This is a genomic window from Frateuria sp. GZRe12 (assembly GCF_051900535.1).
Classification (GTDB): domain Bacteria; phylum Pseudomonadota; class Gammaproteobacteria; order Xanthomonadales; family Rhodanobacteraceae; genus Frateuria_A.
In genome coordinates this window covers 912,032-1,276,461 of sequence record NZ_JBHZGI010000001.1, presented here as the reverse complement: position 1 = coordinate 1,276,461, position 364,430 = coordinate 912,032, and the positions used below count along the sequence as shown (strand labels likewise).

Genomic DNA, 364,430 nt, shown 5'->3' with positions numbered 1-364,430 from the left:
ACCGGCGCATCAACTGGATCGCCTCACGCTTGAACTGAGCAGTAAATCGCTGCCGTTTCTCCATCGAACACCTCCGTGCGAGGATTGTCCTCGCTTTGTGGTGTCCGAGAGAGCGGGACCAGCCCACCCCGCGCCGGCGCGTGAACCCGGCGGTCGAGGCGTGTATCGTGGCGCCCGCTCCGTGTCGGCTGGGTGGCGTGTGATTCGCGGCCTCGACGTCCGGATGGATTTGGAAACAGGGGATTTCTGTATGGATACGAGGCCCGGCGTCCGGATGGCGCGGGTGGCCGCCCTGGCGATGCCGTTCGTGGCGGTCAGCGTCTGGCTGGGAATGACGGTTGCGGGCTTCGGCGCGGCTGCGGTGATGCAAGGCGCGGTGAGCGGCCTGGCGCTGACGGTCGCTGTCATGCTGGTGGGCGGTGCGCTCGGCAGGTGGGGTGCGGTGCTCGCGGCGGCGCTCTATGTGGGCGGCGTCCTGCTGTGCGCGGCCGACGCCGTGTCCTGGGTGATCCAGGGCAGTTCCTTCAACGATCGCTTCTTCGCGCACGTCAACGTCGGCAATGTCCCGGTGACGATGGAGGCCTATCCGTGGGCCTCCGTCGGAACCGTCCTGGCGCTCGCGGCGGTCTTCTCGCTCGCGCTGCGGATGCTGCGCGGGACGGCTGGTCGGATCGCCGGCAGGAAAGCCTGGCTGCCGGCGCTGCTGCTCATGGTGCTGGCCGTTACGGTCGATGCCGCCCCGCATCGGCTGTATGGCTACTTCGCCCAAGCCGGGCGGACCGAGACCCTCGCACGTTCGGCCTATGGCAAGCGCATTCGCGCGATGCTCGATGAGGAACCGAGCCCGCCCGGGCAGGTGACTGCAAGGCCGGGGCGCAACCTCGTGTTCGTGTACCTGGAGTCGGTCGAGCGTACCTACACCGATGCCCGCCGCTTCCCCGGGCTGACACCCAACATCGACAGGTTGCGCCGGCAAGGGCTCGATTTCTCCGGCTTCGCCACCTTCCCTGGCGTGACCTATACGATCGCCGGGCTGTTCTCTTCGCAGTGCGGCGCGCCGTTTCTGATCAACAGCCTGTTCGGCGACGATTTCGGCAAGCTTGGCTTCGTGCCGAACAACGACAACACCACGGCCGGCAGTTTCCATCCGGAGCTGGCGTGCCTGGGCGATGTCCTGCACGCGGCCGGGTATAACCAGACGTTCCTGAGCGGCGTGGCGTTGAGCTTCGCCAACAAGGACGACTTCTTCCGGCTGCACGGCTTCAACCGTGCGCTTGGCAAACCCCAGATCGAGGCCCGCCACGGCGGCAAGCTGGTGAGCGAGGGCTGGGGACTGCACGACAGCGACCTGTTCGACGAGGCGCTGGACCAGTACCGCCGCGGCCAGGCGTCAGGCAAGCCGTTCAGCGTGATGATGTCCACCGTCGACACGCATCCGCCCAGGGGCTACCTGTTGCCCGGGTGCGATCCATACGCGGCCATCCGCAACGACATGCTCGACGCGGTCCATTGCTCCGACCAGTTGCTTGGCCGGTTCATCGACAAGCTATCGCGCGAGCCGGGCTGGAAGGACACGTGGTCGTGGTGATGAGCGATCACGTGAGCATGCGCAACGTCGCCTCGGCGCTCTATCCGCCGGATGACCAGCGCCAGCCGCTGTTGTTCGTCCTCAACGCAGGCCAGGGCGATCGGCCGGTGCGCATGTATCACATGGACATCGCTCCCACGGTGCTCGCGTTGCTCGGTGTCCATTCGAACGTCCGCTTCATGGCAGGCGTCGATCGCAGTGCCCCCCGCGCGTCGGATGCGGCGCTCCCCGCCGACGACGTTGCACAGGCGGTGTTGCGAGATGCCCTGTGGAAGGGACGGGAGCCACCGGCCGTGTGCGAAGGCGGCACGCTTGTCGAGTGGAATGACAAGGGGAATCAACTCGATGTGGGTGGCTGGAAACTGCCGCTGATGCTTGGCGGTTTTCCGATCGCGAGAGTTCCACCGAACCGGACTTTGCTCGTTTTTGTCGACAAGGGCAGCGCGCAATTGCAGATCCTTTCCAAAGGCGCGCAGCTGCCATGGATACAGCGGGCGCATGGCAACGGGGCGAGCGTCTTCGAGGCCACGCCGTTCGTCGACGATGACGGCAAGGAGGCACTGGCTCTCGACTGGCTTGCGCCGGGCGGCGGCTGGGCCAGTCTGGGCAAGGTTGATCGCGTGCAGGACATCCGCCTGCGCTCGCCCCAGTGCGAACGCCTGCTGCGCAGCCTGGCCAAAGCCGATCCGGAACTGCGGCAGGATTTCAGCGACGCCTTCGGCACGGTTGCGATACCCGCCGGTCGCGAACGCCGGCCGGGTTTCGTGATCTCTTCGCGGATCGCGCCGGCGGCGCCTCCGGCGCGTGCCAGCACCTTCATGTTCGCCAGGTTGCTGCGCGAACGATCCGGGTCCGGCAGCGTGCATCTCAACGCCCGCAGGCGCATCACGCTGGCGCCCTCGCGCGACCACGTCGCCATGGCCGAATTCGATGTGACCGGGCTTGCCTCGATGAGCCTCGTACCGCGGATCGACAACTTGTTGGGGCGGTGCCTCGCGCGGAACGATACCGGGGTCGTCGGCGTGCATCTTTTGCTGGACGACGTGCCGGTGATGCCGCGCTTTGTCGTCGACAGGGACTACGGAAAGGTGCTGGATCTGCCCATCCACGGTGGGCGCCGATTGCGCATCGAAGTCGACAAGGGCAATGCCACGACCGATTGCGACTACTTCGCCCTCGGCTTCTCGGACATCGTGGCTGCCCATGACGACGAGCCGACGGCTGCCGGCGTGGGTGCCATGGACTGATCGGGCATCCGGGGACGTTCTCCTCGCTTGGCTTTGCCGAGGGCCGGCGGCGATAATGGATTTTCCCTCCGCCGCCGACCCCTGCCATGACCGAAAAGACCGTACTCAACGACACCCACCGCGCGTCGGGCGCTCGCATGGTGGACTTCGGCGGTTGGGACATGCCGATCAACTACGGCTCGCAGATCGAGGAGCACCACGCCGTGCGCCGCGACGCCGGCATGTTCGACGTCTCGCACATGACCGTGGTCGACCTGCACGGGGCGCGCACGCGCGAGTTCCTGCGCCATCTGCTGGCCAACAGCGTCGACAAGCTCAAGGTACAGGGCAAGGCGCTGTACTCGTGCATGCTCAATGAGCAGGGCGGGGTGATCGACGACCTGATCGTGTACTTCTTCGACGAGGCGCATTTCCGCCTGGTGGTGAACGCCGCCACGCGCGCCAAGGACCTGGCCTGGATCGAACAGCAAGCCAAGGCCTTCGGCGTGGAAGTGAAGGAGCGTCCCGACTTCGCGATGATCGCGGTGCAGGGCCCCAACGCCCGCGCCAAGGTGATCGGTCTGCTGCACGAGGTCGACCGTCCGCGCATCGAGAAGCTCGGGCGCTTCGCCGCCGCCGCCGCGCAGGGTCCCCACGGCATCCCGCTTTTCATCGCGCGCACCGGCTACACGGGCGAAGATGGCTTCGAAATCATTGTGCCGAACGGGCAGGCAGTCGCCCTGTGGCAGGCGCTGGCCGAAGCCGGCGTCAAGCCGGCTGGCCTGGGCGCACGCGATACGTTGCGCCTGGAAGCAGGCATGAACCTTTACGGCCAGGACATGGACGAGACGGTGTCGCCATGGGAGGCGAACCTGGGATGGACCATCGTGCTGGACGAGGGCCGCGACTTTATCGGCCGCAAGGCACTCGAGGCGCAGAAGGGCGCCGGTGTACCGCGCGTGATGGTTGGCCTGGTCCTCGACGAAAAAGGCGTGCTGCGCCATGGCCAGAAGGTGCTGACCGCCAACGGCGAGGGCGAGGTCTTGTCCGGCAGCTTCGCGCCCACGCTCGACAAGGCGGTGGCGTTCGCGCGCATCCCGGCCGGCGAGCCGGGCGAGGTGCGGGTGGACATCCGCGGCCGCGAGGTGCCGGTGCGCGTGGTGAAGTATCCGTTCGTGCGCGACGGCAAGCCTTGCGAAGGCATCTGATCCAGGCTCGCCACCCTTTATAGAGTTTCCTCCGGAGCGGCTAGAATCGCCGCTCCCATCCCACGACAACGACTGGACCCGACCATGAGCGAGATTCCCGGCGACCTGAAGTTCCTCAAATCCCACGAGTGGGCCCGCGTCGAAGACAACGGCGTGGTGCGCGTGGGCATCTCCGACCATGCGCAGCGCCAGCTGGGCGACCTGGTGTACGTGGAGTTGCCGGAGATCGGCGCCAGCGTGCAGGCCGGCACCGGCGTGGCCGTGGTCGAATCGGTGAAGGCCGCGTCGGACATCTATTCGCCGGTGTCCGGCGAGATCGTCGAGGTCAACGAGCTGCTCAACGACAAGCCCGAGACCATCAACGAAGACGCCTTCGGCGACGGCTGGATTTTCGCCGTGCGCATCAGCGATCGCGCCGAACTGGACGAACTGCTCGATGCCGACGCGTACGCCGAGCAGATCGAGAACGAGGACCACTGACGTCCACCATCGTGCGTCGCCGCCGGCGGCGCACGAACGGCTCGCCGGAATCTGCGGGGCCGCCCGGAAGGTTCGATCCGGGACCGTCCGAGGTGTTCGATCATCGCCGCCGATCGTGCCGCTGGTCGACTTCCATTCATTCGAAAGAGGGCTCCGGCCGCACCCCTTGCGGCTGTTCCGGTGCGCCATTACGGCGCGCGCTCTGCGCGACGTGTCAAAACCATCGCTATGGCGCGAAGCCTTATGGAATAAGGCTTTCCGGGGTGCGGGCGATTTGCGAGGTTATTTTGTATAGGCGTTTATACGTCCATTTGTAAATGCCTTGATTTATCCGGCAACCCTTGCCGCGCGGCCCTTTGCGGCCTCCCGTAGGGGCTTCCGGCTGGTTGAATTTTCTGGTCGAAATCAATTGACAGTTGAAATCTTCAGGAATAGCTTTCGCTTCAGATCAGGGGAACGGGTCCACATGGCAGCATCGAAATTCATAACGCCTTATGTCGATCACGGCGAGAAGGCCGGCGCGGTGCGCAAGATCACCGTGTCGATTCCGCTGCATGTCCTGCGTCTGCTTTCCGACGAGCGAACCCGCCGTCAGGTGAACAATCTTCGGCACGCCACCAACAGCGACTTGCTGGTGGAGGCGTTCCTGCACGCTTTTACTGGGCAACCACTGCCAACTGATGAGGAGCTGAGACGAATGGCCACTGCCAAGAAAACCACCGCGAAGAAACCGGCCGCCAAGAAGGCGCCCGCCAAGAAGACTGCCGTGAAGAAGGCCACCGCGAAGAAGCCGGTTGCCAAGAAGCCGGCGACCAAGAAGGTCGCTGCTAAGAAGGCTGCCCCGAAGAAGGCTGCCGCCAAGAAGCCGGCCGCCGCCAAGAAGGCCGCCGTCAAGAAGGTTGCCGTCAAGAAGGTTGCCGCCAAGAAGGCGGCCCCGAAGAAGGCCGCGCCGGCCAAGGTGGTCAAGGCCACCAAGACCGCCAAGGCCAAGAAGTAAGTTTTTCCACAAGACCAACAAGCGGTATCGACTTTCTCTCCCTGCGGTGCCCAGCGCAGGGAGGGTACTTCGAAGAGCGATTCGTCCCGGCCCCGGCCGGGACGCTTCGTTTCAGGGGCCTGAAAACACAGGTCTGCCGGGGATCCCCGCATTTGCCGCAACGGCGCATTGGCGGTAACTTGTGCGCACTCGCGCCGCGCACGTCCAGGGGGACGGCCGCTCCTACAGGGGGAAAAAGCGCGGGTATCTCATGCCAGCCAATGGTGAACGTCCCATGGATACCCGTACCAGTTCGATGCGCGCGCACGCGCGCGGGGCCGCCCGCCCCACCTTGATCGCCGTTATCGCCATTTTCGTCCTGCTGGCCGTGGCCAGCTGGTTCCTGATCCTGCAGCCGCACCAGGAGCTGGTCATGCAGGACGGCGGCGGCCATCCGTCCACCCCGGTGTCCACCGACAAGATTGCCGTGGCGCCGCCGGCCAACGTCGAGGCGATGGACTTGAACCAGCTGCTGGCCGAGGCGCGCAAGGCGATGAACGACCATCGCGTGCTTGCGCCAGCCGGCAACAACGCATTCGAGTTCTACCTGAAGGCGCTGGAGAAGCAGCCGGGCAACCCGGTCGCCACCGACGCCCTGCGCGAAACCTTCCCCTTCGCAGCCAGCGGCGCCGAGCAGGCGATCAACGGGCGCGACTTCAACGAGGCGCAGCGCGAGATCGACCTTCTCGCGAAGGCCGACCCGGCCAACTACACGCTGACGATCCTGCGCTCCAAGCTCGATGCCCAGCGCAAGCTGCTGGACAAGGAACAGCAGCAGGCGCTCGAGCAGCAACGCCAGCAGCAGCTGGCCGCCGACAAGGCCGCAGCGGACAAGGCGGCCGCCGACAAGCTCGCCACCCAGCAGAAGGCGCAGCCGTCCGAGCAAAAGGCGCCGACCGAGGTCGCAGCGACCAACACGCCGGCCACCGCCGAGCCGAACAAGCCGGCGGCGCAACAGGTCGTATCGACCGAGCCGGTGATGACCAAGTATGTGCCGCCGCGCTTCCCGACCCAGGCGCAGCGTACCCGCACGCAAGGCTGGGTCCTGGTGGGTTACACCGTCGATACCGAGGGCAATGTCGGCGGCGTGCAGGTGGTTGATGCGCAGCCGCGCCACATGTTCGATCGCGAGGCGGTCAACGCGGTTGAACGCTGGAAGTACAAGCCGGCCACGCGCAACGGCACGCCGGTGGAAGCGAAGCTGCAGAAGAAGATCGAGTTCAAGCTCTGAGCCGATGCTCAAGGGACGAAAGGGCAGCGCCTGGCGCTGCCTTTTTTTTGCGCGGGCATCGCCACGACTGGGCTCCGCGCCGGGCAGGCGAGCTGCCGATCAGGCGGTCGGTGCAAGCACCGTCGGGCCGTGCCGCCGGTTTCGTCTAATGGCGACGGTGGCGCCTCGGGCTTGCCCTTCGCGGGCGATCGGGGGCGCTCTTTTCAAGACCCGCCCAGTCCACGTGCGGCAGGCCGAGCAGGCTGTCGAACACCATCGGCATCAGGCCCGAGGGCGTCGGCACGCCGGCATTCCACATCGTTACCACGCCGGCGTGGTATTTGGGGAAGAAGCCGATCATGGTGCGGTAACCCTCCACCGCACCGGCGTGATAGACCAACGTTTCGCCGCCGTAGGTGAACACCCGCCAGCCCAGTGCATAGGCTGCGGAGGTGAGTCGGCCATTGCGCCAAGGTGATGAGTGCAGTTCCGTCGGCGTGCGCACGCCTGGGTCGTGCAGCACTTCCAGCGTCGCGGGGGAGAGCACGTCGGGGCGTCCGCCCATTTGCGCGACCAGCCACTTTTCCATGTCGCGCAGGCTGGCGTTGACACCGGCCGCCGGGGCGACGCGGTAGTAGTTTTCCTTGGGCTCGAAGGGGACCCAGCCGCGCCGGGTACGCCGGTGGGGACGCGCCCAACTCTTGCTCGATTCCAGTCCGGCGCGACCGTAGCTGGCGGTGGACATGCCCAGTGGCAGGAAGATGCGGCGGTCGACCAGCTTGTAGAAGAAGTTGCCGGTCATGGCGTACACGACATCGCCGATCAGGCTGAAGGCGACGTTCTGGTAGCCGTAGCATTTGCCCACGCCGCAGGTCATGTCGACCTGGTCGAGCTTGCGTACCAGTTGCTCGTAGGGGACGTCGTCCTCGAGCATGTTGTCGTAGGTGTTGCGCGGCAACCCGATCCGCTGACCGAGGATGTCGGCGACGGTGGCGCGCTGCGTGTCGGGCACGTTCTTGAGCTTGAAGAACGGCAGCACGTTGACCAGGCGCGTGTCCCACGCGAGCTTGCCGTCCTGCACGAGGACCGCGGTGAGGCCAGTGGCAAAGGCCTTAGACAGCGAGGCCAGCCGGAACACCGTGTCGGGCTTGACTGGTTCCTTGTCGGCCGCGTTGGCGTAACCGATGGTGCCCTCGAACACCACCTTGTCGTTCACCACGACCGCGGTGGCCAACCCGGCAACCGAATTGCGCTGGTCGAGCTTGCCGAGCCACTGCCTGTACGCCTCCAGCGTTTCCTTCACTCGTTCGGGCGGAAGCGACTGCGGGGCGGACTGGATGGTTGGGGCGGGGGCGGGTGGTGAAGCCGGCGTTGAGGCGCGGGCAAGTACAGGAGTGGTGGCTGCGCCCAGGAGGCCGGCGACCAGCAGGGAAAGCGTACGAAGCTGCATGCCTGGAAGAGTCCGGCGCAAAGCCATGGAAAGTGGAGAAGAAAACCGGCCTGGAGCAGGCGCGATTCTTGAATTGTGGGCCACTTGACCTGCCTCTACAACGTGAACAGGCAGGCGTCAGGCTGCCTGGGTTCAGCCGGTAGGTATGCGCGGGAAAGACGTTGCGTCCGGTTGGCGAGAGCGGGCGCGGCGGCCATGCTAGGCTTTTGCGCTCCTCCTGAGGCTGGACTCTCCGTGAGCCTGCGCCACAACGCCCGCGCCGACCAGCGCACCGGGCTGATCCTGTCCACGCTGGCCTTCTTCCTGGTGATGGCCGGCTACTACATCATCCGTCCAGTACGCGACCAGTTGGGCGGCGCCGTCGGGTCGCAGTCGCTGCCGCTGTTCTATGCGGTGACCTTCGCCGTGATGCTGCTGCTGACGCCGGTGTTCGGCTGGCTTGTCGCGCACGTATCGCGGCGTCGGCTGCTGACGTGGAGCTACAGCTTCTTCATCCTCTGCCTGGTCGCGTTCGTTCCCGCGTTCCTGGCGCAGGAAAGGATCGGCGCACGCCTGCTGGGAGTGGTGTTCTACGTCTGGGTCAGCGTGTTCAACCTGTTCGTGGTGTCGCTGTTCTGGAGCTTCATGGCCGACATCTTCGCCAGCCAGCAGGCGCGGCGCGTGTTTCCGCTGATCGCGCTCGGTGGCATGGGCGGGGCGATCTTCGGACCGCTGCTGACCCGGCTGCTGTTGCACGTGCTCGGCGTGGCGCAACTGCTCCTGGTGTCGTCCTTGGCGCTGGGCCTGGCGCTGGTGTTGCTGCTGCAACTGTCCGCGCGCGACGAGCAGGCGGGCGACGGGCGTGCCATGCAGGGCACCGGTGGTTCGCTATGGGCCGGCATCCGCGAGCTGTGGTCGCGGCCGTTCCTGCGCTACATGGCGATGCTGATGCTGCTCGGCGACGGTATCGGTACGCTGGCCTACGCGCTGATGGCCGATTACGCGAAGGCGCACTTCGTCGACCGCGTCGCACGCACATCCTTCTACAACGACCTGGACCTGGCGACGAACGCGCTGGGTGCCCTGCTGCAACTGACGCTGACGCGCTGGGTGATGGTGCGCTTCGGCGCCGGCTGGGGCCTGGTGGTGCCGGCGCTGGTCAACATCGGCCTGCTGTTGATGGTCGCGGTGTTCGGCACCGGTGACGTGCGGCTGCTGGGGATGGCGGTGCCGCTGCTGGCCGTGATGCTGGTGACCACGCGCGGCTTTGCCTACGGCATGACCAAGCCGGCGGTCGATGCGTTGTACACCCGCGTGCCGCGCGAGACGCGCTACAAGGGCAAGAACTTCGTCGAGACCGCCGTGTGGCGCTTCGGCGACGTGCTGGTGACCAGCGGTGTGAGCGTGCTGACGTGGCTGGGCGTCGGCGTCGGCGGCATGGGGCTGATCGGCGCGGGCGTGGCGGCGACGTCCGCCTGGGTGGCGCGTCGCGCAGGGCGAGCGCCGGATCTGGCCAGGGACTGAGCCCGGTCGTGGCCGTAGGGTGGGTTTCAGCCCAACACACCTGCCCCCCCACAGATCAATGGCTTAAGCCAACCCTGCGGAAACGCGTCAGCTGGTGATGTAGCGCTGCAGCTGCTCGATCTGCTCCGCCTGCGCGTCGATCACGGCCTTGACCAGGTCGCCGATCGAGATCACGCCGACCACGCGCTCGCCCTCGACCACCGGCAGGTGGCGCACGCGGCGCTCGGTGCACAGGCGCATGCAGTCGAACACGTCGGTTTCGGGCGAGATGGTGAGCGGCTCGCCGCTCATGATGTCGGCCACCGCGGTCTGCGCGGAGGAACGGCCCTGCAGGATCACCTTGCGAGCGTAGTCGCGCTCGGAAACAATGCCCGACAGCGTCTCGCCCTTCATCACCACCAGCGCGCCCACGCGGCGCTCGGCCATCTGCCGGATGGCGTCCAGGACGGGCGCCTCGGGTGCGATCGCATAGACGTCACTGCCCTTGCTTTGCAGAAGATGCCTTACCTGACGCATGCCCGGTGCTCCTCTTCGGCCTGCGGCGGAGTGTAACGCTGGCGCGTCGGCAGGGCGTGTAGGAACTCGTCGCGCGCAACGCCGCCTTGTGGAGCGCCGCCCCCGACTGGTTCTTACACAGGGCGGCGGTCGTCGTGCGGGCGCTCTTCCTCGATGAAATACAGCGGCCGCTGCTTGCTCTCGGCATAGCTGCGACCCAGGTATTCGCCGATCACGCCCAGCGCAAGCAGTTGCACGCCGCCAAGGAACAGGATGACCAGCATCAGCGTCGGGTAGCCGCGCACCGGGTCGCCCCAGATCAGCGACTTGGTCAGCACCCACACGCCGTAGCCGAACGCCAGCACCGACGAGCCCAGACCGACCCAGGTGGCCAGCCGCAGCGGCGCGCTGGAGAAGGAGGTGATGCCTTCGATCGCCAGTTGGGTCAGCCGCCAGTAGTTCCACTTGGTGCGGCCGCTGTGGCGCGGTTCGCGCTGGTAGTGCACGGCCGTCTGGCGGTAGCCGATCCAGGCAAACAGGCCTTTCATGAAGCGCTGACGTTCGCGCAGTCTCGACAGTGCGTCCAGCGCGCGGCGCGAGAGCAAGCGGAAGTCGCCGGTATCGCGTGGCAGCGGGGTGTCCGAGACCCGCTCCATCGCGCGATAGAAGGCCGCGGCGGTGAAGCGCTTGAGCCGCGTCTCGCCGGCGCGTGCGCTTCGCGTGGCGTAGACCACATCGAAACCGGCGCGCCACTGTGCCACGAGCTCGGGAATCAGCTCGGGCGGGTCCTGCAGGTCGGCGTCGATCACCACGGCGACGCCCTTGGTGACGTGGTCCAGCCCCGCGGTCAGCGCCGCCTCCTTACCGAAGTTGCGCGAGAGCTTGAGCGCGCGCACGCGCCGGTCGCCGGCCAGCAGTGACTCGATCGTCCGCCAGGTGCCGTCGGTGCTTCCGTCGTCGACGTAGAGCACGGCGCTGTCCAGGTCCAGCGTGTCGAGCACGGCGCCCAGGCGCTGGTGGAAGGCATCGAGCACGGCCGCCTCGTTGTAGGCGGGGACGACGACGGTCAGTTCGCTCATGGCTCAGTGTCCTCGGCGCACGCGCGGGGGGTGGCTGGCGTCCAGATAGCCGGGCCCACCCAGGTGCTGCATCTGCCGCTGGATCCATTGCGTGCGGCGCTGGACGTAGGCGCTGGGACGATCGGCATGCAGGCGGCGCGGACTGGGCAGTACGGCGGCCAGGCGCGCGGCCTGCGCTGGCCCCAGTCGCGCCGGCGGCACGTGGAAGTACGCGTCGCTCGCCGCGCCCACGCCATAGATGCCGTCGCCTAGCTCGGCGATATTCATGTACACCTCGAGGATGCGCCGCTTGGGCCAGGTCAATTCGATCAGCACGGTGTAGTAGGCCTCCAGTCCCTTGCGTACGAAACTGCGGCCGTTCCACAGGAACAGGTTCTTGGCGACCTGCTGGCTGATGGTGCTGGCGCCCCGCAGGCGCTTGCCGTCGTCGGCATCGTCCAGTGCGTCCTGGATCTGTTCCAGGTCGAAGCCGTGGTGGAAGGGAAATTTCTGGTCCTCGCTGGCTACCATCGCCAGCGGCACATACGGGGAGACGCGATCCCACGGCACCCAATGCTGCTGCAGCCGGAGATCGTGCTCGCCATGCAGCAGTGCACCCACGCGCCGCTCCATCATCACCGCCGAGGTCCACGGCGGCACGAAGCGCAGCGCCAACACCACCAGCCATGACAACGCGAACCACGACACCGCCAAAATGGCGAGCGGGCGCAGCAGGCGGCGGAGGGCGGTGCGCAGCGGTGGCATCGTCTTGGCGTCGACCTTCGGTAGCGATCCTGGGGAGTATAAGCGGCCCATTGTCCCGCGCCGGCGCCGACCCCACTTCTTCCGATTCCCCGTGTCGAGGTCATCTTCTGTGGAAACCGTGCTTGTCGAGGACGTGCTACATCGTTTCGTGCTGGAACGCGCCGGCGTGCGCGGCGTGCTCGTGCGGCTGGGCGCCGCCTGGCGCGAGGTCGCCGGGCGCGCGGACTACCCCGCGCCACTGCGCGAACTGCTCGGCCAAAGCCTGGCCGCCAGCGCGTTGCTGACCGGCAACATCAAGCTGGATGGTGCGTTGTCGATCGAGCTCAAGAGCGGCGGCGCGCTGCGCCTGCTTTTCACCGAGTGCAGCGATCAGGGACGGTTGCGCGGCCTGGCGCGGTGGAACGATCCGCTGCCCGAACCATTGGATCTGGCCGCGCTGCCGGGCGCCGTCATGGCGATCACCATCGGCCACGCCGAGCGCGGCCAGCGCTACCAGGGCCTGGTCGAGCTCAGCCAGCCGGACCTGGCCGGCGCGCTGGAAAACTACTTTCGCCTGTCAGAACAGCTGCCCGCACGCCTGCTGCTGGCGGCCGACGGCGCGCACGCGGTCGGGCTGATGCTGCAGAAGCTTCCGGACGAAGGCGGCCACGGCGCGGCCGAGGACGAGGACGCCTGGAACCGCGTACTGCACCTGACCGGCACGCTGGGCCGTGAGGAAATGCTGGCCACGGCGCCGGAGAAGTTGCTGTACCGGCTCTTCCACCAGGAAACGGTGCGGCTGTTCGAGCCGCGACCGCTGGCGTTCGGCTGCAGTTGTTCACGCGAGCGAGTGGAGTCGATGCTGCGCTCGCTGGGGCGCGATGAAGTGGAAGCGGCGCTGGCGGCGCGCGATGACGAGATCGAGGTGATCTGCGAGTTCTGCGCGCAGCGCTACACCTTCGACCGCATCGATGCCGAACACGTGCTCAGCGGCGGGGTCGGTGCCGATACGTCCACGACTTCGCAGTAAACCGGTAGGGTGCTTCAGCCCACCATCGTCACGGCCTGCGGTGGGCCGAACCCACCCCTACGCCGCCATCGTGTCCGTCACGCCACGGCTGGCGTGGGATCGGCAGGCAACCACACGCTGATCGGCTGCGGGCGGGCGAACAGGAAGCCTTGCCCGAAGCGGCAACCGACCCGCATCAGCGCCTGGCGCTGGTGCTCTTCTTCGATGCCCTCGGCGATCACGAGCATGTTCAGCGAATCGGCCAGCACCTGGATCGCGCGCACCACGGCCACGCCCTGGCTTTCGCCTTCGCGCGGCAGTTCGGTGATGAAGGAGCGGTCGATCTTCAGCGTCTCGAACGGATACTGGTGCAGGTAGCTCAGCGAGGAATAGCCGGTACCGAAGTCGTCCAGCGCCACCCGCACGCCGCGGCTGCGCATGTTCTCAAGGATGCGCTTGACCTGCGCCGGGTTATCCAGCAGCGCGCGTTCGGTCACCTCGATGCGCACCTGCCGCGGCGGCAGGCCGTGCTCGGCCAGCAGCGCGAGCAGGCGCGCGTCGAGGTCCGGGAGGCGGAAATGGCGGCCGGAGACGTTGATGCTGACGAAGCCGTCCTTGCCCAGCAGCGCCGGCGCCTGCGCGCAGACCTGCTCGAAGATCTGCCAGTCGATGCTTTCGGCACAACCGGCTTCCTCGGCGATGATCAGGAATTCGCCCGGTGCGAGCAGGCCACGGTCGGGGTGGTGCCAGCGCAGCAGCGCCTCGTAGCCCACCACGCGACCGTCTTCCAACGCCACGATGGGCTGGTAGAAGGGCACGAATTCGCTACGCGCCAGGCCGCGGCGCAGGTCGCTTTCGAGCTCGAGCAGCGACAGGGCCTCGCGACGCAGCCGGTCGTCGAACACGGCCGCTCGATGGCGGCCTTCGTCCTTGGCGCGGTACATCGCCGCGTCGGCATCGCGCAGCAGTTCCTCCGGCTTCTGGTAGTGCGGGCCGGGGAGGGCCACGCCGATCGAAGCGGAGGTGAAGATCTCCTTGGCGCCCAGCCGGAACGGCACCTGCAGCTCCCCGATGACGCGCTCGGCGACAGTCACGGCGGTGCCAGGATCGACGATGCCCTCCAGCAACACGGCGAACTCGTCGCCACCGAGTCGCGCGACCACGTCACGGGTCTTCAGGCAGGCGCGGATGCGCCCGCCGACCTGGAAAAGCAGGTCGTCGCCGACCAGGTGGCCGACAGAGTCGTTGATCACCTTGAAGCGGTCCAGGTCGATGAACAGCACCGCGAACCCGCCCTCGTCCGGTTCGCTGCGATAGCGCTCCAGTGCCTGCTCCATGCGTTGCAGCAGCAGCGTGCGATTGGGCAGGCCGGTCAGCGAGTCGTGCAGGGTTTCGTACTTGAGCCGGCGCTCCACGCGCTCGCGCTCGGCGATCTGTTCGCGCAGGTCGCGGTTGGCCAGCGCCAGCGCGCGGGTGCGTTCGGTGACGCGCCGCTCCAGCCCGGCGTAGGCCTGCTTGAGCGACTCGGCGGTATGCTTGCGCTGCAAGGCGTTGGCGATGTGGTAGCTGACGAAGGTGAGCAGTTCCTGGTCGCGCTCGTTGTAGGTGTGCTCGGGGGTGTAGCTCTGCACCGCCAGCACGCCCATCACCTTTTCGCCCCAGACCAGCGGCACGCCGAGCCAGCACAGCGAATGGGTGCCCTGGCGCTGGATCTCGCCCAATGCGGTCAGCCGTTCCAGCTGCTCCGAGTCGGCCAGAAGTGGCTTGCCGTGGCGCAGCACGTACTCGGTCGCGCCGCGACCGTGCAGGCGCGGGGCAGGGACGTTGTCGACCTCATCGACCGAGTAGGGGAAGGTCAGCTGCCCGTTGTCCTCGTCGACCAGCGCGATATAGAAGTTGCGTGCGTACAGCAGACCACCGATGACCCGATGCACCGCCGAGTAGAACGTGTCCAGGCCCTCGGAGGTACTGGCCAGCTCGGCGATGCGGAACAGCGCCGCCTGCAATCGCTCGCCGCGCTGGCGCTGCAGCACCTGCTGGCGAAGCACGCGATTGGCCTCGCGCAGCGCGGCCGTGCGGTCGGCCACGCGCCGTTCGAGCTCGGCCTGCGCCTGGCGCTTCTCCAGTGCGGTCTGCACGTGCTGGGCCACGTAGCAGAGCAGCTCACGGTCCTGCGTGGTGTATTGGGTATCGGCGCGGTAGCTCTGGATCACGATGCCGCCGACCACCTTGGCCTCGCGCAGCAGCGGCACGCCCAGCCAGTGTTCGCAGTCCGGCCCGATCAATACCAGGCGGTCCGGTACCGTGCGGTTGAGCTCCTCGATCGAGCCCATCATGGCCCGCCCTCCCTTGAGCAGGTTCCAGGTCAGGCTGTGCTCAAGGTCGGACAGCGGCACGCTGCGCTCGGGCGAGGGCGGGTCGCGATCGGCCGCGTCGGCGTAGTACGGGAAGCGCACGCTGTCGGTGGCTTCGTCGTAAAGCACGATGTAGAAGTTTTCCGCGTACATCAGGCTGCCCACGATGGCGTGCAGCGAGCGCATCATCTCGGCCATGTTGCGTTCGGTGCCGGCCTGTTCGGCGATCGCGAACAGCGCGCGCTGCAGCCGCTCGGCCAGCGCCAGGCGGGAAATCGCCTCGTACAGCCGCGCGGTCTCGGCCTGCTGGCGCATCCGCGTGCCGGCCAGGCGGCCGAACCAGGCCAGCCGCTCGCGCAGCGGTTCGGACAGCGGCACCTCGGGTTCCAGCACGAGTATGCGCAGTCCCTGGGGGTCTTCGGCCAGTTCCATCCGGCCCGCGGTGGCGGGAACCTCCTCGCCACCGAGCTGGCGCCATCCCAGCCGGGCGCGCACGTGCCAGTCCGACAACAATGTCTCGCAGACGGCCGCGACGCTGCCCGCATCCGGTGCCCCGAACAGCCGCTCGACCGCCCGATGCAACACTTCCCGGTCGGCCGGGAAGGTCGTGGGCTCGCGGGTGGGGGGAGCCGGGTTCATGGCGCTTCTCAGGTTCCGTGGCAGGGCCGTGGCGTGACTATATCGTGCGCAGCGGGCTTTGTAGGAGTCCGATTTGACTGATTTTTTAACCGCGGGGAACCCTGTTTTCACGTCGGGGTCCATGGGCATGGGATATGTGCCTGGGTTCACCGTTTGAGCGGCCGATCCCCTGCGATGGGGTGTTAGGTAAACGTAAAGGAGCTATACTGTCCCCAACGAATGGCATACGCCCGCCTGTCACCTTCCGACTGCATATCATCGACCCATGCGCCGCATCCTGCCCCTCCTGACTTTGCTGATGCCGCTCGCCGCGGCAGGCCAGTCGCTGGCTGGGAACACGCAGGCGCAGGAGCTGTTGCATCCGGTAACGGGGCGGGCGGTCGACCTCGGTTATGGCGTCGTGGTGCCGATGTGGCGTGACCGCGATGGCCACATGCTCATGCTGAAGGCTGCCGCGCAGCCGGCTGGTTCGAGCCAGCGTGCCGATGCCTCGTTGTCGTTCCCCGTGGTCGATGCCGGGAACGTGACTTCGACCGACCTGCAGTACGGACTGGATCCGCATCTGCAGATCCACGCCGGCGTGAGCGAACACAACGGAATGGCCCGCGGTCCGCGGGTGGTCGGCAGCGAAATTGGCGCCACCTACAATCTCGGTCGCTATAGCGTGGGCGTGAGCGTAGGCGCCGACAGCACGCCCGACCAGCGCCTGCCGCGCGTCCTGCCCGGCGCCACGCCGGGCGTCAATGGCCTGCCCGACTTCGACAGCAGCGCCCAGCTCAACGCACGTGGCCGCGTGGCGGTCGGCGGGCAGAGCGGCATCGACCTGGGCGCGAGCGTGGGCCGGATCCGCCTGCTGCCGGGCAACGAATTGGGTGTCAACTCGCTGGACCAGAAGGCGCTGAGCTTCGGCGTCGACCACGGTCCGCTGAGCGGCATGCTCGTCGGTCGCACCATGCAGCCGACGCTGCCGGGCGGTTACTACGGCGACAAGCGCTGGAGCAGCATCGACCTGGGCGTCACCCTGCGGCTGCCATGGCAGGGTGAGTTGAGCATCGGTGCGCAGAACCTGTGGTCGTCGGGGGCCTCGGTGCCTACTCCGGCCGGTCCCGAGCCCGACCAGTCGCGCACGCCGTACGTGCAGTATCACCAGGACCTGTAAGCCTTCACCGAACACGGAAAAAGGCCGTCGCATGCGACGGCCTTTTTGTTTCGACTCCCCCATACGCGCCGAGCATGGCAGACGACGCCACCGGATCGTCGAAGCTGCCAACATCTGGAAAGCCAGCCGCAGGTGGCGTTGGGTCGCTGCGGGAGAGGCGGGCGGAAAAGCCATAGGTCCTTCCGCCGCGGCGCCGCAAACCTCACTCCTTCTTGCGGATGCGCAGGTCACCGCTGAAGGTTTCCACATGGATGCGTCCCTTGCTGCCGGCGACCTCGGTGTTGAGTTCGCTGCCAGGGCCATGGTCGTGCTCGATGGCCTGGCCGAAGTCGCTGCGCAGGTCGCCACTGAAACTGCTGGCGTGGATCGATGCGGACAGGTTGGCGGGCACCTGGATCTGCACGTCGCCGCTCATGCTGTCGACTTCGATGCTGCCGTCGTCGGCGAGGCCGCCGTTGAGCTGCACGTCGCCGGAGACCGTACTCAGGTCGAATTTCTGCCACGGACCACCGCTCGCCTGGATGCGGCCGGAGACCGTCTGCAACTCGGCCTGGCTGCCCAGCGCAGGGGCGAGGATGTCGCCGCTGACCGTTTGCAGGTCGGCGCGCACGGCGTGGCCGGACTGCTGCACGGTGCCGCTCACGCTTTCGACCGAGAGGTCGGGTGTGCGGGCGTTGATCCGCACGCGGCCACTGACCGAGTTGACCGAAATGTCGCCGCCATCCATGCCGTCGATGCCCAGCGGTGCACTGACCACTTCCACGTCGAGCGAGGCACCCTTGGGAACGTGCAAGTCGAGCGTGGTATCGCCCATGGAATTGTCGCCGTTCCAGTTGAACCAGCCTTTGGAACCGTCGCCCTTGGGCTTGACCTTGATTTCCAGGTCACCGTTGTCGCCGTCGATGACCAGTGGAGCCGCGCCGTCTCCGAGCGTGCCCGTAACCTGCACCTCGTTGCGGTCCCAGGCAGTGATGGTCACCTGGCCCTTGACGTTGCTCACGTTGATGCGCGCGTCGGCGTTTGCCGGGTGGCGCAGGTTGATCGGCGTGTCGGCAAGCGCCTGGCCGATGCACAGGGTGAGCAACAGGGGAAGGTAACGAGCGGTTTTCATGGGTTGACTCCTTGAACGGTGTTCTCAGCCGGCCTGCTGATCAAGCTGGCGCAGCCGCGATTGCTGTTGGTGGGTGCGCGACAGGAGTCGCTGCAATGCCGGCGAATGGGGCGCCTGTTCCAGCGCCTGCCTGAGTTCCAGGCGCGCGGCGTCCAGTTCGATTGCCGCGCCGGCCAGACGCGGGTCGTCCGGCTTCCACGGCGCCTGGGCGGTGGCCGTGGCGGTTTGCGGGTGGTCGAGCAGCTGGCCCTGGCGCGTGCTTAGGGACACGGCGAGCAGGCTCAGGCCGGCGAAGCTGGCGGCAAGTAGCCAACCCGGGCGCGAGCTGCTGCGCGCCGGCGCGGTCGGTTCCAGCGCGGCGTCGATGCGCGCCCACAGATCGTGGGCCGGTGCGATCGGCGCGCGCAATTCGCGCAGCTGGCGACGCCATTCGAATTCGTTCATGACGGTTCTCCGGGTTCAAGCATCCGGCGCAGCAGGCCGCGGGCCCGATGCAACTGCGCCTTGGACGTACCGACGGCCATGTCCAGTTCGCTGGCGATCTCATCGTGGCGCCAGCCTTCCACGTCGTGCAGGACCAGCACCGCGCGGGCGCGGGGCGGCAGTTTGGCGATGGCGCGTTCCAGCTCCTCGCGCTCGGCGGCGCAGAAGGGCACCTCGCCCGGGTCGGGCAGGTCGTCCTCGCCGACGAAACCGACCGGCTGCGCGCCGCGCGAACGGATGTCCATCAGTGCCACGTTCACCGCCAGCCGGTACAGCCACGTGCCGAAGGCACTTTCGTAGCGGAAGTCGGCGAGCTTCTGCCAGGCGCGCACGAACGCGTCTTGGGTCAAGTCTTCGGCGCGCGCGTGGTCGTAGCCGGCCAGTCGGTAGACCGCGCCGTAGATGCGGTCGACGTGCTGGCGATACAGCCGCTGGAACGCCTGGCGATCGCCCCTGGCCGCGGCGCGCGCGTCGTCGGCGTCGGACCACGCGACAGGCGGTGGCGGCATCGGACTTCCAGTGGCGAGGCAGGCGGCATCCATCTTGCCAGCTTGGATGCACGCAAGTGGCGGAACGTTTAAGAAGGCGCACCCGCTCCGCTTCGGAGCGAGAGGCGGGCGAGGGCGATTGTCACGGTTTGGCGCCTGCCTGGCGGGCTGCGCTTTGGCTTGCATCGGTCCAGACGCTTTCGCGAGGGTGGTCCTTCACTCAAACCCTCACCCGGCGGGGAGAGGAGCTGATGCGCAGCTGGGCTGGATCGGGCGCGCCCTTCCAACCCCTCTCCCGACGGGAGAGGGGTTTGATGCCATCAGGCCGTGGCGGCGCGCGGCGCGGTTTCGGCGGTGGACAGGCCGCTGGCCACGCGCTGCTGCTCCTGGCGCAGGCGTTCGGGCATGCGCGGGCCGAAGCTGGCCAGGTACTCACCGATGGCGTCCAGCTCGGCCTGCCAGCCCGCGGTGTCGATGTCCAGCAGTTCGCTGGCGGCTCCGCGCGGCAGGTTCAGGCCCTCCAGCTTCAACTCGCCTTCGGCCGGTACGATGCCGATCGGCGTCTCCACGCCACGCGCCATGCCATCGACGCGCTGGATCATCCATTCCAGCACACGCAGGTTTTCGCCGAAGCCCGGCCAAAGGAACTTGCCGTCCTTGCCCTTGCGGAACCAGTTGACGTGGAAGACTTTCGGCAGCTTCATGCCCGGCTTGTCGAACGACAGCCAGTGCGCGAAGTAGTCGCCGTAGTGGTAACCGCAGAATGGTTTCATTGCCATCGAGTCGCGGCGCAATACGCCGACCGCGCCGGTGGCAGCGGCAGTGGTTTCCGAGCCCATCGCCGCGCCCATCAGCACGCCGTGCGCCCAGTCGCGCGCTTCCATCACCAGCGGGAGGAGCGAAGGACGGCGGCCGCCGAAGACGATCGCGTCGATCGGCACGCCCTGCGCGTCCTCGGCCTTCTCCGACCAGGTCGGGCACTGTTTCGCGCTCACGGTGAAGCGCGAGTTCGGGTGTGCGGCCGGACCATTGGCGGCGTCATAGGGACGGCCTTGCCAGTCGGTGACCGGCGTGCCGGGCAGGCCTTCCCACCACGGCTGGTTGTCGGCGGTGACCGCGACGTTCGTGAAGATGGTGTTGCGCGAGATGGATTTCAGCGCGTTGGAATTGGTCGCCGTGCTCGTGCCCGGCGCCACGCCGAAGAAACCGGCCTCCGGGTTGATCGCGTACATGCGGCCGTCCGCGCCCGGGCGCATCCAGCAGATGTCGTCGCCCACGGTCCACACCTTCCAGCCGTCCTTGCGGTAGCCCTCCGGCGGAATGAGCATGGCCAGGTTGGTCTTGCCGCAAGCCGACGGGAAGGCCGCGGCGACGTAGCGGGTTTCGCCCTTGGGATTTTCGAGGCCGACGATGAGCATGTGCTCGGCCAGCCAACCCTCGTCGCGGGCCTGGTTGGAGGCGATGCGCAAGGCATGGCACTTCTTGCCCAGCAGTGCGTTGCCGCCGTAGCCGGAGCCGTAGGACTTGATCGTGCGCTCCTCGGGGAAGTGCATGATGAAGCGGCGCTCGGGGTCGAGCTCGCCGGTCGAGTGCAGGCCCTTGACGAACGTACCCTCGCGCTCGATGCGCTCCTGCGCGGCCTTGCCCATGCGCGTCATGATGCGCATGTTGGCGACCACGTAGGGACTGTCGGTGATCTCCACGCCGCAGCGCGACAGCGGCGAGTCGATCGGGCCCATGCAGTACGGAATCACATACATGGTGCGGCCTTCCATGCAGCCGTCGAACAAGGCGTCGATCTTGGCGTGCGCCTCGGCCGGGTCCATCCAGTGGTTGTTCGGACCGGCGTCGTCCTGGTTCTTGTGGCAGACGAAGGTCAGGTGCTCCACGCGCGCCACGTCGGACGGGTTGGAGCGGTGGAGGTAGCAGCCCGGGTGGGTTTCCTGGTTGAGCTCGATCAGGGTGCCGTCGGCCAGCATTTCCTTGACCAACCGCTGGTACTCGGCCTCCGAGCCGTCGCACCAATGGATCTTCGACGGCCGCGTGCGCGCGCCCACCTCGTTCACCCAGCGCTCGAGCGCTTCCAGCTTGCTGGCCATGATGTCCTCTTCTAAGGTCTTAGGAAAAAAGGTTTCCGAAACGCTAGTTTGCGTGCACTGGTATTGCAAGGTTGAGTGCAGCAAAAGGCGCGCGCAGACGCGCGCAACCGCCCCCGAGAGGTTTATCAGGCCGGAATCAATGTCGCGATCATGTGTTCCACGTAGGCGTCGAAGTCCTCGTGGCTGATGCGGGGCAGGCCGAGCGTGAAATTGAGTTGCAGGAAGCCGACGTAGGCGGCGTAAGTCAGCCGCGCCCGGTTGAGCGCCTGGACCGGCGGCAAGCCGGCCTCGCGGAAGGCGGTGGCAAGGAATTCGGTGCGCCGCTGCGACACGCGCGCCATCACCGGCACCACCAGCGGGTGATCCAGCGCCTTGAGCAGCGCCGCGTAGACACGGTGTGGGCGCAGTTCGTGGGCGACGCGACGGAACAGCTCGGGCAGGCGCTCTCGCGGATCGGCGATGGACTCGATCTGCGCGATGACCTCGCGCTCGCCGTACTGCTCCCAGCGTTCCAGCGCGGCCTGCAGCAGCGCTTCGCGGGTGCGGAAATGCCAGTAGAAACTGCCCTTGGTCACGCCCAGCCGGCGGGCCAGGGCCTCCACCGCCAGCGCCCCGACGCCCTGCTCGGCGATCAGATCCAGGGCGGCGTCCTCCCAGTTTTCGGCGGACAGGCGGGTACGTTCGGGCTTGCTGCTGGCGTTCATCTGCGCATGGTAGCGCTTGTGGGCAGGGCCGCGACAGGCGGGCGCGACAGTCGCTCCGGCCTTGTCGAAGCCCGCTAGCGGGCGATGGTCCTGCCCTCGATGCCCGGGGAGCGGCACCACGTGGACTTCTGCAAGGAGCGCGGCAGTTGACCTCGCGTGCGGGCCAAACCATACTCACGCGTATGGTTTCGAATGATCGCTTTTACGCCCCTGATGGCCTGCATCTGGCGGTTGAAACACGCAACGGTGCCGGTGTGCGGTCGCTGCTGTTCGCCCACGGTTTCGGTCAGACCCGCGGCGCCTGGAATGGTGCGGCCGACGCGCTGGCGGCGCGGGGATGCCGCTGCGTGAGCTTCGACAGCCGCGGCCATGGCGAGAGCGGCCGCGTCGCTGGCGGCGACTACCATATGGACCAGTTCGCCAGCGACCTTCATGCGCTGGCGCTGGCGCAGCCCGAGGCGCCGGTACTGGTCGGCGCCTCGATGGGCGGCTTGCTGGGGCTGGTGCTGGCGGGCGAGGCCCGCCCGGCGCCGTTCCGCGCGTTGGTGCTGGTCGACATCACGCCGCGTTGGGAAACCGCCGGAGTCGAACGCATCCTGGCCTTCATGCAGGCCCACCCGGACGGCTTCGCCGGCTACGCCGAAGCGGCGGAACAGATCGCCGCCTACTTGCCGCAACGACGCGAGCGCAAGAGCGAAGAGCAGCTCAAACCGCTGTTGCGCGAAGGCAACGACGGTCGCCTGCGCTGGCATTGGGACCCGGCCATGCTGGCGGGTGTCGTGCGGGAAAGCGAGCGCTACCAGCCACGCCTGCTGGCCGCGGCGGCCCGTGTGGACGTGCCGGTCCTGCTGCTCTCCGGGCAACGCAGCGACGTCGTCTCGCGCGAGACCGTGGCCGAGTTCCTGAACCTGGTGCCGCACGCGCGCCATGTGGAAGTGCCCGGCGCCACGCACATGCTGGCCGGCGACGCCAATGACGCGTTTACGCGCGAAATCGCCGCTTTCATCGAAGATGTTTACACGGACGGCGCTGCCCGCCCGACCATTCCGCAAGAGGTGCATTGACATGTCCGTGTTCCTGACCCTGCTGGCCGCGATCGTGGCGACCGGTGCCTGTGCCTACCACCGCACCAGCCTGCGCACCTGGGCGATCGCCACGGTGGCCGCCACGCTGGTGGTGGGCGTGCTGACCGGCGCTTGGGCGACGATGATCGTCCTGCTCGTGATCGAGCTGTTGATCGCCGTGCCGCTGCTGATGCCGGCCTTCCGCCGGCGCCAGGTCAGCGCGCCACTGCTTAAGATGTTCGCCCGCGCCACGCCCACGCTCTCGGCCACCGAGCAGACCGCGCTCGAGGCCGGCACGGTCGGTTTCGAGGGCGAACTGTTCTCTGGCATGCCGGACTGGAAGCAACTGCTTGCGCAGCCCAAGCCCGAGCTCAGCACCGAGGAGCAGGCTTTCCTCGACGGCCCGGTCGAACAGCTGTGCGCGATGATCGACGACTGGCAGATCACCCACGAACTGGCGGACCTGCCGCCGGAGGTCTGGGCGTTCATCAAGAAGAACAAGTTCTTCGGCATGATCATCCCCAAGCAGTACGGCGGCCTGCAGTTCTCCGCGCTGGCGCATTCGGCGGTACTGCAGAAGCTGTCGACGGCGTCGGCCACGGTGTCGTCCACGGTGGCCGTGCCCAATTCGCTGGGGCCGGCCGAACTGCTGCTGCACTACGGCACCGATGAGCAGAAGAACCACTACCTGCCGCGCCTGGCCGTCGGCGAGGAGATCCCCTGTTTCGCGTTGACCGGCCCCTACGCGGGCTCCGACGCCACCTCGATTCCCGACTACGGCATCGTCTGCAAGCAGGTGGTCGACGGTGTCGAGACGCTGGGCGTGAAGCTCAACTTCGACAAGCGCTACATCACGCTGGCGCCGATCGCCACGGTGATCGGCCTGGCTTTTCGCATGTATGACCCCGAGCACCTGCTGGGGCCGACCGAGGACCTGGGCATCACGCTGGCGCTGCTGCCGCACACGACCCCGGGCCTGGAAGTCGGCCGTCGCCACTTCCCGCTCAACATCCCGTTCCAGAACGGCCCGGTGCGTGGCAAGGACGTGTTCGCGCCGCTGTCGACGATCATCGGCGGACCTCAGATGGCTGGCCACGGCTGGCGCATGCTGGTCGAGGTGCTGTCGGTCGGCCGCGCCATCTCGCTGCCATCGAACGCCACCGGCGCGATGCGCGCCTCCGCCGCGGCGACCGGCGCCTATGCGCGCATGCGCAAGCAGTTCGGTCTGGCGATCGCGCGTTTCGAGGGCGTGGAGGAAGCGCTGGCGCGCATCGGCGGCCTGACCTACGCCACCGCGGCGCTCTCGCGCGCCACCGCGGCGGCGGTCGACCGCGGCGAGAAGCCCGCGGTGACCTCGGCCATCGCCAAGTATCACGCCACCGAATGGGCACGCCAGGTCGCCAGCGACACGATGGACGTGCACGGCGGCAAGGCAGTGCAGCTGGGCCCGAAGAACTACGCCGCGCGCGGCTGGGAGAGCGTGCCGATCGCGATCACCGTGGAAGGCGCGAACATCATGACGCGCAGCCTGATGATCTTCGGCCAGGGCGCGATCCGCTGCCATCCGTATGTGCTCAAGGAAATGCAGGCGCTCTCCATCGCCGACTACGGCGAGAAGCTGCGCACCTTCGACCGGCTGTTGTTCGGCCACATCGGCTTCGGCATTTCCAACGCAGTGCGCAGCTTCGTGCTCGGCATCACCGGCGCGTCGATCGGCCACAGCGCGGGCGACGCCTATACGCGCCGCTACTACCGCAAGCTCGATCGCTACTCGGCCGCGCTGGCCCTGTGCGCCGACGTGTTCATGGGCGTGCTGGGCGGCAAGCTGAAGTTCAAGGAAAAGCTCTCGGCGCGCCTGGGCGATGTGCTCTCGTTCCTGTATATCGCCAGCAGCATGCTCAAGCGCTACGAGGACACTGGCCGTCCGGAAGCGGACCGTCCGCTGCTCGCCTGGGCCTTCCACGAGTGCATGTGGCGCACGCAGATGGCGCTGGACGGGGCGATCCGCAACTTCCCGGTCAAGCCGGTCGGCTTCCTGCTGCGCGTGCTGGTGTTCCCGTTCGGCCGTCGTGAAGTGCCGCCGTCGGATCGCCTGGGCCGGCGCGTGGCCGCCATCCTGACCGCGCCGGGCGAGGCGCGCGACCGCTTGATCGATTGGGTCTACCTCACTCCGACGCCGAACAACACCATCGGCCGCATGAATGCACTGCTGCCCGACGTGATCGCCGCCGAGCCGGTCGAGCGCAAGTTCGGCAAGGCGCTGAAGGCCGGCCAGTTGCAGGCGCACGACTACGAAGGCCAGCTGGCCGAGGCGGTGCGCGAAGGCGTGATCACCGAGGCCGAGGCCGCGCTTCTCAGGCGTGTGCACGAAGGCGTATTCGAGTTCATCTCGGTGGACGATTTCGATCCGTCCGAACTGGGTGCGAAGGTGACCCGTTCCGACCACAAGCCGCGTTCGGTAGCGGTGGCCTGACGCTCCAGGGTGGGCTCAGCACCCATCCCGGCCCTCCCTTGAATCGACAGGTCACAATAAGCAGCGGCGAAGCCCTCCCTATCGGGGAGGGCTAAGCGGCTCTGGGTTTTCCATCACGTCGCACAATCGTCCCCGCAGCACCCCAACCGCGTGGCGTCGGCCTCGCCCGGCGGGGACGCTATCTCTGGCTGTCTCTCATGCGCCGAACCGGACGCGGCACCGCCGTGCGTCCGCAGCTCATTGCCTTGCTGTCTCGCAGCATTACATCGCCGGAAAATTGGGCTATGTTTCGGCGGCACCATATTTAGATCGATCTAAACCGTCCAGGTCGGGAGCAGGTGGCAAGGCGGGTCCAGATCGAGCGCAGGGGATGCAGTTTGCTCTGAATTTGTAACGATCCAAATTCTCTCGGGAGGGGAACCATGAAAAGCCCATTCGTGCCGGTCACGCTGTTGGCCGCTGCGGTTCTGACGGCGCTTTATTGCGGCAACGTGCACGCGCAGACGCAAGACCAGCAAAGCCAGCCCCAGCAAAGCCAGGCCGACACCGGCAAAGGCGCCAAAGCGCCGCCGGACCAGGCCGTATCACTATCGAAGGTCCAGGTCACCGGCTACCGCTACTCGATCGAGAAAAGCCTGGACCAGAAGCGCGAAGCCAACGCGATCGTCGAGGTGGTCACCGCCGAGGACGTCAGCAAGTTCCCCGACAAGAACGTGGCCGATGCCCTGCAGCGCGTGCCCGGCGTGATCATTTCGCGCGATGGCGGCGAGGGCAAGAACGTCAGCGTACGCGGACTGTCCTCGGAGTTGACGCTTACCGAATTGAACGGTAACTACGTCGCCACCGCCGAATCCAACGGTGACCCGACGCGCTCGTTCAATTACACGCTGTTGCCGTCGAACATGCTTTCCAGCGCCGAGCTGTTCAAGACGCCCGAAGCGCGCATCGACGAGGGCGGCATCGGCGGTACCGTGATCCTGCATACGCGTCGCCCGCTGGAGATGGAGGCGAACAGCGGCTTCGTTTCCGCCGAAGGCACGTGGGCCGACACGACCAAGAAGACGGACGGGCAGTTCTCCGGTCAGTACTCCTGGCACGACAAGGACGAGCGTTTCGGCTTCCTGGTCGGCTACACCAGCCAGAAGCGCACCACGCGCACCATGGGCGCCAGCACCGAGAACTGGCAGTGGTACGGCGACGACTACGACGCGCACCCGGCCACCGACGTCAACGGCAAGCCGTCGGGCATGACGTCCTACTGGTGGGGCCAGTCGGGCTTCAACGACCAGAACCATCCCTACACCGGCACCTTCCAGGACGGCTGGCCCACGGAGTGCGGTTACTACTGCAACTTCATGATGCCGACCTCCGTGAACCTCAACGTCACCAACGAGAACCGCGAGCGCAAGGGCGGGCAGGTGACCCTGCAGTTCCGGCCGGTCGACAACCTCACGCTTACGGCCAACTACTTCCGCTTCGACCTGTCGCAGGATTCCCAGACCAATACGCTGAAGATTCCGGAATGGAACCTCGCCCGCTATGCCGGTGACGGCAACTGGCCGGGCGGCCGCATGCTCGACGGACTGACCTTCGACCCCAGCGGCACCATCGTCACCGGCGCCGACTACTCGGTGCACCCGGGCAAGACCTACTACTGCAGCGGCGACGAGGCAGCCGCGGGCGGATTGACCAACACCGGCGGCTTCGGTCCGGACGATTGCAGCATCCCGACTCCGCAGATCACCGGCAGCTACAACCACGAGAGCGCGCTGTCGCAGACCGCGGACTTCGGCGCCGAATGGGTCGGCGAGTCCTTCGACGCCAGCGTCAAGGCCGGCCGCACCTGGGCCACCGGAGGCCCGCAGCTGCAGATCTCGGTACCGATCAAGCCGCGCCGCCAGAACGCGACCGGCGACTATGACCTCGGCAACACCATGAGCTCCTGGAGCCTGGCCGGCACGCCGACGATGACGTTCTCGCCGCAGCTGATGGCGAACCTCCTGAACGGCATCGGCGAAGTCGATCTGGGCTCGACCGGATCCTCCTGGACCCGCAACGAAACCAAGCAGAAATACGCCCAGGCCGACTTCACCTGGCACGCCTACGGCGACTGGATGGACTCGCTGCAGTTCGGCGTTAAGTACCGCAACGGTGGCACCCACCGCAGCACGGGCAACAACTACTGGGTCTGCCAGGGCACAGACCCGGCTGACTACGACAACCGCTTCCAGAACGGCTGCGATCCCACCGCCTCCGTGTTCCAGCCGCAGTTCCTGTATGGCCAGTCGCTCGGCAACCTCGCTGGCGGCATCAACGCCAGTTCGTTCCCGGCGATCAACTACCCCGCCTACGTTGCCTACCTCAACCAGAACTACGGGGAGATGCAGACCCGCAACGAGGACAACTTCATCTACAACGTCGGCGAGAAGATCTACTCGGGGTACGTGCAGCTCAACTTCAAGACCGAACGCCTGCGCGGCAACGTCGGCGTGCGCCTGGCGCGCACCCGTCAGCATGCCGACTCGACCGACCAGGTCGATTACTACAACGACTATTTCTTCGACGGCCCCGATGGCAATCCGGCGCCCTGCCAGACCGGCAACCTGCCGGCAGCCGGCGCGCCCGACGGTTCCGGCTGCGTCAGCGGCTTCACCACGCTGCCGGACAGCCAGACCAACCCGGCCACCGGACATGTGTCCTCGTTCGTGGTCAGTGCCCTCGACCGCACCTACACCGACGTGCTGCCCAGCTTCAACGTCGCCTACGACCTGACCGACGACCTGGTGTTGCGTGGCGCCGCCTCGAAGGTGATCTCGCGCCCCAGCTACAACGACATCGCCTCCCCGGGCGGCCTGCAGTACTACAGCCAGGAATACGTCAACGACCGCCGCCTGATCGGCGGCGGCGACGAGGTCGGCTGGTACGGCGCGGGCAGCAACAAGCAGCTGGAGCCGTACAAGGCGACCCAGTACGACCTGGGCGCGGAGTGGTACTTCCATCCCGGCTCGGTGCTCGGCGTGGACGTGTTCCGCAAGGACGTCAGCAATTTCTCGGTGCCGGTGGTGCAGGACGTGTCCCTGGACGTCGGCGGCGAAAGCGTGACGGTGCAGAACTACTCGACCACCGCCGGCGGCCGCGATGGCGTGTCCGAGGGCGTCGAGTTGTACGCGCAGCACACGCTGGACTTCGGCCTAGGCTTCCAGGTGAATTACACCTACAACAAGACCAACGAGGCGGCGATCACATTGGAGGACGGCACCGAGATCGGCAAGTCGCCGCTGGTCGGCAGCGCCAAGAACCAGGCGAACTTCACCGTGTTCTACGAAACCGAGCGGTTCCTGGCGCGCGCCTCGTACAACCGCCGCGGCGAAGTAGTGGACGGCCTGGTCAACGGCCTGAACGTCTACGAAGAGCCCTACCAGCAGATCGACCTGAACGCCGCGTACAACATCACCAAGGCGTTCAGCGTCACCGCGTCGGTGCTCAACCTCACCAAGGAGGAGTCGCGCTCGCACTTGGGCAACGACACCAAGGCCCGCTTCTACTCCAATGGCTATGCCGGCCGCATCGTGTACATGGGCCTGACGTACAAGTTCTAGGGAGGCCTTTGGCCCGTGCCGCAAGGCACGGGCACCTTCCAACGGCAGTCGCCTGTACTCCCCCGGCACTGCCGTTTTTCTTATGTGCATCTCACTCCGGGCAGCAGCGATGGACGACAACCGCATCCGCACCATCGTCGTCGTGGGCGGCGGCAGCGCCGGCTGGACGGCCGCGGCGGCATTGGCCACCTACCTGGGCAAGGGCACCCGCATCCGCCTGGTCGAATCGGAGGAGATCGGCATCGTCGGCGTGGGCGAGTCCACCGTCCCGTTCATGAAAACCTTCAACGCCCAGGTGCTGGGCATCCGCGAGGCGGACTTCGTCGCGCGGACGCAAGGGACCTTCAAGCTCGGCATCCAGTTCAACGACTGGGGGCGCATCGGAGACAGCTATGTGCACGGCTTCGGCACGATCGGCCGTTCGCTGGGTCCGCTGCCGTTCCACCAGTACTGGTTGAAGCTGTTTCTCGCCGGCCGCGCCCCGGACATCGGCGCGTTCTCGCTGCCGACCGTCGCGGCGCCGCAGGACAGGTTCACGGCCGAGGTGGCCGACGCGCCGCCCGGTTCGCCGCTGGCGGATATCGCGTACGGCTACCAATTCGATGCGGGGCTGTATGCGCGCTACCTGCGCGAGCTGGCCGAACGCCGCGGCGTGCAGCGGATCGAAGGCCGCATCGTCGACGTCGTCCAGCGCGGCGAGGACGGTTTCATCGAAGCGGTGGTGCTTCAGGGCGGCGAGCGGATCGAGGGCGAACTGTTCGTCGATTGCTCGGGCTTCCGCGGCCTGCTGATCGAAAAGACCCTCAAGGCCGGCTACGAAGACTGGAGCCGATGGCTGCCGTGCGACCGCGCGATGGTCGTGGCCTGCGAGAGCGCCGGGCCGCTGACGCCGTACACGCGCGTGACGGCGCGCGCGGCGGGCTGGCAATGGCGGATTCCGCTGCAGCACCGCACCGGCAATGGCTACGTGTATGCCAGCCGGCACATCAGCGACGACGAAGCGGCCGCGACACTGCTCGGGACCCTCGACGGCAAGGTACTGGGCGAGCCGCGCCCGCTGCGTTTCACCCCCGGCAGGCGCCGACGGTTCTGGGACAAGAACGTCGTTGCGGTCGGCCTGGCCGGTGGCTTCATGGAGCCGCTCGAATCGACCGCCATCTACCTGGCGCAGTCGGGCATCCAGCGCCTGCTCGGCCTGTTCCCGACGCGCGGGTTCGACCCGATGCTGGCCGATCGCTTCAACCGCGAGTCCGCGTTCGAGCACGAGCGCGTACGCGATTTCCTGGTGCTGCACTACCACGCGACCGAACGCGACGACACGCCGTTCTGGGACCACTGCCGCACGATGGCCATCCCCGATCCGCTGCGCGAGACGATCGAGCTGTTCCGGGCCGACGGCCGCTATTTCCGCAACGGCGAGGACTTCTTCGCGTTGCCGAGCTGGGTGCAGGTGATGCTTGGACAGCGCATCCTGCCGCGCGGCTACCATCCCATCGTCGACGAGGTGCCCGAGGCGGACCTGGTCGCGTTCGTCGAGCGCGTGCGCCGGACCATCGCCGCGAGCGCCCAAGCCATGCCGTCGCACCAGGACTACATCGACGCGCACTGCCGGGCCGCCACGGCCTGACAGTCGACCTGGCGCCAACGGCGCGGACGATGCATCAGTCCGCCAGCACGCAGCGGTTCTTGCCGTCGCCCTTGGCGCGGTACAACGCCCGGTCGGCGGCCTGGATCAGCGCTTCGTCGCTGGCCACCTGCGCGCTCCACGGCGCCACTCCGATACTCGCGCTGACGCGGGCCTCGAAAGTCCCCTGCGGCGACACCAGCGGGTAGGGCTCGGCCAGGCTGGCGCCCAGTTCCTCGCAGCGGCGCAGCAGCACCGGAAGCTCCTCCATCTCGCCCACGATCAGCGCGAATTCGTCGCCGCCCAACCGCGCCACTGTGTCGCCCGCGCGCAGGTTGAGCTTCAGTCGCGCGGCGATCGCCTGCAGCAGCGCGTCGCCGGCGGGATGGCCGTGGCGGTCGTTCACGCCCTTGAAGCCATCGATATCCAGCAACACCAGCGCGAAGCCCGGGCCGCCCTCGACCGCATGGGCAAGCGCGGTGCCGAGGCGGTCATGGAACAGCACGCGGTTGGGCAGGCCGGTCAGCATGTCGTGGGTCGCCTGATGGCGCACCTGCGCCTCGACGCGCTCGCGCTCGGCGATCTCCTGCTGCAGCTGGTGGTTGCGCTCGGACAGTTCCTCCAGGGTCTGTTCCAGCTTCACGCGCGCGCCGTAGAGCTCCAGGAACACGCGCACCTTCGACTGCAGGATCACGTCGTTGATCGGCTTGGCGATGTAGTCCACCGCGCCGGAGCGGTAGCCCTTGAGCCGGTTGAGATCGTCCGCATAGGCGGCGGTGACGAAGATGATCGGCGTCTCGTGCATCTGGTCGGCCTCGGTGAGCAGCGAGGCCACCTCGAAGCCGTCCATGTCCGGCATGTTGACGTCCAGCAGGATCAGCGCGAACTCATGGTCCAGGCACAGCGCCAGCGCCTCGTTGCCGCTGCCGGCCTCGTATAGGTCCGCGCCGGCGTGGGCCAGCAGGCGGCGCATCGCCACCAGGTTGGCGAGGGTGTCGTCGACCACCAGGATTTTCGGTCGCGTCGTGTCGTTCATTCGCGGTGAGCCAGTTCGTTGAGCAGCGGCGCGATCCGCGCCAGGGGCAGGCAGTGATCGGCGCCGGCCTGGTCGAGCGCGGCTTGCGGCATCGCCGGCGCGAGCGCATCGGCCGGCTCCTGCACGATGGCCAGGCCGCCGGCCTGGCGGATGCGCACAAGGCCCTGCGCGCCGTCAGGACTGGCGCCGGTCAGCATCACGCCGGCCAGGCCGGCGCCGTAGGCGTCCGCGGCACTCTCGAACAGCACGTCGATCGAGGGGCGCGAGTAGTGCACCGGCTCGTCCACCGAATAGGCGAAACAACGGTCGCGCTCGATCAGCAGATGATAACCGGGCGGCGCCAGGTGGATGGTCCCCGCCTCGACCGGCCAGCGCTCGCGCGCCTCGCGCACCGGCAGCCGCGTGTACCGCGCCAGCAGCGGTACGAGCAGGCCGGTGCCCGGCTCGGCGCTGTGGCTGCAGACGATCACCGGCAGCGGGAGCGGCGGCGCGAGCGCGCGCAGCAACGGCTCGAGCGCGCCCAGGCCGCCGGCCGAACAGCCGATCACGATGGCCTCAAGCCGCGCCATCGGAAGCGGAAAACACGTTGCGGCGGTAGATGCGCAGGTCGGCATCGAGCGCCGTGAAATCGGCGGCGCTGGGGGCGAAGTCCAGGCTCTCGCGCAGCCCCAGGCAAAGGAAGCCGCCACGCACGAGGCTGTCGCGGAACAGCCCCAGCACCCGGTCCTGCAGCGGGGTGGCAAAGTAGATCAGCACGTTGCGGCATAGCACCAGTTGCGCCTCGCAGAACACCTTGTCGGTGACCAGGTTGTGGTTGGCGAAGCTGACGTTGCGGCGCAGGCGCTGGTCGAGCTTGATGAACTCGTAGCGCGCGCTGTAGTAGTCGGCCAGCGAATGGCGGCCGCCGGCCTCCTGGTAGTTGCGCGACCAGGCCTGCGCGACGCGGACCGGGTAGATGCCCTCCTGCGCGCGCCTGAGCGCGGCCGGGTTGAAGTCGGTGGCGTAGATCTGGCAGCGCTCGTAGAGCCCTTCCTCCTCCAGCAGGATGGCGAGCGAGTACACCTCCTGCCCGCTGGCGCAACCGGCCTGCCAGATGTTGATGCGCGGCCAGGAAGCGAGCAGCGGCAGCACCTGTTCGCGCAACGCGCGAAACACCGGCGGGTCGCGGAACATGTCCGAGACCGGCACGGACAGGCCCTCGATCACCTCGAACACGAATTCCGGCTCGTGCAGCAGCCGGCCGGTCAGCGCGCTGATCGTGCCGGTGCCGTGCGCGTGCACCAGCTGGCGCACGCGCCGCCGGAGCGAGGCCGGCGCGTAATGGCCGAAGTCGTAGCCGTGCCGCTGGCGCAGCGCGCGCACGAACAGCTCCAGTTCAATGTTTTCCAGCGCGGGATCGATCAGGTCCATCGACCGGCGCTCAGTGTGGCAGCCACACGCGCAGGAGCGAGGCGAGCTTGTCGATGTCCACCGGCTTGGAGAGGTAGTCGCTGGCACCGGCCTCCAGGCATTTCTCGCGGTCGCCGCGCATCGCCTTGGCAGTCAGCGCGATGATCGGCAGCTCGGCGAACTCGCCCTGTGCGCGGATCGCGCGCATCGTCTCGTAGCCGTCCATGCCGGGCATCATGATGTCCATCAGCACCAGCTCGGTGGACGGGTTGTCCTCCAGCGCCTTGAGCGCCTTGTGGCCGTCCTGCGCCATGGTCACCGCCAGTCCCCAGCCGCGCATCACCTTCGACAGTGCGAACAGGTTGCGCATGTCGTCGTCCACCAGCAGCACGCGGCGACCCTTCAGTTCCTCGCCCGGCGGCGGTTGTTCCGCGGCGTTGCGCGGTGCGTGCTGGATCGAATGCAGGAACAGGCTGACCTCGTCCAGCAGCCGTTCGGGCGAACGGGCGCCCTTGACCACGATGGCGTCGGTGTACTGGCGAAGCTTGAGGTTTTCCTCGCGGCTCAGGTCGCGGCCGGAATAGATCACCACCGGCGGCACGCCCGCGGGCGTGGCGGCCAGGTGCTCGAGCAGTTCCATGCCCGACATGCCGGGCAGGCCAAGGTCCAGCACGATGCAGTCGTATTTCGCCTCGCCCGTCATGTGCAGCGCGGCCTCGGCCGAATCGGCCTCGTCGATTTCCACCCCTTCGCCCCGAAGCATGGAACGCACGGCGGCGCGCGAGGCGGCATCGTCGTCCACCACCAGCAGCCGGCGCGTCTTGCCTTCGGCAAAGTGCAGCAGGCGTTCGAACGCCGCGTTGATCGCTTCGCGACTGACCGGCTTGGTGAGGAAGCCGACGGCGCCCAGCTCCCGGCCGCGGCCGGCCTCGTCGATGGCGGAGATGAAATGCACCGGGATGTGCCGCGTGGCGTCGTCGGTCTTGAGTCGCTCCATGACCGTCCAGCCGTCCATGCCGGGCAGCATCACGTCGAGCAACACGCCGGTGGGGCGATATTCGCGCGCCAGCGCCAGGCCGCTCTCGCCGTCGGCGGCGGCCAGCACGCGGTGGCCGTTGCGACGGATCATGTCGGCCAGGATGCGGGCGAAGGCGGGGTCGTCCTCGATCAGCAGGATGACCGTGTCGCCCGGCGCCAGCCGGTCGCGGTCGTCGTCGATCGCCTCGGGCAACAACGCGCTGGTATGGGTGCGTGGCGCCGGTGCTGGCGCATGCGCGGAGGTTGCCGTGACGGGCGGGGAGGCAGCGGACGGCGCGGTTTCGGGCAGCAGCACGGTGAACGTGCTGCCTTCGCCGGGAGTGCTGCGCAGCACGATGTCGCCGCCCAGCAGCGCGGCGATGCGCTTGCAGATCGCCAGGCCCAGGCCGGTGCCGCCGTACTGGCGGCTGGTTCCGGCATCGACCTGCTCGAACGCCTGGAAGATGCGCTCGAACTTTTCCGCCGGAATGCCTATGCCCGTGTCGCTCACCTCGATCGCCACCAGCGACTGGCCGAGCAGGGCGGGGGGTAGGCGAGTCTCCGTCCCCGGATGGCCGATGCGCACCCGCACGCCGCCACGAGCGGTGAACTTGAACGCGTTGCCGAGCAGGTTGTTGGCTACCTGTTCCAGTCGCGCGCTGTCGGTGTGCAGCGCCGGCGGCATGCTTTCCTCCACCTGCACTTCGAAGGCCAGGCCCTTTTCCTGCGCCACGTGCGCGAAGGTGCGCTTGAGCGCGCGGGCGAACACCGGCAGCGGCAATTCGTCGATGACCAGCTCCATCTTGCCGGCCTCGATCTTGGACAGGTCCAGGATGTCGTTGATCAACCGCAGCAGGTTCGCACCGGCGTCGTGGATGATCCGCGCCGACTCGATCTGCTCCTCGTCCAGGTTGCCGCTGTCGTTGTCGGCCAGGCTGCGCGAGAGGATCAGCAGGCTGTTGAGCGGCGTGCGCAACTCGTGCGACATGTTGGCCAGGAAGTCGGACTTGTACTGGCTGGCGCGCTCCAGTTCGAGCGCCTTCTGCGCGGTCTCGCGCTGCAGCGCCTCGAGCACCTGCTTCTGCTGCTTGAGAATGTCGCCCTTCTCGCGCAGCTCCTCGTTGGAGGCCTGCAGCTCCTCCGTCTGCACGCGCAGCTCTTCCTCGGAAACGGTCAGGCGCTGGGACTGTTCCTCCAGCTCGCGCGTCTTGGTCTGCAAGGCGGCGTTGGCGTCGCGCAGGCCCTGTTGCTGCCTGCGCAGCGCTTCCTCGGAGCGGCGCAGGTGATCGGCCTGCTCGCGGGTCTGCTCGAGCAGGTCCTGCGTGGCGATGGCGCGGGTCAGGTTTTCCTGGGTGAGCGCGACGATCGGCAGCAACTCGTCCAGGAACTCGCGGCACAACGGCGTCAGCGGCTTGAAGCTGGCCAGCTCCAGCACGCCGACCAGGCGTTCGCGGAACAGCACGGGCAGGATCAGCACGTGGCCGGGCAGGGCTTCGCCGGCGGCCGAATGGATGCGCAGATAGCGTTCGGGCACCTCGTCCAGGGCGATCGGCTTGCGCTCGATCACGCACTGCCCGACCAGACCCTCGCCTGGCACGTAGGTTTCGGCCGGATCCCATGACTGGCGCAGGCCATAGCTGCCGAGCAGGTCCAGCCGCTCGCTTGCGGCGTCGTAGCCGTAATACAGAGCAACCCCGGCCTGGGCCAGCGGTGCCAGTTCGCTGGCAAGGGCGGCGCCGAAGTCGCGGTGCGTGCCGAGCTGCTGCAGGCGCTGGACCAGTCGCGAGATCTCGCTCTTTACCCAGTTCTGCTCGCTCGAGCCGATCGCCATCCGCTTGAACACTTCCAGCGCCCGCGCGATCTGGCCGATCTCGTCGCGCCGACCCTGGCGGGTGATCGTGACCGAATGGTCGTGCGCCGCCAGGCGGGACATCAGCGTGGTCATCTGGTGCAGCGGCCGGGTGATGATGCGCCGGGTGAGTTCCAGCACGTAGGCACCGTAGAGCAGCGACAGCGCGGCGGCCAGCGCATTGAACACCCGCATGAGGTCCAGCGTCCGCTGCAGCCGCGCGTTGCGTTCGGCCAGCAGCGCCTCCTCGGTGCCGGCCATCTGGGCCAGCACGCCGGTCACGTCCGGCGCGGTGACGGTGCGGTGGGCGAAGAAGTCCTGCTGGATGCGTTCGCGCGCCCCGGCGTCGAGCTTGCCACCGCCGACCGGGGTGACGACGTAGGCGACGATCTCGCGCTGCCAGCGTGTCGCCAGCGCCTCGGCCCGGTCGAGCCTGGCTTGCTGCAGCGGGTTGTCGGTGGTCAGCGTACGCAGCAGCTTGAACCCGGAGGCCAGGCTGCGGCCACCCTGCTCGAATCCGGCCAGTTCCGTGGTGCTCTGCGTCAGCATGTAGCCGCGGGCCCCGATCTGCGCGGTCAGCATGGCGTCCTTGACCGTATCGATGGCGAGCAACACACGGTAGGTGTGCTCGGTCCACCGCCGATTGACCGTCTGCTGCTGCAGCGAATAGAGCGTGGCCAGGTTGGCGAGCAGGAACACGATCAGCAGCGGGCCGATCACCAGCAGCATCTTGCGCTGCACCGGCAGGTGGGCCAGCCAGGAGTGACGTGAGGGATCGGGCTGGAAATCGTCGGGTACTGCTGCCGGCATGCGTGTGTCGCCGTGGTTGCGGAGGGCCGTGGAGTGCTTGCCGCCACGACCTCGTGGTGCCTGCCGCCGGCGATGGAACCAGATTAGCTGCCCGGGGTAGGCATGGGTAGGGAAGTGGAACGCGGTTCGGGGCTATGGCGGCGCCAGCTGGGCGGCACGATCAGGCCACGTCGCAGCGCCACCGCCAGCAGCATGGCGGACACCAGCGTGCACAGCACGAGCGCGATCACCGACGCCTCGGCGCCGAACACGCCGCCGCTGAGCCAGTCCGGCCCGCTGCGGGTGGAGACCAGCCAGCCATCCGCCCGGGTGCCCGATACGGGGATGCCGTAGACCGTGCCCTGCATGAAGTTCCAGGCCGCGTGCAGGCCCATGCAGATCCACAGCGAGCGGGTCACTAGGTAGATCAGTCCGAACAGGATGCCGGCCTCGATGGCGATCGCCAGGCCGGCCCACAGGGTGGCGCCCGGGTTGTTCAGATGCGCCGCCCCGAAGAACAGCGCCGAGACCAGCAGCGCGGTCCAGCTGCCCAGGCCTTCCTCGACGATCCGGTAGAGCACGCCGCGGCAGATGATCTCCTCGCCGATGCCCGCGCCCAGGCCCACCGTCAGCGCCGCGAGCAGCCAGTGCGCGTCCGGGTTGGTGCCGATGATCCGGTAACTGCCGAGCAGCCACAGGCTGCCGACGACGGCGCTGAACAGCAGCGCGCCCGCGGCCAGCCCGAGCGCGCCCTCGGGCGCGAGGCGCCGCAACGCCAGTTCGCGCACCGGCCGGCGCTCGATCAGCCTGACCAGCACCAGGTAGGCGAGCAGCGGCGCCACGGCGCGGAAGCCAAGCTCACGCAGGCCCTTGGCGATCGGACTCTCGGCCGGCCCGTGCGGAACGAGCCCGAACAACATGCTGGCGGCCACCAGCAGCGCGGTGAAGAACACCAGCCGGGCGACCGGCGAGAACACCAGCCAGCGCTGCCAGCGCGGGGCCTGGGTGGGCGTGACAAAGGCGAGACGGTAGCCGTGCATGCGATTTCCCCTGTTGGAAGGGGCACGCTAGCAGCGGTCGCGGCGCAGGCCCAGTGCGGGAAGTCAACCGGGCGCCATGCAGGAGCGCACTTGCGCGCGACCGGGACAATCCCGCACAGGTGCGATCCTACGTGGGCTATACCTCGACCGAGGCCGCGTGCTCGCGCGTGGCCGAGAAACGCACCTTCGGCCAGCGCTCCTGCGCCAGCTGCAGGTTGACCCGCGAGGGCGCCAGGTAGACCAATTCACCCGCCGCATCGATGCCCAGGTTCATCGCATTCTTCTCGCGGAATTCCTCCAGCATCTTCGGATCGTCGCAGTGCACCCAGCGCGCCGTCGCCACGCCGACCGTATCGAACGAGGCGTCCACGCCGTACTCGTCCTTCAGCCGGTAGGCCACCACGTCGAACTGCAGCACGCCGACCGCGCCCAGCACCAGGTCGTTGCTCATCAGCGGGCGGAAGAACTGCGTGGCGCCTTCCTCCGACAACTGCGCCAGGCCCTTCTGCAGCGCCTTCATCTTGAGCGGATCGCGCAGGCGCGCGCGACGGAACAGTTCCGGCGCGAAGTTGGGGATGCCGGTGAAATGGACCGGCTCGCCTTCGGTGAAGGTGTCGCCGATGGAGATGGTGCCGTGGTTGTGCAGGCCGATCACGTCGCCGGGATAGGCGCTCTCCACGATCTCGCGGTCGCTCGCCATGAAGGTCAGTGCGTTGGCAATGCGCACTTCCTTGCCAGTGCGCGTCTGCAGCATCTTCATGCCGGCGGTGTAGGTGCCCGAACACACGCGCATGAACGCCACGCGGTCGCGGTGCGCCGGGTCCATGTTGGCCTGGATCTTGAAGACGAAGCCGGTGAGCTTTTCCTCCTCGGGCGTCACCGCGCGGCCGAGCGTGCCACGGGGTCGCGGGCTGGGCGCGTGCTCGACGAAGAAGTCCAGCAGCAGCTGCACGCCGAAGTTGTTCACCGCCGAGCCGAAGAACACCGGTGTGAGCTTGCCGGCGAGGTAATCCTCCAGCACGAACGGGTTGGAGGCACCCTGCACCAGCTCCAGCTCGTCGCGCAGTTCGGCCAGCATCTCGGCACCCACCGCCGCTTCCAGGCCGGGCGCGTCCAGGCCCTTGAAGATGGTCGAGTCCTGCCGCGTGAAGTTCTTGCCCGGCTCGTAGACGTGCACCTCGTCCAGCAGCAGGTGGTAGACGCCCTTCAGGCGCTTGCCCATGCCGATCGGCCAGGTCACCGGCGTGCAGGCGATGCCGAGCACCGACTCGACCTCGTCGAGCAGTTCGATCGGCGAGCGGCCTTCGCGGTCGAGCTTGTTGATGAAGGTCATGATCGGCGTGTCGCGCAGGCGGCACACCTCCATCAACTTGATCGTGCGCTCCTCCACGCCCTTGGCGCAGTCGATCACCATCAGCGCCGAGTCCACCGCGGTGAGCACGCGGTAGGTGTCTTCGGAGAAGTCCGCGTGGCCCGGCGTGTCGAGCAGGTTGACGATCTTGCCCTCGTAGGGGAACTGCATCACCGAGGAGGTGACCGAGATGCCGCGCTCCTTCTCCAGCGCCATCCAGTCGGAGGTCGCATGGCGTGCGGCCTTGCGGCCCTTGACGCTGCCTGCCATCTGGATCGCGCCGCCGAACAGCAGCAGCTTTTCGGTCAGCGTGGTCTTGCCCGCGTCAGGATGGCTGACGATGGCGAAGGTGCGGCGGCGGCGGGTTTCTTGGGCGTGCGTGGACATGCGGGCGGTCGGAGCGGGAGTCGAACCGCACATTGTAGCCGGATCGGCCAGGCCACCTGCCCGGCACCCCGTTGACCACACGCGCAGTTCACGCGTCACAACATCGCGCGGGCGTAGCGTCGCGCGCGCGCCGCATACGCGTGCGCGCCCCTTTGAAGGAGGTGGGCCATGAAACGTGTCGCCATGTTGTTCGCGTCGTTGATGCTGCTCGCAGTGATGGGTTCGACCTTCGCGCAAGAGACCAAGCCCTACAGGGAGGGGCCGGTCAGGCAGGTCAGTTTCATCAAGATCAAGCCGGGCCAGTTCAACAACTACATGAAATACCTGGACGGCCCCTACAAGACCGCGATGGAGGCCAGCAAGAAGGCTGGCCTGATCATGGGCTATTCGGTCTACGAGGCGCAGCCGCGGACGCCGCAGGACGCGGACCTGATCCTGGCCGTCACCTATCCGAACATGGCGGCGCTCGATCGCACCGACGAGGCGGATGCCATCCGCGCCAAGGTGATGGGTTCGCTGGAGGCGCAGGACAAGGCGATGATGGACCGCGAATCGATGCGCGAGCTGCTCGGCAGCCAACTGATCCGCGAGCTCATCCTGAAATAGCGGCGCACGCTGGCGCGAGGCGAGGCCCTTCGCCCCAGGGCGATGGGCCTTGTTTAGCACGGAGCGAAGCGCTAGGCGCCGAGCAAATCCTCGTAGAACGCGCCGAACGGCTCGGCCGGGTGGGCGATCTGGATCTCCAGCACCCACAACCCCGGCGAAGGCCTGCCTTCCAGCGCGCCGAGGTCGCCGCCCTTGTGCACCGAATGCGGGTAATCGCCCAGGCGGTGGCCCTTGATCGCGTGGTTGAAGCGCCAGCCCATCGCCTGCGCGCGTTCGGTGGCGAAGGCGTACAGGGCCCGGCCGCTCAGGCCATCATCGCGCCAGGCTCGGGCCACCTCGTCGAACAATGTGCGGGCGGCCTCGGCGCAGGCTTGGTGTTGCGGCGTGTTGCCGATGGCAAAGGTGTCGCCCACGTCACCCTCGTGGCCGTCGAACACCAGTCCGAGGTCGATGAAGTAGATGTCGTTCTCGGCAAGCCGCACGCTCGGATCGGAGCGCTGGCGATAGGTCTTGGTGGTGTTCGCGCCGATGCGGATGATCACCGGATGCCACAGGCGCTCGACACCATGCTCCACGAACAGCTGGGCCGCCATGGCCTTGGCCTCGTCCTCGCCGATGCCTGGCTGCATCGCCTGGCGGATGGCCTGCAGTACCGCCCAACTGCGGTCGCGGGCGCGCTGCATCAGCGCCGCGTCGTAGCGCCGGCCGACCGCTTCGCGGTTCATGTGCTACGCCGTGCGGCGGCGCGGAGGGTCACCACCAGTACGTCCCGGTGCGCCGGCTGCGAGGGATCGACCGGGGTGACGGCGGTGACGCCGTGGAACACCCGGGCGTCGTCGACCAGCGCCGTGTCGAACGGGTGGGTGAGGGTGAAGCTGCCGAGCAGGTGGCCGTCGGCATCATGGATGGTGGTGGTACCGCTTTCGATGTTGGCGCGATCGATGAGCAGCACCAGCACGTAGTCCACGCCGTCGCGGTGCACGCCCTCAGGCGTGGGCTCGCCCGCCTCCTCGGCGCGCGCCTCGATGCGGAACTGATGCACTTCCAGATGCCAGCGGACCACCTGCGGTGCGAGCGCGCCGAAGAAGCGGTGGCAGAAATCGAGGATGCGGCGAAGGGTCGGGCCATCGGCAACGATCGGCTCGAACCAGCGCTCGATGTCGCCCTGCAGCGTGTTGTAGGTCTTGCTCTGGTAGTGCGGCTGGTGCGCCTCGCGGTGGACGCCCTGCGCGTCGGCCGAGAACACCGCGTGGCGGCGGCGCCGATGGCGGCCGGTCGAGGCCAGGTAGGCATCCGGGGCGAGGTCGTTCCAACTGGCGGCGAAATCCTGCCAGTCGGGCAGGGAGGCTGCATCGAGCAGGTCGCGCATGGTGCCGGCGGCGGCGAAGGCGAAGCCATCCTGGCGAAGCTGCTCGTGCAGCGCGGGAAGTGCGGCGGTCATGTTCGGGTTGGGTGGGGAGGGGATGTCAGCATACGCCCGATCCCGAGCCCTCTCCTGCCGGGGAGAGGGCATCAGCATGCGCGATCTCGAGCCCTCTCCCCGCCGGGGGGGAGGGTTGGGTGAGGGGCTGGGGCTCGCGGGGAAGCCCATTCGTACGGTGAGGATGCTCCGTTATCTCGCTCTGTAGCTGGTCTACCGCCAGGGCGACCCCTCACCCCAGCCCTCTCCCCGCAGGGGAGAGGGCGCAACTTCGCCGCGCTTATCTAGCCTTAAGGACATCCAGACGTCTAAACGTCTATTGACAGTTCGCCCGGACAAGCCCCAGAATCGCCCCACTCATCGAGACCGGCGGAGGGATAGGCCCTTTGATGCCGGGGCAACCTGCGGGAAGCGTTCCCGCGACGGTGCCAATTCCTGCGGGGCGCTTGGCGCCGCCGAGAGATGGGCGTGGTTCGTCGCCGACGTGCAACCGTCGGCGGGGGACGGCGACCTTTCCGGTTCCCGCAGGCGATGCCACGGAGAACCGCATGACCGCCCAGCCGCTGCCCCTGCCCGTATCGCCCGCCGCCGCACCGCCACGGGTGGACGCCCGCGCAGGTGGGCTCACCGCCCAGCGCAGCACGCGGCGGCTGACGCTTTCGCCCAAGTACGGCAACGGCGCGCACACGGTCGACGTTCGCTACCTCTGGTGCGGCGCTGCCGACGCGCCGACGGTGATCGTGCAGGGCGGCATCTCGGCCAGCCGTGACGTCACCGCCTTCGACGGTTCGGGCGGCTGGTGGCAGGCGCTGGTCGACGCCGGCGCCGCGGTCGACCTGGACCGTTGCCGCGTGCTCTCGATCGACTGGCTGGCGCCTGGCGACCTGGGTGTCGAGGCGATCTCCAGCGAAGACCAGGCCGATGCTTTGGCCGCGCTGCTCGACGCGCTGGGCATCCACCGCGCGCATGCTTTCGTCGGCGCCTCCTACGGCGCGATGGTGGCGCTGGCCTTTGCCGCCCGTCATCCACGCGCGCTGGACCGGCTGGTCGTGCTGGCCGGCGCCCATCGCCCGCACCCGCTGGCGTCGGCCCAGCGCAGCGTGCAGCGCGGCATCGTGCGGCTGGGCCTCGCCAGCGGGCAGGCGGACGAGGCCCTCGGCCTGGCGCGCCAGCTTGCGGTCACCACCTACCGCGGGCGGGAGGAGTTCGGCCGCCGGTTCGCCGGTGCGCCCGAATTCCGCGACGGCCGTTTCCGCCTGCCGGTGGAGGACTACCTGGAGCACCAGGGCCGCCGCTTCATCGAGCGCTTCGATGCCGGCCGCTTCCTCGCCCTGTCCGAATCGATCGACCTGCACGACGTCACGCCCGAGCGCATTCCCACGCCTGCCACGCTGGTCGGCTTCGCCTCCGACCTTCTGGTGCCGCTGGCCGATCTGTGCGAACTGCAGCGGCGCCTGCATGGCCCCACCACGCTGGAAGTCCTCGAGTCGCCCTATGGGCACGACGGCTTCCTCAAGGAAACCCACCAGCTCGCGCCGCTGCTGCGCGCCGCGCTGGCCTGAAACCCCACGGAGCATTCCCCATGAGCGAATCGGCCCCCTGTACCCGCGCCGTGCGCGCCGGCATCGAAACCGACACGCAACACGGCGCCATCGTGCCGCCGCTGCACCTGTCGACCAACTACAGCTTCGACGGACTGGGCGGCAAGCGGCCGTACGACTACTCGCGCAGCGGCAACCCCACGCGCGACCTGCTGGGCAACGCATTGGCGGAACTGGAACTGGGCGCCGGCGCGGTAGTGACCGCCAGCGGCATGGCGGCGGTCGCGCTGGCGCTGGAGCTGGTGCCCGCCGGTGGCCTCGTCCTTGCGGCGCACGACTGCTACGGCGGCACGTGGCGGCTGCTCGATGCCTGGGCGAAGAAGGGCCGCTTCGAGCTGGCCTTCGCCGACCTCACCGACGCCGCCACGCTGGCCGCGGGTCTGGCACGCAAGCCGGCGCTTGTCTGGGTGGAGACGCCCTCCAACCCGCTGCTGCGGATCACCGACATCCGCCACGTCGCACAGGCTGCGCACGCCGTCGGCGCGCTGCTGGTGGTGGACAACACCTTCCTCTCGCCGGCGTTGCAGCAGCCGCTGGCGCTTGGCGCGGACGTGGTGGTGCACTCGACCACCAAGTACATCAACGGCCACAGCGACGTGGTCGGTGGCGCGGTGGTGGCGCGTGATGCCGCGGTGGCCGACCAGCTCAAGTGGTGGGGCAACTGCCTGGGCCTGACCGGCGCGCCGTTCGACAGCTTCCTTACCCTGCGCGGCCTGCGCACGCTGGCGGTGCGCCTGCGCCAGCACCAGGAGAATGCGCTGCGCATCGCCGAATTCCTCGCGCTGCACCCCGCGGTGAGCGCGGTGCACTACCCCGGGCTGCCGGGCCATCCCGGGCACGCGCTGGCGGCGCGCCAGCAGCAGGGTTTCGGCGCCATGCTGAGCTTCGAGCTGGCCGGCGACGAGGCGGGCGTCGCGGCACTGGTCGATGGGCTTGCGTTCTTCTCGCTGGCCGAATCGCTCGGTGGCGTGGAGAGCCTGATCGCGCATCCGGCTTCGATGACCCACGCCGCGATGGCGCCGGAGGCACGCCGCAACGCCGGCATCGCCGACACGCTGCTGCGCGTCTCGGTGGGCATCGAGGATGGCGACGACCTGCTGCTCGACCTTGCGCGCGCGCTCGACCGCGCGGCTTCCGTTCAGCCGTCCAAACGCCGGGTGAGCGCATGAGTGCGGTACTGGCCGACTGTCCGCGTCCATCCCCTGCCATCGCCGTGGTTCTGCTGGGCACCGGCGTGGTCGGCGGCGCGTTGCTCAAGCTGCTCGATACGCCGGCGGCGGCGGCGCTGCGGCTGGTCGGCGCGGCCAACTCGCGGCACCAGCAGACCGACCCGCGGCGGCTCGCGCAACGCAACCTGCGCGAGCAGCTGCGCGGCGAGGGCGGACCGCGCGATGACGCTGCGTTGTTCGCCGCGCTGGATGCCAGCGGCGCGCCGGTCAGGGTGATCGTCGACGCCACGGCCAGCGCGGCACTCGCCGCGCGGCACGCGGCGTGGCTGGCGCAGGGCTACCACGTCGTCACCGCGAACAAGGCGCTGGCCGGTGGGGAGCTGGCCGGCTGGCGCGCGCTGCAGGCGGCGCTCGCCCACGGCGCGAGTTATGGCGACGCGGCCACCGTCGGCGCGGGGCTGCCGGTGCTTTCCACCCTGCGTCGGCTGCGTGTCTGCGGCGACAGCCTGCTCACGCTGGAGGGCGTGTTCTCCGGTTCCCTGTCGTACCTGTTCAACCAGTACGACGGCAGCCGCCCATTCTCCGCACTGCTGGCCGAAGCGCGCGCTCTCGGCTACACCGAACCCGATCCGCGCTCGGACCTGTCCGGCGAAGACGTCGCGCGCAAGCTGCTGATCCTCGCCCGGCATGCCGGCTTTGCGCTGGGAAGCGAGGAGGTGGAGGTGGAAAGCCTGGTGCCGCCTGCGCTGCGCGAGGTGGACACCGCCACATTCCTCGATCGGCTGTCCGAGCTCGACGCGCCATTCGCCGAGCGCCACGCGCAGGCCGCCGCGCGCGGGAACGTGCTGCGCTTCCTGGCCCGTCTCGACCCGCGCGGCCGCGCACGCGTCGGGCTGGTCGAGGTACCGCCCGCGCATCCGTCCGCGCGGCTGTCTGGCACCGACAATCAGTTCGCCCTCACTACCACCCGGTACAACGTCCAGCCCTTGGTGATCCAGGGCCCGGGGGCGGGGCCGGAAGTCACCGCGCAGGCGTTGCTTGGCGATGCCCTGGCGGTTGGCGCCCGTGAGCTAGGTTGACCCCTCCTGGGCGAAACACGCCGGGATGGCCGTCGATCAGGACTTCTTGCCCAGCTCCCGCCAGCTTTTTTCGCTCACTTCCACGTCGAACTTCTTCGCCGCCGCCTTGATGCGCTTCCACGCCTCATCGCGGTCGTCGTCGCTGACGCCCTTGACCTGGTCGAAGCGCGCAATGGCGTTGCGAACGTGGCTGGCGTCCTCCAGCGGCTCCTTGCGCTGGTCGGGAAAGGCGAAACTGCCGCGGGACAGGTCATCCCGTTTGTCGCTATCGAGCTCTGCCATCGGAGTGCTCCGCAGGTGGTGCCCGCGAGGGGCGATGCGGAATGGTGTCGCGTACCCCGTAAGCCATGCGTATGGAGGGTGTGAGCGCCGCCTTGGGGCAATAAAAAACGCGCGGCTCGTCGCCGCGCGTTCGGTGGTTTCGCAGGTTCCGATCAGCGGCCGGTGATCTTCTCGGCCTCTTCCTCGTCCGGCGGGATCTGCAGCGCATCGGGATGCTGCGCCGCCTGCTCGCGCTCGGCTTCGATCGCCGGCGTGCGCCAGCCCGACGCCACGCCCCACAGGTAGAACACCAGGCCGATCACCGCGACCACGGCGAGGTCGTAGCCGTACGGGATGTAGTCCAGGCCGCCGAACTTGGCGCTGCCGATCTTCGACACCACCGCCAGCGTGATCAGGTACGCGATCAGCCACCACGCGCCCTTCAGGTGCCGCCCGAACTCGTGCCAGCCGTGCTTGGCGGTGTAGTAGAAGTACACCGGAAGGGCGACCACCATCAGCAGGATGATCTCGCCGGTCAGCGGCCACTTGGCCCAGTACAGCAACTCGGCCGACATGATGAAGGCGATGCCGGCGATGACCGGAAGGCCGGCCAGCTTGAACGGGCGGTGCAGTTCCGGCGCGGTGCGGCGCAGGGTCATCACGCTGACCGGGCCGGTCAGGTACGAAATGATCGTCGCCACCGAGATCACCGCGGCCAGCGAGTCCCAGCCGCGGAAGAAGAACAGGAACAGGAACGACACCACCAGGTTCAGCCACATCGCCGGACGCGGCACGCCGGACTTCGGATCGATGCGGCCGAAGATGCGCGGCAGCGTGCCGTTGCGCTCCATGCCGTAGATCATGCGGGCGGTGGTGGCGGTGTAGGTCATGCCGGTGCCGCTGGGGCTGACGAAGGCGTCGGCATAGAGCAGGATCGCCAGCCAGTTGAGGTTGACCAGCACCGCCAGCTCGGCGAACGGCGAACTGAAGTTGATGCCCCGCCAGCCGGCCTGGGCCAGCAGGTCCGGCGGCACCGCGCCGAGATAGGCGATCTGCAGGAGCACATAGACCACCGTGGCCAGCAGGATCGCGCCGATGATCGCGAACGGGATGCTGCGCCCCGGGTTGCGTGCCTCGCCGGCCAGGTTCACCGGGCTCTGGAAACCGTTGAAGCTGAACACGATGCCGGCGGTGGCCACCGCGGTGAGGATCGCCGCGAAATCGTTGGCGTGGCTGCCGCCGGTCGCGCCGACCTCGAGGTTCTCGCCATGGAAGCCGCTGGCGATCAGCGCCACGCCGGTGGCGGCCGGGATGATCAGCTTGACGAGCGTGATAAGGCTGTTGGAGCGGGCGAACAGCTTGACGCTCCAGTAGTTGAGCAGGAAGTAGACGATCACCAGCACGCCGGCGATCGCCACGCCCAGCTGGCTCAGCTCGCCGTGCTGGCCGGGCACGGCGTGGTAGAGATCCTGCGCCCATTGCCACTTCCAGCCGGCCATGTACTGCACCGAGGCTTCCGCCTCGACCGGGATCACCGAGACGATCGCGATCCAGTTCGCCCACGCCGCGATGAAGCCGACCAGCGAGCCGTGCGAATAGTGGCCGTAGCGCACCATGCCGCCGGACTCGGGGAACATCGCACCCAGCTCGGCGTAGGTCAGCGCGATGGACAGGATGATTGCCGCGCCGAGCACCCAGGCCCAGATCGCGCCGGGGCCGGCGAGCTTGGCGGCGTTCCACGCGCCGAACAGCCAGCCCGAGCCGATGATCGAGCCCAGGCCGGTGAACATGAGTGCGAAAGGACCGACGTCACGCCGGATGGAAGTCTGGTTCGCCATCGAGGGCCCCTGTGTCTGCCAGGCGCTGAGCGCCAAAGCGGTGATGGTCGCAAAGTGGGCCGGGCATGTCACCTGCGGCGGCGGCTACATGGTTTGTGGACGTCCGGATGTCCGGTTGTGGTCGCGAGATGTCTGCGTCCCTCTCCTCGGTACCGGCTCGAAGGCCGGGAGAGGGTTCGGGCCGAGCGTGCCGATTGGCGATACCGAACGCTCACCTGCAACCCCTCTCCCGGAAAGGGGCTTCCTATTTCCGTTCGCAGCGAGCGCAGGCGCAGCCGAGACGCCTACCCCAGCCCGCTCGCCGGAACTAGCTCTCCGAGGCGGGGGCCGCCTGCCCGAACGACGGCGGCCGATCCGCCGGGGCCGCGCCGAACTTCAGATTGGGTGTCGCCCCCATCTCGAACTCCAGCGTGCCACCGGCGGCCAGCTCCGCGTGGCTGATCCAGCTCTTCGTCCATGGCTTGCCGTTCCAGCGCACCGCCTGGATGTAGGGCTTGTCCGGCCCGTTGCCGTGCGTGCGCACCACCAGCTTCCTGTCGCCGGCCAGCATCACCTCGGCCTGATCGAGCATCGGGCTGCCGAACACGTAGTTCGTGCTCACCGGATCGACCGCATACAGCCCCAGCGCCCCCAGTACGTACCACGCACTGGTCTGTCCGCAGTCCTCGTTGCCGGCCAGTCCGTCCGGCTCGGGCCGGTACATCTTTTCCAGCAGCATGCGCACGCGCGCCTGCGTCTTGTGGTGCGCGCCGGTGTACGCGTACAGGTAGGCCACGTGGTGGCTGGGTTCGTTGCCGTGCGCGTACTGGCCGACCATGCCGGCGATGTCCGGTGGCGCGTCGCCCGGCAGCGCCGAACTGGTTTCGAACAACTCGTCGAGCTTGCGCTCGAACGCCTGCTCGCCGCCGAACAGCGGCATGTAGCCGTACAGGTCGTGCTGGTTGAGGAAGGTCGCTTCCCAGGCGTTGGACTCGGTGAAGTCGCGCCACTTGTCGCCGTGGCCCATGGCGCGCGGATCGAACGGTTCCAGCCACTTTCCGTCGCTGCCACGCGGGCGGACGAACGCCAGCTTCTTGTCGAACAGGTTGCGGTAATTGCGCGAGCGCTCGCGCAAGTGCTTTGCATCCTCGTGCGCACCCGTCGCTTCGGCCAGGCTGGCCATCGCCCAGTCGTCGTAGGCGTATTCGAGCGTCTTGCTGGCGCCCTCCCATTCCTTGTCGCTGGGGATGAAGCCCAGCTTGCGGTAGTACGCGAGGCCCCGGTAGTCATCCTCCATCGCGCGCTTGCGGTAGAGCGGCCAGGCCTTGGCGTAGTCGATGCCGGTGAAACCCTTGGCCTGGGCCTCGGCGATCACCACGGCGGAGTGGTAGCCGATCATGCAGCCGGTTTCCACGCCCTGCAGCGGCCACACGGGCGGGCCGTCCGGGCTCTCCGCCGCCATCCGCACCAGGCCATCGACCAGGTCGGGCACGCGCGCGGGCTGGAACAGCGTCAGCAGCGGATGCAACGCGCGGTAGGTATCCCACAACGAATAGGTGCTGTAGTTGTGCCGACCCTGCGGCAGCTCGTGGACCTTCAGGTCCATGCCGCGATAACGACCGTCGACGTCGCTGAACAGCGTGGGCGCCAGCATGGTGTGGTACAGCGCGCTGTAGAAGGTGCGCTTGACCGGCTCCGACGGGCTGTCGACGCGGATGCGCGAGAGTTCGCGTTCCCAGGTGTCGGAAGCTTGCTGCTGCACGCCCTCGAAGTCCCACCCGGGGACTTCGGATTCCAGGTTTCGCCGCGCGCCGTCGATGTCGACCGCAGAGATGCCGACCTTCACCAGCAGTGGCTCGCGCGCCACGTCGGTGAAATGCAGCGCCGCCTTCAGGTGCTTGCCGTGCACCTTGCGCGAGCCGGTGGGCAGCGGTGCGTCCTCGGCGTACAGCGTGGTGCGCGCGACCGGACGCGAGAGCTTAATGGCGAAATGCATGTAGCGCCCATTGGCCCACTGGTGCACGCGCCGGCTGCCGACCAGCAGGTCGTCGCCGATCAGCTCGAGCGTGGCATCGCTTACCTTGGACGGCACCTTGGCGTCGTCGTGGTAGCCGTGCGCGAGGTCGACCAGCAGATGCCCGTCGCCCTGGCCGCGGAACGTGTAGCGGTGCAGGCCGGCGCGCAGCGTGGCGGTCAGCTCGGCCAGGATGTCGTGGTCGGTCAGGTGCACGCGGTAGTAGCCGGGCCGCGCCTGCTCGCCGTCGTAGCGCGAGCGGTAGCCATGGCCGGGTTTGCCGACCGCATCGGGCGGCAACCGCGTGCTCGCGAACGCCGCTTCGTCGAAGTGCGACTGGTAGTTCTTGTCCGGCAGCCCGCGCTCGCCCGGTTGCAGCAACACCGGCCCCTGGGCCGGCATCACCAGCACGTCCAGCATGTCGCTGGCGCCGGTGCCGGACAGGTGCGTGTGCGAGAAGCCCATGATCGACCCGTCGCGCTGGTGATAGCCCGAGCAGGCGTCCCAACCGGCGTCGTTGGTGTCGGGGCTCAATTGCACCATGCCGTAGGGCAGCGCGGCGCCGGGGAAGGTATGGCCATGCCCGCCGGTGCCGACGAACACGTCGACGTAGCGTGACACGCCCTCGCCGGCGCCCATCGATGAGCGGGCGACGCCCGGCCGGCTCATCGCGAAGCCCGGCAATGCGCCGGCCCCGCCCAGTGCGGCCAGGGCGCCCATGCCTTGCAGGAAGTGTCTGCGGGTCACCATGTCGAGTTCTCCTGTGGGTCGGTGGGCGGCACCACGGATGCCGGCCTTGGGGTGGAAAGTGGATTCACGGGTTGCGCAGCAGCGCGGGCCGCGTCTTGGCGAGCTTGACGATTAGCTCGCCGAACAGGCTGTTGGCCCAGGCGAACCACGCTCGCGTGAAATGCGCCGGATCGTCCTGGTCGAACGCTTCGTGCATGAAGCCGGTGCCCGCGTCGGTATCGCGCAACCAGCGCAGGCACTGGCGGATCTCGGTCGGATCGCTGCTGGTCAGCGCGCGCATGGTGATCGCCATCGGCCAGATCATGCGCAGCCCCTCGTGTGGCCCGCCGATGCCCTCGGCCGCGCTGCCGCGGAAGAAATACGGGTTGTGTCCGCTCCAGGCGCGCTCGCGGGTGCGACGGTAGAGCGGATTGTCCGTCGCGCAGCATCCGAGGTAGGGCAGGCTGAGCAGGCCCGGCGCGTTGGCGTCGTCCATGAAGAGCCGGTTGCCGTAGCCGTCGATCTCGTAGGCCCAGTAGTCGCCTGCGGCATCCTGCAGGCGGCCGTCGCGATGGGTGGCCTGTTCGACTTCATCGGCCAGTGCAGTGCATTCGTCGGCGAAGCTGGCGTCGCGGTGGATCGCGCGGCTCATCGCGGCGAGCTGGCGCAGGGAGGTCACGGCAAACAGGTTGGCCGGGACGAACAGCGGATACAGGCAGGCGTCGTCCGAGGGCCGGAACGCCGAATGGATCATGCCGTTGGGCCGGGTCGGGTTGCCGTAGCCTTCCAGCGCCTGCGTTTCCGTGGGTCGGTCGCTGGTTCGCTGGAAGTGGTACGGGCCGTGGCCGTGCTTGCGCTGTTGCTCGCGGAACGTTTTCACGACCACGCGCATGGCCGCGCGCCAGTCATCGTCGAACGGGGCCGCGTCGCCGGTCGCCCGCCAATAGCCGTGCGCGAGTCGGATCGGCCAGCACAGCGAATCGATCTCCCATTTGCGCTCGCCCACGCCCGGCTTCATGTCGGTCTGGTCCTGGCGAGCCCACGACAGCGGTTGCGCACGCGGATCGGGCATGAACGCGTTGGCGTAGGGATCGATGCGGATGCACCGCGCCTGGCGCTGGATCAGCCCATGGAAGAGCCGCTGCAATGCGCGGTCCTGCTTCGCCAGCGGCAGGTACGGCGCGACCTGCGCGGAGGAATCGCGCAGCCACATCGCCTCGATGTCGCCGGTGATCACGAACGTGTCCGGCTTGCCTTCCAGCGTGCCCAGCTCGACCGTGGTGTCGAGCGTGTTCGGGTAGCAGTTGGCGAACATCCAGGCGAGCTTGGGATCACCGACCAGTGCCTGCACGCGCGCCAGCTCGCGTTCCACCGCGTCGCTGGTGAAGCGTCGCTTGCCCGAAGGCGGGCGCTTGCTGGCGTAGCTGCCGGGAGTGCGAGCCATAGCGACGTTGCCGATGGCGCCGGCGGCGGCCGTGGTGCCGAGCAGTTTGAGGAAGTCGCGGCGGGTGGTCATGGCGGGGTTCCCATGGCATGCGCAAGGTCCTGCACCTGCAGGGCTTGCCGGAGCGCTGCCGCCGAAGCCTTGCTGGTCACGTCCAGCGTGACGGGCTCGCCCGGCAGCAGGTCGAAGCTGTTGTCCGACAGATCGGCATTGAGATCGCCGAAGGAAACCCACACGTCGCGCGCCAGCGCATCGGCGGCAAGCGTCAGGGTGTAGCCCGTGGCTGACGGGGTGAGTTGCGCGTGGACATGCGGCTGCGGAAGCCGAAGGTCCTTCGGCAGGGCGAAGAACACCAGGTTGCGGGAGATGGGCTTGCCGTCCTCGATCAGTTCGAACACCGCGAAGGTGGCGCGCGGGTCCGCACCATCGAGCAACTGCGCGTCGCTGTATCGGGCGACTTGCGTGCTGGCCAGCGGCGCCAGCGTGACATCGTGGGACGCCTCACGCAGCACCTTGCCGGCGAAATCCATCAGTCGCAGCCGCCATCGGGCGTCGAGCGCGGTCGTGCGATCGGAAACCAGCGACACGGTGGTGGTCCCTTCGTGCCGCAGCGCCGCCACCAGCAGCGGCGCATAGAAGCGCCGGGCACGGAACTGCAGCGCCTTCCACCGCCCGTAGGTATCGATGCTGGACCAGGTCACGCCGGGCCACAGGTCGTTGAGCTGCCAGTACAGCGAGCCCATCGACCGCGGGCGCGCCGCGCGCAGGTGTTCGGCCGCGAGCGCGATCCCGTCGGCCTGCATCACCTGGCTCAGGTACACCAGCGCGGGAAAATTCTTCGGCTCGCCGTATTCGCGCCGCACGTAGTCGAGCAGGCGCCGGTTGCCGTTGCCACCGTCGAACTTCTGGTGCGCGCGCAGCACCGGCGAATCCGCCTGCAATGGTCCCGCGCCGGCGAACGCGCGGATCGTGCGCAGGTCGGGGAACGACTGCAGGCCATATTCGGACTGGAAGCGCGGCGTCACGTCCAGGTAGGCGGTGGCCGGTTTCGCCTCGCCCGACCACACGTCCCAGTAGTGGTAATCGCCATCGTCCAGGCTGTTGGCAAAGCCGTCGCCGCCCTGGCTGGGCGAGCTTGGCCAATACGGCACGTCCGGATCGTGTTGCGCGACCACCTCGCGCAGCACGTCGCCGAAGAGGTCGCGCATGCCCTGCTTGATGCGTTCGTTTTCCGCGGGCGCGAGCGAGGCTTGCAGCGCCTTGCGGTCGCCCCACGACAACCAGCTGCTCTGCACTTCGTTGTTGCCGCACCAGAGCACGATCGAGGGATGGTCCGACAGGCGCTCGACCTGCTCCGCCGCCTCCTGCCGCACATTCGCCACGAACGCCGCATCGCGCGGCGGGATGGCGCCGCCGAACATGAAGTCCTGCCAGACCATCAGGCCCATCCGGTCGGCCATCGCATAGAACGCGTCGGGCAGGTAATAGCCGCCACCCCACACGCGCAGCATGTTCATGTTGGCCGCGCGCGCCGATTCGAGCGTCTGGCGCATGCGCGCGTCAGTCACGCGGGTAGGGAAACTGTCGAACGGGATCAGGTTCGCGCCTTTGGCGAAGATCGGGACGCCGTTGACGACGAACGCGAAGCTGCGGCCCCAGCGGTCCCTGTCGCGCCGAAGCTCGACCGTGCGCAGGCCGACCTGGCGCGAGCCTTCATAGAGAGGCGTGCCGCCATCGTCCAGCCGCACCCGCACCGTGTACATGTCCTGCGCGCCATACCCGACCGGGTACCACCGCCTCGGATGGGCGATCGTTACCGGCACGACAACGCGGTGATGGCCCGCAACCACTTCGACATCCGCAACCTGCCGGGCGACCGGCTGGCCATCCGGCCCGAATACGCTTATTTCCACCGGCAGCGGGGCGTCGTGGTCCGCATCGACATCCAGCTGCACGTCCAGCTGCGCGGCTTGCGCACCCAGATGTTTCTGCGCGACATGGAAACCGGCCACGCGCAGCCCATCCCAGCTGTCCAAATGCACCGGTTGCCAGATGCCCTCGGTGACGATGCGCGGGCCCCAGTCCCAGCCGTACTGGTAGGCGGCCTTGCGGACGTAGTTCGCCGTTTGCAGGCCCTTGGGCTCGTCGCCGAAGGCCGAGTCGAACTCGCCCGGCAACGCGTACGGCTGCCGCTTCAGCCACGGCTGCAGGCGCTCGATGGGGGAGTGCAGGCGAACTTCCAGCGTGTTGGCGCCCACCCGCAACCAGGGTTTCGCGGATACCGTCCAGTGGCGGAACATGTTGTCCGCGTCGAGCAGCTTGTGCCCGTTGAGGTAGACCTCGGCGAAGGTATCGAGCCCCTCGAACACCAGCTCGGCATGCCGGCGTGCCAGCGTGGCCGGGTCGACGTCGAAGCGGGTGCGATAGACCCAGTCGGACAGGCCCACCCACTGGATCGCCGCCTCGTTGCGCCCCACGAAAGGATCGGCCGCCAGGCCGGCTGCCATCAGGTCGGTCTGCACCGCACCCGGCACCGTGGCAGCGAGCCAATGTGCCGCCTGCGGGTGCTCCGCCTCGCGGGCATCGCCCGGCGCCAGGCGGACCTGCCAACCCTGGTCGAGAAGTTGCGTCGCCGGTGCCGCACGACCCGGGCCCGCCAACAGCACCAGCGCACCCGCGATGCAGGCCAGGCGTGGCGTCATGCGCGTGCGGGTGGACGGAAGCGCGATCGTCATGACCGCTAGGTCGAGGCCGGAATTTCGCGCGCGGCCAGATCCTGCAGCGCCGCCACCATCGCGCGCACTTCCGCTCTGTCGCTGCGCCACTCGCCTGTGGCCATGTCTTCCAGGCCTGCCTGGTGATGGCGCATGCCCGACGGCAAGGCACGCTTCGCCGAAGCGTGGAACTCGCTCGCGTTTGTCGCCCGGACGAGCGCCGCGATGTTGCCTGCATGGACGCCTGCACCGGGCATCACAACCACCCGCCCGGCCGCCTGCGCCACCAATGCGCGCAAGGCCGCCGCGCCCTCGATCGCACTCGCCCGCGCGCCGGAACTGAGCACACGCTCGCAGCCCAGCCCGATCACCGCTTCCAGCGCCTGCGCCTGGTCGACGACCATGTCGAAGGCGCGGTGGAACGTGACGCCCAGTCGCCCGGCCGCATCGACCAGAGCCCGGCAGCGCGCCTGGTCGACCCGGCCCTCGGCATCCAGCACGCCGAGCACCACGCCATCGCACCCCAGCGCCACGCAGGCCTCGACGTCGCGCAGCATCACCTCGCACTCGAAGTCGTTGTAGAGGAAGTCGCCCGCGCGCGGGCGGATGAGCACGTACAGAGGAATCGTCAGCCGATCGCGCGCCGTGGCGATCTCCGCGTAGGAAGGCGTCACGCCCCCCAGCTCCAGCGCTGCGCACAGCTCGACCCGCCCGGCGCCACCATCCTGTGCGGCCAGCGCGGAGGCGACCGAATTGGCGGCGACTTCGAGCAGGGCGGCGGCAGGCGGGGGCATCAGGGCACCGCCCCGCGAACGACGGTGGTCGCAACGCGCGTGGCGCAAGCGGATGCGCTTGGAGACAGGTGCGGATGGCCCACGATGGTCTGCCATTTAGATCGATCTATATGGCAAGGTAGCATCGGCCGGCAAGGCATGCATGCCGCATTGCAGTAATCCGCCTGGCCTGCCGTGGGACCTTGCCTGGGGCGATGTTCCGGAGGCGTCCGAGGCGGGCACCGCAGCGGGGAACGCCATCGGCAGCGCAGTGAGAGCTGCGGGAGCCTGCGGGTCAGCCTCGACCCATCGCGGCCACCGGAACGACGCACGATCTCTTCGGATGAAAATGAATTGCTTGGTCCATCGGGCTTGTTCTCGCCGGGGAGCACCTTTTAGGCAGCCTGCGGGGTACGCCGCATCCCGTTCGTAGATCGCTTGTCCGCTTCCGACCCGAAGCAGACCTCACCGCACGTCACAAGTCCCTCGAGCGCAGCCTTTCTCCGTTGGAGTACCACCTCGCACAGGGAATTGGCGCACCTGCTCCTGACGAGAGCGCGGGTCAGCGTTGAGGTCGAGGCGGGCCGGTCAGTCCGCAGCCAAGCTAACAGCCTCCTCTTCGTTGTCCTGTTCGCTGTTGTGGGTCTCCCACGCCAGCTGGGTTCTCAACCAGTCGACAGCCTGCGGTGAATTCTTGGCCAAAGCTAATTCGATTGCCAAGGTCTCGCGGAACTGTGCCGCTTCGGCCTTGAGAGTCCAGATCGCCTTAAGGCCCATGTGCTCGACGCACGCGCGAACATCGCCCAGAGGGATCCGAAAGAACTCCTTGCGGGGGTTGACCTTGTTTACTTGAGCCTTGACGAATTACTTGTGCAACGCGTGCTCAAGCGCTGGGGCGTCTTCCGACCAAATCATCGCGTGGACGTCGAAACCGAATGGAACGCTCGCGTCCCCTAGCTCGCGGATGCGGTCGTGCGGTTCCAGCCGCCGCGTCATGCCGACCTTCAGGACGTTCTCGCCAAACGACCCGACGTTGGAGATGACGTACACGTGCCCAGCGTTGGTCTGCTGCGCCATCGATAGAGCTCGCTGATTGCGCGCCTCAGCCTCGGCCAACTTGCTCTGCAGGGCCTCAAGCTGGGCCTCGAGCGCCGCCCTCTCGTCAGCGTTTGCCGCCTCAACCTGTCGCCGCGCCTTCTCCGTGGCGCGCTGCAGGGTTTCCTCTTCCTTCGCGGCATCCCGTAGCGCACGCTCGATCTCGCGCCTGGCGCGCTCCTCCTCACGGATATGCTCGGGGGCCCGCCGCTGCTCTTCCTTGTCGCGATCCCTGAGCACGATGACCGCAGAGGCCCATTTGAGCTCGCTCAGGCGGGCATCCAAGTAGGCAGGCGTTATTGCCGCATTCCGGAACGCGGTTCCGTGCTCGTTGACGAAACCGAAAGCATCGCGAATTTGCTGCTCCAGTGTGCCTACGTTGTCGCTCTTGACCCGTGTCAGGATGCTGTCGACCTTGCCGTTGAAGGCGTCCAGGACGAACCGAAGAGCTATCGAACGGCGGCGCGCCTCTGCGTATTCGCACGCCGCCGCCCGTTCGGCGGTCACAAGGCTCTTACTGAGCTGGCGGGCGCGTGTGAGCTCCTGCCCCGCCTGCTCAAATTCGTAGTCGGCCGCCAGTTGATCAAGCACCATGCCGGCATCGACCAGTGGCACACCGGTGCGTCCCTGCTGCCAGCGGGCCACGCGGATCCGTCCTCGCACCAGCCGAAGCGATCGAAGCGCCGGTCGAACGGTGCCTCGGGCGTGTGCGGAAAGTGGTAAAGCAGGTGATGGGCGAACTCGCGCCAGCCGAGCTCACGCAGATAAGGCTCCGGGTCCGGGCGACAGTCGGAATGCATTCGGGCGATGCACTCCGTGATCACGTGGAGGATCTGCCGCGGAGTGATCTCGCCGAAATGCAGGTGCGGCGAAAGACGCGATGTACCGTGCCGTGCCGGCAGATCGCGGCCGCGGGCGTAGTCGCCCAAGGCGTCGTCGACGAACAGCTCGAGTTCTTCCTGTGCGCCGGCTTCGCCCGGTCGCCAGGTGTCGGCCAGGCCACCGGTCCACGGCTTGGCCGGCAGCAGACCGAACGCGTGCACCGGCACGCTGCCGGCCAGGCAAACCCAGGCCTTCGCGCGGGCCGCGGGCAGCGGTGGGTGTGGCTGCAACTGCGGGCGCAGCTTGCGTCAGTAGGGGGGTGGACACGCGGTAAGGGGCATCCGGCGCGGTGGCGATTTGCCATGGTTCACACCACAGGTTGCCTGGATGGCTTTCGACGGTGATCCCGTCCGCGCGCAGGGCGGCCTCCAGCTGCATATCCTCAGCGCGGGCCGCCGGCTCATAGCGGCGGGTCCAGTAGACCGTGCGGGCGCCGCACGTTCTGGCAAGCCGCAGCAAAGTAGGCAGGCACTCGCCCATCGCCAGGTGGAGCCGTCCATCCTGAGCACCCAACTGGCGGTCCAGTGCCTCCAGGCTGTGATGAAGCCACCAGCGGCTGGCTGCACCGGGCGTCCAAGGCAGCCCATCGCGTGGCTGGTGTACGTAAACCGGCAGGACTTGCTCATGCCCCTGGCAGGCAGCCAGAAGGGCAGCATGGTCGGCCAGTCGCAAGTCGCGCCGCAGAAGTACCAAGGCCGTGCTCATGGGTATTCGCGCCTAAAAGCATCGAAGGTAGGCTTCGACATACGCACGAGCGAGCGTTCTCGATGAGGCCTCGTGGTGGTGACGGTCGTGAAGCCCTCCTCACGCTGGTGAACTACGGCTTAACTCGGCCGTACCGGCGTGCATCCCGATCATTCCCGTGCGCGTACCTCTTTCACCTTGTGCAGGAAGCCGAGGGTTGCGAGGGGGCTATCGGGCGAAGTGTGGTGGCGGGGCCATCCACGTCGAAGCATCGCGTTCTGGTGGATGCAAGGAATTCATGGGGCTGCACGGCAGCCACGTGCCGTGATCGCGGGCGCAACGCCTGCATGAAACACGGCTTTTCCGCACCGATGCGATGAGGTGACACCTTATGAAACTCAAACCCCTGTGCCTGTGCCTGAGTCTCGGGCTGATCGTTCCTGCCGCCGCGCTGGCTTCCAGCCACCGCGAGGCACCGTTCATCAGCACGATGCCGCAGGTCGACGCCAGCGATTTCTACATGTTCATGAGCTACGAGCCGCAGCGCTCCGGCTACGTGACCCTGTTGGCCAACTACAACCCACTGCAGGACCCGACCGGCGGGCCGAACTTCTTCCCGCTCAGCGACCAGGCCGCCTACGACATCAACGTCGACAACAACGGCGATGGCAAACCCGATCTGACCTTTCGCTTCCAGTTCCAGCACCAGTACAAGGATCTGAAGGTGTACGGCGGGACCGGAACCTACACGTCCGTACCGCTGCTCAACCTCGGCCCGGTATCGGCCGCCGACCAGAGCAAACTCAACCGCATCGACAGCTACACCGTGTCGGTGCGCAAGGGCCATGGCAAGTTCGAACCGGTGGTCAACAACGCCGGCAGCGCGCCGATGTTCACCCAGCCGGTGGACAACATCGGCAACAAGTCGATCGCCGACTATCAGGGCTACGCGGACAGCTACGTCTACAACGTGGTGGTCCCGGGCTGCTCGATGCCCGGACGCGTGTTCGTGGGGCAGCGCAAGGAAGGTTTTGTGGTCAACGTGGGCGAGGTATTCGACCTCGTCAACACCAACCCGCTGGGGCCGCGCGATGGCGCGCGCAATCCGCTCACGGGCAAGAACGTGACCACGCTGGCGCTGGAAATGCCGTCGACCTGCCTGGAACGCTCAAGCAGCAACCACATCATCGGCGGCTGGACCACCGCCAGCATTCCGCAGACGCGGGTCATCAACCCGCACGGTGAAGGCGACAGTGGCTCGGCGCATTCGCACCTCACGCAGGTCTCGCGCCTGGGGATGCCACTGGTCAACGAGCTGGTGATCGGCCTGAAGGACAAGGACAAGTTCAACAACAGCGTGCCGTGCAACGATGCGCAGTTCTTGACTTACGTCACCAAGCCGTCGCTGCCGGTCATCCTCAACGCGTTGTTCAGCACGGCCATCCCGCACACGCCGCGCAACGACCTGGTCACGGTGTTCCTGACCGGCGTGCCGGGACTCAACAAACCGGCCCACGTCACCCCTTCGGAGATGCAGCGGCTCAACACCTCGATCCCGGCGACCCCGCCGCAGAGTCAGAACGACCTGGGCGTGCTGGGCGGCGACCTGGCCGGTTTCCCGAACGGCCGACGGCCGTATGACGACGTGGTCGATATCGAACTGCGCGTGGCCGAGGGCGCGCTGTGCGGCGTCGCTGGCAACTGCGGCGCGCAGACCGCCGATCCCAACAACGGAGCGCCCTTCACCGATGGCGCCCGCTCGCCGGGAGCGACCGCGGCGACTGAGGTCGTCACCGGTGACGAGAACGCCGCTGATACCTATCTCGATCACTTCCCGTACCTGATGCCGCCGCTGCCCGGTTCGCCCAATGGCAGCAATGGCGTGGACCCGAACTGATGGCCACGCACCCGCCCGCTGGTCGGTCGCTTGCGCGGCACCTGACTGCGGGCGGGTTTGCCATGGCATGTCGCCGCTTAGGGGGCGTGCCGTGGCTGTTCCTGATCCTGGCGTGGCTGCCGGCGCTATGTGCCGCGCAGACCCGCGCCCCCTACATTCCGGCCAGCCCTGACGTAGTGCTGCAGCAGGTGCCGCCGACCACCGATCCGCGCGTGCGCCGCTTCGAGCAACTGCGCCTAGACCTGCAACGGCATCCGCACGATGCCAAGCGTGCCGTGACGCTGGCGCAGGCCTACGTCGACTACGCGCGCAGCACCGGCGATGCGCGCTTCCTCGGCCGCGCGATGGCTGTGATCGATCCCTGGATGCGGCGACCGTTGCCGCCGATCCCCGTCGCCTTGGTGCATGCGACCGTGCAGCAGAGCCGGCATTTCTTCAAGGCGTCGCGGCAGGAACTGACCACGATCCTCGCGCGCGAACCCAACAACGCCCAGGCCTGGCTGACGCTGGCCACCGTGGCGATGGTGCAGGGCGACATGGATGAGGCCAACCGCGCCTGCGTAAAGCTGGCCAACACTGGCGGTGATTTCATGGGCATGATCTGCACCGCCTCGCTGCGCATGCTGACCGGTCGTGCCCCGCAGGCCTATGCGCTCCTCGGCCTGGTGGAAGATCCCGGTCCAAAGGCGCCACCGGAAATCCGCGCGTGGATCGAGGGACTGATGGCCGATACCGCGATGCGCCTGGACAGGGCCGCGCTGGCCGAGCAGCACTTCAAGCAAGCCTTGCAGTGGACCCCGGGCGACAACTTCCTGCTCGCCGACTATGCCGACTTCCTGTTGGACGAACAGCGCCCGCGCGACGTCCTCGCGCTGCTGCAGGGCGACTCGGCGTCGGACACCTCGTTCCTGCGCCAGGTTTACGCCGAGACCGCACTCGGCCTGCCGCAGGCCAAGGCTGACGCCGCCGCCATGGCGGCGCGCTTCGCCGCGATGGATGCGCGCGGCAGTCACGTGTTCCAGCGCGAACAGGCCGGCTTCGCGCTGCACGTGCAGCACGACGCCCCACGCGCCCTGGCACTGGCTCAACAGAACTGGACCGTGCAGCGTGCGCCGCAGGACGTGCGGATCTACCTGGAGGCAGCGCTGGCTGCCGACCAGCCGGCCGCGGCACAGCCGGCGCTCGACTTCGTCCAGCGCACCCACCTGAGCGATCCGTCGATCGACCGGCTGGTCGCGCGTCTACGCAGCGACGCGATGGCGCAGGCCGCGCCCAGAGCCAAGCCATGAATGCCCGCCTGGTACTGCTCGTGCTCGTGCTCGCCTTCGCCTTTGCCTGGCTGCCGTCGGTGGCGTTCGCGCACAAGGAAAGCGACGCCTACCTCAGCCTGCGCACCGACCGCGCCAACGACCACGTGCTCCACGGGCAATGGGATATTGCGCTGCGCGACCTGGACTTCGCCATCGGCCTGGATGGCGATCACAACGGTGCCATTACCTGGGGCGAGGTGCAGTCGCGGCGCACGGCGATCGAACGTTACGCCCTGCAGCGGCTGGCGATCACCGGCGACGGCTTGCAGTGCGATCTCACGCCCACCGCGCAACTGATCGACGAGCACACCGATGGGGCCTACGCGGTGCTGCGCTTCGACGCGCTGTGCGACAAGAACATTCCGAGCACGCTGGGCGTGATCTACCGCCTGATGGCCGACCTCGACCCCTATCATCGGGGCATCGTCACCTTTTATGCCGGCGAGCGGACCGCTGGTGCCGTTCTCGGCCCCGACCGGCCGACCGCCACGCTCAACCTGCGCACTCCCGATCGCTGGAGCGAATTCACCAGCTTCGTCACCGACGGCGTGTGGCACATCTGGACTGGTCTGGATCACATCCTGTTCCTGCTGTCGTTGCTGCTGCCGGCGGTGCTGGTTCGCCGCCGCATGGACGATGGCTGGGGCAAAGGGGCGGTGGTCGCCGAGGGTAGCGGCACGCTGATGGCACTGGCCGGCCAACCACCGCATTACCGCTGGGAAGCGGCATCGGGCCTCTGGCCGGTATTCCTGGACGTGCTCAAGATCGTCTCGGCATTCACGGTTTCCCACTCGGTGACGCTGTCGCTGGCAGTACTCAACATCGTCTCGCTGCCCAGCCGGCTGGTCGAATCGGGCATCGCGCTGTCGGTGTTGGTAGCCGCACTCAACAACCTTTATCCGATCGTGCGCCAGCGCACCTGGCTGATCGCCTTCGCTTTCGGCTTCGTCCACGGTTTGGGTTTCGCGAGCGCGCTCACCGGGCTGCAGCTGCCGCCCGCGGCAATGGCCGCCTCGTTGGGCGGCTTCAATGTTGGCGTGGAGATTGGCCAGGAGTCGATTGTGCTTGCCTTCCTGCCGCTGGCGTACTTGCTGAGGCGCACACGCTTCTACCGCATCGGCGTGCTGCGCGTTGGCTCGTTGCTCATCGGCTTGGTGGCCGCGCTATGGCTGGTGCAACGTGCCTTCGATCTGGTGATCCCCGGCTTCGGCACTTTGCTTCCAAGTTGAGCGGATAGCTCTGTAACGCTAGTCCAAGCCAGGCCGCGGCCACAGCCAGCGACCTACGTGCGAACTGCCCTATGTCAGAGAGCACTTGCGAGGCCATGGGTCAGAGCTTTAGCAGAGGCTGCAATACTCTTGGGAACCATCCCTCGTAGGTCAGGCCTCCATCCAGTCCGACGACGCAGATGCAGGGAACGTTTGACGCCATGAGCGGCCGGTGCCAGTCATGACTGTCCAGATCCGCCACGTCGCCAGGGGAAAAAAGGCCAAATTCGTCCTCATAAGCGCCTTGCAACACACAGGTGAGTTCGCCGCCTCGATGGCCATGCTTCGGCAGGCCCTTGCCCGGTGCAATACGCAGCATGAGCACCATGCCCTCACCCACCCGGGTGCGGACCCATCGCATCCCCGGGCCCATCCAACGCCAAGCCAATCGGTCCAACGAGCGACCGAAGTACGGGTGCAATGGCGCCGGCAACGTGTTGGCATGGATGGCCACGTCGTTGGATTGAATGGCAGGTTCGAGGTCAGGCGATGCATCGAGCCGCGCCAGCATGGCTTCGCGTGCACCTGGGGGCGTGGCCTCATGCTGGAGCGCCATGAGTCCACCGCCGATGCGTTCAGCCAAGCGCAACTGACGGCGGCATGCCCCACAAAAACTCAGGTGCGTTGCCGCGACAATCGCCAGTGCGGCAGGAAGCGCTCCGGCCGCATGACTCAGCAGCGTGGCTTCACTCAAGTGGTGTCGGGGGCTCATGGCTTCCTTGTCAGTTCGGCTTGCAACTTGAGGAACGCGCGGCGCAAGTGGGACTTGACCGTTCCCAATGGCATGCCCAGTTCCCGGGCAATCGCTTGCTGGCTCTTGGCCTCGAAGTAGGACATGTGAATCACGCGCGCCTGGATACGTGGCAACTGTTCGATAGCTTGATGAATGATGGCCTCGTCTGCGTATAGCTCGGTTTGGGTAGACCGCCGATCACCAGCTGCGTCGTCCAGGTCCTCAAGATATACCTGGGTCGCGCACCAGCCAGGCTCCTTCCGCACTCTATCCAGATGTAGGTTACGGGCTATGCGAAATAGCCACGTTCCCACATTGCTTCGGTTGGGGTCGTATTGGTGTGCGCGCTGCCACACGCGCAACAGCGCCTCCTGTGTCAGCTCTTCAGCCAAAGCGCTTCCCGCGTCGTGGTTCAGCAGATAACGACGTACGCGCGGCGCGAAATAGTCGTAAATGAGCATGAAGCTGTCATGGTCGCGCCGATACGCCACTGCCGCCATCTGGACAGACCAATCATGCATCGCGGGTCCTAATGGACCGCGCATGGCGTTTGCTGCTTCGCCGAACTTGCTCGTGGTCACTCTTGGGTCCCGCCCATCTTGAAGCGTGGCGCGCCGCGTTCCCATCGGCACGCAAGGGGTCGCGCAATGGATGCTAGCCGTGCGCACCCGCCCTTGGCTGAAACCTAGATGCCGAGTCCTGAGCTCTCCAGTCTCTGGGACGGCACTCGAACGGACGGGGCCCGCCGAGAGCGCGACCTTCTAGCGCCGCCGCGTGGGCACAGCGCTAGAGCCCTCTTGCGACCCGGTATCACCATTGGATCCGCCGGGCCCAGCTTAGGATCGCCTCATTCACTTGAGCCGGCTGTTCCATCACCGCGGCATGAGCGGCGCCAGGAATCATTACGAGCTGAGAACCAGGAATCGCCTCCTGCATCGCCTTGGCCATATCGGTGGGATAGATGGTGTCCTCGACACCGACAATAACCAACGTTGGAACCTTGATCGTCGCCAAGGTCGGCTGCGAGTCGGGGCGATTGGCCAGCGCCTTGGCGCCGGCCAGGGCGCCGTTCTTGGACGCCTTCAGCACGATCGCGTTCAGGGTTTGAACAAGCGCCGTATCGTGCAGTCGGGTTTGGCCGGTGAGCATGTCCTTGGTCAGCACCATCGGCAGCGCGCCCACGCCCTTGTCCTGCACGAGTGTGACCACGCCATTCCACAGGCCCGCTTCCGGCGGGCCAGCCGGTTTGGCCGTCGTGTCGATCAGGATAAGGCCGGCAAAACGTTGCGGCGCCTCACGGTACATTTCCAGAGCGATGGGACCGCCCATCGACATCCCGCCAATGATCGCCTTCGTGGCATGGAGTTTGTCCAGCAGCGCCAGTGCATCCTGTGCATAGGTCTTGATGGTCGCATTGGCGTCCGGTGCCGTGCTTTGCCCATACCCGCGCTGGTCTATCGTAATGACGCTGTAGTGCTGCTCCAACGCTTTTCGGTTCTTTGCAAACAACTCGCCCGATAGCGGATACCCGTGAATCAACAAAATCGGTTGCCCGTGGCCCGACACTTGGTAGTGAATTCGAGCACCGTCGGGTCGATCGAGCGTGCCTTCGCCCGTGGGAATCTGTGCCATGGCGGCGCTGGCCAGCAGCATTAGGCCCACAGCAAACAGCATGCGATGCATGGTGCGCATAGCCAGTTCTCCTTGTGTCTGATGAATGGTTGACGCGGATCGTCATCAACGCGGGCGGCATGTACGACCGCACGGCATTACCCGGGCGAGTCGTCAACCTTAGGATCGGTATACCTTCCCAGAAGGGCGGTGGTAGGGGGGTGAACACAGATCGAGGGACTCCCGCGATCCCGTTCGCCTGCACTGCAGGGTGTCAGCCGCTCGCTCAGGCTTCGTCGCAGCAGGCACATCGCTAGCCAGACACAGGGATCCACGCCTCCACGCATCCGCGCCGCCACCTGGCACGTACAGGGCAGGCAGCAATCGACTGCGACTTAGAGATGGGACATGGACAAGTACAGGCAGCTAGGCGTGGTGGCCGGCGCGCTCGCGATCGTGACGGCAGTCGCCGCCCAGACGCTGCCAGGCCGTAACGGGCAAGGATGGTTGATCGACGGCAGCGGGCGCGCGCTCTACGTCTATGACGCTGATGTAACCGACGGGCAGAGCGTCTGCACGGGGGCGTGTGCGGTTGTCTGGCCGCCCTTTGAGGCGCCGGCCGCCGTGTCACCGCCAAATGGATTCAGTGTGATCACGCGCGTCGACGGCCGTCGCCAGTGGGCTTGGCACGGCCATCCGCTGTACCGATACGCCAGCGATGTCGCCGGGACGGATAAGCGCGGTGACGGGGTCAACGGCACGTGGCACCTGGCGATTAATGCAGGCGCATCCAATTTCACCATGCAGCCGTAAACGCTACCGACAGCGCGTTCGTGCGCCAACACAGGGGACTTCATGCACAAGCAAAATCGGATCCGGGCCACCGTGCTCGGCTCAGGGCTGCTCGCCGCATTGGCGCTGCCAGGTCTGGCGATGGCCGACAGGGCTGGGACCGGTGGCAAACTGCTCCTTACTGGCGGCGTCAGCCAAGTGGAGGGTGCAGCGGGAGGCGGCCTGACGCCATGGGCGGTGATCGGAGGTTATGGCACGCGTGACCAGATCGGCGCGAACGCCTTCTACACGCGCGTGAGCCTGCCCGACTACCACCTGGACGACGCCGGCGTCATGGTTGGCCTATACAACCGAATGGAGCTCTCCTACGCGCAGCAGCGCTTCAACACCGAAGAAGTGGGCGCGGCGCTGGGGCTCGGTCGCGGCTTCACCTTCCGGCAGGACGTCTACGGTGTGAAGGTCCGGCTGTTCGGCGATGCGGTTCTCGAGCAAGACAGCTGGCTGCCGCAGGTGGCGATCGGTGCCCAGTACAAGAAGAACAATCAAGACGCCATCGTCAAGTTTGTCGGTGCCAAGCGGTCGCAAGGCACCGACTACTACATCAGCGCGACCAAGCTGTTTTTGGCACAGAGCCTGCTGGTCGACGCCACGGTGCGTTTCACCAAGGCAAACCAGATCGGCATTCTGGGTTTCGGGGGTGACAGGCAGGATAAGTACCGGGCCGAGCTGGAAACCTCGGTGGCTTACCTGCTCGGTCGCCAGTGGGCGATCGGCGCGGAGTACCGCGCGAAGCCGGACAACCTGGGCATTGCCAAGGAAGACGATTGGTACGACGCGTTCGTCGCCTGGGCTCCGACCAAGCACGTCTCGCTGACCTTGGCCTACGCCAACCTCGGCAACATCGTGATCAAGGATCGCCAGCGCGGCCTCTATGCCTCTGTCCAACTCGGCTTCTAAGGAACACGCCATGATCAAACAGACGCTTCTCCCCCTGTTCTTTACTCTAGTTGTCGGTGTCGCGCAGGCACAGGTCGCCCCATCAGTCACTCATCCGGTAGCCAACCCAGCGCCGCGCGACGCGGCGCTCAAACCGGTATTCGACGAGTTCGGCGGCAAGGCGGGCCTGACCGCACTGATCGACGATTTCATGGTCAACCTGATGGCCGACCCACGCACGCGCCCATTCTTTGCCAACGTCGATCGGGCGCATGTCAAAGGCGAGTTGGTCGACCAGTTCTGCGTCATTCTCGACGGCCCCTGCACCTACACGGGCAAGAACATGGAGCAAGTGCATCGCGGTTTGGACATCCGGCGCAGTCAGTTCAATGCGCTGGTGGAAGACCTTCAGAAGGCGATGGACAAACACGGCATTCCCTTCCGCGCTCAAAACAAGCTGCTCGCCAAGCTGGCGCCTATGCACCGCGAGGTGGTGACCAAGTAGGTGCCGGGACGGTACCGCCGTAACCCACTCCGTCTGCAAGGCTGCTCGCTAGTTCATATGCTCGCGTCGTGGCGGCGTGCCCTCACGGTGCTCGCCAAGAGCCACCGACCGAGGTGGAAGCGAGCACCGAACCGCCGCCATCATCTACAGCCAACCTGAGATCGAGTGCAATCCGCGCCGTGAGGTCGAGTCGAAGACAGCGCGAATGATCTGGTATGAATAGCTCGAGCCGTAGGAAAACTCTTTGAAACGGGCGTGTGCCGGGCACGAGAACGAACATGCAGTACACGAACGACTATGACCTGTACGTTGCTGTGCAGGATCTGACACCGGATCTGATGGACCGCTATCCTGTCGTTGCCGCGACCACCGGCGTTCGTTCCTACGTGGCCCTACGATCCTTCGACAAGCGCCCTGGCGGGGTATACCAACGGGATGTCCGTGCCGACTTAACCCGGGCGCTTCCCACGCTGTGGATTACGGTGACTGATTACGAGCAAGACACGATCACGCGGTTGCTCGCGCTCGTCGAAGAGTCCAATCGCCGACGTCGCGACCGCGACGCTTGGGCCCGCCCAGCTCGTCGCCCGGCTTGGCGGTCCCAAATGTGGTTCAAGCGCGCCAGTTGGTTTTCGCGCGCCTCGACTGCCATGCGCGCCACCGTCTCATCCAGTCCCGCGTCGCGCACAACGCCGATGGACGCGTCGGTGGCTTCATGGATACGGTCATGGAAACGACCGTTTGAGTGCGCGCCCGGATCGAGTCAGACGTCCTTCGGAACGAACTCGCACACCGGCTAAAAAATACACTGGCCTCGGTCCAGGCAATCGCTTCGCGCACCTTTACCCATGCCGAGGAGAAGGAAGCATTTCATGCGCGGCTCATGGCGCTGTCCGCGGCCCACAGTGTTTTGCAACGGCAATACTGGAGCGCCACATCGATTCGCACGACGGCCGAGGCGCTGCTGGCGGTTTACGGTCGCCAAATAGACCTCGACGGTCCTGAGGTGCAGCTGGGCCAGAAGGCGACCGTGGGACTATCGCTGGTGCTGCATGAGCTGGACACCAACGCCGTCAAGTACGGCGCGCTGTCAGTGCCGCAGGGCAGCGTCACGCTGCGCTGGCGTATTGAAGCAGACGAACTGCTGATGTTCTGGTGCGAGGCGGGCGGCCCCATCGTCGCACTACCTATCCGAAAGGGTTTCGGCTCGCGGTTGATCGATATGGGGCTGCTAAGTACTGGCAAGGTCGAGCGACGTTATCCGCCTTCAGGTGTCCAAGTGCAAATTCGCGTGCCACTGTGGGTTGCCCCGCCGCACCTATCGGGGCAAGCCCAGGCAGCGGTCTTCGGCTAACCACTATTTACGCGTCAAAGCCGATGCCGCTGGGTGCGGCTTGGCAGATGTCCGATGTCCGTTCATGGCCGGAAGCGGACCAACGGAAGGCTGGTGGGCCAGCACGGATGCTTTACGCGGTGCGGACGTGCACCGTTCTACTCGATGGGTTTCGGTGGGCTCCGCCCCTGGCCTTCCAGGGCAGGGCGATCAGGCGGTCAGCACTCGATGACGTTGACCGCGAGCCCACCGCGGCTTGTCTCTTTGTACTTGTCCTTCATGTCGCGGCCGGTGTCGCGCATGGTCTTGATGACCTTGTCCAGGCTGACGCGGTGCTTGCCGTCGCTCTTGAGCGCCATGCGGCTGGCGTTGATGGCCTTGACCGAGCCCATGGCGTTGCGCTCGATGCAGGGGATCTGCACCAGGCCGCCGATGGGGTCGCAGGTGAGGCCGAGGTTGTGTTCCATGCCGATCTCGGCGGCGTTCTCGACCTGCCAGATGCTGCCGCCCAGAGCGGCGGTGAGGCCGCCGGCGGCCATCGAGCAGGCGACGCCGACCTCGCCCTGGCAGCCGACTTCGGCACCGGAGATCGAGGCGTTTTCCTTGTAGAGGATGCCGATGGCGGCGGCGGTCAGCAGGTAGTCGACGATGCCGTTCTCGTCCGCCTTGGGGCAGAAGCGCAGGTAGTAGTGGCCAACGGCGGGCACGATGCCGGCGGCGCCGTTGGTCGGCGCGGTCACCACGCGGCCGCCGGCGGCGTTTTCCTCGTTGACGGCCAGTGCGTAGAGGTTGACCCAGTCCAGAATGGTAAGCGGGTCCTTGAGCGCCGCCTCGGGCTGGTTGCGCAGCTCCTCGGCCATCGCCGGCGCGCGGCGGGCGACGTGCAGGCCGCCGGGCAGGGTGCCGGGGGAGCGCAGGCCGCGCGAGACGCAGTCGGCCATGGCCTTCCAGATGGTGAGCAGGCCGGCGCGGGTTTCCGCTTCCGGGCGCCACACGCTCTCGTTGGCCATCATCAGCTGGGCGATGGTCAGGCCGTGGCGCTCGCAGCTCGCGAGCAGTTCGTCGCCGCTGGAGAACGGGTAGGGCTGCACGGTGGTGTCCGCGACGATGCGGTCTTCGGCCGCCTCGTCCTGGTTGACCACGAAGCCGCCGCCCACCGAATAGTAGTCGCGCGTGGCCAGCTCGTTGCCGGCAGCGTCGTAGGCGGTGAAGCGCATGCCGTTGGTGTGGAAGGGCAGCTTCTGGCGCTTGTTGAAGACGAGGTCCGCCTTCTCGTCGAAGGCGATCTCGTGCCTGCCCAGCAGGCGCAGCCGGCCGTCGGCGCGGATGCGGGCCAGGATGTCGGGAATCAGGTCCGCATCGATGGTGTCCGGATGGTGGCCTTCGAAGCCCAGCAGCACCGCCTTGTCGGTGCCGTGGCCCCGGCCTGTCATCGCCAGCGAACCGTAGAGCTCGGCGCGCACGCGGGCGACGCGCTCGAGCACGCCCTTCTCTTCCAGCCAGCGTTCGCCGAAACGGGCAGCCGCGCGCATCGGTCCGACCGTGTGCGAGGACGACGGTCCGATACCGATCTTGAAGATGTCGAAAACGCTGACGGCCATGGGTGCGCTGCGGTGAACGGGGAGAACCCGTTATTCTACGCGCCCCCTTCACGTTTGGCAGTCCATTCGCCGCCGCATGGCCGACCTCGTTCTCTACCAGCGCGACTACTGCCACCTGTGCGACCAGGCGCTCGCCGTACTCGCCGAGGCGCGGGCGCCGGAGTTCGACAGCGTGTGGGTGGATGACGACGAAACGCTGGAGGCGCGCTACGGCACGCGGGTGCCGGTGTTGCGCGATGCGCGGGACGGGCGGGAGCTGGATTGGCCGTTCGACGCGGCGGCCGTGCGGGCGCTTGTGGGCGGCTAGCCACGCCCTGCTCCCGTGGCTTCAGGCAGGGGCTCTATTTCGGGGCGAGCACCAGGTGCGCGTTGACGGTCACGTCGTTGCCGATCACCGACGTATCGGCATATTCGCCGCCGCCTACGCCGTAAGCCAGCCGCTGGAGGGTCCCGCTGACGTCCATCAGCGTGGTGCCGCCCGGCTGTGGGGTGATGGTCACGGTAAGGTTGAGGGGATGGACCTCGCCGCGCAGGGTCAGCTGGCCGCGGGCGATCACGTGCGAGCCGGCCTGGACGAACTCGGTGGCCACGTAATGCGCCTGCGGGTAACGGGTCGCGTTGAAGAAATCTGCACCAGGCAGCGCGCCGTCGCGATCCGCATCGCCGGTGCTGGCGCTGGTGGTGTCCACCGTGACGTCGAACTTCGAGCCGGCCAGGTGCGCCGGATCGAACCGGATCGCCGCATGCCACTGCGCGAAGCTGCCCTGGAACGGCGCGCCCTGGAAGGTCGCGGTGAAGCCGAGCGTGCTCTGGTCCTGCAGCACGCGGTAATCGGTCGCCGAGGCGGCCATGGGCAGGGCGAGACCGAGCAGCAGCGCAGCCAGGCGCGCCAAGGCGGGTCGGATCATGCTTCATCTCCTTTGGAGCCGAGGCGGAGGCGGGCGAACGGCCACATGCGGCGCAGCACGTCGTCGTTGTCGTACACGTGGTGCTTGAGCGCCGCGCCGACGTGGGCGAGGAGCACCAGCAGCAGGACCCAGAACAGGTACTCGTGCACTTCGTGCGACAGCCGGCGCAGGTCGGGGTTCTTCGCCGCGATCGCGGGCAGGTTGAACAGCTTGAAGAACTGCAGCGGATAACCTCGCACCGAGTTGAACCACCAGCCCGAAAGCGGCAGGGCGACCACCAGCAGGTACAGCACCGCATGCACCGCGCGCGCGGCCCACAGCTGCCAGCGCGGTGCCGGAAGTTCGCGTGGCGGCCGGTTGAACGCGCGCCAAAGCAGGCGCAGCACGAACAGCGCCAGCACGGTCAGGCCGATCGACTTGTGCAGGGCCATCCAGTTGACCTTCTGCATCGGCGATCGGGCCAGGTCCATCAGCAGGCCGAACACGCCGTTGCCCAGGATCAGCACCGCGATCGTCCAGTGGAAGAACTTGGCGACGGCGCCCCAGCGCCACTCGTCATTGCGCAGCATCGGTGCTCTCCGGCTTGCGGTCCTCGCGGATGGCTTCGATCTCCAGCCACACGGAAATGTGCTGGCCGATCGAGCCCTGGTTGGCAGTCATGCCGAAATCGGTGCGGTCGAGCATGGCGGTGGCGGAAAATCCGGCGACGGTGTGCAGGCCGAAGATGGTGCGCGCCTGGCGGTTGAACGTAAACGGAATGTCGATGGGGCGGGTGACGCCGCGCAGGGTCAATTCGCCATGCAGCACGCCGTGGCTGTCGTCCTTGCGCTCGACCGAGGTGCTGGCGAAATGGGCGTAGCGCGCCTTGGCCGCGTCCAGAAAACGCGGTTCGAGCACGGCCTGGTTCCAGTCGTCGTCACCCATGTCCAGGCCAGCCAGGTCGATGTCCAGGGCCGTGGCGGCATGGCTCCAGTCGTCCGGGTCGAAGCGCAGCCAGCCGCGGGCGATGTGCAGCCGTCCGAACGGGCGCGAATAACCGTCGTGGCTCACGCTGAAGAGAATCTGGCTGTGCACCGTGTCGTAGTGGTACCGGTGCTCCGACGCGCCGGCCGCCAGCGGGCACAGCAGGGCGGCGCAGGCAAGCAGGCGGGCGGTGGCGGGCGGGGCGCTCATCAGGCCAAGTCTGGAGGATCGTTGGCGTGGGTGCCAGCGGGAAACCTTGGCGTTTCATGCACGCGCCGCGTGTCAAACCTCCAGGCCCCGCCACTTATGGAGGTAGGCCATGGCTCGCCCCATCTGGACCGGCACGCTGTCGTTCGGGCTGCTGAACGTCCCGATCCGCCTGATGACCGCCGAGCGCAAGGTCGACCTGCATTTCCGCATGCTCGACCAGCGCAACAACCAGCCGGTGCGCTACGAGCGCGTCAACGCCGAATCGGGCGAAGAGGTGCCCTGGAAGGACATCGTCAAGGCTTACGAATATTCCAAGGGCAACTACGTGGTGCTGGAGGAATCGGACATCCGCAGTGCCGCCGCCGAGGCGCACGAAACGGTGGAGATCGACACCTTCATCGATGCCGGCCAGCTCACCCCCGCCTACTTCGAGAAGCCTTATTTCCTGGTGCCGGGCAAGAAGGCCGAGAAGGGTTACGTTCTGTTGCGCGAGACGCTCAAGCGCACCGGCAAGATCGGCATCGCGCGGGTGGTGATCCGCACCCGTGAATACCTCTGCGCGGTGATGCCGCAGGACGAGGCCCTGATGCTGGTCCTGCTGCGCTTCCCGCAGGAACTGGTCGACGCCGAGGAATACGCGCTGCCGGACAAGGCGGCCTCGGAGTACCGCATCAGCGACCGTGAGCTGGACATGGCAGGCGAGCTGATCGAGTCGATGTCGGGCAAGTTCGAGCCGGAGAAATACAAGGACGAGTTCCGCGAGCGTCTGACCGCGGTGATCGAGCAGCGACTCAAGAGCAAGGGCGTCACCACCACGCTGGAGGAAGAGGAGCCCGCGCACGCCAATGCCACCACCAACGTGGTCGATTTCATGGCGCTCTTGAAGAAGAGCATCGAGGGCAAGCAGCGCACGCCGGCCAAGGGCAAGGACGAGGAGAAGGCGGAGAAGAAGCCCGCGGCGAAGAAGGCATCGCCCAAGAAGGCCGAACCGGCGGCCAAGAAGGCCTCGCGCAAGAGCCCCGCCAAGAAAGCCACTGCCACGCGCAAGGGGCGCAAGGCCGGATGACTCCCGGCGGGAGCGCACCCGCGCGCGACTGGGAGACATCACGGTCGCGCACAGGTGCGCTCCTACACACGAGGCGGCGAAACACGTGAGCGCACGCGAACAATCCACCGGGATTTCCAGCAGCCGGTCGCGCGCCGACACACCCGTCGACGTCGATGGCGTCCGGATCACCCATCCCGCGCGCGTGGTCTATCCGGACGACGGCATCACCAAGGGTGAGGTCGCCGCCTATTACGCGGCGGTCGCCGACTGGATCCTCCCCGAGCTGATCAACCGGCCGCTGTCGATGGTGCGCTGCCCCGGCGGCACCGACAGCGCGTGTTTCTTCCAGAAGCACCACGCCGCCAAGCTTGGCTCCAGCGTGCGTCCCATCCCGCTGGAGGAAAAGGGCGGTGGCGAGGACGACTACGTCTATATCCGCGACCGCAAGGGCCTGCTGCAGCTGGTGCAGATGAACACCATCGAGTTCCATCCCTGGGGTTCGCGGGTGGACAAGCCCGACTCGCCAGACCGCATTGTGCTGGACCTGGACCCCGCCCCCGGTGTCGCGTGGGAAGCGGTGGTGGAAGGGGCGCGCGGCATCCGCGACCTGCTGGACGGGATGCAGTTGACGAGCTTCGTGCGCACCAGCGGCGGCAAGGGACTGCACGTGGTGGTGCCGTTCCGGCGCGGGCCTGGCTGGCAAACGGTGAAAGACTTCTGCGAGCGGGTGGCCGACGCGATGGTCGAGCGTGCGCCCGATCGCTACATCGCCACGGCGAGCAAGGCGCAGCGCGAAGGAAAGATCTTCATCGATTGGCTGCGCAACGCGCGCGGGGCGACCAGCGTGTGCAGCTGGTCGCTGCGGGCGCGGGACGGCGCGCCGGTGGCGATGCCGCTGCGGTGGGAAGAGTTGGGGAAGGTTGCGAGCGGCGCTGCGTTCGGCATGCAAGCGGCGCTGGAGCGGGCGAAAAGCCTGAAGGCCGATCCGTGGGACGGGATGGCGAAGTTGCAGCAGCGGTTGCCGAAGGGCTGAAGGGAGGCTTCCCCCGTTCGCCCTTCGGGCACCTTCCCATGTGAACGGGGGAAGGTGCCGACAGGCGGATGCGGGCGATTTGCCGGCTACTTCACCTTCAAAACGTCGTTGGAGCGGTCGGCTTCCGGCAACCCGTGTTCCGGATCCAGCGCCACCGACACCACCTTGCGCGACCCGGTCACCCGCACCACGTACTGCCGATGCTGCTGCCAGGTCTCCACCGGCACGCGCACGTCCTTCGTGCTGCCGTCGTCATAGGTCAGCCGCAGCGTGTTCGGCAGGACGAGCCGGTCCAGGTTCGCCACCGTTACCGCCGCGCCGTGCGACCAGCCGCCATCGACCGGCTCGACCTTGCGTACCGCCATGTCGAACGTCCAGTTGTGCTGGTACCAGCCGCGCCAGAACCAGCCCAGGTCCTCGCCCGATTCGCTTTCCATGAAGCGGAAGAAATCCGACGGCGAAGGATGGTGGAAGGCCCAGGTGGCGATGTACTTGCGGAAGGCGTCGTCGAACCGCTCCGGCCCCAGGATCTGTTCGCGCAGCAGCACCAGGCCGAAGGCGCTCTTGAAGTAGCTGATCGGGTGGCGGTACTTCTCGCTCGTCTCGTCCGCACCGTTGAGCAGGGCCGGCGCGTCCGGATCGGCGATCACCTGGGCGATCTCGTCGGCCGGGTTGCCCTTGTGCGGCGCGTATTCGCCGTCGCGCTTGGGTGCGAACTCGCCGTGGTTGAAAGCCTCGTCCTCGTAGATGTCGACGAAGGTGTTGAAACCCTCATCCATCCAGGCGTGGCGGCGCTCGTTGGAACCGACGATCATCGGGAACCAGGTGTGGCCGATCTCGTGCGCGATCAGGCCGTGCAGGCCGCCGCCCTTGGCGCGCTTGTGGTCGAAGGTGATGCCCGGGTATTCCATGCCGCCGGCAGTGCCGGCTTCATTGATTGCCACCGGCCACGGATAGGCGAACCATTCTTTCGAGAAGTATTCGACCGAGGCCTTGAGAAACTCGGTGGCGCGGCTCCATTCGCTCTCGACCGGATAGACCGACATCGCCAGCGCCGTCTTGCCGTGCGGCAGGTTGATGCGCGCGGCGTCCCACACGTACGCCCTGGATGCGCCGAACGCCACGTCGCGCGTGTCGTGCATGCGGAAGTGCCAGGTCAGCGTGCCGCCCTGCTTCGGGCGGCTGGACGGCTGGGTGACCTCGGCGGGCGTGCGGATCATCACCGTCCTGTCGCTGTGGCGGGCTTCGTCCAGGCGCTTGATCTGCGTCGCGGTGAGCACGTCCTGCGGGTTCAGCAGCTCACCTGAGCCGGCCACGATCATGTCCGAGGGCACGGTGACCTTGTAATCGAAGTCGCCATATTCCAGGTAGAACTCGCTGTTGAGGTAGGGCGCGGTGTCCCAGCCGCGCAGGTCGTCGTAGACGCACAGGCGCGGGTACCACTGGGCGATCTCGAAGATGTCGCCGTTCTTGCTGGCGTTGACGTCCATGCGGCCGCCGAATTCGCCCGGCACGGTGAAGCTCCAGGTGATGTGCACGCGCACGCTGCCGCCCTTGGGCCTGACCGCTTCGGGCAGGCGCAGCTGCATGCGGGTGTCGGAGACGACCCATTTCACCGGTTGCAGGCGGCCGCTGGCATCTTCCACCTGGACCGAGGCGATCTGGTAGCCGTTGGTGAACTCGGTCGGAAACTCGCTGGTGAAAGCGCCGCGCGCATCGGGCCTGTAACGGTTCTGGTCCAGTTGCAGCCAGAGCACGTCCAGCGCGCTTGGGCTGTGGTTGGTGTAGGTGATCGTCTCGCGGCCGGTCAGCAGGCGGCTGGCCGGGTCCAGTGTGGCCTCGATGGTGTAGTCGGCGCGGTTCTGCCAGAACAGCGGGCCGGGCTTGCCGTCGGCCGAGCGGTAGGCGTTGACCGGATCAGGGTAGACGAACGGCGCGAAGGTCTGGAGCGGATCGTAGCGCGGCGCATCGGCTGCCGCGGCGAGGGTGGTAGCCAGCGCCAGCGCGCCGGTCATGCAGACTGCAAGTGCCTTCATCGAAAATCCCCTGTTTACGGTTGGCTGCCCGCGCGGATCAGTGCCAGTACTTCGTGGCAGGCGCCCATGGTGTGGTAGTCGACCTTGCCGGCCGGACTCTTCTCGTCGTCGTACTTGCGGTTGTCGTGGGTGAGGATGCGGTACCACGCGCCGTGCTCGTGGTCGACGAAATGCTGCCACGCGTAAGTCCACAGCCGCTCGTACCACTGGTCATACACCGCCTCGCCGGTGCGGGCATGCAGCAACGCCGCGGCGGCCAGCGACTCGGCCTGCACCCAGAAGTACTTGTCCGGATCGCAGATGCTTCCGTCGGGCGCGAAGCCGTAGTGGATGCCGCCATGCTTCGGATCCCATGCGCGCATCAGCGCGGTGTCGAACAAGTGGCGGGCAGTCGGCAGCAGCCAGCGCTCCTCGCGGCCGCGCTCGGCCAGGTGCGATTCGAGGATCACCAACAGCTTGGCCCACTCGGTCTGGTGGCCGGGCTGGAAACCCCACGGGCGGAACAGGTGGCGCGGGTTGTCGCGGTTGTAGTCCCAGTCGACATTCCAGTCGGCGTCGTAGTGTTCCCACACCAGGCCACCGGCCTTGGCCGCCTGGCGGCGGGTCATGTGATCGGCCAGCAGCAGCGCGCGGTCGAGGTAGCGCACGTCGTTGCTGGCCTGGTAGGCAGCCAGCATCGCCTCGCACATGTGCATGTTGGCGTTCTGGCCGCGATAGGAGGAGAACTGCCAGTTCGCGTCGGCCTCGTCACGGTAAAGGCCGGCCGCCGCGTCCCAGTAGTGCTTCTCCAGCAGCGCCCATGTCTCGTCCATCCACAGTTCCGCCTCGACCAGTCCCGCGCGCAGTGCGCTGGCGCAGGCCAGCAGCACGAAGGCGACGCCGTAGGCGTGGTTGGTGCGATCGTCTGGGCGACCATCGGCAATCGTCCAGGCGTAGCCACCGGTGACGGGGTCGCGGTGCACGTCGCGCAGGTAGCGCAGGCCATGGCGCGCGGCTTCGAGGTAATCGGTGTCCTCGAATTCGATCGCCGCCAGCGCGTAGTTGAAGACGAAACGCGTGCTGCTGACCAGGTGGCGATGGCTGCGGTCGTAGATCGTGCCGTCGTCCTTGAAGTAGTGGAAAAAGCCGCCGGCCGGGTCGATCGCGCGCGGGTGGTAGAACGCCATGGTCCGGGCGATGTGCTCGCGCAGGAAGCTCTCGCTGCGGAAGTCGGGCAGGGTGGTCATCGGTGTGATTCCAGGAAGGCGTCGACTTCCGCCGCACCGGGCATCGCGGTGAACGAGCCCTGGCGGGTGACGGTGAGTGCGCCGCAGGCGGCGGCGAAGGCGAGCATCTCGTGCAGGGCCGGCTCGTCGCGCAACAACACGTCGAAGGCGTCCGCGTTCCCGAGCGTCGCGAGCTTGTACAGCAGGCCGCCAACGAAGGCATCGCCGGCGGCGGTGGTGTCGACCGCTTCGACCTGCGGGCAGGGCATTTCACCGCTCCCGTCGCGGCGGAACCAGCGCAGCGGCCGCGGGCCGTCGGTCACCACCAGCAGGCGCGTACGACCGCGCCACAGGCGATTGAGCAGCGCGCCGTCCTCGGCCAGCCAGGCGAACTCCTCGGCGCACAGCTTGACCACGTCCGCCAGGTGCAGCGCCGGCCACACAAGCGGGCGCGGGTTCGACTCGCGCGGCCACAGCGCCGGGCGCAGGTTGAGGTCGAAGCTCACCAGCGCGCCGGCGGCCTGCGCGCGACGCATGCCCTCGCGGGTGGTCTCGGCCAGGTCCGGGTCGGTCATGCTGTTGGAACAGACATGGAAGACGGCGAGGCCGTCGAACGCCTCCGCACGGAAGTGCCGGGGGCGGAACAGCAGGTCCGCCGAAGGTGGCCGGTAGAAGTTGAAGCTGCGCTCGCCGCGCGCATCGAGGCTGACGAAGGCCAGCGCGGTGTTGGCTTCGTCCGTGCGCGCCACGTCGCCCACGCCCACGCCGGCGCGTTGCAGGCTGTCGAGCAGGAAATCGCCGAACGGATCTTGCGCGAGCATGCCGGCAAAGCGCGCCATGCCGCCCAGCCGCGCCACCGCCACCGCCACGTTGGCCGGCGCACCCCCGGCGAAGGGCACGAACGCGCGCGGAAAGCCGTTCGCGCCGGCGCCCTCGGCGTGGAAATCGATCAGCGCCTCGCCGAAGCAGAGGATGGGACGGCTCATCGGTCCTCCAGCGGCGCGCCGACGATGCGCGAACCGCGCAGGCCATAGAACACGATGTAGGCGTAGCACACGGCGGGCAGGATGAAGGCGGCCTGCACGCCGATCGCGTCGGCCAGTGCGCCCTGGGCGAACGGGATCACCGCGCCGCCGACGATGGCCATGATCAGCAGGCTGGAGGCCTTCTCGGTCAGCGGCCCGAGCCGCTCGATGCCCAGCGTGAAGATGGTCGGAAACATGATCGAGTTGAACAGGCCGATCGCCACGATGCTCCAGGTGGCCGTCATGCCGGCGGTGCTCATGGTGACCGCCAGCAGCGCGATGTTGATCGCGGCGAACAAGGCCAGCAGCGCGCGCGGCGAGTAGCGTGTCATCAGCCACGAACCGGCGAAACGGCCGATCATCGCGCCCAGCCAGTAGTACGACACGTAGGTCGCGGCAGTGGTCTCGTGCATGTTGCCGATCTGCGGCAGCGACAGGTAATTGACCATGAAGCTGCCGATGGCCACCTCCGCGCCTACATAGCAGAAGATCGCGATCACGCCGAACAGGACGTGCGGGATGCGCAGTGCATCGAGGAGCGTGTGGTGTCCGCGGTCGGCCTGTTCGGTGGCTTCCTCAAGCGTGGGCAGGCGGAACAGGTACACCAGCACCGCCAGCACGAACAGCGCGATGGCCAGGCCCAGGTAGGGACCCTGCACCGCCTGCGCCTCCTGTGCCCGGTAGACCAGTTGTTCGGCGGGCGAGAGCTGGGTGACCTCCAGCGAGCTTTTCACCGCCACCGACAGGATCAACAGCCCGCCGAAATGCGGGGCCAGGAACGTGCCAAAAGAGTTGAGCGCCTGCGCCAGCGTCAGCCGGCTGGAGCTCGTGCGCTCGGGCCCGAGCAGCGCCACGTAAGGATTGGCCGCTACCTGCAGGACCGTGATGCCAGTGGCGAGCACGAACAGTGCACCCAGGAACGCCAGGTACGAATGCATGCCCGCCGCCGGCCAGAATCCCGCCGCACCCAGGCCCGCGATCGCCAGGCCCGCCACGATGCCGAGCTTGTAGCCCAGGTGCGCGACCAATCGTCCTGCCGGCAGCGACATCAGGAAGTAGGCGCCGAAAAACGTTAGCTGGACGGCCATCGCCTGTTTGTAGTTCAGCTCGAACAACGCCTTCAGGTGCGGGATCAGGATGTCGTTCAGGCAGGTAAGGAAGCCCCACATGAAGAAGATCGAGGTAACCACGGCGAGCGCCGCCGGGTACGTCGTGTAGTGCTCGCGCGGCGCGTCCGCCGGTGCGGCGGGTGGGCGGTTGGGGGCTTGCATGATGGCCATGGGGACTCCTTAAGTCCTGGTCAGGCGGTGGGCGGGCAACTGCTGGCGCGGATCACCAGGCGTACGGGGGCGACGATGCGCCGGGTTTCGGCTTCCGGGTCGCGCAGGCGCTCGAGCAGCATCTGCGCGGCCTGTCGACCGCGCGCACGTGGCGCGGCGGCGAGCGTGGTGAGCGAAGGGGTGGAAAGCCCTGCTTCGGCGATGTCGTCGAAGCCGGTGAGGGCGAAGTCGCGTCCCGGCGTGAGTCCGCGTTCGGCCAGTCCGTGCATCAGGCCCAGCGCCACGGCGTCGTTGTAGCAGACCGCCGCGGTGGGCGCGGGCCCGGCCGCGAACAGCGCCTCGGCGCAGCGGGCCGCATCCAGGCGCGTGGGCAGGCATTCGACTTCCCAGTGCGGGTCCACCGGCAATTTGGCGGCCTTCATCGCCTCGCGATAGCCGGCGCGGCGCTGGCGACAGGACGAGGAATCGCCGTGGCCGCCGAAAAACGCAATACGCCGGTGACCCTGCCCGATCAGGTGCGCGGTGGCCTCGCGCGCGCCCTGCTGGTTGTCCAGCGCCAGCGAATCCCAGTGGGCGTATTCGGGTTGTTCGCCGGTAAGCTCGCGGTTGAATACGAGCAGCGGCGTGCGCGCGCCGACCGCCGCCAGCACGTGGCTGGCGTCGCTGCCCTCGGCGGGCGAGAGGATGATGCCGCCGGGTCCGTGCTCGATGAGCGAGCCGAGCACCGCCTGCTCGCGCTTGGGCGATTCGCTGGACGAGCCGAGTAACGTGACCATTCCCGCCTCGCCCACCACGTCGTCCACGCCCGCGGCGAATTCGGCGAAGAACGGATTGGCCAGTTCGTTGATGACCAGCGCGATCGACGACGACGTGCGTCGGCGCAGGTTGGCGGCGGCGCGGTTGTAAACGTAGTTCTGTTTGCGCAGTTCCTCTTCGACGCGCGCGCGGGTGTCCTTGTTGACCAGCGGGCTGCCGCGCAGCACCAGTGAGACGGTCGCGCGCGAGACGCCGCAGCCGGCGGCGATGTCGCTCACGGTGACCTTGCGGCCGAGCGGGGTGTTGCTGTCCATTGGGCACCCGGTGGAATAAGCGGTTTGGAACGATCCAAATCTAGCCGATCATGACACCAGCGGCTTCACGCAGCGCAACATGCGCTACGCGGCGCGCGCTGCTAGCGTTGGGATTTGGAACGATCCAAACGGAGCCTTTCAGATGGCCCTTCGCCTTTCCCGCCTGGTTTTCGCCCTGGCCCTCTCGCCCGGCCTCGCGCTCGCCGCCACCGGCCACGCGGGCGACGTCGATCCGCGCATCGGCACCGGCGGCGACGGCCACACCTTTCCCGGCGCCACGGTGCCCTTCGGCATGATCCAGCTCTCGCCCGACACGGCGATGCCGGACTTCAAGCACGCCTACAAGTGGGCCGCCGGCTACCAGTACGGCGACGACAGCATCCTGGGCTTCTCGCATACGCACTTCTCCGGTTCCGGCCATTCGGACCTGGGCGATGTGCTGGTGATGCCGGTCGCCGGCGAGGTGAAGCTGGAACCGGGGGACCCGGCCAAGCCCGGTAGCGGCTACCGCTCGCGCTTCGACCACGCCACCGAGGTCGAGCAGGCCGGCTACTACGCCGTGACCCTGGCCGATTACGGCATCCGCGCCGAGCTCACCGCCGGGCGCCGCGTGGGTTGGCATCGCTATACCTTCCCCGCGGGCAAGAGCGCGCACCTGCTGCTGGACCTGCGCCCGAGCATCTACGACTACCCGGGCAAGGTGCTGTGGTCGAACTTGCAGGCTGCCGGTGACGGCACCGTGACCGGCTGCCGCACCACGCGCGGCTGGGCGCCGGGGCGCGAGCTGTGCTTTGCCATGCGTTTCAACCAGCCGGTCACCGCTCGCACGCTGTACGATCGCGAGAACGATGTCGCCTACAAGGGGTTCAAGGGACCGGGCAACCAGCCGGTCGACCACGACGCGCAGAACGGCCGCGCGCTGGTCGGCGTGTTCGACTTCGGCACGCTGGTCAAGCCGCTGGAAGTGAAGGTGGCGATCTCGCCGGTCAGCGCCGCCAACGCGGTCGCCAACCTGGACGCGGACGGCAGCGGCTGGGACTTCGATGCCCGGCGCGCGCAGGCGAAGGCTGCCTGGGACAAGGTGCTGGCGGTGGTCGACGTCGATGCGCCGGCGACCGTGCGCAGGCAGTTCTACACCGCGCTCTACCACGCGATGCTCTCGCCCACGCTCAGCATGGACGCCAACGGTGAGTACCGCGGCCCCGACCACGCGGTGCACCAGGCCAAGGGCTACGAGTTCTACTCGACCTGGTCCTTGTGGGACGTCTACCGCGCGCAGCAGCCGTTGATGGTGCTGCTCGATCCCGAACGCAGCAGCGACTTCGTCCGCTCGCTCATCGCAGCGCGCGAGGCCAGCCCGTTCGGCATCCTGCCGGTGTGGGCGTACCAGGGCCTGGAGACCTGGTGCATGATCGGCTACCACGCCGTGCCGGTGATCGCCGACGCCTGGATCAAGGGCGTGCGCGGCTTCGATGCGGGCAAGGCCCTCGACGCCATGGTCGCCAGCGCCACCTACGCGCCCTATGGCCACCTGGCCGACTACATGAAGCTCGGCTATGTCCCGATCGACCGCGAACCCGAGGGCGCTTCCAAGACGCTCGAATACGCCTACGACGACTGGTCGCTGGCGCAGATGGCCAGGGCGATGGGGCGGAACGATGTCGCCGCCACCTTCGACAAGCGCGCCGGCAACTGGAAGAACGCCTGGGATCCCGCGACCGGCTTCATGCGCGCGCGCCTGGCCGACGGCAAGTTCCGGGAACCGTTCGATCCGACGGCCGCCGGCTACGGCAGCGACTTCACCGAAGGCAACGCCTGGCAGTATTCGTGGTACGTGCCGCAGGACGTGCCGGGCCTGATCGAGGCGATGGGCGGCAACGCGAAGTTCGTGGCGAAACTGGACGCGCTGTTCGACGCCAAGGTCGACCCGGCGCACTTCAAGCACGTGGAGGACATCACCGGCCTGATCGGCTGGTACGCCCATGGCAACGAACCCAGCCACCACATTGCCTACCTGTACGACTACGCCGGCGCGCCGTGGAAGACGCAGCAGCGACTCAAGCAGATCATGGACAGCCAGTATGCGGCGCGTCCGGACGGGCTCTCGGGCAACGACGACCTGGGCCAGATGTCGGCCTGGTACGTGTTCACCGCGCTGGGTTTCTATCCGGTGACGCCCGCGAGCGACGTTTATGCCATCGGCCGGCCGTTCGTCGAACGGGCCACGCTGCACCTGACCAACGGCAAGGCTTTCACCGTCAGCGCCGCGCCGCTGGACGACGCGCATCCCTACGTCGGCGAGGTCACCCTGAATGGCAAGCCGCTGGGCAAGCCCTTCCTGCAACACGGGCAGATCCTTGCCGGCGGCGAACTGCATTTCCGCATGCAGGCGCAGCCGGTACATCCGTGACCTTCTCCTGTCTGGAGAAAGAAGAACCGGGCGCGGGCTGGCCAGACACTTTGCGGGAGCACGTGTGGCGCCAAGTATCCCGCAGGCCTGAGCGCTCTTGAACCCTCTCCCCTCCCGGGGAGGGGCAGCCGCAGCGCTGGCGAGCCAGACACGCGTAGAGGTGCGCGTTCTTGAGGCCGCTTCCTGTCGGCGAGCGAAAGCAGAGCCCACCGTCACCCGCCTATAACGCGCCGTAGGCTTTCATTACACGTTTACCGGCCGGGGGCGACAGGACGTAAGCTCCGTCTGGTCGACGCGCCGTGAGGAATCCTCCCCGCATGCCCAGCCGCCATCGCGCCCTGCTGCCCGAGCTTCGCCGCGGCCTGCACCATTGGCGCGTGCCGCGCTGGCGCATGGTCGGGCTGCTGTGCGCGGTGCTGGTGATCGTGCTGCTGCCTTACCTGGCCACGCGCACCAGCCACGAGGACGCGATGGAGGCGGGCCAGCTGGTCACGCACTCCTCCGAGGTCAAGTCGCTCACCTACCGGATCGCCTACGTTACCCGCAGCAGCGAGGCGGCGATTTTCCGCCTGCTGGAGGGCGCCAGGGAGCCCAGCCTGGTCGACAGGGCACACCAGGCCGGCAATGACGTGCCCGCGCTGCTCGGCCAGCTGAGCGACATGACGCGCGACAACCCGACCCAGCAGGCCGCGATCGGCGCCCTGGGCAACGTGGTCAACGGCCGCCTGGCGCTGCTCGAGCAGGCCCTCGCGCGTATCCAGCACGGCGACCGCGCCGGCGCGGTCGCGGCGCTGCACGATGCCGGCACGCTGTTCCCGATCGACGAGCAGATCGACACGGTCGTGCGCAACGAGGGCACCGTGCTGATGGAACGCCGCTCGCATGCGCGGCGCAGCGCGTTCGAAAGTACGCTGGTGCTGGGAATCACCTCGATCGCGCAGGTCGTGCTGCTGTCGATCATCGTGCTCGTGTCCGAACGCCAGATCGCCCGCCGCATGCGCGCCGAGACGCGCGAAAGCCAGGCGGTGCGTCGCGCGCAGATGATCCTGCAGGCGGTGCGCGAGCCGATCGCGCTGCTCAACGCGCAGCTGTGCACCTTGCTGGTCAACACCGCCTTCAGCGAGTTGTATGGCTCGCCGCAGGAGGAACAGCGCGAGTTGCGTCCGCTGCAGGAGGTGGGCGAGGGCGCATGGACCGACGGCGCCCTGCTGCAGCGCCTGCGCGACGTGCTGCTGCACGATCGCGAACTGTGGGACTACGAGCTGGTCCAGCGCACCGTGGGCGGGATCGACCGTCACGTCATGGTCAATGCGCGCCGCCTGCAGCAGCACGAGGGCGAACAGCCAGTGCTGCTGTTGACCGTCAGCGACGTCACCGCGCGCGCCCTGGTCGAGCAGCAGGTGAAGGAACTCAATCGCCAGCTCGAAGGCAAGGTGGCACAGATCTCCGACGTCAACCGCGAGCTGGAGGCCTTCAGCTATTCCGTGTCGCACGACCTGCGCGCGCCGCTGCGCCACATCGCCGGCTTCACCGGCAAGCTCAAGCGCCACCTGGTCGAGCACCTGGACGAGACTTCCGCCCATTATCTGGATGTCATCTCCACGTCCGCCACGCGCATGGCGCAGCTGATCGACGACCTGCTGGTGTTCTCGCGCCTGGGGCGCGGCGCGCTCAGGCTGCAGGCCGTGGACACGCAGTCGCTGGTCGACGAGGCGCGTGCCCTGGCCGAGTCGGAGGCAGGCGAGCGGCGCATCGAGTGGAGCATCGGCCCGCTGCCGATCGTGATCGGCGACGAGAACATGCTGCGCACCGTGTGGCAGAACCTGATCGGCAACGCGGTCAAGTACACCGGCCGGCGCGACGTGGCGCAGATCGCCATCAACGTGAACCGTGACCGCGACGGTGAATACATCTTCACGGTGGCCGACAACGGCGCGGGGTTCAATATGGAGTACGCCGGCAAGCTGTTCGGCGTGTTCCAGCGCCTGCACCGCGCCTCCGAGTTTCCCGGCAACGGCATCGGGCTGGCCAACGTGCGCCGCATCGTCGCGCGCCATGGCGGCCGGGTCTGGGCCGAGGCCGAACCCGAACGCGGTGCGAGTTTCCATTTTTCGCTGCCGGCCACCGAACTGGCCGAAGCGCGCACCACGAGGCTTGTGTCATGAACAATCGTCACCTGGGTCCGGTACTGCTGGTCGAGGACAGCATGGCCGATGCCGAGATGGCCATGGACGCGCTGCGCGAAGCCAATCTCGCCAACCCCGTGGTACACGTGGAGGACGGCGTCGACTGCCTGGACTACCTGCAATGCCGGGGTCCCTGGCAGGGTCGCGAGGACGTCGACCCATCGGTGATCCTGCTCGACATCAAGATGCCGCGCATGAACGGTCTGGAGGTCCTGACTCGTCTGCGGGAGGAGGAGCGGTGGCATCTGATCCCGGTGGTGATCCTGTCTTCCTCGCGCGAGGAGAGCGACCTGGCGCGCAGCTGGGACCTGGGTGTGAACGCCTACGTGATCAAGCCGGTGGACGTGGACCAGTTCTTCGAGGCCGTGAGGACGCTGGGCCGGTTCTGGGCCGTGCTCAACCAGTTGCCGGAGCACGAATGACTTCGGGTGCTGGACGACGGAACGAAACAGGAGCGCAATAGACTGCATGCCCAACGCCACCACACGCCCGCTGCCCACCATCCGCATCCTGCAGGTCGAGGACGACCCGATCGATGCCGAGTTGATCCAGGCTGAACTGGACGCCGATGGCATCGAGTACCAGGTGCGCCTGGTCGACGACGAGGCTGGCTACACCGCGTGCCTTGACGAGTTCCAGCCCGACATCGTGCTGTCGGACCTCAGCCTCCCCGGCTTCTCGGGCCAGCGCGCGCTGGAGTTGCTGCGCCAGCACGACGAGGACCTGCCTTTCATCTACGTCTCGGCGACGCTCGGGGAGGAGGCGGCGGTCGAAGCGCTGCGCAACGGCGCCACCGACTACATCCTCAAGCAGAATCCCACCCGCCTGGCCAGCGCCGTGCGCCGCGCGCTGGCGGAGGCCGAGGCGCTGCGCGCCAAGCGTCGCGCGGAGGCAGAACTGATCCGCGCGCAACGCTTCGAGAGCCTGGCCATGCTCGCCGGAGGCCTGAGCCACGACCTGCGCAACCTGCTGCAGCCGCTGCTGCTGGCCGGCGACAGTCTGCAGGACTACCAGGACGATCCGCGCCTGGCACGCCTCGGTGCGCTGGTGCGCGATTGTGGCCGGCGCGGACTGCAGATGGTGCAGTCGATGCTTTCCTTCGCGCGCGGCGCGCGGCGCGCCGAACAGGTCCGCGTGGGCGCGCTGATGGACGCGCTGGGGCTGCTGCTGCGTGGCAGCGTGCCGCGTGGGGTGAAGATGGACGTGGAGATCGGCGATCGAGAACTGGCCTTCGAGGGCAACCACACCGAACTGCAGCAGGCCCTGCTCAACCTCTGCCTCAACGCGATCCAGGCGATGGGCGAGGCTGGCGGCCAGCTGCGCATCGAAGCGTGCGAATGCGAACTGGCGGGGAACTTCTTCCTGCCCGGCGAAGAAGCCCATGCCACGCGTTACCTGCGCCTGACGGTCGCCGACACCGGTCCCGGCATGTCGCCGGAGGTGCGCGAACACCTGTTCGAGCCGTTCTTCACCACCAAGGAAAGTGGCACCGGCCTGGGGTTGCTTTCCTGCAAGCGCATCGTCGCCAGCCACAACGGCGTGATGCGCCTGGACAGCGAGCGGGGCAAGGGCACCGCCTTCCACCTCTATATTCCGATCGAGGACACGGATGTGGAGGCCGCGGCGCAGGAGGAACAGGCCGAAAGCCTGATGGGCGAGGCCGAGCGCGTGCTGGTGGTGGTGGAGGAAGCGGGCCCACTCTCGCTGCTGGTCGACGTCCTCGACGGCTACGGCTACCAGCCGCACGCCAGCCAGAGCGGCACCGCGGCGCTGCAGTGGATCGAGGCGCACGGCGTTCCCGATCTGGTGGTGATGGACGCGGACATGAACCTGTTCACCGGCGTGCGCACGCTGGCGGCCCTGATCGAGCACGGCTATCGCCGAGCGGTGCTGCTGCTGGCGAGGCCCGAGGCACCGCCAGACCTGGAGGAGTTGCCCCGGCTGGATCGGCTGTACCTGGTGGACAAGCCGATCAACACGCAGCAACTGCTGCGGACGATGCGGCAGGCGCTGGGCGGGCAGGAGGCGGGGGAATAACGCTCCATCCCCGGCGCAGCGGGAAGGTAGGGTTGGGGGAGGGCCCTCGGTTTGGGGAGGGCTGGTCTACTCGCTCGCCTGGAACACATTCCCCCGCGAAGCCCCGGCCGCCGACCCTGGCCCTCTCCGCGGAGGGGGCGCAAAAAAATGTCAGTCGATGCCGAGCTTCTTGAGCTTGTAACGCAGCGCCCGGAAGGTGATGCCGAGCTTCTTCGCCGCCGCGGTCTTGTTGTAGCGCGACTCTTCCAGCGCCTTGATGATCGCCGTCCGTTCGAGATTGCTGATGTAGTCGTCCAGCGGCACGCCGCTACCCGGGCCCGCGGCGTGGGGAACGGCCGGCTGCGCGGCGACCGGGGCGCCTGGCTGCGGCGCGTGCATGGCCGCGTGGGCGGCATTGACCGGCTCCGGCTGGCGCAGCGGTCGCTGCGGCAGCATCAGGTCGTCGGCGCCGATGGTGTCGCCCTCGCACATCGCCATGGCGCGTTCGAGGATGTTCTCCAGCTCGCGCACGTTGCCCGGGAAGTCGTATTCCTCCAGCGCCTGCTGCGCGTCCGGCTTCAGCCTGCCGGGCGCGCCGCCGCTCTTGGCGGCGAGCGAGCGCAGGATGAAGGCGGCCAGCTGCGGCACGTCGCCCCGGCGCTCGCGCAGCGGCGGCACGCGCAGCTCGATCACGTTGATGCGATAGAACAGGTCCTGGCGAAACTGCGCCTGCTCGACCAGCCGGGCCAGATCCTTGTGCGTCGCCGAGAGGATGCGCACGTCCACCGGCACTTCCTCGCGGGCGCCGATCGGGCGCACCGCCTTTTCCTGGATCGCGCGCAGCAACTTGACCTGCATGTGCAGCGGCAGCTCGGCCACCTCGTCGAGGAATAGCGTGCCGCCATGGGCGGCCTGGAAGAGGCCCTCCTTGTCGGCGCCGGCGCCGGTGAAGCTGCCCTTCTTGTGACCGAAGAACTCGCTCTCCATCAGTTCCGACGGGATCGCGCCGCAGTTGACCGGCACGAACGGCCCGCTGGCGCGCGGACCCTGTTCGTGGATCAGTCGCGCCACCAGTTCCTTGCCCACGCCCGATTCGCCGGCGATGTACACGGGCGCCTGGTTGCGCGCGAGCTTGGTGATGGTCGCGCGCACCTGCTGCATCGCCGGCGAATCGCCGACCAACCGGCCAGCCGCGCCGGTCGCCGTGGCGGCGCCGCCGCTCTTGCGTTCCTCCGCCAGCTGCAGCGCCGTGCGCACCAGCCGGCGGAGCATCTGGATGTCGACCGGCTTGGACACGAAGTCGAAGGCGCCGGCCTTGAGCGCGTTGACGGCCGCATCGACGTTGCCGTACGCGGTGATCATCGCCACCGGCATGTCCGGGTGGGTGGCGGCGATCAGCTCGATCACCTCATGGCCGGTGCCGTCGGGCAGGCGCATGTCGGTAAAGCACAGGTCGTAACTGCGATCGCCCAGCGCCCGGCGGGCCTCCGCCACGGTTCCCACCGCTTCCACCTGCAGGTCCATGCGGCCAAGCGTGATGGTGAGCAGCTCGCGAATGTCGCGTTCGTCGTCGATGACCAGGACGGTCTGTGCGGGCATGGTTCTCTTCGGCAGGCGGTAACAATGGAAGGGTATAGCAGTTTGGCGGCGCTGTGCTCTGCTCCGGGCCAAGAAATGGCGTGAGTGCGAGCTTCACGCTTTGCGCCCTCTCCCCGTGGGGAAAGGAAGTCGGGGGGTCAGGCGGGTTCGCCGCCGTCGGCCGGATGCCTTGCAGGTGGCGTGAGGGTCAGCCGGAAGCAACTGCCGCCGCCGGCCACGCGCACGTATTCGAGCGAAGCCTGGTTGGCCTCGCTCATCTGCCGGGCCAGGTACAGCCCCAGGCCGGTGCCGTACTCGTGCGTGGTGTAGAACGGTTCGAAGATCTGCGCGGCCACCTTGGGCGCGATGCCGGGGCCGCGGTCGATCACTTCCAGGATCGGCACGCTGTGTTCGCCCTGGCGCACCACGACCATCACCCGCGCCGGTTCACCCGGCATGCGGCCGTAGCGCAACGCGTTCTGCACGAGGTTCCACACCACCTGCTGCAGCTGCTGCGGATCGGCCACCGCGGCCACCGCCATCGAGCCGGTGATCACGCGCAGCGAGTCGCCGCCGATGTCGTTGCCCTGTTTGTATTCCTCCACGAAACCGTTCGCCCAGCGGCCCAGGTCCAGGGTTTCCGGGCGCGAGCGCTCGCGCCGCGAGAGCTGCAGGATGTTCTCGATGATCTCGTTCAACCGCACGCAGTGGTTGTTGATGATCTCCACCATGCGCGCATCGCCGGCGGCGAGCTCCTTGGACTCGGCCAGCAGCTGCGCCGAGTAGCGGATCGCTGCGAGCGGGTTCCTGATTTCGTGCGCGATCGAGGCCGACAGGCGCCCGAGGGAGCTCAGGGTCAATTCTTCCGCACGGCGCGAAAGCAGCGAGGTGTCGTCCAGGAAGATCAATACGTGGGAATCGTCGTTGGGCGCCAGGCGGGTGAAGCGCGGCACCACCTCGGGCACGCCGTCGGCCAGCTGCGTGGCGGTCTCGTCCAGCTTGCCCGACGTCATCCAGTGGTAGAGGCGGCGCGAAAGCTCCGGCGCCAGTTTGCCCAGGTCGCGCTGGTCGGCCGGCGGATTGCCCAGCAGCATCCACGCCGACTCGTTCAACTGGTGGATGCGGTTGGCGTCGTCCACCAGCAGTACGCCGGTCTTCATGCGCCGGATGATCAGTTCGTTGACCTGCGAGAGATTGGCCAGGTCCAGGCTGCGCTGTTCGGCCAACGCTTCGGTGGCGCGCAGCTGGCGTCCGAGTACGTGGCAGAGCGTGGTGGTGGCGAAGTAGGCCACGCCCAGCAGGCCCGATTCGAGCAGGTCGCCGTCACCGTGCGCCTCCGCGAGCAAGGTATGGCCCAGCATGCCCAGCGTCGCCAGCGCCGCGAAGAAGCACGACAGCCGCAGCGGCAGCACCAGCGCGCCGGTGGAGAGGTTCACCGCCAGCATCATCGCGACGCCGATGCGCGCGTCGTGGATCAGCCAGGCGGCCAGCACCGCCACCATGATGTCCACCACCAGCGCGCCGGAGACCACCATCCGTGCGTTGGCCATGGCGTTGCGGGTCTGCACCAGCATGCCGACCGCGAACAGCAGGTAGACCCCGATCACCACGTAGGCCAGCAGGGGCTGGTCGACGGTCGGCCAGGTCAGCCGCGGCGAGCTGAGCGCCAGCCCTGTGTAGACCAGTGCCTGCGCCAGCCGGAAGTAGTTGAGGAAGAACAGTTCATGGCGGATCGCCATCGCGGCCGGGCGGGCGGGCTGGAAAACGGGCGGTTCGGCGGGGGGTATGGCTGGCACGTTGACGGCTTCGGCGCGGCGTTCGTCCGAGTATAGACAGGCCGGCGGGCGCTGCCAGCGGCGTGGCGCACGGAAGGGGCGGCCCAGGCGGCACTTTCCATCACGACCGCCTTTGCGCGAAAATGCCCGGCCGTATTGCGCGATTCGCGCCCGGTTGACTCCAGGGCAGCGCGCACTGCACGCCGGCAGCGTGCTGAAAGCCGCCGTCCGACCCTCTCCCGCGCCCACGCTGCCTAGCGCGCGTGCGGCCCGATACGTTTCCCCGTTCGCTCGAGGTATAGGAATGAATTTCCACGAGTACCAGGCCAAAGAGCTGTTCGCGCAGTACGGCATCGCCGTCCCGCCGGGCAAGGTTGCCAACTCCCCCGATGCCGCCGTCGACGCCGCCAAGGCGCTGGGCGGCTCGCAGTGGATGGTCAAGGCGCAGATCCACGCAGGCGGCCGCGGCAAGGCCGGCGGCGTCAAGTTCTGCAAGAGCCTCGACGACGTGCGCGCTGCCGCCAAGGGCATGCTGGGCACCAACATGGCGACCTACCAGTCCGCCGGCCGCGCGCTGCCGGTCAACCTGGTGCTGGTGACCGACGCCACGAATATCGCGAAAGAGCTTTATCTCTCGGTGCTGGTCGACCGTGATTCGAAGTCGGTCTCCTTCATCGCCTCCAAGCACGGCGGCGTGGACATCGAGCAGGTCGCCCGCGACACGCCCGAGGACATCCACACCATCGTGGTGGACTTCGTCGAGGGCCTGCAGCCCTACCAGTGCCGCCAGCTCGGCTTCGCGATGGACCTCAATCCGAAGCAGGTCAACCAGCTGACCAAGATCATGCTGGGCCTGTACAAGCTGTTCAACGAGAAGGACCTGTCGCTGGTGGAGCTCAACCCGCTGGCGATCCTCGAGGACGGCAACCTCGCCGCGCTCGACGGCAAGGTCAACTCCGACGACAACGCCGACTTCCGCCATCCGGAACTCGTCGCCATGCGCGACCTGAGCCAGGAAGACGCGGCCGAAGCCGCGGCGGTCCAGCACAACCTCAACTACGTGACCATGGACGGCTCGATCGGCTGCATGGTCAACGGCGCGGGCCTGGCGATGGCCACCATGGACGTGATCAAGCTGGCGGGCGGCGAGCCGGCCAACTTCCTCGACGTCGGCGGCGGCGCCACCAAGGAGCGCGTGACCGAGGCGTTCAAGCTGATCCTCTCCTCCGACAAGGTGAAGGCCATCCTGGTCAACATCTTCGGCGGCATCGTGCGCTGCGACCTGATCGCCGAAGGCATCATCGCCGCGGTGAAGGAAGTGGGCCTGCAGATCCCGGTGGTGGTGCGCCTGCAAGGCACCAACGTGGAGAAGGGCCGCGAGCTGCTGGCCAATTCCGGCCTGGCGATCACGCCGGCCGACGATCTCAACGACGCGGCGCAGAAAGCCGTGGCCGCCGCGAAGTGAGGAGCGAACAAGCATGAGCGTTCTGGTCAACAAGAATACGAAGGTGCTGGTGCAGGGTTTCACCGGCCAGCAGGGCACCTTCCACGCCGAACAGGCCATCGACTACGGCACCAAGGTCGTCGGCGGTGTCACGCCGGGCAAGGGTGGCAGTCAGCACATCGGCCTGCCGGTCTTCAACTCGATGGAAGAAGCGGTGGCCGAGACCGGCGCCGACGCGTCGGTCATCTTCGTGCCGCCGCCGTTCGCGGCCGACTCGATCATGGAAGCGATCGACGCGGGCATCCGCGTGATCGTGGCGATCACCGAGGGCATTCCGGTGCTGGACATGCTGCGCGTCAAGAACGTGCTGGCGCAGCATCCGGAGACCGTGCTGATCGGCCCAAACTGCCCCGGCATCATCACCCCGGGCGAGTGCAAGATCGGCATCATGCCGGGCCACATCCACCAGCCGGGCAAGGTCGGCATCGTGTCGCGTTCGGGCACGCTGACCTACGAGGCTGTGTTCCAGACCACCAACGAGGGCCTGGGCCAGTCCACCTGCATCGGCATCGGCGGCGACCCGATCAACGGCCTGAACTTCATCGACTGCCTGAAGATGTTCCAGGACGATCCGCAGACCGAGGGCATCATCATGGTCGGCGAGATCGGCGGCAGCGCCGAGGAAGACGCGGCCGAGTTCATCGGCGAGTACGTGACCAAGCCGGTGGTGTCGTTCATTGCCGGTGCGTCGGCCCCTCCGGGCAAGCGCATGGGCCATGCCGGCGCGATCATCTCCGGCGGCAAGGGCACCGCGGCGGCCAAGTTCGCGGCGCTGGAGAAGGCGGGCGTGACGACGGTGAAGTCGCCGGCCGACCTGGGCAAGACGCTGGCGAAGCTGATGAAGTAAGGGCGCGCATTAGCGCACGGCAAAAGGCCACGCACACGCGTGGCCTTTTGCTTTTAAAGCTTCCTCTCCCCGGAGGGGAGAGGGAGCCAAAAGTGCGTTGGCGTCGCGATGACCTGCCCCCACTATCATGGCGGTCCCCCAACACCCCTTTGCCCCATGACCACCCAGCTCCGCCTCGCACTGGCCCAGTTCGATTTCTCCGTCGGCGCCGTCGCGGCCAACACCGCGAAGATCCGCGAACTGATGACCCAGGCGCATGCTGGCGATGCGCATCTGGTCGCCTTCCCGGAGCTGGCGATCAGCGGCTACCCGCCCGAGGACCTGCTGATCCGCCCCAGCTTTTTGCAGGCCTGCAACGAGGCGATCGCCGCGCTGGCCGAAGGCACGAACGGCGTCGCCGCCCTGGTCGGCTTCCCGCACAGCGAGGGCGAGGTCTACAACGCCGCCGCGTTGCTGCGCGAGGGGCGCATCGAATGCGTCGCGCACAAGCAGGCGTTGCCCAACTACGGCGTGTTCGATGACAAGCGCTACTTCCGCCCGGGCCACGCCAGCGCCACCGGCATGGTCAACGGTGTACGCGTGGGTTTCCTGGTCTGCGAAGACATCTGGGAGCCAGAGCCGGCGGCACAGGCCGCAAAGGCGGGCGCCGAACTGATCGTGGTGATCAACGCCTCGCCCTGGGACGACGCCAAGCAGGCCACCCGCGAGGCGCTGCTTGCCGCGCGCGCGAAGGAAACCGGCTGCGCCATCGTCTATCTCAACCTGGTCGGCGGCCAGGACGAGGTGGTCTACGACGGCGCCTCGATGCTGGTCAACGGCGATGGCACCATCGCCGCGCGCGCGCCCGCCTTCGTCGACGCACTGCTGTGGGCCACGTTCGACCCGGCGACCCGCACGTTGGTCGCCGACCACTGGCCGATCGCCGCCGACACGCGCCCGGAGGCCGTGCTCTATGCGGCGCTCACCCGCGGCATCCGCGACTACATCGACAAGAACGGCTTCCCCGGCGTGTTGCTGGGCCTCTCCGGAGGCATCGATTCCGCGCTGACGCTGGCGCTAGCGGTCGACGCATTGGGCGCCGACCGCGTCACCGCGGTGATGCTGCCCACCCGCTACACCTCGAAGCTCTCGCTGGAGGGCGCGCGCGAGCAGGCCGAGCGCCTGGGCGTGGCCTACCACGTGATCGACATCGAGCCGACCTACCGCACCTTCCTGGCCGCACTCGCGCCCGCTTTCGCCGGCAAGGCCGCCGATACGACCGAGGAGAACCTGCAGTCGCGCACGCGTGGCGTGATGCTGATGGGCCTCTCCAACAAGCACAGCCAGTTGTTGCTCGCCACCGGCAACAAGAGCGAGATGGCGGTCGGCTACGCCACCCTCTACGGCGACATGTGCGGTGCGTACGCGCCGCTCAAGGACGTGTACAAGACTGTCGTGTACCGGCTATCGCGCTGGCGCAACGAGACCGGCTGCGTGATCCCGCCGGCGGTCATCGACCGCCCGCCCTCGGCGGAACTCCGCGAGGACCAGACCGACCAGGATTCGCTGCCGCCCTACGACGTGCTCGACGCCATCCTCAAGCGCTTCATCGAGGACGAGCAGTCCCAGGCCGACATCGCTGCCGCGGGTTTCGACCCGGATACCGTGCGCCGGGTGTCCAGCCTGGTACTGCGCAACGAGTTCAAGCGCCGCCAGGCCGCCCCGGGCCCGCGCGTGACCACCCGTGCCTTCGGCCGCGAGCGCCGTTACCCCATCACCTCCGGCTGGAAGTAGCTCCTGCAGGAAGCCCGGACGCGATGCCACTTCGTCACGGGCTGCGCGGTTTCATGCCTTGGCGGGGACATATCTGCAGAAGCGCACTTCGTGCGCGACGGCCACCTCCGGCGATCGCGTACACGTGCATCCTGCAACGAACGCAATCCGCCTTGCGTTGCTGGCAACCCACACCTCAAAAAAAGGCCGGCGATGCGCCGGCCCTTTTTCTCAATGATGCCCGGAGAAGGGAATCAGCTTGCGCAACGTCGAGGGCGCATGCGGCCACTTCGGATCGGTCAGGTACGGATGGTCCGGGTAGTTGAGCGCCAGTACCTTGCGGACGTTCTCGGCCTGCTGCTTCTGGTCCAGGGCCATGTAGCTGCGGGCGAGGATGGCAAGCGCGTCGCCGGTCTGCGGGGCCTGCTGGTAGTGCTCGACCACGTACTGCGCGCGATCGGCGGAGGCCACGAAAGCCTCGTTGCGCAGGTAGAACTCGGCGACGTTGATCTCGTACTGGGCCAGGATATTGCGCAGGTAGATCATGCGCTGGCGGGCGTCGGTGGTGTAGGCGCTGTCGGGGAAGCGGCGGGCCAGCTCGGAAAAGTCGTCGAACGCCTGCAGGTTGTACGCCTGGTCGCGGCGCGCCTGCGAGCCCGTGCGAGAGATGTAGCGTTCGATCACGCCGCTGGTGCGACCGAAATTGATCAGGCCGCGCAGGTAATAGGCATAATCGACATGTTTCTGGGTCGGATACGTCTTGATGAAGCGGTTGATCGTCGAGTACGCGTCGTCCGGCTCGTTGTCCTTGTACTGCGAATAGGCCAGCTCCAGCTGCGCCTGCTCGTTGTAGTCGCCGGACGGGAAGCGCGCGATCAGGCGCTGGTAGGCCTTGGTCGCGGCGGCGTAGTCGCCGTTCATCACATCGTCGTGGGCCGTGGCGTAGAGCTTCTCCACCGACATGGTGTCGACGGTCTCGCGCTTGTGGCCGAACAGCGAGCAAGCGCCCAGGGAAAGTCCGAGGGCCAGCACGGCGAGCAATTTGAAGAATACGCGCATTGGGAAATTTTTATGGATGTGATCGTGGGGATGATAGCCCAAACCGCCGGCCACCCGCGGAGGGCGGCATGACCGTCATCCGGCACGCCGCCCAGGTCCCGCTGTCGGCGGCGGGCAGGCGTTTCGACCAGGCGCTGGCCGAGATGTTCCCCGACTACTCGCGCTCGCGCCTGGCCAGCTGGATCAAGGCCGGCGCGGTGACGCTGGACGGCGCCGTTGCCCCGCCGCGGCAACTGCTGCGCGGTGGCGAACAGGTGCGGGTCGAAGCCGAGCTGGCCAACGAGGTCGAAAGCGTCCCGGAGGCCATCGACCTCACCATCGTGCACCAGGACGAGCACGTGCTGGTGCTGGACAAGCCGGCCGGCCTGGTCGTGCACCCGGGCGCCGGCAACCCGGCCGGCACCCTGCTCAACGCGCTGCTGCACCACGATCCAAAGCTGGCCGAGCTGCCCCGTGCCGGCATCGTGCACCGGCTCGACAAGGACACCTCCGGCCTGATGGTAGTGGCCAGGTCGCTGGCCGCGCATACCGCGCTGGTGGACATGCTCTCGCGCCACGACGTGGAGCGGCAGTACGAGGCGGTGGTCCTCGGCACGCTGGTGGCCGGCGGCACCGTCGATGCGCCGATCGGCCGGCACATGGGCGACCGCCTGCGGCAGGCGGTGCGCGACGAGGAGGACGGCAAGCGCGCGATCACCCACTACCGGCTGCGCGAGCGCTTCCGCGCGCACAGTCTGATCCAGTGCAGCCTGGAGACCGGCCGCACGCACCAGATCCGCGTGCACATGGCGCACATCCACCACCCGCTGGTCGGCGATCCCTTGTATGGCACCGGCCTGCGCCTGCCCAAGGCCGCCACACCGGACCTGGTGGCGGCGTTGCGCGGCTTCCGGCGCCAGGCGCTGCACGCCGAGCGGCTGGCGTTCGAACATCCGGTGACGGGCGAGGCGCTCGCGTTCGAGGCGAAGCGACCGGCGGACATGGACGCGTTGATCGCCGCGCTGCGGGCCGATGCGTTGGAGCAGCGCGAGCCCTGAGTTCCAGGCTCGCGCCGCCAATCACGACTCCGCTTGGAACGGGCTATCACCCGTCCGCCGTGTGCTGGCTGTCCCCGCGCTATGCTTGAAGCTCCCCGTGACGGCCATCCCCATGACCGAACCCTGGATACTCCCCGACTGGCCTGCGCCACGCGGCGTGCACGCGGCGGTGACCACCCGCCATGGGCCCGGCATCTCCACCGGTCCCTACGCACGCTTCAACCTCGGCCTGCGCAGCGGCGACGGCGCCGAGTCGGTGGCGAGCAACCGCGACGCCCTGCGCCACGCCCTCGCGCTGCCGTCCGATCCGCGCTGGCTGCGACAGGTGCACGGCACCACCGTGGCGCAGTTGGGTCCGCTCGCCAGCGCCGCGGAACCGCAGGCGGATGCCGCGGTGGCGCACCTGTCCGGCACGGTGCTCGCGATCCTTACCGCCGACTGCCTGCCGGTGCTGTTCTGCAGCGATGACGGCGCGCGCATCGGCGCAGCCCACGCGGGGTGGCGCGGGTTGGCTGCGGGCGTGCTGGAAGCCACGATCGATGCGATGGGTACCCCGCCGGCGCGCCTGCTGGCATGGTTGGGTCCGTGCATTGGCGCCGGTTCGTACGAAGTGGGCGAGGAAGTGCGCGCCGCCTTCGTCGAGCGCAACCCGGCGGCGTCCGCCTGTTTCGCGTCGACGCGGCCGAACCATTGGCATTGCGACCTGGCGAGCATGGCGCGACTGAAACTCGCCGCCGCGGGCGTCACGCGCATCCACGGCGGTGGTTTCGACACGCTGGCCGACCAACGCTTCTATTCCTATCGACGGGATGGAGCCGACAGCGGTCGCTTCGCGAGTTTGATCTGGCGCGACTGAGGCGGGGTGGGCTCCAGCCCACCGCGACCTCGCGACAATGGGATAGTGGGCCGAAGCCCACTACGTCCTCTCAAGCCAGCGCGGGAATGCTCGCCACGCCCGCTTCTATCGCCGCGCGATGCATCGCGCATCGCGGCAGCATCCGCGCGAAGTAGAACCGCGCGGTGTCCCGCTTGGCCTGCTTGAACGCCGCTGATTGCCCGCTGCCTTCGGCCGCCGCCACGCTGCGTGCCCACATGTAGGCCAGCGCCACGTAGCCGGAGTAGTAGAGGTAATCCACCGCGGCCGCGCCCAGTTCCTCCGGGTTGGCCTGCGCGCGCTCGGCCAGCGCCATCGTCAGCGCTTGCCATTCCTTCGCCGCCTTCGACAGTGGCGCGATGAACTCGCCCAGCACCGGATCGGCCGCGTGCTGCCGGCAGAAGCCGCCGATTTCCTCCAGGAAGTGGCGCAACCCCGTGCCCTTGAGCTGCATGATCTTGCGGCCCAGCAGGTCCATTGCCTGGATGCCGGTGGTGCCCTCGTACAGCGTGATGATCCGTGCGTCGCGCACGAACTGCTCCACGCCGTTCTCGGCGATGTAGCCGTGCCCGCCGTAGACCTGAACCGCTTCCTTGACGCTCTCCTGCGCCAGTTCGGTGAGCACGCCCTTGACGATCGGGATCAGGAACGCCACCAGCTCGCCGGCCTTCGCGCGCGCGCCTTCGTCGGTGGCGCGTTCCTCGATGTCCAGTTGCAGCGCCGCGTACAGCATCAGCGCGCGGCCGCCCTCGACGATGGCGCGCTGGGTCAGCAGCATGCGCCGAACGTCCGGGTGTACTACCAGCGGGTCGGCCGGCTTGTCCGGGTAGGCCGGGCCGCTCAGCGCACGGCCCTGCAGGCGCTCGCGCGCGTAGTTGAGACTGTTCTGCAACCCGCGCTCGGCCAGGCCGATGCCCTGCACGCCGACCGCCAGGCGCGCCGCGTTCATCATGGTGAACATGCCGAACAGGCCCTTGTGCGGCTGGCCGATCAGCCAGCCCTCGGCGCCATCGAAGTTCATCACGCAGGTGGGCGAGCCGTGGATGCCCATCTTGTGCTCGATCGCACCGGCGGCCACTGCGTTGCGCTCGCCCATCGCGCCGTCGCGTGCGACCTTGAACTTCGGCACCACGAACAGCGAAATGCCGCGGCTGCCGGCCGGGGCGTCGGGCAGGCGCGCCAGCACCAGGTGCACGATGTTTTCGGTGAGATCGTGCTCGCCGGCGGTGATGAAGATCTTGGTGCCGGTAAGTCGGTAGCTGCCGTCGGCGGCCGGTTCCGCACGCGTCTTGAGCAGGCCGAGGTCGGACCCGGCCTGCGGCTCGGTCAGGCACATGCTGCCGCACCAGCGGCCCTCGACCATGGGCTTGAGGAAGACCTCCTTCTGCCAGTCGTCGCCGTGCAGCTGCAGCGCATGCGCCGCGCCCTGGCTGAGCAGCGGATAGTTACCCCAGGCGAGGTTGGCCGAGTCGAGCATTTCCTTCATCGCCACGCCGACCACTTCCGGCAGCGCCTGTCCGCCCATCGCCTCGGGCATCGTGAGTCCGGCCCAGCCGCCTTCGACGTAGGTGCGATAGGCCTCCCTGAAACCCTTGGGGGTGGTTACCGTGGCGGTGGCCTTGTCGAAGTGGCAGCCCTCGGCGTCGCCGGAAGCGTTGAGCGGAGCGAGCACCTGTTCGTTGAACCGCGCCGCTTCCTCCAGCACTGCATCGAGCAGGTCGCGCGTGTGGCCCTCGCCGCCGGTGAGCGGGGTCAGCGTGGCCTCCGCGCCGAACAGGTCGTGCAGCACGAAGCGCATGTCGTCGAGCGGGGCCTTGTAGATCGTCATCGGGTATTCCTCGAGAAAACGTTGGGGCGTGGCGTTGCGCAACGTGGGCTTCGGCCACCGTCGCGGTAGGTGTCCAAGGTCGGGTCAGCGCCAGGTATTGGCGATGCCCGGCGCGGGCGAGAGCCAGTCCTTGCCGGAGAAGTCGAAATCGCGCGGGTCCTTCTCCTGCTCGGGCTTGGCGCGCACGCTGCCGGCAAGGGTGTAGGGCAGGGCGCCGGCGCTGCCCTTGGCGGCGCTGGCGGCCAGGGCCTTGCTCATTGCGAGCGTCGGCAATACGTCGATCTGCACCGAGTCGCCGGCGAAGGCGGGAATGTCGCGTTCGAAGCTGCCATGCACGCGCACCGGCACGCCGTCACCCATCGCCAGTTGCGCGTCCATCCCGGTGAAGTCCATGCCGCCGTAGCTGTTGTTCTGGATGCGCACGGTCAGCCGCCAGGCGCCACTGGGCTGGAGCTGAAGCTGCTGGATGTTCACGGTGGGCGGAAACACGCTCTTGCGGGGCGGGCCACAGGCAACCAGGCCCAGGGCAAGCGACAGCGGGACGATCCAGCGCAGGAAACGCATCGCGGGTTCTCCAAACGATCGTTCGAATTCCTGATTCTAACCACAGCCGGCCGCTTCGCGTCAGCCGCCGCGGCAAGTGTGGCCATCACGGCCGCGCCCGGTTTCGCCGTACGCGGCGAACAGGCATCATCAGCGTCTTTCGCCCCAAGGTTGCCCACGCATGCCACGCCGTTACGTTGCCCGCCGCTCACCCATTCACGGCAATGGCGTGTTCGCCACCGCGCCGATCAAGAAGGGCGAGGAGATCGTCGAGTACAAGGGCACGCTGATGACCCACGCCGAGGCCGACGACATGTACGGCGACGGCGGCGAGACCGGCCACACGTTCCTGTTCACGCTCAACGACGACTACATCATCGACGCCAACCGCAAGGGCAACACCGCGCGCTGGATCAACCACAGCTGCGCGCCGAACTGCCGCGCGGTGGTCGAGGAAAGCGAAGGCGGCGACCCGCGCAAGGACCGCGTGCTGATCGAGGCGATCCGCGACATCAAGCCCGGCGAGGAACTGACCTACGACTACGGCATCGTGCTGGACGTGCCCTACACCGCGCGGCTGAAAAAGCTCTGGCAGTGCCTTTGCGGCACGCCCGGCTGCACCGGGACGCTGCTCAAGCCCAAGCGCTGATCAGCGCTCCTGCAGAAGCGGTACTAACACCCGGATGACATGCGCAAGACGTCCTGCGCATGCACGAGGCGCCATCCTCCCTGCTTCATTCGCAGGAGGATCGCCATGACGCCATCGAAGAAGCTCAACGGCCGCGCCATCGCCGTGCTCGCCACCGACGGTTTCGAGTATTCGGAGCTCACCGAGCCCAAGCGCCTGCTGGAGGAGGCCGGCGCCGACGTGCAGGTGATCGCGCCGGGCGACGCCAAGGAGATCAAGGGCTGGAAGGGTGGCGACTGGGCCGGCAGCGTGCCGGTGGACATGAAGCTGGAGGAGGTCGACGTCTCCGACTTCGATGCGCTGGTTTTGCCCGGCGGCGTGATCAATCCCGACAAGCTGCGCACGCAGCCGGCCGCGGTCAAGCTGGTGCAGGCGTTCGCGAAAGCCGGCAAGACGGTGGCGGCGATCTGCCACGGGCCGTGGACACTGATCAACGCCGGACAGGTCGACGGGCGCAAGGTGACCTCGTGGCCTTCGCTCAGGCAGGACCTGGAAAACGCCGGAGCGAAATGGGAAGACCGCGAGGTGGTGCGCGACGGCAACCTGATCACCAGTCGCAAGCCGGACGACATCCCGGCGTTTGCCAATGCGGTGATCGAGGCGTTGGCGGCTTGAGTCGGTGAGGCTTCCCGCAAGGCTTCCCCCCATCCGCCCTGCGGGCACCTTTCCCCGCGCGCGCGGGAAGGATCATGCGTGAGGCGATACGGCTAGCGAGCCTTCCCCCGTTCCACGGGGGAAGGTGCCGACAGGCGGATGGGGGAGCCCCTGCCCCGGACTTCAGTCCTCCTCCACATGCGGCTTCCACGCCTCGCTGAGCTGCCTCTGCACCGGCGGCGGCACCGCCTCGTAGTGCGACAGATCCAGGCTGTATCGCCCCTGCCCACCGGTCATCGCCTTGAGTTCGGTCGGGTAGTCGGTCAACTCCGCCAGCGGTGCCTGCGCCCGGATCAGCAACTCGCCGCCGCGCTGCGTATCGGTGCCCATGATGCGTGCGCGCTTCCCGGCCAGGCTGCCGGTGACATCGCCCACGCTGGCCTCGGGAATGGCCACCTCCACGTCCACGATCGGCTCGAGCACGATCGGCCGCGCCTTGCCGACCGCATCCATGAACGCCTTCCTGCCCGCGCTGACGAACGCCACCTCCTTCGAATCCACCGGGTGGTACTTGCCGTCGTACACGGTCACGCGCAGGTCCTGCATCGGATAGCCGGCGACGGCGCCGAGCTCCATCGCCTGGCGCACGCCCTTTTCGATCGCCGGCAGGAACTGGTTGGGGATCACGCCGCCCTTGACCTCGTCGACGAACTCGAAGCCGGCGCCGCGATCGAGCGGGTCCACGCGCAGGAACACCTCGCCGAACTGCCCCGCGCCACCGGTCTGCTTCTTGTGGCGGTGGTGGCCGTCCGCGTGCGCGGCGATGGTCTCGCGGTAGGCGATGCGCGGCGGGTGCGTGTCCACCTCCACGCCGTAGCGCTCGCGCATGCGCTCGAGCATCACCTTCAGATGCAGCTCCGACAGTCCGCGCACCACGGTTTCGTTCAACTCCTTGTGGTGTTCCATGCGCAGGCAGGGGTCTTCTTCAGCCAACCGTGCCAGCGCCTGCGAAAGCTTCTGCTCCTGGCCCTTGTGCCGCGGCGCGAGCGCCAGGGCGAACATCGGCTGCGGGTAGTCCATCGGCGCGAGGTGGATGCCGTCCTCGTCGTGCGAGTCGTGCAGCACCGCATCGAAGTGGATCTCCTCCACCTTGGCCACCGCTGCGATGTCACCGGGGATCGCCTGGTCGATCTCCACGTGCGCCTTGCCGTTGAGGCGGAACAGGTGGCCGACCTTGAAGGACTTGCGCGCATCGTCGACGAACAGCTGCGTGTCACGACGGATCGTGCCCTGCCACATGCGGAACACGCCCAGCTTGCCGACGAACGGGTCATTGACGATCTTGAAGACGTCGGCGATGACGTGCTTCGACGGATCGCCATCGACCGTGATCGCCTCGCCCTGGCCATCGACAAACGGCGGCGGGTTGCCCTCGGCCGGATTGGGCAGCAGGCGCCCCGCCACGTCCAGGAACTCATTCACGCCCACGCCGGTGCGAGCGCTGACGAAGCAGATCGGCACCAGGTGACCCTCGCGCAGGCATTGCTCGAACGCGTCGTGCAACTGCTCGCGGCTGAGCGCGCCTTCGCCACTGTCGAGGTAGGCGCCCATGGTGGCTTCGTTGATTTCCACCACCTGGTCGACGATCTGCTGGTGTGCCGCGGCGAGCGAGGAAAAGTCGGTGGCCCCCTCGTTGTGGAAGAAGCAGTCGAGCACCAGCTTGCCGCTCTGGGCGGGCAGGTTCACCGGCAGGCATTCGGGGCCGAACTCCTCGCGCAACGCATCGACGAGCTTTCCCAGCCGCGCGCCTTCGAAGTCGATCTTGTTGACCACCAGCACGCGCGCCAGGCGGCGTTCCCGCGCCCGCTCCATCATGCGGCGGGTGCCGTGCTCGATCCCGTTGATGGCGTTGACCACGATCGCCACCGTCTCCACCGCCGCGAAGGCGGACAGCGTGGCGCCGCGAAAATCCGCGTAGCCGGCCGTGTCGATCAGGTTGATGTGGCAGCCGTCGCGGTCGATGCTCGCGATCGCGCTGTCGATGGAATGCCCGCGCGCCTTCTCCTGCGCGTCGGTATCGGACTGGGTGCTGCCGCGCTCGACCGAACCTTGCGTCTGGATGACGCCGCCGGCATGCAGCAGGGCCTCGAACAACGTGGTCTTGCCGGTGCCGGCATGGCCGGCGAGCGCGATGTTGCGGATGTTTTCCGTGCTGTACGACACGAGACGTCCCTCCTTGAGCAGGGCGCGGACTCGCATCGGCATGAACGGCGCCGCACGAGGCCGCGCATGGCGGCTGACGATGGCGGGCCGTCATGGTCGTCCTCAGGCGCGCAAGTGCGGGCGGGGGCGGTCATGGCGGGGTGCGGCGGGTGCCGCCTGTGTAGCCTTGAGCGATCCGCCCGCGCGGTCAAGCGGCAATGCGGGCGGGAACCCCTTGGAAACGTGACGGTCTTGCGAAGGCGGGCGCGTTGACGGCCTGCTTCCCCAAGCAAGGAACTCCTTCCATCGTTTCCCCGCCGCAGCTCGAACCGCATCGCTGGCTCGCCCCGTCGCCACGCCCAGGACTGGCGCCGCTGGACGAGGACACTCGTGCGCTGCTGCGCGCCTGGCGCGAGCGGACGCCGCCGCGCGAGCCCTGGCGTTTCCGTCTCGCGCTTGCGCTGGTGCTGGGGCTGCACGTCCTGTTCGCCATCGTCGCATGGTGGGAGATGCAGCCTCGTCCCACGCGCGAGGTCGTCCAGGCGCGGCTGGGCAGTGCCTTGCAGGTGCGCCTGATCGCGCGGCCACGCACGGCGTCACCCGCACCACCACCCGCCGTGCCGGAACCGCCGTTGCCCACGCGACCGCCGTCCCCCTCGCGCGAGCGACCACGCAAGGATGCGATGACGGTCAGCCTGCCTGCGCCGGCCACCGCCCCGGCTCCCACGACGCCACGCCTGTACGACCGCACCGGCCAGCCCGTGCTCCCCGCAAGCGCGGCGACCACCGCATCACCGATACCCGGCTACGTGCAGCGCATGCCGCAGGGTGACAGCCAGGTGATGAGCCACGACAACCCGATCAAGTACAAGGCCACGCGCTTCGAGGAATATTTCCCGTCGTCCAACGAGACCCTCGCCGGCCAGGCCGTGCGCCGGGCGCTGAGGGCGACCCACACGAACGAGCACAAGTCGGTGAACCTCGGGCACGGCATCCACCTCAAGTGCAGGACGCTGTTCGGCATCGCCACGCCCGATTGCACCATGCCGCCCGCGCCGCCCTCGAAGAAGGATGGCGACGAACGGCTCGACATGGCGCCGGCCCCGCTGGCGAAGGAACTGGCTCCGCCCAGGCGCAAGCTGTCCGAATGCATCGCCCTCTACCGCGCCGGCAAGCCGCTGCCGCACGGCTGCCCGGTCGATACGCCCGCGCGCGCAGTCGATGCCGAATGCGATGAAGCACGGCAAGCCGGCAAGCCGCCGCCGACGCACTGCCGCAAGCCCTGAGGCGCCTTGCCCGGGATCCCATCCCGCGACCTGTGATGATTTCCGACCCCCGGGAAAGGCCACCGTCCCCAAGCCGCTTCCAAACGAACGCTGGATCCCGTTCACCGCGCACGGCCCTTCCACCCCGCAAGCTACACTTTGCCCATGCCCCTGCCACCCGCGGACAAGCCGAGCGACTCGCCCGCCAAAGCGCACCCGGTCCTCATGCTGCGCTCGCCACGCGAGGCGGCGGCACAAGCCATCGTCTACCGTCGTCGACGTGCCGAGCGGCCACGCGATCGCGCCCTGCGCATCGCCGGGCTGGCCGGCACGCTGCTGGTGCACCTCATGGTGCTGTTCGGCGCCATCCTCGGGCCCGCCTACGATCTGCAGGAGCCCGAACACAAGAGTGAGCCGCTGCAGGTGCGCCTGATCGACAAGCCCGAGCCGCCGCCCCCGCCGCCCGTACGCGGCACGCCGCCCAAGCGGATCGGGCCGCGCCACCGCGGGAACACCCGCACCACCGCGGCGGTGCAGGCCCGGCGCGCACCCAGCACGACACCGACGCCGACGCCTTCCAGACCCGACACGCCGGTCATCACGATCACCGCACCGAAGGCGACCATCCAGATTGCCAAGGCCGCCGCGCCGCCCCCGCCACTCACGCTGCCGCGTCCGCAGCCGACGCAGGACCTCGCGCCCGTGCCGCTGGCTGGCACGCCGCCACGGATCAACCTGGCCACGCCGCCGACGGTGCGCCCGGTGCCACCGAAGTTCCAGCCCGAGCCGGTGCGCAAGCCGCAGGCCGAAGGCAACCGGCCGATGCCCACGCCGCCTTCGCTGGCGATGCCCGCCGTGCCCGCCCAAGCGACCCCGCCGGTCGCGACGCCGAGCATCGCGCTCGACCAGGTCGCGCCGCCGAAAGCCTTGCCACCCAGTACCGTGGACCTGGTCCGCCCACAACCGCCCGCCGCGCCGGCCACGCCCCAGGTCGAGGCCATCCCGCTGCCGGCGCAGGCCGCGCCGACCATCAACCTGGCGCCGCAGGTCAGCGCACCCGCGCCACTCGTGCCGCGCGAACGCCCGCGCGTGCAGGCGCCCAGCATCCAGCTCGCCGAACCGCAACTCTCTGCCGTACCTCTGGAGACGACGGCCGCACCGGCGGTGCCCCAACCGTCCGCGCCCGCCATCGACGTACCCAAGGCGACCTCGTCCGCGGCCCCGGTCATCCTGGCCCGCCCGCAGATCGCGACCACGCCGTCGACCGAGCCGGCATCGGCCGAAGCCGCCGCACCGTCAACCCCCGCCGGGGAGAGCGCCGCCACAGAACCCGGTAGTGCCACCGCGCAGGAGAACGCACCGGCCAGCGCCCCCGAGGCCACGCCGCAAGGCAGCGACACCGGTACCCCCGGCGCCCGCGAGGGTGCATCCGAAACCGCGAGCGCGAACGGCGCACCTGCGCCGCAAACCGGCCAAGGCAAGGGGCAGGGCGAAGGCAAGCAAGGCAAGGCGCAACCGGGTGCCGCCGAAGGCGCCCAGCGGGGCCGGCTGGGCAGTTACATCCAGCTCAAGCCGCACGGCGACACCCAAATCATGGACCATCGCGCACCCGACATCGGCTACAAGCCAACCCGCTTCGAGGACGACTGGGCGCCCGAAGGCGAGAGCTCCATCGATACCGCCCTGCGCCACGCGGTCGAGAAGACCACCATCAAGCACACATTCCACCTGCCGCGCGGCGTGCGGCTCAATTGCAAGGTCAGCCCGCTGTTTCCCATCGCGCTGTTCGGCTGCGGCGGCGACCCGCCCGCGAAGGCCGCCAAGGATCCGGATCTCTACAAGCGCCTGAACCTGGCGCCGGTGAAATCGCTCGATCCCACCGCCTCCAGCAGCGCGGCGAAAGCCACGTCGACCGCCGTGCCCGCGGCGCCGATCAAGCTGGACAACGCGGCGCAATGCGCCGCAGCGCGCGTCAGCGGCGGTCCGCTGCCGCCCGGTTGCGAGGGTGTCGAGCCGGCGCCTCCGCCCGCGCGCGTGCCGCCGAGCAGTTCAAGTTCGTGGGTACCGGCGAGCGACCAGTTCTGACAGCGGACTGGCGTGGCGCTCGTTGTGCCACCCGGCAAACTGACCGCCCCTTCCCGCGATGTCGTGATTACTCCCGGCCTTTCCTGGGTTTCTTCGGCTTGGGCTCGGGCATGGCATTCGCGGTGGCCAGCAGCAACGCCTGCAACCGGTCCGAATCGTCCAGCAACTCGTCCGCGACCGGATAGGGCTTGGCACCGGGGTAGGGCGGGCGGCGCGGCAGGCTTGCCGTCAGCTCCGCGGTGGCATTTGCCGACTTGACGAACAGGCTGTTGTCGCATGCGAATGCGACCACTTTTCCGTCGATGTAGATCCCGTACTCGCCGAACATCCGCTTGAAGGTGATGCGGTCATCGAGCCCGGATTGCTCGACGATGTATTCGATGAAGGAAAGGTCTGTGGCCATGAGTCAGGTGCCTTTTTGTTGCCGCTCGCTGTGCATGCGTTCTGCGGGTGCCCGGCAGGCAGAAAGTGCATGCCGCATGCCTACAAGCCGCCGCCGCCCCCGTCCAGCTCCCGGACCAGGGTGTCCAGTGTGGCGTACATCGGCAGGTCCCGGCCGATATCGTATTGCCCCGCGGCGAGGTCGGCCCGGACCTGGCGACAGGTTTCGGCCCGCCGCGATAGGTCGTCACCGAGGAGCTTGCTGGCCTCATCGTCCCCCTGCTGTCGCACCAGTGCCATCTGGTTGGCAAGAATGCGTTGCGCCGCTTCCTCGCCATTGGACTTCTGTACCGCGGTCACCAGCGCGGTCTGGTACATCCGGCTGGCGTCGAGGAATGACCCGTTCCGGCCGCGCTCCTGCCACGTCTGGAGCAGGCCCTTGGGCTGTGCGGCCGCATCAGGCAGCGCGTCACAGGCGGCGGCCAGCGTGGACAGGTAGTGCTGGAGGGTGATCGTGAACCCGATGGCTTCCCAGCGGGCCTCGACCTCGGCCGTATCGGTCGATCGGTGGTTGCGGCGGGCCGATGTTGTCGCTGGACCGGTATGCGCCCTGATGCGTGCGACGCAGGAGGGATAGGGCGGCTTCTCCCCGGCAACCTCGTCGCACAGTGTGATGGGCAGCAGCTCCTTCAGGCGACCGGACCAGAGGTCGGCATCGATCCGCGGTGGCGTTGCCTGCGCACGGTCGCGCTCGGACCACTGCAAGGTGTAGTAGCTGTGCGCGCCCTTGACGACCACGATCAACGCAGTCTCGGCGTGCGCCGTCTTGCCTCCCGACAACTGGCCGCAGCCGGCCACGGCTGCATAGGCCTCGTAGCCGTCGACGGCGGGAGGGTCCAGCTCGATGCCGTAGTAGGAGTCCGGACAGCGCTGTTTGAATCCGGTTGCGATATCGCTTGCGACGTCCAGGGGCGTGCGGTTCATGTCTGAGGCAGCACTGGCCTCGGCCTCCAGGGTGATGCGTTGCGACCAGCCCTCGCCGGTTTCCTTGTTGCGCAGCGCCTCGAACCGGTAGTGGGTGCCCTGTGTTTCCTCGTTCGCACGATGGAAGCCTGTCGGCATGCGCCAGGCCACGAGCTGGCCGAAGACCGGCATGATCGCCATTACGGTGTCTTGGTCCCGGGCACGTGCCCGTGGTGGCATGGCGAACATGCCTGCGACCACGACGATCCCCGCTATCACCCAGTGCCTGCCTGCCATCTCCGCTCCTTGTCCATTTGGCGAGCCGGCAGATTAGGGGCTCCACATCAGCGTGCCATCAGCCATGCCCTTGGGCCGACGTAGGCCTTGCTCGCGGTGGAATGGCGGATCGGCGGTGAGAGCGCGGGCGAGTCCGGAGGGTGGCGCAGGACGAAGCCCAGGCACACTCAACGGCAGAGGTTGATCTGGTCGCGCAGGGTTTCGGTGGCCCTGCGGGCGGCGCTGGCGAAGTCCTCTCCGTTGCCGGCGTAGAGGATGGCGCGCGAGGAGCTGATCATCAGGCCGCTGCCGTCGGCCGTGCGGCCGTGGCGCAGGACGGCCTCGACGTCGCCGCCCTGCGCGCCGATGCCGGGGACGAGCAGGGGCATGTCGCCGACCAGGGCGCGGACTTGCGCCAGTTGTTCGGGCCAGGTGGCGCCGGTGACGAGCGCGCAATTGCCGTGGGTGTTCCAGTCGCGCGCGATGGTGCGGGCCACGTGCTGGTAGAGCGGCAGGCGTTCGCCGTTGGTGCTTTCGACGATCAGGTCCTGCAGGTCGGCGGCGCCGGGGTTGGAGGTATGGCAGAGCAGGATCACGCCCTTGTCGGCGCGGTCCAGGAAGGGTTGGATCGAATCGCGGCCGAGGTAGGGGTTCAGGGTGACGGCGTCGGCCTGGTAGCGCTCGAAGGCTTCGGTGGCGTAGTGCTGGGCGGTCGAGCCGATGTCGCCGCGCTTGGCGTCGAGGATGACCGGGATGCCAGGGTGCGCTTCGTGGATGTGGGCGATCAGGCGTTCGAGCGCGTCTTCGGCGCGCAGGGCGGCGAAGTGGGCGATCTGGGGTTTGTAGGCGCAGACGAGGTCGGCGGTGGCGTCGACGATGGCGCGGCAGAAGGTGTAGACCGCGTCGGGAGTGTCGCGCAGGTGCGCCGGGAACTTGGCCGGCTCGGGGTCGAGGCCGACGCAGACGAGGGAGTTGTTGCGCTGCCATGCCTGGTGCAGGGACTGCATGAAGTGCACGGGGGTTCCTCGTTGGGTGTGTAGTTGTTTTTTTGCTTGATGGTGCTGCCGCGCTAGAGCGGCCCCTCACCCCAACCCTCTCCCCGGAGGGGAGAGGGAACAGGGCGCCCCGCGTGCAGGGGCTATTCGCTCAGGCCAGCTTCTTGTACTTCACGCGCTTCGGGCCGGCGTCGTCGCCCAGGCGGCGCTTCTTGTCGGCTTCGTACTCGTTGTAGTTGCCGGGGAAGAACTCCACGTGCGAGTCGCCCTCGAAGGCGATGATGTGCGTGGCGATGCGGTCCAGGAACCAGCGGTCATGGCTGATCACCACCGCGCAGCCGGGGAATTCCAGCAGCGCGTCTTCCAGCGCGCGCAGGGTTTCCACGTCCAGGTCGTTGGACGGCTCGTCGAGCAACAGCACGTTGCCGCCCTGCAGCAGGGTTTTGGCCATGTGCAGTCGGCCGCGTTCGCCGCCGGAGAGGTTGCCGACGATCTTCTGCTGGTCGGTGCCCTTGAAGTTGAAGCGGCCAATGTAGGCGCGCGACTGGATCTCGAAGTTGCCGATGGTGAGGATGTCCGAGCCGCCGGACACTTCCTGCCACACGTTGTTCTTCGCATCGAGCGCGTCGCGCGACTGGTCGACGTAGGCGAGCTTGACCGTGTGGCCGAGCTTGACTTCGCCCGAATCGGGCTGCTCCTTGCCCATGATCATCTTCATCAGCGTGGACTTGCCCGCGCCGTTGGGGCCCATCACGCCGACGATGGCGCCGGCCGGGATCTTGAACGACAGGTCATCGATCAGCAGGCGGTCGCCGAAGGACTTGCTGACGTTCTTGAACTCGATCACTTCGTTGCCCAGACGCTCGCCCGGCGGGATGAAGATCTCGTTGGTCTCGTTGCGGCGCTGGTACTCGACCGAGTTCAGTTCCTCGAAGCGGTTCAGGCGCGCCTTGCCCTTGGACTGGCGGCCCTTGGCGGCGGAGCGGATCCATTCCAGCTCCTTCTCGATCGCCTTCTGGCGCGACTTCTCCTGCTGGGCTTCCTGCTTGAGGCGGGCGTCCTTCTGCTCCAGCCACTCGGTGTAGTTGCCCTTCCACGGAATGCCGCGGCCGCGGTCGAGCTCGAGGATCCACTCCGCGGCGTTGTCCAGGAAGTAGCGGTCATGGGTGACCGCCACCACGGTGCCGGGGTAGTCCTGCAGGAAATGCTCCAGCCATTCGACCGACTCGGCGTCCAGGTGGTTGGTCGGCTCGTCGAGCAGCAGCATGTCGGGCTTGGAAAGCAGCAGGCGGCACAGCGCCACGCGGCGCTTCTCGCCGCCGGACAGGGGGCCGACCTTGACGTCCCACGGCGGCAGGCGCAGCGCGTCGGCGGCCACTTCGAGCTGGCGTTCCAGCGCGTGGGCGTCGTTGGCGGCGAGCAGGTTCTCCAGCTTCTCCTGCTCCTTGGCGAGCGCGTCGAAGTCGGCGCCTTCCTCGGCGTAGGCGGCGTAGACCTCTTCCAGGCGCTTCTGCGCATCGAGGATCTCGTGCACGCCTTCCTCGACTACTTCACGCACGGTCTTGTCCGGATCGAGCTGCGGCTCCTGCGCCAGGTAGCCGACCTTGATGCCCGGCTGCGGGCGGGCCTCGCCCTGGAAGTCCTTGTCGACGCCGGCCATGATGCGCAGCACCGTGGACTTGCCCGCACCGTTGAGGCCCAGCAGGCCGATCTTGGCGCCGGGGAAGAAGCTGAGCGAGATGTCCTTGATGATCTGGCGCTTCGGGGGAACGATCTTGCTGACCCCGTTCATGGTGTAGATGTACTGCATGCTTCGGCTCCCTAAGGGCGTCCGCGGGCCGCGGGAGCGGTCCGACAGAGAAAGGCGGGGAAATGACCGCCAATTATCGCCGATCGGGCCGCGTCTTGCCACGCGGCGGGCCGCTTTCCCCTTGAGGCTCGGCGTTTTGGCTCGGGAGCGGGCGATGGAAGCGATCGGGGGCGTACGGGGCAGGCGGCGTGGTTGGCGCGGGCTGGAACGGTGGGTCGGCCAGCGGGTCTCCCGGCGCGGGCGGACGGCGACCTTTGCCTACGAATTCCTCTGCTTCGGGGCGAAACAGGCCTCCGCCTGCCTGTTCGGCGGGTTGATGGTGACGCTGCTGCTGGCGTCGTGGCGCTGGTATCCGCCCGATGCGCCGCTGGCGCGCTACGACTTCATCACGCTGACGGCGGTCGGGATCCAGCTGGCGTTGCTGGCGAGCGGGCTGGAGAGTCCGCGCGAGGCGCGCGTGATCGCGCTGTTCCACGTGGTCGGCACGCTGATGGAACTGTTCAAGACGGCGGTGGGCTCGTGGACGTACCCGGAGCCCTCGCTGCTGCGCCTGGGCGGGGTGCCGCTGTTCTCCGGCTTCATGTACGCCTCGGTCGGCAGCTACATCGCACGCGCCTGGCGGCTGTTCGATTTCCGCTTCACCGGCCACCCGGGCTTTGCCCCGGCCGCGGCGCTGACGCTGGCGATCTACCTCAACTTCTTCACCCACCATTACCTGCCGGACGCCCGGGTGTTGCTGTTCGCCGCGCTGGCGTGGCTGTTCCGGCACACCCGGGTGCACTACCGCATCCGCCGCGTGCACCGGCGCATGCCGTTGCTGCTGGGTTTCGTGCTGGTGGCGCTGTTCATCTGGCTGGCGGAGAACGTGGGCACATTCAGCCGCGCCTGGCTCTATCCGGCGCAGCGCCACGGTTGGTCGATGGTGCCGGTGTCGAAGCTGGGGTCGTGGCTGCTGCTGATGGTGATCAGCTACGTGATGGTCTGGGCGTTGCACCGGCGCAGGGAAGGCGCCGATCAGGACTGAGCGCGGCCGGGCCGCGCCGCTTCGAACAACGTGCCGGCGGTGCGGGTATGCAACGAGGCGGCGTCGAAGCCTTCGGGCAACAAACCGGCAATCTCCAGCATCACCGCGCCGTGCAGCGCCGCCCAGATCTGGTGACCCAGCAGCGGCGCGTCGGCCTCCACCGCGCCTTCGGCCACCAGCACCTCGACGTGGGCGGCGATCGTGCGCCACATGCGCGCGTGGGCTTCGCGATAGGCCGGGTCGTCGCGGCGGGGCTCGGGATATTCGAACATCAGCCGGTAGGTGGCCGTCTCGCGGCGGGCGAAGGCGACGTAGGCATCGCGCACCGCGCGGCTGCGCGTGCGGCCATCTCCCGGCGTGTCCAGCGCGCGCTCCAGCGCCTCGGAGAACCGGTGCATGCCCCGCGTGCGCACGGCCGTGACGATCTGCTCCTTGCTGGCGAAGTAGCGGTAAGGCGTCATCGTGCCGCAGCCGAGCTCGGCTGCGATGCGGCGCATGCTGACGGCGGCAGGGCCTTCCTCGACGAACAACCGCGCCGCCGCCTGGCAGATGCGTTCGCGGAAGGCTTCCGCGTCCTGCTCGCTGAGCGCCTTGGGCATGTCAGTGCGTGCCCAGCGTCTTGCGGAAGAAGGCCACGGCGTCGGCGTTGATGCGCTGGTGCACCTTTGCGCGGTCCACGCCCGGCGGGTCTTTGCAGATCTCGCCAGCACTCTTCGCCAGCGCCGCCGAGCAGGGGGCCAGGAAGACCCAGTGGTCCGCCTTCGGCACCTCGTTGACGTGAGCGAGGGTGGGAACAAGCGGCGCGAGGTGCAGCGCGTTTTCCGGGGGCAACAGCACCTGGTCGTGCTGGCCATACCAGAGGTCGACCGGCCGATCGATCGCGCCGGCGCCGGCCTTGTCGAAGATCAGCGACAGCGGCGCCATCACGAAGGCGGCCTTGACGCGCGGGTCGGCGGTGTCGCCCCAGCGGCCGATGTCGTGCTGGATATCCGCCAGGTAGGCTTCGGCCGCCTCGGGCGTGAGCTGCTTCGCCGGGCCACAGGTCTCCATGTCGTCCGGGTGGCGGTGGCAGTAGCCGATGAAAAGATCGAATCGCGGCTTGGCGCCCACGACGAGCAGGCTGGTGTAGCCGCCCGCGGAAAAACCGGCCACGCCGATGCGCGCCGGATCGACCAGCGTTTTCCAGCGCGCGTCCGAGAGCACCGTGTCGATGACCGTGCGCACTTCGATGGCGCGTCCCACCAGCACCCTGGACGTGGCCGACCCGCTCTGGTCGTGGAAGTTGTCGCCGGGTTGCTCGAAGGTGGCGACGACGAAGCCGTGCCGCGCGAGGTAGCTGGCAAGGTCGTGATGGCCCAGGTCCGAGCCGCCATGCCCGTGCGAGATGACCACCAGCGGCCACGCGCCGCGCGCGGCTGCGGCACCGGGCTTGGCGGCAACGTCGTACGGGCCGAAGGTGGTCGTGCCGTGCGTCGGCTCGGACGCGGGGTAGAACACGAATCCCGGTGTGTGGCTTTGGTTGACCGGGTCCGGGAAGGTGATCGGCCGGATGCCCACTCCTTCGACGGTGGCGGCGCACAGCGCCAGCGGGATCGACAGCAGGGCGGCCGCCACGAGGCGGCGAAGGCGGCGCGCGATGGCAGGCGTGCGACGGACAGGCGTCATCGGGGGATTCCCTAGGGTAGCGTGCAGCGTACGGTACATCGTACGCAAACTCGCCACAAGCACCCGCAGTGGCCGTGAATGCCCACGAGGGCTACACTTTTCGGCTATTCCCCCGCTCCCAGAACGCCGAGGCGACGCATGTTCCCGAAGGATTGCACGATCGAAGGTTTCGACCCTGAGCTGGCCAAGGCCATCGCCGACGAAGCGCGTCGCCAGGAAGACCACGTCGAGCTGATCGCCTCGGAGAACTACGCCAGCCCGCGCGTGATGGAAGCGCAGGGCTCGGTGTTGACCAACAAGTACGCCGAGGGCTACCCCGGCAAGCGCTACTACGGCGGCTGCGAGTACGTGGACGTGGCCGAGCGCCTGGCCATCGACCGCGTCAAGCAGCTGTTCGGCGCCACCTACGCCAACGTGCAACCGCACTCGGGCTCGCAGGCGAACCAGGCGGTCTACCTGGCGCTGCTCTCGCCGGGCGACACCATCCTGGGCATGTCGCTCGCCCATGGCGGCCATCTCACCCACGGCGCCAAGGTCAACATCTCCGGCAAGCTGTTCAATGCCGTGCAGTACGGCGTGAACGACGCCGGCCTGATCGACTACGACGAGGTCCAGCGCCTCGCCGACGAGCACAAGCCGAAGATGCTGGTGGGCGGCTTCTCCGCCTACTCGCAGGTAGTCGACTGGAAGCGCATGCGCCAGATTGCCGACTCGGTCGGCGCCTACTTCTTCGTCGACATGGCGCACGTGGCGGGCCTGATCGCCGCCGGCGTCTACCCGAGCCCGCTGCCGCACGCACACGTGGTCACCTCGACCACCCACAAGACCCTGCGCGGCCCGCGTGGCGGCATCATCGTGGCCAGCCGCGACGCCATGGGCGAAGCGGGCGAGGAGATCGAGAAGAAACTGCAGTCGATCGTGTTCCCCGGCATCCAGGGTGGCCCGCTGATGCACGTGATCGCGGCCAAGGCGGTGGCTTTCAAGGAAGCGCTGGAGCCGGACTTCAAGGCCTACCAAGCGCAGGTGGTGAAGAACGCGCAAGCGATGGCGAAGACGATCATCGAGCGCGGCTACAAGATCGTCTCCGGCGGCACCGAGAACCATCTGATGCTGGTCGACATGATCGGCAAGGGCGTCACCGGCAAGGACGCGGAAGCGGCGCTGGGCAAGGCGCACATCACGGTCAACAAGAACGCCGTGCCGAACGATCCGCAGAAGCCCTTCGTCACCTCGGGCCTGCGCGTGGGCACCCCGGCCGTCACCACCCGCGGTTACAAGGAAGCCGACTGCGTGGACCTGGCCAACTGGCTGTGCGATGTGCTCGACGCGCCGGGCGACGAGGCGGTGATCGCCAGGGTGCGCGCGCAGGTCGAGGCGCAGTGCAAGAACTTCCCGGTTTACGGCTGACCGGCACCGGATGCACTGTCCTTTCTGCCAGCACGAAGACACCCGCGTGATCGACTCGCGGCTGACCGAGGACGGCGCTACCGTGCGCCGTCGTCGCGAATGCCCGCAGTGCGGCGAGCGCTTCAACACCTTCGAGACGGCGGAGCTGAAACTGCCCGCGATCGTCAAGAGTGGCGAGCGGCGGGAGGTGTTCGACGAGCGCAAGTTGCGCACTAGCTTCGAGCGCGCGCTGCAGAAGCGGCCGGTCGCCAGCCACGACGTCGACCACGCGGTGCGCGAGATCATCAACGACCTGCGCCGCAGCGGCGAGCGCGAAGTCCCTTCGCGCCAGGTCGGCGAGCTGGTGATGCGCGAGTTGAAGAAGCTCGACCAGGTCGCCTACGTGCGCTTTGCCTCGGTCTACCGCAAGTTCGAGGATGTGCAGGCGTTCCGCGAGGAGATCGAGAAGCTCGAGCGCGACCTGCCTGGGCTCGATGCCCTGCAGTTGCCGCTGCTCGGCGGCAGCAAGCGGCCTGCCAGGTAAGCGTGGACCGAAGTAGGGTGGGCTTGGGCCAACGGCCTGATGCGGAAAAAGCGGTGGCTGAAACCCACCCTGCGACAGCGACGCCATGACCGAAGCGTTCACCAGCATCGACCACCTGCACATGGCGCACGCGCTGCGCCTGGCCGAGCGCGGGCTTTGCACCACCCAGCCCAACCCGCGCGTAGGTTGCGTGATCGCGCACGGCGAACGGGTGGTCGGCACCGGCTGGCACCAGCGCGCCGGTGAGCCGCATGCCGAGGTATTCGCGCTGCGCGAAGCGAAGGAGGCGGCGCGTGGCGCCACCGCGTACGTGACGCTGGAGCCCTGCGCGCATTTCGGCCGCACGCCGCCGTGTGCCGATGCGCTGGTGGCCGCCGGCGTGGCGCGGGTGGTGATCGCCGCGGAAGATTCCTTCCCGCAGGTGGCCGGCAACGGGATCGCGAAGCTGCGCGCGGCCGGCATCGCGGTCGAAAGCGGACTGCTACGCGAGCAGGCGCGCGAACTCAATATCGGCTTCTTCAGCCGCATCGAGCGTGGCCGCCCGTGGGTGCGCGTGAAGCTGGCGATGAGCCTGGACGGCCGCACGGCGCTGGCCAACGGCGAGTCGAAATGGATCACCGGCGAAGCCGCCCGCGCCGACGTGCAGCGCTGGCGCGCGAGAAGCTCCGCCATCCTTTCCGGCAGTGGCACGGTGCTGGCCGACAATCCACACCTCACCGTACGCCACGTGGAAGGGGAGGCCGGGGCGCCGGTGCCGCCCTGGCGCGTGGTTCTCGACACGCGCCTGCGCACGCCGGTGGGCAGCCACGTGCTCGATGCGGCGGCGCCCACCCTGCTGGTGCATGCGGCGGACGCGCCCGTCGCGCCCCATCTCGCGAAGGTCGAGCGACTGCCCGTCGCCAGCCACGCCGGCCGCCTCGACCTGGCGGCCGCGCTCGCCGCCCTGGCCCGGCGCGAGATCAACGAGGTCCACGTCGAAGCCGGCCCGGCGCTGTGCGGTGCGCTGTTCGCGCAAGGGCTCGCCGACGAACTGCTGCTCTACGTCGCGCCGGTGCTGCTGGGCGATCAGGCCCGGCCGCTGCTTGAACTGCCCCCGCTGGCCACCATGGCCGACCGCTGGCAGCTGGAGGTGCTCGACCAGCGCATGGTGGGGCAGGACTTGCGCTTGCGCCTGCGCGCGGCGGGCTGAACTCCCTGAGCGGTCGAGCGCAGCGCCTTCATTGGCGCCTTCTCATGCGTTGAAGTCGATCGCAAGCTTCCCGAAATGCCGGCCTGCGACCAGGTGCTCGAACGCCTCGCGCACCTGGTCGAGCCCGTAGACGCGGTCGATCACCGGCTCCAGACCGGTGGCCTCGATCGCCGCGACCATCCGCTCGTGTTCCTCCAGCGGCGCGACCGAGATGCCCTGGATGCGCACGCGCTTGAGCACAACGTTGGACAGCGGCAACGTAGCCTCCATCCCGCCGAGCCAGCCGAGCACGCCGATGAAGCCATGCATGCGCACGGCCTCCAGCGATTGCGCCAGGGTGGCCGCGCCGACGGTCTCGACCACCGCGTCCACGCCGGCGCCGCCGCTGGCTTCGCGCACCAGAGCGCCCCATTGCGGGTGCTTCGCGTAGTTGATGCCGATGTCCGCGCCCAGCGCCTTCGCGCGCTCCAGCTTGTCGTCGCTGGAGGACAGCACGATCGCCCGCGCGCCACGCAACTTCGCGAACTGCAGCGCGAACATAGACACGCCGCCGGTGCCGAGCAGCAGCACGGTCTGGCCGGTGGTGATGCGGGCGGTTTCCAGCACCTGCCAGGCGGTGAGGCCGGCGATCGGCAGCGTGGCGGCCTGCAGGCTGCTCAAATGACCAGGTGCGCGCGCCAGCGAGTACTGGTCGAAGCAGGCCAGTTCGCGCAGCACACCCGGTTCCGGTCCGCCGATCTCGGCGCCTTCCCACTCCGGCCGCATCGCACCGGCGATCCAGCGCGATTTGTAGAACGTGGTGACCCGGTCGCCGGGCTTGAAGCGGGTCACCGCCTCGCCGACCTCCACCACGGTGCCCGCGCCGTCGGACACCGGCACGATCGGCAGGGTGACGCCCCGATACAGCTGGCCATCCACCAGCATCCAGTCGCGGAAGTTCAGCGAGGCGGCCTCCATGCGCACGAGCACCTGGTTCGGGCCGGGGCGCGGGGCAGGCAGGTCGACCTGCTGCAGTTGGTCGAGGCCGAAGGCGGAAAGCTGGATGGCGCGCATGCGGTGACTCCGTGGTGGGGATGGGTGCCATGGTCCCGCCATCGACGACTTGCGATAATCCACACGAATGGGTGATCTTTTGTTCAGTACATGAATCAATCCTTCGACCTCACGCCGACCCGCCTGCGCGAACTGCGCGCCTTCGCCGCGGCCGCGCGGCGGCTCAATTTCTCGCGCGCGGCGCTGGAGGTCGGCTGCACGGCGTCGGTGTTGAGCCGGCGCATCGCGGCGCTGGAAGAGGCGGTCGGGGCGCGGCTGTTCCTGCGCACGACCCGGCGCATGGCGCTGACCGCCCGCGGCGAGCAGTTGCTGGTTCAATGGCAGCACATGGAAGCGGTGATGACCGACCTCGCCGCCGGCCTGCGCCCGTCGGATGGCGAGCTGGCCGGGCGGTTGTGCGTGCACCTGCCGGCCAACTACGGCCGCTATTGCGTCGCGCCGCTGCTGGCCGACTTCATGCGCGAGCATCCGCGCGTGCGTATCGAGGCGACCTACGACGACGCCTACGTGGACATGGTGGCCGGCCGGGTGGACCTGGCCGTGCGGCTGGGGCGGCTGGCCGACGTGCAACTGGTGGCGCGCCGGGTGGGCACGATGCGCCTGTTTGCCTGCGCCTCGCCCGAATACCTGGCCGCGGCGCCGCCGCTGCGCGATCCGGCCGACCTGAAGGCGCACCGCTGCATCGCCTTCAGCGGCTACCGCCGCGGAACCCTGTGGTCGTTCAGCCGGCAGCGCCAGCGGCGCTCGGTGCGCATCGACCCGGTGCTGACCTGCAATGACGCGCAGGCGATTCGCGACGCGGCGCTCGCCGGCGTGGGCATCGGTCTGCAGGGCGATTACATGGCCGATGGCCTGGTCGCCGACGGGCGTCTTGTGGACCTGTTCCCGGACTGGCAGCTGCCGTCCTTTCCGATCCACCTGCTGTGGCTGCCCGGCGCGGACCGCACGCCGGCGCTGCGTCGCCTGATCGATCACCTGGCCGGTGCGCTGGCGCAGGCCTGAGGGGTCCGGTGCTGCTAGACTTCGCCCGCCGGCGTTGCCGGCGAACGTCTTCAGGGCGGGGTGGAATTCCCCACCGGCGGTAGGTGTCCGGATGGATGTAAGGACACGAGCCCGCGAGCGCCTTCGCCATGCGAGGGGTCAGCAGATCCGGTCCGATGCCGGAGCCGACGGTCGAGCCGCTCCGGTCATCCGGGGCGGTCCACAGTCCGGATGAAAGAAGACGGCAGACCGCATCGCTGCGTGGCCGAAAGGCCGTGGCGGTGCGTCGGCCTCATGCCTTGAGGCGTTTTTCGCTGACCCCATGCGGAGAACGTTTCATGTCCCTCGTCGCTTGCTTTGCAGCCGCCTCCGGCCGGAGGGTGCGCTGATGTTTACCGGCATCATCCAGACCGTGGGTTCCATCGCGCGCCTCGAGCCGCGCGGTGGCGACGTGCGCCTGCACGTCGATACCGCCCAGCTCGATCTTTCCGATGTGCAATTGGGCGATTCGATCGCCGTGTCAGGCGTCTGCCTGACCGCCATATCACTCGCCGAACGCGGCTTCGCGGCCGATGTGTCCAACGAGACGCTGTCGCTCACCACGCTGGGCGGGCTCAAGGCCGGCGATCCGGTCAATCTCGAAAAGGCGCTGCGGCTGGCCGACCGGCTGGGCGGACACCTGGTCTCGGGCCACGTCGACGGCGTGGGCAAGGTGGTCTCTATCACCCCCGACGCGCGCTCGCAGCGCTGGACCTTCGAGGTGCCGCCGGACCTGGCGCGCTACATCGCCGCCAAGGGTTCGATCTGCATCGACGGCACCAGCCTCACCGTCAACGAGGTCGCCGGCACCCGCTTCGGCGTGAACCTGATCCCGCACACCGTGGCACACACGGCTTTCCACGCCAGGCGCGCGGGGGATGCGGTGAACATCGAGGTGGACGTGATCGCGCGCTACGTCGAACGGCTGATCGGCAGCGGCCAGGCGCCGCGGCTGGACGAGGCGTTCCTGAAGCAGCACGGCTTCGCCTGACCCCCAGGCCCTTTCCAATCGGGAGAGGGCAACACACACGGATTGCACGCATGTCCTTCAACACCATCCCCGAAATCCTGGAAGACCTCCGCGCCGGTCGCATGGTCGTGATGCTCGACGACGAGGACCGCGAGAACGAGGGTGACATCGTCATGGCCGCGCAGATGGTGCGGCCGGAGGACGTCAACTTCATGGTCCGCGAGGCGCGCGGCCTGCTGTGCCTGACGCTCACCGAGCAGCGCACGCGCCAGTTGGGCCTGCGGCCCATGGTCAGTGACAACACCTCGCCCTACCACACCAACTTCACCGTCTCGATCGAGGCGGCGGAGGGCGTGACCACCGGCATCTCGGCGCACGATCGCGCGCGCACCATCCAGGTGGCGGTCAAGTCCGATGCCAGGCCGCAGGATCTCTCGCAGCCGGGCCACATCTTCCCGCTCACCGCGCAGCCCGGCGGCGTGCTCACCCGTGCCGGTCACACCGAGGCCGGCTGCGACCTGGCCGCGCTGGCGGGGCTGGAACCCTCGGCCGTGCTGATCGAGATCCTGCACGAGGACGGCTCGATGGCGCGCCGCCCCGAACTGGAAGTCTTTGCGGCCAAGCACGGCCTGAAGATCGGCACCATCGCCGACCTGATCCGCTACCGGCTGGAGACGGAGAAGACGATCCAGCGCGTGCACGAGGAGGACGTCGACACCGAGTTCGGCCCGTTCCGGCTGGTCGCCTACCGCGACGCCATTCGCCACGGCCTGCATTACGCATTGCTGCGCGGCACGGTCGACGACGGCACGCCGGTGCTGACTCGCGTGCACGTGCGCAACACGCTGTCGGACGTGCTGCACCTGACGCGCGAGGACCTCGGGCTGACCGTCACCAGTGCGTTGCGACGGATTGCCGACGAGGGACGCGGCGTGCTCCTGGTGCTTTCTGGCGAAGACACGGCCGATGCACTGCTGGCCCGGCTGAAGCGCCAGCCCGCGACGCTCGCCCCGGAGGACGCGCAGCAGCAGGAATGGCGCCAGCTCGGGCTGGGCGCGCAGATCCTTACCGACCTGGGCGTGCACAAGCTGTGCGTGATGGGGACGCCGCGCAAGCTCGTCGGCCTGGCCGGGTTCGATCTGGAAGTGGTCCAGTACGTGTGAGGCCGCCAGGCTCCCCATGCCTTAGGATGATCCGTACTCCATCGCCATCAAGCCCATGCCCAACGCCCGCATCCGCCTGATCGCCCCCTCCGGCTACGCCCACGATCCGGCCGCCATGATGCGCGGCGTGGCTCGCCTGCGCGAGGCGGGCTGCACGGTGGAGAACCTGGACGTGCTGGAGCGTGCGCAGCTGCGTTTCGCCGGCAGCGAGGCCGAGCGTGCGGGCGACATCAACGCGCTGGCCACACTCGACGAGCTGCCGGACATCGCATTGGTCACCCGTGGCGGCTACGGCGCCGCGCGCCTGCTCGGCCAGCTCGACTACGGCGCGCTGCGCGAGCGCCTGGCCGATTCGAACCTCGCGCTGGTCGGCCACAGCGATTTCACTGCGCTGCAGCTGGCGCTGTATGCGAAGTGCGGCGTGCGCAGCTTCGCCGGTCCGCTGCTGGCGGACCTCGGCGCCGAGCCTTGCCCGACCTTCACCTGGGATCATTTCTGGAGCACGTTGAGCACGGACACCAGCATCGCCACCTGGGTCGGCGCCGGCGAGGCCGATCTGGATGTGCAAGGCCCGCTGTGGGGCGGCAATCTGGCCGTGCTGTGCAGCCTGCTCGGCACGCCGTATTTTCCGGCCATCGACGGCGGCATCCTGTTCGTCGAGGACCTGGCCGAGCCGCCGTTCCGCATCGAGCGGCTGTTCTATCAGCTGCACCTGTCCGGCGTGCTGGGCAGGCAGCGTGCGCTGGTGCTGGGCGATTTCCACGCCTGCCGCCCGGGCCCGCGCGACAACGGCTACGACCTCGATGCGGCGTTCGCACAGCTGGCCCGGATGGCCGGCGTTCCGGTGATCCACGGCCTGCCGCATGGCCATGCCGCGCGCCAGCTCACGCTGCCGTTCGGCAGCCTGGCGCGGCTCCAGGTGAAGGGGGGCGAGGCGCGCCTGGAGTGCACCGGCTACCCGCACCTGCCCCTGTAGGAGCGCACCCCGTGCGCGACCCGGATGCACCCCGGTCGCGCACAAGTGCGCTCCTGCAGGAGATATCGACGCCCCAAACCCGTAAAATACCCGGCCCCGCAAGGGCTTTTCGTCTGCCCAAGGATTCGCAATGAAGATCATCGAAGGCGACTTCGCCACGCCCACGGGTCGTTTCGCCATCGTCGCCGGCCGCTTCAACGGCTTCGTCGTCGAGCCACTGGTGGCTGGCGCGCGCGACGCACTGGTGCGCCACGGCGTGAAAGACGAGGCGATCGACCTGGTCCGCGTCCCGGGCGCCTGGGAGATCGCGCTGGCCGCGCACAAGCTGGCCAACTCGGGCCGCTATGCGGCGGTAATCGCGCTGGGCGCGGTGATCCGCGGCTCGACGCCGCACTTCGACTATGTCGCCGGTGAGTGCGCCAAGGGCCTGGCCCAGGCCGCCTACGCTTCCGGCGTGCCGGTGGCGTTCGGCGTGCTGACCACCGACAGCATCGAGCAGGCGATCGAGCGCGCTGGCACCAAGGCCGGCAACAAGGGCGCCGACGCGGCGCTGGCCGCGCTGGAGATGGCCAACCTGTACGGGAAACTGTGATGAGCGGTCCGCAGGGCATCGACCTGGCCGCCCGTTCGCGCGCCCGTCGCCGCGCGCTGCAGGCGCTGTACGCCTGGCAGCTGTCCGGCAGCCACATGAAGTCGGTCATCGACCAGTTCCGCCACGAGCAGGACATGGAAGTGGCCGACCAGGAGTACTTCGAGGACCTGCTGCAGGGCGTCGAGGCGAACGTCGGCACGCTCGACGCAGCGATCAAGCCTTACGTGGATCGCGAGGTCGAGCAGATCGATCCGATCGAGCGCGCCGCGCTGCGGTTGGCCGCCTACGAGTTGAAGTACCGCCTCGACGTGCCCTATCGCGTGGTCATCAACGAGGCGATCGAAGTGACCAAGCGCTTCGGCGCCGACCACGGCCACAGCTACGTCAACGGCGTGCTGGACAAGCTGGCGGGCGAGCTGCGCGCGGCCGAGAAGGGCGCCCGCTAGTTTCGTAGGTTGGCTTCAACCCACCCGCTCTGGGGCTGGGAGAGTGGCCGGCTGAAGCCTACGGGCACTCACCTCATGGTTCGCACTTGCGGCTGTTGTCGGCGATGGCCGCGATGCGCCACTGCCCATCCACCTGCACCAGGTTGAACACGTCCGTGCCGCAGTGATGCGGCTTGCCATCGAGCAGGAAGGTGTAGGGCGCCCACACCACCGCCAGGTCGTGGTCGACCATCACCTGCGGCTTGCCGATGCGCTCCTCGATGCGCTCCTTGCCCGGCTTCACGTGGTCGACGAAATCGCCGAGCGTGAGCTGTACCGGCTTGCCGTCGCGCATCAGCGTGGCGGTGCCGGCCGGCAGCACTTGGGCGCGCATGGCTGCCTTGTCATGGCGCGCCATGGCGTCGAAGAAGGCGTGCACCGGTTCCAGCACGCCGTGGGAGGCGGGCGTGTCCGCCAGCGCGGCGGCGCAGACCAGGGTGAGGCCGCCGAGCAATGGCAGCAGCCGCTGGTGGCCGATCGAGGCGGCGAGGGTGCGGCTGCGGCGAAGAAGGGTAGGTCGCATGGTGTCGTCTCCCGGGAGAAGCCCCGATTCTAGCCAGCCCGATGCGCGCCGCGGCCCTGCCATTCGGCATGGGTTGGCGGGCGCCAAGGCTTGCATTCGCGGGCGCGCGGATGCTCTGCTTGCGCGTTCCAAAGCCGACGGCCACGCCATGGAATTCCGCCTGATCGACCGCATCCGCGAACGCACCGTACTGGCGCGCGAGGACGTGCGGCTGGGGATCGGGGACGACGCGGCGGTGCTCGCGGTGCCGGCCGGCCAGCAACTGGCGGTGGCGATCGACACGCTGGTCGAAGGCGTGCATTTTCCCCATGGCACCGCGCCGCGGGACATCGGCTGGAAGGCGCTCGCGGTCAACCTGTCCGATCTTGCCGCGATGGGCGCGACGCCGGCCTGGGCGTTGCTCGCACTGACCCTGCCGCGAGGCGACGCGTCTTTCGTCGACGGCCTGGCCGAAGGCTTCGCGCAGCTGGCGCGCGAACATGGCGTGGCGCTGGTCGGCGGCGATACCACTCGCGGCCCGTTCTGCCTGAGCGTGGCGGTGCACGGTTTCGTGCCGCCGGGACAGGCGCTGACACGCAGCGGCGCCGGCGTGGGAGACGCGGTGTTCGTCACCGGCGCGCTCGGCAGCGCGGCCGGCGGCCTGCGGCTGGTGCAGGGAAGGGTGCCGTTCGATCCGGAAAACGAGTTGCACCGCAGCTTGCGCAAGCGGCTGGATCGCCCGACCCCGCGCGTGCGCACGGGCGTGGCGCTGCGCGCGCATGCCAGCGCCTGCATCGACGTTTCCGATGGCCTGCTCGCGGACCTGGGCCATATCTGCGCCGCCAGCGGCGTCGGTGCCGAACTCGACCTGGACGCGCTGCCGTTGTCGCCCGCGCTGCACAGCGTGTTCGGCCATGCCGCCGCCCGCGAGCTGGCCCTGTCCGGCGGCGACGATTACGAGTTGTGCTTCACCGTGCCGACCGCCTCGATCGGCGCCATGCAGGCGGCACTGGCGGCGGCGGGAGGCCATGCCACGCGCATCGGTGCGATCGTCGAAGGCCAGGGCGTGCGCGCAGTCGGCGGTGCTCCACTGGCCGTCACGCGCGTCGGCTGGGATCATTTCGGGCCCTAGACGCGAACGCCGCGCCTGCCGGAACGCCGCAACCCACGGAACCCCCATGACCGACCGCAAGAAACTCACTCCCGACCAGCGCCGCCGCCTGCTGGCCTCGCCCGCCGGCTGGCTCGCCTGCGGTCTGGGCTCGGGCCTGGCGCCAGTGGCGCAAGGCACGTTCGGGTCGCTGGCGGCCCTCCTGCCGTGGCTGGCGTTGCGCCATCTCGCCCTGCCGCTGTACGTGCTGGTCCTGGTGCTGGCCTTCGCGCTCGGCATATGGGCCTGCAACGTGGCTGGGCGCGCGCTCGGCGTGGACGATCACCGCAGCCTGGTGTGGGACGAGTTCGTCGGGCAATGGCTCGCGCTGCTGCCGCTGCTCCTGCTGCCGGCGCCATGGTGGATGGTCGTCGTGGGCTTCGGCCTGTTCCGGCTGTTCGACGTGTGGAAGCCCTGGCCGATCGGCTGGCTGGACGGGCACATGAAGGGCGGGCTGGGCGTGATGATCGATGACGCGGTGGCCGGCGCCTACGCGGCGATCGTGCTGGCACTGATCGCCATCACCCTGTAGGAGCGCACCCTGCGCGATCGCATGGACAGTCGCGCACGGCGATCGCGCACAGGGTGCGCTCCTACGGGATCTTGAGGTCGAGTCGGCGACAATGGGTACTTTCGCTCGTGGAGACTCCGCCATGCTCTACCGCCGCCTCGGCCGCACCGGCCTGCAATTGTCCGCGCTGTCCTTCGGCGCGTGGGTGACCTTCGGCCGGCAGGTGGGGCGTTCGCAAGCGCGCGAGTTGCTCGCGCTGGCGTGGGATCGGGGCGTCAACTTCTTCGACAACGCCGAGACCTACAACCGCGGCGAGGCCGAGCGATTGATGGGCGACGTGCTCGCCGACCTGCGCTTCCCGCGCGACAGCTACTGCGTGTCGAGCAAGGTGTTCTTCGGGGCCGTGGACAATCCCAGGCCCACCCAGCGCGGGCTCTCGCGCAAGCATGTGATCGAGGCCTGCCACCAGGCGCTCGAGCGCCTGCGGGTCGACCACCTCGATCTCTACTTCTGCCACCGCCCCGACCCGGACACGCCGATCGAGGAAACCGTGGCCGCGATGGACACGCTGGTGCGCCAGGGCAAGGTGCTCTACTGGGGCACCAGCGAATGGCCGGCCGACGCGATCGCCGAGGCGCACCGCATCGCGCGCGAGAACCACTGCTACGCGCCGGTGGCCGAACAGCCGCAATACAACCTGCTGCACCGCGAACGCGTCGAGCGCGAGTACGCGCCGCTGTACGAGCGCTTCGGCATGGGCACTACGATCTGGTCGCCGCTGGCTTCGGGCCTGCTGGCCGGACGCTACAACGACGGCATTCCCGATGATTCGCGGCTGGCGCAGCCTGGTTACGAGTGGTTGCGCGAGACGGTGCTGGGGTCCGGGCGCGAACGCGTGGAGCGCGTGCGCCACCTGGCGCCGATCGCGCAGGAGCTGGGCGTGAGCCAGGCCCAGCTTGCGCTTGCCTGGTGCCTTGCCAACCCGCACGTGTCCACGGTGCTGCTGGGGGCGAGCCGGCGCGAGCAACTGGAGCAAAACCTCGCGGCGCTGGAGCTGGTCCCGCGTATCGACGCGGCGATGAAGCAGCGGATCGAGCAGGCAGTAGGGTGAGAGGCTTCGAGGGGATGCCCGCAGGAGCGCTGTCTTGCTTGTGGTTCTCGTGAGGGTTTCCGCGACTTGGCTCGCCTGCGGCGGGCTTTCGATCGCCTGCCGGCGCTCGAGTCACTTTTCTTTGCTGGCCCAAAGAAAAGTAACCAAAAGAAACGGCCTGCTAAGCCCGGTGAGGGATAAGAGCTAGGCGCCGCCTCGCCTTGTTTGGTGGGTCGCACGCTCTTAGAGGAGCTGCCGCCGCTTTACCGCGGGCGCTCGGGAGTTGGGGCAAGGGTGGATTTGCGGCGGCGTGGAGCGGCTACCGATTTTTTCCCTTTTAAGAGCGATCCGCCGGTTCTGACGCCAGGGCGATGGACGGAATCGATCAAGCATGACGGCACATCGTGCGTTCGCTTTTTGATTGCGCATCCATGTTGGCGAAACCGCGGCGACTGGCTGTTTAATGAGTGAAGTAACCCTCAGCGCCGACATCGCCAACCCGCTGGTTGCTTCCCTTGCCTCAAGCTCCGAGCGCCCGCGGTAAAGCGGCGGCAGCTCCTCTAAGAGCAAGAGGTCGGCCAGGCAAAGACGAGAAGGCACCTAGCTTTTTAGCCACCCCGGGCTTAGCAGGCCATTTCTTTTGGTTACTTTTCTTTGGGCCCGCACAGAAAAGTGACCCGAGCGCCGGCAGGCGATCGGAAGCCCGCGGCAGGCGAGCCAAGTCGCGGAAAATTCCCGCAAGAGCCACAAGCAAGACGGCGCTACCACGGGCATCCCCGCGAGCCGCCCCGGCCCCTCACAACGCTCTCCGTGGGGAGAAAGGCCGCACAGGTGAAAAAGCATCCAGTCCCCCGTGCCGCGACCTGTCCGGCCACTTGTCCGTCTGTCCGTGCCGGTGTCCGCGGACAGCGGACACGTCCAGTGTGTCCTTGCGAAGAGCCAGCAACCACAAGGGTTGCGCGGCTCCGACCCGACTTGGCACGGCGATTGCTCAACCAGCCCCAGTCACTTCAGGTCAGGACCGCCCGATGATTCGCGACACCTCCGCTCAAGACCGCCTGGTCGAGGTCAAACCCAACCGCAAGCGCCAATTGCTCATCGGCGGCATCGGCCTGGCCGTGCTGGTGGCGCTGGCCCTTGCGCTGCCCACCGCGATGCGGCTGTTCTCGGCCGACGCTTCGGTGAGCGCCTCGCGGCTTTCCTTCGCCACCGTCGAACGTGGCCTGTTCGTGCGCGACATCGCGGCCGAGGGCAAGGTGGTGGCGGCCGTCAGTCCCACGCTTTATGCCACCTCCGGTGGCGCGGTCACGCTCAAGGTGCACGCGGGCGACACGGTGAAGAAAGACCAGGTGCTGGCCGTGGTCGACAGCCCCGAACTGACCAACAAGCTGCTGCAGGAAGAGTCCAACGCCGATGCGATGGAGGTCGAATACCAGCGCGCGCAGATCGACGCCCGCAAGCAGCGCTCCTCGCTGCAGAAGGCCTACGACAACGCGCTGATCGACCAGCAGGCGGCCGAGCGCGACCTGGCCCGCAACGAGAAGGCGTTCAAGCTCGGCGCGGTTTCCGGCATGGACGTGGACCGCGCCAAGGACACCCTGCAGAAGGCCAAGCTGACCACCCAGCACGCGAAGGCGGACCTGGGCATGGACAACGACAGCCTGAATTTCGACATCAAGTCCAAGAAGCTTGCGCACGAGCGCCAGGAGCTCCTGGTCAAGGACCTCGAGCGCCAGGTCGACGACCTCAACGTCAAGTCGCCGGTGGACGGCCAGGTCGGCCAGCTGTTCATCGCCGAACGCGCGACCGTGGCCAAGGACGCCAAGCTGCTCAGCGTGATCGACCTCTCCGCGCTGGAAGTGGAGATGCAGGTGCCCGAAAGCTTCGCGCGCGACCTCGGCATCGGCATGGCAGGCGAGATCACCGGCAACGGCCACACCTGGAAGGGCCTGGTCAGCGCGATCTCGCCCGAAGTGGTCAATGGCGAGGTGGCCGCCCGGCTTCGCTTCGAAGGCGACACGCCCAAGCAGCTGCGCCAGAACCAGCGCCTGTCGGTGCGCATCCTGCTCGACAAGCGCGACAACGTGCTGACCGTGCAGCGTGGCTCGTTCGTCGACGAGTCCGGCGGCAACTTCGCCTACGTCGTGCACGAGGGCATCGCGGAGAAGAAGCCGATCCGCGTGGGCGCCAGCAGCATCGACAAGGTCGAGATCCTGGATGGCCTGAAGGAAGGCGACCGGATCGTGATCTCCGGCACCGACAACTTCAAGGATGCGGCCAAGGTCGCGATCAGCGACTGACGCAAGGCGGGGAACGGAGCATGGGGAACAGGCAGCAGTGGCATCCGGAGGCGGCCTCCTTGCCGTGGAAACCTCCGGGCGGTGAAACCCCAGACGCCGCAGATGCATCTACCCGTTCCCCATCCTCCGTTCCCTGCACGAACTACCACCACCACCGAAGGACGTAACCATGCTCAAGATGACCCACCTGTCCAAGGTCTACCGCACTGAAGTGGTGGAGACCTACGCCCTGCGCGACTTCAACATCGACGTGAAGGAAGGCGAGTTCGTCGCCGTCACCGGTCCGTCCGGTTCGGGCAAGACCACCTTCCTGACCATCGCCGGCCTGCTGGAGACCTTCACCGGTGGCCACTACCACCTCGACGGCATCGAAGTGAGCCAGTTGAACGACAACGCCCGCTCGAAGATCCGCAACGAGAAGATCGGCTTCATCTTCCAGGCGTTCAATTTGATCCCCGACTTGAACGTCTACGACAACGTCGAAGTGCCGCTGCGCTACCGCGGCATGAAGGGCGCCGAGCGCAAGCAGCGGATCATGGACGCGCTCGAGCGCGTGGGCCTGGCCTCGCGCGCCAAGCACTACCCGGCCGAACTCTCCGGCGGCCAGCAGCAGCGCGTGGCGATCGCCCGCGCGCTGGCCGGTTCGCCCCGCCTGCTGCTGGCGGACGAACCGACCGGCAACCTGGACACGCAGATGGCCCGCGGCGTGATGGAGCTGCTGGAGGAGATCCATCGCGAAGGCGCCACCATCGTGATGGTGACCCACGATCCGGAGCTGGCCGCCCGCGCACAGCGCAACGTGCACATCATCGACGGCCAGGTGGTCGACCTGTCCGAGGAGCCGCGCTTCCACGCGCACAACGCGCGCGTCGCCGACGCCTGAATCCTGGCGATGGAGCCTCTCCCCGGCCTGGCCGGGGGAGAGGGAGCGGGCGCGGCAACTTCACCTATCCGGAAAACCCCGACATGTTCGCCTACTACTTCCAGCTTGGCCTGCGCAGTCTCCGCCGCAACCCGCTGCTGACCGCGTTGATGGTGATGGCCATCGGCTTCGGCGTGGCCGCCTCGATGATCACCTACTCGGTGTTCCGGGCCACCTCCAACAATCCGATCCCGCAGAAATCCGACCAGCTCTACGCCGTGCAGATCGCCAACTGGAAGGCGGAGGACCTGGAACAGGGCGAGCCGCCTTCGGCGATCACCTACACCGACGCCATGGCCTTCATGCAGGCGCACAAGGCCAAGCGCCAGACCGCGCTGTACCCGATCGCGCCCTCGGTGATCCCGGCCGACGCCAGCCGCCTGCCGATCGAGGAAAACAGCTACGCCTGGTACGGCGACGCCTTCGCCATGTTCGACATCCCGTTCCTCTACGGCGGCCCGTGGACGCAGGCGCAGGATGACGCGCGGGCGGCGGTGGTGGTGATCGGCAAGAAGCTCAACGACAAGCTCTTCAACGGCAAGAACAGTGTCGGCAAGATGATCAACCTGGACGGGCACGACTACCGCATCACTGGCGTGATCGGCGAGTGGGACCCGCAGCCGCTGTTCTTCGACCCGGTCAACACCGGCGGCTTCGGCGATCCGATCGGCCTGTTCATTCCGTTCACCCGCGCCATCGACCTGCAGATGACCACCGCGGGCAACAACAACTGCAACGACACCCCGGGGACCGGCTGGGACAACTGGCTGCATTCGGAATGCATCTGGATCGAGTACTGGGCCGAGCTTCCGGCCAAGGCCGACGCCGATGCCTACAAGCGCTTCCTCACCGGCTACGCCGCCGAACAGCAGCGCGCCGGCCGCTTCAAGTGGGCGCCGAACGTGCGCCTGCGCAACGTCACCGACTGGCTGGACTTCAACAAGGTCGTGCCGCCGGAATCGAAGATCTCGCTGCTGGTGTCGCTGGGCTTCCTGCTGATCTGCCTGGTCAACACCATCGGCCTGCTGCTGGCCAAGTTCATGCGCCGTTCGCCGGAGATCGGCGTGCGCCGGGCGCTGGGTGCCTCGCGCCGCGAGATCTACGCGCAGTTCCTGATCGAGGCCGGCACCGTCGGCCTGACCGGCGGTGCGCTGGGCCTGGTGCTGACCGGCCTGGGCGTGCTCGGCGTGGGCTGGGTGTTCGACGAACAGATCGCTCGGCTGGCCACGCTGGATGGCTCGCTGGTCGCGCTGACCATCGTCGCGGCGGTGCTGGCCACCCTGCTGGCCGCGTTCTATCCCACCTGGCGGGCCGCGCAGGTCCAGCCGGCCTGGCAATTGAAGTCCAACTAAAGGAGCGACGACGATGCTGCAGATCAAGCCCATTCTCGCCGCCCTCAAGCGCCACAAGGCCGGCACCGTCCTGATCGCGCTGCAGATCGCGCTGACCCTGGCGATCGTGTGCAACGCGCTGTTCATCATCCAGCAGCGGACCGAGCACCTCTCCCGTCCGACCGGCATGATCGAGACCAACCTGTTGACCGTCGCCAACCGCTGGGTGGGCGCCGACGACAAGGCGACGCCGTCGCTGGGCAAGACCGACCTGGAGGCGCTGCGCCGGATGCCGGGCGTGGTCGACGCCACCATGTCCAACTCCTACCCGCTGCGCGGCGGTGGCTGGTCGACCAGCATCAACATCACGCCGGAAGCGAAGAAGGAGATGGCGCACACCACGCTCTACTTCACCGACGACCATGCGCTGGCCGCAATGGGCCTGACCCTGGTGGCGGGCCGCAACTTCCGGCCGGACGAGATCGACTGGGTCGACGCCAAGGAATTCACCACCACGCCGGTAGTGATCGTGAGCCGGGAACTGGCCCACAAGCTCTATCCGAAGGGCGATGCCCTGGGCAAGGTGCTGTACCACTCCGGCCAGACCAAGCCGAGCACCATCATCGGCATCGTCGACCGGCTGCAGGTGCCCTGGACGGGTTCCTGGGCGAACAATTTCGCCGAGAACTCGATGCTGATTCCCCGCCTGCTCACCGGCAACTTCGGCAGCTACCTGGTACGCACGCAGCCCGGGCAGCTCGAACGCCTCACCAAGGCGGTGCCGGCGCTGCTGATCAAGACCAACCGTATGCGCGTGATCCCGGAAGAACGTGGCGTGCGCACCTTCGCCCAGGTCCGCGAGCAGGCCTACAAGAGCGACCGTGGCATGGCCATCCTGATGGGCGTGGTCTGCGCGGTGCTGCTGGCGATCACCGCCGCCGGCATCGTGGGCCTGACCAGCTTCTGGGTCGGCCAGCGGCGCAAGCAGATCGGCGTACGCCGCGCGCTGGGCGCAACCAAGCACGACATCCTCAGTTACTTCCTTACCGAGAACCTGCTGATCGGCGCCGGCGGCGTGATCCTGGGCGCCGCGCTGGCGATCGGCATGAACCTGTGGATGGTCAGCCATTTCGAGATGGAGCGGCTGTCGCTGCTGTACGTCGCGGCGGGCGTGATCGCACTGCTGCTGCTGGGGCAGGGCGCGGTGCTCGCGCCGGCCATGAAGGCCTCGCGCGTGCCGCCGGTGGAGGCGACGCGCTCGGTGTGATTCCGAGCCCCTCTCCCCTCAGGGGAGAGGGGTTGGGGTGAGGGGCGGGGCTCGCCCGGCACTCCATCGAAAGCGGGATTGGAACTCGGGATCGGCGTGGACGCCCTCGCTCCGCCCGACCCCTCACTCCAACCCTCTCCCCGGGGGGAGAGGGAGCAAACAGGACCCCTGGATGTTCGGTTACTACTTCCAACTCGGCATGCGCAGCCTGCGCCGCAACCCCGTGCTGACCGCCCTGATGGTCATCGCGATCGGCTTCGGCGTGGCCGCCTCGATGATCACCTGGTCGGTGTTCCGGGTGGTCTCCGGCAACCCGATTCCGGAAAAGTCCTCGCGGCTGTACACCGCACTGATCGACAACCGAGGCCCGCAGTACAACAACGATGGCGAACCGCCCGAGGCGCTGACCTACACCGACGCCAACGCGCTGATCCGTGCGCGCAAGGCGCCGCACCAGACGCTGCTCTACCCGATCGCCCTGGCGGTGCTGCCCGCGGGCAACCGCGACCTGCCGCTCAAGGCGATCGGCTACGCCACGAACGCCGATTTCTTCGGCATGTTCGACGTGCCCTTCGAATACGGATCGGCGTGGTCGGCGCAGGAGGACGACCGCCGCGCCGGCGTGATCGTGCTCAGCCACGAGCTCAACGAGCAATTGTTCGCCGGCGCCGACAGCGTCGGCAGGGAGATCGACCTCAGCGGGCATACCTACCGCATCGTCGGCGTTACGCGTCATTGGGATCCCAAACCGCGCTACTTCGACCTGTTCGATGGCTCGGCCTTCGACGACGCGCCGCAGATCTACATGCCGTTCAACCGCGCCGACGACCTGGCGATCGATACCGATGGCCGCAACAACTGCGGCGGTGCGCCCAACACCAGCGGCGACACCGGACGCGAAGGCTGGCTGCGCGGCGAGTGTTCGTGGATCCCGGTGTGGGTGCAGCTCGACACGCCCGCGCAGGTATCGGCCTACCGCAACTTCCTGGAAGGCTATGCGGCCGAGCAGCAACGCGCCGGGCGGTTCCGCTGGGCGCCGAACGTGCGCCTGCGCGACGTCCAGGACTGGCTGGCGTTCGAAAACGTGGTGCCTCCGGAAAGCCGCATCTCGCTGATCGTGGCGCTCGGTTTCTTCGTCATCTGCCTGGTCAACACGATCGGGTTGCTGCTGGCCAAGTTCATGCGCCGCAGCGCGGAGATCGGCGTGCGGCGTGCGCTGGGTGCCCCGCGGCGCGAGATCTACCGCCAGTTCCTGATCGAAGCGGGCACCGTCGGCGCCGCGGGCGGCTTGCTCGGCGTGCTGCTCACCGCGATCGGGGTAGGTGGCGTGGGCCTGCTGTTCGCGCCGGAAATTGCGCGGCTCGCCCGGCTGGACCTGTCGTTGATGGCGCTCACGCTGCTGGTTGCCGTGCTGGCCACGGTCGCCGCCGCGCTCTATCCCACCTGGCGCGCGGCCAAAGTGCAGCCGGCCTGGCAGCTGAAGTCGAACTGACGAGGCCCCCGCATGCACATCAAACCCATACTCGTCGCACTGCGCCGCCACAAGGGCGGCACCACGCTCATCGCACTGCAGATCGCGCTCACCCTGGCGATCGTCTGCAACGCGCTATTCATCATCCAGCAGCGGCTGGTGCGGATGGATCGGCCCAGCGGGGTCCAGGAGTCGGACCTGTTGGTGATCCGCAGCGACTGGCCCGAGAAGCTTTCGCCGCAGGACGCCGACGCGCGCATGCGTGCCGACCTGGAGGCGCTGCGCCGGCTACCCGCCGTGCAGGATGCGAGTGCGTCCAACAGTTTCCCGCTGCGTGGCTCGGGCTGGGACAACTTCGTGCGCCTCAGCCCCGACCAGGTGAAGATGACCACCGACACGGCCATCTTTTTCTCCGACGACCACAGCCTGGCCACGCTCGGTACGCGCCTGATCGCCGGCCGGAACTTCCGCCCGGACGAGATCGGCAGCCAGGGCATGCGTGACCCGCTGTTCGCGCGGCAGATCCTCATCAGCAAGGACCTGGCGCACCGGCTGTTCCCGCACGGCTCGGCGCTGGGCAAGACGATCTACGTCTCGTCCGACAATGCACCCTCCACCGTGATCGGCATCACCGACACGCTGCAGGCGCACATGACCGGCAGCTGGGCCAACGCCTACGCCTACAACGCCGTGCTGGTGCCGGCCCGGCTCACCGGCCCCGGCACCTTCTACCTGGTGCGCGCCCGGCCCGGCCAGCTCGCCGCCGCCATGCGTGAAGCGCCGGATGCGCTGTATGCGCAAAGCCGCCTGCGGATGATCCCGAAGGACGACGGCGTGATGACCTTCGCCCAGGTCCGGCAGCGCGCCTACGACGCCGATTACGGCATGGCGGTGCTGATGGGCGTGGTCAGCGCCGTGCTGCTGGTGATCACCGCCGCGGGCATCGTCGGCCTGACCAGCTTCTGGGTCGGCCAGCGGCGCAAGCAGATCGGCGTGCGCCGCGCGCTGGGGGCGCGCCAGCGCGACATCCTCGGCTACTTCCTTACCGAAAACCTGCTGATCACCCTCGGCGGCGTGCTGCTGGGCGTGGTGCTCGCGGTGTCGATGAACGTGTGGCTGGTGATCCGGATGGGTTCGCAGCCGATGTCGCCGCTGTACCTGGTCACCGGCGTGCTGATGCTCCTGTTGCTGGGGCAGGGCGCGGTGCTGGCGCCGGCGGTGAAGGCCTCGCGCGTGCCTCCGGTGGAGGCTACGCGCAGCGTTTGACTTGGAGTCCCTCTCCCCGCGGGGGGTGAGGGAGCATGGCCAGGAGCCTGGGATGTTTGGCTACTACCTCAACCTCGCACTGCGCAGCCTCGGCCGCAACCGCGTGCTCACCACGCTGATGGTGCTGGCGCTGGCGCTGGGCATCGGCGCCTGCATCACCACGCTGACGGTGCTGCGGCTGCTCTCGGGCGATCCGCTGCCCGGCCGCAGCGCGCAGCTGTACTACCCGCAGATCGACCCGTATCCGAAGGACGGCTACATCCCGGGCACGAGCAAGCCGCAGGAGAACCTCACCTGGGTCGACGCCAACAACCTGTTCGACGCGCATCGCGCGCCGCGGCAGGCGCTGGTGGCGCTGGGCTCGGCCAAGATCCAGTCGCGCGATGCGGGCGGGCGGCCGTTCTTCGGCGACGCGGTGATGACCACGGCCGACTTCCTGCCGATGCTCGGCGCGCCGTTCCGCTACGGCAGCGCCTGGAGCGCCGATGACGACGCCGCCGGCGCGCGGGTGGTGGTGATCGCCGACTTCCTCAACCAGAAGCTGTTCGGCGGAGCCAACAGCGTCGGGCGCACCCTGCGCCTCAACGGACACGACTTTCGCGTGGTGGGCGTACTCGACCACTTCTCGCCGCAGCCGCGCTTCTACGCGATCAACATCGGCCGAAGCTACGGCGAGGGCGACGGCGCCTTCCTGCCGCTACGCGCGGCACGGGCGGTACAGCTCGATCCCAACAACATCAGTTGCTGGGAAGCGGCCGACATCGAGCACCTGGAAACCGCCCCGTGCATGTGGCTGGGCCTGTGGGTGCAGCTGACCGACGCCACCGCGGTGGCCAACTACAAGCGCTTCCTCGACGGCTACGTGCGCGAGCAGATCGCACAGGGCCGCTTCCACCGCACCGACACCGCGCTGCCGGACGTGATGCAGTGGCTGCGCAACGAAAACGTGGTCCCGGACGACGCGCGGCTGCAGGCCGGGCTTGCCTTCGGCTTCCTGCTGATCTGCGTGACCAACACCATCGGCCTGCTGCTGGCCAAGTGCCTGCGCCGTTCGCGCGAGATCGGCGTGCGCCGCGCCCTCGGCGCCACGCGCGGCGCGATCTTCGGGCAGTTCATGGTGGAAGCGGCGATGGTCGGCCTGGCCGGCGGCCTGCTGGGGCTGGTGGTCGCCGAACTGGGCCTGTGGGGCATCCGCCACCAGCCGGCCGAATACGCCAGCCTGGCCCGCCTGGACCCTTCGATGTTCGGTTTCACCTTCATCGTCGCGCTGGCGTCGGCGCTGGTCGCGGGGCTGCTGCCGGCCTGGCGCGCCTGCGTGGTCTCGCCCGCACCGCAGCTGAAAAGCGCCTGAGGTTCCGCATGGAAATCGCACCGATCCTTGCCAGCCTGCGCAAGCACCGCATCCCGGCGCTGCTCATCGTGCTGGAAATCGCGCTGGCCTGCGCCGTGCTGTGCAATGCCGTGTTCATGATCAGCGAACGCGCCGGCGAGATCCGCCTGCCCAACGCGATCGACGAGCAGGGCCTGAGCGTGGTCACGCTCTCCGGTGCCGATCCCGGCCGCGCCGCCAGCGAGATCCCGCGCAACCTCGATGCGCTGCGCCGCATCGACGGCGTGGAGGCGGTGGCGGTGGTCAACACCATGCCGCTGTCCGGCAACGGCTGGAACAGCAACTTCACCACGCGGCCGGACATGAAGCCGACCGACAAGGCCAGCATCAATTCCAACGTGTACCTGCTGGGCGAGGGTGCCGACGGCGCGCTGGGGATGCGCCTCAAGCAGGGACGGATGTTCACCTCGGAGGACTACGCCACCGCCTCGATGGGCTCGTCCTTCATGCCGCAAACGCACGTGGCCATCGTCAACGAGCGCCTGGCCGAACGGCTGTGGCCCGGCCAGTCGGCGCTTGGTCGAAAGATGTACGTGGACCGGTACTGGTACCAGGTGGTGGGCGTGGTGGCGAACGTGCTGCGCCCGAAGCAGGCCGGTGCGGGCCTGCCTGGCATCTACGACGCGGCGTTTTTCCCGATGCAGCCGACCGACGCGCTCGGCTACTACGTGCTGCGCAGCGCGCCGGCCGATCGCGACCGCGTCGCGCGCCAGGCCGAAGACGTGCTGGCCGGGCTCGAGCCCGGCGCCGTGGCCGAGGGCGAGACCTTCCCCGACATGCGCGGCGAGTACTTTTCCGGCGCCGCAAGCATGGTCTGGATGCTGGTGCTGGTGTGCGCGGTGATGCTGGCGGTCACCGCCTTCGGCATCGTCGGCCTGACCAGCTTCTGGGTGGCGCAGCGCCGCCGCCAGATCGGCATCCGCCGCGCCGTCGGCGCGCGGCGCAGCCACATCCTGAGCTACTTCCGCACCGAGAACTTCCTGCTCAGCGGTGCCGGCGTGGTGCTGGGCATGGTGCTGGCGTTCGGCATCAACCTGTACCTGATGCAGCACTACGAAATGGACCGCATGCCCTGGTACTACCTGCCCGTCGGCGCCATCGCGCTGTGGCTGCTCGGGCAGGTGGCCGTGTTCGGCCCGGCCCACCGCGCCGCCGCGGTGCCACCCGTGGAAGCCACGCGCAGCGCATGAGTTTTTCCCTCTTCCGCTCGGAAGAGGGCCCCAGCCACGGAGAACCGGAATGTTCGGCTACTACCTCGACCTGGCCATGCGCAGTCTCAGGCGCAACAAGGCCCTCACCGCGCTGATGGTGCTGGCCATCGCGCTGGGCATCGGCGCGTGCATGACGACGCTGACCGTGCTGCACGTGCTTTCGGGCGATCCTTTGCCCGGCAAGAGCGCGCAGCTGTATTACCCGCAGCTGGACCCGCAGGACATGGACGGCTACCAGCCCGACCAGGATCCGCCGGTGCAGGTGACCTGGACCGACGGCATGAACCTGCTGCGTGCGGGGCGCGCCGACCGGCAGGCGCTGATGACCGGCGGCGCGGTGCCGCTGCAGCCGGCGCAATCCTCGATCGACCCGTTCTTCGAGGATGCGCGCTACACCACGGCCGATTTCTTCCCCATGTTCGAGGTGCCGATCCGCTACGGCCGCGCGTGGACGGCGGCCGACGACGAGGCCCATGCGCGCGTGGCGGTGATCTCGCGCAAGCTCAACGACAAGCTGTTCCAGGGCCGCGACAGCACCGGCCAGACCCTGCGCATGAACGACGTCGCCTTCCGCATCGTCGGCGTGCTGGACACCTGGCGCATGACGCCGCATTTCTACGACCTCAACAACGGCAGCTACGCCGAGGACGAGGGCGTGTACCTGCCGTTGACCACCGCCTACGAACTCAAGCTCGGGCGCAACGGTTCGACCGATTGCTGGGGCAAGGGCTCCGATCCCGACCACATGGACACCGCGCCCTGCGTGTGGCTGCAGTTCTGGGTGCAGCTGGATACGCCGGCCAAGGCCGCCGCCTACAAGCAGTTCCTGGTGCACTACTCGCAGGAACAGAAGGCGCTGGGCCGCTTCCAGCGCCCGCCGAACGTGCGCCTGCCCGACGTGATGGGCTGGCTGGACTACAACAAGGTCGTGCCGGGTGACGTGCGGCTGCAGGCGTGGCTGGCGCTGGGCTTCTTGCTGGTGTGCCTGGTCAACACGGTGGGCCTGATGCTGGCCAAGTTCCTGCGCCGCAGCCCCGAGCTCGGCGTGCGCCGTGCGCTGGGCGCCTCGCGCCGCGAGGTGTTCATGCAGCTGCTGGTCGAGTCGGGCGTGATCGGTCTTACCGGCGGCGTCGCCGGACTGCTGCTGTCGCTGGTGGGGCTGTGGCTGGTGCGCAAGCAACCGTCGGACTACGCCGTACTCGCCCATCTGGACCTGTCGATGCTGCTGGCGACCTTCCTGCTGGCCGTCGGCGCCTCGCTGCTGGCCGGGTTGCTGCCCGCCTGGCGCGCCTGCCAGGTCACTCCCGCGCTGCAGCTGAAGAGCAACTAGGAGCATCCCATGGACATCCTTCCGATCCTCTCCACGCTGCGCCGCCACAAGATCACCGCCCTGCTGCTGGTGCTGGAGATCGCGCTGACCTGCGCGATCGTCTGCAACGCGGTGTTCCTCATCAACCAGCGGCTCGATCGCATGAAGATGGTCAGCGGCGTGGCCGAGCACGAGCTGATCCAGGTCCAGGCCTTCGGCATCGGCGACACCGCCGACGCCAAGGCGCACGCGCAGGAAGACCTCACCGCGCTGCGCCAGATTCCGGGCGTGACATCGGTGGCGCTGGTCAACCAGGTGCCGTTCACCAACAGCTCCTGGAACACCAGCATCAAGCTCGATCCCAAGCAGAAGCAGGCCACCCTCAACGCCACCCAGTACTTCGGCGAGAACCTGCTCAAGACCTTCGGCGCACAGCTCGTGGCCGGGCGCGATTTCGAGCCGGGCGAGTACCTGGAAATGCGACTGGTCGCCCGCGACGAAAAGCTCGCCAAGAAGATCACCACCGTGATCATCACCCGCGCGCTCGGCGAGAAGCTCTGGCCGGGCCAGTCCGCCCTGGGCAAGACGATCTACCTGGGCGGCGATCCGGTGCGGGTGGTCGGCGTGGTGGCCGGGCTGATCCGTCCGGCGCTGTTCGGCGGCGACGACACGGCGCAATGGTCGATGGTGTTCCCGCTGCGAATGGATTCGGACAACGCCAGCCGCTACGTCATCCGCACCGCGCCGCAGGAGCGCGACCGCGTGCTGGCCGCGGCCGTGGCCACGCTGCGCAAGACCGACCCGCACCGCATCATCCTGGAGAAGAAGACGCTGGACGAGATCCGTGCCGAATTCTTCCAGGACGACCGCGCCATGGCCGGCCTGCTCGCGGGCGTGTGCGTGGCGCTGCTGGTGGTGACCGCGCTGGGCATCGTCGGCCTGGGCAGCTTCTGGGTCGCGCAGCGGCGGCGGACCATCGGCGTGCGCCGCGCGCTGGGCGCCACGCGCCGCAACATCCTCACCTACTTCCAGACCGAGAACTTCCTGCTGGCGACCATCGGCATCGCGCTGGGCATGGTGCTGGCGTACGGCATCAACCTGTTCCTGATGCTGCATTACGAGTTGCCACGGCTGCCCGCCTACTACTTTCCGGTGGGCGCGATCGCGCTGTGGCTGATCGGGCAGATGGCGGTGCTCGGCCCGGCGATCCGCGCGGCGGCGGTGCCTCCGGTGGTGGCCACGCGCAGCGTGTGATTTCGCGCCTCTCCCCCGGTGGGAGAGGGAGCAGAGGAAAAGCAGGAGGAACACGCGGATGTTTGGCTACTACTTCGATCTTGCATTGCGCAGCCTCAAGCGCAACAAGATGCTGACTGCGCTGATGGTGCTGGCGATCGCCGTCGGCATCGGCGCGAGCATGACCACGCTGACGGTAATGCATCTGCTGTCCGGCGACCCGATGCCGGGCCGTAGCGCCACGCTGTTCTATCCACAGGTCGATCCGACCGACAGCCCCACGCCGGACAGCCAGCCGCGCGACGTGATGGACTACCGCTCGGCGGTGGACCTGTGGAGCGCGCATCGCGCCGACCGCCAGGCGCTGATCGCGACCAGCTCGCTGAAGATGCGGGCGCCGGGAGTAAACCTGCCGCCGCAGATGGCGCGGGTGCTCGCGACCAGCAGCGACTTCTTCCCGATGTTCGCCGCGCCGCTGATCTACGGAAGCGCCTGGACGCCGGCCGATGATGCACAGCGCACGCGCGTGGCCGTGATCTCCACCGACCTCAACAACAGGCTGTTCGGCGGCGCCAACAGCGTGGGCCGGACCCTGCGGTTGAAGAATTCGGACGTGCGGATCGTGGGCGTGCTGGCGCCCTGGCGTCCTTCGCCACAGTTCTACGACGTTGCCGGAGGGCGCTTCTCGGAGGGCCGGACCGCTTCCTTCTATGCCAAGCCGGAGGACGTCTTCATGCCCTTCAGCGCGGCGCAGGATGTCGCCGGCAACGAATTCAACGTGTTCACCTGCTGGGGCGATCTCGAGGCGCTCAAGCACCTGCAGACCGCGCCGTGCGTCTGGGTAGCCCTGTGGGTGCAGCTGAACGATGCGGCGAAGGTCGCCAGCTACCGCCGCTTCGTGGCCGACTATGCCGCCCAGCAGAAGGCGCTCGGCCGTTTCGTGCATGCCGACAACACGCGGATGATGGACCTGATGCAATGGCTGGACTTCAACCACGTCGTACCCAGCGACGTGCGGCTCCAGGTCGTGCTGGCGTTCGCGTTCCTGCTGGTCTGCCTGTTCAACACGGTCGGCCTGCTGCTGGCCAAGTTCCTGCGGCGCAGCGGCGAGATCGGTGTCCGCCGTGCGCTGGGCGCGAGCCGCATCGCGGTATTCGCCCAGTGTCTCGTGGAGGCCGGCATGATCGGCCTGCTCGGTGGCCTCGGCGGCTGGCTGCTGACCCTGGCGGGCCTGTGGCTGGTGCGCCGCCAGCCGGTCGAGTATGCCGATCTGGTGCATCTGGACGCGGGCATGTTCCTCGCCACCTTCGTGCTGGCCGTGCTCGCCGCTTTGCTCGCCGGCCTCGTGCCAGCCCTTCGCGCGAGCCGGGTGACACCCGGCCTGCAATTGAAAACGCTTTGATGCGCTGCCCGCAGCCGCACTCCTGAAGGGAGCCCGAAGGAACCATGCAGATACAACCTGTCCTCGCCGCACTGCGCCGCCATCGCCTGGCCACGCTGCTGATCGTGCTGGAGATCGCGCTCGCCTGCGGCGTGCTGTGCAATGCCTGCTTCCTGATCGCCAACCGGTTGCAGCAGATGCGCATGCAGAGCGGCATCCAGGAAAGTTCGCTGGCGGAGCTGACCATTACCGGATTCGAGCCGTCGCAGTCGACCGACCTCAATGCCCGCGTGCTCGACGGCCTGCGCACGATCCAGGGCATGCAGTCGGTCAGCGTGATCAACGCCGTACCCTTCGGCGACCACGCCGGCACCGCTGGCATCAAGCTCAGCCGGGACGCACGGGACATCGCCGGCGTGGTCGACTTTTACGTGGGCGGCCCTGGCAGCTTCGAGGCGCTGGGCGCGCGCGTGGTATCGGGACGCGCGCCTCAGGAAGCCGACATGCGGCCAGTAGTCGACTTCCTGCCCAAGGGCGCCCCGGTGCTGGTGACGCGCGCGCTGGCCGAATACCTGTGGCCCGGCGCCGACCCGCTCGGCAAGGTTATCTGGTGCGCCGACCGGCCATTTCGCGTGATGGGTCTGCTCGATCACCTGGCCCGGCCCTCGGGCGGTGAGGGTGGTCCGGAAACCCGCGAGTGGTCGGTGTTCGTGCCCGCACTGCCCGGCGAGAATCTGGCCGGCGTCTATCTGTTGCGTGCGGCGCCGGACCAGTTGGACCGGGTGTTGCGGGACGCGCGTGCGCGTATTGCCAAGGTCGCACCGGAAGTCGTGGTCGACAGCCACGGCAGCCAGACCATCCCGCAACTTCGCGACCGCTATTTCCGCGACGATCGCGCGATGGCCGGCATGCTGGTCGGCGTGATCGTGGCGCTGCTGCTGGTGACCTCGCTGGGCATCGTCGGCCTGACCAGCTTCTGGGTGGCGCAGCGGCGCAAGCAGATCGGCGTGCGGCGTGCGCTGGGCGCGACCCGCGGCGACATCCTGAACTATTTCCAGACCGAGAACTTCCTGATTGTCAGCTTCGGCATCGCGCTCGGCATGGCGCTCGCGTTCGGCATCAACCTGCTGCTGATGACCCGATACGAACTCCCGCGCCTGCCGGTGCTTTACCTGCCGGTCGGCGCGCTGGTGCTGTGGGGCCTGGGCCAGCTGGCCGTGCTGGCGCCAGCGCTGCGCGCGGCGGCGGTACCGCCGGTGGTGGCCACGCGGTCGGTCTGAAGGGCAAGTGGCTTCCCCTTTGGCGGACCTGTGGCAACCTTTTGGCGTGGAGATGCATCCATGCCGGCATGTGCAGGAAAAAAATGCGAACCGTCCTGATCATTGATGACAACCCCGCGGTGGGCGAGGCGCTGTCGCTGCTGCTCTCGCTGCACGACATCCGCCCGCTGATCGCGATCACGCCGGAGGAGGGCCTGGCGACGCTGGACCGCGAACTCGTCGACGTGGTGATCCAGGACATGAACTTCACCGCCGACACCACCTCGGGCGAGGAGGGCGTGGCGCTGTTTCGCGCGATCCGCCAGCGCCACACCGACCTGCCGGTGATCCTGCTGACCGCATGGACCCACCTGGAAACCGCGGTGGAGCTGGTCAAGGCGGGCGCCGCCGACTACGTGGCCAAGCCGTGGGACGACACCAAGCTGCTGGCCACGGTGGAGAACCTGCTGGAGCTTTCCGAATCCACCCGCGAGGTCAACCGCACCCGTCGCGAGCGCCGCCGGCGCCGCGACGTGCTGCGCCAGACATACGAGCTGGACGGGCTGGTGTTCGCCTCCGACGCGATGGCGCAGACGCTCGAGCTCGCCTGCCAGGTGGCGCGCTCGCACGTGCCGGTGCTGATCACCGGCCCCAACGGCGCAGGCAAGGAGCGCATCGCCTGCATCGTCCATGCAAACTCGCCGGTGCGGAACGGGCCGTTCGTGGCGGTCAATTGCGGCGCGCTGCCGGGCGAGCTGATCGAGGCGGAACTGTTCGGTGCCGACGCCGGCGCCTACACCGGCGCCAACAAGGCGCGCGAGGGCCGCTTCGAGCTGGCCGACGGCGGCACGCTGTTCCTGGACGAGATCGGCAACCTGCCGCTGCCCGGCCAGGTGAAGCTGCTGCGCGTGCTGGAGACCGGGCAGTTCGAGCGGCTGGGTTCGGGTCGCACGCGGCAGGTCAAGGTGCGCGTGCTCTCGGCGACCAATGCCGACCTCAAGGCCATGGTGCGCGCCGGCACCTTCCGCGAGGACCTCTACTACCGCCTCAACGTGATCGAGGTGAACCTGCCGCCGCTGTCCGAGCGCACCGACGACATCGTGCCGCTGGCCGAGTATTTCCTCGACGGGCGCGCCGAGCTCGGCGACGCCGCCCGCGAGGCGCTGGCGACCTACCCCTGGCCCGGCAACGTGCGCGAACTGAAGAACGCAATCGAACGCGCCGCGCTGCTGGCGACCGACGGGGTGGTGACGCCGCAACTGCTCAACCTGCCGCAGCACACGCCGACGGTGGCGCGCAACCTGGACGAGCCCAGTCGCGAGGCAGTCGAGACCGCGCTGCACCGCGCCGACGGTGTGGTCAGCCGCGCCGCGCAGTCGCTGGGGCTGTCGCGCCAGGCGCTGTACCGGCGCATGGAGCGCTACGGGCTGGCGACCAGCTGACGTCGCCAGGCGGCAGAGTGGACTGGAGGCCCACCGTGGTCCGCCGTGGCGTGGAGGGGCGGCGGGCTGAATCCCGTCCAGCACTGCATGACGGCGGTTGCCGGTACGACGGGCGCGCGGGATGATCGCGCCAGTCCCCAAGGAGCAGGAACCATGCATATCCGGATCATCGTGCTTGCCTCGCTGCTGGCGGCTGCCGGGGCCCACGCCCAGGCGGTGCCACCCTCCAGCCAGGCCAGCGACAGCTGGAGCACCCCGGCGCCGGCCTCCACGGCGAGCTACCGGGCCGATGCCGCTCCCGCACTGAAGGAAAAGAAGTCCGCATCGCACTTCAAGTTCAAGGAGCGCGACAGCTATACCCAACCCATGGGCAACGCGGCGCAGCAGCACTCGGGCAATGCGGCTGTCGGCACCATGGGCACGATGGATCGCAATGGCCGTCCGGCAGTCAACTGCCCGCAGACGCCGATGGATCCTGCGTGCCACTGACGCACCTGCCCCGGGGCAGGAGCCTCGCATGCAACTGAGATCGCTGCAGGTCCGGCTGACCGGGCTGCTCATGCTGGCGAGCCTCAGCGGCGCGCTGGTCTACGCCGGGCTGACCCAGTGGCCGATGCCGCAGGTGCTGGCGTGGCTGCGCCACGACCCGCGCCTAGGCGTTCACCTGCCGACCTGGCCGGGCATCTCCGGCAGCTTGCTCGCCACCATGCTGGTGATGCTGCCGCTGGCGTTCTGGTTGGGCGGGCAGGTGATGTCGCCGATCCGCCGCCTGCTGCGTGCGCTCGAAGGCGCGGTGGCGAGCTTCCGCGACGGGGATTTCAGCTTCTCGATCGCGGCCGACCGGCGCGACGAACTCGGTGCCCTGATCCGCATGCACAACACGCTGGGCCAGACCTTGCGCGAACAACGCCAGCACCTGGTGCAGCGCGAGTTGTTGCTGGACACGGTGGTGCAGCACACGCCCGTGTCGCTGGTGCTGGCCAACGCCCAGGGGCGCATCGCCTACGCCAACATCGCCGCGAGGCATCTGTTCAACGAGGGGCGCAGCCTCAATGGGCTGGATTTCGGCGAGTTGCTGCTCAACGTCCCCGAGGCGCTGCGCCGGGCGGTGGAGAGCGGCGAGGATGCGCTGCTCAGCGTGCCCATGGACGGCGCCGAGGAAACGTTCCACCTGTCACAGCGGCTGTTCCGCCTGCAGGGGCGGCCGCACAAGCTGTATTCGCTGCGCCGCATGACGCGCGAACTGTCGCGCCAGGAAGTTGCGACGTGGAAGCGGGTGATCCGCGTGATCAGCCACGAGCTCAACAATTCGCTGGCACCCATCTCTTCGCTGGCGCATTCGGGTGCGGAACTGGCCCGGCGCGGTGACCTGGCGCGGCTGCCCGGCGTGTTCGCCACCATCGGCGAGCGAGCGCGCCACCTGCACGGCTTCATCGCCGGCTATGCAAGCTTCGCCAAGCTGCCGGCGCCGCAGCCGCAGGCGATCGACTGGCAAGCGTTCCTGGACAGCCTGGCGCTGCACTGCCGGTTCCAGTTGGCCGGACCGGTGCCGACCGAGCCTGGCTGGTTCGACAAGGCGCAGATCGAGCAGGTGCTGATCAACTTGATCAAGAATGCGCACGAGGCAGGCGGTGCCGAGGACGGCGTGACGCTCGCGCTGGCGCAGGTCGGCCACGACTGGCGCATCGAGGTGGCCGATCGCGGTCCCGGCATGAGCGAGACGGTGCTGGCGCAGGCGCTGCTGCCGTTCTATTCGACCAAGCGCGCAGGCACCGGCCTGGGACTGGCGCTGGCACGCGAGATCACCGAGGCGCACGGCGGGCGAATCACCCTGGCCAACCGCGAGGATGGCGGCTTGCGGGTCAGCCTGCTGCTGCCGGCAAGAAACCAGTAGGAGCGCGCCGGTTCTGGACCGGCCCGCGGGCGCGCACAGGCGCGCCCTGCAGGCATCGCGCGCCTATACTGGTCGCTCAACCACAGGAGGGGGCCATGGGCAGCTGGATAATCGGCGTGGTGCTGGTGTTGCTGGTGATCATCGTGATCGCCAAGCTGGTGCGGATCGTGCCGCAAGGCTACGAGTGGACCGTGGAGACCTTCGGTCGCTACACGCGCACGCTGAGCCCGGGCCTGCATTTCCTGGTGCCGTTCTACCAGGCCGTCGGCGCCAGGATGAACATGATGGAGCAGGTGCTGGACGTGCCCTCGCAGGACGTCATCACCAAGGACAACGCGGTCGTGCGCGTGGACGGCGTGGTCTTCTACCAGGTGCTGGACGCGGCCAAGGCCGCCTACGAGGTGGCCAACCTGGAGCAGGCGTCGCTGGCGCTGGTGATGACCAACATCCGCACGGTGCTGGGCTCGATGGACCTGGATGAATCCCTGAGCAAGCGCGACACCATCAACGCGCAGCTGCTGCGCGTGGTCGACGAAGCCACCCACCCGTGGGGCGTCAAGGTCAACCGCATCGAGATCAAGGACATTGCGCCGCCGCGCGACCTGGTCGATTCGATGGCCAAGCAGATGAAGGCCGAGCGCGAGAAGCGTTCCAACATCCTGGAGGCCGAGGGCTTCAAGCAGGCGGCGATCCTCAAGGCCGACGGCGAGAAGCAGAGTGCGATCTTGGCCGCCGAGGGCAAGAAGGAAGCCGCCTTCCGCGAAGCCGAGGCGCGCATCCGCCTGGCCGAGGCCGAGGCCGAGGCGACCCGGATGGTGTCCGACGCGATCGCCAGCGGCAACATCAACGCGCTCAACTACTTCGTCGCCAACAAATACGTCGAGGCGCTGAAGGAAATCGCGCACTCGCCGAACCAGAAGATGCTGCTGCTGCCGATGGAAGCGACCGGCGTGATCGGTTCGCTCGCGGGCATCGCCGAGATGGCCAAGGAGGCGCTGTCGCAGCAGGGCTCGGCCAAGGTCGTACCGCCGCCGCGGTAGATTCGCGGCCGTTCGTTCCGGGCGTGGCGCAGCGGAGTCGAAGTACCCGCGCGACGGCTCATCCCGAGGACCTGGCAGGAGTTCCATCGATGTCCCTACTTTCCGCGCATCACCTTTGGTGGCTGCTGGCCTTGCTGCTGATCGGGCTGGAGGTTGCCCTGCCGGGCTACTTCCTGCTGTGGATCGGCATCGGCGCGGCGGCCACCGGCGTGCTGGCCTGGCTGGTGCCGGGCCTGTCGCTGCTGGGGCAGGCGATCGCCTTCGCGGTGCTGGCCTTCCTCGCCTGCGCGGTCTACGCCTGGATGCTGCGACCGAAGCTCCGGCGCACCGAATCCACCGGCGAGCGGCTCAACCGCCGGGGTGCGCAGATGGTCGGTCGGCGCTACGTGCTGATCGAGCCGATCGTCAATGGACGCGGCAAGGCGCGCGTGGGCGATGGCGAATGGCTGGTCAACGGTCCGGACCTGCCGCTGGGTGCCACCGTCGAGGTGGTCGGCGTCGATGGCAATACGCTGCAGGTGCGGCCCGCCGCATGAACGGATTGATCGCCGGCGCGGCGCAGGCGCCAGTCGATACGCGGATCGCCTTCCTGGTCGAGCTGGCGCGCCGGCTGCATCAGTACGGCACCTCCGCGGCGCGCCTGGAGATAGCCATCGCAGCTGCCGCGCAGCGGCTGGCGCTCGTCGCGGACGTGTGGTCCAGTCCGACCGCGATCATCATTTCCTTCGCCGACCCCAGCCAGAGCGAGGAAGGGCTGGCCCAGGTGACCCAGGTGATGCGGCTGCCGCCGGGCGACGTGCACCTGGCGCGCCTTTGCGAGGCCGACGCGATCGCCGACCGCGCCATCGCCGGCGAGCTTGGCCTGCGCGAAGGCTTCCGCCTGTTGCGCGACCTGGGCCGGCCGGAGACACGGCGCGCCCAGGCCGCCGTGGTCGGCAGCTACGGCTTGTCGGCCGCCAGCGTCGCGGCGCTGTTCCTGCACAGTTCCTGGGCCGACCTGGTGGTGGCAGGCGCGATCGGCCTGGTGATCGGGTTGATTACCGTGCTTTCGGCGACGCGGCCGCGGCTGGCCGCCGCCAGCGAGGCGATCAGCGCATTGGTGGCGACTGCCGGCGCGATCCTGGTCAGCGCCTTCATCGTGCCGCTGGCGATCAAGTCGGTGGTGCTCGCGGCATTGATCGTGCTGATCCCGGGCATGTCGCTGACCACGGCGGTGCGGGAGATTTCCAGCCAGCACCTGACCTCGGGCATGGCGCGCATGGGCGGGGCGATCGCGACCCTGCTCAAGCTCACCTTCGGCACCGTGGCGGCGAGCCAGGTCTGTGCGGCGTTCGGCATCGACGCCGGCAGCTACGCGTTGGCGCCATTGCCGCGCTGGATGGACTGGCCCTCGCTACTGGTCGGTGCGCTGGGTTTTGCGATCCTGTTCCGTGCGGCGCGGCGCGACTGGGCGGTGGTCGTGGTGGCGGTGTGCGCGGGTTACCTGGCCACGCGCTGGGGCGGATTGCTGTCGGGGGCGATTCCGGGGGCGCCGTTTGGCGTGTTCCTCGGCGGGTTGTTGCTGGGGGCGCTGGCCAATCTCTATGCGCGGTACATGCATCGGCCGGGGGCGGTGATCCGCGAGCCGGGGATCATCCTGCTGGTGCCGGGCAGCGTGGGGTTTCGCAGCGTGTCCTATCTGTTCGAGCGGGACACCACGTTGGGCATGGACAGTTTCATCCTGCTGATCACGCTGTTGATTTCGCTGGTGGCGGGGCTGTTGTTCGGTGACTTGCTGGTTTCACCGAGGCGGTCGCTCTAGAGCGAAGAGCTTTTTAGCTCAGGGCGAAGAGCTTTCAGACGCCCGCGGCGCCCGAGTCACTTTCTCTTGCTTGCCCAAGAGAAAGTAACCAAAGAGAAGGGCACCCCGATGGCGCGCCCTTCGGGTACGCGTGCGGGCGGCGGGGTTTTTCGACGGGACTCCTGTCCCGACGAAAAACTGGCCGGCGTCCTGCCGGTCACCCTTCGGGCTGATCCACCACCCGCCCGCCGCGCCATAGGGGACCCGGGAAGCAAAGGCGCAGAGCTAAAAGCGCAGAGCTAGCCTGCTCGCGCGGCGAAAGCGGGTGGCTGGAAAATTGGCGCTTGCGAAAGACATGCTCCCTCTCCCCACCGGGGAGAGGGTTGGGGTGAGGGGCTGGGGCTCGCCTCGGCGTCTCGGTCAGGGCGGCGGGTGCTTCAGTCCTCGACGTCCTCGCCCTCATCGCCGCCATCTTCCTGCTGCAAATCCTTCAGCAACTGGAAGATCTCCCGGTATGCCCGCGGCGGCTTGTTCGCCGCTCGCTCGCTGCGTGCCTGGCGGATCAGCGAGCGCAGGTGCTGGCGGTCGACGGAAGGATGCTCGGCGATCAGCGTGGCGGCGGCTTCGTCGTCATCGAGGAGCCGTTCGCGCAGCGCCTCCAGGCGATGCATGGCGGCAGTTTCCTGGCGCTGGCGCTCGCGGTTCTCGCCCAGTTCGGCGCGCACGCTGTCGAATACCGCGTCCTCGTGCCGGCGCATCTTCTTGGCCAGGAACGCCAACTGCCGCTTGCGCGCGATGTGCGAGCTGATCCGGCGCACGTTGGCGATCTCGTCGCGCACGTCTTCGGGCAGGTCGAGCTTGGCCAGGCGGCTGGGCGGCAGCTCGACCAGCTGGTTGGCGAGCGCCAGTACGGCGAGCGCCTCGCGGCGTTGCTGGGTACGGCTGGGACCGTAGTCCTGCTCGTCGAGTTCGGTCTGGTTGCGGCTGCGGCTGGGGCTCACTGGCTCTCCATGGGATCGGGTTGGCTGGGCGTTTCCAGCGCGAAGCGGGGCACCGGTTCGCCGTCGATCGTGACGGTTTCACTGAACATGGCCATCGGCCGCACCCACAGGCCGTATTCGCCATATAGCGCGCGGTACACGACCAGCTCCTCCAGCGTTTCGCTGTGGCGGGCGACGCCGAGCACTTCGTAGCGCTGGCCCTTGTAATGTCGGTAGACGCCGGGGACCGGTGGCATGCGCGCTCCTTTTGATCGGGCAGGGGCGACCCCATCTCCGGAAGTCGTGCGTATGTCGCCGCCCATTCTACCTGCCTGAAGGAACGCCCCGTGAGTGCAGTCGCCTTGTCCGCCGACACCAGCCATCAGGAACTCGACCGCCTGGCCGAGCTCGCCGAGGACGTGATCCGCCGTTCGCGCGCCGCGGGCGCCAGTGCGGCCGAGGTGGCGGCGAGCATCGACAGCGGCCTCAGCGTGAACGTCCGCCTGGGTGAGGTGGAGACGGTCGAGCATACGCGCGACCGCGGGTTTGGCCTGACGGTGTACTTCGGCCAGCGCAAGGGTACGGCCAGCACGGCCGACCTCAACCCGGCTTCCATCCAGGCCACGATCGACCAGGCCTGCGCGATCGCGCGCTACACCGAGGCGGATCCCGCCGCGGGGCTGGCCGATCCGGCGCGCATGGCGAAGAGCTTTCCCGATCTGGACCTGTGGCACCCCTGGCAGGTCGACACGGCCGAGGCGATCGCGCTGGGCCAACAGATCGAGGCGGCCGGACGCGCGCACGCGGGCATCACCAACTCCGATGGCGCCGCGGTGCAGGCGGGCCAGACCCTGTCGGTATATGCCAACTCGCACGGTTTCGTCGGTCGCGAGCGTGCCACGCGACATGCGCTCTCGCTCTCGCTGATCGCCGGCGAGGGCGACGGCATGCAGCGCGATTACTGGTACGACTCGGTGCGCGACGCGAGCGACTTCATGAGCGCGCAGGCGCTCGGTGACAGGGCGGCCGAACGCACGCTGGCGCGGTTGAACTCGCGCAGCCTGGGCACGCGACAGTGCCCGGTGCTGTTCGTGCCGGAGCTCGCACGCGGGCTGATCGGTCACCTGGTCAGCGCGGTGAGCGGCGGCGCGCTGTACCGGCAGGCCAGCTTCCTGCTCGATCACGCCGGCAAGCGGGTGATGCCCGAATGGTTGAACATCGTCGAACGTCCGTTCCTGCCCCGCGGCATGGGCTCGGGCGCGTTCGACGCCGAGGGCGTGGCCACCGCCGACAGCGCACTCGTGGAGAACGGCGTGCTGGCGCGCTACATCCTCGGCAGCTACTCGGCGCGCAAGCTGGGGCTGGAGTCGACCGGCAACGCTGGCGGCATCCACAATCTGCTGGTCGAGTCCGGCCCGGACGACTTCGCCGCGCTGCTCCGGCGCATGGGCACCGGCCTTGTGGTGACCGAGGTGATGGGGCAAGGCGTGAGCACGCTGACCGGCGACTACTCGCGCGGCGCGGCGGGTTTCTGGGTCGAGAACGGGCAGATCGCCTTTCCGGTGGAAGAGATCACCATCGCCGCCAACCTGCGCGACATGTTCGCGGGCATCGTGGCCGTAGGCAGCGACGTGGATCGGCGGGCGCAGATCCTGACCGGCTCGATCCTGCTCGACCGGATGACCGTCGGCGGCCAGTAGCTTTGGCCTATGGCGTGGCGGCGTGGCTTTGCTAGCATCGCCGCACCGGCGACAGGCCGGCGTCATCGAAGGAAAGAGGAGCCTGGCATGAGCGTTCCACCCGATTCCGTCGTCCCGCCCCCGCCGCCTTCGGGCGAGCCGGTCCCGCCGCCCGAGCCGATCGATTCGGTCGGCATGCCCAGCCACGAGGAGCGCCAGTGGGCGCTGTTCGCGCATCTGTCCGCGCTGGTGGGTGGGTTGCTCACCGGCGCATTCGCCGGCCTGGGCTGCTTCATCGGCCCGCTGGTGATCTGGCTGATCAAGAAGGACACCATGCCCTTCGTCGACGACCAGGCCAAGGAGGCGTTGAACTTCAACATCACCCTGGCCATCGTCGGCGTGGCGCTGTTGCTGCTTACGCTGGTCACCTTCGGCTTCGGCGCGCTGCTTACGGTGCCGGTCGGCATCCTGGTCGGCATCGCCTGGCTGGTGCTTACGATCATTGCCGCGATCAAGGCGAACGAAGGCGAGCGGTACCGTTATCCGTTCACGCTGCGACTGATCAAGTAAGTAACCCCACGCGCGGCTCCGGCCCGCCGAATGGCCTGAGGGAGCGCAGCGATGCGCTCCCTCAGTCTTTCTAGTGGGAGCGGTTGGCTGCGTAGTGCGCCAGTTCCCGGAGCAGCACGGCCCGATCGCCGAACGGAGCAATGGCCTGCAGCGCGGTGGTTGTGAGCTCGGCCAGGCGCGCGCGCGAAGCCTCCAGGCCGATGATCGAGGAGAAGGTCGGCTTGTCGGCTGCCGCGTCCTTGCCGGCGGTCTTGCCGATCACGGCCGATTCGCCTTCCACGTCGAGAATGTCGTCGCGCACCTGGAACGCCAGACCGACGGCGCCCGCGTAGCGGTCCAGCGCATCGAGCGCGCTCGCCTCCGCGCCGGCGGCGAGGGCACCCAGCCGCACGGCAGTGCGGATCAGCGCGCCGGTCTTGCAGGCGTGCATGTGTTCGAGTTCATCCAGGGCGAGTTTGCGGCCCACGGCCGCAAGGTCCAGCGCCTGACCGCCAGCCATGCCTTCGGCGCCGCAGGCGCGACCGAGCACGCGCAACATCTCCAGCGTGCGCGCGGCGTCGGTGCCGGCGTGCGGGTCGTGGGCAAGGATTTCGAAAGCCAGCGCCTGCAGGGCGTCGCCGGCCAGGATCGCCATCGCTTCGCCGTAGACGATGTGGCAGGTGGGCCGCCCGCGGCGCAGAGCGTCATCGTCCATCGCTGGCAGGTCGTCGTGCACCAGCGAGTAGGCGTGGATCAGCTCCACCGCGCAGGCGGGAGCGTCCAGCTCGATTCCGTCCGCGCCCAGCGCGTGGCCGGCGGCATAGACCAGCAGCGGGCGCAGCCGCTTGCCGCCACCGAGCACGGCGTAGCGCATGGCACGGTGGAGCTGCAGCGGCGGCTGTCGTTCGGACGGCAGTACGCGCGCTAGCGCGGCATCGGCGCGCGCGGTCAGCGCGAGCAGCCGGGGGCCGAGTTGGAGCGGCGCGTCAGAGGTCGGATTCGAAGGGTTCGGCGTCGTCGGGCGCATCGGGATCGAGCAGCAGGCGCACGCGCAGTTCGGCCTTGTCCAGGGCCTGCTGGCAGTGACGGTAGAGGCCGATGCCGCGCTCGAAGGAGGCCAGCGATTCGTCCAGGCTCAGCTCGCCGCCTTCCATGCGCGCCACCAACTGCTCGAGTTCGTCCAGCGAATGCTCGAAGTCGGCGACGGACGGGGTTTCCGCGGGAGCGGGAGCGGGTTTGGCCATGGGCCGCAACGCTAGCGCAGCAGGGGGTTGGAATCAATGTCTGGAGCGGATCCAAAGCTCGCAATTTCCTTGTAGAAGCCCACTTGCGCGCGATGCTCCATCGGTGGCCCGGTATGAAAAAACATCGTCAACGAGTGGCTCCCTGCATGGGCGGAACGGTGCTCAGCCGGCTCGGATCCAGCGTGGCTGGGCGCCCAGCGTTTCGAACAACTCCGCGCCCGGTGCCGTACACCACAGGTCGGCCACTGCAACCAGCTGGTCACCGGCATAAACCAACGGACAGGCTTCGCGCTGCCACGGCGGAAGCGCCACCTGCTGGAACAGGTCGCGCAGTTCGCGCGTGTGGCGGTCGCCGGCGGGCTTGATCCGTTCCCCGCCTTGGCGCAGTCGCACGGTGAGCGGCATGGGCAGCCGGCGGCTCGGCGCGAGCAAGAGTTGGCCGCCGTCGGGCAGGATCAATGGCTCGCCCAGCCAGCAGGCATCCCAGCGCGGATCGAACGATGGCCGCGGCGCATGCGCCCATAGCCTGCCTTTCCAGATATGCAGCTCGGCCCCGGGCCAGCGCACGCACGGCTGCCGGCCTGCGCGAGCGTGGCACTGGTGCTCGATCTGCCGGCGCTGCGCAGCGGTCGGCGCGGGCAGGCCGCGAGTGTGCAGCCAATGGTCGAGCAGCGGCTCGCGCAAGGCGGCGTCGAGGGCGAGCCAGTCTTGGGCATCGAGGCTGCCGCTGGCGGGGTCGTGCAGCGCGGTGAAAGCCTCCAGCCAACGCGCTCGCAAACTTTCATCCGCCGCGCGGCAGAGCGCGGCGCTGTGCAGGATGGAATCGGCGGCGTGCGGCCAGTGCCGGCGCAGGCGCGGCAGGATCTCGTGGCGCAGGTGATTGCGCGCCAGGCTGGTGTCGCCATTGGACGGATCGTCGACGCAGACCAGCGCGCGGGCTTCGACATAGGCGCGCAACACCTCGCGAGGCAGGTCCAGTAGGGGGCGCCAGAGGCGGCCACGACCCAGCGGCCGAATCGCGCGCATGCCGCCGAGCCCCTGCGGACCGGCACCGCGAAGCAGCTTGAGCAGCACCGTCTCGACCTGGTCGTCGCGGTGGTGTCCCAGCAAAAGCCATTCGCCGGAACACAGTGCGTCGGCAAAAGCGGTGTAACGCGCGTGCCGTGCGGCCGCTTCCAGGCCCTCGCCACTGGCGCGTGCGACCTCCACCCTGCGCACCTGGCAGTCGATATCCAGCGATGCGCAGAACGCCGCCGCCTGCGTGGCCCAGGCGCCGCTTTGCGAATGCAGCCCGTGGTCCACGTGCAACGCGCGCAGGCCGCGCACGCGCGCCTGCGGCAATGCGGCCAACGCATGCAGCAGGGCGGTCGAATCGGGCCCGCCGCTGAAGGCGACGCACAATGCTCCGTCCGGATGGCGGTCGAGGGCGTGGCTGAGCGTGTCGGCCAACGTACGCGGGCTACTCACGGCCGGACGGTTTCTTCTTCTTGTTGCGCACGTAGATGTGCTTGCCGTTGCCGAGCTGGCGGTCTTCGGTCTCGAACAGCCCGATCGCTCCGATGAGGCCGCTCAGTTTGCCGTAGCCCCAGTTGCGCGAGTCGAACTCCGGCGCGCGCTTGCTGACCATGCTGCCGACGGCGCCAAGGCCCGCCCAGCCCGTATCGTCGGCGGCGTCCTCGATGGCGTTGCGCAGCAGGTTGACCAAGCGCGCGTCCTGGCGCAGCTCCTGCGTGTTCATGCGCTGCGAGGGTTCGGCGGGTTTCTCGTTGTCGCTGTCCGGTTCGCCGAGCACGTCGGTGTAGATGAACTTGTCGCAGGCAGCGACGAACGGTCCCGGTGTCTTGCGCTCGCCAAAGCCATAGACGGTCAGGCCCGATTCCCGGATGCGCCGGGCGAGCGTCGTGAAGTCGCTGTCGCTGGAGACGATGCAGAAGCCGTCGAAGCGGCCGGTGTAGAGCAGATCCATCGCATCGATGATCATCGCCGAGTCGGTGGCGTTCTTGCCCTTGGTGTAGCCGAACTGCTGGATTGGCTGGATCGACAGGTCCAGCAGCCGGTCCTTCCAGCCGCGCAGGTGGTTGTCCGTCCAGTCGCCGTAGGCGCGCTTGACGTGGGCGGTGCCGTAACGGGCCACTTCGGCGAGGAGGCCCTCGGCCAGGCCGGGCTGGGCGTTGTCGGCGTCGATCAATACGGCGAGCTTGGCGTGGTCGGCCATGGCGATGCCTTTCGGGACGGACCCCGATAGTAAACCGTGGGCGGGCGTAGCTCTTTGTAGGCGCGCCCCTGTGCGCGGCCGTGGGCACCCCGGTCGTCTAAAGGATCAGCGGCCGAAGTTGAGCTCGATGTCCAGGCCGCTGGGGTCGGTGAGGAAAAGTTGCACCTGCCCCAGTTCGTCCACCTCGTCGAGCTCGTAAGCCAGCCCCGTTGCGTCCAGGCGCGTGCGGGTGGCGTCGAGGTCGGTACAGGCGAAGGCGAGGTGATTCAGGTGGCCAGTCCGCGCGGGCACCGCATCACCCGGCCCGGCGACGGTCAGGTGCAGCACGTCGGTCTCGCCGGCGTAGAGCCAATGGCCGCGCGAGCCGGAGCGGAACGCTGGTCGCGGGCCTTCGTGCAGGCCGACCACGTCGATGTAGAAGCGGCGCAGGCGCTCGATCATGGCCTCGGGCGCGCGGAGGTTGGCATGGGCGAGACCGCGCACGCCGGTCATGGACTTATTCCGCGTAGGCGCCGTAGCTGCGCAGGCGCTGGTAACGCTGCTCCAGCAGTTCCGGCGCGGCAATCGCTTCGAGCTCGTCGAGCTGGTTCATCAGCACCGCCTTGAGGCGCACCGCCATCGAGCGTGCGTTGCGGTGGGCGCCGCCCAGCGGTTCGCGGATCACCTTGTCGACCAGTCCGAGCTCGTGCAGGCGCGGGGCGGTCATGCCCAGCGCCTCGGCGGCGTCGCGCGCCTTGTCCTGGCTCTTCCACAGGATCGAGGCGCAGCCTTCGGGCGAGATCACCGAGTAAGTCGCGTACTGCAGCATGTTGACGCGGTCGCCCACGCCGATCGCCAGCGCGCCGCCGGAACCGCCCTCGCCGATCACCGTGCAGACGATTGGGGTCTTGAGGTCGGCCATTTCCAGGAGGTTGCGGGCGATCGCCTCGCTCTGGCCACGCTCCTCGGCCCCAACGCCGGGATAGGCGCCGGGGGTGTCGATGAAGGTGAGCAGCGGCAGGCCGAAGCGTTCGGCCATCTTCATCAGGCGCAGCGCCTTGCGGTAGCCCTCGGGGCGCGGCATGCCGAAGTTGCGGCGCACCTTGGTCCTGGTGTCGCGGCCCTTCTGGTGGCCGATGATCATCACCGGCCGGCCGTTGATGCGGCCCAGGCCGCCGACGATGGCGGCGTCGTCGGAAAACGCGCGGTCGCCGGCCAGTTCCTGGAACTCTTCGCAGATCACGCCGATGTAGTCGAGCGTGTAGGGCCGCGCCGGATGGCGCGAGAGCTGGGTGATCTGCCAGGAGTTGAGGTTGCGGAAGATCTCGGCGGTCTTGACCTTGAGCTTCTCGCGCAGGCGAGCGACTTCCTCGTCGATGTTGAACGCCTGGCCATGGCTGGCGTGGCGCAGTTCTTCGATCTTCGCTTCCAGTTCGGCGAGCGGTTGTTCGAAATCGAGGAAGTTAGGGTTCATTCGCAGGCGATTCGTGACGCTGAGCGGGCCAGTATAGCCGGGGTAGGTGCAAAGGCGGGAACGGGGGCGTATGGGCCCGGCGTCGCCTTTAGCGGTACGCCACCCTTGCCCGCCGGGAGGAGGGGTGGGCCCTCATCCATGCCCGGAAGAGAGCAGGATCAGCTTTCGGACTTGACGATCCTGAGCTTCGCCGCTTCCACCCACGACAGCCCGCGCAGCGCACGCAGCAGGTCGGGGATGGCTTCCACGCGCCACTGCTCGCCCAACTCCAGGTCGGCCTGGGCGGTGCGGTTGTGGTAGCTGTGCAGGATCACCGTGGCGCGGCCGCCACGGTAGCCGGCCAGGGTCTGCTTGAGCTCCTGCTCGAAGCCGGGGCCGATGCCGTTGAGCTTGACCCTGAGCGCACGGGCGTGGCGGCGACAGGCATCGGCCAGGGTCATGGCGCCGCGGGCGCGCAACTGGAAGCCGCCGCCGGAGAAGTCGTCGATGCGCAGGCCGCCCTCGACGATGAGCATCTCGTCGCGGGTGAGCAGTGGCGCGACCTGCTGGTAGACCTCGCCGAAGAAGCTCACCTCGATGATGCCGGTCCCGTCCTCGAGCCGCACGAAGGCGTCACTGTCACCGCGCTTGCGCACCGCTGTCACCATGCCGGCAACGGTCCAGGGTGTGTCCGGCCCGCGGCGGAAGCGGTTTTCCTCGCCGTCGTTCTTGCGCGGCCGCGGCGGCTGGTAGCGGTCGGCGATCTCGCCCAGGGGGCAGGTGGACAGCTGGGCCAGCTCCTCGCGCCACGGGTCGGTCGGGTGGCCGGAAAGGTAGTGGCCAAGCGTCTCGCGTTCGCCCTGCAGCTTTTGCTCCAGCGGCCACTCGGGCGCGGTCGGCAGATCGATCTGCACCGCCGGTGTGCTGCTACCCATCAGCGCGCCGAACATGTCGTTCTGGCCGGACTGCTTGTCGCGCAGGTGCTGCTCGGCCGCCTTGATCGCGTCGGGCAGCTGCAGCATCAGGCTGGCGCGGTTGGGCGCCAAGGCGTCCAGGCTGCCGGAAAGGATCAGCGCTTCGAGCACGCGGCGGTTGAGCTTGGCCGAGTCCACGCGCCGGCAGAAGTCGGCCAGGTCCTTGTAGGGGCCGCCACGACGCCGTTCCTCGACGATCGACTCGCAGGCGCCCTGGCCGACGCCCTTGATGGCGCCCAGGCCGTAGCGGATGACCTTGGACTCCACGGCGACGAACATGAAGTCCGACGCATTGACGTCCGGCGGCAGGATGGTCAGGCCGATCGCGCGCGACTCGTCCAGGAAGGTCACCGCCTTGTCGGTGTTGTCCATGTCCGAGGAGATGGTCGCGGCCATGAACTCGGCCGGGTAGTGCGCCTTAAGCCACGCGGTCTGGTAGGACACCAGCGCGTAGGCGGCCGCGTGCGACTTGTTGAAGCCGTAGCCGGCGAACTTCTCCATCAGGTCGAAGATGGCGTCGGCCTTGTCGCCGGGCAGCCCGTCTTTTGCAGCACCCTCGCGAAAGGTCGCGCGGTGCTTGACCATTTCCTCGACTTTCTTCTTGCCCATCGCGCGACGCAGCAGGTCGGCGCCGCCGAGCGTGTAGCCGCCGACGATCTGCGCCATCTGCATCACCTGCTCCTGGTAGACCATGATGCCGTAGGTCTCTTTCAGGATCGGTTCGACGCGCGGGTCGGGGTACTCGACGTCCTCGCGGCCGTGCTTGCGCGCCACGAAGCTGGGGATCAGGTCCATCGGGCCGGGGCGGTAGAGCGCCACCAGCGCCACGATGTCGCCGAAGCGGTCGGGCTTGGCGTCCTTGAGCATGCGCTGCATGCCGGAGGATTCGAGCTGGAACACCGCGACCGTCTGCGCCTTCTTGAGCAGCTCGTACGGCGCGGGGTCGTCCAGCGGCAACGCGCTGATGTCCAGCGGCGCCTCGCCGGCTTGCGCGCGCCGTGCGTTGATCGCCTTGACCGCCCAGTCGATGATGGTGAGCGTGCGTAGCCCAAGGAAGTCGAACTTGACCAGGCCAACCGCCTCGACGTCGTCCTTGTCGTACTGGGTGACCATGCCGGCGCCGCCCGGTTCGCAGTACATCGGCGCGAACTCGGTGAGCGGCTTGGGCCCGATCACCACACCGCCGGCGTGCTTGCCGACGTTGCGGGTGAGGTTCTCCAGCTTGAGCGCCAGATCGACCAGCGTGCGCGCTTCCTCGTCCTGCTCGTACAGCTCGCAGAACTCCCTGACGACGCGGTCGGGTTCCTTCCTGGACTTCTCCGAACGGCCGAGCGCGTCCGATAGCGTGAGGTCCAGCGGGCGCGGCGGGATCAGCTTGGCGATCTTGTCGACCGCGTTGTAGCCCATGCCGAGCACGCGGCCGGAATCGCGCAGCACCGCCTTGGCCGCCATCGAGCCGTAGGTGATGATCTGGCTGACATGCTCGCGGCCGTACTTGCGCGCGACGTAGTCGATGACCTCGTCACGCCGGTCCATGCAGAAGTCGATGTCGAAGTCCGGCATCGACACGCGCTCGGGATTCAGGAAGCGCTCGAACAGCAGGTCGAACTGCAGGGGGTCCAGGTCGGTGATCTTGAGCACCCAGGCGACCAGCGAGCCGGCGCCCGAACCGCGGCCCGGGCCGACCGGAATCCCGTTCTGCTTACCCCAGTTGATGAAGTCGGCCACGATCAGGAAGTAGCCGGGAAATCCCATCTCGATGATGACGTCCAGCTCGCGTTCCAGCCGCGCCTCGTAGTCGGCCAGCGTGTAGCCGGCAGCGAGCGGGTTGGCGGCGAGGCGCTCCTTCAGGCCCTCGCGCGCGGTCTCGCGTATGTAGCTGTCGAGGTCGTAGCCTTCCGGCACCGGGAAGTCGGGCAGGTAATAGGTGCCGAACTTCAGTTCGAGGTTGCAGCGTCTGGCAAGCTCGACCGTGTTCTCCAGCGCCTCGGGCAGATCGGCGAAAAGCTCCGCCATCTGCGTCGGGGACTTCAGGTATTGCTGGTCGGAGTAATCGCGCGGGCGCTTCGGATCGGCCAGCACGCGCCCCTGGTTGATGCACACGCGCGCTTCGTGGGCCTCGAAGTCGTCCTGCTTGAGGAAGCGCACGTCGTTGCTGGCCAGCAGCGGCAGCTCGAGCGCATCGCCCAGCGCCAGCGCGGCGGTGTTCCAGGCTTCCTCGCCTTCGCGGCCGCACCGGGTCAGCTCCAGATACAGGCGGTCGGGAAACAGTCGCGTCAGGGGCTGCAACCGCGTTAGGCCGGCATCCACGCCCTGGCTAACCGCGACGCGGCCGACTTCGCTCTCGCGCCCGAGCAGGGCAATGAGCCCAGCGGTGGCGTCCGGGGTCAGCCAGTTCGCCTCGATCAGCGCTTTGCCGCCGAGCTGGCCGTCACGCCAGGCCCGCGACACCAGGCGCGACAGGTTGAGGTAGCCCTCGCGGTTCTGGCAGACCAGCGTCAGTCGCCACGGCCGCGGATCGTCCGGCGAGCCGACCCACAGGTCGCAACCGCCGATCGGCTTGATGCCTGCACCGCTGCACGCCTTGTAGAACTTCACCAGCGCGAACATGTTGCTGTCGTCGGTGAGCGCCACCGCCGGCATGCCTTCGCGCACGCATGCATCGACCAACGCCTTGATGCGGATGGTCGAGTCGACCAGCGAATACTCGCTGTGCAGGTGGAAGTGGACGAAGCGTGCGGACATCAAGGACTCGGGAGCATTCCCCGGGTTAGTCCGTGAAGGCTACGCTGCGGTGCCCGCTTCCCACAAGCTTGACAGCGGGACAGGACTCGCGGCCGTGCTCAATGGACGAAAAACCGCTCGTCGTCCTCGTTCCACTCGACGTAATGGTCGAAGCCGCTGGTCTCCAGCGAATGCCGGTCGTAGTCGACGTGGTGGTAGAAGGGATCGCTGGCGGGGCGAGCCTCGCCGGGTTCGACGGTGGGGCTGGCCGATGGCGCGGCGAAAGGCTTGAGCGCAGAGCGCACGTGGAAGAAGCGCGACAACATGGCACGACTCCTGCGGAGGGGCTTCCGCGGTGGAGGACGACGGCGTCCGTGCGAACGCTGGAAGAGGCCGCATGGCCCTCTTTCCATGTGGATAGGATGCTCCACTTCCGCGAAAAGTTGCATAGACCTATGGCCTATTTTTTTGCAGTGCGCAGCACGTTGTCGCGCCCGGTCACGCGGGCGGTCGGCCCCAAGGCCGGCAACGCGATCAGGAGCCTTTTGCAGCGGCCCGCGGTTCCTGCAGCAGCGCATTGATCTCGGCGAGCAGGCTGTCGAGCATGTCCTCTCCGTAGCCGACGTGCACGTGCGCCACCGTGCCATCCCGGCGCAGCATCACCATCACCGGAATGCTGCGGTCGGCGCCGTAGGGCTTGCCGATCTCGCCATGGCGGTCCCAGGTGGCCAGCACGCCCGGCGCCTGCCTGCGCAGCACGCCACTGGTGTGGCGGAAGACGTCGCGATCTTCCTCGGAGTTGATCAGCACGACCTGCAGCGGGAGGTGCTTTTCGTCCGCGACGTTCTGCAGGCTCGCCAGTACCGGCATTTCCTTCATGCAGTAGCCGCACCAGGTGGCCCAGAAACTGAGCACCACGACCTTGCCGTGCAGAGCCCGCACGTCGAGCGCGTGCCCGTGCAGGTCCGAGCCGAGCGCTGCCGGCGCAGGCTCGCCTGGTTTGACGTCCGCGTGGGCGCCAAAACCCAGCGCCAGCCCCAGCAGGGCCAATGCGATCTTGCGAAGCATGCGGTTCTCCCCCGAGCAACGTCAGCCGCGTCACGCCCCCGGCGTGTCGCGTCATCGTATGTCAGAACAGGGTGCCCTGGTCGACCAGCAGCTTCACGGGCGCAAAGCTGCGGCGGTGCAGCGCACAGGGGCCGAGCTGCCTGAGCGCAGCCAGGTGCTCGGGAGTGGAATAACCCTTGTGGCTGGCGAAACCGTAGCCGGGATGGTGCACGTCCAGCGTGCACATCAGCCGATCGCGGGTGACCTTGGCGATGATCGACGCCGCGCTGATCGCAGGCTTCAACGCGTCGCCGCCGACGATGGCCTTGCCGGGGCAGGGAAGGGCCTTGGGCAACTGGTTGCCGTCGACCCAGGCCTCATGGGCGGCGACCTTCAGGCCGGCGACGGCGCGACACATGCCGGCCATGGTCGCCTGGAAGATGTTGATGCGGTCGATTTCATCCACCTCGACCAGCACCACGTGCCAGGCCAGCGCGCGCTGGACGATCTGCGCGTAGAGCGCTTCGCGGCGGGCCTCGGTGAGTTTCTTGGAGTCGTCCAGGCCTTCGATCTTGTGGCGCGGATTGAGGATCACGGCGGCGACCGCCAGCGGGCCGGCGAGTGGGCCGCGGCCGGCTTCATCCACGCCGGCCACCAACCGCACCGGTTTCGATGACGACCGGGTGCGCTTGGGCGCCGCAACGTCTGGTGGGGCGACATTGCATGGCGCGCCAGCCTCCTCTCCCCTCGCCCTGGCGGGGAGAGGGAGCAAATCTACCGCCTCGCCGAGATCGTCAGGACGCACGGGGAGCCTCCAGCAGCTCGGCCACGGCGGCGGCCGCGCGCTCGCCCGCGCCGCCTTCCCCGGAGCCGCGCAGCGCCCGGTGCAGCTGCTCGAACGCGGCGACCACCTGGCCGCGCCGCTCACTGTCGGCAAACAGCGCCAGCGTCGCCCGGGCGAGGCTCTCCGCCGTGCAGTCGTCCTGCATCAGCTCGGGAACCAGCTTGTCCTGGCCCAGCCCGCAGGCGCGCGCCAGGATGTTCGGCAGCGCGTAGACGTCGGTCTTGAGCATGTTGAAGGCGCGGGCGATGCGATAGCTCCACGGCGACACGCGATAGCCGACCACCATCGGGCGCTTGGCCAGCATCGCCTCGAGCGTGGCGGTGCCGGAGGCGAGCAGCACCACGTCGGCCGCCAGCATGGCTTCGTGCGCATGGCCTTCGACCAGCAGCGGCGCGCTCTCGTCGCGGGGGCCACTCGCAAGCAGAGTCTTCAGGCGCGCGTACACCTGCGCATTGGCCGCGGGGAGCACGATGCGAAGGCCGGGCAAGGCCGCGCCGACGCGCCGTGCGGCGTCGATGAAGATCATGCCCAGCCTGTCGATTTCCGAAGGCCGGCTACCGGGGAGTACGGCAAGCACGGGGGCGTCCTGCGGCAGTTGCAGCACGTCGCGCGCGCCCACGCGGTCGGAGACCAGCGCGAAGCGGTCGGCCAGCGGGTGACCGACGAAGCGGGCGTCGACGCCGTGGCGCTCGTAGATCGGTGGTTCCATCGGGAACAGGCACAGCACCCGGTCGGCGCTCAGGCCGATCTTCTCCGCGCGTTTTTCGCGCCAGGCCCAGACCGAGGGACTGACGTAGTGAACGGTGCGCAATCCCGCTTCGCGCAGACGACGCTCCACGCCGAGGTTGAAGTCCGGCGCGTCGATGCCTACCACCACGTCCGGGCGCGCCTCGAGCAGGCGGCCGAGCAGCGCCTTGCGCAGGCGCAACAGACGCGGCAGGTGCCGGACCACTTCGGCGAAGCCCATCACCGACAGCTCGCGGATGTCGTACCAGGACTCGAAGCCCTCGCGCTGCATGCGCGCGCCGCCGATACCGACGAAGCGGGCCTGCGGATAGCGCGTGCGCAGCGCGGCGATCAGCTCGGCGCCGAGCTGGTCGCCGGAGTCTTCGCCGGCGATGAGGGCAATGAGGGGGGAGGAACTCATGGAGCGGCAGTGTAGCGGCGAAGGCTGTGGGGGTCACCGCAACAGCGGCTCCTGCCGACCGGCGCCGTAGCGCGCAGAGGCGGACACGACCTCGCGGGATTACCGCGCGAGCGAGCGCTCGCTGCGCTCCAGGAACGCGAGCATCTCGCGCACGTCGTCGCTGTCCTGCGCCTGGGTGGCGAGCTGCACGCGCGCCTCCGGCAGCGAAAGCCCCGCCATGTACAGCGTGCGGTAGGCGCGCTTGATCGCAGAAATGCGCGGCGCGTCGAAGCCGCGTCGCTTGAGGCCCTCGCTGTTGATGCCGCGCGGGCGGCCGTGCTGTTCGTTGGCCATCATCACGAACGGCGGTACGTCCGAGCCGACCAGGCAGCCCATGCCGATGAAGGCGTGGGCGCCGACCTTGCAGAACTGATGCACGCCGGCGTAGCCGGAAACGATCACCCAGTCGCCGATCTCCACGTGCCCGGCCAGGGCCGAGTAGTTGGAGAACACCACGCGGTTGCCGACCTGGCAGTCGTGCGCGATGTGCACGTAAGCGAGAAGCCAGTTGTCGTCGCCGATGCGGGTGACGCCGCCGCCCTCGCCGGTACCGCGGTTGATCGTGACGAACTCGCGGATGAGGTTGCGGTCGCCGATCACCAGTTCGGTGCGCTCGCCGGAAAACTTCTTGTCCTGCGCCGCGCCGCCGATCGAGGCGAACTGGCTGATCCGGTTCTCGCGGCCGATCCGTGTCGGGCCCTCGATCACCACGTGCGGGCCGATCACCGTCCCCTCGCCGATCTCCACCTCCGCACCGATCACGCTGTAGGCGCCAATGGCCACGTTCCTGCCGATGACGGCACTGGGATCGATCTGCGCGGTGGGGTGGATCATTTGTCGGCCCTCGCGGCGCACATCAGCTCGCAGCTGGCCACTTCCTTGCCTTCGACCAGCGAGCGGGCGACGAATAGGCCCATGCCGCGCATCAGGCGCTTGAGCGAGACTTCCAGGCGCAACTGGTCGCCCGGCACCACCGGGGCGTTGAAGCGGGCGTTGTCGACCTTGGCCAGGTAGAACAGCGGGCTGCCCTGATCGCCCTTCATGCGGCTGGAGATCTGCGTCAGCAGGCCGGCGGCCTGGGCCATCGCCTCGACGATCAGCACGCCCGGCATCACCGGGTGGCCGGGGAAGTGGCCGAGGAAGAAGTGTTCGTTGATGGTCACGTTCTTCAGCGCCACCACGCTCTTGTCCGGCACCAGTTCGATCACGCGGTCGACCAGCAGGAACGGGTAGCGGTGCGGCAGCAGTTGCTGGATCTGCTCCACGTTGACTGGCAGGGCCAAGGTCGCGGGGTTGTCACTCATCGTTACTGTCCTTCTCCAGCGCCGACAGGCGGCGCGCGTACTGATCCAGGTGCTTGAAGCGGGCGGCGTTCTTGCGCCACTGGCGGTTGTCCTGCAGCGGCACGCCCGAGGAATATTCGCCCGGCTCGCGAATCGAATGCGTGACCAGGCTCTTGGCAGTAATGGTAACCCGGTCGGCAAGCTCCAGATGGCCCAGCACGCCGGCGTTGCCGCCGATCTGGCAATAGCGGCCGATCCGGGCGCTGCCGGCGACCGCCGCGCAGCCGGCCATGGCCGTGTGCGCGCCGATGTGGACGTTGTGGGCGATCTGGATCTGGTTGTCCAGCCGCACGTCCTCCTCCAGCACGGTGTCTTCCAGGGCGCCTCGATCGATCGTGGTGTTGGCGCCGATCTCGCAGTCGTCGCCGATGCGCACGCCGCCCAGCTGCGGGATCTTCACCCAGTGGTCGCGCTCGAACGCCAGGCCGAAGCCATCCGAACCAATCACCGCGCCCGGGTGCACCAGCACGCGCCGGCCCAGTGTCACCCGCGTCACGAGGGTGACCCGCGCGACCAGCCGCGATTGCGCACCCACGGTGCAGTCAGGGCCGACGATGCAATGCGCACCGAGTACCGCGCCATCCTCGATCACCGCGCCGTCCTCGATCACGCAGTGCGGCCCGATGCTGGCGCTGGCGCTCACTTTCGCGCTGGTGGCGACGGCCGCGCTCGGGTGGATGCCGCGGGGAGCGGCCGGCAGGCGCTCGAACAACGCGGCGATCTTCGCGTAGGCGACGTACGGGTCGGCGGCGATGAGCGCGGCGGTAGGGCAATCTCCCACGTTCTCCTCGCGCAGTACCACCACGCCCGCCTGGGTAGCCTTCAACTGGGCGGTGTACTTGCTGTTGGAGAGGAAGCTGAGCTGGTCCGGCTGTGCCGCGGCGAGCGTACCCACGCCGCCGATCCGTCGCTCGCCGTCGCCGCGGAAGGCGAAGCCGAACCGCTCGGCCAGTTCGGCCACCGTGTAGATGTGCTCGCTCATGCGCGCTCCTTTGGGGCAGGGCATTGTAGGCGAGGGCGGGGCAGGGCACGACTCCCGCCCGCATGGTCATTTGCGCAGGCGCCCGCCAGAAACGAAACGCGGCCCGACGGGCCGCGTTTCGAGGAAGCTACGCCCTCCGGATCAGAACTGGCTGCCGAAGGTGAACTGGATGCGCTCCTCGTAGTGGCGATCCTCCGGCTTGGACCGGATCGGCACGGCGAAGTTGATGATCAGCGGGCCGATCGGCGCCTGCCACTGCAGTGCGATACCGGCCGAGGCGCGCAGGTCGCTGGAATCGAACGCCTGGTAGTTGCGGAAGGCGTTGCCGACGTCGACGAAGGCGGACACGCGCGCGGTGTTGATGTCCTTGAGGAACGGCAGCGGGATGAACACCTGCGCCGTGCCCAGCACCTTGAAGGCGCCGCCGATCGGCTGGGCGTACTGGTAGTAGCCGCTGGTGCAGGTGCCGTTGGCGCTGGGCGTGCTGGAGGCGCCGGCCGCGCCGATACACACCTTCGGGCCCAGCGTGTTGTCCTGGAAGCCGCGCACGTCGCGCACGCCGCCGGAGTAGAAGTTTTCCCAGAACGGGAAATCGTAGGGCTGGCCGGCCACGAAGTCGCCAAAGGTCCGGCTGTAGGTCTGGTTGCCGTAGCTGTCGCCGTAGCCGACCTGACCGTCCAGATAAAGCACGAAGCCGCCACCGATCGGCCAGTAGTGGTTGGCCTCGCCCATGAACTTCCAGTACTGAACGGTGGAGCCGGGCAGCGCTACCTCGGTGCTGGCCGAGAGCAGGCCGCCGCGGGTGGGCGCCCAATAGCCGTTGCGGGTGTCGTGGTTCCAGCCAAGCGTGCCGGTCCAGGTATGCACCGTCCGGTTGCCGATGGCGTTCTGGTAGTCCACCAGCACCTGCGGGGTGATGCCCGGGTAGGTGTTGATCTTGTTGCTGGACAGGCCCAGGCCCACGCGCAGGCCGTCGGTCTCGCTGATCGGGATGCCGAGGTAGGTCGAAAACGCCTTGGTGCTGTTTTCGTAGTTCGCGAAGTCGGTGTTGCCGTAGTCGGTCTTGGAGTAGCTCGCGCTGTAGCCGATGCCGATGTTGTTGTCGGTCAGGTACGGGTTGTAGTAGCTGGCGGTGACGCGCGAGTAGTACGAGCTGTGCTCGGCGCCAACGCTGAAGCTGTCGCCGGTGCCCAGGAAGTTGTTCTGCGACACCGAGGCGTTGAGGATCACGCCCGAGTACTGCGAGTAACCCACGCCGAACATCAGGCTGCCGGCGGACTGCTCTTCCACCTTCACGGTGACGTCGACCGCGTCCTGGGAGCCGGGGACGCGCTGCTTGTCGATGTCGACTTTCTTGAAGTAGCCCAGGCGCTGCAGGCGGATCTTGGAGCGGTCCACCGCCGCCTGCGAGTACACCGTGCCTTCGAGCTGGCGCATTTCGCGGCGCAGCACGTCGTCCTCGGTGCGGGTATTGCCCTGGAACACGACCCGGCGCACGTACACGCGCTGACCCGGCTCGATGAAGAAGGTCATGTCGACCGTGCGCTTGTCCTTGTCCAGCTTCGGCACCGGCGTGACCTTGGCGTAGGCGTAGCCGATGTTTGCCAGGATGCCCTTGATCGCGTCGGAAGTCCCTTCGACCGCGGCGCGGTTGAAGGTGTCGCCTTTCTTGACGAATACCAGCTTGCGCAGCGTGTCCTCGGGCAGGATCAGCTCGCCGAGCAGGTGCACGTCCGATACGGTGTAGATCTCGCCTTCCTTGATGCTGGCGGCGATGTACATCGCGCGCTTGTCCGGCGCGATGGTGACCTGGGTGGAGTCCACGCCGAAGTCGGCGTAGCCGCGATTCATGTAGAACGACTGCAGCTTCTCCAGGTCGCCGGAGAGTTTTTCGCGCGAGTACTGGTCGTCCTTGGAATACCAGGACATCCAGTTGGTGGTGTCGGATTCGAAATCCTCGCGGATGTCCTTGTCCAGGAACGCGGTGTTGCCGACGATGTTCAGCTGCTTGATGCGCGCGGCCTTGCCCTCGCGGATCTCGATGTCGATCGCCACGCGGTTGCGGTCCAGCCGGGTCACGTGCGGATCGACCGAGACGTTGTACTTGCCGCGGTTGTAATACTGGCGGATCAGTTCCTGCTGCACGCGGTCCAGCGACAGGCGGTCGAAGGTCTCGCCCTCGGACAGGCCGATCTCCTTCAGGCCCTTGCGCAGGTCCTCTTCCTTGATGTCCTTGTTGCCGCGCAGGGTGAGCTTGGCGATGGACGGGCGCTCGACCACCTTGATCACCAGGATGTTGCCCTCGCGCGAAAGCTCCACGTCGCTGAAGAACTTGGTGTCGTACAGCGCGCGGATGGCGCGGGCCGCCTCCTCGTCGGTCAGGCGGTCGCCCTTGTTGACCGGCAGGTAGTTGTAGACCGTGCCGGCGGAAATGCGGTTGAGGCCATCGATACGGATATCGGAGACGACGAACGGCTCGAACGCCAGGACATTGGCGGAGAGGGAGGCAAGCAGTAGCAGGGCGGCGATACGCTTCATCGTCGATTCCGGTGGGTTATTCCGACGGCCGGCCGCGAGGCCGTTCCAGCATGTTCTGAAGGGAAGGGGCCAAACCCCGTCCCGGAGTGCACCCGCGCGCCGTGGCGGGCGTCGCTGCCACGACAAGGCCGATGGCCGCGGGGAAGAGCGCTCGCGTCACGAAAGCAGGGTGCGATGTATGTCGTTGTAGAACGCCAGCCCCATCAGCGTGAACAGCAGGACCAGGCCAATGTACTGGCCGATCATCTGGGTCCGCTCGCTTACCGGGCTGCCTTTGACCAACTCGATAAGGTAATACAGCAGGTGACCGCCGTCCAAGACGGGAATCGGAAGCAGGTTGAGGATCGCCAGGCTCAGCGAGACTAGCGCCAGGAAACGCAGGAAATACGGCAGGCCGGCCTGGGCGGACTGGTTGGCTACCTGGGCAATGCCGATCACGCCGGACAGGTTCTTCGTCGAAGCGTCGCCCGTGACCATCTTGCCGATCATGGTGAAGGTCTGGCGGGTCGTGTCCCAGGTGGAGCCCAGCGCCGCACTCAACGCCTTGACCGGGCCGTACCGCCTCGTCACGTTCTCCGGGGGGACCGCGCCCACGCCGACCGACCATCGGGCGGGTTGCCCCTGCAGGGATTCGTAGCGGGCGACAACGGGCAGATGCAGGGTCTGCTGGCCGCGGCGCACGGCCACGTCCAGCTTCGGCGACTGCGCGGCTGCCTGGCGGACCGCCTTGGCGAAGTCGTCGAAATCGGCCACGGGCTTGTCGTTGACCGCCAGCAGTACGTCTCCCGACTGCATGCCCGCCTGCGCGGCCGGCTGGCCGGGTATCACCGTGGCGACGACCGCCGGTGGCGGGGCCAGCTTCAAACCGAGCCTGTCGAAATACTTGTCGATGCTGCGACCGGCCGGCAGCTCCTGCAGCGGCAGCACCACGTCGCGCTGGCCGCCGTCGCGCCCGCGCACCACCAGCGGCAGCGGCTCCCGCCCGAGCAGGGCGGTGGCGATGCCGTCCATCGCGTCGCTCAGGGTGGCCACCGGTTCGCCGTCCACGCGCAGCAGGCGATCGCCCGACTGGATGCCGGCGACGGCGGCCATGCTGCCGGGCGTCGCGGTGACCATCGGAGCGGCGTCCGGACGTCCCAGCATGAACATCAGCCACAACGCGGCCACCGCGAAGATCAGGTTGAAGCCTGGCCCGGCAATGACGATGGCGATGCGCTTCCATACGCTCTTGCCGGTGAACTCGACATCGCGCAAGGCGGGATCGACGTCACCTTCGCGCGAGTCGAGCATCTTCACATAGCCGCCCAGCGGGATCATCGCGACCTGGTATTCGGTGCCGTCGCGGCCGATGCGCTTCCACACGGCGCGACCGAAACCGACCGAGAAACGCAGCACCTTGACCCCGCAGCGGCGCGCGACCCAGTAATGGCCGAACTCATGGAAGGTCACCAGCACGCCCAGCGTGACCAGCAACCAGAACACCGAGCCGAAGAAGGGATTCATCAAAAAACCTGGGGGTTACTTCTCTGTCGGAGCTTATCAGCAAGCCGTTCGCAACTTTCGCCGCGCCACCATGCGCGCCTGCGCATCGCGCTCGCGCAGCGCCTGGACATCGACCACGGGCTGGGCCGGCAGTTCCGCAAGCACGCCCTCGACCAGGTCGGCGATGGACAGGAAAGGCAGCGCACCAGCCAGGAATGCCTCGACCGCGACCTCGTTGGCCGCATTGAGGATCGCCGGCGCGTCGCCGCCCTCGCGCAAGGCGGCGAAAGCCAGCGCCAGGCAACGGAAGGTCTGCAGGTCCGGCTTCTCGAAGGCCAGCGGGGCGCAGGAAGCCAGGTCCAGCGGCGCGACCCCCGCCTCGATGCGTTCGGGCCAGGCCAGTGCGTGGGCGATCGCCGTTCGCATGTCCGGGTTGCCCAGCTGGGCGAGCACGGAACCGTCGGCGTACTCGACCATCGAGTGGATCATGCTCTGCGGATGCACCACCACCTCGATGCGCTCGGGCTCGGCGCCGAACAGATGGTGCGCCTCGATCACCTCCAGGCCCTTGTTCATCAGGGTGGCCGAGTCGACGGAAATCTTGCGGCCCATCACCCAGTTCGGATGCTTGCACGCCTGCTCCGGCGTGACGGCGGCAAGTTCGGCGCGGCTTTTGCCGCGGAACGGGCCGCCCGAGGCGGTCAGGATCAGCCGACGCACACCATGCGCATCGAGCTCCGGCCGCCCGCCCGGCAGGCACTGGAAGATCGCGTTGTGCTCGGAGTCCACCGGCACCAGTTCGCCACCGCCCTCGCGCAGCGCGGCCAGCAATAGCGGCCCGGCCATCACGATCGATTCCTTGTTGGCCAGCAGCAGGCGCTTGCCGGCGCGGGCCGCGGCGAGGGTCGACTCCAGCCCGGCGGCACCGACGATGGCGGCAACCACGGTGTCGCACAACGGGCCGGACGCGGCGAGCGCGATGGCCTCGGTGCCGCTGGCGACGTCGCACTGCACACCCGCGGCGGCGAGCTGGCGGGCCAGCGTGCCCTCCATGGCCGGGTCGGCGACGATCGCCAGGTCCGGCCGGTGTGTCGCGCACAGCGCGACCAGTGCCTCGACGTTGCGATGGGCGACCAGCACGCTCGCGCGGAAGCGTTCGGGGTGACGGGAGATCACGTCGAGCGTGCTGCCGCCGATCGAGCCGGTGGCGCCCAGTACGGCAACCCGGCGGAGCGTGGAGGTGCTCATAGACCCAGCAGCAGCTTGCCCAGCGCGAACACCGGCACGGCCGCGAACACGCTGTCCATGCGATCGAGCAGGCCGCCGTGGCCAGGGAACATGCGTCCGGAATCCTTTACCTGGGCATGCCGCTTCATCAGGCTTTCGATCAGGTCGCCGACCACCGACGCGGCCACCGTGAGCACAGCCAGCAAGGCCAGCGCCAGCAGGCGCCAGCTTTCCACCCCGAGCAGCACGCCGCCGGCCACGGCCACCAGCGCGCCCGCGACGAGGGCACCGCCTACGCCGGCCCAGGTTTTGCCGGGGCTGATGTTGGGCGCCAGCTTGCGCTTGCCCAGGAAGCGGCCGCTGAAGTACGCCCCGATGTCGGCCGCCCATACGATCAGCAGCGTCAGCAGCGTCCACCAATGGCCGTACGGCTCGCTTGCATGGATCGAGAGCAGGCCCACGAACGCCGGGAAGATAACCAGCGCGCCGGCGGCGAGCTTGAGATTGCGGTTTTCCGTCGTGGGTGCGGCAGCGAACGCGAAGTGATTGAGCCACACGCAGGCCAACGCCCACCAGGCGGCTCCCGCGACCAGGGCCGGCCACTGGATCATGTCGCGCAGCCACCAGAGCAGCGCAAACACCACCAGCGCTCCTGCCAGCAGCAGGGCTCGCACCGGCCGGTTGCGCAGACCGGACAGGCGTGTCCATTCCCACAACCCGGCGAGGAAGGCGGCGACGGTCACCAGCGCGAACAGCCATGTCCAGCCTGGCGGCAGCAGGATCACCAGGATCGCGAAGGGCGCGAGCAGCAGGGCGGTGAGGGTGCGTTGGAGCAGCATCGAGGATCCTTGGGGTTACCGATCGATCATACGGATCGGGAGACCTGCTCGCCGGTCTTGCCATAACGGCGTTCGCGGCGGGCAAAGTCCTCGATGGCGCGGGCCAGGCACGCCTGGTCGAAATCCGGCCACAAGGTGTCGGTGAAGTAGAGCTCGGCGTAGGCCAGCTGCCAGAGCAGGAAGTTGCTGACGCGCACTTCGCCGCCGGTACGGATGAACAGATCCAGCGGGGGCAGTTCGGCCAGGGACGTGTAGCAACCCAAACGCGCCTCGTCGATGTCTTCCACGCGCAGGTCGCCCTGCGCCACCGCGATCGCCGCCTGGCGGGCGGCATGCACGATGTCCCAACGTCCGCCGTAGTTGACCGCGACGTTGAGCGCGAGCTTGAGGTTGTCCGCAGTGCGCGCCATCGCCAGCTCCATGCGCTGGCGCAGCTCTGCATGGAACGCGCCGAGGTCGCCGATGAAACGCAGCCGGACGCCTTGCCCGTGCAACTCGTCGACCTCCTTGTCCAGCGCGCGCAGGAACAGCTCCATCAGCGCGCCGACTTCCTCGTCCGGGCGGCGCCAGTTCTCGCTGGAGAAGGCAAACAACGTCAGCGCTTCCACGCCTTGGCGCAGGCAGCCCTCGACCACCTCGCGCACTGCCTTGCGGCCGGCGTTGTGGCCGAAACTGCGCGGGCGCAGACGCGCCTTGGCCCAGCGGCCGTTGCCGTCCATCACGATGGCGATGTGGCGGGGGGGGGTCATGCGCCGTTGCTTCCTTCTCTCCCATCCCCCATCGAAGACGGGGGAGAAGGTGGCCCGAAGGGTCGGACGAGGGGCCGGGGCTCGCGGGGCAGGTTGCTCGTGTGGGTCTTTCGCAAGAGCGCCCCTTCACCCCGGAGGGGAGACGGAGCAAGGCGCGCGAGCCGCACAGCGTTCATGGCAATGAGCGGAACGTCGCTCAAATCGCCATCAGCTCGTCTTCCTTGGCCTTGACCACGGCATCGACTTCCTTGACGAAGCGGTCGGTCAGTTTCTGGATCTCGTCGTCGGCGCGGCGCTCGTCGTCCTCGCTGATCTGCTTGTCCTTGATGAGATCCTTGACCTTCTGCATGGCATCGCGGCGGATGTTGCGAATCGCGATCTTGGCGTTCTCGCCCTCGTGCGACACATGCTTGGCCAGTTCCTTGCGACGCTCTTCGGTCAGCGGCGGCATGTTCAGGCGGATCACGGTGCCGGCGGTGGTCGGCGTGACGCCGATATCCGAGGCCATGATCGCCTTCTCGATCGGCGCGACCATGCTCTTCTCGAACGGCGAGATCTGGATCGAGCGGGCGTCGGCCAGCGACACCGAGGCGACCTGGTTCAGCGGCATGTCGGAGCCGTAGTAGGGCACCTTGATGTGGTCGACCAGCGCGGTGCTGGCGCGGCCGGTGCGCAGGCGGGTCAGGTCGTGCTTGAGCGCGTCGATGCTCTTGCCCATGCGGGTCTGGGCATCGGTCTTGATGTCGTTGAGCATGGGAAGTCACCCGGCGTTGCGTGAAGCGGGCAAGTATAGCAGCGCCGACGTACGGGCGGCCCGGCACGCTTCACCTCGGGAAGCGACCTTGGGCGCAACGGGGAACGGCGATGGCCGCATGGCGGTCTCGCCCGGGGCGCTGCCGGGGTGGATCAGCTGGCGGTGACCAGGGTGCCGACCTGCGCGCCCTGCATGATCCGCATCAGGTTGCCCGGCACGGTCATGTCGTAGATGCGCAGCGGCATGCCATGGTCGCGGCACAGCGCGATGGCGGCGGTGTCCATCACCTGCAGGTTGCGCTGGATGACGTCGTCGTAGCTCAGCTGGTCGTAGCGCGTCGCGCTAGCATCGCGCGCCGGGTCGGCGGTATACACGCCGTCGACCTTGGTGGCCTTGAGCAGCAGGTCGGCGCCAATCTCCACTGCGCGCAAGGCAGCGGCCGAGTCGGTGGTGAAGAACGGGTTGCCGGTGCCGGCCGCGAACAGCGCGATGCGGCCCTTTTCGATGTGGCGGATGGCGCGGCGGCGGATGAAGTCCTCGGCGACGTCGTGGATCTGGATGGCGCTCATCACGCGCGCGTAGCCGCCGCGCTTCTCGATCGCGTCGGCCATCGCCAGCGCGTTCATGACGGTGGCGAGCATGCCCATGTGGTCGCCGGTGACCCGATCCATGCCGGCGGCCGCCAGGCCTGCGCCGCGGAAGATGTTGCCGCCGCCGATCACCACGCCCACTTCCACGCCGGCCTTGCGCACCTCGATGATCTCGTTGGCCAGCCGGCCGATCACCTTCGGATCGATGCCGTAGTCCGCCTCGCCCATCAACGCTTCACCGGAGAGCTTGAGCAGGATGCGGCGGTACTTGGGCTGGTCGCTCATGGGGTCTCCGGATTGTGAGTAAACCGGCATATTGTAGCGATGCGGCGGTGCCCCGTCAGGCGCACGGCTGCGCGAGCCGGCCTGATCGTTCATCCTGCGCAGCCAAATCACCGGAGGTATCCATGCATCTCGGCGCCATTGCCCTGCTGGTGCGCGATTACGACGAAGCCATCGCGTACTTCACCGATTGCCTCGGCTTCACGCTGGTCGAGGACGTGCCCCAGGGCGGGGGCAAGCGCTGGGTCATCGTGGCGCCGCCCGGGTCACGCGAGACGCGACTGCTGCTGGCGAAGGCTGTCGACGCGCGGCAGATTGCGGCAGTGGGCAACCAGTCGGGCGGGCGGGTTTTCCTGTTCCTGGAAACTCCGGATTTCCCGGCGACCTATGAGGCGATGCGCGCCAGGGGCGTGCATTTTTGCGAAGCGCCGCGCGAGGAGGCCTACGCCACCGTCGTGGTGTTCGAGGACCTGTACGGCAATCGCTGGGATCTCTTGCAACCGCAGCGCTGAGGTAGCAGTCGCCAATGGAGCGGGCATAAAAAAGGCCGCGGTTTCCCGCGGCCTTTTTCAACCGGAGGGGCTGGCGCTTACGCCAGGCCCGCCTGCTTCATCACTTCGGCGTGGAAGTCCTCTTCCACCTTCTCGATGCCTTCGCCGACGGCCAGACGCACGACCTGCTGCACGTCCGCGCCTTCCTTCTTCAGCGCGTCGCCCACGGTCATGTTGGTGTCCAGTACGTAGGCCTGGCCGAGCAGGGTCACTTCCGAGACGATCTTGTTGATCTTGCCGGAGATGATCTTCTCCAGGATCTCGGCCGGCTTGGCCTTGTCCTTGTCGGACATCTGGCTCAGCGCGATTTCCTTTTCCTTGGCGATGAAGTCGGCCGGGACGTCGTCGGCGCGCACGTACGGCGGGTTCATCGCCGCCACGTGCATCGCCACGCCCTTGGCCAGCTCCTCGGAGCCACCCTTGATCGCCACCAGCACGCCGATGCGGCCGCCGTGGACGTAGCTGCCGATCTTGCCGTCGGTGGTCTCCACGCGCGCCATGCGGCGCACTTCGATCTTCTCGCCGATGGTGGCGACCAGGCCCTTGGCGGCCTCCTCGACGCTGCCGGTGCCCGGGTAGGCGGCGGCATTGAGCGCGGCGACGTCAGCGGCGCCGGACTTCAGCGCGACGTCTGCGACGGTGTCGCTGAACTTCACGAAGTCGGGGTTCTTGGTGACGAAGTCGGTTTCGCAGTTGACCTCGACCAGCACGGCCTTGCCGCCGTCCTGGGCGGTGACCACGCGGCCTTCGGCGGCGACGCGGCTGGCTTTCTTGTCGGCCTTGGCCAGGCCCGACTTGCGCAACCATTCCATGGCGACGTCGATGTCACCGTTGTTTTCGACCAGCGCTTTCTTGCATTCCATCATGCCGGCGCCGGAGCGCTCGCGCAGCTCCTTGACCAGTTGTGCGGAGATATTGCTCATCTTGAATCCTCGAATCTGGTGTGCCGTGGCGGCCTGGCCGCCACGGCAGCGTGAAAGGCTTACTCGGCGGTTTCGGTCGACTCGCGACCGCCACGGCCGCGGCCGCCGTCACGACGCGGCGCGCCGGCGCCCTTCTTGGCCGGGCCACGGCTGTCGCGCTCGCGACGCGCCGGGGCGGCCTTGCGCTCGTCCTTGGCGATCGGGTTGCCTTCCTCGTCCAGCTCGACGAACTCGTTGGCGTCGCCATGGGCGGCGTCCGGGGCGGCAGCCTTGCCTTCCAGGATCGCGTCGGCGGCGGCGCGGGCATACAGCTGGATCGCGCGGATGGCGTCGTCGTTGCCCGGGATGGCGTAGTCCACCAGCTCCGGGTTGTAGTTGGTGTCGACGACCGCGATCACCGGGATGCCGAGCTTCTTGGCTTCCTGCACGGCGATGTCTTCATGGCCGATGTCGACCACGAACAGCGCGTCGGGCAGGCGGTTCATGTTCTTGATGCCGCCGAGCGAATTCTCGAGCTTGTCGCGCTCGCGACGCAGCGACAGCACTTCGTGCTTGACCAGCTTGTCGAAGGTGCCGTCGGTCTCGGCCGCTTCCAGCTCCTTCAGGCGCGCGACCGACTGCTTGACGGTGCGGAAGTTGGTCAGCATGCCACCGAGCCAGCGGGCGGTGACGAACGGCATGCCGGCGCGGGCGGCCTCTTCGGCCAACGGCTCGCGGGCCGAGCGCTTGGTGCCCACGAACAGGATGGTGCCGCGCTTCTGCGCCAGGCCCGACAGGAAGTTCATCGCGTCGGTGAACAGCGGCAGGGTCTTCTCGAGGTTGATGATGTGGATCTTGCCGCGCGCGCCGAAGATGTACGGGGCCATCTTCGGGTTCCAGTAGCGGGTCTGGTGACCGAAATGCACGCCAGCTTCAAGCATCTGGCGCATGGTGACTTGTGCCATGGTGGTGTTCTCGATTGTTGGGTCGCCAAGGAAGCGACCCGGGGGTTGGGACCTCCACGCATCCCCGGCCTCGACCGCGGTCGCCTTCAAGGAAGACCGCGGCACCCCGAAGACGGTGCCGATGCGTGTGTGGCGTTGATTGGGCTTGCTGCCGCAGGGCGGTTACAATCCCGTTTTCGTCTTGCGCCGCATGCCTTCAAAGGCCTGACGCGGCTTGCAAAACCGTGCAATTGTAGCCGGTGCGCCGGCTCCGCGGCAAGTTGCCGGCCCAGCCGGCGCTGCCGCTCTTTTCGAAAGCGGATTCCATGGCCATCACCCTCAAATCTACCCAGGACCTCGAAGGCATGCGCGTCGCCGGCAAGCTGGCGGCCGAAGTGCTGGCGCTGCTCAAGGAACACGTCAAGCCCGGCGTGACCACCGAAGACCTGGACCGGATCGCCTACGAGCACATCGTCAACGTGCAGAAGGCGGTGCCCGCCAACGTGGGCTACAACGGCTTTCCCAAGACGTTGTGCACCTCGGTCAACCACGTCATCTGCCACGGCATCCCGACGCCGGGCAAGGTGCTCAAGGACGGCGACATCATCAATCTCGACGTCACCGTCATCAAGGACGGCTGGCACGGCGACACCAGCCGCATGTATTTCGTCGGCACGCCATCGGTGCTGGCCAGGCGGCTGGTGGAAATCACCCATGAGGCGATGATGCGCGGCATCGAGCAGGTGCGCCCGGGCGCTCATCTGGGCGACATCGGCCACGCCATCCAGAGGCATGCCGAGGCGGCCGGTTTCTCGGTGGTGCGCGAGTATTGCGGCCACGGCATCGGCAAGGTCTACCACGACGAGCCGCAGGTGCTGCATTACGGCAAGCCCGACACGGGCGTGGAATTGAAGAAGGGCATGACCTTCACCGTCGAGCCGATGATCAACGCCGGCAAGCCGCAGACCCGGCAGCTGCCGGATGGCTGGACGGTGGTCACCAAAGACCACTCGCTCTCCGCGCAATGGGAGCACACCGTGGCTGTGACCGACGACGGCTTCGAGATCCTGACGCCCTGGCCGGATGCGTGAGGCTTGAGCCCCTGTCCCGCCGGGAGAGGGGCTGAGGGAGGGTCCGGTATCGCCGGACAGCATGCTCCGCGCTTACGCGCACCCACCGTTCGGATACCCTCTTCCGGAGGGAGCGGGATCGTCGTATCGGCGCGCGTGTAAGCTCGACATCCCTGCGTAGATGGCTGCCGTGACCGTCGAACTTGCCCGCCCCGCGCTCCCTCCGCTGCCCCGCCTGCCGCCGGCCGTCCCGCGCTCGGGCGTCTCGGTGGAAGCGCGACGCGCCCTGCGCCAGCTGCTGGAGGACGTCGATCGTTCCCTGACCACCGCCTTCCGCGGTGGTGCCGACGCCGGCGCGCTCGCCCGGCGCCGCGGCGAAGCGGTCGCGCGCGTGGTCGCCCATGTCTGGACCGCCTGCCTGGGCGAGGTCGAGGGCGCGGCGCTGTTCGCCGTCGGTGGTTTCGGCCGCGGACTCCTGTTCCCGCATTCGGATGTCGACCTGCTGGCGCTGGTGCGCGAAGCGCAGCCGGCGCGCCTGCGCGCGCTGGAGCAGTGCTTCGCCACGTTGTGGGACGTAGGCCTCAAGGTCGGCCACGCCGTGCGTGACCCGCAGCAGTGCCGCGCGCTGGCCGCGCAGGAAGCCAGCGTGTTCACCAGCCTGCTCGACGCGCGGCGGCTGGTCGGCGATCCGGCCATGGACGCCGAGCTGCAGGCGATCGTGGATGATCCGGCGCTGTGGCCGCCGGCCGCTTATCTCGCTGTGCGCCTGGCCGAACGCGATGCGCGCCACGCGCGCTACGACGACACCGCCTACAACCTCGAACCGAACGTCAAGGAAGGTCCAGGCGGCCTGCGCACGCTCGACGCGCTGCGCTGGCTCGGTCGCCGGCTGGCGCATGCGGACGGCTTCGAGGCGATGGTCGGCGAGGGCCTGCTAGACCCGGCCGAATGCGCCACGCTCGAACAGTCCGAGGCAACGCTTCGCCGCTACCGCTACGCGCTCCACCTGGAGGCTGGCCGCGCCGAGGAGCGGCTGCTGTTCGACTACCAGCGCGCGCTTGCGGCGGCGCTGGGATTCGTCGACGAGCACGCCACCAACCTGGGCGTCGAGCAGTTCATGCAGGGCTACTACCGCGCGGCCAGCCAGATCGAGCGGCTGGGTGTGCAGATCGTCGAGCGCTTCGAGGAGATGCTCGAGCCGGCACAGGCGGCCATGCCGGTGGGCGAGGACTTCCTGCGGTACGGCACGCGGCTGGCCGCGCGCGACCCGGACGTGTTCATGCGCCGTCCCGCCGCACTGGTGGAGGCCTTCATCGCGCGCCTGGACGAGCCGGGCATCCTCGGGTTCACCGCCGACACCATGCGCCGGATCCACCAGGCCACCGCGCAGCTCGACGGGGCACTGGCCGACGACCGCGAGGTGCTTGCCTCGTTCCTGCGCCTGCTGCGCCAGGGCGCGCGTTCGGTCGATGCATTGTGGCGGATGAACCGGCACGGCCTGCTGGCGGCGATCCTGCCCGCGTTCGGCCGCGTGTTCGGGCGAATGCAATACGACCTGTTCCACGTCTACACGGTCGACGAGCACACCCTGCGCGTGCTGCACAACGTGGCGCGTTTCGCAGACCCGGCGGCGCAGGCCGAATTCCCGCTCGCCCGCGAGATCTGGCCGACGCTGCCCACGCCCGAAGTGCTGCTGTTGGCCGCGCTGTTCCACGACATTGCCAAAGGCCGCGGCGGCGACCATTCGGTGCTCGGTGAAGAAGAGGCGCGCACGTTCTGCGCGAAGCTCGGTCTGCCGCCCAACGACGTCGAGCGGGTCGCCTGGCTGGTGCGCCACCACCTGCTGATGAGCGTCACCGCGCAACGCCAGGACATCACCGACCCGGACGTGGTCGCACGCTTCGCGCAGGTGGTGGAGAACCGCGAGCAACTGGGCCAGCTTTACCTGCTCACCATCGCCGACATCATCGGCACCAGCCCCAAGCTGTGGAACGGCTGGAAGGACCGCCTGCTGGCCGATCTCTACAGCGCCACCCGCTACGCCTTGCGCAGCGACGTGGAGCTGCCGCGCGATGCCGCCACCCGCGTGCGCGAGTGCCAGGACTACGCGCTCCCGCTGCTGGAAGCCGACGGTTTCGAGCCGGCGACGGTCGAGCGTGTCTGGGCCGGGTTCCCGCAAGCGAGCTTCCTGCGCCACCGGCCCGAGCAGATCGCCTGGCAGACCGCCGCGATCCTGCGTGCCAATGGCGCACTGCCGCTGATCGCGGTACATCCCCTGTCGGTGCGCGGTACCACCGAACTGTTCGTCTACACCCCCGACCGCGACGGCCTGTTCGCTACCGTCACCGCGATGCTGGACCGCCTGCGCCTGTCGGTGCTGGAAGCGCGCGTGCTGGTTTCGCCGCACGGCATGGCGCAGGACACCTTCCTGCTGCTGGACACCGAGACGCAGCAACCGGCGACCCCGGCGCGGGCGGAGGAACTGCAGCAGCGGCTGGCCCGCGCGCTGGCGCAGACGGTGCCTGTGCATCCGGCGCGGCGCAGCGCGTCGCGCCAACTGAAGCACTTCCAGATGACGCCCCGGATCGGCTTCCACGCGGCCGGCGGCCGCACCCAGCTGGCACTGGTGTGCACCGATCGCCCCGGCCTGCTGGCCGCCGTCGCGCAGGCGATGGTCGAGGCGCAGGTGCGAGTGCACGACGCGCGCATCGCCACCTTCGGTGAGCGGGTGGAGGATTTCTTCCAGCTCACCGATCGTCACGACGCGCCGTTAGGCGAGGCCCAGCAGGAGCGGTTGCGGCAAGCGCTGCTGGCGCGGTTGGGGCAGAGCGGCTGAGGAAGCCCTGTAGGAGAACGCACCTTCGCGCGACCGCCGCGCATCCCGGTCCGCGCACAGGTGCGCTTCTACTGGAGGTCGGTGGTCATGCCACCGCGTCGGCGCCCCACAGCGCTTCCATGTTTACCTCGATGTCCAGCGCGGCCAGGTCGACCACCTCGCTGACGGCGTGCGCCTCCACGTCGCCGCGGCGGCGGATCGGCGCGCCGGTGCGAAATCCGTCGTGGGTGGTGAGCGAGGCGACCACCGGCTGGTGGCCGGCCGGGCCGCGCTGGGTGACCACCGCGATCGAGCCGTTGCGCAGCCGCACTCCGGTGCCGGGCGGATAGATGCCCAGCGTCTTGATGAACGTGCGGGCCAGCCGCTCGTCCAGCGCCGCCCCTTCGTTGAGGAACAGCCAGCGCAACGCAAGCGTCGGCTGCAGCGGCGGCCGGTAGTCGCGGCCGGAAACCCGCGCACAATAGACATCGGCCAGTGCCAGCAGGCGCGCCGGCCGCCCGATCTCCTCGCCGATCTTGCCGCCGGGATAACCGCTGCCGTCGGCGCGCTCGTGATGATCGCGCACGGCATTGAGCCAGGCGGCGCTGGCGATGCCGTGATCGCGCAGCCGCACCACACCCAGCCGGCAGTGCGCCCGTACCGCCAGGTGATGTTCGTCGGACAGCGGGCCTTCCAGCGCGACCAGCTGGTCGTGCAGTTCGAACATGCCGATGTTCATGGTCAGCGCGGCGGACACGATCGCCGCCAGCTCGGCCGGTTCCAGCGCCATCGCGGTTCCCGTGATCTGGCATGCGATGGCGGCGTTGACCGCATGGCGCGTGCCGTAGGGCCCCTCGCGGCGCAGCAGGATGCTGGCCAGCGCGACGTCCGGACTGCGTCGGCAGGCCTCGCGGACCTGCTCGGCAATCCCGGCCAGCGCGCCGGGAAAGTCCGCCGGCGCCGGATCGGCAAGCAGCGCCTGCAGCCGTTCGCGCGCCTCCAGCACCAGCGCCAGCGGCGAAGGGGGCGAAGGCGCCGGGGGCAGGAAAGGTCCGCGGCACTCCTCTTCCGAGCCGTAGAACACGCCGTGCTCGAGCAGTTTCTCCAGTTGCGCCGCGGTGCCGATCACCTGGCCCAGGCGCATCAACAGCTTGCCCCTGGCGTCGTAGGCGTTGAATCGCAAAGGTTGGCCGACCGTGATCTCGGCCGGGTCGATCGGACGCCGTGGCATGGCTCTGCTTCTCCGTCTCCACCGGTCGCATGAGCCGCGGGGAGCGAAGGGGGAATCGGCCGCTCGGGTGCGAACTTGAGTTTCCGGGCGTATGCACCGGTCCCCCTCCGTATACTTGGCTGCTTCCCGACGTTCTTTCCGCGAGCTACCCATGCCCTCCATCGACACCCTGATCGACGACGCTTTCGAACGGCGCAACGAACTCAGCCAGAGCGAGATCGAAACGCACCTGCGCCCGGCGCTTGCGCAGGTGATGGAGTTGCTCGAACAGGGCGAGCAGCGCGTGGCCGAACCGGACGGGCAGGGCGGCTGGAAGGTCAATGCGTGGCTGAAGAGGGCCGTGCTGCTGTACTTCCGCATCAACGGCAACCGCGTGGTCGACGGCGGCCCGGCGCTGGCTTTCGACAAGGTGCCCCTGCGCTTCGGCCACGGCAACGACGCGGAGCTGGAAGTGCTCGGCGCGCGGGTCGTGCCCGGCGCGCTGGTGCGCCGCGGTGCCCACATCGCGAAGGACGCGGTGCTGATGCCGAGCTACGTCAACATCGGCGCCTATGTCGGCCCCGGCACCATGGTCGATACCTGGGCGACGGTCGGATCATGCGCGCAGATCGGCGCGCGCGTGCATCTTTCCGGTGGCGTCGGCATCGGCGGCGTGCTGGAGCCGCTGCAGGCCAACCCGACCATCATCGAGGACGACTGCTTCATCGGCGCGCGCTCGGAAGTGGTCGAGGGCGTGATCGTGGAGAAGGGCAGCGTGATCGGCATGGGCGTGTTCCTGGGCCAGTCCACGCGCATCTACAACCGCGCGACGGGCGAGGTCAGCTACGGCCGCATCCCCGCAGGCAGCGTGGTGGTCGCGGGCAGCCTGCCGGCCAAGGACGGCAGCCACAGCCTGTACGCCGCGGTGATCGTCAAGCAGGTGGACGAGAAGACCCGCGCCAAGACCGGCATCAACGAATTGCTCAGGGGTATCGAATGACGACGGTCTACGGACTCGCCAACTGCGACACGTGCAGGAAGGCGCGCAACTGGCTGGCGCGCTTCGAGGTACCGCATACGTTCGTCGACTACCGCGCCGATCCGGTGCCGGCGGCCACGCTTAAGGCCTGGGCGCAGCAGCTGGGTGGCTGGGAGAAGCTGGTCAACAAGTCCTCCACCACCTGGCGCAACCTGTTGCCGCAGCGCAAGGATCCGGGCAGTGACCCGGAGTGGACGCTGTTGCTGAAGGAGTACCCGGCGCTGGTGCGCCGGCCGGTGGTGGTGCAGGACGACGGCGCGGTGAGCGTGGGTTTCAGCGACAACGCTTTCAAGAAACTGTTCGGCAAATAGATTTCCACGCATTTCGCACGCTCGTTGGAGGCTTCCCCTACGGGGGATTTCGAGAGAGGTGGGCTTGAGCGACGTACTGGACCTTACGCGTGAACTGATCGGCCGCCGCTCGGTGACGCCCGAGGATGCCGGCTGCCAGGCGCTGATCGCCGAGCGGCTCGCACGGGCGGGCTTCGCCATCGAGCACCTGCGCCACGGCGTGGTCGACAACCTGTGGGCGACGCATGGTGAGGGCCCCACGCTGGTATTCCTGGGCCACACCGACGTAGTGCCTACCGGTCCAGCGGGCGCGTGGCAGAGCCCGCCATTCGAACCGGTCGTGCGCGATGGCCATCTTTACGGCCGTGGCGCGGCGGACATGAAGGGTTCGGTCGCCGCGATGGTGCTGGCGCTCGAACGTTTCGTGGCGGCGCGTCCCCGGCATGCCGGTCGCGTCGCGTTGCTGCTGACCAGCGACGAGGAAGGCCCGACGAATCTGGACGGCGTGCGCCGCGTGACCGAGACCTTCCGCGCGCGCGGCGAGCGGCTGGACTGGTGCGTGGTCGGCGAGCCGTCCTCCAAGGCCCGGCTGGGCGACCTGATCCGGGTCGGCCGTCGCGGCTCGCTCTCCGGCACGCTCACCGTGCATGGCGTGCAGGGCCACGTGGCCTATCCGGAAAAGGCAAGGAACCCGATCCACGCCTTTGCCCCGGTGCTGGCGGAGCTGGCGGCCACGCGCTGGGACAAGGGCAACGCGGATTTTCCGCCAACCTCGTTCCAGGTATCCAACCTCAATGCCGGCACCGGCGCCACCAACGTGATCCCGGGTTCGCTGGTCGCGCACATCAATTTCCGCTACTCGACCGCCAGCGCGGCCGCTGACCTGCGTGCGGGCACCGAGGCCATCCTCACCCGCCACGGCCTGGACTGGCAGCTGGACTGGAACCTTTCCGGCGAGCCCTTCCTCAGCCCCCAGGGCGGGCGTCTGCGCGAAACCGTGCTCGACGTCTGCCGCGAGCTGTGCGGCGTGGAGCCGGAGCAGAGCACCGGCGGCGGTACCTCCGATGGACGCTTCATCGCACCGCTCGGTGCCGAAGTGGTGGAGCTGGGCCCGGTCAACGCGACCATCCACAAGGTGGACGAGTGCGTCGCGGTGGCGGACCTGGAGCGGTTGCCGGGGCTCTACCAGGCCATCTGCGAGGGGTTGCTCGGCTAGCGGGTTCGCGCGGCAAGCAGAGCCGAAGCCCGATCTCCCCGGAGGGAGAGGAAGCAGAGCTGGCAGCGAGGCGTTGCCCTATCCCGCCACGCACCCCGCCGCCCGCTCCAGCATCACCATCCGCTCCTGTGCGTTCTGCGTCAGTCCGGCGGCACGCTCGAATTCGGCTCGGGCCTCTTCGCTCCGCCCCAGCTTCGCCAACAGGTCGCCCCGCACCGCCGGAAGCAGGTGATAGCCGGCCAGTGCCGCCACGTCGCGCAAGGCATCGACCAGCGCCAGCCCCGCGGCGGGGCCTTCGGCCATCGCCACCGCCACGGCGCGGTTGAGTTCCACCACCGGGGAGGGCGCCACGCTCGCCAACCGGGCGTACAGCGCGGCGATGCGCGTCCAATCGGTCGCGTCGGCGCTGGTGGCGCGGGCATGGCAGGCGGCGATGGCAGCCTGCAGCGCGTACGGACCGTCCGCGCCGCCGAGCCGGCCGGCGCGTTCCAGTGCTTCCAGCCCGCGGTGGATCAGCAACTGGTCCCACAACGCGCGGTTCTGCTCCAGGAGCAGCACCGGACGGCCGTCGGCGCCCACGCGCGCATGGCTGCGCGAGGCCTGGATCTCCATCAGCGCCAGCAGCCCCAGCACTTCGGTCTCGCGCGGCATCAGGCCGGCCAGGGTGCGGCCCAGCCGTAACGCTTCCTCGCACAGTGCCGGGCGCATCCAGTCGTCGCCGGCGGTGGCGGCGTAGCCCTCGTTGAAGACCAGGTAGATCACACCCAGCACCGCGGCAAGGCGTTCCGCCAGCTGTTCGCCGCGCGGCACCTCGAACGGCACGCGCTTGTCGGCCAGCGTGCGCTTGGCGCGCACGATGCGCTGGGCGATGGTCGGCTCGGCGGTGAGGAACGCGCGGGCGATCTCGGCGGTGGTCAGGCCCCCGAGCAGGCGCAGGGTGAGCGCCACCTGTGCCTCGGTCGACAGCGCCGGGTGGCAGGCGGTGAAGATCAACCGCAGCAGGTCGTCGCCGATGTCGTCGTCGAGCGCTTCCAGGTTCGGCATGGTGAACGCCTCGTGCTCCGGATCGCCGTCGAGCGCCGCGTGCTTGCGCTCGACCAGCTGGCGGTGTCGCAGCAGGTCGATGCCGCGCCGCTTGGCCGCCGTCATCAGCCAGGCGCCGGGGTTGTCCGGCACACCCGCGGTCGGCCAGCGCTCCAGCGCCGCGACCAGCGCGTCCTGCGCCAGTTCCTCGGCCAGGTCGATGTCGCGCACGACGCGGATCAGCGCGGCGACCAGCTTGGGCGCTTCCAGGCGCCAGACGGTTTCGATCGCGCGGTGGGTATCGGCTTGGCTCATGCGGCCGATCAGACCACCGCAAGCGTCGATCCAGCAAGCCTTGAGCTCGTGCAGGGAGCGGACTCAGGACTTGCCAGCCGCCACCTCGGTGCGAAGGCGTTCTTCGGTCGCGCGCAGCTCGGGCGTCAGCGCCTCGCCAAAGTCGTCCGCCTCGAGCAGAGGCCGGATCTCGATCGAACACTCGCCCTCGAACGGCGCCGGGCAGCGGCGCACCCATTCGAGCGCTTCGTCCATCGAGCGCACCTGCCACAGCCAGAAGCCGGCCACCAGCTCCCGGGTTTCGGCGAAGGGGCCGTCGACCACGCTGCGGCCGTTGCCGGCGAAGTACACCCGCTTGCCGTCGGCGCTGGGCTTGAGGCCTTCGCCGGCCAGCATCACGCCCGCCTTCACCAGTTCCTCGTTGAACGCCATCATCTCGCGCAGAAGTTTTTCGCTCGGCGGCACGCCGGCTTCCGACTCGGCCGTGGCGCGGACCATCACCATGCATCGCATACGTCTCTCCCGGCCGATGCCGGCGGCTGCCGGCTCCTGTCGATACGACGCGCGAGCGCCGGCCGATTCGACATCGTTCAACCGGAACCTTCGCGGCGGGCATATTCGCCGGGCGGACGACCGACCAGGCGTGTGAAATCGCCGATAAAGTGCGCCTGGTCGAAATAGCCGAGCGACAGCGCCAGTTCGGTCCAGTCGACCACGCGGCCCTCCTGCACCCGCGCGATCGCCTCGTGCAGGCGGTAGCGTGCGATTACCCACTTCGGGCTCGCGCCGACGTAGCGCTCGAACAGGCGCTGCAGAGTGCGCACACCCAGGCCTGCCCGGTCTGCCAGTGCCTGCACCGACAGCATGGCCGGATCGGCGGCGACCTGTGCGACCAGTGTGGCGAGCCGCGTCGCCTGCGGGTCCTGGCGCGGCAAATGGGCCAGCAGATGGCGATCGGCCACCGCGGCCATGGCCTCCATCGCGCTGCAGGCGAACACGTCCGACTCCAACGTCGCGGCACCTGGCAGGACGGCCGTGACGGGTATCGAACGATCGACGAGCCCGGACACCGGACGGCGCAGGAACGGGAAAAAGCCCCCCGCCCGGAACTTGACGGCGAACACGCAACCCTGGCCTTCCAATACCCGCACGAAACGCCCGCCGTGGACACCGAAGATGGCCGACTGGCCGCGTTCGAGCACCAGGTGCACGTTCGGATGCGGCAGGGTTTCCTGCGTCTGCGACGGTTGTCCGCGCAGGTCCCATCGCACGCGCCAGTAGTGCTCCACGAAGGGTGCAAGCGCGGGGTCGGGTGCCAGGCGCCGGTGTTCGAGGTCACCCTCCAGTCGCCGATGCAGCACGCCACGGGGCCGGCTTGGGTCCGTGGTCACCGGTGTCGCGTTTTTCCAATCGGCCAAGGCCGAACCTGCGCTGCAATGGAGGGCAGGCGATGGTAGGGCAAGCTGCGCCATCATCGACGCCAGCGATCAAACAGGAGAGATCATGCACGCCCGCGGAACCTTCGACGTGAAACTCAGCCCCCAGCCGGCCGCGCCGGGCGCCGAGGCGGCGCAACTCGGTCGACTGTCGATCGACAAGCGCTTCCAGGGCGACCTGGAGGCCACCAGCCTGGGCGAGATGCTCTCGGCCGGCACCGAGGTGCCCGGTTCGGCCGGCTACGTGGCGATCGAGCGGGTGAGCGGAACGCTGCATGGCCGGCAGGGTAGCTTCGTGCTGATGCACTACGGGCTGATGGAGCGCGGCACGCCGAGCCTGCGGGTATCCGTGGTACCGGATTCGGGCACGGGCGGGCTGGCCGGCATCAAGGGCGAGCTGGCGATCCGCATCGAGCAGGGGCGGCACGAGTACGCGTTCGATTACGAGCTGCCCTGAGGCCCTTCCGCCTTGGGCGTCCTCCCGCGTCCGCGGGTATTGGCTTGGGCACGTGCTGTTGCGCCCACGATTCCGTCCCGGGCCGGCGGGAAGGTTCGGGAACGTGCTCCCCCGCTTGCGGGGACGGCGCCCGCAGGCGGATGGGGAAGCCTTGCGAAGCGCGGTCTACTTGCCCGGCTCGAGCACCAGCGTCCATTTCGCCGGCCCTGGCAACAGCGGGGTGGGGCGGCCTTCAACCCAGTCGGCATGCCCCGCGCCGTAATAGGGAGAGAGCGGGTTGTCGCTCTGGCCGCCGGGCATTTCCAGGATGCCGTTCGCCTCGTGGCCGGGCGACACCGCCAGCCGTTCGGAAGCGCCGAAGCCGGGTGCGGCCACGCGTGGCATGTTGGCGTCGCCCGGCAGCGGGGTGTCGGGCATGTCCAGGAAGCGCGCCAGGAAGGGCGGCAACGCGGGCGAGAACGCGTGGCGAATGTCGGTTGGGTTGACCTCGCCCCAGGTACGCGCGGCCAGTCCGCCGGGCTGTTTGCCCAACCGGGCCGCCACCTGGCGGGCGGCGTCCTGCAACAGCGCGTTCCAGTTCCGGTAGCGCGGATCGAGCAGCCACGCGGGCTGGTCGCGCAGCAGTGACCACACGGCCGCCTCGGCGCTGCCGGCGCCGGAGGGCCAGGCGAAGTCCGGGTAACGTGCCTTCACCCGCGCCACGAACGGGGCCAGCGCCAGTCGGTGCACTTCCTTGCGGAAGGCGCGCACCAGCCGGTAGTCCACGTTGTCGGGCGCGGCGCGGTTGCGCCAGTTGGCGGTGAGGATGCGCAGCGACTGGAGCGCCGGATCGGACGTCCCGGCCAGCGTGTCCTGCAGCAGCCTCTGCCAGGGCGTGAGGAAGATCGCGCGGTCGTCCAGCTGGATGTCGAGCAGGTTGCCGGTGGTGAACACGCTGTGTTCCGCCAGGTCGTCGCGGATCTGCTGCGCGCGTGCGCCCAGGTCGTGGCCGCCGTTGCCGAGCAGGTCCAGGGCGGGACCGTCGACGGTGCGGTTGTTGGCGGTCCACAGGCGCCCGCCGGACGGATCGGCCACGCGCGGGTACTGCGCGGGGATGGCCCAGCCTTGCCAACCGCTGCCCGCCTCCGACCAGTCCGCCGGCTGCTGCGGTTCGCTGCCGAAAGGACGCAGCGGAATCGCGTTGCCGGCGAGCGTCCACCCGATGTGGCCTTCGCGGTCGGCGACCAGCAGGTTCTGCGGCGGCATGCCCAGGGTCGGGGCCACGTCCAGCGCCACGGCGACACTGGGCGCGCGTTCGAGCTGCATCAGGCCCAGGTTGTAGGCGTGCGGGTCGTGCGCGATCCAGGCCAGGGCCAGCGGCGTGCCGTCGGTGTCCCTGGCGAGGATCGGGCCCCAGCGCGTGTCCTGCACGTCCAGCACGCGATCGGGCGCGCCTTTGACCTGGATGCGCTCGGCATGGTGTTCGATCGTCGCCCAGCCGCCCGGCACCTTGTAGCGTGAGGGATCGGCCGGATCGCGCGTGATGCGCACCCAGTCCAGCCAGTCGCCGTAGCTGTTGGTGAAGCCCCAGGCGATCTGCCCGTTGGAACCGATGATGAGCGCCGGCGTGCCCGGCAAGGTCACGCCGACCGCGTCGCGGGTGCCGCCGGGGGCATTGGCGTCCGGGTACCGCAGGCGCGCGCGGAACCAGATGTCCGGTACGCGCAAACCCAAATGCATGTCGTTGGCGAGCATCGCCGCGCCGGTGTCGGTCAGTCCCCCGCCGACGGCGAAGTTGTTGCTGCCCGGATGGCGCGTTTCGAGCGCTGGCGCGAGCGCCGCGGCGACCGCGGCCGTCGTGGTCGCCGGCGCGAGGCCCTTGCGCAGGTCGAACACAGCCGCGCCGGGCAGCACCGGCGGGCGAGAGAGCGTGCCGGTCAGCGGTGCTTCCCAGTCCGGGTCGGGCGCGAGCAGGAAGTCCACCAGCGGCGCGGGCAACACCGCGCGCATGCGCGCGATGTCCAGCTCGCGGGTGTTGTGGCCGTGGCCGTGCAGATCCAGGTACATCGCGCCGATCACCAGCAGGCAGTCCTCCGAGCGCCAGGGTCTGGGATCGCTGCGCAGCAGGAAGTATTCCCACGGCTTCTCGCGCAGGTCGGCCAGGCCCGCGTTGACGCCGTCGCGATAGCGGTCCAGCACCTGCCTCTGTTCGGGCGTCATCGCACCATAGGCCGCCTCGGCCACCGCGCGCAGGCGATGGCGGCGGATGTCCAGGTCGGAATCCAGCGCCGCCGGGCCCGCCAGCCCGGCCAGTTCGCCGGCGGCGACGCGGCGCATCAGGTCCATCTCGAACCAGCGCTCCTGCGCGTGCACGAAGCCCAGCGCGAAGGTGGCATCGGCGCGGCTTTGCGCGTCGATGACGACGCTGCCATGGGCGTCGCGAGCGACCTTCACCGGCGCGGCGAGGCCCGCCACCTGGAGTTCACCATCCAGTCGCGCGCGGCTGCCGGCCAGCAGGTACCAGCCGGTGGCCAACGTCGCCGCAAGCACCACCAGCACCGCCAGCGCCAGGGCGCGCCACCACGGAAAGCGGCGGCGATTCATTCGGGCGCGAACACCGCGAACATCCCGGCGTAAGGCTTGACCATGAAGGCCGGCGCGCCGGCGTAGCCCTCGTCGCCGACGTAGAACTGCGAGATGGTGCCGTCGAGGAACAACGCGTCGCGGCAGCCCAGCTCATCGCGGAACAGTCGCGCGAAGGCGTGGAAGTTGACCGGCGCCTCGCTCACCGCGAACACCACGTTGCGCGGCGTGCGCGCGCACACGCCGCTGCGCCACTTGAGGCTGTCCGAATCGTGCACGAAGGCCGGGTTGATCTGGCCGTCGATGACCAGCATCGGCCCCGACTGCGTGGCCCATTGCGCCTTGCGTCCGTCCGCCTTGAACGCGGCGCTGGTTTCGACGGCCGCCTTGCCGTCCGGATAGATCGCGAACACGCCGTTGGGCAGCAGCGAGAAGTTGCCCGAGGCGGGGTTGCCGTGCGCCATGTTCAGCGGCACCAGCGCCTTGCCATCCTCCACGTACAGGCCCAGCGGCTTGAACGCCGCGTCGTAGATGCCGGCGTTGGCGGCGAACAGCAGTTGCCGCCCGTGCTGTTCGCCCCACTGGCGCAGGTTGTCGATGCTGCCGAACGGCTCGCCGCTGCCGGGTGCACGCCAGTGCAGGGTGAGCGGCTCACGCTTGAGGTCGATGCTGACCACGCGGTAGTTCTGTCCCTCGAACGCACGCTCCTCGCTGTCCAGCGCGCGGGCTTGCGGCGCGCAGCCGGCCAGGGCAACCAGCAGCAGGGATACGATCGGGACGAGCGGCAGGCGGGGCACGGGACGGATCATGTCCCGATGGTCGCCGCCCTGACGCGACAGGCGCAAGTGTGCGACCGGGCGCATGTTCAGCCCCGGCGCTACACTTGCCGCTTTGCCGCAACGTCCCCGCCGATGTCGAACACCTATTGCCCGATCGTCGCCACGCTCGGCTACGTGCTCTCTCCCGATCGCGAGCATGTGCTGATGATCCACCGCAACGCACGGCCGGACGACCAGCACCTGGGCAAGTACAACGGCCTGGGCGGCAAGATGGAGGCGGGCGAGGACATCGCCGCCTGCATGCGCCGCGAGATCCGCGAGGAGGCCGGCATCGACTGCACTTCGATGCGCCTGCGCGGCACGCTCAACTGGCCCGGCTTCGGCAAGCAGGGCGAGGACTGGCTGGGCTTCATCTTCCTGATCGACGGTTTCGAGGGCAGCTGCCACGCCGGCAACCACGAGGGCACGCTGGAATGGGTGCCGCGTGCGCGGCTGATGGAACTGCCGATGTGGGAAGGCGACCGGCACTTCCTGCCACTGGTGTTCGATGGCGACCCGCGGCCGTTCCACGGTGTGATGCCGTACAAGGATGGGCGGATGCAATCGTGGTCCTACAGCCGCCTCTGAGCAGGCCTCTGGCTGGCCCTCATTGCATGGAATGCAGGCCGATCATGTTGCCTTCGGTGTCGGTCACCAGCGCGATGTATCCGTAGGGGCCGATCGAGAACTTGTCCTTCATGACCTTGCCGCCTTGCGCGGCAACGCGGCCGGCTTCCACCGCGCAGTCCTCGCAGGAGAAATAGACCAGCGTGCTGTTGCCACCCGAGGGCATGCCGTCCATCTTCACCAGCGCGCCGGCCGCGCCGGTGCCGTCCTGCTGCATCGGGAAGGCCCACATCTCCATCGGGCTGGAGTCCGGTGCCTCCAGCTTTTCCAGCTTCACGGCAAGCACGGCCTGGTAGAAGGCTTTCGCGCGCTGCACGTCCTGCACGTAGATCTCGAACCATCCGACGGGGTTCTGCATGGCCATGGCCTCCGCTGAAGTCGGCCCCCGATTTCGTTCGCACATCGGTCGAACGGGCGTGAAGGCGATGGACATGCATGCACGCGGCCGCCGGCAGGTGCCGACGGCCGCGGCCGGTCAGGGCTTGAAGACCTCGAACGTACCGAATGGCTTGAGCTGCGCGTCGATGGCCTTCGGGTCGCCCACCACCACGATGCTCTGGTCCCTGGCAGCGAAGTACTTGCGGCCCATGGCCTGCACCTGATCGGCGGTGACCTTGTTGGCTTCGGCCACGTAGCGACCCAGGAAGTCCGGCGGCAGGCCGTCGATCCAGTAGCCGGCGATGGTCGCCGTGAGCGCACCCTGGATCTGGTTGCGCAGGAGGTAGATGCCACCGACCAGCCGCTTGGCGCCGGTCAGCTCCTCCTCGCTGGGCGCCTGCGTGGCCATGCTGTCGTACAGCTTGGCCAGCTCCGTGAGGGTCGCGCCGGTGACTTCGTTGCGCACGTCGACACGGGCCAGCGCGCTGCCGCCGGCGCGCTGGGCATCGAACTGCGAGAACGGGCTGTAGGAATAGCCCTTGTCCTCGCGGATGTCCTGCGTGATGCGGCTGGTGAAGCCGCCGCCGAGGATGGTGTCGGCCACGGTCAGCGGGATGAAGTCCGGGTTGCTGGCGGCGATCACCGGGCGGCCGTAGCGGATGTTGCTCTGCACCGCGCCGGCGCGCGGCACGATCAGGCGGTCCGGCGACGTCTGGTGCGGTGCCGGTGCGGTGGCGGCGAGTGCCTTGCCGTCGGACTTCCAGCCGCCGAACTGCTCGCTGGCCAGCTTGAACGCCTGGTCCGCGTCGATGCGGCCGACGATCACCAGCAGGGCACGATCCGGCTGGAAGCGGGCGTCATGCAACGCACGCAGCGCGCCGGGATTGCTCGCCTGCACGCTGGCTTCGTTGAGGGCATCGCGTGCATACGGATGCGCGCCGAACGCGGCATGGTCGAAGGCGCGTTGCGCCTGCCAGTCGGGGTCGGCTTCCTGCACCTTCAGCTCCTGCATCGCGTTGGCCTGCGCCAGCGCCACCTCCTTGGCCGGGAAGCTCGGATGCATGGCGGTATCTGCCACCAGGGCCAGCAGTTCGGGCGCGTGCGAGGCGAGCGCGCTGGCGCGGACGGTGACCGCGTCGGCGTACGCGCCGGAGCGGTAGTCGCCCCCGATCGACTGCAGTTGCTCGGCGATCTGCCGCGAACTGCGCGTGGCGGTGCCCTCGTCGAGCAGGCGCGCCATCATGGCCGAGATGGCCGGCGTCTTCGGATCATCCGCCGCGGTGCCGCCCAGCACGGCCAGCTCCACGTTGACCTTGGGCAACCCTTCGCGCGGCACCACCCACACGGTCAGGCCATTGGGCAGCGTGCGTTGCTGGATCTGCGGGGTGGGCAGCGGCTTTTCCGGGCCGTAGGCGGGCAGGTCCTTCGGAAGCGGCTGGGTGGAGGCCTGCGCGAATCCGGCCAGCGAAAGGCCCACGGCCAGCGCGAGCAGCTTGAACGTCGTGTTCGTCTTCATGGCGGTCCTCACTTGGCAGGGGCTTTCGCGGCGGCGACGGGGCGGCGCACGACCACGCTGCGGTTGGCGTCGGTGAGATAGGCGCGGGCCACGCGCTTGATGTCGTCGGCGCTCACCGCGTCGATCCAGCCGGGCATCTTGTTGGCGACGTTGGCGTCGCCCCACAGGGTCTGCAGCTTGGCCAGGGTGTCGGCACGGTTGATGAAAGCCTCCAGGCCGCCGTACCAGTCGGACAGCATCTTGGTCTTCACGCTGGCCAGCGTGGCGTCGTCCACGCCATCGTTGGCGACCTTGGCGATTTCCTGATCGAGTGCGGCCAGCACCTGGTCGGGCGTGGCGTTGGGCTTGTAGATGGCGAACAGGCCCAGCAGCGCGGGACCGGCGTAGTCGCTGCCGTCACCCAGCGGGAAGTTCATCCCGCCCTCGATGTTGAGCAGCAACTGGCGGCCCTTCACCAGGCCCTGGTAGAAGCGCGAGGCGTTGTCGCCCACCAGCAATTGGGAAAGCACCATCATCGGCACCTGGTCGGCGCTCCCGCGCGGCGGCATCTTCCAGCCGACCGCCAGTGCCGGCACCTTGGCCAGCGCGTCGGTTTCCTCGGCGTGGCGCGGCTTGGTGTTGAGCGCCTCGGACACGTCCGGGCGCTTGGGCAGCGCGCGTGCCGGAACGTCGCCGAAGTACTGCTGCGCCAGCGCGAAGGCCTGCTCGGGCGTGACGTCGCCGGCGATGCCCAGCACCGCGTTGGCCGGCTGGTAGAACGTGTCGTGGAAGGTCTTCACGTCCTCGATGGACGCGTGGTCGAGATCCTTGAAGGAGCCGTAGCCGTCGTGCTTGTTGGCCCACTTGTCGAAGGCCAGCGCGTTGAGGTCGGTCCAGAAGAACAGGCCGTAGGGCTGGTTCTTCACGTTGACGCGGATTTCTTCCTTCACCACGTTCTGCTGGTTGGCCAGGTTCTTGGCGCTGAAGTCGAGCGACTTCATGCGGTCGGCCTCCATCCACAGGATCGGCGCGAGCGCGGAGGAGGGCGCCGAGGCGATGTAGTTGGTGTAGTCGGCGCGGGTCGAGCCGTTGAACACGCCGCCGCCGCCCTGGATCACGCGCTCGAAGGTGCCCTTGGGCGCGTCCGGCGTGCCTTCGAACATGAGGTGTTCGAACAGGTGGGCGAAGCCGGTCCGGTTCTGCGGCTCCAGCCGCATGCCCACGTGATAGACCATGCTGATGCCCACGGTGGGCGAACTGTGATCCTCGGAGACCACCACGGTCATGCCGTTGTCGAGCTTCTTGACGGCGACCGGCAGCTTCCAGGTATCGGTGTCGGCCGCCTGTGCGGCCAAGGCCATGCCCAATCCCGCCACCAGGGCGGCCGTGCGTAAAACGCGCATCTGCATCTCCTTTTCCACGCGAATGGAAGCCCGATCCTGCGGCGGCGGGCGAGGGGGTGCAAGTGACGTTTGGGAGGGCAGGAACGGAGGGCGGGCTTCAGTCCACCGCATCCGGGCGGATGCCGGCGGGCCCGAGCCCACTTTGCGGATCAGGGGACGTCGGCGGTCCAGTCGGCGCTTGAAAACTTTTCCTGCGCCAGGACTTCGGCCTGCGCCAGCTCGTCGGCGCGCAGCGTGTCCTCGGCAAGGCCGTGCCGGTGGCGGAAGGTGGCGATCATGTGCCCGATGATCGCCGCGCGCGCCAGGCCGGTCTGGCTGCGCAACGGATCCACGCGCTTGCCGGCGCTCTGCGTGCCCTTGTCCGAAAGCTTCTCGCGGCCGATGCGCAGCACCTGGAGCATCTTGGTCGCATCGATGTCGTAGGCCATGGTGACGTGGTGCAGCACGGCGCCGCCGCGGTGGGCCTGCGCCGCGCCGGCGATCTTGCCGCCGGCGGAGGTGATGTCGTTGAGCGGCTGGTACCAGGCCTCGATGCCAAGCTCCGCCAACGCCTCGAGTGTCCAGGCGTCCATCCAGGCGTAGGCCTCCTGGAAGCTCATGCCCTTGATCAACGACAGCGGCGCATAGATCGACCAGGTGATGGTGTTGCCCGGTTCGATGAACATGGCGCCGCCGCCGGAGACGCGCCGCACCACTTCGATGCCATGGCGCCGTGCGGCCTCGGCATCGACTTCGTTGCGCAGTGACTGGAAGCGGCCGATCACCACCGCCGGCCCGCCCCACTCCCAGATGCGCAAGGTCGGCGGCCGGTGGCCGGCGCCGACTTCGTGGGTGAGCACCTCGTCCAGCGCCATGTGCAGCGCGGGCGGTTGCGGTTCGGTGTGGATCAGATGCCAGGCGTGGTCGCGCCAGAGCGTGCGGGTCATGGGGCCATTCCCTGGTCGATGGCGTGCTGGTCGATGGCGCGGCGGACCGCGATCGCGATGGCTTCCGGGGAGATGCCGTACATCATCACGCCGGGCACGAGCTGGGCGCGGATCGCGGCGGCGAGCATGTGTTCGTCCGCGTCGGCGCTCTGTCCTTCAAGCGCGGCGTCGATGGCGTGCAGGGCGTCGTCCGGTTCGAGGAAGAAGTCGCCACTGACCTGCACCCGGGCCAGGCAGTCGTCGACGAGGTCAAGGTCGACCACGATCAGCTTGCCGCCAGGCATCTTGTATTCGCCGTGCATGGGTCCTCCGCTCGGGCCGGCGGCAAGGCTAGCGCAGAGGCGCGCTGCGCGTCAGTGACCGCGACCGTGGAAATGCCCGCTGCCCGCGCCGATCTCGAGGCTGACGCCGCCAGTGGGGTGGTCGCAGCTGCCGAACGCTTTGCCGAGACTCACCGTGCCACGCTGGTAGCTGCCGTCGACGTGGTTGCCGCTCATCACGCCCATGCCCACGCTGCCGTGGACTTGCGGCTGGTTGAAGGTGGCGTCGTCGCAGTGGTCGACGGCGATCTCGTCGTCGGCAGCAGTGCTGCCGCTGGTGTCGCCGTAGTAGACGCCGGGAGCGGCTGCCGGCTTTGGAGCGGTGCTTGCCGGCGCCGGCAGGTCGCTGGGCGGGAGCTTGAGGTTGAGCGGCCGGCTGGCGCTCTGCGACCACGCCGGTGCGGTCAGCAGGGAAGCGAACAGAGCGGCGGCGGCAAGCAAAGGACGCATGGCGGAATCCGGTCGGCGATGCCTGTATCAACGGGCGGGGCACGGTCTCGTGTACCGGAGTTGGAGTGGTTGCGGGCGTGAAAGTTCTTTGTGAAGCGAGCGGCCGCTTTGCCTCCTATCCCCGCCGGGAAGAGGGCGGAGGTGAGGGGCCGGGGCTCGCCGGGACGGTCGGTCGGGCCGCGCTTCGGCTCGAGGTGTCGCAAAGAGTGGCCCCTCACCCCAGCCCTCTCCCCGGAGGGGAGAGGGAGCAGTGCGCGCGGCTGCTCTCGAGTTCAGATCAACCCGTGGTTTCGATCCGCTCCACGCGCCGCAGGCCGCGCGGCAGCAGGCCGCCGCGGGTGGCGCGGTTGCCGCCGTACTCGACCAGGTCGTTCCAGCGCAGCGTGAGCTTGCGCTGGCCGGCGTAGAGCGTGACCTCGCCCTTGCCCTCGGTCACTACCGCAATGCCCGCCACGCGCTCTTCGCCGCTGGCGAGCTTGGCCTTGGGCACCTCGATCAGCTTGTTGCCCTTGCCCTTGTCCAGCTCGGGCAGCTCCGCCACCGAGAACATCAGCAGATGGCCCTCGGTGGTGACCACCACGATGCGGTCGCGCGCCGGGTCCGCGCTGGCCTGGGGCGCGAGGATCTTCGCGCCCTCGGTCAGGCTGATGATCTGCTTGCCGGCCTTGTTGCGGCCGGTGAGCGCCTCGAAGCGGGTAACGAAGCCGTAGCCGAAGTCGGTGGCCAGGATCAGCCGCGTGTCGTTGTCGCCGGCCGTGAGCGCGTCGAAGCTGGCGCCGGAGGGCGGACTGAAGCGTCCGGTGAGCGGATCGCCATTGCCACGCGCGGAAGGCAGGCTGTGCGCGGGCGTCGAGTAGCTGCGGCCGGTCGAGTCGATAACCGCGACCTGCTGGGTGGTGCGCGCCTTCACCGCGGCGAGCAGGCCGTCGCCTTCGCGGTAGTTCATGCTTTCGGGGTCGACGTCATGGCCCTTGGCCGCGCGGATCCAGCCCTTCTGGCTCAGCACCACGGTGACCGGCTCGCTGGCCACCAGCGCGCTCTCGTCCAGCGCCTGCGCCACTTCGCGCTCGACCAGCGGCGCGCGCCGCGCGTCGCCGTACTTGGCGGCGTCGGCCTGCAATTCGCCCTTGATCAGGGTCTTGAGCTTGGCGGGGGACTTGAGCAGCACGTTGATGCGCGCGCGCTCCTCCTCCAGCTGGTTGCGCTCGGCCTCGATCTTCATTTCCTCGAGCCGCGCAAGCTGGCGCAGTTTGGTTTCGAGGATGTAGTCGGCCTGTTCGTCGGACAGCTTGAAGCGCTTCATCAGCACCGGCTTGGGCTCGTCTTCCGAGCGCACGATGCGGATCACCTCGTCCAGGTTGAGGTAGGCGATGTGCAGGCCTTCGAGCAGGTGCAGGCGCCGCTCGACCTTGCCCAGGCGATGGGTCAGGCGGCGGGTGACCGTGTCGGTGCGGAAGGTGAGCCACTCGGCGAGGATCTTCTTGAGGTCCTTCACCTGCGGGCGGCCGTCCAGGCCGATCATGTTGAGGTTGACCCGGAAGCTCTTTTCCAGGTCCGTAGTGGCGAACAGGTGCTGCATCACCTCGGCCGAGTCCACGCGGCTGGAACGCGGCACCACGACCAGGCGGATGGGGTTCTCGTGGTCGGACTCGTCGCGCAGGTCCTCCACCATCGGCAGCTTCTTGGCGCGCATCTGCGCGGCGATCTGCTCGAGGATCTTCGACGGGCTGACCTGGTGCGGCAGCGCGGTGATGACGATGTTGCCGTCTTCGACCTGGTACACCGCGCGGGCGCGCAGCGAGCCGTTGCCGGTGGTGTAGATCGACAGCAGTTCCTTGCGCGGGGTGATGATCTCCGCCGCGGTCGGGTAGTCCGGCGCCGGAACGTGCTGGACCAGGTCTGCGACGGTGGCGTCGGGGTTGTCGATCAGGTGGATGCAGGCAGCGACGACTTCGCGCAGGTTGTGCGGCGGGATGTCGGTGGCCATGCCCACGGCGATGCCCATCGAACCGTTGAGCAGCACGTGCGGCACGCGCGCGGGCAGCCAGGAAGGCTCCTCCAGCGTGCCGTCGAAGTTCGGTACCCAGTCGACCGTGCCGTGCGCCAGCTCGCCCAGCAGTGCCTCGGCGATGGGGCTCAACTTCGACTCGGTATAGCGCATCGCCGCGAAGCTCTTCGGATCGTCCGGCGAGCCGAAGTTGCCCTGGCCGTCGACCAGCGGATAGCGGTAGGAGAACGGCTGCGCCATCAGCACCATGGCCTCGTAGCACGAGGTGTCGCCATGCGGATGGAACTTGCCGATCACGTCGCCGATGGTGCGGGCGGATTTCTTCGGCTTGGCGGTGGCGGCCAGGCCCAGCTCGCTCATCGCGTAGACGATGCGCCGCTGCACGGGCTTGAGGCCGTCGCCCACGAAGGGCAGGGCGCGGTCCAGCACCACGTACATCGAGTAGTCGAGGTAGGCCCGCTCGGCGTATTCCTTGAGCGGGATCTGTTCGAAATTGGCTTGCAGGTTCATGCGGGGGTTTCTTGCACGGGTAACCGGCCGATGGTGCCAGATCGGCCGCAGGGGGGACAGCAGGAAGGCTGGGGCCAGGCGCTTCGGCTTCGTCCGCCTGGGACGAGCGACGCTTGGCACGAACGGCTTTTCATATAGAGCCGTTCACCCTGAGCGTGGGCGGCAGGCCGAAGTCGAATGGCCTTCGCTACAGGCGGTCGACGTCCTCGCCCAGCTTCTTCAACTGCTGCTGCAGGCTGTCCGGCCCGGCCAGGTGCGCAGCACCCACCGCGATGAACACGGCGCCCGGCTGCTGCAACAGCGCGACGACCTGCTTGGCCCATGCCTCGTTCCGCTCGACCAGCAGACGCTGGTAGAGCTGGGGCTCGTCGCGGCGCATCAGGTCGTTCTCCAGGCGAGCCAGGGCTTCGTCGTCGCCGTTCTTCCAGGCCTCGATGATCGCCTTGAGGTCCACCGTGGCGCGGTCGGTGTCACGCAGGGTCGAACGCAGCATGGCCAGCTGCATCGCCTGCGGCATCTGGGCGAGGAAGCGGATCTGCTGTTCGGCCGTCTCCAGCGCGCGTACCGGCTTGCCGGCTTTTTCCATTGCCGCGCGCAGTTGCTTGTCCACGCCCTGGGCCGGGTCCAGGCCGGCCTGGGTGAGTGGCGCCACGGTGAGCGTGAGCGCGGCCAGCCACGGACGCATCATGTTGAGTGACGCGACGCCGCCGGGCACGTTGGCCAGCCGCGCTGCCCTTTCCAGCCGGCTGCCCTCGAACGGCGTGAGCAGGCCGGTCAGCGGGTGCGTCATGTCCATCCCGTAACGCAGCACCAGCGCGGTCATGTTGGCCTGGTCGTCGTCCACGATTTCCACGTACAGCGCCTGGCTGTCGGCCAGCGCCGCGTCCAGCGCGGGGAAATGCCAGGCGGTGTCCTGCGGCAGCAGGTGCACGGTGCCGAACAGGTAGATGGTGGTGTCGGCGTCCCTGACCACCCAAAGTCCCGGATGCGCCAGCGCGGGACCGGCGAACAGGGCCAGCAGAAAGCCGATCAGAAGGGCGCGGCACCGGGAAAGCATCAGTCCTTACTCCACGCTGCGCAGGAAGCGGACCAATCCGTCGAAATACGCCCGCTGGTCGTCGTACATGGCCATGTGGCTGCCCTTGGGGCAGAGCAGGAACTCGCCCTCGGGAAGGCGTTTGGCCATGCCCGCCATGTACGCCGGATCCATGGTGTCGTACTTCGCCGCGATCACCAGCGTGGGTACCGTGATGCGGTGCAGGTCGGCGCTGCGGTCCCAATGTTCCAGCCGACCGCTGGCGCCCAGTTCGCTGGGACCCTGCATCAACTGGTAGATGTGCTCGTTGACATGCCCGAACGAGCGTTCCACCGGTTCGGGCCACTGTGCGGCCGGCATGCGCAGCAGGTGCTTCTCGTAGTGCATGGGCATCAGGATCTGCATGTAGCGCGGGTCGTCGGTGCGATGTTCCGCCTCGAGCTTCTGCACCTCGGCCAGCGCCTTCGGATCCATCGAGGGCATCAGTACTTTGTGCGCGTAGTCGTTGTACGCGGGGATCGAATCGACCATGTTCGAGATCACCAGGCACTTGAGGTGCTGCTGGTATTTCAGCGCGTACTCGATCGCCAGCACGCCGCCCCAGGAATGGCCGAGCAGGCAGAAGTCGTCCTTGTCCAGGTGCAGCGCCCGGCGTACCTGCTCCACTTCCTCGACGAAACGATCGGTGGTCCACAGGTCGTCGCTGCCCGCGCCCTTGGGCTGGTCCGAATAGGCCGAACCGAGCTGGTCGTAGTAGTAGTACTCGATGCCGGCGCCGGGGAAGTAACTGTCGAACGCCTCGAAATATTCGTGGGTCATGCCCGGGCCGCCGTGCAGGAGCAGCACCTTGAGCCGCGGGTTGTTGCCCACGCGCTTGGTCCAGACCTTGAAGTGGCCCCTGGGCGTGTCGATGGTGATCATCTTCACGCCGCCACTGAGTACGTCGTCGTGGCCGGCGTGGGAGAAATAGGCGGGGACGGTGTCGGTGGCGCGACTGGTGCCGGCACAGACGAACATGAGGATGGCGAGCAGACAGAGAAGGTAGTGCTTCATGGCGGGCCCCCGGGGATTCGCCGCACTATCCCCCGCCACCCGCCCGGCTTCAACCGGCAGGCCTCACGGCCCCCGGGCTCTCATGCGGCCCGGCAGGATGCCGGAGCAGCATCCCGCGTCAGCCGATCCACCAGCCGGTCGACCTCCGCTTCCGCGTCCGCCAGCGAGCGGGCCAGGAGCTGCCCGCCGAACTCGTCGTACTCGACGGCGACGCCATGCACGTCGGTGATGCCGATGTAGCCCAGCGCGGTCCGCACGCCGTCCTCGACGTGGTTCATCGCGCGCAGCCGATCGGCGTAGCCGTAGTCGCCGCGCGAACTCAGGATCACCAGCTTTCGCGGCCGATCGGTCAGCAGCGGCCAGTAGGGCGCGCCTTCGCGCGAGCGGTCGAAGCCGAAGGTGCGACCGACGCGCACGATCTGGTCGATCCATGCCTTGAACGCGGCCGGCATGCCGAAGTTGTACATGGGCACCCCGGCGACGATCAGGTCGGCGCCGGTCAGCTCATCCACCAGGATGTCGCTGGTGGCCAGCGTCTCGTCCATCCAGGGTTCCCGCCGGTCGGATGGCGTAAACGCGGCGTGGATCCAGTCGCCGCCGACCGGCGGCGGGGGATTCGCTCCGAGGTCGCGGTAAAGCACCGGGTCGTGCGGGCGCGCCGCCCTCCAGCGCTCCACGAACCGGGCGCTCAACCGGCGTGTATGGGAGCCATGGGGTTGGTAATCGGATCGGCCGGACCGGGCGCTGGCATCGATGTGGAGCAGGGTGGTCATTGCGTCCTCGCTGGATGAGGCAGGCTCAGCTGCCTGCATTGACCGCCAGCGTGAAACTGGAAAGTCCAACGGACAAACGATAGTTTTTCGCGACATGGATGAATTGAACTCATCCGGGAGGGACTCATGCGAAAACTTCCGCCGCTGGCTTCGCTGCGTGCCTTCGAGGCGGCGGTGCGCCACCTGAGCTTCAAGCGCGCCGCCGAAGAACTGGCGGTGACGCCCACCGCCGTCAGCCACCAGGTGCGCCAGCTGGAGGACCGGCTGGGCGTGCGCCTGTTCGAACGGCATCCCCGCCAGGTGGTTGCTACCGCCGCCGCGATGGAGCTCTACCCAGTGCTGCGTGATGGCTTCGATGCCTTTGCGCGCGCGCTGGACTCGGTCGCCCACCGCCGCGCCCGACGCAGCCTCACGCTGTCGGCGACCAGTGCGTTCGCAGCGCGCTGGCTGGTGCCGCGCATCGCTTCGTTCCGCCGTGCCCACCCAGGGCTCGACCTGCGCCTGCATGCCTCGGACGAGCCGGTGCGCCTGGAGGGCCGCGACATCGACGCCGCCATCCGCTACGGCCGCGGGCCGTACCCGGGCTTCGTCGCCCTGCCGCTGGCGGCCGACCAGTTCGCCCCCGTGTGCAGCCCCGCGCTGCGCCTGCGCCGGTGCGCCGACCTCGGGCGCTGGCCGCTGCTGCATTTCGAATGGCGGCACCGGCGCGCCGACAACCCGACCTGGCGGCGCTGGCTGGAACAGGCGGGCATGAGCGGCGTGCTGCCGGAGTCGGGCGTGGTTTTCAGCGACGAGAACCACGCGATCCAGGCTGCGCTGGCCGGCCAGGGCGTGGCCTTGCTCAGCCTTTTGCTGGTGGGACCGGACTTGCGCAGTGGCGCGCTCGTGCAGCCGTTCGGGCCGGTGCTCGAGGGCTACCGTTACCACCTGGTCCACGCGCCGGACGCGCCCAGGCGCGACGAACTGGCTGCGCTGGCGGACTGGTTGCAGGCAGAAATGGACGGCGAAGCGGTCGCTCCTACCGCGGCACGCGGTAGCCGCCGGGCACGCCGCGCGGGCTCAGCGTGAGCTGCCAGAGCTGGTCGCGGCGGCTGCGGAAGACCGCGGCGGAGACGCCCAGGTAGTAGTGCCACATACGGCGGAAGCGTTCGTCGTAATGGTGCGACAGTGCCGGCCAGGCGGCATCGAAGTTGGTGCGCCAGGCGGTCAGGGTCCTGTCGTAGTCGGCGCCGAAGTTGTGCCAGTCCTCGACCACGAACAGGCCTTCGAGCGCCGTGGCCGTCTGGCTCATCGCCGGGATCATCGAGTTGGGGAAGATGTATTTCTCGATCCACGGGTCCGGCCGCGAAGGCTGGCCGTTGCTGCCGATGCAATGCAGCAGGAACAAGCCGTCCTCGCCCAGGCAGCGCCGCGCCACCTCGAAATAGCTGCGGTAGTTGAGCGCGCCCACGTGCTCGAACATGCCGATCGACATGATCGCGTCGAACGGCTCGTCCAGCTCGTGGTAGTCCTGCAGGCGGATCTCCACCGGCAACCCAACGCACAGCGCCTGCGCGTAGGCCGCCTGCTCCTGCGAGACGGTGATGCCCACGCCCTGGACTCCGTAGGTCTCCGCCGCGTACTTGAGCGCCTCGCCCCAGCCGCAGCCGATGTCGAGCACTCGCTGGCCGGGCTTGAGTTGCAGCTTGCGGCAGATCAGGTCGAGCTTGGCGACCTGGGCGTCGTCCAGGTTGGTCGCCTGGGCCCAGTAGCCGCACGAGTACACCAGCCGTTCCCCCAGCATGGCCTGGAACAGGTCGTTGCCCAGGTCGTAATGCGCCTTGCCGATCTCGAAGGCGTGCTCGCCGCGCTGCAGGTTCACGAAGCGGGCTTTGAGGTGGGCGATCAGGGTATCGAGGGTGCGCAGCTCGTCGTCGATCTGTGCGCGCAGCAGTTGGGTGAACAGGCCGGGCAGGTCGTCGCTATCCCACCATCCGTCCATGTAGGCCTCGCCCAAGCCGAGCGAGCCGTGCGCGAACACGCGGGCGTAGAGGCGATCGTCGTGCACGCACATGTCGCAGGGCGGCTTGTCGGCGGCACGGACACCGGCCAGCGCGAGCAGGTCGATCGCGCGCTGCTTGATGGACTGCTGGCGGAAGGGCATGCGGTGCTCCTTCAGACGGCGGCACGCCTCACTGCGCGCCCAGAACTCCAAAGCGTATGGTCGAGGTTGCATACACGGCGTGGACGCCAGCCTCACGCACGCGGGCGAGCAGAGCGTCGGCCTGCGCCGGCCGGAGCAGGAACTCGACCTTCACCGGCAGGTTGTCCGCTAGCTCGAAGAACGCTTCCTCGTGCAGGACGCCGTGGCGCCCGAAACCGGCGGTAGCGCGGAACACCGAGCCGCCACCGATGCCCTGCTGCCTGGCCTGTTCCAGCAGCCATTCGGACAGCAACCTGCCATCGTGGCGTGCGCGCAGGTGGACAAAGAAGCTCAGCTGTACGCCTTCGGTTGTCGTATCGCTCACGTCGGTCCTCCGTCGGCTTTGCAGGGAGCGCTCCGGAGCGCGACCCATGGATAGGTTTGCGTTGCTCCCGCGTCCGGGCCTACATGGCGCGCAGGAGCCCGCGGGTGAGCGCGATGCCGAGCAGGGTCAGGCCGATCGAGCCCACCAGGTGCACCATCAAATGGCCGCCGAACCAAAGGTACTGCTGGCGCAGCAGCAGGGTGGAGGATTCCGCCGAGAAGGTGGAGAAGGTCGTCAGGCCGCCCAGGAAGCCGGTGAACACGAACAGGCGCAGCTCGGGTGGCAGCGTCTGGAAGTGGTCCCACACGCCCATCGCGCCGCCCATCAGCAGGCCGCCGAGCAGGTTGGCGAGCAGCGTGCCCGGCGGAAGCGTTGGAAAGAGATGGTTGAGCAGACTGCCGAGCAGCCAGCGCAGCCAGCAACCGAGCGCGCCGCCGAAGCCGATGGCAAGGAATCCGATGTAACCCACGAGAGCGCCTCCCTGAAAGGTCGAAATCCCGGACCTCCGCGCTGCGGGCACGCGCCCGCACCCGGAGCGTCCGGTGTGCAGGCATCATCAACCCCTCGCTCGGGGCGGTTCGTTCCGTGAGGAACGGGAGGCATGCCATCTCCCATCCGGCGGATGCTAGCCGATGGCCGTGTGCCAGGCCAACGGCGCTGCTACGGGAGCAGCCGGTGGAGCGTGGCATACTCGCCGCCGCTTCCCGGCGTGATCCGATGACCACGACTCCCTCCCCCATCCGGCGCAGCCTGCCCTGGTTGCTGGCCGGGCTGTCGATGATCGGCCCGTTCTCGATCGACGCGGTGTTCCCGGCTTTTCCGCTGATCGGAACACGCTTCGGCGTGGACGAGGTGGCGTTGCAGCAGCTGCTCAGCATGTACCTGCTGACCTACGCGGTGATGAGCCTTTTCCACGGCGCGATCTCCGACGCGATCGGGCGCAAGCCGGTCATCGTCGCGGGCATGCTCGGTTATGCGCTGGCCTCGGCCGGCGCGGCGCTGTCGACCTCCTTCGGCATGCTGCTGGCGTGCCGTGGCATCCAGGGCGCCTGCGCCGGCGCTGGCCTGGTGGTGGGACGGGCGGTGATCCGCGACAGCCTCGAGGGCGAGGCCGCGCAGCGGCTGATGTCGCAGGTGATGATGATTTTCGGCGTGGCGCCGGTGATCGCGCCGATGGTGGGCGCGCAGCTGCTCGGCCTGGGCGGCTGGCACGGCATCTTCTGGGTGCTGACCGGCTTCACCCTGATGCTGGCGGTGCTGCTGGTGTGGCAGCTGGACGAAACCCACCCGCCGGCGGCGCGCAGCCGTTTCGCGCTGAAGCCGCTGCTGGCCGGATACGTCGCGTTCGGCCGCGACCGGCCGTTCTGGCCATTGCTGATTTCCAGTTCGGTGAACTTCGCCGGCCTGTTCCTGTTCATCGCCTCGGCGCCGCGGATCATCCGTGAGCTGCTGGGCCTGTCGGCGCAAGGCTTTCCCTGGCTGTTCATCCCGGTGGTGGTGGGCCTGGTCGCCGGCGCCTGGTTGTCAGGGCGGCTGGCCGGCCGGCGCGGCGTAGGCTTCACGGTGAACCTGGGCTACGCGGTGATGCTGCTGGCCTGTGCGCTGCACGTGGTCCTCGCACTCGCGCTACCGCAGCCGCGGCTCCCATGGTCGATGCTGCCGCTGGTGCTGCACGGCGTGGGCGTGCAGCTGGCCTTCCCGACGCTGACCCTGTTGCTGCTGGATCGCTTCGCGAAAAGGCGCGGCGGCATCTCCTCGGTGCAGGCCTTCGCCAGCCTGCTGCTCAACGGTGCCGTGGCGGGCGTGCTCTCGCCGCTGCTTTCGAGCGACTTGCTGCACCTGGCGCTGGGGGCGAGCGTGCTGACGATGGTAGGGGCGATGTCGTGGGGCTGGTACCGACGCGTCACACGGGCGCCGCGCACGCCGCCACCGCGCGACATCGAATTGCAGGCGCAGATCGCCGAGCCACGTTGAGTAGCGCTGCCCTGTCCGCGGACAGGCGCGCCGGCATGACTTCCGCCAGTCGGCCGTATCGCGATGGCCGTCTATCCTGCGCGACATCCTCCGCTTTCCCATCTCCCCGATGCGCCCTTACGCACGCCATTGCGCCATGCGCGCCCTGATCGCCTCGTTCGCCCTGCTGGCGCTGCCCGCCATGGCGGTGGAGGTGGACGGCCACATCGATCCGGTCGAATGGCAGGGTGCCCGGCACATCACCGACTTCCGCAAGGTGCAGCCGCTCAACGGCGAGCCGGGAAGCCTGCCGACCGAGGCGTGGGTGCTGTCCACGCCGGACGGCCTGGCGATCGCGTTCCGCTGCATCCAGCCGCCGGGCGTGCCGCGCACGCACCAGCGCATCCGCCGCGACGAGCAGGCGCAGGTCGATCGCGTGAACCTGATGGTCGACTTCGACGGCGACGGGCGCACCGGCTACAACTTCATGGTCACGCTTGCCGACGACATCAACGACGCGGTGGTGACCCAGGAAACCCAGTTCAACACCGATTGGGACGGCAACTGGAAGCACGCCTCCAGCGAGGATGCGCAGGGCTGGAGCGTGGAGATGCTCATTCCCTGGTACATCGCGCCGATGCGCGGCGCGGTCGGCGGCGAGCGCACCATCGGCCTGTACCTGGATCGCGTGATCGGCTCGACCGGCGAGCGCGACGCCTGGCCGGTGGCCAGCTTCAACAAGCCGCGCTTCGTCTCCGACTTCAAGCCGGTGACGCTGCCGGCCTACACGCAGTCGCTGTTCGCGATCACGCCCTACGTTGTCGGGCTGCGCGACCAGGTGCACGGCGCGAACAGCTTCAAGGGTGGCGCGGACATCTTCTGGAAGCCGAACGGGCAGACCCAGCTCACCGCGACGATCAACCCCGACTTCGGCCAGGTGGAGAGCGACGACCTGGTAGTGAATTTCGGTGCCGAGGAAACGTTCTTTACCGACAAGCGGCCGTTCTTCACCGAGAACCAGGGCATCTTCGACTTCGGCCTCCTGATCGACAACAGCCAGCTGATCTACACCCGCCGCGTGGGCGGGCCCGCCGACGATGGCAACGGCTCCGGCGACGTGACGGGCGCGGTCAAGCTCAACGGCAGCGTGGGTGGCACCCAGTATGGCGTGCTGGCGGCGCAGGAGAGTGGCGAGGCCGGGCGCACGTTCTCGGCGCTGCGCCTGATCCACGACTACGGCACGCAGACGCTGGGCATGATGGCCACGCGCGTGGAGCGCCCCTGGCTCGACCGCGATGCGGACGTGCTTGGCATCGACCACAAGTGGCAGCCGAACGCCCAGCTCACCGTCACGAGCAACGTGGTCGGCAGCGCGATCGACCAGCGCGGAACCACCGTGCGAGGGGTCGGCGCGACATCGATCGTCGAGTACGAAATGAACGAGCGCTGGAGCCAGCAATGGATCGCCATGCACTTCGACGACAAGCTCGATCTCAACGACTTCGGCTACCTGCCTCGCAACAGCCTCAACTACGTGCACTACGAGGTGCGCCGGCGATTCGCCGATTTGCCGGCCGATTCACGCTACGCCTCCCATCTGTGGCACTGGCGCATCATCGGCATGGACAACGACCACGGGCTGTCGCTGCAGCGGCAGTTCCGCGTGATCCGCGAGAGCCTGCTGCGCGACGGTGGACAGGAGGACTGGCAGCTCAACCTCGACGCACCGGCGCACGATGACCTGCTTACCCGCGGCCACGGCGCGCTGCGGATTCCGCACAACGCGCTGCTGGACTGGGAGCGCCAGAGCCCGCGCAAGGGCAACTGGGCTTGGGAATCGGAAGTGACGCTCAAAGGGAGCGATCGCGTCGGACTGAAGCGGGTGGGCTACGCCGCGCAGTTCCAGCCGACCTATTTCATCAACGATGCCTTCAGCCTGTTCACCGGCGTGACCTACGAGTTCGACCCGGATTGGCTGGTGTGGCAGCACGACAACCTGATCGGAAGCTTCGACAGCCACCAGATACTGCTCGACGCGGGCGTCAACTGGAACATCGGCAACCGCCAGGAGCTGCGCGTGAAGCTGCAGGCGCTGGGCCTGGACGCGCGGCTGCTGCAGGCCTACCGCGTCAACGGCGACATGCGCGCGGTTCCTGCCGACGACCCGGTGAACGACTTCAGCGTGCGCAACCTTGGCTTCCAGATCCGCTACCGCTACGAACTGGCTCCGCTGTCGGACCTCTACGTGGTGTACGGACGTGGCGGCTATGCGCTCGATCCGCGCTACAGCGAAGCCGGCAGCCAGTTCGGCCGCAGCTTCGACCTGCGAGACAGCGAACAGCTGCTGGTGAAGCTCGCCTACCGGTTCGAGCTGTAGATCCAAACCGAAGGGCGGTTGGCCGTTGACGCCCCCCGGCGCATGCTGAGCGCATGACACCGGATTTCATCGCCTCGTTGCTTGGACGCCCGGCCATCGCGCTGCCGCGGGCGTTCTACGCGCGCGATCCGCGCGAGGTGGCTCCCGATCTCCTCAACAAGGTGCTGCTGAACGCCGACGGGCGCAGTGGGCGGATCGTGGAGACCGAGGCCTACTGTGGCGCGATGGACCCAGCGGCGCATTCCTGGCGCGGGCGCACGGCGCGCAACGCGACCATGTTCGGGCCGCCCGGGCGGCTCTATGTGTATTTCACCTATGGGATGCATTGGTGCTGCAACCCGGTGTGCGGCGAGGAGGGCGAGGGCGTGGCGGTGCTTCTGCGCGCCCTGGCACCGCTGACCGGGCTCTCCGCGATGCGGCAGGCGCGTCCACGCTGCCGGCACGATCGCGACCTGTGCCGCGGGCCCGCGCGGCTTTGCCAGGCGCTGGGCATCGACGGCGTGCAGGACGGCATCGATCTGGTCGAAGGGACCGGAGGTTTCGTCCTCGTGGATGATGGCCTGGCCCCTCCGACGCAGCCAGGGGTTTCGGCGAGGATCGGCATCACCCGCGCGGCAGAGGCGCCATGGCGCTGGTACGTGCAAGGCGACCGGCATGTGTCGCGCTAGGACAAGCTTGACGCTCGCTTGATCTCCGCGGGCGGACGGTGGGGCGAATCCATCGAGGAGAGCGGCCATGCCTTACAAGTCCACCAGCGACCTGCCCGACGCCGTGCGCGACAACCTGCCCGAGCACGCGCAGGACATCTTCAAGGAGGCGTTCAACAGTGCCTGGGACGAGTATGCGGATCCGGACAAGCGCCGGGGCAGGGAATCGCAGGAGGAGGTTTCGTTCAAGGTCGCCTGGTCGGCGGTGAAGAACGAGTACGAGAAAGGGAGCGACGACAAGTGGCACCGGAAGTAGGGCGTGCGCTTGCAGCCCTCGTCCCCCTTGCGAGGCAAGGGCGGGGAGGCTCGTTGCTGGCCGATCTTCCAGGTTGGATCGTGAGCCTTCGGCTAGCCCGGCCCATCAACCCCGGCGGGACAGGAAACTGATGCGTCAGGCCAGCCCGCGGACCGTGAGGAACGCCAGCGCCTCGGCGGCATCCTGCTCGAACCATGCCCGCGTCGATCCGAGCCGGAAGCTGTAGCCCCAGGTGTCCATGTCGGCCATCAGCCGTGCGCGACCGACGCCCGGCAGTTCGTCGGCGAGCAGGATCTGCAGGTAGCAGGTGGCGTCTTCCTCTTCCACCGAATCGGTGGCGTCGGTATGCACCTGGGCGCGGCGATCTGACGGAAGCACCAGCAGGTGGCAGGCCTCGTGCAGCAGCGAGTGCACTGGCGTGTCGTTACGCGCGTAGACAGCCGTACCGATGATCCCGGCCTCCTCGTCGCCCCAGTAGCTGCCGGGGATCGGCTCGCCCGCGGGCACGCGATGCAGCGCCAGGCCGTGGCGTGCAAGCAGGGCGGCAGCAGCGTCGAAGCCGATGTCGGCCAGGCGCAGGACGTCAGTGGTGTTCATGAGGGCGTGGGTAGGGCTTCAGCCCACGGCACCGCTGCCGCGAGGTGGGCTGTGGCCCACCCTGCGGGTTACGGCGTGCCGGCGGCCTTGCCGTCGGGCAGGGCGACCGAAAGCTCCAGCACCTCATGGCCGCTGTCGCGCTCGACGTTGATGTTGATCGCGTCGATGTCGACGTGAACGTATTTCTTGATCACCTCGAGCAGCTCATTGCGCAGCAGCGGCAGGTAGTCCGGCGCGCCGCGGGTGGAGCGCTCCTGCGCCACGATGATGCGCAGGCGTTCCTTGGCGACCGAGGCGGTGGGTTCCGGCTTGCGCTTGAGGAAATCCAGAATGCCCATCACGCTCAACCTCCGAATACGCGCTGGAGAAAGCCCTTCTTGGCCACTTCGGTGAAGCGCAGGGGGCGATCTTCGCCGAGGATGCGTGCGACCGTATCGCGGTAGGCATGGCCGGCGTTGGAATTCTCATCCAGGATCACCGGCACGCCGGCGTTGGAGGCAGCCAGCACGTTCTCCGATTCGGGAATCACGCCCACCACTAGGATGCCCAGGATTTCCTCGACGTCCTTGACGCTGAGCATCTCGCCCAGCGCCACGCGCGCGGGGTTGTAGCGGGTCAGCAGCAGGTGCTGGGTGATCGGGCCTTCGTCGCGTTCGGCGCGGCGCGTCTTGCTGGCGAGCAGGCCCAGGATGCGGTCCGAGTCGCGCACCGAGGACACCTCGGGATTGACCACCACCACCGCGTGGTCGGCGAAGTACATCGCCAGGTGCGCGCCCTTCTCGATGCCGGCGGGCGAATCGCACACGATGTAGTCGAAGCCGTCCTTGGACAGGTCGTCGAGCACCTTCTCGACGCCTTCCTGGGTCAGCGCGTCCTTGTCGCGGGTCTGGCTGGCGGCCAGCACGAACAGGTTCTCGTGGCGCTTGTCCTTGATCAGCGCCTGCTTGATCGTGGCCTCGCCGTGCACGACGTTGACGAAGTCGTACACCACGCGCCGCTCGCAGCCCATGATCAGGTCCAGGTTGCGCAACCCGACGTCGAAGTCGATCACCGCAACCTTCTTGCCGGCCATTGCCAGCCCGGTGGCCAGCGAGGCGCTCGTGGTGGTCTTGCCGACGCCGCCTTTGCCAGACGTGACGACGATAATCTCAGCGCTCAAGGGCTCTTCTCCGGAATGCTTGGGTGGGAATCGCGCCGGTCACAGCCGGGCGATCATCAATTTTTCACCATCGAGCCAGCATTGCACAGCCTGGCCTTCGAGGTCCTTGGGGATCTGTTCAAACACGCGGTAGTGGCCGGCAATGGCCACCAGTTCGGCGCGGAAATCGGACACGAAAATGCGCGCCTTCTCGTCGCCCTGCGCACCGGCCATGGCGCGGCCGCGCAGGCTGCCGTAGACGTGGATGGAGCCGTCGCTTATCACTTCGGCGCCGTTGGCGATCGCGCCGGTGAGCACCAGGTCGCGGTCGCGCGCATAGACCTGCTGGCCCGAGCGCACGGTGCCGTCGTGGTGTTGCGCGCCCAGCGCCGGGCCGGCGGGCGGCGCGGCGTGGATCGGTTCGCGCACCGGTTCGGGACGGGGCGGGGGCGCGGCGGCCGGCGCAGCGGCGGGCGGCGCGATGCTGCCGCCGTCGGCCGGCTCATACGCGGCGCGGAACTTGGCGATCAGCGGCAGGCCCATGCGCTGGGCCAGCGCCTCGGTGGCGCTGGTGCCGTAGGCCAGTCCGACCGGCAGCATGCCGGCGCTGCGCACCGCCTCGAGCAGCGCATCGACGGTACCGTCGTCGGGCAGGTCGAGCAGGTGCGAAAGGTCCAGCACCACGGCGGCGCGGGAGAACAATTGCGGTGCCGAGCGCACGCGGCGTTCAAGCTCTTCGCAGAGCGCGGCGGCATCCACGCGCCGCACGCGCACGCAGGCGATGCCGACCTGGCCGAAGCGCAGGTCGCAACTTTCAGTCGTATCCATCTTTACGGTCACGGATGCCGCTCTCCGGCAACGAGGCGCGGCTGGGAGGGGAGGGAGGAGTGGGCGAGCGGCAACTGGCGCTCGGCGAGCCAGGGTTCGTCCGGCAGGCCGCCGTTCTCGAGCCAGGTCTCGCGCACGTAGGCGTAGCTGGGCAGGTCCTTGGCCAGCAGGCTGACCTGTGGGCCGGAATCGCCCATGCGCTGCTGACCGACTTCCTGAAAACCATAGGTCCCGTGGAACAGCACGACCACGTCATCGCGCGGCTCCAGGAACACCTCGCAGGTGAGCAGCGGCACGCGCACCTCGGCGTAGCTGGTGACGTCGCAATAAAGAATGCGGCCCAGGCCGTGGCGGCGGTACGCGTTGCCGATCACGATGCGGTCGATGTAGACGAACGACTCGTAGTGTTCGGCAAACCAGCGGTAGTTGGGGCTGTCGTAGTTGCCGCCGTCGCGCAGGGCCATCAGGAAGCCGGCCAGCTGGCCGTCGATTTCGGCGACGCGGAAATAGTCGGCACGCTCGTAGAAGTAGCGCAGCTGCGCGGCGTCCAGGGCGAGGATGGAGCGGCCGGCGGCGTTGTTGAGCGCCAGCACGGCATCCAGATCGTGCTCGCGCACGTCGCGGATGGCTAAGGCCATTCGTTGCTCCGCAGATAAACAGTCAGATCGGTGGGCTGCCAGGGGCGTCCCGCAAGGGCGCATTATGGCATGCGATGGCAGGGCGCACACCCTGCGCGCGGCTGTAAAACCTTTGTAAAACGCGAGCCTGCGTGACCGGTGGCAGGGTGACTTTCCGCGCATTGCGCGAGGCTGGCGTGGGCCTATGATGCCGGTATGTCCTGGACCAATTTCAACCATATCCGGCTGCTGCGGCTGACCGGGCTGTTCACCTACCTCTGCGTGGCGCTGCCGCTGTTGCCCGGCAGCTGGAGCCTGGCCCAGGTCAATGCGTGGTGGAGCAACCCGAACATTTCCGGCTGGATCCTTTCCTACCTGGTGTTCGGGCTGACCTACCTGCTGCTGACCGGCCGCTCGGGCATGAGCCGGCAGAGCGGTCGCGCGCAGGTGCTCAAGCTGTTCGGCCTGGTGGTGCTGACCGGCTCGGCCGTGGCGATGGGCTGGTTCAGCCAGAGCGGCCTGTCGGCGATGCTGATGCTGGTGATCGCGGTGGTCTTGCCCTGGCAGTTGCCGGTGGTGGCGGGGCTGGTGTGGATGCTGGCGCAGAACCTGATGCTGATCCCGATCATCGCCAGCTACATGGGCTGGACGATCGTCACCGCGTTCCTGCAGGTATGCATGTACTTGGGCATCTCGGCGCTGGCGTTCTTCACCTCGATGGTGGCGAGCCAGCAGACCGAGGCGCGCGAGGCGCAGCGGCGGCTCAACTCCGAACTGCGCGCCACCCGCGCACTGCTGGCCGAATCGACCCGCATCGCCGAGCGCATGCGCATCGCGCGCGAGCTGCACGACCTGATCGGCCACCACCTCACCGCGCTCAGCCTCAACCTCGAAGTGGCCAGCCATCTGGCCAACGACGCCTCGGCCGAGCACGTGCGCAAGGCGCAGGCGACCGCGCGGCATCTGCTGTCGGATGTGCGCGAGGCGGTCAGCGAGCTCCGCCAGGACGACGCCATCGACCTGACCCAGGCGCTGCGCAGCCTGATCGAGGGCGTGCCCGGGCTGTCCGTGCACGTTGACACGCCGCCGCGGTTCAGCGTGGAGGATCCGCGTCGCGCACAGGTGCTGCTGCGCTGCGCGCAGGAGATCATCACCAACTGCGCCAAGCATGCTGGCGCGCGTCAGCTCTGGCTGACCTTCGCCTATGCCGATGCCAACCAGATCGGGTTGCACGCGCGCGACGACGGCCGCGGCGCGGCGCACTTCAAGCCCGGCAACGGCCTTTCCGGCATGCGCGAGCGGCTGGCGGAGTTCGGCGGCAGCGTCGCGGTCGATACTGCCGTCAGCGAGGGATTCGCGCTGACCGTGCGGCTGCCGCTGGGCGAGGCGCTGGAACTGGCCCATTCGCCATCCCGGCTCGAACCGCCGGCGTTGAGCATGTCATGACGCCGGGCTGGCGCGTCCCATGCCAGAATGGCGGGCAGCGCCCGGCGCCACGGTCGCGCGGAAAGCGCACCATCACCGCACTATCGAGGAACCGCGATGATTTCCGTCTGTCTCGTCGATGACCAGAACCTGGTGCGCCAGGGCGTCCGTTCGCTGCTGGACCTGGCCGAAGACATCCGTGTGGTCGCCGAGTGCGTCGACGGCGCGCAGGCAGTGGCCGACATTCCGCGGATCAAGCCTGACGTCGTGCTGCTGGATCTGCGCATGCCCAACATGAGCGGCCTGGAAGTGCTGCAGGCGCTCTCGGCGCGCGGCGAGCTTCCGCCGACCATCATCCTGACCACCTTCGACGACGACCAGTTGGTGCTGCAGGGCCTGAAGGCCGGCGCGCGCGGCTACCTGCTGAAGGATGTCTCGCTGGAGCAGTTGGTCGAGGCGGTGCGCACCGTCGCCGCCGGCGGCTCGCTGGTGGCACCGATGGTCACCCAGCGGCTGCTGGCCGGGGTGGGGCGCATGCAGAACCAGTTCACCAGCCTGGAGCAACCGGACCCGCTGACCGAGCGCGAGACGGAAATCCTGCGCCTGCTGTCGGGTGGCTATTCCAACAAGGAAATCGCCAACTCGCTGAAGGTCGCCGAGGGAACGGTGAAGAACCATGTGTCGAACATTCTTTCCAAGCTCGGCGTGCGCGACCGCACCCGTGCGGTGTTGAAGGCGCTGGAGCTGGGCATCGTCTGATTCGTCGGCCTGCGCCAAGCGCGCAGGCGCAGCCCGCCGTCGGGAGCCGGGCGCGACGGGCGGATACTGCACTGGACTGGTCTGCGGGGTCGCCTGCGCTCGTCCCGGGGAGCGATCGTAGGAGCCGCCCGCAGCCCGTCTCAGGCCGTTTTCACGGCGCCCAGACAGGCCCCTGCGCGCCCGATGGCGTTCCAGCCCGCGAGCAAGTACCATCCCAAGCTTCGGTATTTCGCCGACCCTCGCCGTGCCTTCCTCCGGGGTCAACCCCGTGGCGCGGAATCCGACGGGAACCTTATAGCGCTGCGCGGAAAAACGCTCGGAGAACCCAGGTAATGATGCGTGTTCTTGAATTCATTGTGGCCCTGATCATCGTCGCCGTGGTCGGTGTCGTGGTAGGCGTGATCATGCCCGGCAGCGGCCATGTGGAACGATCGTTGGTCTTCGGCAAGGACATGCGCCAGGTCTACGATGTCCTCAACAACTTCCGCCGCTTCGAGGACTACTCCTCGCTCCGCCAGGAAGACCCGAAAATCCAGTTCAAGCTTTCCGGAAAGGCCTATGGCCCTGGCGCGGAAGTCAGCTGGACCAGTGACAACGATCGCGTCAGCGACGGCAAGCTGACCATCGCCAGCGCCGACCCCGATTTCTACAAGGTCGACAACACCGTCAACGAAGCCAAGGTCGTCTGGAACCTCGACAACGACTGGCGCGGGCAGGACAAGCACTTCACGCTGGACATGGAGCGCCAGGGCAGCCGCCATCAGCTGACCAAGGTCACCTGGTCCTATGACGTGGCTTACGGCTTCAACCTGGTCAATCGCTATTCGAACCTGTACATCCACGGCGATCCGGATTCGTTGATCCAGACCAGCCTGGGCAACCTGCAGAACGTGCTGGCGGCGGTGCCCAACATCGATTACGGCAACCTGGTCCCGTACATCCGTCCGACCCAGCCGACCCCGATGCTGCTGGTCTCCAGCTCGATCCCGCGCAGCGGCGGCCTGGCCGCCCTGGACGATGCGACCGCCACCGCCGTCAAGCAGATCCAGGACGCCGCCAAGAAGCTGGGCGTGAACGTGGTCGGCCCGCGTGTGATCTTCACCACCAACTTCGGCGACCAGAACTACACCTTCGATGTCGGCATGCCGATCGACGCCACCAGCCTGACCGTGGCCGGTCAGAGCCAGGAGCTGACCGCGCCGCAGCCGCCCAAGCTCGGCGAGGAAGAGGAACCGGCCGAGGCTTCCAGCGCGCCGGCCAGCGCCAGCAGCGCCGCCGGCGCCAAGCCGGCCGGTCCGCAGCCGGGCGACCATGACCGCTTCGGCCGCCTGATCGTGGACAACAACGTGCGCGCCACGCTGGCCTTCGGCGGTCCTGCCCTGGTGGGCGTGTGGAACGGTACCGCCGCCGGCGTGCCGCAGACCCGCGAGATGCTCAAGGCCTACGCGCAGACCCACGGCTACAAGTTCGACGAAGTGACCAACCGCCTGTACGACATCGAAGTGCAGCCGGAGGCGAAGGACAAGGGCGGCAACATCACCACCTACGCCAAGTACGACGTCTACCTGCCGCTGCTGGGCGACGATGTCCCGGAGCAGACTCCCGAGCAGGCCGCTGGCATCCCGCAGCCGACCCTCGAGCCGGCGCCGGCCAGCAGTGCTTCGGCGCCCGCCTCCAGCGCCTCGGCGCCTGCTCCGGCCGGCACCGCCGCTGCTCCGGCCGAGGCTGCCAGCGCAGGCCAGTAAGCCCGCGCGGTTCGTCCTTCGAAATCCTGCCCGCCTCGCGCGGGCAGGATTTTTTTTGTCCGCAAGGTTGGCGCCTGAGCTGCCTGTCCCGGTGGTCGACGGCCAACGCGTGGCGCGACCGATCGCTGTCGCCTGCGCCGCCATGGACCGGTAGTCGCGTCAACCTGCTGAACCGCGCGGCAGGACACAACTCCCCCACCTTCCGCATGGCAGCCTGCTTCGCGCAGGGGAAGCAGCGCCGCCTGGAGGCGGCCATTCGGGAGGGAGCAACGCATGTCGCATCACCATCACGCGACCCACAAGGGTCGCGCAGGATCTGTCGTGCCGCGCACGGGCCTGGCCGTCCTCGCACTGGGATTGTGTCTGCCCGCACTGGGCCAGCAGGCGCCCCGGGACGACGCGAAGGACAAGGGAAAGGTCACCGAGCTGGACAGCGTGCAGGTGATCGGATCGCGCGCCAAGGACCGCACGGCTGCGGAGGCGGTGGCGCCTGTCGACGTCATCAGTGCCGAACAGCTGCAGGACGCCGGCGTGGTCGAAGTGGGACAAGCGCTGCAGATGCTCGAGCCGAGCTTCAATTTCTCGCGCACATTCGTCAGCGATGGCACCGACATCCTGCGTCCGGCAACGTTGCGCGGCCTCGGTCCGGACCAGGTGCTCGTGCTGGTCAACGGCAAGCGCCGCCACCAGCAGGCCCTGGTGAACGTGCAGCAGACCGTGGGCCGCGGCTCGGCCGGCACCGACATCAACGCCATTCCGATCTCGGCGATCGAGCGCATCGAGGTGTTGCGCGACGGTGCGGCGGCCCAGTACGGCTCCGACGCGATCTCCGGCGTGATCAACATCGTCCTGAAGAAGCAGACTGGCCGCACCGACGTTTCGCTCGAAAGCGGACAGACGTACAAGGGCGACGGCCTGATGCGCCAGGGCAGCGTCAATACGGGGATCAAGCTCGGCGGGGATGGCTACCTCGACCTCACGCTCGAATACCGCAAGCGGGACGCCACCAACCGCGCCGGGCTGGACACGCTGCGCGTGGATCCGCCGCGCGTCACCCAGCGCCTGGGCGATGCAGACGCCAAGGATGCCTACTTCTGGCTCAACGGCGGTCTGCCGGTGGCAGGTGGCGAGCTGTACTGGTTCGGCGGCGTTTCCAAACGAGACGGCAGCTCGTACGGCTTCTTCCGTCCGGCGGGCGACAACCGCACGGTGCCGGCGCTCTATCCGGACGGTTTCCTGCCCAACATCGTCACCACGGTGAAGGACGCCTCGCTGGCCGTGGGATTTCGTCGTCCGCTCGGCGACTGGGACCTGGACGTGTCGGTCAACCGGGGACGCAACCATTTCGGCTTCCACGAGGCCGATTCGGTCAACGTGAGCTGGTGGTACGAGCCGGCGCCGGGCGGCGGCATCTACGCGCAATCGCCCACCGAGGCCGACACGGGCAAGCTCAAGCTCACCGAAACCACCTTCAACCTGGACGTGCGCGGCCCGGTCGACTGGGGCGTGGGTGCCAATCCGCTGGACCTGGCCACGGGCGTGGAGTGGCGCAAGGACGAGTACGCGATCACCCCGGGCGATCCGGTGACCTACACCTACGGTCGGACGAACGACCGCGGCATTCCGATCTTCGGCCAGACCGGCGAGATCGCGCAGCCGGGCATGCAGGGCTTCCCCGGCTTCTCGCCCACCGAGGCGGTGAACGATGGCCGCCACAACTGGGCCTTCTACCTCGACGCCGAATCGCAGCTCACCGAACGCCTGCTGCTCGGTGCGGCGGCGCGCTACGAGAAATACTCGGACTTCGGCAACACCACCACCGGCAAGTTCTCGGCCCGCTTCGACGCAACCGACAGCTTCGCCGTGCGCGGCACGCTGGCCACCGGCTTCCGCGCGCCGGGCGTGCAGCAGATGTTCTACAGCCAGCGTTCGACGAACCTCGATCCGAGCGGCGTGCTGGTGGACACGTTGACCGCGCGGCAGGACAGCCCGGTCACCCGCGCCTTCGGCATCCAGCCGTTGAAGCAGGAAACCTCGCGCAGCGGCACGCTGGGCATCGTCTACAAGCCGATGGGCGACTTCACGCTCACCGCGGACGTCTACCGCATCGACATCGACGACCGCATCATCTTCTCCAGCAACATCGTGCCCGAGTCGGTGGGCACGGACGGCCAGCCGTGCGCGCCGGGCAACGGCAACTGCCCGATCCGGGCGATCCTCGATCCGCTCGGCGTGGGGCAGGTGCTGTTCTTCACCAACGCGATCGACACCCGCACCGAGGGCGCCGACGTGGTGGCGCAGAAGGGTTATGCCTTCGACGGCGGCAGCAGCCTCGATCTCACCGCGTTGCTGAGCTACAACCGCACCGAGGTGACCGGGCGCAAGTCGCAGTCGGCCATCCTGCCGCCGGAGAAGTTGTTCGACGACACGCAGGTCACCCTGGTCGAGGAAGGCCAGCCGCGCGTGCACCACATTTTGCAGGGCGTGTATCGCACCGGCGCCTGGGATTTCACGCTGCGCGGCAACTACTTCGGTCCGGTCAGCGGGCAGGGCTTCACGCCCGGGATCAAGCAGACCTGGGGCGGCAAGTGGCTGGCCGACGTGGCGCTGGGCTACCGCTTCTCCGACGCGGCCAGGCTCACGGTGGGCGCCGACAACGTGTTCGACACCTACCCGGACAAGTGGGATCCGGACACCGGCGCGCCGTTCCCGCAGCTGGGCTTTACCTATGGCTGGGAAACCATGCCGTTCGGCATGAACGGCGGCTTTTACTACGCTCGGGTGGATTTCCGCTTCTAGGCGGAAGCGCCCCATCCGGCCTTGGGGCACCTTCCCCCGCGTTCGCGAGGGGAAGGACCAAGTGCCGACTGTCGCCAGCGAGCGTCCCGCTTGCGGGGAGAAGGTGCCGACGGCGGATGGGGCAACCTGCCGCAGCCGCGCACCGTGCGCTAGAGTGACGAGCCAGTCCAAGTCCCGCGCCGCATGATCGAAGCCGACCGACTCACCCGCTGCTATGGCCGCCTCATCGCGGTGGATGCGCTGTCCATCCGCGCCGAGCCGGGCCAGGTGCTGGGACTGCTCGGTCCCAATGGCGCTGGCAAGACCACCGCGATGCGCATGATCGCCGGCTTCCTGACGCCCACCGCCGGCACCGCGCGGGTGTGCGGCCACGACGTGCAGCGCGAGCCGATCAAGGCCAAGCGCGCGCTCGGCTACCTGCCCGAGGGTGCGCCGAGCTACGGCGAGATGACCGTGCGCGAGTTCCTCACCTTCATCCTGCGCGTGCGTGCGCTGCCGGCCGAGGCGCGCTTCCGCCGCTTCGACGAGGTGGTCACGCACCTGCAGCTGGAGGACGTGCTCGAGCAGTGCATCGACACGCTGTCGAAGGGGCTGCGCCGGCGCGTGGGCCTGGCGCAGGCGATCCTGCACGATCCTCCCGTGCTGATGCTGGACGAGCCCACCGACGGCCTGGACCCGAACCAGAAACATGCCGTGCGCCGCCTGATCGACTCGATGGCGCGCGAACGCACGATCCTGATCTCCACCCACCTGCTGGAGGAGGTCCACGCGCTGTGCAACCGGGTGGTGATCATCGCCCGCGGCAAGCTGCTGGCCGATGCCACGCCGGCCGAACTGGAGGCGCGCTCGCGCTACCACGGGGCGGTGTCTTTCAGCGCACCCGGCAGCGGCGTGTCCCAGGAGATGCTCGGCCGCCTGCCGCAGGTGGCGGCGATCGAGGTCGATCCGCTGGACGGGCGCATCACCGTGTTCCCCAAGCCCGGCGCGCGCATCCTGGAACCGGTCGAGGACCTGCTGCGCCAGCAGGGCCTGGAGGTGTCGGAGATCCAGCTCGAGCGCGGCCGGCTGGATGAGGTCTTCCGCCAGATCACCATGGGGGAGGACGCCTGATGCATCCCGTCGCCGCGATCATGCGCCGCGAGCTGCGCAGCTACTTCGTCACCCCGGTCGCGTACGTGTTCCTGGTGATCTTCCTGGTACTGGCCGGGCTGCTCACCTTCTACGCTGGCGACTTCTACGAACGCGGGCTGGCTGACCTGCAGCCGTTCTTCGTGATCCACCCGTGGTTGTACTTGATCCTGGCGCCGGCGCTGTCGATGCGCATGTGGGCGGAGGAATCCAAGGCCGGCACGCTGGAGTTGCTGCTGACGCTGCCGGTGACGCTGGTACAGGCGATGCTGGGCAAGTTCCTCGCCGCCTGGTTGTTCCTCGGCCTGGCGCTGGCGCTGACCTTTCCGATCTGGATCACCGTCAACTACCTGGGCGACCCGGACAACGGCGTGATCTTCGCCGGTTACCTCGGCAGTTGGTTGATGGCTGGCGCGTTCCTGGCGATCGGCGCCTGCCTCTCGACGCTCACGCGCAGCCAGGTCGTGGCCTTCATCCTGACCGCGCTGGTGTGCGTGCTGCTGATCCTGGTCGGCCAGCCGCAGGTGCTGGATTTCTTCCAGGGCGCGCTGCCGCGCAAGCTGGTCAACGGTGTGGCGCACCTGTCGATGCTGCGGCACTTCGAGGCGATCGCACGCGGCGTGCTCGACGTACGCGACCTGATGTATTTCCTGCTCACCATCCTCGCCTGGCTCACCGCCGGCGTGCTGGTGCTCGACCTGAAGCGGAACCGCTGACATGCGCCACCTGCACATCGGCCGCCGCACCTGGCTGGTCGCCGCGCTGGTCGCCCTGACCCTGGCCTTCATCGGCATCACCCTGGCCAGCAGCCGCTGGCTGCAGACAGCGCGCGTCGACTTGACCGCCGACCACCTCTACACGCTCACGCCGGGCACGCAGCACATCATCGACGACCTGCACCGGCCACTGAAGCTTACGCTGTACTTCTCCGAACACGCTACCCGCGACCTGCCGCAGCTCCGAAGCTACGAACAACGCGTGCGCGAGATGCTGCAGGAGATGGTCGCCCGCTCGCGCGGACGCATCCGGCTGGCGGTGATCGATCCGGTGCCGTACTCGGACGATGAGGCCAGCGCCGAGGGCGGCGGCCTGACGCCGATCAACGGCGGCAGCAACGGCGAGCGGGTGTTCTTCGGCCTGGTCGGCAGCACCGTGCCGGGCACCGAGGGCGAAGGCGAGGATCGCAACCTGTCGATTTCGTTCTTCGACCCGGCACGCGAGACCTTCCTCGAGTACGACATCGCCAAGCTGCTCTACGAACTGGACCAGCCGAGCAAACCGCACATCGGGCTGATCAGCTCGCTGCCGCTGGCGGGCAACCCGGCGATCGGCGAGCCGCCGTGGGCGGTCGTGCAGCAGCTGGAGCAACTGTTCGATGTCAGGACGCTCGATGCCGGCACGCTCAGCCGCGTGGGCGACGACATCCAGGTGCTGCTGGTGGTGCATCCGAAGCGGTTGCCGGACGCCGCGGTCTATGCGCTGGACCAGTACGTGTTGCGTGGCGGACACCTGGTGGTGTTCGTCGATCCGGATGCCGAGCTGGACACCACGCCTTACGTGGACAGCAACGGCATGACCGACGACCACAACTCCGACCTGCCACGGCTGTTCGCGGCGTGGGGCGTGGCCTTCAACGCCGGTTCGGTGGTATTGGACCGCTCGCGCGCGCTGCAGATCGAGCTGGCGGGCACCAACCTCAACCATCCGGCGATGCTTGGCCTCGGACCGCAGGAGCTCAACCACAACGATGTGGTGACCGCCAGCCTGCAGCGCATCAACGTCTCCACCGCCGGCAGCTTCGACCTCGCGCCCGATGCGCAGACGCGCCTGCTGCCCTTGATCCAGAGCAGCGCCGAAGCCGAGAAGGTGTCCTCGCAGCGCGTGCTGGAGGCGGTCAGCGACCCGACCTCCCTGCTGCAGGGCTACCAGCCGGACAACCAGCATTACGTGATCGCGGCGCGCCTTCGCGGCACCTTCCACAGCGCCTTCCCGCAGCGTGCGCGTACGCCCGGACACCTGGCCGAATCGAAACCCGATTCCGAAGTCGTGCTGGTGGCCGACACCGACATCCTCAGCGACAGGCTGTGGGTCGAGATGCAGAACTTTCTGGGCCAGCCAATGCTGTCGGCCTTCGCCAACAACGGCGACTTCGCCACCAACCTGGCCGACAACCTGAGCGGCTCCTCGGCGCTGCTTTCCATCCGTGGGCGCTCGGCCTCGCAGCGGCCCTTCACCCGAGTGCGGGCGCTGCAGGCGGCGGCGGACCAGAAGTTCCTCGTGAAGAAGCAGGAGCTGGAGCGCGAGCTGGCCGAGACGCGGCAGCGGCTGGACGAGCTGCAGCCGGTCAAGGGCGGGCGCTCTGGCGGGGCCAGCGCGCAGCAGAAGAGCGAGATCGAGCAGTTCCAGCAGCGGCGGCTGGCGATCAACAAGGAGTTGCGCGATGTGCAGCATCAGCTCAATGCGGAGATCGATGCGCTGGGTTTGCGGTTGAAGGTGATCAACATCGTGCTGGTGCCTTTGCTGGTGACCCTGATCGGGCTGCTCTATGGCTGGCGGCGCGTGCGGCAGAGTCGGTCGCGGCCGAGCTAGGTTGATGGTTCAAAGGCTTTCGGACGCCGTGGGCGCCCGAGTCACTTTCTCTTGCTTGCCCAAGAGAAAGTAACCAAAGAGAAGGGCACCCCGATGGCGCGCCCTTCGGGTACACGGGCGGGGGGCGGGGTTTTTCGACGGGACTCCTGTCCCGACGAAAAACTGGCCGGCGTCCTGCCGGCCACCCTGCGGGCTGATCCGCCCCCCGCCCGCCGCTCCATAGGGGACCCGGGTAGAGCCAGAGCGCAAAGCCAGAGCGCAAAGCCATAGCGCAAAGCCAGAGCGCAAAGCCAAAACCAGGCGCAAAACCAGGCGCCTTTCTCATCGGGGGAAGCAGGTGGCGGCTGGTTGGTGCTTTTGAAAGACACGCTCCCTCTTCCCTCAGGAAAGAGGGATGGGGTGAGGGGCCGGGGCTCGCCTCGAACCGCCAGCCGCCAAGGCGGCAATCTGCCGCAAGCGCCCCGGCATCGCGCCGTGGGGTCTATCCTTGAAGGCTGGTGATCGTGCGGGTCGGTGATGGCGCTGTTGCTCAAATGGATCGTGCCGTGGGAGTTCTCGTGGGTGTTCCTCGCGAGTTTCCTCGTGGCCGCGATGCTGTACTGGCGTGGCTCGCGCGTGCTCGGCGTCAGCCTGGGGCGGCGCCTGTCGTTCTGGAGCGGCATGGCGATCATCTACCTGTCGCTGCACACCTACCTGGACTACTACGCGGAGCATGAGTTCTTCATGCACCGCATCCAGCAGGTATTGCTGCACCACCTGGCGCCGTTGCTGGTGGTGGCCTCCTTCCCGGTATCGGTACTGCGGGCGGGCCTGCCGCTGCAGTGGCGTGCGCGGGTACTGCGGCCGACGCAGCAGTCGGCGCCGTGGCGCGTGGTGAGTGCCGTGCTGTTCAACCCGGCGCTGGCGACGTTCCTGTTCATCGCGTTCATCCTGGTCTGGCTGATCCCGTCGATGCAGACACTGGCGATGCTGGACTGGCGCATCTACCGCTTCATGAACTGGACGATGCTCGGCAGCGGCTTCATCTACTGGGCGCTGGTGCTGGACCATCGGCCGCGCCCGCCCGGGCGGATGATTCCGGGGCTGCGCGTGCTGTCGCCGGCGATCACCATGACGCCGCAGATCCTGGCCGGCGCGATCGTCACTTTTTCCAAGACCGACCTGTATCCGATCTTCGAGATCTGCGGTCGCGCGTTCACCTTCAACGTGCTGACGGGCCAGCTGGTCGGGGGCGTGATCACCTGGGTGCCAGCGGCGATGATCGAGTCGATCGGCGCGTTGCTGGCGCTGCGGCAGTGGCTGGCGCTGTCGCGGCGGGGGCGGATCCGGCGCGAGCACCGCGCGCCCCCGCGACCGGTTGCGCGCGATACGCAGCGCGCATCGTAGGGTGGGCTTCGGTCTACCGTCTTTTGCAGAGAACGCGGTGGTGGGCTGAAGCCCACGCTACGCGGGTTTACAGCGCATTGGCCGGCTTGGCGAGGAAGTCGGTGGCCAGCGTGCTGCCGTCGGCGAAGTGCAGCGTGATCCGTACCGTCTGGCCCGGCTGCACCGCCTTGGCCGCGTCCATCAGCATGAAGTGGTAACCGCCCGGCGCCAGCGCGACCTGGCCGTGCGCGGGCACGGTCAGGCGATCGACCATGCGCATGCGGCCCATGCCGGTGTCGGTGGAGCTCTCGTGCAGCATCACGCTGGCGTAGTCGGCGCTGCTCGCGCCATCGAGCACGACCGGCTGGTCGCCGTCGTTGCGCAGGGTCACGTAGCCGCCGGCGGGCAGGCTGGCGGGCATCACGCGGATCCAGGCGCCGGTGGCGTGCACGTGGTCGGCCTGGCCCGCTTGGGCAGCGCCGGCACCGAGCAGTCCGGCCAACAGCAGGGGCAGCGAGCGCAAAGTCATTTCGCGGTTTCCAGCAGCAGATAAAGATCGTGGACGAGGTCGTTTTGCGACGCGGCCGGCGTGGCGAGCAGGCGCGCCTGGCCCTGGCGGTCGAACAGGTAGATCGCCGAGCTGTGGCTGACCTCGTACTGGCCGTCGGCTTGCGCCGGCTCGCGGGTGAACGCCGAGCGGTAGCGCTTGCTCAGCGCCTCCAGCGCACGCGGCGCGCCGGTCAGGCCAACCGCCCGCTTGTCGAAGGCATTGACGTAGGCGTGCATGATCGAGGGCGTATCGCGCGCAGGATCGACGCTGACGAACAGGATGCGCGCGCCGTCCGCCTTGGGGCCGACCCGCTGCAGCACCGCGTGCAGGTGCGCCAGCGTGAGCGGACAGACGTCCGGGCAGTGCGTGTAGCCGAAGTACAGCAGCACCACCTTGCCGCGGTAGTCCTCGGCGGTCACCGGCTTGCCGTTGTCGTCGGTGAGCTTGAAGGCGAGATCGGGCATGTGGCCGCTGATGTCGGTCAGCCGCCAGGGCGGGGCGTCTTCGCGATGGCAGGCGGCCAGCAGCAGGGCGGCGCCGAGCAGCAGGACGAGACGGGCCAGGCGCGAGGGCTTCATGCAAGAATCCGGGCGATGCATCCCGCCAGCATACGCCACGCGGCGATGCGGGCGCCCGCAACGAGGAGCTTATGCGACAACCTGTCCCTGACATGACGCGCGCGATGCCCTGGCTGGTCGGCGTGGCCGGCGCGAGTGCGGTCTTGCTGGGCGCGTTCGGCGCGCATGCGCTGCGCGGCGTGCTCGATGCCGGCGGCCGCGAGGTATGGCACACCGCCTCGCTGTACCACTTCTGGCACGCGCTGGCACTGGCGATCACCTGCCTGGTGCCGCCGGGCAGGCCACGGCGCTGCGCGCTAGCGGCGTTCGCGACGGGCATCGTGCTGTTCTGCGGCAGCCTCTATGCACTGGCGCTGGGTGCGCCGCGCTGGTGCGGTGCGATCACGCCGTTGGGCGGGCTTGCCTTCATCGTCGGATGGATTGCGCTGGGCCTGGCTTTTCATCGCACGGACAAGGCCGCGTCATAGCCCCGTCATGCCCGCGCGCGAAGCTGCGGGCATGCGCCGATATACCTTCCTCAAGCACTTGTTGCGCCGTCTCGACGGTCGGGCAGGGTTTGCCGCCACCTTCCTGGCGGCCGCGGCGCTGACCGGCGTGATCATGCCGCCATCGCCCACGGTGCCGCCGAAACAACTGGTGCGCTGGACGGACGAGGGCCACGACTGGCTGCTGGTGGCCGACCGCCAGCACGATCGCATCCAGGCCTACGACGCGCGCGATGGACGTCCGCTTGGCACGCTGGACCGGCGTACCGGTCTTGCCGATGTCGACCGGCTGGTGCTGGAGGGGCGCTGGCTGGTGGTGCTTGGAAAGGACGGAGCGAGGAAGGTGTGGTTGCCGGATTGGCAGGCGCAGGCCTCGGTGGGGCATCGGTGGGGCAGCTCGCTGTAGGAGCGCACGTGTGCGCGATCGCCATGCGTCACGGTCGCGCGCAGGTGCGCTACTACTGGCTTCATTGCGAATCGGGACCCGGCTCGTCGTCCTCCATCGCCTTGCTGGTGCCCGCCTTCAACCGCCCCGACTTGCGCAGCGCCTCGCGCAACACGTATTCGATCTGCGCGTTGATGCTGCGCAGCTCGTCGTCGGACCAGCGCTGCATGGCTTCGAGCACGGTTGCGCTGATCCTCAGCGGATAGGCCTTTTTCTCGGCGGGCATCGACTCAGTCGCGCTTGCGCCGCGCGGCGACGGCCACGGCGATGATCAGGATCACGACGATGACGGGAATGGCATAGCTCATCGCATTTCTCCTCAACCGTACAAGGTGCCGGTGTTGACCACCGCCTGGGTGCCGCGCTCGCCGCACAGCACTACCAGCAGGTTGCTGACCATGGCCGCCTTGCGCTCCTCGTCCAGCTCGACCACGCCGCGGCGGCTCAACTGGTCCAGCGCCATTTCGACCATGCTTACCGCGCCTTCGACGATCCGCGTGCGCGCGGCGATGATCGCGCCGGCCTGCTGGCGCTGCAGCATGGCCTGGGCGATTTCCTGTGCGTAGGCCAGGTGGCTGATGCGCGCCTCGATCACTTGCACGCCGGCCTGTTCGAGTCGCGCCTGGATCTCGTCGCGCAGGTGGTTGTTGATCACCTCGCCGTGGCTGCGCAGCGACGGTTCGCCGTCATCGTGTGCGTCGTAGGGGTAGCTCTGGGCCATCTGACGCAGCGCCGATTCGCTCTGGATGTGCACGAAGTTCTCGTAGTCCTCCACGCGAAACACGGCCTCGGCGGTGTCGACGACCTGCCACACGACCACCGCGGCGATCTCGATCGGGTTGCCGTCGTTGTCGTTGACCTTGAGCTTTCCGCTTTCGAAATTGCGCACGCGCAGCGACAGCCGGCGCTTGGCGTAGAACGGATTGGTCCAGCGCAGGCCCTCCTCGCGCACGCTGCCGGCATAACGGCCGAACAATTGCATCACCTGCGCCTCGTTGGGCGCGACCTGGAAGAACCCCTTGAGCAGGAAACCGGTAAACGCCAGCACCAGCATGCCCGGGACAATGTGCGGCGCCGGCTGCGCCCCATCGGCGCTCACCAGCAGCAGGACGCCGACGGCGGCGAGCAGCAGGCAGACCCCGATGAAGGGAATGCCGGCAATCGATAAACCCTTGCGTTCGTTCATGACGCTACCTCCCTGAGATAGGGAGAGTAGATATCAAAAACATATCACTTCGCAAGTGGCCTCAGTGCTCGGGCCCGCCGCCGCTTCCGCCCGCATTGCCGGTGGCATTGCCGGAGGGTCCCGAGGGGCCGCCGCCGGCCGGCAGGCCCAACTCCGCTCCCGGCACCGCCTGGCGGATGTGCAGATTGCCGAACAGCTGCGTCGTGGCGGCGAAGTGCCACGGATCGCCGTCGCCACTGGCCAGCGCCAGGTGCGTGTTGTCGAAATGCCTCAGCGCGGCGTCGAAGCTCTGCCAGCGACCGTTCACCCAGGCCTGTACCCATTCGTGCGGAATGAACAGCTGTGAGGCACCGGCAAAGCGATCGGCGTACACCATGCCGGTGACGACCCGCGCCGGGATGCCCTGCGCGCGCGCCATGGCGGCCAGCAACACCGCGTATTCGGTGCAGTCGCCCTCGTGGCTGTCGACGACCTCGAGCGCCGAGGCATAGCCCACGTCCAGTCCGTGGCCGGTGATGTAGTCGCTGACGAACTGGCGCAGGCGGCGCATGCGCTCAAGGTCGTCATGCGCGCCGCGCACGGCTTGCGTGGCCAGCCGGCGGATCGCCGGCGCATCGGACTGCAACCACGCGTTGGGCTCGATGTCGGCCGGGCGGGGCGGCGCCTGCCGACCCGCGTGGGAACCGCCGACGTCGACCATCCAGTCGGTACCGCCCAGTGCGGTGACCTGCTGCTCGTCCGTGGTGATGAAGGGTTGCCCGATGTTGCCGCTGATGCGAATGCGGTAGCGCATCGGCACCGCACGCACATAGCCCGGCAACCAGCGCGGGGAGTCGATCGTGGCCGCGCGCAGCATGTCCACCGGCTGGTTCGGGGCCAGCGCGCAGGCGCGGTCGCAGGCGAGCATTTCAAGCGGCTGGCCGAGCAGGCTCATCAGGCCCTTGCGGGCGATCCCGCGGTCGTCGACCCACAGGTCCAGGCTCTGCCGCCCGCGCGCTAGCGAGAGGACCTGGCGCTGGTGGCTCAAGCGCATCGCGCCGCCAGGGAGGGCCACGGTTTCGTCGCCCAGGACGTCCACCCGCACGTGGACGACTTGTTGGCTGGACGGATCGAACTCGTGCAGCTGGTAGCTGGTGCCCGGCGTGCGTCCGGCGGCGAGCGTGGCGAGGCGTTGCCCCTCGGCGAGCAGGGCGTCGCCCGGCCAGTCCATCAGCATGGTGCGTGTCTGCCCGCCCACCGTGCTGGTGACCCGATAGCGACCGGCAACGTCCGGCAGGGCGTCGACCGTGCTGTCCATCGAAGACATCCGCGTGCGCGAGGCAAAACCGAGGGGCCCGCCTTCCGGACCCTCGACGCTCTGGCTCATGTTGCCCAGGTGCATGGGCTTGCCCGAGCGGCTCAGATCCAGCGACAGCGTCTGCGTGGTGGTGAGGATGTCGCCCTTGCGCTCGCGATCGATCTGCACATGGCCAACCTTGCGCCCGCCGAGCAGCACGATCATCCAGTCGGTCTGGACCGGCACGGCCGCTTGCGCGGCACCACAGATGCCCAGCCAGATCGCAGGCACCAAGCTGAGCAGGACGCGTCGCATGGTCAACCCCGGGGACGGATGACGAGCCCAGTGGAACGGTTGGCGGGGCCGGCGTCAATGCGCACTGCAGCGTAGCCCTACAATGCGCCCCATTCTTCCAGGGAGCTTTCCATGAAGCCTTTCGGCACGCCGCTTTCCGATCATGCCGTGCGCGTCTTGCTGCTCGGTTCGGGCGAGCTGGGCAAGGAGGTAGCGATCGAGCTGCAGCGTTTCGGCGTGGAGGTGATCGCGGTCGACCGCTACCCGGACGCGCCGGCCATGCACGTGGCGCACCGCAGCCACGTGATCGACATGCTCGACGGCGCCGCGTTGCGCGCGCTGATAGCGCGCGAGAAGCCGGACCTGGTCGTGCCCGAGATCGAGGCGATCCACACCCCGACGCTGGTCGAACTGGAGCAAGAGGGGCTGCGCGTGATCCCGACCGCGCGCGCCGCATGGCTGACGATGGATCGCGAAGGCATCCGCCGCCTCGCCGCCGAGGAACTGGGCGTGCCCACCTCGCCGTACCGCTTCTGCGACACGCAGGCGGAGTACCGCGCGGCAGCCGAGGCGATCGGTTACCCGTTCGTGATCAAGCCAGTGATGAGTTCTTCGGGCAAGGGGCAGAGCACGGTGCGCGATGCATCCGGGCTGGACGAGGCCTGGGACTATGCGCAGTCCGGCGGGCGCGCGGGGCAGGGGCGGGTGATCGTCGAGGGCTTCGTCGACTTCGAATACGAGATCACGCTGCTTACCGTGCGCCACCGCGACGGCACCAGCTTCTGCCAGCCGATCGGCCATCGCCAGGAACACGGCGACTACCGCGAATCCTGGCAGCCGCAGCCGATGAGCGACGCGGCGCTGGTCGAGGCGCAGCGCCAGGCCGCGGCGATCACTGGTGCACTGGGCGGCTGGGGCGTGTTCGGCATGGAGTTCTTCGTCCGGGGCGACAGCGTGATCTTCTCCGAGGTCAGCCCGCGCCCGCACGACACCGGACTGGTGACGCTGGTGTCGCAGGAACTTTCGGAATTCGCACTGCATGCGCGGGCGATCCTCGGCCTGCCGATCCCGGTGATCCGCCAGTGGGGGCCGTCGGCCTCGTGCGCGGTGCTGGTGGAGGGCGAAGGTCGCCACCCGCGCTACCACGGCGTGGCCGAGGCGCTGGCCGAGCCCGACACGCAGTTGCGCATCTTCGGCAAGCCGGAAGTGAAGGGGCGCCGGCGGATGGCGGTGACGCTGGCGCGGGACGTCGATGTGGAGGCGGCGCGTGCCAAGGCGGTGCGGGCGGCGGGGTGTTTGAAAGTCGAGCTCTGAGGATCTGCATGCTCGCCATGTGAAGCGCCCTCGCACTTGCGGGAGAGAGCCTGTCCGCGCGATAGGCTAGGCTCGTGGCTTCACCGGAAGGAGGACACCCATGGCATCGGACGGCTTCGCCCACTGGCTGATCGTGCTGGTCGAGACGCTGGCGGCATTCTTCGTGCTGATGCTGGCGCTGGCGGTGATGCTCGTGCTGGCCGTATGGATTGCCGACCGCTACCAGACCGGCAACGCGGTGCTGCGCAACTTCCCGGTCATCGGGCATTTTCGCTACGGCCTTTTGCGCCTGGGCGAGTTCTTCCGCCAGTACCTGTTCGCTTCCGACCGCGAGGAGTTGCCGTTCAACCGCGCCCAGCGCGTGTGGGTCTACCGCGCGGCCAAGAACGCCGATACCACCATCGGCTTCGGTACCACGCGCGATCTCTCCGCCGAGGGCGTGCCGTTCTTCGTCAATGCGCCGTTCCCAAGGCTGGAAGGCCACCATGTCGATCCCAAGCCCGTGCGGATCGGCCCGTACGCGCGCGAGCCCTACGACCACGCCGCCTTCTTCAACATCTCGGCCATGAGCTACGGCGCGCTGTCGGCACCGGCCGTGCGTGCGCTCTCGCATGGCGCGGCCAAGGCCGGCATCTGGCTGGACACCGGCGAGGGCGGGTTGGCGCCTTACCACCTGGAGGGTGGCTGCGACCTGGTGTTCGAGATTGGCACCGCCAAGTACGGCGTGCGCACCGCCGACGGCCAACTCGATGACGAGCGCCTGCGCGCGATCTGCGCGCACAGGCAGGTGAAGATGGTCAGCATCAAGCTCGGCCAGGGCGCCAAGCCCGGCATGGGCGGCCTGTTGCCGGGCATCAAGGTGACGGCGGAGATCGCGGCGATCCGCGGCATCCCGGTCGGCGTGGATTCGCAGAGCCCCAACCGCCACCTGGACATCGCCAACGTGCCGCAGCTGCTCGACGCCATCGCGCACGTGCGCGAGGTCGGCGGCAAGCCGACCGGCTTCAAGGCGGTGCTGGGCGACCCGGCGTGGATCGAGGAGCTGTGCGACGAGGTGTGGAAGCGCGGCATCGAGAGCGCGCCCGACTTCATCATCGTCGATGGCTCCGAAGGCGGCACCGGCGCGGCGCCGCAGACGCTGATGGAAGGCATGGGCCTGCCACTGCACGAGGCGTTGCCGGCGCTGGTCGACACGTTGATCGCCAAGGGCCTGCGCCAGCGCGTCAAGGTGGTCTGCTCGGGCAAGCGCATCACCGCCTACGACGTCGCCTGGGCGCTGTCGATGGGCGCGGATTTCGTCAACTCGGCGCGCGGCTTCATGCTCGCGCTCGGCTGCATCCAGTCGTTGCAGTGCAACCGCAACACCTGCCCGACCGGCATCACCACGCAGAACCCGAAGCTGCAGCGCGGGCTGGTGGTCACCGACAAGAGCGAGAAGGTGTACCACTACGCGCGCAACCTGATGTACGAGGTCGGCATCATCGCCCACAGCTGCGGCGTCGATGATCCGCGCCAGCTCGACCGTACGCACTGCCGCGTGGTGGGCGACGATGGCTTGTCGGTGCCGCTGGTCAAGCTGTTCCCGTATCCGGAAGTCGGCTCGACGCGACGGGCCGAGCCGCGCCCGTCAATCTGAAACCCGGACTATGGCGCCAGCGGGGCCCAGCCCTCGCGCGTGCGCACCTGCAGCGGATGGAAGCGGCGCTTGTAATCCATCTTCTCGTGGCCTTCGATCCAGAAACCCAGGTACAGCCACGGCAGGCCGCGGCGGCGGGCCAGCTGCACCTGTTGCAGGATGGCGTAGGTGCCCAGGCTGCGCGCGCTTTCGTCAGGGTCGAAGAACGTGTAGACCGCGGACAACCCGTTGGCGCACACGTCGGTGACGGCCACCGCAAGCAGCCGCTCACCGAGACGGAACTCCAGGAACAGCGTGGGACTCCACGGCGCGGTCAGGAAGCGACGGAAGTCGCTGGCGTCGGCCTCGTCCATGCCGCCGCCGGCGTGGCGGGTGCGCAGGTAGCGCTCGTACAGCGCGTGGCGCTCGGCGTTGTAGCCGGCCATGCACTCGACCACCGTGAGATCCGCGTTGCGCTTGAGGCATCGCCGTTGCCCGCGGTCGGGCACGAAGTGCTCCACGTCGATGCGGCAGGGCGTGCAGGCGCGGCACTGCGGGCAGTTGGGGTAATAGAGGTGGCCGCCCGCGCGGCGGAAGCCACGCTCCAGCGCGGGACCGTAGAGCTGGTCCAGCCGTGGCGCTGCCGGGTCGATCACCAGGTTCTGCGCCGTGCGCTCGGCGTAGTAGCCGCAGGCATGCGGCAGGGTCTGGAAGAGGCGGACGCGTTCGGAGCGCATGAGCCCGATTCTATGACCGAGCGCGCGGGCGGTTGCAAATATTCCGAGAAGACCGCCTTGATCGGACGCGCTAGATCTTGCCCATGTAGCGCAGCATCAACACGATGAAGGCCGCCGCCAGCGCCAGCAGCACGATCCGGCGCACGCGCGTGGCCACGCCCGAGCGGCGCGTCTCCGGTGTCGGATTGCGCGCCGCGGCCAGTTCCTCGCCGTGGCGCACCATCGGCTCGATGCCCAGCCCGCGCATCAGCGTGCGCGCCTGGGTGTAGTCGTCGGCGTGGTTGACCCACACCTGCGGCCAGCTCTCGCGGCTTTCGTTGCGCTGGGCATAGCTGAAACGCTGGTAGCTCGGGCGATTCCAGTTCGAGCGCCCGGTGACGGTCGTCTCGATGCCGTGTTCGGCCAGCAGCGCGACCACGCGATCGATGTTTTCCTGGCGGGGGGAGGTGTAGAGCGGACGCATGGTCGCAGTTTAGCCGTTGCGCAGGCGGATCAGGCCTTCCTGCGCGGTGGAGGCGACCAGCCGGCCGTCGCGGCTGTAGATCTGTCCCCGCGCCAGGCCGCGGCCGCCCTGTGCGGTGGGGCTGTCGAAGGAGTACAGCAGCCATTCGTCGACGCGGAAGGGCCGATGGAACCACAGCGCATGGTCGAGGCTGGCCATCTGCACGTTGTGGGTGAGGTAGGAAATGCCGTGCGGCAGCGTGGCGGTGCCGATCAGATGGAAGTCCGAGGCGTAGGCGAGCAAAGCGCGGTGCAGGATGGCCGAGTCGCCGATCGGCGCGGTCAGGCGGAACCAGATGTGCTGGATCGGCGGGCGCTTGGCCGGATGCAATTCGTCGCGCGGCCATACCTGGCGGAACTCGAACGGGCCGTCGATGCCCAGCCAGCGTTGCAGCTTGACCGGCAGCTTGGACAACTCGTCCGGCGGCAGGTGGCGCATCGGTTCGAGGTCCTCGGGCGAGGGAACCTCGGGCATGGCGCTCTGGTGCTCGAAGCCCTGTTCCGGTTCCTGGAAGGAGATCGCGCCGTTGAGGATTGGCTGGCCATGCTGGATCGCCACCACGCGGCGCGCCGAGAAGCTGCCGCCGTCGCGCGCGCGTTCCACCGAATAGACGATCGGCGCGTCGATGTCGCCGGCGCGCAGGAAGTAGGCGTGCAGCGAGTGCGCCTCGCGCTTCGGATCCACCGTCTGCTGCGCGGCTGCCAGCGCCTGGCCGAGCACCTGGCCGCCGAACACGAAGCGCGTGCCGATGTCGCGGCTCTGGCCGCGGAACAGGTTGTCTTCCAGTCGCTCGAGCTGGAGCAGGTCGACCAGTTCCTTGACGTGTTCTTCCCGCATGGGGTGTCCGTGGTGCGTGGGGGGATGTGGATTATAGCTGTGCTCACTCTCGCCTCCTGGGAGAGGGTTGGGATGAGGGGCCAGGGCTCGCCTCGGCGGTTGGTGAGAGGAAGAGCTTTCGGACGCCGTTGGCGCCCGAGTCACTTTCTCTTGCTTGCCCAAGAGAAAGTAACCAAAGAGAAGGGCACCCCGATGGCGCGCCCTTCGGGTACGCGGCGGTTGGCGGGGTTTTTCGACGGGACTCCTGTCCCGACGAAAAACTGGCCGGCGTCCTGTCGGCCACCCTGCGGGCTGATCCGCCACCCGCCCGCCGCGCCATAGGGGACCCGGAAGAGCAGCGCGCTTCCTGCGCGCACTTTTCAGAGCAGCCAAAGCGAGAGCGAAAGGCAGGAGCGAGAGGCAGGAGCGAAGGGCAGGAGCGAAGGGCAGGAGCGAAGGGCAGGAGCGAAGGGCAGGAGCGAAGGGCAGGAGCGAAGGGCAGGAGCGAAGGGCAGGAGCGAAGGGCAGGAGCGAAGGGCAGGAGCGAAGCGGGGCGAGGCTCGCGGAAAAGCCCGGTCAGGCCCGAACCCGCTCCAGCCTGCACGCGGGAACGATCGCGTCCCACGGAAACAGTGGACCCGGATCGAGCTTGCGCGGCACCAATACTGCCGGATCATCACTCGCCGGCACGCGCGCGGTATCGAGGTCCTCGTGCCCGGCGATGGCGCGCAGGTTGGGAAACTCATGCCGCAGCTGCGCAAGCAGAGCGCGCAGTGCTTCCACCTGCACGTGCGGATAAGGCTCCACCATCGTCTGGTTGCCCGACACGAACCAGTCCGGGTAGCGCCCGCGATTGACCAGTTCGATGCCGATCGAATCAGCGTTGCGCCCCCGCACGTGGTGAGCGACGCGCGTGCCCGGTACGTAACGCGAAATCGTGCCGTCGCGATCGATGTAGTAATGCCCGCTGTTGCCGGCCCCGCTCTCGTACAGCACCTTCTCGCCGTACTCGCGCGCCGTGGCCAGGTCCGGCAGCTCGGTGCAGTGGATCACCACCAGCGTCACCGCTTCGGCGGGCCGCTCCGGCAGGCAGTCGACATAAGGCAGCGGCAGGTCGGTGATCGCGGGCATGAAGGGAAGTCTCGCACGGCACCGGCTATCATGCGCGGTCCACACGGCGGTCCGGAGTTCCGAGCGATGCGCGGCACGATCCTTCTTTCGCATGGCTCCGATTCCAGCCCGGAAGCCACCAAGGTCAGCGCCCTTGCGGCGCTCGCCGAGGCGCGCGGCTGGCGCACGCAGCGGCCGGACTATCGCCAGGACGACGCGCGCGGCCATGCCGGTTCGGTGGCGCCGCGCCTGGCGCGCCTGAATGCCGCGATCGCGGACTGCAAGGCGCCGCCGATCCTGGTCGGTTCCAGCATGGGCGCGTTCGTCTCGGCGCTGGCCTCGCTGGAGCATCCGGTCGCCGGCCTGTTCCTGCTCGCCACGCCGGAAGCGATCCCGGGTGTCGAGACCGCGCTGGATGCACGCCAGGACGTGCCCACCCTGCTGATCCACGGCTGGCGCGACGAGGTCTGTCCGCTGGATGGCGTCTACACCTTTGCCGCCCGCCGCCAGTTGCCGCTGCTGGTGCTCGACGACGACCATCGACTGGGCAGCAGCCTGCCGGCGATCGAACGCCAGTTCGCCCTCTTTCTGGACACGCTGGCATGAGCAACTTCTTCGCCACCTGCCCCAAGGGCCTGGAATACCTGCTGCGCGACGAGTTGCTCGCGCTCGGTGCCGCCGAGGCGCACGAGTCGCTTGCCGGCGTGCGCTTCACCGGCACGCTGGAAACCGCCTACCGCGCCTGCCTGTGGTCGCGCCTGGCCAGCCGCATCCTGCTGCCGGTGGCCGAGTTCGATGCGGCGGACGACGAGGCGCTCTACGCGGGCGTGCAGTCGATCGACTGGTTGGAGCACCTGGCGCCGCAAGGCACGCTGGCGGTCGATGCGCATACCGCGTTGAGCAAGCTCACGCACAGCCAGTTCATCGCCCAGCGCGTCAAGGACGCGGTGGTCGACCAGTTCCGCCAGCGCGAAGGCGCGCGCCCGGGCGTGGATACTGAGGAACCGGACGTCCGCCTGAACCTGCGCCTGAAGCGCGACCGCGCCACGCTCTCGCTCGACCTGGCCGGCAGTCCGTTGCACCGCCGCGGCTGGCGCGAGCAGCAGGGCGAGGCGCCGCTGAAGGAAAACCTCGCCGCCGCGATGCTGCTGCGCGCGCGTTGGCCGGAGGTGTATGCCGAGGGCGGCGCGCTGCTCGATCCCATGTGCGGATCCGGCACGCTGTTGATCGAAGGCGCATTGATGGCCGCGGACTCGGCTCCGGGCTTGCGCCGCGAGTACTTCGGCTTCCTCGGCTGGAAGCAGCATGACATCGCGCTGTGGCGCGGGCTGCTGGAAGAGGCCCGGCAGCGCGCCGAGGCTGGCCTGCGCAATCTGCGCGCAGCCTTCTTCGGTTCCGACGCCGATCCGCGCATGGTGCAGACCGCCAAGCGCAACGCGCAGGAAGCCGGCGTGGCCGGGTTCCTCACGCTGGAAAAGCACGACGTCGCGCACGCCGCGCCGCCGGCCGGCCAGACCCGTGGCCTGGTCATCACCAACCCGCCCTACGGCGAGCGATTGGGCGACCGCGCGCAGATGCCCCAGCTCTACCGCGCGCTGGGCGACGCGCTGCGTGCGCGCTTCACCGGCTGGCGCGCCGCGGTGCTGGCGGGCGATGCCGAACTCGGCCGCGCGCTGGGACTGCACGCGAACAAGCGCTATGTGCTCTACAACGGCGCGCTGGAGACGGTGCTGCTTACCTTCGACCTGTCCGCGAAGGAAAGCGCGCCACGCGAGCGCAAGCCACTCTCCCCCGGCGCGGAAATGCTGAAGAACCGCCTGGAAAAGACCGTGCGCCACCAGCGCAAGCGGCTGGCGCGCGAAGGCATCTTCTGCTGGCGCGCCTACGACCAGGACCTGCCCGAGTACGCCGCGGCGATCGACGTCTACGGCCGCGCGGGCGAGGAGCCCTGGCTGCACGTCCAGGAGTACCGCGCGCCCGCCGACGTGCCGGTCGAGGTGGCGCGCACGCGCCTGCGCGAGATCGTGCGCGTGGCCGGCGAAGTGTTCGGCGTGCCGCGCGAGCGCATCGCGCTGAAGACGCGCGAGCGCGGCAAGGGCGGCGCCAAGTACGGCCGCTTCGACCAGCGCGGCGAGTTCCACGAGGTGGAGGAAGGCGGCCTGCGCTTCCTGGTCAACCTCACCGACTACCTCGATACCGGCCTGTTCCTCGACCACCGGCTGGTGCGGTCCAAGCTGCGCGAGCTGGCGCGTGACAAACGCTTCCTCAACCTGTTCGCCTACACCGCCACGGCCAGTGTGTACGCCGCCGCCGGTGGCGCGCGTGACACCACCAGCGTGGACCTCTCCGGCACCTACCTCGAATGGGCCTCGCGCAACCTGGCGCTCAACGGCTTCACCGGTGCGGCACATCGGCTGGTGCAGGCCGACGCCACGAGCTTCCTGCGCGCCGATCGCGGCCATTACGGGCTGATCTACGTTGACCCGCCGACCTTCTCCAACTCCAAGCGCGCCGAGGACTTCGACGTGCAGCGCGACCACGCGGCGCTGCTGCTGGCCTGCGCCGACCGGCTGGCGAGCGACGGCGTGGTGGTGTTCTCCAACAACTTCCGTCGCTTCAAGCTGGACACGGCGGCGCTGGAGGAGCGCTTCACCATCGAGGACTGGAGCGCCCCGAGCATTCCGTTCGACTTCGCCCGCCGCGCCGACATCCATGGCTGCTGGCTGCTGCGCCTGCACGCCCAGGCCTCGCCGTGGGAGGACAGCCTGCGGCACCTCCACAACCGCCGCTGAGGTTACTTGCGCGGGGCAGCGGACGCCGGTTCGGTGATCCGCAGCACGGGCTTGCCCTTCCAGTCCTTCAACGGGAAGTAGGCCCGGTGCGTGGCCGGGTCCACCGCGACCACGTGCGCGTTCGGGCCAAGGATCCCCTGTCCCAATGCACGCACGGTGCGACCCTTCACCTCGAACAGCGCCAACTCGCCCGACTCGCTGGCGACGTAGAGCCAGCCCGGTCCCGGGTCGAAGGCGAGCACGTCGGGTCCCTCGCCCACCGGGAAGGATGCGATCACGTGGCGGTTGCGCAGGTCGAGCACCAGTAGCCTGCCGTTGTCTTCGCAGGCGATGAAGGCGAGCCGCGCGGGCGCGTCGATGTAGAGGCCGTGGTTGCCTTCGGCGCCGGGCAACGGAATGCGCGCGACGACCTTGTCGGTGGCCGGGTCGATCTCGGCCAGCATGCGGCGCGTCTGCACGTTGGCGAAGACGTGCCCGGAAACCGGGTCGTACTGCGTGTTGCCCACCTCGCCGCCCAGCGGGATGGTGGCGATCCGCCGGTAGCTGCGCACGTCGATCACCGTATCGCTGCCGCCGTGCTCGTTGGAGACGTAGAGCTTGCGCGCGCCCGGTGCGTAGGCCATGCCATCGGGGTAGTCGCCCGTCGGTACACGGGCGAGGATCTTCAGGCTCGTGGCATCGATCGCCACCACTTCGTCCGTGCCGGTCGCCGAGGCGTAGACGCGATCCAGTTGGGGAATCGCCAGCACGCCATGCACGCTGCTGACGCCGGGGATGTCGGCGACGACCCGTTGGGCGCGCGTATCGAATGCGGTCACCACGCCGTCACCCAGGTGGGCCAGGAACAGACGGTGGCGCACGCGGTCCAGGCTGGCGTAATCCCAGCGCGTGGTGCGACCGGTCAGCGGCGCATCGGCGACCGTGTCGAGCGGCAAGGCATGCGTCGCCTGGCCAGAGGCGTTCGAGGCGACGGCCAGCAGTACGATCGCCAGGCCGAGGACGACGGACCGGCACCGAAGGCATCCAGGCGTCATAACCACCGTTCTCCGGGCTTCACACTGGCGTAGGATGCGGCGCTTATAACACTGCCGACGTGGTGGACTTGCCGCCGCGCCGAGCGCTTCCCACCCTGGCGGATCTCAGCCGATGAACGAGCGGGCTGTCCCGGAAGCAGAAACCTTCCCGCCGGTTTCGCTGCGCGAGGCCACCCGCGTGTGGGCGAAGATCGGCCTGCTCAGCTTCGGTGGCCCGGCCGGCCAGATTGCCCTGATGCATCGCGAACTGGTGGACACGCGTCGCTGGATCAGCGACGCGCGCTTCCTGCACGCCCTCAACTACTGCATGTTGCTGCCGGGACCGGAGGCGACGCAGTTGGCGATCTACATCGCCTGGATGCTGCACCGTACCGCCGGGGGGCTGGTCGCAGGCGTGCTGTTCGTGCTGCCGGGTTTCGTGACGATCCTCGCGCTGAGCATCGTCTACGCGCTGTACGGCCAGGTCCCGCTGGTTCTGGCGGTCTTTCTCGGACTGAAGGCCGCCGTGCTGGCAGTCGTGGTCGAGGCAGTCATCCGGATCGGCAGCAAGGCGCTGAAGAACCGCATCATGGTCGCGATCGCCACACTGGCCTTCGTGGCCATCTATTTCTTCCGGGTGCCGTTCCCGCTGATCGTGCTCGGCGCGGGCCTGTGTGGCCTGCTGGGGCGCTGGTGGGCGCCGCACGACTTCCCGGCGCCGGGGTCATCCGAGGCCGATGCATCGTCCGGCTTCCTGATCGACCGCCTGCTGGGCGAGGGGCGGCTGACGCATACGCGTCCCTCGACGTCACGCGCCTGGCGGGTACTGGTGACATGGCTGGCGATCTGGTGGATACCCGTGCTAGCGGTGATCGCCGCGTTCGGACGCCAGAGCGTGCTGGCGCGCGAGGGGCTGTTCTTCAGCCAGACGGCCGTGGTCACCTTTGGCGGCGCCTACGCGGTGCTGGCCTACATCGCGCAGCGCGCCGTGGTCGGCTTCCACTGGATCACGCCGGGGCAGATGCTCGATGGCCTGGCCCTGGCCGAAACGACGCCCGGGCCGCTGATCATGGTGGTGCAGTTCGTCGCCTTCCTCGGCGCCTACTACCACCAGACCGGATTGTCGCCGCTGGCCGCCGGCGTGGCCGGATCGGTGCTCACCACGTGGGTGACCTTTGCGCCGTGCTTTCTTTGGATATTCCTTGGCGCGCCCTACATCGAGGCGTTGCGCAGCAATCGCGCGCTGCATGCGGCACTGTCGGCCGTGACCGCCGCAGTGGTGGGCGTGGTGTTGAATCTGTCGGTCTGGTTCACCCTCCACACCGTGTTCGGCCACGTGGATGAGCGTGAGTTCGGCTGGCTGCGGCTGGAGCATCCCGACTGGGCCACGCTGCAGTGGCCGTCGGCCGTGATCGCCGCCGCGGCGATGCTGGCCATGCTCCGCTTCAAGGTGGGCATGGGACGGGTGTTGCTGGGAAGCGGCGTGGTCGCGCTGATCTGGCGCTGGTTTGCCGGGGCGCTTTAGCCGTGGCGTTCCGTCGACCGGCCACGCAGACTGCCCTTCCACCGATGACAGGGATTGCGCATGCCTGATCCGGCCCTGCACCTGCGCCTGGGAGGTCCCGACGATGCGCCTGCCATCAGCGTGCTCGCGCGGCGCGTGGCGCGCCGGTGGATCCTGCCCGACCAATCGCACGAGGCCGGCCACGCACTGCTGGCGCGCCTGGGCACGCGCTCGTTGCGCGAGCGCATGCGGGATGGCCAGCGCTTCCACCTGGCCTGGCTGGATGACGTACTGGTCGGCATCGCCGGGATGCGCGATGACTGCCACCTGGTGCAATTCTTCGTCGGCACCCGCTACCAAGGCCGCGGGATCGCCACCCGGCTGTGGCGGCGGGCGATGGCCGACGCAGTGCGCCGCGCCGGCACGCGCCGCTTCACCCTCAACGCAACGCGCGTCGCGGTGCCGGTGTACGAGCACCTGGGCTTCGTCGCGACCGGGCCGGAAGGCTTCTCGCCCGCCGGTGTCCGCACCACGCCGATGGCGCTGGAACTCGCCGCGGATTCGACGCGGGCATAATCGGCCGCTGCCACCACACCACAAGAAAGCCATGCCCGGCCAGCAGAACGAAGTCACTTTCCGCTTCCTCGCCCAGCCCACCGACGTCAACTTCGGCGGCAAGGTGCATGGCGGCATGGCGATGAAATGGATCGACCAGGCCGGCTACGCCTGCGCGGTCGGCTGGAGCGGCGCGTACTGCGTGACCGTGTCGGTCAGCGGGATCCAGTTCATCGCGCCGATCCTGATCGGGGATCTGGTGACGGTGCGCGCGCGGCTGATCCACACCGGCACCAGCAGCATGCACCTGGCGGTGGACGTGCTGGCGCAGGACCTGCGCAAGGGCGAACAGCGGCTGGCAACCAGTTGCGTGATGGTGTTCGTCGCGCTCGACAGTCCCGACGGCAAGCCCACGCCGGTGCCGCGCTGGGAGCCGCAGACGGACGAGGATCGGCGCCTCCAGGACTACGCGCGCCGGCTCATGGAACTGTCCAAGACGATGGAGCAGCAGGTCGCCGTGCTCAGGCCCGCGGCCGCACCGGTGACTTGAGTTCCTCGGCGGCCGGCACCCGCCACAGGAACCGCTCCAGCCATTGCGGGCTGGTCAGCGGACTCAGCAGGCGCTCGGCCGGCGCGCTGGCCAGCAGGCGCACCAGCAACCCGGCGGCCAGCAGCAACACCAGCGCATTGACCAGTGGCGGCGCGCTGGCGTCCAGCCAGGCGAACAGGCCTGCGGCCACCGCGAACTTCACGATGAAGCCGTGCGCGAGATACGCCTGCAGGCTGCGCCCGCCCGCCGTCGTGGCGGCGAACTCGCGGCGCGGGACCAGGGCAAGGAAGGCCGCGCTGCCGGCGACGCCCGCGCCCAGCCGCAGCATGCGCCACAGCGTGCCGGCGGCGTTGTCCACGCCCAGCGCGGCGTAGCCGTTGCTGCCATAGAGCCAGCGCGGATCGGGCACGGCGCTGGCCGCCCAGCCCAGCGCGAGCAGCGTGGCGAGCGCCAGTGCGCGCACCAGCGGACCGCGCAGGTGCTCGCGCCATTCCGGCGCGTACATGTGTCCGATCAGGAAGAACGGGAAGAACGAGGCCGTGCGCGAGAGCGACATGCGGTAACCCACGTCGTCCGCCCAACCGGCCATCAGCGCGAACAGGCAGGCCAGCAGGAGCGGATGGCGCAGTCGCGTGAACAACGGCAGCAGCAGGCGCCAGGCCGCCAGGCTCGGCAGATACCAGAGCAGCCAATACGGTGTGGTCACGCCCCTGGGCCCGGCATCGGGCCAGCCGGGTGTCTGCGCGGCCAGCGCATACAACGCCTGAAACAGCAGGTAAGGCAGCAGCAGTTGGAAGGTGATCCGCTTGAGCAGCTTCACGTCGACATCCGTCCGCGCCACCGCCCCGGACAGGAAGGCGAACGCCGGCATGTGGAACAGGTAGAGGAAGCGATACAGCGCATCGATTGAGGCGATGCCGCGCAACGGCTCCAGGCTGTGCCCGAACACCACCAGCGTGATCAGGGCCAGGCGGGCGTTGTCCTTCCAGGCATCGCGCGCCGGCCGGACGGGCGATGCGCTGAGGGAAAGGTCGTCGGTGGCACGGGTAAATCCATACATCTCTCGCAAGCTATCAACGGCTTTGTTCACGGGACGTCCCCGTCGCCCGTTTTGCGCGTCCGCCGTTCACCGTACGTTGCGTTGCCGGATCACGCAGCGCCCGCTTCCACACTGGATGGCGCGACGCGATGGACCCATCCGGCGAAGGCGCCCATGAACCGTTGCAACGCCGCTCGTGTCGCCTCATCGGCGAGTGCGCCATGCGCATCGAAGCGTTCCGCCGCATGGGCGATGAACAGCGTGGGCGAGGGCATCACCAGCGCGCCGCAGGTATGCAGGACCTGACGCAGCGAAGCCTGTGCCAGCCGCGTTCCCCAGGGGCCGCTGCTGGCGCCGAGCACGGCGACCGGAATATCGGCCAGTGTCGCGTCTTCGCGCGAGAGCCAGTCCAGTGCGTTCTTCAGCACGCCGGGCAAGGCGTGGTTGTACTCCGGCGTGGCGATCACCAGACCGTCGGCCGCGGCGATCGCCTCGCGCAGCGCGCGCACGCCGGGCACTCCGTCTGGCGACGCGTGCTCCAGGTCTTCGTCGAACAGCGGCACGCTGCCCAGTGCGTCGTAGACCTCCATCGTGGCGCCGGTCGGCGCCAGCCCGGCGGCGGACTGCAGCAGGCGGCGGTTCCAGGATGCGCGGCGCAGGCTGCCGGACAGGCCAAGGAAGCGAAGGGGACGGTGGGTCATGGCGTTCTCTCCAGCAAGTCAAAGATCGACGAGCAGCAGCACCGCGCTGGCGAGCAGCAGCACGCCCATGGCGGCATCGATGCGCCGGCGCGAACGCGGACGCGCCAGGTGCGCGGCGAGCCGCTGGCCAGCGAAACCCCACAACAGCAGGCAGGCCAGCGGAATGGCGGTGAACAGCAGGGCAAGCGGCAGGTAGCCGGCCGCATCGGCGACGGGGCGGGCGGCGACGATCGCCGTGACCATCGCCCAGCCCTTGGGATTGAGGAACTGGAAGCCGAACAGGCCGAGCGCGCCCGTGGGCAGCACCATCGCGCCGGCGGATGCCCGGCCGGGCGTGCTCCCGAGCAGGCGCATGCCCAGCCATGCCATGTAGGCGGCGCCGAGCGCGGCGAGCGTCTTGCGCAGCGTGGCGTGCGTCGACAGCAGTGCGCCGGCGCCGGTCGCGACCACGGCGAGCAGGGCCAGTCCGCCGAGCACGATGCCACCGATCGCGCCGGCGGCCGCGCGCACGCCACCGTGGCCTGACGCGCGCAGCACCACCAGGTTGTTTGGTCCGGGCGTGATCGCGGCGGCAAACAGCAGGCCGGCGCAGGCGAGCAGGTCGTGCATGGCGTCCCCGTGGTGGCGCTGTCATCAAGCAGCATCCACAGCGTGACGCTTTTCGGTGGCCGGAAGGGTGTCGGCTATGGTCTAGAATTCCGACCATGGATCTGCCCCTGAACGCCCTGCGCGCCTTCGCCCTGGTCTACCAGCACCGTGGCGTGCGCGCCGCGGCGCGCGAACTGGGGATGGCCCATTCGTCAATGAGCCGCCATCTGCGCGAGCTCGACCGCTGGCTGGGCGTGCCGCTGCTGCACGCCGGCGCAGGCCGCGCGGGATTGGCGTTCACGCCGCAGGGTGAAGCGCTGGGCCGGGCCGTCTGCGCGGGGCTGGGCGAGATCGAACGTGCGGTGGCGGTGTTGCGCGAGGCGCGGCCTGCACATGCGGTCGCGCTGTCGACCACGCCCTCGTTCGCGATCCGCTGGCTGCTGCCCCGGTTGCCGTCGTTCGAGAAGGCGCATCCGAAGATCGAGCTGTCGGTGCTTGTCGACCAGAAGCTCGAAGGTTTCGCCGATGGCCGCATGGACGTGGCATTGCGCATGGGGCAGGGCCCCTGGCCGGAGCTGCACTGCGAGCCATGGATGGGCGACGCGCTGTACCCGGTGATGAGCCCTGCCTACTGGCAGGACCACGGCTGCCCCTCGCGGCCTGACCAGCTGGCCGGATTGCGCCTGCTGCACGACCGCGACCCGCAGGCGGCGTGGGAGTCCTGGCGGCGGGCGCACGGGCCGGCCAGGCTGTCGCTGCAGGGTGGCGCGCGCTATGCGTCGTCGGACCTCGTGCTGCGGGCCGCGCAGCAGGGACAGGGCGTGGCGCTGGCGCGCCATCGCCTGGTGGCCGAGGAACTCGCGGCCGGGACGCTGGTGCGCCCGTTTGGTGCGCTGGAGGTACCACTGGGTACGGCCTACTGGATCGTGCGCGCCGACGACGCGCGACCGCGCCCGGCGGTCGCGGCGGTCATCGACTGGCTGCGCTGGCAGGCCGCGACGCCGTAGCGCCGCCTACGGAATGGCCGAGCGCCGGCGCTGCCACAGCAGTACCGGCAGCCCCATCGCCACCAGCACGCCCGCCCACATCAGCGACTCGATGCCGGTGCCGGCCAGCGCCCACAACGCATAGGCGAGCGCGCCGGCGGCGACCAGCCGCCGCCACCAGCGCGCGGCCGGCTCGATCCGCCACCAGGCCAGCACGCTCACCACGTAGGGCAGCAGCGTGGTGGCGGTGGACAACAGGATCGAGAAGGTGAACAGCGCGACCAGCGTGCGGCTGTAGTTGGCCACGATCAGCGCGCTGGCCAGGCCGCTGCCCAGCACCAGGCCGAAGGCCGGCGTGCCGCGCGCGTCGAGCCGGGCAAAGCGCGCCGGGAACAGGCCATCCTGCGCCGCGGCCAGTGGCGTCTGGGCCTGCAGCAGCACCCAGCCGTTGAGCGCGCCGAAGCAGGAGATCGTCGCCACGGCGGCCAGTGCGAGGCCCGCGGCCGGTCCCCACACGCGCGCCGCCGCGGCGACCATCGGCGCGGCAGAGCGGCGCAATTCGTCGGCCGGCAGCAATCCGATCACCACCGTGCAGGCGAGCATCGTGGCCAGGCCTGCGACCAGCATGCCGATCACGGTGGCGCGCGGCACCGTGCGTTCCGGGTCGCGCACCACGCCCGTCGGCACCGTGGCCGCCTCGAAGCCGAGCATGGCCCACAGCGTGAGGGCGGCCACCGAGGTGGTGACGCCCAGCAGCGGCAGGCCGCTCGGATTGAACGGTCGATAGGCACCGGCATGCACCCAGCCCAGGCCGACCAGGCCGAACAACACCAGCGGCACCAGCTTGAGCAGGGTGGTGAGCATCTGCATGCGCGCCGCCTCGCGCACGCCGGCCAGGTTCACCGCGGTGCACAGCCACAACGCGCCCAGCGCGCAGGCGGCGGAAAGAGCCGGCGTGGCGGTGGCGGCCGGCCACAGCGCGCCCAGGCTGCCGGCGAAGGCCACCGCGATCGCCGCGTTGGCGCTCCAGGTGCAGACCCAGTAGCTCCATGCCACCACGAAACCGACGCCGTCGCCGAACGCGCGCCGCGCGTAACCGTAGGCACCGCCGTGGTTGCGGATCGCGCGCGCCAGCCAGGCGTATACCAGTGCCAGCAGCAGCGCGCCGGCCAGCGTCAGCCCCCAGCCCAGCAGGCTCGCCGCGCCGAACGGCGCCAGCGCCGCGGGCAGCAGGAACACGCCCGAGCCGATCATGTTGCCGACCACCAGAGCGATCAGGGCCAGCTGGCCGAGCGGGCGTGAAGCCGCGGCGGAGGGGCTGCTCACGCGTGCTCGCGGTAGGCGCGGCGCAGCAGTTCGTGGAAATGGTGGACGGCGTTCTCGCGCAGCGGGTTGAGGCGGCCGCTCTCGTAGGAACCGGACGCAAGCCCGCGCTGCACGTCCTCGCAGATGGTCACGTCCTCGTCCTGCACCTCGTCGCTGAAGGCGATGTCGCGCTCGCGCCGGGCGCGGGCCTCTTCGCTCGCGTCCGGCGCGTAGTAGAAGTCGAACTCCACGCGGCAGCGGTCCACCCCGAGCGGCAGCACGCGATTGGTCTGCAGACGCCCGGGCAGGATGTTGAGCATCGTGTTGGGATAGAGGAAGTAGTACAGCGCCTCGCCGCTGCCGTAGAGCTCGTCGGCGCTTTCCAGCGGGCTGAACTGGTAGGAGTACCACTGCGCGGTCTCGGTGACGTAGCTGCGGTAGTCCAGCACGCTGTTCAGGCCCGGGTGGATGTGCGGCACGTGGTAGCCCTCCAGGTAGTTGTCCACGTACACCTTCCAGTTGCAGGCGACCTCCCAGCTGGCGCGGTGGTGGAACTCGAAGCCGGCCAGCGAGCGGCCCTCGCCCAGGCGCGCGTCGATGCCTTCGACGAATCCGGCGAACGGCGGCGCCTCGCCGGTGGCGACGAAGACCAGGCCCTGCCACACCTGCACGCGTGCCTCGGGCAGCCGGATCGTCGAGGGATCGAAGTCGGGCGTGCGGCCCATCTCGGGCGCACCGCGCAGGACGCCGTCCAGGCCGTAGGTCCAGCCGTGGTAGCGGCAGCGCAACGCGGTCGCGCCCTTGCCGTCGCAACTGGCAACCGGCCCGGCGCGATGGCGGCACACGTTGTGGAAGGCACGGATGGTCGCCTCATCGCTGCGCACGACGACGATCGGCAGGCCGGCGATGCTTGTAACCAGGTGGTCGCCCACGCCAGCCAGCTGCGACTGGTGGCAGACCAGCTGCCAGCTCTTCGCGAACACGGCCCGGGCATCGAGCGCCGGCATGCGCGGATCGGTGTAGCAGCGAGCCGAAAGCGCGAGCGCGTGATCGAGCGGCTGGGCGGCGAGGAGGTCGGGCGTGAGCAGCTCGGTCATGGCAGGGCACCGATGGTGGTTGGGATGCGCTCGTCTGGCGCATCCCAACCTACATCATCAGCGCGCGCCGTAGAGCGCCTTGACGTCCTTGAGCAGCGCCGCCTGGCTGTCCGGCCGGGCGTAGAACATGTGGCCGCCGGGGTAGCTCTTCACCTGCACGCGGGTCGCATCGCCCATCGGCGGCATCTGGTCGACGATCAGCACCGAGGCCATGAACGGGCAGGAGAGATCGTCCCACCCATGTGCGATCAGCACGCGCAGGCCCGGATCGTTGGCGACGGATTCGCGCAACTGCGAGACCGAACCCTCGATGGCGTCGTCGTCCTCGTGCCACAGGCGGTTCACGTCGTAGCTGAGCGCGTTGTAGCGGCCGGAGTATTTCCAGCCCACGGTACGGGTGACGAAGTCGACCATCGCCGTGGTGGTCGGCGCGATGATGCCGTTCAGGATCGGGTCGCCGGTGCGCTGGCGCGGTGCGTAGGGGAAGGGATCCCACGCGGTGACGTTGGAGTCGTAGCGGCTGCCAAGCTTGCCCTGGGCGCGGTAGACCTCGCGCAGGTAGGCCTGTGTCTCGAGGCGTCCGCCGGAGCGGCGCACGAACAGAGGGTCCAGCCCGGTCAGCTCGGTGACCTTCCTGATCACCCGCTCGGTCGCCTGCGGATCGGAGCGGCCGCGCATCAGGTCGGTGGCGTATTCGCCGCGCGTGTACTCGATCACCTGCGCCATCGCTTCGGGGCTGAACCTGTGCTCGCGTTCCAGGTGCGCCGCGGCGATCGAGGGCAGGGTCAGCATCCACGGCAGCGGCGAGACGTTCTCGTCGTTGGAGGCGGCCGGGTCCAGGTAGGGCGACACCAGCACAACGCCCTTCATCGCGACGCCCAGCTGGGTCTGCAGGTAGTCGGTGATGCGCGGGCCGCGGAAGCCGCCGTAGCTTTCGCCGACCAGGTACTTGGGCGACTGCAGGCGGCCGTTCTTCACCAGCCAGTCGTAGACGATGCGCGAGAGGTACTTGATGTCGTTGTCGGTGCTGTAGAAAAGCTCGGTGGCCTTCTTGTCCTCCACCAGGGCGCGGCTGAAGCCGGTGCCGACCGGGTCGATGAACACCAGGTCGGTGAAGGGCAGCCAGCTGCCGGGGTTGTCGTGCAGGGTGGCCGGATCGGAAGGGTTGTTGCCCTCGACGCCGAAGGCCACGCGCTTGGGGCCGATCGCGCCGAGGTTGAGGTACACCGAGGAGGCGCCAGGGCCGCCGTTGAGCGCGAAGGTCACCGGTCGATCGCCGCCGCCCATGGTGTAGGCGGTGTAGACCACCTCGGCCACGGTGTTGCCCTTCTCGTCGCGCACCGGCAGCGAGCCGACGGTGACGGTGTACTTGAGCGAGCGCCCGTCGATCTGCGCGGTCTGCTGCACGTGCGCGTCGTCGGGCAGGGGCGGCAGGTGGAAGTCGGCGTGGCTGGCTTCGGCGGCGGGCTTGTCGGCGGCGAAGGCAGGGGCCGCCAAGCCGGCCAGCAGCGAAGCGGCCAGCAGGGTGGCCTGGAGGGTTTTGCGCACGGTGGGTTCCCCTGGAGCGAAAGCCCCAGCCTAGCGGTTGCCAGCTGGGCGGGAGTGTGCCCAAAGGCATGGGAGCCCTGTAGAAGGGCACCTGTGCGCGGCCGCCATGCATCGGTCGCAGGGATGTGCGCCCGGAAGAGGCAAGCCGCTACGTGGAGCTTTTTCCTACCGGGAACCCGTCAGGCCGGTAGCGCCACCAATTGGTCCTGCACCTGGTTGATCGCGTCGCGGATGCGCTTGCTGAACACCGAGTCGTCGTGGTGGATCAATACCAGCCGCTCGGTGGCGCGGGTCATCGCCACGTAGAGCAGGCGCGCTTCCTCGGCCTCGTCCTTGCCTTCCTTGGGCAGCGAGCCCAGGCCGGGAATGATCACGAACGGGAACTCCAGGCCCTTGCTCGAATGCATGGTCACGAGCTTGACCGTGTCGCCGACGGCGAACAGCGCGCCCTTGCCGCGGCCCTCGGCCAGTCGGCCGGGGATGTCTTCGCGCGCCAGCGCCTCGGCGAGCTTCTCGCCCTCCCACTGGTTGCGGAAGATCACCGCCATGTCCGACCACGGCCGTCCGTGCGCGTGTTCGTCGCGCAGCTGGGCGATGAGGACGGTGAGCTGCGCCGGTGCGGTCTCCACGCGAATCAGCTCCGGCACCGCGCCGCGGCGGCCGGCGCTCTCGGGGGCGATCAGCGGCACGCCGTCGTCGTCGTCGGGGCGGGCATCGAGCAGCTCGTTGGCGAAACCGCGCGCGACGGCCAGTATTTCCAGCGTGTTGCGGTAGTTGAGCTTGAGGATGGTGGTGCGACCCTGCGCCTGCACGCCGAGGCTCTTCCAGCTGACCTTGCGACGGTCGGCCTTGCCGTAGATGTTCTGCGCGTCGTCGTAGAGCACCAGCAGCGAGTTGGTGGCCGGGTCGATCATCTGCACGATCAGCTTGTACCAGTCCGGCTCGAAATCGTGGCCTTCGTCCACCAGCACCGCACCGTACTGGAAGCGCGGGATCTGCCCGCGGTCGACGCCGTCGATCACCCGCTCCACCATCTGGCCGAAGAAGCCGTCCGAACCCTTCGGCGGCAGCTCCACGTGGTAGGCCGTGAGCATCTTGTGGCACCACTTGTGGAAGTTGTAGACCTGCACCTTCTCGGCCAGGCCGCGCTCGCCGATCAGCTGCTCCAGCCGCGCGGCCAGCGTCTTGTTGTAGCAAAGGATCAATATCGGCCGGTTCATCGCGCGCGCCAGCTGCATGGCGCGGAAGCCCAGGATCATGGTTTTCCCGGAACCGGCCACGCCGTGGATGATCCGGTGCTCGTCGCCGAGCGAGCGCGCCAGCTGTTCCTGCTGGGCGTCCATCACCTTGACCAGTTCGGGGATCTGCAGCGGACGCACCGCCGCGTCGGTCGGGCCGAACAGGCCAAACTGGCCGCTGCCGGGTTCCACCCGCAGTTCGGGGAACAGGTGCCAGCGCACGCGGTCGATCTGCGGCAGCGTCAGCGCGACCGGGAAGGCGTAAGGGAACATCGCCCACAGCCGCTCCTGGAAGTCCTCCGATTCGACGGACTCGTAGAACTCGTCGCGGCAGATCGCCAGGTGCGGGGGGATCACCGCGTCCAGCCCGCCGTCCTCGAACTGCTTGCGGCTGATGTTGGCCAGCACCACGCCCCAGGCCCACGGCATGATGATCTTGCCAGCGTGGCGGTGGCCTTCCGGGTAACGCAGCGCCGGGTCGCGCTCGAGCACCACGCCGATCTCCAGCGCGTACGCGCGCGCCTGCAGCAGCGGATGGTTCTCCTTCACCAGGCCGCGGTCGGTGACCAGCGTGAACTGGGTGCTGTCCGCGTGCTGGATGGTCTCGGCCTTCCAGTCCTTCACCTCCAGCACCAGCAGGCCGCGGCGCGGGTGGAAGACGACGAAATCCGGCCGCCGCTGCTTCAGGCCCACCGGCACGTCGTACCAGAGCAGGTAGTCGTCCTCCAGCTTCTGTTCCAGCCGCTGGGCGAAGCGCTTTTCGCCCGCGGTCATGCGGGGCAGGCAGCTGTTGAGGGTGGGGATCTGGGTGGCCATCCGGCATCCGTTTGGGCGTTTTGCGTGGAAAGTAACGGACTCGGCATCGCTGTCAACGCTAAAGTCGCGCCAGCCAGCGCCGATACGACGGGCGACGACCACGCCAGGACGCCATCGCGGACACGCGACTTCCACGGCGCAGCCATCGTCACGTTCGGGCGCGGGGAGAGCCCAGCATGCCCATGCATATCGAAACGCTGTCGCTGATCAGTGCCGTCCAGTCGCTGGTGCTGGCCGTCCTGCTCTGGGCCGGCACGCACGGCGGCCCGGGCTCGGCGCGCACCAGCCTGAAGCTGCGCGCCGGCGCGCTGGCGGTCGAAGCGGCTGGCTGGAGCATGCTGGCGGCGCAGGCCTGGCTGCACCCGGCGCAGCTGGTGCTGGGCGGCAACGCGCTCAACCTGCTGGCGCAGGGCATGTCGGTCGTGGCACTGCGCATGCTGCTGGGTGCGCCGCTGCGTTGGCGCACGGCGCTGGCGATCGGCGTGATCGGCTGGCTGGGCGTGGCTTGGTTCGGCGTGGTCGAGCCGGACTACCGTGTGCGCGTGCTGTGGGGTTCGGCGGCGATCATGGCCGACATCGCCCTGCGCATGTGGGCACTGCTGGGCGGCGGTCCCCGGCGCAGTTCACGGGCGCGGGTGGTGCTGCTGGTCATGTGCTCGGCCTCGGCGCTGCTGCTGGTGTGGCGCAACGGACAGCTTTGGTTCGACCTGAATCCGCCGGCCGACATCATCCAGCCGGCCCTGGTCAATTATTTCTACGTGCTGTTCTCGGGCATGCAGCCGCTGTTCTTGAGCATCGGTTTCCTGCTGCTCTACAACGAAACGCTGCAGCGCGAGCTGCACCTGCTGGCAAGGGTCGATTCGCTGACCGGCGTGAAGAACCGCCTGGCGCTGACCGAAAGCGCCACCCAGATGCTCTCCCAGGTCAATCGCGGAGGGCGGCCGCTGGGCGTGCTGATGATCGACGCCGACCACTTCAAGAGCGTCAACGATCGCTTCGGCCATGGCGGCGGCGACAAGGTCCTGCTGGCGCTGGTTGCCGGCATCCGGGCGACGCTGCGCGCCGGCAACGTGATCGGGCGCATCGGCGGCGAGGAATTCGTGGTGCTGGCGCCGGACACCAGCCTGGAGCAGGCGCTGGTGCTGGCCGAGCGCATCCGCGGCACGGTCGAGTCCACGCCGTTGATGGTCGACGGGCATCTGTTGCAGTTGACCGTGTCGATCGGTACCGCCGCGGCCGAGACGGGCGAGCACGACGTGGCGGCCCTGCTGCGGCGCGCGGACGCGGCGCTCTACGCGGCCAAGCATGCCGGCCGCAACCGGGTCATGGCAGCCGATCCGGAACTGGTGGTCCGACGCTTGCTGGCTTGACCGTAGGTAGGCTTCAACCGCCGCGGTCGTGCGGTAGGGCGGGCCGAGGCCCGTCCCTACGCACCCCTGCGGTCAGCCCTCCAGTGCGGCGTCGAGCGAGATGTCGGCCCGCAGCACCTTCGATACCGGGCAGCCCTGCTTGGTCTCCTGCGCGATGCGCTGAAACGTGTCGGCGTCGGCGCCGGGCACGCGGGCGCGGCAGTTCAGGGCGATGGTGGTGATGGCGAAACCGTCGCCCTGCTTGTCCAGCGTCACCTCGGCCCGGGTCTCTATACGCTCGGGCGTCAGCCCGGCATTGCCCAGCCCCAGCGACAGCGCCATCGAGAAGCAGCCGGCCAGTGCCGCGCCGATCAGTTCCTCCGGATTGGTGCCGGGGCCGTCCTCGAAACGCGACTTGAAGCCGAACGGCGCCTCGCGCATCACGCCAGTCTGGGTGGAGATGGTGCCCTGGCCGTCCTTCAGGCCGCCGGACCAGGTGGCGGAGGCGGATTTCTTCATGGCGGATCTCCCGTTTGTTCGGATGGACGAACCAGTGTGGGCCTGTTGCCATTCAGGACGCGCGAACGCGCGCCCGCGCCCGCTTCACGCGCGTTTTGCCGCCGTCAGCCGTAAGCTCGCAGCTTTCCCTTCCCGAGCAACGGCATGAGCTTCGACATCCGCCACGACCCCGCCGCACAGCGCTTCGAAACCGTGGTGGACGGCCAGCCTTGCGAGCTCGATTACCGCCTCGCCGGAAAGGTCATGACGATCACTCACACCGGCGTGCCGGGGCCGGTGGAAGGCCGCGGCATCGCCTCGGCGCTGACCCAGGCCGCGATGGAAACCGCGCGGGCCGAGGGCTGGTCGGTGATCCCCGCCTGCGCGTACGCCGCCTCGTGGCTGCGCCGGCATCCGGAGTTCGCGGACCTGCGCGCCTGATTCGGCGTCGATCGTTGTGCCCGGCTCGCCGCATCGGCCACACTGGGTTACGCAACGACGGCGAGAGGCCCGATGAGTGGTTCAGCTCCCCACGGCCGGCAGCACCACCGCCGCAGTCTCTTTCACGCCCTGCGGGCGCGTCCGTCGCTGGCCGTCGGTGGCGCGCTGCTGCTGGCGGTGGCGGTTGCGGCATGGAGCCTGGGCATGCATCCGGCGCCGGCGTTCCTGCTCGGTTTCGACGCCGGCGCGCTGGCGTTCATGGGCCTGCAGCTGTGGGAGTTCAGCGCGGCCACGCCAACCAGCATGCGCAAGAAAGCGCGCCACCAGGACGCCGGGCGCTGGGGCATCCTGTGGAGCGGCGTGGCGATCTCGACGGTGGTGCTGGTGGCACTGGGCACCGAACTGGAGGCCGGCAAGACCGGCGGACTGGTCGCGATCGTGGTTTCCGCCGCGAGCATCATGCTCAGCTGGGCCTTCCTCAACACCTTGTTCGCGCTGCACTACGCGCACGGCTATTACGGCGACTACGGCGAAGAGCACAAGGGTCTGCGGTTCCCCGGCGGCGGCGAACCCGACTACTGGGATTTCGCCTACTTCGCGGTGGTGATCGGCATGACCTTCCAGGTTTCGGACGTCCAGGTAACCAGCCGCGAGCTACGCCGGATGGTGCTCATGCACGGCGTGATCGCGTTCTTCTTCAACGTGTTCATCGTGGCCGTCAGCGTGAACATCATGGCGGGGCAGGGGGCCATGGCCAGGCTTCACGTGTAGGAGCCCACGGGCGGCTCCTGCGAAAGGCGGTCTCAGTCGCGGAAGTTGTCGAACTGCAGCGGCAGCTCCACGTCGGACTTGCGCAGCAGTGCCATCGCCAGCTGCAGGTCGTCGCGCTTCTTGCCCGTCACGCGCAGCTTGTCGCCGTTGATCTGCGCCTCGACCTTGAGCTTGGCGGCCTTGAGCTCGGCCACCAGCTTCTTGGCCATCGCCTGCTCGATGCCCTGCTTGACGGTGACTTTCTGCCGCGCACCGCCCAGGTTCACTTCCGGCTCGGCCACGTCCAGCGCGCGGATGTCGATCTTCCGCGAGGTCAGGCGTCCGCGCAGGATGTCCAGCATCTGCTGCAGCTGGAAGTCGCTCGGTGCGCGCTGGGTGATCACGTAGCCGTCCAGTTCGAACACGGCGTCCGCTCCCTTGAAGTCGAAGCGGTTGGCCAGTTCGCGGTTGGCCTGGTCGACCGCGTTGGTGAGTTCGTGCTTGTCCACTTCGGAGACGACGTCGAAGGAAGGCATGGTGGGCACCTGCAGGATGGGAAGGCGGAAAGTGTAAGCGCTCGGCGATAATGCGCGACCGTCGCCCAGCGCGCGCTCCCTGCCGAACCATGAAAACCGACGTCCTCATCATCGGCGCGGGTGCCGCCGGCCTCATGTGCGCGATCACCGCCGGCCAGCGCGGACGGCGCGTGCTGGTGCTCGATCACGCGAACAAGCCAGGCAAGAAGATCCTGATGTCCGGCGGCGGGCGCTGCAATTTCACCAACCTGGGCGTGACGCCGGCCAACTACCTTTCGGCCAACCCGCACTTCGCCAATTCCGCACTGGCGCGCTACACGCCGGCCGATTTCATTGCGCTGGTGGAGAAGCACCGCATCGCCTACCACGAGAAGGAGCTCGGCCAGCTGTTCTGCGACGACTCCTCCAAGCAGATCGTGCGCATGCTGCTGGACGAATGCGCGGCCGCCGGCGTGCGGGTGGAGACCAGTTGCGCGGTGGAGCGCGTGCGCCACGGCGAGGCGGGCTTCAGCGTGACCACGGCGCGCGGCGAAGTGCACGCCGAGGCGCTGGTAATCGCCAGCGGCGGCCTTTCGATCCCGAGCATGGGCGCGACCGGGTTCGGCTACGAGCTGGCGCGCCAGTTCGGCCACGCCGTGCGGCCCACGCGCGCCGGACTGGTGCCACTGACGCTGAGCGGCAAGCACCAGGAGCGCTACGCGGACCTGGCCGGCGTGGCATTACCGGCCGAGGCCCGCTGCGGGCGACAGGCGTTCCGCGCCGGGTTGTTGTTCACCCACCGGGGCATCAGCGGGCCGTCGATCCTGCAGATATCCTCCTATTGGGAGCCGGGCGAGGAACTGCGGCTGGACCTGCTGCCCGACCGCGACGCCGCCGACTGGCTGCCAGGCCAGCGCGTGGCGCGGCCGGCGGCGGAGCTGAAGACCGTGCTGGGCGACGCGCTGCCCAAGCGGCTGGCGCAGCGGCTGTGCGAACTCGACTTCGGAAACCGCCCGATGCGCCAGTACCGCGAGGCGGAGCTGGCCGCGATCGGTGCCCGCCTGAACGACTGGCCGCTGGTCGCCAGCGGCACCGAGGGCTACCGCACCGCGGAGGTGACGCTGGGTGGGGTGGACACCGACGGGCTGTCCTCCAGCACCATGCAGTCCCGGCTCGTGCCGGGGCTTTATTTCATCGGCGAAGTGGTCGACGTGACCGGCTGGCTCGGTGGGTACAACTTCCAGTGGGCGTGGGCGTCGGGGCATGCGGCCGGCGAAGTGGCGTGAGCCATGCGCCGAAACCGTAGGGCTGGCCTTTGCATGCCTTCAACACCGCCAATGTTCCATTACCCGGTCGCGCCAACAGGAGAACTTCCTTGAACATCGGCTTCCTCGGCCTGGGCGCCATGGGCAGCGCCATGGCCAGCAACCTGCTCGCGGCGGGCCACACGGTGACGGTGTGGAACCGCTCCGAAGGCCCCACCGAACCCTTGGCCTCGCTCGGCGCCAAAGTTGTCCGCACACCCGGGCGGGCGGTGCAGGGCCAGGTCGTGCACAGCATGCTGGCCAACGACCAGGCGGTGCGCGAGGTGTTTCTGGGCGGCGGCGTACTGGACGAGATGGACCGCGGCACCGTTCACGTCAACCACGCCACCATTTCCGTGGCGCTGGCGCGCGAGCTGGCCGAGGAGCACGCGCGGCGCGGCCTGGGCTACGTCGCCGCGCCGGTGTTCGGCCGACCGGACATGGCCGCGGCGGCCAAGCTCAACATCGTGGTGGCCGGGCATGCGCACCTGGTCGATACCGTGCGCCCGCTACTCGAAGCGCTGGGCAGCCGGCTGTGGCCGGTCGGCGAGGCGCCCGAGCGCGCCAACGTGGTCAAGCTCGCCGGCAACTTCATGCTGGCCTCGGCGATCGAAAGCATGGCCGAAGCCAGCGCGCTCACGCGGGCGCATGGCGTCAGCGCCGCCGACTTCCTGGAGATCATGACCAGCACGCTGTTCGCCGCGCCGGCCTACCAGGGCTACGGCCGGCTGATCGCCGAGGAGCGCTACGCGCCGCCAGGCTTCGCGCTGCCGCTGGGCTTGAAGGACGTGAACCTCGCGCTCGCCGCGGGCGAGGCGGCACGGGTGCCGCTGCCGTTCGCCGGCGTGGTCCGCGATGCGCTGATCGAAGCGCTCGCGGGCGGCGGTGAAGGACTGGACTGGGCGGCGCTGGCGCAGGTGGCCGCGCGCCGCGCGCATCTGGAGTGACCCCAAGGCGTCGGTCGGTTTCAACCCGCCGGTGCTGGTGGCGATCGAGCCGCTGGACTGAAGCCAACCCTACGCCCAAGCGTCGGCCCTACGGGTGTTTCGGGCGTTGCTGCAGCCAGCGGTCCAGCTGGTTGGCGAATGCCTGCCGGTCGCGCGCATGAAACGTTGCCGGGCCGCCGGTATCCACGCCGGCGCCGCGCAACTCGTCCATGAAATTGCGCATCGACAGGCGCTGGGCGATGGTCTCGCGCGTGTACAGCTCGCCGCGCGGGTGCAGTGCCAGCGCGCCCTTGTCGATCGCCTGCGCGGCCAGCGGGATGTCCTGCGTCACCACGAGGTCGCCGGCCGAGAGGCGCTGGACGATCTCGTTGTCAGCCACGTCGAAGCCGCCGGCGACCTGGATCGCGCGCACCCATCGCGTGGGCGGCGTGCGCAGCATCTGGTTGGCGACCAGCGTGACCATCACCTGTGCGCGCTCGGCCGCGCGGAACAGGATCTCCTTGATCGGCCCCGGGCAGGCGTCGGCATCGACCCAGATCTGCGCCTCGCTCACGCGCGATTCCAGTGCAGCACGCCGTCGACCACCGTGCGGGCGCGGCCGCCGACCCAGATCGCGTCCGGCTCGATGCGCGCCAGCAGCCGCGCGTCGTGGCCCATCTCGCGGCCCTGGCTGATCGCGTAACCGCGGGCGAGCGCGCCCTGCGGCTCGGCGTGCGCGATGTAGGCGGCGATCAGGCCGTTGGCGGCGCCCGAGGCCGGATCCTCGACGATGCCGACGCCGGCGGGAAATGCCCGCACCACCAACTGGTGGTCGCCCGACGCGCTGCGCGCGAACGCGCACAGGCCCATGCTGCCGGTGGCCCGTGCGAGCGCGCCGATGGCGCTGTGGTCGGGCAGCCAGCCGCGCAGGCCCGTTTCGTCCGCGACTTCGGCCAGCCACCAGCGGCGGCCGCCATCGACGAGCGCCGGTGGCAGCGTGCCCAGTTCGATGCCGGCGAGCGTGGCCGCAAGCAGCGGATGCGCGTCGCGACCGGTGGCGAGCACGCGCTCGCCAGGCGACTTCAGCAACAGGTCGCGCGCCTCACCCTCGCCCTCGACGCGGATCGGCAACACGCCGGCGCCGCATTCCTGCCAGAGCACGCCATCGACCGGCTGTGCGAGTCCGCAGGCCAGCACCGCGTGCGCGCTTCCGACGCTCGGGTGGCCGGCGAACGGGATCTCGTGTTGGGGGGTGAAGATGCGCACGCGGTAGCTCGACTGCGGTGTCGAGGGCGGCAGCAGGAACGTGGTTTCCACCAGCGCGGTCCAGCGCGCAAAACGTCGCATCTCCTCGTCGCTCCATCCCCGCGCGTCGGTGACCACGCCCAGGTGGTTGCCCCCGCCGCAGGTGGCGGCAAAGACGTCCAGATGCAGGTAGCGGATCGGTTCCATGCGTGTCCGTGGGGAGCGGGCGGATGAAGGCGCGCATGATACGCCGTGATGTCGCACCGGGGGCCGCGCGAGTCGACAAGCCGAGTGGGTGTCGCCAAGATGGACGGTCACCCGTTCCACAGGAAGCCCCAGCGATCATGATCACCCTGACCATCATCGCCGTCACCTGCATCGTTTCGTTCCTGGCCTTCAACAAGCCGAAACTGCTGGATGACCTGATCCTCTGGCCGCCGGCGATCCAGCGCCATCGTGAGTACCACCGTCTGGTGACCTATGGCCTGGTGCACGCCGATTTCGGCCATTTGCTTTTCAACATGCTGACGCTGTTTTTCTTCGGCCGGCTGATCGAGCAGTTCTATTCCGCCGAGCTCGGCCGGCTCGGTTTCCTGCTCTTCTACCTCGCGGCGCTGGTCGTCTCGATCCTGCCGACCTACATCAAGAACCGCCGCAACCCGAACTACCACAGCCTTGGCGCTTCGGGAGCGGTTTCGGCGGTGTTGTTCACCTTCGTGCTGCTGGCGCCCTGGTCGAAGATCATCGTGTTCGTGCTGCCGATGCCGGCCGTGTTGTACGCCGTCCTCTACGTGGGCTATTCCATCTACATGGACCGCGCCGGTCGCGACAACATCAACCACAGCGCTCACCTGTGGGGCGCGGCTTTCGGCGTGATCTTCACCCTGCTGATAGAGCCCAGGGTGTTCACTCATTTCCTCGCGGAGCTTTCCAACCCACGCATGTAGGGAGGTCCATGCCCTCGCCGCAAGACCGTCAGCGACCATTCTTCGTGGTGCTCAACCGCCGCTCCGGCAGCGGTGACGGCGGTGCCACGGAGGAGGCCATCCGCGACGCGCTCGATGCCACCGGGCATCCCTACCGGCTGTTCTGCGCGAAACATCCCCGGCACCTCGGCGAGCTGGCGGAGCAGGCGGTGGAAGCGGCCCGGGCGCAGGGGGGCGCGGTGGTCGTCGCCGGCGGCGACGGCACCATCAACGCGGTGGTGCAGGCCGTGCTCCCCAGCGGCTTGCCGCTGGGCGTGCTGCCGCAGGGGACCTTCAATTTTTTCGGCCGCTGCCACGGGTTGCCCGAGGGCGATGCGGGCGAGGGGATACGCGGCCTGCTGGACGCGCGGGAAACGCCGGTGCAGGTGGGCCTGGTCAACGATCGCGTGTTCCTGGTGAACGCGAGCCTGGGACTCTATCCCGAGCTGCTGGAACGGCGCGAACGGGACAAGCGCCGCTTCGGACGCCACCGCCTGGTCGCGCTGCTGTCGGGCCTGCGCGCGTTGCTGGGCAGCTACCCGGACCTGCGCCTGTCGCTCTGCGAGGACGGCCAGCGGCAGGTGCGGCGCAGCACCACCCTGGTGGTGGGCGACAACCGCCTGCAACTGGAGAGCATCGGCATCCCCGAGGCCGACGCGGTGACCCGCGGCGCGCTGGTCGGCATCGTGCTGCCGCCCCTTGCGCGCTGGCACATGATCCTCACGGCGATCCGCGGGCTGTCCGGTCATCTGGGCGACGTGGAGAAGGTCGACAGCTTCGCCTTCACCGAGCTCGAAGTGGCCTTGCCGCGGCGGCGGGAACTCAAGCTCGCGATCGATGGGGAGATCGTCCGTCTGCCGTTGCCGCTGCGGTTCCGCGTCGCGCCGCAGGCGCTCCGGCTGCTGGTGCCGCGGGATCGGGGCGACCGGTGAACCTGTTGCTGCACATGTCCGATTCGCATTTCGGCACCGAGCGCGCGGCGGTGCTGGAAGCGCTGAGGCGATTGATCCAGGACAGCCGGCCGGCACTGGTGGTGCTGTCGGGCGACCTGACCCAGCGCGCACGGCCGGCGCAGTTCGCCGCCGCGCGCGCCTTCGTCGCAAGCCTGCCCGCGCCGTTCCTGGCGATCCCCGGCAACCACGACATCCCCCTGTATGCCCTGGGCGTTCGCCTGCGGGCGCCGTACGCGCGCTATGCGGCGGCGTTCGGCAACGAGCTGGAGCCGGTTTGGTCGTCGGCGGAATGGCTGGTGCTGGGGGTCAACACCACGCGTTGGTGGCGGCACAAGCAGGGCGAGGTGTCGCCGGCGCAGATCGAGCGGGTGGCGGCGCGCCTGCGCCAGGCGGCGCCGGGCCAGGCGAGGGTGGTGGTAGTGCACCAGCCGATGGCGGTGATCGACGAGTCCGACCGGCGCAACCTGCTGCGGGGACATGCGCAGGCGGCCGGCGCCTGGGCGGCCGCCGGTGCGCAACTGGTGCTGGGTGGCCATATCCACTTGCCCTACGTGCGACCGCTGCCCGAACCGGGCGGCCGCCCCCTGTGGGTCGTGCAGGCCGGCACCGCGGTATCGCACCGGGTACGCGGCGACATCCCCAACTCGGTCAACCTGCTCCGCCGCGATGGAAGTGCCGATACCTGCACGACGGAGCGCTGGGACTACGACGCCACCTCCGGGACGTTCGCCTGCCATGAGCGGCAGCTACTTGCGCTGCGCGTCCCGCATGCATCCTGAATTGCCGGACGCTTCATGCCGCAATCGCGCATGACAGCGGAAGATGACCGCGCAATACTGGACGTGCAGGTCTTTCCGCCGCGTGCTTGGAGCATGTCAACGCGGGCAAGGCTGCACTGACCACCGCAGGAGTGATGACGCATGGCAACGACCCGCACGTCGGCCGCGAAGAAATCCGCGGCCAAGAAGGCAGCCGCCGGCAGCAAGGCGACCAAGAAGACCGCCGCCGCGAAGGCCGGCATCAAGACACCGATCAATCGCACCGCCGCCCGTCCGGCCGCAAAGAAGGTCGCGGGCAAGGGTTCGGCGTCGCGGTCGGCAACCGCATCGAAGAAGTCGCCGGCCAAGAAAGTGACGGCGAAGAAGGCGGCACCGAAGAAGGCGGCACCGAAGAAGGCCTCCGCCAAGAAGGCGGCCCCGAAGAAGGCGGTCGCGAAGAAATCGGCACCGAAGAAGGCCCTCCCCACGAAGGCCGCACCGAAGAAGGCAGCTGCCAGGAAGGCGGCTCCAAAGAAGGCCGTCGCCAAAAAGGCAGCACCGAAGAAGGCGATCCGGAAGCCGGCGACGAAGAAAGCCGCGTTGAAAAAGACGGCTACCAGGAAGAGCACGCCCGCGGCGGCGAGCAAGACGGCCACGAAGCCCTCGCCGACCCGATCGGCCGCCCGCACCGGCGGCATGGCGGCGAAGGCCGCGGGCAAACCGGTGGCGAAGAAGGCCGCCCCCGCGTCGAAGCCCAGCCGGCCGGGCAGCGCCAAGCCCGCCGCCCGCAAGGGAGCGACGCCGCGCAATGCACCCGCCGCGATACAGCACATCAGCCCGGAAGAGGCGGTGGCGCACATCCAGGCGCTGCTCGATGCAAAGCAGGAACGCACCCGGCAGGCGTCGAGCCGTCCGGCGGATGGGCAAACGCGGCCACACGGCGAATCGGCCATCCATACGCCCCAGAGTCCGCAGCTGCCCAGCGACGCGCCCAAGACCACCATTCCGGTGCACAGCGGACAGCGCGGCGCCAAGGTCTGACGCCGGTCCCGCCCGCGCCGCGCCCGCGCATCAGCCGGGCGCGGCGCTCAGGGCGCATTCAAACCGCCGCGACTAGCGTGATCCCCGTGACAGCAGTCACGGAGGTGAGCCCATGAAACGCATGCTTGCAGGACTGGCGCTGGTGCTTGGCACGGCGGCGCTGTCGGGTTGCTATTACGACCCCGGTTACAGCTACGTGCGCAGCAATGGCTATCAGGGCGATGCCTACTACGGCGAGGGTCCCTCGGTTATCTACGAGCCGGACTACTACGGCTATGGCGGCTACTACGGGCCCGGCTGGGGCTATGGCTGCTGCTATTCCTCCGGCGTAAGCGTCGGCATCAGCGGCACGTGGCGCGGCGATTCGCACCATTACCGTGGCCGCGACTGGAGCCGCGAGCGCCATGATTACCGCGACGACCGGCATGATCGTCGCGAGTGGCGCGGCCGGGACGACCGCAGCCATGACCGCGGCGACAGGCGCGGGCGACGCGGCGACGATCGCGACTGAGCGGCCAGCCGCGGCTCGTGCCCGAAGCGTTCGCTTGGCACAATCGCGGCATGCCCCCTTCAATCTTTCGCGGGCGCTCGGCGCGCCTGGCTACCGTCGCGTTGTGCCTCATGCTCGGTGGCTGCGGCAGCCTGCGCTATTACGCCCATGTCGCGCACGGGCAGGCTTCGTTGCTGATGCATCGCCGGCCGATCGCCAAGGTGGTGCAGGACCCCGCCACCGATCCGACGTTGGCCCGCCGCCTTCGCCTGGCCACCGAGGCGCGGCGGTTCGCCTCCGCGGCGCTGTCGCTGCCGGACAACCGCAGCTACACCAGCTACGTGGACCTGCACCGCCCTTACGTCGCCTGGAACGTGTTCGCCACGCCGCCCTATTCGGTTGACGCCTTGCCGCAATGTTTTCCCATCGCGGGATGCGTGGCCTACCGCGGCTACTTCGACCCGGCCCTCGCGCGGGACCGCGCGTCGGAGTTGAAGGTGCAGGGCGAGGACGTGTGGATCGGCCCCGTGCCCGCCTATTCGACACTGGGCTGGTTCGCCGATCCGATCGTCTCCAGCATGCTGCGCTGGGACGACGACGAACTGGCCGGCACCATTTTCCACGAGCTCGCGCACCAGCGGCTGTACGTGAAGGGCGACACGGCATTCAACGAATCCTTCGCCAGCTTCGTCCAGCAGGAGGGGCTGCGCGAGTGGCGCAAGGCGCGTGGCCTGCCGCCGCCCGATGGGCGCGATCAAGCGATGGAGGAGGGCTTCACCGCACTGGTGCTGGACCTGCGCGAGCGGCTCAAGCGGCTGTACGCGAGTGCGGATGATCCGGCCACCCTGGCCCGCGGCAAGCAGGCGCAGGTCGAAGCGTTCCGTCTCCGCTACGCGCAATGGCGCGACAGCCGGTGGCACGGGGACCGCCGCTACGACACCTGGGTGGAAGCGCCGATCAACAACGCCAAGCTGTTGCCCTTTGGCCTGTACGACCGCTGGACGGGCGCCTTCGCGGTGCTGTTCGAGCATGCGGAGCGGCAGTGGGGGGCCTTCTATGCCGCGGTCGGCACCTTGGCGGAGAAACCCGAGCCCGAACGGACCCGGGAACTCGAACGTCTGGCTGGCGGGGCGAGCCGGGCTCCATGATGGGGATACCGGGCCGCGGGTGAGGATTCGGGTGGCGCGGGATGCCGTAAGCAGGCCTGACTCCGTGCCTTGCACCAGCCGACCACGCCCCAACGTCGGACTCATGGCCGACACCACCGTTCCGCAATTCTTCGAGCAGTTCCCCATGCGCCGTGTGCTCGAGTCGGAGCTCGATGCCGCGCTGTCCGAATCGGCTCGGGACCTGACCATCCTGTTCCTGTGGGGCCGCGATTGCCCCAATTGCGACATCGCCAAGCGAGCCATGCTGCTGGCGCACGAGCGCTTCCAGTGGCCGCGCGTGCGCTGGCTGCACGACAACGTCTACGAGGATCCCGGCATGGCCACCCGCTTCGGCCTGCACGGCATCCCGGCGTTCTTCGTGTTCGCCGGCACGCGCAAGCTCGGGCGCATCACCAGCTGGCCGGGCGCCGACGCTTTCGTGCGCGCGATCGACACCCAGCTCGCCGCGCTGGCGTTGCCGCGGGGATAATGCATCCGCTCCGGCTCCGTGCCGGTTCCCGCCAGGCCAGCGCATGATCGTCCAGTCCCTGCTCGACACCGACCTGTACAAGTTCTCGATGATGCAGGTGGTGTTGCACCACTACCCCGCGGCGCACGTCGAGTACCGCTTCAAGTGCCGCACGCCGGGCATCGACCTGGTGCCTTGCATCGAGGAGATCCGCGCCGAGCTCGACGCGCTGTGCGGCCTGCGCTTCACGCGCGCCGAACTCGACTACCTGCGCGGCTGGCGCTACATCAAGAGCGATTTCGTCGACTTCCTGGGTTTGTTCCAGCTCAACGCCAAGTACGTGGAGATCGCCCCATCACCGGCGGCCAATGGCGAGATCGATATCCACATCCGCGGACCGTGGTTGCACACGATCCTGTTCGAGGTGCCGCTGCTGGCGATCGTCAATGAGGTGTACTTTCGCCGCACCCAGCCGGGCCTCGACCTCGCCGAAGGCCGCGCGCGGCTCAGAGCCAAGATCGCGCTGTTGCGGGCGGACCCGGAATACGGCGACTGCCGCATCGCCGACTACGGCACGCGCCGGCGCTTCTCCCGCCAATGGCACGAGGAGGTGGTGCGCACGCTGCGCGACGGCCTCGGCGAACAGCTGGCCGGCACCAGCAACGTCTGGATGGCCTGGAAGCTCGGCCTCACCCCGCTGGGCACGTTGGCCCACGAGTACCTGCAGGCGCACCAGGCGCTGGGCCCGCGGCTGCGCGATTCGCAGCGCGTGGCGCTGGAGACCTGGGCGAAGGAATACCGCGGCGACCTCGGCATCGCGTTGTCGGACGTCTACGGCCTGGATGCGTTCCTGCGCGACTTCGACATGTACTTCTGCAAGCTCTTCGACGGCACCCGCCACGATTCGGGTGACCCGTTCACCTGGGGCGAAAAGGTGCTGGCGCACTACCGCGCCAACCGCGTCGATCCGCGCACCAAGATCCTGGTGTTCAGTGACGCGCTGGACATGCCCCGCGTGATGCAGCTCTACCGTCACTTCCACGGGCGCTGCCAGCTGGCATTCGGTGTCGGCACCAACCTGACCAACGACGTCGGGCCCACGCCGCTGCAGATCGTCATCAAGATGGTCCGCTGCAATGACCAGCCGGTAGCCAAGCTCAGCGATTCGCCGGGCAAGAACATGTGCGACGATCCGGCCTACGTGGCCTACCTGCGGCAGGTGTTCGACATCCCGCCGGAGGCCTGAGCGCCGCTACAGTCCGATGTGGCGATCGCGGCGCGAACGCACTCGCACATGCCGGCGCGGCGCTTCGCGGCATGCCGCATAGGCCAGCAGCACGAGGGTGGCGAGCGCGACCAGGGCGGAAAGGATGAGGTGCATCACGGCAGCATCGCCTCCGTACCGTACGTCGGGAAATGACCATCGCTCATGTGCATATGCCGCCGGCGGCGTAGACTCGCCGGCACCTTACGGGAGCCCATGCATGAGCAGCGTCTACGACTTTTCCGCCTGCGACATCGATGGCCAGGAACGCTCGCTCGCCGAATGGCGCGGGCGCTGGCTGCTGGTCGTCAACGTCGCCTCCAAGTGCGGTTTCACCCCGCAATACACCGGGCTGGAGGCGCTGTGGCGACAATGGCGCGAGCGTGGACTGACGGTGCTCGGGTTCCCCTGCGACCAGTTCGGCCACCAGGAGCCTGGCGACGAGGCCCAGATCCGGCAGTTCTGCAGCCTCAACTACGAGGTGAGCTTCCCGCTGTTCGCCAAGATCGAGGTCAACGGCGCCGGTGCGCACCCGCTCTACCGCTGGCTCAAACGCGAAGGCAAGGGCGTGCTCGGCAGCGAGGCGATCAAGTGGAACTTCACCAAGTTCCTGGTCGATCCCGAGGGCCAGGTTGTCCGGCGCTTCGCGCCGACGGACACGCCGGAAAAGATAGGTTCGGACCTGGCCAAACGGTTGTAGGAGCGCACCCTGTGCGCGACCCGATGACGGTCGCGCACAGGGTGCGCTACTACAGGGACCTCTCGCTCAGCCCGGCAAGCAGGACGGCGATCGCATCGACGTCCGCACTGGCCGATTCCCCCTCCGGCGGCTCGTAGTCGTTGAGCAGGATCGCGAACGCCAGGTGTTCGCCCGCTGCGCTGGTGACGTAGCCGGCCAGGCAGTTCACGTACGTCATGCTGCCGGTCTTGGCGTGCACGTTGCCCGCGGCGGGCGTGCCGCGCATGCGCCAGGCCAGCGTGCCGTCGACGCCGGCCACCGGCAGCATGTCCCGGAGCAGGCCGGCGTCCGGACCGTTGGCGAGGAAGGCGAGCAGGCGCACCAGTGCGTTCGGCGTGGCGAGGTCGCGCCGGGACAGCCCGGTGCCTTCGCCGATCAGGCTGGCCGAGGGCGCGATGCCGATGCGATCGAGCAGCTGATGCAGTCCGTGGATGCCCCAGTCGGCCGCACTGAGGAATCCGGTGGGCGCGGCCGGGTCGTTCGCCGCCGCGGCGTGGACACGCGTGCCGGCCAGCTGCAGCAGGTTCTGCAGGTAGAGGTTCTGCGAGCGCTTGAGGCCCTCGCGCAGCAATGTGGCCAGTGGCGGCGACTGCACCCGGGCCAGCACGCGGGCGCCCGCCTGCAGCGTCGCATCCTGCTGCGGCCAGCGCAGCACGCGGGCGCCCGCCTGCAGCGTCGCATCCTGCTGCGGCCAGCGCAGCACGCGCACTTCGCCGTCAACGTCGATGCCGCGTTGCTCCAGCGCGTGCAGCAGCGTTTGGCCGGCCAGCCGTGCGGGGTCGGCGACAGCCAGGTGGAAGCTTCGCGGAGATGACTGTGCGGGTACCGAACCGAAGGCGTGCAGACGCAGGTCGCCGGGATCGCGGTAAAGGTTGATGTCGCTCGAGGTGCCGGCCGGTACGGTGAGCAGGCGGTTATCCAGCGGCATCGGCGCGCCGGCGGGATCGAAAGCCAGTTCGGCCGGCGCGCCGGTGCGTGTTGCGGGCGTCACCGTCAGCTGGAACTGGTTTTCGTACACGCTCAACGCCGATGCCGGGGCGGCGAAGCCGGCGAGCAGGTCGAACGCCTCCCAGCCGTTGCCGATCGCCGGTCCGGCGAAATAGGTGGCATCGGCCACCAGGTCGCCGTGTATCCGGCGTACGCCCTTGGCCGCCAGCTGGCCGGCCAGCGCATCGGCCCAGTCCGCGGTGGACGGGTCGGCGCCGAGCGAGGGATCGCCCATGCCGTAGAGCACCAGCGGACCCTGCACGCGTCCGCGTTTATTCGGCGCGGCACCCAGCACGCGGGTGGGAATGCGGTAGCCGGCATCGAGGCCGTTCAGCACCAGCGCCGCGGTGAACAGCTTGGTGGTCGAGGCGGGCTGGAACAGCTTGTCGGCGTCGTGGACGTACAGCGTGCGGCCGCTGTCCAGCGACACCACCGCGATGCCCCATCGCGCGCCGGCGAAGCGCGCCTGGGCGATGCGCGCATCGATCGCCGCGCGCGTGGCGGGCAGGTCCATCGCCAAGGCGTGCCATGGCGACAGGACGAGGGCGAGCAGGAAAGGCAGGCGGGCCATCTTCATGCCCGGAGTATCGCAACCCTGGCGCAACGGCGCAGGCCGGTGTGACAGGCCGTCGACCGTGAGCTGATAAACTGCCCCATTCACCGACAACGAGAATGCCATGCAGATCGCAGACAACACCGTCGCCTCCTTCCACTACACGCTGACCGACGACGAAGGACGCGTCATCGACAGCTCCGAGGGGCGCGAACCGCTGTCCTACCTGCACGGTACCGGGCAGATCGTGCCGGGCCTGGAGAAGGTGATGGCCGGTCGCCAGGCGGGCGATCAGTTCAAGGTCGACGTGTCGCCCGAGGAAGGCTACGGCGTGCGCCATCCGGAGCTGATGCAGGAAGTGCCGCGCGAGGCCTTCCAGGGCGTGGAGGACATCCAGCCGGGCATGCAGTTCCAGGGCCGTGGCCCGCAGGGCGCGATCAATGTGACCGTGGTGCGCGTGGACAACGACAAGGTGCACATCGACGGCAACCATCCGCTCGCCGGGCAGACGCTGCATTTCAACGTCGAAGTGACAGACGTGCGTGAGGCCAGTGCGGAAGAACTGCAGCATGGCCACGTGCACGGCCCGGGCGGCCACCACCACTGAGTCGGGCCACCATGCAGGAGCCCGCGAGCGGGCTCCTGCATGGCATGAAGCTCAGTACCAGTCGAGCAGCGACACGCCCAACCCCAGGTACGTGGCGTTGTGGTTGTAGTCGATAAGGCTTTCGCCGTAGCCCTTGAACACTTCCATGTAGCCGCGCAGGTTGCCGGCCAGCGGGAAGCTCCAGGTGAATCGCGCCGCGCCGTGGCTGCGGCTCCCGCCACGGAAGGAATGGCGCAGCATCATGCCGAACTCCTGTCCGTTCCACTCGCGCACGATCTGCACGTCGCCCCGGCCCATGTAGTCGCTGATGTCCGGGTTGTTGTCGTCCACGCCGCCCTCGGGGATGCGCCACCACGGGCGCAACATCACAGTCCAGTCGCCGCGCTCGAAGCCGACGTTGGCGATCACCCTGTTCCAGCTGCGCGAGCGCGGGTTGGACTGCCCGTTGGACTGGTGGTTGATGCCGATGCCGAGCAGGCGACCGTCCCAGCCAAGCACCTGGTAATGGGTGTCGAACACGAGCATGGCCTCGGGTTCGTAGTTGGTCTCGCGAAACGGCCGCGAGGCATCGTTGTTGTAGACCTGCCAGCGCGAGGACTGGGTGTAACCCAGCCACAGGTCTCCCACGTCACCGAAGACGCCCTGCCACAACTTCGTCTTGAAGCTGATCTGGAACTTGGCCTCGACGTTTTCCAACTGCTCCGGGCGGGTCACGGTGTTGAGCGGGTTGGGGCTTTGCGGCCGCTCGTTCTGGTTGCTGGTGGCGAATACCGGCATCAGGAACACCGGCTTGTAGCCGCGCACGTTGTAGGTCCCGAGCTTGGCTTCCGGCGCCAGTTCCCAGCGGCTGTCCAGCAGCGACATCGGCGCGGACACTTCCGGGTTTTCCGGTGCGGCGGCCTGACCCTGGGGGCGGTCGTGGCCGAACACGCTGGGCAGCCGGGTGGCCTCGTCAGCGCGCTTTTGCGCCACCGGCAGGTTGACCCGGCCGGTGGCGTGGTCGTAGCAGGCCAGCCGCTGCGCGTCGCTTTCGATGGCGGTGCAGGCGCGGATGTCCATCGGGTCGGGGTTCTGCGCGTGCGCCGCGCAGGCCCACAGGCCGCCAAGTGCCGCCAGCACCGCAGTCGTACCGTGCTTGATCAAGGACGTCGCTCCACAGGCAAAGGCGCGAGTCTAGCGAGAGGTTTCCCAACCGGCCGTGACGGCAAAAAAAAGCCGGCCGCAAGCGACCGGCGAGGGGAGTGTCGAGCGAAAACTAGTGGGACTGCCAAGCCTCGTACTCGCGCTGGGTGACGCGGCCGTCGCGGTTCTTGTCGGCATAGTCGAAGTCGTTGGCCAGCGGCGGATAGCTGGCCGCTTCCTGCAAGGTGATGGACTTCTTGCCGTTGGCCAGCTGGCTGAAGTCCGGCGCGGGGCCGGCAGAGGAAGCCGGCGGCATCGACGACTTGAATTCCACGTTGGCGCTGCCGCCGGCATTCGCGTCGGCGCCGTGCATGCCGCCGTGCATGTTGCCATTGGCATCCATGTTGCCGTTGTTGTTCATGTCGTTGTTCATGCCCTGGTTGCCGTTCATGCCGCCTGAGTCATTGCCCATGGGCGCAGGCGCGCTCGACGCCGGCGGCGGCATGGTCTGCATGCCCGAGCTGGTCGGTGGCGCAGGCGGCGTGGCATTCGGATCGGGTGGCGGCGGTGGTGTCGGCGGCATGTTCGACTGCGAGCCGGGTGGGGGCGGCGGCATCGGGGTGGCCGGCGGCGGGGGCGCGGGATTGCCCGGATCCGTCGGCGGCGGAGGCGGCGCCGGGGGCGTCGGAACGTCCTGCGCCATCAGGACCCCGGACGCCAGCAGCGAGCTGGCGACGAGGGCGGAAAGCCATGGCTTGCGGAATTTCATCATCGATACTCCATGCCAGAATGCGGGGGCGCGGACTGAACGCAATCGATGGGGCCGCCGCGCTTCGGGCACGCTAACAAACGATTTGTAAACGCGGCCTCATCTTGCACAGCAGGGTTCCGTGAAGTCCCAGACCACGTTGTCTTCCGCTTTATCCAGCCAGCCCGCACCGTTGAGCCTGTCGCAGGCCCGTCGGCTGCACCTGGCCGCCCAGGGTCTGCTGCGGCCGCTCGATCGCCGTCCGCGGCCCGTCGACGTGGTCGAGGCGATCGAGCGCATGCGCCTGCTGCAGATCGATTCCATCCACGTGGTGGCGCGCAGCCCTTACCTGGTGCTGCATGCGCGCCTGGGCGACTACGACGGCGCCTGGCTCGACGAGGCGCTGGTCCAGGGACGCATCGCCGAGTGCTGGGCGCACGAGGCCTGCTTCGTGCCGGCGGCCGACCTGCCCATGCACCGCGCCTGGCGTGAGCGCGGAGCGCACTGGGCGCACCGCCATGCCGCCCGCATGCATCGGGACCACCGCGCCGACATGGACGAGCTGCTCGAGCGGATCCGAGCGCAGGGCGCGGTGCGTGCGGCCGATTTCCCGCGCGCCGATCGCGGTGTCAGCGGCTGGTGGGAATGGAAGCCGGAGAAGCGCTGGCTCGAGGCCTGGTTCGCGCTCGGCGAGCTGATGATCCCCCGGCGTGAGCGCTTCCAGCGGGTCTACGACCTGGCCGAACGCGTGCTCGCCAGGCTCGATCCGCCGTTCGTCCCCAGCCAGCTCGATACATCCGGCCTGCGCAGGCGTTTCATCCTCGACAGCGTGCGTGCGCTGGGCATCGCCCAGGCGCGCTGGGTCGCCGATTACTACCGGCTCAGGCCCGCGGTGGACGAGGCGGAACTGGCGCCGCTGGTTGCGTCGGGCGAGTTGCTGGCAGCCCCGGTGCAGGGCTGGGGCGCGCCCGGCTACGTGCATCGCGAGCATGCACCCTTGCTCGACAAGGCACGCGCCGGCCGGTTGCGTGCCACCCACACGACACTGCTCTCGCCGTTCGACCCGCTGGTGTGGGACCGCGCCCGCGCGCAGGCCATGTTCAATTTCGAGTACGCGATCGAGTGCTACACGCCTGCGCCGAAGCGGCGCTACGGTTACTACGTGCTGCCGATCCTGCACCGCGGCAGCCTGGTCGGGCGGCTGGACGCCAAGGCACACCGCGGCGAGGGCGTGTTCGAGATCAAGGCGCTGTTCCTGGAGCCGGGCCAGGAGGTTACTCCGCGCCTGGTTGCGGACGTGGGCGATGCGATTGCGCGCACGGCCACCTGGCACGGGACGCCGGAGCTTCGGCTCGAGCGTAGCGAACCGGCAGCGTTCGGGCGGGCCCTGCGGGCGCACTGGAAGGCGGTGGGTTGAACCACCGGTGACACCTTGCCCACCGGTGGGCGGGCGAACGATCGGGACAGATCAGTTGCTGCTGCGCGGCGCGGCTGGTGCACCTTCACAGGACTTGCCGTGCAGCGCCTGGCGCAACTGACTGGCCAGCGAATTGCAACGCGTCGCCATATTCGGCCGGATGGCCGGATCCTGGGCGTCGCGAAGGAGGCTGGTGCGCATGGCTTCGTAGCGGCCCTGGATCTCGTTGGGCTTGTAGATCGCCGCGGCGCGATGGCAGGCCACGTAGCTGGCCAGGTAGTCGTCGCACGCCGGAATCCCGGTGCTGTCGGGCAGTTTGCTCGCCTGTTCCGGGGTGCCCGCGGCGGCGGGATGGTTGCCGTGGCTGGGGTGGCTTTCGCTCGGCTGGGCGCGGCGCGTCGCCGGGGTTTCCGCGGCCGACTGCGACGCACGGGTCCCGGTCGAGCCGGAACGGGCCGGATGGTTTGCGCAACCGGTCAACATCAGGCCGGCGCCGAGCAGGGCGATGGTCAGGCGCGGAAGGGTGAGCTTCATGGCGGGCATTCCTCTGCAGACAGGCTAGGCCGGCAACGAGGCTGGCGACCTCTACACTAGACAAACGGCACTGTGAAGAAAATCTGAAATTCCCAGTGCTGGCGGGGCCTTCTGCCGTTCAGCCCTGGCGGTCGCACAGGGGATCGGTACCGGCTATGATGCGCCCACTGTGTTTGCCGGGGTCACCACCAGTCACGTGGCCCGATGCCGCCGACCGGCGCTTCATCGAATCACCCCTAGGGTTTTCCTTGCACACCAGTAAGTCGGCCCCGCACGTTGCGGTGGTCGAGTCTTTTTGATTAAACCTAGTGGAGTGTTTCATGTCTGATCGTCAGATCGGTACCGTCAAGTGGTTCAACGACGCCAAGGGCTTCGGCTTCATCAGCCGCGACAACGGCCCGGACGTGTTCGTGCATTTCCGTGCCATCAGCGGCACCGGCTTCAAGAGCCTGCAGGAAGGCCAGAAGGTCAGCTTCAAGGTCGTGCAGGGCCAGAAGGGCCTGCAGGCCGACGAGGTCATGCCGGCCTAAGCGGTTCCTCCGCGAAAGCCACGAGAGCCGGGCAGCGATGCCCGGCTTTTTTTGTGTCCGGAAGGGCGGTGTCGCGGCCCGCTTGTTTTAGGGAAATTTCCGTTATGCTTGGAGCACTGTGTCTGCTCGGTCCACGTGCGTGCCCCGAAGCGGGATTCGTCCGAATCCGCCTCGCTCCACCCGCTCCCTGCATGCCCAGTAAGTCGTCGGCCAAAGGGGAGGTCGACTTGTCTCAGCATCGTGCAGAACGGAGTGAGTCATGTCGGATCGTGAGATTGGCACCGTCAAGTGGTTCAACGACGCCAAGGGCTTTGGCTTCATCAGCCGGGAGAGTGGCCCCGACGTCTTCGTGCATTTCCGTGCCATCAGCGGCACGGGCTTCAAGAGCCTGAAAGAAGGGCAGAAGGTCAGCTTCAAGGTGGTGCAGGGCCAGAAGGGCCTGCAGGCCGACGAGGTCGCACCCGCCTGAGACAGGCGGAGGCTTCTTTCCAAAGGGCCGGCGCAAGCCGGCCTTTTTTTGTGCGTGCGCCGCGGTCTCGCTAGCCTTGGACTTTTCGGCAGGTTTTTCATGGACGCCAATCCGACCGAAGCCGTACGGGTCATCCGCATGACCGCCCCCGATGGCGCGGCCAGCGAGTTGTTGCTGGTCGGTGAGCCGAAGGGCGGGCACTGGCTTTACTGGTTGCCTGCGATGGGCGTGCCGGCGAAGCACTACCTGCCGCTGGCCCAGGCGCTGGCGGCGCGCGGGGTCGGCGTGGCGCTTCACGAATGGCGCGGCATCGGTTCCAGTGACCGGCGCGCGTCCCGGCGCCAGGACTGGGGCTACCGCACCTTGCTTCAGGACGACCTGCCGGAAGGTTTCGCCGCCGTGGGCGCCGCCTGGCCAGGAGCCGCCGGCTACCTGGGTGGCCACAGCCTCGGCGGGCAACTGGCGACGCTGTTCGCCGGCAGGCATCCGGCGCGGATCGCGGGATTGGTGCTGGTGGCCAGTGGCTCGCCTTACTGGAAGAACTTCCGCCGCGCCTGGCTGATCGGCACGGCATACGTGGTGGCGCCCGTGCTGGCCCGGCTGTTCGGACATTTTCCCGGGCGTCGGATCGGCTTCGGCGGCAACGAAGCGCGCGGGGTCATCGTCGATTGGGCGCGCAGTGGACGCACCGGCCGTTACGCCGCTGCGGGAGTGGGCGACCTGGAGCCTGGCATGGCCACGTTTGCCGGCCCGCTCCTGGCCCTGCGTCCGTGCAACGACTGGCTGGGCCCGGCAGCCTCGCTGGAATGGCTGCTCGGCAAGCTGCCCCGCGCGCGCAGCACGCGCGCGGTGCTCACGCCGGGCGACCTGCATGGGCCAGCCGACCATTTCGGCTGGATGAGGACGCCCGAGCCGGTCGCCGCGCGCATAACGAGCTGGCTGGAATCGCAAGCTTAGGAGTCCCCCGAGTGGGCTCCGACGAAAAGCGTGCGACGGGCCTGCCTCTTGAAGCCCAACCCATGCGGCGTCATCTGATGGCATTGTCTTTCGACAAGGCCACCGCATGAACCTGTTCACCTCCTTCGCGCAACGCGGCCTGACGCTGCGCAACCGCATCGTCGTCGCGCCGATGTGCCAGTACTCGGCGACCGACGGCGTGCCGCACGATTGGCACCTGGTGCATCTGGGCAGCCGTGCGGTGGGCGGTGCGGCGGCGGTGGTCGCCGAAGCCACCGCGGTCTCGCCGGAGGGGCGCATCTCGCCCGGCGACACCGGTATCTGGAACGACGCACAGGCGGCCGCCTGGCAGCCGATCACCGCCTTCGTCCGCGGCCAGCACGCCATCGCGGGCGTGCAGCTGGCGCACGCCGGCCGCAAGGCCAGCGCGCAGCGTCCATGGGAAGGCGGCGGCCCGCTGGCGGCAGGACAGGGCGACTGGCCAACGGTGGCGCCTTCGGCGATTCCGTTCGATCAGGGCTGGCACACGCCGCAGGCACTGGACGACGCGGGCCTGCGCAAGGTGGTGGACGACTTTCGCGCGGCCGCCCGGCGCGCGCTCGCCGCGGGCTTCGAACTGGTCGAGGTGCATGCGGCGCACGGCTACCTGTTGCACCAGTTCCTCTCGCCGCTCAGCAACCATCGCACCGACGCCTATGGCGGCAGCTTCGAAAATCGCACGCGGCTGGTGCGAGAGGTGCTGGCGGCAGTACGCGAGGTCTGGCCGGACACGCTGCCGCTATGGCTGCGCGTCTCCGCGACGGATTGGGTATCCGAAAGTGAGGGTGTGCACGGCTGGAACGTGGAGGAAAGCGTGCGGCTGGCGCGCGAGGTCAAGTCGCTTGGCGTGGACCTGATCGACGTGTCCAGCGGCGGCGTGGTGCCGCACGTGAAGATTCCGGTCGGCCCCGGATACCAGGTGCCGTTCGCCGCGCGGATCCGGCGCGAAGCGGAGATCGCCACGGGCGCCGTGGGCCTGATCACCGAACCCGCCCAGGCTGCCGGCATCGTCGACAGGGGCGAGGCGGACCTGGTGCTGATCGCCCGCGAGAGCCTGCGCGATCCATACTTCCCCCGCCGCGCCGCGCAGGAGTTGGGCGCCTCGCTGGTCGCGCCGGTACAGTACCAGCGGGCCTGGTAGCGCCAGCGGGAGCAACATATGGACCACACGCCACGATTGATCGAAGGACGCAAACACGACCTGGGCGACGGCTTCACGGTGCGACGCCTGCTGCCCGCGCTGCTGGCGCGACACGTCGGCCCGTTCGTGTTCTTCGATCACATGGGGCCAGCCGACTTCGCGCCGGGCAAGGGCATGGACGTGCGACCGCATCCGCACATCGGCCTGGCCACGATCACGTGGCTGTTCGAGGGGGCGATCCGCCACCGCGACAGCCTGGGCAGCCTGGCCGACATTCGTCCTGGCGAGGTCAACTGGATGACCGCCGGCCGCGGCATCGTGCATTCCGAACGCACGCCGCCGGATGAGCGCCGGGACGGCCAGCGACTGCACGGCATCCAGCTGTGGGTGGCACTGCCGCGCGAGGATGCGGAGGTGCCACCGGAGTTTCACCACCACGACGCGGGCGAGCTGCCCCGCATCCGCCGCGATGGCGCCGAACTGCTGTTGATTGCGGGCACCGGCTACGGCGAGCGCTCGCCGGTGAAGGTGTTCGCGCCGATGTTCCTGGTCGAGGCCAACCTGGTCGAAGGCGCCACGCTGGACTGGCCGGGCGAGCACGCCGAGCGGGGCGTGTATGTGGTCGAGGGTGAAGTGGAGTGGGGCGATGTCGTAGTCGGCGTCGACCGCATGGCGGTGCAGGGCGGAAACGCCGCGGCGCCATTGCGTGCGCGCGCGCCAAGCCGACTGATGCTATTCGGCGGGGCGCCGCTCGATGGCGAGCGGCACCTGTGGTGGAACTTCGTGGCCAGCTCGCGCGAGCGCATCGAGCAGGCCAAGGCCGACTGGGTGGCCGGGCACTTCGGCGTGGTGCCGGGGGATTACAAGGAATTCATCCCGCTGCCGGAGCACTGAGGCAAACCAGGGGCTGGATTGCGCCATCTCAACGACCGTTCGCGACGAGCGCAGCCCGCGCCAGGGGGCGAAGTCGAACCGCGTGTGCGAGTGGTTCCAGGGTCTGGCCCGCCTCTGAACACCAGCGCCGAGCGCTTGCGCCCAGGGCGAACGGAGATTTCGGAGAGTGGGATTGGCTTGAACCCGCTGCCGGGCAAGCGCACGCTCATGGCATCGCTCGCCGGGTAACGTTCCCTCCGCCATGTCCGAGTTCACCCGTTTCCGCGACTTCTACCCCTACTACCTGGGCGAACACCGCAACCGGGCCTGCCGCCGGCTGCATTTCGCCGGCAGCACGCTGGTGTTGCTGGTGATCGCCGTGGCGATCGTGACCCGCGACGCACGCTGGCTCTGGTTGGCGCCGCTGGCCGGTTATGGCTTCGCGTGGGTCGGGCATTTCGTGTTCGAGAAGAACCGCCCGGCGACCTTCCGCCACCCGCTCTACAGCCTGGCCGGCGACTGGGTGATGTACTGGCAGATCCTGCGCGGCCGCCAGCGGATGTAGTGGCCGTCTGCGAAAGCCGCTCCCGGGAGCGGCTTCGGGGCGCGACCGCCATGGCTGCCAGCCGCGCCCCGGGACTTCTACACGAGGCCGGCAGCGACCTGGGCGATCAAGCCCCCAAGGCCTGGTCCTGCTCGCCCAGCCAGTCGTGGTAATTGCGCAGCTTGCCGAGCTGGAAGCGGGAAACGTCCTCGATCACGGCCAGGTGGTACCACTGCTCGCCGCGCACGGTCACGGCCGGATGCAGCAGCGCCTCCGGTTCGCGGATACCTTCGTGGAAGTAGCCGTCGCCCTCGCCGAACCACGGCAACCGGTCGCCTTCGCGCAGCGCGGCCAGCAGTACTTCCGGCGCGCCCAGGTCGCTGGCGATCTCGTAGTGCGCGCGCAGGTCCTCGTCGGTCTGCACCAGCACGAAGCGGCCGCGGCCGCGCTCGTCCAGCAGCAGCATGCCGGTGGGGTTGACGTGCAGATAGCACTCCACCGCCGGAAAGTCGCCGACCAGGCCGCGGAAGGCCTGCTGGAAAGCCCTGTCACGCAGGAAACGCACATTGCCCAGCGCCAGCGCCTCGGCGACGAAGCCGCCGACGCGTTCGAAGTAGCGCCGCTGCAGCGCGCGGATGGCCAGTTGCAGCTTGTCGATGGCCTGCGGATCGCTCTTGCGGATGAAACGGTCGATCACGCCGGCGTTGAAGGCCTCGATGGCGGTGCAGTCGTCGGCGGTGCCGGTGAGCAGGATCTTGCCGATGTGCGGGTTGGCCAGTTCGCGGCAGAAGGAAATGCCATCCATCTCGGGCATGGTCAGGTCCACCACTACCACCGACACCTCGGCGAAACGCTCCGGATCGAACATCACGCGGTGGATCGAATCGATGTCCAGCGCGACCAGCTCGCGCGTTTGCGAGGAGCGGTCCTTCCAGTGGTACATCCAGCCGCCACCCGGCACGGCCCGGATGCCGTGGCTGCCCAGTTCGGCCAGGGCCTTGCGTGGCGAGCTGTAGCTGCGCAGGCGCAAAGCCGGATCGAGCAGCAGGGGCATGCTGTCGAGGTATGTCTCGTGGTCGTCCACCAGCAGCGTGGTGGTGGGAAAGTGGAACGGCAGGATGTCGCCGTGGAAGTCGATGCTCATGCCGAAAGTCCCTTTCCTGTTGGCACGCATGGCGGAAACGCCACGAAAAACTCGGTGTATTCGCCCCAGCGCGAGCGGCAACTGATCCGTCCGCCCATGCGCTCGACGGCACTTTGCGAGAACGCCAGGCCGATACCCAGCCCGGTGCCGTCGCGGCTGTCACTGTAGGAATAGAAGCGGTTGAAGATGCGCGGCAGCACGTCCGGCGGGATGCCGGGCCCGGTGTCCCGCACGCGGATGCAGTGGCCACCCGCATCGTTGCCCAGGCTCACGTGGATCTCGCCCTTGCCGGCGCGGCCGGTGTGGAACAGCGCGTTGCGCAACAGGTTGAAGAGCACGTGCGTAAGCAGCGTCTCCGAACCCATCAGCACGAAGTCGGTGGGCTCGGCCGACAGCTGCACGCGCTCGCGCTCGGCCTGCGAGGCGTACGGATAGCGCGCCAGCGCCTGCGCCACGCAGGCGCGCGCCTGTAGTGGCTCGAGCTGCAGCGTGCCCATCGGCCTGGCCGCCATCAGCAGCATGTCGATCACGGTGTGCGCGTGGTTGACCTCGTGTTCGATCACCGAGATGCCGCGCTGCAGCGCCTGCAGGTGCGGGTTGCGCAACGCAGCCACGGGTAGCCCGGCCCGTTCGGCCACGCGATGGCTCTCCAGCAGGTTGGGCAGGTACCGGCCGATGGCGCGACCGGCCATCTGTACCGAACCCAGTGGCGTACGAAGCTCGTGCGCGATGTTGTTGGAAGCGGCGATCAGCGCCTTGACCTTGGCCTCGTCGGCGAATTTCTGCGAGAGGCTGGCCAGCGGTCCCAGGATCAGCGTCAGCGCCAGCAGCGGCGCGTATTGAAACAGTACGGGCAACGGCCAGGCATCGTGCGGCCCGAGCTGGAAGGCCAGTGCGGCCAGCACGGTGCCCAGGCTGAAGATGAGCGCGAAGCTGGCCAGGTCGAACAGCATCATGGTGATGAAGATGGAGAACAGGTGCGCCCCCATCCAGACGATCGTGCCGCCGTTGCGCAGCCACAGGTAGCCGAAGAAGAACGGCAGCACGAAGGTGATCACCGCGTACCAGTACAGCGGCAGCCATGGCTTGAACGACCGCGGCCACCAGCGTTGCCACGCCAGCGGCAGCAGCGCCGCGCAGCCGGCGAGGTGCAGGCCCAGGTTGCTGTAGGGCTGCGGCAGCACGTAGGTCCACAGGAACCAGTACAGCGGCATGAACAGCCCGCCGAGCAGGCACATCACCGGCATCATCGGCTGCGAGTAGCGCGCGCGGGTGAACATTGCATTGTCCACCCGCCGCCGCAGCTGCTGCAGCCGCGAGCGGCGGCGGTGCGTTGCGTCGATCGTCCCTCGCATCAACATGGCATCCGGCCGTGGGCGTTTGGCTTACCGGTATTGTTCGTGGCAGGACTGGCAGGCGTCGCCTACCGGCTTGATCGCCTGGGCGAGCGCCGCGCAGTCGGTCGGATGAGCCTGCACCGCGCCCTGCAGGGCCGTACGCAGGCGACCGGAATGATCGAGGAAATCCTGTTCGGCGCCCGGGAAGGCGACGGGGATGTCCGATGCGGTCGACTGCAGGCGCAGCAGGTGATCGTTGACCTGCGCGGCGTCGCACTGCTTGGTCTTGACCGCCTGGCCGAGCGCGCCCATGTGGTGGCCCATCACCGTCATCACCGCGTGCGGCATGGGGTTGCGATTACCCAGCGCCTTCATGGCGAAGACGGTGCCGAGGACGCCGATGACCAGGCCGAGGAGGATCAGCAGTGCGGAACGTGCATTCATGGTGGACCGCCCTTGGAAGTTGTGAACGGCCAGAATACCGAAGCATTGGCGGCTTTCGTAGCCGTAAAATGGGCTTTTCCGCGTAGGAAACCGCACGCGATGGCAGGCAGCATCCACCTCGTCCCCGGGCAGGCCGCATGACCGGGCCGCACTACCCGGTCGAACGCTTCGAAGGCGTCGAGCGCCTGTACGGGCGTGGAACCATCGAGCGACTGATGAGTGCGCACGTCTGTGTCATCGGCATTGGCGGGGTCGGCTCGTGGGCAGTCGAGGCGCTGGCGCGCAGCGGCGTGGGCCGGCTGACCCTGATCGACGCCGACGAGGTCTGCCTGTCCAACACCAACCGCCAGCTGCATGCGCTGGACGGCCAGTGGGGCAAGCCCAAGGTCGGCGTGATGGCCGAGCGCGCGCATGCGATCAATCCGCGCATCCGGCTGGAGGCGATCGAGCGCTTCCTCACCACCGCCACGCTGGACGACCTGCTGGACCGCGGCTACGACGTGGTGCTCGATGCCTGCGATGCCTTCCGCGTGAAGCTGGAGGCGATCGCCTGGTGCCGCCGTCGCAAGTTGCCGATGGTGACGGTGGGTTCCGCCGGTGGACGCACCGATCCCACGCAGATCCGGGTGCGCGACCTTTCGCGCACCGAGCACGATGCGATGTTCAGCCTGATCCGCAAGAAGCTCCGGCAGGATTTCAATTTCCCGCGCAACCCGGACCGCTATTTCGGCGTGTCGGCGGTGTATTCGCTGCAGAACGTGCAGTACCCGCAGCCGGACGGCTCGGTCTGCGGCCTGCGCCCGCCGGGCGGGGACTCGCTCAACCTGGCTTGCGGCGGCGGGCTGGGGGCGGCGACGCACATCACCGGGGCGTTCGCGTTCGCGGCGGTGGGGAGGGTGCTGGAGAAGGTGCTGGAGAAGTAAGGTCGGCGAGCGGCGCTGGTGTTCCTCTTCCTTACGGGAAGAGGGAGCAACGCTACCACCCCATGTAATGCCCGCCGTTGATCGCCAGGTTCGATCCGGTGATCCAGCTGGCCTCGTCGGTGGTGAAGAACGCCACCGCGTGAGCGATCTCCTCCGGTTTGCCCAGTCGCCCGATCGGAATCTGCGCCACGATCTTCTCGCGCACCTCCTCGGGCACCGCCATCACCATGTCGGTCGCGACGTAGCCCGGCGAAACGGTGTTCACCGTGATGCCGAACTTCGCGTTCTCCTGTGCCAGCGAGATGGTGAAGCCGTGCATGCCCGCCTTGGCCGCGGCGTAATTGGCCTGGCCGTACTGGCCTTTCTGTCCGTTGATCGAGCTGATCTGCACGATGCGGCCCCAGCGGCGCGCGCGCATGCCCTCGATCACCGGACGGGTGACGTTGAAGCAGGCGTTGAGGTTGGTGTTCACCACCTCGGTCCACTGCTGGTAGTCCATCTTGTGGAAGGTGGCGTCGCGGGTGATGCCGGCGTTGTTGACCAGGATCTGGATCGGGCCGCACTGCGCTTCCACCGCGCGCACCATGGCCTCGGCCGAGACCGGGTCGGCCACGTCGCCCGGCACCATGCACACGTCGATCCCTTCGGCCGACATGCGGGCGCGCCAGGCCTCGGCCCGCGTCGCGTCGCGGTAGTTGGTGGCGACCTTGTGTCCCTGGCGCGCCAGGTTGCGGACGATCGCGCTGCCGATGCCGCCCGTGCCGCCGGTGACCAGTGCGGTGCGTGGGTTCATTGCGTGCAGTTCCCGGTGAGGACACGCCGGTGATGACGTGCCCTGCATGTATACCCCAACTTCATGACAACTGCTGCCGGCCTGCCAGGCGATCCGGTCGCGGCTGCTTTCGGCAAGCGTAGGGCGGGCTTGCGCCGGCCCTACAGGGAGCGCGCGGCCAGGTGGGGTAGGCGGGCGGGGTCGAAACGCGCGAGCGCGGCCTGCAGGAGAGCCGCGGGGCTGTCCGCGCCCGCAGCCGTCTGGACGTCCAGGAAGGCCAGCGCCCGCCGCAGTGCCGGCAGCGGATCGCCCGGGTCCACCGGATGCGCCTGTCCGGATTTGGAAAGCTTGCGGCCCTGCTCGTCCAGCGCGAGCGGCAGATGGCGATACGCCGGCGTGGAAAAGCCCAGGCAGCGCTGCAGCAGGATCTGCCGCGGCGTGGAATCGAGCAGGTCGTTGCCGCGCACGACTTCGGTGATGCCCTGGAAGGCGTCATCCACCACGCAGGCCAGCTGGTAGGCGTAGTAGCCCTCCACGCGGCGGATGACGAAATCGCCGGCTTCGTCGCGCAGGACCTGCCGCTGCCGGCCCTGCAACGCGTCGTCGAAGGCGATCGTTCCGTCGGGAACGCGCATCCGCCAGGCCGGCGGACGTTCCGGGTCGGGCAGGGCGATGCAACGACCGTCACGGTGCAGCCCGCCTTCGGCCGCCAGTTGTGCCCGGCTGCACCAGCAGGGAAACACCAGGTCCGCCGAGCGCAACCGGTCGAACGCCGCGTCATAGGCAGCCTGGCGCTGCGACTGGAACAGCGCGGGCGCGTCAGCCACCAACCCGAACGCCGGCAGCGCGGCCAGGATCGCCTGCGCCGAGCCCGCCACTTCGCGCGGCGGATCGATGTCCTCCACCCGCAGCAGCCATCGCCCGCCCGCATGGCGCGCGCACAGCCAGCTCCCCACCGCGGCCACCAGCGAGCCGAAGTGCAGCAGGCCGGTGGGTGAGGGGGCGAAGCGGCCGCAGTAGGACATCGCGGCAGTCTACCCGCCGTTCCGTTCGTCCTGAGCGCGGCAACGCGAATCCGGACCACCGCGACCGAACGCCGCGGAACCGTCGCCACGGTAGCCGGTCTGACCTCTCGCGAGCCGGCGTTCCCCTTGAAACCAGCCGCCCGCGCCCCGAATCTCACCTCGCGGTGCGAACCGTATTTCCATGACTGCCAAAACGAGACAGCCGTGCGTCGAATCGTCCTTTTCCTTGCCACCAATATCGCCGTCCTCCTGCTGCTGAGCATCGTGTGCCGCCTGTTCGGCATCGACCAGTGGGCTGCCGCCCGCGGCTACGGCGGCATGACCGGCATGCTGGTCTTCGCCGCCGTGTTCGGCATGGGCGGCGCGTTCATTTCGCTGGCGATGTCCAAGACCATCGCCAAGTACTCCACCGGCGCCCGGGTGATCGAGCAGCCGGGCAACGAGGCGGAGCGCTGGCTCGTCGACACCGTGCGCCGGCATGCCCAGGCCGCCGGCATCGGCATGCCCGAGGTGGCGATCTACGACGGGCCGGAGATGAACGCCTTCGCCACCGGCATGACGAAGAACAATTCGCTGGTGGCGGTCAGTTCCGGCCTGCTGCAGCAGATGGACCGCGAACAGGTCTCGGCCGTACTCGGCCACGAGGTCGGCCACATCGCCAATGGCGACATGGTCACGCTGACGCTGATCCAGGGTGTGCTCAACACGCTGGTGATCCTGGCCGCCCGAGTGGTCGGCAGCCTGGTCGACAGCTGGCTTTCCGGCGGGCGCGACAATCGCGGCGGCAGCGGCATCGGCTACTTCGTCACGGTGATGGTGTTGCAGGTGGTGTTCGGCCTGTTCGCCTCGATGATCGTGGCCGCCTTCTCGCGCTGGCGCGAATTCCGCGCCGACCGCGCGGGCGCGCAGCTGGCCGGTCGTGGATCGATGATTTCCGCGCTGCAGCGGCTCAAGGGCGACCACGGCGCCACCACGCTGCCCAAGGCCATGGCCGCGTTCGGCATCTCCGGCCACATGGCCGCGGGCTTGCAGCGGTTGTTCATGAGCCACCCGCCGCTGGACGAACGCATCGCCGCGCTGCAGGCCGTCCGCGCCTGAGCGTGAGTCCCTCTCCCCACGGGAGAGGGTGGGGGGACAGGGTTCGATGGTGCCGGGCAGTTCGCTCCGCCCGAACCCTCTCCCGTCTTTCGGGCACCCTCTCCCGGTGGGAGAGGGAAATGTCTTTTGTCGTTACCTGGGAAGCATCACCGCAATGACCGCATCCACCGAAACCCGCAAGTTCGAAGCCGAAGTCGCCCAGGTCCTGCACCTGGTCACCCATTCGCTTTACTCGCACAAGGAAATCTTCCTGCGCGAGCTCGTCTCCAACGCCTCCGACGCCTGCGACAAGTTGCGCTTCGAATCGATTGCGCATCCGGAGCTGCTCGCTGGCGAAGGCGAGCTGCACATCGACGTAAGCTGGGACGAGCAGGCGCGCACCGTCACCGTGCGTGACAACGGCATCGGCATGAGTCGCGACGAAGTGGTCGCGAACATCGGCACCATTGCCAGCTCCGGCACCCGGCGGTTCCTCGAGGCGATGAGCGGCGAACAGAAGGCCGACGCGCGCATGATCGGCCAGTTCGGCGTGGGCTTCTACTCGGCTTTCGTGGTGGCCGACCGGGTCACCGTGCTCACCCGCCGTGCCGGGGCCTCGGTGGACGAGGGCGTGAAGTGGGAGAGCGACGGCAAGGGCGAATATTCGCTGGAGCAGGTCGAGCTCGGTGATCGCGGCACCACCGTGGTCCTGCACCTGAAGGCCGACGAGGACGAATTCCTCAAGCGCTGGCAACTCGCCTCGCTGATCCGCAAGTACTCCGACCACGTTGCCTTCCCGATCCGCATGCCGAAGGAAGAAGCGGGCAAGCCGACCACCGAATGGGAAACCGTCAACGACGCCGGCGCCTTGTGGACCAAGCCCAAAAGCGAGATCAGCGATGAGGACTACCAGAGCTTCTACAAGTCGCTCGGGCACGACTTCAACGATGCGCTGGCCTGGACGCACAATCGGGTCGAGGGCAGCCAGAGCTTCACCACGCTGCTTTACCTGCCCGCGCAGCCGCCGTTCGACCTGATGATGGGTGGCCGCGACGAGCGCAAGGGGCTGAAGCTCTACATCAAGCGCGTCTTCATCATGGACGCCGCCGAGGAGCTGCTGCCCAACTACCTGCGCTTCGTGCGCGGCGTGGTCGACGCCGATGACCTGCCGCTCAACGTCAGCCGCGAGATCCTGCAGCACAACCGCCAACTCGACCGCATCAAGGCCGCCTGCGTCAAGCGCGTGCTCGACCTGATCGAGAAACTGGCCAAGGACGAGCCGGAGAAGTTCGCCACCTTCTACAAGGCGTTCGGCAACACCCTGAAAGAGGGCATCGCCGAGGACGCGAACAACCGCGAGCGCATCGCCAAGTTGTTGCGTTTTGCCTCGACCGGGGGCGAGGGCGCAAACCAGACCACGGGCTTCGACGACTACATCGGCCGCATGAAGGTCGGTCAGGACGCCATCTGGTACATCACCGCCGACGGCTACGCGGCCGCCGCCGGCAGTCCGCAACTGGAAGCGTTCAAAGCCAGGGACATCGAAGTGCTGCTGATGTCCGACCGCATCGACGAATGGATGCTCGGCTCGCTCAGCGAGTACGACGGCAAGAAGCTCCAGAGCGTCGCCAAGGGCGAGGTGCCGCTGGACGAGGCCGACAAGCGCAAGCAGGAAGAAGCGGCGAAGGCCGCCGAGCCGCTGCTCGCGAAGCTCAAGGAACTGTTGGGCGATCGCGTCGGCGACGTCAGGGTTTCCGCCCGCCTCACCGATAGCCCCTCGTGCCTGGCCCTGTCCGACTACGAGATGGCGCCGCACCTGGCCCGCCTGCTGCGCGAGGCCGGCCACGACATGCCCGAGAGCAAGCCCACGCTGGAGATCAATCCGGCGCACGCACTGGTCAGGCGCGTGGAAGCGGAACCCGACGAGGGCAAGGCGCGCGACCTCGCCGCGCTGCTGCTGGAACAGGCCGAGATCGCGGCCGGGGCGCAGCTGCCGGACCCGGCGGCTTTCGTGCAGCGGATGAATCGCGTGTTGCTGGGATAAGCCGCGCCACAGAGTGGCGATCATAAAAAAAGCCCGCACCTTAGCGGGCTTTTTTATGCAGTAATTCAGGCGCTTGCTAGGCCGGCATACCTTAACAAGTCGGGGTAATCCCGTATGGAAGGCTTGAAAACCTGTCCGGAGCTGTACGAGTGCGGCATCTCTGCCGCCAGCTGATTTATGTTGTTTGCGGGATAATTAAAACGGTTGGTGCCTGAGCTTTGTTCGAAAAGCTCGTTTAGTGACTGGAACGACCAGCTGTAAAACTGCCATGCGATCTCCGAGAGGAGAACTGCATGCTCGGTTTGACGGGAGCCATATTCCTCGCGCGGCATGAGGTGCTTGAACTCTATATCCCTCACCAGGCTGGGTCGGCACCTCTCATGGAAGCCCTGTCGGTCCCGCTTGTTATTAAAAAGATCGCTTAGAGCTGTTGAGTCTTTATGGTCCAGCGCCGCGAGAAATAGTAACCACAAAATAAAGATCGTCTGGCGTTCAATCGCTGAGACGGCCGAAAGCGTGACCTGGAAGACTTGCTTCTCAGATCGAAGGTCAAGGCCAAAGGCTTCCGTCACCACGGCAAGAGACCGTTGCAGGGCGTGCGTGCTAACGTCTTCTTTGGGGAGTCCGGTAAAAAGCTCTTTGCCGCAAATGTCCGGGTTTTCCGAAATTAGGAGTTTCGCATAACTTTTATGGTCCGGTTCCGGAAGTTGACACCGCCTGTCAAAAAACCGTTTTAGATATCTTTGGGCATCAAAACCCGCGCCGTAAATCGCCCTTATCGACTCGGCTAGTTGGTTTTGGTTGGTCGAGAGTACGAAGCAGACGTTGCGCGCCCCGAAGACATGCTTGATTTCTTCAAGTAGTTTGATTGCGTAGGATGGTCGACACCTATCAACTTCGTCTACAAAGACGAACATCGGCAAATTTGCGCTCAAGCTCTGTTCAAATGCCTCGACTAAATTGCCCAGGGATTCTTTAAATTCCTTGATGGCGATACTTTTGCTCTTATGTTCGTCCAATGCTGCCTTGAATACGCGATCAAGGCCTTTTTCAATAGTTGCGGAGGTGGCTGATGACAAATCCTTTACTCCAGTGTGATCGTCGCGGTCAGTGCTGAGGTCCAGCAACTCACCTACCGCAATCCCTGTAGTTTTCTTTATCAAGCTCTCTACGACGACCTTGGTGGCAGGTAGGACGGCACGCCTCAGGTTCCTCACCACCTCGGAAGTCGATTTTGATATCCGCTTTTTAAGCCGTTCTCCGTTAGGAAGGCGCTTTTCCCATTCTTCAAGCTCATCTTTGATGACGGCCATCAATGCTATGGAGGCTGCCTCGCCAATATCGTTCTCCCACGCGTCGAACATCACGACAGGGTGACCTTTTCCTCTTAAGTCGTGAGCCCAGTGGCGTACGAAAAAGCTCTTTCCGTAGCCCCAGTCGGCATCGAGCGAAATTGTCAGGCCAATGCCCTTTGTTCTAGCGAGATTGCCAGCCTCTTGCGTGAGGTAAGCGCTTAGGAAGTCAGCGAGACGTTTGCGATCTAAAACGTCATCAGTCCAAGTTCCTTCCGGCTGCACTGCGGGTTCCTCGGTCACTTCTGCTGCTCCTTGCTTGAGTCGTAAGTGGGTAGCGCTCAGTTGGCCAACGGCTCGACCAGCTCCGGCCGCTGCACGCTCAGCGCGGTACCGGTGGCCGCCACGATGATGGCGAGGATCGCCAGCCACTGCAGCAGGCTGAGCCGCTGATCCAGCAGTGCCGCGCCCGCAACCGCGGCGATGGCGGGCTCCAGGCTCAACAGCGTGCTGAACGTGCGCGCCGGCAACCGGGTCAATGCGACCATCTCCAACGAGTAAGGCAACGCCGAACTGAGCAACGCGACACCCAGCGCGTACGGCAGCAGGGCAGGCGACAGCAGTGCGCTGCCAGCGTGCGCGGCGCCGAACGGGATCACCAGCAGGGCACCGATCGAGATGCCGAGCGTCACCGCATCGCCGCCGTGGCTCGCGCCGACTTTCTTTCCCAGCACGATGTACAGCGCCCAGCCCACGCCGGCTGCCAACGCGTACATCACCCCCACCGGATCGAGCGACGCCGCCTGCGCATGCAGCGGCAGCAGGAGGACCAGCCCGGCGATCACCAGCGCGATCCATACGAAGTCGACCGCGCGGCGGGACCCGGCGAGCGCCAGCGCCAGCGGCCCGGTGAACTCGAGCGCGACCGCGATGCCCAGCGGGATCGTGCGCAGCGACATGTAAAACACGAGGTTCATGGCGCCCATCGAAAGGCCATAGCCCCACAGCGCCAGCCAGTCCCGCTTGCCGTTCGCACGTCGCCACGGCCGCCGCCAGAGCAGCAGGATCAGCGCGCTGAGCCCCAGCCGATAGGCGGTAGCGCCCTGGGCCCCGACCTGCGGGAACAGGTGCTTGGCCAGAGACGCGCCACATTGGTAGGAAACCATGCTGATCAACAACGCGCCGATCGCGAGCGCGACCGGGGCAACGGCGAAGCGTGGTGACATGGGGGGAGCCGGGGGCAGGGGTTCGCCAATAATGCCAGTGGGCCCGGGCGAAACACACCGGGCGAACCGCTCTCGTCGGCGTCGCTGCTGACAGCGGGGTGGCAGCAGGCGAGCGTGGTCGGCCGCCGGCACGGAGCAGTCCGCTATCGCCCGCGACGGCTCGCTCCGCTGCGCCGCGCCGGACGAGCGAGGATCCGGCCGTAACCACGGCACCGGATGTGCGCCTGGCTTCGGCAGAGGGTTACTCCCGGCCTGCCGCACGCCCGCAAGCGTGCTTGAACGGCCCCTGGCCTGCGTGAAGGAGGCCTCACCATCCGCACACGCCGTGCCCATCGTGGCCGTCGGGGAAGCGAGCGTATAAGGCGCCATGGGCGCGACGGCACGCATGCATGCACCGCCGCGCCTGTTCGGTCACTGGCCTGACCCGTTGCCCTGGCGGTCGGCCATGTCCGTGGCGGGAGGCGCTCATGCCATCCCAGGGCTCGCAGAGTGCAGGCAAGACCGCGCACCCGGCGGGTGCGCCCATCCGCAACCGTCGACACCCAGCGGGATCGCCGGCGAGGCTCGCCTCCCGGGTATGCACAGCCATCGACCGACCGGTGCCGTGATCGACCCGGCGACGGGAACAGGCGTGGCTATCCGGGACACACGCGTCGCACCCCATGGCGGCCCCAGCGGCGTGGACTACTCCAAGGGGTATCTCCGTCATGAGCCAGAAGATCATCGATTACACGCTCGACCGCACGACCCCCGCCAATCCGGACGCTTCATTGCCTGCCACCGTGGCGAACTGCACCGTGGTCACCGGGCCGGGCTCGACGGTGCTGGGTGCCTACCCGCAGGCGCTCGACTTCAAGGCGGGCGGCACGCTGGACGTCGCGCTGCCGACCGGCAAGCCCGGGGCGGAGAAGTTCTGCGCGCGCGTCGTGTTCAAGCCAGGCGGCCCTGTCGCGGCGCGGCAGACCCTGATCGCGGCGACCGCTCCACCCATCTCCCTCGATCTCGAGCCGGACGGTGGTACCAGCGAATACCAGCTCGTCGCTCGCGTGACGACGCAGGCGCACGGCACCGGTGAGGCCTCCACCCAACACTTGATGGACCTCAAGACCGCCGACTGGCACGCCGCCGACCTGGTCTACGACACCGACACGGTCGCGGTCTTCATCGACGGCACGATCGTGTCGGTCCACGCCTTCCCCAGCGGAAGCCTCGCTTCGGCCGCAAGCGGCACGTTGCACGCCGGCTCGGCAGCGAACGGCACCGACGATCCGTTCGTCGGACTCATGGCGGCACTGCAGCTGCACGAGGACATCCCGCTGGAACTGGAGGCGCAGCTCGACGAGCGCCGTGCGCATCCGCAATGGCACCTGACCTACAAGCAGGAGGAGCTGAACCTCGATTCGCCCGTGGGCGAGTTCTATTACGACCTGCCCAGCGAGTCCTGGATCCAGGAGTTCGCCGGTACCACGCTGATGTACAACGAGACGACGGGGCTGGCCTTCGAAATGCACGGCGCGATCCTCGCCGCCTACCGCGCGCTTCCGTTCCGGATCGAACTTGGCTTCCTCATCTCCGACGAGATGGACGGCGCGCAGGGCGGCAGTCGCAAGAGTCTCTTCAGCCGCGGCGGGATCTACTGGTCCGGGGCGACGGGAGCGATCCCGGTCACGGGACAGACGTGGGTCGACTACGAAGGCATGGGAGAGGGCGGCGCGATCGGCTTGCCGCTGGCGCCGGCCCAGACGATCTCCGGCGGCCGCCGGCAGGTGTTCCAGGGCGCCGAGATGTACTGGAAGAGCGGCGCCGCCAAGGCATTCGAAGTGCACGGCGACATCCTGGCTCGCTACCTCTCCACCGGCGGCGCCGCCACATGGGGCTTTCCGACGACGAACGAGGCCGACGTTTTGGATGGCGCGACCGCGATCGGCCGGCAGAGCGAGTTCGAGGGCTGCACGATCTACTGGAGCGGCGCCACCGGGGCGTACGACGTGCGGGGCGACATCCTGCGCAAGTACAAGGAGGTGCAGGGCCCGGCCGGCGACCTGGGCTTCCCGACTTCCGGCCAGTCGGACATCTCCGGCGCGAGCGGGTACTACAACACCTTCCAGCGCGGCAGCATCCTCTGGTTCGGCAGCTACGCCGACACGCTTGCGTGCGTGCCCTTCGAGATCACGCTGACGCGCGTGGATACCCAGGAATCCGAGCCCTGGTACAAGGGCGAGAACGACGTCTACCTGCAGGCCTCCATCGCCGAGGGCGGGCACGTCCTGCACGCCGAGCGACTGCCGGCCAGCGGAGACAGCGACGGCAACAACATCTTCGATGCGGGACCGAAGACCTTCGACCTCGGGCCCGAAGGCATCGTGCCCAACGACCCCAACCGGACCATCACCTTCCGCCTGGAGATCTGGGACAGCGACTGGCCGGACGACGACGACTTCCTCGGTACGTTCGAATACGTGCTGACGATGGCCAACGCGTGGGGCCTGCGCGACAGCCCGTCCGGCGTGTTCAACAGCGGCGGCTTCGACAAGATCAACTCGGTCGCCTGGTCGGTCAGCCCCAAGGTGGACCTGGCCTCGCTCACCGAGGCGCAGAAGTGGTGGGGCGCGCGCAACAAGGGCACGGACGAGATCACCTACCCGCAGTACGCGGCCGCCTTCAGCGATGTCGACTCCGACCCGGACTGGTGGGATCCGCGCGATTGGCTGGCCAAGCTGTTCTACGAGGCCGTGTGCAAGGGGCTGGCCGACAAGGGCAACTGCTTCGGCATGTCGCTCGAGGCGATCTACAGCAAGAAGCTGCGCAGCGCCCTGAGGCTGCCCATCGACCGCTTCAAGGATGCGCACTGGGAGGCGATCCGCAACGAGTTCAACATCAAGCACCAGTACCAGGTCGGCGCGCCGGCCATCTGGTGGTTCGTCGGCGAGTTCCTGTCCGGCAAGACGCACGACCCGGTGTCGGTGTTCCAGGCCACCCGTGCGCTGCATGCCGCGGGATGCGACCCGGTGCTGTGCATCTCGCAGAACTGGGATTTCAGCGGCGCGCCGCATTGCGTGTTGCCCGTCGGCTGGGACGACAGCGCGACACCCTGGCGGATGGCCATCCGCGACCCGAACTTCCCCACCACGGGCATCAACGACGCACCGCGCTCCATCGAAGTCGACCCGTCCGCCAACACCTACAGCTATGCCGGTTCCAAGAGCTACAGCGGCGGCGAATGGAGCGGTGGACGCATGCACTACATGCCATGGGAGGTGGTAAACGAACGACCGCGCACGCCGGTGTTCGAGGCCGTCATGCTGCTCCTGTCAGGGGTGATCCTGATCGTCGGCGACGACAGCGAGACCAGTGCGCTGACCGACGAGAACGGGGTGGACCTGGATGCGTTCGGCGCCGATTCGATCGACCGTCTGAAGAACGGCAAGTCGCTGGCCCACAAGTTCGTGTCGGTGAAAGGCTTCGACCAGCACCGCCGGGAATGCTCGCGCACGCACGACGGCCCGCGTCCCGACCGGCCACCCGACATCCGCCACCCACGCGGCCATGGCGTACTGACGTCCGAGCTCTACCTGCGCTCGGAGCCGAAGGTTTTTTCGCGCCAGCCGCCTGCCGGCGGCAAGCGTGGCGGCGACGACTGGCGGCGGCTTACGCTGCGCGAGTACCTGTGCCTGCTCGCACCGCACGACATCCGCGAGCTTTTCGAACGGCACCCGGACTACGTGGCGGCCAACAACCATCGGCTGATGTACCGACTGGCGGACACCGGCCTGGTCCGGGAGGTGATGTCCGCGGCGCTGGCCGGAACGACGCCGGGAAGCGGCACCGTTTCGAAGAACTACATCCACCGCCTGCGTGCGCTGCGCCGCGGGCGCCTGCAGTACGGCATCAAGGAAGGACTGAGCGAGCTCCTGTTCGTCGCCGACAGCGCCGCGGGCGACTACGACACCTTCCGCGTCAAGGACCTGGGCACGCACACCCGGACCGTCTCGGTCTCGAGCAGCCGCGACAAGTTGCTGCGCGTGCTCATCAGCAACCGTCTGGGTGGCGGCGCCGATTACCTGCGCATGGACATCGACGGCGTGGCGCTGGCCGCCGGGAACGAGCTGCAGATCAATCCCCGGCCCGGTATCGGGGGCGTCGAGCTCGTGTGCAGCGGGCAGGCCATCGAGGCCCAGGTGACGGTCCACTACGTACGCCGCGGTGTCGAACTCAGCGGGCGGTTCGATCTGAAGGAACAGGACGGGTTGCGCGTCGTGCCCTCCACGCTGGTCGCCTCCAACCAGTTGAAGGTAAGCAGGATCAACGCTTTGTTCGGCGCGCCGCAGAGCAGCACGCTGGTGACGGCATCGCCCTGATCGCCGCTGCGGCGGACGGGCTGGCGAGGACGCCTGCGGATCGGGCGCTGCGGGCACGTCGTCGACGGCTAACGCCCGGCCGGCGCCGGCCAGCGGCGCATCGCTTCCGGTGCGACGCCCACGCGGCGGCACGAGCGGCTGACCACGCCGCTCTCCTTGAGGGCCGCGCGGAAGGCCGGCGCCATCGACCACAGCAATCGCGCGGCGACGCGCGCCTGCTGGCGTTGGCGCGGCGTGTGGTGCAGCAGCCGGTTCGCCCAGTCCGGTAGCAGCGCGATGCCGGCATGGAGGAACACGTCGCGGGAAAGGCTGGCGAGCGGGACAGGCAAGCGCACCTCGCCGAGGACGCGCAGGACTTCGCGCGAGCGCCCGGTAAAGGCCAGTTGTTTCTGGATGCCCGCGAAATAGTCGGCGACCCCGCCCTCGGACGAGGGCACGTCGCGCGCGCCCAGCGCTTCGGCGATGCGGCGCACTTCGTCGTAGTAGCGGTCGGCGATCGCGCGGGGAACGGTGCGGTGGGCAAAGCGGCGATAGCCGGCGAGAAAGCTGTGCGCTTCGGTGACGTGCACCCAGGTGAGTAGCGCCGGATCGTCGGCCGAGTAAGGCGTGCCGTCCTCGCCTGTGCCCCGCACGAAGCCATGGATATGACGTACGCGTTCGATCAGGCCTTCCGCGGCCGCCCGCGGCGCGTAGGTGGTGGCGCCGACGAAGGTGGTGGTGCGACGCAGGCGGTCGACCAGGTCGTCGCGGAAGTTGGAGTGGTCCCATACACCGGCAAGCGCCAGCGGATGCAGGGTCTGCATCATCAACGCGGCCAGGCCACCGGCGAGCATTCCCGGGAAGTCGGCGTGGATGCGCCAGGTCACGCTGTCCGGCCCGAACAGGCCCGGGTCGCCGCGCGGGTGGTCGTAGTCCAGCGTGCCGCCGGGATCGCGTGGGAAGGCGCCCAGTACCCAGCGGCGGATCGGCTCGTGCGTGACTTGGCGAAGCAGGTTCAGTGGCGAAGCCATGGGCGCAAGTATAGGGATGCGCCCTTCATGAGGCCTTCGGCCGGTCTTGCCTGACTGGCGAAGGTTGCGCTTCGACTTCAGCCTTCCGCGTTGGCGACCGCTGCGGCGTGCGCCTGGCTGGCGGCCGCCACGGCGGTCGGCGTCGGCAGGACCAGCATCGCGCTCATCACGGCCAGGCAAAGCAGCATGCAGGCGGCGAAGAAGCTCTGCAGCAGGATGGTTTCGAATTTCATGGCGGTTCTCCGCGTGGTGGAAGGGAAGCTTTCGCGGATTGGATGGCACAAGGCGTGCCAACGTTTAAAAGCGCGGCGCCATGCGGTTTTCCGGGCATCGGGCCCGCACGCAATGGCCGTCCGCGGACACCGGGTTCCGCGTCCGGACACACGCGCGGACGGACACGAACGCCGGTCCCGTGCCTTGCCCACCCATGACGGCACGGTCGCGCGGGGCGAGCTAGCGTGCGGCCATCGCCACCGAGGTCGGCGGCGCGAGAGGCACCCGATACGATGTTTCGCATAGGCCTGATTTCCGATACCCATGGCTTGTTGCGCCCCGCGGCGATAGACTTCCTGCACGGGTGCCAGCGCATCATCCACGCAGGGGACATTGGCAGTGTCGCGCTTGTGGAAGCGTTGTCGGCAGTGGCTCCCGTCACTGCCGTGCGCGGCAACAACGACCGCGGCGAGGCGTTCGCCGGCCTGCCGGAAAACGCGACGATCGAACTGGGTGAAGTGCGGGTGCACGTGCTGCATGACCTCAAGGAACTGGCCATCGACCCGCGCGCGGAGGGCGTGCACGTGGTGGTCTCGGGGCACTCGCACAAACCGCTGGCCGAGGAACGCGGGGGCGTGCTCTACGTCAACCCCGGCAGCGCCGGACGACGGCGGTTCAAGCTGCCGATCAGCGTGGGCGAGCTGCTCATCGACGGTCGCGAAGTGATGCCGCGGATCGTGGAGCTGGACGGCTAGCCGGTTCGTGCCGGATGCCCCAGTGGTGCGAAAGAACTTTCGACGCACCCGCGTGGGTGATGCCGTCCTCGCTTCACCCCTCCTTGCGGGCACACGCGCATGATGCCGGCACGCTGCACCAGGCATCGGCACGATGCGTTTCGCAGCGCCGACAGGGCCAGGCACGAGGCATGTCCTCGCGCTCGCACCGACCTCGGCACGCGTTTCCAGGTGTCGTCCCGCGCAGTTCGCTTGTCGTAACACCGATCCCGCGCCAGCGTCCTCCCAGCGGACCCATGCCCATGACCACCACGCAGACAGATGCCAGCGCCGCCCGGCTCGGCAACCTCCAGGGCCTGCTTCCCGCGCTGGAGGAGCTCTACACCGACATCCACGCGCACCCCGAACTGTCGATGCAGGAAACCCGCACCGCTGCGCTGGCGGCCGACCATCTGCGAGCCGCCGGCTATGAGGTGACCACCGGTGTCGGAAAAACCGGGGTGGTCGGCCTGCTGCGCAACGGCGAGGGGCCGACGGTCATGCTGCGCGCCGACATGGACGCGTTGCCCGTGAAGGAGGCGACCGGCGCGTCGTACGCGAGCAAGGTCGAGGCCGTTGACCGCGAAGGCACCAGCGTGCCGGTCATGCATGCCTGCGGCCATGACCTGCATGTCACCTGGCTGGTCGGCGCCGCCACGCTGATGGCACAGACCCGTGCGCAATGGCAGGGAACGCTGATGGCGGTGTTCCAGCCGGGGGAGGAAACGGCCGAAGGGGCCCGGGCGATGATCGACGACGGATTGTTCCAGCGATTCCCCAAGCCGGACGTGGTGCTCGGGCAACACGTCATGGTCGGTCCGGCAGGCGCGGTCGCCGGTCGTACCGGTGTCATCACCTCGGCCGCCGACAGCCTGGAAATCCGCCTGTTCGGCCGTGGCGCCCACGGCTCGATGCCGCAGGCGAGCATCGATCCGGTGGTGATGGCGGCAGCGACCGTGCTGCGGCTTCAGACCATCGTTTCGCGCGAACTGGCACCGACCGAGGCGGCGGTGATCACCGTCGGCTCGCTGCAGGCCGGCACCAAGGAAAACGTCATTCCCGACGAGGCCGTCATCAAGCTCAACGTGCGCACGTTCGACGAAGGCGTGCGCAAGCGCGTGCTCGATGCCATCACGCGCGTGGCCAACGCCGAGGCGGCCGCATCCGGCGCGCCCAGGCCGCCACAGATCACCCCGCTGGACCGCTATGCGCTCGTGAACAACGATGCGGCGGCTGCGGCGCGCGTGGTCGAGGCGTTCCGCGCGTTCTTCCCGCCGCAGCGGGTGCGGCAGACCGGCCCGACCTCGGCAAGCGAAGACTTCGGCTCGTTCGGTGCCGAATGGCACGTGCCCTCGGTGTTCTGGTTCGTCGGCGGCACCGATGCGGATACCTACGCGAAAGCGAAGGCCGAGAACCGCCTGAACGAGATCCCGACCAACCACAACCCGCGTTTCCTGCCGGTCATCCATCCCACCCTGGAGACGGGCGTGGAGACCCTGATGGTGGCCGCGCGCGCGTGGCTGTCGCCCACCACCTGAGCCACGGGCAGCCGGAGCCGATCATCCGATGATGCACATCCTGGTGCTGGTGCTGGACCTGGGCGGCACCTTCGTGTTCGCCATCAGCGGCGCGATGGTCGCGGTCCGATGCCGGCTGGACGTGTTCGGCGTGCTGGTGCTTTCCTTCGCCGCCGGCAATGCCGGCGGCATCACGCGCGACCTGTTGATCGGCGCGATACCGCCGGCGGCCATCGACGACTGGCGCTACGTCGTGGTGTCCGTGCTGGCCGGAACGATCACCTTCCTGTGGTATCCGGTGACCCGCCGCTACAGCCGGGACGTATTGTGGCTCGATGCGGTGGGGCTGGCGTTCTTTGCGGTCGCCGGCGCCGAGAAGGCGCTGGTCCACGGCATCCATCCGCTGATGGCGGCCCTGCTCGGCATGCTCACCGGCATCGGCGGCGGGATGTTGCGCGATGTCCTCGTGTCCGGCATTCCCACCGTCCTGCGCACGGATCTCTACGCGCTGGCCGCCCTCGCCGGCGCGGGCGTCGTGGTCGGCGGGTACCTGCTGCAGGTTGCGCCAACGGCGGCAGCAGTGGGTGGCGGAGCCGTGTGCCTGGCACTGCGCTTCATGGCGATACGCCACGGCTGGCGCCTCCCGTCGGCAGGCTCGGAACAAGCCTCCGCAACGGACAAGCGCGATCACGACCGCGCTCGCTGATCGGCAGGGCGGGCTCAGCCGATCGCGGGGTGGGCGTCGGGCACTGACAGGCTCGCGCGGCGCCAGTCGCGCAGGCCGATGGCGGCCAGGACCACGAAGCCGGCGTAGAGCACCGCGGTGATCAGCAGGTCCTTGTAGACGTATTCGCCCACGTAGATCACGTCGACCGCGATCCACAGCCACCAGGCGGCGAGGTGGCGGCGTCCCTGCCACCACTGCGCGACCAGGCTGAAGGCGGTGAGCGCGGCATCCAGCCAGGGCAGGGCGGCGTCGGTCCAGCGGTGCATGGCGTAGCCGAGCGCGAGTGCACCGGCGAGACCGAGCATCAGGTGCACGGCGAACTGGTGTGGCGGGAGTGCCGCGATCTGGACTCGGCCGTCGCTGCCCAAGTGTTTGAGCCAGCGCAGCCAGCCGTACACGATCAATACGGCGAACGCGCCCTGCAGCAGCGCGTCCGAATAGAGCTTCGCGTCGATGAAGATCCAGCTGTAGACCACCACCGAGGCGAAGCCCACCGGCCAGCACCACGGGCGGCGCCGTGCGGTGAGCCAGACAGCCCACGCGCTCAACGCCGCGCCGATGAGTTCGACCGCGTCCATCAGAAGGCGAACGTCGCGGACAGCCGCGCGAGGCGCGGCGCGCCCGGGAACAGGTAGCTGTCGCCGTAGGCGCTGCCGGTGTCACGCCAGTAGAAGCGGTCGAACACGTTGTCGATCGACAGGCGCAAGGTGAGCGCGTGGCCGTCCAGCGTGGTGGCGTAGCGCACGCCGGCGTCGAAGACGTTGTAGGCGGCCACGCGCACACGACCGTCCGGGGTGGCGACATTGGGCGAGGCATAGCGCCAGCCGCCGAGCAGACTCAGCTGTGGCGCGAACGGCAGGCGGTAGTCGGCGTACACCGCGGCGCGCACCCGCGGCACGTTGGCGACCTGGTGGCCTTCGTAGGAGGGCGTGCCGGTGTCCCGGGCGCGGGCGCGGATGAAGCTGGCGCTGGCGGTGACTTCGAGGTTGTCGCTGACGCGCCCATGGGCGCCCAGTTCCAGCCCCGTATGCACCTGTTCGCCTCGCTGCACGAAGGTAAAGCCGTAGGCGGAATCGTCCGGTTGCGCGAACTGGTAGGGCTGGCGGATGCGGAACGCTGCCGCGTTGACGTCGAGCACGTCGCTCACCGCGTACTTCATGCCCGCTTCGAGCTGGCGCGACAGGCGCGGCGCCAGCATCTGGCCGTCGTTGCTGGTCCAGTACGGCGCCTCGTTGCCGAGCGAAAGGCCTTCGCTGTAGCTGAGGTAGGTGGTGAGTGCCTCGTCCAGCTGCCACAGCACGGCCGCCTGCGGCAGCGTCTTGCTGAGGCGGGTATCGCGTTCGGGCAGGCCGTCGCCGTCGTACGCGCGCTCGTGCAGGCGCACGAAGCGGCCGCCGGCGATCAGCTGCCACTGCTCGCCCAGGTGCAGGCGATCGAGGGCGAACAGCGAGTGCTGCCAGCTGGTGAGCCGGCGCACGGACGGGCCGGGCTGGTTGGGCGAGGGCGCGAAATAGGGCGGGTCCAGGTCGTCGACATTGGCAGTGCCGACGTAGTCGTAGACATCGGCGCGCTGGTCGTTGAGGCGGCGGAAGGCGCTGGCGCCCAGCGTGAGCTGGTGGCTGACCGGGCCGGTGTCGAGGTGGCCCTCCAGCGTGGCACGAGCCTCGTCGTCGATGCGCGTGTCATCCGGACTGCGGTAGTCGTACACGTCGTAGTCGCCGTTGGGCGCGAAGAAGTTGCCGGGCGCGCCGCTGGCGCAGGCGGGCGAGTAGAAGCAGCCGTAGGCGAACGCCACGTTGTCGTCGATCACGCTCCGGCTGTGCCCGGCGGCCAGCCGCAGGCGCCAGTCGTCGTTGAACGCGTAGTTGAAGCGCGCACTGGTGTTGGCCGCATGGATGCTCACCGGCTGCTGCCAGGGTTCGAAGCCCAGCATGCGGGTGGCGTCGGCACGTTCCGGGATCGTGTCGCCGCCGAGCAGCTGGTAGCCGGAGACCGAGCGTTGCGCGCTGGCCTGGTAGCTGCTGTCCAGTTCCAGCGTGGCGTCGGGGGTGATGTGCCAGTCGGCGGCCAGCGCGTAGAAATTGCGCCGGCCGTCGGCGTGACGCACGTAGGATTGGACGTCTTCCCAGGCCAGGTTGGCGCGCACCCCGAAGGTCGGCGAGAGCCAGCCGCCGAGATCCAGCGCGCCGTAGCGCGAGCCGTGCGAATCGGTGCCCAGCGTCACCTCGCGCACGTTCGCCGGGCGCTTGCTGACGAAATTCACCACCCCACCCGGTTCCATCACGCCCGCCTGCAATCCGGCCAGGCCCTTGAGCACTTCCACGCGCTGCTTGTCCTCCAACGCGACCGGCTGCTCGCCGGCGATCGTGAGGTTGTTGAAGCGCAGGCCGGTGGCCAGGTCCAGCGGATAACCGCGGATGGCGATGTCCTGGTAGTAGCCGACCGGGGCGTAGTTGTCGCCCAGCGACGCGTCCTCGCGCGCCAGTTCGCTCAGCGTGCGGATGTGGCGATCGTCGATCTGCTTGCGCGTGACCACGGTGACGGCCGCGGGAGTGTCGTGCAGCGAGGCGTTGCCGTAGGCGTCGACGGCGGTACCGTGGCGGTCGTCATGCGTCAGACCTTCCACGCGCACGGGCGCGAGCTCCTTGGCCTGGGTGGCGTCGGGCAGATCGGCGGCGTGCGCGGCCGGGGCCAGCGCGGCGATCAGGGCTAGCAGCAGGGGCGTGCGGGGAAAGGTCATCGTCGGCTCGTCGGCAAGGGAAAGGACGAAGCGACGGCGAGGCGCACGCCCGGAAAGACGCGCGACTGCTTATCAAGCTCCCTACGCCGGTACAAACCGGATCAGGTTCCAAGGGACTCTCTCAGCCCGGCGTTTTGCCGGGCACCCCCGCTTCAAGACCGGTATTGAAGCATGGAATGGACGTCCAACCCAAACCGTTCGTCCTGAGCGCAGGCCGCAGGTCAAAGTCGCAAGGACACGCACGCCTGCGTGGCACGCAGACTTCGCCCGCTGGCGTGAGCCACTTCTGCGCGACCGGTCTCGCTGACTCAGGCGAGCGCGCGGATGGCGTCAAGCATCGCGCGCCCGGGCGTCGTGGCGAACCACGCCGCGTGCCCGAGAAGGAAGGTGCGGTATGCCACGTCGGCGTTGGCCGGAGAGCGTGTGATCGCGCTGAAGTACTCCACTTCCGACAGCGCGAAGTCCACGTGCACCAGCGGCAGCAGGTCGGCCAGCAAATGGACGTCCGCGGCGGACAACGGCCGGCGTTCGCGGTAGCCCGCGATCAATGCGCGCGCGGTGTCGGGATAGGCTGCATCGCCACGGTCCAGCGCCAGCCAGGCGATCGCGTTGCGTTCGATCGCCGTGGCCAGGTCGAACAGCGCGAATGTGCGCGACGCCAACCCGAAATCGAGCACGGCGGTGATGGACGCCTGCGAGCCCGCATCGCTCCAGCACAGGTTGGAAACGTGCCAGTCGCCGTGCGTCCACAGCGCGGGCTGCGCCGCCATGCGGGGCTGCACCTGCGCATGGAAAGGGGCGAGCATCTGGCCGAGCTCCGTGCGCCAGTCCCGTTGCGCCAGGTACGCGGCCAGCCCTGGCCGTGCCGGCAACTGCGCGGCCAACGTGGCGAGCGGGTCGGCCGATGCGATCAGCTCGCTGCGGGCAACCAGCAGGTGCGTGTGGCGCTGTTCGGCCGCGTAGCCTTCCGAGGCTGCATGCAGCCTTGCCAGCATGGCCCCGGCCGTCCGTGCGTGCCCCAAGTCGCGGAGGGGCGACCACGAGGCGGCTTCGCGGTAGAGATCCACGCCTACGGCTGGCATGTGCGCCTCGTACGTCCATTCGCCATGCGCGACGGCAGAGTTTCCAGCCGCATCGGCAAGCACTGTCGGCACGGGCACGCCGGCCTCGCGCAACCGGGCCATGTAGGCGTGCTCCTCGGCCAGCGTTACCGGCGTGCGGACACTGCGGTGGTGACGTTTGACGAATACCAGGCGCCCGGCGACATCGATCAACGCGGCGGCCGAAAGCGGGCGGGGGCTGCACCACCGGATCACGCCGGCACTGCCGATCGACGGATAGCGCGCGAGCAGCGCGGTCACCTCCGCGGAGGCGATGGGAGGCCAGTCGGGCGGGACATCATCGGCGGCCAGGCCGTGGACGCGGTGGTCGGTGTCGTTCATGCCGCCATTATCGCGTCGGGAGCGGGAGAGCGGTTCCACGGCAGCATCCCGCTTACGGCATGCTATGCGCCCTTTCCCAACGGCCTGCTCGATGAGTGCCTTGCTGTTGCTGTTCACCTGCCTGGTGCTGGGCGCACTGGTGGCGCGCCTGGCGCGGCCGCCGGCGGGGCTCGCGGCAGGGCTCAACTGGTGGGTGATCAACGTGGCGCTGCCGGCGCTGGTGCTGGAGCTGATTCCGAAGCTGCGTTTCGATCCGCAGCTGTGGTTTCCGATCGTCGCGATGTGGTTGACCTTCGGTGGGGCCTGGCTGCTGTTCGGGTTGATCGGGCCGCGGCTGGGCTGGTCGCGCGGACGCACCGGGGCACTGATCCTGGTCTGCGGGCTGGGCAACACCTCGTTCATGGGCTACCCGCTCATGCAGGCGTTGTACGGCCAGCCGGGGCTGACGCTGGCCGTGGTGGCCGACCAGCTCGGCGCGTTTCCGGTGCTCGCTTCGATGGGTATCGTGGTGGCCTGCCTGTACGCCGGACGCGCGCCGGAGCCGGCGATGATCGTGCGGCGTATCGCGACATTCCCGGCGTTCGTCGCCTTGCTCGTCGGCGTCGCCGTTGGCGCGTTCGGGGGCTGGCCGCCTGTCATGGAGGGCGTGTTTGCACCACTGGGTGCGACGCTGACCCCTCTGGCGCTGTTTTCGGTCGGACTGCAGTTCCGCTTCCATCCGGGCGAGCGTCAGCTTGCGGCGGCGGGTCTTGGCCTGGGCTGGAAACTCCTGCTGGCGCCGCTGGCGTGCTGGCTGCTCGGGATGGCGGCGGGCGTGGGCGGATTGGTGCTGACCGTGGGCGTGCTGCAGGCGGCGATGGCGCCGATGGTCTCGGCCACGATCCTGGCCGACGAATACGGGCTGGATCCGCCACTGGCCAACACCATCCTGGGTGCGGGCATCGTGTTGTCGTTGCTGACGGTGCCGATGGGAAGCGTGTTGTTCGGATGATGCGCGAGCCTCACTGCCGCGCGGGATAATGAGGCCATGAACGACACGCAGAACAATCCGCCCGCCGTGCGGGCCGACGTGTGGCTGTGGGCCGCGCGGTTCTTCAAGACGCGCAGCCTGGCCAAGCAGGCGATCGATGGTGGCAAGGTGGACGTCAACGGCAGCGGCTGCAAGCCGGCGAAGGCACTGCACGTGGGCGACCGTTTGCACATCGGCCGGGGCGAGGAGCGGCTCGAGGTGGTGGTGCTGGCACTGTCGGAACAGCGCGGGCCGGCGCCGGTGGCGCAGGCGCTGTATCGCGAAACCGAGGAAAGCCTCGCCGCGCGCGAGGTGGCGCGGGCGCAGCGCAAGCTGGGAGCGGCGGGTCTGCTGCGCCCGCCGACGCGACCTGACAAGCAGGCGCGGCGGCAGATCATGCGGTTCAAGGACGAGCAGTCGTAGGGCAGGGCTCGTTTATAAAGCGCGCGCGATCGGCTTCTTCCCCAGGAAGACCGGGGATGGGCTACTGCTCAACCGATCGCCTTCAACCGGTACAGCGCCTCCAACGCCTCGCGCGGCGACATCGCATCGGGATCGAGCGTCTTCAGCGCTTCTTCCAGCGCGGAAGCTTGTGCCGCGAACAGCCCTAGCTGGGGCGAGGCCGCGGGTGCGGGCGTCGACGCGGTGTGCCCGTGCATCCCGCGCTCGAGTTCGGCCAGCGTGCGCCTGGCATCGGCGATCACGCTCTTCGGCAAGCCGGCGAGCGCTGCCACCTGCAGGCCGAAGCTGCGGTTGGCCGGGCCGTCCTTGACCGCGTGCATGAACACCAGTTGCTCGCCGTACTCGACCGCATCCAGGTGCACGTTGGCGATGGACGGATATTCGCCGGCCAGTTCGGTCAGTTCGAAATAGTGCGTGGCAAACAGCGTGAACGCGCGGCTGGCGGTCGCCAGGTGCACGGCGGCGGCGCGCGCCAGCGCCAGGCCGTCATAGGTGCTGGTGCCGCGGCCGACTTCGTCCATCAGCACCAGGCTGTGCTCGGTGGCGTTGTGCAGGATGTTGGCCGTCTCGCTCATCTCCACCATGAAGGTGGACTGCCCGCGCGAGAGGTCGTCGCCGGCACCGATGCGGGTGAAGATGCGATCCACCGGGCCGATGCACGCGCGCGATGCGGGCACGTAGCTGCCGATGTGGGCGAGCAGCACGATCAGCGCGTTCTGGCGCATGTAGGTGCTCTTGCCGCCCATGTTCGGGCCGGTGATCACCAGCATGCGGCGGGCGTCCACGAGATCCAGATCGTTCGGCTCGAACGGCTCATCACGCACCTTTTCTACCACCGGGTGACGGCCGCGCTCGATGCAGATGCCGGGTGCGTCGGTGAGATCGGGCGCGCGCCAGTCCAGCGCCTCGGCGCGCTCGGCCAGGTCCGCCAGCACGTCCAGTTCGGCGATGGCCGAGGCGGCGTCCTTGAGCGGGGCGAGGCGTTCGATCAGCGTGGCGAGCAGGTTGTCGTAGAGCGCGCGTTCGCGCATCAGCGAGCGCTCGCGCGCCGAGAGCACCTTGTCTTCGAACGCCTTCAGTTCCTCGGTGACGTAGCGCTCGGCGTTCTTGGTGGTCTGGCGGCGGGTGTAGTGCGTGGGCGCCTTGTCGGCCTGCGCGCGCGTGATCTCGATGTAGTAACCGTGGACGCGGTTGTAGCCGACCTTGAGCGTGCTGATGCCGCTGGCGGCCTTCTCGCGTTCCTCCAGTTCGACCAGGAATTGGTCCGCGTGGGTGGAGAGACGGCGCAATTCGTCGAGTTCGGCGTCGTAGCCCTCGGCGATCACGCCGCCGTCGCGCTGCAGCACCGGCGGCTGCGCGACGATCGCGCGCTGCAAAAGCGCGGCCGTTTCGGCGTGGTCGCCGATGCGCGCGACCAGCGAGTGCAGCAGCGGGCTGTCCAGTGCGGCCAGATATTCGCGCAAAACCGGGGCGGCGGCGAGGCCGTCGCGCAGCGTGGAAAGATCGCGCGGGCGCGCCGAGCACAGCGCCACGCGGGCCAGGATGCGTTCCAGGTCGCCGATCCCCCGCAGTTGCTCGCGCAGTGGCTCGTACGCGCGCGCCTCGATCAGCGTGCCGATCGCCTGGTGGCGCAGGCGCAGCGCATCGCGCGAGCGCAGCGGGCGGTTGAGCCAGCGGCGCAGCAGGCGCGCTCCCATCGGCGTCACCGTTTCGTCCAGCACGCCGAGCAAGGTGTAGTCGACGCGGCCGCTCGGATGGGTATCCAGCTCCAGGTTGCGCCGGGTCGCCGCATCCAGCGCGATGGTCTCGCCGGCGTTCTCCACTGCCATGCCGGTCAGATGCGGCAGCGCGCTCTTCTGGGTTTCCTCGACGTAGCCGAGCAGGCAGCCGGCCGCGGCGATGGCCAATGGCAACCCGTCGACACCGAAGCCGGACAGGTCTCGCGTGCCAAAGAAGCGGTTGAGCTCGCGGCGCGCCGCGTCGAAGTCGTAATGCCACGGCGGGCGCTTGCGCAGGCCGGGCAGTGCGGTGACCAGCTTCGGCCACCCACCGTCCTCGCCGACCAGCGTCTCAGCCGGCTGCAGGCGCGCGAGCTCCGCGGCCAGCGCCTCTGCGTTCGCCACTTCGCTCAGCAGGAAGCGGCCCGAACTCAAGTCCACCCAGGCGAGCCCGAAGGCGCCTTGCGCACCGGCGTGGATCGACAGCAACAGGTTGTCGCGACGTTCTTCCAGCAGCGCCGAATCGGTCACCGTGCCGGGCGTGACGATGCGCACCACCTTGCGCTCGACCGGGCCCTTGGAGGTTGCCGGATCACCGATCTGCTCGCAGATCGCCACCGACTCGCCGAGCTTCACCAATCGCGCGAGGTAATTCTCCACGGCGTGATAGGGCACGCCGGCCATCGGGATCGGCGCGCCCGCCGACTGCCCGCGCTGGGTCAGCGTGATGTCGAGCAGCCGTGCCGCCTTGCGGGCGTCGTCGTAGAACAGCTCGTAGAAGTCGCCCATGCGGAAGAACAGCAGCACGTCCGGGTGCTCGGCCTTGTGTGCCAGGTACTGGCGCATGAAGGGGGTATGCGAGGCGGAATCGTTGAGGTTCATGCAGGGAGTTTGGTCGGGCGGTCGCCGGCGGCGGTGATCGCGCCGGGAGGCTTCGGAGTGTACACGGCGCCGCCCTTGATCCGGCGGCATCGTCGGTAGCCGCGAACGCCGCGCATCCGTGCAGGAGCGCATCCGTGCGCGGTCGCGAGGCCCACGGTCGCGCGCAGGTGCGCTCCTGCAACAGGCCGCGTCAGCAGGCATTGCTTGCCGCCACGTCCCCCGAACAGGTAGAACAGCTTTTTGCGCCACCGGGAAGCCCTCCGTGTCCCTGTCCTCGCCCACCGATGCCGAGCTGTCCACCCTGGCCGGCCAGGTCGCCATGGAAGTTCAGCAGCACAAGCTCATGCTGGTCACCGCCGAGTCCTGTACCGGCGGCTGGATCGCCAAGACGCTCACCGACCAGCCGGGCAGTTCGGCCTGGTTCGATGCCGGCGTCGTGGTGTACAGCTACGAGGCCAAGGAGGCGCTGCTGGGCGTCAATCCGCGTACGCTCGAACACGCCGGCGCGGTGAGCGAGGAGACGGTGCTCGAAATGGTTTCCGGCGCCATGGCGCGCTACGGCGCGGGCGTCGCGGTGGCGGTCACCGGCATCGCCGGGCCCTCGGGTGGCACGGCGGAAAAGCCGGTCGGGACGGTCTGGATCGGCTGGAAACGCCGCGGCGGCTACGCCCACGCGCAGCTGTTCCATTTCGACGGCGATCGTGAGGCGATCCGCCGTCAAAGCGTGGCCGCCGCGCTCAACGGCGTGCGGCAAGCGCTGACGGGCTGAAGCGCTCTGTGCCTGCGGCGGGTCTTGACGGCTGTGGGATAATCAATGCCTTCGCAGACTTATCGCAGCCCGTGAGATTCGGACCGGGCATCATCCCCTCATTCCTAGCCACACCACCCGGGATTCCCACGATGGACGACAACAAGCGCAAAGCGCTGGCCTCCGCTCTTGGCCAGATCGAGAAGCAGTTCGGCAAGGGTGCGGTGATGCGCCTGGGCGATCGCACCGACGAGGCCATCGACACTGTCTCGACCGGCTCGCTGGGCCTGGACATCGCGCTGGGTATCGGCGGCCTGCCGCGGGGCCGTGTGATCGAGATCTACGGTCCGGAATCCTCCGGCAAGACCACGCTGACGCTGCAGGTCATCGCCAACTGCCAGAAGAACGGCGGCACCGCCGCGTTCGTCGATGCCGAGCACGCGCTCGACCCGACCTATGCCGAGAAGCTGGGCGTCAACGTGGCCGACCTGCTGGTCTCCCAGCCCGACACCGGCGAGCAGGCGCTCGAAATCGCCGACATGCTGGTGCGCTCGGGCGCGGTGGACGTGGTGGTGGTCGACTCGGTCGCCGCGCTCACGCCCAAGGCTGAAATCGAGGGCGAGATGGGCGACTCGCACGTCGGCCTGCACGCACGCCTGATGAGCCAGGCGCTGCGCAAGCTCACCGCCAATATCAAGAAGTCCAACTGCCTGGTGATCTTCATCAACCAGATCCGCATGAAGATCGGCGTGATGTTCGGCAGTCCCGAGACCACCACCGGCGGCAACGCGCTGAAGTTCTACGCTTCGGTGCGCCTGGACATCCGCCGCATCGGCGCGGTCAAGAAGGGAGACGAGGTGATCGGTTCGGAGACCCGCGTCAAGGTGGTCAAGAACAAGGTCGCGCCGCCGTTCCGCCAGGCCGAGTTCGAGATCCTCTACGGCGAGGGCACCTCGCGCGAGGGCGAGATCATCGAACTGGGCGTCAAGGAAAACCTAATCGACAAGTCCGGCGCCTGGTACAGCTACAACGGCGACCGCATCGGCCAGGGCAAGGAGAACGTGCGCCAGTTCCTGCGCGACAACCCCGCCATCGCCGACGACATCGACCAGCAATTGCGCGCGCGCCTGCTGGTCAGCGGCGGCAAGGCTGCGCAGGCCTCCGAAGAGGCGCTCGAAGAAGCCTGAGTCGTGCTCCTGCCTGATCAAGGCTGCCCCTGCCTCGGCCATCGGCCGGGGCAGTCGCTCGGGGAGGGGGCCGCTACTTCCGCTTTCGATGCGTGTGGCGCGCCATGAAGCGTCGCCCGGATAACTCCGACAAGCCAAGGCGCACCGCCTACGACAAGGCGCTCGGCTTGCTCGCCCGCCGCGAGCATTCGCGCCGCGAGCTGAAGACCAAGCTGCGCCAGAGCGGTTATGAGGGCGACGAAGCCACGGCGGCCGTCGACCGCCTTGGCGAGCAGCAATACCAGGATGATGACCGCTTTGCCGAGATCCTGGTGCGCAGTCGCGCGAGCCAGGGTTACGGCCCCCAGCGCATCCGCGCGGAGCTCAAGACCCACGCCGTGCCCGATGCGCGCATCCGCGAATTGCTGGATGCGGCGGACATCGACTGGGACGCCTCGGCTGTGAACCAGCTGCGCCGCCGCTATGGCGGCAAGGGCCCGATGGACCGTGCCGAAGGCGCCCGGCGCGCGCAGTTCCTCTTGCGTCGCGGCTTTGCCACCGCCACAGTACGACGTGCTACCCACGCCGAAGTGGACGACGCTGCCGACGAAATCGACTGATTCGAAGGCGGTGGCCGCCGGCGTGGCCTTTTTTGTCTACGCCGCCCGCCGCCCATGAAAACCGCCGAAATCCGTTCGACCTTCCTCGAGTTCTTCCGCGCCAAGGACCACGCCATCGTGCCGTCCAGTTCGCTGGTGCCTGCCAGCGACCCGACGCTGCTGTTCACCAACTCGGGCATGGTGCAGTTCAAGAACGTGTTTCTTGGCAGCGAGAAACTGCCGTATGCGCGCGCGGCCGACGTGCAGCGCTGCCTGCGTGCCGGCGGCAAGCACAACGATCTTGACCAGGTCGGCTACACCGCGCGCCACCACACCTTCTTCGAGATGCTGGGCAACTGGTCCTTCGGCGACTATTTCAAGCGCGACGCCATCGCCTACGCCTGGGAGCTGCTCACGGTCGTGTTCAAGCTGCCGGCGGAGCGGCTGTGGGTGACGGTCTACCAGACCGATGACGAGGCGTACGACATCTGGAACCAGCAGATGGGCGTGCCGGCGGAGCGCATCGTGCGCATCGGCGACAACAAGGGTGCGCCGTTCGCCTCGGACAACTTCTGGCAGATGGCCGACACCGGCCCCTGCGGTCCCTGCACCGAGATCTTCTACGACCACGGCCCGGGCGTGGCTGGTGGTCCTCCGGGCTCGCCCGACGAGGATGGCGACCGCTACATCGAGATCTGGAACCTGGTGTTCATGCAATTCGACCGCGCGCCGGACGGTTCGCTCTCGCCGCTGCCGGCGCCTTGCGTGGACACCGGCATGGGCCTGGAGCGCCTGGCCGCGGTACTGCAGCACGTGCATTCCAATTACGAGATCGACCTGTTCGAGCACCTGATCCGCGTGGCGGGTGAACTCACCGCTACGACGGACCTGGCGAACAAGTCGCTGCGTGTCATCGCCGACCACATCCGCGCCTGCTCGTTCCTGATAGTCGACGGCGTGCTGCCTTCGAACGAAGGCCGCGGCTACGTGCTGCGCCGGATCATCCGTCGCGCGCTGCGCCATGGCTGGATGCTCGGCGTGCGCGGCGAATTTTTCTGGAAGATGGTGGCGCCGCTGGTCGAGGAGATGGGTGCCGCCTATCCCGAGCTGGCCGCCAAGCAGGCCTTCGTCGAAGACGCGCTGCGCACCGAAGAGCAGCGCTTCGGCGAGACGCTCGAGCACGGTATGCGCGTGTTCGACGAGGTCGCGAAGAAGTCGGGCAACACCATTCCGGGCGCCGATGCTTTCCGTCTCTACGACACCTACGGGTTTCCGGTCGACCTGACCGGCGACATCGCGCGTGAGCGTGGCCTTTCCGTCGACATGGCCGGCTTCGAGCAGGCGATGAACGAGCAGCGCGAGCGCGCCCGCGCGGCCGGCCGCTTCGAAGCCAAGGGCCAGATGCCGGCGGAACTGGCCAGCCGTCTCGCGCCGACGGTGTTCCTGGGCTACGACGCGCTCGTGGCCAGCGGCTGCAAGGTGGTGGGCATCGTGCGCGACGGCAGGCAGGTCGATGCGCTGGACGATGGCGAAAATGCCCTGGTGATTCTCGAACGCACACCGTTCTACGCCGAGTCCGGCGGCCAGGTGGGCGACACCGGCGTGCTGAGCCACGCCGATGGTCGCTTCGAGGTCAGCGACACGCTCAAGATGGGTGGCGTGTTCTTCGGCCACGCAGGTCGCTGGCACGGCGTGGCGCTGCGCACGGGCGACATGCTGGACGCCCACGTCGATACCGGCCGCCGACAGGCCACCGTGTTGAACCACTCGGCCACGCACCTGCTGCATGCGGCGCTGCGCCAGGTGCTTGGTGAACACGTCACGCAGAAGGGTTCGCTGGTCGCGCCCGAGCGCCTGCGCTTTGACTTCTCGCACTTCAAGCCGGTCAGCCGCGACGAGCTTGCCGCGGTGGAGGCGCTGGTCAACGCCGAAGTGCGCCGCAACGCGCCGGCAGAAGTCCATCAGATGGCCTACGACGAGGCGATTGCCTTCGGCGCCATGGCGCTGTTCGGCGAAAAATACGGCGACGAAGTCCGCGTGCTGAAGATGGGCGATTTCTCCACCGAGCTTTGCGGCGGTACGCACGTAAACCGCACCGGCGACATCGGCCTGTTCAAGATTGTCAGCGAAGCCGGCGTGGCCTCCGGCGTGCGGCGCATCGAGGCGGTGACCGGTGACGGCGCATTGGCCTACGTTGCCGACGAGGAGCGTCGCCTGGGCGAGCTGTCGCACCTGCTCTCGGGCAGTGGCGACGACGTCGTCGAGAAGCTGCGCCAGCTGTTCGACCGCCAGAAGAAGCTCGAGCGCGAGCTCGAATCGCTGCGCAGCAAGGCGGCCGGCAACGCCACTGCCGACCTCGCAGGTAAGGCGCTCGACGTGGCCGGCATCAAGGTAGTGGTGGCGCGCCTGGAGGGCTTCGATGCGAAGTCCCTGCGCGACAGCGTCGATCAGCTCAAGCAGCAGCTGGTCGATTGCGTGGTGCTGCTGGCTGGCGCGGCCGACGGGCGCGTGTCGCTGGTGGCTGGCGTGCATGGCGCAGCGCTCGGTCGCATCAAGGCAGGCGACGTCGTGTCGCACGTCGCCAGGCAGATCGAAGGCAAGGGCGGCGGCCGTGCGGACATGGCCCAGGGCGGTGGTTTGGATACCGCCCAGTTGCCGGCTCTGCTGGCCTCTTTGCCGGACTGGATCGGCCAACAGATGTAGGCCTTCAGGCCTTTGTGAATCGGGGATTTATCGCCCTCGAAATGCGTTGCGCACGGCGCTCGCGCTCGGCTAGTATCGGTTGACTGTCGGCGGCATGGACCCACGATGTCGCCGTGAGGCAAGGGCATTCATGGTGAATGCCTTGGCTGTGAGCCGGGGAAGGCGGTAGGGCCTTCGACGGACTTTCGTCGAACTGACTGGCGTGGAGCTCAGGGGTGAAGCTCCAACGGCAGCAGGCCTATGACCAAACAGCGTAATGGAGTAACAAAACATGTTGATTCTGACCCGCAGGGTCGGTGAAACCCTGATGATCGGTGACGAGGTGACCGTTACCGTTCTCGGCGTGAAGGGCAATCAGGTGCGGATCGGCATCAATGCGCCCAAGAACGTGGCGGTGCATCGCGAAGAGATCTACCAGCGGATCAAGGGCGAGCACGAGTCCGGTAGCGGCGCGTCCGGCGAAACCGGCGAACACTGATCACCAACGCTTTACCTCGGCGGCGACGGCCGGTATCCTTGCCGGCTCCGCGAAAGCGCGGAACAGACCCGGAGAGATGCCCGAGAGGCCGAAGGGGCTCCCCTGCTAAGGGAGTATAGGGTCAAAAGCCTTATCGAGGGTTCGAATCCCTCTCTCTCCGCCAGACATGCAAAACGCCCCGAATGGGGCGTTTTGCATGTCTGGAACCGGCTTTCGCAGGGGGGGCTCCAGCGCACCGACCTGCTCACGACGAACGGCATGTGGGCACAAACCCAGCCTACGGGTCGGGCGAGAGGGCCTGGAGCTGTTTTGTGGTCAGTTCGCCGCTGTAGCCGTGGCGTGAGCCATCGGCGCGGATGACCAGCACGCGCGGCGTCTCGCCGCCCCATTCGGGATCGAGCAGATAGCTCAGCCGCTCGGGCGTGGCGTCGGCGTAGGCGCGGGCGGGCCAGGCGGTCATGCCGGCGGCGGCGAGGCGCTTTTCGATGGCCGGTCCGTGCGCCATGTCGTCGGTGGCCACGGTAACCAGCTCGATCGCCTGCGGATGTGCCTGCTGCAATCGTGCCAGGGCCTGCAGGTTCGGTTCGCAATACGCGCAATCCAGCGCCCAAAGCGCGATCAGGCGTTCGCCGTGCGCGGGCGGTGAAACCAGGGCGGGAATGTCGGACGCGGTCAATGGTTTCAGCGAACTGGCCGTGGCCAGTGCCGGCATCAGCAGCAAGGCGGCGAGCCAGCGTGTCATGGCGTGCCCTCGGCCGGGAGCAGGCGGAAGCCGGCCGCCGTGTTCCAGGCGACGTAGGCGTGGCCGTCGTGCAGCAGCAATTGCGGCGAGCCGACCGCCGCGGTGGTGTCCGCCAGCGTGCGCGGCGCGTCGAAGTCCAGGCCGTCGTTGTCCGAGCGGCGCATCACCAGTGCCTCGCCCTGTGCGCCGACCTGGTTCCACACCACCCACACGGTACGGCCATGCACCGCTATATCCGCGTGACTGGCGCCGGCGCCGGCGAGCACCTGGGGGTGCGCAGCGCGGTGACCGGGTTGGAGCTGGCCGTACCAGATCGTCGGCTTGCCGCTGGCCTCGTACCAGACGGCATTGCGGGTACCGTCCGGGGCGATGGCCAGGCCGGGGCCGTGGTGCGGGCAGCCGGCGATGTGCCAGCCGCTGAAAGTGGCGCGTTCGGCCCGGGCCGGTCCGCCGTCCGTACGCAGCGCGGCATAGGCGTGATCGCGGATGTTGTCGCCGTAGATGGCGCGGAAGAACGCGACGATTTCACCTTGCGGGGTCTTCGAAAGCGCGATGCGGCAGCACTCGCAGCTGTGCGCGGCGAGCTTGCGTTCGGGTACGAAGCTTGCGCCGCGGTCGTCGGACCAGGCGTAGTAGACCGCGGCGCCCAGGTACGGCTTGCCCGCCGCCTCGGCCTCGGCCTGGTCACGCTTGTCGATCCAGGCGAGTACGACTCGTCCCTTGCCGTCGACCGCCAGCGCATCGAAGCGATGCGTGATCTCGGCGCGGTCGCGGTGCACGGTGATGGGGGTGGAGAAATGCGCGCCGCCATCCAGCGAGCGGGCAAAGCGCACGAAGCCGGTCCACGGTTTCGCGCGCGGTTGCGACCAGCTGACGTAGATCTCGCCATCAGGGCCGAACGCCAGCTTGGGCCGGTTTTCACCTTCGGCGTAGATCGGCTCTGGTGTCGCGTTGACCGGTACCGGCGCGCTGAAGGTCTTGCCCACGTCGTCCGAATGGCGCAGGCGCACGTGGCCCTCGGCCGCATCGACCACCCAAAGCCGGCCCTGCGTGTCGAATGCCGCGCTGGCGCCGAGCGGCGGCTCGGTGGACATGGCCATCCGCTCGTGCGCGACGACCGGTACGACGGCAAGGCAAAGCAGCAGGAACAACAAGCGGCGCATGGCAGTCCTTCCGGCTTACATATCCCAGCGCACGCCACCGACCCAGGTGCGGCCGGCATACGGGTGGTAGACCCAGTAGCGCGCGTTGGTGAGGTTGTCCACGCCCAGCGATGCGGTCCAGCGCGGGGCGACATGCCAGCGCAGTTTCGCATCGGCGACCGTGAAGGCACTGACGGCGCCGTAGCTATCGACGAAGTCGCTGTTGTCGAGCGTGCCGTACTGGCGCCCGGACCGGCGGATGCCGAGCGAGGCTTCCCAGCCGTCGGCGAAGCGGTAATCGGCGAACAGGCTCGCGCGCAGGCGCGGGATGCGCGGGAACCAGTTGCCGTCGGCCAGCGGATAGCGACGGTCGCGCAAGGTCTTGGCGTCGTTGAGGGCTACAGTTGCGGTCAGGTCAAGCCCGCTCGTCCACAGGTCGGTTAGCGCCAGCTCACCCTCGATGCCCCGCACGCGGGTGAGGTCAATGTTCTGCACGCTGGTGACGGTGGGCGTGACGGTGATGTCCGTCTGGGTGTAGAGCGCATCGGCAATGCGGTCCTGGAACAGCGAGAGGCGCCAATGGCCGTTGGCGAGTTGCCGCTTGAGCGTGAGGTCCAGCGAGTTGTCGCGCTCTGGCTTGAGGTTGGGGTCGTTGCCGACGATGGTGTTGGCGGAGATCGCGCCCTGGAAGAGTTCGGCCACGGTCGGATAGCGCACGGCCTTGCCCCAGGCCAGGCGCAGCTGCCAGTCAGACGCAAAATCCCATTCGAGCGCGGCCTTGGGCGAGAGGTCGCTGCGCTGGCGGTCGGCGTAACGCACGGCGTTGGCGGCATCCGCACGGCGTCCGCCGTAGGCGCGCCATTGCTCCCAGCGCGCGCCGAGCGTCAGTGCCCAGGCGTCGGCGAAGCTCCACACATCCTGCAGGTAGGCCGCGCGGGTCTGCGTGCGGCCGGCGAAAGCGGCGGTCAGTGGCCCGTCGGCAGCGCCACGCCAGTCGCTGGCGGTACGGATGCGCGAATCGAGCACGTAGCGGTCGCCGTGCAGGCCGGCGTAGAACATGTGCGTGCCGCCCAGCGGGCCGGAACTGCGCAGGTCGAACGTGTCCCAGCCCGAGCCTGCGTTGTCTGCCACGGTACCGGGGCCGTCGAGCGGACCGGCCGACGGCAACGAGGCGCTGCGTGCCAGGGCGCGCGCGAAGTCGTAGTGGCTGGCGACGGCGGTCCAGCGCCAGTCGTTGGACCAATGGCCATTGAATTCGGCACCGTAGAGCAGGTGCGTATCTTCGCTGGCGGTCGGCGCCAGGCCGCTCGGCGGCAACGTCCAGAGGCTGCCATAGGCGCTGACCGTGCCGGCAGTTACCGCTCGGCCATCCGCGTCATGAAGGAAGCTGCGCGTGCGGTCCTCGGCGTGGTTGTGCCACCAGCCCAGCGTGAACAACGCGGCCACTCGATCGGTGAGGTCCACGCCGAGCTTGAGCTTGGCCTGGGTCTGCACGGTGTGTTCGATGCTGTTGGCGCCGTAGACCAGGCGCGGGCTGCCGTTGGGGTTGCGGTCCAGCGTGGCGCCTTCCACGGCCACCGCTGTCGACGGATCGCCGCCGGGCCGGGCCGTGGCGTACTGCATCGGCTGGCCGTGATTGTCCAGGCGGTCAAGGGTGAGCAGCCAGCTCCAGCGGCCCTGCTTGTTGCCGAGCGAGGCGGCGGCATGACGGCCGTTGTAGTGACCGTCGGCGCCATAGGCGTCACGGAAATCCTGGCTCATCACCTGCACGCTCGCGCTGGCGGTCAGCTGCTCGGGCAGGCGCGTATGGATCAACACCGTGGTGCCGATCGAATTGCCCGGATAGAGCGCGGAATAGGGGCCGTACAGCACGTCGACGGCGCCGATCTCCTCGGGCGAGACCATGCCCCAGCGCGGCGCACCGTCCCAGCCGTTGGTCATCAGGTTGGAGAGCAGCAGGCCATTGGAATAGACCAGGCTGCGCGCGCTCTGCAGGGTGCCCGCGTTGCGGCCGCTGATGATGGCGTTCGGATCGCCGATGTAGCGCGCGCGCACCTGCAGGTTTGGGGCGAAGCGCAGCGCGTCCGCGCTGGTGGTGACGTTCTGCCGCGCCAGCTGCGCGCGATCGATGCGCACGCTGACCGCCGGCGTCTCGGTTACGTGGGTGTCGCTGGCGTGCACCATCACCGGGGCTAGCGTGGTCGCCTGCGGTGGCGCGTCGACGGCGTGCAGCAAACCGGGGAAAGCCAGGATGGCGAGCACGCGTAGACCGGGCGATCGGGGCTTCACAGTCAACTCTGGACGTGGGTCGAGGCTTCGCAGGATAGCGGCGCCAATGTGCACGGCCAGATGACGCGTTGTCGCAGAGAAGTGTGGAAAGCCCACTGTGGCGCCGGTCTCGCTCATGGGGCCGCTCGCTTGTGGGCGGCCCTCTTGCGATCAACGTCAGAAGGCATCGCCCGCAAGCGAGCTCCTGCCAGACGATGCCGGCAAGCGGGCTACAGGTAAGGTCAATCGCCCGCGTCAGGACGCTCGCGCACCGGATGCTTGCTCAACTTGCGCTGAAGCGTGCGCCGATGCATGCCCAGGCGCCGCGCGGTTTCGGAGATGTTGCCGTCGCATTCGGTGAGCACGCGCTGGATGTGCTCCCATTCCAGCCGGCGCAAGGCCAGCGGTGCCTCGGGCGCTTCCGGCGGCTCGTCGTCCACCGCCGACGGGCCCTCGCCCTCGAGCAGCGCGCGCACCACCGCGTCGGCATCGACCGGCTTGGCCAGGTAATCGTGCGCGCCGCGCTTGATCGCTTCGACGGCGGTTGCGATCGAGGCGTAGCCGGTCAGCAGCAGGATGCGCATCTCCGGCACCAGCGCGTGCAGTTCGGAGATCAGCTTCAGGCCGTTCTCCTCGCCCAGCTTGAGGTCCAATACGCAGTAACGTGGCTGGTGCCGACGGGCCAGTTGCCGCGCCTCGTCGGCGCGAGTGGCGCCGATCGCCTCGAAGCCGCGCGAGCCCAGCGCGCGCGAGAGCACGCGGACGAAGGTGGCGTCGTCGTCGACGATCAGCAGCTGGCGGGGAGCGTTGGCGTCGGTCATGGGCATGGTGGGGAGCGATGTCGGGAACGTCATTCTTGCCCGAGCGCGCCGCAGTTGCACGTTTCGCAGGATCAGCCCGCGCCGATCGCAGCCAACGGCAGGCGCAGGCGCACCTGGGCGCCTTGGGCGGTATTGCTTGCCATCAGTTCGCCATCGAGGCGTTCGGCGGTGGCTTCGGCCAATGCCAGCCCCAGCCCGAGGCCGCCCTGCTTGCCGCTGCGGCCAAGTTCGCCCAGTTCGGCCTGGGTGTCGAAGCCCGGGCCGTGGTCGCGCACGGTCAGTTCCAGCCAGCCGTGTTCGCAACGGATCTGCAGCTCGACCGCATCCGATCCTGATGACTCGGAGGCATCGGCCGCGTTGTTGAGCAGGTTGATCAGCGCGTGGCGCAGGCCCGGCGGCACGCGCAGCACCAATCCCGCGGTGGCGTCTGGCAAGTCCAGCGCCAGCTCGGCCTCCGGGCGGAGCAACTGGAAGCGCTCCAGGCAACCGTGCACGAAGGCCTGCAGCGGCATCCGCTCGGCCTCCTGCGACAGCTGCGCCTGGCCGAAGGCGACCATCTCGCGAAGGATCGTGCGGCAGCGATCCACCTGCTCCTGCAGCAGCGCGAGGTCCTCTTCCAGCAGGGCGTCCTGCGCATGCTCGCGGCGTAGTTCGGGCAGCAGCGTGCGCATGGTCGCCAGCGGCGTGTTGAGCTCGTGCGCGGCGCCGGCGGCCTGGGTGGCGATGGCGAGGATGCCTTCGTCGCGCAGTGCGCGCTCGCGCACGCGCTGTACTTCGAGCTGCTGCATGCGCAGCGCGCGCGCCAGCCGGTTGATGAAGAAACCCAGCAGCAGCGCCGTGATCACGAAGTTCACGCCCATGCCGAGGACGTGCAGCGGGAAGCCACCGCCGTGCATGGGCAGCGGCAGTGGCTCGTTGCGGTAGAGCAGCAGCAGGTACGCCACGCCGGCCAGCGCGGCCACTGCCAGCACGGCGGGCACCGACAGCGCGGCAGCGGTCAGCGCGATCGGCACCAGCAACAGGGTCACGAACGGATTGCTGGCACCGCCGGTGAAATAGAGCAGGTAGCCCAATACCAACGTATCGATCGCGACGTGCAGGATGGTTTCCCACTCGCGCACCGGCCAAGGCTGGCCAAGGCGCCAGGCGGCGAACACGGCAAAGACCGCCAGTGCGCCGATGCCGGTCAGCAGCGGCAGCAGCGGAATGGGCAGGTGCATCCACAGCGCGCAGACCAGCACCGCTACGCTTTGACCGGCGATCGCGCACAGGCGCAACCACGCGAGCATGCGCGTGAGCGCGAAGGGTCCGATGCGGCGGTTGGCGTGCCGGTGTGGCATGGCGAAAAAAAAGGGCGCCGCGGTGGTCCGCGGCGCCGTCTCAAATCAGCCCGGGAGTTCCCAGCCTTCCTCGCTGCGAACCGGCGGCAGCGGATCGGCCGCGGCGGCATGTTCGGCGTGGCTGTTGGAGAGCTTCTTCATCAGCGGCAGCACGGCCACGGCGATCGCCGTGCAGCCCAGGCCGACCCAACCCAGCTTGGTGAACAGGCTGGTGTAGATGTCCAGCGACTGCAGCGGGTCGTTGAGCCCTTCGGGGATGTGCGCGAAGTTGGCCACCACGCTACCCAGGTACTGCGAAATGCCAGAAGCGACGTAGTAGGCGCCCATCATGAAGCCGCCCATGCGCGCCGGCACGTAGCGGGCGATCATCGCCAGGCCCAGGCCGGACACCAGCAGTTCGCCCAGCGAGTAGAGGCCATAGCCCCAGACCATGGTCCACGAGGACACCTGGCCGGCAACGGCCCAGTGTGCGCCGATGCCGTACACGAAGAAGCCCGCCGCCACCGCAGCGAAACCCAGTGCGAACTTGGCGGCGACGGACGGATCCTTGCCGACGCGGCCCAGCGAGTTGTAGACGAATACCAGCACAGGGCTGAGCAGCACGATCCAGATCGCGTTGAGGTTCTGGTACTGCTCCGGTATCCAGGTGAACAGGTGCATGCCGAACACGCTGAAGTCCAGGTTCACGTTCTTCTGCGCGAACAGGTTCAGCGAGGTGGACATCTGCTGGTAGAAGATGAAGAAGAAGATCGTCTGGACGGTGAGCACCAGCGCGGCGACCAGCCCGGCCCGCTCGCTGCGCTCGCTGGAGCGGATCAGGTGGATGAAGATGCCGAGGATCACCACGCCCGCGGCATACACGCAGATGCGCGCCACCGTCTGGCTCTGCAAAATGAAGGCCGAGACGAACACCATGCCGACCGCAGCGAGCATCACCATGCCGAAGCGGGCGAGGTTGAACGGCTTCTGGTCCGGCGCCGAGCCGATGTGGCGCAGCGTGCGGCTCATCAGCATGTAGTTGACCAGTCCCAGCAGAAGACCGATCGCGCAGATGCCGAAGGCGGTGTGCCAGCCCCACGCGTCGCCGTAGCGCTCGCCCACGTAGTCACGCACCCACGGGGTCAGCGTCATGGAAATCATCGAGCCGACGTTCACCGCCATGTAGTAGATGGTGAAGGCGCTGTCGATCTTGGTGTCGTCGCCCTCGTAGATCTTGCGTACCAGGTTGCCGGCGTTGGGCTTGAAGAAGCCGTTGCCGACGATGATCACGCCAAGCGCGACGTACAGCAGGTAGGGGTTGTCCGTGGGGATCCACAGCATCGCGTAGCCCAGGCCCAGCACCACCGCGCCGGTGAGCATGGTGCGGCGCGTGCCGATCAGCTTGTCGCCGACCCAGCCGCCGATGGCGGGCGTGGCGTAGATCAGCGCGGCGGCCGCGCCCCACACCAGATTGGCGTGGGTGTCGATGAAGCCGAGCTTCTTCATCATGTAGGTGACCATCAGCACCTGCATGCCGTAGAAGCCGAAGCGCTCCCACATTTCTATCAGGAAGACGGTACTGAAGGAGCGGGTTTTCGATACGGGCGGATTCTGGATTGCCATGAAATTTCCGAGCGGTTGAACACTTCACTGCCGCGGCGCGGCCTGCTCTGCAACCCTGAACCGGGCTACAACCATTCGAGGGTAACCGATCCGGCATACGGGTAACGTTGCACTGCGGCATGCCGTCCCGCGACCGGCGCTGTGGCATCATGGCGCGCTTGCCGCCGACCGAATCGCGAGTAGCCGCCCATGTCGACAGCCCACTCTCCGCTGCTGCCCGCCGACGCCGCCTCCGCGCGGACGGGCGCCTGAGCGCATGGCCGCCGAAGGCTTCCGCGGACCGCGTCAATTGTGGAACGCGCTGCGCTGGTCGATGAAGGGACTGCGCGCGGGCTGGCGCCACGAAGCGTCGTTCCGCTTCGAGGTATGCCTTGCCATCGTGGTGATTCCACTGGGCCTTTATCTGGGCCAGGGTGCGCTGGAAAAACTGGCGCTGGTGCTGCCGATGTTCCTGGTGCTGTCGGCCGAGCTGCTCAACTCGGCCATCGAGGCGGTGGTCGACAAGGTCAGCCCCGAATTCCATGAACTGGCCGGGCGCGCCAAGGACATGGGTTCGGCCGCGGTGTTCGTGCTGCTCGTCTTCATGGGTTTGAGCTGGGCGCTCATCGTCGGGCCCCGGTTGCCCGCGATCCTGACCATGTAGCTCCGCGGGGCGGCCTTGGGCCCACCGGCTTTTGCCGCGAACGTCATGGTGGGCCCAAGCCCACCCTACCGGGCTCGTTGACGCTGGCCGGAGCCTGACCCTACGCTGGCGTTCCCATCCATCCGGAGCGCCGCCATGAAGACCCTTCGCGTGATCGTGCTGTCGCTGCTGGCCGTGCTGCTGAGCGGCTGCGGCTACAACGCCATCCAGCGCCAGGACGAGGCGGTGAAGGCCGCCTGGTCGGAGGTGCTCAACCAGTACCAGCGCCGCGCCGACCTGGTGCCGAACCTGGTCAATACGGTCAAGGGTTATGCCCAGCACGAGGAGCGCGTGCTGACCGAGGTCACCAACGCGCGTGCCCGCGTAGGCAGCGTGCAGGTCACCCCGGACACCATCAATGATGCCCAGAAGCTCAAGCAGTTCCAGCAGGCGCAGGGTGAGTTGTCCAGTGCGCTGTCGCGGCTGATGGTGGTCAGCGAGCGCTATCCGGACCTGAAGGCCAACGGGTTGTTCCAGAATCTCCAGGCGCAACTGGAAGGCACCGAGAACCGCATCACCGTGGCGCGCAACCGCTACGTCCAGTCGGTGCAGCAGTACAACTCGATGATCCGCACCTTCCCGAACAACCTCACCGCGAAGATGTTCGGCTACCAGGTCAAGCCGAACTTCACGGTGGAGAACGAAAAGGCGATCTCCACCGCGCCGACCGTCGACTTCGGCACGCAGGCACCGGCGCCGACCGGCTCGGCCGCGCACTGACATGGCCCATCGCCTGCCACGGCTGGCGTGGTTGCTCTGCCTGCTGCTTCTGGCGGCAGGCTGCGCGGCACAGGCCGCCGAGGTGCCCACGCTCAAGCGCCACGTCACCGACCTGACCGGCACGATGAGCGCGCAGCAGGTCGATGAACTCGACGGCCAGCTGGTGGCGCTGGAGAAGGACAAGGGCGCGCAGCTGGTCGTGCTAATGATCGGCAGCACCGGCGAACAGGACATCGAGAGCTATTCGCTCGCGGTGGCCGAGCAGAACAAGATTGGCCGCAAGGGCACCGACGACGGCGTGTCGCTGCTGGTGGCCAAGGACGACCGGCGGGTGCGCATCGAGGTTGGCTACGGGCTGGAAGGCGCGATTCCCGACGCCGCCACCGCGCGCATCATCCGCGAGTACATCGCGCCGAAGTTCCGCGAGGGCGACTACTACGGCGGCATCCATGACGCCGTGGGGGCGCTCACCCAACTGATCGACGGCGAGCCGTTGCCGCCACCGGTGCAGGGCGCGCCGCGCGAGCACCGCGGCATCGGTTTCCATCAGACGCTGCTCATCGGCATCTTCATTGCCTTCTTCCTGCGCAACCTGTTCGGCCGCGCCAATCTGTTCGTGCGCACGCCGCTTGGCGCCGGCATTACCGGCGTCATCCTGTGGCTGGTCGCCGCCAGCCTGGGGGCGGCCGCGCTGGGCGCGATCATCGGTGGCGTGTTCATGCTGCTGCCCGGCGGCGGCGGGCGCTCGATCGGGCGTGGCGGCTGGGGCGGTTGGGGCGGCTTCGGCGGCGGTGGTTTCGGCGGAGGCGGTTTTGGTGGCGGCGGTTTCGGCGGAGGCGGTGGCGGCTTCAGTGGTGGAGGCGGCAGTTTTGGTGGCGGCGGTTCGTCGGGGAGCTGGTAGATGACGCTCATGCAGCGAATGTTCGCCAACCTGTTCGGCGGCTGGTTCCAGTTGCGCCAGCGCTTTCCCGCGATGCTGCTGGGCGAGCTGGCCGACGCGGTGACAGTCGGCGAGCGCGGGCACCTGGGCGAAGTGCGTTTCGCGGTCGAATCGCGCCTGACCGTGCGCGCCGTATTGGCCGGCGTGGACGCGCGTTCGCGCGCACGGGACGTGTTCGCCCAACTGCGCGTGTGGGACACCGAGGACAACTGCGGCGTGCTCGTCTACCTGCTGCTGTCGGAGCAGCGGATCGAGATCGTGGCCGACCGTGGCATTGCGCGCCGCGTGGCGCAGGCGCAATGGGACGGCGTGTGCTCGCTCATGCGCGATCACTTCGCGGCCGCGCGCTGGCGCGAGGGCAGCCTGGCAGGCCTGGGCGCCATCAATGCATTGCTGAGCGAACATTTCCCGGCGGGCGATCGCGACAACCCTGACGAGCTGCCGGACCGGCCCGTGCTGCTGTGACGAAAACGGCCGCCCGAAGGCGGCCGTCCGGTTTTTTCAGGAGCGCTAGCGCGCGACCCGCGTCAGGCACCCTTGCCGATGTGCTTCTCCAGGAAAGCCTGCAGCGCGTTGTAGAAGTCCACGCGGTTCTTCTCGTCGTAGAAGCCATGGCCTTCGCCCGGCTTGCTCATCCACTCGTACGGCTTGTGCGCGGCTTCCAGCGCGGCGCGCATGGCCTTGGCCTGGGCAAACGGGGCACGCTTGTCGTCCTCGCCGTGGATGAGCAGCACCGGGACGGAAATCCTGTCGGCAAGCTTGTCCGGCGAGTTGGCATCGAGCTCGGCGTCGTTGCGGCCGATCACGCTGGTGAGGTAGCTGCGACCGCTCTTGCTCGACTGGATGTCGCCCTTGTTGTACATCATCTTCAGGTCGTAGATGCCCGCGTAGCCGACGGCGCACTTGAACATGCCCGGTGCGCGGATCACGGTCATCATCGCGGAGTAGCCGCCGAAACTGCCGCCGTACACGCACACGCGCGCCGGGTCGGCATAGTGTTCGGCGATCGCCCATTTGACGCCGTCGGTGAGGTCCTGCTGGATGCGCGTGCCCCACTTGAGGTAGCCCGCTTCCTGGAAGTCCTCGCCGCGCCCGCCCGAACCGCGGTAGTTGACCTGCAGCACCAGGTAACCGCGGCTGGCAAGGAACTGCGCGTCGTCGTCGTAGAACCAGTCGTCGCGGACACCGATCGGGCCGCCGTGCGGCAGCAGCACCATCGGGAGGTTGGTTTCGGAGCGACCCGGCGGCAGCGTGAGGATGGCTTCCAGCTCCGTACCGTCGCTGGCCTTGAAGCGCAGCGGGCGGCGTTCGGCCATCTTCGTCGGATCGATCCACGGCGCCGCATCGAACAGCTTGCGCACCTTGTAGGTGTGCGTGTCGATCAGGAAATACGAACCCGGGGTACGGTCGCTGGCTACGCTGAAGAGCAGTTGCCCGCCGTCCTCGCTGTAGTCGACGAAGTGCACGTACTGGCCGGGGAACTTCATGACCAGTGCGCGGTGCAGCTTGGCGGCCGGCAGGTTGGGATCGATGTAGCTCAGCTGCGGCAGGCCGGTATCGGGGATGGTGGCGAATGGCTGGTGGGGCAGCGGCGTCCACTCGACGCCGCCGATGTCGCCGAAGCCCGCGGCGGCCAGCACCTTGCGATTGCCGCCGTTCTCGTCCTGCTCGACCAGCGAGGCCGGGCCACCGCCGGCGTCGTACATGGCGTAGATGCGCTGGTGGTCGGGCGTGTAGTCGATCGGCGCGAAGGTGCCGCCGATCTGCTGCGCGCTCAGCGATTGCCAGCGGCCATCCTGATGGTGGTAGACGACGTAATCGAAGTTCTCGTTGCGGCCGTAGGCGTAGTGCGCCTGGCCATCGGCGCCGACCATGAAGGCCATGTCGCCCTCGCCGATGTCACCGATCAGGTGGCGGGTGTTGGCGCTCGCGTCGACGTCGTAGAGATAGCTGTGGTCGGGGCTGTCCCACGGCATGGCGGCCATGTAGAAGTGCCCGTTGGCGTGCTCGGGCATGCCGTCGACGGTGCCCCAGCCGCGGTCGGTGCCGCGCGTGGCGGCGCGCGAGCTGTACTTGACCTCGTAGCCGTACAGGTAGTCCTGGTTCTTGCCATCGACGTCGGTGGCGATGATCTCGCCCGTCATGGACGGTTTGTCGATCGAGCCGTATTCCTTGCCTTTTTCGACCACCAGCCGCGTGGGGCTGACCCAGGTGATGCCGGCGGGCAGCTCGTATTTGGGCATGCGCAACATGCTGGCGGGCCGGGACATATCCTCGACGCGATAGACGATCAGTGCGTGCGAGCTGCCATCGTCCCAGCGCACGGCCAGGTATTTGCCGTCTGGCGACAACCGCGGCATCGAAAGCGACGGGTGGCGTGCGAAGTCCTCCACCGGCAGCAGATCGGCTGCGGCAACGATCGCCGACGCCCCCAATAGGGCCGCGCACAATGCGGCCCGCGTGAATCGGTTCATCATCCCTTCCCCCGTAAGCTCCCTGTGGCAGGCGCGGCCGCCGGGAGCGCGGCGGCAGGCCGGGCGGCGTCCCCCGCCGCATGATTCGCCGCGATTCTAATGAGAGTGGATCGCGGGCCGGAAGGGCCTGCGCGTGTCGGTCGGGCCCGGCTACACTTGGTCTTTATCCGCCAGCCCTCCACCATGACCCAGCCCTTCACCGTCCACTTCGATCCGGTCGCCTTCCACATCGGGCCCGTGCAGGTGCACTGGTACGGGTTGATGTACCTGTTGGGCTTCCTCTCCGCGGGCGTGCTGGGCGAACGGCGGCGCAAGCAGGGGCGGCTGCCGGTGAGCCGCGATGCGCTGAGCGACCTGGCGTTCTACGCGATGCTCGGCATCATCGTCGGCGGGCGCGTGTGGTACATGCTGTTCTATTACGCCGGCGGGCCGCACTGGATCTGGACCGATCCCTTGGCGCTGTTCAAGGTGTGGGATGGCGGCATGAGCTTCCACGGCGGCCTGATCGGCGTGCTGGTGGCCGCCTGGTGGTGGTCGCGGCGGCATCGGCTGCACTTCTTCGACACCATGGATTTCGTCTCGCCGCTGGTGCCGCTGGGCCTGGGCCTGGGGCGGCTGGGCAACTTCATCAACGGTGAGTTGTGGGGCAAACCCAGCGACGTGGCATGGGCGATGATTTTCCCGAACGCGAAGCTGGAGGACGTGCAACTGGCGCACGGCCAGCCGGCGCTGGCGCAGCAATTGGCGCAGTTTGGCGGTATCCCGCGACATCCCTCGCAGCTTTATGAAATGGCGCTGGAAGGCGTGGTGATGTTCGCGGTGCTGTGGCTGGTGTCGATGAAGCCGCGCCCGCGCTACCTGATCTCCGGCCTGTTCGCGCTGATGTACGGCTGCTTCCGCTTCGCGGTGGAGTTCGTGCGCGTACCCGATCCGCAGCTGGGTTACCTGGCCTGGGGTTGGCTCACGATGGGACAGGTGCAGTCGCTGCCGCTGATCGTGATCGGTCTGGTGTTGGTGGCGATGTCGCGCCGGGCGCCGACACTGGCGCCCGCCGCGCACTGAATGTTTCTGCATGGTGGGTTTTCAGCCCGCCAGGCGTTCGGGCAGTCCAACGTCCGCCCGACGTTGTGCTAGAAGTTGTTGTCGCCGCCGATCAGGTCGCCCAGGCCACCGAGGATCGAGCCCTCGCCGCGGCGCTGGCCTCCGCCCTGCGGCGCGGCTGCCAGCATGCGGCCGGCCATGCGCGAGAACGGCAGCGACTGCAGCCACACCTTGCCGGGGCCGGTGAGCGAGGCCAGGAACATGCCTTCGCCGCCGAACAGCATGCTCTTGATGCCGCCGACCGTATGCACGTCCATATTGATGGTGTCGTGGAAGGCGACCACGCAGCCGGTGTCCACATCCAGCCGTTCGCCCGGCTTGAGCTCGCGTTCGACCACGGTGCCGCCGGCGTGCACGAAGACCCAGCCGTCACCTTCGAGCTTCTGCATGATGAAGCCCTCGCCGCCGAACAGGCCGGTGAGGATCTTGCGCTGGAGATAGATGCCCAGCTGCACGCCGCGCGCGCCCGCCAGGAACGAATCCTTCTGGCAGATCAGGCGTCCGCCGTGCTCGGAGAGCTTCATCGCCATTACGGTGCCGGGGTAGGGCGCGGCGAAGGCGACCTTGGCCTTGCCGCTACCTGTGTGGGTGAACACCGTCGTGAACAGGCTCTCGCCGGTGATCACGCGCTTGCCGGCGGACATCAGCTTGCCCATCAGGCCGCCGCCCTGGCTGGCGGAAGAGCCGTCGCCGAACACGGTGTCCATCTGCACCGCCGATTCCTTGTACATCAGCGAGCCGGCCTCGGCGATCGCGCTCTCGCCCGGATCGAGCTCGACCTCGACGAACTGCATATCGTTGCCGACGATGCGGTAGTCGACCTCGTCGGCGCTGCCGTAGCGGCCGGCCGGCACGGGCGGCGGCGCCACGGCCATCGCGGTGGCCGGCTGGAACACGCTGTGGATCGGCCGCCATTCGCCGAAGCCTTCTTTCCAGCAGTAACCGTCGGGACGGCTGCGCGCCTGCGCACGGGCGGCTTCGTCGTCCATCGGACCGATGCGTTCGTTGTTGCCGTAGCTGAAATACCACTGCGTCATGTTGGCCGTCCCTTGGTGGAAGGGCACGAGTCTAGGCCGGCGCGGGGCGCGTGTGGGAGTGACGGATGTCACCGGGTGCGGCTGGGAACCGTCGGGAAAACGCTGCGCCGGCGGTCCGCTAGAATCGTCCCATGCGCACCTACCTCGACCTGCTCGACCACGTCCTCCACTGCGGCACGGAAAAAACCGACCGCACCGGCACCGGCACGAAAAGCGTGTTCGGCTGGCAGATGCGCTTCGACCTCAGCGAGGGCTTTCCGCTGGTCACCACCAAGAAGGTGCATTGGAAATCGGTGGTGCACGAGCTGATCTGGTTCCTGCGCGGCGACACCAACGTCGCCTACCTGAAGGAACATGGGGTCAGCATCTGGGACGAGTGGGCCGACGCAGAGGGGAACCTGGGCCCGGTCTACGGAAAACAGTGGCGCGCCTGGCCGACCGCCGACGGCGGCACCGTCGACCAGATCCGCTGGGTGGTCGACGAAATTCGTCGCAATCCCGATTCGCGGCGCCTGATCGTCAGTGCCTGGAACGTGGGCGAGCTGCCGAAAATGGCGCTGATGCCGTGCCACACGCTGTTCCAGTTCTATGTCGCCAACGGCAAGCTTTCCTGCCAGCTCTACCAGCGTTCGGGCGACATCTTCCTGGGCGTGCCGTTCAATATCGCCAGCTACGCGCTGCTCACCCACATGGTGGCGCACGTGTGCGGGCTGGGCGTGGGCGATTTCGTGCACACGCTGGGCGATGCGCACCTGTACAGCAACCACGTCGAGCAGGCCCGGCTGCAGCTCGGTCGCGAACCCAGGCCGTTGCCGCGGATGGTGTTGAACCCGCAAGTGCGGGCGCTGGAGGATTTCCGCTTCGAGGACATTGCGCTCGAAGGCTACGCGCCGCATCCGGCGATCAAGGCTCCCGTCGCGGTTTAGGCGGCGGCGGAGAGGGCTGCGAGCTTCAGCGCGCCATCGTTCCTGCGATGTGTTGCAAGGTGGGCAGAAGCCCACCCTACGGTTCGCGCGCCAGCAATGCCTGCAACGCAGGGTTGTCGCGCATCACCGCAAACGGCACCACCGGCGCCGGCGGGTCGGCTGGCAGTTGCAGGGTCTTCTGCCACACACCCACGTCCCACCAGCGGCCGAGCTTGTAGCCGCTCTGCCGCCACACGCCGGCGGGCGTGAAACCCATCGCCTCGTGCAGCCGCACGCTGGGCTCGCCCGGCAAGGTGATGACGCCGACTGCCTGGTTGATCCCCTGCAGGCACATCGCTTCGAGCAGCACGCCGTACAGGCGCCGCGCGAGCCCCGAACGCTGCGCATCCTCACGCACGTAGATCGAGGTTTCGGCGATCCAGTCGTAGGCGGCGCGATCGCGGAAGCGGCTGGCGTAGGCGTAGGCCAAGACCGCGCCTTCGCTTTCCCATACCAGCCATGGGTAATGCGCCAGCCGCGTGGCGATGCGCTCGCGCATCGCCGGTACGCCGGGCAGCACGGTTTCGAACGTGGCTACGCCGTGGGTGACCGATGGGGCGTAGATCGCATGGATCGCCACGGCATCGTCGGGTTGGGCAATGCGGATCATGGCCTCAAAGATCGCGCAGGTAGTAGCGGTCGCAGCCGTGGTGCCCGGTGCCGCCCATCGCCTGGCAGATCGGCGCGAAGCCGCTGCGCCGGTACAGCGCCTGCGCGGCATCCATGCCGGTGAGCGTTTCCAGGTAGCAGCGGCGATAACCCAGCGCGCGCGCCGCGTCCAGGCAGCGCTGCATCATCGCAGTGCCGGCGCCGATGCCGCGGGCCTGCGACAGGAAGTACATTTTGCGCAGCTCGCATACGTCCGGTTCACCGCCGTCCAGTGGCGCCACGCCGGCACCGCCGATCACCACGCCGTCGCGTTCGACCACGAAATAGGCGCAGCCGGGGCGTGCGTAGGCTCGCGCCATGTGGTCGACCTCCGGATCGTGGATCGCGAAGCCGGGGCCGTCGGCACCGAACTCGGGCATCACCGTGCGGATGATCGAGGCCAGGGCGGCGTCGTCGCGGGGTTCGATGGGGCGGATCAGGAAGTCGATGGGCATGATCTTGGATCTGTCGTTCGTCGAACTTGAGGGTTTTTCAGGGAGCCGTGCGCGCACGGGTGACACGACTGGCCGTTTCCTTGTGCAGGTGCGCCGAGAGCCAGGCTCCGGTGGCGATGAGCAGGTCCAGGTCGACCCCGGTATGCATGCCCATGCCCTGGAGCATGTAAGCCACGTCCTCGGTAGCGACGTTGCCGGTGGCGCCCTTGGCGTAGGGACAGCCGCCGGTGCCTGAGACCGCGCTGTCGACCACGCGCACCCCTTCCTCCAGGCAGGCCAGGATGTTCGCCAGCGCCTGGCCGTAGGTGTCGTGGAAATGCACCGCCAGTGCGCTCATCGGCACGGCCTGCGCGACCGCGCGCAGCATTCCGCGGGCCTTGGCCGGCGTGCCCACGCCGATGGTGTCGCCCAGCGAAATCTCGTAGCAGCCCAGCGCGTGCAGTCGCTCGGCCACGCGCACCACATCGGCGACCGGCACCTCGCCCTGGTAGGGGCAGCCGAGCACGGTGGAGACGTAGCCGCGCACCGCCACGCCGTCCGCCTTCGCCCGCTCGATCACCGGCGCGAAGCGTTCGATCGACTCATCGATCGAGGCGTTGATGTTCTTGCGGTTGAAGGCCTCGCTCGCGGCGGTGAACACGGCGATCTCCTGCGCGCCCACGGCGCGCGCGCGCTCGTAGCCCTGCAGGTTGGGCACCAGCACGGGGTAGCGCACCCCCGGTACCTTGCGGATCCCACCGAATACCTCGGCCGCATCGGCCAGCTGGGGCACCCATTTGGGGCTGACGAAGCTGGTCGCCTCGATGGTGGTCAGGCCGGTTGAGGAGAGCCGGTCGATCAGCGCGATCTTCACCTCGGGGGGAAGCCGGGTCTTTTCGTTCTGGAGGCCGTCGCGGGCGCCGACTTCGACGATCCGGACGGTGTCGGCGGGGGCGGTCATGGCGGCTCCAGGTGCGGGAAAGCGCCCACTTTAGCCTGCCGGCCGGCCGGCGCGGAGAGATTGCCCGGCAGGCTGGCTTTGCCCTGAACTCCTCCGTATAATCGCCGGTTCGACCCACACGGACGGGTCGTGAACCGATATCGGCAGGACGGAAAGCGTGGCCTTCGGGACCACCGCCGAATCAGTCAGAAACCGGGCAATCAAGCCCACCCAGGAGCATTCCCATGCCCAAGATCAAGACCAACCGGGCGGCCGCGAAGCGTTTTCGCAAGACCGCCTCGGGCAAGTTCAAGGCCGGTCACGCCTTCAAGTCGCACATCCTGACCAAGAAGTCGACCAAGCGTAAGCGCAACCTGCGCGCCACCAACCACGTCAAGGCGTGCGACACCAAGGGTGTGGCTCGCATGTTGCCGTACGTCTAAGGGAAGGAGAACACCATGGCTCGTGTAAAGCGTGGCGTTACCGCCCGTCGTCGTCACAAGAAGATCATCGGCCGCGCGAAGGGTTACTACAACGCCCGTCGCAAGGTCTTCCGCGTAGCGAACCAGGCCGTCATCAAGGCCGGCCAGTACGCCTACATCGGTCGCAAGCAGCGCAAGCGCCAGTTCCGCGCGCTGTGGATCGTGCGTATCAACGCCGCGGCCCGTCAGTTTGGCATGTCGTACAGCCGCCTGATCAATGGCCTGAACAAGGCCGGCATCACGATCGACCGCAAGGTGCTGGCGGATATCGCCGTGCACGACATCAAGGCGTTTGGCGCCATCGCGGAAAAGGCGAAGGCCAGCCTGGCCGCTTGATCGTCGTCACCGACGGTATGCTGTAAATCAAGCGGGGAGAAGGCCAACGCCTTCTCCCCGTTTTTATTTAACAACGTCGCTTTTCGCGTTCGCCTCCTCTCCCGTTGGGGAGAGGATTGAGGTGAGGGGGACAAGGCTTGCCTTGGACGTCATCGAAGCACGCTTCGAACCTGGCCTCGACGCAAGAGCGACCCCTCAGCCCAACCCTCTCCCCGGAGGGGAGAGGGAGCCAAGAGCAAAACAGCGGAACTCGCACCGATGGACGATCTGGAAAGCCGCGCAACCCAGGCCTTGGCCGATATCGAAGGCGCCAACACGCTCGATGCGCTCGACGCTCTGCGCGTGGGCCTGCTCGGCAAGAGCGGCATCGTCACCGCCGCGCTGAAATCGCTGGGCGCGCTCGCTCCCGACGAGCGCAAGGCCCGCGGCGCCGAGGTCAACCGCGTCAAGGACCGCCTGGCCGACGCGCTGGCCTCACGCAAGCAGTCGCTGGAGCAGGCCGAACTCGACCGCCGCCTGGCCTCCGAAAAGCTCGACGTCACCCTGCCTGGCCGTGACGGCGAGCGTGGCGGCATCCACCCGATCACCCGCACGCTCGAGCGCATCGCCGCGATCTTCGCCCGCCTGGGCTACCAGCGCGCCGAAGGTCCGGAAATCGAGGACGACTGGCACAACTTCGAGGCGCTGAACTTCCCGCCGCACCACCCGGCGCGCGCCATGCACGACACCTTCTACTTCGGCGACGGGCGCCTGTTGCGCACGCATACCTCGCCGGTGCAGATCCGGTCGATGCAGGGCCGGCAGCCGCCGATCCGCATCATCGCGCCGGGCAAGGTCTACCGCAGCGATTCGGACCAGACCCACTCGCCGATGTTCCACCAGATCGAAGGCCTGCTGGTCGACGAGACTTCGAGCTTCGCCGATCTGAAGGGCACGCTGGCCGAATTCGTGCGCGCGTTCTTCGAGCGCGATTTCGAGATGCGTTTCCGTCCCAGCTACTTCCCCTTCACCGAGCCCTCGGCCGAGGTGGACATCCGCTGGGCCGATCCTGATAAGAGCGGCGAAGACGGCCAGAGCCGTTGGCTGGAGGTGCTCGGTTGCGGCATGGTCCATCCGAACGTGCTCGCCAATTGCGGCATTGACCCCGAGCGCTACACCGGCTTCGCCTTCGGCCTCGGTGTCGAGCGCTTCGCCATGCTTCGCTATGGCGTCTCGGACCTGCGAGCGTTCTTCGAGAACGACCTGCGCTTCCTCAAGCAGTTCGCGTAAGCCGGCAAGGAACTACGTACCCATGAAATTCTCCGAGAACTGGCTGCGCGAGCTGGTAGAGATCCAGGCCGATCGCGCCCAACTGGCCCATGCGCTGACCATGGCCGGGCTGGAAGTGGAAGAACTGACCGTCCTGGGCGAGGGCCTGGCCGGCGTGGTGGTGGGCGAGATCGTTGCGGCCGAGAAGCATCCGGAAGCCGATCGCCTGCAGGTCTGCAAGGTCGCCGTCGGACAGGGTGAGCCGCTGCAGATCGTCTGCGGCGCCCCGAACGCGCGCGTGGGCCTGAAGGCCCCGTTGGCGATGGTCGGCGCCGTGCTGCCGGGTGATGTGAAGATCAAGACGGCCAAGCTGCGCGGTGTGGAATCGGCGGGCATGCTTTGCTCGGCCAAGGAACTGGGCATCGACACCGATGCTTCCGGTTTGATGGAGCTGCCGTTCGATGCGCCGGTCGGCCAGCCGCTGGCCGAGTTCCTGGCCCTGCCCGACGCCAGCATCGAGCTCAAGCTCACTCCGAACCGCCCGGATTGCCTGGGCCTCGTCGGCCTGGCGCACGACGTGGCCGCGCTGTTCGGCAGCCGCGTGCTGGCATCGGTGCAGGAGCCGGCGCCGGTAACCTCCGATGCACGCCGCGGCATTCGCCTGGAAGCGGGCAAGGATGCGCCGCGCTACCTGGGTCGCATCATCGAAGGCCTCGACGCGTCCGCGCGCTCGCCGCTGTGGCTCGCCGAGCGCCTGCGTCGTGCCGGCCTGCGTCCGATCAGCGCGGTGGTCGACGTCACCAACTACGTGATGCTGGAACTGGGTCAGCCGCTGCACGCCTTCGACAACGACATGCTGGATGGTGACATCGTCGTGCGGCATGCACGCGCGGGAGAGGCGCTGAAGCTGCTCGACGGCAGTGACGCGAAGTTCGACGATGGCTTCGTATTGATCGCGGACGACCGCAAGGCGCTGGCCGTGGCCGGCGTCATGGGTGGCCACGACTCGCGCGTGACCGAGGCTACCCGCAGCATTTTCCTGGAGTCGGCGCACTTCGCCCCGGCGGCGATCATGGGCCGCGCGCGCAAGCTCGGCCTGCATACTGACGCCTCGCACCGCTTCGAGCGCGGCGTCGACCCGCAGCTGCCGCGCCGGGCGCTGGAGCGCGCCACCGAACTGTTGCTCTCGATCGCCGGCGGCCAGGCCGGCCCCGTGCTGGTCGCGGAGAACCCGGCCGACCTGCCGAAGCCCGCCACGGTCGCCCTGCGGCGCGCACGCCTGGCCCGCGTGCTGGGCGTCGCCGTGCCTGACGAGGAGGTCACGCGCATCTTTACCGCGCTGGGCATGACCGTGCAGGTCACGGCTGATGGCTGGCAAGTCACCGCGCCGACCAGCCGCTTCGACATCGAACGCGAGGAGGACCTGATCGAGGAGGTCGCGCGCGTCCACGGCTACGACCGCATTCCCACCCACACGCCCGCCGGCGCGCTGTCGCTGGCGCCCGAGCCCGAGGCGCGCATCGGCGAACTGCCGCTGCGCGAACAGCTCGCCGCTCGCGGCTATTACGAGGCAGTGAACCTGTCTTTCGTCAGCACCGAACTGCTCGCGCGCTGGGGTCACGCTGAAAACCTCGTGCCGCTGGCCAACCCGCTGTCCGCCGATCTGGCGGTGATGCGCCCTTCGCTGTTGCCCGGCCTGGTCGAGGCGCTGCGCCACAACCGCGCCCGCCAGCAGGAGCGCGTGCGGTTGTTCGAGGTCGCCCGCGTCTTTGCCGCCGGCGACCCGCCCGTGGAAACCCCGAGCCTGGCCATCGCTGCCTGCGGCCCCGCGCGCGCCGAACAATGGGCCGAGCCGTCCCGTCCTTACGACTTCTTCGATCTCAAGGGCGAGCTGGACGCGCTGCTGGCCTGGGGTGGCGAGCCGGAACGCTGGTCGCTGCATGCCGACGGGTTGCCGTCCTGGCTGCACCCGGGCCGCAGCGCCCGCGTCGCTCGGGACGGTGAGACTGTCGGCCACCTCGGCGCGTTGCATCCCCAACTGGCCAAGGCGCTCGACCTGGGGCCGGACGTGCACGTCCTGGAAGTCGCCCTGGCGCCATTGCTGGACCGTCGCCTGCCCAGGGCCCGGCCGGTTCCGCGGTTCCCCTTGGTACGCCGGGATATCGCCGTGGAGGTGCCTGAAGAGGTGCGCTGGTCACAGATCGAGCAAACCGTCCGGGGCACGCTTGGCAGCGTGCTCAAGCAGCTCAGGCTGTTCGACCGTTACAGCGGCAAGGGCGTCGACATAGGCCGAAAGAGTCTCGCTATGGGCTTGATTTTGCAGGACGCTTCACGCACGCTTACCGACGACGACGCGGACCGCTGCGTGCGCGAAGCGGTAGCTGCGTTGGAGTCGACATGCAAGGCAAAGTTGCGAGGCTGAGATGGCGCTGACCAAGGCGGAAATGGCCGAGCGCCTGTTTCTCGAGGTGGGCCTCAACAAGCGTGAGGCGAAGGAATTCGTGGACGCCTACTTCGAGGTCGTCCGTGAAGCGTTGGAAAGGGGCGAGCAGGTGAAGCTGTCGGGTTTCGGCAACTTCGACCTGCGTCAGAAGAACCAGCGACCGGGTCGCAATCCCAAGACGGGCGAGGAGATTCCGATCTCCGCCCGTCGCGTGGTGACGTTCCGTCCGGGGCAGAAACTCAAGGTGCGAGTCGAGAGCTATGCTGGACCAAGGGAATAACACCGAACTGCCCGCCATCCCGGCCAAGCGCTACTTCACCATTGGTGAGGTCAGCGAGCTTTGCGGGGTGAAGCCGCACGTGCTGCGGTACTGGGAGCAGGAATTTCCCGCGCTCAACCCGGTCAAGCGCCGCGGCAACCGTCGCTACTACCAGCGCCACGATGTGCTGATGATCCGGCAGATCCGTGGCCTGCTGTACGACGAAGGCTTCACCATCACCGGCGCGCGCGCGCGGCTTGAAGGTCCGCAGGCGCGCATGGAATCGAGCATGTCCCACCAGATCGTGCGCCAGGTGCGCATGGAACTGGAAGAAATCCTGTCCCTGCTGCGTCGCTGAAACACGCGGGCATCTGCTATAGTTCGCCGTCTGTTTCACCGCGAACGCGGCGAACACACGAGTCACGTCGGGGCGTAGCGCAGCCTGGTAGCGCATCTGCCTGGGGGGCAGAGGGTCGTCGGTTCGAATCCGGCCGCCCCGACCAATTCGGTAACTGAAAACGGCGCCTTCGGCGCCGTTTTTGTTTTCGGCGCACGGAGGGTCTTCGCGCCGGCCCGGATGCGCAACGCCGACACCACCTCAGGCATCCGCATCCGAACACCTCGCCCCGGCAGGGGTACACCAGACCGGTGAGGGTCCGGGCGCAGCAAGCGCTCCCGAGGACACGGCGTCCCCGAGCCAAGGGCAGGCCGATGTTCCCTGACTCAATAGAGCACGCGCGTCTTCAGCGTCCCCGGAATCGCCGCCATCCGCTCCTTCAACGCCTGCGCCTGCGCGACGTCGGCCGAGACGTCGATGACCACGTAGCCCACCTCCGCATCGGTCTGCAGGAACTGCGCGTCGATGTTGAGGTTGCCCGCCGAGAACAGCTCGTTGATGCGCGAAAGCGTGCCGGGCACGTTGCGGTGGATGTGCAGCAGGCGGCGGCTGCGCGGATGCTCGGGCAACGACACTTCGGGGAAGTTCACCGCCGAAAGCGTCGAGCCGTTATCGCTGTAGCGCACCAGCTTGCTCGCCACCTCGATGCCGATATTGTCCTGCGCTTCGAGCGTACTGCCGCCGATGTGCGGGGTCAGGATCACGTTGTCCATCCCCACCAGCGGCGACACGAACGCGTCATCGTTGCCCTTGGGTTCGGACGGAAAGACGTCCACTGCGGCACCGGCCAGGTGTTCCTTGAACAACGCCGCGGCCAGTGCGTCGATGTCCACCACGCTGCCACGCGAGGCATTGATCAGAAGCGAGCCTTGCCGCATGCGCGCGAGCTGTTCGGCGCCGATCATCATCCGCGTTGCCGGCGTGTCGGGCACGTGCAGGGTGACCACGTCGGCCGCTTCGAGCAGATCGTCCAGGCTCGTCGCGGCGCGCGCGTTGCCCAGCGCCAGCTTGGCCTCGATGTCATGGAACAGCACGCGCATCCCCATGCTTTCGGCCAGCACGCCGACCTGCGTGCCGATGTGACCGTAACCGACGATGCCCAGCACCTTGCCCCGCGCCTCATAGCTGCCGGTCGCCGATTTCGACCAGCCGCCGCGATGGCATTGCATGTTCTTCTGGGGAATCCCGCGCAACAGCATGACCGCCTCGGCCACCACGAGTTCGGCCACGCTGCGGGTATTGGAGTAGGGCGCGTTGAACACCGGCACGCCCAGCCGGCGCGCGGCGCCCAGGTCCACCTGGTTGGTGCCGATGCAGAAGCAACCGACCGCGATCAGGCGCCGCGCGTGTTCGAGCAACGCCGGCGTGAGCTGGGTGCGCGAGCGGATGCCCACGATGTGCGCCTCGGCCAGGCGGGCCTTGAGTTCGGCTTCCGGCAACGCCTTGGGGTGGACCTCGACCTGGGTGTAACCGGCGTGGCGGAAGCTCTCCTCCGCGCTGCGGCTGACGCCTTCGAGCAGCAGCACGTGGATGTCCTGCCTGGGAAACGAAGTCTTCATCGGCGCAAATCCATGACGGGGCGTCGGGCTACTATGCCAGAGCTCCCGTGTTTTTTGCGGCACTGCAGCACTGGACCGCGCCGGTCCCGCTCTGGCAGGCTGGCAGCTTCCCCCGGAGCCCCCATGACCGACCCCCGCCTCACCGAACTGACCGCCCGGGCGCCCTCACTGCGCCTGCTGACCGAACTTGCCGACCTGATCCACTACGGGCGCGACTGGACGCGCCGCTGGGGCCCGGCGCCGCTGGCCGTGGCCTTGCCCAGCTCGATCGATGAGATCCAGGCCATCGTGCGCTGGGCCAACGAACGACAGGTCGCGCTGGTGCCTTCGGGTGGCCGCACCGGCCTGTCCGGCGGCGCCGTGGCGGCACGCGGGGAACTGGTGCTGAGCCTGGAGCGAATGAACCGCGTCCTCGGCTTCAGCGAAACCGACCGCCTGCTCGAGGTCGAGGCCGGCATCACCCTGCAGGCGGTTCATGAGGCGGCGCGCTCGCACGGCTTGCTCTACCCGGTGGATTTCGGCGCCCGCGGCTCCTGCACGATCGGCGGCAACATCGCCACCAACGCCGGCGGCATCCGCGTGATCCGTTACGGCACCACGCGCGAGTGGATCGGCGGCCTGACCGTGGTCGCCGGCAACGGCGAGTTGCTGGAGCTCAATCGCGGCCTGGTCAAGAATTCCAGCGGCTACGACCTGCGCCATCTGATGATCGGATCCGAGGGCACGCTGGGCGTGGTGGTCGGCGCGCAGCTCAAGCTCACCGATCCGCCGCCGCCGGCGCAGACCATGCTGCTGGCGCTGCCGCACATGGATGCGCTGATGAAGGTTTTCGCGCTGTTCCGCGCGCAGCTGAAGCTGCAGGCGTTCGAGTTCTTTACCGACGTTGCGCTTCGGCACGTGCTGGCACATGGCGCGCAGCGCGCGATCGACGCCGACCAGCCGTATTACGTGGTTACCGAGTACGACGCGCTCGACGACGGCGACGAGCAGGCGGCCCTGCTGGCGTTCGAGGACGGCGTGCGCGAGGGCTGGATCAGCGATGGCGTGATCGCGCAGAGCGAATCGCAGGCGGCCACCCTGTGGCGGCTGCGCGAGGGCATCACCGAAAGCCTGGCGCCGCGCAAACCCTACAAGAACGACATCGCGCTGCGCATCAGTGCGATGCCCGCGTTCCTGCACGAGATGCAGGATCTGCTGGCGCGCGAATATCCGCAGATGGAGGTCGTCTGGTTCGGCCACATCGGCGACGGCAACCTGCACATCAACGTGTTGCCGCCCGAGGACATGCAGCAGGCCGAATTCATCGCCCATTGCGAACGTGTCACCCGCCTGCTCGCCGATACGCTGCAGCGCCACGGCGGCAGCATCTCGGCCGAACACGGCATCGGGCTGGTCAAGAAACCTTATCTGGAAAGCACGCACAGCGAGGCGGAGATCGCCCTGATGCGTGGAGTGCGCAAGGTGTTCGACCCCAACGACATCCTCAACCCGGGCAAGCTGTTCGAATAACACGGTTACCGCGTCCGGCAGGCGCTCGGCCGCACGCTCCTGCAACGCGGCGCCGGTGCTAGCCTTGAGGGCTTCCCATCCCCACGGAGAACCAGGCATGACCGAGGAACGCCGCGCGCTGTATCCGGAGATCGAACCCTACGACAGCGGCATGCTGCCGGTGTCCGCGCTGCACACGCTCTACTACGAGCAGAGTGGCAATCCGAACGGCAAGCCCGTGGTGTTCCTGCACGGCGGCCCGGGCGCGGGCGCCAGCCCGCGCTGCCGGCGCTTCTTCGACCCGGCGGCCTACCGCATCATCCTGTTCGACCAGCGCGGCTGCGGACGCTCCACGCCGCACGCCGAGCTCACCGACAACACGACCTGGGCCCTGGTCGCCGACATCGAGCGGCTGCGCGAGCACCTTGGGATTGCTCGCTGGCAGGTTTTCGGCGGTTCATGGGGCTCCACGCTGGCGCTGGCCTACGCGCAGACCCACCCGGACAAGGTGACCGAACTGGTTTTGCGCGGCATCTTCATGCTGCGTCGATGGGAGCTGGAGTGGTTCTACCAGAAGGGGTGCGACGCGCTCTATCCGGATGCCTGGGAGCCCTACCTGAGGGCCATTCCCGAGGCCGAACGCGGCGACCTCATGAGCGCCTACCACCGCCGCCTTACCAGCCCGGATGCGGCGACCCGGCTGGAGGCCGCGCGGGCCTGGTCGACTTGGGAGGCCGGCACCAGCTTCCTGTTCCAGGACCCCGGCTACATCGCCAGCAGCGGCGAGGACGAGTTCGCGCTCGCGTTCGCGCGGATCGAGTGCCACTACTTCGTCAACGGCGGCTTCTTCGAGCACGACGACCAGCTGCTTCGCAACGTCGACCGCATCCGGCGGATACCGACGGTGATCGTGCAAGGCCGCTACGATGTGGTGTGCCCGCTGCGCAGTGCGTGGGACCTGCACGGCGCCTGGCCGGAGGCGGACCTGCGCATCGTGCAGGACGCGGGGCACTCGGCTTTCGAGCCGGGGATCACGCACGAGCTGGTCGAGGCGACCGACCGCTTCAAACTGTAGCGCCGCACGTGCACCTTGCGCCCTCTCCCCTCCAGGGAGAGGTTGGGGCGGGGCTCGCGTTGATGCCCAACGAAGAGCCGCAGGGTGGGCCTCAGCCCACCGGTAACCTCGCCGGCAAACGTGGTGATGGGCTGCAGCCCATGCTCCAGAACACGCTTCTCAACCCGGCAACTGCTTGGTGCCGAAGATCTTGTCACCCGCATCGCCCAGCCCCGGCAGGATGTATCCCTTCTCGTTGAGCCGGTGATCGATCGAGGCGGTGTAGATCTCCACGTCCGGATGCGTGGCCGTGATGCGTTCCAGGCCTTCGGGCGCGGCGACCAGGAATAGCCCCTTGATCCGCCGGCAGCCGGCCGCCTTGAGCATGTCCACCGTCGCCAGCAGGGTGCCGGCGGTGGCGAGCATGGGATCGACGATCAGCGCCGTGCGCTCATGCATGCTGCCGCTGAGTTTCTCGTAGTAGGCCATCGGCGCGAGCGTAGCTTCGTCGCGCTGCACGCCGACCACGCTGACCTTGGCCGAGGGGATCAGGTCCAGTACGCCCGGCAGCATGCCCAGCCCGGCGCGCAGGATCGGCACGATGGTGATCTTCTTGCCCTTGATGCGCTCGACCGTCACCGGACCGGCCCAGCCCTCGATCGTCTCGTCGAGCGTGTCCAGGTCCTTGGTCGCCTCGTAGGTGAGCAGGGCGGCCACTTCGGAAGCGAGCTCGCGGAACTCCTTGGTGCTGATGCCGGCGCGGCGCATCAGCCCGAGCTTGTGGCGGATCAGCGGATGGCGGACTTCGGTGACGGGCATGGCGGGTAGCCTGGAAGAAGTAGGAGTGTTTTAAGTACCGGGAGTCATTCCCCCACGAAAAAGGGCGCGCCGTTGCCGACGCGCCCTTCGATCAACCTGCCGCTCAGGCCGCCTCGGCGGTCTGCTTGCGCGGGCCTTTCAGCAGCGCCTGGCGCACGTGGTCGACGACCAGATCCACTTCGGCGCTGGTCACGTTGAAGTGCGGCGTGAAGCGCAGCGAATTGGCGCCGCCGTGGATCACGCCCACGCCGTGCTCGCGCATGTACTCCTCGGTGGAATTGCTGCCGTAGCACTTGAACTGCGGCGCGAGCTCGCAGGAGAACAGCAGGCCGGTGCCCTGCACCTTGGTGATCAGCCCGCCCAGTTCGTCCTTGAGCTTCTCCAGCTTGGCCACGAACTCCTCGCCGCGGGCCTTGATGTTGTCGCGCACCTCGTCGGTGAGCAGCTCCATCGTGGCCAGTGCCACGTCCAGCGCGCGCGGGTTGGTGGTCATCGTGTTGCCGTAGATGCCCTTGCGGTACAGGCCGGCGGTGCGGTCGCTCACCGCCAGTACCGAAAGCGGGTACTGGCCGGCGTTGAGCGCCTTGGAGAAGGTCTCCATGTCCGGCGGCGGCAGGTTCTCGAAGCCGGGGTAGTCGATGATCGACAGCACGCCATGCGCGCGCAGGCCGGCCTGGATCGAGTCGACCAGCAGCAGCGTGCCATGGGCTTCGGTCAGTTCGCGCGCGGCCTTGTAGAACTCCGGCGTCACCGCGCGGCCCGGGTCGCCTTCGCCCATCACCGGCTCCAGGAACATCGCCTCGATGAACCAGCCGTGCTTGTCGGCTTCGGCGAAGGCCGCTTCCAGCTGCGCCACGTCGTAGGGCGCCACGGTGATCAGCGTGTCCTCGTGTCGGTAGCTAGCCAGGTGCTGCTGGTAGGTCTTGCGCGAGGAATCGGAGTACAGCGCCGGCTTGTCGGTACGGCCGTGGAACGCACCGCGCACGGACAGGCGCTTGATCGTGCGGTTGGCGTAGCGGCCGCCTGCGTCGGTCATCAGCTTGGCGTTGACGTCGGCGATGCGGCAGGCCAGGCCCACCGCTTCGGATCCGGAGTTCAGGCACAGGTAGTGCTTGTACGGATTGGCACCGCGGCTGCGGCCCAGCTCCTTGTCCATCGCGCGGGTGAAGCGCAGCTGCGAGACGCTGGGCGACATCACGTTGGCCATCACCTGCGGGCGGGACAACGCCTCCAGGATGGACGGCTGGTTGTGGCCGAAGCCGAGCATGCCGTAGCCGCCGTTGTCGTGCAGCACGGCGCCCTTGAGCGTCACGATCCACGGACCGCGCGCGGCGGCCGGCAGGTACGGGTTGATCGCGTCGTCGGGATAGAAATTGACGTAGCCGGCCTGGGCCCTCGCCAACTGCTCGGATTCGTCGAGCTTGAGGAAGTCACCGAATTCGCCGCGCAGCTCGCGGTGACGGGCCAGGGCCTCGTCGATCGCCTGCACCAGCTCGGGCGCTTTGGCCGCCATGCGCTCGATGTTGGCGTCGTCCAGGCCAACGGTACGCGGCTTGCCGCCGAAATCGCGCATCTCGCGCAGCTGATCGATCACACCCATGGCAGTCCTCCTCGTGGCCGGCCGGCGCACGGTGGCGTCGCTGGCGGTGATTGCGGGCACGCGCGAGTTGAGGGCGCATGCGGTTGTGCGGACCCGTCTTTTCGCGACGAAAAGTGCGCCTGACGGGCCGGGGATAGACCCAAGGATACCGTGCGCCCGGCTCCGCCGTAACCCCGCATGACGGCTGTCACCAGCGCGGGCTGACGTCGACCAGTGTCCGCAAGGCCTTGCCGCGCCTAACGTTTGCGTCCATACCAAGGAGGCTGCCATGGACATGTCCACCCGCCCTGTTGCGCGCTTGCGTGGCGCGGTCAAGCGCTACGGCGCGCTCGCCGCCGTCGATGGCCTGGATCTCGCGCTGCACCGGGGCGAGCTGCTCGCCCTGCTCGGGCCCAACGGCGCCGGCAAGTCCTCGGCCATCGGCCTGCTGCTGGGCCTGCACCGCGCCGACGCCGGCGAGGTCGAGCTGTTCGGGCTGGACCCTCAGCGGATCGATGCGCGTCGGCGGATCGGCGTGATGCTGCAGAGCGCCACGTTGCCCCAGACCCTGCGCGTGCGCGAACTGCTGCGCCTGACCGCCAGCTATTACCCCAACCCTCGCGTGCTGCAGGAGTCGGCCGAACTGGCTGCCGTGGAAGACCTGCTCGATCGCCCCTACGGCAAGCTCTCCGGAGGCCAGCAGCGGCGCGTGCAGTTCGCACTGGCGCTGTGCGGGCGCCCACGGTTGCTGTTCCTGGACGAACCCACCGTCGGCATGGACATCGAGGCGCGGCAGGCACTGTGGGCGGCGATCCGGCGGCTGGTCGGCGAGGGCTGCTCGGTGCTGCTGACCACGCACTACCTGGAGGAGGCCGAGGCGCTGGCCGACCGCGTGTGCGTGATGGCGCGCGGTCGCGCCATCCACGAAGGCACGGTGGACGAGCTGCGCGCCCGCGTAGGCGTCAGGCGCATCCGCTGCATCAGCACCCTGCTGCCCGAAACAGTCGCCGAATGGCCCGAGGTGGCCGAAGTGCGCGTCGAAGGCGGTCGCCTGCAGCTGACCACCGCCGAGGCCGAAGTCGTGGTGCTGCGCCTGTTGCAGAACGACGCCTGGCTGCGCGAGCTGGAAGTGCAACGCGCCGGCCTGGCCGAAGCCTTTACTGAACTGACCCGCGATGCCCAGGCATCGTCCACCGACCAGCGCGAGGCGGCCTGACATGGACACCCTTTCCTTCGATCCTGCCGCCGACAACGATGCGATGCCGCCCGGCCGCGTGCTCGGCGCCTACCTGGCCGAGGCGCGCAGCGAATGCCTGCGCTACCTGCGCGCGCCCAGCTTCATGCTGCCGATCACGCTCTTTCCGGGCATGTTCTACCTGGTGTTCGGCGTGCTGATGGCCAAGGGTGGCGGCACCGATACGGCGCGCTACCTGCTGGCCAGCTATGCCACCTTCGGCGTGATGAGCCCGGGCCTGTTCGGCTTTGGCGTATCGCTGGCGATCGAGCGCGACGGCGGGCTGCTCACGCTCAAGCGCGCGCTGCCGATGCCCCCGGGCGCCTACCTCATGGGCAAGATGCTGATGGCGATGGGCGCGGCGGCGTTCGTGGTACTGCTCCTGCTGGGACTGTCGCAGATCGCGCACGTGTCGCTGTCGCTGGCGCAGGCCGGGGCGCTGCTGTTCACCGGCATGCTCGGCGTGCTGCCGTTCTGCGCGCTGGGCATGTTCATCGGCACGCTGGTCAAGGGGCAGGGAGGGCCGGGCGTGCTCAACCTCGTCTACCTGCCGATGTCGTTCCTGTCGGGCTTGTGGTTCCCGCTGCCGATGCTGCCCAAGGTGCTACAGCAGATCGCGCCGCTGTGGCCCAGCTACCACCTGGACCGCCTCGCCCTCGCCGCGGTGGGCATGCGCCAGGATGCTCTGGCGGGGCACGTGCTCGTGCTGCTCGGTTTCACCGTGGCGTTCCTGCTGCTCGCTGCGCGGCGGCTGCGCCGGCACGGTTGAAGTAGCATGGCCGCGATCGTGTCGTGGGGACCCGGCTGGATGAACCGTCTTGTCACCTGGTTTGCGCCCGAGCCGGGCTCGCGCATCAGCGAGATCATCCAGCAGGGCAAGTCGCCGCGGATGGAGTCCGTCCACCTGCTCTGGTCGGCATGGATCTTCGTCACGCCCCTGTTCGACCGGGGATACACCTGGCGCTGGGCGATCCTCACCGCGCTGACCTATCCGCTGTTCGTGGCGCTGTTCGCCAAGTCGATGCTGGTGTCCCGCAACGTCGCCTCGCGCTACGGCGTCGCCCTGGCGGTGTTCGGCATCGCGCTGGTGCCGTTCTATTCGGGCAGCGTGAGCTACTTCATCTACGGCTGCGTCTCCTGCAGCGTGAACAGCCGGCGCCTGGCGCCCTTCCTGCTGCGCCTGCTCGTGCTGAACGCGCTGTTCCTGCTGGTCGCATGGAAGGTGGGCTATCCGTGGCAGGCGCTGGTCGCCTTCCCGCTGATGACATTCATCATCGGCATGGTCACGCACGTGGAGCGGATCGGGCATGAGCGGGACGCGGCCCTCAAGCTCTCCCATGACGAGGTTCGCCGGCTCGCGGCAATGGCAGAGCGCGAGCGCATCGGTCGGGACCTGCACGACCTGCTCGGCCATACGCTTTCGCTGATCACGCTCAAGCTGGAACTCTCGCGCAAGCTGTTCGATCGCGACACCGAGGCGGCCCGGCGCGAGGTGGTCGAGGCGGAGAACGTCGCCCGCCACGCGTTGGCGCAGGTGCGCTCGGCGGTCACCGGGATCCGCGCCACCGACCTGGCGGCCGAACTGGCCTCCGCGCGCCTGCTGCTGGAATCCTCCGGCGCGCACCTGGACTACGGCCAGCCGCCGTGCCTGCCCGCCGAGACCGAACGTGGCCTGTCGCTGGTGCTGCGCGAAGCGGCCACCAACATCGCCCGCCATGCGGCCGCGACGTGCGCCAGCGTGGCGTTCGAATGCATCGACGGCGGCCTGTGCCTGACCATCTCGGACAACGGCCATGGTGGCGTGCTGGAGGAAGGCAACGGCCTGACCGGCATGCGCGAGCGCGTGCGCGCGCTGGGCGGCCGCCTGCAGATCCATTCGCGGCGGGGGCAGGGCACGCGCCTGCGGATCGTGGTGCCGCTTCCGGCCTCGGCGATGCAGTCCGCCGCGGCGCCCGTTGCTCCGGTCGAGGCCTCGATGGCCGCGGAAGCGCGTCCGTGATGCAGTGGTTCACCCCGAGACCGGATTCGCTGCTGGGCCAGCTTCGCTCACCGCTGTACATGCGCTGGCAGGCAGGGCTTTCGCTGTTCGCGCTGGTCGCGCTGTTCCAGGGACCGGCCTCGCTGCATCGCGCCCCCGGATCGTGGCTGGCGCCGACGCTGCTGGCGGTGCCGGTGTTCGTGTACCTGTACTCGCGGATCTACGTCGGCCCGCGCCGGCGCGTGGACTGGTACGTGGCCGGCATGGTCGCCACCGCACTGGCGCTGTGGGCGTGCAACCCGTTCGGATTCATCCTGCTGATCCTTGCCGGCGTGGTTTCGTCCTTTTCGCTCTCGTGGCGGCGCTGGCTGGTGAGCGTGGCGGTGATGGGAGCGCTCGCGCTGGCCAAGGCGTGGATCTTCGACGACCCGCTGAGCGTGGCGCTGTGGGTGGTGATGGCGGGACTGTTCGGCGGTTTCAGCAACGTCGCGTACATGCACAGCGCCCGCAAGGATGCCGAGCTGCGCCTGTCACAGACCGAGGTGCGGCGCCTGGCCACGCTGGCCGAGCGCGAGCGCATCGGCCGCGACCTGCACGACCTGCTCGGCCACACCTTGTCGCTGGTGGCGTTGAAGTCCGAACTGGCCCGACGCCTTGCGCTGGCCGAGCCGGCCCGCGCGCAGCGCGAGATGGCCGAGGTCGAGCGCGTCGCGCGCCACGCGCTCGCCGAGGTGCGCGCGGCGGTGACCGGCATGCGCCGCAGCGATTTGGCAGCCGAACTCACCTCCGCCCGGCTCATGCTGGAAGCCTCCGGCGTGGCCTTCGAGGGCGGCTTGCCGGACGGCCTCGCGCTGCCCGATGCCATCGAGGCGCCGGTCGCTCTGGTCCTGCGCGAGGCCGTCACCAACATCCATCGCCATGCCCGCGCCACCCAGGCCAGCGTGGGCGTTTCCTTCGAGGACGACATGCTCCAGATGCGTATCTGCGACAACGGACGCGGCGGTTTGGCCGCCCACGGCAACGGCGTGAGCGGGATGCGCGAACGGGTGCGCGCGCTGGGCGGCACGCTGGCGATCGACTCGCCGCCGCGGCGCGGCACGACGCTTGCGATCCGGGTGCCGGTCGCCGCGCAGGCGAGTGCGCCCGCGCAACGAGGCGCCGCGGCAACCGCCGTGCTCCCCGCTGCCGGGAACGCCGCATGATCCGCGTGCTGCTTGCCGAGGACCAGGCGATGGTGCGTGGCGCACTCTCGGCGCTGCTCAACCTGGAAAGCGACATCGAGGTGCTCGGCTCCTCCGCCGACGGCGAAGCGGCCTGGCGCGACCTGCAGCGGCTGAAGCCCGACGTGCTGGTCACCGACATCGAGATGCCGGGCCTGACCGGCCTGGAACTGGCCCAGCGCATCCAGCGGCAGGAATTGCCGATGAAGGTGATCATCGTGACCACCTTCGCCCGCCCCGGCTTCCTGCGACGCGCGCTGGACGCGGGCGTGTCGGGCTACCTGCTCAAGGACGCGCCAGCCGAGAACCTGGCCGAGGCGCTGCGCACGGTGCACCGCGGCGGTCGCGCGATCGACCCGCAGCTGGCGCTGGAAGCGTGGACCGAGGCCGACCCGCTCAATGATCGCGAGCGGCAAGTGCTGCGGCTGGCGGGCGAAGGGCTTTCGGCCGGCGACATCGCCACGCGGCTCAACCTTTCGCACGGCACGGTGCGCAACTACCTGTCCGAGGCGATCGGCAAGCTCGGCGCCGGCAACCGGATCGAGGCGTTCCGCCTGGCACGGCAAAAGGGGTGGCTGTAGAGGTTTGCGTCTGGGCAGAAGGGAACCCATTCCCCCAGGGAGGCTCAACATCCGCCGCTTTGGCTTCCCTGCGAGGGGGCTTGGGAAGGGGATGAAATCAGCCGCGGACCCACGCCGGCGCGCGCTTGTCCAGGAACGCACCGAGGCCTTCCTGCCCTTCGGCCGACACTCGCAGCCGCGCGATCAATCCGGCATTTTCCGCGTCGATGGCCCCGGCGCCGCGTTCGTCGATTCCCGCCATGCCCAGCGCAAGTCGCTTGGCTTCACGCTGCGCCTGCGGTCCGGCCTTGGCGAGCAGCTTCAGCGAGAAGTCGACCGCCTCGTCCAGGCCATCGGCCGGCACCACGCGATGGAGCAACCCGATGCTACAGGCCTCGGCCGCGTCAAAGATTTCGCCGGTGAGGAACAACCGCCGCGCCTGGCGCACGCCGATAGCGGCAACCACGTACGGAGAGATCACCGCGGGGACCAGGCCAAGCTTCACTTCGGTCAGGCCGAACTTTGCCTCTTGCGCGCCGATGGCGATGTCGCAGGCAGCAATCAGTCCCACGCCGCCGCCGTAGGCCGCGCCATTGACACGCGCGATGGTTGGCTTGGGCAGGAACTGCAGCGTGCGCACCAGTGCCGCCAGGCGCAGCGAGTCCTCGCGATTGTCGTCCTCGCTCGCCGAGGCCATGCCTCGCATCCAGTTGAGATCGGCGCCAGCGGAAAAGCTCGCGCCGGCTCCGGTCAGCACCACGGCGCGCACTGCGTCGTCGCGGCCGGCGTCCACCAGCGCCGCCGTCAGCTCGGCGATCAGGCCGTCGTCGAAAGCGTTGTGCACCTCCGGGCGGTTGAGGGTGATCTGGCGGACGGCGGCGCGGTCGGTGACGAGGATGGCGGACATGCGCGAGGGTTCCCTGCGGAAAAATGGGAATTGTACGGGCGTGGCGCGTGGTCCCGTCAGGATGCCGGACTCAGCGTGGACACAGGCATTTTGCCTTATAATGCGAACCATTCTTGTTTGAGTTGCCATCCGTGCGCCTCTCCGACTTGCCCAAAGGTTCGCCCGCCGTGGTGGATCGCGTGGACGATGCCCAGGCCGGCGATCCCATCGCGCAACGCCTGCGCGACCTCGGTTTCGTCGATGGCGAGCCGGTGCGCGTGGTCGCTTGCGGCCCCCTCGGCGCCGACCCCCTGCTGATCCAGATCGGCTCCACCCGCTTCGCGCTTCGCCGCAGCGAGGCGTCGCGCATTCTCGTTAGGGTGGAGGCGGCATGAGCGCGCAAGGTCTGCGCATTGCGCTGGTGGGCAACCCCAATTGCGGCAAAACGGCGCTGTTCAACCAGCTCACCGGTGGTCGCCAGAAGGTGGCCAACTACGCCGGCGTCACCGTCGAGCGCAAGGAAGGGCGCTTCGTCGCGCCGTCGGGTCGCGTGCTGCAATTGCTGGATCTCCCCGGCACCTACAGCTTCGACGCGGCCAGCCCCGATGAGCAGATCACCCGCGACGTCTGCGAGGGCCGCTACCCGGGCGAGCCGGCGCCGGACCTGATCGTCTGCGTGGCCGATGCCACCAACCTGCGCCTGCACCTGCGCTTCGTGCTCGAGGTCAAGCGCCTGGGCCGGCCGGTGGTACTGGCGCTCAACATGATGGACACCGCGCGCCGGCGCGGCATCGTGATCGATGTGCTCGAACTGCAGCGCCGGCTCGGCGTGCCGGTGGTTGAAACGATCGCGGTCAGGCGCGGTGGGGCGAAGGCGTTGATCGAGCGCGTCGATGGCGAAGTCCCGGTCGCCGCGCCGGTGCAGCCGGACGATCCGGCCAGCCGCCACGACCTGCATGCACAGGTGCGTGCGCTGATGGCCGCCACGGTGGTCATGCCGCGTGCCACCGATGCCGTGGACGACGCGATCGACCGCTGGGCGCTGCATCCGGTATTCGGTCTGGGCATCCTGGCGGTGCTGATGTTCCTGATCTTCCAGGCGGTGTTCTCCTGGGCGCAGCCGATCATGGATGGCATCGAAGCGGGCGTGGGCGCGCTCGGCACCTGGTTGACTGCGGCGCTGCCGGCGCACAGCGCGCTGCACAGCCTGCTCAACGACGGCATCTTCGCGGGCCTGGGCGCCGTGCTGGTGTTCCTGCCGCAGATCCTGATCCTGTTCCTGTTCATCCTCGTGCTGGAGGAATCGGGCTACCTGCCGCGCGCTGCGTTCCTGCTCGACAAGCTGATGTTTAAGGCGGGCCTGACCGGGCGCGCGTTCATTCCGCTGTTGTCGAGCTTCGCCTGCGCCATCCCCGGCATCATGGCCACGCGCAGCATCACCGACCCACGCGATCGCCTGACCACCATCCTGGTGGCGCCGCTGATGACATGCTCGGCGCGGCTGCCGGTCTACACGCTGCTGATCGCCGCGTTCATCCCGCACTGCACGGTGTGGGGCGTGTTCAACCTGCAGGGCGTGGTGCTGTTCACGTTGTACGTGGCGGGCATCGTCAGTGCGCTGGCGGTGGCGTTCGTGATCAAGCGCTTCCGCAAGGACAAGAGCGAGCACGCGCTGCTGATGGAGCTGCCGTCCTACCGCCTTCCCAACGTGCGCGACGTGGCGCTGGGCCTGTGGGAACGCGCCAAGATCTTCCTCAAGCGCGTGGGCGGCATCATCCTGGCGCTGACCGTGATCCTGTGGTTTCTCTCCAGTTTCCCGGGGCCGCCGCCGGGCGCCAGCGGGCCGGCGATCGACTACAGCCTGGCCGGGCGCCTGGGCCACGCCCTGCATGTCGTGTTCGCGCCGATCGGCTTCAACTGGCAGATCTGCATCGCACTGGTGCCGGGGCTGGCCGCCCGCGAGGTGGCGGTGTCGGCGCTGGGCACCGTCTACGCGATGTCCGGCAGCGACGACACCATCGCCAACCAGCTCGGGCCGCTGATCGCGCATCAGTGGTCGCTGGCCACTGCACTCAGCCTGCTGGCCTGGTACGTGTTCGCGCCGCAATGCATGTCGACGCTCGCCGTGATCCGCCGCGAAACCAATTCTTGGCGCAACGTGGCGATCACCGCCGGCTACCTGTTCGGCCTGGCCTACCTGGCCTCGCTGCTCACCTACCAGATCGCGCGGGCGCTCTCGTGAACACGTTCGCGATCGTGCAGGCGGTGGTGCTCACGGTCGTACTGCTGGCCAGCCTGCTGGCCGCGTTCTGCAAACTTCTGCCGAAGACGGCCAAGCGCGTGCAGGCGCGCCTGTCGGCCTGGCTGGACCGTCCCGGCCGGGCGCCACCCACGAGGCGGCTGGGCCGCTGGATCCAGCCATCGGAAGCGAAAAGCGGCGACTGTGGCAGCGGCGACGGCTGCTCCAGCTGCGGCGGGTGTGCCCCGACCGCGCCGCGTGAGCCGGCCATGCCGCTGTCGTTCCGCCCGCGCCAGCACTGAGCGCTGGGGGGCAGGTCTTCTGCACGGCTTCCCATCCCCGTGAACGGTGAAGGATCCGGATGCAACCTGTCTGAGCCTACCCTCCGCGAACGGAAGGATTCGGATGCAACCTATCTGAGCCTTCCCCCGCGAACGCGGGGGAAGGTGCCGACAGGCGGATGGGCGCGCTTCTGGGCGCGCCCGCGTCGCTACATGCGGAACACGCCGAACCGCTGCGGCTCGATCGGAGCGTTCATCGAGGCGGAAATGGCCAGGCCGAGCACCCGCCGGGTATCGGCCGGATCGATGATGCCGTCATCCCACAGCCGTGCGCTGGCGTAGTAGGGGTGCCCTTGGCGTTCGTACTGATCGCGGATCGGCGTCTTGAAGGCCTCTTCGTCCTCCGCGCTCCAGCTCTTGCCGGCCGCTTCCAGCCCATCGCGCTTGACCGTGGCGAGCACGCTCGCGGCCTGTTCGCCGCCCATCACGCTGATCCGGGCGTTGGGCCACATCCAAAGGAAGCGTGCGCCGTAGGCGCGACCGCACATCGCGTAGTTGCCGGCGCCGAAGCTGCCACCGATCACCACGGTGAACTTGGGCACGTGCGAACAGGCCACGGCGGTGACCATCTTGGCACCGTCCTTGGCGATGCCCGCCTGCTCGTACTTCTTGCCGACCATGAAGCCGGTGATGTTCTGCAGGAACACCAGCGGCACGTTGCGCTGGTTGCACAGCTCGATGAAGTGCGCGCCCTTGAGCGCGCTCTCGGCGAACAGGATGCCGTTGTTGGCGACGATGCCCACCGGATAGCCGTGGATGTGCGCGAAGCCGGTGACCAGGGTCTTGCCGTAGCGGGCCTTGAACTCGTGGAACTCCGAGCCGTCGACGATGCGCGCGATGACCTCGCGGATGTCGAAGGGACGGCGGGTGTCCTGCGGGATGACGCCGTAGAGCTCTTCGGCCGGATATTTCGGTTCGACCGGTGCCTTCAGCGCCAGCGGCATGTCCTTGCGGCGATTGAGGCTCGCCACCACGTCGCGTGCGATGGAAAGCGCGTGCGCGTCGTTTTCCGCGTAGTGGTCGGCGACGCCCGAGACGGACGTATGGACGTCCGCGCCACCCAGCGCCTCGGCGTCGACCACCTCGCCGGTAGCCGCCTTCACCAGCGGCGGGCCGCCCAGGAAGATGGTGCCCTGTTCACGCACGATGATGGTCTCGTCGCTCATGGCCGGCACATAGGCGCCGCCGGCGGTGCAGCTTCCCATCACCACGGCGATCTGAGGGATGTTGAGCGCGGACATGCGCGCCTGGTTGAAGAAGATGCGGCCGAAGTGTTCCTTGTCCGGGAAGACTTCGTCCTGCAGCGGCAGGAACGCACCGCCGGAGTCGACTAGGTAAATGCACGGCAACCGGTTTTCCAGCGCCGCTTCCTGTGCGCGCAGGTGCTTTTTCACCGTCATCGGGAAATAGGTGCCGCCCTTGACCGTCGCGTCGTTGGCGACCACCACCACCTCGATGCCGTTGACGCGGCCGATGCCGGTGATGATGCCGGCCGCCGGCGCGGCGTCTTCGTACATGCCGTGTGCGGCCAGCGGCGAGAGTTCGAGAAACGGTGAGCCCGGATCGAGCAAGGCGCGGATGCGTTCGCGCGGCAGCAGCTTGCCTCGCGCCGTGTGTTTCTCGCGCGCCTTGGCGCCGCCGCCTTCGGCGTTGCGCGCAAGCTGCGCCTTCAGGTCCTCGACCAGGCCGCGCAGCGCGGCGCTGGAGGCCTGGAAATCGGGCGAACGGATATCGATCTGCGAAGCAATGGTGGTCATCGGGCTGAACTCTGGCTCATTCGTTCGGGACCGCCCGCGGCGGCATTTCATCCATGGGCGCGATCGCGGTACGAAACCAAGCGCGCCGGCCAAACACCCGATGATAACCGGCGACCATGGCCCGTGCGGTCAGCGTGTGCGAAGCGCGAAACACGCGCATAAAAAAACCGGCCGCAAGCGGCCGGTTTTTTCCGATCTGACGAACCGAAGGATCAGTGACCCTTGTTCTTGTCGTCGGCAGCATCCTTGGCATTGTCGGCGGCGTCCTTGGCAGCGTCGGCAGCCTTGTCAGCCTGGTCCGAAGCGTTGTCGGCGGCGTCCTTGGCCTGCGACATGGCGTCCTTCGACATGTCGTTGTTGGCCGGGGCGGCAGCCGACGCAGCGGTGGCGGCCTGCTGGGCCTGATCAGCAGCCTGGCCGGCGGCGTTGGCAGCCGTCGTGGCCTGCTGGGCAGCCTGGTCGGCGGCCGGCGAGCCGGTCTGCGCGGCAGCCTGCTGGGCCTGGTCAGCGGACTGCTGAGCCTGGTCGGCGGACTGCTGGGCGTCCTGCGCGGAATCCTGCGCGCCGTTGCTGCAAGCCGCCAGCAGCGCGACGAGCGCGGAGGCGAGTAGGGTACGCGTCAACTTCATGGTGGATCTCCTTTGCCGTGGAATGCCGTTTTGGCCGCGTATTAATAGCGCTTTCGCCGTACACGCGCCATATGTTTTACCAACTGGCCTTCAGTACATATTAAAAAGCCGGTTAACAGGCTTTCATTCGTTCCGTCGACAGAAGGTGACGGGTCGGTTTAATCCAGCCGTTCCACCGCGATCGCCGTGGCCTCGCCGCCCCCGATGCACAGCGATGCCACGCCGCGCTTGCCGCCGCGGGTTTTCAGCGCGTTGAGCAGGGTGACGACCAGGCGCGCGCCGCTGGCGCCGATCGGGTGCCCCAGCGCGCAGGCGCCGCCGTTGACGTTGAGCTTCTCGTGCGGCACGCCCAGCTCGCGCATCGGCGCCATGGCGACCACGGCGAAGGCTTCGTTGACCTCGAACAGGTCGACGTCCTCGACCTTCCAGCCGGCCTTGTCCAGCACCTTCTGGATCGCGCCGACCGGAGCGGTGGTGAACCACTCGGGTTCCTGCGAGTTGGTGGCGTGGGCAACGATGCGCGCCAAAGGCTTGATGCCGCGGGCCTTGGCGTCTTCGGCCGAGAGCAGAACCACCGCGGCTGCGCCGTCGGAGATGCTGGACGAGCTGGCCGCGGTGATGGTGCCGTTCTCCTTGCGGAAAGCGGGCTTCAGGGTCGGGATCTTGTTGATGTCCGAACGGCCCGGCTGCTCGTCGGCGTCGACCACCACGTCGCCCTTGCGGCCCTTGACCGTCACCGGGACGATCTCGTCGGCGAACGCGCCGGAGGCCTGCGCCGCCTGCGAGCGCTTGACCGACTCGATCGCGAAGGCGTCCTGGTCCTCACGGCTGAACTGGTACTTGTCGGCGCACAGCTCGCCGAAGATGCCCATCGCCTTGTTGTCGTATGGGTTGGTCAGGCCGTCGTAGGCCATGTGGTCGACCAGCTGGCCATCGCCATAGCGGATGCCGGTGCGGGCGGCGACCATGTGCGGGGCGTTGGTCATCGACTCCATGCCGCCGGCGACCACCACCGCGGCCGAGCCGGCCTTGATCAGGTCGTGGCCCAGCATGATCGCCTTCATGCCCGAGCCGCACACCTTGTTGATGGTGGTGCAGCCGACGGCCGGCGGCAGACCGGCGCCGAGCGAGGCCTGGCGGGCCGGCGCCTGGCCAAGGTTGGCGGTCAGCACGCAACCCATGATGACTTCGCTGACGTCGGCGGCGGACACGCCGGACTGCTCCAGCGCCGCACGGATCGCGGTCGCGCCGAGGGTGGGCGTCGGCACGCCGGTGAACTGGCCGAGGAAGGAGCCGATGGCGGTGCGCTTGGCGCCGGCGATGACGACGTCGGACATGGGGGTTTCTCCGCGAGGCTTGGGGCGCGGCCTGCGCGCCGTGGACGATTGCCCATTATCGCAGTCCATGCGGCAGTGCGGCAAACGCACCGTGGCGCATGCCTCGCTGGGGACGCGTTGTGGGAAACTGGCGCCGGGATGCAGGCAACGGTCCGCGCGATCGCGGGGGCCTGCATGGGGATGGTTCTGGGGAGAGCTGGCATGAAGACGTACGCATTGCGCCACCGGGAAGTGGCGCTGGGGATCCTTGTCGCACTTGGCCTGAGCGCATGCGGTGGAGGTGGCGGCAGCAACGTGCGGCCTCCGGCGCCCCAGCCGCCGCCCACCACGCCGACCAGCCCCGAGCCGCCGGTGGATGCCCAACTGGATCTGACCAACACCTACGCCGCGCACCAGCAGGGCTTTACCGGCAAGGGCGTCACCATCGGCATCGTCGACAGCGGCATCATGCGCAACCATCCCAGCCTCTCCGGGCGGGTGACCGACGAGCTGATCTACGTCGATTCGCAGGCCAACAACACCAGCATCGATGACGTGGTTGGGCATGGCACCTGGGTGTCGGAAATCGCCGCGGGCAAGGCCTTCGACAAATTCCCCGGCGGCATCGCACCGGGCGCGAACCTGGTGTCGGCGCGAATCATCGCCGACAAGGAGCCCACCGACGATGGCTCGGGCCAGGGCAATGCGGTGGGGGCGTCGGACGCGGACTTCTTCGGCCAGTACCTCAATCCCGCGCTGATCGCCGACGGGGTGCAGATCCAGAACAACTCCTGGGGCGGCATCTACTGGGACACCACCGACCAGACCATCAACCAGGCATTCGGCCAGGCCTACGATGATTTCGTGCTCAACCACGACGGGCTGGTGGTGTTCGCGGCCGGCAACGATGGCCGCGCCGATCCCAGCGACATCGCCGCGCTGCCCAACTACGCGCCCGAACTGGAGCGTGGCTGGCTGGTCGCGGTCGCGGCCGACAGCATCAGTGCGGCCAATGGCAAGACCGTGCTGGCCGACTATTCCAACGCCTGCGGCAAGGCCATGGACTATTGCCTGACCGCGCCGGGCGACGTGATCGTCAGCGACAAGGACGCCACCGCGTCCGATCCGAAGGATTACTGGATCGTCAGCGGCACCTCGTTCGCGGCGCCGGAGGTTTCCGGCGCCGCGGCGCTGGTGTGGGAGGCCTATCCCTATTTCACCAACGACCTGGTGCGGCAGACCTTGCTGGGCACGGCCGACGATCTCGGCGCGGCGGGGCCGGACAAGGTATTCGGCTACGGCATGCTCAACGCGGGCAAGGCGGTCAACGGCCCGGCGAAGTTCGACTGGGGCGACGTCACTGTCGACTTCACCGGCGAATCGAACTGGAACAATCCGATCTCCGGCGCCGGCGGCCTGATCAAGCAGGGCAGCGGCACGCTCAACCTGACCCAGGCGTCGACCTACGCGGGCCTGACCGAGATCCAGGGCGGCATCCTCAATGCACAGTCACTGGCCGGCGCGCTGCAGGTGGACGCGGGCGGCACGCTGGGAGCGGCCACGCGCATCGGTGGCGACGTCGATAACGCCGGCGTGGTCACGGTCAGCGGGAGCGACCTGAATGTCGGCGGCAGTTACTCGCAGCACGACAACGGGCGGCTGGCGCTCGAACTGGGCTCGGTGCTCAAAGTCGCCGGCACCGCCACGCTTTCCGGTGGCGATCTGTACGTGATCGGCAAGCGTTCGGACTACGTGCTCGACTCCCACACCGACGTACTCCTCGCGCAGGGCGGACTGACCGGCACCTTCAGCGCGATCAACGCCGCCTCCAACGTGATGCTGACCGCCACGGCCGGCTACGACGCCACCAGCGCCTGGCTGGACGTGACCCGCGCGGACGTCACCGCGATCCAGGGCATGCAGTACAGCGCGTCCAGCTTCAATGCAGCGCAGCGCGTGGAAGGCGCTTTCGACCAGCTCGACCGCCAGCTGCTGTCCAGCGGCACCGGGACTGCATCGGCGGCCAGCGGCTTCGTCGCCGGCGCAGCGCACTTGCAACAGGCGGCCACGCTTTCGAGCGCCAGCCAGTCGCTGGAGAGCCTCTCCGGGCAGCTCCACGCAGCCAGCGCGGCGATGACTTTCGAGGCGATCGACGCCGGCACGCGGGCACTGTCCGACCGTTTCGACCGCCTGCTCGACAGCGACGGGACCGGTGGCTGGACGCAGAACCTGGGCTACCACGGGGATCTGGCGCGCAGCGGCTACGCAAACGTCGGCGTGGACCTTTCCGGCACATTGGTCGGGCAGGACATGCGCATCGGCGGCACCGGGGTGGCGGGCTTCGCGCTGAGCCAGTCGCGCGGCCTTGGCCGGCTGGTCGAGACCGCCGACCAGGGCCGCAGTCATGCGGTCGAAGGCATGCTCTACGGCGGCGTGGTGCATGGAAACGCGTACCTGATGGGCCGCGTGGGCACGGGCAACTACCGCGAATCCATGCGCCGCAATGTGCTGCTGGGGCCGGCCTTCGCCGGCGTGGCCAGTGACAGCCATGGTCGCTACGACGTCGCCTATGGCGAGAGCGGCTATCGCACCTCGCTCGGCCGGTTGGCGCTCACCCCCTACGCCAGCTTGCAGTACGCACGCATGGACAGCAGCGGCTTCAACGAGCCGGGCGCCTGGGGCTTCGGCCTGAAGGCCAACGCGCATGCGATCGAGCGCTGGCAGGCCGGGCTGGGCGTGCGTGCGGCACGGCAATGGTCCTTTGCCGGCGGTGGCAGCCTGGACCTGCAAGCCCGGCTCGCATGGCAACGCGCGATCGCCACCCGCGGAGACGTATTCGAGGCAAGCTTCACCGGCATCGACCAATGGGCGCCGCTGGGCGGCATCGGACTGTCGCGTTATGGCGGCGTGGCAGGCATGACGCTGGACTGGGCGATGACGCCACGGGCGGGGCTCACGTTCGGCATCGACCACCGGTTTGCGCAGCGCGAGCAGGGGAGCATGGCGACGCTGGCGTACCGGTTGTCGTTCTAGCGAGCGTCGCAGGGTGGGCTTCAGCCCACCCTCCAGGTGCATCGCGGTGGGCCGAAGCCCACCCTACGAAAAAGGGCCCAGGTGGGCCCTTTTTTTACGCCTTGCCGTGGAACAGCTCGCGCCCGATCAACATGCGCCGGATCTCGTTCGTTCCCGCGCCGATCTCGTAAAGCTTGGCATCGCGCAGCAGCCGCCCGGCCGGGAATTCGTTGATGTAGCCGTTGCCGCCCAGCGCCTGGATCGCCTCGAGCGCCACCTGCACCGCGTTGGTGGAAGCATTGAGCAGGCAGGCCGCCGGGTCGATGCGCGACTTGATACCGGCGTCGAACTGTTGCGCCACCAGATACGCGAAGCCGCGCGACGACTGCAGCGCGGTGTACATGTCGGCCACCTTCGCCTGCATCATGCCGAACGTGCCGATCGGCGCGTTGAACTGCTTGCGCTCGCGCACGTAGGGCAGGGTGAGGTCCAGCGCCGCCTGCATCAGTCCGAGCGGCCCGCCGGAGAGCACCAGGCGTTCGGTGTCCAGGCCGCTCATCAGCACGCGCACGCCTTCGTTGACCTCGCCGACGATGTTCTCGGCCGGGATCTCGCAGTTGTCGAACACCAGCTCACAGGTGTTGGAACCGCGCATGCCGAGCTTGTCCAGCTTTTGCGCGGTGGAGAAACCCTTCATGCCCTTCTCGACGATGAAGGCGGTCATGCAGCGGCTGCCGGCCGCGCGCGGCGCGGTGCGCATGTAGACCAGCAGCACGTCGGCGTCAGGGCCGTTGGTGATCCACATCTTCGAACCGTTGGCGACCCACACCTCGCCTTGCAGCTCGGCCTTGCAGCTCATCGAGCCGACCACGTCCGAACCGGCGCCCGGCTCGCTCATCGCCAGCGCGCCCACGTACTCGCCCGAGCACAGCTTGGGGATGTACTTGCGGCGCTGTTCCTCGTTGCCGTTGTGGAAGATGTTCTGCACGCACAGGTTCGAATGCGCGCCGTAGGAGAGGCCGACCGACCCGGAGGCGCGGGAGATCTCCTCCATCGCCACCATGTGCGCCAGGAAGCCCATGCCGGTGCCGCCGTACTCGGTCGGGATGGTCATGCCGAGCAGGCCCATCTCGCCGAACTTGCGCCACAGGTCCTCGGGGAAGGCGTTCTCGCGGTCGATCCGGTCGGCGCGCGGGGCAACCTCCTTCTCCGCGAAGGCGTGCACGCTCTCGCGCAGCAGGTCGATGTCTTCTCCGAGCGGGAACGGGCGCATCCGGGAACTCCTTGGGTTGGGTCGGGGATTTTAGCGCGCGGTGTGGTTGGGCTGGTGAGAACGCTCGACACGTCGCCCCGGGACCGCATGCTCCGATATCTTCCCCGCCGGGAGAGGGCACAACGGGAAGCCAAAGAAAAAGCCGCCCAAGGGCGGCTTTTTCCGGAAACGGGACCGAACGCCTTACTGCCCCCGCATGCGCCCCTGGAAGCGCGTACCACCATTGCCCATGTGCGGCAGCTTGATCTTGCCGATGGACTCGATGCGCTCCTCGGCCAGGCGGTCGGCCGCCTTGTAGGTCGGCACGTTCTCGGTCTTGGAGATCTCGAAGATGCGGCCCAGGTTGTAGTAGATCGTGCGCATCATGCGCATCGCGCGCTCGCGGTTGTAGCCGTCGATCTCCAGCGACACGTTCATCACGCCACCGGCGTTGACCGCGTAGTCCGGCGCATACAGCACGCCGCGCTTGTTCAGCTCGTCGCCGATCGCGTCGGTCGCCAGCTGGTTGTTGGCCGCGCCGCAGATGATCTTGGCCTTGATGCGGTCGATGGTCTGCTCGTTGAGCGTGCCGCCCAGGGCGCACGGCGAGTACACGTCGGCGTCGACGTCGTAGATCTCGTCCAGGCCCACCGCCTCGCAACCCAGCTCGTCGACGCAGCGCTGCACCGCATCCTTGTTGATGTCGGTGACGAACACCTTGGCGCCCTGCTCGCGCAGCAGCTTGATGAACTCCGAGCCGACGTGGCCGGCGCCCTGCACGGCGTAGCTGTACTTGCCCACGTCCTCGTTGCCGTGCTTGAAGTTCAGCGCGGCCATCAGGCCCTGCAGCGTGCCGTAGGCGGTGAACGGCGACGGGTCGCCCGAACCGCCGTGCACCTGGTGCACGCCAGTGACGTACTCGGTCTCGCGGAACACGTATTCCATGTCGTTGACGTCGATGCCGACGTCCTCGGCGGTGATGTAGCGACCGCCCAGCGAATTGACGAAACGGCCGAACGCACGGAACAGCGCCTCGGACTTGTCCTTGGACGGATCGCCGATGATCACCGCCTTGCCGCCGCCCAGGTTCAGGCCGGCCACGGCGTTCTTGTAGGTCATGCCGCGCGACAGGCGAAGCACGTCGTTGACCGCGTCCTGCTCGGTCTTGTACGGCCACATGCGCAGGCCGCCGAGCGCCGGGCCCAGCACCGTGTTGTGGATCGCGATGATGGCCTTCAGGCCGGCGTCCTTGTTGTGGCAGAAGACGACTTCTTCGTGACCCGTCTTGGCGATGGTTTCAAAGATCATTGGAACGATGACTCCACGAGTTTGGCGGCAGCCAGGGGGAATGGCGTGTCGCGGAAAGGTGGCCGGCCGATCCAGTGCGGCCCGCCTCAGCGGCAGAAAACGCTTGAAAGTCAAAGCCCCGGCGAAGGCCGGGGCGGTGAATTCAGTCCGCTAGTTTAATACGTCGGCGCCCGTGCCGTTTCCGCGGCGCAGCAAGCCGGGCGCGAGCGGCGCCCGGCGCCGGCCTCAGCGGTGCCAGTGGCCACGGTGGAAACGCCAGTCGTCGCCACGCCGTTCCCAGCGCGCCGGGCGGTAGCGATAACCGGGGCGCTCGCGCACCCAGTAGCCCTCGGTCCACAGGTGCCGGTGGATGCGTGGACTCCAGCGCCAGTAGCCGGGCGCCCACACGTAGCCGCGGCGCGGACGCACATGCACCACGCGCACTGGCGGGGGCGGTACGCCGATGCGCACGCCGATCGTCACGTGGGGGCTGGCCTGCGAGGCCGGCGCGTAGGCGGCAGCGCCCAGGGCCAGGCCAAGGCCGGCGAGCAGGGCGAGGGGGCGGGCAATGGCAGTCATCGTGTTCTCCGGTGGCGCCGCGTGGGCGGCGTGCATCTCGGAAAACGGGGCGGTCGGCCTGGTGTTGACGCGATGCTCACGCGCGTTCAGCAGGCGGCTGGCTTGGCGCAAGGCACCCCATTGCCCTTTGGGCAACCGTGAAAGCGGGGGAAGCCGGCAGCGGATAGGGCACTCCTGCCACGGCCCACAGGCCGGCCGAAGGCCCCTTACAACTTGCAGTTGGGCGAATGCCCGCTCGCCCGCGCCTGCTGGTACGTCGGCATCAGCTGTTGCCCCTGTTGCCCCAGCACCTGCGCGCGCTTGTTCGGTGCCGGATGGGTGGACAGGAACGCCGGCGTGCCGCCGCCGCCCTGCTTTTCCATCTTCTCCCACAGCGTCACCGCCGCACGCGGATCGAAGCCGGCCTTGGCCATGTAGCGCTGGCCCAACGTGTCGGCTTCGGATTCCTGCGTACGCGAGAACGGCAGCAGCACGCCCACGGTGGCGCCGGCACCCAGCAGGGCCGCGACATTGCCGGCGTCACCGCCACGCGTGCCTGCGTAGATGCTGCCGGCGGTCACCGCCGCCTGCGCGGCCATGTTGTCGGACACGCGCTCCGCGCCGTGGCGCGCCACCACGTGCGAGAGCTCATGGCCGAGCACCACCGCCAACTGGTCCTGGTTGCTCGCCACCTTGAACATGCCCTGGTTCACGCCGATGCGCCCGCCGGGAAGGGCGAAGGCATTGGCGGTGTTGTCCTCGATGATCTGCACTTCCCACTGCTGGGTGTTCCACGGCGGCGGCAGCACCGAGATCAGTGCCTGGGCAACGCAGGTGGCGTACGCGCGCTGTTTCGGCGCGTTGGCGAACTTGCCCTGTTGGCGCATCTGGTTGAACGAGGCCAGTCCCATCTGGCTCATCTGCGCATCGGATACCACCATAAGCTGCGAGCGTCCGGTCGGCGAGGTGGTGCAGCCGGCAAGCAGCGCGGCGAGGGCGGCGGCGGTCAGCAGGCGGGGCTTCATGGGCGTCTCCTTTGCGAGGGCAGCACCGGAGGATAGCCGCAGCGCCCGCCTAGGGCGGATGAACGGCGCGGGATCGGCACCGTGCATCCGGCCGCGCACAGGTGCGCTCCCAGGAATCGCCATTACAAAAGAACGAACGGTCGTGCTATTTTCCACGCATGACCACCGCCACCGCACCTGCCAAGGGCCTTGCCACCCGCGAACTCATCCTGGAACACGCCTACGAACGGGCCCGCGTGGGTGGGCTGGAAGGCCTGTCGATCGGCACGCTCGCCACCGACGTGGGGATGTCCAAAAGTGGACTGTTCGCCCACTTCGGTTCACGCGAGGACCTGCAGCTGGCGGTGCTGGACTCCGCGGCCCGCCGCTTCATGGCCCATGTATTGGTGCCGGCGCTGTCCGCCCCGCGCGGCTTGCCGCGCCTGCGCGCGATCGTCGCCCAGTGGTGCGAGTGGGGCCGCATGCACAAGAGCGGCTGCGTGCTGCTCACCGCCGCGGGCGAATACGACGGCCGCGAAGGCGCGCTGCACGACGCGGTGGTGGCACAGCAGGCCGGGTGGCGCGGCGAACTGGAAAAGGCGATCGGCCAGGGCGTCGCCGCGGGCCACCTGCGGGCCGACACCGACGCGGCCCAGCTCGCCTTCGAGATCTACGCGCTGATGCTCGGCCTCCACCACGACGCTGGCCTGTTCGGCTTCGAGCAGGCGAGCCAGCGCGTCCACGCCGCCTTCGAGCGCCTGTGGCGCAGTTGGCAACCTTGAGGATCGACCCATGTCCACCGTGATGCGCCGCCCCGGCCTGGCCGCCCGCTTCAAGCTCGCCACCGTCCGCACCAGCTTCGCCCTCGGCGGCCGCCTGGCGCCGGGGCGCACGGCCGACCGCGCCGCGCGGCTGTTCGCCACGCCGTTCGCCAGCAGCCGCGTTCGCGCCCAGGCCGCCAGGCCCGATCCGGCCATGCGCCGCGAGACGCTGTCGATCGACGGCCAGTCCATCGCCACTTACGTCTGGGGCAACCCGGCCACGCAGCCGTACGTGCTGCTGGTGCACGGCTGGTCGAGCTTCGGCCTGCGCTTCCTGCCCTGGGTCGAACGCTTGCGCGCCCTCGGCTACGCCGTGGTGACCTTCGACCAGCCCGGCCACGGCCTGAGCACCGGCGACTACTGCACGCTGCCGGAGTTCGCCGACACCGTGCGCGCCGTGGGCCGCCATTACGGCGATGCCGAACTCGCGATCGCCCATTCGCTCGGCGGCGCAGCCGTCGCGCTGGCCCAAGGCGAATGCTGGCGCGCCCGCAAGCTGGTGCTGATCGCGCCGGCCGCCGACATGCACGCCGCCGCCACCCGCTACTTCCGCTTCGTGCACCTGGGCGAGCACCTGCGTCGTCCCTTCTACGCCTGGCTGGTCAACCGCACCGGCATCAGCGTGGACGAGCTGCAGATGCACCGCCACGTCACCGCACTGGGCCAACCGGGCCTGATCGTGCACGACCTGGACGACGCCGACGTGCCCTGGGAGGAGGGTGAGCGTTATGCCCGCCACTGGCCCGGCGCGCGGCTGCTCACTACGCAGGGGCTGGGCCACCACCGCGTGCTCGATGCGCCGGGGGTCATCGAATCCGCGCTCGCGTTCGCCCGCGGCGAAAGCGTGGGCGAGCGAGTCGTGGCCTCGGCGAACCTTCCCTTCGGCATCGCCTGAACAGCTACGCGCCCACGTCGAAATCATCTCGCCGACTTGAGCCTTGCTTCACCGCAGCTCGCGCAGAGTCGGGCAGGCGTGGCGTCCTGAAGGCGCGCGCCTTTTCGTTTTCCGAAGGAGATGACCTGTGAAAAGCGAAAAATCGCTCAAGATCGCGTGCGGCGCCCTCGCGTTCGCGCTGTGCGGAATCGCAACCACGGTATCGGCGCAGCAAGCCGCGGGATCCGCTACGGCGGATGCCGACTTCCAGGCGATGGACCAGGACCATGACGGTCGCGTCACGCGCTCGGAGTTGCCCAAGGACATGGTGTTGTTGCGCACGCGCTTTTCGACCTACGACCAGAACCAGGACGGCAAGCTGGACGCCCAGGAATTCGCCGCGGCCAAGGTCGCCATGAAGGGAGCCGGCAACGCAATGGACAGCGGCACGCCGCCACGGCACGACAACCCGCCAGAACACTGACTGCGCGGTCGGGCCGGGCCGTCACGGAAACTGCAGGCAACCGGCGAGCCTGCGGAGGGCCTCTTCGGCGGCCCGCGCATCGACGCCGCCGTAGCCCAGGATGACGCCGCTTCGACGGCCGGGTCCCCGGTAGCACTGCGACAGCGGTCGTATCGACACACCCACCCGCGCGGCGCGGCGTGAGAGGGCAATGTCGTCCATGCCCTCGGGCAGCAGCGCCGCCAGCTGCATGCCCGCCTCGGCGCCAATCACCTGCAACCGGCCCGGCAGATGCCGCTCGATCGCCTTGAGCAACGCCGCGCGCCGCGCCGCATACAGTGCGCGCATGCGCCGGATGTGCCGGGCAACATGGCCCTCGCGGAGGAAGTCGGTCATCGCCCGCTGCGGCAGCATGGGCGAGCAGGTGTCCAGCGCATCGCGCGCGGCGCGGAACGCGGGCACCAGGTCCTTCGGCACCACCAGCCAGCCCAGCCGCAGGGCAGGGAACATCACCTTGCTGAAGGTGCCCACGTAGATCACACGCCCATCCGCATCCAGCCCCTGCAGCGACGGCACCGGTTTGCCCCCGAAGCGGTACTCGCTGTCGTAGTCGTCCTCGACGATCCAGCGGCCCTCGCGCGCTGCCCACTGCAGCAACTGCATGCGCCGTGCGGCGCTCATCGTCACGCCGAGAGGAAACTGGTGCGACGGGGTGACGTAGACCATGCGCGCGTCCGCGCCGCGGCGGATGCCTTCGGCCACGTCCAGCCCGTCCTCGTCGACCGGCACCAGCACGGCCTTGGCGCCGACCGCGGCCAGCGCCTGGTGCGCGCCGGGATAACCCGGCTCTTCCATCCACGCACTGTCGCCAGCGTCCAGCAGTACGTGGGTGCACACCTGCACGCCGTGCTGCGCGCCGGTGGTGATCATCACCTGCGAGGCGTCGGCCCGCACCGCGCGCACGGTGCGCAGGTAATCGGCGACCGCCTCGCGCAGCGGCAGGTAGCCCAGCGGATCGCCGTAGACCAGCGATTCGGTGTCCACGCGGCGCGCGTGCCGGCTGAGCAGGCGCGCCCACACGTCGTGCGGGAACGCATCCAGCGCCGGCAGTCCCACGCGGAAGGCGCCCTGGCTCTCCAGCCAGGTCTGCTCCGGACCGGCCATTGCCATCGCGCGCGCGGCAACGTGCCGGGCCGGCGATGCCTCGGGCAGGGACGCGCCGCGCCGACGCCGCGGCTTCGGCGGCGCATCCAGCGGAATCGCGCCGGCCACGCACGTGCCCGCACCGGTGAATGTCTCCAGGTAACCCTCGGCATGCAGCTGCTCGTAGGCGCTGAGCACCGGCAACCGCGAGACTTTCAGTTCGCCGGCCAGCGCCCGCGTGGACGGCACGCGCTGGCCCGGCTGCAGCTGCCCCTCGACGATGGCCCGCCGGAACCAGTCCGACAATTGCCGGTAGATCGGATCGCCACCGTCGAGGTCGAGCGCGATCGGCGGCAGCAGGCTGGCGGATACGCGTCGCATGGGCAGCTCCCAAGTGGTCATGCTGGATCATAGCGAAGTGGCTATTCGCGCGAGCCACTGTGACGCCTAAGGTGCGAACCGTCACGAAGCACGGTGGAGGCGTTGGCGTGGGCATCGAAAGGCAATCAACCGCACGGATCGGCCTGCGCGCGCTCGTCGGCGTCCTCGCCTGGCTCGCGGCGACCGCGGCGTGGGCCCAGGACGCGGACGTGTCGCGCCAGTCCCGCGACGACGCCTGGTGGACCGGCCCGATGCTCGCCAACTCGGCCGAAACGCTGCCGCGCGGCCACATGCTCATCGAGCCCTACGTCTACGACGTACAGACCCGCGGCAACGACGGCTTCGGCTCGCGCGCCTACGTGCTCTACGGCCTGACCGACGACCTCACCGTCGGCGCCATCCCGATCATCGGCTACAACGGCCTGCACCACGGGCCGAACAGTTCCGGCGTCGGCGCAGGCGACCAGATCCTGCAGGCGCAGTACCGCCTCACGCGCTTCCACGAAGGGAGCTGGTTCCCCACGCTCGCCATCATGCTGCAGCAGGCCGTGCCCACCGGCCGCTACAAGCGCCTGGCACGGACGGCCGACGGCATGGGCGCCGGCGCCTGGGCGACCACGCTGGGCCTCAATGCGCAGAGCTACTTCTGGATGCCCAATGGCCGCATCCTGCGCGCGCGCTTCAACGCCACCTGGACCTTCGCCCGCCATGCCGACCTCGATGGCGTCAGCAGCTACGGCACCGGCCCCGACTTCCACGGCCGCGCCACACCGGGCGATGCGTTCTACGTCGCCACCGCGTTCGAATACAGCCTCACCCGCCGCTGGGTGCTCGCGCTCGATCTCACCTACAGCCG

Annotated in this window: 331 protein-coding genes, 2 tRNA genes, 1 pseudogene and 4 riboswitches (1 of these 338 cut by a window edge); of the genes and pseudogenes, 170 read left to right on the top strand and 164 right to left on the bottom strand. The window is 68.1% G+C overall.

Annotated features, from left to right (window positions below; all coding sequences use genetic code 11):
• The 6 genes from ACFWZ4_RS05770 to ACFWZ4_RS05745 all read left to right on the top strand — a co-directional run.
• Positions 1-1,588 (top strand): sulfatase-like hydrolase/transferase (locus tag ACFWZ4_RS05770; protein ID WP_439703748.1); only part of this gene is annotated, 1,588 nt, incomplete at its 5' end.
• A complete protein-coding gene (locus ACFWZ4_RS05765) occupies positions 1,576-2,835 on the top strand; it encodes a hypothetical protein (RefSeq protein ID WP_439703747.1) in 1,260 nt (419 codons plus the stop codon). The genes ACFWZ4_RS05770 and ACFWZ4_RS05765, both read left to right, overlap by 13 nt.
• An 86-nt stretch (positions 2,836-2,921) precedes the next feature.
• A complete protein-coding gene (gcvT, locus tag ACFWZ4_RS05760; RefSeq protein ID WP_439703746.1) occupies positions 2,922-4,022 on the top strand; it encodes a glycine cleavage system aminomethyltransferase GcvT in 1,101 nt (366 codons plus the stop codon).
• Between the two features lie 84 nt (positions 4,023-4,106).
• On the top strand, positions 4,107-4,502 hold the full coding sequence (gcvH, locus tag ACFWZ4_RS05755; protein ID WP_439703745.1) for a glycine cleavage system protein GcvH: 396 nt from the start codon (positions 4,107-4,109) through the stop codon (positions 4,500-4,502).
• A 466-nt stretch (positions 4,503-4,968) separates the two neighbouring features.
• On the top strand, positions 4,969-5,499 hold the full coding sequence (metJ, locus tag ACFWZ4_RS05750) for a met regulon transcriptional regulator MetJ (protein ID WP_255674162.1): 531 nt from the start codon (positions 4,969-4,971) through the stop codon (positions 5,497-5,499).
• A 274-nt stretch (positions 5,500-5,773) separates the two neighbouring features.
• On the top strand, positions 5,774-6,769 hold the full coding sequence (locus tag ACFWZ4_RS05745; RefSeq protein WP_439703744.1) for an energy transducer TonB: 996 nt from the start codon (positions 5,774-5,776) through the stop codon (positions 6,767-6,769).
• Between the two features lie 145 nt (positions 6,770-6,914).
• On the opposite strand, the gene ACFWZ4_RS05740 is transcribed toward ACFWZ4_RS05745, so the two are convergent.
• Positions 6,915-8,198, bottom strand: a complete 1,284-nt coding sequence (locus ACFWZ4_RS05740; RefSeq protein WP_439703743.1) for a serine hydrolase domain-containing protein — start codon at positions 8,196-8,198, stop codon at positions 6,915-6,917.
• Between the two features lie 279 nt (positions 8,199-8,477).
• Between ACFWZ4_RS05740 and ACFWZ4_RS05735 the strand changes: the two genes are divergently transcribed.
• Positions 8,478-9,701 carry an NTP/NDP exchange transporter gene (locus ACFWZ4_RS05735; protein ID WP_439703783.1) on the top strand — a complete coding sequence of 408 codons (1,224 nt, stop codon included), beginning with the start codon at positions 8,478-8,480 and terminating at the stop codon, positions 9,699-9,701.
• Positions 9,702-9,788: 87 nt separating this feature from the next.
• Here ACFWZ4_RS05735 and ACFWZ4_RS05730 read toward each other — a convergent pair whose 3' ends face one another.
• The 3 genes from ACFWZ4_RS05730 to mtgA all read right to left on the bottom strand — a co-directional run bounded on the left by ACFWZ4_RS05730 (position 9,789) and on the right by mtgA (position 12,019).
• Positions 9,789-10,217: a CBS domain-containing protein gene (locus ACFWZ4_RS05730; protein ID WP_439703742.1), complete on the bottom strand. Its 429-nt coding sequence runs from the start codon at positions 10,215-10,217 to the stop codon at positions 9,789-9,791.
• 113 nt (positions 10,218-10,330) lie between these two features.
• Positions 10,331-11,275, bottom strand: coding sequence for a glycosyltransferase family 2 protein (locus ACFWZ4_RS05725; RefSeq protein ID WP_439703741.1), 945 nt, complete (start codon positions 11,273-11,275; stop codon positions 10,331-10,333).
• A gap of 3 nt (positions 11,276-11,278) precedes the next feature.
• Positions 11,279-12,019 (bottom strand): monofunctional biosynthetic peptidoglycan transglycosylase, encoded by a 741-nt coding sequence (gene mtgA, locus ACFWZ4_RS05720; protein WP_439703782.1) that lies wholly within the window; start codon positions 12,017-12,019, stop codon positions 11,279-11,281.
• A gap of 109 nt (positions 12,020-12,128) precedes the next feature.
• Here mtgA and ACFWZ4_RS05715 point away from each other — a divergent pair, with 109 nt between their 5' ends.
• The gene (locus ACFWZ4_RS05715) at positions 12,129-13,028 is read left to right on the top strand and encodes an Hsp33 family molecular chaperone HslO (protein WP_439703740.1); all 900 of its coding nucleotides are present in this window, start codon (positions 12,129-12,131) and stop codon (positions 13,026-13,028) included.
• A 77-nt stretch (positions 13,029-13,105) separates the two neighbouring features.
• Here ACFWZ4_RS05715 and ACFWZ4_RS05710 read toward each other — a convergent pair whose 3' ends face one another.
• On the bottom strand, positions 13,106-16,000 hold the full coding sequence (locus tag ACFWZ4_RS05710; RefSeq protein ID WP_439703739.1) for a bifunctional diguanylate cyclase/phosphodiesterase: 2,895 nt from the start codon (positions 15,998-16,000) through the stop codon (positions 13,106-13,108).
• 265 nt (positions 16,001-16,265) lie between these two features.
• Here ACFWZ4_RS05710 and ACFWZ4_RS05705 point away from each other — a divergent pair, with 265 nt between their 5' ends.
• A complete protein-coding gene (locus tag ACFWZ4_RS05705; protein WP_439703738.1) occupies positions 16,266-17,159 on the top strand; it encodes a hypothetical protein in 894 nt (297 codons plus the stop codon).
• A gap of 202 nt (positions 17,160-17,361) precedes the next feature.
• Here ACFWZ4_RS05705 and ACFWZ4_RS05700 read toward each other — a convergent pair whose 3' ends face one another.
• From ACFWZ4_RS05700 to ACFWZ4_RS05680, 5 genes are all read right to left on the bottom strand, one after another.
• Complete coding sequence (locus ACFWZ4_RS05700; protein WP_439703737.1) at positions 17,362-18,270, bottom strand: DUF4097 family beta strand repeat-containing protein; 909 nt, start codon at positions 18,268-18,270, stop codon at positions 17,362-17,364.
• A 24-nt stretch (positions 18,271-18,294) separates the two neighbouring features.
• Positions 18,295-18,714, bottom strand: coding sequence for a hypothetical protein (locus ACFWZ4_RS05695; protein ID WP_439703736.1), 420 nt, complete (start codon positions 18,712-18,714; stop codon positions 18,295-18,297).
• On the bottom strand, positions 18,711-19,262 hold the full coding sequence (locus ACFWZ4_RS05690) for an RNA polymerase sigma factor (protein WP_439703735.1): 552 nt from the start codon (positions 19,260-19,262) through the stop codon (positions 18,711-18,713). The genes ACFWZ4_RS05695 and ACFWZ4_RS05690 overlap by 4 nt, the downstream gene beginning before the upstream one ends.
• Positions 19,263-19,561: 299 nt before the next feature.
• The gene (locus ACFWZ4_RS05685) at positions 19,562-21,340 is read right to left on the bottom strand and encodes a phosphoenolpyruvate carboxykinase (GTP) (protein WP_439703734.1); all 1,779 of its coding nucleotides are present in this window, start codon (positions 21,338-21,340) and stop codon (positions 19,562-19,564) included.
• Positions 21,341-21,465: 125 nt separating this feature from the next.
• Positions 21,466-22,044 carry a TetR/AcrR family transcriptional regulator gene (locus ACFWZ4_RS05680; RefSeq protein ID WP_231321410.1) on the bottom strand — a complete coding sequence of 193 codons (579 nt, stop codon included), beginning with the start codon at positions 22,042-22,044 and terminating at the stop codon, positions 21,466-21,468.
• Positions 22,045-22,226: 182 nt separating this feature from the next.
• Here ACFWZ4_RS05680 and ACFWZ4_RS05675 point away from each other — a divergent pair, with 182 nt between their 5' ends.
• From ACFWZ4_RS05675 to ACFWZ4_RS05660, 4 genes are all read left to right on the top strand, one after another.
• Positions 22,227-23,108 carry an alpha/beta fold hydrolase gene (locus tag ACFWZ4_RS05675; RefSeq protein ID WP_439703733.1) on the top strand — a complete coding sequence of 294 codons (882 nt, stop codon included), beginning with the start codon at positions 22,227-22,229 and terminating at the stop codon, positions 23,106-23,108.
• A gap of 1 nt (position 23,109) precedes the next feature.
• A complete protein-coding gene (locus ACFWZ4_RS05670; protein ID WP_439703732.1) occupies positions 23,110-25,581 on the top strand; it encodes an acyl-CoA dehydrogenase in 2,472 nt (823 codons plus the stop codon).
• Positions 25,582-26,003: 422 nt separating this feature from the next.
• Positions 26,004-29,180, top strand: a complete 3,177-nt coding sequence (locus tag ACFWZ4_RS05665; protein ID WP_439703731.1) for a TonB-dependent receptor — start codon at positions 26,004-26,006, stop codon at positions 29,178-29,180.
• A 109-nt stretch (positions 29,181-29,289) separates the two neighbouring features.
• Positions 29,290-30,807: a tryptophan halogenase family protein gene (locus ACFWZ4_RS05660; protein WP_439703730.1), complete on the top strand. Its 1,518-nt coding sequence runs from the start codon at positions 29,290-29,292 to the stop codon at positions 30,805-30,807.
• Positions 30,808-30,841: 34 nt separating this feature from the next.
• Here the strand turns inward: ACFWZ4_RS05660 and ACFWZ4_RS05655 are convergent, their stop codons facing one another.
• The 6 genes from ACFWZ4_RS05655 to ACFWZ4_RS05630 all read right to left on the bottom strand — a co-directional run bounded on the left by ACFWZ4_RS05655 (position 30,842) and on the right by ACFWZ4_RS05630 (position 39,662).
• Positions 30,842-31,840, bottom strand: coding sequence for a diguanylate cyclase domain-containing protein (locus ACFWZ4_RS05655; protein WP_439703729.1), 999 nt, complete (start codon positions 31,838-31,840; stop codon positions 30,842-30,844).
• Positions 31,837-32,388, bottom strand: a complete 552-nt coding sequence (locus ACFWZ4_RS05650; protein ID WP_439703728.1) for a chemotaxis protein CheB — start codon at positions 32,386-32,388, stop codon at positions 31,837-31,839. The genes ACFWZ4_RS05655 and ACFWZ4_RS05650 overlap by 4 nt, the downstream gene beginning before the upstream one ends.
• A 7-nt stretch (positions 32,389-32,395) precedes the next feature.
• Positions 32,396-33,250 carry a CheR family methyltransferase gene (locus ACFWZ4_RS05645; RefSeq protein WP_439703727.1) on the bottom strand — a complete coding sequence of 285 codons (855 nt, stop codon included), beginning with the start codon at positions 33,248-33,250 and terminating at the stop codon, positions 32,396-32,398.
• A 10-nt stretch (positions 33,251-33,260) separates the two neighbouring features.
• Entirely contained in the window at positions 33,261-36,905 is a 3,645-nt protein-coding gene (locus ACFWZ4_RS05640; protein ID WP_439703726.1) for a response regulator, read from the bottom strand.
• 83 nt (positions 36,906-36,988) lie between these two features.
• Positions 36,989-37,924 (bottom strand): lysostaphin resistance A-like protein, encoded by a 936-nt coding sequence (locus tag ACFWZ4_RS05635; protein ID WP_439703725.1) that lies wholly within the window; start codon positions 37,922-37,924, stop codon positions 36,989-36,991.
• A 136-nt stretch (positions 37,925-38,060) separates the two neighbouring features.
• Complete coding sequence (locus tag ACFWZ4_RS05630; RefSeq protein WP_439703724.1) at positions 38,061-39,662, bottom strand: peptide chain release factor 3; 1,602 nt, start codon at positions 39,660-39,662, stop codon at positions 38,061-38,063.
• A 168-nt stretch (positions 39,663-39,830) separates the two neighbouring features.
• On the opposite strand from ACFWZ4_RS05630, the gene ACFWZ4_RS05625 reads away from it, so the two are divergent.
• Positions 39,831-40,268: a hypothetical protein gene (locus ACFWZ4_RS05625; RefSeq protein WP_439703723.1), complete on the top strand. Its 438-nt coding sequence runs from the start codon at positions 39,831-39,833 to the stop codon at positions 40,266-40,268.
• Between the two features lie 71 nt (positions 40,269-40,339).
• On the opposite strand, the gene ACFWZ4_RS05620 is transcribed toward ACFWZ4_RS05625, so the two are convergent.
• Together ACFWZ4_RS05620 and ACFWZ4_RS05615 are read right to left on the bottom strand one after the other, a co-directional pair.
• Positions 40,340-40,993 (bottom strand): M24 family metallopeptidase, encoded by a 654-nt coding sequence (locus ACFWZ4_RS05620; protein ID WP_439703722.1) that lies wholly within the window; start codon positions 40,991-40,993, stop codon positions 40,340-40,342.
• Entirely contained in the window at positions 40,990-41,709 is a 720-nt protein-coding gene (locus tag ACFWZ4_RS05615; protein WP_439703721.1) for a 2OG-Fe dioxygenase family protein, read from the bottom strand. Before ACFWZ4_RS05615 ends, ACFWZ4_RS05620 begins: the two co-directional genes overlap by 4 nt.
• A gap of 333 nt (positions 41,710-42,042) precedes the next feature.
• Positions 42,043-42,157: riboswitch (SAM riboswitch) on the top strand.
• Positions 42,158-42,236: 79 nt separating this feature from the next.
• Here ACFWZ4_RS05615 and metX point away from each other — a divergent pair.
• Genes metX through ACFWZ4_RS05600 form a run of 3 tightly spaced genes read left to right on the top strand, consistent with a single transcriptional unit; the run spans position 42,237 to position 45,537 of the window.
• Positions 42,237-43,250 carry a homoserine O-succinyltransferase MetX gene (gene metX, locus ACFWZ4_RS05610; protein WP_439703720.1) on the top strand — a complete coding sequence of 338 codons (1,014 nt, stop codon included), beginning with the start codon at positions 42,237-42,239 and terminating at the stop codon, positions 43,248-43,250.
• A 20-nt stretch (positions 43,251-43,270) separates the two neighbouring features.
• Positions 43,271-44,458: a cystathionine gamma-synthase gene (gene metB / locus ACFWZ4_RS05605; protein ID WP_439703719.1), complete on the top strand. Its 1,188-nt coding sequence runs from the start codon at positions 43,271-43,273 to the stop codon at positions 44,456-44,458.
• Positions 44,455-45,537 (top strand): homoserine dehydrogenase, encoded by a 1,083-nt coding sequence (locus tag ACFWZ4_RS05600; RefSeq protein ID WP_439703718.1) that lies wholly within the window; start codon positions 44,455-44,457, stop codon positions 45,535-45,537. The genes metB and ACFWZ4_RS05600 overlap by 4 nt, the downstream gene beginning before the upstream one ends.
• 36 nt (positions 45,538-45,573) lie before the next feature.
• Here the strand turns inward: ACFWZ4_RS05600 and ACFWZ4_RS05595 are convergent, their stop codons facing one another.
• The 9 genes and pseudogenes from ACFWZ4_RS05595 to ACFWZ4_RS05555 all read right to left on the bottom strand — a co-directional run.
• Complete coding sequence (locus tag ACFWZ4_RS05595) at positions 45,574-45,819, bottom strand: DUF6582 domain-containing protein (RefSeq protein WP_231321380.1); 246 nt, start codon at positions 45,817-45,819, stop codon at positions 45,574-45,576.
• A gap of 152 nt (positions 45,820-45,971) precedes the next feature.
• Entirely contained in the window at positions 45,972-47,636 is a 1,665-nt protein-coding gene (locus ACFWZ4_RS05590) for an APC family permease (RefSeq protein WP_439703717.1), read from the bottom strand.
• Positions 47,637-47,943: 307 nt separating this feature from the next.
• Entirely contained in the window at positions 47,944-50,379 is a 2,436-nt protein-coding gene (locus ACFWZ4_RS05585; protein WP_439703716.1) for a GH92 family glycosyl hydrolase, read from the bottom strand.
• 64 nt (positions 50,380-50,443) lie between these two features.
• On the bottom strand, positions 50,444-51,874 hold the full coding sequence (locus tag ACFWZ4_RS05580; protein ID WP_439703715.1) for a glycoside hydrolase family 125 protein: 1,431 nt from the start codon (positions 51,872-51,874) through the stop codon (positions 50,444-50,446).
• Positions 51,871-54,537 (bottom strand): beta-mannosidase, encoded by a 2,667-nt coding sequence (locus ACFWZ4_RS05575; RefSeq protein WP_439703714.1) that lies wholly within the window; start codon positions 54,535-54,537, stop codon positions 51,871-51,873. The genes ACFWZ4_RS05580 and ACFWZ4_RS05575 overlap by 4 nt, the downstream gene beginning before the upstream one ends.
• Before the next feature lie 5 nt (positions 54,538-54,542).
• Positions 54,543-55,310 carry a copper homeostasis protein CutC gene (locus ACFWZ4_RS05570; RefSeq protein ID WP_439703713.1) on the bottom strand — a complete coding sequence of 256 codons (768 nt, stop codon included), beginning with the start codon at positions 55,308-55,310 and terminating at the stop codon, positions 54,543-54,545.
• A gap of 843 nt (positions 55,311-56,153) precedes the next feature.
• Complete coding sequence (locus ACFWZ4_RS05565; RefSeq protein WP_439703781.1) at positions 56,154-56,999, bottom strand: DUF4041 domain-containing protein; 846 nt, start codon at positions 56,997-56,999, stop codon at positions 56,154-56,156.
• The gene (locus tag ACFWZ4_RS05560; RefSeq protein WP_439703784.1) at positions 56,888-57,433 is read right to left on the bottom strand and encodes a hypothetical protein; all 546 of its coding nucleotides are present in this window, start codon (positions 57,431-57,433) and stop codon (positions 56,888-56,890) included. Before ACFWZ4_RS05560 ends, ACFWZ4_RS05565 begins: the two co-directional genes overlap by 112 nt.
• 70 nt (positions 57,434-57,503) lie before the next feature.
• Positions 57,504-57,971: pseudogene (locus ACFWZ4_RS05555) on the bottom strand (deoxyribodipyrimidine photo-lyase); the annotation flags it as partial.
• Between the two features lie 370 nt (positions 57,972-58,341).
• Here ACFWZ4_RS05555 and ACFWZ4_RS05550 point away from each other — a divergent pair.
• The 3 genes from ACFWZ4_RS05550 to ACFWZ4_RS05540 all read left to right on the top strand — a co-directional run bounded on the left by ACFWZ4_RS05550 (position 58,342) and on the right by ACFWZ4_RS05540 (position 62,386).
• Positions 58,342-59,847 (top strand): DUF4331 domain-containing protein, encoded by a 1,506-nt coding sequence (locus ACFWZ4_RS05550; protein WP_439703712.1) that lies wholly within the window; start codon positions 58,342-58,344, stop codon positions 59,845-59,847.
• A 62-nt stretch (positions 59,848-59,909) separates the two neighbouring features.
• Positions 59,910-61,136, top strand: a complete 1,227-nt coding sequence (locus tag ACFWZ4_RS05545) for a hypothetical protein (RefSeq protein WP_439703711.1) — start codon at positions 59,910-59,912, stop codon at positions 61,134-61,136.
• Positions 61,133-62,386, top strand: coding sequence for a HupE/UreJ family protein (locus ACFWZ4_RS05540; protein ID WP_439703710.1), 1,254 nt, complete (start codon positions 61,133-61,135; stop codon positions 62,384-62,386). The genes ACFWZ4_RS05545 and ACFWZ4_RS05540 overlap by 4 nt, the downstream gene beginning before the upstream one ends.
• A 100-nt stretch (positions 62,387-62,486) precedes the next feature.
• Here the strand turns inward: ACFWZ4_RS05540 and ACFWZ4_RS05535 are convergent, their stop codons facing one another.
• From ACFWZ4_RS05535 to ACFWZ4_RS05525, 3 genes are all read right to left on the bottom strand, one after another.
• Complete coding sequence (locus ACFWZ4_RS05535) at positions 62,487-63,137, bottom strand: ChrR family anti-sigma-E factor (RefSeq protein ID WP_439703709.1); 651 nt, start codon at positions 63,135-63,137, stop codon at positions 62,487-62,489.
• The gene (locus tag ACFWZ4_RS05530) at positions 63,134-63,739 is read right to left on the bottom strand and encodes a sigma-70 family RNA polymerase sigma factor (RefSeq protein ID WP_439703708.1); all 606 of its coding nucleotides are present in this window, start codon (positions 63,737-63,739) and stop codon (positions 63,134-63,136) included. Before ACFWZ4_RS05530 ends, ACFWZ4_RS05535 begins: the two co-directional genes overlap by 4 nt.
• A 229-nt stretch (positions 63,740-63,968) precedes the next feature.
• On the bottom strand, positions 63,969-64,850 hold the full coding sequence (locus ACFWZ4_RS05525; RefSeq protein ID WP_439703707.1) for an alpha/beta fold hydrolase: 882 nt from the start codon (positions 64,848-64,850) through the stop codon (positions 63,969-63,971).
• Positions 64,851-65,177: 327 nt separating this feature from the next.
• Here ACFWZ4_RS05525 and ACFWZ4_RS05520 point away from each other — a divergent pair, with 327 nt between their 5' ends.
• The 5 genes from ACFWZ4_RS05520 to ACFWZ4_RS05500 all read left to right on the top strand — a co-directional run bounded on the left by ACFWZ4_RS05520 (position 65,178) and on the right by ACFWZ4_RS05500 (position 68,356).
• Complete coding sequence (locus tag ACFWZ4_RS05520; protein ID WP_439703706.1) at positions 65,178-65,582, top strand: COG4315 family predicted lipoprotein; 405 nt, start codon at positions 65,178-65,180, stop codon at positions 65,580-65,582.
• A 42-nt stretch (positions 65,583-65,624) separates the two neighbouring features.
• A complete protein-coding gene (locus ACFWZ4_RS05515; RefSeq protein ID WP_439703705.1) occupies positions 65,625-66,518 on the top strand; it encodes a DUF3034 family protein in 894 nt (297 codons plus the stop codon).
• A gap of 10 nt (positions 66,519-66,528) precedes the next feature.
• Positions 66,529-67,002: a group I truncated hemoglobin gene (locus ACFWZ4_RS05510; protein WP_439703704.1), complete on the top strand. Its 474-nt coding sequence runs from the start codon at positions 66,529-66,531 to the stop codon at positions 67,000-67,002.
• A 278-nt stretch (positions 67,003-67,280) separates the two neighbouring features.
• A complete protein-coding gene (locus ACFWZ4_RS05505; RefSeq protein ID WP_439703703.1) occupies positions 67,281-67,802 on the top strand; it encodes a hypothetical protein in 522 nt (173 codons plus the stop codon).
• On the top strand, positions 67,748-68,356 hold the full coding sequence (locus ACFWZ4_RS05500) for a sensor histidine kinase (RefSeq protein WP_439703702.1): 609 nt from the start codon (positions 67,748-67,750) through the stop codon (positions 68,354-68,356). Before ACFWZ4_RS05505 ends, ACFWZ4_RS05500 begins: the two co-directional genes overlap by 55 nt.
• A gap of 197 nt (positions 68,357-68,553) precedes the next feature.
• Here ACFWZ4_RS05500 and ACFWZ4_RS05495 read toward each other — a convergent pair whose 3' ends face one another.
• On the bottom strand, positions 68,554-69,936 hold the full coding sequence (locus ACFWZ4_RS05495; RefSeq protein ID WP_439703701.1) for an L-serine ammonia-lyase: 1,383 nt from the start codon (positions 69,934-69,936) through the stop codon (positions 68,554-68,556).
• A 76-nt stretch (positions 69,937-70,012) separates the two neighbouring features.
• On the opposite strand from ACFWZ4_RS05495, the gene ACFWZ4_RS05490 reads away from it, so the two are divergent.
• Positions 70,013-70,243 (top strand): glutaredoxin family protein, encoded by a 231-nt coding sequence (locus ACFWZ4_RS05490; RefSeq protein WP_439703700.1) that lies wholly within the window; start codon positions 70,013-70,015, stop codon positions 70,241-70,243.
• 34 nt (positions 70,244-70,277) lie between these two features.
• Here the strand turns inward: ACFWZ4_RS05490 and ACFWZ4_RS05485 are convergent, their stop codons facing one another.
• Genes ACFWZ4_RS05485 through ACFWZ4_RS05475 form a run of 3 tightly spaced genes read right to left on the bottom strand, consistent with a single transcriptional unit; the run spans position 70,278 to position 72,017 of the window.
• Positions 70,278-70,844, bottom strand: a complete 567-nt coding sequence (locus ACFWZ4_RS05485; RefSeq protein WP_439703699.1) for a YceI family protein — start codon at positions 70,842-70,844, stop codon at positions 70,278-70,280.
• Positions 70,841-71,413: a cytochrome b gene (locus ACFWZ4_RS05480; protein WP_439703698.1), complete on the bottom strand. Its 573-nt coding sequence runs from the start codon at positions 71,411-71,413 to the stop codon at positions 70,841-70,843. The genes ACFWZ4_RS05485 and ACFWZ4_RS05480 overlap by 4 nt, the downstream gene beginning before the upstream one ends.
• Positions 71,400-72,017, bottom strand: a complete 618-nt coding sequence (locus tag ACFWZ4_RS05475; RefSeq protein ID WP_439703697.1) for a YceI family protein — start codon at positions 72,015-72,017, stop codon at positions 71,400-71,402. The genes ACFWZ4_RS05480 and ACFWZ4_RS05475 overlap by 14 nt, the downstream gene beginning before the upstream one ends.
• Positions 72,018-72,126: 109 nt before the next feature.
• Here ACFWZ4_RS05475 and ACFWZ4_RS05470 point away from each other — a divergent pair, with 109 nt between their 5' ends.
• Positions 72,127-73,083 carry a Ku protein gene (locus ACFWZ4_RS05470; protein WP_439703696.1) on the top strand — a complete coding sequence of 319 codons (957 nt, stop codon included), beginning with the start codon at positions 72,127-72,129 and terminating at the stop codon, positions 73,081-73,083.
• 85 nt (positions 73,084-73,168) lie between these two features.
• Positions 73,169-74,098 (top strand): non-homologous end-joining DNA ligase, encoded by a 930-nt coding sequence (ligD, locus tag ACFWZ4_RS05465; protein WP_439703695.1) that lies wholly within the window; start codon positions 73,169-73,171, stop codon positions 74,096-74,098.
• Positions 74,099-74,184: 86 nt separating this feature from the next.
• Here ligD and ACFWZ4_RS05460 read toward each other — a convergent pair whose 3' ends face one another.
• Genes ACFWZ4_RS05460 through ACFWZ4_RS05440 form a run of 5 tightly spaced genes read right to left on the bottom strand, consistent with a single transcriptional unit; the run spans position 74,185 to position 80,714 of the window.
• Positions 74,185-76,134: a M1 family metallopeptidase gene (locus ACFWZ4_RS05460; protein ID WP_439703694.1), complete on the bottom strand. Its 1,950-nt coding sequence runs from the start codon at positions 76,132-76,134 to the stop codon at positions 74,185-74,187.
• A gap of 14 nt (positions 76,135-76,148) precedes the next feature.
• Positions 76,149-77,360, bottom strand: a complete 1,212-nt coding sequence (locus tag ACFWZ4_RS05455; RefSeq protein ID WP_439703693.1) for an AGE family epimerase/isomerase — start codon at positions 77,358-77,360, stop codon at positions 76,149-76,151.
• Positions 77,357-78,325 (bottom strand): carbohydrate kinase family protein, encoded by a 969-nt coding sequence (locus ACFWZ4_RS05450; protein WP_439703692.1) that lies wholly within the window; start codon positions 78,323-78,325, stop codon positions 77,357-77,359. Before ACFWZ4_RS05450 ends, ACFWZ4_RS05455 begins: the two co-directional genes overlap by 4 nt.
• Positions 78,322-79,644: a sugar MFS transporter gene (locus ACFWZ4_RS05445; protein ID WP_439703691.1), complete on the bottom strand. Its 1,323-nt coding sequence runs from the start codon at positions 79,642-79,644 to the stop codon at positions 78,322-78,324. Before ACFWZ4_RS05445 ends, ACFWZ4_RS05450 begins: the two co-directional genes overlap by 4 nt.
• 20 nt (positions 79,645-79,664) lie before the next feature.
• Positions 79,665-80,714: a LacI family DNA-binding transcriptional regulator gene (locus ACFWZ4_RS05440; RefSeq protein WP_439703690.1), complete on the bottom strand. Its 1,050-nt coding sequence runs from the start codon at positions 80,712-80,714 to the stop codon at positions 79,665-79,667.
• 142 nt (positions 80,715-80,856) lie between these two features.
• On the opposite strand from ACFWZ4_RS05440, the gene ACFWZ4_RS05435 reads away from it, so the two are divergent.
• From ACFWZ4_RS05435 to ACFWZ4_RS05420, 4 genes are all read left to right on the top strand, one after another.
• The gene (locus ACFWZ4_RS05435) at positions 80,857-83,124 is read left to right on the top strand and encodes a GH92 family glycosyl hydrolase (protein ID WP_439703689.1); all 2,268 of its coding nucleotides are present in this window, start codon (positions 80,857-80,859) and stop codon (positions 83,122-83,124) included.
• Positions 83,125-83,516: 392 nt separating this feature from the next.
• On the top strand, positions 83,517-85,289 hold the full coding sequence (locus ACFWZ4_RS05430; protein WP_439703780.1) for an ATP-binding protein: 1,773 nt from the start codon (positions 83,517-83,519) through the stop codon (positions 85,287-85,289).
• Complete coding sequence (locus tag ACFWZ4_RS05425; RefSeq protein WP_439703688.1) at positions 85,286-85,732, top strand: response regulator; 447 nt, start codon at positions 85,286-85,288, stop codon at positions 85,730-85,732. Before ACFWZ4_RS05430 ends, ACFWZ4_RS05425 begins: the two co-directional genes overlap by 4 nt.
• A gap of 46 nt (positions 85,733-85,778) precedes the next feature.
• Positions 85,779-87,347 carry a response regulator gene (locus ACFWZ4_RS05420; RefSeq protein ID WP_439703687.1) on the top strand — a complete coding sequence of 523 codons (1,569 nt, stop codon included), beginning with the start codon at positions 85,779-85,781 and terminating at the stop codon, positions 87,345-87,347.
• 150 nt (positions 87,348-87,497) lie between these two features.
• Here the strand turns inward: ACFWZ4_RS05420 and ACFWZ4_RS05415 are convergent, their stop codons facing one another.
• Both ACFWZ4_RS05415 and ACFWZ4_RS05410 read right to left on the bottom strand, forming a co-directional pair.
• On the bottom strand, positions 87,498-88,925 hold the full coding sequence (locus ACFWZ4_RS05415) for a sigma-54-dependent transcriptional regulator (protein WP_439703686.1): 1,428 nt from the start codon (positions 88,923-88,925) through the stop codon (positions 87,498-87,500).
• A 137-nt stretch (positions 88,926-89,062) separates the two neighbouring features.
• Positions 89,063-90,643: a sensor histidine kinase gene (locus ACFWZ4_RS05410; protein WP_439703779.1), complete on the bottom strand. Its 1,581-nt coding sequence runs from the start codon at positions 90,641-90,643 to the stop codon at positions 89,063-89,065.
• 340 nt (positions 90,644-90,983) lie between these two features.
• Between ACFWZ4_RS05410 and sucC the strand changes: the two genes are divergently transcribed.
• The 3 genes from sucC to ACFWZ4_RS05395 all read left to right on the top strand — a co-directional run bounded on the left by sucC (position 90,984) and on the right by ACFWZ4_RS05395 (position 94,803).
• Positions 90,984-92,144, top strand: coding sequence for an ADP-forming succinate--CoA ligase subunit beta (gene sucC / locus ACFWZ4_RS05405; protein ID WP_439703685.1), 1,161 nt, complete (start codon positions 90,984-90,986; stop codon positions 92,142-92,144).
• Positions 92,145-92,157: 13 nt separating this feature from the next.
• Positions 92,158-93,030, top strand: a complete 873-nt coding sequence (gene sucD, locus ACFWZ4_RS05400) for a succinate--CoA ligase subunit alpha (RefSeq protein WP_439666815.1) — start codon at positions 92,158-92,160, stop codon at positions 93,028-93,030.
• A gap of 156 nt (positions 93,031-93,186) precedes the next feature.
• Positions 93,187-94,803 carry an NAD+ synthase gene (locus tag ACFWZ4_RS05395; protein ID WP_439703684.1) on the top strand — a complete coding sequence of 539 codons (1,617 nt, stop codon included), beginning with the start codon at positions 93,187-93,189 and terminating at the stop codon, positions 94,801-94,803.
• Positions 94,804-95,013: 210 nt separating this feature from the next.
• Here the strand turns inward: ACFWZ4_RS05395 and ACFWZ4_RS05390 are convergent, their stop codons facing one another.
• Positions 95,014-95,841: an outer membrane protein assembly factor BamD gene (locus ACFWZ4_RS05390; protein WP_439703683.1), complete on the bottom strand. Its 828-nt coding sequence runs from the start codon at positions 95,839-95,841 to the stop codon at positions 95,014-95,016.
• A gap of 68 nt (positions 95,842-95,909) precedes the next feature.
• On the opposite strand from ACFWZ4_RS05390, the gene rluD reads away from it, so the two are divergent.
• Both rluD and pgeF read left to right on the top strand, forming a co-directional pair.
• Complete coding sequence (gene rluD / locus ACFWZ4_RS05385) at positions 95,910-96,878, top strand: 23S rRNA pseudouridine(1911/1915/1917) synthase RluD (protein ID WP_439703682.1); 969 nt, start codon at positions 95,910-95,912, stop codon at positions 96,876-96,878.
• Between the two features lie 112 nt (positions 96,879-96,990).
• A complete protein-coding gene (gene pgeF, locus ACFWZ4_RS05380) occupies positions 96,991-97,734 on the top strand; it encodes a peptidoglycan editing factor PgeF (RefSeq protein ID WP_439703681.1) in 744 nt (247 codons plus the stop codon).
• 70 nt (positions 97,735-97,804) lie between these two features.
• Here the strand turns inward: pgeF and ACFWZ4_RS05375 are convergent, their stop codons facing one another.
• Together ACFWZ4_RS05375 and ACFWZ4_RS05370 are read right to left on the bottom strand one after the other, a co-directional pair.
• Positions 97,805-99,580, bottom strand: coding sequence for an acyl-CoA dehydrogenase C-terminal domain-containing protein (locus ACFWZ4_RS05375; protein ID WP_439703680.1), 1,776 nt, complete (start codon positions 99,578-99,580; stop codon positions 97,805-97,807).
• Between the two features lie 84 nt (positions 99,581-99,664).
• Positions 99,665-100,144 carry a hypothetical protein gene (locus tag ACFWZ4_RS05370; protein ID WP_439703679.1) on the bottom strand — a complete coding sequence of 160 codons (480 nt, stop codon included), beginning with the start codon at positions 100,142-100,144 and terminating at the stop codon, positions 99,665-99,667.
• Positions 100,145-100,304: 160 nt separating this feature from the next.
• Between ACFWZ4_RS05370 and ACFWZ4_RS05365 the strand changes: the two genes are divergently transcribed.
• Both ACFWZ4_RS05365 and ACFWZ4_RS05360 read left to right on the top strand, forming a co-directional pair.
• Positions 100,305-100,772, top strand: a complete 468-nt coding sequence (locus ACFWZ4_RS05365) for an SET domain-containing protein (RefSeq protein ID WP_439703678.1) — start codon at positions 100,305-100,307, stop codon at positions 100,770-100,772.
• A gap of 105 nt (positions 100,773-100,877) precedes the next feature.
• Positions 100,878-101,426 carry a type 1 glutamine amidotransferase domain-containing protein gene (locus ACFWZ4_RS05360; RefSeq protein ID WP_439703677.1) on the top strand — a complete coding sequence of 183 codons (549 nt, stop codon included), beginning with the start codon at positions 100,878-100,880 and terminating at the stop codon, positions 101,424-101,426.
• Between the two features lie 162 nt (positions 101,427-101,588).
• Here the strand turns inward: ACFWZ4_RS05360 and fusA are convergent, their stop codons facing one another.
• On the bottom strand, positions 101,589-103,628 hold the full coding sequence (gene fusA / locus ACFWZ4_RS05355) for an elongation factor G (protein WP_439703676.1): 2,040 nt from the start codon (positions 103,626-103,628) through the stop codon (positions 101,589-101,591).
• Between the two features lie 248 nt (positions 103,629-103,876).
• Between fusA and ACFWZ4_RS05350 the strand changes: the two genes are divergently transcribed.
• Together ACFWZ4_RS05350 and ACFWZ4_RS05345 are read left to right on the top strand one after the other, a co-directional pair.
• A complete protein-coding gene (locus ACFWZ4_RS05350) occupies positions 103,877-104,893 on the top strand; it encodes a hypothetical protein (protein ID WP_439703675.1) in 1,017 nt (338 codons plus the stop codon).
• 144 nt (positions 104,894-105,037) lie between these two features.
• The gene (locus ACFWZ4_RS05345; protein ID WP_439703674.1) at positions 105,038-106,957 is read left to right on the top strand and encodes a hypothetical protein; all 1,920 of its coding nucleotides are present in this window, start codon (positions 105,038-105,040) and stop codon (positions 106,955-106,957) included.
• Positions 106,958-107,024: 67 nt separating this feature from the next.
• Here ACFWZ4_RS05345 and ACFWZ4_RS05340 read toward each other — a convergent pair whose 3' ends face one another.
• The 4 genes from ACFWZ4_RS05340 to ettA all read right to left on the bottom strand — a co-directional run bounded on the left by ACFWZ4_RS05340 (position 107,025) and on the right by ettA (position 111,382).
• Positions 107,025-107,360: a TfoX/Sxy family protein gene (locus ACFWZ4_RS05340; protein WP_439703673.1), complete on the bottom strand. Its 336-nt coding sequence runs from the start codon at positions 107,358-107,360 to the stop codon at positions 107,025-107,027.
• 80 nt (positions 107,361-107,440) lie between these two features.
• Positions 107,441-108,502 carry a hypothetical protein gene (locus tag ACFWZ4_RS05335; protein ID WP_439703672.1) on the bottom strand — a complete coding sequence of 354 codons (1,062 nt, stop codon included), beginning with the start codon at positions 108,500-108,502 and terminating at the stop codon, positions 107,441-107,443.
• A 263-nt stretch (positions 108,503-108,765) separates the two neighbouring features.
• Positions 108,766-109,593: an orotidine-5'-phosphate decarboxylase gene (pyrF, locus tag ACFWZ4_RS05330; RefSeq protein ID WP_439703671.1), complete on the bottom strand. Its 828-nt coding sequence runs from the start codon at positions 109,591-109,593 to the stop codon at positions 108,766-108,768.
• A 130-nt stretch (positions 109,594-109,723) separates the two neighbouring features.
• Positions 109,724-111,382, bottom strand: coding sequence for an energy-dependent translational throttle protein EttA (gene ettA, locus ACFWZ4_RS05325; RefSeq protein ID WP_439703670.1), 1,659 nt, complete (start codon positions 111,380-111,382; stop codon positions 109,724-109,726).
• A 154-nt stretch (positions 111,383-111,536) separates the two neighbouring features.
• On the opposite strand from ettA, the gene ACFWZ4_RS05320 reads away from it, so the two are divergent.
• Positions 111,537-112,406, top strand: coding sequence for a DUF817 domain-containing protein (locus ACFWZ4_RS05320; RefSeq protein WP_439703669.1), 870 nt, complete (start codon positions 111,537-111,539; stop codon positions 112,404-112,406).
• Here ACFWZ4_RS05320 and ACFWZ4_RS05315 read toward each other — a convergent pair.
• On the bottom strand, positions 112,397-113,005 hold the full coding sequence (locus ACFWZ4_RS05315; protein WP_439703668.1) for a TetR/AcrR family transcriptional regulator: 609 nt from the start codon (positions 113,003-113,005) through the stop codon (positions 112,397-112,399). The genes ACFWZ4_RS05320 and ACFWZ4_RS05315 overlap by 10 nt on opposite strands.
• 1 nt (position 113,006) lies before the next feature.
• The gene (locus ACFWZ4_RS05310) at positions 113,007-114,071 is read right to left on the bottom strand and encodes an alpha/beta hydrolase family protein (protein ID WP_439703667.1); all 1,065 of its coding nucleotides are present in this window, start codon (positions 114,069-114,071) and stop codon (positions 113,007-113,009) included.
• 138 nt (positions 114,072-114,209) lie between these two features.
• Between ACFWZ4_RS05310 and glyA the strand changes: the two genes are divergently transcribed.
• The 3 genes from glyA to ribD all read left to right on the top strand — a co-directional run bounded on the left by glyA (position 114,210) and on the right by ribD (position 117,190).
• Complete coding sequence (gene glyA / locus ACFWZ4_RS05305) at positions 114,210-115,478, top strand: serine hydroxymethyltransferase (protein ID WP_439703666.1); 1,269 nt, start codon at positions 114,210-114,212, stop codon at positions 115,476-115,478.
• Between the two features lie 10 nt (positions 115,479-115,488).
• Positions 115,489-116,001 (top strand): transcriptional regulator NrdR, encoded by a 513-nt coding sequence (gene nrdR / locus ACFWZ4_RS05300; RefSeq protein ID WP_439703665.1) that lies wholly within the window; start codon positions 115,489-115,491, stop codon positions 115,999-116,001.
• 85 nt (positions 116,002-116,086) lie between these two features.
• A complete protein-coding gene (gene ribD / locus ACFWZ4_RS05295; protein WP_439703664.1) occupies positions 116,087-117,190 on the top strand; it encodes a bifunctional diaminohydroxyphosphoribosylaminopyrimidine deaminase/5-amino-6-(5-phosphoribosylamino)uracil reductase RibD in 1,104 nt (367 codons plus the stop codon).
• A gap of 42 nt (positions 117,191-117,232) precedes the next feature.
• Here ribD and ACFWZ4_RS05290 read toward each other — a convergent pair whose 3' ends face one another.
• Positions 117,233-118,243 carry a zinc-dependent alcohol dehydrogenase family protein gene (locus tag ACFWZ4_RS05290; RefSeq protein ID WP_439703663.1) on the bottom strand — a complete coding sequence of 337 codons (1,011 nt, stop codon included), beginning with the start codon at positions 118,241-118,243 and terminating at the stop codon, positions 117,233-117,235.
• A gap of 90 nt (positions 118,244-118,333) precedes the next feature.
• Here ACFWZ4_RS05290 and ACFWZ4_RS05285 point away from each other — a divergent pair, with 90 nt between their 5' ends.
• The 6 genes from ACFWZ4_RS05285 to nusB all read left to right on the top strand — a co-directional run bounded on the left by ACFWZ4_RS05285 (position 118,334) and on the right by nusB (position 123,410).
• Entirely contained in the window at positions 118,334-119,245 is a 912-nt protein-coding gene (locus ACFWZ4_RS05285) for a LysR substrate-binding domain-containing protein (protein ID WP_439703662.1), read from the top strand.
• A 42-nt stretch (positions 119,246-119,287) separates the two neighbouring features.
• Positions 119,288-119,471, top strand: a riboswitch (FMN riboswitch).
• 141 nt (positions 119,472-119,612) lie between these two features.
• Positions 119,613-120,254, top strand: coding sequence for a riboflavin synthase (locus ACFWZ4_RS05280; protein ID WP_439703661.1), 642 nt, complete (start codon positions 119,613-119,615; stop codon positions 120,252-120,254).
• 50 nt (positions 120,255-120,304) lie between these two features.
• Positions 120,305-121,396, top strand: a complete 1,092-nt coding sequence (ribBA, locus tag ACFWZ4_RS05275; RefSeq protein ID WP_439703660.1) for a bifunctional 3,4-dihydroxy-2-butanone-4-phosphate synthase/GTP cyclohydrolase II — start codon at positions 120,305-120,307, stop codon at positions 121,394-121,396.
• A gap of 55 nt (positions 121,397-121,451) precedes the next feature.
• On the top strand, positions 121,452-122,372 hold the full coding sequence (gene ldcA / locus ACFWZ4_RS05270) for a muramoyltetrapeptide carboxypeptidase (protein WP_439703659.1): 921 nt from the start codon (positions 121,452-121,454) through the stop codon (positions 122,370-122,372).
• Positions 122,373-122,502: 130 nt separating this feature from the next.
• Positions 122,503-122,964, top strand: a complete 462-nt coding sequence (gene ribH / locus ACFWZ4_RS05265) for a 6,7-dimethyl-8-ribityllumazine synthase (protein ID WP_439703658.1) — start codon at positions 122,503-122,505, stop codon at positions 122,962-122,964.
• Positions 122,964-123,410 carry a transcription antitermination factor NusB gene (gene nusB, locus ACFWZ4_RS05260; protein WP_231321305.1) on the top strand — a complete coding sequence of 149 codons (447 nt, stop codon included), beginning with the start codon at positions 122,964-122,966 and terminating at the stop codon, positions 123,408-123,410. Before ribH ends, nusB begins: the two co-directional genes overlap by 1 nt.
• 73 nt (positions 123,411-123,483) lie before the next feature.
• Here nusB and ACFWZ4_RS05255 read toward each other — a convergent pair whose 3' ends face one another.
• Positions 123,484-123,972 carry a nuclear transport factor 2 family protein gene (locus ACFWZ4_RS05255; RefSeq protein WP_439703657.1) on the bottom strand — a complete coding sequence of 163 codons (489 nt, stop codon included), beginning with the start codon at positions 123,970-123,972 and terminating at the stop codon, positions 123,484-123,486.
• A 148-nt stretch (positions 123,973-124,120) separates the two neighbouring features.
• Here ACFWZ4_RS05255 and thiL point away from each other — a divergent pair, with 148 nt between their 5' ends.
• The 21 genes from thiL to ACFWZ4_RS05150 all read left to right on the top strand — a co-directional run bounded on the left by thiL (position 124,121) and on the right by ACFWZ4_RS05150 (position 149,219).
• On the top strand, positions 124,121-125,083 hold the full coding sequence (gene thiL / locus ACFWZ4_RS05250; protein WP_439703656.1) for a thiamine-phosphate kinase: 963 nt from the start codon (positions 124,121-124,123) through the stop codon (positions 125,081-125,083).
• Between the two features lie 46 nt (positions 125,084-125,129).
• Entirely contained in the window at positions 125,130-125,633 is a 504-nt protein-coding gene (locus ACFWZ4_RS05245; protein WP_439703655.1) for a phosphatidylglycerophosphatase A family protein, read from the top strand.
• Positions 125,634-125,754: 121 nt separating this feature from the next.
• On the top strand, positions 125,755-126,723 hold the full coding sequence (locus ACFWZ4_RS05240) for a potassium channel beta subunit family protein (RefSeq protein WP_439703654.1): 969 nt from the start codon (positions 125,755-125,757) through the stop codon (positions 126,721-126,723).
• Between the two features lie 1,007 nt (positions 126,724-127,730).
• The gene (locus ACFWZ4_RS05235) at positions 127,731-129,002 is read left to right on the top strand and encodes an efflux RND transporter periplasmic adaptor subunit (RefSeq protein ID WP_439703653.1); all 1,272 of its coding nucleotides are present in this window, start codon (positions 127,731-127,733) and stop codon (positions 129,000-129,002) included.
• Between the two features lie 169 nt (positions 129,003-129,171).
• On the top strand, positions 129,172-129,885 hold the full coding sequence (locus ACFWZ4_RS05230) for an ABC transporter ATP-binding protein (protein WP_327475897.1): 714 nt from the start codon (positions 129,172-129,174) through the stop codon (positions 129,883-129,885).
• An 83-nt stretch (positions 129,886-129,968) separates the two neighbouring features.
• Entirely contained in the window at positions 129,969-131,276 is a 1,308-nt protein-coding gene (locus tag ACFWZ4_RS05225) for an ABC transporter permease (protein ID WP_439703652.1), read from the top strand.
• Positions 131,277-131,289: 13 nt separating this feature from the next.
• Complete coding sequence (locus ACFWZ4_RS05220) at positions 131,290-132,522, top strand: ABC transporter permease (protein WP_439703651.1); 1,233 nt, start codon at positions 131,290-131,292, stop codon at positions 132,520-132,522.
• A 172-nt stretch (positions 132,523-132,694) separates the two neighbouring features.
• Positions 132,695-134,014: an ABC transporter permease gene (locus ACFWZ4_RS05215; RefSeq protein WP_439703650.1), complete on the top strand. Its 1,320-nt coding sequence runs from the start codon at positions 132,695-132,697 to the stop codon at positions 134,012-134,014.
• Between the two features lie 12 nt (positions 134,015-134,026).
• The gene (locus tag ACFWZ4_RS05210; protein ID WP_439703649.1) at positions 134,027-135,259 is read left to right on the top strand and encodes an ABC transporter permease; all 1,233 of its coding nucleotides are present in this window, start codon (positions 134,027-134,029) and stop codon (positions 135,257-135,259) included.
• A 52-nt stretch (positions 135,260-135,311) separates the two neighbouring features.
• A complete protein-coding gene (locus tag ACFWZ4_RS05205) occupies positions 135,312-136,610 on the top strand; it encodes an ABC transporter permease (RefSeq protein WP_439703648.1) in 1,299 nt (432 codons plus the stop codon).
• 8 nt (positions 136,611-136,618) lie between these two features.
• On the top strand, positions 136,619-137,839 hold the full coding sequence (locus ACFWZ4_RS05200; RefSeq protein ID WP_439703647.1) for an ABC transporter permease: 1,221 nt from the start codon (positions 136,619-136,621) through the stop codon (positions 137,837-137,839).
• 49 nt (positions 137,840-137,888) lie between these two features.
• Positions 137,889-139,190, top strand: coding sequence for an ABC transporter permease (locus ACFWZ4_RS05195; protein ID WP_439703646.1), 1,302 nt, complete (start codon positions 137,889-137,891; stop codon positions 139,188-139,190).
• Positions 139,191-139,199: 9 nt separating this feature from the next.
• Positions 139,200-140,423 (top strand): ABC transporter permease, encoded by a 1,224-nt coding sequence (locus ACFWZ4_RS05190; RefSeq protein ID WP_439703645.1) that lies wholly within the window; start codon positions 139,200-139,202, stop codon positions 140,421-140,423.
• 58 nt (positions 140,424-140,481) lie between these two features.
• Positions 140,482-141,804, top strand: coding sequence for an ABC transporter permease (locus ACFWZ4_RS05185; protein ID WP_439703644.1), 1,323 nt, complete (start codon positions 140,482-140,484; stop codon positions 141,802-141,804).
• A gap of 44 nt (positions 141,805-141,848) precedes the next feature.
• Positions 141,849-143,063, top strand: a complete 1,215-nt coding sequence (locus ACFWZ4_RS05180; protein WP_439703643.1) for an ABC transporter permease — start codon at positions 141,849-141,851, stop codon at positions 143,061-143,063.
• 83 nt (positions 143,064-143,146) lie between these two features.
• Positions 143,147-144,484: a sigma-54-dependent transcriptional regulator gene (locus ACFWZ4_RS05175; protein ID WP_439703642.1), complete on the top strand. Its 1,338-nt coding sequence runs from the start codon at positions 143,147-143,149 to the stop codon at positions 144,482-144,484.
• A 153-nt stretch (positions 144,485-144,637) separates the two neighbouring features.
• On the top strand, positions 144,638-144,973 hold the full coding sequence (locus tag ACFWZ4_RS05170; protein WP_439703641.1) for a hypothetical protein: 336 nt from the start codon (positions 144,638-144,640) through the stop codon (positions 144,971-144,973).
• Positions 144,974-145,001: 28 nt separating this feature from the next.
• Positions 145,002-146,378, top strand: a complete 1,377-nt coding sequence (locus ACFWZ4_RS05165; RefSeq protein ID WP_439703640.1) for a sensor histidine kinase — start codon at positions 145,002-145,004, stop codon at positions 146,376-146,378.
• Positions 146,379-146,473: 95 nt separating this feature from the next.
• Positions 146,474-147,418: an SPFH domain-containing protein gene (locus ACFWZ4_RS05160; protein ID WP_439703639.1), complete on the top strand. Its 945-nt coding sequence runs from the start codon at positions 146,474-146,476 to the stop codon at positions 147,416-147,418.
• Between the two features lie 89 nt (positions 147,419-147,507).
• Entirely contained in the window at positions 147,508-147,954 is a 447-nt protein-coding gene (locus ACFWZ4_RS05155; protein ID WP_439703638.1) for an NfeD family protein, read from the top strand.
• On the top strand, positions 147,951-149,219 hold the full coding sequence (locus tag ACFWZ4_RS05150; RefSeq protein ID WP_439703637.1) for a threonine/serine ThrE exporter family protein: 1,269 nt from the start codon (positions 147,951-147,953) through the stop codon (positions 149,217-149,219). The genes ACFWZ4_RS05155 and ACFWZ4_RS05150 overlap by 4 nt, the downstream gene beginning before the upstream one ends.
• Positions 149,220-149,635: 416 nt before the next feature.
• Here ACFWZ4_RS05150 and yjgA read toward each other — a convergent pair whose 3' ends face one another.
• Together yjgA and ACFWZ4_RS05140 are read right to left on the bottom strand one after the other, a co-directional pair.
• Positions 149,636-150,199: a ribosome biogenesis factor YjgA gene (gene yjgA, locus ACFWZ4_RS05145; protein WP_439703636.1), complete on the bottom strand. Its 564-nt coding sequence runs from the start codon at positions 150,197-150,199 to the stop codon at positions 149,636-149,638.
• Entirely contained in the window at positions 150,196-150,435 is a 240-nt protein-coding gene (locus ACFWZ4_RS05140) for a DUF1653 domain-containing protein (RefSeq protein ID WP_439703635.1), read from the bottom strand. Before ACFWZ4_RS05140 ends, yjgA begins: the two co-directional genes overlap by 4 nt.
• Positions 150,436-150,525: 90 nt before the next feature.
• On the opposite strand from ACFWZ4_RS05140, the gene pmbA reads away from it, so the two are divergent.
• Positions 150,526-151,878: a metalloprotease PmbA gene (gene pmbA, locus ACFWZ4_RS05135; RefSeq protein ID WP_439703634.1), complete on the top strand. Its 1,353-nt coding sequence runs from the start codon at positions 150,526-150,528 to the stop codon at positions 151,876-151,878.
• 87 nt (positions 151,879-151,965) lie between these two features.
• Positions 151,966-152,427, top strand: a complete 462-nt coding sequence (locus ACFWZ4_RS05130; protein ID WP_439703633.1) for a DUF4870 domain-containing protein — start codon at positions 151,966-151,968, stop codon at positions 152,425-152,427.
• Positions 152,428-152,497: 70 nt separating this feature from the next.
• On the opposite strand, the gene ACFWZ4_RS05125 is transcribed toward ACFWZ4_RS05130, so the two are convergent.
• From ACFWZ4_RS05125 to pyrH, 21 genes are all read right to left on the bottom strand, one after another.
• Positions 152,498-153,433, bottom strand: a complete 936-nt coding sequence (locus ACFWZ4_RS05125) for a polyprenyl synthetase family protein (RefSeq protein ID WP_439703632.1) — start codon at positions 153,431-153,433, stop codon at positions 152,498-152,500.
• The gene (locus ACFWZ4_RS05120) at positions 153,393-153,650 is read right to left on the bottom strand and encodes an exodeoxyribonuclease VII small subunit (RefSeq protein WP_439703631.1); all 258 of its coding nucleotides are present in this window, start codon (positions 153,648-153,650) and stop codon (positions 153,393-153,395) included. Before ACFWZ4_RS05120 ends, ACFWZ4_RS05125 begins: the two co-directional genes overlap by 41 nt.
• A 162-nt stretch (positions 153,651-153,812) precedes the next feature.
• Positions 153,813-155,117: a tRNA lysidine(34) synthetase TilS gene (gene tilS, locus ACFWZ4_RS05115; RefSeq protein ID WP_439703630.1), complete on the bottom strand. Its 1,305-nt coding sequence runs from the start codon at positions 155,115-155,117 to the stop codon at positions 153,813-153,815.
• Positions 155,110-155,865, bottom strand: coding sequence for an NYN domain-containing protein (locus tag ACFWZ4_RS05110; RefSeq protein WP_439703629.1), 756 nt, complete (start codon positions 155,863-155,865; stop codon positions 155,110-155,112). Before ACFWZ4_RS05110 ends, tilS begins: the two co-directional genes overlap by 8 nt.
• A gap of 105 nt (positions 155,866-155,970) precedes the next feature.
• Complete coding sequence (locus tag ACFWZ4_RS05105) at positions 155,971-156,357, bottom strand: VOC family protein (RefSeq protein WP_439703628.1); 387 nt, start codon at positions 156,355-156,357, stop codon at positions 155,971-155,973.
• Between the two features lie 4 nt (positions 156,358-156,361).
• Complete coding sequence (locus tag ACFWZ4_RS05100; protein ID WP_439703627.1) at positions 156,362-157,318, bottom strand: acetyl-CoA carboxylase carboxyltransferase subunit alpha; 957 nt, start codon at positions 157,316-157,318, stop codon at positions 156,362-156,364.
• 158 nt (positions 157,319-157,476) lie between these two features.
• Positions 157,477-161,019 (bottom strand): DNA polymerase III subunit alpha, encoded by a 3,543-nt coding sequence (dnaE, locus tag ACFWZ4_RS05095; RefSeq protein WP_439703626.1) that lies wholly within the window; start codon positions 161,017-161,019, stop codon positions 157,477-157,479.
• A gap of 95 nt (positions 161,020-161,114) precedes the next feature.
• Entirely contained in the window at positions 161,115-161,321 is a 207-nt protein-coding gene (locus ACFWZ4_RS05090; RefSeq protein WP_439703625.1) for a hypothetical protein, read from the bottom strand.
• A gap of 208 nt (positions 161,322-161,529) precedes the next feature.
• Positions 161,530-162,063, bottom strand: coding sequence for a TlpA family protein disulfide reductase (locus ACFWZ4_RS05085; protein WP_439703624.1), 534 nt, complete (start codon positions 162,061-162,063; stop codon positions 161,530-161,532).
• Between the two features lie 61 nt (positions 162,064-162,124).
• The gene (rnhB, locus tag ACFWZ4_RS05080) at positions 162,125-162,706 is read right to left on the bottom strand and encodes a ribonuclease HII (RefSeq protein ID WP_439703623.1); all 582 of its coding nucleotides are present in this window, start codon (positions 162,704-162,706) and stop codon (positions 162,125-162,127) included.
• A 130-nt stretch (positions 162,707-162,836) separates the two neighbouring features.
• Complete coding sequence (gene lpxB / locus ACFWZ4_RS05075) at positions 162,837-164,033, bottom strand: lipid-A-disaccharide synthase (RefSeq protein WP_439703622.1); 1,197 nt, start codon at positions 164,031-164,033, stop codon at positions 162,837-162,839.
• 99 nt (positions 164,034-164,132) lie between these two features.
• Entirely contained in the window at positions 164,133-164,906 is a 774-nt protein-coding gene (gene lpxA, locus ACFWZ4_RS05070) for an acyl-ACP--UDP-N-acetylglucosamine O-acyltransferase (RefSeq protein WP_439703621.1), read from the bottom strand.
• On the bottom strand, positions 164,903-165,376 hold the full coding sequence (fabZ, locus tag ACFWZ4_RS05065; RefSeq protein WP_231321260.1) for a 3-hydroxyacyl-ACP dehydratase FabZ: 474 nt from the start codon (positions 165,374-165,376) through the stop codon (positions 164,903-164,905). The genes lpxA and fabZ overlap by 4 nt, the downstream gene beginning before the upstream one ends.
• Positions 165,369-166,397: a UDP-3-O-(3-hydroxymyristoyl)glucosamine N-acyltransferase gene (gene lpxD, locus ACFWZ4_RS05060; protein WP_439703620.1), complete on the bottom strand. Its 1,029-nt coding sequence runs from the start codon at positions 166,395-166,397 to the stop codon at positions 165,369-165,371. Before lpxD ends, fabZ begins: the two co-directional genes overlap by 8 nt.
• 141 nt (positions 166,398-166,538) lie before the next feature.
• Positions 166,539-168,935 (bottom strand): outer membrane protein assembly factor BamA, encoded by a 2,397-nt coding sequence (gene bamA / locus ACFWZ4_RS05055; RefSeq protein WP_439703619.1) that lies wholly within the window; start codon positions 168,933-168,935, stop codon positions 166,539-166,541.
• Between the two features lie 156 nt (positions 168,936-169,091).
• Positions 169,092-170,438 (bottom strand): RIP metalloprotease RseP, encoded by a 1,347-nt coding sequence (rseP, locus tag ACFWZ4_RS05050; protein ID WP_439703618.1) that lies wholly within the window; start codon positions 170,436-170,438, stop codon positions 169,092-169,094.
• 36 nt (positions 170,439-170,474) lie between these two features.
• The gene (locus ACFWZ4_RS05045; RefSeq protein ID WP_439703617.1) at positions 170,475-171,665 is read right to left on the bottom strand and encodes a 1-deoxy-D-xylulose-5-phosphate reductoisomerase; all 1,191 of its coding nucleotides are present in this window, start codon (positions 171,663-171,665) and stop codon (positions 170,475-170,477) included.
• The gene (locus ACFWZ4_RS05040) at positions 171,662-172,483 is read right to left on the bottom strand and encodes a phosphatidate cytidylyltransferase (protein ID WP_439703616.1); all 822 of its coding nucleotides are present in this window, start codon (positions 172,481-172,483) and stop codon (positions 171,662-171,664) included. The genes ACFWZ4_RS05045 and ACFWZ4_RS05040 overlap by 4 nt, the downstream gene beginning before the upstream one ends.
• A 26-nt stretch (positions 172,484-172,509) precedes the next feature.
• The gene (uppS, locus tag ACFWZ4_RS05035) at positions 172,510-173,232 is read right to left on the bottom strand and encodes a polyprenyl diphosphate synthase (RefSeq protein ID WP_439703615.1); all 723 of its coding nucleotides are present in this window, start codon (positions 173,230-173,232) and stop codon (positions 172,510-172,512) included.
• Positions 173,233-173,428: 196 nt separating this feature from the next.
• Positions 173,429-173,986 carry a ribosome recycling factor gene (gene frr / locus ACFWZ4_RS05030; RefSeq protein ID WP_231321249.1) on the bottom strand — a complete coding sequence of 186 codons (558 nt, stop codon included), beginning with the start codon at positions 173,984-173,986 and terminating at the stop codon, positions 173,429-173,431.
• Between the two features lie 152 nt (positions 173,987-174,138).
• Positions 174,139-174,861, bottom strand: coding sequence for a UMP kinase (gene pyrH, locus ACFWZ4_RS05025; RefSeq protein ID WP_231321248.1), 723 nt, complete (start codon positions 174,859-174,861; stop codon positions 174,139-174,141).
• A 122-nt stretch (positions 174,862-174,983) separates the two neighbouring features.
• Here pyrH and ACFWZ4_RS05020 point away from each other — a divergent pair, with 122 nt between their 5' ends.
• Complete coding sequence (locus ACFWZ4_RS05020; protein WP_439703614.1) at positions 174,984-175,370, top strand: VOC family protein; 387 nt, start codon at positions 174,984-174,986, stop codon at positions 175,368-175,370.
• Positions 175,371-175,447: 77 nt separating this feature from the next.
• Here the strand turns inward: ACFWZ4_RS05020 and tsf are convergent, their stop codons facing one another.
• Complete coding sequence (gene tsf / locus ACFWZ4_RS05015) at positions 175,448-176,332, bottom strand: translation elongation factor Ts (RefSeq protein WP_439703613.1); 885 nt, start codon at positions 176,330-176,332, stop codon at positions 175,448-175,450.
• A 59-nt stretch (positions 176,333-176,391) separates the two neighbouring features.
• Positions 176,392-177,276 (bottom strand): 30S ribosomal protein S2, encoded by an 885-nt coding sequence (gene rpsB, locus ACFWZ4_RS05010; protein WP_439703612.1) that lies wholly within the window; start codon positions 177,274-177,276, stop codon positions 176,392-176,394.
• A gap of 305 nt (positions 177,277-177,581) precedes the next feature.
• On the opposite strand from rpsB, the gene map reads away from it, so the two are divergent.
• Entirely contained in the window at positions 177,582-178,346 is a 765-nt protein-coding gene (gene map, locus ACFWZ4_RS05005) for a type I methionyl aminopeptidase (RefSeq protein ID WP_439703611.1), read from the top strand.
• A 169-nt stretch (positions 178,347-178,515) separates the two neighbouring features.
• Entirely contained in the window at positions 178,516-181,161 is a 2,646-nt protein-coding gene (gene glnD, locus ACFWZ4_RS05000) for a [protein-PII] uridylyltransferase (RefSeq protein ID WP_439703610.1), read from the top strand.
• An 85-nt stretch (positions 181,162-181,246) separates the two neighbouring features.
• On the opposite strand, the gene ACFWZ4_RS04995 is transcribed toward glnD, so the two are convergent.
• Entirely contained in the window at positions 181,247-182,371 is a 1,125-nt protein-coding gene (locus ACFWZ4_RS04995) for an HD-GYP domain-containing protein (RefSeq protein ID WP_439703609.1), read from the bottom strand.
• Between the two features lie 151 nt (positions 182,372-182,522).
• Here ACFWZ4_RS04995 and dapD point away from each other — a divergent pair, with 151 nt between their 5' ends.
• The 3 genes from dapD (at position 182,523) to dapE (ending at position 184,895) form a co-directional block, all read left to right on the top strand.
• Positions 182,523-183,350, top strand: a complete 828-nt coding sequence (dapD, locus tag ACFWZ4_RS04990; protein WP_439703608.1) for a 2,3,4,5-tetrahydropyridine-2,6-dicarboxylate N-succinyltransferase — start codon at positions 182,523-182,525, stop codon at positions 183,348-183,350.
• A complete protein-coding gene (locus ACFWZ4_RS04985; RefSeq protein WP_439703607.1) occupies positions 183,347-183,700 on the top strand; it encodes a Spx/MgsR family RNA polymerase-binding regulatory protein in 354 nt (117 codons plus the stop codon). The genes dapD and ACFWZ4_RS04985 overlap by 4 nt, the downstream gene beginning before the upstream one ends.
• Before the next feature lie 64 nt (positions 183,701-183,764).
• Complete coding sequence (gene dapE, locus ACFWZ4_RS04980; RefSeq protein WP_439703606.1) at positions 183,765-184,895, top strand: succinyl-diaminopimelate desuccinylase; 1,131 nt, start codon at positions 183,765-183,767, stop codon at positions 184,893-184,895.
• A gap of 78 nt (positions 184,896-184,973) precedes the next feature.
• Here the strand turns inward: dapE and ACFWZ4_RS04975 are convergent, their stop codons facing one another.
• The 3 genes from ACFWZ4_RS04975 to ACFWZ4_RS04965 all read right to left on the bottom strand — a co-directional run bounded on the left by ACFWZ4_RS04975 (position 184,974) and on the right by ACFWZ4_RS04965 (position 187,603).
• Positions 184,974-186,233 (bottom strand): RNA polymerase sigma factor, encoded by a 1,260-nt coding sequence (locus ACFWZ4_RS04975; RefSeq protein WP_439703605.1) that lies wholly within the window; start codon positions 186,231-186,233, stop codon positions 184,974-184,976.
• Positions 186,234-186,296: 63 nt separating this feature from the next.
• Entirely contained in the window at positions 186,297-186,725 is a 429-nt protein-coding gene (locus ACFWZ4_RS04970; RefSeq protein WP_439703604.1) for a YciI family protein, read from the bottom strand.
• Positions 186,726-186,802: 77 nt separating this feature from the next.
• Positions 186,803-187,603, bottom strand: coding sequence for an AraC family transcriptional regulator (locus ACFWZ4_RS04965; protein WP_439703603.1), 801 nt, complete (start codon positions 187,601-187,603; stop codon positions 186,803-186,805).
• 112 nt (positions 187,604-187,715) lie between these two features.
• On the opposite strand from ACFWZ4_RS04965, the gene ACFWZ4_RS04960 reads away from it, so the two are divergent.
• The gene (locus ACFWZ4_RS04960; protein ID WP_439703602.1) at positions 187,716-188,105 is read left to right on the top strand and encodes a DUF3224 domain-containing protein; all 390 of its coding nucleotides are present in this window, start codon (positions 187,716-187,718) and stop codon (positions 188,103-188,105) included.
• A 165-nt stretch (positions 188,106-188,270) separates the two neighbouring features.
• On the opposite strand, the gene ACFWZ4_RS04955 is transcribed toward ACFWZ4_RS04960, so the two are convergent.
• Together ACFWZ4_RS04955 and ACFWZ4_RS04950 are read right to left on the bottom strand one after the other, a co-directional pair.
• Positions 188,271-190,688, bottom strand: a complete 2,418-nt coding sequence (locus ACFWZ4_RS04955; RefSeq protein ID WP_439703601.1) for a penicillin acylase family protein — start codon at positions 190,686-190,688, stop codon at positions 188,271-188,273.
• Entirely contained in the window at positions 190,685-191,476 is a 792-nt protein-coding gene (locus ACFWZ4_RS04950) for a phosphodiester glycosidase family protein (protein WP_439703778.1), read from the bottom strand. The genes ACFWZ4_RS04955 and ACFWZ4_RS04950 overlap by 4 nt, the downstream gene beginning before the upstream one ends.
• 102 nt (positions 191,477-191,578) lie before the next feature.
• Between ACFWZ4_RS04950 and ACFWZ4_RS04945 the strand changes: the two genes are divergently transcribed.
• Positions 191,579-192,073 (top strand): NUDIX hydrolase, encoded by a 495-nt coding sequence (locus ACFWZ4_RS04945; RefSeq protein WP_439703600.1) that lies wholly within the window; start codon positions 191,579-191,581, stop codon positions 192,071-192,073.
• Between the two features lie 19 nt (positions 192,074-192,092).
• Here ACFWZ4_RS04945 and ACFWZ4_RS04940 read toward each other — a convergent pair whose 3' ends face one another.
• The 10 genes from ACFWZ4_RS04940 to ACFWZ4_RS04895 all read right to left on the bottom strand — a co-directional run bounded on the left by ACFWZ4_RS04940 (position 192,093) and on the right by ACFWZ4_RS04895 (position 202,464).
• Positions 192,093-192,470 carry a VOC family protein gene (locus ACFWZ4_RS04940; RefSeq protein WP_439703599.1) on the bottom strand — a complete coding sequence of 126 codons (378 nt, stop codon included), beginning with the start codon at positions 192,468-192,470 and terminating at the stop codon, positions 192,093-192,095.
• Positions 192,471-192,587: 117 nt separating this feature from the next.
• Entirely contained in the window at positions 192,588-194,006 is a 1,419-nt protein-coding gene (locus ACFWZ4_RS04935) for a M16 family metallopeptidase (protein ID WP_439703598.1), read from the bottom strand.
• An 8-nt stretch (positions 194,007-194,014) separates the two neighbouring features.
• On the bottom strand, positions 194,015-195,388 hold the full coding sequence (locus tag ACFWZ4_RS04930; protein ID WP_439703597.1) for a M16 family metallopeptidase: 1,374 nt from the start codon (positions 195,386-195,388) through the stop codon (positions 194,015-194,017).
• 149 nt (positions 195,389-195,537) lie between these two features.
• Positions 195,538-196,314 (bottom strand): lipoate--protein ligase family protein, encoded by a 777-nt coding sequence (locus ACFWZ4_RS04925; protein WP_439703596.1) that lies wholly within the window; start codon positions 196,312-196,314, stop codon positions 195,538-195,540.
• Entirely contained in the window at positions 196,311-196,616 is a 306-nt protein-coding gene (locus ACFWZ4_RS04920) for a biotin--protein ligase (RefSeq protein ID WP_439703595.1), read from the bottom strand. Before ACFWZ4_RS04920 ends, ACFWZ4_RS04925 begins: the two co-directional genes overlap by 4 nt.
• A 51-nt stretch (positions 196,617-196,667) precedes the next feature.
• Positions 196,668-197,084, bottom strand: a complete 417-nt coding sequence (locus tag ACFWZ4_RS04915; protein WP_439703594.1) for a hypothetical protein — start codon at positions 197,082-197,084, stop codon at positions 196,668-196,670.
• 277 nt (positions 197,085-197,361) lie between these two features.
• The gene (gene parC / locus ACFWZ4_RS04910; protein ID WP_439703593.1) at positions 197,362-199,602 is read right to left on the bottom strand and encodes a DNA topoisomerase IV subunit A; all 2,241 of its coding nucleotides are present in this window, start codon (positions 199,600-199,602) and stop codon (positions 197,362-197,364) included.
• Positions 199,603-199,789: 187 nt separating this feature from the next.
• Positions 199,790-200,659 (bottom strand): TraB/GumN family protein, encoded by an 870-nt coding sequence (locus tag ACFWZ4_RS04905; RefSeq protein WP_439703592.1) that lies wholly within the window; start codon positions 200,657-200,659, stop codon positions 199,790-199,792.
• A gap of 6 nt (positions 200,660-200,665) precedes the next feature.
• Positions 200,666-201,691, bottom strand: coding sequence for a proline iminopeptidase-family hydrolase (locus tag ACFWZ4_RS04900; RefSeq protein WP_439703591.1), 1,026 nt, complete (start codon positions 201,689-201,691; stop codon positions 200,666-200,668).
• An 80-nt stretch (positions 201,692-201,771) separates the two neighbouring features.
• The gene (locus tag ACFWZ4_RS04895; RefSeq protein ID WP_439703590.1) at positions 201,772-202,464 is read right to left on the bottom strand and encodes an FMN-dependent NADH-azoreductase; all 693 of its coding nucleotides are present in this window, start codon (positions 202,462-202,464) and stop codon (positions 201,772-201,774) included.
• 126 nt (positions 202,465-202,590) lie between these two features.
• On the opposite strand from ACFWZ4_RS04895, the gene gcvA reads away from it, so the two are divergent.
• Positions 202,591-203,532, top strand: a complete 942-nt coding sequence (gcvA, locus tag ACFWZ4_RS04890) for a transcriptional regulator GcvA (RefSeq protein ID WP_439703589.1) — start codon at positions 202,591-202,593, stop codon at positions 203,530-203,532.
• Here gcvA and cfa read toward each other — a convergent pair.
• The 3 genes from cfa to crcB all read right to left on the bottom strand — a co-directional run bounded on the left by cfa (position 203,483) and on the right by crcB (position 205,440).
• Complete coding sequence (cfa, locus tag ACFWZ4_RS04885) at positions 203,483-204,607, bottom strand: cyclopropane fatty acyl phospholipid synthase (RefSeq protein WP_439703588.1); 1,125 nt, start codon at positions 204,605-204,607, stop codon at positions 203,483-203,485. The genes gcvA and cfa overlap by 50 nt on opposite strands.
• Positions 204,608-204,635: 28 nt before the next feature.
• A complete protein-coding gene (locus ACFWZ4_RS04880) occupies positions 204,636-204,971 on the bottom strand; it encodes a DUF190 domain-containing protein (protein WP_439703587.1) in 336 nt (111 codons plus the stop codon).
• A 79-nt stretch (positions 204,972-205,050) separates the two neighbouring features.
• Complete coding sequence (crcB, locus tag ACFWZ4_RS04875; RefSeq protein WP_439703586.1) at positions 205,051-205,440, bottom strand: fluoride efflux transporter CrcB; 390 nt, start codon at positions 205,438-205,440, stop codon at positions 205,051-205,053.
• A gap of 71 nt (positions 205,441-205,511) precedes the next feature.
• Positions 205,512-205,592, bottom strand: a riboswitch (Fluoride riboswitch).
• 96 nt (positions 205,593-205,688) lie between these two features.
• On the opposite strand from crcB, the gene ACFWZ4_RS04870 reads away from it, so the two are divergent.
• The 4 genes from ACFWZ4_RS04870 (at position 205,689) to chaB (ending at position 210,264) form a co-directional block, all read left to right on the top strand.
• Positions 205,689-206,945 carry a multidrug effflux MFS transporter gene (locus tag ACFWZ4_RS04870; RefSeq protein ID WP_439703585.1) on the top strand — a complete coding sequence of 419 codons (1,257 nt, stop codon included), beginning with the start codon at positions 205,689-205,691 and terminating at the stop codon, positions 206,943-206,945.
• Positions 206,946-207,081: 136 nt separating this feature from the next.
• Entirely contained in the window at positions 207,082-209,301 is a 2,220-nt protein-coding gene (locus tag ACFWZ4_RS04865; RefSeq protein WP_439703584.1) for a DUF5916 domain-containing protein, read from the top strand.
• A 53-nt stretch (positions 209,302-209,354) separates the two neighbouring features.
• Positions 209,355-209,969 (top strand): DNA-3-methyladenine glycosylase, encoded by a 615-nt coding sequence (locus tag ACFWZ4_RS04860; protein WP_439703583.1) that lies wholly within the window; start codon positions 209,355-209,357, stop codon positions 209,967-209,969.
• A gap of 67 nt (positions 209,970-210,036) precedes the next feature.
• Positions 210,037-210,264, top strand: a complete 228-nt coding sequence (gene chaB, locus ACFWZ4_RS04855) for a putative cation transport regulator ChaB (RefSeq protein WP_439703582.1) — start codon at positions 210,037-210,039, stop codon at positions 210,262-210,264.
• Between the two features lie 135 nt (positions 210,265-210,399).
• Here the strand turns inward: chaB and ACFWZ4_RS04850 are convergent, their stop codons facing one another.
• From ACFWZ4_RS04850 to ACFWZ4_RS04830, 5 genes are all read right to left on the bottom strand, one after another.
• The gene (locus ACFWZ4_RS04850) at positions 210,400-210,861 is read right to left on the bottom strand and encodes a hypothetical protein (protein WP_439703581.1); all 462 of its coding nucleotides are present in this window, start codon (positions 210,859-210,861) and stop codon (positions 210,400-210,402) included.
• A gap of 68 nt (positions 210,862-210,929) precedes the next feature.
• Entirely contained in the window at positions 210,930-211,199 is a 270-nt protein-coding gene (minE, locus tag ACFWZ4_RS04845; RefSeq protein ID WP_439703777.1) for a cell division topological specificity factor MinE, read from the bottom strand.
• Between the two features lie 5 nt (positions 211,200-211,204).
• Complete coding sequence (gene minD / locus ACFWZ4_RS04840) at positions 211,205-212,020, bottom strand: septum site-determining protein MinD (RefSeq protein WP_439703580.1); 816 nt, start codon at positions 212,018-212,020, stop codon at positions 211,205-211,207.
• Between the two features lie 39 nt (positions 212,021-212,059).
• Positions 212,060-212,827, bottom strand: a complete 768-nt coding sequence (minC, locus tag ACFWZ4_RS04835) for a septum site-determining protein MinC (protein ID WP_439703579.1) — start codon at positions 212,825-212,827, stop codon at positions 212,060-212,062.
• Positions 212,828-212,835: 8 nt separating this feature from the next.
• Positions 212,836-213,465 (bottom strand): GNAT family N-acetyltransferase, encoded by a 630-nt coding sequence (locus ACFWZ4_RS04830; RefSeq protein WP_439703577.1) that lies wholly within the window; start codon positions 213,463-213,465, stop codon positions 212,836-212,838.
• A gap of 195 nt (positions 213,466-213,660) precedes the next feature.
• Here ACFWZ4_RS04830 and ACFWZ4_RS04825 point away from each other — a divergent pair, with 195 nt between their 5' ends.
• The 8 genes from ACFWZ4_RS04825 to ACFWZ4_RS04790 all read left to right on the top strand — a co-directional run bounded on the left by ACFWZ4_RS04825 (position 213,661) and on the right by ACFWZ4_RS04790 (position 225,275).
• The gene (locus ACFWZ4_RS04825; protein WP_439703576.1) at positions 213,661-214,890 is read left to right on the top strand and encodes a sensor histidine kinase; all 1,230 of its coding nucleotides are present in this window, start codon (positions 213,661-213,663) and stop codon (positions 214,888-214,890) included.
• A gap of 96 nt (positions 214,891-214,986) precedes the next feature.
• Positions 214,987-215,628: a response regulator gene (locus ACFWZ4_RS04820; protein ID WP_231321206.1), complete on the top strand. Its 642-nt coding sequence runs from the start codon at positions 214,987-214,989 to the stop codon at positions 215,626-215,628.
• Between the two features lie 332 nt (positions 215,629-215,960).
• Positions 215,961-217,373, top strand: a complete 1,413-nt coding sequence (locus ACFWZ4_RS04815) for a polyketide cyclase (RefSeq protein WP_439703575.1) — start codon at positions 215,961-215,963, stop codon at positions 217,371-217,373.
• A 273-nt stretch (positions 217,374-217,646) separates the two neighbouring features.
• The gene (locus ACFWZ4_RS04810) at positions 217,647-220,172 is read left to right on the top strand and encodes a TonB-dependent receptor plug domain-containing protein (protein WP_439703574.1); all 2,526 of its coding nucleotides are present in this window, start codon (positions 217,647-217,649) and stop codon (positions 220,170-220,172) included.
• A gap of 183 nt (positions 220,173-220,355) precedes the next feature.
• Complete coding sequence (locus ACFWZ4_RS04805) at positions 220,356-221,282, top strand: ATP-binding cassette domain-containing protein (RefSeq protein WP_439703573.1); 927 nt, start codon at positions 220,356-220,358, stop codon at positions 221,280-221,282.
• A complete protein-coding gene (locus ACFWZ4_RS04800; RefSeq protein WP_439703572.1) occupies positions 221,282-222,016 on the top strand; it encodes an ABC transporter permease subunit in 735 nt (244 codons plus the stop codon). The genes ACFWZ4_RS04805 and ACFWZ4_RS04800 overlap by 1 nt, the downstream gene beginning before the upstream one ends.
• 1 nt (position 222,017) lies before the next feature.
• Positions 222,018-223,889 (top strand): Gldg family protein, encoded by a 1,872-nt coding sequence (locus ACFWZ4_RS04795; protein ID WP_439703571.1) that lies wholly within the window; start codon positions 222,018-222,020, stop codon positions 223,887-223,889.
• Positions 223,890-224,402: 513 nt separating this feature from the next.
• Positions 224,403-225,275 carry a cytochrome c oxidase assembly protein gene (locus ACFWZ4_RS04790; protein WP_439703570.1) on the top strand — a complete coding sequence of 291 codons (873 nt, stop codon included), beginning with the start codon at positions 224,403-224,405 and terminating at the stop codon, positions 225,273-225,275.
• Positions 225,276-225,342: 67 nt separating this feature from the next.
• On the opposite strand, the gene ACFWZ4_RS04785 is transcribed toward ACFWZ4_RS04790, so the two are convergent.
• Both ACFWZ4_RS04785 and ACFWZ4_RS04780 read right to left on the bottom strand, forming a co-directional pair.
• A complete protein-coding gene (locus tag ACFWZ4_RS04785; RefSeq protein WP_439703569.1) occupies positions 225,343-225,783 on the bottom strand; it encodes a copper chaperone PCu(A)C in 441 nt (146 codons plus the stop codon).
• Positions 225,780-226,382, bottom strand: coding sequence for an SCO family protein (locus ACFWZ4_RS04780; RefSeq protein ID WP_439703568.1), 603 nt, complete (start codon positions 226,380-226,382; stop codon positions 225,780-225,782). The genes ACFWZ4_RS04785 and ACFWZ4_RS04780 overlap by 4 nt, the downstream gene beginning before the upstream one ends.
• Positions 226,383-226,453: 71 nt before the next feature.
• On the opposite strand from ACFWZ4_RS04780, the gene ACFWZ4_RS04775 reads away from it, so the two are divergent.
• Positions 226,454-226,849, top strand: coding sequence for a DUF423 domain-containing protein (locus tag ACFWZ4_RS04775; RefSeq protein WP_439703567.1), 396 nt, complete (start codon positions 226,454-226,456; stop codon positions 226,847-226,849).
• Positions 226,850-226,880: 31 nt separating this feature from the next.
• Complete coding sequence (locus ACFWZ4_RS04770; RefSeq protein WP_439703566.1) at positions 226,881-227,273, top strand: hypothetical protein; 393 nt, start codon at positions 226,881-226,883, stop codon at positions 227,271-227,273.
• Positions 227,274-227,334: 61 nt separating this feature from the next.
• On the opposite strand, the gene ACFWZ4_RS04765 is transcribed toward ACFWZ4_RS04770, so the two are convergent.
• The 3 genes from ACFWZ4_RS04765 to ACFWZ4_RS04755 all read right to left on the bottom strand — a co-directional run bounded on the left by ACFWZ4_RS04765 (position 227,335) and on the right by ACFWZ4_RS04755 (position 230,089).
• Positions 227,335-227,538: an Arc family DNA binding domain-containing protein gene (locus tag ACFWZ4_RS04765; protein ID WP_439703565.1), complete on the bottom strand. Its 204-nt coding sequence runs from the start codon at positions 227,536-227,538 to the stop codon at positions 227,335-227,337.
• Positions 227,539-227,631: 93 nt separating this feature from the next.
• Positions 227,632-228,498, bottom strand: coding sequence for an SPFH domain-containing protein (locus ACFWZ4_RS04760; protein ID WP_439703564.1), 867 nt, complete (start codon positions 228,496-228,498; stop codon positions 227,632-227,634).
• A gap of 61 nt (positions 228,499-228,559) precedes the next feature.
• Entirely contained in the window at positions 228,560-230,089 is a 1,530-nt protein-coding gene (locus tag ACFWZ4_RS04755) for a transglutaminase-like domain-containing protein (RefSeq protein WP_439703563.1), read from the bottom strand.
• Positions 230,090-230,200: 111 nt separating this feature from the next.
• On the opposite strand from ACFWZ4_RS04755, the gene purT reads away from it, so the two are divergent.
• Positions 230,201-231,382, top strand: a complete 1,182-nt coding sequence (purT, locus tag ACFWZ4_RS04750) for a formate-dependent phosphoribosylglycinamide formyltransferase (RefSeq protein WP_439703562.1) — start codon at positions 230,201-230,203, stop codon at positions 231,380-231,382.
• A 100-nt stretch (positions 231,383-231,482) separates the two neighbouring features.
• Complete coding sequence (locus tag ACFWZ4_RS04745; protein WP_439703561.1) at positions 231,483-233,018, top strand: FMN-binding glutamate synthase family protein; 1,536 nt, start codon at positions 231,483-231,485, stop codon at positions 233,016-233,018.
• A gap of 8 nt (positions 233,019-233,026) precedes the next feature.
• Here ACFWZ4_RS04745 and ACFWZ4_RS04740 read toward each other — a convergent pair whose 3' ends face one another.
• From ACFWZ4_RS04740 to ACFWZ4_RS04725, 4 genes are all read right to left on the bottom strand, one after another.
• A complete protein-coding gene (locus ACFWZ4_RS04740) occupies positions 233,027-233,734 on the bottom strand; it encodes an arginyltransferase (protein WP_439703560.1) in 708 nt (235 codons plus the stop codon).
• Between the two features lie 70 nt (positions 233,735-233,804).
• Positions 233,805-234,197: a hypothetical protein gene (locus ACFWZ4_RS04735; RefSeq protein ID WP_439703559.1), complete on the bottom strand. Its 393-nt coding sequence runs from the start codon at positions 234,195-234,197 to the stop codon at positions 233,805-233,807.
• Positions 234,198-234,206: 9 nt separating this feature from the next.
• Positions 234,207-235,073, bottom strand: coding sequence for an acyl-CoA thioesterase II (gene tesB / locus ACFWZ4_RS04730; RefSeq protein WP_439703558.1), 867 nt, complete (start codon positions 235,071-235,073; stop codon positions 234,207-234,209).
• Positions 235,074-235,628: 555 nt separating this feature from the next.
• Positions 235,629-236,183, bottom strand: coding sequence for an N-acetylmuramoyl-L-alanine amidase (locus ACFWZ4_RS04725; RefSeq protein WP_439703557.1), 555 nt, complete (start codon positions 236,181-236,183; stop codon positions 235,629-235,631).
• A gap of 66 nt (positions 236,184-236,249) precedes the next feature.
• Between ACFWZ4_RS04725 and ACFWZ4_RS04720 the strand changes: the two genes are divergently transcribed.
• Both ACFWZ4_RS04720 and rlmKL read left to right on the top strand, forming a co-directional pair.
• Positions 236,250-236,768 carry an alpha/beta hydrolase gene (locus ACFWZ4_RS04720; RefSeq protein ID WP_439703556.1) on the top strand — a complete coding sequence of 173 codons (519 nt, stop codon included), beginning with the start codon at positions 236,250-236,252 and terminating at the stop codon, positions 236,766-236,768.
• On the top strand, positions 236,765-238,954 hold the full coding sequence (gene rlmKL / locus ACFWZ4_RS04715; protein ID WP_439703555.1) for a bifunctional 23S rRNA (guanine(2069)-N(7))-methyltransferase RlmK/23S rRNA (guanine(2445)-N(2))-methyltransferase RlmL: 2,190 nt from the start codon (positions 236,765-236,767) through the stop codon (positions 238,952-238,954). The genes ACFWZ4_RS04720 and rlmKL overlap by 4 nt, the downstream gene beginning before the upstream one ends.
• A 2-nt stretch (positions 238,955-238,956) precedes the next feature.
• Here rlmKL and ACFWZ4_RS04710 read toward each other — a convergent pair whose 3' ends face one another.
• The gene (locus tag ACFWZ4_RS04710) at positions 238,957-239,988 is read right to left on the bottom strand and encodes a YncE family protein (protein WP_439703554.1); all 1,032 of its coding nucleotides are present in this window, start codon (positions 239,986-239,988) and stop codon (positions 238,957-238,959) included.
• A gap of 112 nt (positions 239,989-240,100) precedes the next feature.
• Between ACFWZ4_RS04710 and chrA the strand changes: the two genes are divergently transcribed.
• From chrA to ACFWZ4_RS04695, 3 genes are read left to right on the top strand one after another with little or no spacing between them, the layout of a single operon-like run.
• Positions 240,101-241,492, top strand: a complete 1,392-nt coding sequence (gene chrA, locus ACFWZ4_RS04705) for a chromate efflux transporter (RefSeq protein ID WP_439703553.1) — start codon at positions 240,101-240,103, stop codon at positions 241,490-241,492.
• Positions 241,493-241,552: 60 nt separating this feature from the next.
• The gene (locus tag ACFWZ4_RS04700) at positions 241,553-242,047 is read left to right on the top strand and encodes a GNAT family N-acetyltransferase (protein WP_439703552.1); all 495 of its coding nucleotides are present in this window, start codon (positions 241,553-241,555) and stop codon (positions 242,045-242,047) included.
• A 31-nt stretch (positions 242,048-242,078) separates the two neighbouring features.
• Positions 242,079-242,576, top strand: a complete 498-nt coding sequence (locus tag ACFWZ4_RS04695; RefSeq protein WP_231321178.1) for an acyl-CoA thioesterase — start codon at positions 242,079-242,081, stop codon at positions 242,574-242,576.
• Here the strand turns inward: ACFWZ4_RS04695 and ACFWZ4_RS04690 are convergent.
• From ACFWZ4_RS04690 to ACFWZ4_RS04680, 3 genes are read right to left on the bottom strand one after another with little or no spacing between them, the layout of a single operon-like run.
• On the bottom strand, positions 242,548-243,666 hold the full coding sequence (locus ACFWZ4_RS04690) for an acyltransferase family protein (RefSeq protein ID WP_439703551.1): 1,119 nt from the start codon (positions 243,664-243,666) through the stop codon (positions 242,548-242,550). The genes ACFWZ4_RS04695 and ACFWZ4_RS04690 overlap by 29 nt on opposite strands.
• 59 nt (positions 243,667-243,725) lie before the next feature.
• Entirely contained in the window at positions 243,726-244,316 is a 591-nt protein-coding gene (locus ACFWZ4_RS04685) for an NADPH-dependent FMN reductase (protein WP_439703550.1), read from the bottom strand.
• A gap of 18 nt (positions 244,317-244,334) precedes the next feature.
• A complete protein-coding gene (locus ACFWZ4_RS04680; RefSeq protein ID WP_439703549.1) occupies positions 244,335-244,925 on the bottom strand; it encodes a LysE family translocator in 591 nt (196 codons plus the stop codon).
• A gap of 95 nt (positions 244,926-245,020) precedes the next feature.
• Here ACFWZ4_RS04680 and ACFWZ4_RS04675 point away from each other — a divergent pair, with 95 nt between their 5' ends.
• Positions 245,021-245,911 (top strand): LysR substrate-binding domain-containing protein, encoded by an 891-nt coding sequence (locus ACFWZ4_RS04675; RefSeq protein ID WP_439703548.1) that lies wholly within the window; start codon positions 245,021-245,023, stop codon positions 245,909-245,911.
• A 6-nt stretch (positions 245,912-245,917) separates the two neighbouring features.
• Here the strand turns inward: ACFWZ4_RS04675 and ACFWZ4_RS04670 are convergent, their stop codons facing one another.
• The 4 genes from ACFWZ4_RS04670 to ACFWZ4_RS04655 form a co-directional block, all read right to left on the bottom strand.
• The gene (locus tag ACFWZ4_RS04670) at positions 245,918-247,216 is read right to left on the bottom strand and encodes an amino acid permease (protein ID WP_439703547.1); all 1,299 of its coding nucleotides are present in this window, start codon (positions 247,214-247,216) and stop codon (positions 245,918-245,920) included.
• Positions 247,213-248,292 (bottom strand): aromatic ring-hydroxylating oxygenase subunit alpha, encoded by a 1,080-nt coding sequence (locus tag ACFWZ4_RS04665; RefSeq protein ID WP_439703546.1) that lies wholly within the window; start codon positions 248,290-248,292, stop codon positions 247,213-247,215. Before ACFWZ4_RS04665 ends, ACFWZ4_RS04670 begins: the two co-directional genes overlap by 4 nt.
• Positions 248,293-248,349: 57 nt before the next feature.
• Positions 248,350-249,840 (bottom strand): S10 family peptidase, encoded by a 1,491-nt coding sequence (locus ACFWZ4_RS04660; protein ID WP_439703545.1) that lies wholly within the window; start codon positions 249,838-249,840, stop codon positions 248,350-248,352.
• Between the two features lie 179 nt (positions 249,841-250,019).
• Entirely contained in the window at positions 250,020-251,894 is a 1,875-nt protein-coding gene (locus tag ACFWZ4_RS04655; RefSeq protein WP_439703544.1) for a 3'-5' exonuclease, read from the bottom strand.
• Between the two features lie 176 nt (positions 251,895-252,070).
• On the opposite strand from ACFWZ4_RS04655, the gene ACFWZ4_RS04650 reads away from it, so the two are divergent.
• Positions 252,071-253,264 (top strand): GGDEF domain-containing protein, encoded by a 1,194-nt coding sequence (locus ACFWZ4_RS04650; RefSeq protein WP_439703543.1) that lies wholly within the window; start codon positions 252,071-252,073, stop codon positions 253,262-253,264.
• A gap of 72 nt (positions 253,265-253,336) precedes the next feature.
• Here ACFWZ4_RS04650 and ACFWZ4_RS04645 read toward each other — a convergent pair whose 3' ends face one another.
• The gene (locus ACFWZ4_RS04645; RefSeq protein WP_439703542.1) at positions 253,337-253,762 is read right to left on the bottom strand and encodes an OsmC family protein; all 426 of its coding nucleotides are present in this window, start codon (positions 253,760-253,762) and stop codon (positions 253,337-253,339) included.
• A gap of 144 nt (positions 253,763-253,906) precedes the next feature.
• Here ACFWZ4_RS04645 and ACFWZ4_RS04640 point away from each other — a divergent pair, with 144 nt between their 5' ends.
• Together ACFWZ4_RS04640 and ACFWZ4_RS04635 are read left to right on the top strand one after the other, a co-directional pair.
• The gene (locus ACFWZ4_RS04640) at positions 253,907-254,182 is read left to right on the top strand and encodes a GNAT family N-acetyltransferase (protein ID WP_439703541.1); all 276 of its coding nucleotides are present in this window, start codon (positions 253,907-253,909) and stop codon (positions 254,180-254,182) included.
• 72 nt (positions 254,183-254,254) lie between these two features.
• Positions 254,255-254,953 carry a DUF1345 domain-containing protein gene (locus ACFWZ4_RS04635; protein WP_439703540.1) on the top strand — a complete coding sequence of 233 codons (699 nt, stop codon included), beginning with the start codon at positions 254,255-254,257 and terminating at the stop codon, positions 254,951-254,953.
• A 32-nt stretch (positions 254,954-254,985) separates the two neighbouring features.
• Here ACFWZ4_RS04635 and ACFWZ4_RS04630 read toward each other — a convergent pair whose 3' ends face one another.
• Positions 254,986-255,468: a YajQ family cyclic di-GMP-binding protein gene (locus ACFWZ4_RS04630; protein WP_439703539.1), complete on the bottom strand. Its 483-nt coding sequence runs from the start codon at positions 255,466-255,468 to the stop codon at positions 254,986-254,988.
• An 89-nt stretch (positions 255,469-255,557) separates the two neighbouring features.
• On the opposite strand from ACFWZ4_RS04630, the gene ACFWZ4_RS04625 reads away from it, so the two are divergent.
• Both ACFWZ4_RS04625 and ACFWZ4_RS04620 read left to right on the top strand, forming a co-directional pair.
• Positions 255,558-256,733, top strand: coding sequence for an NAD(P)/FAD-dependent oxidoreductase (locus tag ACFWZ4_RS04625; RefSeq protein ID WP_439703538.1), 1,176 nt, complete (start codon positions 255,558-255,560; stop codon positions 256,731-256,733).
• Between the two features lie 89 nt (positions 256,734-256,822).
• Entirely contained in the window at positions 256,823-257,698 is an 876-nt protein-coding gene (locus ACFWZ4_RS04620) for an NAD(P)-dependent oxidoreductase (RefSeq protein WP_439703537.1), read from the top strand.
• A gap of 88 nt (positions 257,699-257,786) precedes the next feature.
• Here ACFWZ4_RS04620 and ACFWZ4_RS04615 read toward each other — a convergent pair whose 3' ends face one another.
• Complete coding sequence (locus ACFWZ4_RS04615; RefSeq protein ID WP_439703536.1) at positions 257,787-258,251, bottom strand: YaiI/YqxD family protein; 465 nt, start codon at positions 258,249-258,251, stop codon at positions 257,787-257,789.
• The gene (locus tag ACFWZ4_RS04610; RefSeq protein WP_439703535.1) at positions 258,248-259,129 is read right to left on the bottom strand and encodes a PhzF family phenazine biosynthesis protein; all 882 of its coding nucleotides are present in this window, start codon (positions 259,127-259,129) and stop codon (positions 258,248-258,250) included. The genes ACFWZ4_RS04615 and ACFWZ4_RS04610 overlap by 4 nt, the downstream gene beginning before the upstream one ends.
• Positions 259,130-259,266: 137 nt before the next feature.
• Here ACFWZ4_RS04610 and ACFWZ4_RS04605 point away from each other — a divergent pair, with 137 nt between their 5' ends.
• The 8 genes from ACFWZ4_RS04605 (at position 259,267) to pncB (ending at position 265,992) form a co-directional block, all read left to right on the top strand.
• Complete coding sequence (locus tag ACFWZ4_RS04605) at positions 259,267-259,869, top strand: rhomboid family intramembrane serine protease (protein ID WP_439703534.1); 603 nt, start codon at positions 259,267-259,269, stop codon at positions 259,867-259,869.
• 8 nt (positions 259,870-259,877) lie between these two features.
• Positions 259,878-260,819, top strand: coding sequence for a diacylglycerol/lipid kinase family protein (locus ACFWZ4_RS04600; RefSeq protein WP_439703533.1), 942 nt, complete (start codon positions 259,878-259,880; stop codon positions 260,817-260,819).
• The gene (locus tag ACFWZ4_RS04595) at positions 260,816-261,619 is read left to right on the top strand and encodes a metallophosphoesterase family protein (RefSeq protein WP_439703532.1); all 804 of its coding nucleotides are present in this window, start codon (positions 260,816-260,818) and stop codon (positions 261,617-261,619) included. Before ACFWZ4_RS04600 ends, ACFWZ4_RS04595 begins: the two co-directional genes overlap by 4 nt.
• 141 nt (positions 261,620-261,760) lie before the next feature.
• The gene (locus ACFWZ4_RS04590) at positions 261,761-262,639 is read left to right on the top strand and encodes a hypothetical protein (RefSeq protein WP_439703531.1); all 879 of its coding nucleotides are present in this window, start codon (positions 261,761-261,763) and stop codon (positions 262,637-262,639) included.
• 112 nt (positions 262,640-262,751) lie between these two features.
• The gene (locus tag ACFWZ4_RS04585) at positions 262,752-263,150 is read left to right on the top strand and encodes a hypothetical protein (RefSeq protein ID WP_439703530.1); all 399 of its coding nucleotides are present in this window, start codon (positions 262,752-262,754) and stop codon (positions 263,148-263,150) included.
• Between the two features lie 50 nt (positions 263,151-263,200).
• Positions 263,201-264,277, top strand: coding sequence for an aminopeptidase (locus ACFWZ4_RS04580; RefSeq protein WP_439703529.1), 1,077 nt, complete (start codon positions 263,201-263,203; stop codon positions 264,275-264,277).
• A 103-nt stretch (positions 264,278-264,380) separates the two neighbouring features.
• Positions 264,381-264,767, top strand: coding sequence for a thioredoxin family protein (locus ACFWZ4_RS04575; RefSeq protein WP_439703528.1), 387 nt, complete (start codon positions 264,381-264,383; stop codon positions 264,765-264,767).
• Between the two features lie 43 nt (positions 264,768-264,810).
• On the top strand, positions 264,811-265,992 hold the full coding sequence (gene pncB, locus ACFWZ4_RS04570; RefSeq protein WP_439703527.1) for a nicotinate phosphoribosyltransferase: 1,182 nt from the start codon (positions 264,811-264,813) through the stop codon (positions 265,990-265,992).
• A gap of 6 nt (positions 265,993-265,998) precedes the next feature.
• On the opposite strand, the gene ACFWZ4_RS04565 is transcribed toward pncB, so the two are convergent.
• Positions 265,999-266,130 carry a hypothetical protein gene (locus ACFWZ4_RS04565; RefSeq protein ID WP_439703526.1) on the bottom strand — a complete coding sequence of 44 codons (132 nt, stop codon included), beginning with the start codon at positions 266,128-266,130 and terminating at the stop codon, positions 265,999-266,001.
• 100 nt (positions 266,131-266,230) lie between these two features.
• On the opposite strand from ACFWZ4_RS04565, the gene ACFWZ4_RS04560 reads away from it, so the two are divergent.
• Complete coding sequence (locus tag ACFWZ4_RS04560; protein ID WP_439703525.1) at positions 266,231-266,710, top strand: glutathione peroxidase; 480 nt, start codon at positions 266,231-266,233, stop codon at positions 266,708-266,710.
• Positions 266,711-266,759: 49 nt separating this feature from the next.
• Here the strand turns inward: ACFWZ4_RS04560 and dacB are convergent, their stop codons facing one another.
• Complete coding sequence (gene dacB / locus ACFWZ4_RS04555; protein ID WP_439703524.1) at positions 266,760-268,313, bottom strand: D-alanyl-D-alanine carboxypeptidase/D-alanyl-D-alanine endopeptidase; 1,554 nt, start codon at positions 268,311-268,313, stop codon at positions 266,760-266,762.
• Between the two features lie 100 nt (positions 268,314-268,413).
• Between dacB and ACFWZ4_RS04550 the strand changes: the two genes are divergently transcribed.
• On the top strand, positions 268,414-268,896 hold the full coding sequence (locus ACFWZ4_RS04550; protein WP_439703523.1) for an FKBP-type peptidyl-prolyl cis-trans isomerase: 483 nt from the start codon (positions 268,414-268,416) through the stop codon (positions 268,894-268,896).
• A gap of 51 nt (positions 268,897-268,947) precedes the next feature.
• Here ACFWZ4_RS04550 and ACFWZ4_RS04545 read toward each other — a convergent pair whose 3' ends face one another.
• On the bottom strand, positions 268,948-270,039 hold the full coding sequence (locus ACFWZ4_RS04545) for a phospholipase A (RefSeq protein ID WP_439703522.1): 1,092 nt from the start codon (positions 270,037-270,039) through the stop codon (positions 268,948-268,950).
• Positions 270,040-270,151: 112 nt separating this feature from the next.
• Positions 270,152-270,787 carry a hypothetical protein gene (locus ACFWZ4_RS04540; protein WP_439703521.1) on the bottom strand — a complete coding sequence of 212 codons (636 nt, stop codon included), beginning with the start codon at positions 270,785-270,787 and terminating at the stop codon, positions 270,152-270,154.
• Between the two features lie 121 nt (positions 270,788-270,908).
• Between ACFWZ4_RS04540 and ACFWZ4_RS04535 the strand changes: the two genes are divergently transcribed.
• Positions 270,909-272,183, top strand: coding sequence for a winged helix-turn-helix domain-containing protein (locus ACFWZ4_RS04535; RefSeq protein WP_439703520.1), 1,275 nt, complete (start codon positions 270,909-270,911; stop codon positions 272,181-272,183).
• A gap of 51 nt (positions 272,184-272,234) precedes the next feature.
• Here the strand turns inward: ACFWZ4_RS04535 and ACFWZ4_RS04530 are convergent, their stop codons facing one another.
• Positions 272,235-272,717, bottom strand: a complete 483-nt coding sequence (locus ACFWZ4_RS04530; protein ID WP_439703519.1) for a hypothetical protein — start codon at positions 272,715-272,717, stop codon at positions 272,235-272,237.
• 320 nt (positions 272,718-273,037) lie between these two features.
• On the opposite strand from ACFWZ4_RS04530, the gene ACFWZ4_RS04525 reads away from it, so the two are divergent.
• The 6 genes from ACFWZ4_RS04525 to ACFWZ4_RS04500 all read left to right on the top strand — a co-directional run bounded on the left by ACFWZ4_RS04525 (position 273,038) and on the right by ACFWZ4_RS04500 (position 277,291).
• The gene (locus tag ACFWZ4_RS04525; RefSeq protein ID WP_209614482.1) at positions 273,038-273,247 is read left to right on the top strand and encodes a cold-shock protein; all 210 of its coding nucleotides are present in this window, start codon (positions 273,038-273,040) and stop codon (positions 273,245-273,247) included.
• 259 nt (positions 273,248-273,506) lie between these two features.
• Positions 273,507-273,716, top strand: coding sequence for a cold-shock protein (locus ACFWZ4_RS04520; protein ID WP_091333775.1), 210 nt, complete (start codon positions 273,507-273,509; stop codon positions 273,714-273,716).
• A gap of 99 nt (positions 273,717-273,815) precedes the next feature.
• Entirely contained in the window at positions 273,816-274,673 is an 858-nt protein-coding gene (locus tag ACFWZ4_RS04515; RefSeq protein ID WP_439703518.1) for an alpha/beta hydrolase family protein, read from the top strand.
• Positions 274,674-274,779: 106 nt separating this feature from the next.
• Complete coding sequence (locus ACFWZ4_RS04510) at positions 274,780-275,853, top strand: NADH:flavin oxidoreductase/NADH oxidase (protein ID WP_439703517.1); 1,074 nt, start codon at positions 274,780-274,782, stop codon at positions 275,851-275,853.
• 18 nt (positions 275,854-275,871) lie between these two features.
• The gene (locus ACFWZ4_RS04505) at positions 275,872-276,747 is read left to right on the top strand and encodes a pirin family protein (protein WP_439703516.1); all 876 of its coding nucleotides are present in this window, start codon (positions 275,872-275,874) and stop codon (positions 276,745-276,747) included.
• Positions 276,748-276,988: 241 nt separating this feature from the next.
• A complete protein-coding gene (locus tag ACFWZ4_RS04500; protein ID WP_439703515.1) occupies positions 276,989-277,291 on the top strand; it encodes an Mpo1-like protein in 303 nt (100 codons plus the stop codon).
• Between the two features lie 106 nt (positions 277,292-277,397).
• On the opposite strand, the gene ACFWZ4_RS04495 is transcribed toward ACFWZ4_RS04500, so the two are convergent.
• The 3 genes from ACFWZ4_RS04495 to ACFWZ4_RS04485 are packed head-to-tail and all read right to left on the bottom strand — an operon-like array spanning position 277,398 to position 280,195.
• Positions 277,398-278,414, bottom strand: coding sequence for a response regulator (locus ACFWZ4_RS04495; protein WP_439703514.1), 1,017 nt, complete (start codon positions 278,412-278,414; stop codon positions 277,398-277,400).
• A complete protein-coding gene (locus ACFWZ4_RS04490; protein WP_439703513.1) occupies positions 278,411-279,769 on the bottom strand; it encodes a sensor histidine kinase in 1,359 nt (452 codons plus the stop codon). The genes ACFWZ4_RS04495 and ACFWZ4_RS04490 overlap by 4 nt, the downstream gene beginning before the upstream one ends.
• 30 nt (positions 279,770-279,799) lie before the next feature.
• On the bottom strand, positions 279,800-280,195 hold the full coding sequence (locus tag ACFWZ4_RS04485) for a cytochrome c (RefSeq protein ID WP_231321133.1): 396 nt from the start codon (positions 280,193-280,195) through the stop codon (positions 279,800-279,802).
• A 137-nt stretch (positions 280,196-280,332) separates the two neighbouring features.
• Here ACFWZ4_RS04485 and ACFWZ4_RS04480 point away from each other — a divergent pair, with 137 nt between their 5' ends.
• Entirely contained in the window at positions 280,333-281,118 is a 786-nt protein-coding gene (locus tag ACFWZ4_RS04480; protein ID WP_439703512.1) for a tRNA threonylcarbamoyladenosine dehydratase, read from the top strand.
• Between the two features lie 52 nt (positions 281,119-281,170).
• Here the strand turns inward: ACFWZ4_RS04480 and phbB are convergent, their stop codons facing one another.
• Positions 281,171-281,911 (bottom strand): acetoacetyl-CoA reductase, encoded by a 741-nt coding sequence (gene phbB / locus ACFWZ4_RS04475; RefSeq protein ID WP_439703511.1) that lies wholly within the window; start codon positions 281,909-281,911, stop codon positions 281,171-281,173.
• A 140-nt stretch (positions 281,912-282,051) separates the two neighbouring features.
• Complete coding sequence (gluQRS, locus tag ACFWZ4_RS04470; RefSeq protein ID WP_439703510.1) at positions 282,052-282,915, bottom strand: tRNA glutamyl-Q(34) synthetase GluQRS; 864 nt, start codon at positions 282,913-282,915, stop codon at positions 282,052-282,054.
• Positions 282,916-283,119: 204 nt separating this feature from the next.
• Between gluQRS and htpX the strand changes: the two genes are divergently transcribed.
• Positions 283,120-284,013 carry a protease HtpX gene (gene htpX / locus ACFWZ4_RS04465; protein WP_439703509.1) on the top strand — a complete coding sequence of 298 codons (894 nt, stop codon included), beginning with the start codon at positions 283,120-283,122 and terminating at the stop codon, positions 284,011-284,013.
• 154 nt (positions 284,014-284,167) lie between these two features.
• Positions 284,168-286,036, top strand: coding sequence for a molecular chaperone HtpG (gene htpG, locus ACFWZ4_RS04460; protein ID WP_439703508.1), 1,869 nt, complete (start codon positions 284,168-284,170; stop codon positions 286,034-286,036).
• A gap of 65 nt (positions 286,037-286,101) precedes the next feature.
• Here the strand turns inward: htpG and ACFWZ4_RS04455 are convergent, their stop codons facing one another.
• Positions 286,102-287,631 carry a KAP family P-loop NTPase fold protein gene (locus tag ACFWZ4_RS04455; RefSeq protein WP_439703507.1) on the bottom strand — a complete coding sequence of 510 codons (1,530 nt, stop codon included), beginning with the start codon at positions 287,629-287,631 and terminating at the stop codon, positions 286,102-286,104.
• 38 nt (positions 287,632-287,669) lie between these two features.
• Entirely contained in the window at positions 287,670-288,554 is an 885-nt protein-coding gene (locus tag ACFWZ4_RS04450) for an EamA family transporter (protein ID WP_439703506.1), read from the bottom strand.
• Between the two features lie 707 nt (positions 288,555-289,261).
• Between ACFWZ4_RS04450 and ACFWZ4_RS04445 the strand changes: the two genes are divergently transcribed.
• Complete coding sequence (locus tag ACFWZ4_RS04445; RefSeq protein ID WP_439703505.1) at positions 289,262-292,912, top strand: LGFP repeat-containing protein; 3,651 nt, start codon at positions 289,262-289,264, stop codon at positions 292,910-292,912.
• A 68-nt stretch (positions 292,913-292,980) separates the two neighbouring features.
• Here the strand turns inward: ACFWZ4_RS04445 and ACFWZ4_RS04440 are convergent, their stop codons facing one another.
• A complete protein-coding gene (locus ACFWZ4_RS04440) occupies positions 292,981-293,922 on the bottom strand; it encodes an oxygenase MpaB family protein (protein ID WP_439703504.1) in 942 nt (313 codons plus the stop codon).
• A 77-nt stretch (positions 293,923-293,999) separates the two neighbouring features.
• Positions 294,000-294,155, bottom strand: coding sequence for a hypothetical protein (locus ACFWZ4_RS04435; protein WP_231321123.1), 156 nt, complete (start codon positions 294,153-294,155; stop codon positions 294,000-294,002).
• Between the two features lie 273 nt (positions 294,156-294,428).
• On the opposite strand from ACFWZ4_RS04435, the gene ACFWZ4_RS04430 reads away from it, so the two are divergent.
• From ACFWZ4_RS04430 to ACFWZ4_RS04420, 3 genes are all read left to right on the top strand, one after another.
• A complete protein-coding gene (locus tag ACFWZ4_RS04430; protein WP_439703503.1) occupies positions 294,429-294,890 on the top strand; it encodes a metallophosphoesterase family protein in 462 nt (153 codons plus the stop codon).
• A gap of 281 nt (positions 294,891-295,171) precedes the next feature.
• Positions 295,172-296,446: a M20 family metallopeptidase gene (locus ACFWZ4_RS04425; RefSeq protein WP_439703502.1), complete on the top strand. Its 1,275-nt coding sequence runs from the start codon at positions 295,172-295,174 to the stop codon at positions 296,444-296,446.
• Positions 296,447-296,477: 31 nt separating this feature from the next.
• Positions 296,478-297,131 (top strand): trimeric intracellular cation channel family protein, encoded by a 654-nt coding sequence (locus tag ACFWZ4_RS04420; RefSeq protein WP_439703776.1) that lies wholly within the window; start codon positions 296,478-296,480, stop codon positions 297,129-297,131.
• A gap of 14 nt (positions 297,132-297,145) precedes the next feature.
• On the opposite strand, the gene pnuC is transcribed toward ACFWZ4_RS04420, so the two are convergent.
• From pnuC to ACFWZ4_RS04405, 3 genes are all read right to left on the bottom strand, one after another.
• Positions 297,146-297,730 carry a nicotinamide riboside transporter PnuC gene (gene pnuC / locus ACFWZ4_RS04415; RefSeq protein ID WP_439703501.1) on the bottom strand — a complete coding sequence of 195 codons (585 nt, stop codon included), beginning with the start codon at positions 297,728-297,730 and terminating at the stop codon, positions 297,146-297,148.
• A complete protein-coding gene (locus ACFWZ4_RS04410) occupies positions 297,730-299,892 on the bottom strand; it encodes a TonB-dependent siderophore receptor (RefSeq protein WP_439703500.1) in 2,163 nt (720 codons plus the stop codon). Before ACFWZ4_RS04410 ends, pnuC begins: the two co-directional genes overlap by 1 nt.
• A gap of 61 nt (positions 299,893-299,953) precedes the next feature.
• A riboswitch (TPP riboswitch) is annotated at positions 299,954-300,051 on the bottom strand.
• Positions 300,052-300,200: 149 nt separating this feature from the next.
• Entirely contained in the window at positions 300,201-301,334 is a 1,134-nt protein-coding gene (locus ACFWZ4_RS04405) for a phosphotransferase enzyme family protein (RefSeq protein WP_439703499.1), read from the bottom strand.
• 91 nt (positions 301,335-301,425) lie between these two features.
• Between ACFWZ4_RS04405 and ACFWZ4_RS04400 the strand changes: the two genes are divergently transcribed.
• Positions 301,426-302,325, top strand: coding sequence for an AEC family transporter (locus ACFWZ4_RS04400; RefSeq protein ID WP_439703498.1), 900 nt, complete (start codon positions 301,426-301,428; stop codon positions 302,323-302,325).
• Positions 302,326-302,361: 36 nt separating this feature from the next.
• Positions 302,362-302,766, top strand: coding sequence for an RNA-binding S4 domain-containing protein (locus tag ACFWZ4_RS04395; RefSeq protein WP_439703497.1), 405 nt, complete (start codon positions 302,362-302,364; stop codon positions 302,764-302,766).
• 68 nt (positions 302,767-302,834) lie between these two features.
• Here ACFWZ4_RS04395 and mutS read toward each other — a convergent pair whose 3' ends face one another.
• Positions 302,835-305,405, bottom strand: a complete 2,571-nt coding sequence (gene mutS, locus ACFWZ4_RS04390; protein ID WP_439703496.1) for a DNA mismatch repair protein MutS — start codon at positions 305,403-305,405, stop codon at positions 302,835-302,837.
• A 262-nt stretch (positions 305,406-305,667) separates the two neighbouring features.
• Here mutS and ACFWZ4_RS04385 point away from each other — a divergent pair, with 262 nt between their 5' ends.
• The 6 genes from ACFWZ4_RS04385 (at position 305,668) to ACFWZ4_RS04360 (ending at position 311,262) form a co-directional block, all read left to right on the top strand.
• The gene (locus tag ACFWZ4_RS04385) at positions 305,668-306,174 is read left to right on the top strand and encodes a CinA family protein (RefSeq protein WP_439703495.1); all 507 of its coding nucleotides are present in this window, start codon (positions 305,668-305,670) and stop codon (positions 306,172-306,174) included.
• 131 nt (positions 306,175-306,305) lie between these two features.
• Positions 306,306-307,340 carry a recombinase RecA gene (recA, locus tag ACFWZ4_RS04380; protein ID WP_439703494.1) on the top strand — a complete coding sequence of 345 codons (1,035 nt, stop codon included), beginning with the start codon at positions 306,306-306,308 and terminating at the stop codon, positions 307,338-307,340.
• Positions 307,341-307,444: 104 nt separating this feature from the next.
• Positions 307,445-307,939, top strand: a complete 495-nt coding sequence (locus ACFWZ4_RS04375) for a regulatory protein RecX (protein WP_439703493.1) — start codon at positions 307,445-307,447, stop codon at positions 307,937-307,939.
• A gap of 54 nt (positions 307,940-307,993) precedes the next feature.
• Entirely contained in the window at positions 307,994-310,621 is a 2,628-nt protein-coding gene (gene alaS / locus ACFWZ4_RS04370; protein ID WP_439703492.1) for an alanine--tRNA ligase, read from the top strand.
• Between the two features lie 271 nt (positions 310,622-310,892).
• Entirely contained in the window at positions 310,893-311,099 is a 207-nt protein-coding gene (csrA, locus tag ACFWZ4_RS04365; RefSeq protein WP_439703491.1) for a carbon storage regulator CsrA, read from the top strand.
• A gap of 70 nt (positions 311,100-311,169) precedes the next feature.
• Positions 311,170-311,262, top strand: a tRNA-Ser gene (locus tag ACFWZ4_RS04360).
• 114 nt (positions 311,263-311,376) lie between these two features.
• Here ACFWZ4_RS04360 and ACFWZ4_RS04355 read toward each other — a convergent pair.
• The 6 genes from ACFWZ4_RS04355 to ACFWZ4_RS04330 all read right to left on the bottom strand — a co-directional run bounded on the left by ACFWZ4_RS04355 (position 311,377) and on the right by ACFWZ4_RS04330 (position 319,014).
• Complete coding sequence (locus tag ACFWZ4_RS04355; protein ID WP_439703490.1) at positions 311,377-311,841, bottom strand: hypothetical protein; 465 nt, start codon at positions 311,839-311,841, stop codon at positions 311,377-311,379.
• The gene (locus ACFWZ4_RS04350; RefSeq protein ID WP_439703489.1) at positions 311,838-313,004 is read right to left on the bottom strand and encodes a sialidase family protein; all 1,167 of its coding nucleotides are present in this window, start codon (positions 313,002-313,004) and stop codon (positions 311,838-311,840) included. Before ACFWZ4_RS04350 ends, ACFWZ4_RS04355 begins: the two co-directional genes overlap by 4 nt.
• A 15-nt stretch (positions 313,005-313,019) precedes the next feature.
• Positions 313,020-315,245: a TonB-dependent receptor gene (locus ACFWZ4_RS04345; RefSeq protein WP_439703488.1), complete on the bottom strand. Its 2,226-nt coding sequence runs from the start codon at positions 315,243-315,245 to the stop codon at positions 313,020-313,022.
• 248 nt (positions 315,246-315,493) lie between these two features.
• On the bottom strand, positions 315,494-316,072 hold the full coding sequence (locus ACFWZ4_RS04340; protein WP_439703775.1) for a response regulator transcription factor: 579 nt from the start codon (positions 316,070-316,072) through the stop codon (positions 315,494-315,496).
• 71 nt (positions 316,073-316,143) lie between these two features.
• Positions 316,144-317,412 carry an ATP-binding protein gene (locus ACFWZ4_RS04335; RefSeq protein WP_439703487.1) on the bottom strand — a complete coding sequence of 423 codons (1,269 nt, stop codon included), beginning with the start codon at positions 317,410-317,412 and terminating at the stop codon, positions 316,144-316,146.
• Between the two features lie 45 nt (positions 317,413-317,457).
• Positions 317,458-319,014, bottom strand: a complete 1,557-nt coding sequence (locus ACFWZ4_RS04330) for a peptide MFS transporter (RefSeq protein WP_439703486.1) — start codon at positions 319,012-319,014, stop codon at positions 317,458-317,460.
• Between the two features lie 256 nt (positions 319,015-319,270).
• Here ACFWZ4_RS04330 and ACFWZ4_RS04325 point away from each other — a divergent pair, with 256 nt between their 5' ends.
• The 4 genes from ACFWZ4_RS04325 (at position 319,271) to ACFWZ4_RS04310 (ending at position 321,821) form a co-directional block, all read left to right on the top strand.
• Positions 319,271-319,657 carry a diacylglycerol kinase gene (locus ACFWZ4_RS04325; RefSeq protein WP_439703485.1) on the top strand — a complete coding sequence of 129 codons (387 nt, stop codon included), beginning with the start codon at positions 319,271-319,273 and terminating at the stop codon, positions 319,655-319,657.
• A gap of 135 nt (positions 319,658-319,792) precedes the next feature.
• Positions 319,793-320,416 (top strand): LemA family protein, encoded by a 624-nt coding sequence (locus ACFWZ4_RS04320; protein WP_439703484.1) that lies wholly within the window; start codon positions 319,793-319,795, stop codon positions 320,414-320,416.
• Position 320,417: 1 nt separating this feature from the next.
• Positions 320,418-321,317, top strand: coding sequence for a TPM domain-containing protein (locus ACFWZ4_RS04315; protein WP_439703483.1), 900 nt, complete (start codon positions 320,418-320,420; stop codon positions 321,315-321,317).
• Positions 321,318-321,326: 9 nt separating this feature from the next.
• Complete coding sequence (locus tag ACFWZ4_RS04310; RefSeq protein WP_439703482.1) at positions 321,327-321,821, top strand: TPM domain-containing protein; 495 nt, start codon at positions 321,327-321,329, stop codon at positions 321,819-321,821.
• A gap of 62 nt (positions 321,822-321,883) precedes the next feature.
• Here ACFWZ4_RS04310 and ACFWZ4_RS04305 read toward each other — a convergent pair whose 3' ends face one another.
• Positions 321,884-323,830, bottom strand: a complete 1,947-nt coding sequence (locus ACFWZ4_RS04305) for an alpha/beta hydrolase family protein (RefSeq protein WP_439703481.1) — start codon at positions 323,828-323,830, stop codon at positions 321,884-321,886.
• A gap of 183 nt (positions 323,831-324,013) precedes the next feature.
• On the opposite strand from ACFWZ4_RS04305, the gene lgt reads away from it, so the two are divergent.
• Positions 324,014-324,892: a prolipoprotein diacylglyceryl transferase gene (gene lgt, locus ACFWZ4_RS04300; RefSeq protein WP_439703480.1), complete on the top strand. Its 879-nt coding sequence runs from the start codon at positions 324,014-324,016 to the stop codon at positions 324,890-324,892.
• A 68-nt stretch (positions 324,893-324,960) separates the two neighbouring features.
• Here lgt and ACFWZ4_RS04295 read toward each other — a convergent pair whose 3' ends face one another.
• Positions 324,961-325,968: a TIGR00266 family protein gene (locus ACFWZ4_RS04295; protein ID WP_439703479.1), complete on the bottom strand. Its 1,008-nt coding sequence runs from the start codon at positions 325,966-325,968 to the stop codon at positions 324,961-324,963.
• A 131-nt stretch (positions 325,969-326,099) separates the two neighbouring features.
• Between ACFWZ4_RS04295 and ACFWZ4_RS04290 the strand changes: the two genes are divergently transcribed.
• Positions 326,100-326,894, top strand: a complete 795-nt coding sequence (locus ACFWZ4_RS04290) for a thymidylate synthase (RefSeq protein ID WP_439703478.1) — start codon at positions 326,100-326,102, stop codon at positions 326,892-326,894.
• A gap of 76 nt (positions 326,895-326,970) precedes the next feature.
• Here the strand turns inward: ACFWZ4_RS04290 and ACFWZ4_RS04285 are convergent, their stop codons facing one another.
• From ACFWZ4_RS04285 to ACFWZ4_RS04275, 3 genes are read right to left on the bottom strand one after another with little or no spacing between them, the layout of a single operon-like run.
• The gene (locus ACFWZ4_RS04285; protein ID WP_439703477.1) at positions 326,971-327,543 is read right to left on the bottom strand and encodes a GNAT family N-acetyltransferase; all 573 of its coding nucleotides are present in this window, start codon (positions 327,541-327,543) and stop codon (positions 326,971-326,973) included.
• 4 nt (positions 327,544-327,547) lie between these two features.
• Positions 327,548-328,036 carry a GNAT family N-acetyltransferase gene (locus ACFWZ4_RS04280; RefSeq protein WP_439703476.1) on the bottom strand — a complete coding sequence of 163 codons (489 nt, stop codon included), beginning with the start codon at positions 328,034-328,036 and terminating at the stop codon, positions 327,548-327,550.
• A gap of 37 nt (positions 328,037-328,073) precedes the next feature.
• The gene (locus ACFWZ4_RS04275) at positions 328,074-328,976 is read right to left on the bottom strand and encodes a hydroxymethylglutaryl-CoA lyase (protein ID WP_439703475.1); all 903 of its coding nucleotides are present in this window, start codon (positions 328,974-328,976) and stop codon (positions 328,074-328,076) included.
• A 224-nt stretch (positions 328,977-329,200) separates the two neighbouring features.
• Here ACFWZ4_RS04275 and rpmI point away from each other — a divergent pair, with 224 nt between their 5' ends.
• The 7 genes from rpmI (at position 329,201) to ACFWZ4_RS04240 (ending at position 334,226) form a co-directional block, all read left to right on the top strand.
• Entirely contained in the window at positions 329,201-329,398 is a 198-nt protein-coding gene (rpmI, locus tag ACFWZ4_RS04270) for a 50S ribosomal protein L35 (protein WP_026635107.1), read from the top strand.
• 15 nt (positions 329,399-329,413) lie between these two features.
• A complete protein-coding gene (gene rplT / locus ACFWZ4_RS04265; RefSeq protein ID WP_439703474.1) occupies positions 329,414-329,773 on the top strand; it encodes a 50S ribosomal protein L20 in 360 nt (119 codons plus the stop codon).
• A 258-nt stretch (positions 329,774-330,031) separates the two neighbouring features.
• Entirely contained in the window at positions 330,032-331,042 is a 1,011-nt protein-coding gene (pheS, locus tag ACFWZ4_RS04260; RefSeq protein WP_439703473.1) for a phenylalanine--tRNA ligase subunit alpha, read from the top strand.
• A 22-nt stretch (positions 331,043-331,064) separates the two neighbouring features.
• Positions 331,065-333,443: a phenylalanine--tRNA ligase subunit beta gene (pheT, locus tag ACFWZ4_RS04255; RefSeq protein WP_439703472.1), complete on the top strand. Its 2,379-nt coding sequence runs from the start codon at positions 331,065-331,067 to the stop codon at positions 333,441-333,443.
• Between the two features lies 1 nt (position 333,444).
• Positions 333,445-333,744, top strand: a complete 300-nt coding sequence (gene ihfA, locus ACFWZ4_RS04250; protein ID WP_091333672.1) for an integration host factor subunit alpha — start codon at positions 333,445-333,447, stop codon at positions 333,742-333,744.
• The gene (locus ACFWZ4_RS04245; RefSeq protein WP_439703471.1) at positions 333,725-334,081 is read left to right on the top strand and encodes a MerR family transcriptional regulator; all 357 of its coding nucleotides are present in this window, start codon (positions 333,725-333,727) and stop codon (positions 334,079-334,081) included. Before ihfA ends, ACFWZ4_RS04245 begins: the two co-directional genes overlap by 20 nt.
• A 68-nt stretch (positions 334,082-334,149) precedes the next feature.
• Positions 334,150-334,226: transfer RNA gene (locus ACFWZ4_RS04240), tRNA-Pro, on the top strand.
• A 220-nt stretch (positions 334,227-334,446) separates the two neighbouring features.
• Here the strand turns inward: ACFWZ4_RS04240 and serA are convergent.
• A complete protein-coding gene (gene serA, locus ACFWZ4_RS04235; RefSeq protein WP_439703470.1) occupies positions 334,447-335,679 on the bottom strand; it encodes a phosphoglycerate dehydrogenase in 1,233 nt (410 codons plus the stop codon).
• Between the two features lie 123 nt (positions 335,680-335,802).
• Here serA and ACFWZ4_RS04230 point away from each other — a divergent pair, with 123 nt between their 5' ends.
• Together ACFWZ4_RS04230 and pip are read left to right on the top strand one after the other, a co-directional pair.
• Positions 335,803-337,188, top strand: coding sequence for an FAD-binding oxidoreductase (locus ACFWZ4_RS04230; RefSeq protein ID WP_439703469.1), 1,386 nt, complete (start codon positions 335,803-335,805; stop codon positions 337,186-337,188).
• Between the two features lie 97 nt (positions 337,189-337,285).
• Positions 337,286-338,242 carry a prolyl aminopeptidase gene (gene pip / locus ACFWZ4_RS04225; RefSeq protein WP_439703468.1) on the top strand — a complete coding sequence of 319 codons (957 nt, stop codon included), beginning with the start codon at positions 337,286-337,288 and terminating at the stop codon, positions 338,240-338,242.
• 159 nt (positions 338,243-338,401) lie between these two features.
• Here the strand turns inward: pip and upp are convergent, their stop codons facing one another.
• Together upp and ACFWZ4_RS04215 are read right to left on the bottom strand one after the other, a co-directional pair.
• Complete coding sequence (upp, locus tag ACFWZ4_RS04220; RefSeq protein WP_439703467.1) at positions 338,402-339,040, bottom strand: uracil phosphoribosyltransferase; 639 nt, start codon at positions 339,038-339,040, stop codon at positions 338,402-338,404.
• Between the two features lie 103 nt (positions 339,041-339,143).
• Positions 339,144-340,640, bottom strand: coding sequence for an aminotransferase class III-fold pyridoxal phosphate-dependent enzyme (locus tag ACFWZ4_RS04215; RefSeq protein WP_439703466.1), 1,497 nt, complete (start codon positions 340,638-340,640; stop codon positions 339,144-339,146).
• A gap of 268 nt (positions 340,641-340,908) precedes the next feature.
• Between ACFWZ4_RS04215 and ACFWZ4_RS04210 the strand changes: the two genes are divergently transcribed.
• From ACFWZ4_RS04210 to ACFWZ4_RS04190, 5 genes are read left to right on the top strand one after another with little or no spacing between them, the layout of a single operon-like run.
• Positions 340,909-341,835, top strand: a complete 927-nt coding sequence (locus tag ACFWZ4_RS04210) for an ATP-binding cassette domain-containing protein (protein ID WP_439703465.1) — start codon at positions 340,909-340,911, stop codon at positions 341,833-341,835.
• Between the two features lies 1 nt (position 341,836).
• Complete coding sequence (locus ACFWZ4_RS04205) at positions 341,837-342,622, top strand: ABC transporter permease (protein ID WP_439703464.1); 786 nt, start codon at positions 341,837-341,839, stop codon at positions 342,620-342,622.
• Between the two features lie 39 nt (positions 342,623-342,661).
• Entirely contained in the window at positions 342,662-343,852 is a 1,191-nt protein-coding gene (locus tag ACFWZ4_RS04200) for a sensor histidine kinase (RefSeq protein WP_439703463.1), read from the top strand.
• Positions 343,852-345,033, top strand: a complete 1,182-nt coding sequence (locus tag ACFWZ4_RS04195; protein ID WP_439703462.1) for a sensor histidine kinase — start codon at positions 343,852-343,854, stop codon at positions 345,031-345,033. The genes ACFWZ4_RS04200 and ACFWZ4_RS04195 overlap by 1 nt, the downstream gene beginning before the upstream one ends.
• Positions 345,030-345,632 (top strand): response regulator transcription factor, encoded by a 603-nt coding sequence (locus ACFWZ4_RS04190; RefSeq protein WP_231321041.1) that lies wholly within the window; start codon positions 345,030-345,032, stop codon positions 345,630-345,632. The genes ACFWZ4_RS04195 and ACFWZ4_RS04190 overlap by 4 nt, the downstream gene beginning before the upstream one ends.
• Before the next feature lie 97 nt (positions 345,633-345,729).
• Here the strand turns inward: ACFWZ4_RS04190 and ACFWZ4_RS04185 are convergent, their stop codons facing one another.
• Positions 345,730-346,518: an enoyl-CoA hydratase/isomerase family protein gene (locus tag ACFWZ4_RS04185; protein WP_439703461.1), complete on the bottom strand. Its 789-nt coding sequence runs from the start codon at positions 346,516-346,518 to the stop codon at positions 345,730-345,732.
• Between the two features lie 131 nt (positions 346,519-346,649).
• Here ACFWZ4_RS04185 and ACFWZ4_RS04180 point away from each other — a divergent pair, with 131 nt between their 5' ends.
• The 3 genes from ACFWZ4_RS04180 to ACFWZ4_RS04170 are packed head-to-tail and all read left to right on the top strand — an operon-like array spanning position 346,650 to position 349,038.
• Positions 346,650-346,892 (top strand): FeoA family protein, encoded by a 243-nt coding sequence (locus ACFWZ4_RS04180; protein WP_439703460.1) that lies wholly within the window; start codon positions 346,650-346,652, stop codon positions 346,890-346,892.
• Complete coding sequence (gene feoB, locus ACFWZ4_RS04175; RefSeq protein WP_439703459.1) at positions 346,889-348,739, top strand: ferrous iron transporter B; 1,851 nt, start codon at positions 346,889-346,891, stop codon at positions 348,737-348,739. Before ACFWZ4_RS04180 ends, feoB begins: the two co-directional genes overlap by 4 nt.
• Positions 348,736-349,038 (top strand): DUF6587 family protein, encoded by a 303-nt coding sequence (locus ACFWZ4_RS04170; RefSeq protein WP_439703458.1) that lies wholly within the window; start codon positions 348,736-348,738, stop codon positions 349,036-349,038. Before feoB ends, ACFWZ4_RS04170 begins: the two co-directional genes overlap by 4 nt.
• Before the next feature lie 188 nt (positions 349,039-349,226).
• On the opposite strand, the gene ACFWZ4_RS04165 is transcribed toward ACFWZ4_RS04170, so the two are convergent.
• The 3 genes from ACFWZ4_RS04165 to ACFWZ4_RS04155 all read right to left on the bottom strand — a co-directional run bounded on the left by ACFWZ4_RS04165 (position 349,227) and on the right by ACFWZ4_RS04155 (position 352,800).
• A complete protein-coding gene (locus tag ACFWZ4_RS04165) occupies positions 349,227-350,834 on the bottom strand; it encodes a carboxyl transferase domain-containing protein (protein WP_439703457.1) in 1,608 nt (535 codons plus the stop codon).
• A 212-nt stretch (positions 350,835-351,046) separates the two neighbouring features.
• Positions 351,047-351,463 carry a hypothetical protein gene (locus ACFWZ4_RS04160; RefSeq protein WP_231321030.1) on the bottom strand — a complete coding sequence of 139 codons (417 nt, stop codon included), beginning with the start codon at positions 351,461-351,463 and terminating at the stop codon, positions 351,047-351,049.
• A 158-nt stretch (positions 351,464-351,621) separates the two neighbouring features.
• The gene (locus ACFWZ4_RS04155; RefSeq protein WP_439703456.1) at positions 351,622-352,800 is read right to left on the bottom strand and encodes a thiolase family protein; all 1,179 of its coding nucleotides are present in this window, start codon (positions 352,798-352,800) and stop codon (positions 351,622-351,624) included.
• A 201-nt stretch (positions 352,801-353,001) separates the two neighbouring features.
• Between ACFWZ4_RS04155 and ACFWZ4_RS04150 the strand changes: the two genes are divergently transcribed.
• Complete coding sequence (locus tag ACFWZ4_RS04150; protein WP_439703455.1) at positions 353,002-355,812, top strand: S8 family serine peptidase; 2,811 nt, start codon at positions 353,002-353,004, stop codon at positions 355,810-355,812.
• A gap of 94 nt (positions 355,813-355,906) precedes the next feature.
• Here the strand turns inward: ACFWZ4_RS04150 and ACFWZ4_RS04145 are convergent, their stop codons facing one another.
• From ACFWZ4_RS04145 to ACFWZ4_RS04130, 4 genes are all read right to left on the bottom strand, one after another.
• Positions 355,907-357,064, bottom strand: a complete 1,158-nt coding sequence (locus tag ACFWZ4_RS04145; protein WP_439703454.1) for an isovaleryl-CoA dehydrogenase — start codon at positions 357,062-357,064, stop codon at positions 355,907-355,909.
• A 183-nt stretch (positions 357,065-357,247) separates the two neighbouring features.
• Complete coding sequence (locus ACFWZ4_RS04140; RefSeq protein WP_439703453.1) at positions 357,248-358,351, bottom strand: Glu/Leu/Phe/Val dehydrogenase dimerization domain-containing protein; 1,104 nt, start codon at positions 358,349-358,351, stop codon at positions 357,248-357,250.
• Positions 358,352-358,576: 225 nt separating this feature from the next.
• The gene (locus tag ACFWZ4_RS04135) at positions 358,577-358,909 is read right to left on the bottom strand and encodes a YXWGXW repeat-containing protein (protein WP_439703452.1); all 333 of its coding nucleotides are present in this window, start codon (positions 358,907-358,909) and stop codon (positions 358,577-358,579) included.
• A gap of 206 nt (positions 358,910-359,115) precedes the next feature.
• A complete protein-coding gene (locus ACFWZ4_RS04130) occupies positions 359,116-359,913 on the bottom strand; it encodes a M48 family metallopeptidase (RefSeq protein WP_439703450.1) in 798 nt (265 codons plus the stop codon).
• A 158-nt stretch (positions 359,914-360,071) separates the two neighbouring features.
• Here ACFWZ4_RS04130 and ACFWZ4_RS04125 point away from each other — a divergent pair, with 158 nt between their 5' ends.
• The 3 genes from ACFWZ4_RS04125 (at position 360,072) to ACFWZ4_RS04115 (ending at position 362,071) form a co-directional block, all read left to right on the top strand.
• Positions 360,072-360,674 carry a TetR/AcrR family transcriptional regulator gene (locus ACFWZ4_RS04125; protein WP_439703449.1) on the top strand — a complete coding sequence of 201 codons (603 nt, stop codon included), beginning with the start codon at positions 360,072-360,074 and terminating at the stop codon, positions 360,672-360,674.
• Positions 360,675-360,684: 10 nt separating this feature from the next.
• A complete protein-coding gene (locus ACFWZ4_RS04120) occupies positions 360,685-361,608 on the top strand; it encodes an alpha/beta fold hydrolase (RefSeq protein ID WP_439703448.1) in 924 nt (307 codons plus the stop codon).
• A gap of 127 nt (positions 361,609-361,735) precedes the next feature.
• A complete protein-coding gene (locus ACFWZ4_RS04115) occupies positions 361,736-362,071 on the top strand; it encodes a hypothetical protein (RefSeq protein WP_439703447.1) in 336 nt (111 codons plus the stop codon).
• Between the two features lie 21 nt (positions 362,072-362,092).
• Here the strand turns inward: ACFWZ4_RS04115 and ACFWZ4_RS04110 are convergent, their stop codons facing one another.
• Positions 362,093-363,574: a PLP-dependent aminotransferase family protein gene (locus tag ACFWZ4_RS04110; protein WP_439703446.1), complete on the bottom strand. Its 1,482-nt coding sequence runs from the start codon at positions 363,572-363,574 to the stop codon at positions 362,093-362,095.
• 107 nt (positions 363,575-363,681) lie between these two features.
• On the opposite strand from ACFWZ4_RS04110, the gene ACFWZ4_RS04105 reads away from it, so the two are divergent.
• A protein-coding gene (locus ACFWZ4_RS04105; protein ID WP_439703445.1) for a transporter crosses the window boundary here: on the top strand, positions 363,682-364,430 show its 5' portion. The gene runs 223 nt beyond the window's last position; the window shows 749 of its 972 coding nt (coding positions 1-749); the start codon lies at positions 363,682-363,684; its stop codon lies beyond the right edge, outside the window.

Coding starts and splice junctions, on each gene's coding strand:
- gcvT (WP_439703746.1), top strand. CDS start 2,922: ATGACCGAAAAGACCGTACTCAACGACACCCACCGCGCGTCGGGCGCT.
- gcvH (WP_439703745.1), top strand. CDS start 4,107: ATGAGCGAGATTCCCGGCGACCTGAAGTTCCTCAAATCCCACGAGTGG.
- metJ (WP_255674162.1), top strand. CDS start 4,969: ATGGCAGCATCGAAATTCATAACGCCTTATGTCGATCACGGCGAGAAG.
- ACFWZ4_RS05745 (WP_439703744.1), top strand. CDS start 5,774: ATGGATACCCGTACCAGTTCGATGCGCGCGCACGCGCGCGGGGCCGCC.
- ACFWZ4_RS05740 (WP_439703743.1), bottom strand. CDS start 8,198: ATGCAGCTTCGTACGCTTTCCCTGCTGGTCGCCGGCCTCCTGGGCGCA.
- ACFWZ4_RS05730 (WP_439703742.1), bottom strand. CDS start 10,217: ATGCGTCAGGTAAGGCATCTTCTGCAAAGCAAGGGCAGTGACGTCTAT.
- ACFWZ4_RS05725 (WP_439703741.1), bottom strand. CDS start 11,275: ATGAGCGAACTGACCGTCGTCGTCCCCGCCTACAACGAGGCGGCCGTG.
- mtgA (WP_439703782.1), bottom strand. CDS start 12,019: ATGCCACCGCTGCGCACCGCCCTCCGCCGCCTGCTGCGCCCGCTCGCC.
- ACFWZ4_RS05710 (WP_439703739.1), bottom strand. CDS start 16,000: ATGAACCCGGCTCCCCCCACCCGCGAGCCCACGACCTTCCCGGCCGAC.
- ACFWZ4_RS05705 (WP_439703738.1), top strand. CDS start 16,266: ATGCGCCGCATCCTGCCCCTCCTGACTTTGCTGATGCCGCTCGCCGCG.
- ACFWZ4_RS05700 (WP_439703737.1), bottom strand. CDS start 18,270: ATGAAAACCGCTCGTTACCTTCCCCTGTTGCTCACCCTGTGCATCGGC.
- ACFWZ4_RS05695 (WP_439703736.1), bottom strand. CDS start 18,714: ATGAACGAATTCGAATGGCGTCGCCAGCTGCGCGAATTGCGCGCGCCG.
- ACFWZ4_RS05690 (WP_439703735.1), bottom strand. CDS start 19,262: ATGCCGCCACCGCCTGTCGCGTGGTCCGACGCCGACGACGCGCGCGCC.
- ACFWZ4_RS05685 (WP_439703734.1), bottom strand. CDS start 21,340: ATGGCCAGCAAGCTGGAAGCGCTCGAGCGCTGGGTGAACGAGGTGGGC.
- ACFWZ4_RS05680 (WP_231321410.1), bottom strand. CDS start 22,044: ATGAACGCCAGCAGCAAGCCCGAACGTACCCGCCTGTCCGCCGAAAAC.
- ACFWZ4_RS05675 (WP_439703733.1), top strand. CDS start 22,227: ATGGTTTCGAATGATCGCTTTTACGCCCCTGATGGCCTGCATCTGGCG.
- ACFWZ4_RS05670 (WP_439703732.1), top strand. CDS start 23,110: ATGTCCGTGTTCCTGACCCTGCTGGCCGCGATCGTGGCGACCGGTGCC.
- ACFWZ4_RS05665 (WP_439703731.1), top strand. CDS start 26,004: ATGAAAAGCCCATTCGTGCCGGTCACGCTGTTGGCCGCTGCGGTTCTG.
- ACFWZ4_RS05660 (WP_439703730.1), top strand. CDS start 29,290: ATGGACGACAACCGCATCCGCACCATCGTCGTCGTGGGCGGCGGCAGC.
- ACFWZ4_RS05655 (WP_439703729.1), bottom strand. CDS start 31,840: ATGAACGACACGACGCGACCGAAAATCCTGGTGGTCGACGACACCCTC.
- ACFWZ4_RS05645 (WP_439703727.1), bottom strand. CDS start 33,250: ATGGACCTGATCGATCCCGCGCTGGAAAACATTGAACTGGAGCTGTTC.
- ACFWZ4_RS05640 (WP_439703726.1), bottom strand. CDS start 36,905: ATGCCGGCAGCAGTACCCGACGATTTCCAGCCCGATCCCTCACGTCAC.
- ACFWZ4_RS05635 (WP_439703725.1), bottom strand. CDS start 37,924: ATGCACGGCTACCGTCTCGCCTTTGTCACGCCCACCCAGGCCCCGCGC.
- ACFWZ4_RS05630 (WP_439703724.1), bottom strand. CDS start 39,662: ATGTCCACGCACGCCCAAGAAACCCGCCGCCGCCGCACCTTCGCCATC.
- ACFWZ4_RS05625 (WP_439703723.1), top strand. CDS start 39,831: ATGAAACGTGTCGCCATGTTGTTCGCGTCGTTGATGCTGCTCGCAGTG.
- ACFWZ4_RS05620 (WP_439703722.1), bottom strand. CDS start 40,993: ATGAACCGCGAAGCGGTCGGCCGGCGCTACGACGCGGCGCTGATGCAG.
- ACFWZ4_RS05615 (WP_439703721.1), bottom strand. CDS start 41,709: ATGACCGCCGCACTTCCCGCGCTGCACGAGCAGCTTCGCCAGGATGGC.
- metX (WP_439703720.1), top strand. CDS start 42,237: ATGACCGCCCAGCCGCTGCCCCTGCCCGTATCGCCCGCCGCCGCACCG.
- metB (WP_439703719.1), top strand. CDS start 43,271: ATGAGCGAATCGGCCCCCTGTACCCGCGCCGTGCGCGCCGGCATCGAA.
- ACFWZ4_RS05600 (WP_439703718.1), top strand. CDS start 44,455: ATGAGTGCGGTACTGGCCGACTGTCCGCGTCCATCCCCTGCCATCGCC.
- ACFWZ4_RS05595 (WP_231321380.1), bottom strand. CDS start 45,819: ATGGCAGAGCTCGATAGCGACAAACGGGATGACCTGTCCCGCGGCAGT.
- ACFWZ4_RS05590 (WP_439703717.1), bottom strand. CDS start 47,636: ATGGCGAACCAGACTTCCATCCGGCGTGACGTCGGTCCTTTCGCACTC.
- ACFWZ4_RS05585 (WP_439703716.1), bottom strand. CDS start 50,379: ATGGTGACCCGCAGACACTTCCTGCAAGGCATGGGCGCCCTGGCCGCA.
- ACFWZ4_RS05580 (WP_439703715.1), bottom strand. CDS start 51,874: ATGACCACCCGCCGCGACTTCCTCAAACTGCTCGGCACCACGGCCGCC.
- ACFWZ4_RS05575 (WP_439703714.1), bottom strand. CDS start 54,537: ATGACGATCGCGCTTCCGTCCACCCGCACGCGCATGACGCCACGCCTG.
- ACFWZ4_RS05570 (WP_439703713.1), bottom strand. CDS start 55,310: ATGCCCCCGCCTGCCGCCGCCCTGCTCGAAGTCGCCGCCAATTCGGTC.
- ACFWZ4_RS05550 (WP_439703712.1), top strand. CDS start 58,342: ATGAAACTCAAACCCCTGTGCCTGTGCCTGAGTCTCGGGCTGATCGTT.
- ACFWZ4_RS05545 (WP_439703711.1), top strand. CDS start 59,910: ATGGCATGTCGCCGCTTAGGGGGCGTGCCGTGGCTGTTCCTGATCCTG.
- ACFWZ4_RS05540 (WP_439703710.1), top strand. CDS start 61,133: ATGAATGCCCGCCTGGTACTGCTCGTGCTCGTGCTCGCCTTCGCCTTT.
- ACFWZ4_RS05535 (WP_439703709.1), bottom strand. CDS start 63,137: ATGAGCCCCCGACACCACTTGAGTGAAGCCACGCTGCTGAGTCATGCG.
- ACFWZ4_RS05525 (WP_439703707.1), bottom strand. CDS start 64,850: ATGCGCACCATGCATCGCATGCTGTTTGCTGTGGGCCTAATGCTGCTG.
- ACFWZ4_RS05520 (WP_439703706.1), top strand. CDS start 65,178: ATGGACAAGTACAGGCAGCTAGGCGTGGTGGCCGGCGCGCTCGCGATC.
- ACFWZ4_RS05515 (WP_439703705.1), top strand. CDS start 65,625: ATGCACAAGCAAAATCGGATCCGGGCCACCGTGCTCGGCTCAGGGCTG.
- ACFWZ4_RS05510 (WP_439703704.1), top strand. CDS start 66,529: ATGATCAAACAGACGCTTCTCCCCCTGTTCTTTACTCTAGTTGTCGGT.
- ACFWZ4_RS05505 (WP_439703703.1), top strand. CDS start 67,281: ATGCAGTACACGAACGACTATGACCTGTACGTTGCTGTGCAGGATCTG.
- ACFWZ4_RS05495 (WP_439703701.1), bottom strand. CDS start 69,936: ATGGCCGTCAGCGTTTTCGACATCTTCAAGATCGGTATCGGACCGTCG.
- ACFWZ4_RS05490 (WP_439703700.1), top strand. CDS start 70,013: ATGGCCGACCTCGTTCTCTACCAGCGCGACTACTGCCACCTGTGCGAC.
- ACFWZ4_RS05485 (WP_439703699.1), bottom strand. CDS start 70,844: ATGATCCGACCCGCCTTGGCGCGCCTGGCTGCGCTGCTGCTCGGTCTC.
- ACFWZ4_RS05480 (WP_439703698.1), bottom strand. CDS start 71,413: ATGCTGCGCAATGACGAGTGGCGCTGGGGCGCCGTCGCCAAGTTCTTC.
- ACFWZ4_RS05475 (WP_439703697.1), bottom strand. CDS start 72,017: ATGAGCGCCCCGCCCGCCACCGCCCGCCTGCTTGCCTGCGCCGCCCTG.
- ACFWZ4_RS05470 (WP_439703696.1), top strand. CDS start 72,127: ATGGCTCGCCCCATCTGGACCGGCACGCTGTCGTTCGGGCTGCTGAAC.
- ACFWZ4_RS05460 (WP_439703694.1), bottom strand. CDS start 76,134: ATGAAGGCACTTGCAGTCTGCATGACCGGCGCGCTGGCGCTGGCTACC.
- ACFWZ4_RS05455 (WP_439703693.1), bottom strand. CDS start 77,360: ATGACCACCCTGCCCGACTTCCGCAGCGAGAGCTTCCTGCGCGAGCAC.
- ACFWZ4_RS05450 (WP_439703692.1), bottom strand. CDS start 78,325: ATGAGCCGTCCCATCCTCTGCTTCGGCGAGGCGCTGATCGATTTCCAC.
- ACFWZ4_RS05445 (WP_439703691.1), bottom strand. CDS start 79,644: ATGGCCATCATGCAAGCCCCCAACCGCCCACCCGCCGCACCGGCGGAC.
- ACFWZ4_RS05440 (WP_439703690.1), bottom strand. CDS start 80,714: ATGGACAGCAACACCCCGCTCGGCCGCAAGGTCACCGTGAGCGACATC.
- ACFWZ4_RS05435 (WP_439703689.1), top strand. CDS start 80,857: ATGGCCCTTCGCCTTTCCCGCCTGGTTTTCGCCCTGGCCCTCTCGCCC.
- ACFWZ4_RS05430 (WP_439703780.1), top strand. CDS start 83,517: ATGGTCGGGCTGCTGTGCGCGGTGCTGGTGATCGTGCTGCTGCCTTAC.
- ACFWZ4_RS05425 (WP_439703688.1), top strand. CDS start 85,286: ATGAACAATCGTCACCTGGGTCCGGTACTGCTGGTCGAGGACAGCATG.
- ACFWZ4_RS05420 (WP_439703687.1), top strand. CDS start 85,779: ATGCCCAACGCCACCACACGCCCGCTGCCCACCATCCGCATCCTGCAG.
- ACFWZ4_RS05415 (WP_439703686.1), bottom strand. CDS start 88,925: ATGCCCGCACAGACCGTCCTGGTCATCGACGACGAACGCGACATTCGC.
- ACFWZ4_RS05410 (WP_439703779.1), bottom strand. CDS start 90,643: ATGGCGATCCGCCATGAACTGTTCTTCCTCAACTACTTCCGGCTGGCG.
- sucC (WP_439703685.1), top strand. CDS start 90,984: ATGAATTTCCACGAGTACCAGGCCAAAGAGCTGTTCGCGCAGTACGGC.
- sucD (WP_439666815.1), top strand. CDS start 92,158: ATGAGCGTTCTGGTCAACAAGAATACGAAGGTGCTGGTGCAGGGTTTC.
- ACFWZ4_RS05395 (WP_439703684.1), top strand. CDS start 93,187: ATGACCACCCAGCTCCGCCTCGCACTGGCCCAGTTCGATTTCTCCGTC.
- ACFWZ4_RS05390 (WP_439703683.1), bottom strand. CDS start 95,841: ATGCGCGTATTCTTCAAATTGCTCGCCGTGCTGGCCCTCGGACTTTCC.
- rluD (WP_439703682.1), top strand. CDS start 95,910: ATGACCGTCATCCGGCACGCCGCCCAGGTCCCGCTGTCGGCGGCGGGC.
- pgeF (WP_439703681.1), top strand. CDS start 96,991: ATGACCGAACCCTGGATACTCCCCGACTGGCCTGCGCCACGCGGCGTG.
- ACFWZ4_RS05375 (WP_439703680.1), bottom strand. CDS start 99,580: ATGACGATCTACAAGGCCCCGCTCGACGACATGCGCTTCGTGCTGCAC.
- ACFWZ4_RS05370 (WP_439703679.1), bottom strand. CDS start 100,144: ATGCGTTTCCTGCGCTGGATCGTCCCGCTGTCGCTTGCCCTGGGCCTG.
- ACFWZ4_RS05365 (WP_439703678.1), top strand. CDS start 100,305: ATGCCACGCCGTTACGTTGCCCGCCGCTCACCCATTCACGGCAATGGC.
- ACFWZ4_RS05360 (WP_439703677.1), top strand. CDS start 100,878: ATGACGCCATCGAAGAAGCTCAACGGCCGCGCCATCGCCGTGCTCGCC.
- ACFWZ4_RS05345 (WP_439703674.1), top strand. CDS start 105,038: ATGCCCCTGCCACCCGCGGACAAGCCGAGCGACTCGCCCGCCAAAGCG.
- ACFWZ4_RS05340 (WP_439703673.1), bottom strand. CDS start 107,360: ATGGCCACAGACCTTTCCTTCATCGAATACATCGTCGAGCAATCCGGG.
- ACFWZ4_RS05335 (WP_439703672.1), bottom strand. CDS start 108,502: ATGGCGATCATGCCGGTCTTCGGCCAGCTCGTGGCCTGGCGCATGCCG.
- ettA (WP_439703670.1), bottom strand. CDS start 111,382: ATGCAGTACATCTACACCATGAACGGGGTCAGCAAGATCGTTCCCCCG.
- ACFWZ4_RS05320 (WP_439703669.1), top strand. CDS start 111,537: ATGGAAGCGATCGGGGGCGTACGGGGCAGGCGGCGTGGTTGGCGCGGG.
- ACFWZ4_RS05315 (WP_439703668.1), bottom strand. CDS start 113,005: ATGCCCAAGGCGCTCAGCGAGCAGGACGCGGAAGCCTTCCGCGAACGC.
- ACFWZ4_RS05310 (WP_439703667.1), bottom strand. CDS start 114,071: ATGACGCCTGTCCGTCGCACGCCTGCCATCGCGCGCCGCCTTCGCCGC.
- glyA (WP_439703666.1), top strand. CDS start 114,210: ATGTTCCCGAAGGATTGCACGATCGAAGGTTTCGACCCTGAGCTGGCC.
- nrdR (WP_439703665.1), top strand. CDS start 115,489: ATGCACTGTCCTTTCTGCCAGCACGAAGACACCCGCGTGATCGACTCG.
- ribD (WP_439703664.1), top strand. CDS start 116,087: ATGACCGAAGCGTTCACCAGCATCGACCACCTGCACATGGCGCACGCG.
- ACFWZ4_RS05290 (WP_439703663.1), bottom strand. CDS start 118,243: ATGCGCGCCATCCAGCTTTCCGCCTTCGGCCTCGACCAACTGCAGCAG.
- ACFWZ4_RS05285 (WP_439703662.1), top strand. CDS start 118,334: ATGAATCAATCCTTCGACCTCACGCCGACCCGCCTGCGCGAACTGCGC.
- ACFWZ4_RS05280 (WP_439703661.1), top strand. CDS start 119,613: ATGTTTACCGGCATCATCCAGACCGTGGGTTCCATCGCGCGCCTCGAG.
- ribBA (WP_439703660.1), top strand. CDS start 120,305: ATGTCCTTCAACACCATCCCCGAAATCCTGGAAGACCTCCGCGCCGGT.
- ldcA (WP_439703659.1), top strand. CDS start 121,452: ATGCCCAACGCCCGCATCCGCCTGATCGCCCCCTCCGGCTACGCCCAC.
- ribH (WP_439703658.1), top strand. CDS start 122,503: ATGAAGATCATCGAAGGCGACTTCGCCACGCCCACGGGTCGTTTCGCC.
- nusB (WP_231321305.1), top strand. CDS start 122,964: ATGAGCGGTCCGCAGGGCATCGACCTGGCCGCCCGTTCGCGCGCCCGT.
- ACFWZ4_RS05255 (WP_439703657.1), bottom strand. CDS start 123,972: ATGCGACCTACCCTTCTTCGCCGCAGCCGCACCCTCGCCGCCTCGATC.
- thiL (WP_439703656.1), top strand. CDS start 124,121: ATGGAATTCCGCCTGATCGACCGCATCCGCGAACGCACCGTACTGGCG.
- ACFWZ4_RS05245 (WP_439703655.1), top strand. CDS start 125,130: ATGACCGACCGCAAGAAACTCACTCCCGACCAGCGCCGCCGCCTGCTG.
- ACFWZ4_RS05240 (WP_439703654.1), top strand. CDS start 125,755: ATGCTCTACCGCCGCCTCGGCCGCACCGGCCTGCAATTGTCCGCGCTG.
- ACFWZ4_RS05235 (WP_439703653.1), top strand. CDS start 127,731: ATGATTCGCGACACCTCCGCTCAAGACCGCCTGGTCGAGGTCAAACCC.
- ACFWZ4_RS05230 (WP_327475897.1), top strand. CDS start 129,172: ATGCTCAAGATGACCCACCTGTCCAAGGTCTACCGCACTGAAGTGGTG.
- ACFWZ4_RS05225 (WP_439703652.1), top strand. CDS start 129,969: ATGTTCGCCTACTACTTCCAGCTTGGCCTGCGCAGTCTCCGCCGCAAC.
- ACFWZ4_RS05220 (WP_439703651.1), top strand. CDS start 131,290: ATGCTGCAGATCAAGCCCATTCTCGCCGCCCTCAAGCGCCACAAGGCC.
- ACFWZ4_RS05215 (WP_439703650.1), top strand. CDS start 132,695: ATGTTCGGTTACTACTTCCAACTCGGCATGCGCAGCCTGCGCCGCAAC.
- ACFWZ4_RS05210 (WP_439703649.1), top strand. CDS start 134,027: ATGCACATCAAACCCATACTCGTCGCACTGCGCCGCCACAAGGGCGGC.
- ACFWZ4_RS05205 (WP_439703648.1), top strand. CDS start 135,312: ATGTTTGGCTACTACCTCAACCTCGCACTGCGCAGCCTCGGCCGCAAC.
- ACFWZ4_RS05200 (WP_439703647.1), top strand. CDS start 136,619: ATGGAAATCGCACCGATCCTTGCCAGCCTGCGCAAGCACCGCATCCCG.
- ACFWZ4_RS05195 (WP_439703646.1), top strand. CDS start 137,889: ATGTTCGGCTACTACCTCGACCTGGCCATGCGCAGTCTCAGGCGCAAC.
- ACFWZ4_RS05190 (WP_439703645.1), top strand. CDS start 139,200: ATGGACATCCTTCCGATCCTCTCCACGCTGCGCCGCCACAAGATCACC.
- ACFWZ4_RS05185 (WP_439703644.1), top strand. CDS start 140,482: ATGTTTGGCTACTACTTCGATCTTGCATTGCGCAGCCTCAAGCGCAAC.
- ACFWZ4_RS05180 (WP_439703643.1), top strand. CDS start 141,849: ATGCAGATACAACCTGTCCTCGCCGCACTGCGCCGCCATCGCCTGGCC.
- ACFWZ4_RS05175 (WP_439703642.1), top strand. CDS start 143,147: ATGCGAACCGTCCTGATCATTGATGACAACCCCGCGGTGGGCGAGGCG.
- ACFWZ4_RS05170 (WP_439703641.1), top strand. CDS start 144,638: ATGCATATCCGGATCATCGTGCTTGCCTCGCTGCTGGCGGCTGCCGGG.
- ACFWZ4_RS05165 (WP_439703640.1), top strand. CDS start 145,002: ATGCAACTGAGATCGCTGCAGGTCCGGCTGACCGGGCTGCTCATGCTG.
- ACFWZ4_RS05160 (WP_439703639.1), top strand. CDS start 146,474: ATGGGCAGCTGGATAATCGGCGTGGTGCTGGTGTTGCTGGTGATCATC.
- ACFWZ4_RS05155 (WP_439703638.1), top strand. CDS start 147,508: ATGTCCCTACTTTCCGCGCATCACCTTTGGTGGCTGCTGGCCTTGCTG.
- ACFWZ4_RS05150 (WP_439703637.1), top strand. CDS start 147,951: ATGAACGGATTGATCGCCGGCGCGGCGCAGGCGCCAGTCGATACGCGG.
- ACFWZ4_RS05140 (WP_439703635.1), bottom strand. CDS start 150,435: ATGCCACCGGTCCCCGGCGTCTACCGACATTACAAGGGCCAGCGCTAC.
- ACFWZ4_RS05130 (WP_439703633.1), top strand. CDS start 151,966: ATGAGCGTTCCACCCGATTCCGTCGTCCCGCCCCCGCCGCCTTCGGGC.
- ACFWZ4_RS05125 (WP_439703632.1), bottom strand. CDS start 153,433: ATGCGCCCGACGACGCCGAACCCTTCGAATCCGACCTCTGACGCGCCG.
- ACFWZ4_RS05120 (WP_439703631.1), bottom strand. CDS start 153,650: ATGGCCAAACCCGCTCCCGCTCCCGCGGAAACCCCGTCCGTCGCCGAC.
- ACFWZ4_RS05110 (WP_439703629.1), bottom strand. CDS start 155,865: ATGGCCGACCACGCCAAGCTCGCCGTATTGATCGACGCCGACAACGCC.
- ACFWZ4_RS05105 (WP_439703628.1), bottom strand. CDS start 156,357: ATGACCGGCGTGCGCGGTCTCGCCCATGCCAACCTCCGCGCGCCCGAG.
- ACFWZ4_RS05100 (WP_439703627.1), bottom strand. CDS start 157,318: ATGAACCCTAACTTCCTCGATTTCGAACAACCGCTCGCCGAACTGGAA.
- ACFWZ4_RS05090 (WP_439703625.1), bottom strand. CDS start 161,321: ATGTTGTCGCGCTTCTTCCACGTGCGCTCTGCGCTCAAGCCTTTCGCC.
- ACFWZ4_RS05085 (WP_439703624.1), bottom strand. CDS start 162,063: ATGCTTCGCAAGATCGCATTGGCCCTGCTGGGGCTGGCGCTGGGTTTT.
- lpxB (WP_439703622.1), bottom strand. CDS start 164,033: ATGAGTTCCTCCCCCCTCATTGCCCTCATCGCCGGCGAAGACTCCGGC.
- lpxA (WP_439703621.1), bottom strand. CDS start 164,906: ATGATCCACCCCACCGCGCAGATCGATCCCAGTGCCGTCATCGGCAGG.
- fabZ (WP_231321260.1), bottom strand. CDS start 165,376: ATGAGTGACAACCCCGCGACCTTGGCCCTGCCAGTCAACGTGGAGCAG.
- lpxD (WP_439703620.1), bottom strand. CDS start 166,397: ATGAGCGAGCACATCTACACGGTGGCCGAACTGGCCGAGCGGTTCGGC.
- bamA (WP_439703619.1), bottom strand. CDS start 168,935: ATGAAGCGTATCGCCGCCCTGCTACTGCTTGCCTCCCTCTCCGCCAAT.
- rseP (WP_439703618.1), bottom strand. CDS start 170,438: ATGAATCCCTTCTTCGGCTCGGTGTTCTGGTTGCTGGTCACGCTGGGC.
- ACFWZ4_RS05045 (WP_439703617.1), bottom strand. CDS start 171,665: ATGAGCACCTCCACGCTCCGCCGGGTTGCCGTACTGGGCGCCACCGGC.
- ACFWZ4_RS05040 (WP_439703616.1), bottom strand. CDS start 172,483: ATGCTGCTCCAACGCACCCTCACCGCCCTGCTGCTCGCGCCCTTCGCG.
- uppS (WP_439703615.1), bottom strand. CDS start 173,232: ATGACCCCCCCCCGCCACATCGCCATCGTGATGGACGGCAACGGCCGC.
- frr (WP_231321249.1), bottom strand. CDS start 173,986: ATGCTCAACGACATCAAGACCGATGCCCAGACCCGCATGGGCAAGAGC.
- pyrH (WP_231321248.1), bottom strand. CDS start 174,861: ATGAGCGACCAGCCCAAGTACCGCCGCATCCTGCTCAAGCTCTCCGGT.
- ACFWZ4_RS05020 (WP_439703614.1), top strand. CDS start 174,984: ATGCATCTCGGCGCCATTGCCCTGCTGGTGCGCGATTACGACGAAGCC.
- tsf (WP_439703613.1), bottom strand. CDS start 176,332: ATGAGCAATATCTCCGCACAACTGGTCAAGGAGCTGCGCGAGCGCTCC.
- rpsB (WP_439703612.1), bottom strand. CDS start 177,276: ATGGCACAAGTCACCATGCGCCAGATGCTTGAAGCTGGCGTGCATTTC.
- map (WP_439703611.1), top strand. CDS start 177,582: ATGGCCATCACCCTCAAATCTACCCAGGACCTCGAAGGCATGCGCGTC.
- ACFWZ4_RS04995 (WP_439703609.1), bottom strand. CDS start 182,371: ATGCCACGGCGTCCGATCGACCCGGCCGAGATCACGGTCGGCCAACCT.
- dapD (WP_439703608.1), top strand. CDS start 182,523: ATGCCCTCCATCGACACCCTGATCGACGACGCTTTCGAACGGCGCAAC.
- ACFWZ4_RS04985 (WP_439703607.1), top strand. CDS start 183,347: ATGACGACGGTCTACGGACTCGCCAACTGCGACACGTGCAGGAAGGCG.
- ACFWZ4_RS04975 (WP_439703605.1), bottom strand. CDS start 186,233: ATGAGCCAAGCCGATACCCACCGCGCGATCGAAACCGTCTGGCGCCTG.
- ACFWZ4_RS04970 (WP_439703604.1), bottom strand. CDS start 186,725: ATGCGATGCATGGTGATGGTCCGCGCCACGGCCGAGTCGGAAGCCGGC.
- ACFWZ4_RS04960 (WP_439703602.1), top strand. CDS start 187,716: ATGCACGCCCGCGGAACCTTCGACGTGAAACTCAGCCCCCAGCCGGCC.
- ACFWZ4_RS04955 (WP_439703601.1), bottom strand. CDS start 190,688: ATGAATCGCCGCCGCTTTCCGTGGTGGCGCGCCCTGGCGCTGGCGGTG.
- ACFWZ4_RS04950 (WP_439703778.1), bottom strand. CDS start 191,476: ATGATCCGTCCCGTGCCCCGCCTGCCGCTCGTCCCGATCGTATCCCTG.
- ACFWZ4_RS04945 (WP_439703600.1), top strand. CDS start 191,579: ATGTCGAACACCTATTGCCCGATCGTCGCCACGCTCGGCTACGTGCTC.
- ACFWZ4_RS04940 (WP_439703599.1), bottom strand. CDS start 192,470: ATGCAGAACCCCGTCGGATGGTTCGAGATCTACGTGCAGGACGTGCAG.
- ACFWZ4_RS04935 (WP_439703598.1), bottom strand. CDS start 194,006: ATGAAGACGAACACGACGTTCAAGCTGCTCGCGCTGGCCGTGGGCCTT.
- ACFWZ4_RS04930 (WP_439703597.1), bottom strand. CDS start 195,388: ATGCGCGTTTTACGCACGGCCGCCCTGGTGGCGGGATTGGGCATGGCC.
- ACFWZ4_RS04925 (WP_439703596.1), bottom strand. CDS start 196,314: ATGACCCGCACGCTCTGGCGCGACCACGCCTGGCATCTGATCCACACC.
- ACFWZ4_RS04920 (WP_439703595.1), bottom strand. CDS start 196,616: ATGCACGGCGAATACAAGATGCCTGGCGGCAAGCTGATCGTGGTCGAC.
- ACFWZ4_RS04915 (WP_439703594.1), bottom strand. CDS start 197,084: ATGCGTCCTTTGCTTGCCGCCGCCGCTCTGTTCGCTTCCCTGCTGACC.
- parC (WP_439703593.1), bottom strand. CDS start 199,602: ATGAACCTGCAAGCCAATTTCGAACAGATCCCGCTCAAGGAATACGCC.
- ACFWZ4_RS04905 (WP_439703592.1), bottom strand. CDS start 200,659: ATGCTTTCCCGGTGCCGCGCCCTTCTGATCGGCTTTCTGCTGGCCCTG.
- ACFWZ4_RS04900 (WP_439703591.1), bottom strand. CDS start 201,691: ATGAAGCACTACCTTCTCTGTCTGCTCGCCATCCTCATGTTCGTCTGT.
- ACFWZ4_RS04895 (WP_439703590.1), bottom strand. CDS start 202,464: ATGACCACCCTGCTCCACATCGATGCCAGCGCCCGGTCCGGCCGATCC.
- gcvA (WP_439703589.1), top strand. CDS start 202,591: ATGCGAAAACTTCCGCCGCTGGCTTCGCTGCGTGCCTTCGAGGCGGCG.
- cfa (WP_439703588.1), bottom strand. CDS start 204,607: ATGCCCTTCCGCCAGCAGTCCATCAAGCAGCGCGCGATCGACCTGCTC.
- ACFWZ4_RS04870 (WP_439703585.1), top strand. CDS start 205,689: ATGACCACGACTCCCTCCCCCATCCGGCGCAGCCTGCCCTGGTTGCTG.
- ACFWZ4_RS04865 (WP_439703584.1), top strand. CDS start 207,082: ATGCGCGCCCTGATCGCCTCGTTCGCCCTGCTGGCGCTGCCCGCCATG.
- ACFWZ4_RS04860 (WP_439703583.1), top strand. CDS start 209,355: ATGACACCGGATTTCATCGCCTCGTTGCTTGGACGCCCGGCCATCGCG.
- chaB (WP_439703582.1), top strand. CDS start 210,037: ATGCCTTACAAGTCCACCAGCGACCTGCCCGACGCCGTGCGCGACAAC.
- ACFWZ4_RS04850 (WP_439703581.1), bottom strand. CDS start 210,861: ATGAACACCACTGACGTCCTGCGCCTGGCCGACATCGGCTTCGACGCT.
- minE (WP_439703777.1), bottom strand. CDS start 211,199: ATGGGCATTCTGGATTTCCTCAAGCGCAAGCCGGAACCCACCGCCTCG.
- minC (WP_439703579.1), bottom strand. CDS start 212,827: ATGGATACGACTGAAAGTTGCGACCTGCGCTTCGGCCAGGTCGGCATC.
- ACFWZ4_RS04830 (WP_439703577.1), bottom strand. CDS start 213,465: ATGGCCTTAGCCATCCGCGACGTGCGCGAGCACGATCTGGATGCCGTG.
- ACFWZ4_RS04825 (WP_439703576.1), top strand. CDS start 213,661: ATGTCCTGGACCAATTTCAACCATATCCGGCTGCTGCGGCTGACCGGG.
- ACFWZ4_RS04820 (WP_231321206.1), top strand. CDS start 214,987: ATGATTTCCGTCTGTCTCGTCGATGACCAGAACCTGGTGCGCCAGGGC.
- ACFWZ4_RS04815 (WP_439703575.1), top strand. CDS start 215,961: ATGATGCGTGTTCTTGAATTCATTGTGGCCCTGATCATCGTCGCCGTG.
- ACFWZ4_RS04810 (WP_439703574.1), top strand. CDS start 217,647: ATGTCGCATCACCATCACGCGACCCACAAGGGTCGCGCAGGATCTGTC.
- ACFWZ4_RS04805 (WP_439703573.1), top strand. CDS start 220,356: ATGATCGAAGCCGACCGACTCACCCGCTGCTATGGCCGCCTCATCGCG.
- ACFWZ4_RS04800 (WP_439703572.1), top strand. CDS start 221,282: ATGCATCCCGTCGCCGCGATCATGCGCCGCGAGCTGCGCAGCTACTTC.
- ACFWZ4_RS04795 (WP_439703571.1), top strand. CDS start 222,018: ATGCGCCACCTGCACATCGGCCGCCGCACCTGGCTGGTCGCCGCGCTG.
- ACFWZ4_RS04785 (WP_439703569.1), bottom strand. CDS start 225,783: ATGACTTTGCGCTCGCTGCCCCTGCTGTTGGCCGGACTGCTCGGTGCC.
- ACFWZ4_RS04780 (WP_439703568.1), bottom strand. CDS start 226,382: ATGAAGCCCTCGCGCCTGGCCCGTCTCGTCCTGCTGCTCGGCGCCGCC.
- ACFWZ4_RS04775 (WP_439703567.1), top strand. CDS start 226,454: ATGCGACAACCTGTCCCTGACATGACGCGCGCGATGCCCTGGCTGGTC.
- ACFWZ4_RS04770 (WP_439703566.1), top strand. CDS start 226,881: ATGCGCCGATATACCTTCCTCAAGCACTTGTTGCGCCGTCTCGACGGT.
- ACFWZ4_RS04765 (WP_439703565.1), bottom strand. CDS start 227,538: ATGCCCGCCGAGAAAAAGGCCTATCCGCTGAGGATCAGCGCAACCGTG.
- ACFWZ4_RS04760 (WP_439703564.1), bottom strand. CDS start 228,498: ATGAACGAACGCAAGGGTTTATCGATTGCCGGCATTCCCTTCATCGGG.
- ACFWZ4_RS04755 (WP_439703563.1), bottom strand. CDS start 230,089: ATGCGACGCGTCCTGCTCAGCTTGGTGCCTGCGATCTGGCTGGGCATC.
- purT (WP_439703562.1), top strand. CDS start 230,201: ATGAAGCCTTTCGGCACGCCGCTTTCCGATCATGCCGTGCGCGTCTTG.
- ACFWZ4_RS04745 (WP_439703561.1), top strand. CDS start 231,483: ATGGCATCGGACGGCTTCGCCCACTGGCTGATCGTGCTGGTCGAGACG.
- ACFWZ4_RS04740 (WP_439703560.1), bottom strand. CDS start 233,734: ATGCGCTCCGAACGCGTCCGCCTCTTCCAGACCCTGCCGCATGCCTGC.
- ACFWZ4_RS04735 (WP_439703559.1), bottom strand. CDS start 234,197: ATGCGTCCGCTCTACACCTCCCCCCGCCAGGAAAACATCGATCGCGTG.
- tesB (WP_439703558.1), bottom strand. CDS start 235,073: ATGCGGGAAGAACACGTCAAGGAACTGGTCGACCTGCTCCAGCTCGAG.
- ACFWZ4_RS04725 (WP_439703557.1), bottom strand. CDS start 236,183: ATGCCCGCGATCACCGACCTGCCGCTGCCTTATGTCGACTGCCTGCCG.
- ACFWZ4_RS04720 (WP_439703556.1), top strand. CDS start 236,250: ATGCGCGGCACGATCCTTCTTTCGCATGGCTCCGATTCCAGCCCGGAA.
- rlmKL (WP_439703555.1), top strand. CDS start 236,765: ATGAGCAACTTCTTCGCCACCTGCCCCAAGGGCCTGGAATACCTGCTG.
- ACFWZ4_RS04710 (WP_439703554.1), bottom strand. CDS start 239,988: ATGACGCCTGGATGCCTTCGGTGCCGGTCCGTCGTCCTCGGCCTGGCG.
- chrA (WP_439703553.1), top strand. CDS start 240,101: ATGAACGAGCGGGCTGTCCCGGAAGCAGAAACCTTCCCGCCGGTTTCG.
- ACFWZ4_RS04700 (WP_439703552.1), top strand. CDS start 241,553: ATGCCTGATCCGGCCCTGCACCTGCGCCTGGGAGGTCCCGACGATGCG.
- ACFWZ4_RS04695 (WP_231321178.1), top strand. CDS start 242,079: ATGCCCGGCCAGCAGAACGAAGTCACTTTCCGCTTCCTCGCCCAGCCC.
- ACFWZ4_RS04685 (WP_439703550.1), bottom strand. CDS start 244,316: ATGACCCACCGTCCCCTTCGCTTCCTTGGCCTGTCCGGCAGCCTGCGC.
- ACFWZ4_RS04680 (WP_439703549.1), bottom strand. CDS start 244,925: ATGCACGACCTGCTCGCCTGCGCCGGCCTGCTGTTTGCCGCCGCGATC.
- ACFWZ4_RS04675 (WP_439703548.1), top strand. CDS start 245,021: ATGGATCTGCCCCTGAACGCCCTGCGCGCCTTCGCCCTGGTCTACCAG.
- ACFWZ4_RS04665 (WP_439703546.1), bottom strand. CDS start 248,292: ATGACCGAGCTGCTCACGCCCGACCTCCTCGCCGCCCAGCCGCTCGAT.
- ACFWZ4_RS04655 (WP_439703544.1), bottom strand. CDS start 251,894: ATGGCCACCCAGATCCCCACCCTCAACAGCTGCCTGCCCCGCATGACC.
- ACFWZ4_RS04650 (WP_439703543.1), top strand. CDS start 252,071: ATGCCCATGCATATCGAAACGCTGTCGCTGATCAGTGCCGTCCAGTCG.
- ACFWZ4_RS04645 (WP_439703542.1), bottom strand. CDS start 253,762: ATGAAGAAATCCGCCTCCGCCACCTGGTCCGGCGGCCTGAAGGACGGC.
- ACFWZ4_RS04640 (WP_439703541.1), top strand. CDS start 253,907: ATGAGCTTCGACATCCGCCACGACCCCGCCGCACAGCGCTTCGAAACC.
- ACFWZ4_RS04635 (WP_439703540.1), top strand. CDS start 254,255: ATGAGTGGTTCAGCTCCCCACGGCCGGCAGCACCACCGCCGCAGTCTC.
- ACFWZ4_RS04630 (WP_439703539.1), bottom strand. CDS start 255,468: ATGCCTTCCTTCGACGTCGTCTCCGAAGTGGACAAGCACGAACTCACC.
- ACFWZ4_RS04625 (WP_439703538.1), top strand. CDS start 255,558: ATGAAAACCGACGTCCTCATCATCGGCGCGGGTGCCGCCGGCCTCATG.
- ACFWZ4_RS04610 (WP_439703535.1), bottom strand. CDS start 259,129: ATGGAACCGATCCGCTACCTGCATCTGGACGTCTTTGCCGCCACCTGC.
- ACFWZ4_RS04605 (WP_439703534.1), top strand. CDS start 259,267: ATGATCACCCTGACCATCATCGCCGTCACCTGCATCGTTTCGTTCCTG.
- ACFWZ4_RS04600 (WP_439703533.1), top strand. CDS start 259,878: ATGCCCTCGCCGCAAGACCGTCAGCGACCATTCTTCGTGGTGCTCAAC.
- ACFWZ4_RS04590 (WP_439703531.1), top strand. CDS start 261,761: ATGGCAACGACCCGCACGTCGGCCGCGAAGAAATCCGCGGCCAAGAAG.
- ACFWZ4_RS04585 (WP_439703530.1), top strand. CDS start 262,752: ATGAAACGCATGCTTGCAGGACTGGCGCTGGTGCTTGGCACGGCGGCG.
- ACFWZ4_RS04580 (WP_439703529.1), top strand. CDS start 263,201: ATGCCCCCTTCAATCTTTCGCGGGCGCTCGGCGCGCCTGGCTACCGTC.
- ACFWZ4_RS04575 (WP_439703528.1), top strand. CDS start 264,381: ATGGCCGACACCACCGTTCCGCAATTCTTCGAGCAGTTCCCCATGCGC.
- pncB (WP_439703527.1), top strand. CDS start 264,811: ATGATCGTCCAGTCCCTGCTCGACACCGACCTGTACAAGTTCTCGATG.
- ACFWZ4_RS04560 (WP_439703525.1), top strand. CDS start 266,231: ATGAGCAGCGTCTACGACTTTTCCGCCTGCGACATCGATGGCCAGGAA.
- dacB (WP_439703524.1), bottom strand. CDS start 268,313: ATGAAGATGGCCCGCCTGCCTTTCCTGCTCGCCCTCGTCCTGTCGCCA.
- ACFWZ4_RS04550 (WP_439703523.1), top strand. CDS start 268,414: ATGCAGATCGCAGACAACACCGTCGCCTCCTTCCACTACACGCTGACC.
- ACFWZ4_RS04540 (WP_439703521.1), bottom strand. CDS start 270,787: ATGAAATTCCGCAAGCCATGGCTTTCCGCCCTCGTCGCCAGCTCGCTG.
- ACFWZ4_RS04530 (WP_439703519.1), bottom strand. CDS start 272,717: ATGAAGCTCACCCTTCCGCGCCTGACCATCGCCCTGCTCGGCGCCGGC.
- ACFWZ4_RS04525 (WP_209614482.1), top strand. CDS start 273,038: ATGTCTGATCGTCAGATCGGTACCGTCAAGTGGTTCAACGACGCCAAG.
- ACFWZ4_RS04520 (WP_091333775.1), top strand. CDS start 273,507: ATGTCGGATCGTGAGATTGGCACCGTCAAGTGGTTCAACGACGCCAAG.
- ACFWZ4_RS04515 (WP_439703518.1), top strand. CDS start 273,816: ATGGACGCCAATCCGACCGAAGCCGTACGGGTCATCCGCATGACCGCC.
- ACFWZ4_RS04510 (WP_439703517.1), top strand. CDS start 274,780: ATGAACCTGTTCACCTCCTTCGCGCAACGCGGCCTGACGCTGCGCAAC.
- ACFWZ4_RS04505 (WP_439703516.1), top strand. CDS start 275,872: ATGGACCACACGCCACGATTGATCGAAGGACGCAAACACGACCTGGGC.
- ACFWZ4_RS04500 (WP_439703515.1), top strand. CDS start 276,989: ATGTCCGAGTTCACCCGTTTCCGCGACTTCTACCCCTACTACCTGGGC.
- ACFWZ4_RS04495 (WP_439703514.1), bottom strand. CDS start 278,414: ATGAGCATCGACTTCCACGGCGACATCCTGCCGTTCCACTTTCCCACC.
- ACFWZ4_RS04490 (WP_439703513.1), bottom strand. CDS start 279,769: ATGCGAGGGACGATCGACGCAACGCACCGCCGCCGCTCGCGGCTGCAG.
- ACFWZ4_RS04485 (WP_231321133.1), bottom strand. CDS start 280,195: ATGAATGCACGTTCCGCACTGCTGATCCTCCTCGGCCTGGTCATCGGC.
- ACFWZ4_RS04480 (WP_439703512.1), top strand. CDS start 280,333: ATGACCGGGCCGCACTACCCGGTCGAACGCTTCGAAGGCGTCGAGCGC.
- phbB (WP_439703511.1), bottom strand. CDS start 281,911: ATGAACCCACGCACCGCACTGGTCACCGGCGGCACGGGCGGCATCGGC.
- gluQRS (WP_439703510.1), bottom strand. CDS start 282,915: ATGTCCTACTGCGGCCGCTTCGCCCCCTCACCCACCGGCCTGCTGCAC.
- htpG (WP_439703508.1), top strand. CDS start 284,168: ATGACCGCATCCACCGAAACCCGCAAGTTCGAAGCCGAAGTCGCCCAG.
- ACFWZ4_RS04450 (WP_439703506.1), bottom strand. CDS start 288,554: ATGTCACCACGCTTCGCCGTTGCCCCGGTCGCGCTCGCGATCGGCGCG.
- ACFWZ4_RS04445 (WP_439703505.1), top strand. CDS start 289,262: ATGAGCCAGAAGATCATCGATTACACGCTCGACCGCACGACCCCCGCC.
- ACFWZ4_RS04440 (WP_439703504.1), bottom strand. CDS start 293,922: ATGGCTTCGCCACTGAACCTGCTTCGCCAAGTCACGCACGAGCCGATC.
- ACFWZ4_RS04435 (WP_231321123.1), bottom strand. CDS start 294,155: ATGAAATTCGAAACCATCCTGCTGCAGAGCTTCTTCGCCGCCTGCATG.
- ACFWZ4_RS04430 (WP_439703503.1), top strand. CDS start 294,429: ATGTTTCGCATAGGCCTGATTTCCGATACCCATGGCTTGTTGCGCCCC.
- ACFWZ4_RS04425 (WP_439703502.1), top strand. CDS start 295,172: ATGACCACCACGCAGACAGATGCCAGCGCCGCCCGGCTCGGCAACCTC.
- ACFWZ4_RS04420 (WP_439703776.1), top strand. CDS start 296,478: ATGCACATCCTGGTGCTGGTGCTGGACCTGGGCGGCACCTTCGTGTTC.
- pnuC (WP_439703501.1), bottom strand. CDS start 297,730: ATGGACGCGGTCGAACTCATCGGCGCGGCGTTGAGCGCGTGGGCTGTC.
- ACFWZ4_RS04410 (WP_439703500.1), bottom strand. CDS start 299,892: ATGACCTTTCCCCGCACGCCCCTGCTGCTAGCCCTGATCGCCGCGCTG.
- ACFWZ4_RS04405 (WP_439703499.1), bottom strand. CDS start 301,334: ATGAACGACACCGACCACCGCGTCCACGGCCTGGCCGCCGATGATGTC.
- ACFWZ4_RS04400 (WP_439703498.1), top strand. CDS start 301,426: ATGAGTGCCTTGCTGTTGCTGTTCACCTGCCTGGTGCTGGGCGCACTG.
- ACFWZ4_RS04395 (WP_439703497.1), top strand. CDS start 302,362: ATGAACGACACGCAGAACAATCCGCCCGCCGTGCGGGCCGACGTGTGG.
- mutS (WP_439703496.1), bottom strand. CDS start 305,405: ATGAACCTCAACGATTCCGCCTCGCATACCCCCTTCATGCGCCAGTAC.
- recA (WP_439703494.1), top strand. CDS start 306,306: ATGGACGACAACAAGCGCAAAGCGCTGGCCTCCGCTCTTGGCCAGATC.
- ACFWZ4_RS04375 (WP_439703493.1), top strand. CDS start 307,445: ATGAAGCGTCGCCCGGATAACTCCGACAAGCCAAGGCGCACCGCCTAC.
- alaS (WP_439703492.1), top strand. CDS start 307,994: ATGAAAACCGCCGAAATCCGTTCGACCTTCCTCGAGTTCTTCCGCGCC.
- csrA (WP_439703491.1), top strand. CDS start 310,893: ATGTTGATTCTGACCCGCAGGGTCGGTGAAACCCTGATGATCGGTGAC.
- ACFWZ4_RS04355 (WP_439703490.1), bottom strand. CDS start 311,841: ATGACACGCTGGCTCGCCGCCTTGCTGCTGATGCCGGCACTGGCCACG.
- ACFWZ4_RS04350 (WP_439703489.1), bottom strand. CDS start 313,004: ATGCGCCGCTTGTTGTTCCTGCTGCTTTGCCTTGCCGTCGTACCGGTC.
- ACFWZ4_RS04340 (WP_439703775.1), bottom strand. CDS start 316,072: ATGACCGACGCCAACGCTCCCCGCCAGCTGCTGATCGTCGACGACGAC.
- ACFWZ4_RS04335 (WP_439703487.1), bottom strand. CDS start 317,412: ATGCCACACCGGCACGCCAACCGCCGCATCGGACCCTTCGCGCTCACG.
- ACFWZ4_RS04330 (WP_439703486.1), bottom strand. CDS start 319,014: ATGGCAATCCAGAATCCGCCCGTATCGAAAACCCGCTCCTTCAGTACC.
- ACFWZ4_RS04325 (WP_439703485.1), top strand. CDS start 319,271: ATGGCCGCCGAAGGCTTCCGCGGACCGCGTCAATTGTGGAACGCGCTG.
- ACFWZ4_RS04320 (WP_439703484.1), top strand. CDS start 319,793: ATGAAGACCCTTCGCGTGATCGTGCTGTCGCTGCTGGCCGTGCTGCTG.
- ACFWZ4_RS04315 (WP_439703483.1), top strand. CDS start 320,418: ATGGCCCATCGCCTGCCACGGCTGGCGTGGTTGCTCTGCCTGCTGCTT.
- ACFWZ4_RS04310 (WP_439703482.1), top strand. CDS start 321,327: ATGCAGCGAATGTTCGCCAACCTGTTCGGCGGCTGGTTCCAGTTGCGC.
- ACFWZ4_RS04305 (WP_439703481.1), bottom strand. CDS start 323,830: ATGAACCGATTCACGCGGGCCGCATTGTGCGCGGCCCTATTGGGGGCG.
- lgt (WP_439703480.1), top strand. CDS start 324,014: ATGACCCAGCCCTTCACCGTCCACTTCGATCCGGTCGCCTTCCACATC.
- ACFWZ4_RS04295 (WP_439703479.1), bottom strand. CDS start 325,968: ATGACGCAGTGGTATTTCAGCTACGGCAACAACGAACGCATCGGTCCG.
- ACFWZ4_RS04290 (WP_439703478.1), top strand. CDS start 326,100: ATGCGCACCTACCTCGACCTGCTCGACCACGTCCTCCACTGCGGCACG.
- ACFWZ4_RS04285 (WP_439703477.1), bottom strand. CDS start 327,543: ATGATCCGCATTGCCCAACCCGACGATGCCGTGGCGATCCATGCGATC.
- ACFWZ4_RS04280 (WP_439703476.1), bottom strand. CDS start 328,036: ATGCCCATCGACTTCCTGATCCGCCCCATCGAACCCCGCGACGACGCC.
- ACFWZ4_RS04275 (WP_439703475.1), bottom strand. CDS start 328,976: ATGACCGCCCCCGCCGACACCGTCCGGATCGTCGAAGTCGGCGCCCGC.
- rpmI (WP_026635107.1), top strand. CDS start 329,201: ATGCCCAAGATCAAGACCAACCGGGCGGCCGCGAAGCGTTTTCGCAAG.
- rplT (WP_439703474.1), top strand. CDS start 329,414: ATGGCTCGTGTAAAGCGTGGCGTTACCGCCCGTCGTCGTCACAAGAAG.
- pheS (WP_439703473.1), top strand. CDS start 330,032: ATGGACGATCTGGAAAGCCGCGCAACCCAGGCCTTGGCCGATATCGAA.
- pheT (WP_439703472.1), top strand. CDS start 331,065: ATGAAATTCTCCGAGAACTGGCTGCGCGAGCTGGTAGAGATCCAGGCC.
- ihfA (WP_091333672.1), top strand. CDS start 333,445: ATGGCGCTGACCAAGGCGGAAATGGCCGAGCGCCTGTTTCTCGAGGTG.
- ACFWZ4_RS04245 (WP_439703471.1), top strand. CDS start 333,725: ATGCTGGACCAAGGGAATAACACCGAACTGCCCGCCATCCCGGCCAAG.
- serA (WP_439703470.1), bottom strand. CDS start 335,679: ATGAAGACTTCGTTTCCCAGGCAGGACATCCACGTGCTGCTGCTCGAA.
- ACFWZ4_RS04230 (WP_439703469.1), top strand. CDS start 335,803: ATGACCGACCCCCGCCTCACCGAACTGACCGCCCGGGCGCCCTCACTG.
- pip (WP_439703468.1), top strand. CDS start 337,286: ATGACCGAGGAACGCCGCGCGCTGTATCCGGAGATCGAACCCTACGAC.
- upp (WP_439703467.1), bottom strand. CDS start 339,040: ATGCCCGTCACCGAAGTCCGCCATCCGCTGATCCGCCACAAGCTCGGG.
- ACFWZ4_RS04215 (WP_439703466.1), bottom strand. CDS start 340,640: ATGGGTGTGATCGATCAGCTGCGCGAGATGCGCGATTTCGGCGGCAAG.
- ACFWZ4_RS04210 (WP_439703465.1), top strand. CDS start 340,909: ATGGACATGTCCACCCGCCCTGTTGCGCGCTTGCGTGGCGCGGTCAAG.
- ACFWZ4_RS04205 (WP_439703464.1), top strand. CDS start 341,837: ATGGACACCCTTTCCTTCGATCCTGCCGCCGACAACGATGCGATGCCG.
- ACFWZ4_RS04200 (WP_439703463.1), top strand. CDS start 342,662: ATGAACCGTCTTGTCACCTGGTTTGCGCCCGAGCCGGGCTCGCGCATC.
- ACFWZ4_RS04195 (WP_439703462.1), top strand. CDS start 343,852: ATGCAGTGGTTCACCCCGAGACCGGATTCGCTGCTGGGCCAGCTTCGC.
- ACFWZ4_RS04190 (WP_231321041.1), top strand. CDS start 345,030: ATGATCCGCGTGCTGCTTGCCGAGGACCAGGCGATGGTGCGTGGCGCA.
- ACFWZ4_RS04185 (WP_439703461.1), bottom strand. CDS start 346,518: ATGTCCGCCATCCTCGTCACCGACCGCGCCGCCGTCCGCCAGATCACC.
- feoB (WP_439703459.1), top strand. CDS start 346,889: ATGAGCGCGCAAGGTCTGCGCATTGCGCTGGTGGGCAACCCCAATTGC.
- ACFWZ4_RS04165 (WP_439703457.1), bottom strand. CDS start 350,834: ATGACCACCATTGCTTCGCAGATCGATATCCGTTCGCCCGATTTCCAG.
- ACFWZ4_RS04160 (WP_231321030.1), bottom strand. CDS start 351,463: ATGAAGTTGACGCGTACCCTACTCGCCTCCGCGCTCGTCGCGCTGCTG.
- ACFWZ4_RS04155 (WP_439703456.1), bottom strand. CDS start 352,800: ATGTCCGACGTCGTCATCGCCGGCGCCAAGCGCACCGCCATCGGCTCC.
- ACFWZ4_RS04150 (WP_439703455.1), top strand. CDS start 353,002: ATGAAGACGTACGCATTGCGCCACCGGGAAGTGGCGCTGGGGATCCTT.
- ACFWZ4_RS04145 (WP_439703454.1), bottom strand. CDS start 357,064: ATGCGCCCGTTCCCGCTCGGAGAAGACATCGACCTGCTGCGCGAGAGC.
- ACFWZ4_RS04140 (WP_439703453.1), bottom strand. CDS start 358,351: ATGATCTTTGAAACCATCGCCAAGACGGGTCACGAAGAAGTCGTCTTC.
- ACFWZ4_RS04135 (WP_439703452.1), bottom strand. CDS start 358,909: ATGACTGCCATTGCCCGCCCCCTCGCCCTGCTCGCCGGCCTTGGCCTG.
- ACFWZ4_RS04130 (WP_439703450.1), bottom strand. CDS start 359,913: ATGAAGCCCCGCCTGCTGACCGCCGCCGCCCTCGCCGCGCTGCTTGCC.
- ACFWZ4_RS04125 (WP_439703449.1), top strand. CDS start 360,072: ATGACCACCGCCACCGCACCTGCCAAGGGCCTTGCCACCCGCGAACTC.
- ACFWZ4_RS04120 (WP_439703448.1), top strand. CDS start 360,685: ATGTCCACCGTGATGCGCCGCCCCGGCCTGGCCGCCCGCTTCAAGCTC.
- ACFWZ4_RS04110 (WP_439703446.1), bottom strand. CDS start 363,574: ATGCGACGCGTATCCGCCAGCCTGCTGCCGCCGATCGCGCTCGACCTC.